This window comes from Stappia sp. ABD4_338, assembly GCF_056312175.1.
This window is the reverse complement of sequence record NZ_CM149982.1, coordinates 1-461,373: the sequence shown is the minus strand read 5'-3', so window position 1 is coordinate 461,373 and position 461,373 is coordinate 1. Positions and strand designations below refer to the sequence as shown.

392 protein-coding genes, 3 tRNA genes, 1 other RNA gene and 2 pseudogenes (1 of these 398 only partly in view) are annotated in these 461,373 nt (G+C 66.3%); 166 read left to right on the top strand and 232 right to left on the bottom strand.

The window, feature by feature from the left end; all coding sequences use genetic code 11:
* From ACYX4S_RS01990 to phnG, 24 genes are all read right to left on the bottom strand, one after another.
* Positions 1 to 291: the 5' portion of an ABC transporter permease gene (locus tag ACYX4S_RS01990; RefSeq protein WP_476362803.1), read on the bottom strand. Its footprint begins 567 nt before the window's first position; the window shows 291 of its 858 coding nt (coding positions 1-291); its start codon is at positions 289 to 291; the stop codon falls past the left edge of the window.
* Positions 292 to 320: 29 nt separating this feature from the next.
* Positions 321 to 1,268, bottom strand: a complete 948-nt coding sequence (locus ACYX4S_RS01985; RefSeq protein ID WP_422069723.1) for an ABC transporter permease — start codon at positions 1,266 to 1,268, stop codon at positions 321 to 323.
* Between the two features lie 43 nt (positions 1,269 to 1,311).
* A complete protein-coding gene (locus tag ACYX4S_RS01980; protein WP_476361692.1) occupies positions 1,312 to 2,112 on the bottom strand; it encodes a glycosyltransferase family 25 protein in 801 nt (266 codons plus the stop codon).
* 82 nt (positions 2,113 to 2,194) lie between these two features.
* The gene (locus ACYX4S_RS01975; RefSeq protein ID WP_476361691.1) at positions 2,195 to 3,709 is read right to left on the bottom strand and encodes an ABC transporter substrate-binding protein; all 1,515 of its coding nucleotides are present in this window, start codon (positions 3,707 to 3,709) and stop codon (positions 2,195 to 2,197) included.
* 2 nt (positions 3,710 to 3,711) lie between these two features.
* Complete coding sequence (locus tag ACYX4S_RS01970; RefSeq protein WP_476361690.1) at positions 3,712 to 4,875, bottom strand: ABC transporter ATP-binding protein; 1,164 nt, start codon at positions 4,873 to 4,875, stop codon at positions 3,712 to 3,714.
* Entirely contained in the window at positions 4,872 to 5,873 is a 1,002-nt protein-coding gene (locus ACYX4S_RS01965; protein ID WP_293718024.1) for an ABC transporter ATP-binding protein, read from the bottom strand. The genes ACYX4S_RS01970 and ACYX4S_RS01965 overlap by 4 nt, the downstream gene beginning before the upstream one ends.
* Positions 5,863 to 6,579, bottom strand: coding sequence for a FadR/GntR family transcriptional regulator (locus ACYX4S_RS01960; protein WP_476361689.1), 717 nt, complete (start codon positions 6,577 to 6,579; stop codon positions 5,863 to 5,865). Before ACYX4S_RS01960 ends, ACYX4S_RS01965 begins: the two co-directional genes overlap by 11 nt.
* 276 nt (positions 6,580 to 6,855) lie before the next feature.
* A complete protein-coding gene (locus ACYX4S_RS01955; RefSeq protein ID WP_476361688.1) occupies positions 6,856 to 8,856 on the bottom strand; it encodes a putative bifunctional diguanylate cyclase/phosphodiesterase in 2,001 nt (666 codons plus the stop codon).
* Positions 8,857 to 8,860: 4 nt separating this feature from the next.
* A complete protein-coding gene (locus tag ACYX4S_RS01950; RefSeq protein WP_476361687.1) occupies positions 8,861 to 9,358 on the bottom strand; it encodes a putative pterin-binding protein in 498 nt (165 codons plus the stop codon).
* A gap of 189 nt (positions 9,359 to 9,547) precedes the next feature.
* Positions 9,548 to 10,327, bottom strand: coding sequence for an FkbM family methyltransferase (locus tag ACYX4S_RS01945; RefSeq protein WP_476361686.1), 780 nt, complete (start codon positions 10,325 to 10,327; stop codon positions 9,548 to 9,550).
* A 267-nt stretch (positions 10,328 to 10,594) separates the two neighbouring features.
* Positions 10,595 to 11,176, bottom strand: coding sequence for a phosphonate metabolism protein/1,5-bisphosphokinase (PRPP-forming) PhnN (phnN, locus tag ACYX4S_RS01940; protein WP_476361685.1), 582 nt, complete (start codon positions 11,174 to 11,176; stop codon positions 10,595 to 10,597).
* On the bottom strand, positions 11,169 to 12,308 hold the full coding sequence (locus ACYX4S_RS01935; protein ID WP_476361684.1) for an alpha-D-ribose 1-methylphosphonate 5-triphosphate diphosphatase: 1,140 nt from the start codon (positions 12,306 to 12,308) through the stop codon (positions 11,169 to 11,171). Before ACYX4S_RS01935 ends, phnN begins: the two co-directional genes overlap by 8 nt.
* A gap of 11 nt (positions 12,309 to 12,319) precedes the next feature.
* Positions 12,320 to 13,021, bottom strand: a complete 702-nt coding sequence (locus ACYX4S_RS01930) for a DUF1045 domain-containing protein (protein WP_476361683.1) — start codon at positions 13,019 to 13,021, stop codon at positions 12,320 to 12,322.
* A 69-nt stretch (positions 13,022 to 13,090) separates the two neighbouring features.
* A complete protein-coding gene (phnE, locus tag ACYX4S_RS01925; RefSeq protein WP_476361682.1) occupies positions 13,091 to 14,716 on the bottom strand; it encodes a phosphonate ABC transporter, permease protein PhnE in 1,626 nt (541 codons plus the stop codon).
* A 10-nt stretch (positions 14,717 to 14,726) separates the two neighbouring features.
* Positions 14,727 to 15,716, bottom strand: a complete 990-nt coding sequence (gene phnE / locus ACYX4S_RS01920; protein ID WP_293718042.1) for a phosphonate ABC transporter, permease protein PhnE — start codon at positions 15,714 to 15,716, stop codon at positions 14,727 to 14,729.
* A 79-nt stretch (positions 15,717 to 15,795) separates the two neighbouring features.
* Positions 15,796 to 16,719, bottom strand: a complete 924-nt coding sequence (gene phnD, locus ACYX4S_RS01915; RefSeq protein ID WP_476361681.1) for a phosphonate ABC transporter substrate-binding protein — start codon at positions 16,717 to 16,719, stop codon at positions 15,796 to 15,798.
* A 98-nt stretch (positions 16,720 to 16,817) separates the two neighbouring features.
* Positions 16,818 to 17,651, bottom strand: coding sequence for a phosphonate ABC transporter ATP-binding protein (gene phnC / locus ACYX4S_RS01910; RefSeq protein ID WP_293718046.1), 834 nt, complete (start codon positions 17,649 to 17,651; stop codon positions 16,818 to 16,820).
* A 110-nt stretch (positions 17,652 to 17,761) separates the two neighbouring features.
* On the bottom strand, positions 17,762 to 18,382 hold the full coding sequence (locus ACYX4S_RS01905) for a DapH/DapD/GlmU-related protein (RefSeq protein ID WP_476361680.1): 621 nt from the start codon (positions 18,380 to 18,382) through the stop codon (positions 17,762 to 17,764).
* A gap of 12 nt (positions 18,383 to 18,394) precedes the next feature.
* A complete protein-coding gene (gene phnL / locus ACYX4S_RS01900; protein ID WP_476361679.1) occupies positions 18,395 to 19,126 on the bottom strand; it encodes a phosphonate C-P lyase system protein PhnL in 732 nt (243 codons plus the stop codon).
* A gap of 2 nt (positions 19,127 to 19,128) precedes the next feature.
* Positions 19,129 to 19,920, bottom strand: a complete 792-nt coding sequence (gene phnK, locus ACYX4S_RS01895) for a phosphonate C-P lyase system protein PhnK (protein WP_293718052.1) — start codon at positions 19,918 to 19,920, stop codon at positions 19,129 to 19,131.
* Entirely contained in the window at positions 19,917 to 20,846 is a 930-nt protein-coding gene (locus tag ACYX4S_RS01890) for an alpha-D-ribose 1-methylphosphonate 5-phosphate C-P-lyase PhnJ (protein ID WP_293718054.1), read from the bottom strand. Before ACYX4S_RS01890 ends, phnK begins: the two co-directional genes overlap by 4 nt.
* Complete coding sequence (locus ACYX4S_RS01885; protein WP_476361678.1) at positions 20,843 to 21,967, bottom strand: carbon-phosphorus lyase complex subunit; 1,125 nt, start codon at positions 21,965 to 21,967, stop codon at positions 20,843 to 20,845. The genes ACYX4S_RS01890 and ACYX4S_RS01885 overlap by 4 nt, the downstream gene beginning before the upstream one ends.
* Before the next feature lies 1 nt (position 21,968).
* A complete protein-coding gene (gene phnH / locus ACYX4S_RS01880) occupies positions 21,969 to 22,592 on the bottom strand; it encodes a phosphonate C-P lyase system protein PhnH (protein WP_476361677.1) in 624 nt (207 codons plus the stop codon).
* Positions 22,592 to 23,080, bottom strand: coding sequence for a phosphonate C-P lyase system protein PhnG (phnG, locus tag ACYX4S_RS01875; RefSeq protein WP_476361676.1), 489 nt, complete (start codon positions 23,078 to 23,080; stop codon positions 22,592 to 22,594). The genes phnH and phnG overlap by 1 nt, the downstream gene beginning before the upstream one ends.
* 247 nt (positions 23,081 to 23,327) lie before the next feature.
* On the opposite strand from phnG, the gene phnF reads away from it, so the two are divergent.
* Both phnF and ACYX4S_RS01865 read left to right on the top strand, forming a co-directional pair.
* Positions 23,328 to 24,200, top strand: coding sequence for a phosphonate metabolism transcriptional regulator PhnF (phnF, locus tag ACYX4S_RS01870; protein ID WP_476361675.1), 873 nt, complete (start codon positions 23,328 to 23,330; stop codon positions 24,198 to 24,200).
* Positions 24,197 to 24,763 carry an NADPH-dependent FMN reductase gene (locus ACYX4S_RS01865; protein ID WP_476361674.1) on the top strand — a complete coding sequence of 189 codons (567 nt, stop codon included), beginning with the start codon at positions 24,197 to 24,199 and terminating at the stop codon, positions 24,761 to 24,763. Before phnF ends, ACYX4S_RS01865 begins: the two co-directional genes overlap by 4 nt.
* Here the strand turns inward: ACYX4S_RS01865 and argE (ACYX4S_RS01860) are convergent.
* Together argE (ACYX4S_RS01860) and ACYX4S_RS01855 are read right to left on the bottom strand one after the other, a co-directional pair.
* Positions 24,750 to 25,916, bottom strand: coding sequence for an acetylornithine deacetylase (gene argE, locus ACYX4S_RS01860; protein WP_476361673.1), 1,167 nt, complete (start codon positions 25,914 to 25,916; stop codon positions 24,750 to 24,752). The two genes, ACYX4S_RS01865 and argE (ACYX4S_RS01860), sit on opposite strands and share 14 nt — an antisense overlap.
* 65 nt (positions 25,917 to 25,981) lie before the next feature.
* Positions 25,982 to 27,166, bottom strand: a complete 1,185-nt coding sequence (locus ACYX4S_RS01855) for a M24 family metallopeptidase (RefSeq protein ID WP_476361672.1) — start codon at positions 27,164 to 27,166, stop codon at positions 25,982 to 25,984.
* Positions 27,167 to 27,363: 197 nt separating this feature from the next.
* Between ACYX4S_RS01855 and ACYX4S_RS01850 the strand changes: the two genes are divergently transcribed.
* The 6 genes from ACYX4S_RS01850 (at position 27,364) to ACYX4S_RS01825 (ending at position 36,006) form a co-directional block, all read left to right on the top strand.
* Positions 27,364 to 27,942: an Lrp/AsnC family transcriptional regulator gene (locus tag ACYX4S_RS01850; protein WP_476361671.1), complete on the top strand. Its 579-nt coding sequence runs from the start codon at positions 27,364 to 27,366 to the stop codon at positions 27,940 to 27,942.
* A 123-nt stretch (positions 27,943 to 28,065) separates the two neighbouring features.
* Positions 28,066 to 29,574, top strand: coding sequence for an NAD-dependent succinate-semialdehyde dehydrogenase (locus ACYX4S_RS01845; protein ID WP_476361670.1), 1,509 nt, complete (start codon positions 28,066 to 28,068; stop codon positions 29,572 to 29,574).
* Between the two features lie 49 nt (positions 29,575 to 29,623).
* Positions 29,624 to 30,994 carry an aminotransferase gene (locus tag ACYX4S_RS01840; protein WP_476361669.1) on the top strand — a complete coding sequence of 457 codons (1,371 nt, stop codon included), beginning with the start codon at positions 29,624 to 29,626 and terminating at the stop codon, positions 30,992 to 30,994.
* 231 nt (positions 30,995 to 31,225) lie between these two features.
* Positions 31,226 to 33,001 carry an N-acetylglutaminylglutamine amidotransferase gene (locus tag ACYX4S_RS01835; RefSeq protein WP_476361668.1) on the top strand — a complete coding sequence of 592 codons (1,776 nt, stop codon included), beginning with the start codon at positions 31,226 to 31,228 and terminating at the stop codon, positions 32,999 to 33,001.
* Positions 33,002 to 33,103: 102 nt separating this feature from the next.
* On the top strand, positions 33,104 to 34,837 hold the full coding sequence (ngg, locus tag ACYX4S_RS01830) for an N-acetylglutaminylglutamine synthetase (RefSeq protein ID WP_476361667.1): 1,734 nt from the start codon (positions 33,104 to 33,106) through the stop codon (positions 34,835 to 34,837).
* Positions 34,834 to 36,006: an osmoprotectant NAGGN system M42 family peptidase gene (locus ACYX4S_RS01825; RefSeq protein WP_476361666.1), complete on the top strand. Its 1,173-nt coding sequence runs from the start codon at positions 34,834 to 34,836 to the stop codon at positions 36,004 to 36,006. Before ngg ends, ACYX4S_RS01825 begins: the two co-directional genes overlap by 4 nt.
* Before the next feature lie 50 nt (positions 36,007 to 36,056).
* Here ACYX4S_RS01825 and ACYX4S_RS01820 read toward each other — a convergent pair whose 3' ends face one another.
* The 6 genes from ACYX4S_RS01820 to ACYX4S_RS01795 all read right to left on the bottom strand — a co-directional run bounded on the left by ACYX4S_RS01820 (position 36,057) and on the right by ACYX4S_RS01795 (position 46,933).
* Entirely contained in the window at positions 36,057 to 36,284 is a 228-nt protein-coding gene (locus tag ACYX4S_RS01820) for an MbtH family protein (RefSeq protein ID WP_476361665.1), read from the bottom strand.
* 9 nt (positions 36,285 to 36,293) lie between these two features.
* Positions 36,294 to 36,989 carry a thioesterase II family protein gene (locus tag ACYX4S_RS01815; protein ID WP_476362802.1) on the bottom strand — a complete coding sequence of 232 codons (696 nt, stop codon included), beginning with the start codon at positions 36,987 to 36,989 and terminating at the stop codon, positions 36,294 to 36,296.
* A gap of 81 nt (positions 36,990 to 37,070) precedes the next feature.
* The gene (locus ACYX4S_RS01810) at positions 37,071 to 43,658 is read right to left on the bottom strand and encodes an amino acid adenylation domain-containing protein (RefSeq protein WP_476361664.1); all 6,588 of its coding nucleotides are present in this window, start codon (positions 43,656 to 43,658) and stop codon (positions 37,071 to 37,073) included.
* A 61-nt stretch (positions 43,659 to 43,719) separates the two neighbouring features.
* The gene (locus ACYX4S_RS01805; RefSeq protein ID WP_476361663.1) at positions 43,720 to 44,385 is read right to left on the bottom strand and encodes a hypothetical protein; all 666 of its coding nucleotides are present in this window, start codon (positions 44,383 to 44,385) and stop codon (positions 43,720 to 43,722) included.
* A 65-nt stretch (positions 44,386 to 44,450) separates the two neighbouring features.
* On the bottom strand, positions 44,451 to 45,818 hold the full coding sequence (locus tag ACYX4S_RS01800; protein ID WP_476361662.1) for a lysine N(6)-hydroxylase/L-ornithine N(5)-oxygenase family protein: 1,368 nt from the start codon (positions 45,816 to 45,818) through the stop codon (positions 44,451 to 44,453).
* A 362-nt stretch (positions 45,819 to 46,180) separates the two neighbouring features.
* Positions 46,181 to 46,933, bottom strand: coding sequence for a YqcI/YcgG family protein (locus tag ACYX4S_RS01795; protein WP_476361661.1), 753 nt, complete (start codon positions 46,931 to 46,933; stop codon positions 46,181 to 46,183).
* Between the two features lie 398 nt (positions 46,934 to 47,331).
* On the opposite strand from ACYX4S_RS01795, the gene ACYX4S_RS01790 reads away from it, so the two are divergent.
* Positions 47,332 to 48,402: an alanine racemase gene (locus ACYX4S_RS01790; RefSeq protein WP_476362801.1), complete on the top strand. Its 1,071-nt coding sequence runs from the start codon at positions 47,332 to 47,334 to the stop codon at positions 48,400 to 48,402.
* Between the two features lie 34 nt (positions 48,403 to 48,436).
* Here the strand turns inward: ACYX4S_RS01790 and ACYX4S_RS01785 are convergent, their stop codons facing one another.
* Positions 48,437 to 49,168, bottom strand: a complete 732-nt coding sequence (locus ACYX4S_RS01785) for a GntR family transcriptional regulator (protein ID WP_476361660.1) — start codon at positions 49,166 to 49,168, stop codon at positions 48,437 to 48,439.
* A gap of 445 nt (positions 49,169 to 49,613) precedes the next feature.
* Here ACYX4S_RS01785 and uxaC point away from each other — a divergent pair, with 445 nt between their 5' ends.
* The 11 genes from uxaC to ACYX4S_RS01730 all read left to right on the top strand — a co-directional run bounded on the left by uxaC (position 49,614) and on the right by ACYX4S_RS01730 (position 60,447).
* Positions 49,614 to 51,020, top strand: a complete 1,407-nt coding sequence (gene uxaC / locus ACYX4S_RS01780; protein ID WP_476361659.1) for a glucuronate isomerase — start codon at positions 49,614 to 49,616, stop codon at positions 51,018 to 51,020.
* A gap of 47 nt (positions 51,021 to 51,067) precedes the next feature.
* Positions 51,068 to 52,048 carry a TRAP transporter substrate-binding protein gene (locus tag ACYX4S_RS01775; RefSeq protein ID WP_293718092.1) on the top strand — a complete coding sequence of 327 codons (981 nt, stop codon included), beginning with the start codon at positions 51,068 to 51,070 and terminating at the stop codon, positions 52,046 to 52,048.
* An 84-nt stretch (positions 52,049 to 52,132) separates the two neighbouring features.
* Positions 52,133 to 52,642: a TRAP transporter small permease gene (locus tag ACYX4S_RS01770; protein ID WP_293718223.1), complete on the top strand. Its 510-nt coding sequence runs from the start codon at positions 52,133 to 52,135 to the stop codon at positions 52,640 to 52,642.
* A gap of 4 nt (positions 52,643 to 52,646) precedes the next feature.
* Positions 52,647 to 53,927, top strand: coding sequence for a TRAP transporter large permease (locus ACYX4S_RS01765; protein WP_476361658.1), 1,281 nt, complete (start codon positions 52,647 to 52,649; stop codon positions 53,925 to 53,927).
* 18 nt (positions 53,928 to 53,945) lie between these two features.
* Entirely contained in the window at positions 53,946 to 54,263 is a 318-nt protein-coding gene (locus ACYX4S_RS01760; protein WP_293718096.1) for a cupin domain-containing protein, read from the top strand.
* Between the two features lie 37 nt (positions 54,264 to 54,300).
* Positions 54,301 to 55,125, top strand: coding sequence for a 5-dehydro-4-deoxy-D-glucuronate isomerase (kduI, locus tag ACYX4S_RS01755; RefSeq protein ID WP_476361657.1), 825 nt, complete (start codon positions 54,301 to 54,303; stop codon positions 55,123 to 55,125).
* The gene (gene kduD, locus ACYX4S_RS01750; protein ID WP_476361656.1) at positions 55,122 to 55,865 is read left to right on the top strand and encodes a 2-dehydro-3-deoxy-D-gluconate 5-dehydrogenase KduD; all 744 of its coding nucleotides are present in this window, start codon (positions 55,122 to 55,124) and stop codon (positions 55,863 to 55,865) included. The genes kduI and kduD overlap by 4 nt, the downstream gene beginning before the upstream one ends.
* Positions 55,855 to 57,300, top strand: a complete 1,446-nt coding sequence (locus ACYX4S_RS01745; RefSeq protein ID WP_476361655.1) for a mannitol dehydrogenase family protein — start codon at positions 55,855 to 55,857, stop codon at positions 57,298 to 57,300. Before kduD ends, ACYX4S_RS01745 begins: the two co-directional genes overlap by 11 nt.
* Positions 57,293 to 58,489: a mannonate dehydratase gene (gene uxuA, locus ACYX4S_RS01740; RefSeq protein WP_476361654.1), complete on the top strand. Its 1,197-nt coding sequence runs from the start codon at positions 57,293 to 57,295 to the stop codon at positions 58,487 to 58,489. The genes ACYX4S_RS01745 and uxuA overlap by 8 nt, the downstream gene beginning before the upstream one ends.
* Positions 58,482 to 60,005: a UxaA family hydrolase gene (locus ACYX4S_RS01735; protein ID WP_476361653.1), complete on the top strand. Its 1,524-nt coding sequence runs from the start codon at positions 58,482 to 58,484 to the stop codon at positions 60,003 to 60,005. The genes uxuA and ACYX4S_RS01735 overlap by 8 nt, the downstream gene beginning before the upstream one ends.
* Before the next feature lie 76 nt (positions 60,006 to 60,081).
* Positions 60,082 to 60,447: an ArsR/SmtB family transcription factor gene (locus ACYX4S_RS01730; protein WP_476361652.1), complete on the top strand. Its 366-nt coding sequence runs from the start codon at positions 60,082 to 60,084 to the stop codon at positions 60,445 to 60,447.
* 59 nt (positions 60,448 to 60,506) lie between these two features.
* Here ACYX4S_RS01730 and ACYX4S_RS01725 read toward each other — a convergent pair whose 3' ends face one another.
* Positions 60,507 to 60,938: a MarR family winged helix-turn-helix transcriptional regulator gene (locus ACYX4S_RS01725; RefSeq protein WP_476361651.1), complete on the bottom strand. Its 432-nt coding sequence runs from the start codon at positions 60,936 to 60,938 to the stop codon at positions 60,507 to 60,509.
* Positions 60,939 to 61,161: 223 nt separating this feature from the next.
* Here ACYX4S_RS01725 and ectA point away from each other — a divergent pair, with 223 nt between their 5' ends.
* The 6 genes from ectA (at position 61,162) to ACYX4S_RS01695 (ending at position 66,343) form a co-directional block, all read left to right on the top strand.
* Positions 61,162 to 61,701 carry a diaminobutyrate acetyltransferase gene (gene ectA, locus ACYX4S_RS01720; protein WP_422069761.1) on the top strand — a complete coding sequence of 180 codons (540 nt, stop codon included), beginning with the start codon at positions 61,162 to 61,164 and terminating at the stop codon, positions 61,699 to 61,701.
* Between the two features lie 60 nt (positions 61,702 to 61,761).
* Positions 61,762 to 63,051 carry a diaminobutyrate--2-oxoglutarate transaminase gene (gene ectB / locus ACYX4S_RS01715; RefSeq protein ID WP_476361650.1) on the top strand — a complete coding sequence of 430 codons (1,290 nt, stop codon included), beginning with the start codon at positions 61,762 to 61,764 and terminating at the stop codon, positions 63,049 to 63,051.
* An 8-nt stretch (positions 63,052 to 63,059) separates the two neighbouring features.
* Positions 63,060 to 63,452: an ectoine synthase gene (locus ACYX4S_RS01710; protein ID WP_293718115.1), complete on the top strand. Its 393-nt coding sequence runs from the start codon at positions 63,060 to 63,062 to the stop codon at positions 63,450 to 63,452.
* Between the two features lie 106 nt (positions 63,453 to 63,558).
* Entirely contained in the window at positions 63,559 to 65,070 is a 1,512-nt protein-coding gene (locus ACYX4S_RS01705) for an aspartate kinase (protein WP_422069763.1), read from the top strand.
* 143 nt (positions 65,071 to 65,213) lie between these two features.
* Complete coding sequence (locus ACYX4S_RS01700) at positions 65,214 to 65,633, top strand: MbcA/ParS/Xre antitoxin family protein (protein WP_422069764.1); 420 nt, start codon at positions 65,214 to 65,216, stop codon at positions 65,631 to 65,633.
* Entirely contained in the window at positions 65,630 to 66,343 is a 714-nt protein-coding gene (locus tag ACYX4S_RS01695) for an RES family NAD+ phosphorylase (protein ID WP_476361649.1), read from the top strand. Before ACYX4S_RS01700 ends, ACYX4S_RS01695 begins: the two co-directional genes overlap by 4 nt.
* Here the strand turns inward: ACYX4S_RS01695 and ACYX4S_RS01690 are convergent.
* Positions 66,321 to 67,220, bottom strand: coding sequence for a LysR family transcriptional regulator (locus ACYX4S_RS01690; RefSeq protein ID WP_476361648.1), 900 nt, complete (start codon positions 67,218 to 67,220; stop codon positions 66,321 to 66,323). The two genes, ACYX4S_RS01695 and ACYX4S_RS01690, sit on opposite strands and share 23 nt — an antisense overlap.
* Before the next feature lie 108 nt (positions 67,221 to 67,328).
* Between ACYX4S_RS01690 and ACYX4S_RS01685 the strand changes: the two genes are divergently transcribed.
* The 7 genes from ACYX4S_RS01685 (at position 67,329) to ACYX4S_RS01655 (ending at position 75,982) form a co-directional block, all read left to right on the top strand.
* Positions 67,329 to 68,630 carry an NAD(P)/FAD-dependent oxidoreductase gene (locus ACYX4S_RS01685; protein ID WP_476361647.1) on the top strand — a complete coding sequence of 434 codons (1,302 nt, stop codon included), beginning with the start codon at positions 67,329 to 67,331 and terminating at the stop codon, positions 68,628 to 68,630.
* The gene (locus ACYX4S_RS01680; protein WP_476361646.1) at positions 68,627 to 69,817 is read left to right on the top strand and encodes an NAD(P)/FAD-dependent oxidoreductase; all 1,191 of its coding nucleotides are present in this window, start codon (positions 68,627 to 68,629) and stop codon (positions 69,815 to 69,817) included. The genes ACYX4S_RS01685 and ACYX4S_RS01680 overlap by 4 nt, the downstream gene beginning before the upstream one ends.
* Positions 69,818 to 69,843: 26 nt before the next feature.
* On the top strand, positions 69,844 to 70,557 hold the full coding sequence (locus ACYX4S_RS01675; protein ID WP_476361645.1) for an SDR family NAD(P)-dependent oxidoreductase: 714 nt from the start codon (positions 69,844 to 69,846) through the stop codon (positions 70,555 to 70,557).
* 75 nt (positions 70,558 to 70,632) lie between these two features.
* Positions 70,633 to 72,174: an ABC transporter substrate-binding protein gene (locus ACYX4S_RS01670; protein WP_476361644.1), complete on the top strand. Its 1,542-nt coding sequence runs from the start codon at positions 70,633 to 70,635 to the stop codon at positions 72,172 to 72,174.
* 162 nt (positions 72,175 to 72,336) lie between these two features.
* Entirely contained in the window at positions 72,337 to 73,278 is a 942-nt protein-coding gene (locus ACYX4S_RS01665) for an ABC transporter permease (protein ID WP_293718132.1), read from the top strand.
* Positions 73,275 to 74,189, top strand: coding sequence for an ABC transporter permease (locus tag ACYX4S_RS01660; protein ID WP_476361643.1), 915 nt, complete (start codon positions 73,275 to 73,277; stop codon positions 74,187 to 74,189). The genes ACYX4S_RS01665 and ACYX4S_RS01660 overlap by 4 nt, the downstream gene beginning before the upstream one ends.
* Positions 74,189 to 75,982 (top strand): ABC transporter ATP-binding protein, encoded by a 1,794-nt coding sequence (locus tag ACYX4S_RS01655; protein WP_476361642.1) that lies wholly within the window; start codon positions 74,189 to 74,191, stop codon positions 75,980 to 75,982. The genes ACYX4S_RS01660 and ACYX4S_RS01655 overlap by 1 nt, the downstream gene beginning before the upstream one ends.
* A gap of 142 nt (positions 75,983 to 76,124) precedes the next feature.
* On the opposite strand, the gene ACYX4S_RS01650 is transcribed toward ACYX4S_RS01655, so the two are convergent.
* The 3 genes from ACYX4S_RS01650 to ACYX4S_RS01640 all read right to left on the bottom strand — a co-directional run bounded on the left by ACYX4S_RS01650 (position 76,125) and on the right by ACYX4S_RS01640 (position 85,825).
* The gene (locus ACYX4S_RS01650) at positions 76,125 to 78,014 is read right to left on the bottom strand and encodes an amidohydrolase (RefSeq protein ID WP_476361641.1); all 1,890 of its coding nucleotides are present in this window, start codon (positions 78,012 to 78,014) and stop codon (positions 76,125 to 76,127) included.
* Positions 78,015 to 78,048: 34 nt separating this feature from the next.
* On the bottom strand, positions 78,049 to 84,615 hold the full coding sequence (locus ACYX4S_RS01645) for a hypothetical protein (protein WP_476361640.1): 6,567 nt from the start codon (positions 84,613 to 84,615) through the stop codon (positions 78,049 to 78,051).
* 517 nt (positions 84,616 to 85,132) lie between these two features.
* On the bottom strand, positions 85,133 to 85,825 hold the full coding sequence (locus tag ACYX4S_RS01640) for a response regulator transcription factor (RefSeq protein ID WP_476361639.1): 693 nt from the start codon (positions 85,823 to 85,825) through the stop codon (positions 85,133 to 85,135).
* A gap of 213 nt (positions 85,826 to 86,038) precedes the next feature.
* Here ACYX4S_RS01640 and ACYX4S_RS01635 point away from each other — a divergent pair, with 213 nt between their 5' ends.
* Both ACYX4S_RS01635 and ACYX4S_RS01630 read left to right on the top strand, forming a co-directional pair.
* Positions 86,039 to 87,991, top strand: coding sequence for a sensor histidine kinase (locus tag ACYX4S_RS01635; protein ID WP_476361638.1), 1,953 nt, complete (start codon positions 86,039 to 86,041; stop codon positions 87,989 to 87,991).
* A 114-nt stretch (positions 87,992 to 88,105) separates the two neighbouring features.
* The gene (locus ACYX4S_RS01630; RefSeq protein ID WP_293718146.1) at positions 88,106 to 88,843 is read left to right on the top strand and encodes an SDR family oxidoreductase; all 738 of its coding nucleotides are present in this window, start codon (positions 88,106 to 88,108) and stop codon (positions 88,841 to 88,843) included.
* Between the two features lie 98 nt (positions 88,844 to 88,941).
* On the opposite strand, the gene ACYX4S_RS01625 is transcribed toward ACYX4S_RS01630, so the two are convergent.
* On the bottom strand, positions 88,942 to 96,129 hold the full coding sequence (locus ACYX4S_RS01625; protein ID WP_476361637.1) for a hypothetical protein: 7,188 nt from the start codon (positions 96,127 to 96,129) through the stop codon (positions 88,942 to 88,944).
* Positions 96,130 to 96,547: 418 nt separating this feature from the next.
* Positions 96,548 to 97,678 carry a DegT/DnrJ/EryC1/StrS family aminotransferase gene (locus tag ACYX4S_RS01620; RefSeq protein WP_476361636.1) on the bottom strand — a complete coding sequence of 377 codons (1,131 nt, stop codon included), beginning with the start codon at positions 97,676 to 97,678 and terminating at the stop codon, positions 96,548 to 96,550.
* A gap of 159 nt (positions 97,679 to 97,837) precedes the next feature.
* On the opposite strand from ACYX4S_RS01620, the gene ACYX4S_RS01615 reads away from it, so the two are divergent.
* From ACYX4S_RS01615 to ACYX4S_RS01595, 5 genes are all read left to right on the top strand, one after another.
* Entirely contained in the window at positions 97,838 to 98,584 is a 747-nt protein-coding gene (locus ACYX4S_RS01615) for a cephalosporin hydroxylase family protein (protein WP_476361635.1), read from the top strand.
* Positions 98,585 to 98,686: 102 nt separating this feature from the next.
* The gene (locus tag ACYX4S_RS01610; protein ID WP_476361634.1) at positions 98,687 to 99,280 is read left to right on the top strand and encodes a formyltransferase family protein; all 594 of its coding nucleotides are present in this window, start codon (positions 98,687 to 98,689) and stop codon (positions 99,278 to 99,280) included.
* Positions 99,277 to 100,002 carry a WbqC family protein gene (locus ACYX4S_RS01605; RefSeq protein WP_476361633.1) on the top strand — a complete coding sequence of 242 codons (726 nt, stop codon included), beginning with the start codon at positions 99,277 to 99,279 and terminating at the stop codon, positions 100,000 to 100,002. Before ACYX4S_RS01610 ends, ACYX4S_RS01605 begins: the two co-directional genes overlap by 4 nt.
* Positions 99,999 to 100,832 (top strand): phytanoyl-CoA dioxygenase family protein, encoded by an 834-nt coding sequence (locus ACYX4S_RS01600; protein WP_476361632.1) that lies wholly within the window; start codon positions 99,999 to 100,001, stop codon positions 100,830 to 100,832. The genes ACYX4S_RS01605 and ACYX4S_RS01600 overlap by 4 nt, the downstream gene beginning before the upstream one ends.
* The gene (locus tag ACYX4S_RS01595) at positions 100,829 to 101,968 is read left to right on the top strand and encodes a methyltransferase domain-containing protein (RefSeq protein ID WP_476361631.1); all 1,140 of its coding nucleotides are present in this window, start codon (positions 100,829 to 100,831) and stop codon (positions 101,966 to 101,968) included. The genes ACYX4S_RS01600 and ACYX4S_RS01595 overlap by 4 nt, the downstream gene beginning before the upstream one ends.
* A 21-nt stretch (positions 101,969 to 101,989) precedes the next feature.
* On the opposite strand, the gene ACYX4S_RS01590 is transcribed toward ACYX4S_RS01595, so the two are convergent.
* The 6 genes from ACYX4S_RS01590 to ACYX4S_RS01565 all read right to left on the bottom strand — a co-directional run bounded on the left by ACYX4S_RS01590 (position 101,990) and on the right by ACYX4S_RS01565 (position 107,697).
* On the bottom strand, positions 101,990 to 102,523 hold the full coding sequence (locus tag ACYX4S_RS01590; RefSeq protein ID WP_476361630.1) for a dTDP-4-dehydrorhamnose 3,5-epimerase family protein: 534 nt from the start codon (positions 102,521 to 102,523) through the stop codon (positions 101,990 to 101,992).
* Positions 102,517 to 103,761: a methyltransferase domain-containing protein gene (locus tag ACYX4S_RS01585; protein WP_476361629.1), complete on the bottom strand. Its 1,245-nt coding sequence runs from the start codon at positions 103,759 to 103,761 to the stop codon at positions 102,517 to 102,519. Before ACYX4S_RS01585 ends, ACYX4S_RS01590 begins: the two co-directional genes overlap by 7 nt.
* Positions 103,758 to 104,831, bottom strand: a complete 1,074-nt coding sequence (gene rfbG / locus ACYX4S_RS01580) for a CDP-glucose 4,6-dehydratase (RefSeq protein ID WP_476361628.1) — start codon at positions 104,829 to 104,831, stop codon at positions 103,758 to 103,760. Before rfbG ends, ACYX4S_RS01585 begins: the two co-directional genes overlap by 4 nt.
* 3 nt (positions 104,832 to 104,834) lie before the next feature.
* Positions 104,835 to 105,605: a glucose-1-phosphate cytidylyltransferase gene (rfbF, locus tag ACYX4S_RS01575; protein WP_476361627.1), complete on the bottom strand. Its 771-nt coding sequence runs from the start codon at positions 105,603 to 105,605 to the stop codon at positions 104,835 to 104,837.
* A gap of 116 nt (positions 105,606 to 105,721) precedes the next feature.
* Positions 105,722 to 106,651 (bottom strand): glycosyltransferase family 2 protein, encoded by a 930-nt coding sequence (locus ACYX4S_RS01570; RefSeq protein WP_476361626.1) that lies wholly within the window; start codon positions 106,649 to 106,651, stop codon positions 105,722 to 105,724.
* 38 nt (positions 106,652 to 106,689) lie between these two features.
* Complete coding sequence (locus ACYX4S_RS01565; RefSeq protein WP_476361625.1) at positions 106,690 to 107,697, bottom strand: glycosyltransferase family 10 domain-containing protein; 1,008 nt, start codon at positions 107,695 to 107,697, stop codon at positions 106,690 to 106,692.
* 305 nt (positions 107,698 to 108,002) lie between these two features.
* On the opposite strand from ACYX4S_RS01565, the gene ACYX4S_RS01560 reads away from it, so the two are divergent.
* The 7 genes from ACYX4S_RS01560 (at position 108,003) to ACYX4S_RS01530 (ending at position 115,522) form a co-directional block, all read left to right on the top strand.
* Positions 108,003 to 109,031 (top strand): LacI family DNA-binding transcriptional regulator, encoded by a 1,029-nt coding sequence (locus ACYX4S_RS01560; RefSeq protein WP_476361624.1) that lies wholly within the window; start codon positions 108,003 to 108,005, stop codon positions 109,029 to 109,031.
* Between the two features lie 100 nt (positions 109,032 to 109,131).
* A complete protein-coding gene (locus ACYX4S_RS01555; RefSeq protein ID WP_293718152.1) occupies positions 109,132 to 110,442 on the top strand; it encodes an ABC transporter substrate-binding protein in 1,311 nt (436 codons plus the stop codon).
* A gap of 115 nt (positions 110,443 to 110,557) precedes the next feature.
* A complete protein-coding gene (locus ACYX4S_RS01550; protein ID WP_293718154.1) occupies positions 110,558 to 111,424 on the top strand; it encodes a carbohydrate ABC transporter permease in 867 nt (288 codons plus the stop codon).
* A gap of 10 nt (positions 111,425 to 111,434) precedes the next feature.
* Complete coding sequence (locus tag ACYX4S_RS01545) at positions 111,435 to 112,265, top strand: carbohydrate ABC transporter permease (RefSeq protein ID WP_293718156.1); 831 nt, start codon at positions 111,435 to 111,437, stop codon at positions 112,263 to 112,265.
* A 13-nt stretch (positions 112,266 to 112,278) separates the two neighbouring features.
* Positions 112,279 to 113,286: an ABC transporter ATP-binding protein gene (locus tag ACYX4S_RS01540; RefSeq protein WP_293718158.1), complete on the top strand. Its 1,008-nt coding sequence runs from the start codon at positions 112,279 to 112,281 to the stop codon at positions 113,284 to 113,286.
* Complete coding sequence (locus ACYX4S_RS01535; protein ID WP_476361623.1) at positions 113,283 to 114,056, top strand: L-iditol 2-dehydrogenase; 774 nt, start codon at positions 113,283 to 113,285, stop codon at positions 114,054 to 114,056. The genes ACYX4S_RS01540 and ACYX4S_RS01535 overlap by 4 nt, the downstream gene beginning before the upstream one ends.
* Positions 114,044 to 115,522, top strand: a complete 1,479-nt coding sequence (locus ACYX4S_RS01530) for a mannitol dehydrogenase family protein (RefSeq protein ID WP_476361622.1) — start codon at positions 114,044 to 114,046, stop codon at positions 115,520 to 115,522. Before ACYX4S_RS01535 ends, ACYX4S_RS01530 begins: the two co-directional genes overlap by 13 nt.
* 28 nt (positions 115,523 to 115,550) lie before the next feature.
* On the opposite strand, the gene ACYX4S_RS01525 is transcribed toward ACYX4S_RS01530, so the two are convergent.
* On the bottom strand, positions 115,551 to 116,006 hold the full coding sequence (locus ACYX4S_RS01525; RefSeq protein WP_476361621.1) for a YaiI/YqxD family protein: 456 nt from the start codon (positions 116,004 to 116,006) through the stop codon (positions 115,551 to 115,553).
* A gap of 150 nt (positions 116,007 to 116,156) precedes the next feature.
* Here ACYX4S_RS01525 and ACYX4S_RS01520 point away from each other — a divergent pair, with 150 nt between their 5' ends.
* From ACYX4S_RS01520 to ACYX4S_RS01510, 3 genes are read left to right on the top strand one after another with little or no spacing between them, the layout of a single operon-like run.
* Positions 116,157 to 116,789, top strand: a complete 633-nt coding sequence (locus ACYX4S_RS01520; RefSeq protein WP_476361620.1) for an ImuA family protein — start codon at positions 116,157 to 116,159, stop codon at positions 116,787 to 116,789.
* Entirely contained in the window at positions 116,704 to 118,182 is a 1,479-nt protein-coding gene (locus ACYX4S_RS01515; protein WP_476361619.1) for a Y-family DNA polymerase, read from the top strand. The genes ACYX4S_RS01520 and ACYX4S_RS01515 overlap by 86 nt, the downstream gene beginning before the upstream one ends.
* A gap of 14 nt (positions 118,183 to 118,196) precedes the next feature.
* Positions 118,197 to 121,526, top strand: coding sequence for an error-prone DNA polymerase (locus ACYX4S_RS01510; protein ID WP_476362800.1), 3,330 nt, complete (start codon positions 118,197 to 118,199; stop codon positions 121,524 to 121,526).
* Between the two features lie 51 nt (positions 121,527 to 121,577).
* Here the strand turns inward: ACYX4S_RS01510 and ACYX4S_RS01505 are convergent, their stop codons facing one another.
* Positions 121,578 to 122,741: an S-(hydroxymethyl)glutathione dehydrogenase/class III alcohol dehydrogenase gene (locus ACYX4S_RS01505; RefSeq protein ID WP_293718171.1), complete on the bottom strand. Its 1,164-nt coding sequence runs from the start codon at positions 122,739 to 122,741 to the stop codon at positions 121,578 to 121,580.
* Between the two features lie 134 nt (positions 122,742 to 122,875).
* Here ACYX4S_RS01505 and ACYX4S_RS01500 point away from each other — a divergent pair, with 134 nt between their 5' ends.
* Both ACYX4S_RS01500 and ACYX4S_RS01495 read left to right on the top strand, forming a co-directional pair.
* Positions 122,876 to 123,910 carry a GlxA family transcriptional regulator gene (locus ACYX4S_RS01500; RefSeq protein WP_476361618.1) on the top strand — a complete coding sequence of 345 codons (1,035 nt, stop codon included), beginning with the start codon at positions 122,876 to 122,878 and terminating at the stop codon, positions 123,908 to 123,910.
* A 187-nt stretch (positions 123,911 to 124,097) separates the two neighbouring features.
* Positions 124,098 to 125,255, top strand: a complete 1,158-nt coding sequence (locus ACYX4S_RS01495; protein ID WP_476361617.1) for a hypothetical protein — start codon at positions 124,098 to 124,100, stop codon at positions 125,253 to 125,255.
* An 88-nt stretch (positions 125,256 to 125,343) separates the two neighbouring features.
* On the opposite strand, the gene ACYX4S_RS01490 is transcribed toward ACYX4S_RS01495, so the two are convergent.
* The 10 genes from ACYX4S_RS01490 to ACYX4S_RS01445 form a co-directional block, all read right to left on the bottom strand.
* Complete coding sequence (locus ACYX4S_RS01490; protein WP_476361616.1) at positions 125,344 to 126,810, bottom strand: NAD-dependent succinate-semialdehyde dehydrogenase; 1,467 nt, start codon at positions 126,808 to 126,810, stop codon at positions 125,344 to 125,346.
* Between the two features lie 42 nt (positions 126,811 to 126,852).
* Positions 126,853 to 127,587: an ABC transporter ATP-binding protein gene (locus ACYX4S_RS01485; protein ID WP_293718177.1), complete on the bottom strand. Its 735-nt coding sequence runs from the start codon at positions 127,585 to 127,587 to the stop codon at positions 126,853 to 126,855.
* Positions 127,587 to 128,327 (bottom strand): ABC transporter ATP-binding protein, encoded by a 741-nt coding sequence (locus ACYX4S_RS01480; protein WP_476361615.1) that lies wholly within the window; start codon positions 128,325 to 128,327, stop codon positions 127,587 to 127,589. The genes ACYX4S_RS01485 and ACYX4S_RS01480 overlap by 1 nt, the downstream gene beginning before the upstream one ends.
* Positions 128,324 to 129,313, bottom strand: a complete 990-nt coding sequence (locus tag ACYX4S_RS01475; RefSeq protein WP_293718181.1) for a branched-chain amino acid ABC transporter permease — start codon at positions 129,311 to 129,313, stop codon at positions 128,324 to 128,326. The genes ACYX4S_RS01480 and ACYX4S_RS01475 overlap by 4 nt, the downstream gene beginning before the upstream one ends.
* Complete coding sequence (locus ACYX4S_RS01470) at positions 129,310 to 130,200, bottom strand: branched-chain amino acid ABC transporter permease (RefSeq protein WP_293718182.1); 891 nt, start codon at positions 130,198 to 130,200, stop codon at positions 129,310 to 129,312. The genes ACYX4S_RS01475 and ACYX4S_RS01470 overlap by 4 nt, the downstream gene beginning before the upstream one ends.
* 75 nt (positions 130,201 to 130,275) lie before the next feature.
* Positions 130,276 to 131,505, bottom strand: a complete 1,230-nt coding sequence (locus tag ACYX4S_RS01465; RefSeq protein WP_476361614.1) for an ABC transporter substrate-binding protein — start codon at positions 131,503 to 131,505, stop codon at positions 130,276 to 130,278.
* Positions 131,506 to 131,557: 52 nt separating this feature from the next.
* The gene (locus ACYX4S_RS01460) at positions 131,558 to 131,968 is read right to left on the bottom strand and encodes a carboxymuconolactone decarboxylase family protein (RefSeq protein ID WP_293718186.1); all 411 of its coding nucleotides are present in this window, start codon (positions 131,966 to 131,968) and stop codon (positions 131,558 to 131,560) included.
* An 11-nt stretch (positions 131,969 to 131,979) separates the two neighbouring features.
* Positions 131,980 to 133,245 (bottom strand): alpha/beta fold hydrolase, encoded by a 1,266-nt coding sequence (locus tag ACYX4S_RS01455; RefSeq protein WP_476361613.1) that lies wholly within the window; start codon positions 133,243 to 133,245, stop codon positions 131,980 to 131,982.
* The gene (locus tag ACYX4S_RS01450) at positions 133,238 to 134,134 is read right to left on the bottom strand and encodes an NAD(P)-dependent oxidoreductase (protein ID WP_476361612.1); all 897 of its coding nucleotides are present in this window, start codon (positions 134,132 to 134,134) and stop codon (positions 133,238 to 133,240) included. Before ACYX4S_RS01450 ends, ACYX4S_RS01455 begins: the two co-directional genes overlap by 8 nt.
* 297 nt (positions 134,135 to 134,431) lie before the next feature.
* Positions 134,432 to 135,115, bottom strand: a complete 684-nt coding sequence (locus ACYX4S_RS01445; protein ID WP_422069789.1) for a GntR family transcriptional regulator — start codon at positions 135,113 to 135,115, stop codon at positions 134,432 to 134,434.
* Between the two features lie 192 nt (positions 135,116 to 135,307).
* On the opposite strand from ACYX4S_RS01445, the gene ACYX4S_RS01440 reads away from it, so the two are divergent.
* The gene (locus ACYX4S_RS01440) at positions 135,308 to 136,132 is read left to right on the top strand and encodes an N-acyl homoserine lactonase family protein (protein WP_476361611.1); all 825 of its coding nucleotides are present in this window, start codon (positions 135,308 to 135,310) and stop codon (positions 136,130 to 136,132) included.
* Positions 136,133 to 136,560: 428 nt separating this feature from the next.
* On the top strand, positions 136,561 to 138,366 hold the full coding sequence (locus ACYX4S_RS01435; protein ID WP_476361610.1) for a hypothetical protein: 1,806 nt from the start codon (positions 136,561 to 136,563) through the stop codon (positions 138,364 to 138,366).
* Between the two features lie 194 nt (positions 138,367 to 138,560).
* On the opposite strand, the gene ACYX4S_RS01430 is transcribed toward ACYX4S_RS01435, so the two are convergent.
* Positions 138,561 to 138,637: transfer RNA gene (locus ACYX4S_RS01430), tRNA-Met, on the bottom strand.
* 242 nt (positions 138,638 to 138,879) lie between these two features.
* Here ACYX4S_RS01430 and ACYX4S_RS01425 point away from each other — a divergent pair.
* The 3 genes from ACYX4S_RS01425 to ACYX4S_RS01415 all read left to right on the top strand — a co-directional run bounded on the left by ACYX4S_RS01425 (position 138,880) and on the right by ACYX4S_RS01415 (position 143,381).
* Positions 138,880 to 140,601, top strand: a complete 1,722-nt coding sequence (locus ACYX4S_RS01425; protein WP_476361609.1) for a cyclic peptide export ABC transporter — start codon at positions 138,880 to 138,882, stop codon at positions 140,599 to 140,601.
* Between the two features lie 114 nt (positions 140,602 to 140,715).
* On the top strand, positions 140,716 to 142,005 hold the full coding sequence (locus ACYX4S_RS01420; protein ID WP_476361608.1) for a UDP-N-acetylglucosamine 1-carboxyvinyltransferase: 1,290 nt from the start codon (positions 140,716 to 140,718) through the stop codon (positions 142,003 to 142,005).
* A 158-nt stretch (positions 142,006 to 142,163) separates the two neighbouring features.
* A complete protein-coding gene (locus tag ACYX4S_RS01415; RefSeq protein ID WP_476361607.1) occupies positions 142,164 to 143,381 on the top strand; it encodes a mandelate racemase/muconate lactonizing enzyme family protein in 1,218 nt (405 codons plus the stop codon).
* Between the two features lie 10 nt (positions 143,382 to 143,391).
* Here the strand turns inward: ACYX4S_RS01415 and ACYX4S_RS01410 are convergent, their stop codons facing one another.
* The 7 genes from ACYX4S_RS01410 to ACYX4S_RS01380 all read right to left on the bottom strand — a co-directional run bounded on the left by ACYX4S_RS01410 (position 143,392) and on the right by ACYX4S_RS01380 (position 150,278).
* On the bottom strand, positions 143,392 to 144,675 hold the full coding sequence (locus tag ACYX4S_RS01410) for an amidase (RefSeq protein ID WP_476361606.1): 1,284 nt from the start codon (positions 144,673 to 144,675) through the stop codon (positions 143,392 to 143,394).
* Positions 144,676 to 144,730: 55 nt separating this feature from the next.
* Positions 144,731 to 145,408, bottom strand: coding sequence for a DUF2848 domain-containing protein (locus tag ACYX4S_RS01405; RefSeq protein ID WP_476361605.1), 678 nt, complete (start codon positions 145,406 to 145,408; stop codon positions 144,731 to 144,733).
* 41 nt (positions 145,409 to 145,449) lie between these two features.
* Positions 145,450 to 146,730: a TRAP transporter large permease gene (locus ACYX4S_RS01400; RefSeq protein WP_476361604.1), complete on the bottom strand. Its 1,281-nt coding sequence runs from the start codon at positions 146,728 to 146,730 to the stop codon at positions 145,450 to 145,452.
* Positions 146,727 to 147,275 carry a TRAP transporter small permease subunit gene (locus ACYX4S_RS01395; RefSeq protein WP_476361603.1) on the bottom strand — a complete coding sequence of 183 codons (549 nt, stop codon included), beginning with the start codon at positions 147,273 to 147,275 and terminating at the stop codon, positions 146,727 to 146,729. Before ACYX4S_RS01395 ends, ACYX4S_RS01400 begins: the two co-directional genes overlap by 4 nt.
* A gap of 27 nt (positions 147,276 to 147,302) precedes the next feature.
* Positions 147,303 to 148,355: a TRAP transporter substrate-binding protein gene (locus ACYX4S_RS01390; protein ID WP_476361602.1), complete on the bottom strand. Its 1,053-nt coding sequence runs from the start codon at positions 148,353 to 148,355 to the stop codon at positions 147,303 to 147,305.
* Positions 148,356 to 148,389: 34 nt separating this feature from the next.
* Positions 148,390 to 149,256: a putative hydro-lyase gene (locus tag ACYX4S_RS01385; protein ID WP_476361601.1), complete on the bottom strand. Its 867-nt coding sequence runs from the start codon at positions 149,254 to 149,256 to the stop codon at positions 148,390 to 148,392.
* A gap of 74 nt (positions 149,257 to 149,330) precedes the next feature.
* Complete coding sequence (locus ACYX4S_RS01380; protein WP_476361600.1) at positions 149,331 to 150,278, bottom strand: LysR family transcriptional regulator; 948 nt, start codon at positions 150,276 to 150,278, stop codon at positions 149,331 to 149,333.
* 269 nt (positions 150,279 to 150,547) lie between these two features.
* Between ACYX4S_RS01380 and ACYX4S_RS01375 the strand changes: the two genes are divergently transcribed.
* From ACYX4S_RS01375 to ACYX4S_RS01360, 4 genes are read left to right on the top strand one after another with little or no spacing between them, the layout of a single operon-like run.
* Positions 150,548 to 151,120, top strand: coding sequence for a prephenate dehydratase (locus ACYX4S_RS01375; RefSeq protein ID WP_422069802.1), 573 nt, complete (start codon positions 150,548 to 150,550; stop codon positions 151,118 to 151,120).
* A complete protein-coding gene (locus ACYX4S_RS01370) occupies positions 151,098 to 152,390 on the top strand; it encodes a DUF6421 family protein (protein WP_476361599.1) in 1,293 nt (430 codons plus the stop codon). Before ACYX4S_RS01375 ends, ACYX4S_RS01370 begins: the two co-directional genes overlap by 23 nt.
* 9 nt (positions 152,391 to 152,399) lie before the next feature.
* Entirely contained in the window at positions 152,400 to 152,861 is a 462-nt protein-coding gene (locus ACYX4S_RS01365) for a nuclear transport factor 2 family protein (RefSeq protein WP_476361598.1), read from the top strand.
* A gap of 36 nt (positions 152,862 to 152,897) precedes the next feature.
* Entirely contained in the window at positions 152,898 to 153,524 is a 627-nt protein-coding gene (locus ACYX4S_RS01360) for a LysE family translocator (protein ID WP_476361597.1), read from the top strand.
* A 71-nt stretch (positions 153,525 to 153,595) separates the two neighbouring features.
* Here the strand turns inward: ACYX4S_RS01360 and htpG are convergent, their stop codons facing one another.
* The 7 genes from htpG to ACYX4S_RS01325 all read right to left on the bottom strand — a co-directional run bounded on the left by htpG (position 153,596) and on the right by ACYX4S_RS01325 (position 163,104).
* Positions 153,596 to 155,557: a molecular chaperone HtpG gene (htpG, locus tag ACYX4S_RS01355; protein WP_476361596.1), complete on the bottom strand. Its 1,962-nt coding sequence runs from the start codon at positions 155,555 to 155,557 to the stop codon at positions 153,596 to 153,598.
* Between the two features lie 122 nt (positions 155,558 to 155,679).
* Positions 155,680 to 156,444, bottom strand: coding sequence for a glycerophosphodiester phosphodiesterase family protein (locus tag ACYX4S_RS01350; protein ID WP_476361595.1), 765 nt, complete (start codon positions 156,442 to 156,444; stop codon positions 155,680 to 155,682).
* Positions 156,445 to 156,449: 5 nt separating this feature from the next.
* Positions 156,450 to 157,496, bottom strand: coding sequence for a Gfo/Idh/MocA family oxidoreductase (locus tag ACYX4S_RS01345; protein WP_476361594.1), 1,047 nt, complete (start codon positions 157,494 to 157,496; stop codon positions 156,450 to 156,452).
* 39 nt (positions 157,497 to 157,535) lie between these two features.
* Positions 157,536 to 158,777 (bottom strand): MFS transporter, encoded by a 1,242-nt coding sequence (locus ACYX4S_RS01340; RefSeq protein ID WP_476361593.1) that lies wholly within the window; start codon positions 158,775 to 158,777, stop codon positions 157,536 to 157,538.
* Between the two features lie 43 nt (positions 158,778 to 158,820).
* Positions 158,821 to 159,951, bottom strand: a complete 1,131-nt coding sequence (locus ACYX4S_RS01335; RefSeq protein WP_476361592.1) for a metal-dependent hydrolase — start codon at positions 159,949 to 159,951, stop codon at positions 158,821 to 158,823.
* 45 nt (positions 159,952 to 159,996) lie between these two features.
* A complete protein-coding gene (locus tag ACYX4S_RS01330) occupies positions 159,997 to 162,114 on the bottom strand; it encodes a 3-hydroxyacyl-CoA dehydrogenase NAD-binding domain-containing protein (protein WP_476361591.1) in 2,118 nt (705 codons plus the stop codon).
* A 156-nt stretch (positions 162,115 to 162,270) separates the two neighbouring features.
* The gene (locus ACYX4S_RS01325) at positions 162,271 to 163,104 is read right to left on the bottom strand and encodes a 2-keto-4-pentenoate hydratase (protein ID WP_476361590.1); all 834 of its coding nucleotides are present in this window, start codon (positions 163,102 to 163,104) and stop codon (positions 162,271 to 162,273) included.
* A gap of 217 nt (positions 163,105 to 163,321) precedes the next feature.
* Here ACYX4S_RS01325 and ACYX4S_RS01320 point away from each other — a divergent pair, with 217 nt between their 5' ends.
* Positions 163,322 to 163,732 carry an FKBP-type peptidyl-prolyl cis-trans isomerase gene (locus tag ACYX4S_RS01320; protein WP_476361589.1) on the top strand — a complete coding sequence of 137 codons (411 nt, stop codon included), beginning with the start codon at positions 163,322 to 163,324 and terminating at the stop codon, positions 163,730 to 163,732.
* An 11-nt stretch (positions 163,733 to 163,743) separates the two neighbouring features.
* Here the strand turns inward: ACYX4S_RS01320 and ACYX4S_RS01315 are convergent, their stop codons facing one another.
* Both ACYX4S_RS01315 and ACYX4S_RS01310 read right to left on the bottom strand, forming a co-directional pair.
* Positions 163,744 to 164,394: a CDP-alcohol phosphatidyltransferase family protein gene (locus tag ACYX4S_RS01315; protein ID WP_476361588.1), complete on the bottom strand. Its 651-nt coding sequence runs from the start codon at positions 164,392 to 164,394 to the stop codon at positions 163,744 to 163,746.
* 35 nt (positions 164,395 to 164,429) lie between these two features.
* The gene (locus ACYX4S_RS01310) at positions 164,430 to 166,016 is read right to left on the bottom strand and encodes a xylulokinase (RefSeq protein ID WP_476361587.1); all 1,587 of its coding nucleotides are present in this window, start codon (positions 166,014 to 166,016) and stop codon (positions 164,430 to 164,432) included.
* 140 nt (positions 166,017 to 166,156) lie between these two features.
* On the opposite strand from ACYX4S_RS01310, the gene ACYX4S_RS01305 reads away from it, so the two are divergent.
* The gene (locus tag ACYX4S_RS01305; protein WP_476361586.1) at positions 166,157 to 167,113 is read left to right on the top strand and encodes a stealth conserved region 3 domain-containing protein; all 957 of its coding nucleotides are present in this window, start codon (positions 166,157 to 166,159) and stop codon (positions 167,111 to 167,113) included.
* A 2-nt stretch (positions 167,114 to 167,115) separates the two neighbouring features.
* Here ACYX4S_RS01305 and ACYX4S_RS01300 read toward each other — a convergent pair whose 3' ends face one another.
* Both ACYX4S_RS01300 and ACYX4S_RS01295 read right to left on the bottom strand, forming a co-directional pair.
* Positions 167,116 to 168,252, bottom strand: coding sequence for a glycosyltransferase family 4 protein (locus ACYX4S_RS01300; protein WP_476361585.1), 1,137 nt, complete (start codon positions 168,250 to 168,252; stop codon positions 167,116 to 167,118).
* Entirely contained in the window at positions 168,249 to 169,055 is an 807-nt protein-coding gene (locus ACYX4S_RS01295) for a CDP-alcohol phosphatidyltransferase family protein (RefSeq protein WP_476361584.1), read from the bottom strand. The genes ACYX4S_RS01300 and ACYX4S_RS01295 overlap by 4 nt, the downstream gene beginning before the upstream one ends.
* 93 nt (positions 169,056 to 169,148) lie before the next feature.
* Between ACYX4S_RS01295 and ACYX4S_RS01290 the strand changes: the two genes are divergently transcribed.
* Positions 169,149 to 169,913, top strand: a complete 765-nt coding sequence (locus ACYX4S_RS01290) for a phosphocholine cytidylyltransferase family protein (protein WP_476361583.1) — start codon at positions 169,149 to 169,151, stop codon at positions 169,911 to 169,913.
* 15 nt (positions 169,914 to 169,928) lie between these two features.
* Here the strand turns inward: ACYX4S_RS01290 and ACYX4S_RS01285 are convergent, their stop codons facing one another.
* Entirely contained in the window at positions 169,929 to 171,149 is a 1,221-nt protein-coding gene (locus ACYX4S_RS01285) for an LptF/LptG family permease (protein WP_476361582.1), read from the bottom strand.
* Positions 171,146 to 172,372, bottom strand: coding sequence for an LptF/LptG family permease (locus ACYX4S_RS01280; RefSeq protein WP_476361581.1), 1,227 nt, complete (start codon positions 172,370 to 172,372; stop codon positions 171,146 to 171,148). Before ACYX4S_RS01280 ends, ACYX4S_RS01285 begins: the two co-directional genes overlap by 4 nt.
* A 146-nt stretch (positions 172,373 to 172,518) precedes the next feature.
* Between ACYX4S_RS01280 and ACYX4S_RS01275 the strand changes: the two genes are divergently transcribed.
* Complete coding sequence (locus ACYX4S_RS01275) at positions 172,519 to 172,992, top strand: phosphatidylglycerophosphatase A family protein (RefSeq protein WP_476361580.1); 474 nt, start codon at positions 172,519 to 172,521, stop codon at positions 172,990 to 172,992.
* Positions 172,993 to 172,997: 5 nt separating this feature from the next.
* On the opposite strand, the gene ACYX4S_RS01270 is transcribed toward ACYX4S_RS01275, so the two are convergent.
* From ACYX4S_RS01270 to ACYX4S_RS01230, 9 genes are all read right to left on the bottom strand, one after another.
* On the bottom strand, positions 172,998 to 173,915 hold the full coding sequence (locus tag ACYX4S_RS01270) for a phosphatidate cytidylyltransferase (RefSeq protein ID WP_476361579.1): 918 nt from the start codon (positions 173,913 to 173,915) through the stop codon (positions 172,998 to 173,000).
* 20 nt (positions 173,916 to 173,935) lie between these two features.
* Complete coding sequence (locus tag ACYX4S_RS01265) at positions 173,936 to 174,778, bottom strand: SDR family oxidoreductase (RefSeq protein ID WP_476361578.1); 843 nt, start codon at positions 174,776 to 174,778, stop codon at positions 173,936 to 173,938.
* A 2-nt stretch (positions 174,779 to 174,780) separates the two neighbouring features.
* Positions 174,781 to 175,893: an inositol-3-phosphate synthase gene (locus ACYX4S_RS01260; protein ID WP_476361577.1), complete on the bottom strand. Its 1,113-nt coding sequence runs from the start codon at positions 175,891 to 175,893 to the stop codon at positions 174,781 to 174,783.
* Positions 175,894 to 176,014: 121 nt separating this feature from the next.
* Positions 176,015 to 176,671 carry a DUF4833 domain-containing protein gene (locus ACYX4S_RS01255; RefSeq protein ID WP_476361576.1) on the bottom strand — a complete coding sequence of 219 codons (657 nt, stop codon included), beginning with the start codon at positions 176,669 to 176,671 and terminating at the stop codon, positions 176,015 to 176,017.
* Between the two features lie 48 nt (positions 176,672 to 176,719).
* Complete coding sequence (locus tag ACYX4S_RS01250) at positions 176,720 to 177,961, bottom strand: aminotransferase class I/II-fold pyridoxal phosphate-dependent enzyme (protein ID WP_476361575.1); 1,242 nt, start codon at positions 177,959 to 177,961, stop codon at positions 176,720 to 176,722.
* Between the two features lie 396 nt (positions 177,962 to 178,357).
* Complete coding sequence (locus tag ACYX4S_RS01245; RefSeq protein WP_476361574.1) at positions 178,358 to 179,479, bottom strand: 2-aminoethylphosphonate--pyruvate transaminase; 1,122 nt, start codon at positions 179,477 to 179,479, stop codon at positions 178,358 to 178,360.
* Positions 179,476 to 180,621 (bottom strand): phosphonopyruvate decarboxylase, encoded by a 1,146-nt coding sequence (gene aepY / locus ACYX4S_RS01240; protein WP_476361573.1) that lies wholly within the window; start codon positions 180,619 to 180,621, stop codon positions 179,476 to 179,478. The genes ACYX4S_RS01245 and aepY overlap by 4 nt, the downstream gene beginning before the upstream one ends.
* Before the next feature lie 4 nt (positions 180,622 to 180,625).
* Entirely contained in the window at positions 180,626 to 182,263 is a 1,638-nt protein-coding gene (gene aepX, locus ACYX4S_RS01235; protein ID WP_476361572.1) for a phosphoenolpyruvate mutase, read from the bottom strand.
* 58 nt (positions 182,264 to 182,321) lie between these two features.
* Positions 182,322 to 183,131, bottom strand: a complete 810-nt coding sequence (locus ACYX4S_RS01230) for a phytanoyl-CoA dioxygenase family protein (protein ID WP_476361571.1) — start codon at positions 183,129 to 183,131, stop codon at positions 182,322 to 182,324.
* A 166-nt stretch (positions 183,132 to 183,297) separates the two neighbouring features.
* Here ACYX4S_RS01230 and ACYX4S_RS01225 point away from each other — a divergent pair, with 166 nt between their 5' ends.
* Positions 183,298 to 183,507, top strand: coding sequence for a hypothetical protein (locus ACYX4S_RS01225; protein ID WP_476361570.1), 210 nt, complete (start codon positions 183,298 to 183,300; stop codon positions 183,505 to 183,507).
* 48 nt (positions 183,508 to 183,555) lie between these two features.
* Here ACYX4S_RS01225 and ACYX4S_RS01220 read toward each other — a convergent pair whose 3' ends face one another.
* A complete protein-coding gene (locus ACYX4S_RS01220; RefSeq protein WP_476361569.1) occupies positions 183,556 to 184,548 on the bottom strand; it encodes an MDR family oxidoreductase in 993 nt (330 codons plus the stop codon).
* Positions 184,549 to 184,730: 182 nt separating this feature from the next.
* Between ACYX4S_RS01220 and ACYX4S_RS01215 the strand changes: the two genes are divergently transcribed.
* The 8 genes from ACYX4S_RS01215 (at position 184,731) to urtE (ending at position 196,096) form a co-directional block, all read left to right on the top strand.
* Positions 184,731 to 188,162, top strand: a complete 3,432-nt coding sequence (locus ACYX4S_RS01215; RefSeq protein WP_476361568.1) for a class I SAM-dependent DNA methyltransferase — start codon at positions 184,731 to 184,733, stop codon at positions 188,160 to 188,162.
* Positions 188,163 to 188,289: 127 nt separating this feature from the next.
* A complete protein-coding gene (locus ACYX4S_RS01210; RefSeq protein WP_476361567.1) occupies positions 188,290 to 189,519 on the top strand; it encodes a CaiB/BaiF CoA transferase family protein in 1,230 nt (409 codons plus the stop codon).
* Positions 189,520 to 189,742: 223 nt separating this feature from the next.
* On the top strand, positions 189,743 to 191,041 hold the full coding sequence (gene urtA / locus ACYX4S_RS01205) for an urea ABC transporter substrate-binding protein (RefSeq protein WP_422069836.1): 1,299 nt from the start codon (positions 189,743 to 189,745) through the stop codon (positions 191,039 to 191,041).
* A gap of 150 nt (positions 191,042 to 191,191) precedes the next feature.
* Positions 191,192 to 192,841, top strand: a complete 1,650-nt coding sequence (urtB, locus tag ACYX4S_RS01200) for an urea ABC transporter permease subunit UrtB (protein WP_476362799.1) — start codon at positions 191,192 to 191,194, stop codon at positions 192,839 to 192,841.
* Positions 192,838 to 194,007 (top strand): urea ABC transporter permease subunit UrtC, encoded by a 1,170-nt coding sequence (gene urtC, locus ACYX4S_RS01195; RefSeq protein ID WP_476361566.1) that lies wholly within the window; start codon positions 192,838 to 192,840, stop codon positions 194,005 to 194,007. Before urtB ends, urtC begins: the two co-directional genes overlap by 4 nt.
* A gap of 15 nt (positions 194,008 to 194,022) precedes the next feature.
* Positions 194,023 to 194,769, top strand: a complete 747-nt coding sequence (urtD, locus tag ACYX4S_RS01190) for an urea ABC transporter ATP-binding protein UrtD (protein WP_476361565.1) — start codon at positions 194,023 to 194,025, stop codon at positions 194,767 to 194,769.
* A gap of 87 nt (positions 194,770 to 194,856) precedes the next feature.
* Positions 194,857 to 195,375 (top strand): hypothetical protein, encoded by a 519-nt coding sequence (locus tag ACYX4S_RS01185; protein WP_422069839.1) that lies wholly within the window; start codon positions 194,857 to 194,859, stop codon positions 195,373 to 195,375.
* A gap of 25 nt (positions 195,376 to 195,400) precedes the next feature.
* Positions 195,401 to 196,096 (top strand): urea ABC transporter ATP-binding subunit UrtE, encoded by a 696-nt coding sequence (gene urtE, locus ACYX4S_RS01180; protein ID WP_476361564.1) that lies wholly within the window; start codon positions 195,401 to 195,403, stop codon positions 196,094 to 196,096.
* A gap of 97 nt (positions 196,097 to 196,193) precedes the next feature.
* Here urtE and ACYX4S_RS01175 read toward each other — a convergent pair whose 3' ends face one another.
* Both ACYX4S_RS01175 and ACYX4S_RS01170 read right to left on the bottom strand, forming a co-directional pair.
* A complete protein-coding gene (locus ACYX4S_RS01175) occupies positions 196,194 to 196,952 on the bottom strand; it encodes an SDR family oxidoreductase (RefSeq protein WP_422069841.1) in 759 nt (252 codons plus the stop codon).
* Positions 196,953 to 197,069: 117 nt separating this feature from the next.
* Entirely contained in the window at positions 197,070 to 197,468 is a 399-nt protein-coding gene (locus ACYX4S_RS01170; protein WP_476361563.1) for a DUF2177 family protein, read from the bottom strand.
* Positions 197,469 to 197,797: 329 nt separating this feature from the next.
* Between ACYX4S_RS01170 and bfr the strand changes: the two genes are divergently transcribed.
* The gene (gene bfr, locus ACYX4S_RS01165; protein WP_422069843.1) at positions 197,798 to 198,283 is read left to right on the top strand and encodes a bacterioferritin; all 486 of its coding nucleotides are present in this window, start codon (positions 197,798 to 197,800) and stop codon (positions 198,281 to 198,283) included.
* A gap of 162 nt (positions 198,284 to 198,445) precedes the next feature.
* Entirely contained in the window at positions 198,446 to 199,327 is an 882-nt protein-coding gene (locus tag ACYX4S_RS01160; protein ID WP_476361562.1) for a 2-keto-4-pentenoate hydratase, read from the top strand.
* A 49-nt stretch (positions 199,328 to 199,376) separates the two neighbouring features.
* Here ACYX4S_RS01160 and ACYX4S_RS01155 read toward each other — a convergent pair whose 3' ends face one another.
* The 5 genes from ACYX4S_RS01155 to ACYX4S_RS01135 form a co-directional block, all read right to left on the bottom strand.
* Positions 199,377 to 200,216, bottom strand: coding sequence for a carbohydrate ABC transporter permease (locus ACYX4S_RS01155; protein WP_422069845.1), 840 nt, complete (start codon positions 200,214 to 200,216; stop codon positions 199,377 to 199,379).
* On the bottom strand, positions 200,213 to 201,136 hold the full coding sequence (locus ACYX4S_RS01150) for a carbohydrate ABC transporter permease (RefSeq protein ID WP_476361561.1): 924 nt from the start codon (positions 201,134 to 201,136) through the stop codon (positions 200,213 to 200,215). The genes ACYX4S_RS01155 and ACYX4S_RS01150 overlap by 4 nt, the downstream gene beginning before the upstream one ends.
* A 142-nt stretch (positions 201,137 to 201,278) precedes the next feature.
* Positions 201,279 to 202,562 (bottom strand): ABC transporter substrate-binding protein, encoded by a 1,284-nt coding sequence (locus tag ACYX4S_RS01145; protein ID WP_476361560.1) that lies wholly within the window; start codon positions 202,560 to 202,562, stop codon positions 201,279 to 201,281.
* Between the two features lie 178 nt (positions 202,563 to 202,740).
* Positions 202,741 to 203,850 carry an ABC transporter ATP-binding protein gene (locus ACYX4S_RS01140; RefSeq protein WP_476361559.1) on the bottom strand — a complete coding sequence of 370 codons (1,110 nt, stop codon included), beginning with the start codon at positions 203,848 to 203,850 and terminating at the stop codon, positions 202,741 to 202,743.
* Positions 203,847 to 204,641, bottom strand: a complete 795-nt coding sequence (locus ACYX4S_RS01135; protein ID WP_476361558.1) for a DeoR/GlpR family DNA-binding transcription regulator — start codon at positions 204,639 to 204,641, stop codon at positions 203,847 to 203,849. Before ACYX4S_RS01135 ends, ACYX4S_RS01140 begins: the two co-directional genes overlap by 4 nt.
* Positions 204,642 to 204,849: 208 nt before the next feature.
* Here ACYX4S_RS01135 and ACYX4S_RS01130 point away from each other — a divergent pair, with 208 nt between their 5' ends.
* Entirely contained in the window at positions 204,850 to 205,056 is a 207-nt protein-coding gene (locus ACYX4S_RS01130) for a ParD-like family protein (RefSeq protein ID WP_422069850.1), read from the top strand.
* Position 205,057: 1 nt separating this feature from the next.
* Positions 205,058 to 205,849 (top strand): type I methionyl aminopeptidase, encoded by a 792-nt coding sequence (gene map, locus ACYX4S_RS01125; protein ID WP_476361557.1) that lies wholly within the window; start codon positions 205,058 to 205,060, stop codon positions 205,847 to 205,849.
* 33 nt (positions 205,850 to 205,882) lie between these two features.
* Here map and ACYX4S_RS01120 read toward each other — a convergent pair whose 3' ends face one another.
* The 5 genes from ACYX4S_RS01120 to ACYX4S_RS01100 form a co-directional block, all read right to left on the bottom strand.
* Positions 205,883 to 208,351 carry a Tex family protein gene (locus ACYX4S_RS01120; protein ID WP_476362798.1) on the bottom strand — a complete coding sequence of 823 codons (2,469 nt, stop codon included), beginning with the start codon at positions 208,349 to 208,351 and terminating at the stop codon, positions 205,883 to 205,885.
* Positions 208,352 to 208,509: 158 nt separating this feature from the next.
* Complete coding sequence (locus ACYX4S_RS01115; protein WP_422069852.1) at positions 208,510 to 209,622, bottom strand: ATP-dependent DNA helicase; 1,113 nt, start codon at positions 209,620 to 209,622, stop codon at positions 208,510 to 208,512.
* 65 nt (positions 209,623 to 209,687) lie between these two features.
* Entirely contained in the window at positions 209,688 to 210,728 is a 1,041-nt protein-coding gene (locus ACYX4S_RS01110) for a 4-hydroxyproline epimerase (RefSeq protein WP_476361556.1), read from the bottom strand.
* 24 nt (positions 210,729 to 210,752) lie between these two features.
* A complete protein-coding gene (locus ACYX4S_RS01105; protein ID WP_476361555.1) occupies positions 210,753 to 212,012 on the bottom strand; it encodes an NAD(P)/FAD-dependent oxidoreductase in 1,260 nt (419 codons plus the stop codon).
* Positions 212,013 to 212,038: 26 nt separating this feature from the next.
* Positions 212,039 to 212,932, bottom strand: coding sequence for a dihydrodipicolinate synthase family protein (locus ACYX4S_RS01100; RefSeq protein WP_476361554.1), 894 nt, complete (start codon positions 212,930 to 212,932; stop codon positions 212,039 to 212,041).
* A 129-nt stretch (positions 212,933 to 213,061) separates the two neighbouring features.
* On the opposite strand from ACYX4S_RS01100, the gene ACYX4S_RS01095 reads away from it, so the two are divergent.
* Entirely contained in the window at positions 213,062 to 213,805 is a 744-nt protein-coding gene (locus ACYX4S_RS01095; RefSeq protein ID WP_476361553.1) for a GntR family transcriptional regulator, read from the top strand.
* A gap of 19 nt (positions 213,806 to 213,824) precedes the next feature.
* Here ACYX4S_RS01095 and ACYX4S_RS01090 read toward each other — a convergent pair whose 3' ends face one another.
* Positions 213,825 to 216,332 carry a mechanosensitive ion channel domain-containing protein gene (locus ACYX4S_RS01090; protein ID WP_476361552.1) on the bottom strand — a complete coding sequence of 836 codons (2,508 nt, stop codon included), beginning with the start codon at positions 216,330 to 216,332 and terminating at the stop codon, positions 213,825 to 213,827.
* Positions 216,333 to 216,595: 263 nt separating this feature from the next.
* Here ACYX4S_RS01090 and ACYX4S_RS01085 point away from each other — a divergent pair, with 263 nt between their 5' ends.
* Entirely contained in the window at positions 216,596 to 217,663 is a 1,068-nt protein-coding gene (locus ACYX4S_RS01085) for a DUF2336 domain-containing protein (protein WP_476361551.1), read from the top strand.
* Positions 217,664 to 217,682: 19 nt separating this feature from the next.
* Here ACYX4S_RS01085 and ACYX4S_RS01080 read toward each other — a convergent pair whose 3' ends face one another.
* From ACYX4S_RS01080 to fliI, 4 genes are all read right to left on the bottom strand, one after another.
* Positions 217,683 to 218,117, bottom strand: a complete 435-nt coding sequence (locus ACYX4S_RS01080) for a paraquat-inducible protein A (RefSeq protein ID WP_476361550.1) — start codon at positions 218,115 to 218,117, stop codon at positions 217,683 to 217,685.
* Positions 218,118 to 218,120: 3 nt separating this feature from the next.
* Entirely contained in the window at positions 218,121 to 218,579 is a 459-nt protein-coding gene (locus tag ACYX4S_RS01075; protein WP_476361549.1) for an acetyltransferase, read from the bottom strand.
* 128 nt (positions 218,580 to 218,707) lie between these two features.
* A complete protein-coding gene (gene fliJ, locus ACYX4S_RS01070) occupies positions 218,708 to 219,112 on the bottom strand; it encodes a flagellar export protein FliJ (RefSeq protein ID WP_422069861.1) in 405 nt (134 codons plus the stop codon).
* Between the two features lie 30 nt (positions 219,113 to 219,142).
* Entirely contained in the window at positions 219,143 to 220,468 is a 1,326-nt protein-coding gene (gene fliI, locus ACYX4S_RS01065; RefSeq protein ID WP_476361548.1) for a flagellar protein export ATPase FliI, read from the bottom strand.
* A gap of 385 nt (positions 220,469 to 220,853) precedes the next feature.
* Here fliI and ctrA point away from each other — a divergent pair, with 385 nt between their 5' ends.
* Positions 220,854 to 221,543: a response regulator transcription factor CtrA gene (gene ctrA / locus ACYX4S_RS01060; RefSeq protein WP_422069863.1), complete on the top strand. Its 690-nt coding sequence runs from the start codon at positions 220,854 to 220,856 to the stop codon at positions 221,541 to 221,543.
* Between the two features lie 166 nt (positions 221,544 to 221,709).
* On the opposite strand, the gene ACYX4S_RS01055 is transcribed toward ctrA, so the two are convergent.
* Complete coding sequence (locus ACYX4S_RS01055) at positions 221,710 to 222,825, bottom strand: pyridoxal phosphate-dependent aminotransferase (RefSeq protein ID WP_476361547.1); 1,116 nt, start codon at positions 222,823 to 222,825, stop codon at positions 221,710 to 221,712.
* Between the two features lie 197 nt (positions 222,826 to 223,022).
* Between ACYX4S_RS01055 and ACYX4S_RS01050 the strand changes: the two genes are divergently transcribed.
* Entirely contained in the window at positions 223,023 to 223,691 is a 669-nt protein-coding gene (locus ACYX4S_RS01050; protein WP_422069865.1) for a GntR family transcriptional regulator, read from the top strand.
* Positions 223,692 to 223,799: 108 nt separating this feature from the next.
* Here the strand turns inward: ACYX4S_RS01050 and ACYX4S_RS01045 are convergent, their stop codons facing one another.
* The 7 genes from ACYX4S_RS01045 to ACYX4S_RS01015 all read right to left on the bottom strand — a co-directional run bounded on the left by ACYX4S_RS01045 (position 223,800) and on the right by ACYX4S_RS01015 (position 230,818).
* Entirely contained in the window at positions 223,800 to 224,657 is an 858-nt protein-coding gene (locus ACYX4S_RS01045) for a CheR family methyltransferase (RefSeq protein WP_422069866.1), read from the bottom strand.
* On the bottom strand, positions 224,654 to 225,865 hold the full coding sequence (locus ACYX4S_RS01040; protein ID WP_476361546.1) for a protein-glutamate methylesterase/protein-glutamine glutaminase: 1,212 nt from the start codon (positions 225,863 to 225,865) through the stop codon (positions 224,654 to 224,656). The genes ACYX4S_RS01045 and ACYX4S_RS01040 overlap by 4 nt, the downstream gene beginning before the upstream one ends.
* 17 nt (positions 225,866 to 225,882) lie before the next feature.
* Entirely contained in the window at positions 225,883 to 226,248 is a 366-nt protein-coding gene (locus ACYX4S_RS01035; protein WP_422069868.1) for a response regulator, read from the bottom strand.
* A 53-nt stretch (positions 226,249 to 226,301) separates the two neighbouring features.
* On the bottom strand, positions 226,302 to 226,778 hold the full coding sequence (locus tag ACYX4S_RS01030; RefSeq protein WP_476362797.1) for a chemotaxis protein CheW: 477 nt from the start codon (positions 226,776 to 226,778) through the stop codon (positions 226,302 to 226,304).
* Positions 226,778 to 229,576 (bottom strand): hybrid sensor histidine kinase/response regulator, encoded by a 2,799-nt coding sequence (locus ACYX4S_RS01025; RefSeq protein WP_476361545.1) that lies wholly within the window; start codon positions 229,574 to 229,576, stop codon positions 226,778 to 226,780. The genes ACYX4S_RS01030 and ACYX4S_RS01025 overlap by 1 nt, the downstream gene beginning before the upstream one ends.
* Positions 229,577 to 229,708: 132 nt before the next feature.
* On the bottom strand, positions 229,709 to 230,353 hold the full coding sequence (gene chpT / locus ACYX4S_RS01020) for a histidine phosphotransferase ChpT (RefSeq protein WP_422069871.1): 645 nt from the start codon (positions 230,351 to 230,353) through the stop codon (positions 229,709 to 229,711).
* A gap of 102 nt (positions 230,354 to 230,455) precedes the next feature.
* Positions 230,456 to 230,818, bottom strand: a complete 363-nt coding sequence (locus ACYX4S_RS01015; protein WP_476361544.1) for a YHS domain-containing (seleno)protein — start codon at positions 230,816 to 230,818, stop codon at positions 230,456 to 230,458.
* A gap of 314 nt (positions 230,819 to 231,132) precedes the next feature.
* Between ACYX4S_RS01015 and ACYX4S_RS01010 the strand changes: the two genes are divergently transcribed.
* From ACYX4S_RS01010 to ACYX4S_RS00995, 4 genes are all read left to right on the top strand, one after another.
* Positions 231,133 to 231,732 carry a DUF1134 domain-containing protein gene (locus tag ACYX4S_RS01010; protein ID WP_422069873.1) on the top strand — a complete coding sequence of 200 codons (600 nt, stop codon included), beginning with the start codon at positions 231,133 to 231,135 and terminating at the stop codon, positions 231,730 to 231,732.
* 488 nt (positions 231,733 to 232,220) lie between these two features.
* Positions 232,221 to 233,477, top strand: a complete 1,257-nt coding sequence (locus tag ACYX4S_RS01005; RefSeq protein WP_476361543.1) for a hypothetical protein — start codon at positions 232,221 to 232,223, stop codon at positions 233,475 to 233,477.
* Between the two features lie 56 nt (positions 233,478 to 233,533).
* Entirely contained in the window at positions 233,534 to 235,096 is a 1,563-nt protein-coding gene (locus tag ACYX4S_RS01000; RefSeq protein WP_476361542.1) for an MBOAT family O-acyltransferase, read from the top strand.
* Positions 235,097 to 235,098: 2 nt separating this feature from the next.
* The gene (locus tag ACYX4S_RS00995; RefSeq protein ID WP_476361541.1) at positions 235,099 to 236,037 is read left to right on the top strand and encodes a hypothetical protein; all 939 of its coding nucleotides are present in this window, start codon (positions 235,099 to 235,101) and stop codon (positions 236,035 to 236,037) included.
* Between the two features lie 190 nt (positions 236,038 to 236,227).
* Here ACYX4S_RS00995 and ACYX4S_RS00990 read toward each other — a convergent pair.
* Positions 236,228 to 236,303 (bottom strand) — tRNA-Glu (locus ACYX4S_RS00990).
* Between the two features lie 201 nt (positions 236,304 to 236,504).
* On the bottom strand, positions 236,505 to 236,861 hold the full coding sequence (locus tag ACYX4S_RS00985) for a hypothetical protein (protein ID WP_422069877.1): 357 nt from the start codon (positions 236,859 to 236,861) through the stop codon (positions 236,505 to 236,507).
* A gap of 13 nt (positions 236,862 to 236,874) precedes the next feature.
* Between ACYX4S_RS00985 and ACYX4S_RS00980 the strand changes: the two genes are divergently transcribed.
* The 3 genes from ACYX4S_RS00980 (at position 236,875) to ACYX4S_RS00970 (ending at position 241,453) form a co-directional block, all read left to right on the top strand.
* Entirely contained in the window at positions 236,875 to 237,900 is a 1,026-nt protein-coding gene (locus ACYX4S_RS00980) for an RluA family pseudouridine synthase (protein ID WP_422070261.1), read from the top strand.
* Between the two features lie 233 nt (positions 237,901 to 238,133).
* Entirely contained in the window at positions 238,134 to 239,036 is a 903-nt protein-coding gene (rpoH, locus tag ACYX4S_RS00975; protein WP_422069878.1) for an RNA polymerase sigma factor RpoH, read from the top strand.
* Positions 239,037 to 239,239: 203 nt separating this feature from the next.
* Complete coding sequence (locus ACYX4S_RS00970; protein WP_476361540.1) at positions 239,240 to 241,453, top strand: CHASE2 domain-containing protein; 2,214 nt, start codon at positions 239,240 to 239,242, stop codon at positions 241,451 to 241,453.
* On the opposite strand, the gene ACYX4S_RS00965 is transcribed toward ACYX4S_RS00970, so the two are convergent.
* Complete coding sequence (locus tag ACYX4S_RS00965) at positions 241,399 to 242,373, bottom strand: DMT family transporter (RefSeq protein ID WP_476361539.1); 975 nt, start codon at positions 242,371 to 242,373, stop codon at positions 241,399 to 241,401. The genes ACYX4S_RS00970 and ACYX4S_RS00965 overlap by 55 nt on opposite strands.
* A gap of 178 nt (positions 242,374 to 242,551) precedes the next feature.
* On the opposite strand from ACYX4S_RS00965, the gene ACYX4S_RS00960 reads away from it, so the two are divergent.
* The 3 genes from ACYX4S_RS00960 to ACYX4S_RS00950 all read left to right on the top strand — a co-directional run bounded on the left by ACYX4S_RS00960 (position 242,552) and on the right by ACYX4S_RS00950 (position 247,231).
* A complete protein-coding gene (locus ACYX4S_RS00960; RefSeq protein ID WP_476361538.1) occupies positions 242,552 to 243,895 on the top strand; it encodes an MFS transporter in 1,344 nt (447 codons plus the stop codon).
* A 168-nt stretch (positions 243,896 to 244,063) separates the two neighbouring features.
* On the top strand, positions 244,064 to 245,356 hold the full coding sequence (locus tag ACYX4S_RS00955) for an adenylosuccinate synthase (RefSeq protein ID WP_422069882.1): 1,293 nt from the start codon (positions 244,064 to 244,066) through the stop codon (positions 245,354 to 245,356).
* Positions 245,357 to 245,419: 63 nt separating this feature from the next.
* Positions 245,420 to 247,231: a hypothetical protein gene (locus ACYX4S_RS00950; RefSeq protein ID WP_476361537.1), complete on the top strand. Its 1,812-nt coding sequence runs from the start codon at positions 245,420 to 245,422 to the stop codon at positions 247,229 to 247,231.
* Positions 247,232 to 247,348: 117 nt separating this feature from the next.
* On the opposite strand, the gene serA is transcribed toward ACYX4S_RS00950, so the two are convergent.
* Both serA and ACYX4S_RS00940 read right to left on the bottom strand, forming a co-directional pair.
* Positions 247,349 to 248,935: a phosphoglycerate dehydrogenase gene (serA, locus tag ACYX4S_RS00945; RefSeq protein ID WP_476361536.1), complete on the bottom strand. Its 1,587-nt coding sequence runs from the start codon at positions 248,933 to 248,935 to the stop codon at positions 247,349 to 247,351.
* 98 nt (positions 248,936 to 249,033) lie between these two features.
* Positions 249,034 to 250,209 carry a phosphoserine transaminase gene (locus tag ACYX4S_RS00940; protein ID WP_476361535.1) on the bottom strand — a complete coding sequence of 392 codons (1,176 nt, stop codon included), beginning with the start codon at positions 250,207 to 250,209 and terminating at the stop codon, positions 249,034 to 249,036.
* Between the two features lie 440 nt (positions 250,210 to 250,649).
* Between ACYX4S_RS00940 and ACYX4S_RS00935 the strand changes: the two genes are divergently transcribed.
* Together ACYX4S_RS00935 and ACYX4S_RS00930 are read left to right on the top strand one after the other, a co-directional pair.
* Positions 250,650 to 251,399, top strand: coding sequence for a hypothetical protein (locus tag ACYX4S_RS00935; protein ID WP_476361534.1), 750 nt, complete (start codon positions 250,650 to 250,652; stop codon positions 251,397 to 251,399).
* Positions 251,400 to 251,570: 171 nt separating this feature from the next.
* Positions 251,571 to 252,219, top strand: a pseudogene (locus ACYX4S_RS00930) (IS1 family transposase); the annotation flags it as partial.
* Positions 252,220 to 252,333: 114 nt separating this feature from the next.
* On the opposite strand, the gene ACYX4S_RS00925 reads toward ACYX4S_RS00930, so the two are convergent.
* The 29 genes from ACYX4S_RS00925 to tkt all read right to left on the bottom strand — a co-directional run bounded on the left by ACYX4S_RS00925 (position 252,334) and on the right by tkt (position 285,781).
* Positions 252,334 to 252,645: a hypothetical protein gene (locus ACYX4S_RS00925; RefSeq protein ID WP_476361533.1), complete on the bottom strand. Its 312-nt coding sequence runs from the start codon at positions 252,643 to 252,645 to the stop codon at positions 252,334 to 252,336.
* A 29-nt stretch (positions 252,646 to 252,674) separates the two neighbouring features.
* Positions 252,675 to 252,950: a DUF2188 domain-containing protein gene (locus ACYX4S_RS00920; RefSeq protein ID WP_476362796.1), complete on the bottom strand. Its 276-nt coding sequence runs from the start codon at positions 252,948 to 252,950 to the stop codon at positions 252,675 to 252,677.
* A 232-nt stretch (positions 252,951 to 253,182) separates the two neighbouring features.
* The gene (gene adiC, locus ACYX4S_RS00915) at positions 253,183 to 254,691 is read right to left on the bottom strand and encodes an arginine/agmatine antiporter (RefSeq protein ID WP_476361532.1); all 1,509 of its coding nucleotides are present in this window, start codon (positions 254,689 to 254,691) and stop codon (positions 253,183 to 253,185) included.
* A 12-nt stretch (positions 254,692 to 254,703) separates the two neighbouring features.
* On the bottom strand, positions 254,704 to 257,004 hold the full coding sequence (locus ACYX4S_RS00910) for an Orn/Lys/Arg family decarboxylase (protein ID WP_476361531.1): 2,301 nt from the start codon (positions 257,002 to 257,004) through the stop codon (positions 254,704 to 254,706).
* Positions 257,005 to 257,592: 588 nt separating this feature from the next.
* Entirely contained in the window at positions 257,593 to 258,387 is a 795-nt protein-coding gene (locus ACYX4S_RS00905; protein ID WP_476361530.1) for an outer membrane protein, read from the bottom strand.
* 229 nt (positions 258,388 to 258,616) lie between these two features.
* Entirely contained in the window at positions 258,617 to 259,963 is a 1,347-nt protein-coding gene (gene glmM / locus ACYX4S_RS00900; RefSeq protein ID WP_476361529.1) for a phosphoglucosamine mutase, read from the bottom strand.
* 235 nt (positions 259,964 to 260,198) lie between these two features.
* Complete coding sequence (gene ftsH / locus ACYX4S_RS00895) at positions 260,199 to 262,130, bottom strand: ATP-dependent zinc metalloprotease FtsH (protein WP_476361528.1); 1,932 nt, start codon at positions 262,128 to 262,130, stop codon at positions 260,199 to 260,201.
* Between the two features lie 129 nt (positions 262,131 to 262,259).
* Entirely contained in the window at positions 262,260 to 263,699 is a 1,440-nt protein-coding gene (gene tilS / locus ACYX4S_RS00890) for a tRNA lysidine(34) synthetase TilS (protein ID WP_476361527.1), read from the bottom strand.
* Positions 263,683 to 264,768 carry a tol-pal system protein YbgF gene (ybgF, locus tag ACYX4S_RS00885; protein WP_476361526.1) on the bottom strand — a complete coding sequence of 362 codons (1,086 nt, stop codon included), beginning with the start codon at positions 264,766 to 264,768 and terminating at the stop codon, positions 263,683 to 263,685. Before ybgF ends, tilS begins: the two co-directional genes overlap by 17 nt.
* Positions 264,769 to 264,974: 206 nt before the next feature.
* Positions 264,975 to 265,460 carry a peptidoglycan-associated lipoprotein Pal gene (gene pal, locus ACYX4S_RS00880; RefSeq protein ID WP_476361525.1) on the bottom strand — a complete coding sequence of 162 codons (486 nt, stop codon included), beginning with the start codon at positions 265,458 to 265,460 and terminating at the stop codon, positions 264,975 to 264,977.
* Between the two features lie 195 nt (positions 265,461 to 265,655).
* The gene (gene tolB / locus ACYX4S_RS00875; protein ID WP_476361524.1) at positions 265,656 to 267,011 is read right to left on the bottom strand and encodes a Tol-Pal system beta propeller repeat protein TolB; all 1,356 of its coding nucleotides are present in this window, start codon (positions 267,009 to 267,011) and stop codon (positions 265,656 to 265,658) included.
* Positions 267,012 to 267,125: 114 nt separating this feature from the next.
* Complete coding sequence (locus ACYX4S_RS00870; protein ID WP_476361523.1) at positions 267,126 to 268,082, bottom strand: cell envelope biogenesis protein TolA; 957 nt, start codon at positions 268,080 to 268,082, stop codon at positions 267,126 to 267,128.
* A 4-nt stretch (positions 268,083 to 268,086) separates the two neighbouring features.
* Positions 268,087 to 268,533, bottom strand: coding sequence for a protein TolR (tolR, locus tag ACYX4S_RS00865; RefSeq protein ID WP_422069896.1), 447 nt, complete (start codon positions 268,531 to 268,533; stop codon positions 268,087 to 268,089).
* A 3-nt stretch (positions 268,534 to 268,536) separates the two neighbouring features.
* Complete coding sequence (tolQ, locus tag ACYX4S_RS00860; RefSeq protein WP_422069897.1) at positions 268,537 to 269,250, bottom strand: protein TolQ; 714 nt, start codon at positions 269,248 to 269,250, stop codon at positions 268,537 to 268,539.
* A gap of 248 nt (positions 269,251 to 269,498) precedes the next feature.
* On the bottom strand, positions 269,499 to 269,987 hold the full coding sequence (ybgC, locus tag ACYX4S_RS00855) for a tol-pal system-associated acyl-CoA thioesterase (protein ID WP_476361522.1): 489 nt from the start codon (positions 269,985 to 269,987) through the stop codon (positions 269,499 to 269,501).
* A 4-nt stretch (positions 269,988 to 269,991) separates the two neighbouring features.
* Positions 269,992 to 271,065 carry a Holliday junction branch migration DNA helicase RuvB gene (gene ruvB, locus ACYX4S_RS00850; RefSeq protein WP_476361521.1) on the bottom strand — a complete coding sequence of 358 codons (1,074 nt, stop codon included), beginning with the start codon at positions 271,063 to 271,065 and terminating at the stop codon, positions 269,992 to 269,994.
* A complete protein-coding gene (gene ruvA, locus ACYX4S_RS00845) occupies positions 271,062 to 271,676 on the bottom strand; it encodes a Holliday junction branch migration protein RuvA (protein WP_476361520.1) in 615 nt (204 codons plus the stop codon). Before ruvA ends, ruvB begins: the two co-directional genes overlap by 4 nt.
* Entirely contained in the window at positions 271,673 to 272,191 is a 519-nt protein-coding gene (ruvC, locus tag ACYX4S_RS00840) for a crossover junction endodeoxyribonuclease RuvC (protein ID WP_476361519.1), read from the bottom strand. The genes ruvA and ruvC overlap by 4 nt, the downstream gene beginning before the upstream one ends.
* Before the next feature lie 72 nt (positions 272,192 to 272,263).
* On the bottom strand, positions 272,264 to 273,295 hold the full coding sequence (locus ACYX4S_RS00835) for a peptidoglycan -binding protein (RefSeq protein WP_422069902.1): 1,032 nt from the start codon (positions 273,293 to 273,295) through the stop codon (positions 272,264 to 272,266).
* A gap of 52 nt (positions 273,296 to 273,347) precedes the next feature.
* Positions 273,348 to 274,364: a flagellar motor protein MotA gene (locus tag ACYX4S_RS00830; protein ID WP_422069903.1), complete on the bottom strand. Its 1,017-nt coding sequence runs from the start codon at positions 274,362 to 274,364 to the stop codon at positions 273,348 to 273,350.
* Between the two features lie 90 nt (positions 274,365 to 274,454).
* Complete coding sequence (locus ACYX4S_RS00825) at positions 274,455 to 275,249, bottom strand: inositol monophosphatase family protein (protein WP_422069904.1); 795 nt, start codon at positions 275,247 to 275,249, stop codon at positions 274,455 to 274,457.
* 131 nt (positions 275,250 to 275,380) lie between these two features.
* A complete protein-coding gene (gene efp / locus ACYX4S_RS00820; RefSeq protein WP_422069905.1) occupies positions 275,381 to 275,944 on the bottom strand; it encodes an elongation factor P in 564 nt (187 codons plus the stop codon).
* Between the two features lie 263 nt (positions 275,945 to 276,207).
* A complete protein-coding gene (locus tag ACYX4S_RS00815) occupies positions 276,208 to 277,419 on the bottom strand; it encodes a tetratricopeptide repeat protein (protein ID WP_476361518.1) in 1,212 nt (403 codons plus the stop codon).
* Positions 277,420 to 277,427: 8 nt separating this feature from the next.
* Positions 277,428 to 278,084, bottom strand: coding sequence for a thiamine phosphate synthase (locus ACYX4S_RS00810; protein ID WP_293722902.1), 657 nt, complete (start codon positions 278,082 to 278,084; stop codon positions 277,428 to 277,430).
* A 200-nt stretch (positions 278,085 to 278,284) separates the two neighbouring features.
* On the bottom strand, positions 278,285 to 279,316 hold the full coding sequence (locus ACYX4S_RS00805; protein WP_422069907.1) for a class I fructose-bisphosphate aldolase: 1,032 nt from the start codon (positions 279,314 to 279,316) through the stop codon (positions 278,285 to 278,287).
* A 137-nt stretch (positions 279,317 to 279,453) separates the two neighbouring features.
* On the bottom strand, positions 279,454 to 280,647 hold the full coding sequence (locus ACYX4S_RS00800) for a phosphoglycerate kinase (RefSeq protein ID WP_476361517.1): 1,194 nt from the start codon (positions 280,645 to 280,647) through the stop codon (positions 279,454 to 279,456).
* Positions 280,648 to 280,794: 147 nt separating this feature from the next.
* A complete protein-coding gene (gene gap / locus ACYX4S_RS00795) occupies positions 280,795 to 281,802 on the bottom strand; it encodes a type I glyceraldehyde-3-phosphate dehydrogenase (RefSeq protein WP_476361516.1) in 1,008 nt (335 codons plus the stop codon).
* Positions 281,803 to 282,017: 215 nt separating this feature from the next.
* The gene (locus tag ACYX4S_RS00790; protein ID WP_476362795.1) at positions 282,018 to 283,592 is read right to left on the bottom strand and encodes an adenylate/guanylate cyclase domain-containing protein; all 1,575 of its coding nucleotides are present in this window, start codon (positions 283,590 to 283,592) and stop codon (positions 282,018 to 282,020) included.
* Positions 283,593 to 283,792: 200 nt separating this feature from the next.
* Positions 283,793 to 285,781 (bottom strand): transketolase, encoded by a 1,989-nt coding sequence (gene tkt, locus ACYX4S_RS00785; RefSeq protein ID WP_293722890.1) that lies wholly within the window; start codon positions 285,779 to 285,781, stop codon positions 283,793 to 283,795.
* 369 nt (positions 285,782 to 286,150) lie between these two features.
* On the opposite strand from tkt, the gene ACYX4S_RS00780 reads away from it, so the two are divergent.
* From ACYX4S_RS00780 to ACYX4S_RS00755, 6 genes are all read left to right on the top strand, one after another.
* The gene (locus tag ACYX4S_RS00780; RefSeq protein WP_293722889.1) at positions 286,151 to 286,465 is read left to right on the top strand and encodes a DUF4164 domain-containing protein; all 315 of its coding nucleotides are present in this window, start codon (positions 286,151 to 286,153) and stop codon (positions 286,463 to 286,465) included.
* A 16-nt stretch (positions 286,466 to 286,481) separates the two neighbouring features.
* Complete coding sequence (locus tag ACYX4S_RS00775; protein ID WP_293722888.1) at positions 286,482 to 286,859, top strand: cell division protein ZapA; 378 nt, start codon at positions 286,482 to 286,484, stop codon at positions 286,857 to 286,859.
* A 142-nt stretch (positions 286,860 to 287,001) separates the two neighbouring features.
* A non-coding RNA gene (ssrS, locus tag ACYX4S_RS00770) (6S RNA) lies at positions 287,002 to 287,157 on the top strand.
* Positions 287,158 to 287,306: 149 nt separating this feature from the next.
* Entirely contained in the window at positions 287,307 to 287,957 is a 651-nt protein-coding gene (locus ACYX4S_RS00765) for a 5-formyltetrahydrofolate cyclo-ligase (protein ID WP_476361515.1), read from the top strand.
* A 1-nt stretch (position 287,958) separates the two neighbouring features.
* A complete protein-coding gene (locus ACYX4S_RS00760; protein ID WP_476361514.1) occupies positions 287,959 to 288,786 on the top strand; it encodes a TIGR00282 family metallophosphoesterase in 828 nt (275 codons plus the stop codon).
* Between the two features lie 229 nt (positions 288,787 to 289,015).
* Positions 289,016 to 289,765: a YebC/PmpR family DNA-binding transcriptional regulator gene (locus tag ACYX4S_RS00755; protein WP_293722880.1), complete on the top strand. Its 750-nt coding sequence runs from the start codon at positions 289,016 to 289,018 to the stop codon at positions 289,763 to 289,765.
* Between the two features lie 286 nt (positions 289,766 to 290,051).
* Here the strand turns inward: ACYX4S_RS00755 and ACYX4S_RS00750 are convergent.
* Together ACYX4S_RS00750 and ACYX4S_RS00745 are read right to left on the bottom strand one after the other, a co-directional pair.
* Positions 290,052 to 290,774 (bottom strand): annotated as a pseudogene (locus tag ACYX4S_RS00750) (DUF1013 domain-containing protein); the annotation flags it as partial.
* Between the two features lie 132 nt (positions 290,775 to 290,906).
* On the bottom strand, positions 290,907 to 291,941 hold the full coding sequence (locus tag ACYX4S_RS00745) for an NAD(P)H-quinone oxidoreductase (protein ID WP_476361513.1): 1,035 nt from the start codon (positions 291,939 to 291,941) through the stop codon (positions 290,907 to 290,909).
* A gap of 134 nt (positions 291,942 to 292,075) precedes the next feature.
* Here ACYX4S_RS00745 and ACYX4S_RS00740 point away from each other — a divergent pair, with 134 nt between their 5' ends.
* Both ACYX4S_RS00740 and rcdA read left to right on the top strand, forming a co-directional pair.
* Positions 292,076 to 292,270, top strand: a complete 195-nt coding sequence (locus ACYX4S_RS00740; RefSeq protein ID WP_476361512.1) for a DUF1192 domain-containing protein — start codon at positions 292,076 to 292,078, stop codon at positions 292,268 to 292,270.
* A 512-nt stretch (positions 292,271 to 292,782) separates the two neighbouring features.
* The gene (rcdA, locus tag ACYX4S_RS00735) at positions 292,783 to 293,289 is read left to right on the top strand and encodes a protease adaptor protein RcdA (RefSeq protein ID WP_293722872.1); all 507 of its coding nucleotides are present in this window, start codon (positions 292,783 to 292,785) and stop codon (positions 293,287 to 293,289) included.
* A gap of 217 nt (positions 293,290 to 293,506) precedes the next feature.
* On the opposite strand, the gene rpmE is transcribed toward rcdA, so the two are convergent.
* Positions 293,507 to 293,731 carry a 50S ribosomal protein L31 gene (rpmE, locus tag ACYX4S_RS00730; RefSeq protein ID WP_293722869.1) on the bottom strand — a complete coding sequence of 75 codons (225 nt, stop codon included), beginning with the start codon at positions 293,729 to 293,731 and terminating at the stop codon, positions 293,507 to 293,509.
* Between the two features lie 484 nt (positions 293,732 to 294,215).
* On the opposite strand from rpmE, the gene ACYX4S_RS00725 reads away from it, so the two are divergent.
* Positions 294,216 to 296,045: an ABC transporter transmembrane domain-containing protein gene (locus ACYX4S_RS00725; RefSeq protein ID WP_476361511.1), complete on the top strand. Its 1,830-nt coding sequence runs from the start codon at positions 294,216 to 294,218 to the stop codon at positions 296,043 to 296,045.
* Between the two features lie 94 nt (positions 296,046 to 296,139).
* On the opposite strand, the gene ACYX4S_RS00720 is transcribed toward ACYX4S_RS00725, so the two are convergent.
* Entirely contained in the window at positions 296,140 to 296,931 is a 792-nt protein-coding gene (locus tag ACYX4S_RS00720; RefSeq protein WP_422069915.1) for an SDR family NAD(P)-dependent oxidoreductase, read from the bottom strand.
* A gap of 155 nt (positions 296,932 to 297,086) precedes the next feature.
* Positions 297,087 to 299,000 carry a propionyl-CoA synthetase gene (locus tag ACYX4S_RS00715; protein WP_476361510.1) on the bottom strand — a complete coding sequence of 638 codons (1,914 nt, stop codon included), beginning with the start codon at positions 298,998 to 299,000 and terminating at the stop codon, positions 297,087 to 297,089.
* Between the two features lie 233 nt (positions 299,001 to 299,233).
* Between ACYX4S_RS00715 and ACYX4S_RS00710 the strand changes: the two genes are divergently transcribed.
* From ACYX4S_RS00710 to ACYX4S_RS00700, 3 genes are all read left to right on the top strand, one after another.
* Complete coding sequence (locus ACYX4S_RS00710) at positions 299,234 to 300,028, top strand: sulfite exporter TauE/SafE family protein (protein ID WP_476361509.1); 795 nt, start codon at positions 299,234 to 299,236, stop codon at positions 300,026 to 300,028.
* A gap of 101 nt (positions 300,029 to 300,129) precedes the next feature.
* A complete protein-coding gene (locus ACYX4S_RS00705) occupies positions 300,130 to 301,767 on the top strand; it encodes an acyl-CoA synthetase (protein WP_476361508.1) in 1,638 nt (545 codons plus the stop codon).
* Positions 301,768 to 301,916: 149 nt separating this feature from the next.
* The gene (locus ACYX4S_RS00700) at positions 301,917 to 302,378 is read left to right on the top strand and encodes an EF-hand domain-containing protein (RefSeq protein ID WP_476361507.1); all 462 of its coding nucleotides are present in this window, start codon (positions 301,917 to 301,919) and stop codon (positions 302,376 to 302,378) included.
* A gap of 104 nt (positions 302,379 to 302,482) precedes the next feature.
* Here the strand turns inward: ACYX4S_RS00700 and ACYX4S_RS00695 are convergent, their stop codons facing one another.
* Positions 302,483 to 302,659, bottom strand: coding sequence for a YdcH family protein (locus ACYX4S_RS00695; RefSeq protein ID WP_293722849.1), 177 nt, complete (start codon positions 302,657 to 302,659; stop codon positions 302,483 to 302,485).
* A gap of 351 nt (positions 302,660 to 303,010) precedes the next feature.
* On the opposite strand from ACYX4S_RS00695, the gene ACYX4S_RS00690 reads away from it, so the two are divergent.
* From ACYX4S_RS00690 to ACYX4S_RS00680, 3 genes are all read left to right on the top strand, one after another.
* Positions 303,011 to 303,232: a YdcH family protein gene (locus ACYX4S_RS00690; RefSeq protein WP_422069919.1), complete on the top strand. Its 222-nt coding sequence runs from the start codon at positions 303,011 to 303,013 to the stop codon at positions 303,230 to 303,232.
* Between the two features lie 171 nt (positions 303,233 to 303,403).
* Complete coding sequence (gene purE / locus ACYX4S_RS00685) at positions 303,404 to 303,916, top strand: 5-(carboxyamino)imidazole ribonucleotide mutase (RefSeq protein WP_293722843.1); 513 nt, start codon at positions 303,404 to 303,406, stop codon at positions 303,914 to 303,916.
* A gap of 4 nt (positions 303,917 to 303,920) precedes the next feature.
* Positions 303,921 to 305,024: a 5-(carboxyamino)imidazole ribonucleotide synthase gene (locus ACYX4S_RS00680; RefSeq protein WP_476361506.1), complete on the top strand. Its 1,104-nt coding sequence runs from the start codon at positions 303,921 to 303,923 to the stop codon at positions 305,022 to 305,024.
* A gap of 84 nt (positions 305,025 to 305,108) precedes the next feature.
* Here the strand turns inward: ACYX4S_RS00680 and ACYX4S_RS00675 are convergent, their stop codons facing one another.
* Positions 305,109 to 306,521 carry an MATE family efflux transporter gene (locus tag ACYX4S_RS00675; protein WP_422069921.1) on the bottom strand — a complete coding sequence of 471 codons (1,413 nt, stop codon included), beginning with the start codon at positions 306,519 to 306,521 and terminating at the stop codon, positions 305,109 to 305,111.
* 486 nt (positions 306,522 to 307,007) lie between these two features.
* Here ACYX4S_RS00675 and rpsU point away from each other — a divergent pair, with 486 nt between their 5' ends.
* Positions 307,008 to 307,238 carry a 30S ribosomal protein S21 gene (rpsU, locus tag ACYX4S_RS00670; protein WP_293722835.1) on the top strand — a complete coding sequence of 77 codons (231 nt, stop codon included), beginning with the start codon at positions 307,008 to 307,010 and terminating at the stop codon, positions 307,236 to 307,238.
* A gap of 375 nt (positions 307,239 to 307,613) precedes the next feature.
* Positions 307,614 to 308,516: a tetratricopeptide repeat protein gene (locus tag ACYX4S_RS00665; RefSeq protein ID WP_422069922.1), complete on the top strand. Its 903-nt coding sequence runs from the start codon at positions 307,614 to 307,616 to the stop codon at positions 308,514 to 308,516.
* 139 nt (positions 308,517 to 308,655) lie between these two features.
* Here ACYX4S_RS00665 and mepK read toward each other — a convergent pair whose 3' ends face one another.
* The 5 genes from mepK to ACYX4S_RS00640 all read right to left on the bottom strand — a co-directional run bounded on the left by mepK (position 308,656) and on the right by ACYX4S_RS00640 (position 316,772).
* Entirely contained in the window at positions 308,656 to 310,416 is a 1,761-nt protein-coding gene (gene mepK / locus ACYX4S_RS00660; RefSeq protein WP_476361505.1) for a peptidoglycan L,D-endopeptidase MepK, read from the bottom strand.
* Positions 310,417 to 310,616: 200 nt separating this feature from the next.
* Positions 310,617 to 311,627: a hypothetical protein gene (locus ACYX4S_RS00655; protein ID WP_476361504.1), complete on the bottom strand. Its 1,011-nt coding sequence runs from the start codon at positions 311,625 to 311,627 to the stop codon at positions 310,617 to 310,619.
* 54 nt (positions 311,628 to 311,681) lie between these two features.
* A complete protein-coding gene (locus ACYX4S_RS00650; protein ID WP_476361503.1) occupies positions 311,682 to 312,383 on the bottom strand; it encodes an FkbM family methyltransferase in 702 nt (233 codons plus the stop codon).
* Positions 312,384 to 312,601: 218 nt separating this feature from the next.
* Entirely contained in the window at positions 312,602 to 314,920 is a 2,319-nt protein-coding gene (locus tag ACYX4S_RS00645; RefSeq protein ID WP_476361502.1) for a L,D-transpeptidase family protein, read from the bottom strand.
* Between the two features lie 286 nt (positions 314,921 to 315,206).
* Positions 315,207 to 316,772 carry a sigma-54-dependent transcriptional regulator gene (locus tag ACYX4S_RS00640; protein WP_476361501.1) on the bottom strand — a complete coding sequence of 522 codons (1,566 nt, stop codon included), beginning with the start codon at positions 316,770 to 316,772 and terminating at the stop codon, positions 315,207 to 315,209.
* Positions 316,773 to 316,995: 223 nt separating this feature from the next.
* Between ACYX4S_RS00640 and ACYX4S_RS00635 the strand changes: the two genes are divergently transcribed.
* The 7 genes from ACYX4S_RS00635 to ACYX4S_RS00605 all read left to right on the top strand — a co-directional run bounded on the left by ACYX4S_RS00635 (position 316,996) and on the right by ACYX4S_RS00605 (position 324,793).
* Positions 316,996 to 318,840, top strand: coding sequence for a M3 family oligoendopeptidase (locus tag ACYX4S_RS00635; RefSeq protein WP_476361500.1), 1,845 nt, complete (start codon positions 316,996 to 316,998; stop codon positions 318,838 to 318,840).
* The gene (locus tag ACYX4S_RS00630; RefSeq protein ID WP_476361499.1) at positions 318,837 to 319,847 is read left to right on the top strand and encodes a heme-dependent oxidative N-demethylase family protein; all 1,011 of its coding nucleotides are present in this window, start codon (positions 318,837 to 318,839) and stop codon (positions 319,845 to 319,847) included. Before ACYX4S_RS00635 ends, ACYX4S_RS00630 begins: the two co-directional genes overlap by 4 nt.
* A gap of 78 nt (positions 319,848 to 319,925) precedes the next feature.
* Entirely contained in the window at positions 319,926 to 321,293 is a 1,368-nt protein-coding gene (locus tag ACYX4S_RS00625; protein WP_476361498.1) for an ABC1 kinase family protein, read from the top strand.
* Positions 321,294 to 321,416: 123 nt separating this feature from the next.
* A complete protein-coding gene (locus ACYX4S_RS00620; protein ID WP_476361497.1) occupies positions 321,417 to 321,701 on the top strand; it encodes an aa3-type cytochrome c oxidase subunit IV in 285 nt (94 codons plus the stop codon).
* A 50-nt stretch (positions 321,702 to 321,751) separates the two neighbouring features.
* Entirely contained in the window at positions 321,752 to 322,891 is a 1,140-nt protein-coding gene (locus ACYX4S_RS00615) for a Re/Si-specific NAD(P)(+) transhydrogenase subunit alpha (protein ID WP_476361496.1), read from the top strand.
* Positions 322,892 to 322,901: 10 nt separating this feature from the next.
* Positions 322,902 to 323,378 carry a proton-translocating transhydrogenase family protein gene (locus tag ACYX4S_RS00610; protein ID WP_293722807.1) on the top strand — a complete coding sequence of 159 codons (477 nt, stop codon included), beginning with the start codon at positions 322,902 to 322,904 and terminating at the stop codon, positions 323,376 to 323,378.
* A 14-nt stretch (positions 323,379 to 323,392) separates the two neighbouring features.
* On the top strand, positions 323,393 to 324,793 hold the full coding sequence (locus ACYX4S_RS00605; protein ID WP_293722805.1) for an NAD(P)(+) transhydrogenase (Re/Si-specific) subunit beta: 1,401 nt from the start codon (positions 323,393 to 323,395) through the stop codon (positions 324,791 to 324,793).
* A 165-nt stretch (positions 324,794 to 324,958) separates the two neighbouring features.
* On the opposite strand, the gene ACYX4S_RS00600 is transcribed toward ACYX4S_RS00605, so the two are convergent.
* From ACYX4S_RS00600 to ACYX4S_RS00590, 3 genes are all read right to left on the bottom strand, one after another.
* The gene (locus ACYX4S_RS00600; RefSeq protein ID WP_293722803.1) at positions 324,959 to 325,213 is read right to left on the bottom strand and encodes a DUF2312 domain-containing protein; all 255 of its coding nucleotides are present in this window, start codon (positions 325,211 to 325,213) and stop codon (positions 324,959 to 324,961) included.
* 223 nt (positions 325,214 to 325,436) lie between these two features.
* Positions 325,437 to 325,751 carry a DUF1244 domain-containing protein gene (locus ACYX4S_RS00595; RefSeq protein WP_293722802.1) on the bottom strand — a complete coding sequence of 105 codons (315 nt, stop codon included), beginning with the start codon at positions 325,749 to 325,751 and terminating at the stop codon, positions 325,437 to 325,439.
* 65 nt (positions 325,752 to 325,816) lie between these two features.
* Positions 325,817 to 326,647, bottom strand: coding sequence for an N-formylglutamate amidohydrolase (locus tag ACYX4S_RS00590; RefSeq protein WP_476361495.1), 831 nt, complete (start codon positions 326,645 to 326,647; stop codon positions 325,817 to 325,819).
* Positions 326,648 to 326,881: 234 nt separating this feature from the next.
* Between ACYX4S_RS00590 and ACYX4S_RS00585 the strand changes: the two genes are divergently transcribed.
* From ACYX4S_RS00585 to pyk, 3 genes are read left to right on the top strand one after another with little or no spacing between them, the layout of a single operon-like run.
* On the top strand, positions 326,882 to 328,201 hold the full coding sequence (locus ACYX4S_RS00585) for a glycerate kinase type-2 family protein (protein ID WP_476361494.1): 1,320 nt from the start codon (positions 326,882 to 326,884) through the stop codon (positions 328,199 to 328,201).
* A 34-nt stretch (positions 328,202 to 328,235) separates the two neighbouring features.
* Entirely contained in the window at positions 328,236 to 328,745 is a 510-nt protein-coding gene (locus ACYX4S_RS00580; RefSeq protein WP_293722796.1) for a DUF1036 domain-containing protein, read from the top strand.
* The gene (gene pyk, locus ACYX4S_RS00575) at positions 328,742 to 330,178 is read left to right on the top strand and encodes a pyruvate kinase (RefSeq protein ID WP_293722795.1); all 1,437 of its coding nucleotides are present in this window, start codon (positions 328,742 to 328,744) and stop codon (positions 330,176 to 330,178) included. Before ACYX4S_RS00580 ends, pyk begins: the two co-directional genes overlap by 4 nt.
* A 28-nt stretch (positions 330,179 to 330,206) precedes the next feature.
* Here the strand turns inward: pyk and ACYX4S_RS00570 are convergent, their stop codons facing one another.
* The 5 genes from ACYX4S_RS00570 to cpdR all read right to left on the bottom strand — a co-directional run bounded on the left by ACYX4S_RS00570 (position 330,207) and on the right by cpdR (position 333,103).
* Entirely contained in the window at positions 330,207 to 331,277 is a 1,071-nt protein-coding gene (locus ACYX4S_RS00570) for an alpha/beta fold hydrolase (protein WP_476361493.1), read from the bottom strand.
* 68 nt (positions 331,278 to 331,345) lie between these two features.
* The gene (locus tag ACYX4S_RS00565; RefSeq protein ID WP_476361492.1) at positions 331,346 to 331,999 is read right to left on the bottom strand and encodes a tetratricopeptide repeat protein; all 654 of its coding nucleotides are present in this window, start codon (positions 331,997 to 331,999) and stop codon (positions 331,346 to 331,348) included.
* Positions 332,000 to 332,101: 102 nt separating this feature from the next.
* Positions 332,102 to 332,227, bottom strand: a complete 126-nt coding sequence (gene ykgO, locus ACYX4S_RS00560; protein WP_029059454.1) for a type B 50S ribosomal protein L36 — start codon at positions 332,225 to 332,227, stop codon at positions 332,102 to 332,104.
* A 227-nt stretch (positions 332,228 to 332,454) separates the two neighbouring features.
* Positions 332,455 to 332,529: transfer RNA gene (locus tag ACYX4S_RS00555), tRNA-Val, on the bottom strand.
* 214 nt (positions 332,530 to 332,743) lie between these two features.
* A complete protein-coding gene (cpdR, locus tag ACYX4S_RS00550; RefSeq protein ID WP_293722786.1) occupies positions 332,744 to 333,103 on the bottom strand; it encodes a cell cycle two-component system response regulator CpdR in 360 nt (119 codons plus the stop codon).
* Positions 333,104 to 333,467: 364 nt separating this feature from the next.
* Between cpdR and ACYX4S_RS00545 the strand changes: the two genes are divergently transcribed.
* A complete protein-coding gene (locus tag ACYX4S_RS00545) occupies positions 333,468 to 334,358 on the top strand; it encodes an N-formylglutamate amidohydrolase (protein ID WP_476361491.1) in 891 nt (296 codons plus the stop codon).
* Positions 334,359 to 334,795: 437 nt separating this feature from the next.
* Positions 334,796 to 335,590 carry a histidinol-phosphatase gene (hisN, locus tag ACYX4S_RS00540; protein ID WP_293722784.1) on the top strand — a complete coding sequence of 265 codons (795 nt, stop codon included), beginning with the start codon at positions 334,796 to 334,798 and terminating at the stop codon, positions 335,588 to 335,590.
* Positions 335,591 to 335,609: 19 nt separating this feature from the next.
* On the opposite strand, the gene ACYX4S_RS00535 is transcribed toward hisN, so the two are convergent.
* Positions 335,610 to 336,599: an alpha/beta fold hydrolase gene (locus tag ACYX4S_RS00535; protein ID WP_476361490.1), complete on the bottom strand. Its 990-nt coding sequence runs from the start codon at positions 336,597 to 336,599 to the stop codon at positions 335,610 to 335,612.
* A gap of 154 nt (positions 336,600 to 336,753) precedes the next feature.
* Positions 336,754 to 337,182 carry a hypothetical protein gene (locus ACYX4S_RS00530; RefSeq protein WP_476361489.1) on the bottom strand — a complete coding sequence of 143 codons (429 nt, stop codon included), beginning with the start codon at positions 337,180 to 337,182 and terminating at the stop codon, positions 336,754 to 336,756.
* A gap of 327 nt (positions 337,183 to 337,509) precedes the next feature.
* On the opposite strand from ACYX4S_RS00530, the gene ACYX4S_RS00525 reads away from it, so the two are divergent.
* Positions 337,510 to 337,965, top strand: coding sequence for an Hsp20 family protein (locus tag ACYX4S_RS00525; RefSeq protein ID WP_422069940.1), 456 nt, complete (start codon positions 337,510 to 337,512; stop codon positions 337,963 to 337,965).
* Between the two features lie 144 nt (positions 337,966 to 338,109).
* Here ACYX4S_RS00525 and ACYX4S_RS00520 read toward each other — a convergent pair whose 3' ends face one another.
* The gene (locus ACYX4S_RS00520; protein WP_476361488.1) at positions 338,110 to 339,135 is read right to left on the bottom strand and encodes a threonine aldolase family protein; all 1,026 of its coding nucleotides are present in this window, start codon (positions 339,133 to 339,135) and stop codon (positions 338,110 to 338,112) included.
* 796 nt (positions 339,136 to 339,931) lie between these two features.
* Between ACYX4S_RS00520 and gltB the strand changes: the two genes are divergently transcribed.
* Positions 339,932 to 344,674, top strand: coding sequence for a glutamate synthase large subunit (gene gltB, locus ACYX4S_RS00515; RefSeq protein WP_476361487.1), 4,743 nt, complete (start codon positions 339,932 to 339,934; stop codon positions 344,672 to 344,674).
* A gap of 13 nt (positions 344,675 to 344,687) precedes the next feature.
* Positions 344,688 to 346,118 carry a glutamate synthase subunit beta gene (locus ACYX4S_RS00510; protein ID WP_476361486.1) on the top strand — a complete coding sequence of 477 codons (1,431 nt, stop codon included), beginning with the start codon at positions 344,688 to 344,690 and terminating at the stop codon, positions 346,116 to 346,118.
* 119 nt (positions 346,119 to 346,237) lie between these two features.
* Here the strand turns inward: ACYX4S_RS00510 and ACYX4S_RS00505 are convergent, their stop codons facing one another.
* The 4 genes from ACYX4S_RS00505 to ACYX4S_RS00490 all read right to left on the bottom strand — a co-directional run bounded on the left by ACYX4S_RS00505 (position 346,238) and on the right by ACYX4S_RS00490 (position 351,973).
* Positions 346,238 to 347,617, bottom strand: a complete 1,380-nt coding sequence (locus ACYX4S_RS00505; RefSeq protein WP_476361485.1) for a methyl-accepting chemotaxis protein — start codon at positions 347,615 to 347,617, stop codon at positions 346,238 to 346,240.
* 102 nt (positions 347,618 to 347,719) lie between these two features.
* The gene (locus ACYX4S_RS00500) at positions 347,720 to 348,862 is read right to left on the bottom strand and encodes an SGNH/GDSL hydrolase family protein (protein WP_476361484.1); all 1,143 of its coding nucleotides are present in this window, start codon (positions 348,860 to 348,862) and stop codon (positions 347,720 to 347,722) included.
* Between the two features lie 159 nt (positions 348,863 to 349,021).
* Positions 349,022 to 350,290: a lytic murein transglycosylase gene (locus tag ACYX4S_RS00495; RefSeq protein WP_476361483.1), complete on the bottom strand. Its 1,269-nt coding sequence runs from the start codon at positions 350,288 to 350,290 to the stop codon at positions 349,022 to 349,024.
* 111 nt (positions 350,291 to 350,401) lie between these two features.
* Positions 350,402 to 351,973: an outer membrane beta-barrel protein gene (locus tag ACYX4S_RS00490; protein ID WP_476361482.1), complete on the bottom strand. Its 1,572-nt coding sequence runs from the start codon at positions 351,971 to 351,973 to the stop codon at positions 350,402 to 350,404.
* A gap of 182 nt (positions 351,974 to 352,155) precedes the next feature.
* Here ACYX4S_RS00490 and ACYX4S_RS00485 point away from each other — a divergent pair, with 182 nt between their 5' ends.
* From ACYX4S_RS00485 to ACYX4S_RS00475, 3 genes are all read left to right on the top strand, one after another.
* Positions 352,156 to 353,217, top strand: coding sequence for a KpsF/GutQ family sugar-phosphate isomerase (locus ACYX4S_RS00485; RefSeq protein ID WP_476361481.1), 1,062 nt, complete (start codon positions 352,156 to 352,158; stop codon positions 353,215 to 353,217).
* Positions 353,218 to 353,344: 127 nt separating this feature from the next.
* Positions 353,345 to 354,112, top strand: coding sequence for a motility protein A (locus ACYX4S_RS00480; RefSeq protein WP_293722756.1), 768 nt, complete (start codon positions 353,345 to 353,347; stop codon positions 354,110 to 354,112).
* Positions 354,113 to 354,136: 24 nt separating this feature from the next.
* Positions 354,137 to 354,991, top strand: a complete 855-nt coding sequence (locus ACYX4S_RS00475; RefSeq protein WP_476361480.1) for an OmpA/MotB family protein — start codon at positions 354,137 to 354,139, stop codon at positions 354,989 to 354,991.
* Positions 354,992 to 355,024: 33 nt separating this feature from the next.
* On the opposite strand, the gene ACYX4S_RS00470 is transcribed toward ACYX4S_RS00475, so the two are convergent.
* The 3 genes from ACYX4S_RS00470 to hemH form a co-directional block, all read right to left on the bottom strand.
* The gene (locus tag ACYX4S_RS00470; protein ID WP_476361479.1) at positions 355,025 to 355,483 is read right to left on the bottom strand and encodes an NfeD family protein; all 459 of its coding nucleotides are present in this window, start codon (positions 355,481 to 355,483) and stop codon (positions 355,025 to 355,027) included.
* A gap of 3 nt (positions 355,484 to 355,486) precedes the next feature.
* Positions 355,487 to 356,482 (bottom strand): SPFH domain-containing protein, encoded by a 996-nt coding sequence (locus tag ACYX4S_RS00465; RefSeq protein WP_476361478.1) that lies wholly within the window; start codon positions 356,480 to 356,482, stop codon positions 355,487 to 355,489.
* Positions 356,483 to 356,646: 164 nt separating this feature from the next.
* Positions 356,647 to 357,678 (bottom strand): ferrochelatase, encoded by a 1,032-nt coding sequence (hemH, locus tag ACYX4S_RS00460; RefSeq protein ID WP_293722991.1) that lies wholly within the window; start codon positions 357,676 to 357,678, stop codon positions 356,647 to 356,649.
* A 391-nt stretch (positions 357,679 to 358,069) separates the two neighbouring features.
* On the opposite strand from hemH, the gene ACYX4S_RS00455 reads away from it, so the two are divergent.
* Positions 358,070 to 358,618, top strand: coding sequence for a response regulator transcription factor (locus tag ACYX4S_RS00455; RefSeq protein WP_476361477.1), 549 nt, complete (start codon positions 358,070 to 358,072; stop codon positions 358,616 to 358,618).
* Between the two features lie 24 nt (positions 358,619 to 358,642).
* Here ACYX4S_RS00455 and ACYX4S_RS00450 read toward each other — a convergent pair whose 3' ends face one another.
* From ACYX4S_RS00450 to ACYX4S_RS00415, 8 genes are all read right to left on the bottom strand, one after another.
* Positions 358,643 to 359,083: a response regulator gene (locus tag ACYX4S_RS00450; protein ID WP_422069951.1), complete on the bottom strand. Its 441-nt coding sequence runs from the start codon at positions 359,081 to 359,083 to the stop codon at positions 358,643 to 358,645.
* 119 nt (positions 359,084 to 359,202) lie between these two features.
* Positions 359,203 to 360,444: a phenylacetate--CoA ligase family protein gene (locus ACYX4S_RS00445; protein ID WP_476361476.1), complete on the bottom strand. Its 1,242-nt coding sequence runs from the start codon at positions 360,442 to 360,444 to the stop codon at positions 359,203 to 359,205.
* A gap of 66 nt (positions 360,445 to 360,510) precedes the next feature.
* Positions 360,511 to 361,332, bottom strand: coding sequence for an ABC transporter ATP-binding protein (locus tag ACYX4S_RS00440; protein WP_476361475.1), 822 nt, complete (start codon positions 361,330 to 361,332; stop codon positions 360,511 to 360,513).
* Between the two features lie 41 nt (positions 361,333 to 361,373).
* Complete coding sequence (locus ACYX4S_RS00435) at positions 361,374 to 362,693, bottom strand: ABC transporter substrate-binding protein (RefSeq protein WP_293722740.1); 1,320 nt, start codon at positions 362,691 to 362,693, stop codon at positions 361,374 to 361,376.
* A gap of 82 nt (positions 362,694 to 362,775) precedes the next feature.
* The gene (locus ACYX4S_RS00430) at positions 362,776 to 363,852 is read right to left on the bottom strand and encodes a branched-chain amino acid ABC transporter permease (protein ID WP_293722738.1); all 1,077 of its coding nucleotides are present in this window, start codon (positions 363,850 to 363,852) and stop codon (positions 362,776 to 362,778) included.
* Positions 363,853 to 363,886: 34 nt separating this feature from the next.
* Complete coding sequence (locus ACYX4S_RS00425) at positions 363,887 to 364,783, bottom strand: branched-chain amino acid ABC transporter permease (protein ID WP_422069953.1); 897 nt, start codon at positions 364,781 to 364,783, stop codon at positions 363,887 to 363,889.
* 12 nt (positions 364,784 to 364,795) lie between these two features.
* Positions 364,796 to 365,623 (bottom strand): ABC transporter ATP-binding protein, encoded by an 828-nt coding sequence (locus tag ACYX4S_RS00420; RefSeq protein WP_422069954.1) that lies wholly within the window; start codon positions 365,621 to 365,623, stop codon positions 364,796 to 364,798.
* Positions 365,620 to 367,608 (bottom strand): AMP-binding protein, encoded by a 1,989-nt coding sequence (locus ACYX4S_RS00415; RefSeq protein WP_476361474.1) that lies wholly within the window; start codon positions 367,606 to 367,608, stop codon positions 365,620 to 365,622. Before ACYX4S_RS00415 ends, ACYX4S_RS00420 begins: the two co-directional genes overlap by 4 nt.
* 290 nt (positions 367,609 to 367,898) lie before the next feature.
* Here ACYX4S_RS00415 and ACYX4S_RS00410 point away from each other — a divergent pair, with 290 nt between their 5' ends.
* The gene (locus tag ACYX4S_RS00410) at positions 367,899 to 369,836 is read left to right on the top strand and encodes a PAS-domain containing protein (RefSeq protein WP_476361473.1); all 1,938 of its coding nucleotides are present in this window, start codon (positions 367,899 to 367,901) and stop codon (positions 369,834 to 369,836) included.
* Positions 369,833 to 370,585, top strand: a complete 753-nt coding sequence (locus ACYX4S_RS00405) for a response regulator transcription factor (RefSeq protein WP_422069957.1) — start codon at positions 369,833 to 369,835, stop codon at positions 370,583 to 370,585. Before ACYX4S_RS00410 ends, ACYX4S_RS00405 begins: the two co-directional genes overlap by 4 nt.
* Before the next feature lie 9 nt (positions 370,586 to 370,594).
* On the opposite strand, the gene ACYX4S_RS00400 is transcribed toward ACYX4S_RS00405, so the two are convergent.
* The gene (locus tag ACYX4S_RS00400) at positions 370,595 to 370,741 is read right to left on the bottom strand and encodes a hypothetical protein (protein ID WP_293722728.1); all 147 of its coding nucleotides are present in this window, start codon (positions 370,739 to 370,741) and stop codon (positions 370,595 to 370,597) included.
* 150 nt (positions 370,742 to 370,891) lie between these two features.
* Between ACYX4S_RS00400 and ACYX4S_RS00395 the strand changes: the two genes are divergently transcribed.
* The gene (locus ACYX4S_RS00395) at positions 370,892 to 371,335 is read left to right on the top strand and encodes an RrF2 family transcriptional regulator (RefSeq protein WP_476361472.1); all 444 of its coding nucleotides are present in this window, start codon (positions 370,892 to 370,894) and stop codon (positions 371,333 to 371,335) included.
* 4 nt (positions 371,336 to 371,339) lie between these two features.
* Positions 371,340 to 372,221 (top strand): NAD(P)/FAD-dependent oxidoreductase, encoded by an 882-nt coding sequence (locus ACYX4S_RS00390; RefSeq protein WP_476361471.1) that lies wholly within the window; start codon positions 371,340 to 371,342, stop codon positions 372,219 to 372,221.
* A gap of 17 nt (positions 372,222 to 372,238) precedes the next feature.
* Here ACYX4S_RS00390 and ACYX4S_RS00385 read toward each other — a convergent pair whose 3' ends face one another.
* The gene (locus ACYX4S_RS00385; protein WP_476361470.1) at positions 372,239 to 375,712 is read right to left on the bottom strand and encodes an indolepyruvate ferredoxin oxidoreductase family protein; all 3,474 of its coding nucleotides are present in this window, start codon (positions 375,710 to 375,712) and stop codon (positions 372,239 to 372,241) included.
* 330 nt (positions 375,713 to 376,042) lie between these two features.
* Between ACYX4S_RS00385 and ACYX4S_RS00380 the strand changes: the two genes are divergently transcribed.
* Entirely contained in the window at positions 376,043 to 376,615 is a 573-nt protein-coding gene (locus ACYX4S_RS00380; protein WP_293722721.1) for a TRAP transporter small permease subunit, read from the top strand.
* A complete protein-coding gene (locus ACYX4S_RS00375; RefSeq protein ID WP_293722719.1) occupies positions 376,615 to 378,006 on the top strand; it encodes a TRAP transporter large permease in 1,392 nt (463 codons plus the stop codon). Before ACYX4S_RS00380 ends, ACYX4S_RS00375 begins: the two co-directional genes overlap by 1 nt.
* Before the next feature lie 146 nt (positions 378,007 to 378,152).
* Here ACYX4S_RS00375 and ACYX4S_RS00370 read toward each other — a convergent pair whose 3' ends face one another.
* The gene (locus ACYX4S_RS00370) at positions 378,153 to 379,247 is read right to left on the bottom strand and encodes a TRAP transporter substrate-binding protein (protein WP_422069961.1); all 1,095 of its coding nucleotides are present in this window, start codon (positions 379,245 to 379,247) and stop codon (positions 378,153 to 378,155) included.
* Positions 379,248 to 379,543: 296 nt separating this feature from the next.
* Between ACYX4S_RS00370 and ACYX4S_RS00365 the strand changes: the two genes are divergently transcribed.
* The 6 genes from ACYX4S_RS00365 to ACYX4S_RS00340 all read left to right on the top strand — a co-directional run bounded on the left by ACYX4S_RS00365 (position 379,544) and on the right by ACYX4S_RS00340 (position 383,729).
* Positions 379,544 to 380,314 (top strand): gamma-glutamyl-gamma-aminobutyrate hydrolase family protein, encoded by a 771-nt coding sequence (locus ACYX4S_RS00365; protein WP_476361469.1) that lies wholly within the window; start codon positions 379,544 to 379,546, stop codon positions 380,312 to 380,314.
* Positions 380,315 to 380,339: 25 nt separating this feature from the next.
* The gene (gene nthA / locus ACYX4S_RS00360) at positions 380,340 to 380,981 is read left to right on the top strand and encodes a nitrile hydratase subunit alpha (RefSeq protein ID WP_476361468.1); all 642 of its coding nucleotides are present in this window, start codon (positions 380,340 to 380,342) and stop codon (positions 380,979 to 380,981) included.
* Complete coding sequence (nthB, locus tag ACYX4S_RS00355) at positions 380,978 to 381,637, top strand: nitrile hydratase subunit beta (RefSeq protein ID WP_476361467.1); 660 nt, start codon at positions 380,978 to 380,980, stop codon at positions 381,635 to 381,637. Before nthA ends, nthB begins: the two co-directional genes overlap by 4 nt.
* A complete protein-coding gene (locus ACYX4S_RS00350) occupies positions 381,624 to 382,025 on the top strand; it encodes a nitrile hydratase accessory protein (protein WP_476361466.1) in 402 nt (133 codons plus the stop codon). The genes nthB and ACYX4S_RS00350 overlap by 14 nt, the downstream gene beginning before the upstream one ends.
* Before the next feature lie 137 nt (positions 382,026 to 382,162).
* Positions 382,163 to 382,687 (top strand): hypothetical protein, encoded by a 525-nt coding sequence (locus tag ACYX4S_RS00345; protein WP_476361465.1) that lies wholly within the window; start codon positions 382,163 to 382,165, stop codon positions 382,685 to 382,687.
* A gap of 112 nt (positions 382,688 to 382,799) precedes the next feature.
* Entirely contained in the window at positions 382,800 to 383,729 is a 930-nt protein-coding gene (locus ACYX4S_RS00340) for a DMT family transporter (protein ID WP_476361464.1), read from the top strand.
* A 16-nt stretch (positions 383,730 to 383,745) separates the two neighbouring features.
* Here the strand turns inward: ACYX4S_RS00340 and ACYX4S_RS00335 are convergent, their stop codons facing one another.
* Both ACYX4S_RS00335 and ACYX4S_RS00330 read right to left on the bottom strand, forming a co-directional pair.
* Entirely contained in the window at positions 383,746 to 384,885 is a 1,140-nt protein-coding gene (locus ACYX4S_RS00335; protein ID WP_476361463.1) for a nickel/cobalt transporter, read from the bottom strand.
* Positions 384,886 to 384,899: 14 nt separating this feature from the next.
* On the bottom strand, positions 384,900 to 385,562 hold the full coding sequence (locus tag ACYX4S_RS00330; protein WP_476361462.1) for a DUF1007 family protein: 663 nt from the start codon (positions 385,560 to 385,562) through the stop codon (positions 384,900 to 384,902).
* Between the two features lie 354 nt (positions 385,563 to 385,916).
* Between ACYX4S_RS00330 and ACYX4S_RS00325 the strand changes: the two genes are divergently transcribed.
* Positions 385,917 to 386,993: a Leu/Phe/Val dehydrogenase gene (locus ACYX4S_RS00325; protein WP_476361461.1), complete on the top strand. Its 1,077-nt coding sequence runs from the start codon at positions 385,917 to 385,919 to the stop codon at positions 386,991 to 386,993.
* Positions 386,994 to 387,012: 19 nt separating this feature from the next.
* Here the strand turns inward: ACYX4S_RS00325 and ACYX4S_RS00320 are convergent, their stop codons facing one another.
* The 5 genes from ACYX4S_RS00320 to ACYX4S_RS00300 all read right to left on the bottom strand — a co-directional run bounded on the left by ACYX4S_RS00320 (position 387,013) and on the right by ACYX4S_RS00300 (position 391,294).
* Complete coding sequence (locus tag ACYX4S_RS00320) at positions 387,013 to 387,921, bottom strand: LysR family transcriptional regulator (RefSeq protein WP_476361460.1); 909 nt, start codon at positions 387,919 to 387,921, stop codon at positions 387,013 to 387,015.
* A complete protein-coding gene (locus ACYX4S_RS00315; protein ID WP_476361459.1) occupies positions 387,909 to 388,424 on the bottom strand; it encodes a DUF2937 family protein in 516 nt (171 codons plus the stop codon). The genes ACYX4S_RS00320 and ACYX4S_RS00315 overlap by 13 nt, the downstream gene beginning before the upstream one ends.
* A gap of 83 nt (positions 388,425 to 388,507) precedes the next feature.
* Positions 388,508 to 389,482: a WD40 repeat domain-containing protein gene (locus ACYX4S_RS00310; RefSeq protein WP_422069972.1), complete on the bottom strand. Its 975-nt coding sequence runs from the start codon at positions 389,480 to 389,482 to the stop codon at positions 388,508 to 388,510.
* A 2-nt stretch (positions 389,483 to 389,484) separates the two neighbouring features.
* Positions 389,485 to 390,564 (bottom strand): CobW family GTP-binding protein, encoded by a 1,080-nt coding sequence (locus tag ACYX4S_RS00305; RefSeq protein WP_422069973.1) that lies wholly within the window; start codon positions 390,562 to 390,564, stop codon positions 389,485 to 389,487.
* A 262-nt stretch (positions 390,565 to 390,826) separates the two neighbouring features.
* Positions 390,827 to 391,294 carry a methylated-DNA--[protein]-cysteine S-methyltransferase gene (locus ACYX4S_RS00300; protein ID WP_293722691.1) on the bottom strand — a complete coding sequence of 156 codons (468 nt, stop codon included), beginning with the start codon at positions 391,292 to 391,294 and terminating at the stop codon, positions 390,827 to 390,829.
* Positions 391,295 to 391,438: 144 nt separating this feature from the next.
* Between ACYX4S_RS00300 and ACYX4S_RS00295 the strand changes: the two genes are divergently transcribed.
* On the top strand, positions 391,439 to 392,617 hold the full coding sequence (locus tag ACYX4S_RS00295; RefSeq protein WP_476361458.1) for a pyridoxal phosphate-dependent aminotransferase: 1,179 nt from the start codon (positions 391,439 to 391,441) through the stop codon (positions 392,615 to 392,617).
* A 71-nt stretch (positions 392,618 to 392,688) separates the two neighbouring features.
* Here ACYX4S_RS00295 and ACYX4S_RS00290 read toward each other — a convergent pair whose 3' ends face one another.
* The 4 genes from ACYX4S_RS00290 to ACYX4S_RS00275 all read right to left on the bottom strand — a co-directional run bounded on the left by ACYX4S_RS00290 (position 392,689) and on the right by ACYX4S_RS00275 (position 396,416).
* A complete protein-coding gene (locus ACYX4S_RS00290; RefSeq protein WP_422069976.1) occupies positions 392,689 to 393,126 on the bottom strand; it encodes an AprI/Inh family metalloprotease inhibitor in 438 nt (145 codons plus the stop codon).
* A gap of 107 nt (positions 393,127 to 393,233) precedes the next feature.
* A complete protein-coding gene (locus ACYX4S_RS00285; RefSeq protein WP_476361457.1) occupies positions 393,234 to 394,208 on the bottom strand; it encodes a 2-hydroxyacid dehydrogenase in 975 nt (324 codons plus the stop codon).
* 62 nt (positions 394,209 to 394,270) lie between these two features.
* Positions 394,271 to 395,350, bottom strand: coding sequence for a LacI family DNA-binding transcriptional regulator (locus ACYX4S_RS00280; RefSeq protein ID WP_476361456.1), 1,080 nt, complete (start codon positions 395,348 to 395,350; stop codon positions 394,271 to 394,273).
* Between the two features lie 115 nt (positions 395,351 to 395,465).
* A complete protein-coding gene (locus tag ACYX4S_RS00275; protein ID WP_476361455.1) occupies positions 395,466 to 396,416 on the bottom strand; it encodes a DMT family transporter in 951 nt (316 codons plus the stop codon).
* A 241-nt stretch (positions 396,417 to 396,657) separates the two neighbouring features.
* Here ACYX4S_RS00275 and chrA point away from each other — a divergent pair, with 241 nt between their 5' ends.
* Entirely contained in the window at positions 396,658 to 398,010 is a 1,353-nt protein-coding gene (gene chrA / locus ACYX4S_RS00270) for a chromate efflux transporter (protein WP_476361454.1), read from the top strand.
* A gap of 39 nt (positions 398,011 to 398,049) precedes the next feature.
* Here the strand turns inward: chrA and ACYX4S_RS00265 are convergent, their stop codons facing one another.
* The 8 genes from ACYX4S_RS00265 to ACYX4S_RS00230 all read right to left on the bottom strand — a co-directional run bounded on the left by ACYX4S_RS00265 (position 398,050) and on the right by ACYX4S_RS00230 (position 405,522).
* A complete protein-coding gene (locus ACYX4S_RS00265; RefSeq protein ID WP_422069980.1) occupies positions 398,050 to 398,520 on the bottom strand; it encodes a MarR family winged helix-turn-helix transcriptional regulator in 471 nt (156 codons plus the stop codon).
* 171 nt (positions 398,521 to 398,691) lie between these two features.
* Entirely contained in the window at positions 398,692 to 399,279 is a 588-nt protein-coding gene (locus ACYX4S_RS00260) for an NAD(P)H-dependent oxidoreductase (protein WP_293722667.1), read from the bottom strand.
* Positions 399,279 to 399,860: an NAD(P)H-dependent oxidoreductase gene (locus tag ACYX4S_RS00255; RefSeq protein ID WP_476361453.1), complete on the bottom strand. Its 582-nt coding sequence runs from the start codon at positions 399,858 to 399,860 to the stop codon at positions 399,279 to 399,281. The genes ACYX4S_RS00260 and ACYX4S_RS00255 overlap by 1 nt, the downstream gene beginning before the upstream one ends.
* Before the next feature lie 17 nt (positions 399,861 to 399,877).
* Positions 399,878 to 401,278: an FAD-binding oxidoreductase gene (locus ACYX4S_RS00250; RefSeq protein ID WP_293722661.1), complete on the bottom strand. Its 1,401-nt coding sequence runs from the start codon at positions 401,276 to 401,278 to the stop codon at positions 399,878 to 399,880.
* Entirely contained in the window at positions 401,271 to 402,614 is a 1,344-nt protein-coding gene (locus ACYX4S_RS00245; protein WP_476361452.1) for a cytosine deaminase, read from the bottom strand. The genes ACYX4S_RS00250 and ACYX4S_RS00245 overlap by 8 nt, the downstream gene beginning before the upstream one ends.
* A 50-nt stretch (positions 402,615 to 402,664) precedes the next feature.
* Entirely contained in the window at positions 402,665 to 403,525 is an 861-nt protein-coding gene (locus tag ACYX4S_RS00240) for an ABC transporter permease (RefSeq protein WP_293722655.1), read from the bottom strand.
* Positions 403,526 to 403,569: 44 nt separating this feature from the next.
* A complete protein-coding gene (locus ACYX4S_RS00235) occupies positions 403,570 to 404,370 on the bottom strand; it encodes an ABC transporter ATP-binding protein (RefSeq protein ID WP_476361451.1) in 801 nt (266 codons plus the stop codon).
* A 117-nt stretch (positions 404,371 to 404,487) separates the two neighbouring features.
* Positions 404,488 to 405,522, bottom strand: coding sequence for an ABC transporter substrate-binding protein (locus ACYX4S_RS00230; RefSeq protein ID WP_476361450.1), 1,035 nt, complete (start codon positions 405,520 to 405,522; stop codon positions 404,488 to 404,490).
* A 383-nt stretch (positions 405,523 to 405,905) separates the two neighbouring features.
* On the opposite strand from ACYX4S_RS00230, the gene ACYX4S_RS00225 reads away from it, so the two are divergent.
* On the top strand, positions 405,906 to 406,286 hold the full coding sequence (locus ACYX4S_RS00225) for a RidA family protein (RefSeq protein ID WP_476361449.1): 381 nt from the start codon (positions 405,906 to 405,908) through the stop codon (positions 406,284 to 406,286).
* A gap of 210 nt (positions 406,287 to 406,496) precedes the next feature.
* Complete coding sequence (locus ACYX4S_RS00220; RefSeq protein ID WP_476361448.1) at positions 406,497 to 407,840, top strand: 8-oxoguanine deaminase; 1,344 nt, start codon at positions 406,497 to 406,499, stop codon at positions 407,838 to 407,840.
* A 49-nt stretch (positions 407,841 to 407,889) separates the two neighbouring features.
* Here the strand turns inward: ACYX4S_RS00220 and ACYX4S_RS00215 are convergent, their stop codons facing one another.
* Positions 407,890 to 408,363, bottom strand: coding sequence for a hypothetical protein (locus tag ACYX4S_RS00215; protein WP_476361447.1), 474 nt, complete (start codon positions 408,361 to 408,363; stop codon positions 407,890 to 407,892).
* Positions 408,364 to 408,503: 140 nt separating this feature from the next.
* On the opposite strand from ACYX4S_RS00215, the gene ACYX4S_RS00210 reads away from it, so the two are divergent.
* On the top strand, positions 408,504 to 409,307 hold the full coding sequence (locus ACYX4S_RS00210) for a creatininase family protein (protein WP_476361446.1): 804 nt from the start codon (positions 408,504 to 408,506) through the stop codon (positions 409,305 to 409,307).
* Positions 409,308 to 409,312: 5 nt separating this feature from the next.
* Here ACYX4S_RS00210 and ACYX4S_RS00205 read toward each other — a convergent pair whose 3' ends face one another.
* A complete protein-coding gene (locus tag ACYX4S_RS00205; protein ID WP_476361445.1) occupies positions 409,313 to 409,660 on the bottom strand; it encodes an ArsC family reductase in 348 nt (115 codons plus the stop codon).
* Positions 409,661 to 409,793: 133 nt separating this feature from the next.
* Between ACYX4S_RS00205 and ACYX4S_RS00200 the strand changes: the two genes are divergently transcribed.
* The 8 genes from ACYX4S_RS00200 to ACYX4S_RS00165 all read left to right on the top strand — a co-directional run bounded on the left by ACYX4S_RS00200 (position 409,794) and on the right by ACYX4S_RS00165 (position 421,229).
* Entirely contained in the window at positions 409,794 to 411,506 is a 1,713-nt protein-coding gene (locus ACYX4S_RS00200) for an adenylate/guanylate cyclase domain-containing protein (protein ID WP_476361444.1), read from the top strand.
* Positions 411,507 to 411,561: 55 nt separating this feature from the next.
* On the top strand, positions 411,562 to 412,722 hold the full coding sequence (gene argE, locus ACYX4S_RS00195; RefSeq protein ID WP_476361443.1) for an acetylornithine deacetylase: 1,161 nt from the start codon (positions 411,562 to 411,564) through the stop codon (positions 412,720 to 412,722).
* Positions 412,723 to 413,084: 362 nt separating this feature from the next.
* The gene (locus tag ACYX4S_RS00190) at positions 413,085 to 414,662 is read left to right on the top strand and encodes an ABC transporter substrate-binding protein (RefSeq protein WP_293722633.1); all 1,578 of its coding nucleotides are present in this window, start codon (positions 413,085 to 413,087) and stop codon (positions 414,660 to 414,662) included.
* Between the two features lie 129 nt (positions 414,663 to 414,791).
* Entirely contained in the window at positions 414,792 to 415,769 is a 978-nt protein-coding gene (locus ACYX4S_RS00185) for an ABC transporter permease (protein WP_293722630.1), read from the top strand.
* 12 nt (positions 415,770 to 415,781) lie between these two features.
* A complete protein-coding gene (locus ACYX4S_RS00180) occupies positions 415,782 to 416,753 on the top strand; it encodes an ABC transporter permease (protein WP_476361442.1) in 972 nt (323 codons plus the stop codon).
* Positions 416,754 to 416,778: 25 nt separating this feature from the next.
* Positions 416,779 to 417,768 (top strand): ABC transporter ATP-binding protein, encoded by a 990-nt coding sequence (locus ACYX4S_RS00175; RefSeq protein WP_293722625.1) that lies wholly within the window; start codon positions 416,779 to 416,781, stop codon positions 417,766 to 417,768.
* On the top strand, positions 417,765 to 418,817 hold the full coding sequence (locus ACYX4S_RS00170) for an ABC transporter ATP-binding protein (protein WP_476361441.1): 1,053 nt from the start codon (positions 417,765 to 417,767) through the stop codon (positions 418,815 to 418,817). Before ACYX4S_RS00175 ends, ACYX4S_RS00170 begins: the two co-directional genes overlap by 4 nt.
* Before the next feature lie 147 nt (positions 418,818 to 418,964).
* Positions 418,965 to 421,229 (top strand): heavy metal translocating P-type ATPase, encoded by a 2,265-nt coding sequence (locus ACYX4S_RS00165; RefSeq protein ID WP_476361440.1) that lies wholly within the window; start codon positions 418,965 to 418,967, stop codon positions 421,227 to 421,229.
* Between the two features lie 3 nt (positions 421,230 to 421,232).
* Here ACYX4S_RS00165 and ACYX4S_RS00160 read toward each other — a convergent pair whose 3' ends face one another.
* Positions 421,233 to 422,840, bottom strand: a complete 1,608-nt coding sequence (locus ACYX4S_RS00160) for an asparaginase domain-containing protein (RefSeq protein WP_476361439.1) — start codon at positions 422,838 to 422,840, stop codon at positions 421,233 to 421,235.
* A 323-nt stretch (positions 422,841 to 423,163) separates the two neighbouring features.
* Between ACYX4S_RS00160 and ACYX4S_RS00155 the strand changes: the two genes are divergently transcribed.
* Both ACYX4S_RS00155 and ACYX4S_RS00150 read left to right on the top strand, forming a co-directional pair.
* Entirely contained in the window at positions 423,164 to 423,871 is a 708-nt protein-coding gene (locus tag ACYX4S_RS00155; protein WP_476361438.1) for a hypothetical protein, read from the top strand.
* Between the two features lie 209 nt (positions 423,872 to 424,080).
* On the top strand, positions 424,081 to 425,508 hold the full coding sequence (locus ACYX4S_RS00150) for an aldehyde dehydrogenase family protein (RefSeq protein ID WP_476361437.1): 1,428 nt from the start codon (positions 424,081 to 424,083) through the stop codon (positions 425,506 to 425,508).
* Between the two features lie 99 nt (positions 425,509 to 425,607).
* Here ACYX4S_RS00150 and ACYX4S_RS00145 read toward each other — a convergent pair whose 3' ends face one another.
* From ACYX4S_RS00145 to ACYX4S_RS00135, 3 genes are all read right to left on the bottom strand, one after another.
* A complete protein-coding gene (locus ACYX4S_RS00145) occupies positions 425,608 to 426,930 on the bottom strand; it encodes a TRAP transporter large permease (protein WP_476361436.1) in 1,323 nt (440 codons plus the stop codon).
* Entirely contained in the window at positions 426,923 to 427,408 is a 486-nt protein-coding gene (locus tag ACYX4S_RS00140) for a TRAP transporter small permease (RefSeq protein ID WP_476361435.1), read from the bottom strand. Before ACYX4S_RS00140 ends, ACYX4S_RS00145 begins: the two co-directional genes overlap by 8 nt.
* 105 nt (positions 427,409 to 427,513) lie before the next feature.
* A complete protein-coding gene (locus ACYX4S_RS00135; RefSeq protein WP_293722615.1) occupies positions 427,514 to 428,518 on the bottom strand; it encodes a DctP family TRAP transporter solute-binding subunit in 1,005 nt (334 codons plus the stop codon).
* A gap of 270 nt (positions 428,519 to 428,788) precedes the next feature.
* Here ACYX4S_RS00135 and ACYX4S_RS00130 point away from each other — a divergent pair, with 270 nt between their 5' ends.
* From ACYX4S_RS00130 to ACYX4S_RS00110, 5 genes are read left to right on the top strand one after another with little or no spacing between them, the layout of a single operon-like run.
* The gene (locus ACYX4S_RS00130; protein ID WP_476361434.1) at positions 428,789 to 429,613 is read left to right on the top strand and encodes an IclR family transcriptional regulator; all 825 of its coding nucleotides are present in this window, start codon (positions 428,789 to 428,791) and stop codon (positions 429,611 to 429,613) included.
* Complete coding sequence (locus tag ACYX4S_RS00125) at positions 429,610 to 430,782, top strand: acetyl-CoA acetyltransferase (RefSeq protein ID WP_476361433.1); 1,173 nt, start codon at positions 429,610 to 429,612, stop codon at positions 430,780 to 430,782. Before ACYX4S_RS00130 ends, ACYX4S_RS00125 begins: the two co-directional genes overlap by 4 nt.
* Complete coding sequence (locus ACYX4S_RS00120) at positions 430,782 to 432,401, top strand: acyl-CoA synthetase (protein WP_476361432.1); 1,620 nt, start codon at positions 430,782 to 430,784, stop codon at positions 432,399 to 432,401. Before ACYX4S_RS00125 ends, ACYX4S_RS00120 begins: the two co-directional genes overlap by 1 nt.
* Before the next feature lie 14 nt (positions 432,402 to 432,415).
* On the top strand, positions 432,416 to 433,174 hold the full coding sequence (locus ACYX4S_RS00115) for an SDR family NAD(P)-dependent oxidoreductase (RefSeq protein ID WP_422069998.1): 759 nt from the start codon (positions 432,416 to 432,418) through the stop codon (positions 433,172 to 433,174).
* The gene (locus ACYX4S_RS00110) at positions 433,171 to 434,028 is read left to right on the top strand and encodes a PCC domain-containing protein (protein ID WP_476361431.1); all 858 of its coding nucleotides are present in this window, start codon (positions 433,171 to 433,173) and stop codon (positions 434,026 to 434,028) included. Before ACYX4S_RS00115 ends, ACYX4S_RS00110 begins: the two co-directional genes overlap by 4 nt.
* A 95-nt stretch (positions 434,029 to 434,123) precedes the next feature.
* On the opposite strand, the gene ACYX4S_RS00105 is transcribed toward ACYX4S_RS00110, so the two are convergent.
* The 10 genes from ACYX4S_RS00105 to ACYX4S_RS00060 form a co-directional block, all read right to left on the bottom strand.
* Complete coding sequence (locus ACYX4S_RS00105; protein ID WP_476361430.1) at positions 434,124 to 434,537, bottom strand: PPC domain-containing DNA-binding protein; 414 nt, start codon at positions 434,535 to 434,537, stop codon at positions 434,124 to 434,126.
* Complete coding sequence (locus tag ACYX4S_RS00100) at positions 434,537 to 435,079, bottom strand: PPC domain-containing DNA-binding protein (protein ID WP_476361429.1); 543 nt, start codon at positions 435,077 to 435,079, stop codon at positions 434,537 to 434,539. Before ACYX4S_RS00100 ends, ACYX4S_RS00105 begins: the two co-directional genes overlap by 1 nt.
* A 235-nt stretch (positions 435,080 to 435,314) precedes the next feature.
* The gene (locus tag ACYX4S_RS00095) at positions 435,315 to 436,718 is read right to left on the bottom strand and encodes a TRAP transporter large permease (protein WP_422070001.1); all 1,404 of its coding nucleotides are present in this window, start codon (positions 436,716 to 436,718) and stop codon (positions 435,315 to 435,317) included.
* A gap of 10 nt (positions 436,719 to 436,728) precedes the next feature.
* Positions 436,729 to 437,349 carry a TRAP transporter small permease gene (locus ACYX4S_RS00090; protein ID WP_476362898.1) on the bottom strand — a complete coding sequence of 207 codons (621 nt, stop codon included), beginning with the start codon at positions 437,347 to 437,349 and terminating at the stop codon, positions 436,729 to 436,731.
* 180 nt (positions 437,350 to 437,529) lie between these two features.
* Positions 437,530 to 438,534, bottom strand: coding sequence for a DctP family TRAP transporter solute-binding subunit (locus tag ACYX4S_RS00085; RefSeq protein ID WP_293722600.1), 1,005 nt, complete (start codon positions 438,532 to 438,534; stop codon positions 437,530 to 437,532).
* 264 nt (positions 438,535 to 438,798) lie between these two features.
* Positions 438,799 to 440,118 carry a sigma-54-dependent transcriptional regulator gene (locus ACYX4S_RS00080; protein ID WP_476361428.1) on the bottom strand — a complete coding sequence of 440 codons (1,320 nt, stop codon included), beginning with the start codon at positions 440,116 to 440,118 and terminating at the stop codon, positions 438,799 to 438,801.
* A gap of 32 nt (positions 440,119 to 440,150) precedes the next feature.
* Positions 440,151 to 441,974 (bottom strand): sensor histidine kinase, encoded by a 1,824-nt coding sequence (locus tag ACYX4S_RS00075; protein ID WP_476361427.1) that lies wholly within the window; start codon positions 441,972 to 441,974, stop codon positions 440,151 to 440,153.
* Positions 441,975 to 442,026: 52 nt separating this feature from the next.
* Positions 442,027 to 443,685, bottom strand: a complete 1,659-nt coding sequence (locus tag ACYX4S_RS00070; RefSeq protein WP_476361426.1) for a GMC family oxidoreductase — start codon at positions 443,683 to 443,685, stop codon at positions 442,027 to 442,029.
* Between the two features lie 89 nt (positions 443,686 to 443,774).
* Positions 443,775 to 444,521 (bottom strand): tellurite resistance TerB family protein, encoded by a 747-nt coding sequence (locus tag ACYX4S_RS00065; RefSeq protein ID WP_476361425.1) that lies wholly within the window; start codon positions 444,519 to 444,521, stop codon positions 443,775 to 443,777.
* A 110-nt stretch (positions 444,522 to 444,631) separates the two neighbouring features.
* Positions 444,632 to 445,108 (bottom strand): Lrp/AsnC family transcriptional regulator, encoded by a 477-nt coding sequence (locus ACYX4S_RS00060; RefSeq protein WP_293722587.1) that lies wholly within the window; start codon positions 445,106 to 445,108, stop codon positions 444,632 to 444,634.
* A 151-nt stretch (positions 445,109 to 445,259) separates the two neighbouring features.
* Here ACYX4S_RS00060 and hppD point away from each other — a divergent pair, with 151 nt between their 5' ends.
* A complete protein-coding gene (gene hppD / locus ACYX4S_RS00055) occupies positions 445,260 to 446,372 on the top strand; it encodes a 4-hydroxyphenylpyruvate dioxygenase (RefSeq protein ID WP_476361424.1) in 1,113 nt (370 codons plus the stop codon).
* 36 nt (positions 446,373 to 446,408) lie between these two features.
* On the opposite strand, the gene ACYX4S_RS00050 is transcribed toward hppD, so the two are convergent.
* From ACYX4S_RS00050 to xylF, 6 genes are all read right to left on the bottom strand, one after another.
* Positions 446,409 to 447,782 carry an alpha,alpha-trehalose-phosphate synthase (UDP-forming) gene (locus ACYX4S_RS00050; RefSeq protein WP_422070005.1) on the bottom strand — a complete coding sequence of 458 codons (1,374 nt, stop codon included), beginning with the start codon at positions 447,780 to 447,782 and terminating at the stop codon, positions 446,409 to 446,411.
* A gap of 171 nt (positions 447,783 to 447,953) precedes the next feature.
* Complete coding sequence (locus tag ACYX4S_RS00045; RefSeq protein ID WP_476361423.1) at positions 447,954 to 449,756, bottom strand: glycoside hydrolase family 15 protein; 1,803 nt, start codon at positions 449,754 to 449,756, stop codon at positions 447,954 to 447,956.
* Positions 449,753 to 450,529, bottom strand: a complete 777-nt coding sequence (otsB, locus tag ACYX4S_RS00040; RefSeq protein ID WP_476361422.1) for a trehalose-phosphatase — start codon at positions 450,527 to 450,529, stop codon at positions 449,753 to 449,755. The genes ACYX4S_RS00045 and otsB overlap by 4 nt, the downstream gene beginning before the upstream one ends.
* 99 nt (positions 450,530 to 450,628) lie before the next feature.
* On the bottom strand, positions 450,629 to 451,414 hold the full coding sequence (locus ACYX4S_RS00035; RefSeq protein WP_293722576.1) for an ATP-binding cassette domain-containing protein: 786 nt from the start codon (positions 451,412 to 451,414) through the stop codon (positions 450,629 to 450,631).
* Positions 451,415 to 451,417: 3 nt separating this feature from the next.
* Positions 451,418 to 452,713 carry a sugar ABC transporter permease gene (locus ACYX4S_RS00030; protein WP_293722574.1) on the bottom strand — a complete coding sequence of 432 codons (1,296 nt, stop codon included), beginning with the start codon at positions 452,711 to 452,713 and terminating at the stop codon, positions 451,418 to 451,420.
* A gap of 113 nt (positions 452,714 to 452,826) precedes the next feature.
* Positions 452,827 to 453,855 (bottom strand): D-xylose ABC transporter substrate-binding protein, encoded by a 1,029-nt coding sequence (xylF, locus tag ACYX4S_RS00025; RefSeq protein ID WP_422070009.1) that lies wholly within the window; start codon positions 453,853 to 453,855, stop codon positions 452,827 to 452,829.
* A gap of 339 nt (positions 453,856 to 454,194) precedes the next feature.
* Here xylF and ACYX4S_RS00020 point away from each other — a divergent pair, with 339 nt between their 5' ends.
* Positions 454,195 to 455,433, top strand: a complete 1,239-nt coding sequence (locus ACYX4S_RS00020) for an ROK family protein (protein ID WP_476361421.1) — start codon at positions 454,195 to 454,197, stop codon at positions 455,431 to 455,433.
* 37 nt (positions 455,434 to 455,470) lie between these two features.
* Here ACYX4S_RS00020 and ACYX4S_RS00015 read toward each other — a convergent pair whose 3' ends face one another.
* Entirely contained in the window at positions 455,471 to 456,442 is a 972-nt protein-coding gene (locus ACYX4S_RS00015; RefSeq protein WP_476361420.1) for a helix-turn-helix transcriptional regulator, read from the bottom strand.
* Positions 456,443 to 456,603: 161 nt separating this feature from the next.
* Between ACYX4S_RS00015 and ACYX4S_RS00010 the strand changes: the two genes are divergently transcribed.
* A complete protein-coding gene (locus ACYX4S_RS00010; RefSeq protein WP_476361419.1) occupies positions 456,604 to 459,435 on the top strand; it encodes an autotransporter outer membrane beta-barrel domain-containing protein in 2,832 nt (943 codons plus the stop codon).
* Between the two features lie 24 nt (positions 459,436 to 459,459).
* On the opposite strand, the gene ACYX4S_RS00005 is transcribed toward ACYX4S_RS00010, so the two are convergent.
* Complete coding sequence (locus ACYX4S_RS00005) at positions 459,460 to 461,190, bottom strand: M14 family metallopeptidase (protein ID WP_476361418.1); 1,731 nt, start codon at positions 461,188 to 461,190, stop codon at positions 459,460 to 459,462.
* Between the last annotated feature and the right edge of the window lie 183 nt (positions 461,191 to 461,373).

Here is a 461,373-nt window from a genome sequence, read left to right as displayed (position 1 = left end):
GATCACGACCGAAACGACGCCGGCCAGCAGCGAGGCCTGCGCCCCCCAGATCATGCGCGAAAGGATGTCGCGTCCGATCTCGTCGGTGCCGAGCCAATGGGCCAGCGACGGCGCCTTGCGCACCGCGGACCAGCTTGTCGCGGCCGGATCGGCGATGGGCAGAACCGGCGCCAGAATGGCGACCGCCACGAAGAAGAGAACCAGCGCGAAACCGAACAGCGCGCTCTTGTTGCGCTTCAGCTTCTTCCAGGCACGGCTTTCGCCGCGCGCCGGCAGGACGTCCGGATCCATCTCCGGGACGGCCGAGGGGCTTGCCGCACTCATAGGGCACTCCTCATGCGCGGATTGAGCAGGAAATAAAGCAGGTCGGCAATGAGGTTCATCAGCAGGAACCCGGCCGCCGTGCACAGGACCACGCCCTGCACCACCGCATAGTCCCGGGTAAACACCGCATCCACGATCAGCTTGCCGAAGCCGGGAATTGTGAAGATCTGCTCCGTCAGGACGGCACCGGCCAGAAGCTCGCCGAACAGCAGCGCGCCTAGGGTCACGATGGGCAGAAGCGCATTGCGAAAGGCGTGCTTGACCACCACGACGCCTTCGTCGAGCCCCTTGGCGCGCGCGGTGCGCACATAGTCAGCCTTCAAAACACCGAGCATCGCCGAACGGGTGTGACGCATCAGTGTCGCGGCGAGCGCCGTGCCAAGAACGAAGGCCGGCATGATCATCGTCTCGAGCGATCTTACCGGATCGACGAATATGGACTCATACCCCGAGGCGGGCAGCCAGCCCAGCTCGACCGAAACCAGCAGGATCAGCATGATCCCGAGCCAGAAATTGGGAATGGACAGGCCCGACAGCGCCACGAAATTGGCGATGTAGTCGACCGGACCACCCTTCTTGACCGCTGACAGGATGCCCGCGGGAATGCCGATAAGCATGGCAACCAGCATCGCCATCACCGCCAGCTGGATGGTGACGGGCAACTTGTCGGCGATGAGTTGCGTCACCGGCTGGTTCGTGCGCAGAGACACGCCGAGGTCACCGGTCAGCACGCCCCCCATCCAGTAGCCGTACTGGACGATGATCGGATCGTTGAGCCGGTACTTCTCGCGGATGAACTCGATCACCTGCGGATCGCGCTCCTCGCCCGCCAGCACCAGCGCCGGATCTCCGGGCAGGAGCTTTTGCAGGGTGAACACGAACACCGACACGATCAGCAGCGTCGGAATGGCCACCAGCAGACGCCGGCCGATGAAGGTGAGCATCACGCGGCTCCCGTGACGGAGAAGAAGGGATTGGGCGTTCGGGTCATTGGAAGTTCACAACCACGGTTCGACGGCGACCGGTCAGTTCCGCCAGTTTGTGGAGAAGGTCGCGCCGCATCTGGGCGAGATCGGCAAGAGCCTCTACGTGACGCGCACGACGCGGCAGGTCCTTGCACTCGCGCCCCTCGATGAACCCGGAAGGGTCGAACCGCGACACGGGGTCAGCGTGCTTGTGTTCCTGGACGAAAGGCGCGGGAAGCATCTGGAAGATCCTGAGGCTGCGGCAAAGCGCCGACCGCTCGACGAACAACATCTCGTCGACCGCGTCGCGAAATCGCTCCGTCGCCTTGAGCAGTCGCTGTGCCGTATGCCGCGTGACGAGATAGGCCGCCGCGCAATAGTGCGAGGAATGAAGGCGCGCCACCTCGAAGGTTTCCCCGCATCCGGATGCCTTGACCGAGAGGCGAAGCGGCTTCAGGTCCGTCTCGAGCTTGACCAGATCCGCCTCGGCCGGGATCCAGTCGTCCCGCCGAAAGATCTCGCCCGCGAAGCGGCCCGGCACGACATCATCCTCGAGCACGACCGCGTGAGGCATCTCGCGTTCGACGATCAGCCTCCAGCACTTGCGATGACTGAGAAAGCAGGCGACCTCACCTTCTGTCATCCAGCCCCAGTGGCCGATGCCCTCCACATGGCGCTCGATCTCCGCCCGCGACAGCGCCCGCGCGTCCACACCCGCGACGCGCTCGAAGGCGAGCCCCCGGGCGTCGAGACGCTCCTTGATGCGCGCAAGCCGCTCCGGTGCACGGTCAAGGTTGATGAGCAGGATCGGCAAGCGTGTCATGGCAACCCGTTTCGAACGAGGCACATGCCTCGGCGGTCTGGCTTGCGGGTCCCGGCCGGACCGGACCCCGCAAGCCCTGGTGTCACTGGTCCGAGAAGCGGACGTTCTCGAGACGGATCATGCCGTCCGGATAGGGAACGAAGCCCTCGATCTTGTTGTCGAGCGCCCAGATCCACGTCACATGGTAGAGGTAGATGATCGGCAGGTCCTTGGCGAGGATCTCGGTCGCCGCGTCATAGCTTGCCTTGCGCGTCGCCAGATCGTTGCTCGTGCGGGCCTTGTCGAGCAGCTTGTCGACCTCCGGGTTGGAGTACTTGCCGTCGTTGAGGCCGCCCTTCGTCGTCAGGAAGCCGTGGATGTTGCCATCCGGATCGATACGGCCCGACCAGCCCACCTGGCTCATTTCGAAGTTGCCCGAAGACTGGTCGGCGAGCAGGCTCGCGAACTCGGTCGACTTCAGCTTGACGTTGATGCCGGCTTCGGCAGCCATGGCCTGGACCACCTGCATCATCTGCATCTGGACCGGGTTGTTGGCCACCTGAACCTCGACGTCGAAGCTCTCGACGCCCGCTTCCTTCATGAGTTCCTTGGCCTTCGCAACGTCGCGCGCCGGGATCGGCACGTTCTTGTCATACCACGGGCTCGTCGGCGGGAACGGCTGGTTGCCCGGCGCGAACACGCCCTCGAAGACGACCTGGTTGATCGCGTCGCGGTCGAGCGTCAGCTCGAAAGCCTGGCGCAGCTTGGCCTGCTGGCCGATCGGCGTGTCGGCGCGCTCACCGTTGCCCACGTTCACCGTGATGCCCTGGTAACCGAGCGAAACCGCATCCGCATAGGTCAGCTCGGAATCGGACTTCACCGAGGCCGCGTCCGTCGCCGCCAGGCGCTCCAGCATGTCGAGATCGCCCGCGCGCAGGTTTGCAAGACGCACGGTCGTATCCGGAATCGGCAGGAAGGTGACCTTGTCGAAGTGGATCTTGTCCGCGTTCCAGTAGTCGGCGAACCGCTCCAGCACGATGCGATCCTGCTGCACGCGCTCGACGAACTTGAACGGACCCGAGCAGACCGGATTGGAGGCGAAGTCGGCACCGGCTTCCGCCGCCGCCTTGGGCGAAACCATCATGCCCGCGCGGTCGGCAAGCTGGGCAAGCAGCGTCGCGTCGGGCTGGGAGAGCGTGATCTTCACCTGCAGGGGACCGGTGACCTCGACACTCTCGATCGATTTCACCTCGCTCTTGCGGCGGCTCTCGGGAAGGGTCTTCGAGCGCTCCAGGTTCGCCTTGACCGCCTCGGCGTCGAAGGCCGTGCCGTCATGGAAGGTGACACCTTCGCGAAGGTCCATCGTCAGTTCCGTGCCGTCCTCTGACCAGGTCCAGGACGTGGCGAGCTGCGGGATGATCTCCAGGCCCGGCGTGATGTCGACGAGCTTGTCGCACAGCGAGGTGTAGACGATACGGCCGACGAACGAACGGGACTGATCGGGATCGAGCATGTCCGGGTCGTCCTGCAGGCCGATGCGCAGATCGGCGGCGGCTGCCGGCAGCGCGACGAGTGCGCCGGCCCCCAGCAGAAGTGCGGCGTAGAGACTGTTTCGCATTTTCAAATCTCCTCTGGTGATGATGATTGTTTTCCGGACTTCGGGCTCTCCGCCCCCGACTTGGGAGCCGTGCTTCTGGCCCGGTAAAGCGCGAGACGGCGGCGGGCCGCGGGCGAGGGTTCCGGCTCGAGCGCCGCGGCATCGCTTTCCACGGACTGCCAGTGATGGCAGGCGACCTGCCGACCCGGCTCGACCTCGCTCAACACGGGCCGCTCGGTGGCGCAGATCTCGCTGGCAAGCGGACAGCGCGTATGGAAACGGCAGCCCGCCGGGGGATTGAGGGGCGAGGGCACATCGCCTGTCAGCCGCGCCTCGGCCTTGCGCGCGCGCGGGCTCGGGATCGGGATCGCGCGCATGAGGACGCGCGTGTAAGGGTGCAAGGGGCGTGCATAGAGCTCGTCAGTCCCGGCAAGCTCGACCACCTCGCCGAGATACATCACCGCCACCCGGTCGCTCATGTGGCGGATCACGGCAAGGTCGTGTGCGATCAGCACCAGCGTCAGGTCGAACTCGTCCTTCAGGTCTTCCAGAAGATTGATGACCTGCGCCTGCACCGAGACATCGAGCGCGGAAACGGGCTCGTCGCCGATCAGGACCCTGGGACCCGACGCGAGCGCGCGGGCAATACCGATGCGCTGGCGCTGGCCGCCGGAAAACTCGTGCGGATAGCGCGAGGCATAGGCGGGACGGATGCCGACGCGTGCTAGCAGCTTTTGCACCTCGGCCCGCCGCTCACGTGCCGGCACTGTGCCATGCACCCGCATGGGTTCCTCGACAATGGCGCCCACCGTCATGCGCGGATTGAGCGAGGAAAACGGATCCTGGAAGACGAACTGCAGGTCACGGCGCAAGCGGCGCATCTCGGCCGCCGGAAGTCGGGCGATGTCACGTCCGCCGTAGAACACCTCGCCGGCGGTGGGGTCGATCAGGCGCAGCAGAAGACGAGCGAGCGTCGACTTGCCGCAACCGCTTTCGCCGACGACAGCCAGCGTCTCTCCCCGTCTCACCGACAGCGACACGCCATCGACGGCACGCACCACCGGCTGCTCGCCGAGCAGGGAGCCACCCATTTTGGAGCCTGCCCGAAAATGCTTGGCAAGACCACGGGCCTCCAGGACGACATCCGGCGTGTCGCCGGTGGCGGAAACGGTGTCGGTCACGCTCATGCGGCATCTCCGAAACGGCTTTCGAGCGGCGCGTAGCGGCAGGCGACCGAATGCCCCTCGGCAACACGCGTCAGGGCGGGAACCCCGGCGGCACATCCCTCGTCGGCGAAGGGGCAACGTGGCGCGAAACGGCACCCCGGCGGCATCGCATCGATCGCGGGGACCATGCCGGGAATCGTCGCCAGCCGGTCGGCGCGCTCGCCGAGCGAGGGCACCGAGCTGATCAGGCCAAGTGTGTAGGGATGCTGAGGATCGTCGAAAAGAGCGGACACCGGCCCGGCCTCGACGACACGCCCGGCGTACATGACCGCCACCTTGTCGGCGGTTTCCGCCACGACGCCGAGATCATGCGTGATCATGATGAGCGCGGTGCCGGTCTCTTCCTGCAGGTCGCCGATCAAGTCGAGGATCTGGGCCTGAATGGTGACATCGAGTGCAGTCGTCGGCTCGTCGGCGATCAGCAGGCGCGGATCGTTGGCAAGCGCCATGGCGATCATGACACGCTGGCGCATGCCGCCCGAGAGCTGGTGCGGATAGTCGTCGAGCCGCCGCGCCGCTGCCGGCACCTTCACCTTTTCCAGCATTTCCAGCGCCCGTGCCCGGGCCTGGGCCCGGCTGACGTTGCGATGGCGGCGGACACTTTCCGCGATCTGCTCTCCGATCGTGAAAACCGGATTGAGCGAGGTCATCGGCTCCTGAAAGATCATCGCCATCCGGTCACCACGCAACCGCGCACGCTCGCGCGGGGCAAGCGAGAACAGATCACGCCCCTCGAACAGCGCCTCGCCCGAGACGATCTCGCCCGGCGGCATCGGCAGCAGCCCCATCAGCGCGAGCGCGGTAACGGACTTGCCGCAGCCGCTCTCGCCGACGATGGCCAGTGTCTCGCCCGGGGACACGTCGAACGACACGCCGTCGACCACATTGGCGTCCATCCCGCGAAACCGCAGGGAAAGATCGTTCACCGCCAGAAGCGGCGCTGTCGCGTCAGCCGGCATCGGCGTGCCCCTCCGTCGTCTGCAACATCAACCGCTCCTGCAGGCTGAGCAGGTGCTTGCGCATCACGCGCTCTGCCACGACCGGATCCCTGCGCCCGATTGCGTCCACCAGCTCAGAATGCTGGGACACATAGAGCGACATGGATCCACGCGTGCGAAGCGCCTCACGAACATGACGCCAGGTGTCGTCCTGCCGGACCCGGTCCACCACATCGAACATGGCGAGCAGCAGCGTGTTGCCCGCCGCCGTCGCGATCGCGCGATGCAGCGCCCCGTCCCACAGCTCACGACTGTCCAGATCGTCGGCCGAGGCGACCTTTCGCGCGATCTCGTCCATGCGCGCGATCTCGGCGGCCGAGGCCCGGAGCGCGGCAAGGCGGGCGAGCGCCGGCTCCACCAGCAGGCGGACCTCCATCACTTCGAACATGTTGGTCATTTCGGGCAGGCGGGTGACGTCACCGGCGGAAGCTGCCCTTGTACCGGAAATGAAGGTACCGGCACCCTGTCGGCGCCAGACCCGCCCCTCCGCCTCCAACACGTCGAGCGCGCGGCGGACGGCGCGCCTGCCGACACCGATTTCCTCAACCAGTTCCCGCTCCGTGGGCAATTGGTCCCGTTCAGCGCGCTCCAGGTGATCGACGATCACCCTCAGCCGCTCCAGAGCAAGGCTTGAGTTTCGACCGGTTTGTGCCTCGTCTTCCGCCACCCGAACCCATCCGAACCTATTCCCTATTGGTTCCACTACTGACTCAGAGTGAGGGACGAGGCAAGACCGCAAGCGGCACGGTCGCAAAGATTCTTGCGAATGATCCGGGTTTGATGAAATTTTCAACCCAAAAACTGGGCAAACTGCCTATCAGTCGGGCAAATCCAGCCCAACAGCGAACCAATACCCTATTGGTCGCCCATCAGGGGGCGTGGATGGCACGGATGCGGAAGCCGGCGAAAGCGGCAAGCTGGAGGCTCACGAAGACAGGTCGCCTCACCCGTTGGCCTGGCGCATGGCTTGCTCGAAGTTCTCCGCCCGGCTCACCAGTTCCTCGATCGGCGACGCCGCACCGTAGAGAAATCCTTGCGCCACATGACAGCCGATGCCCTTGAGCATATCGACCTGCGCCCGCGTCTCCACGCCCTCCACCGTGACGGAGATGGACAGGCGCTCAGCCAGATTGACGATCGAGGCGATGATCGAAAGGCTGTGTTCGTCCGTGGTGATGGAATTGACGAAACTGCGATCGATCTTGAGTTCGTCCCAGTCGAAATCCCGCAGGTACGACAGGGCCGAATAGCCCGTTCCAAAATCGTCCAGCGCGATGCCGATCCCCAGCCGCTTCAGCCGGGCCAGCATGTTGCGCGCCCGATGCGTGTCGCGCATGACGACCGTTTCCGTCACCTCCAGCGTGAGGCGTCTTGGCGGCAGTCCCGTGCGGAAGAGGATTTCGCGCACCGTGTCGGCAAGATCGTCACGCGCCAACTGGGCAACCGACAGGTTGACCGACACCTTGCAACTGTCCGGCATGCGCTGGATCTCGCGACATGCGGCTTCCAGAATGCGCTCTCCGATTTCCACGATCCGGCCCGAGCTCTCGGCGATGGGAATGAACTCCGCCGGCGAGATCCACCCGAGTGTCGGATGCTGCCAGCGTGCAAGCGCTTCCAAGCCGACGATGCGGCCCGTCTGCATGTCGACCTGGGGCTGGAAGTGCGGAACGATCCTCGACCGGGCGAGACCATCGTCGAAGTCGGCCTCGATGCGGCGACGGCGGGTCGCATCGATACGCATGCTGTCGTCGTAGATCTGGACCTGGCCCTTGCCCGACGCCTTGGCGTGGCTGAGTGCCAGATCGGCATTCTGCAGCAGGTCAGCCCCCCGGCGCCCGTTGGGCCCGGCAAGCGCCAGGCCGATGGTCGCGTTCACCACCACGCTGCCTCCGGACACCGAATGTGCCTCGTGCAGCGCACGGCTCACCTCGTAAGCCCGCTCAAGCGCTTCCGCTTCACCGCCGTGAATGCGCAAGAGAACGGTAAACTCATCGCCGCCAAGCCGCGAGGCAACGTTCCCCTCCCCCCACTGGGCCGCCACCCAGCTCAGACGGCTCGCCACCGCCACAAGCAGGTCGTCGCCAGCGGCGTGACCGAGAATATCATTCACGGCCTTGAAGCCGTCGAGATCGAGCGCGAGCACGGCGACATCCTCCCCCGCGTCACGTCCCCGCTGGTGAAGGCGCGCGATTTCCGCCTGAAGCACAGTATGAAATGCCGACCTGTTGGGCAGCCGTGTCAGAGGATCGTGCCGGGCGACGAACTCGAACCGGCGCGCGGCACGTTCCGCATCCGTGCGGGCCCGGCGCAGCGACCACGCCTGCACCGTCATCATCAGCAGAAGACCCGCACCAAAGCCGATCAACAGCTGAAGCAGCAGGTTCTGGACTCTCTGGCGTTCGGACAGCTCGGCCCTAAACTCCGCAGCCTCGCTCAGGTTGGCAGACATGGCCTCGCCGCCAAGCCGGTCGATCGCCGTTGCCGCCACTCCAAGCGCCTTGTTGACCTGCTCGAAAGCCGCCGGATCGGGCAGCAGGTCGAGCATCGGCTCGACAGCGGTCACCGCCCGAGTGGCCTCGTCGAGCACCTTCTGGCGTCGGGGAGACGCCTTCACGAAAGCGCCGAAAGCCCCGCTTTGCATCATCTCGAGCCGACCGACCAGAATGTCGTAGAACAGATAGGCCGCGTCCCGGTCCTCGCTGTCACCGGTCACGACATAGCGCGCCATTCTCTCGCGCGCATTGGTCGCGTCGAGCCGGCTGTTGAGGCCGGTCAGCGCCATGTCGTAGCGCATGGAGCGACCAACGGCCTCGCCGCTCGTGATGACCGAATCCGCCTGTACCAGGATGACGAGCACCAGCACGCCCAGCAGGGCGAAGGCGACATATCTGAAATGATCGGCCACCCTGGCGAGGCGGCTCAGGACTTCGATGGCTCGCAAGGGCTTACTTCACGGTCAACCGGCGCAATTGCCAGATGGAACGGGAATAGTAGAGTTCGTTGCGAATATCGGGAAAACGGTCAAACGGATAGATGACGAAGAGCGGTCCCTTGTCACGGACGCCCATGTACTCGCCATTTGCCTTGAAAGCGAGAAGCACGCCAAAGGTTTCGAAGTCGGTGATCGGAATGTCGATCAGATAGTTGTTGAGCGCGGCGCCAACCACTGTGTCGCCCCTTGCGCCCACCGCCTCCATCAGGCGGGCCATCGGCACGCCCTCGAACAGCATCTCGTTGTCATGCCAGGGCGTCGTGGTCCGCAGCTCCACCAGCCCCAGAGCCTCGAGATCGGCAATCGTGAAATCACGCGGCGCATCGCCGTCGATGGCGCCGTCGACGGTCAGGACCACCGTCTCCGCAGGCAGCTTGGATGCCAGTGCCGGATGCGGCAGAACCGCCAGCAGCACTGCGGCAAGACCCAGGATGAGCTCGCGAAATCGCATGTTCATCGCTCCGTTTGCCCCTCTGGTGCCAACACCACGGGAATGTCCGCCGAACCGTCTCGCGAAAGACCTGCCATGGCCCGCACGGACCGGTTGCACATTTGACGATGGCACCAAATGGCGAACCATAGCTTAATGCCCCTGCCGCCCGCGCCCTCGTGGGCTCGGCAGCCAGCCGCCGAGGGCGCTTCAGTCCGTTCCGATCTTGCGGAAGCAGACCACGGGTCCCCGGGACGGACCGGCGTCATAGGCAAAGCCCCGCGCGCCAAGCAGAGCAAAGACCTCCGCGACCCCCTGCAGGCCGAACCGCTGGGGATGCAACTCGAGCACGACCCGCTCCACGCCGGCAGTGTCCAGATGGCGCAGAAGGTCAAGCTCCGCCCCCTCGATATCCGCGATGAGAACATTGATCCGGTTCTCGGCGAGGAATGCGGACGCATCCACCGCCGGCACGGAGACCGTCTCGGTAATGCCCGGTTGATCCTGGCCGATGCCCGAGCGCCAGAACTCGCGGTGCAGCGTGAAGGAAACCGATCCCCTCGCAAGCATATCCGGGTCACTTGCAAAGGCGGCGTTGAGCACCTTCGCTCCGACAATGTCATTGAGCGCATGGGTCCGCCGGATGTGGGGGATGAGCCGTGCATCCGCCTCCACCGCGGCGTAGAAGGCCGGCCCGACGCGGCGCATCACGCCGGCGGAAATGAAGCCGACACCCGCGCCAAGTTCCAGAACCCTGTCTTCGGGGCGCACGTAGTCACAGGAAATCGAGAGCTCCTCGGCCTCGTAGCGGCCAGCCTCGATCTCCTCGACGATGCGGTCATTGGCGACAATGCGGTCGAGACTGAGCTTCAGGCCACTCGTTCCGTGGGTAACGACCTCTCCCGCGACATCCGTGGGATCGTTGCCGAACTCCTCCGATCGCGCGGCAACCGCTTCGGACACCTGGTGCCCGCTCGCCTTGCTCGTCATCGCCCTCTCCCTGTCTCGCCGCAGCGCCGGGCGCTGCCCGGAACTGCGATGGCCACATGTTGTTGTTCAGCCGCGCCGAAACGCCCGGCTCGTTATGGACCGCATTTGCATCGACAAACCTGCGCCTTGCATATTTCGGCTAACCACGTGCGGCGGGCCTTGCCAATCCTGACAGTTTTGACGGGTTCGAAAAAAATCACGCAAATATATGATTTATAACAATATTTTTCGTAAACCATTTCTTGCGGAAAAGCTCGAAACCCGGCCCTACCGCAAAAACCCGGTCACGGCGTCGACAAAGCTCGTCGCGGCATCCTCCAGCGTCCCGCTGTTGTCGACAACGGCTACCGGCGCAACGTCCGGGATCTCCGCCGCGCGGGCGAGGCGCGCCGCGATTTCCTCGCCACTCTCACGGCCGCGCGAGGCAAGACGGGCCGCGATCACCTGCGGATCCGCCGTCACGCGCACAATGGCGAGACCCGGGAACCGCCTGGCCATATCGGCCAGGACCTTGCGGGAGCCATTGACGATCGCCGGACGTCCCGCCCCAAGATGGGCCTCAAGGTCGGTCCGCAATCCGTAGCACAGGCCGTGCGCACGCCAGGTAAAGCAGAACGCGCCGTCCTGCTCGGCGGCGGCAAACGCCTCGTCGCTCATGGGTTCGTGGTCCTCGGCGTCACCGGACGCGGGCCGGGTGATCGCACGCCGCACGAACAGGAGGTCAGGCACGGTCGCAAGTGTCGAATGCGCCGCAGAGAGCAGGCTGTCCTTGCCCACGCCGCTCGGCCCGACAACGACGACCAGCCGTCCCGTGAGAGCTGCCTTTCCTGCGTCCTTTTGCTCAGGCAACGCGAGTGCCCTCACGCCACACGGTGCGCACGATGGGAATGTGCTCCTCGACGCGGACCCGCACGAGATCCGCGCGCTTGCCGGCGATGATCTCGCCCCGGTCCTCAAGACCGGAAGCCAGCGCCGGCGTGCGGGAAACCATGGCGACAGCCGCCGGAAGATCCACCTCGTCCACGACCTCGCCCAGGAAGAATGCGGACTGGATCAGACTGAAGGGGATGTAGTCTGACGACAGAATGTCGAGGTAACCGGCGGCAGCCAGGTCACGCGCCGAGACATTGCCCGAATGCGAGCCGCCACGCACGACGTTCGGCCCCCCCATCAGGACGGCAAGGCCCGCTTCGCTCGAGGCCTTGGCCGCTTCCATGGTCGTTGGAAATTCGGCGACCCGGATGCCGAAATCACGCCCCTCGTCCACATGTTCGCGGGTCGCGTCGTCATGGCTTGCAAGCACGATGCCCCGGTCCCGCGCCTTTTCGGCGATCGCCTTGCGGTGCTTGTCCGAATAGGTCCGCGACTGGGCGATGCGGGTCTCGCAGAACGCGTTGAACTCCGCGTCCGTCATCTTCATCTTGCCCTTGTAGTAGATCGCATAGGCCTCGAGGCTCGCGAACTGGCGCTGGCCGGGGGCGTGATCCATGAGAGAGGCCAGACGGACGCGCGGGTCCCCCTCGAAGCGGTCGAATGCCTCCAGACAGTTGGGAGCCGACACCTCGCAACGCAGGTGGATAAAATGGTCGGCACGCAAGCGACCAGCCGCGACACCGGCCTCGATGGCATCGGCCAGCCGACGCATGTCGTCGGTGGCCAGATCGCCATCCTCGTCGACGCCGACACGCAAGGCATCGAACACGGTGGTGATGCCGGATGTCGCGATCTGCGCATCGTGGGCGCAGACGGCGGCAACCGGGTTCCAGTGCACCTTGGGACGCGGGTTGTAGTGGCTTTCCAGATGGTCCGTGTGAAGTTCCACCAGCCCGGGGATGACGAAGTCGCCCTCCATGTCGATCGCGCCAGGAACGCCCGATCCTCCGGTCGAGACCGAGGCGATCCGCCCGTCGCGGACCTCAAGGCTTCCCTCGATCACCTCGTCGGCGAGCACGATGCGGGCATTGGTGAGGATCATGTCCATCTTGCAGTCTTTCACTGGTTATCGGGCGCGGCGCCGGTCAGCCGCTCCAGGCGTATGCAGGTAAAGGGCCGTCCACGCTCCGGTTCCTCGAAGAGAGCGACACGGTCCAGCTCGACGGGTTCCGCGAGCGCTTCGGCAAAATGCGCCTCGAGTATCGGAAGAAGGCGCGCGGCCTCGGCATCATCGAGCCGGCCCGTGAGCGTCATGTGGAAGCGGAACGCGGCAAAGACGTATGGATAGCCCCATTTCTCGAGGTTCTCGCGCTGCGCGTCCGTGAGGCTTTCCGGGTTGCGCCGGGCAATCTCCTCGTCGCTCAGAGCGGCGCGAAAGGGCTCGAAGCGGCGCACCACGTCGCCCGCCAGCGCATCGAGGCCGGGTGCGGGCGCAGCCGGCGTCAGCGCCAGAAAGCCTCCAAGGCTCGAGACCCTCAGCCGCACGGCGGGAGCCGCCGCCCGCTCGGCGCCAAAAGCCTCGAGCGCCGCATGCAGGTCCGCGGGCATCGCCTGCGGAACGAGCCTGAACGGGGCCTTGAGCGTGCCGTGGAAACCGTATCGGCGCGGATCGGCTGTCAGCGTTTCGCGCTTGTCCGGCGTCACCCCGCCAATCGTCTCCGCCGGAACATCCCGCGGAAAGACACTGCGGCCGAGCCAGCGCTCGGCCGCAAGGACGAGCGGGTGATCGGCTGGTGGCGTGAAATAGAGAGCGTGACGCATGGGTCTCCGAAATCCGGTCCGGGCGGGGAACGCCCTTGTCGCATGTTTCGCGTGCACGGTGAATCCGCGTCACGCCCTGGTCTTGCCCATCAGACGCGAACGCAGGGCATTGGAGATATTGTCGAACACAAAGACGACAAGAAGGATCAGGAGCACCATGTAGGCCACGTTCTCCCAGTCCTGGTTGGTGCGCATCGCCTCCCAGAGCTTGAGGCCGATGCCGCCCGCTCCCACAGCGCCGATGATCGTCGCGGAGCGGGTGTTGGACTCCCAGAAGTAGAGCGCCTGGCTGGCAAACAGTGGCAGCACCTGCGGCAGCACGCCGTAACGCTGCACCGCCATGGGCGAGGCGCCGACCGACTTGACGCCCTCGCGCTGCTTGTCGTCGATGTTCTCCAGGGATTCCGAATAGAGCTTTCCGAGCGTGCCCGTATCGGTGAAGAAGATCGCGGAAATGCCCGCCAGCGGCCCCGGCCCGAAGGCACGGGTGAAGAACAGCGCCCAGATGAACATGTCCACCGACCGCTGGAAGTCGAAGAACCGCTTGATGATCTGGTTCATCACCCGGGAGCGGGTGATGTTGCGCGCGGCGATGAAGGCCAGCGGAAAGGCGATGATCGCGGCGAAGAGCGTGCCGACGAAAGCCATGACGATGGTCTGCAGAAGCTTGGTCCACACATCCAGGTGCTGCCAGTCGGCATTGTAGAGGATATTGTTCCAAGCAAGCGAGAGGTTGGAGCGATCGGGATCGATGCGCTCGTCCGACATGATCATCGACGCGACCTCGCCGAAGCTCTTGCCCCAGAACGGCGAATTGGCATCGAAGACGAAGTTTTCCCAGCCGAGGAAACGGTGGCGCACCTTCACGTCGTCATGACGAACCTCGACGCGCCCGGAGAACCCGAAGCGTGCGATGACCTTGCCGCCTTCGAGCTTTTGCGATGCCCACTCCGGGAGTGCACCTTCGGCTTCCACCCGTTCGTTGGCATGGTCCAGCTTCAGAACCAGCGTTTCGTCGCCGCGCAGCACCCGCACCTCGCGCGGCGCGATCTCGATGCGCTCGCCCGAGCCCATGGTCACGACGGCCGAGGCAATCACCTCTTCCTCCACCGCCTGCGGCGCGACGGCGTCCGCCTCGCCGTTCTGGCCCTGCGAGCCACTTCCCGTCGAGGTTCCCTGAGCATCGGGAACCATGAACCCGAAGGAGGAACCGCTCGAGGTCGAATTTCCCCCTGTCGATGTGCCCTTGGCGTCCGGCACCATGAAACCGAACCCGGAGGAACCAGACGATGTGGAGGAGGATGCCTGGGCAGCGGCGGCCTTTTCGGGCTCACCACCACGCATCATCCGCGTCTTGGTCACCGCGATCCAGTCGGGGTCCGGATTGGAGCCGAGTGGCGAGAACCGCGGGAAGGAGAGGATGATCGCGCCATCGCCCGCGATTTCGAAGTCGGGCCGGACCTCGTAGGAAATCCAGTCGGCGAGATAGTTGCCGGCAATATCCCAGTTGGCTTCGCCCAGCACCTTGCCGATGGCGAAGAACCACCAGCAGTACAGCGCATAGAGGACAGCGGCCGAGACGATCAGGACCGGTCGCGCCCGCCTCCAGAACGACGGCGCGAAGACCTGGGGGTTGCGCCTTGCGATGTCGTCGATATCGGCGGCGGAGAGGGAGGAAACGGTGGTCGCGGACATGGCTCTTTCCTCAGGCTCCGAACTCGAAGGCCTGGTTGCCGACAAGGCGCTTGCGCAGGTAGGCGGACAACTGGTCGACCGCCACGATGGTCAGGAACAGCAGGAGAACGATGGCCAGCGTCTTGGCTTCGTGACCACGGCTGATCGACAGGCGCAGCGCCTCGCCGATACCGCCGCCGCCCACCGCGCCGATGATGGTGGAGGCGCGCACGTTGATCTCAAGTCTGAGCAGCGCATAGCTGGTGAAGTTCGGCATGACCTGGGGAACGATGCCGTACCAGACCCGCTCCACCCAGTTTCCGCCGGCCGCGCGCAGCCCCTCGTCGGGGCGCATGTCGGCATTTTCGACCACTTCGAAGAACATCTTGCCGAGCGCGCCGATGGTGTGGATCGAGACGGCGAAGATCGCCGGGATCGGACCGATGGTCAGGATCGCGACCATGAAACCGGCGATCACGATCTCGGGAAAGGCGCGCAGGAACTCCATCAGGCGGCGCACCGAACCGCGCAGCCACGGATTGCGGACCATGTTCTTCGCGGCAATGAAGCAGAACAGGAAGCCGAACACGAAACCGATTAACGTCGACAGGATCGCGATGTTGAGCGTCTCCAGCATCTTGTAGAAGTATTCCGGGATGTAGAAGCTCCCCCACAACGGGATGCTCCCTTCCGGGTAATTGTACTTGAGGCTGCCGTCGTAATAGGGCGAGGGAAGATCGAAGAGCGCGCGCCAGACCTCAAGCGGATCGCGCGGCGCCAGATCGATGAAGAAATCAAAAAAATAGGGCAGACGATCGAAGAACTTGCCCGCATTGGTCTCGTTCGCGAACCACAGCGAACCGCCGAGCGTGACGAGGAGCGCGACAAGGCCGGCCACCGTGTAGAGACGGCGGCGCATGGTCTGCTCGCGCCAGTGGCGCTCCACCATGGCTCCGGCGGCCGAAAGGCCGTTGTCCTGGGAAGGTCCGTCGGGACCGTTGGAAAGCGTGGCGAACGCCATGGTCGGAAATCACCGGTCAGGAAGAAACGAGAACGGGCGCCGGCCGGACACTCCGGCCGGCGCCCGCGTGAGGCAGCCCTTACGAGCCGATCTTCGCCTTGCGGGCGGCGACGATCGCCTTGTAGAAGTCGGCGTTCACTGCGGTGTAGCCCTTGAAGTCACCGCCCTGGATGGCGGAGAAGCACTCCGGATCGCTCTCCGGCAGCGCCACCATGAACTCCTTGAACTTGGTCTTGGTGTCGGCATCGAGCGAGGTGCGGATGACGATCGGACCGTTCGGGATGAGTGGCGACTTCCACAGCTCGACCAGGTCGTCCATGTCCAAGATGCCCTTGTCGACCATCTTGCGCAGGTTGCCGGAGGTGTAGCCGTCCTTGAAGTCGCCCACGCCGGAGGCCCAGGTGGTGCCGGCGTCGAAGGTGCCCTTCACGACTTCGAGAACCAGGTTCTCGTGACCGCCACCGAAACCGGTGGACGCGAAGTACTCGTCGATCGGCGCGCCGGTCGCGTCCGGCAGCGTCACGGACGGAACCAGGAAGCCGGAGGTGCTGTCGGGATCGGCGAAGCCGAGCTTCTTGCCCTTCATGTCCTCGAGCGACTTGATGCCGCTGTCGGCACGCGCGACCATCACCGAATGATAACCGGTGGAACCGTCGGTCTGGACGGTGGTCAGGATCGGCTCGACCGCGTCCTTGTTCTCCAGATAGATCTTCGCATAGCCGGACGCGCCGAGCTCGGCGTAGTCCAGCGTGCCGCCCAGAAGGCCCTGGATCACGCCGTCGTAGTCGGCGGCCGGGAACAGGGAAACCTTTTCCACGCCCAGCACGGCCGGGAGCTTCTCGGTCATGCACTGGAAGTTGCGCAGGCGGTCGGCCTCGTTCTCGCCGCCGAGGATACCGATACGGAATTCCTTTGCGCCCTGGGCCTGGGCCGGGGCGAGTCCGGCCGCAGCCGTCAGCATCGTGGCAGCAGCAACGGCGCCAAGAAGGATGTTCTTGAGCATTGACGTCTCCATGGGTGATCCGGATTGCCCGGTCTCTTCGTGTCTCACGCTTTGGTGCGCTGGCCGCGACGCGAAGGGCGGGCGGCCGATCCGCGTCCCTAGCCGGCGATGGCCGACTGCAGGACGGTTGCGGATTTCGGCGTCGCCGCCCGGGCGACGGAAAGGGATGTGGACGTGATGGCCTCGGAAAGTTCCTCCGATTCCGCGCCATAGATGCGCCGGGCCATTTCCGTTGTCAGTTCCTCCGGCGGACCGTCGAACACGACGGCCCCCTCCGACATGCCGATCACACGCTCGCAATAGGTGCGCGCGGTATCCAGCGTGTGCAGATTGGTGATGACGGTGATGCCCTCGCGCCGATTGATGTCGCGCAGCGCGTCCATCACCTTCTGGGCATTGAGGGGGTCGAGCGAGGCGATGGGCTCGTCGGCGAGCACCATGCGCGGCTCCTGCATCAGTGCACGTGCAATCGCCACGCGCTGCTGCTGGCCTCCAGAGAGGGTTCCGGCGGGCTGCAGCGCCGTCTGCGCGATACCCAGACGCTCCAGCGCGGAGATCGCCGCGGCGCGCTCGGCGCGCGTGAACAGACCGAGAAGATTGCGCGAGGTCGAGCGGTGATTGAGGCGCCCGAGCAGCACGTTGGTCAGGACATCGAGGCGCGGAACCAGGTTGAACTGCTGGAAGATCATGGCGCAGTCGCGCTGCCAGTTGCGCAACTCGCGTCCCCTGAGAGACGACACCTCGCGACCGTCGAACACGAGCCGGCCGCCGCTGGGATCGATCAGCCGGTTGATCATGCGCAGGAGCGTCGACTTGCCCGCGCCCGACCGTCCGATGACACCGACCATCTGGCCGTTGGGAATATCCAGCGTCACGGACTTCACCGCCGTGAAGGTCCCGAATGTGCGGGTGACGCCCTCGAGTTTGAACATGATCGCCCCTATCGTTCGAATAGGAGCCTGCGTAGCGTGCGAACATGACACTCAGTCTGCGGTTTGTTGAAGCTTGAATGACAATCCAAGCCTCTGAGAAATATTATAAATCACTCCGCATCGGCGTATTTCTCGAGGAACGCGGACGCATCCAGCGCCCGAAAATCCTCCAGCGTGTCCCGAAGGCGGGCGTGATCCCAGTCCCACCACGCCAGCCGCTGCATCCTGGCCGCGAGTTCCGGTGAGAGACGCTCGCGGATCAGCTTTGCCGGCACACCGCCGACGATCGTGAAGGGCGCGACATCGCGGGAGACCACGGCGCCCGCGCCGATCACCGCTCCGTCGCCGATGGTCACGCCGGGAAGCACGGTCGCGCCGTGGCCGATCCACACGTCGTGACCGATCCGCACGCGCCCCTCCCGCCGCCAGTCGAAGAAGGCGGCTTCCGGTTCCGCATCGTCCCAGTAGTCGTTGGCACGATAGGTGAAGTGATGCAGCGTCGCCCGCCATGTCGGGTGGTTCGTGGCATTGATGCGCACGGCCGCCGCAATGTTCGCGAACTTGCCGATTTCCGCGCACCACACGATGCCGTCCTGCATGATGTAGGAGTAGTCGCCGAGGTCCGTCTCGCTGACGCGGCAGCGCTCGGTCACTTCCGTGTACCGGCCGAGGCGGCTCGCCTCGACGATGGCCGTCTCATGCACGAGTGGCATTTCAGAGAGTTTCGTCATGGCCTTGCCCGCTCAGGCCGCGCGTGCCGGCGCGAAGGCCGTCACGTCGATGATGCGGTCGGCGACCGCCTCGCGCACTTCCTCGTCATGGAAGATGCCGACCTGAGCCACTCCGGCCGCCTTCTTCTCTCCGATCATCCCGATCACGATGCGCCGGTTGAGCGCATCCAGCGATGCGGTCGGCTCGTCGAGAAGCAGGACCGGATGGTCGGTGATGAAGCCACGCGCGATGTTCACGCGCTGCTGTTCGCCACCGGAAAAGGTCGCGGGCGGGAGCTGCCACAGCCGCTCGGGCAGGTTCAGCCGGTCAAGCAGAGCGGCCGCCCGCTCGCGCGCAACGTCCGTGGCGACACCACGCGCCACGAGCGGCTCCGCCACGACATCGAGCGCCCCCACGCGCGGCACCGTACGCAGGAACTGGCTCACGTAGCCGATCGTGTCACGGCGCACCGCGATCACCTTGCGCGGGCTCGCCGTCACGAGATCGACCGTTTCGCCGCCATGCGCGACGAGGATCTCGCCAGCGTTCGCGGCGTAGTTCCCGTAAAGCATCTTGAGAATGGAGCTTTTGCCCGCTCCCGAAGGTCCGCCAAGGACGACGCATTCGCCGGCCGCGACGTCAAATCCCGCGCCGCGCACCACCGGCAGCACGATGCCGCCCTGCAGATGCATGGTGAAATCCTTCGAGAGCCCCTCGACATGAAGGGCAAGATCGGGCGCCAGGCCCTTGCGGCTCGTGGTCATGGTCACACCTGGAGGATCGAGGAAACGAGAAGCTGGCTGTAGGGCGCCTGCGGGTCATCGAGAACGCGGTCCGTCAGGCCCGCCTCGACCACCTCGCCCCCCTTCATCACCATGATGCGGTGGGAGAGGAGCCGCGCGACCGCGAGGTCATGGGTCACCACGATGGCGGCAAGCCCCAGGTCCGAGACCAGCCCGCGCAGCAGGTCGAGAAGCCGCGCCTGCACGGACACGTCGAGACCGCCGGTCGGCTCGTCCATGAACACGAGACGCGGACCGGTGACCAGGTTGCGCGCGATCTGGAGACGCTGGCGCATGCCGCCGGAAAACGCGCGCGGCTGATCATCGATGCGATCTTCCTCGATCTCGACGCGCTCCAGCCAGTGCGTGGCGGTCTCGCGGATGCGTCCGTAGTGGCGTTGCCCCACCGCCATCAGCCGCTCGCCCACATTGGCGCCGGCAGACACCGTCATGCGCAGCCCGTCCGCCGGGTTCTGGTGCACGAAGCCCCAGTCTGTGCGCATCAGGAGCCGGCGTTCTGCCTCGGACAGCGCGTAGAGGTCACGGGTCTCTCCATCGCGCATCCGGTAGGAGACGCTGCCCCTGGTCGGCTCCAGCCGGGTCGAGATGCAGTTGAGCAGCGTCGTCTTGCCCGATCCGCTTTCTCCCACGATGGCAAGCACTTCGCCGGGATAGACCTCGAAGGACACGTCCCGGCAGCCAATGCGGCCGCCATAGCTCTTGGTCAGCCCCTCGACACTGAGGAGGGGAAGGTCGTCGTCACGATCAGGGGTCATGCCGTGGTCTCCCGGGCGCCATAGGCCTCGTCGGGCGCCAGATGGCCGCGGTGTCCCGCGTCCCTGCGCTCCTCGCAATTGTCGGTGTCGGAGCAGACGAACATGCGCCCGCCCCGGTCATCGAGGATCACCTCGTCGAGATAGACGCCATGGGCGCCACACAGCGCGCAGGGCTCCTCGAAGGACTGGATCTCGAAGGGGTGGTCCTCGAAATCGAGGCTCACGACCTTCGTGTGGGGCGGGATCGCGTAGATGCGCTTTTCGCGACCCGCGCCGAAGAGCTGAAGCGCCGGCGAATTGTCCATCTTCGGATTGTCGAACTTGGGCGTCGGCGAGGGGTCCATCACGTAACGATCCGCGACCAGAACCGGATAGGCATAGGTGGTCGCGATGTGGCCGTGACGGGCGATGTCCTCGTAGAGCTTGACGTGCATGAGCCCGTATTCCTCGAGCGCGTGCATCTTGCGCGTCTCCGTCTCGCGCGGCTCGAGAAACCGGAGCGGCTCCGGGATCGGCACCTGGTAGACAAGCACCTGTCCCTCGGCGAGCGGTGCCTCGGGAATGCGGTGACGGGTCTGGATGATCGACGCCTCACGCGTGCGGGTCGTCACCGCCACATTCGCCACCTTCTGGAAGAAGGCACGGATCGAGACCGCGTTGGTGGTGTCGTCCGCGCCCTGGTCGATGACCTTCAGCGTGTCGTCGGGCCCGATCACCGCCGCCGTCACCTGCACGCCACCCGTTCCCCAGCCATAGGGCATGGGCATCTCGCGGCTGGCGAAGGGAACCTGGTACCCGGGGATGGCGATGGCCTTGAGGATCGCGCGGCGGATCATCCGCTTCGTCTGCTCGTCGAGGTAGGCGAAGTTGTAGCTGGCGATCTCGCCGGCAAGACCACTGCCCTGCTGTGTCGCGTTCACGGTCATTCCGCAGCCTCCGATGACGGGGTTTGCGTGTCGTCCTCGCGGGCCTGCGCAGCCTCGAACTCGGCGCGCATGCGGCGCACCAGATCGAGTTCGGCCTGGAAGTCGACATAGTGGGGAAGCTTCAGGTGCTCGACGAAGCCGGTCGCCTGCACGTTGTCGCAATGGGAGATGACGAATTCCTCGTCCTGGGCGGGCGCGACCCGATCCTCGCCGAACTCGTCGGCGCGCAGTGAGCGATCGACCAGCGCCATGGACATGGCCTTGCGCTCGGACTGGCCGAAGATCAGGCCGTATCCGCGCGTGAACTGCGGCGGTGCCTTGGCCGATCCCTGGAACTGGTTGACCATCTGGCACTCGGTCACCCGGACCTGACCCAGCGAAACGGCAAAGCCCAGCTCCGGCACATCCATCTCGACCTCGACGAGACCCATGCGGATCTCGCCCGCGAAGGGATGCGTGCGCCCGTAGCCGCGCTGGGTGGAATAGCCGAGCGCGAGCAGAAACCCCTCGTCGCCGCGGGCCAGGGCCTGCAGGCGCATGTCGCGCGGCATGGGAAACTCGGTCGGCTCGCGGGTCAGGTCGCCGGACGGCTCGCTCTTGTCCGCGTCGCCCTCTGCAGCGCCCTCGATCAGGTCTTCGCCCGCCAGGATGTCGGCGACCCGCATCAGCGGCTCGCCCTCCCGCTCACGTGCCGGCGCGGCAGGAACCTCTCCATCCTCGACGAGATCGGGATCGAGCAGACGATGCGTGTAATCGAAGGTCGGCCCGAGAACCTGCCCGCCGGGCAGATCCTTGTAAGTCGCGGAGATACGCCGCTCCGCGACCATCTGCCCGGTTTCCAGCGGACGCGAGGCACCGAAGCGCGGCAGCGTCGTGCGATAGGCGCGCAGCAGGAAGATCGCCTCGATCATGTCGCCCCGCGCCTGCTTCACGGCAAGAGCCGCGAGTTCGGGAGCATAGAGCGAGGCTTCCGCCATCACCCTGTCCACCCCGAGCGCGAGCTGCTCCACGAGCTGGGACACGGTGATCGCCGGCAGGTCGCGGTTTCCGCGCCTGCGGTCGGCAAGCATCCTGTGCGCGTTGTCGATGGCGGCCTCGCCGCCCTTCACGGCCACATACATGTCAGCGGGCCTCCGGTGTCTTGGGACAGGGAACGGTCGTTCGCGGCAGGGCGAGAATGTCGGCACCGGCGGCGAGGATCACGTCAACGCCGCGCGGAAAGAGCAGACGGTTCGCCGCCCGCATCGCCAGGAAACCGTCCGGCAGCCCCTTGGGAGCGATCAGGCGGGTTCCCTCGATGCCCGGCCCGGAAAGCGCGATTTCGTCGCCTCCCTCGAGGGCCTCGACCTCGATGACCAGCGTGGTGGACCGGTCTGGATACTCCTGGCTGCCCTGCGAAAGGGTCTTCAGGTCGGGAGCCTCCCCGGCCGGCGCGAGCGCGAAATCGGCGCGCTCCGTGTCCCGTGTCAGCGGTGCGCCGCACTGGAAGGCAAGCCATGCAGCCGTCTCCGCAGTGCTCCAGGACGGGGCGAGCCAGAGCCGCGTGTCGGCGTCGCAAAGGGCAAGCGCGAGCGCGGCCGGCCCAGCCGCGAGAGGTGCCGGCGGAGCCACGTCCACCGGAAGCCGGTGAACCGTTCCAGGCCGCGCGGTCGCATCCATGACCGCACGGAACACACCCTGCGCGGCGAAGACCGGATTGTCGAAACCGCCGGCAACGGCGATGGCGGAAAGATCAGTGGCGCTCATCAGTCGTCCCCGCGAACCATGGTGAAGAAGTCGACCCGCGTGGCCGCGGCCTCGCGCGCCACCCTTGCGCTTTCCTCGGCACGAGCCCGGGCAAGCGGCGCGACGATGGCCTCCTCGACCTCCGCCCGCCTGCTCCCCTCGCTCCACAGCGCGGCAAGCAGAGCGGAAAGCCGTGCCTTGGCCTTGTCCTGGCCAAGTGCGTAGGCATGGCCGACGCTGCCGCAGGCAAGACGCACGGTCGCCCGCGTCACGACCGCCTCGCCAAGATTGAACGGGCCGCCATCGCCGCCGATCCGGCCGCGCAGCATGACAAGCCCGGTCTCGGGTCCACGCACCGGCTGCGCCTGCGGCAGCGGACCCAACACCTCGGCACAAGCCTCGATTTCCGACCGGGGCGAGGCCGCCAGCACATCCATCAGTGCCTTGAGCCCGGCATCACCGGCGCTCGTGTCCCCACGTTCCCGGGACGCCGCTTGCGAAACATCCATCTCATCGCTCCGTGCATGGCCTGGAGTGCGAACCCGCTCCGGGGCTCCAGACACGCCATTCATCGTGAAGCCGTATTACACCCGGCTCTCATATTTGTCTAGTCTTATAGACAACCAACTTGAAGTCACACTACCTCGCCTGCATGACGCTGCGATGAACCTCGTCCGGCTTGCGATGCCGTTTCCGATAGGGCACACGAACGGGATCGCGCGGTCCAAAGCCGCGAAAGACAGGCACGGAGCGGGCATGGCAGGAAAACGGGGCGACGAGGGCACCGGCGAGGCGAAAGACGGCATGGTCTCCGATCACGGGCCTGCCGGGGGAAATGCCGCCGCATCCGCTCTCGACCGGCAGACCGGCGTTGCCCTCTGGCGCCAGATTGCCGACGACATTCGCGCCGCGATCGGCAACGGCGTCTATGACGACAGCGCGAAGCTTCCAACCGAGGCGGCCCTTGCGGCCCAGTTCGAGGTCAACCGGCACACCGTGCGCCAGGCGCTTGGTGCCCTGGCCCGAGAAGGAATCGTCGAGACCGTGCAGGGACGCGGCACGACGGTCGTGCGCCGCACACGGTTTTCCTATCCCATCGGGTCACGCACCCGGTTTTCCGCCGGCCTCGGCGGCCAGGTCTCGAGCGCGACCGCCAGAATGCTCTCCGCCCAGAACGAACCGGCCGGCGAAGCGGTCGCCGCAGCACTCCATCTGAGCGAAGGGGATCCCGTGATCCGGGTCGAGCTTGTCGGAGAGGCGGACGGCACGCCGCTGTCACGTTCGACGCACTGGTTCGACGCCCGCCGCTTCGAGGCGCTGCCGGACGCCCTGGCGCGCCTCGGATCCATGACTGCGGCACTCAGGGAATGCGGCGTCGCCGACTATCGCCGCGCACAGACGGAAATCTCCGCCGCCCCCGCGAGCCGCGCCGACCGCGCCGATCTCGCCCTGCAGCCCGGCGCGGTGGTTCTGCGCACGCGGGCGCTCAATGTCACCGGCGACGGTTCGCCGATCCAGTTCAGCCTTTCGCGCTTTCCCGCAGACCGGGTCAGTCTCTCGGTCAGCCCGGACCCCGACGACACGGGCACAGGCGATGCCGATACGGGCGGCACGGAGCAGAACCAGTGACACATCGTGACGAGATCTTCCTCGCCGTGTCCGGAAGCGCACGGAAGGCTTCCACGAACACGGCACTCCTTAACGCCATCGCGGACGCGGCGCCTTCCGGGTGCCGGGTGGAGGTCTACGACCAACTCGCCGGGCTTCCGGTTTTCTCCCCGGACGCGGAATCAGGCCCGCTGCCCGCGCCGGTCGCCGACTTCGTCGCGCGCGTGGAACGCTGCGACGGGCTGATCATCTCAAGCCCTGAATACGTTCGGGCCCTGCCCGGCGGGCTGAAGAACGCGATCGACTGGCTCGTCTCGCGCGACGAGATCGTCTTCAAGCCCGTCGTTCTGGTTCACGCGTCGCACCGTGGCAACGATATGCTGGAGCAGCTACGCCTCGTGCTGTCGACGGTCACGCGCAACTTCGACCCGAAGCTTTTCCTTCGCTTCGACCTGATGAAGCGCACGCCCCGGGAAATCGGCGAAGTGCTGGCCGAGCCCGAGAAGCGTCGGGCGGTGGAGGACTTCCTCCAGGCCTTCGCCCGTTTCTGCAAGGCGTGCCGGACAGAGGTCAGCGAGCGGTAGAGAGCTTTCCGGCCAGGCCCTGCAGCATGTCGAGACACGCGGAGAGCTGGGAGATCTCGATGAACTCGTCCGGCTTGTGCGCCTGGGCAATCGAGCCCGGACCGCAGACCACGACGGACATGCCAAGCTTCTGGAACAATCCTGCCTCGGTCCCGAAGGCGACCACATCGGCGCCATTGGCACCTGTCAGTGCGGAAACGATCCGCCGCGCCTCGTTGTCATCGACCGGCTCCAGACCGCTCACCTCTCCGATGACATGAGTCACGATGTCCGCATCGGCCGAAATCTCGCGCATGGCCGGCAGCAGGTCGTCACGCGCATAGGCGGCAATCGCCTCGCAGACAAAACGGTGATCCGCATCGCTCACCGGGCGCAGTTCCCAGTCGACGCTCGCATGACCCGGAATGACGTTGTGGGCAACGCCGCCTGCAAGCCGCCCCACCTGAAGCGTCGACCAGGGCGGTTCGAACCGGCTTTGCACCGGGGCGCGGCCCTTCAGCGTCTCGCGCAATTCCATCAGCCGCGTGACGTAGCGCACCGCATATTCGACGGCGTTGACCCCCAGTTCGGGGCGGGAGCCGTGCCCCTCGAGGCCGGTAAAGACCGTGGTGTACTCACAGCATCCCTTGTGACCTTCGATAATGCGCATTTCCGTCGGCTCGCCGATGATGGCAAGAGACGGTTTCTCGTCCCATCCCGCGATCTCCTCCACCAGACGGCGCGCTCCGAGACACCCCACCTCCTCGTCGTGGGTGAGGCAGATATGAACCGGCCGGGACAGGTCCAGGTCGCCAAGGTGCGGCGCCATCGCCATGGTCGCCGCGATGAAGCCCTTCATGTCGCAGGTCCCGCGACCGAAGAGCAGGCCTTTCTCCTCGCGCAGCTCGAAGGGATCCGAGGACCAGTCCTGGTCCTCGACCGGAACCACATCCGAATGCCCCGACAGCACCACACCGCCGCCCGTCTCCGGACCAAGGCTTGCCACCAGGTTCGCCTTGTGGCCGGTCTCGTCCGTCTGGATGTGCACCCTGGCGCCGGCCGCGCCCAGCCTGTCGGCGGCATAGGCGATGAGTTCGAGGTTGCTGTCGCGCGAAACCGTTGGAAAGGCGATCAGGTCGCCCAGGATTGCGCGCGTGTCGTCGATAAGCGCCATGACGCCGCCTCCTCCTCGAAGGCCCGCGCGTTCCCGGGCCTCGCGTTCGAACCGTCCGTGCGGTTTCAGTCCTTGACGTAGAGCTCGCGCGGGCGCTTGCACAGGGTTTCCGCCGGACCGCTCTCGCGAATGACGATGCTCTCGGTGATCTCGAGCCCCCAGGTGTCCATCCATAGGCCCGGCATGAAGTGAAACGTCATGCCGGGTTCGAGCACCGTGTCGTCCTCGATACGCAGCGAGATCGTCCGCTCACCCCAGTCGGGCGGATAGGAAATGCCGATGGGATAGCCGCAGCGCGCCGCCCGGTCGATTCCCGCCCGCTCCAGCGGTTCGCCGAGCGCGCGCGCCACATCGGCCGCGACATTGCCAGCGCGTGCCGCTTCGAGCCCCGCCTCAAGCCCCTCGACCAGCGCCTTCTCCGCATCGAGCAGGTATTGCGGCGGCTTGCCGAGGAAGATCGTGCGGCAGAAGGGAACGTGATAGCGGCGGTAACAGCCGGCGATCTCGAAGAATGTCGCCGTTTCCTTCTCGATAAGGCGACCGTCCCAGGTCAGATGCGGCGCGGCCGCGTCCGATCCGCTGGGCAGAAGCGGCACGATGGCCGGATAGTCGCCCCACGCGTCGTCCGTGCCCCGGATCGCATCCGCGTAGATATCGGCAACGAGATCGGTCTTTCGCATTCCCGGGCGGATCCGGTTCCAGACGCCATCGATGATCTTTTCCGAGATCCGCGCCGCCCGACGCATGAACACCAGTTCCTCGTCCGACTTGACCGCGCGCTGCCAGTTCACCAGCGCCGTGGCATCTACGAAATGAGCCTCCGGCATTTCCGTCTGCAGCACGGCGAAAGCCTTGGCCGTGAAGTAGTAGTTTTCCATTTCGACGCCGACGCGCGCTTCGCCGTAGCCGTTCTGCACCAGCAGGGCCGCGAGCGTCTCCATCGGGTGGCAGGCACTCGACTGGACGAAATAGTCCGGGTAGGCGACCACCCGCTCGTCAGCCATCCACACCGTGCGCACCGCACCGTTGGCATCCTGCCGGCGCCCCCACCAGATCGGCTCGTCATCGTGAAACACCACCACGCCCTGATGGACGTAGAAGGACCAGCCGTCATAACCCGTCAGCCAGGCCATGTTGGACGGATCCTCGACGAACAGCACATCGATGTCGCGTGCCCGCATCTCCGCGCGCACCCGCTCGAGACGGCGGTCGAATTCGGCTTGCGTGAACGGAAGGTCGGACCCCGGCATCGCTATCCCTTTCTGGCGGTTCGAGGATTGTGACGGGGCGAAGCACCCCCCGACTCCCTTCTAGGTGGCGTCGCGGTCCTTTGAACACTGCCATTGCGCGCGGGAGGCGGCTGACGTCGCCTCTGCGACGGATGGTGTCGGCTTCACGACAGTCGCACAAGCCCCTGCGGCAACCGGCCGGTCCGGAGCGCCTCGGGTTGGACAAGGCAACGGGCAGCGGCTATCACCGGCTGATGATCCGGCTCGACGATCGCGACATCGCCATCCTCAAGGTGCTGGCCCGGGAGGGGCGTCTCTCCAAGGCAGAGCTCGCGCGCCGCATCGCGCTCAGCCCCACCCCGTGCTGGGAACGGCTCAAGCGGCTCGAAAGGGCCGGAATCATAGAGGGATACGGTGCCCGTATCGCGCTCAAGAAACTCGCTCCGCATGTGACCGTCTTCGTCACGCTTGAACTTGCAAGCCACGGAGGGCCGGCCTTTCAGGCCTTCGAGCAACGCATCGCGCGGCGTGAGGAAATCCGCAACTGCTGGGCGCTGGGGGGCGGCTTCGACTATCTGCTTCACATCGTCACCAGTGACATAGACAGCTACCAGCGGCTCATCGACGACCTTCTTGAGGGCGGACCGGCCGTCGCGCGCTACTACACGTATATCGTGACCAAGGCGGTCAAGACCGACGGCGTCCCCCCGCTCGACCTGCTGCTTGGCCTGCCGACGGACACCGCGTCCGGCGACCCGCGGGACGGTGAAGACCGATCGGACGCCTTCCCGGCCTGAAAAAAGACGTTTCGTCTTCGCCCGCGCGCCAATTCAGTCTCCTTTGCTGCCGATCCGGTCCCAGTCTGGGCTCAGCGGGCCGGGCGGCCCGCTCCTGTCCCGCCAGACCCAGGAGACGGACCGATGGCACATGCGCCGCGCGCGAAATCCCTGACCGACGAGACCCCGGCCGGCTTCCATGCCGGCAGGCTTTCGGACCAGCGCCTCTTCCGCAGCTTTGCCCATGTGGGCGGCCGCTGGGTCGCCGCCGCCGATGGCGCGACCTTCACGGTGAGCGACCCCGCCGATCACACGCCCGTTGCCGAGGTTGCCCGCCTCTGTGCAACGGACGCCCATGAAGCGGTGGATGCGGCCGAACGCGCCTTTCCCGCCTGGGCCGGTCTCCTTCCGCAGGACCGTTGCGCGATCCTGCGCCGCTGGCATTCGGAGATCATGGCGAACCGCGAGGATCTGGCCCTTCTCATGACGGCGGAACAGGGCAAGCCCCTTTCCGAGTCGCGTGGCGAGATCGACTATGCCGCAAGCTTCGTCGAGTTCTACGCCGAGGAAGCCAAACGGCCCGACATCGACAGCGTGACCTCCCACCTGCCCGACGCCGAGATGGAAGTCTGGCGCGAGCCGGCAGGCATCGCCGCCCTCGTCACGCCCTGGAATTTCCCTTGCGCGATGGTGACCCGCAAGGCGGCCGCCGCGCTCGCGGCCGGCTGCACGGTGGTGGTGCACCCGAGTGCGGAAACGCCGCTGTCGGCGCTCGCACTCGCCGAACTTGCCGAGCGCGCGGGCCTGCCGGCCGGCATCTTCAACGTCGTGACCGGCCCGGCTCCCGAGATCGTCGGGGCCTTCACCGCCGACAAGCGCGTGCGCGTGCTCTCCTTCACCGGCTCCACCGGCATCGGCCGGCTTCTCTACGGCCAGTCGGCGGAGACCGTGAAGCATCTCGTGCTTGAACTCGGCGGTCACGCCCCGCTTCTCGTCTTTGCCGACGCCGATCTCGACCGCGCCGTCACGGAGGCGATCAAGGCGAAGTTCGCAACCTCCGGGCAGGACTGCCTCGCCGCCAACCGCATCTTCGTCGAGCGGCCCGTCTATGACGCCTTCTGCCAGCGCTTCGCCCGGGCGACCGAGGCTCTCAGCGTCGGTCACGGCCAGAGCGATCCCGACGTCGGTCCGCTGATCAACGAGGCGGCCGTCGCCAAGCAGGAGGAACAGGTGGCCGACGCCCTTGCGCGCGGCGCGCGATGCCTGATGGGCGGGGCACGTCACCCGGCCGGGCGGAATTTCTACCAGCCCACGGTCCTGGCGGACGTTCCCGCCGACGCACTGATCCTGCGGGAGGAAACCTTCGGTCCGGTCGCCGCGATCATGCCTTTCGACCGGGAGGACGAGGTTCTCGCCCGCGCCAACGACAGCGACTACGGTCTCGTCGCCTATGTGCACACGCGCGATCCCAGCCGCATCTACCGCCTGACGCGGGCGCTCGAGTACGGAATGGTGGCGGTCAACCGCACCAAGGTCACCGGCGCGCCCATTCCCTTCGGCGGCTACAAGCAGTCCGGCCTCGGTCGCGAGGGGGCCGCTCTTGGAATGCGCGAATTCATGCAGGTCAAATACGTGTGCCGCGACTGGAGCTGAGCGGCGCGCCACGTCTTGAACACTCGAACGACAGGGAGATCCGAACGCCATGCTGACCAACGACCAGCTCGGAAAGTGGGACCGCGAGGCCTTTTTCCACCCCTCCACCCACCTCGCCCAGCACGCGCGCGGCGAAAGCCCGGCACGCGTGATCGCCGGCGCGTCGGGCTCGACCATCACCGACCGTGACGGCAACGACCTGCTCGACGGCTTCGCCGGCCTCTACTGCGTGAACGTGGGCTACGGACGCCCGGAAATCGCCGAGGCCATTGCCAGCCAGGCGAAGGAACTCGCCTACTATCATGCCTACGTCGGTCACGGCACGGAGGCCTCGATCACGCTTGCGCACATGGTCATGGAGCGTGCGCCCGAGAACATGTCGAAGGTCTACTTCGGCCTTGGCGGATCGGACGCGAACGAGACCAACGTCAAGCTGATCTGGTACTACAACAACGTGCTTGGCCGGCCGAACAAGAAGAAGATCATCTCGCGCTGGCGCGGCTACCACGGCTCCGGCCTCATGACCGGCTCGCTCACCGGCCTCGAGCTCTTCCACAAGGCCTTCGACCTGCCGCTGCCGCAGGTCCACCACACGCTGGCGCCCTACTACTACCGCCGCCCCGACCAGGACATGAGCGAGGCGGACTTCGTCGCTCATTGCGTCGCCGATCTCGAGGCGCTTATCGAGCGTGAGGGCGCCGACACGATCGCCGCCTTCATCGGAGAGCCGGTGCTTGGCACCGGAGGCATCGTTCCCCCGCCCGAGGGCTACTGGCCCGCGATCCAGGCGGTCCTGCGCCGGCACGATATCCTGCTGGTCGCCGACGAGGTGGTCACAGGCTTCGGACGTCTCGGCTCCATGTTCGGCTGCGACCACTACGGCATCGAGGCGGACCTGATCACCATCGCCAAGGGCCTGACCTCCGCCTACGCGCCCCTTTCCGGTTCCATCGTGTCGAAGCGCATGTGGGAGGTTCTCGAGCAGGGCACCGATGCGCTCGGCCCCATCGGACACGGCTGGACCTATTCCGCCCACCCCATCGGCGCGGCCGCGGGCATCGCCAATCTGGAGATCATCGACCGCGACGGGCTCGTGGAGCGGGCCGGCCACATGGGCAAGGTGCTGCGCGACGGGCTTCGCGACGCGCTCGGCGGTCACGCGAAGGTCGGCGACGTCCGTGGCGAGGGCCTGCTGGCGGCGGTCGAGTTCGTCGACGACAAGGCGACCCGCAAGCCCTTCGAGACCGCGGGCAAGGTCGGCCCCGCGATCGCGGGCGCCCTTCTGCGCCAGGGCGTGATCGGCCGCGCCATGCCCCAGGGCGACATCCTGGGCTTTGCCCCGCCCTTCTGCCTCACCGAGGCCGAGGCGAAACGCATCGTAGAGGCGACGCGTACGGCTGTCGCCGAGGTCCTCGGCTGAGGGACTGAAATTTCTTCCCCGCGCCATCGGCCGCGCCGGATATCCGGCGCGGCCTTTTTTCACCCCACCCGGTGGCCTCGCCTGCTGGCAACTGCTTCGCCGGACGAAGTAACCGGAACTTCGGAAACGTCTTTTCACGCTTCGAGGTTTGCAACTTTCGACCGTTTTGTGCGTACTTGAAAGGAACGCGGTTCGATCCTGACGGGTTCAAAAACGAAGAGGCATCGAAATATGTGCGGCATCGCCGGTGAATTTCGCTTCGATGGAAATCTTGCCGACGCCAAGGCCGTCGCGCGCATGACGGACAGGCTTGCCCCGCGCGGCCCGGATGGCGCGGGTGTTGCGGGACAGGGACCCTTCGTCTTCGGTCACCGGCGGCTGAAGATCATCGACCTCACCGATCAGGCCGCCCAGCCCATGAGCGATCCCGGGCTTGGCCTGACGCTTGTCTTCAATGGCTGCATCTACAACTACCCCGCGCTGCGCGCGGAGCTCGAGGGGCTTGGCTACAGCTTCTTCTCCACCAGCGACACCGAAGTGATCCTGAAGGCATTCCACGCCTGGGGAGCGGATGGCGTGAGCCGCTTCCACGGCATGTTCGCCTTCGCCGTCTTCGACCGGCGCGACGGCTCGCTGACACTTGCCCGCGACCGCTTCGGCATCAAGCCGATGTATCTCGCCGAGCAACCGGGCCGGCTCCGCTTCGCCTCCACCCTGCAGGCCATCCTGGCCGGCGGCGAGGTTTCGACCGACATCGACCGGGTCGCGCTCGCCCACTACATGAGCTTCCACGCTGTCGTTCCCGCGCCGCGCACCCTGCTTGCCGGCGTGCACAAGCTGCCGCCCGCGACGATCCGGCGCGTTCTGGCCGACGGCACCAGCAGCGAACGCCGCTACTGGAACGCCACCTACGCCCGCTCGGAAGCAGACGCGCGGCTCACGGCACAGGACTGGCGCGACAGGGTGCATGACGCGCTTCTCACCGCCGTGCGCCGGCGCATGGTCGCGGACGTCCCGGTCGGCGTCCTTCTGTCGGGCGGCGTGGACAGTTCCCTCATTACCGGGCTTCTCGCCGGGGAAGGTCAGAAGGGTCTGATGACCTTTTCCATCGGCTTCGAGGAAGCCAAGGGCGAGAAGGGCGACGAGTTCGTCTACTCCGACCTGATCGCGAACCGCTTCGGCACGGATCACCACAAGATCTTCGTGCCGTCGGCCGATCTCATGGCCGCGCTCCCCGATACGATCGGCGCCATGTCGGAGCCCATGGTTTCCTACGACAACATCGGTTTCTTCCTGCTGAGCAGGGAGGTGTCGAAGCACATCAAGGTGGTGCAGTCGGGCCAGGGCGCCGACGAGGTCTTCGCGGGCTATCACTGGTATCCGCCGCTCGCCACGTCGCAGGACGTGGTGTCCGACTACGCCCGCGTCTTCTTCGACCGCGACCACGCGACGCTGGGCCGGCAGCTCGGCAAGGGCTGGGCCTGCGCCGAGGACGAGGCCCGCGCCTTCGTGGAAACCCATCTGCTGCAACAGGGAGCGGAAACGCCCGTCGACCGGGCCCTGCGCCTCGATTCCGAGATCATGCTGGTCGACGACCCCGTGAAGCGGGTCGACAACATGACCATGGCATGGGGTCTGGAAGCGCGCGTCCCCTTCCTCGACCACGAACTGGTCGAGCTTGCCGCCCGCATTCCCCCGGAGCTGAAGCTCGCCCAGGGTGGCAAGGGCGTGCTCAAGGACGTGGCACGCAAGGTCGTGCCGGCCGACGTCATCGACCGGCCGAAGGGCTACTTCCCCGTTCCGCAGCTCAAGTATCTCGACGGCCCCTATCTCGACATGGCCCGCGAGGCGCTCACCTCGCAGGCGGCGCGGGAACGCGGACTGTTCGACAAGGACTGGCTGGAGGAACTCTTCGCCGCCCCGGCCGATCACATCACCCCGCTGCGCGGCTCGGAACTCTGGCAGGTCGCACTGCTCGAGCTGTGGTTGCAGGAAAACGGCATCTGAGGGCCGCGCGTCATGACCACCCGCAAGACACCGCCCTCCGGTCGTGACTCACGGCCGCGCGACGCCGGCGCTCACCGGCTGAAGCGCATGAGGAACCAGGGGATGAAGCCGCCCATCGAGACGCCCAGGACGGATACGGGCCCGACGCCCAACTCCGTGCTCGATCTCGGCTGGGGCCGGCTGATCTTCGGCCAGACCTTCACAGACCCGGACCGGATCGCGGAAGCCCTGGAGGGCGAACTGCCCGACCGCCGCGACATCGCCGTCTATGTGCGCGATCCGCATGTGGTCCTCGCCAACGCCCCGCAGGAGGTGTTCCTCGATCCCTCGCACACCTATCGGCTGGAGCTTTCGACCTACCGTGCGTCCCGCCGCGGCCAGTCGGGTTTCTTCCTGCGCCGCTTGACCGCGCGCACGGACGCGGAGGCCATCAACCGCATCTACGCGGCACGCGGCATGGTCCCGGTTCCCCCCAATTTCTTCTGGTCGACGCGGGACGCGCGTACCGTCTGTTATTTCCTGGCCGAGGACGAGACCACCGGCGAGATCCTGGGCACGATCACCGGCGTCGATCATTCCCGTGCCTTCAACGATCCCGAACGCGGCTCGTCACTTTGGTGCCTGGCGGTTGATCCGCAGGCGCGCCACTCGGGCGTCGGCGAGGCGCTTGTGCGCCATCTGGCGGAGTATTTCGCCGCGCGCGGCCTCGCCCATCTCGACCTGTCGGTAATGCACGACAACACCCAGGCCATCACCCTGTACGAGAAGCTCGGGTTCTACCGGGTTCCCTACTTCTCAGTGAAACGGAAGAACCCGATCAACGAGACGCTCTACACCGGCGCCGATCACGACGAGACGCTCAACCCCTACGCCCGCATCATCGTGCGCGAGGCAAGGCGTCGCGGCATCCGCGTGGACATCACGGACGGCGAGCGCGGTTTCTTTGCCCTTTCGCAGGGCGGCCGCACCATCCGCTGCCGCGAGAGCCTGAGCGAACTGACGAGCGCTGTCGCCATGTCGATCTGCGACGACAAGACAGCAACCAGGGCGCTGATGGAGAAGACCGGCATCGACGTGCCGGCGGAGATCACGGCCGATGCCGGACGCGAGGCTGTCGAGGCGTTTCTCGCCGCTCACGCTCGGGTCGTGGTCAAGCCCGCACGCGGAGAACAGGGGCGCGGCGTCTTCGTGGGACTGACCACCATGGAAGAAGTGGACCACGCGATCGAGGAGGCCGGGCGCCTCTGCGACACGGTGCTTCTGGAGGAATGCGTCGAGGGCGAGGATCTCCGCCTGATCGTGATCAACTACAGGCTTGTCGCCGCCGCGGTGCGCCGCCCTCCCTCCATCATCGGCGACGGACGCAAGACCGTGGGTGAGCTCATCGCCTCCCAGAGCCGCCGCAGGGCGGCCGCGACCGGCGGGGAATCGAGCATTCCCCTCGATGCAGAAACCCTGCGCACGCTGAAGGCCGCCGGCCACGATACGGAAACGGTTCTGCCGGCCGGCGAGGAGCTGCAGGTGCGTCGCACCGCCAATCTGCATACCGGCGGAACCATCCACGACGTTACGGACATCGTGCATCCCGTTCTGGTCGACGCGGCGGTCCGCGCGGCGCGCGCCATCGGGATTCCGGTGACCGGGATAGACCTCATGGTCCGCAACCCGACCGCGCCGAACTATCGCTTCATCGAGGCGAACGAGCGGCCCGGGCTCGCCAATCATGAGCCCCAGCCGACGGCCGAGCGGTTCGTCGACCTTCTGTTTCCCCAGTCCATGCCCGCCACCGTCCGGCAGGCGGCAGCGGAGACCGCCAACCCGGAGGCCCACGCATGAAACGCCTTGCCATCGACACCGATTATCTCGCCGCGACGCTCGATGCCCTCATGGCGATTCCGAGCCCGACGGGCTACACGGACACCATCGTGCGGCACGTTTCGGCGGAGCTGACGCGTCTCGGCCTTTCGGTGGAACTGACCCGGCGGGGCGCCATGCGTGCGGTGCGCAAGGGCGCCGAGCATCGTGGCGCGCGCGCACTCGTTTCCCATCTCGACACGCTTGGCGCACAGGTGAAGTTCCTCAAGGAAAACGGGCGACTTTCGCTCGTGCCCATCGGAACCTGGTCAGCCCGCTTCGCCGAAGGTGCGCGCGTCACCATCTTCACGCGCTCCGGGGCCTATCGTGGCACCATCCTGCCGCTCAAGTCGTCCGGCCACACCTTCAACGACGAGATCGACACCTCCCCCATCGGCTGGGACCATGTCGAACTGCGCGTCGACGCGCTTGCCTTCAATCACGAGGACCTGGAGAAACTCGGCATCGAGATCGGCGATATCGTCGCCGTCGACCCGAACCCGGAGTTTCTGGACAACGGCTTCATCGTTTCGCGTCACCTGGACAACAAGGCCGGGGTCGCGGTCATGCTGGCCGCCCTCAAGGCGCTGAACGAGCAAGGCGCCGAAACGCCGGTGGACATCCACTGGCTCTTCACCATCGCCGAGGAGGTGGGGGTCGGCGCGTCCTCGATCATCACCCCGGACGTCGCCTCCATGATCGCCGTGGACAATGGCACCACCGCGCCCGGGCAGAACTCGCGCGAGTTCGGCGTCACCTTCTCCATGGCGGACCAGACCGGCCCCTTCGACTACCACCTGACCAAGAAGCTGGTGGAGCTGTGCGAGGAAAACGACATCCGCTACCAGAAGGACGTGTTTCGCTACTACCGCTCCGATTCAGCCAGTGCGGTGGAAGCGGGCGCGGACGTGCGCACCGCGCTCATCACCTTCGGTGTCGACAGCTCGCATGGCCATGAGCGGATCCACATGCACGCGCTGCGCTCGCTCGCCGAACTCATCACCGCCTATGTGGTGAGCCCGGTCGAGATCCCGCGCGACTACGAGGAAACCGCCGGGATGAAAGGCTTTACCCGCCAGCCGACAGCGGAAGCCGAACAGAGCCTGACGCCGGAGGCAACGGAGGCCGATATCGCCGACAGTCTCGACTGAGCCATTCCCCATGCCTCAAAATGCACAGGGCAACCGACACCGGAACGGCGTCAGACCTCCTCGCCCAGCGCGCGGCGCAGGCTCAGGGGACGCATGTCCCGCCATGCCGACTTGATGTGCTCCAGACAGGTCTCGCGCGGACCGCGCGTCCCCTCCTCGCGCCAGCCGCCGGGACACACCCGGTCGGCCGGCCACAGCGAGAATTGCCCCTCGTCGTTCACCACGACCTTGAAGCTCTGCGTGGTCTCGAACATCACCGCCTCTCCCTTCCCTGCCATCAGGCTTCCTCACGCCACAGCGGCGTCCCGAACGATCTCCGCAACGAGCCCCTTGGCGGATCCCAGCGGGAAATGGTGATCTCCGGGGTGCTGCCGGACCCGGAATCCACCCCGCGTATGCCGACGCCAGCCGGTGAGGTGCATCGGCCCCACGGAGCTGTCACGTGTCCCGTGATGCGCCGTGATCGGCGTTGTCAGGACGACATCGCCGGGCGACTCGTAGCTGGCGCAGGCGGCAAGGTCGGCACGGATCGTCGGGAGCATCAGCTCCACAAGGTCGCGCGATGCCGGCCGGCCGTTCAGCTTGGCGAAATGCCGGATGACGGACGCATCGCTTGCAAGATCCGGCCCCGGCCGGCGCGGAACATGCGGCGCGGCATGAGCCGAGACATGCAGCATCGCGGGGCGTGCATCACCGCGTTCCTCGATGGCCCGCACGAGTTCGAAGGCAACAAGCGCACCCATGCTGTGTCCGAAGACGGAAAACGACCCGGGCCATCCATGGCCGCGCATCTCCTGCAGGACATGATCGGCCATGGCACGGATCGAGGTGAGTGGGGAATCGGAAAAGCGCGAGAGCCGGCCGGGAAGTTCCGGGGAGAACACCGACATATGCGGCCCGAAAAGCGCGGGCCACTCTTGAAAATAGGCACTGCTTGCTCCGGCCGGCGGTAGGCAGACGAGAGCATGGGCGTGCGGGACCACGCCGCCTTTGGCCCGTTTGTCCGCGAATTCCAGATCCCGGCTTCCGCTCACCTGTCCCGCTCCCCGGCACCCACTCCCGTTTCAGTCACCGGCCGCACCGCTTACCCGCCCGGCATCGGCATTTGCCGGAGCACTGCGTGTGCCTGTCGCGGCCGGCCCGTCGGCGTCCTGGAGAATGGCGGCGAGCCCGGCAACGGTCGGGGTTTCGAAAATTCCGCGCAACGGCAGGTCGAGCCCCAGCCCCTCGTTGAGGCGCGAGACCACCTGCGTCGCCGTCAGCGACTGGCCGCCAAGCTCGAAGAAACTGTCCTCCACCCCGACGTCCTCCAGACCGAGCACCTCCATCCAGACCGCCGCGATCCGCCGCTCCAGGTCGGTGCGCGGCGCCACCCGCTCCCCGTCCTGGCGAACCAGTCGCACCGGGGCGGGCAAGGCGTGCTTGTCGATCTTGCCGGACGCGGCCTTGGGGAAGGACTCAACCACGACGAAGGATGCGGGCACCATGAACTCCGGCAGGAGCGCACGCAGATGCGCATCCAGCATCCGGGGATCGGGATCGGCACCGGGGGCGGCACGCACATAGGCGACAAGACCGACCCCGCCGCTGTCCTGCTCGGCCGCATGGCGGCGCGGCAGCACCACCGCCTGGGCCACGTCCGGATGCCCGGCAAGCACCTGTTCGATCTCGGACGGCTCGACCCGGTATCCCCGGATCTTGACCTGTTCGTCGGCCCGTCCCAGGAAGACAAGGGCTCCACCATGTGAAATCCGCACGCGATCGCCGGTCGCATAGATCCGTGCGGCGGGCCTGCCCCGGGGGATGCTCCCGTCGGGCAGGAAACGCTCGGCGGTGCGCTCCGGCGCCCCGAGATAGCCAAGCGCCAGCGTCTCGCCGCCGACACAGAGCTCGCCCGGCACGCCTTCGGGAACCGGATATCCGTGAGCGTCGAGCACCTGGAGCCGCGCGCCCCAAACCGGTCGGCCGATGGGCGGCGCATCCTCCCACCGCTCCGGGTCGCCCGACAGGGTCCAGGAGGTAACCACATGGGTTTCCGACGGGCCGTACTGGTTGACGAGCACCGCCCCCTCGTCCAGCCCCTTGAACAGCGCGCGGATCGGCGGGCTGACCACGAGCCGCTCGCCGGCCGTGATGACCTCGCGCAGCGCCAGGCCAAGGGTTTCCGCCCCGCCTTCGCTCGCCGTGCCGACGGCAAGCTGCTGCAGGGCAACGAATGGCAGGAACATCCGTTCGATGCGATGGCGGGCGAGAAGCCGTGGCCAGTCGCCGGGATTGGAGAGTTCGGTTTCCTCGAGCGTGACAAGCGTCCCTCCCGAGGCCAGTGTCGCCAGCATCTCCTGAAGAGAGACATCGAAGCCGGGACGCGAGAACTGCAGCGTGCGCAGTCCCGGCGCAAAGTCCGGTTGCGCCACCTGCCAAGCCACCAGCCGGTCGAGCACCGAGCGCGGCACGAGAACGCCCTTCGGCGTTCCGGTGGTGCCCGAGGTGTAGACCAGATAGCCGTGCGCCCATCCGTCCGGCAGGTCGGGCAGCTCCGCGTCCAGGCCAGCCTCCGCCAGAGCTGCCACATCCGTCGTCACGACCGCGTCGTCCGTTTCCAGACCGTCAAGCGGCATGCCCACGACAAGCCGTGCACCGGCATCCGCAACGATCATCGCCTTGCGGGCCGGCGGCAGGTCCGGCGCCACGTTGAGAAAGGTTCCGCCCGCCCTGAGAACCGCGGCAAGCATCAGGGCCAGATCGCTTCCACGTCCCAGATGCAGGGCAACCACGTCGCCCGGCCCGACCCCTTTCGCATTCAGACCGCGCGCCAGGCGTTCCGTCCGCGCCAGAAATCCCGCCCGGTCGAAAACGACACCGTCGCTACCCTCGAGTGCCGGGGCGCCCGGCTCCCGCGCCGCCGCCCGCTCGATCAGCTCCAGAACGTCCGGAACCGTCTCCGGGCCGCCGCCGTCGCAGACCCGGCGCACCTCTTCGAGCGCATCCGCATCCGCGAGGGGCACCAGGTCGCATACCTCGTCCGGGTCCTCGACAAGACCGCACAGCAAGGTCTCGAACTGGCGGGCGAACGCCCGTACCGTCGCATCATCGAAAACGTCGGCGGCATATTCGAAGACCGCATTCGCGCCCTCGGGCGTCTCGTTGACGAACAGGGTCAGGTCGAACTTGGCCCCCGCCACGGCGACATTCGCCTCGCCCTCGGCGTCGAGCGTGATCGCCTGCAGCCCCTTCTGGTGCGAGAACATCACCTGGAAGATCGGCGCCACGCTGAGCTGGCGGGGCGGGCGCACGATCTCCACCAGCTTCTCGAAGGGCAAGTCCTTGTGCTGGAACACGTCGAGCACCATGGCCCGGGTGCTCTCCACGAGCTCGGCGAAGCTCCCCCCCTCCCCGCAGTTCAGCGGGATCGGCAATGTGTTGGTGAACAGGCCGATGAGCGGTTCCAGTTCCGGTCTGTCCCGATGCGACATGGGGGTTCCCACCACCACCGTCTCCTGACCGCTCAGCCGGTTGAGGAACACCGCGAAGGCGGCCAGGTAGACCATGAAGCTGGTCGCACCGGTCTGGGACGCCAGCGCCTCGACGTCCTCGTGCACCGCGTCGGGCACGCGAAAACCCGTCACGCGGCCTTCCGGCATCCGCCCCGGGCCGCGCGGCCGGTCGAGCGGCAGGTCGATGAGGCTCGGCGCGCCCTCGAGCGCGTCACGCCAGAATCCGGCGAGCCCCTCGATCTCCCCACCGGCGAGCCGCTGGCGCTGCCACAGGGCGAAATCCCCGTATTGCACTTCGAGCGGGGGCAGAGACGGCTTTTCGCGCAGACCCAGCGCACGATACGCCTCCAGCACCTCACGCTGCAGGAGCCCGGTCGACCAGGCATCGCAGATCGCGTGATGGATCGGCAGGATCACGCAAGCCGACCCGTCCCCGGCAAGCGCCAGGCACGCGCGCAGAAGCGGACCTTCTGCGAGATCGAAGGGGCGATGCGCCTCGGTGCGGATGAGATCCCTGATCGCGGGGCTGTCGGCCGCGCCCGGCGCATCGGGAAACTCGAAGATCTCCGGCTTTAGCCGCAGACGCGGCAGCACCTTCTGCACCGCCTGCCCCCCCTCGAAGGCGAAAACCGTGCGCAATACCTCGTGGCGGGCGACGACCGCATTGATGGCCCGCTCCACCATGCGCGGATCGACCGGAGCAGGCAGCACCAGCGACACGAGCCCGTTGTAGGCATTGCCGTGCGGCGCAAAGCGATCGAGGAACCACAATCGCTCCTGGGCGAAGGACAAGGGCGGCTCGACGCCTGCGGCACGCGGCCGGATGCGTCCGTAGCCGCCGTCCCGGCGCGCGCCCTCCCCGCGTTCGCCCGCGCCATCGCGGCCCGCCCGCGGCTCGCCATCCGCCATCTGGTCCGCCTGGCCGTCGCCGTCCCCCGCGACCGGCAGGTCGAGCCGGTCCAGACGGGCATCGAGATCCTCAATGCGCGCGGCAAGCGCGGCCGTGAACTCACGAACGCTCGGCGCCTCGAACAGAAGCCGGATGGAAACATCCGCGTCGAGTTGCTCGCCGAGCCTCGAGGTCACCTGGGTGACGAGAAGCGAATGCCCGCCGAGTGCGAAGAAATTGTCGGTAACACCAAAGCCGTCGTGCCCCAACACCATGGCCCACACACGGTGGACGAGCGCCTCCGCGCGATTGGCGGAAGCCTCGCGCGCGCCTTCCGCAATGCGCGCGGAAAGCTCGGCCTCGGCGTCCGGAAGGCGCGCACGGTCCACCTTTCCCGCAGGCGTCAGCGGCACCTCGTCAATGGGGATCACCTGGGCCGGCACCATGTAGTCGGGCAGAAGTCCGCGCGCGCGCGCCAGAATGTCACCGCCCGCCCCGGCGTCCCGGGTCGCCACATAGGCGACGATGCGCTTTTCCCCGTTCGCGCCCGTCACGCATTGCACCGTGGCATTGTTGACGCCGTCCTGCTCCTTGAGCACCTCCTCGATTTCCGCCGGCTCGATACGAAAGCCCCTCAACTCGATCTGGTCGTCGATACGTCCGAGATAGTCGACCTCGCCGGTTTGAAGGACACGCGCGAGATCACCGGTGCGATAAAGCCGGGCCCCCTCGTCACCGCTCAGGAAGTCCGGCAGGAACCGCTCCGCCGTCAGGTCCGGCCGGCCCATGTAGCCACGCCCCACCCCCGCTCCCCCGATGAGAAGCTCCCCCGCCACACCGATGGGACAGAGTTCGAGATTCTCGTCGACCACATAGTGCCGGTAGTTGGGCAGCGGCCCGCCGATGGTCGGCTTCCCCTCGCCCGGCCGGCACCGGTGCATGGTCGTTCCGACCGTCGTTTCAGTCGGCCCGTAGGCGTTGAAGAACCCCCGGTCCGCGCCCCATTTCCCGACCACGCTTTCGGGAAGCGCCGCGCCGCCTGACACCACGCTCCGGAGATCCGGCAAGGGGCGGGCGCGCAGGCTCGCCCACAGCGACGGAGGCAGCGTTATGGAGGTGATCCGCTCGCGCTCGAGCAGGTCGAAAAGCTCCTCGCCCGCCGGCATGTCGACGCGCGGGGCAAGCACGATCTCGCCACCCGACAGCAGCGCCTCGAAGATTTCGCGCACGGACACGTCGAACCCGAAGGAGGAAAACTGCAGGATCCGGTCGCCGGGCCCCAGGCCCAGCGCCTCCACGGTGCCCGCGATCAGGTTGATGACGCTGCGATGCTCGATCATCACCCCCTTGGGGCGCCCGGTGGAACCGGAGGTGTAGATGACGTAGGCAAGCTGGCGCGGATGCACCCGCGTCTCCAGGGCCGCATCGGACAGGCCGGCGGCGGGATCCTCGCCCCGGTCGAAGACGACGACCTTTTCGCGCGCGCTCACGGGCATCGCAGCGAAACGGGGCGCGAGGTCGCTCTGGGTCACGACCATGGCGGCACCCGCGTCCTCCAGCATGTAGGCGATGCGTCCGTCCGGATAGCGCGGGTCGAGCGCGAGATAGGCACGGCCCGACTTGAGGATCCCGAACATGGCAATCGCGAGTTCCGCGGATCCGTCCATGCACAACGCGACCACCGCCCCCTCTTCGAGGCCCGATGCGTCGAGCAACCGGGCGAAGGCATTGGTGCGCGCGTCAAACTCCGTGTAGCTCAGGTCCCGGCCGAGACAGCGCACCGCCGGCGCATCGCCATGGGCGGCAACACATTCCGCAAACCGCTCGGGAATCGAGATCTCGCGCAAGGGCCGGCCGGTGTCGTTGAATGCCGTGACGAGCCTGTCGCGATCCCCCGCGCTCATCACCGGCAGCGTGCCGATGGCGCGTTCACTGTCGCGCGCCGCCGCGGCCAGCATCTCGCGAAACCCCTCGTGCCAGCGCGTGACCGTCTCGTGCGAGAACAGCTCGGTCGAATACTCGAAGGTTCCTGCAAACCGGTTTCCCATCGCCTGCATCTGCAAGGTGAGGTCGAACTTCGACGTGCTGGTGTTCACCGAGGCCGGAGGGTCGGGATAATAGGGCGCGTCGGGTGCGATCGTCGTCCCCGTGAAGTCGAACATGGCCTGGAAGATCGGGTTGATGTTGGCGCTGCGCACGGGCTGCACCGCTTCCACGATCTTCTCGAAGGGAAGATCCTCGTTTCCGAGCGCGTCGAGGGTCGTCTCCCGCACGGCCATCAGCGCCTCGGCGAATGTCATCGTCGGCGCTAGATCGCTGACCATGACGAGACTGTTGACGAAAAAGCCGATCAGCGGTTCCACATCGGTCGTGGTGCGTGCCGCCGTCGGTGAGCCGACGATCACCCGCCTTTTGCCGGTGATACGGAACAGGAACACCTTGAAGGCAGCCAGGAACAGCATGAAGGGCGTGACGCCGAGCCCGCGCGCCAGTTCCGCCAGAGCCCTGCTCGTATCAGGGTCGAGCGCGAAGCTCTGGGTCGCGCCGGCAAACGTCAGATGGGCCGGACGCGGCCGGTCCGCGGGCAGCGGCAGCACAAGGTCGTCCCCGGCCAGCTTTTCCTTCCAGGCCGCGAGACGTACAGCCACCCGCTCGCCGTTGAAGGCCTCGTGCTGGCGCGCGGCATGGTCGGCGAAACTGATCGGCAGCGCGGGCAGAACCGGCCGCTCCCCGGCCCGATAGGCCTCCAGGATCGCGTTGAACTCCCGCTGGAAGATACCGATCGACCAGCCGTCGGACACGATGTGGTGCAGGCAGTAGACGAGCCAGGCATCGCGCGTGCCGCGCCGGAGCAGGCGCGCGCGCATCAACGGTCCGGCCGCAAGATCGAAGGTCCGGTCCCCGACCTCCTTCAAGGCCTTGGCGAGTTCCGCGTTGAACCGGTCGTCGGACAGGTCCGACCCGAAGTCCTCGACCTCGAAGGGGATTGCGGCATCCGGCACCGGCTCGGCATGAGGTTTTCCGCCCACCGCCACGAAGCGGGTCCGGATCGGCTGGTGGCGGTCGGCGATGAGATCGAGCGCGGCGGAGACCATGTCGGGCCGCGCATCCCCGGAGATCGGCAGGTAGGCGGGGAGATTGTAGAGCGGGGAGTCCGGGTTGTAGCGATCCAGGAACCACAGTCGTTCCTGCGAGAACGACAGGGGAAGAAGCCCCTGCGCACCGCGCCGGTTCCCGGCTCCCCCTTCAGTCGTCATGAGACCGGTCATCGGCGCCCCCGTTTCCTGATGCTCGCTTGCAAGCCCGCAGCCCGGACCTCACGCCATCGTGTCAGCCGCTCGCGTACCAGGAGCGCAGCGTCTCCACCTGCATCCTGGCCGCCGGATGCAGGTCATCCGTCTCGATCCCGGAAAGCAGCGAGGACACGTTTTCGGCGTGCTTCCTGCCGAGTGCTTCCATGTCGCGTTCGCACATGCCGCGAATGTCGGCGTCCCGGGTAAGTCCCTCGAACCAGATCTTGCTGGCCTCCGGATCGAGGACCGACAGGTTGCACAGGGTTGCCTGCAGGGCCTGGATGCGAAGCTGCGCCTTGGCGATATCGGCGGAAATTTCGCGCAGCTCTTCCGCCTCCATCGCGGCCTCGCCGTATTGCGCCTGCCAGAGGGCCGTGTGCTGGGACTGGACCCGCTGCCACAGTTCCATCATCTCCTGCTGCAGTTCGGCGCCACGTTCCGCCAGGCGCTCCTGCACCTCCGCGTGCAAAGCGCCCAGTTCGGCACCCGCCGCGCCACAGCGTTCGCGCATGTCCTGCTCGCGCGCGAAGCGGGCCTGTTCCAGTTCGACCTGAAGCCGTTGCAGGTCCAGATCGGACGGTCCCGCCCGCTCCGGCCCGTCACGTTCCGGAGCAGCCTTGCGCCCGGACGCCTTCGCCCGGCCCCCGGCCTTCGTGTTCGCCGGAGTGTCTCCGGAGGATGCCTTCTTGTCCTCGTCCGCCATGATGCCGTCCTCGCATTGCTGGCCGCTGGAGTATCGGCCCGAGCCTCTTCGCAAGGGCCCTCACCTCAGACGGCGGTGGAAACACGCCCGTGCGTGCGCGCCGCCGCCTCCACCTCGAGCGCGACGGACGCGTCGCCGCCGTCGAGATCGCGCAGAATTTCCTCCGCCCGTATGGGCATGAGCGACAGCAGGATCTCGCTGAGCCCGTGCGTATGCTCGCAATAGCCCTGCATGTAGACCTTGGGCAGGAAGTCCTCGCGCCGCTCGATATGGTAGTCGCGCGCGAACACATAGCGCCCCTCGGCGTCGGTGCGCAGATAGGGCGCGATGCCCTCCAGAAGCGGCTCCGGCATGGGGTAGCGATAGCCGGTGGCGAAGATGACCACGTCGCAAGCGTGTTCGCGCGTCTCCCCGCTGAGCATGTCGCGCAGGGTGACGATCGCCTGCCCGTCGCTTTCGCGTGCCGCGAGCGCTTCGGTAAATCGCTGGACGCTCAATCGGTTCCGCCCGGTCGCGCGATCCTGGTACAGCGCGTCATAGAGAACGGGCAGGAGGTCGAAATCGACCGCGGAATGGGTCACGTCCGCATGGTGCCTGAGCAGCGTCTCGCGCATCTCCGGCGAGGCGCGGTAGAACATGTCCACCGCCTCGGGAAAGAAGATCTCGTTGACGAAATGGGTGTCGTCCTGCGGCTTGAAGGCGAAGCCGCGATGGGCGACGGCCACCTCCGCCTCGGGATAGGCGTTGATCGCGTACTGGAACACGTCACCCGCCGTCTGTCCGGCCCCCACGACCAGGATCCTGTAGCGCCCCTCGGTCGAGGGACAGTTGCGTTCGACCGCGCCCCGGGTGCGGGCCGAATGCACGATCCGCCCGCTCTCGCTCTCCCTGATGCCGGCCGGCATCACGGGCTTGCCGCCAAGACCGACCGAGACATTGCGCGCCCGCCAGGCCAGCGGCTTGCCGGTTTCGACCTCATGGCCGACAAGCCGCAGGGCGCGCACGATGCCGTCCTTGCCTTCCACCGGCTCGATGGCATCCACCTCGACACCATAGGCAACCTGGCGACCGAAGAACTTCGCCACCCACAGGTAGTAGTCGCTGAACTCCTGACGCGAAGGGAAGAAGGTGCGCAGGTTGATGAACTCGTGCAGCCGCTTCTGTTCGAACAGGTAGCTGAGGAAGGTGAACCGGCTCTGCGGATTGCGCATCAGCGCCAGGTCCTTGAGAAAGTTGACCTGAAGCTTGGAATCAGGAAGCAGCATGTCAGGGTGCCAGACCACCTCCCGCCGCTTTTCCAGGAACACCGGCTGCGCTCCGGAGTAAGCCCCTTCGGCCTCCATTTCCTGGGCTGCCACGGCAATCGCCAGATGCGACGGCCCGAAGCCGATGCCCACAAGATCGTGGTCGTGGTCGTAGGATGCTGCAAACATTGGTCACCCCGATATGAAAAGGGTTGAATACTGAATGCATATGCAAGCTTACGTTGCGTACGTTACGTCAACACCATCCTCATAACAAGGGCTATATTCAATTTCCGCCATCAAAAGGATATTCAAAAAACAAAAAATCACTCTATATAAGTTATTATTGGATAAAATAATGTAATAAATAGAATATTTCTTAAATAATTTCAGATATGTTAAATAAATAACCCTGCGTTATAAAATGTGTATCATGTCTAAATATACATAATAATCGAATATTTATGCCTTCAATACGAGGTGTATTGAAGAACACATCTCCCGGCGGAACCTGGTCCGCCGGGAAACCATTTCGCCCTTGCCCTGCAGGCCTACTCGGCTGCCTCGTCCACGCGCATGTGCAGCGGGCAACCGCCGGCCGGCAGGTCGTTCGTCTCCTTCAGTCCGTACTGCCACCACTCGATCTCGCCCGCCTCATAACTTCCCAGGAGAGGACTGTGCGGCAGGTCGTCATAGGCCTCAACGCGCGAGCGGATGCGCGAGCGCATGAGGCGCCCCGGAACAGTATCGCCCGCGACCCGGTCGAACCGCTCGCGCGGATTGATGACCATGGTGAAGGCCGGCCCGAGATTGCGGCTCCGGCGCACCACATGGGCCGGATTGCTCATGTTCACGAAGATCTGGGTGCCACCGAAGCACATGGTCCAGAAGGGGCTTTCGGGATCCCTCGACACGCTGTCGGGCCAATGGCCGGGGTCGACGTCATGCCAGTACTGCAGCGCGCGCCAGCCATGGGCGTGATAGTCCTCGACATGCTCGCCGGTCACGGTCGCGGGATCGAAGAGCATCACCAGCGGCTCCGCGGTGGCAACGTCCCCGTCCCAGTCACGCGCCCGCGCCAGATAGGCAAGAAGGTCGTCCGCCGCCATGTCGAGCGAGACCGGATCCGTCCCTCGCGCGAAGGCGAACAGGATCCGGCCCCGCCGGCACGCGGCCTGGGAAAACACGCAAGGAAAGCCCGACGGCGGCCTCAGCCGGTCGAGCAGCGCGCGCCCGGCCTCGATCTGCCACGCCTTCATGCCGGGCGCTCCGGCTTCGATGTCACTTTGCAGGTAAAGGGTCACGTCAACGTCTCCTCTCCGTGGGCCCGCCGCACACAAGGGCGACGGGCTGATGGACCGGATCCGCGCGCGGACGGGCCGCGCCGGACCAGGCCGGCACACCCGGGAACCGGGTTCGGAGACGGGAGGGCGACGGCGCGCACCTCCCCGAAATCGGCACGTTGTCCGCGCCGGATCGTCACATGGCGGCGGTCTCCCGCTCTCGGGTTTCCGCCTGCCTCCTCCCCCCGCAAGCAACTTCCCCGGGAGGCGGCGCGAGGCCGCCCACTCTGTTATGAGTTGCAATAACAACCTTCCGCAACTTGGCAGAAATGCAGAATGTGCCCGTGGTTGCCGGCGATTGCGGGAACACGTCCGACAAGCTACGAGTGAGGCAAACGATCGCCTTCCAGGAGACCCCGATGCCGCTCGACGCGCAAAACGACCTTCCCGAGACCCCCGCACTCGTGCTTGACGAAAGCGTCGTCCAGGCCAACATCGAGCGCCTTCAGGCCCACTGCGACGCCCGGGGCGTGCGTCTGCGTCCCCATATCAAGACGCACAAGATCCCCCGCTTCGCCCTTGCCCAGGTGGCGGCGGGCGCGGCCGGCATCACCTGCCAGAAAATCGGCGAGGCGGAGGTCATGGCCGACGCGGGCCTGGACGACATCCTCATCACCTACAACATCGTCGGCGCGGAGAAATGCGCCCGCCTGCGCCGGCTCGCGGATCGCCTGCGCCATCTGGCGGTCACCACGGACAGCGCCGCAACGGTCGACGGCCTGTCAGCGGCCTTCGAGACGGCCGAACGGCCCCTCGTCGTGCTGGTGGAATGCGACACGGGCGCCGGCCGCTGCGGTGTCCAGAGCCCGGAAGAGGCCGCCGCGCTCGCCGCCCGCATCGAGGCTGCACCGGGACTTTCCTACGGGGGCCTGATGACCTTCCCCGCCGTCGGCGATCTGGACGGCGTCGCCCGCTTCATGCGCCGGGCGCTTGAACTGGTCGCGGAGCGCGGCCTGTCATGCCGCGAGGTTTCCAGCGGCGGCACGCCGGACATGTGGAAGTCCGGCGAGGACGACTTCGTGACCGAATACCGGGCCGGCACCTACATCTTCAATGACCGCTCGCTGGTGAACCGGGGCACGGTTCCGCTGGAGGCCTGCGCCGCGCGCGTTCACGCGACCGTGGTCAGCGCGCCGACCCCGACGCGGCTCGTGGTCGACGCCGGCTCCAAGGTTCTGACGACCGACCTCTTCGGACAGACCGGCCACGGCACGGTGATCGGCCATCCGGAGGCGGACGTCGTCGGTCTCAGCGAGGAGCACGGCGTGATCCATCTGCCAAAGGATCACGGCCTGGCCGTCGGCGACCGGGTCGAGATCGTGCCGAACCACATCTGCGTGGTGGTGAACATGTTCGACGAGATTTTTCTGCGCCGAACGGACGGAACACTCGAGACGGTGCCCGTTGCCGCGCGCGGCAAGGTGACCTGAGACCACCGCACCTGTGCAAGGCAGGCGGCGGGGATCAGCCGCCCGCGGCCGCCAGCACCGCGTCCCGCGGCTCGTCGGGATCGAAATACTCCCCATGCGCGGCACGGATCGAGGAAATGATCCCGGCAATGCGGCTCAGGTGAGCCCGCATCCGCCGGATGGCCTCGTCCTCGTCGCGCGCCGCCATGGCTTCCAGAATGGAGATGTGGTCGGCAAGGGCAAGGCCGGCGCCGTTTTCCAGCGACAGGTAGCGCACCCGGTCCATATGCGCCTTGTTGTCCCGGATGAGCGTCCAGACGTGGCTGTGGCCCGCGATCTCGCAAATGCGGTTGTGAAAGGCATCGTCGAGCGCATGGAACCCGTGGCGGTCGTCGTCGGCAACGGCCTCTCGCTGGCGCTCGATCATCCGCCCCAGTTCATCGATCACCTGGGGCGTCACGTTCGGAAGCGCGGCCCGCATGATCTCCAGTTCAAGCGCCGTGCGCACGAACCGCGCCTGAAGCACCGCCTCGACGGAAATCTGCGTGACCACCGTCGCCCGCTGCGGCCGGATGAGCAGGAAGCCCTGCTGTGAGAGGCGGTAGAAGGCGTCGCGCACCGGCTGGCGGCTGACACCCAGGCGTTTGGCGACCTCGGCCTCGGACAGCTTGGTGCCGGGCGGCAGGTCGAGGCCGATCACACGCTGGTAAAGCTCGCCGAACACAAGGTCGGTGACCGAGGGCGCACGCGTCATGTCGGGCACCGTCAACTTGATCTCGTCACTCATGTCTCGTGTCCGCTCCCGCCGCCGGCCGGTCTCCGGCGGTTCCCTTCGTGTCGTCTCCCGCGCCACCGGTCCCTCGGGTTTTCCGCAGGCCGTCGCGCATTCCGTTTCCGGTGGTGTCCTGCCCCGGATCGGAGCCGTTTTCCACCGTCAATCGTCTTCCTCCCGCCATTTGCGGGGAACACCGCAACGTCCGGCGAGAATTGGTCGACCAATTCTGGTAAGTTGTCGACCAGACGAGAGGCATCCTTCATGCGATGGCGCCAGGATCTACGTTCCCCCTTCTCACGCAAGCCCGCCACGCCAGGCGAACACTGCGGCAAGAAAACGGGAACCGACGAGCAGGCGCAGAAGCATGATTGACTCCGCTTGCCGACTAACATATTAGCTTACTAGACGATCCGCCACCCCAAAAGCGCAGGCCTTGGGGGGCATCTGGAGGTCACGAATGGCGCTTTTGAGCGAAGACCGGCTGTTTCCGGTCGAGGACAGGACACGCGGACTGGCACGGTCCATCTACGGCACGATCCGCGATCTGCCGATCGTCAGCCCGCATGGTCATACCGACCCGGCCTGGTTTGCCGAAGACGACCGGTTCCCCGATCCCGCGCGCCTGTTCGTCGTGCCCGATCACTACGTGTTCAGGATGCTCTGCTCCCAGGGCGTCGCGCTGACGGACCTCGGCGTTCCGCGCGTCGACGGCGGCGAGAGCGAGCAGGATCCGCGCAAGATCTGGCGCACCTTCGCGAAGCAATTCCACCTGTTTCGCGGCACCCCGTCCTCCATGTGGCTGAACCATGCCTTCCAGGAGGTCTTCGGTCTCGACGTGCCGCTGTCCGCCGACACCGCGGACCACTACTACGACCATATCGACGCCTGCCTCGCGAAGCCGGAGTTCCGCCCGCGTGCGTTGTTCGAGCGCTTCAACATCGAGGTCATCTCGACCACCGAAGCCGCGACCGACGAACTCGCCCATCACCGCAAGCTACGTGACAGCGGCTGGACGGGGCGCGTGGTCACTGCCTATCGGCCCGACAGCGTAATCGATCCCGAGTTCGAGGGCTTTGCGGACAATGTCGCGCGCCTTGGAGAACTGAGCGGGGAAGACACCACGACATTCGCCGGCTACCTCGCCGCCCACCGGACGCGCCGCGCCTTCTTCCGCGAGATGGGCGCGACGTCCTCGGACCATGGCGCCCCGAGCGCGCGTACCGAGGACCTTCCGCGCGCGGAGGCCGAGCGGATCTTCGGCAAGGCGCTTGCCGGCACCTGCACCGCCGAGGAGGCCGATGCCTTCCGTGGCCACATGCTCACCGAGATGGCGCGCATGAGCCTCGACGACGGACTGGTGATGCAGATCCATCCAGGCTCCTTCCGCAACCATTCCAGCACGGTCATGGCGCGCTTCGGACGCGACAAGGGCTTCGACATCCCCACCCGCACGGACTACGTGCGCGCGCTCAAGCCGCTGCTCGACGCCGTCGGCATGGAGCCGGGCCTGACCATCATTCTCTTCACGCTGGACGAGACGTCCTACTCGCGCGAGCTCGCGCCGCTGGCCGGCGTCTATCCGACCCTGCGCCTGGGCCCGCCCTGGTGGTTCCACGACAGCCCCGAGGGCATGCGCCGCTTCCGCGAGATGGCGACGGAGACCGCGGGCTTCTTCAACACGGTCGGGTTCAATGACGACACCCGCGCCTTTTGTTCCATCCCCGCGCGCCACGACGTGGCCCGGCGGGTCGATGCCGGCTTCCTCGCAACACTCGTCGAGACCGGAAGGCTCGCCGAAAGCGAGGCTTACGAGGTCGCCTATGACCTCACGTATCGCCTGGTGAAGGAGGCTTACAGGCTCTGAGGAGCATCACCGGGCCGGTTCGGTTTTTTTAGGGAGGAGACTGAGCAATGGCATTCTGGAAGAACATGACGGCCGCGGCGGCACTCATCGCGGCCTCGACCCTGACGGCCCAGGCGGCCGACATGGTCCTTCGCTCGTCGGACACGCACCCCGACGGCTATCCCACCGTGGAGGCGGTGAAGCACATGGGCAAGCTCCTGGAGGAGCGGACGGACGGGCGTCTCGGCATCGAGGTGTTCCACTCCGCCCAGCTCGGCCAGGAGAAAGACACCATCGAGCAGACGCAGTTCGGCGTCATCGACATGAACCGCGTCTCGCTCGGCCCGTTCAACAACATCATCGAGGAAACCCAGGTTCCCTCGCTGCCCTACATCTTCCGTTCCACCGAACACATGCACAAGGTCATGGACGGCCCCGTGGGTGAGGAAATCCTCGCCGCCTTCGCCGACCACGACCTGATCGGCCTGGCCTTCTACGACGGCGGCTCGCGTTCGTTCTACAATTCGGAGAAGCCCATCAAGTCGATGGACGATCTTTCCGGCATGAAGTTCCGCGTGATGCAGTCGGATCTCTTCGTCGACATGGTCGGCGCGCTCGGCGCAAACGCCACTCCGATGCCCTATGGCGAGGTCTACTCCTCGATCCAGACCGGCGTCATCGACGGCGCTGAGAACAACTGGCCTTCCTACGAGAGCTCGGGCCACTTCGAGGTCGCCAAGTACTACACGCTCGACCAGCACCTGATCGTGCCGGAAGTGCTCGTGATGTCGAAGAAGACCTGGGACAAGCTGTCCGAGGAAGACCAGAAGATCGTCCGTCAGGCGGCAAAGGACTCCGTCCCCCACATGCGCAAGCTGTGGGCCGAGCGCGAAGCCGCCTCGGAGGCCAAGGTGCGCGAGTCCGGCGTCGAGGTGATCACCGAAATCGACAAGACGCCCTTCATCGAGGCGATGAAGCCGGTCTACGAGAAGTACGTGACCTCCGACAAGCTGAAGGATCTCGTCGCCCGCATCCAGGCGACGAAGTAAGCGACCAGCAGCCCCGGCGGGCCGCGGCGCACCAGCGTGCCGCGGCCCGTCCCGTGCCGGGAGGGCAATGACGTGCAGATCCTGATGACCCGTGTCGCCAGGGCGACCGGGCTGACAGCGCGGGTGGCGCTTTGGGCCTCCGCCGCGGGCCTGGTGCTGATGACGGCTTTCATCACCATCCAGGTCTTTTTCCGCTACGTGCTCAACGACAGTCAGGCGTGGACCGAACCCGCCTCTGTGATGCTCATGGGCTGGTTCATCTTTCTCGGTGCCGCCGTCGGCATCCGGGAAGGCTATCACCTTTCCTTCGACGTGCTGCTCTACGTGCTGCCGCAGCGCGCGAAACTCGCGCTCTACTCCGTCTCGGACGCCGTCGTCATCGCCTTCGGCGTCGGCATGATCTGGTTCGGCGCCGAGCTCGCGGAAAAGACCGCCGGCAACAAGCTGCCCTCGCTCGGCATATCCGGCGCCTTCGATTTCCTGCCGCTGGTCGCCGGCGGCATCCTCATCGTCCTGTTCTCGCTCGAGCGTCTCGCCCGCCGCGCCGCCGGTCTGCCGACGGCCCGCTTCGGCGAAACCGATCCGGAGACGTAAGACCGTGGAACTTCTCGTCCTGTTCGGGACCTTCTCGGTCCTGCTTCTCATCGGCACGCCCGTGGCCTTCTGCCTCGGCGTCGCGTCCTTCGCCACCATCGTCCACATCGGCCTGCCGCCGGTCGTCGTCTTCCAGCGCCTGAACTCAGGCGTCTCGGTCTTCGCGCTGATGGCGATCCCCTTCTTCATCTACGCCGGCGAACTCATGGTACGCGGCGACATCGCCCGCCGCCTGGTGGCGCTGGCGGGCTCGCTCGTCGGCCATTTGCGCGGCGGGCTTGGGCAGGTGAACATCACCGCGTCGGTGCTGTTCGGCGGCATTTCAGGCTCGGCAGCGGCCGACGCGTCGGCCATCGGCGGCCTGATGATCCCGCAGATGAAGGAGCGCGGCTACGACGTCGACTACGGCGTCAACGTCACCGTGCTGTCCTCCATCATCGCGCTGATGCTGCCGCCCTCCCACAACATGATCATCTACTCGATCTCCGCGGGCGGGCGGATCTCCATCGCCGACCTGTTCACCGCCGGCATCCTGCCCGGCCTGATGCTGGCGCTCAGCCTCATGGTGGCGGCCTGGTACATGGCGAAAAAGCGCGGCTATCCGGTGGAGCCCTTCGGCGGCTGGGGCATGGTGGGCGCGCTGTTCGTGAACGCCATTCCCGGCATCATGCTCATCGCCATCATCTTCGGCGGCGTGCGCTCGGGCATCTTCACCGCCTCGGAAAGCTCCTGCGTGGCCGTGGTCTACGCGCTGCTCGTGACGGTCGTCGCCTATCGCACCATGAACTGGAACGCCTTCGTCGGCGCGACGACGGCGGCCGTGCGGACCACCGCCATGGTGCTGCTGGTGATCGGCTGCGCGGCGTCCTTCGGCTGGCTGCTGGCCTATCTGCGGGTGCCCGGCACGCTGGTTCAGCTCATGCAGCACGTCTCGGAGAACCCGATCATCGTGCTGCTGCTCATCAACGTGCTGCTGCTGTTTCTCGGCACCTTCATGGACATGAGCCCGCTGATCGTCATCACCACGCCGATCTTCCTGCCCGTCGCCCAGGCCTTCGGCGTCGACCCCGTGCACTTCGGCGTCATCCTGATCCTCAACCTGGGCATCGGCCTGTGCACGCCACCCGTCGGCGCGGTGCTTTTCGTGGGCTGCGCGGTGGGCCGCATATCCGTGTGGCAGGCCGTTCGCACGATCTGGCCGTTCTACTTCGCCGCCGTCGCGACGCTCATCCTCGTCACCTATGTGCCGGCGCTGTCCCTGTGGCTGCCGTCGCTGTTCCACTGATCCCGCAAAGGTCGGACCATGACACACGTGCGAAGCTTCAAGCCCGTTCCGGCGGACCCCGGCGTCACCCGACAGGTGCTCGCCGACGCTCCGGACCTGATGGTCGTCTCCTTCACCTTCGAGGAGGGGGCGAAGGGAACGCTGCATTCCCATCCGCATGTCCAGTCGACCTACGTCGAGGCGGGCCGCTTCGCCTTCACGATCTCCGGCGAGACCTTCGAGGTCGGACCGGGCGACAGTTTCGTGATTCCCTCCGGGGCCGAACATGGCTGCGCCTGCCTGAGCGCGGGCCGCCTCATCGACACTTTCACCCCGCGCCGCGACGACTTCCTCTGAAGCCGACGCCGCGTCCCGCCTTGCGAAAGGACACACCATGCTGACCGTCGAGACCCGCCACGCCGTGCATCAGGACCATGCGAAGACCATGGACACCGACACGCTGCGCCGGCACTTCCGTGTCGCGGACATCTTCGCCGACGGGGAGATCCGCCTCGTCTACACCCACTATGACCGCATGGTTGTCGGAGGAGCCGTACCCGGCACCGGCACGCTCACCCTCGACCAGGTGGACGAGACCCGCACGACGACCTTCCTGGAGCGTCGCGAGATGGCGGTGGTCAACATCGGCGATACCGGAACGGTCGAGGCGAACGATACGTCCTACGAACTCGGACGCGGCGACGTGCTCTATCTCGGCATGGGCACGGGCGCGGTCACCTTCTCCGGCGGCGGGCGCTTCTACATCACCTCCGCGCCGGCGCACCGCGCGCTGCCCTCGCGCCGCATCACGCTGGCGGAATCCAACGCCGTGAAGCTGGGCGCGGTCGAGACCTCCAACAAGCGCACCATCAACCAGTTCGTGCATCCGCTCGTCATGGAGAGCTGCCAGCTCGTGCTGGGCTACACCACGCTCGAGGACGGCTCGGTGTGGAACACCATGCCAGCCCACATCCACGACCGGCGCATGGAGGCGTATCTCTACTTCAACATGGATCCGGACCAGCGCATCCTTCACGTCATGGGCGAGCCCGACGAGACGCGGCACATGGTGCTGGCCAACGAGGAAGGTGCCCTCTCCCCGCCCTGGTCGGTGCACTGCGGCGCGGGCACAGGCGGCTACACCTTCATCTGGGCCATGGCCGGCGACAACGTCGATTACACCGACATGGACTTCGTCTCCATGGGAGACATGAAATGAGCGGCCTGTTCTCCCTGAGCGGCCGCAAGGCGCTTGTCACCGGCGCCAACACCGGCATCGGCCAGGCCATCGCCGTCGCGATGGCCTCCGCCGGCGCCGAGGTCACCTGCGCGGGCCGGCGCGGCTGCGACGAGACGCTGGCCGCCATCGTCGCGGCCGGTGGCCGGGGCCAGGAGCTTCATCTCGACTTCGCCGATCCCATGGCCGCGCGCGAGCTGTTCGACGACGCGGATTATTCGATCCTGGTCAACAACGCCGGCATCATCCGCCGCGCCGACAGCACGGACCTTTCCGAGGACGACTGGGACGCGGTCATGGACGTGAACCTGAAGGCGCTGTTCTTCACCACCCAGTCCTTCGCTAGGGCGCTGCTGGCGCGCGGGGAAGGCGGGTCCGTGGTCAACATCGCCTCGCTGCTGTCCTTCCAGGGCGGCATTCGCGTCGCGTCCTACACCGCCGCCAAGCACGGTGTCGCGGGCGTGACGAAGATCCTCGCCAACGAGTGGGCGGCGAAGGGCATCAACGTCAACGCCATCGCGCCCGGCTACATCGCCACCAACAACACCGAGGCGCTGCGCGCCGACCCCGAGCGCAGCCGCGCCATCCTGGAGCGCATCCCCGCAGGGCGCTGGGGAGAACCCGAAGACATTGGCGGCACGGCGGCCTTCCTGTGCTCGCCCGCCGCGCGCTATATCCACGGCACCGTGATTCCCGTTGATGGAGGCTGGCTTGCCCGCTGATTATCCCCGCCTGACCCGTTCGAACGATACCCGCCCGGGCGTTGGCATCGTGCACCTGGGCCTTGGCGCCTTTTTCCGCGCCCATGGCGCAATCTACATCGCCGAGGCCATGGCCGCCTCCGGCGGCGACTGGGGCATCACCGGCGTGTCCCTCAAACGCCCCGACCAGCGTGACCGGCTGGCGCCGCAGGGCTACGCCTACACCGCGCTCGAGCTTGGACCCGACGGCGAGCACCCGCGCGTCATCGAGGTGATCGAGAACGTGCTCGTCGCGCCGGAGGACCCGGCGGCCGTGGTCGCCGCCATGGCGGCTCCGGGCGTCAGGATCGTCTCGCTGACGGTCACCGAAAAGGGCTACTGCCATGAGCCGGCGACCGGACGCCTGATGCGGGACCATCCCGACATCAAGGCCGATCTCGCCAACCCCGAGCGCCCCTCCTCCGCGCCCGGCTTCATCGTGCGCGCGCTGGCCGCACGCCGCGCGGCCGGCCTGCCGCCGTTCACGGTGATGAGCTGCGACAACCTGCCCGACAACGGTCACCTGCTGCGTGGCGTCGTGCTCGATCTCGCGGCCCTCGTCGATCCCAACCTCGCCGCCTGGATCGAAAAGGAGGGCAGCTTCCCGGCAACCATGGTCGACCGCATCGTTCCCGCCACCAAGGACGAGGATCTCGACCGCGTGGCGGAGCTCACCGGCAGGCGCGACGAGAGCCCCGTGTTGCACGAGCCATTCCGCCAGTGGGTCATCGAGGATGATTTCGTGGACGGGATGCGTCCCGACCTGGGCGCCGTCGGCGTGGAACTGGTCGAGGACGTGGCCCCCTACGAGGCGATGAAGCTGCGGTGCCTGAACGGCACCCATTCCACGCTTGCCTATCTGGGCTATCTCGCCGGTCACGAGACCATCGCCGAGACGGTCGCCGACGAGGCCTTCGCCCGCTTCGTCACCCGCGTCTGGGACGAGGAGATCATCCCCGGTCTCACGCCGCCGCCGGGTGTCTCGCTGACGGACTACTCCCGCGCGCTGCTCGCACGCTATGCCAACCCCGGCATTCGTCACCGCACATGGCAGATCGCCATGGACGGCTCGCAAAAGCTTCCCCAGCGCATCCTGACCCAGCTCGCCGAGGGCCTTGCCGCCGGGCGCGCCATGTCCGGCCTCACCCTCGCGGTCACCGCATGGATGCGCTACGTCGGAGGCACCGACGAAAAGGGCGCCGCGATCGACGTGCGCGACCCGATGGCCGAAAAGCTCAAGGCGCTCAGCGATGCCGCCCCGGATCCGCGCGGCAAGGCCATGGCGCTTCTCGGCGTCGCGGAGGTGTTCCCGGCGGAGCTGCGTGACAACGCCGACTTCCGCGAGCGCCTCGCGACCGCCTACGCCGGCCTTGCCGAAAAGGGCGCGCGCGCCATGGTCGAGAGCTGCCATGCGTGAAAGCTGGCGCTGGTACGGCCCGCTTGACCGGATCGGCCTTCAGGAGATCGCACAGACCGGTGCCAGCGGCATCGTGACGGCTCTCCACGAGATCCCCTACGGCGAGGTCTGGACCCCCGAGGCGATCGAGGCGCGCAAGCGCCTCGTCGCCAACGCGGACCTGGGCCTTGAGTGGGCCGTGGTGGAAAGCCTGCCCGTGCATGAGCGCATCAAGCGCGGCGACGGGAAGCTTGACGCGCTCTTCGCCAACTACCGTCAGTCCATGGCGAACCTCGCCGCCGCGGGCGTGCGCACGATCTGCTACAATTTCATGCCGCTCATCGACTGGACGCGCACGCGGCTCCGCAGCCCGGTCGCGCGCGGCGGCACATGCCTGCGCTTCGACATGGTCGAGATGTGCGCCCTCGAACTCTTCATGCTCGAGCGCGGCGAGGCGGAAAACGACTACCCGGCGGAAACCCGCCTGAAGGCCCGGGACTGGTACGACGCCTCGAGCGGGGAGGACCGCGAACGGCTGCTCGCCGCCGTCATGGCCGGCCTCCCCGGCGCCTACGACCGTTACGACATTCCGGGCCTGCGGGCGGCACTTGCCGACTGGACGGGCATCGACGCCACCACCCTGCGCCGCAACTTCGCCCGCTTCCTGGACGAGGTGATCCCGGCGGCCGAGGATCTTGGAATGCGCTTCTGCGTGCATCCGGACGACCCGCCCCGCGACCTGCTGGGCCTGCCGCGCATCGTCTCCGATGCCGACGACATCGCCTTCGTCCTCGGCCACCGCGAGGAACACGCCAACGGGCTGACGCTGTGCTCCGGCTCGCTCGGCGCCAATCCGGCCAACGACGTTCCCGCCATCGCACGCCGCTTCGCGGACCGGATCCATTTCGCCCATCTGCGCAACGTGGCGAAGGAGCCGGACGGCAGCTTCGAGGAAGCCGCGCACCTTGCGGGCGACACCGACATGGTGGCACTGTGCGGCGTCCTTCTTTCCGAGGAGCGCCGGCGGCGATCCGAAGGCCGGGACGACCACGAAATCCCCTTCCGCCCCGATCACGGTCACGAGCTTCTGTCCGACGCCGGACGCGACACCCATCCGGGCTATCCCCTCATCGGACGCATGCGCGGGCTCGCGGAGCTGCGCGGCGTGATGAGCGCCCTTTCACATCAGGGAACGACATTTCATGGCTAGCCATATCGTGCTGTCCGACAGGGACAGCGTGGCCATCCTCACCGAACGCCAGCCCGCCGGTGCCGATCCGCTCGGCCTCGGCGCGCCGCTTTCGGGCGGCGTCTCCGCCGGTCACAAGATCGCGCGCGCCGCGATCTCCAGGGGCGAGCCCATCCTCAAGTACGGACAGATCATCGGCTACGCCGTCGAGGACATTCCCGCCGGCGCCCATGTGCACAGCCACAATTGCGAAATCGGCGCGCACGAACGCACCTATGACATCGGCGCCGACCTGGAAGCCGCCCGCGCGGCCGTTCCCGCCGGCGAACAGCCCCGGCATTTCATGGGCTACCACCGTGGCAACGGCGTTTTCGGTACGCGCAACTACATCGCGCTGGTCGCCACGGTGAACTGTTCGGCCACCGTGATCCGCCGCGCCGCCGACATCCTCAACGCCTCCGGCCTCTTCGAGGACCACCCCACGGTCGATGGCGTCGTCGCCTTTGCCCACGGCACGGGCTGCGGCATGTCGGACAAGGGCCCCGGCTGGGAAAACCTGCAGCGCGTTCTGTGGGGCCACGCGACCCACCCCAACGTCGGTGCGACCGTTTTCGTCGGGCTCGGCTGCGAGGTCATGCAGGTGGCGCGCATGGAAGCGCTCTACGGCGGCGACACATCGCGCTTCCACGGGCTGACCATCCAGGACAGCGGCGGCACCCGCGCCACCATCGAGCGCATCATCGCCATGGTGAAGGACCTTCTGCCCGAGGTCGGCAAGGCCCGGCGCGAGCAGGCACCGGCCTCCGCCCTGCGCCTGGCGTTGCAGTGCGGCGGCTCCGACGGCTATTCCGGCATCACCGCCAATCCGGCGCTGGGACGGGCCTGCGACCTGCTGGTCGCGCAGGGCGGCACGGCGGTCCTGTCCGAAACCCCGGAGATCTATGGCGCGGAGCAGCTTCTCCTGCGCCGTGCCGCCTCGCCCGAGGTTGCCGAGAAGCTTCTCGCACGCATCCGCTGGTGGGAGGAATACGCGGCCATGAACGGCGCCTCGCTCGACCAGAACCCGAGCCCGGGCAACAAGGCCGGCGGCCTGACAACCATTCTGGAGAAGTCGCTGGGCGCCGTCGCCAAGGGCGGCAGCACCCCTCTTGCCGACGTTCTTGCCTATGGCGAGCGCATTGCCGGCTCCGGCCTCGTCTTCATGGATACGCCCGGCTACGACCCCGTCTCCGCAACCGGACAGATCGCCGGCGGCTGCCAGGTGCTGGTCTTCACGACCGGACGCGGATCCGCGTTCGGCTCCAAGCCCGCGCCGACGATCAAGGTGGCAACCAACGAGGTGCTTTATCGCGCGATGCCGGACGACATGGACATCAACGCCGGCGAGATTCTCAGCGGCGCCAGCAATCAGGACGCCAAGGGCCGCGAGATCCTGGCACGCGTCCTTGCGGTCGCGTCCGGCGAGACCACATGCTCCGAGGCGCTGGGACTGGGCGACAACGAGTTCGTGCCCTGGCAGGTCGGCGCGGTGCTCTGACGCCGGATCTCCGGGAGCACCCTTGCGTCCGTATGATCGCAGCTTTATCGTGCTTCGACGATAAGCGGAGGGCGTCATGGCAAGCGAACAGTCCCGACCGGATCCCGACGCGGAAGGCGACGCGCGGATCGCCGCCGTGGGACGGGCGCTCGGCCACCCCGCGCGCCTTGGGATCCTGCGTCTGCTGCTGCGTGAGGGCCCCTTGTCGGCGGGCGAGATCGTCGCCGAGATCGGGCTTGCCCAGTCGACCGTCTCCGAGCACCTGCGGCTTTTGAAGGAGGCCGGCGTCGTTATCGCCCGGCACGAGCGTCCGCGCGTCATTCACGCGCTCTACCCCGCCGGGCTCGACCCGATCGCCGCGTTCCTTCTGGATATCCTGGAGGATCCCGATGCCGCGGACGCGGCCGCCCGCATGACAGCGGGGGCACCCGGGCACGGCTGACCCGCCGACGCCAGGGCGTGGACCCACAAACGCGGCGAAGGACGGCAATTGCCTGCCGGCTATTTCCGGTCGACCGGGCCGACGTCCAGCAACGGCGAAGCATCGATGCCGCCGGCGTTCAGCATGTCGCCGATACGCTCCAGCGACGCGACGATCATCGCCTGCTCCCAGTCGCGCAGCTTCGCGAACTGCTGCTCGAAGACCTGATGCAGGGGGTCGGGTGCCGAGGTCAGCATCTCGCGTCCGGCATCGGTTGCCCGCACCCAGACGATTCGCCTGTCGGTGCTTCCGCGCGAGCGCGTGATGAGACCGCGCGCCTCCAGCTTGTCGAGCAGTGCGGTGGCCGTTGCCTGGCCGACGCCGGCACGGGCCGCGATGGCCTTCGGCGTCGTCTCACCAGCCTCCGAAACGATAGACAGAACAATGAACTGCGGCGTCGTCAGGCCCGTAGCGCGCGCCAGTGTCCGCGCGTTGAGTTCCGTCGCACGCAAGATGCGCCTCAAGGCAATGAGGCTCGTTTGCACCCGGTCTTCCATGGCACCCCCTTATACCCCTTGTTACCAGAGCGAGCATATTTCGATAATCGAATTTTCGCCGGGCGAATGAATCGAAAAACGTAATATTTTTCATAGTGTTTTCAACGATCTTGGGGTGCGGGGGTTGAAAACTGCTTCGATGGCCATATTATCTCGCCCAAACAAGCGAGAGGAAGCCATGACGCTCGGGACATTGAAGACTGCCTTGAACAAAGACGACGACATCACTCTCCGACGCCCGCGCGCAGAGGACGGGGCCGCCATCTGGCGGCTGATCGCCAGCTGCGCGCCGCTCGACGAGAACTCGATGTATTGCAACCTCCTGCAATGCGATCACTTCGCCGATACCTGTGTCGTCGCCGAGCGCGCCGGCGAGGTCGTTGGCTGGGTGTCCGGCTATGTGCTCCCGGATGATTCCGAGACGCTGTTCATCTGGCAGGTCGCCGTCTCCGACGCCGCCAAGGGCAAGGGCCTTGCCAAGCGCCTCCTCGCCGAGGTGCTCGAGCGGGACGCGTGCGACGGTGTCACCGCGCTCAAGACCACCATCACCGCCGACAACGAGGCGAGCTGGGGTCTCTTCACCTCCTTCGCGCGCCGCCAGGGCGCATCGCTCGACCGCGAGCCGTACTTCCGCCGCGAGGCGCATTTCGACGGCGAGCATGCGACCGAGCACATGGTGACGATCAGCTTCGCCGAGGCCGCTCGCCGCGCCGCCTGAGGCGCGTCGACCAGCCGCGCAGGCCGCTCCCCTTTTCAGTTCCAGACAATGAGGACGATCATGACGACTGTCGTGAACGACGACCGTGCCATCTTCGCACGCCGCGAATCCGAGGCACGCAGCTACTGCCGCAGCTTCCCCACCGTGTTCGAAAGCGGGCGCGGCGCGCTCCTGAAGGGCGCGGACGGGCGCGAGTACATCGACTTTCTCGCCGGCTGCTCCTCGCTCAACTACGGGCACAACGATCCGGTCATGAAACAGGCGCTGGTGGACTACATCACCGCCGACGGCGTGACCCACGGCCTGGACATGCACACCGGCGCCAAGGCGCGGTTCCTCGAGAGCTTCGAGGAGCGCATCCTGCGTCCGCGCGGCATGGACCACCGCATGATGTTCATGGGTCCGACGGGCGCGAACGCCGTCGAGGCGGCCATGAAGATCGCCCGCAAGGCCACCGGCCGCACCAATGTGATCGCCTTCACCAACGGCTTTCACGGCGTGACGCTCGGCGCGCTTGCCGCCACCGGCAACGGCTATCATCGCGGCGGCGCGGGCATGGGCCTTGGTGGCGTGACGCGGATGCCCTACGACGGCAGCCTGGGTGACGAGGTCGACACGGCCGAGATGCTCGAGACGATGCTCTCCAATCCCTCCAGCGGTATCGAGGCTCCGGCCGCGATCATCCTCGAGGTGGTGCAGGGCGAAGGCGGCCTCAACGCCGCGCGTCCCGAGTGGGTCAAGCGCATCGCCGAGATCGCCCGCGCCCATGGGGCCCTGCTGATCATCGACGACATCCAGGCCGGCTGCGGCCGGACCGGTGGCTTCTTCTCCTTCGACGGAATGGACGTGAAGCCGGATCTGGTCACCATGGCCAAGTCGCTGTCGGGCTTCGGCCTGCCGCTGGCCGCCGTTCTGGTGCGCCCGGAGCATGACGTCCTCGGCCCGGCCGAGCACAATGGCACGTTCCGCGGCAACAACCATGCCTTCGTGACCGCCCGTGCGGCGCTCGAGACCTATTGGGCGGACGATGCGTTCCGTGAGGGCGCCGAGGCGCGCGCCAAGCTTCTCGAGGAGCGCCTGACGCGCATCTCCAAGCGCATCCCCGGCTCGCGCCTCAAGGGGCGCGGCATGATGCGCGGCGTCGACGTCGGTTCGGGCGACCTCGCCTCGGAAATCTGCAAGGCGTGTTTCGCGGAAGGTCTCATCATCGAGACCTCCGGCGCCCATGACGAGGTCGTCAAGGTGCTCGCACCGCTCAACATCGATCTCGACCTGTTCACGCGCGGGCTCGACATCCTCGAGGAGGCTGTCGACCAGCGCATGGAATCCACCCGTATCGCAGCGGAGTAACAAACGACATGATCATTCGCGACTTCAACAAGGTGCGTAACACCGAACGCGAAGTGAGCAACGAGCGCTGGACCAGCGTCCGCCTCCTGCTCAAGGACGACAACATGGGCTTCAGCTTCCACATCACCATTCTGGAGGCGGGAAGCGAGCACAGGTTCCATTACAAGAACCACTTCGAGAGCGTCTACTGCATGGCCGGCGAGGGCTCGATCACGGACATCGCCACCGGCGAGACCCACGAGATCCGTCCCGGTGTCATGTATGCGCTCGACAAGCATGACGAGCACATCCTGACGGCCAAGACCGAGCTGCACATGGCGTGCTGCTTCAATCCGCCGGTCACCGGCAAGGAAGTGCACCGCGCGGACGGCTCCTACGCCGCCGACACCGAGGCGGCCTGAGGAGGCCAGCTTCGACGCGCGCCCACCGGCGCGCCATGACCGACACGCAGAGGGGGACGTCAAGCGTCCCCCTCTCGCCCCTCACGACAGGACCTTGAGCTTCAGCATGACCGACACCGCTGCCCGAAAGACCCTTGAAACCGACACCGAGGACGCCTCGCGTGCGCCCGGCATGGGACACACGGTCGAGAAGATCGGCGGGACGTCCATGAGCCGCGCGCGCGAGCTCATCGACACGATTCTGATCGGTGACCGCGACGAAGACACCCTCTACGGCCGCGCCTTCGTCGTCTCCGCCTTCGGAGGCGTCACCAACCTGCTGCTCGAGGACAAGAAGTCCGGCGCGCCGGGCGTCTATGCCCTCTTCGCCGATGCCGACGAGCACCATGGCTGGATCGAGGCGCTGGACGGCGTCGCCAGGGCGATGCGCGAGATCAACGCCGAGATGTTCGACGAGGCGGCCGACCGCAAGGACGCCGACGACTTCGTGCGCGAGCGCATCGAAGGCGCGCGCGGTTGCCTGATCGACCTGCAGCGCCTCTGCTCCTACGGCCATTTTCACCTGTCCGAACACATGCAGACGATCCGCGAGCTGCTGGCCGGCCTGGGCGAGGCCCATTCGGCCACCTGCCTGGCGCTGATGCTGCGCCGGCGCGGCGTCAACGCCCGCGCGGTGGACCTTTCCGGCTGGCGCGACGAGAACCAGCCGACGCTCGAGCAGCGCATCGAGGAGGCGTTCGACGACATCGATCTCACGCGCGAGCTGCCGATCGTCACCGGCTACGCCCAGTGCCGCGAAGGCCTGATGCGCGAGTACGACCGCGGCTACTCCGAGGTGACCTTCGCCGTGCTTGCCGCCCAGACGCAGGCGCGCGAGGCCATCATTCACAAGGAGTTCCATCTTTCCAGCGCCGACCCGCGCCTGGTGGGCGAGGACCGCGTGCGCAAGATCGGCCGGACGAACTACGACGTCGCCGACCAGCTTTCCAACATGGGCATGGAGGCGATCCATCCCAATGCCGCCAAGACGCTGCGCCAGGCAGGCGTGCCGCTGCGCGTGACCAATGCCTTCGAACCGGAGGATCCGGGCACGCTCATCGACGCCGAGCCGTCGGAAAGCTCCAGCGTCGAGCTGGTGACCGGCCTGCCCGTGACCTCGCTCGAGCTTTTCGAGCAGGACATGGTCGGCGTGAAGGGCTACGACGCCGCGATCCTGGAGGTGCTGACGCGTCACCAGGTGCGCATCGTCTCCAAGACCTCGAACGCCAACACCATCGTCCATCACGTCGAGGCCCCGCTGAAGATCCTGCGCCGGGTGGAGAAGGACCTGAAGGCGCGTTATCCCTCGGCCCGCGTCACCAGCCGCCGCGCGTCCATCGTCTCGGTCATCGGCCGTGACCTCAGCGGCCTGCGCGTGCCCCTCAACGGCCTGCAGGCGCTCGACGCCGCCGGCATCGAGGTGATCTCGTCGCAGGACACCGGCCGGCGCGTGGACGTGCAGTTCGTCATCGCCGCCGACAAGATGGATGCGGCCATCCGCGCCCTCCATGCCCGGTTCTGCGAGGACGCGGCCGCGGACAGCGCTTCCGGGGATACGACGCTGTCGCGCGCGGCCTGAAACCACACCGTATGACATGAAGACCAGGAAAGGGCCGGCCCAGCGCCGGCCCTTTCTCTTGCGGCCCTGCATCAATCATATGATGACACAGGCTACATCATATGGTATGATTTCTCTAGTTCGCTTGCCATGGAGAATTTCCGATGTCCGCCGTGGTCCGCATTCAGCCAGACCGTTCCGCCGGCGTGATGCCGGTCACCGATCCCGGTGCCGTCGCCGCGATCGTCAAGGCGGTGGTGCGCGCCTGCGAGGCGTGGAGCCTCACCAATGCGGAGGCCGCCGCCCTTTTCGACGTCCCCTCCGCCACCTGGGGACGCATGAAGGCCGGGACCTACAAGGGCCGTCTCGACCAGGACAAGGTGACCCGCGCGAGCCTCATCGTCGGCCTCTACAAGGGCCTGCGCCTGCTCTTCAACGGCCCGCTCGCGACGGGCTGGCCCGCGACGGCGAATGCGGGCGCGCATTTCGGCGGCAAGCGCCCGGTCGATCTCATGCGCGAGGGAGGCATCCCCGCCATGATGCGCGTGCGCCAGCACATCGACGCCCTGCGGGGCGGCGCGTGAGCGCGCTTGGGTCTCTGCGGCAGCGTCCCTTCACCGAACCGGACACCATCCGCCTCATCTCCACCGCCTATATCGACGAGCCGGCCATGGCGCCGCTTGCCGACACGGCACAGGACCTTGAGGTTCTGGAGATGCTGGAGGGACTGACCTCGCCGCGCCGCACGCCCGCCGTCGCGCTTCCCGCCGGACTCGATCCGGACGAGCTTCTTTCAGAGGCGGACGGATATGGCCACACGCTGGTCAACGCCGCCTTCTGCTACACCCGCCCCGGAGGAAACCGCTTCAACGGCCCGGAGCGCGGCGCCTGGTATGCCGCCTGGGGGCCGCTCGCCGTCGCGACGGCACAGACCGAGGTCGCCTGGCACCTGACGCGTGAGCTCGAGGCAACCGGCGTTTTCGTCAATCGCACCCTCTATCGCGAACTCGTCGCCGGCTTCACCACCGATTTTCACGAGATCCCGCCGGGATCCGGGATTGCTGCCCTCGACCCGGATCCCGCGACCGCCTACCCGGCCGGACAGGCCCTTGCCGGCGCCCTGCTCGCCGCCGGCGGCAACGGCGTGCTCTACCCCTCCCTTCGCCACTCCGGCGGCACCTGTCTCGCCGCCTTCCGTCCACATCTGGTGCAAAACGTCAGGCAGGGCGACACATGGTGCTTCTCATGGGAGGGCACGTCGGTGCCCGCGATCACGCGTCCCGATAGGTCGTGACATGCTCCTCGAAGGTCTCCACGAGGAACAGCGCCTCGGCGGAGAGCTTTTCATCATGCGGCTTGATGATCGAGTATTCGAACCGCTCCGCGATCTCCAGCGGTCGCACGATGCCGCCCATGCGCGCATGATCCTCGGCCGTGAAGGCGTCGACAATGCCGACCCCGATGCCGCGCATAACAAGCGCCGAGACGATATGCGAGAGGTAGGACTTCATCTTCTGCACCGGGGGATCGCGCATGGTGGCGAACAGCCGGTCGAAGGCGCGTCCCGACATCGTGCTGTCGACAAAGCCGACGAAATCGACGCCTGACAGGTCCTCCACCCGCACGCTCTCCAGGGCCCCGAGAGGATGCCCCGCCGGCGCAATGAAGCGAAACGGCACCGCACCCGCCCGCACCACATCGATCTCGTATTTGTGCTGGGTCGGAATGCCGAAACCGATCTGGCACTGGCGCAGCGCCACCTGACGCACCACCGGCAGCGTCGTCATGGAGAGAAACTCCGCCCGGAACTCCGGCCTTTCCCGCAGAAGTTGAGCGATCACCGCCGGCAGCGCAGACTGGGCAATGGCCGGCGCGGCGGCAATCGTGAGCGTCGCCCGGTATCCTTGGCGGATCTGCGCCGCCGCCCGCTCGATCGCCCCCAGGCCGATGAAGCTGCGCTCCACCTCCGTCCAGAGCTCATGCGCCTCGCGGGTCGCGACCACCCGTCCGCCACGTCGTCCGAAGAGGGAGAGATCGAGGCGATCCTCCAGATCCCGGATAAGACGGCTCACGGCGGGTTGGGAAATCGCCAGTTCCTCGGCCGCCGCGGACACGGTTCCCGTGCGCATCACCGCCCGGAAAGCCTCAAGAGAACGCTGGGATAATGCCACCACTATAATATTTCCGCATATATAAGTAAGAAAACGGTATTTGCGTTATATGCGCCCCCTTCGCACTCTTGCAAGGTCATCCGTTCGGGGTGGAACTGAGGGGGCGAGATGGTCGAAGCCTTGCGCGTGCCGGAGCGCACGAACGTCGTGGTCATCGGTGGCGGCATCGTCGGTGTCGTGACCGCCCTTTTTCTCGCGGACAGGGGCATCCCCGTGGTGCTGTGCGAGAAGGGACGCATTGCCGGCGAGCAGTCGTCGCGCAACTGGGGCTGGATCCGCAAGGCCGGCCGCGACCCGCGCGAATTGCAACTGATGATCGAAAGCGCCGCGATGTGGAAGGACATCGCCGCCCGCCTTGGCGAGGACATCGGATACGGCATTCGCGGCATCACCTATCTTGCCGAAACCGATGAAGAGCTTGCCCGCCATGAGGAGTGGCTTGAATCCACCCGGGGTTTCGCGCACGGCTCGCGCCTTCTTTCCTCGCAGGAGACCGACGATCTGCTGAAGCGCAACGACCGCAAGTTCGCGGGCGCGCTCCACACCGCCTCGGACGCATCCGCCGAACCCGCCCTGGCCGTTCCGGCGATGGCCAGGCTCGCCGCCCGCCAGGGGGCGACCGTTCTGGAGAATTGCGCCGTCAGGAGCGTCGAGCGCAGCGGCGGCAAGGTGCGCTCCGTCGTCACCGAGCACGGCGAGATCGCCTGCGAGACGGTGGTTCTGGCCGGCGGCGTGTGGTCGCGCACCTTCCTTGAAAACCTTGGCATCGGCCTGCCCCAGCTCGCGGTGAAGTCCTCGGTCATGCGCACGACGCCCGGCCCCGAGGTCACCGCCGGCGCGCTTGGCGCGGGGCGTGCCTCCCTGAGGCGGCGCCAGGACGGCGGCTACACGATCGCGCGGTCCGGCGCGGCCGAGTTCCAGCTCGTGCCCGCCGCCTTCCGCCATTTCCGTGCCTTCCTTCCCGTGCTGGCCGAGCGCTGGCGCATCATGAAGCTGCGCGTCGGGCCGGACTTCTTCGGTCCCCTCGGACACCAGCGCTGGAAGGCGGACGAAACGACGCCCTTCGAGGCCGTGCGCGTCATGGACCCGACCCCGGACGCCAGGCTTCTGGAACGCGTGCTCGCCTCCGCCAAGAGCCTTCATCCGCGCCTTGAGGGTCTGGAAATAGCAGAGACCTGGGGCGGGCTGATCGACGTCATGCCCGACGAGGTTCCCGTCATAGACCAGCCACCCGGCTGGGACGGCCTCGTCATCGCCACCGGCCTTTCGGGCCACGGTTTCGGGATCGGCCCCGGCGTGGCACGGCTGGTTCTGGACAGGATCTGCGGCGAGGCGCCGATGGTGGACATGGCGCCCTTCGCGCTATCCCGCTTTTCCGGCAAGCGCGCAAAAGCAGAGGCGGTGGCATGAGCACCGACACCTGGACCGCAAACACCCGGACCACCGACACCCTTGTCATAGGCGCAGGGATAACCGGGGCCGCCGCAGCCCTCGTCCTGAGCGAGGCCGGACATCGTGTCACCGTTGTGGACGCCTATGGCCCCGCCGCCATGGCCTCGGGCTGGACGCTTGCGGGCGTGCGCCAGTCCGGCCGGCATCCGGCGGAACTGCCGCTGGCCCGGGCCGCCGTCGCGCAATGGGCACAGCTCGACGAGCGCCTCGGCCGCGAAACCGGATACAGGCGCTCCGGCAACCTGCGCCTGGCGCGCAGCGAGGACGAGATCGCGACCATCCGCGCACTGGTCGAAAGCCAGTCGGCGGCCGGCCTTCCCATCTCCTGGCTCGGCTCGCTCACCGAGGTGCGCGAGATCGCACCGCATCTGTCCGAACGCGTGCTCGCCGCCTCCTTCTGCGACAGCGACGGCCACGCCGACCCGGTCGCCACCGTCACCGCCTTTCTGGAGCGCGCCCGGGACCTGGGCGCCACGCTGCGTTTCGGTGAAAGGGTTGTCCGCCTTCGCGCGAACGCAGGGCGCGTGACCGGTGTCGAGACGGATACGGCAAGCTATGCGCCGGGCACGGTGATCCTGGCGACCGGCATCCTCGCCAACGACCTTCTTGCGCCGCTCGGTCACCGGGTTCCGCTGCGCCGGCCCATGGTCACCGTGTTGCGCAGCACCCCGGCGGAGCCGCTTCTCACCCCCGTTCTGGGCGTCGCCAATGCCGACATGGCCGCCCGCCAGGAGCTCTCGGGACGCCTGCGCGTGACAAGCGGCGCCGAGGACTGGCCCGGCGAGATCGTCGAGGAGGCGGGGCGGCCCGCCATCCGTCCGCGTCTGCGCGCGATCCGCGAGACGATCGAAAAGGTCTCGTCCGTTCTCCCGGCCTTTGCCGGACTGGAGCTTGAAGGGGTCTGGGCCGGCGCGCTCGATCTCACGCCCGACGCCCTGCCCGTTCTCGATCGGCCCGAGGGGCTGGAGAATCTCGTCGTCGCCGCCGGCTTCTCCGGCCACGGCTTCGGCATCGGCCCGGTCACCGGCGAGATCGCCGCGCGTCTCGCCTGCGGGGAAACGCCCGACCACGATATCGCGCCCTTCCGCCTCTCCCGCTTCCGGGATGACGCGCGCGAAAGCGCCCCGCTCACGCTGCACGGATAGGACACACGAAGAAGGAGGAGAGCAACATGCTGAAGCCTGATGGCCGCGTCGTGATGGTGTCGGGGGCAAGCCGGGGAATTGGCCTGGCGATTGTCCGCAAGCTCCTCGAGGCGGGCTACAGCGTCAGCGCCGGCGCGCGCGATCCGAACGCGCTCGCCTCCACACTTTCGGACGCGCCGGCGGACCGTCTCGTGTGCGCCCGCTACGACGCCGCCGACCGCGCGACCCACGCGACATGGCTGGACGCGACGCTCGCCCGCTTTTCCCGCCTCGACGCACTCGTCAACAACGCCGGCACCTCGAACACCTTTTCCATCGAGGAGGGCGAGGAGGAAGACCTCGACGCGCTGTGGGCGATCAACGTCAAGGGACCGCTCTTTCTCACCCGGATCTGCCTTCCGCACCTGAAGGCGTGCGGCTCGGGCCGGGTCATCAATGTCGCCTCGCTTTCGGGAAAACGCGTGCGCAACGAGAACATTGCCTACAACATGACCAAGCACGCGGTGATGGCACTGACCCATGGCACCCGCCGCATCGGCTGGGACCACGGCGTGCGCGCCACGGCCATCTGCCCGAGCTTCGTCGCCACCGACCTGACCGACGGGGTCACCAAGATCACCCGCGAAGAGATGATCGACCCCGCCGATTTCGCCGAGATCACCGCCCTGGCGCTGGCCCTGCCGAACACGGCAGCCATGGCGGAAATGCTGGTGAACTGCCGGCTTGAGGATACGCTGTGAGGAGCAGCCGTTCCTGAGGGCTCAAGACAAGGACCGCAAAGACGGTCCGAAAGACCACGACCAGAGGATGAAACCATGAAGACGAGACTGGGAATTGCTCTCGCGGCCCTGATGGCCGCAAGCCCGGCGCTTGCCGCCGGCACCACGCTGAACGTGGGCATGGGCAGCGCCGACGCCGGCAAGCTCGACCCGCATGTCGCCACCTCGACCCCGGACAAGGGCCTGCTGCACTGGATGTTCAACGGCCTGGTGCGCATCAAGCCGGGCGAGGCGAGCCCCGAGTTCATCGAGCCCGACATCGCCAAGAGCTGGACGTCCTCCGAGGACGGCCTGACCTGGGTGTTCCAGTTGCGCGACGATGTGGAGTGTCACGGCGACTACGGCAAGATCGACGCCGAGGACGTGGTCTATTCGCTCAACCGGTCCGCCAATCCGGACGTGTCGTCCTTCTCCAAGGACTACACCGCCTTCGACAGCGTGGAGGCCACCGGCCCGCTCGAGGTCACCATCAAGCTCAAGGAGAAGGTTCCGAGCCTGCTGGGTCTTCTGGTCCCCTACCATGGCGGCAACATCGTCTGCCAGGACGCGGTCGAGGCGCTCGGCGAGGAATACCAGCGCACGCCCATCGGCACCGGCCCCTTCATGTTCGCCGAGTACCAGCCGCAGCAGTACGTGAAGCTGGTCGCGAACCCGGAGTATTTCCGCGGCGAACCGAAGATCAAGGAGATCTTCTACCGCTACATCCCCTCCGACGCCTCGCGCGACCTCGCCTTTCAGTCGGGCGAGATCGACATGATCTACGGCAAGCAGGAGCAGACCTGGGTCGAGCGCATCAAGGACGTTCCGGGCACCAGGGTCGTGGTGATGAAGCCGGGCGAGATGTCCGTCATCCACCTCAACATGACCATGCCGCCGCTTGACGACATCCGCGTGCGCCGGGCCATCGCTCATGCGGTCAACCGTGACGCCATGGTCCAGTTCAAGGGTCCGGACGTGACGCTCGCCGCCATTTCGCCGGTGCCGGAAGGTCACCTCGGCTACACCGCCGACGTGCCGACCTACGAGTATTCCATCGAGAAGGCCAAGGAGCTTCTCGCCGAGGCCGGACATCCCGACGGCGTGACGATCAAGGCGATCCATACGACGCTGCCGGGAATGCTCTCCACCATGGAGGCCCTGCAGGCCCTGTTGTCCGAGGCGAACATCAACCTCGAGATCGAGACGGTGGAACACGCGACCTTCCATGAGCAGATCCGCAAGGACATGAGCCAGGTGACGCATTACGCGGCCGCCCGCTTCCCCGTCGCGGACGTGTATCTGTCCCAGTTCTTCCATTCGGACGCCATCGTCGGCACGCCGACCGCCATCACCAACTTCTCCCATTGCGCCGTGGCCGATGCGGAGATCGAGGCGGCCCGCACCGAGACGGACCCGAAGAAGCAGCTCGAGTACTGGGCCGAGGCCCAGCGCAAGATCATGGACGAGGTCTGCGCCGTGCCGATCGTGCAGAGCATGCAGCTCTGGGCCTGGAAGGACACGCTCGACCTCGGCGTCGAGGTGAACGGCTCGCTGAACCTCAGCCCGCCCGTCACCGAGATCGCCTCCTTCTCCGAGTAATCGGACAAGGCAGCTCCGCACCGGGAGGCAGGACCGCCTCCCGGCAAGTGACGACGCGCCAACCGCGGGCCGGGCAGCCGCCCGGCCGGCGGGCCGCGCTCTCATCCGCCGGCGTGCCCGCGTGGCGCGATCCTCCGGCCGGCGACGGAGGTCCCTGATCCAATGACCGCCTTCATTCTCAAGCGACTGGGCTTCGCGGCGATCACGCTGTTCGCCGTGCTGACCATCGTCTTCTTCATCGTCCGGGTGCTGCCCGGCGACCCCGCGCTCGCCATCCTCGGCGACCAGGCGAGCGAGGCCGCCCTCGAGGCCATGCGCGTGCGCCTGGGGCTCGACGTTCCCCTCTACCAGCAGTATGTCGCCTTTCTCGGCGGCGTGATCGTCGGCGACTGGGGCGTGTCCATGGTCTCCGGCCGCCCGGTGATCCAGGAAATCCTCAAGGTCCTGCCCGCCACCATCGAGCTGACGCTCGCCGCCCTCGTGCTCGGCATCGTCGTCGGCGTGCCCATCGGCGTCTGGTCGGCCGTGCGCCGCAACCGCGTGTTCGACTACATCGCCCGCATCGGCTCCCTGCTCGGGCTTTCCTTCCCCGCCTTCGTCTCGGCGGTGCTGCTGCTGCTCGCCTTCTCCATCCAGCTCCGCTGGTTCCCCGTCATCAGCTCCGGGCAGGGCTCCAGCCTCGCCGACCGGCTCCGGGACCTGGCGCTGCCGGCCATCAATCTCGGCCTGATCATGGCGGCCTACATCACCCGCGTGACCCGCTCGGCCATGCTGGAGGTCCTGAACCAGGACTATGTGCGCACGGCCAGGGCCAAGGGCCTCGCCTTCGCGATCATCGTCTGGCGCCACTGCCTGCGGAACGCGCTGATCCCGGTCGTGACCGTCGTCGGCCTCTATCTCGGCATCCTGATCGGCAATTCCGTGCTGACGGAGATCGTCTTCAACCGTCCCGGCCTCGGCAAGCTCATCGTCGGAGCGCTCAACCAGCGCGACTACACGATGCTGCAGGGCATGATGGTGATCTACACCCTCATCGTCGTGCTGGTGAACCTGGTCACCGACCTGACCTACGGCCTCATCGACCCGAGGATCAAATACTCATGACCACGCCCCCCATTTCCGCGGGTCGCCGGCGCGCCTCCCGCGCCACCTACTGGCGCCTGGCGCTGGCCACCGTCGGCAGCGGTCTCTACAAGGCCTTCAACGCCAACAAGACGTCCTGGATCGGCCTCGCCGTCTTCCTCGTGGTGGCGCTGCTGGCGATCCTGGCGCCGGTGATCGCGCCCTACGACCCGCTGCAGCAGAACATCCTCTACCGCCTCAAGCCGCCGTCGGAGGCGCACTGGTTCGGCACCGACTACTACGGCCGCGACACGCTTTCGCGCATCCTTTGGGGCGCACGCATCTCGCTCACCATCGGCCTGCTCGCCATCGGGTCGGCCATGGTGATCGGCACGCTGATCGGCATGATCGCCGGCTATTTCGGCGGTCGCACCGACCTCATCATCATGCAGGTGATGGATGTTCTGCTCGCCTTCCCCTCGCTGATCCTGGGCCTGATCGTCGTCGCCATGCTCGGCCCCTCGATCGGCAATCTCGTCATCGCCATCGCCCTGACCGCGATCCCGCCGTTCTCGCGCATCGCGCGCGCGCCGACGATCGCCGTCAAGAACCGCGAGTTCATCGAGGCGGGGCACGCGCTCGGCTATTCCCACACGCGGCTGATGTTCCGTCACATCCTGCCCAACATCGCGCCGGAAGTGCTGGTGATGGGCTCCCTGTGGCTGGCCACCGCCATCCGCGTCGAGGCATCGCTCGCCTTCATCGGCCTTGGCGTGAACCCGCCGACGGCGACCTGGGGCGGAATGATCCGCGAGGGCTTCGAGAACATTCTCGACAGCTTCTGGCTCGCGCTCTTCCCCTCGCTCGCCATCCTCATCGTCGTCTTCGCGCTCAACCTGCTCGGCGACGGGCTGCGTGACGCGGTCGACCCGCGCCTGAAGGGGGAACAGTGATGGACCAGATCCTCAGCGTCTCGGGGCTGACCACCTCCTTCCGCGTCGACGGCGCGTGGAAGCCGGTCGTGCGCGACCTCGACTTCACCATCGCCAGGGGCGAGACGGTCGCCATCGTCGGCGAGAGCGGTTCGGGCAAGTCCGTCACCGCGCTCTCGATCATGCGGTTGCTGCAGGAAGGCACCAGCCGCATCGAAGGTTCGGTGAAGCTTGGCGACACCGAGCTTCTGGCACTCGACGAGGCCGCCATGCGCGACGTGCGCGGCGGCGACATCGGCATGATCTTCCAGGAGCCGATGACCAGCCTCAATCCGGTGCTCAAGATCGGCTTCCAGATCGCCGAGGCCCTGCGTCGCCATCGCGGCATGAGCCAGGCGCAGGCGGAAACCGAGGTTCTGCGCCTGTTCGATCTCGTGCGCATTCCGGACGCGAAACGCCGCATCGGCGAGTATCCGCACTCGTTTTCCGGCGGTATGCGCCAGCGCGCGATGATCGCCATGGCGCTCGCCTGCCAGCCGAAGCTGCTCATCGCCGACGAGCCCACCACCGCCCTCGACGTGACCATCCAGGCGCAGATCCTGGAGCTTGTCCGCGAACTCCAGCAGGAGATCGGCATGGCGGTCATGTTCATCACCCACGACATGGGCGTGGTGGCGGAGATTTCCGATAAGGTCGTGGTCATGCTGCGCGGCGACAAGGTGGAGGAGGCCCCCGTCGCCGACCTCTTCAGGGCGCCACGGCATTCCTACACGAAGATGCTGCTCGGCGCGGTTCCCCGCCTTGGCGGTCTCGGCGACACGAAGACGCCGAGACGGTTTCCGAAGCTCGACGAGACGGGCGCCGGGCCGGAACCCGGCAACGAGCCGGACAGACGCGGCGAGCCCATCCTCCAGGTGAAGAACCTCACCACCCGCTTCACCATTCGCGGCGGTCTGCTCAACCGGCCGGTGGGCAACGTCCACGCGGTGGAAGACGTGTCGCTTGAGCTGGCGGCCGGCGAAACGCTGGCGCTGGTGGGGGAAAGCGGTTGCGGCAAGTCCACCACCGGCCGCTCCATCCTTCAGCTGGTGCAGCCGGCCGGCGGCGAGGTCCTCTTCGAGGGGCGGAACCTGATGAGCGAGGGCCATGCGGAACTGCGTCTCGCCCGCCAGCGTCTGCAGATGATTTTCCAGGACCCCTACGGCTCGCTCAATCCGCGACAGGCGGTGGGGTCCGCCATCGCCGAGCCCATCCGGGTGCACGGCTTGCTGCCGGACGAGGACATCCCCGACAGGGTCACCGAACTGCTGCGCCTCGTCGGCCTCGACGAGGAACACGCCCTGCGCTTCCCGCACGAGTTTTCCGGTGGCCAGCGACAGCGCATCTGCATCGCCCGCAGCCTGGCGCTCGAGCCGCGTGTCATCGTGGCGGACGAGTCGGTCTCCGCGCTCGATGCCTCGATCAAGGCGCAGGTGGTCAACCTGATGCTCGACCTTCAGCGCGAACTCGGCCTCGCCTATCTCTTCATCAGCCACGACATCGCGGTGGTGGAGCGGGTGAGCCACCGCATCGCCGTGATGCTGCTCGGCGAGATCGTGGAAATCGGTCCGCGCGACGCGGTGCTGCGCAATCCCCAGCACCCCTACACGAAAAAGCTGATCGACGCGGTGCCGATCCCCGATCCCGCCGAACGTCGCAAACGCGGCGGACTTCTGACCGATGAACTCAGAAGCCCCGTGCGGCCGCTCGGCTGGGAGCGCCCGCCCTCGCGCATGTACCCCGTCGGCGACGGGCACCTCGTGCGCGAGTTCTGAGGCAGCGGAAGGGGGCGATCCCCCCCTCTCGGCGTCACCCCGGGCAAGGGCCGCAAGGCCCGCGACCCGGGGCCCATTGGCAACCCCGGCCGAAGCGAAAAGCCCCCAGCGGGCGCGGCCGCGCTCCGGTTCTTGTCCGCCCTCACTCGCCGTGGCGGGCGAGGCCCCTTGCGAGCGCGGTGAAATAGACATCCGGTCCATGCGCATGACCGCCGGCCTCTTCCACATCATGCGAGGCATGGCGCAGGAAATTGCCGAAGGTGTCGCCGCCGACGTTCGGCATCGGCTGGAGCGCGCCCTGCTTGCCGGAGGCATCGCCGTCCGCCGCGCGGGTGAAGATGGTCTCGCCCTCCTTGACCGTCTCCAGGACCTTGAGCGTGTCCAGAGTCTCCGGATCGATTGCCGTCGGATCGCCCGACAGGATCACGAAGTCCGCGACCTTGCCGAGGGTGATCGAGCCCTTCCGGTTCTCCTCGAAGTGCTGATACGCCGGCCAGATGGTCATCGCCTTGAGCGCGGTCATCACGTCGACCCGCTGGTCGGGCCCCAGAATGTCGCCGGAGCGCGTGCGCCGCGTGACGGTGGCATCGAGAATGCGCATGGAATCGGGGAACGCCACCGGGGCGTCGTGGTGAGAGGAGAACATCATGCCGCGCTCGCGCACCCAGCCCGTGGGCGAGATGTTGTCGGCATTCTCCGGGCCCACCGTCCGGTCACGGTGCCAGTCGCCCCAATAGAAGGTGTGCATGGGAAACAGCGAGGGAAACACATCCAGTTCGTCGAAGGCGGCGACCTGGTCCTTGCGCAGGAACTGGCCGTGGATCAGCACCGGCCGACGGTCGGCCCTGCCGTATTTTTCCTCCGCCGTCTTGATCGCGGCGATCAGCATGTCCGAGGCGCCCTCGCCGTTGGAATGCGTGAGGATCTGCACGTCATTGGCGAAAGCCCAGTCGACCGCGTCGAAGACCTGGTCGGCGCTGGCCGCCGCGTAGCCCGCATAGTCGGCACGGTATCCGGCCGGCGGATTGTAGTAGGGCCGGTCGCGCAGCGCGGTGAACCCCTGCGGCGAGCCGTCGATGGTCAGCTTGGCACCGCCGATGCGGAAACGGTTCTTGTACTCCCGGGACTGGCCCTTGAGGATCATGTCCCGATCGACCAGGACGTCCGGATAGGTCACCACGTCGATCTTGGTGCGCCCCGCCTTCGAGGCCGCCTCCATGATCCTGACTACGTTGGGGGTCGAGCGCCCCTCCTGCCCGGTGGTGTAGCCGTAGCTCGCCAGAAGCTCGGTCCCGGCGACGAAGAGCTCCTGCGCGCCGTCCTTGTCGAGATCGGAAAGCTGCTTCAGCGCCGCGCCGAAGAAGGCCGCCTCCTCCAGAACGCCGTTGGGCTCGTTGGAGCCCTCCTCGCGGCGGATCTTGCCGCCTTCCGGGTCCTTGGTATCGGCGGTGATGCCGGCCAGTTCCAGCGCCTTGGAGTTCATCACGCCGATGTGGCCCGACTGGTGGATGATGAGGACGGGCATGTCCGTCGACACCTTGTCGAGGTCCTCGCGCGTGGGGTGGCGCTGTTCCTTGAGCTGGGCATCGTCATAGCCGAAGCCCAGGATCGTGCCGAGGCGCTTCAGCCGGTCGGGATGTGCCTTGGTCCAGTCGGTGAGCACGCTTTCCAGCGCGTCCAGGTCGTTGACCTTGCCGTCGGGCGCGGGCTGCAGGTTCGCCGCCGCTGCCTGGATGCCGATCATGAAGGCATGGCCATGCGCATCGACGAAGCCCGGCAGCATCGCGCGTCCGCCGAGATCGATGATCTTCGTGTCCTTGCCCTTGAGCTTCATCACGTCGGCCTCGGAGCCAACGGCAATGATCTCGCCATCCTTCTCCGCCACCGCTTCCGGGCGGGGATTGGTGTCGTCCATCGTCAGGATCGACCCGCCGGACCAGATCCGGTCCGCCATCTCCGCGGCAAGGACCTGTGTGGAGGACAGGAGTGTGGCCGCGAGAAGGGCCAGCGCCGCCGTGGATGCTCTTTTCATGGGACGTTTCCTCGGTTCCAGTCGTCTTGCGCGCTCAGAAGCGCAGCTTGGCGCGGGCATAGCCGCCGATGTCGGTGGTGTTCTCGCTGAGACCGGCCTGACCGAGCAGCGAGACGGAGAACCGCTCGCTCACATCCATGTCGAAGCCGGCGGAGAAGGTCGCCCGCGTGCGGTCGGAGCTGGACGTGCTGGAAAGACCGCCGAGCGAGGCGCTCGCCCCGGCAAGCACCTGGGTCGTCGTGACGCTCGGATCGGTCAGTTCCGTTGCAAGGGCCGCGCGCAGGAAGGCCACCGTCGGCCTGTCGGCGAGGTCGAAGGCATGGCCGACCTCCAGACCGGGCGTGACGATGACCGAGGTCTTCGACACGCTGCCCACGTTCCAGTTGATCGGCCCGGAGCCGCTCTCGCGGAAGGCATCCTGCCAGAGCTGGGTGAGCGACAGCGCGACCGAGGGCTTGGCATAGAAGCCGTGCCGCTCGAACACCGCCGAGACACGTCCCTCCGCGGTGAGGTAGCTCCCCTTCACGTCGGCGTTCGCGGCATGAGCGGTCGCCCCCACCACATACCGGCGCGTCTGGTCGAGGTCGTAGGTACCGCCGCCGAGCGTGGTGGAGAGCGTGAAGGCGCCGATCTCGTGCTTGAACGCGACACCGCCGGAGATGCGGGTGCCCGACTGGCCAAAGCCGGCCGAGGTCACGTCGAGAAACTCGATCTGCCCGCCAACCTCGATGAAGGTGTCGTCGAACACTTCCTTCTGGATGGCGCCGGCGACACCGGTCGTCACCTCGCGGAACGCATTGGTCGATCCCGTCGCACTCTGGTGATGCCGGTTGCCGATGGCCTGCATCCACACGCAATCGCGCTGACGGAAGAACTCCCTGCCCGTCTCCGGGTCGAGCGTCGGACAGCTCTGCAGCAGCCGGTGCAGCGCCTGCGAGGCGTTCACGGCGGCGCTCGCGCCGGCCAGGCTTTCCTCGCTGGTGACCGAGCGGAGGCGCTTTTCGAGGTCGGCACCTGTCCTGGCATTGAGGAACTGGTGAGAAATCGCCTTCAGGCCCTCTTCCAGCTTGCCCGAGGTGCCACCCGCCTCGATCGCGGCCAGCGCATCGGCATAGAAGCTCGCGAAGCGCCTTGCGTTCTCGCTGAGTTCCACACCGGACGACTTGCCCGAATAATCGACCGAATAATCGACCTGCACCCGTTTGTTGCTGTCCTTGTTCGCGACGGAATAGGTCACCGTCGCGGTGTTCGCGACCTCAAGCCCGGAGATGTCGATGTTGCCACCGCCGGTGGTGGAAAGCACCGACAGGTACCCCTTGTGGCCGTCAGCCATAACGGTGTCCTTCAGCCAGTTGGTCTCGATGGTTCCTCCGAGCGTCACCTTGCCGGATTGCCCGCCCACATCGACAAGGATCTTGTCGTGCTCGACGCTTCCGTCGCCGTGTCGAACCGCATCCACCTGGTAGACGCCGTCCGATTCTTGCGTGAAGGTTCCGGTGGTGACACGCGAAGTCGCGATTGCCCCCATCTTGCCGGCGGTCATGACGGCGTTGTTCTCAAACTGCGTCGCCGCGTGGCTGCCGAGGTTAAAGCTGGTGCCGAGTTCGGCAACGCCGTCCGAGATGTTGTAGAACCCCTGGGCGTTGCTGCCGTCGAGCGCGACCGAGCCGCTGAAAGCACCGAGATTGGTGATGGTGAGGGATGCGGCCTTGTCATTGCGCACCACGACGGAGTCCATGTCGGCACTGCGCAGGGTGCCGCTGTTCTCGATGCCGTTCGATCGCTGGATCGCCGATCCGTCGGGGTTCATGACGGTCCGGCCACCCATGATCGCGATCGTCTCGTGCACATCGGCACTCGTGGTCTCGACAAGGGCATCCTTGGCGATCTTGATAGCAACCACCCCTTCGCCCGGATTCTTGCCCTCGGGGTCATGATCCTTGTTGTAGCTGGACGCCTGGGCCAGGATCGCGCGGCCATCCTTGCCTTCGGCCCGCACCGTCGCCCCGCCCTTCACGGAGATCTTGACGCCCTTGGAGTAGCTGTCGCCGCTGCCCGCAGCGCTCTGGGCGAAAATGCCGACCGCCCCTTCGCCACTCACGTTGACAACGTCGCTGTTGACGGTCACCGACACCAGGCCGCCATTACCCTCGCGCCCCTCGCTGCCGATGTAGCCGGGGTTGTCGTCGATACCATCGACGATGAGCTCGCCCTCGGCGCCGCCGCCGCCGCCCACCGACTGGGCATAGATGCCGTGCGCCGCCTTGCCGAAGGTGACAATGCCGCCGGCGACCTCGATGGTCACGTCGCCGCCGTCGCCACCGTCCCCGCCGTCATCGACCGGGACGGCCTGCGCTCCGAGCGTCTCCCACATATCGTCCACCGCATGCACGATCGTGGTCTCGATGTCGCCGGCCGCGCCGCCGCCACCGCCCACGGATTGCGCGAAGATGCCGAGCGCTCCGTCACCCTCCGTGTAGATCATGTTTGTGCTGCTCACGTTGACCGTGCCGCCGTCGCCGCCGCCCTTGGCATTGCCCGCAACGGTCACCGACATGAGGAGGCCGCCGCTGCCGTCGCCACCGGAACCACCACCGCCGCCCACCGACTGGGCGTAGATGCCGGTCGCGGAGTCGCCATCGGTCTCGATCTGGGAACCATTGGTCACGGTCACGTCGCCGCCATGTCCGCCGACGCCGGCGCTGCCGCCGACATTGACGGAGAAGCCCTCGATCAGGCTCTTGGGAAACTCCTTGACCTGCTCATAGACTTCCTTGACCGCATTGAGCCTCTCGTAGACGTCGTAGACATCCGCGACCCAGCCCTCGAGATCCGGTTCGCCGTTGCCGCCGGTGCCGCCGCCGCCGCCCACCGACTGTGCGAAAACGCCGTAGGAGGCGACGCCCTGGGTCTTGATGCCCCCCTTGGAGTTCGACACGACGACGTCGTTTCCATCGCCCCCGCCCTCGCCGGAGCCGCCCATGGTGTAGGACAGGCTGATGCCCTTGGCTTCCGCCGCCTCGCCTTCCTCGTTCTCGGGCGCCAGCGTGTAGCCGATGGAATAGGCGCCAGCGTTGCCGCCGTCGCCGCCGCCACCGCCGACCGACTGCGCGTAGATGCCGTAGGACGTGTCCTGCACGGTCGTGATCTGGCCGGAATTGTCGATGGACACCTTGCCGGCATGCTGCCCCTCTCCGCCAGAGCCGCCGACCTGGGAATTGGCCGTGACCTTGACGTAGTTCTCCTTCTCGCGGGCGAAGTCGCCGAGGAACGCGTAGCCAGCGCCACCGTCGCCGCCATTGCCGCCGATCGACTGGGCGAAGATGCCGTGCGCGTTGCCGCCCGACGTGGCCAGCATCTCGGTGTTGGTCACCGTGACGTCGCCGCCGATGGCTCCACCGCCGCCCTCGCCGCCGACCTCGACGTTGGAGCTGATGTTGGCGCCCGTGCCGACCGACAGCGTGCCGCCATAGCTCAGGCCGCCGGATCCGCCGTTGCCGCCCACCGACTGGGCGAAGATCGCATCCGCGTAGTGACCGGAGGTCGTGATCGCACCCGAATTGTCGACAGTGACGAGGCCACCCTTGCCACCGTCGCCGCCGGCACCGCCGACGGTCACGTTGACATTGCCCGCGCCTTCCGAGGACACATCGATGGTGCCGGCGAAGACCGCCCCGCCGCTGCCGCCATTGCCGCCCACGGACTGGGCGTAGATGCCGGTCGCGGCGTAACCGAAGGTAAAGATTTCCCCTTGGTTCGACACGGAAGCAGCGCCCCCGGTACCGCCAGCGCCGCCATCGCCACCGACCGCGACAGAAATGCTGCCGGAAATCGGTCCGCCGGAGCCGGTACCCTGGGCCAGGATTCCGGCATTGCCTCCCGAACCTCCGGCCGCGTTGACGGCGATGCCCACCGCATAGTTGCCGTCCGTGATGATCATGCCCGTGTTCAAGACATTCACCGTGCCGGAGTTGCTGCCCCCGCCGCCATTTCCGCCGACACCGATCGCGATGTTGAGAATGCTGAGTGCACCGTTTGCCGTCACGCCGCCGGCGCCGCCGCCGCCGCCAAGCGACTGAGCAAGAATGCCGATGGCACCGTCACCACCGGTATTGATCTCGCCGTCGTTCTCGACGCTGACGTCACCGCCCTGACCTCCGATGCCTCCGTTCGAGCCATGCGTGTAGTTGATCTCGGCGCCGATGTTTCCGTTGACGGTCACGCCGCCATTGCCGCCGCCGCCGCCGAGTGACTGCGCCAGAATGCCGAAGGACTGCTGGCCGCCGGTCCTGATCTTGCCCTTGTTGACGACCTTGACCTGCCCGCCCGTGCCGCCGACACCGCCGGTCTGGCCGAGCGAGGAGGCAACATTGATGCCGATGGCACCGTCGACCGTGTAGCCGGACTTGCCGCCGCCGCCGGCCACCGATTGCGCCAGGATGCCGTGGGAGAGAATGCCCTTGGTGGTGATCGCGCCGGTCGAGGAGACATTCACCGTTCCGGCGTCACCCCCGACGCCGCCGAACGCGCCCTGAGTCGAGATGTACTGGCCCATGTCGACGCCAACGCTGGCATTGACGACGTTGCTCGACTGGCCACCACCGCCGGCCACCGACTGGGCAAGAATGCCGTCGGAATCGTTGCCGTCGGTCTGGATGGCCGCGTGATTGTCGAGCGTGACCGTTCCACCGTCTCCGCCAAAACCGCCATTGGTGCCGACATTGTGGTTGAACGTGAAGCCGACGGACGCCTCGACCGTATTGCCCGCCGAGCCGCCGCCGCCGCCAACCGACTGGGCCAGGACGCCGGCGGCCCCATCGCCCTTCGTCTCGATCTGGCCGTCGATGGTGGCATCCACCTTGCCGCCGTTGCCGCCCCCGGCCGCTGCGATGCCGCCGAGCGAGGAATTGAAGTCGAAGCCGATGGCGACGTTCAGTGTGTTGCCGCTCGAGCCGCCACCACCACCGACCGACTGCAGCAGAATGCCGCGCGACCGGAACCCTTCCGTGACGACAGACAGTCCCGTCGTACCGTGGGAGGTGACATCGCCACCATCGCCACCCGTGCCGCCGGCAGCGCCCACCACATGGACGAACTCCGCTGCGATGGACTCCGAGGAGCCACCGGTGCCACCGCCACCGCCAACGGACTGAAGCGACACCGCATCGGAATGCGCGCCGCCGGTTTTGACGGTCACGTTCTTCAGCGACACCTCGACGCTGCCGCCATCGCCGCCCTGGCCACCGGTCCCGCCGATGCCGACGATGCCGTCGCCAGACCCCGCACGCCCCCCGGCGCCGCCGACCGACTGGGCGAGGATGCCGATGGAGTGATCGCCGTGCGTGGTGATCGTGGTCCCGTCCAGGGTCAGACCGACATGACCGCCGTTGCCACCCTTGCCGGCGTCACCGCCATAGGCGGCAAAGATGCCGTCGTCCTGGCCGCCGTCACCACCGAACCCGCCAACACTTTGCGCGAGAATGCCGTCGGAATCCTTGCCGTTCGTGGTGATACTGCCGCCGTGGAAGGCAAGATTGACCGTTCCGCCATGCCCGTCGCCAATGCCGTTGCCGCCGTCACTGCCGCCCCATATGGCCGTCCCCTCGCCACCGCTGCCGCCGATACCGCCATGGGACTGGAGCACCACGCCCGAGGCCTTGTCCGCCGTCGTGGAAATATCGAGGGCCGAAGAAGCCACGTCGGCCTTTCCGATCGTGAGCGAGACAGCGCCCCCGACCCCCCCGGACCCGCCATTGCCGCCGGACCCGTTTCCAAGCGAGGCAAGTCCGTCACCGCCGTCGCCGCCATCGCCCGCCTTGCTGGCCACATGAATGGCGGCCACCTTCTTGCCCGTCCCGGTCGCGTGAACGCTGCCGCCGCCATAAAGCTCCACGGTCACGGTGCTGCCATTGGCGCCGCCCACGGCATTGCCGCCGTGCCCGCCACCGTTCAGGGCCGATCCGGCACCGCCATCGCCGCCATTGCCGCTGACGGCCAGGAACACCATGGCCGAATGTCCGTAGCTCGACACGTCGATCTTGTTGTTGATGCCGATGCTGAACGCGATCGTTCCGGCCCGCGCGCCGGCACCTCCCAGACCGCCATAGCCGTCGCGAAAGTCAGGATCGTAGCCCTCGCTGCCCGCGCCGCCATTGCCGCCACGGCTCCTGACGAGAACCAGCGGCCCGTCATAGGGGTGGTCGGCGTCGGAGCTTCCCTTCAACGCCGGCTGGGCTTTGCCGATGTCGATGAAGACGGAACTGATCGAATCCGGAGTTGAGGCCGCATGACCGGTATAGCCGCATGTCGAATGCTTCCCCGCCCCGTCGGGCCAGGGCTTGTCGAAATGCCGGCAGGCCGTGCCAATTCCGCCAGCGTCCGCGCCATCGCCCTTGCTGGTCTTGAACGAGTAGACCAGTTCGCCAGGATCATGAACGAGGCCGCCTTCCTTCGACACATCACGCGTCTTTGACTGGGTGCTGGTGACGACCTGCGCCGAAACCGGCGTGATCGCGGTTGCCGACAGAAGGGCCATGGCAAGCGGCACGCTCATGGGCACAATTCTGGAGCGGGAAGCGGAAACGAAATGCTTGCGAGCCATGAGCCGGAATCCTGTCACGCGGGCGAAATGCCCGAAGAAGCCTGACAGCGGACCGAACCGGGTGGCGGGAGCTTGTGACGCGTCGCCGCCGGATGCCGCCCCGCCGGGAGCGTCATCGCATGAAGCGATCCTTCACCTGTTTCACGAGCACTCCGGCCCATGACAAAGGAGCAGCCCCCTGCGCCCGTTCCTTGCCCGTTGCGGGTTGCTCCAAGGTTTCCCGAAAGTCTTTAAGCGTGGCTTAAAATTGGAATCACAACATGGACCCATGGAGAAAATCAGAAAAACAAATCCCGAAATGAAAGATTTGTTACATGAGAAATCCGTATCAATACGCGCAGGATGCGGAATTGCCCTGAGTCAGGAAAGCCGGAATCGCGCACGACCTCTCGCGAATTTCCATTAAATCATAGTCAAAATTCAATTGGAGACTGATATTTTCCGGACATGCACGCATTGCGTTGCGTCAGCAAATGAAAGATATCTTTCACATGCTCCTGCTGCCGTTGCGCCGGAATCAGCGAATGACAAAGACAGCTGACAGGGAAAAGCCGGTGTTGTGCGCCGTCAGAAGCGGAAGGCTGGTCTTCGTCGCGGCAAGCACCTTGGAGCGCAACCGGCTGAGACGGACATCCAGCCGCGACCGGGACGCCTCGTCATCGGCCTCGCCCAGCGCGGAAAAAAGCTCGGACCGGCTGACGACGTCATGCCCGCTGCGGATCATGTGATCGAGAAAGGCCGCCTCGCGCGGGCTGAGGCGCACGCTCAGTCCGTTGGGAGCGACAAGCATCGCGCTCTCCCGCTCGAAAATCCATGCGGCGGACGCATCCTCGCCTTGGCCCGTGCCAGACGGCTGCCGACCCGAAAGCCTTTCGATCGCGGCGGAGAGTTCCTCCGGCTCCACCGGCTTTGCCATGTAGATGTCCGCCCCGCTCTGATAGGCGCGGACCCGGTCTTCCACGGCCTGCCGCACGGTGGTAATGATGACCGCCGTCGGCGTCTGCTCCGAAAGGTACTGGGTGATGGAAAAGCCGCTGTGATGGGGCAGGTTGACGTCGACCACGGCCACGTCGAACGTGGTGTCCCCGAGCATCCGGTAGAGTTCCGCAGCGTCGCCCGCTTCGGCGACCGTGTGACCGAATACGGTCAGGCAATCCGCAAGACTCTTGCGCAGCGCGACGTTGTCCTCGACCAGTACGACCCGTGCCACGACCCTGCCTCTCTCACTCGCCCGGCCTCCTGGCGCCCAGCCCCCTGGGGCACCATCGACCGCGCCCTGCGCGATCCCGGCCATCCCCTCTATCATACGGCCGCACGAGTCCTGACGACAATATGCGTCGCCTTGATTTTTTTGGTGTTTCCGGGCCTGACCCAGCCGGAAACGGCCCGCGCCGGCGGTCACGCGCCCGCGTTGACGCTGGGCATGGCACCTGTCGAACGTGACCTGATCGGTCACATGGACATGTTGCGCGACCCCGGCGGCGATCTCGATATCGAGGATGTGGCCTTCGGCTCCGCACGGCAGCGTTTTACCGCCCTGCCGGACAATCTCGCTCTCGGCTATACGACCGACACCGTCTGGCTGCGGGTGCGTCTGGAGCGTGGCACAAGGCGCTGGCCGGAACCCTTGTACCTGCTCCTGCGCCCGACCTATCTCGACAGCGTCACCCTTCATGTGCCGGTGAGGGCCGCGCCGGAACGCGGCGGCGATTTCCGCAAGCTCACGTTCGGCGACCACGTGATCCCGCCAGCGGGCGAGGATCTAGCGATCCACGACCTCTTCGCGGAACTGGCCCTGCCGGACGCGCCTGCGGCGGAGATCTACCTGCGCATCGACACCACCAGCAGCATGTCGATGAGCGGTCAGGTGCTGACCGCGGCGCCGCTGCTCAGGGTGAGCCAGGAACGGGCGATGAAGCTCAGCGCCCTGATAGCGGTCATGTTCACCTTCGCCCTGATCCATTTCTTCTACTGGGCCACATTGCGCCGTCCGCTGTTCCTGAGCTTCTTCGCGTTCCTCGTCGCCAACATCCTCACGGTCCTCACCGACGGCGCGATCCTGCCTCCCAACATCGTGGTGGCCGGGGCCTATTCCGACGACGTGCTCACCGGCTGGGGCGTGCTGTTCCCCGCACTCGCCTTTCTTGTCTTCATCCGGTACCAGCTCGAGACCCGGCGTTACTTTCCCCTCGCGGATCGGGCGATAAAATTTCTGTTTCCGTTGCAGTGCCTCACGCTGATCGCGCCCTTCACGTCCTGGTACCAGGTCGTCGTGATGCCGCTTCTGCTGGTCGTCTCGGTCCTCATCGGCTTTCTGTTCGTTGGCAACCTGATCCTGCTGCTGCGCCATCGCCGGCCCGGGAGCATTCTGGCCACCATCGCCACCGGCATCCAGCTTGTCGGCGTCGTCCTGGTCGTGGGTCGCCTCTTCGGCGTTCTCTCCTTCGACGCGATAACGGAGCTTGGCTATCAGGTAAGCTCCATCGCCTTCGTCGCTCTGATGTCGCTCTCCCTGGTGCAGCGCGCCCGTGTCGCCGACCGGCGCCGGCGCCAGACCGCGTCCCTGCGCATCGCGCGCAAGGCGGAACATGCCGCCCGCCAGCTCGTACGCGTGCGCACCGCCGAACTGCAGAGCGCCAAGCTTGCCGCCGAAACCGCGCTGGAGGCGGAGCGCGCCGCGCAGGCCGAACAGGTCCGTTTCGTCGACGTCATCACCCACCAGTACCAGACGCCGCTGGCGGTGATCCGCTCCTCCGTCGCCGCGATCCGCCACACCCTGCCCGCGACCGACACCGACAACCATCGCCGGGTCGGCCAGATCAAGGCTGCCGTGCGCTCCCTCGTCGAGGTGCTCGACGTCTCGCTGAAGCGCAGCCGGGTGGAGGGCGTGAGCGCACGTGCCGATCTCGTCCCCCGCCCGGCCGCCGAAACCCTGCGCACCATCGTCCGCCATGCGGCCGATCTCGCGCCGGAACGCCAGGTGCTCCTCGATCTCTCGGGCGTCACGGAGAAGACGCTGATCGACATCGACACGGACATGGTCTCCATCGCGCTCACCAACCTGATCGACAATGCGCTCAAGTTTTCCGGCCCGGACGACGCGGTCACGCTCACCGCCGAATGTCGCGACGACACCCTCGTCATTCGCGTCCAGGACCACGGCATCGGCATTCCCGAAGCGGAGACCGGCAATCTCGCCAAGCGCTACTTCCGCGCCTCCAACACCGGTGAGATGCCAGGCAGCGGCCTGGGCCTCAACATCGTCGCGGCGGTGGCCCGGGCCCACGGCGGCCGCTTCTCGCTGGAAAACGCGGACGGCGGAGGCGCATGCGCCATCCTGGAACTGGGGGTCTCGGCCGCCGCGCCGGACGCCTGACATCGCCGCGATGCAGCAAAACCTGCCCCTGGGGAAATGGCTTTTGCCCTTCGCGACTTGTGCGGGGAGCCGCTAGGGTACGGAAAATCATCGCCAATCCGGGAGGGAACCACCATGGCGCGACTTGCAGACAAGACCTGCCTCATCACCGCCGCAGGCCAGGGCATCGGCCGGGCGAGCGCTCTCGCCTTCGCCGCCGAGGGCGCGCGGGTCATCGCCACCGACATCAATGCCGACGCGCTCGCCTCGCTTGCCGACACGCGGGGCATCGAGACCCGTGTCCTCGACGTGACCGACGCCGCCGCCATCGCCGCGCTGACAGCCGATGTCGGCCCCCTCGACGTGCTGTTCAACTGCGCGGGCGTGGTGCACGCGGGCGCGCTGCTTGAGTGCACGGAAGAGGACTGGGACGTCGCCTTCGCGCTCAACGCCAAGGCCATGTTCCGCATGATCCGCGCCGTTCTCCCCGCCATGCTGGAGCGCGGCGGCGGCTCCATCATCAACATGTCCTCGGTCGCCTCCTCGGTGAAGGGCGTTCCGAACCGCTTCGCCTATTGCGCCTCCAAGGCCGCCGTCGTCGGCCTGACCAAGTCGGTCGCCGCCGACTACGTGACGCGCGGCATCCGCTGCAATGCAATCTGCCCCGGCACCGTCGACAGTCCCTCCCTGCACGACCGGCTCAGGGCCACGGGCGACTATGAGACGGCCATGCGCGACTTCATCGCCCGCCAGCCCATGGGCCGCATCGGCAAGGCGGAGGAAATCGCCAGCCTCGCGATCTACCTCGCCTCGAACGAGAGCGGCTTCACCACCGGACAGACCCATGTGATCGACGGCGGCTGGGCCGTCTGAGGACGACCGTTCCCCATTTGCGCAAACGAAAAAGGCTCCCGCACGGTTCGGTGCGGGGGCCTTTGTCGTGTTGCCGCCTGCCGGCGTGGTCCGCCGGATCAGAACTTCAGGCTCGCCCGCGCATAGCCGCCGTAGCCGTAGGACGACCCCGAGAAGCTCGTCTGGCCGAGCACCGACAGGTTGAACCTTTCGCTGACATCCACCGAAAGCCCGGCCGCCAGGTCGCCCGTGAACCGGTCGTTGCCGACATTGAGGTCGAGATTTCCGAGCCCCGCGCCCGCTCCGGCAAGACGCGTCGTGACGCTCACGTCCGGGTTGGTGAGCTCCGCCGTGAGCCCCGCGCGCAGATAGGCAACCGCCGCCGAGGAGCCCCACTGGAAGGCGTGCCCGAACTCGAACGAGGGCCGCGCCGTCACCGCCGTGTGCGTAATCGCATTGGTGTGCCAGTTGAAGCCGCCGGTGCCCTGCTCGGTGAAGGCATTCTGCCACACATGGGAGATGCCCAGCGCCGCCTTGGGCTTGGCGTAGAAGCCATGCGCCTCGAACACCGCCTCGATGCGGGCCTCGGCGGAAACGAAGCCGCCCTTCACGTCGCCCGTCGCCGTCGCCAGACCGCCGGCGCCATTGTAGATGCGTGAGTGGTCGAGATCGTAGAAACCGCCGGCGACGCTCGAGGCGAAGGTCAGGTTGCCCACTTCCTGCTTCAGGGCCATGCCGCCGCTGACGCGGGTGCCATCCTGCTTGAAGTTGTCGCCGGTCAGCGTGACCATCTCGAGCTGGCCACCAATCTCGAGGAAGAGATCGTCGGCGATTTCTTTCTGGATCGCACCAGCGAAACCATAGGTGGACTCGTCGCTGGAAGCCTTGGAGGACGTCGCGTCCTGATGCGTCTTGCCGCCCAGCGCCTCGAACCAGGCGCAATCACGCTGGCGGTAGAAGCCCTGGGGGTCCGTCGGGTCGAGCACCGGGCAGCTCTGCAGCAGGGTATGCACCGCCTGGGTCGTGGACAGCGCCTTGCTGACGCCCATCGCCGCTTCCTCGAGGATCTGCTCCTCGTAGACACCGGCAAGCTCGCGGCTGTCACCCGCGTTCAGGATGCGCACACCCAGGAAGTCGAGCGCCTCGCGCTGTTCCGCCGTCATGCCGCCGCTCTGTCCCACGACGCCCGCGAAGTACTGGCCGAACCCGCGCGCGTTTTCGCTCAGCGTCGCGCCGGTGCTGTCGCCCGAATAGTCGACCGTGTAGCCGAGCGTCAGGTGATCGCCGTCCGACTGGCTCGCCTTCGACCAGGTGTAGGCGACCGCGCCGCCCGACCGCACGCCGAGCTTGGAGGTGTCGAAGCTGGACCCGTCACCGGCCGTCAGCGTCGCCACGTCGAAGGAGCCGTTCGCACCATTGGAAAGCGCACCCTCGAAGTTGAAGGCAAGCTGTCCGTCGAGCGAGCCGCCCTTGTCGAAGTCGAGCGTGAAGGAGCCCGCCTGGGTCTCGTCCTTGGAGACGTCGAACAAAAGCGTGCCGGTGGACGTCTGCGTGAAGCTGCCGCCCGAGGTAATGATTGAGCGACGCGTGTCGTTGGTCCAGCCAGCCTTCATGGTGCCGGAGTTCTCGAACGTCGAGTACTCGCTGGTGCCGAGGTTCGAGTGACCGAGGAACATCGTCCCACCGGCCAGGTTGGTAACCGCGTTGCGCACCGTGCTCGTGGAGCCGAAGTCCAGACGGCCATGAAGCTCGCCATCGTTCTCGAGCTGGAACGCATGCGCGCCGTCGGTCTGCACCACATAGGCGTTCGAGTAGAGCTTTCCGTGGTTCGTCAGCTTGTTCGAAAGGTTGATCGAATGATCGTCGTTATAGACGGAATGGCCGCCAAGGATGCCGATTGTCGAGTGGGCCTCCTCGTCCGTCGTCCTAACGTAACCATCCTTGCCGATGGTGATGTTGGCGACGCCCATCTCGCTTTCTTTACTTGCCGCGTCCGCGGTATGAACGAGGATCGCGCGCGACTGCTTGCCCCTGGCCGTAATCGTGCCGTTCACATTGATCTCGGCGCCGCCCGACCCGAAATCGGAAACGCCACCGGCGGCCGACTGCACGAAAATGCCGTGCGCGCCCTCACCGCTGACATCGATCGTGCCATCGACGGTGACCTTGGCGAGGCCGCCCTTGCCTTCCGCCCCGTTGCTGCCGATGACGTCATGCGCCTTGTCGTCGCCTAGGCCGTACCAGCCGGCCGCGCCGCCACCGCCGCCCACCGACTGCACCCAGATCGCATGGGCGTTGGCGCCGGTGGTGGTGATCGAGCCGCCCTGATGCAGGTTGACCGTCACGTCGCCGCCGTCACCGCCCTTGCCGGCTCCCGCGCCGGTGCCGCCGAAGATGTTGTAGCCAACCACTTCGGCGAGCGAGTCGATCTCCTCGATGATCGAGCCTTCCACGTCGCCGGCCGTGCCGCCGCCGCCGCCCACCGACTGGGCGTAGATGCCCATCGCGCCGTCGCCGCTGGTGACGATCTTGCCGTAGTTGTCGACGGTCACGGTGCCGCCATGGCTGCCGGCGTCCGCCGAACCCGACAGGGCGATCGAGGTGATACCGCCCATCGAGCCGTCACCGCCGGCGCCGCCGCCGCCACCCACCGACTGGGCATATATCGCGGTCGCGGATTCACCGTCGGTGATGATCGTTCCGTTGTTGGTGACGGTCACGTCACCGCCCTTGCCGGCGCCGCCGCCCTCGCCGCCCATGTTGAACTTCCAGGATTCGAGAAATATCTCCTTCCACTCCTTGTGGTAGATATTCTTGATCGTCTCCCAGCTCTCCAGGACCTGGTTGATCTTCTCGTAGTCCTCATAGATGTCGGCAAGCCAGCCCTCGAGGCCGGGCGAACCGTTGCCGCCGGAACCGCCGCCGCCGCCCACCGACTGGGCGAAGACGCCGTAGCTGGCAAGCCCCGCCGTGCGGATCGTCCCGGTGTTGCCGACATTGACCGTGTTGCCGTCGCCGCCGGCCCCGCCGGAGCCGCCAAGGGTGATCTCCAGCGAGAAGCTCTTGGCTTCCTCGATGTTCTTCGGCGTGTAGGTGTAGCCCACCGCATAGGCGCCCGCGTCGCCGCCGGCACCGCCGCCGCCACCGATCGACTGGGCGGAGATGCCGACCGAGGTGAAGAACTTGCTCGGGTCGAACTTCTTGTCGTCATCGTCGCCGGAACCGGACACCCCGGGCGCGCCCCCCGACGTCGTCGAGCAGGAGGACAGGTTGATCACCGAGCAGATGTCGGCGGTTATGGTGCCGCTGTTGTTGACCGTCACCGTGCCGGCATTCATGCCGCTACCGCCGTGGCCGCCGACCTCGCCCTTGACCGAAAGCGACTTGCTGTCGCCGCCGGAATTGTTGGCGACCGTGCCGAATGCGGCCACGCCGCCGCCGCCGACACCGCCATTGCCGCCGATCGAGAGGGCCCTGATGCCGGCGGCCGACGACGCGGCCGCGGCAACGATGCCGGTGTTGGTGACCGTGACGTTGCCGCCGGTCGCGCCCGAACCGCCCTCGCCACCCATCGTGTAGGAGGCGTCGAAGCTGCCGGAGGTCGAGTAGTCGGCCGAAATCGCGTAGCTGTCGCCACCCTTGCCACCGTTGCCGCCAATGGACAGGGCAAGGATGCCGTCGGCGAAGACCTTCTGGGTGCCGACGATACCATCATTGGTGATGGTGACCGTATTGGCCTTGCCGCTCCCCCCGCCTTTTCCGCCGAACGAGGCGTTGATGCTGGCCGAATATTCACCGCCCGCACCGGCCAGCGAATAGTTGGAACCGCCCACGCCGCCGCTGCCGCCGAGCGACAGCCCGAGGATACCGGTCGCGTATTTTTCAGCCGTCAGGACAACGGCGCCCTTCTTGTTGTTGATCTCGACCGCACCGGCCTGACCGCCGCTGCCGCCGTCGCCGCCGAGGGTCACCGTGCCGCTGACCGCCGCCTCGCCGGCTGTAAGGTTTCCGTTGACCGTGGTGCCGGCCGTGCCGCCATGACCGCCGATGGAGGCGGCCAGGATGCCGGCGGAATACTCGCCCTCCGTCATGATCTTGCCGGTGTTGGTCACCGTCACCTTGGACGCGGTGCCGCCGTCACCGCCACCGCCGCCGATGGCGGCTCCGAAGGAGGCCATGGCCAGGTTGCCGGCCACCGTCGTGCCGCCGGCACCGCCAGATCCGGAGACGCTGAGCGCCAGGACACCGGGCGCCCAGTCGCCCTTGCTGCTGAGCGTGCCGTTGTTGGTCACATCGACCGTGCCCGCCGTGCCGCTGTTGCCGCCGGCGCCGCCTTGAGTGAAGTTCACCTCGGCGACCGAGATGTTGCCGTTGACCACAAGGCCGCCATGGCCGCCTGAATTGCCGATGCTGAGCGCCGCGATCACGGCGGAGAGATTGCCTTCCGTCGACACATTGACCGCGGAGGTCACGCTGACGGCCCCGGCCTTTCCGGCTGCACCTCCGGTCTGGCCGTAGGTGACGGTGCCGATATCGGTATCGACGCCGGCGGTGACCGTGGTGCCCGTCTGGCCGCCGCCACCCGACACGCTCATGGCCAGCACGCCGAGCGCCATGTCCCCCTTGGTGGTGATGTCGCCACGCGTCGTTCCGGTGTCCATCGCCACGTTGGCAAGGGTGACGCTCACATCGCCGCCGTTGCCGCCGCCTCCGGATTGCGCGCCCGCCAGACTGCTCCAGTTCGGCATCTCCACGCCGACCGTGCCGTCAATGACGTTGCCCATCGCACCGCCGCCACCACCAACCGACGCGGCCAGAATGCCGCTCGAATGAGCGCCTTCGGTGTAGATGGTCGCGTTTGATATCAGCGTCACCGCGCCGCCGTCGCCGCCGGTGTTGTAGCCCGAGCCGAGCGACGATCCCAGGTTCGAGCTGCTGCCGAACTTGGTGCCGACCGTGAAGTCGTAGCTGGAGCCGACCGAGCCGCCGCCGCCGCCCACCGAGGCGGCCAGAACGCCGTAGGAGGAATAGCCCTTGGTCGAGATGTAGCCGGCGATCGTCGTGTCCTTGATGGCGCCGCCATGATTGATATTGCTGCTTGAGCCGCCGACATTGGCCGTCTGCACATTGTCGAGTTCGACGCCGAGGCTGATCGTGATTATGTTGCCGCCCGTGCCGCCGCCACCGCCGATGCTGAGCAGCGAGACACCATGCGAGTGGTGCCCGCTCGTCTCCAGGTCGTCATAGTCGGTGCCGGTGTAGGAGATGTCGCCGCCGGAGCCGCCCGCCCCGCCGCTGCTGCCCACATGCGACGAGAAATTGCCGAACAGCTCGAAAGTGCCGGCACCATCGCCACCGCCGCCACCCACGGACTTCAGCGACACCGCATCCGAATGACGGCCGGAGGTGGAAGACTTGATGCCGAACCCCTGTCCGGTCAGCGTCACGTCCGCGCCATTGCCCGCGCCACCGCCATCGGCGCCGATGGCCATCGGGCCGGAGGACGAGGAGGCCTGGCCACCACCGCCGCCGATGCTGGCGAGCGACAGGCCGACCGAGTGATCGCCCTTGGTCGTGACATTGGTGTTGTCGACCGTGATCGACACCGTGTCCGCATCGCCACCGAGGCCGCCGGACTTGCCGCCGACCGCCACGACACCGGCCGCCGAGCCGGACGCACCGCCGCCGCCACCCACGCTCTGCAACTGGATACCGTAGGAATGGTCGCCATGGGTAGTGACGCTCGTGTCCTTCATCGTGCCGCCGACCGCGCCACCCACGCCGCCGGCGCCACCCGAGGCCGACATGGCAACGACGCCGCCGGTCTTGCCCGCGACGCCGCCGCCGCCGCCCACGCTCTGCGCCAGGACGCCGGTGCCGTAGTCGCCATACATGGTGATGGTCGTGGAGGTGAGGTTCACCGTCGCCGTCGCGCCCGCACCACCGCTGCCCCCCTTGGCGCCATAGGTCGCGACCCCGTCGGTCGCCTTGCCGCTCGCCCCGCCCATGCCGCCAATCGACTGCACGAGGATACCGTAGGACTGTTCGTTCGAACTCGCGCTGTCTCCGGTATCGGCGTTCTGGATCTTCGAGTTGGTCATGGTGAGCGTGGCATTGCCCGCAGCCCCAGGCTCGCCGGGCTTGCTCGCGTGGTCGGTGATGCCGCCCGAGCCGTCGCCGCTGTCGCCAGCGAAACCGCCCGCGCTCTTCACATAGACGCCATAGGTCTCGCCGACCGTGGTGTTCTTGACATTGGCCGAGAGCGTCACGTTGACCGTGCCGCCGTTGCCACCGCCTCCGCCCTTGCCCGGATAGGTGTGACCGTATTCGGCCTCGCCGCCCGTGCCGCCATCGCCACCGACGCTGGCCATGAACACGCCATAGGTGCCACTGGTCGTGACGTAGTTGTCCTTTGCATCGGCGAGGAAGGTCACCGTGCCGCCATCGCCGCCATTGCCGGCCTGGCCGCCATAGGCGTCGTCCTGGTCGCCCCAGGTGTCGAGCTTGCCCTTGCCGCCGGTGCCGCCGTCGCCACCGCGCGACACGGCGACAAGTCCGATTCCGGCGCCCGAGTAGTTCAGCGAATGGCCGTCCGTGAGAGTACCCGTCACCGTGCCGCCCTGGCCGCCGTTGCCGCCCGCACCACCCTCGGCATCCTTCAGGCCGCCGGAGGAATGCGCCTCGCCGCCGGTTCCGCCCGTGCCGCCGATCGAACTCAGCGCGACGCCGAAGGAGGTGCTGTCGCCGTCCGCGTAGGTGGAGATCCCGCCCGCGGCCCCGCCGCTGCCGGTCTTCTTCATCGTCAGAGTGACCGCGCCGCCGTCACCGCCCGCCCCCGCATTGCCGCCGGTCGCGTGCTTGTCGAAGTGGGAGACGTCATTGCCGTTGTTGCCGGTCGAGCCGCTGCTCTCCAGACGGATGCCATTGTTGTTGATCATGTTGTGGCCGCCATCAAGGCTGACCGTCGCGCTGAGCGCCGCCCCGTCCGGACCGTCATCGCCGTGATGACCATCTGGCGCCGTGGCCGGCGCCGCGAGATGGATCTGAGGGTTGCTGTTGCCGACGCCGTTGTTCCATTCGGCGGACAGGTTGTTGATCGTCAGGTTGAGGACACTGCCGTCCGTATGCGTGACCGGGCCGGTCTCCATCAGGTTGCTGCAGGTCTCGGACGTCCCGTTGCTCGAGCAACTCGCCTCGGCCGATGTCGCCTCGGCCCCGGCCAGGAGCACGACGGCGAGAGGTAACGCCGCGCCTGTTCTCAGCCTGCGGGCCAGAGTGGCGAGCGGCGATGCGGTGCGAGCGGTCATTGGCATTATCCCCGGATTCGGACTTTGAACGGCCAGCCGTCCCGAATTCTCGAATCGCGAGTCGGATCAGCCCCTTGCCCGGGATAGGACATCCTGCGCTTCGCGCAACGTAATAGATCTTTCAGAAAGTATTCTTGCGCGATCAAGCATCCTTGACGTTCCAGAAGTGTAAACGAATGATTAACGAACGAATGGAAGCGGATTCAACTTGAAGAGTACTGATCCCGCCTTGCAACCATCGCCTCACGCACACCGGAAAAGACCGGCCACGCCGCCGGCGACGCATTCGGACTCAGGCGCGCATGCAGGCGTGCCGCGAACATGATCCGCGACATCGACCCGAAAAGAAAATGACTCAATTTTACGTCGATTTGCGCCGGAACTTGACGAAACTTGCATGACCCGCGCCCTGCCCGCCTCAGTTCGCGAAGAGCTCCCGTACAGCGTCGCAGACCCGCTCGATCCGCATATCGTCCATGTGGTAGCCGGAGGGAAGGTTGACGCCGCGGGTCGCCATGTCGTCGCCCACCCTCCGCTCGCCGAGAAAGCGCAGGCTGTCGGCCCGGTCGCGATAGGGCTCGAGCGTCGAAAGCCTGGAAAAGAAGGGCCGCGAGTCGATGCTCTTTTCGCGCAGCGCCTCCATGATGGCGAACTTGTCGAGGCCAAACCGCGCCTCCGGCACGATCGTGACCATCCAGTACGAGTTCGAGACACCCGCCGGCTCGGCATTTAGCGTGATACCATCCACTCCGGCGAGCCGGTCGCGATATCCGGCGAAGATGCGTCGCTTTTCAGCGATCAGCGTATCGAAACGCTCCATCTGGGCCAGTCCGACAGCCGCCTGAAGCGCGCTCATCTTGTATTTGAAGCCCACCTCGTCGTTGAGGAAAAAGCGGTCGCCGGGCGGTCGCCCGTGGTCGCGCAGCTTGAGCACCCGGGCGAAGAGGTCGTCGTCGCTGGTGACCAGCATGCCGCCTTCGCCCGTGACCACGGTCTTGGAACCATGGAAGGAGAACACGCCGACATCTCCATGACTGCCCGCCGGAAGGCCATTCAGCGTCGAGCCTAGCGCCTCGGCGGAGTCCTCGATCAGGAACAGGCCGTGCCGGTCGGCTATCTCGCGCAGCGCGACCCAGTCCGCCATGGACCCATAAAGATCGACGGCGATGATGGCACGCGTCCGCTCGGTGATTGCCGCCTCCACCTTCACCGGGTCGAGACACCAGGTGTCCGCAAGAATGTCGACGAAGACCGGCGTCGCGCCGACATAGTCGACCGGTGCCACCGAGGCGATCCACGTGACATCGGGCACGATCACCTCGTCGCCGGCACCAATGCCACCTGCCGCAAGCGCCAGATGAATCGCGGCCGTGCAATGCGGTAGCGATACCGCATGACGCGCGCCCACTGTCCTCGCGAAGAGGTCCTCGAATTTCGTGTTGTAGACGGAATGGTTGGCGAACCACGCGTTCCGGGCAGCGTCGGCCGCGTAATTGACCTCCAGATCCGTGATCGACGGACCGGCGACGGGAATGAAGTCGGAAGACACCGCAAAACCTCCTGAGAGCGTGTCTTCGTGTGCCACACAGGCAGCCTCGCAGGCAATCTCCAAGACGCCCGCAAAGACCGTTGCCCGGGCCGCTTGCGAGCTTGGCTGCGACCGGGTTGGGCGCTATGGTCGCGCGAGATTCGAGAAGGATGGTATCACGTGGCTGACGACCGGGCAGAATTCGAGGATTCCAAACGGCGCCAGAGCCTGGCGCTCGGCGAGGACCGGGACGTGTTCGAGCGTGGTCTCGACATGATGACAGAGCTCGACCGCTACGACTATTCGTACCTGTGGAGCTGGCTCGGCGTCCCGATCATCCAGTTCCCGGCCGACGTGATGGCGACCCAGGAAGTCATCTGGAAGACGAAGCCGGATGTCATCATCGAGACCGGCGTCGCCCGCGGCGGATCCGTCATCTTCATGGCTTCGCTGCTCGAGATCATCGGCAAGGGGAAGGTCATCGGCGTCGATATCGATATTCGCGCCCACAACCGCGAGACGATCGAATCCCACCCCATGTCGCGCCGCATCGAAATGGTGGAAGGCTCGTCCGTCGGCGAGGATACGCTTGAAAAGGTTCGCGCGCTGATCCCCGAGGGCGCCTCGGTGATGGTCGTGCTCGATTCCGACCACTCCCGCGACCACGTTCTGGCCGAGTTGCGCGCCTATGGCCCCCTGGTGACGAAGGGCTGCTACATGGTCGTCGCCGATACAGCTGTCGGACATCTTGACGCCGACAAGGCTCCCAAGAAGCGTTCCAAGATCTGGTACAAGGGCGACGAGCCGCTCGCGGCCCTCAATCTCTACCTCGAGGAAACCGACCTCTTCGAGGTCGACGCCGAGATTAACGGAAAACTCGTGCTGTCTTCCTCTCCGGGCGGATACATTCAGCGCATTCGGGACTGATCAAACGTGGCCTGGAAGATCGGCGTCATTCTGAGCGCGGGAGGTTCCGCGTTCTTCCGGGCCAAGGAATTGTTTGGCGCACCTTCCGACAGATTCCATGTGGTGACCGACCGCGACTGTCCGGCCGCCGATCTTTGCAACGCCCATGACGTGCCGCACAGCCGGATCCCGTTCGAGGGTCGTTCCGCATTCTCCGAACGCACCGCGAACGCTTTCAGGGCGGCAGGCTGCGACGTCGTACTTCTGCACTACGCGCGACTGGTCGGCCCGGAGCTCTTCGACCGCCTTCTCACCACCAATGTGCATCCGGCGCTGCTCCCCGCCTTTCCGGGTCTCGATGGCATAGGCGACGCACACAAGGCCAAAGCGCCTTTCCAGGGCGCCACGCTGCATGTGGTCGATGCAGGAGTGGACACCGGACCGGTGCTTGCCCAGACCGTGCGCCATGTTCCCCCGGACGCGACGCTCGCATGGCGCCAGCGTCTTGGATACATTCAAAAAACCATCGTGACGCTCTACCTCTTCGATGCCCTGGCCTCCGCTCGCCTCGAAACCGGCGCGCGGGATTCAACCGCGATCGCCCCCACAGCCCCCGGCTCCCCTCTTTGCAATCCGGGCTTTTCAACCCGCACGGGGCAGGATGCGGCGAAGGCCGCAATGGCGGACCTGCCGGCAAGGGGGGACTGGACACCATGACCCGTGTCGTCATTTCCCAGCCGATGTATTTTCCCTGGGCCGGGTTCATGGCGCAGATGGCACTCGCCGATATCTACATCTGGCTCGACGATACCCAGTTTTCAAAAGGCAGCTTCACCAATCGCGTCCAGGTCAAGACGCCGAGCGGCATCAAGTGGATGTCGATACCACTCGAAGGCAAGGGCAGTTTCCGGCTGATCCGGGAACTTGCCCCTGGCAGGCCGGATTGGCATCAAACGCACAAGGCGCTTCTGGAGCAGGCGTTTCGCGGAAGACCTCATGCGGCCGATGCGATCTCCCTGTTCGAGGAAGTCGATTTCAAGGCTCCCCTCTCTGACGTTCTCGTCACCTCGGCCGAGGTTCAGGCGGAAGCGATCGGAGTACTGCCGGAAACCCGCACCACCTCGACGGCGCTGGCGGTCGAGGGGCGCTCATGGGAACGCGTTCTCGGTCTGGTCAAGGCAGTCGGCGGTACGGAATATATTTCGGGGATGGGCGGTCTCGCCTATCTTGATCATGAGGCCTTCGAGGCAGCAGGCGTCTCGGTCAGCTACATGAACTATGCTCCCCACCCCTGGCCCCAGGATGCGGCTCCATTCACGCCCTACGTGACCGGCCTCGACCTGGTTGCCAGCGTCTCGCGCGCCCCGGCGCGCGACCACCTGAACCCTGCGACACTGGACTGGCGCGCCATGAAGGCCTTGAAGGAGGAAACGTCATGACATCCGAATTGCAGATTGACCGTCCCTCCTTCGAACGCGACGGTTTCACCATCATTCGCGGCTTCTACGACTATCAACGTCAGGTCGCGCCGATCCGCGACGGCATCCGCTGGATCATCCAGACGCTTTGCGAAAAATATGGTGTCGATGCACCGACGGGCACCGTCGAGGAAGCACTTGGTCCCGGCTATCTCGCGCTCGCCGCAGCCAATCGTGCCTGGGGTGGTGAGGTCTACGACGCGGTCAAGCAGATCCCGGCGTTCATGAGCCTCGTCAGTGACCCGCGCAACGCGGATGTCTTCCGGGCCTTGCGTCCGGACGCCGTGCCCGGTCTCGCGGCCGGCGGTTACGGCATCCGCATCGACGCTCCGGGCGAGGAGAAGTTCCGCGCGCCCTGGCATCAGGAGTTCCCGGCGCAACTGCGCAGCAAGGACGGCGTGGTCTTCTGGTCGCCACTGATTCCGATCTCCGCCGAGCATGGCCCCGTCGAGTTGGCCATCGGCTCGCACAAGGAAGGTCTGGTGCCGGTTCGCAGCGACGACGGCGGCATTGGCAAGTCGGGAGCCTACGCATTGCGCCTCGACCGCGAGGAGGAACGCCTTGCGCGCTACGAGCACGCGGCACCGCTGACCGCGCCCGGCGACCTGATCATCATGGACTTCCTGACACTGCATCAGTCGGGCCTGAACATCTCGAACATGCCGCGATGGTCGATGCAGTTCCGCTACTTCAACTTCAACGATCCGACCGGTGTGAAGCTGAGCTGGAAAGGCTCCTATGCCGCCGGGCAGAGCTTCGAGACCCTTCTTCCGGAACTGGTGGCCGAATGATGAACAGTTGCAGGATCTGCGCCTGCGCGCTGGCCGCGCCCGACTTCCATGCGCCGGCGCCGGCCATGACCTCTCTGTCCACCCTGCTCGCGGCGGAGACCGAGGTGCTCGTCTGCACGGCCTGCGGGCATGTGCAATCGCCGGATCTTCCCGACGTGCAGGCCTTCTACGACCACGAGTACCGTATCTCCCTGCAGTCGGATGAGCATGACCAGCTCTACGAGCAGCGTGGAGACGACACGGTGTTCCGAACGGACCGCCAGGCGGAACTCGTGCTGGAAATGGACCTGCCGCAGGGTGCGCGCATTCTCGACTTCGGAGCGGCGAAGGCCGCGACGCTCCGCAAGGTTTGCACGGCCCGCAAGGATCTGGTTCCTCACGTCTTCGACGTGTCGCGCGACTACCTGGCCTATTGGCGGGAGTGGATCGCCGGCGACCACCAGGCCACCTATGATCTGCCCGAAGCGTGGCATGGTCGCTTCGATATCATCACCGCGCATTTCGTCCTTGAGCATGTCGCCGATCCGGTGACGATCCTGAAGAGCCTGCGGAAGTGCCTTGCACCCGGAGGACGGCTGTTCTTTACGGTACCGGATCCGCTCGCGAACCCGGGCGATCTGCTCGTTATCGACCACCTCAACCATTTTACCGCGCCAAGCATCGCGGCCGTTCTCGCGGCCGCGGGCCTCGTGGAGACGCCGGTGGTGTCCGACGGCTTTCGCGGGGCACATGTGGTGGTCGCCACGGCGGCCGACACGCCTGCCGGCGCCGGAAATCCCGAAGACGTCAACACCTGTGCGCTCAGCATTCGCGAAGCTCTTGGAGGCTGGGAGCGCATTCTCGACGGAATCGCGCGAGCCGATGTGGACGGGCGCCGCGTGGCGATCTATGGGGCGGGCTTCTACGGCACGCTCATCGCGAGTCGCCTCGGCGAGCAGCCCGTCTGTTTCCTGGATCGCAACCCGCACCTGCAGGGACAGGAGCATCTCGGGCGTCCCGTCCTGCCCCCGGAAGAGTGCCCCCGCGACATCGAGGTCGTTTTCGCGGGCCTCAACCCGCTTCACGCCCGCAGGATCCTTTCCGAAGGCGAGGACTGGATACCGGGCAACGCGCGACTGGTCTATCTGGAAGGCTGAGCGGCCGGTCGACCCCGGCTTTCAGGTCCGGAGCGCCGGCCAGGCGAGATCCGCATCCGAGATCACCTCGGGCGCGGCCGGCCAGTCGATGGCAAAAGCGGGGTCGTCGTAGCGGAACCCCCGCGCCTGCCCCGGAACGTGCTCGCGTCCCATCTGGTAGAGGACCGACGTCTCGTCGCGCAGGGTCAGGAAACCGTGGGCGCAGCCCTCGGGAACGAACAGCGCGCATCCGTTCTCCGCAGACAGGTCGAAGGCCTGCCATTGCATGAAGGTCGGGCTGTCCCGTCTCAGATCGGCAACGACATCGTAGATCGCACCCGTCACCACACGGACCAGCTTGGCCTCGGCATGGGGAGCATCCTGCCAGTGCATTCCGCGCAGGGTATGGCGGCGCCGGTTGGTCGACAGGTTGACCTGCGTCGAGATAAAGTCGATGCCCGCGGCGCGAAAGGCCGTCGGACAATACAGCCGCATGAAGCTGCCACGCTCATCCTCGCGCGCCTGGCCGGAAACGCTCCATACCCCCTCGAGGCGGGCTCGCTCGAAGCTCAACACGGCAGGATCCGGGTCCCGGGGATGGCTGTCACGAAACGCGTACCCCCGGCCTCGAGCTTTGAAAGCTGCTCGCGGATCTCGTCGGCAAGATTCCACGGCACGATCACCACATAGTCGGGCGCGAGTTCCATCAACCGATCCGGAGCCACCACGGGAATGTGGCTTCCAGGCAGGAATTTTCCCTGTTTGGCATGGCTGCGGTCGGCGATCAGGACGATATCGTCGGCGCTCACACCGCACACATTGAAGAACGTGTTGCCCTTGGCCGCCGCACCATAGGCAGCCACCGTCTTGCCCTCCGCACGCGCGGTATCCAGGAACGCGCGAAACTCCGCACAGCAGGTCCGGATGCGCTCCTGATACCCCTCGTAGGCCGCCATCGTGTCGAGACCGGCCGCACTCTCCTCCTCCAGAAGGGCCGCGACCGCCGGTGTCTCGTCGTGACCGGCCCCGTCGCGGCAGGCGAAGACCCTGAGAGAACCGCCGTGGGTGGAGAGCTTCTCCACGTCGAACACCCGAAGTCCGGCAGCCTTGAAGACCTTCTGGACGGTCAGGAGGCTCAGGTAGGAGTAATGCTCGTGGTAGATCGTGTCGAACTCGATCAGGCGGATCAGGTTGAGAAGATGCGGAAACTCGAAGGTGGCGACACCTTCCGGCTTCAACACCTCGGCGAAACCACGCACGAAATCGGCAATGTCGGGCACATGGGCAAGCACGTTATTGGCTGCCGTTAGGTCAGCCGCGAATCCTTCCTGCGCGAGCTGTCGTCCGTAGGCCTCGCCGAAATAGGCGATCCGGGTGTCGACCCCCTTTTCGATCGCCGCGCGTGCCGTGCTGGCCGTGGGCTCCACGCCAAGCACGGGAATCCCGGCAGCCACGAAATGCTGCAACAGGTATCCGTCGTTGCTTGCCACCTCGACCACGCGCGACCCTGCGTCCAGACCGAAGCGCGCGGTCATCAGTTCCGCATAGGCCCGCGCATGAGCGACCCAGCTGTCCGAGTAGGAGGAGAAGTAGGTGTAGTCCTCGTCGAAGATCTCGCTATGGGCAACCACCTCGTCCGCCTGGACCAGGTGGCAGCAGGAGCACACGCGCACGATGAGCGGATAGGAACAGTCCCGTCCGGCCTCGATGTCCTCGGCGGTCACATAGCTGTTCGACAACGGCGTCTCGCCAAGATCGGCGAAAACGGTGGCAAGCGGCGTGCCGCAGAAGCGGCAGGCGGAAAGGCGGGTCATGGCGTACGTCCGGCAAGCGTAAGGAAGGTATCGATCTGGAAGAGCGTGCGGGCACGCATGTCCTCTCCCTCCGCCAGCGCGCGGTACCAGTCGGCGGTCCATTCGACAAGCGTGTCGCCGTCGAGATGATCACGCCAGGAGAGCTTTCGGCGGGCGAGGCTCGTGTCGAGGGAAAGGCGCTCCATTTCGCGCGGTCCGGCCTCTCCCGGACGGTCCCAGCCGCTCTCGAGCCCGAAGGCGGAAAGCATGGCTCCGGCAATCCCGGCAACGGTCTTCACATTGTCCGGCTCGGGCCCGAAATTGAGCGCCAGTGGCAGCTTCTCGCCACGGCCGAGTGCCTCGAGATACAGCAGGTAGCCGTTCAGGCAGTCCAGCACGTGCTGCCAGGGGCGTGTGGAGCCCGGATTGCGCAGGACCGGACGGGTACCGCCGCGAAGCGCACGCCAAAGGTCCGGCACGATCCGGTCCTCGGCGAAATCCCCGCCGCCGATCACATTGCCTGCACGTGCCGTCACCACGACCGCTTCGCGGTCTGCGGCGAAGCTCTCGCGCCAGGATTCGACCAGAAGCTCGCATGCCGCCTTCGAGGCGGAATAGGGATCGTGACCGCCAAGGGGGGCACTTTCGGCAAAGGCCCGCCCGCTCTCGTCATTTCGGTAGACCTTGTCGGTCGTGACGATCAAAGTCGGCGGATAGCTGTCCAGATCGCCAAGTGCCTGCAACAGCTCGAGCGTTCCAATGACGTTTGTGCGCCAGGTCAATTCCGGTTCGAGATAGGAGCGGCGCACCAGAGCCTGCGCCGCCAGGTGAATGACGACGTCCGGCCGGGCCTCGCCAATCGCCTGCCGCAGCCTGCCTCCCTCGCAGATATCGCCAATGACGCCCGGAGACTCCCGGTCCTGACCCGACAGGGCGAACAGGCTCTCATCCCCCTCCGGCGCCAGGGCATAACCGAAGACGCACGCTCCAAGGCGTTCCAGCATCAGCGACAGCCAGGCCCCCTTGAAGCCGGTGTGTCCGGTCAGGAAGACGCGCTTGCCGCGCCAGAACTCGGGCGTGCCGCAAGCCATGTCCTACCAGACCTTCCAGGGCGCCTTGCCCGAGGCCCACAACGCCTCCAGGTGGTTCTTGTCGCGCAGGGTATCCATCGCGTACCAGAAGCCGTCATGTCGGAAGGCACGCAATTCGTCACGTGCGGCTAGCGTTTCAAGCGGCGCGGCCTCGAAAGGTGTCCCGGACCCCTCGATCAGGTCGACCACCGACGGCTCAAGCACAAAGAACCCGCCATTGATGCGTGCGTTGTCGCCAGCCGGCTTCTCCACGAAGCGGCGGACGCTTTCCCCCTCGACCTCAAGCGCCCCGTAGCGCCCCGGCGGCACCACGCTGGCGATGGTCGCCATCTTTCCGTGGGAGCGGTGAAACGCGATCTCGGAAGCGATGTCGATGCTTGAGACGCCATCGCCATATGTCATGCAGAAAGGTTCGTCAGGATCAAGATAATCTCGAATCGCACGGATGCGCCCACCCGTCATCGCGTCCTGACCGGTATCCACCAGCGTCACCTTCCAGGGTTCGGCATTGGTCTGGTGGTAGCGGATCGAGCCTTTCGCGAGGTCGACGGTGATATCGGACGCATGCAGATGATAGTTGGCGAACCACTCCTTGATCATGTAGCCGCGATAACCAAGGCACACGATGAAATCGTTTACGCCATTGGCGGCGAATATCTTCATGACGTGCCAGAGGATCGGCCGGCCGCCGATCTCGATCATCGGCTTGGGGCGCAGGTGACTTTCCTCGGAGATCCGCGTGCCGAGACCACCGGCGAGAATGACCGCTTTCATCGTGACGAGGCTTTCCGCAAGTTGGCTCCGGGACAGTATTTTCCGATGTCTTAAAGAGTGGACCGGACCATGTCGAGTAAGCTTGCGCTGGGCAACCCACATGCGCCCGGAGGCAGTTAACGCCGCAGGATTCGCGAGCGCATGAATGAGGCCGGCAGAATTCCGCGCTCCACGATACGCATCAGGGGACGGCGCCAGCGCCCGACCAGCGCCTCGTGCCTCCGGCGCGTCTGCATCGCCTCTTTCACGAGCGAGCGCACCTCGTCATCCGGCGAGACCGCACACAGATCCGAAACAAAGGGTTCGAACGAGATTGCAGGCGGGCCGAAATCCTGCGGAAAGGCGTGCCAGTAGCCACGCTTGGAGATCTTCGGCATGGTCTTGATCAGGTGCGAAGCCGAGGTAAAAGCCCAAGGCCTGCTGGCAAGCAGCGCAAAAACGAACACGAGATCCAGCCCCCAGGCGGAAAGGCCATTGGCCTCGTAGTCCTGCAGATGGCGGTTCCATGCCTCCCGGCAATAGTCCGTGCGATGCAGCCCGTAGATCAGGCTGGCCTTTCCAAGAAGCTCCGGCTCACCGAGGTAGCGCAAGAGACGTTCGCGTCGGTCCCTTCCGGCAAAGGTGGAAAAATCCGCAAGCTCCGCCACGATCCGCCCGGACGCATCCTCCAGAACAACACCGCCGAATGCCGACCCCGCTTCCGGGTCCGCCTCAAGCAGGCGAACCATGTCCTCGACGAAGGTTTCAGACAGCCGGTCATCGTCGGCCAGCCACATGAAATAGGGGCTCTCGGCAACCTGAAGCAGCCCGCCGAAGTTGGCATGGGCACCGATGTTCGTCTCATGCCGGAGATAGCTGACACGCGGATCGTCTCCGGCCATCTCGGCGACAACCTCCGCAACCTCACGCGTATCGCTCGGATTCTCGTGCACGAGGATCCGGAGGTTCCGGTAGGTCTGGCCAAGCACCGAAGCAAGCGCCAGACGAAGCTGCCCCGCGCGGCGATAGCATGGCATCCCGATCGTCACGAGCGCCTGTTCTGTCATGATTGCACCCCACCCACCCAATCGTCCCGCCACCGCTGTCACACAGTCGACGGCCCACCCAGAAAACGAGTGAAAAAACCCTTGAAGTGCTTGTTGCTCCGCAGTCGCTCCGCCTTCGCCAGCGGTTCGGAGGAGGCTGGCCCCAGATGCGGGCGCAACAGCGCAAAAATGTTCAGTTCGCCGAGAACCTTCGCGCGTGCCCTGGCAATCGCGGGAAGGTGCGTCTCCCACGGGTCACGTGCAAGCAGGTCACGGATCGTGGCAATTGCCTGCTCCGGCCTGTCTATGTCGATACGCACGAAGGAATCCGCGGGAAGATAGTCCTCCACGTTCGGACATCCCGCATAGACCGGCAATGCCCAGCCGATCAGGGGATCGAACAGCTTCTCCGTAAAGCAGTCCGCCACCATGCAGTTTTCGAGTGCCAGATGATAGCGAAAGCCGTCGATCACCTCCGCCTTGTCGGCAATGGGCTGGAATCCCTTGCCATAGATGATGAAGTCATCACCCAGCTCCCCCTTCAACCGCTCCGCGAAGGCGAGGCGTTCGCGGTGCATCCGCGTCTTCGTTTTCCTCGACAGAACGGTGGTGAGACGCGGCACCTTGCCGGGCGCGGGGCGGAGCGCAAGAAGTTCATCGGCTGTGTTGCGCACGCGCGCGCCGGTTTCGGAAAACTCGACACCATAGAACCAGCCGACACCAGGCGGCGTGCGCACGACCTTGCCGTCATGCTTGTGACGCAGTGTCTGCGGGCCCAGGACGGTGCCGAACTGATCGAGGAAGCCCGGCCGGTAGGACAGGACTTCCGCGGGCTCGGACATGAGAATAATGCGTCGCTCGCGAGGCACTCGCGTCTTGAATCCGTCATCCACGTCGCCATAGACCACGAGCCAGTCCACATCGCCCATGTCTTCGGCATATCCGAAAACCGCATCACCAAGGCGCGAAGACGGACCAAGAACGTCGGAACTCGACCGGAACTGGGGATTGGCGAAACCGACCCGAACAACTCCTTCTCCGCAATCCTCAACGGCAGGCTCGGGCATGGCGGGGAAGATCCGTTCTTGGCGCTTTCAACCCACTGTTGATACACAATATCCCTGCCGAAGGGAATCCGTGTTCGCCTGTGCGAAACGTCATTGTCGGACCGGTGTTCGGTGGACCCTGGAGGCTGCCCGGCTAAGATCGTTCCACACCGGTCGCAGCGGTGCCCGCGACCGCGACTTGACCGGGATGGGATGCAAATCCTACCCTGAGAATAGTTTACGCGCGCAAAATTAAACAACAAACGCGAGCCGCGTCGGGATATCCGGATCCCGCTTTCGGTCGCACGCAGGGACGGCCCCCGGACATGGACGACGGCAAGGTCAGAAACATGGAGGAGTTCGCGACGCTGAGCGGCATTTCCCGCCCGACGGTCTCGAAGTACTTCAACGATCCCGGCAGCGTCCGCAAGTCGACCCGCGAGCGCATCGAGCAGGCGCTGGAGCGTTACGACTACCGGCCAAACATCTACGCCATCAACCAGAACCGCCGCCTGACCAAGACGGTCGGCATCGTCGTCCCCTATCTCGCAGACCCCTTTTTCGCCGAGATCGCCCGCAACATCGAGCGTCGCTGCCTCGACGCAGGCTTCTGGCCCGTCCTGTTCAGCGCCCACGGCTCGCAGGCACTGGAGAACGACATCCTCGACAGCCTGCGCTCGCTGAAGCCCGCCGGCGTGCTCTTCGCCCCGCTTGGGCGCGGCTCGGACCGCGCCGCGGTGGAGAAATTCTGTCGCGACGTGCCCACGATCCTGTTCGACAGCAACATGGACGACATCGGGGAAGCCTTCGTCGGACTGGACAATTTCCAGTCCGTTGGACTGATCGTCGAGTATCTGTGTCGCACCGGGGAACCGCCCTGCTTCTTCGAGATGCACCACCCGTCCAACCCGAACGCCAACAAGCGCCGCGAGTCCTACATCTTCACCATGGAACGCCTCGGCTTCGAGCCGCGCATCATCCGCGCCGAGGGCGAGGGCTGGAACTTCGAGGAGATCGGCCGCGCGGAAGGAACCCGCGTGCTTGCCGAGCGCCTGCTGACCACGGACACCGTCCTTTGCAGCAACGACCGGCTGGCGATCGGCTTCCTCACCGCCTGCTACGAGAACGGCCTCAGGGTCGGACGCGGACAGGGCTGCGCGTTGCGCGTCGCGGGCCACGACGACCACCCCTTCTCACGCTACACATGCCCGCCGCTCACCACCGTCGCGCAGGACTACCAGTCGATTTCAAACCGTAGCGTCGAGGCCCTCTTCGCCCTCGTCGAGGGCGACCGCCCGAAGGTCCGCACCCAGACCCTCTTCAGGGGCGAGCTTGTCATGCGCGACTCCGCCTGATCCTGTTATTTTTACGCGCGTAAACTTTTTATTGACTCCGCGTTTCCTTTCTCGATACGCTCGCCCGGGAGCAAAAAAGTGCACCTAGGGAGGAAACGGGATGCATCTCAAGACGTCACTTCTTGTGGCGAGCGCGCTCACGCTTGCCGCCTTCACCAGCGCACAGGCCGAGACCACGGTCACCATCGCGACCGTCAACAACGGCGACATGATCCGCATGCAGGGTCTCGCGGACGACTTCACGGCCAAGCATCCGGATATCAAGCTCGAGTGGGTGACGCTGGAGGAAAACGTTCTGCGCCAGCGCGTTACTCAGGACATCGCCACCAAGGGCGGTCAGTTCGACGTGATGACGATCGGCACCTACGAGGTTCCGATCTGGGGCAAGCAGGGCTGGCTCGTGTCGCTCGACGACTTGCCCGAGAGCTGGGACGCCGGCGACCTGCTTCCCGCCATGCGCAACGGCCTGACCGTTGACGGCACGCTCTACGCCGCACCGTTCTACGGCGAGAGCTCCATGGTCATGTACCGCAAGGACCTGATGGAGAAGGCCGGCCTGGAGATGCCGGAAGCCCCGACCTGGGACTTCATCAAGAAGGCCGCCGCCGGAATGACCGACAAGGAAAACGAGGTCTACGGCATCTGCCTGCGCGGCAAGGCCGGCTGGGGCGAGAACATGGCCTTCCTGACCGCCATGGCCAACTCCTTCGGCGCGCGCTGGTTCGACGAGAACTGGCAGGCCCAGTTCGACACCCCCGCGTGGAAGAACACCCTCGACACCTACATGGAGCTGATGACCAGCTACGGTCCTCCGGGCGCCTCCACCAACGGCTTCAACGAGAACCTGTCGCTGTTCCAGCAGGGCAAGTGCGGCATGTGGATCGATGCCACGGTCGCGGCGTCCTTCGTGACCAACCCCGAGGATTCCACGGTCGCCGACAAGGTCGGCTTCGCGCTCGCCCCCGACAACGGACTTGGCAAGCGCGGCAACTGGCTGTGGGCGTGGTCGCTCGCCGTCCCCGCCGGTTCCGATGCGACCGAGGCGGCGAAGACCTTCATCGCATGGGCGACCAGCAAGGACTACACAAGGCTCGTGGCGGAGAAGGAAGGCTGGGCGAACGTGCCCCCGGGAACGCGCACCTCGCTCTATGAGAACGAGGCGTACCTGAAGGCCGCTCCCTTCGCCGAAATGACCCTGAACTCGATCAACGCGGCCGACCCGACCAATCCCGCGGTCGATCCGGTGCCCTACACCGGCGTCCAGTTCGTCGCGATCCCCGAGTTCGCCGGCATCGGCACGCAGGTCGGCCAAGAGTTCTCGGCCGCGCTTGCCGGCCAGCAGAGCGTCGACGAGGCCCTTGCCAAGGCGCAGGCGCTGACCACCGACGAGATGGAAGCCGCCGGCTACTGACGACCTTCCTCCCGGCCCGGGAGACGCCAGCCGTCTTCCGGGCCTCCTTTTTTCCTCACGTTCCGCACCTGTCCGCATCATGGCGGCGGTCGCGCGACCCGGGAGGGCATCGGTCATGGCTACTCAGCATTCGCGGTCGGCAGCCAGGGTCATGATGGCACCCGCCGTGGTTCTTCTCCTCGGCTGGATGCTCGTCCCGCTGTTGATGACGCTCTATTTCTCTTTCCGGAAATACCTTCCGATGCGCGGCGGCGACCTGGGGTCCGCCGGGTTCGACAACTACATCCGCTTCGTCACCTCGAGTTCCTTCTGGCCAAGCGTGCAGGCAACGTTGGTCATCGTTGGCGGCGTGCTGCTCATCACCGTGGTCCTCGGCGTGCTGCTGGCCCTGTTGCTGGACCAGCCCATGTGGGGCCAGGGCATCGTGCGCATCCTCGTGATCGCGCCCTTCTTCGTCATGCCGACGGTCTCGTCGCTGGTGTGGAAGAACATGTTCATGGACCCGGTGAACGGCCTCTTCGCCCATCTCTGGGAAGCCTTCGGCCTGACGCCGATCTCGTGGCTGAGCCAGGCATCGCTGTTTTCCATCGTGCTCATCGTCGCCTGGCAATGGCTGCCCTTCGCGACGCTGATCCTGCTGACCGCGATCCAGTCGCTCGACAGCGAGCAGCTCGAGGCGGCCGAGATGGACGGCGCCCCGCCGCTGTCGCGTTTCGCCCACATCATTCTCCCGCACCTGTCGCGGGCCATCACCGTCGTGGTGCTGATCCAGACGATCTTCCTGCTGTCGATCTTCGCGGAGATCTTCGTCACGACGCAGGGCTCGTTCGGCACCCGCACGCTGACCTACCTGATCTACCAGCGCGTCCTGGAAAGCCAGAACGTGGGCCTGGGCTCCGCCGGCGGCATCTATGCCGTCATCCTCGCCAACATCGTCGCCATCTTCCTGATGCGCATCGTCGGCAAGAACCTGGACGCCTGAGGAAACCGACATGGCTCGCAGCACGACAACACGCCGCAAGACGATCAACACGCTGGCCGCATGGGCCGTCGGCCTGCTGATCTTCTTTCCCATCCTCTGGACGATCCTGACCAGCTTCAAGACCGAGGCAACGGCGATCGCCGATCCGCCCGTGTTCCTGTTCTTCGACTGGACGCTGGAAAACTACGCCGTGGTGCAGGAGCGCTCCGACTACATGCGCTTCCTGTGGAACTCGGTCATCATCGCCGGCGGCTCCACGCTGCTCGGCATCCTGGTGGCCGTTCCCGCCGCCTGGTCCATGGCCTTCGTGCCCTCGAAGCGCACCAAGGACATCCTCTTGTGGATGCTCTCCACCAAGATGCTGCCGGCGGTCGGCGTGCTCTATCCGATCTACATCATCTTCATCGAGGCCGGTCTTCTCGACACGCGCATCGGCCTGACGCTCGTGCTGATGCTCATCAACCTGCCGATCATCGTCTGGATGCTCTACACGTATTTCCGCGAGATCCCGGGCGAAATCCTCGAGGCGGCGCGCATGGACGGGGCCAGCCTGAAGGAGGAGATCCTCTACATCCTGACGCCGATGGCGATCCCCGGCATCGCATCGACCGTACTTCTCAACATCATCCTTGCCTGGAACGAAGCGTTCTGGACGCTCAACCTGACGGCCGCCAAGGCCGCGCCGCTCACCGCGTTCATCGCCAGCTACTCGAGCCCCGAGGGGCTGTTCTACGCAAAGCTTTCGGCAGCCTCGACGATGGCCATCGCACCCGTGCTCATTCTCGGCTGGTTCAGCCAGAAGCAGCTCGTGCGCGGCCTGACGTTCGGCGCGGTGAAGTAAAGGGGGGAAAGAAATGGGACAGATCACCCTCGAGAAGGTGACGAAACGGTTCGGCGACGTGGAGGTGATCCCCCCGCTCGACCTGACCATCGGGGACGGAGAATTCACGGTCTTCGTCGGCCCTTCGGGCTGCGGCAAGTCAACGCTTTTGCGCCTCATCGCCGGGCTGGAGGACGTTTCCTCCGGAGCCATCCGCATCGACGGAACCGACGCCACCGACATTCCGCCCGCGAAGCGCGGTCTCGCGATGGTGTTCCAGTCCTACGCGCTTTATCCGCACATGAGCGTGCGCAGGAACATCGCCTTTCCGCTGCGCATGGCCGGCATGGACAAGGCCGAGCAGGACCGACGCGTTACCCAGGCGGCCGAGGTGCTGAACCTCACCGACTATCTCGACCGCCGCCCTGGACAGCTCTCCGGCGGCCAGCGCCAGCGTGTCGCCATCGGCCGCGCCATCGTGCGTGAACCGGAGGCCTTTCTCTTCGACGAACCGCTGTCCAACCTGGACGCCGCGCTGCGCGTGGGAATGCGACTGGAAATAAGCGAGCTGCACGAGCGCCTCAAGACCACGATGATCTACGTCACCCACGACCAGGTGGAGGCCATGACCATGGCCGACAAGATCGTGGTCCTGAGAGCCGGGCACATCGAGCAGGTGGGGTCGCCGCTCGAACTTTACCGCACCCCCCGCAACATCTTCGTCGCGGGCTTCATCGGCTCGCCGAAGATGAACTTCATCTCCGGAGCCGAGGCCTCGAAGCACGGTGCCGAAACCATCGGCATCCGCCCTGAACACATCGACGTCGCCGAGGCCGGGGAAGGTCCCTGGCAGGGGCGCATCGGCGTGGCCGAGCACCTTGGCTCGGACACGTTTTTCCACGTTCACGACACGGGCCTGGCGGACATCGTCACCGTGCGCGCGCCGGGCGAGGTGAGCCTGCGGCACGGCGACCGCATCGGCCTGGTTCCAAGACAGGACCAGATCCACCGGTTCGACAAGGAAGGCTTGAGACTGGAATGAACCGACTTTCGGGAAAAACCGCATTGATCACCGGCGCGGCGCGCGGCATCGGGCTGGCCTTCGCACAGGCCTATGTCCGCGAGGGCGCGCGCGTGGCCATCGCGGACATCGACCTCGACCGCGCCAGCAAGGCGGCCGCCGACCTCGGCGAGGCGGCAATCGCGGTCGGGATGGACGTGACGTCGCAGGAAAGCATCGACGCGGCGGTCGCGGAAACCGTGCGCACGCTCGGGCACATCGACATCCTGATCAACAACGCGGCGCTATTCACCGCCGCGCCCATCGTGGAGATCGACCGCGCCGACTACGCGCGCGTGTTCGACGTCAACGTGTCCGGCACGCTCTTCACCCTGCAGGCGGTGGCGCGTCACATGATCGAGCGCGGCAAGGGCGGACGCATCATCAACATGGCAAGTCAGGCGGGACGACGCGGCGAACCGCTGGTCGCCGTCTACTGTGCGACCAAGGCCGCGGTCATCAGCCTGACCCAGTCCGCGGCCCTCGACCTCGTCAAGCACGGCATCAACGTCAACGCGATCGCCCCCGGCGTCGTCGACGGCGAGCACTGGGATGGCGTGGACGCCTTCTTCGCGCGCTACGAAAACAAGGAGCCGGGGCAAAAGAAGCGCGAGGTGGGCGCATCCGTCCCCTTCGGGCGCATGGGCACGGCCGACGACCTGACAGGCATGGCGATCTTCCTCGCCTCCGACGAGGCGCAATACATCCTGGCGCAGACCTACAATGTCGACGGTGGCCAATGGATGAGCTGATTCCGCTGTCGAACGCGACGCTCGGCAGGTTGCCGGCGACGGTCCGCGTTCCGCGCTACGACCGTTCGGCCCTGACCCCCGGCATCGTCCATGTGGGGCTCGGCAACTTCCATCGCGCGCATCAGGCATGGTACCTGCACCGGCTCTTCGAGAAAGGTCTCGATCACGACTGGGCGATCGTCGGGGCGGGTGTGCGCGCCGCGGACGCCCTTCAGCGCGACAGGTTGCTGGCGCAGGACTGCCTGACGACCCTGATCGAGCTCGATCCGGCCGGGACCTCCGCCGAGGTAACCGGCGCGATGATCGGCTTCGTCGAGGTGGAAGAGGACAACGCCGCGCTGATCCGGCAGATGGCGGATCCCGCCATCCGCATCGTCGCGATGACGGTGACGGAGGGAGGATATTACATCGATCCGCAGACCGGAGACCTCGCGACCGGACACCCCGACATCCTGCATGATGCGCAAACGCCGGAGCGTCCGCGCACCGTCTTCGGCGCCATGGTCGCCGCCCTGCGCGCGCGACGCGACGCGGGGACAGGCCCCTTCACCGGACTGAGCTGCGACAATCTCCAGGGCAATGGCGCGGTCCTGCGCCGGACCGTCGTCGGCCTCGCCCGTCTCTCAGATCCCGACCTGGCAGACTGGATCGACACCGCCTGCAGCTTTCCCAACTCGATGGTCGACTGCATCGTGCCGGCCACGGGCGCCAAGGAGATGGCGCTCGCCCGCGCCTTCGGCATCGATGACCGCGCGCCCGTCACCCACGAGAACTTCCGCCAATGGGTGATCGAGGACGACTTCTGCGCCGGCCGGCCGGCCTGGGAGAAGGTCGGCGTCACCCTCTCGGACGACGTCCACGCCTTCGAGGCGATGAAGATCCGCATTCTCAATGGCGGCCACCAGGTGCTTGCCAACCCCGGCGAGATCCTTGGCCTCGAGACCATCGCGGACTGCATGGCCCATCCGCTGGTCTCCGCCTTCTTCTCCAGGGTACAGGCCGGGGAAATCGTTCCCCAGGTCCATCCGGTTCCCGGCATGACGCCGGAGGCCTACGTGGAACTCATCGAGCGCCGTTTCGCCAACCCGGCGATCGTCGACACGACCCGGCGCGTCGCCTTCGACGGCTCGTCCCGTCACACAGGCTTCCTGCTGCCCGGACTGCGGGAACGGCGCGCGGCGGGTCTGCCGGTCGAGGGACTGGCACTGGCCGAGGCCCTTTGGGCGCGCATGTGCGAGGGCACCCGCGAGGACGGCAGTTCCATCGCGCCCAACGACCCCGACTGGAGCGACTTGCAGGAAGCCGCGAAACGCGCTCGCGAACGGCCCGCCGCCTGGCTTGCCCAGTCACGGATCTACGGCGACCTGGCGCAGGATGCCGGCTTCGCCGATGCCTTCGCGCGCTGGCTCACCCTGATCTGGGAAAAGGGAACGGAAGCCGCCCTCGCCGCCTACCTGGAAGGATGATCGAGGGGCCCGGCTGCAGTGGCACGCCTTACCCTGCCTTGAGCGCCCGCTTCACCGTACTGTCGAGGGACTGCAGGAACCGCGATCGGTCGGCCTTCGAGAAGGACTTGCCGCCGCCCTGGAAGAACGGATCCGATGCCCGGATGTCCTGCATCAGGTCCCGCGTCGCGAGCCGCCCGCCGATGTTGGCCGATGTCAGGGCCTGGCCGTCGTTCTGCACGACCAGCGCCCCGGCCTTCAGGCACCGGTCGGCAAGGGGAATGTCGGCGGTGATCACGACATCTCCCGGGCCGCAGTGCTCGGCGATCCACTTGTCGGCCACATCCGGTCCCTCGGCAACGATCCTGAGCGAGATCAGCGGGTTGCGTGAAGGGCGAATGCCACCGTTGCACACCATGACCACCGGAATGTCGAGGCGGGTCGCCACCCGTTCGACCTCGTCCTTGACCGGACAAGCATCCGCATCGACATAAATGGTCGTCACGTCTTGTATTCTCCTCTGGCTGCGGCTCCATCCGGCAGCCTGCCGCCGGATGGAGCCGTTATAGAAGAATTCAGACAGCAACGACACCTGGTGGCCACGTTCCAGGGCGCAGGGGGTATCGCAAACGGATCGCAAGCTGCGCGAGGCCGGATGAAGATATTTGAAACGCCCACCCTTCACTGCCATCTTGTGCCCATGTCACAAGAACGCCTGACAGCCTTTCCCTTGCGCCACGCGCGGGTCCACGAGGTCTGTGGTCCCTCGGCCCTGACGTTTGCGGCGATTGCGGCGGCCCTCGCCGGGGAGCCGGCGCTTTGGGTGCGCGCGGGCACGTACCACGACACGGTATATCCTCTCGGCCTCATGCCCTTCCTCAATCCCTCGCAGCTTCTTCTCGCCCGGGCGGAAACGCACAGGGACAGCCTGGGCGTGGCCGAGGAGGCACTCAGGAGCGGCGCACTCTCCTTCGTGGTGATCGAGATCCGCCAGCCGCTGGACCTGCGGGAGGGCCGCCGTCTGCAGCTTGCTGCCCGGGCGGGCGGAACGACCGGGCTTTGCATCATCCCCCAGGGAATGGGGTCGAACGCCGCCGAGACCCGCTGGCACGTGGCCCCGCTCTTCGATCCTTCCGGCGAGGACTCGACTCTCATGCGATGGGAAATTATCAAGAACAAAACAGGAACAATTGAGGCCTGGAATGTTCGATGGGATCCGGAAGCGCGTCGTCTCCATGTGGTTCCCCCGTCTCGCAAGCGATCGGGTTCTGAGGGCGCGTCCGGTTGACGGCCCCTTCGCGCTCACGCTGGAAACCGACAACGCGAACCGGCTGTACAGCCTGAACGCCCTGGCCGAGCGTCAGGGCCTCTACCAGGGCATGTCCTTTTCCGATGCCCGTGTCTTCTGCCCCGAACTGCGAAGCGCGCCAGCAGATCCGGCCGCCGACGAGCGTTTTCTCCACGCCCTGCGCCGCTGGGCCCTGCGCTATTGCCCATGGGCCGGGATCGAGGGGCGCGACGGGCTCGTGCTCGACATCACCGGCTCGGCGCATCTTTTCGCCGGCGAGGAGCCGATGCTTGCCGACATGCGCCAGAGGCTCATGCGCGCGGGCCTGTCCGTCCGTCTCGGACTGGGCGACACCCGGGGCGCGGCCTGGGCTCTTGCCCGTCACGGGGAAGGGATCGCCGCGCCAGGCGACCCGCTCGCCGCCCTCGCCCCCCTGCCGGCCGCCGCCCTGCGGCTGGAGGCCGGGACGGTCACCGCGCTGCAGCGTCTCGGCCTGCGCACGGTGCGCGATCTCGAGGGCGCCAGCCGTGCGCCCCTCGCGCGAAGGTTCGGCCCGACGCTCATGCGCCGCCTGGACCAGGCCATGGGCCGTCAGCCGGAGCAGGTCTCTCCCTTGGGCGACCCGCCCCACTACGGTGCGCGCACGACACTTCCCGAACCGATCGGCCTCGTCACCGACGTCATGGGCATCACGGCCCGCTTGCTTGATCGGATATGCGCCGGACTGGCCGAAAACGAGGCCGGGGCACGCATCCTGCATCTCACGCTGCACCGGGTCGACCAGGGCGCCCACACGATTGAACTGCGCCTGGCCCGTCCCGGGCGGGACGCCTCGCGCATCCTGCCCCTGTTCGAACGCGGTATCCGGGATTTCGACGCGGGCTTCGGCATCGATCTCGTGCGGCTCGAGGCGATCGAGGTCGCGCGCCTTCCCCCCGAACAGACCAGCCACACGACAAACGCGCGGACGGACCGGCTCGACGATCTCATCAGCAGGATCGGAACCCGGATCGGCATCGACAATGTCCAGAAGTTCCATCCGGTCGACAGCCATATCCCCGAGCGCGCCTTCGCCCTTCGTCCCGCCTCCGCCCCCCGGGAAGCGGATGGCTGGACGACACCCCGCCCGCGCCCGGTACGCATGTTTTCGCCCGAGCCCATCGCCGGTTCGGGACCGCAACCACCCGGGAGTTTCCGCTGGCGACGCATGTCCTTCACCACGGCCAGGGCAAGCGGACCGGAACGCATCGCTCCGGAATGGTGGCTGGAAAACGAAAGCTGGCACACGGGCCTGCGCGATTACTGGAGGGTCAGCACACACGAGGGACGGCGCCTCTGGCTCTTCTACACCCCCCAGCATCCGGGATGGTTCGTGCAAGGGGAATTCCCGTGAGCCTGCCGGATTCCATGGAGCCCGACGCCCCGGTGCAGGGCTACGCCGAGTTGTGCGTGACATCGAACTTCACCTTCCTCACCGGCGCGTCCCACCCGGAGGAACTGGTGTTGCGCGCGGTGGAACTCGGGCTGGAAGCCATGGCCGTCACCGACCGCAACACGCTGGCCGGCGTGGTGAGGGCCTACTCCGCGCTGAAAACCTTGCGCGAGGAAGCACGGGACGAGTTGCGCGTGCGCTCCAGGCATCGGGTCGACCACAGCTCCCGTCAGGGCAACGCTTCGGCCCCCGACCTGCCAAGGCCGGAAACGGTCCGGCTCCCGAGGCTCATCGTGGGAAACCGTCTCGTGCTGCGTGACGACCCGGTCGAATGGCTCGCCCTGCCGACGGACCGGCCGGCCTACCGGCGGCTTTCGCGCCTCCTGACCCTTGGCAAGCAGCGTGCGGGAAAAGGCGACTGCCTGCTCGACCTCGCGGATCTTGAGGCCGGAGCGGAAGGGCTGCTCCTCATTGCACTGCCGCCGCGCGATCCGACCTGCGCAATCGCGCCCGTGCAAACGCTCTCGCGGCGTTTTCCCGGAAGTGTGTTTCTGGGAGCCTCCCCGCGGTACGACGGCTCGGATCAGCCCTGGTTCGATGCCTGCGCCTCCCTTGCACGCCAGGCAGGCGTGCCCATGGTGGCGGTCGGCGACGTGCTCATGCATCACGCGGGGCGCCGGCAGCTCGCCGACGTGCTGACCTGCATGCGGGAGGGCATCACCATCGACCGCATCGGCACCCGCGCGCTGCCGAATGCGGAACGCCGTCTCAAGGGCGCGGCGGAAATGGCCCGGCTTTATCGCCACCACCCCGACGCCTTGCGACGCACGCTCGACATCGCCGCGCGGTGCCGTTTCGACCTGTCGGAACTCGCCCATGAATATCCCGACGAGGCTTCGCGCGACGAGCCCCCGCAGGCCCGTCTCGAACGGCTCGCACACGCAGGCGTCCAGCGCCGGTACCCGGAAGGTCCGCCGCGGAAGGTTCTCGATCTCCTGGAAAAGGAACTCTCCCTCGTCGCCGAGCTTGAGTACGCCGCCTATTTCCTGACGGTGCACGACATCGTGCAGGAGGCCCGCTCGAGAGGCATCCTGTGCCAGGGGCGCGGGTCCGCGGCCAATTCCATCCTGTGTTACCTGCTCGGGATCACCGACGTCTCGCCGGACATGATCGGCATGGTCGTCGAGCGTTTCATCTCCCGGCATCGCAGGGAGCCCCCCGACATCGACGTCGATTTCGAGCATGAACGCCGCGAGGAGGTGATCCAGTGGATCTACGAGAAATACGGTCGTGACCGGGCGGGCCTTTGCGCCACCGTGATCCACTTCCGCACCCGTGCCGCAATCCGCGAGGTGGGAAAGGTGATGGGGCTCAGTCAGGACATAACCTCAAGCCTTGCCGGCCAGATCTGGGGCATTTCGGACAAGGGGGCGGACCCGGACCATGCGCGCCGGCTGGGTCTCGATCCGCAAAACCGCCGCCTTGCCCAGACCATGCGCCTTATCGGCGAGATCATCGGGTTTCCCCGCCACCTCAGCCAGCATGTGGGCGGCTTCGTCATCACACGCGACCGGCTTGACGAACTCTGCCCCATCGAGAACGCCGCGATGGAAGGGCGCACGGTCATCGAGTGGGACAAGGACGACATCGACGCGCTCGGCATTCTCAAGGTCGACGTCCTGTCCCTGGGAATGCTCACCTGCCTCAGGAAGAGCTTTCAGCTTCTGGCCGACCACGAGGAAAGACATCTCACCCTCGCCACGGTGCCGCAGGAGGACCCGGCAACCTATGACATGCTCTGCCGTGCGGATGCCGTGGGCGTGTTTCAGGTCGAAAGCCGGGCGCAGATGAACTTCCTTCCCCGGATGGAACCCAGGACCTTCTACGATCTCGTCATCGAGGTTGCCATCGTCCGCCCCGGCCCGATCCAGGGCGGCATGGTCAAGCCTTACATCCGGCGGAGGCAGAAGCTGGAGAAACCTGAGCCCTTCGGCCCCGAGCTCGAGGAAGTCACCCGCAAGACACTCGGCGTGCCGCTGTTCCAGGAACAGGCGATGCGGATCGCCGTGGTCGGGGCGGGCTATTCTCCCGAGGAGGCGGACCAACTCCGACGCTCGCTCGCCTCCTTCCGCCGCATGGGAACGATCGACCGGCACCGGGCGCGTTTCGTGAACGGAATGCTGAAGAACGGGTATGCCCGCGAAACGGCGGAGGCGTGTTTCTCGCAGATCGAGGGCTTCGCCGACTACGGCTTTCCCGAAAGCCACGCCGCAGCCTTCGCCATGCTCACCTATGTCTCCTCATGGCTCAAATGCCACCATCCGGCAATCTTCGCCTGCGCGCTCCTGAACTCCCAGCCGATGGGCTTCTACGCGCCGGCGCAGATCGTTCGCGACGTGCGCGATCATGGCGTGGAGGTGAGACCCGTCTGCGTGAACGGCAGCGCATGGGACAACACCTTGGAACGCCGGGCGGACGGAACATGGGCGTTACGGCTCGGCTTCCGGCAGATCAAGGGCTTCCGCGAGGAAGACGCTGGCTGGATCGTGGCAGCGCGCGGAAACGGCTATCCCGATCCGGAAAGCGTCTGGCTGAGGGCCGGCGTCCTTCCGGCCGTGCTCGAACGGCTCGCGGAAGCGGACGCCTTTTCGGGGATGGGTCTCACCCGGCGCGACGCGCTCTGGCAGGTTCGCGCCATCCGGGCTCCCAAGCCCCTGCCCCTCTTCTCAGATCCGCTTGACGGAGAAGGCATCCTGGAGCCGGAGGTGCGCTTGCCGGCCATGCATGTCGGCGAGGAGGTGGTGGAGGACTATGTCGCCATGCGGCTTACGCTGCGCGCCCACCCGATGGGGCTTCTGCGCCCTTCGATCCCGGGCCTCACCCCCCACGACCGGCTGGTCGAAACCCCTTGCAGACGTCTCAGTGTCTGCGGCCTGGTCATCACCCGCCAGCGCCCGGGCACGGCGTCCGGCGTCATCTTCCTGACTCTCGAGGACGAGACCGGCGTTTCCAACATCGTCGTGTGGCCGAAGGTCTATGAGCGCTTCCGCCGCATCGTCATGGGCGGACGGCTGCTGCGCGTTTCCGGGCGGATCGAACGCGAGGGCATCGTCGTTCACGTCATCGCCGACCACATAGAGGACCTGTCCTGCCGCCTTTCCGATCTGGGCCATCCCATGGACGATGCGGTCGGCATCACCCTGCCACAGGCGGACGAGGCGCCACGCCCCCCACGTCCCTCGCCGACGGCCCGCCATCCTCGCGAGCAGGCCCGCAGGCTCTTTCCCAGCCGGGATTTCCATTGACCGGGAAGCATCAAGGGGCGGAGCCCGGCGGCTCCGCCCCTTCCCGTCACCTCAGCCCGAAACGATGGTGCCGGGCAGCGTGCCCGCAAGCATGGTCTCATCGGGCCGGAAATGGATGACGGAGCGGATCGACTTGCCCGCATGCAACAGATCGAAGGCGGTGTTGATCTGCTCGTGGGTCATGTTGTGCGTGATGTAGGGATCGACGTCGAAATCACCGCGAAGCCACTCGTCGACCATGCCCGGAAGCTGGCTGCGCCCCAGCACGCCGCCGAAGGCCGACCCGCGCCAGACCCGGCCCGTCACGAGCTGGAACGGCCGCGTGGAGATTTCCTCGCCCGCGCCGGCCACGCCAATCACCGTGCACTCGCCCCAGCCCTTGTGACAGCACTCGAGGGCGGCACGCATCACATTGACGTTGCCGATGCATTCGAAGGAATAGTCCACGCCGCCGTCGGTCATCTCCACGATGACCTCCTGGATCGGCTGGGAGAAGTCAGCGGGATTGATGCACTCGCTTGCCCCCAGGGCCCGGGCCAGCGCGAACTTGTTCGGGTTCGTGTCGATACCGATGATCCGGCTGGCACCGACCATCCTTGCCCCCTGGATCACGGCCATGCCGACCGCGCCAAGACCGAAGACAGCGACGGTCGCGCCCGGCTCGACCTTCGCGGTGTTGCGCACCGCACCCATCCCGGTCGGAACGGCGCAGCCCATCACGCTGGCCTTGGCAAGCGGCGCCTCCTTCGAGATCCTGGCCACCGCGATTTCCGGCAGCACCGTGTACTCGCTGAAAGTGCTCGTTCCCATGTAGTGATGGATCATCTTGCCCTTGTAGGAGAACCGCGAGGTGCCGTCGGGCATGACGCCCTGTCCCTGCGTCTTGCGGATCGTCTGGCAGAGATTGGTCTTTCCCGACCTGATGTAGGGGCAGTCGGGATCCTCGGGCGTATAAAGGGGGATCACGTGATCGCCGACGGAAACCGAGGTCACGCCGCGCCCGACCTCCTCGACGATACCGACGCCCTCATGCCCGAGAACGGCCGGGAACAACCCTTCAGGATCGCGTCCCGACAGGGTGAACATGTCCGTATGGCAAAGGCTCGTGGTGACGATGCGGACAAGCACCTCTCCGTCCCTGGGCCCCTCGAGGTCGATCTCCTCGATCTCCAGCGGACGGTTCGGCTCCCAAGCGATTGCAGCACGCGTTTTCAAGATCTTGCTCCTTCTCTACACATTGAAGGGCAAGTTATCTTATAACACCCAGGCGCCGAAGGAGGACGACCGGTCAGATCCGGCCAAATGACACACCAACCCGGCCTGCGAAGGACCAAGCGATGACGCGGAGCATGACGGCCACACGGCAATCGACGGACCGGACCCACCGCGTCCACCTCGTGCTCTATCCGGGCTTCAAGGCGCTCGAGGCCGTGGGCCCCTTGAGCGTGATGAGCTACGCCAATCAGCACCTGCGCGCGGCCGGCCATGCCGGCGGCTATGACGTGACCATCATGGCGAGCGAACCCGGACCCGTGCGGTCCGACACGCTCATGTCGCTCGAAGCCTCCGCCTCGCTTTCAGACGAGACCGCGCTCGGCACCGTGTTCATCGTGGGCGCGGCGGATATCGAGGCGGCACTCGGCCGAGAACCGCGTCTCGTGGACTGGTGCCGACGCCGTGCGTTCGACGCGGAAAGGTTCGCGGCACTTTGCACCGGCAGCTTCTTTCTTGCCGCGGCCGGCGTTCTGGATGGCAAGAGGGCGGCCACCCACTGGAACTACGCCCAGCGCCTGCAGGCACTGTTTCCCGGACTTCAGGTGGATGCGGACGCGATCTTCGTTCAGGACGGCAACCTCTGGACATCCGCGGGCGTGACGGCGGCGATCGACCTCGCGCTCGCCTTTGTCGAGCATGACTTCGGGCGCGACATCGCGCTGCGGGTGGCGCGCGACATGGTGATGTATCTCAAGCGCCCCGGCGGCCAGTCACAGTTCAGCACCGTCCTGACCACCCAGATGACGGGCTCGGTCGGCATGCGCGACATCCAGACATGGATGGGCGCGAACCTCGACCGGCGCATCACCCTGGAAGACATGGCCGCCAGGGCCGGAATGAGCGTCAGAAGCTTCACCCGCGCCTTCGCGGCGGAACTGGGCGTGTCTCCCATGGTCCATCTCGAGCAGCTGCGATGCGAGCGGGCGAAAACCCTGCTTCTCGACACCGACCTGCCCATGAAAAACGTGGCCTTCCGCGCGGGCTTCAGCTCCGACGAACAGATGAGGAAGGTGTTTCGCCGGCGCTTCGCCTTGACGCCAAGGGACTACCGCGAGCGCTTCAAGACAACACAGGTGGCGCCGGCGCCAGCGGCCACCCCGGCCGCCTGAAGCACGCCCGGCACGGATGCGGCCGTTGGCCGCTTCCCGAAACGGCGATAGTTTGCCCGATATCGCAAGATCCGAAGCTGAGAGGCCCAAACGGGACCGATTCCGGCCTCGAAGAACGAGAAAGCAATACGTGAAGCGACTTGTAATATACTGCCCAGGATATGACCTGCGCCCGACAAGTCAGAGCGTGCGGCTTGTTTTTTCAGAATTCGAGACGTTTCTGAAAATCCGGAAGCTGGACGGACAGCTTTCCGATTTCCACGATGGCCTCGCTCCCGGAAAATCCGCCGCAACCTGGGCGGGCCATGTGGACTGGCCCGAAGGACCGGTCGATACCCGGTTCGTGCAACTCGGCTGGCGGGACGTGATGAAGCCCGACTTCGCCCGGCCGTGGCTGCGCACGCTGAAGGACGCACTCCGCTCCTCGTTCCTCTACGCGCGCGCCGGAGGCTACACCGCCACATTGAAGAGCAACTGGGGGCACGGTCTCTTCTGCCTGTACCCCGTTATCGGGATCGTTCTGTATCTCCTGGCGTCGGTCCTGCCGCCGATCCTTCTGGCGCCTGCCATTCTTGCACATGCGGGCGCGACCGTTTCCAACGACATCTCGAGCGCCTTCGCCTGGGGAGTGTTTCTGTGTGCCGGCAGCCTCTGGCTGGCAGCCGTTTACGCCTTCGTCCGCTGGCTGGAGCCGAAAAGCTACTTTCGCTATCTCGTCAACAGCTGGCACTTCATGGCCCGGCTCGCAAAAGGCGAGCATGCCGTGATGCAGGCGCGGATCGAGGAATTCGCCGATTGCATCGTGGACCTGGAGGCGGGGGCGGAGGACAACGAGGAACTCGTTTTCGTGTCGCACAGCTGCGGCACATTCGTCGCGATCTACGTTCTCGCCGCCGTCTTGCGTCGCAATCCGGACATCGTCCGGCGTCCCGGCGGATTTGCCTTCGTCACGCTCGGCCCCGCCTTTGACTGCCTGGGCGGTTTCGGAGCGGACGGCGGCTTCGGCCGGGCGATGAAGACCGTCGCGCGGTCCGGCGTCGACTGGACGGATCTCTACGCACCGCATGATTTCCTGTGCGGCGGCCGAACGTCTCCCGTCGAACGATATTCATGGCCGGCCTGCGCGGGCGAAAGCCTGCCCGAGCCGCGTCGGTTCAGCGTGCGCGTGCCCGACAGGCTGTCACCCAAGGACTTTCGCTATCTGCGCTTCCGCTATTTCCAGCTGCACTTCTGCTATTTCCTGACAACGGTCCGCCCGGGGCTCTTCGACCTCTATCGCCTTGCGCTCGGCCCCAGACCGGCACGCCTCCAGCTTGAGTCGTGGCAAAGGCGCGCGGAAGACTAGGCGCTAATCCGTACAGGATTTCCGGGATGCGGATTAGCGACCGGCGGCTGACCGACACTCTCGCGTGCCGCCCAGCCGCCGGCAGGGATCAGGAAACCCCGCCGATGCACAGGTACTTCAGCTCAAGGTAATCCTCCACGCCATGACGGGAGCCTTCGCGGCCAAGCCCGGACTGCTTGATCCCGCCAAACGGCGCGACCTCGGTCGAAATCAGGCCGGTGTTGATGCCGACCATTCCCGACTCCAGCGCCTCCGCGACCCGCCAGATGCGGGCCATGTCACGGCTGTAGAAATACGAGGCGAGACCGAACTCGGTATCATTGGCGAGCCCGATGACCTCGCCCTCGTCCTCGAAGCGAAAGAGCGGCGCCACGGGGCCGAAGGTTTCCTCGCGGGCAACCTTCATCTCGGTGGTGACACCGGTGAGAACCGTCGGGCGATAGAAGGTCCCGCCGAGATCCGAACGGCTTCCGCCCTCAAGCACTTCGGCACCCTTTTCCAGCGCGTCGGCCACATGGTCCTCGACCTTCGCGAGCGCCGCGTCGCTGATGAGCGGACCGACGGTCACGCCCTCGGCGAAGCCGTCACCGACCTTCATGGCGCGGACCTTCTCCGCCAGCTTCTCCGCGAAGCGATCGTAAATGCCCGACTGGACGTAGATCCGGTTGGCGCACACGCAGGTCTGGCCGCCATTGCGGTATTTGGCGATCAGCGCGCCCTCGACCGCCGCGTCCACATCCGCATCGTCGAAGACGATGAAGGGAGCGTTGCCGCCGAGTTCCAGCGACATCTTCTTGATGGTGTCGGAGCACTGGCGCATCAGGATGCGACCGACGCGGGTCGAACCGGTGAAGGTGATCTTGGAGACCTTCGGATTGGCGCAGAGCTCCGCGCCGACGCCTGCGGAATCCGACGAGGGAACCACGTTGAAGATCCCGGCCGGGACACCGGCACGCTCTGCCAGGACAGCCATCGCCAGTGCCGACAAGGGCGTCAGCTCCGCCGGACGGGCAACGAAGGAACAGCCAACGGCGAGCGCCGGGGCGACCTTGCGCGCGATCATCGCATTAGGAAAATTCCAGGGCGTGATCGACCCGACGACGCCAACCGGCTGCCGGATCACGACGATGCGCTTGTCCTGCTGATGACCGGGGATCGTCTCGCCGTAGATGCGTTTCGCCTCCTCCGAGAACCACTCGATGAAGGAAGCGCCATAGAGGATTTCGCCGCGTGCCTCCGGCCAGGGCTTGCCCATCTCGGCGGTCAGGATGGTGGCGAGATCGTCCGCGTTCTCGATCATGAGATCGAACCAGCGACGCAAGACCGCCGCACGCTCCTTGCCGGTGAGCGCCGCCCAGCCGGGCTGCGCCGCGTGGGCGGCATCCACCGCTCGGGCGGTGTCCTGCGGTGTGAGATCCGCAACCTCGGCGACCAGTTCTCCGGTTGCGGGATTGCGGACGGGAAAGGTCTTCCCGGTCTCGATCCAGGCTCCGTCGACATAAGCCCGTGTCTCGAGCAGGGACGGATCCTTCAGGGTCAGCTGGGCGTTTGCCATGCCATCTCCCGTTTGCGTTTTCGATGCGACCGCCGATCGCGGTCAGATTCCCAGATAGGCCTTGCGGATGCGGTCGTCATGGAGGAGGTCCTTCGCGGCCCCCTCGATCTCGATGACACCCGAGGCCATGACGTAGGCGCGTTCAGCGCTATGGAGAGCAAGTGAAACATTCTGTTCCACCAGCAGGACTGTAACGCCCGACTGGTGAATGTCGAGGAAGCGCTGGTGCATTTCCTCCACCACCAGCGGAGCAAGGCCGAGGCTGGGTTCATCGAGGATCAGCAACTTGGGATCCAGCATCATGCCCCGCCCGACGGCCACCATCTGCTGCTCGCCGCCCGACATCGAGCCGGCAAGCTGGGTTCTGCGCTCCCTCAGCCGCGGGAAAAGCTCGTAGACCCGTTCGAGCGCATGATGGGCATGGGCCGGATTCGCATGCGAATAGGCCCCCATCTTCAGGTTTTCCTCGACTGTCATTTCGGGGAACACGTGTCGCCCCTCGGGCACATGGGCGATGCCGAGGCCGGCAATCTCATGCGCCTTCAGCCGCGTCAGGTCCTCTCCCTCGAAGGCGATCCGGCCCTCGCATCTGGGCAGGAGCCCGGAGATGGCGCGCAGGAGCGTGCTCTTGCCGGCCGTGTTCGCGCCGATCACTGCCACGAACTCGTTGCGATCAACCTTCAGCGACACGTCGTGAAGGACCGGCTGGGCGCCATAGCCCGCCGTCAGCCCGGCGATTTCAAGAAGCGCGTCGCGTCCGTTTGCGGATGCCGACATCAGTGCCCCTCCCCTTCGGTCGAGAAATTCGCACCCAGATAGGCGTCGAGCACCTTCCTGTCGCTGGCGATCTGTTCGGGAGTCCCATCGGCGATCATCTCGCCGAAGTTCAGCACGACAAGCCGCTCGCAGAGCTTCATGACGGCCTTCATGTGATGCTCCACCACGATAAAGGTCATGCCCTCGTCGCGCAGGCCCCGCACCAGATCGATGATCTCCTCCATCTCCGCGGGCGTAAGCGCGGCCATGACCTCATCAAGCAGGAGGAGCTTTGGCGAGGTGCAAAGGGCACGGGCCACCTCCACGCGCGCCCGTTCGGGGAAGGAAAGGTCCCCCGCCTTCTTGTCCGCGATGGCGCCTATGCCGACCCGTTCGAGGGTTTCCGCCGCAAACGCGCGCGCATCCGACAGGCTCCGGTTGACGAGACCACCGGTCACGACGTTGTCCAGCACGGTCGATTCCGCGAAAAGCGCCACGTTCTGGAAGGTCTTGGTGAGACCCGCCGCGGCGATGCGATGGGGCTTCAGCCCTCCGATGGGCTTTCCGTCGAAGATCACCTCCCCCGAACTTGGCGGATAGATGCCCACAAGAACGTTGAAGAGCGTGGTCTTGCCGGCACCATTCGGGCCGATGAGGCCGATGATCTCGCCGGGCGCGACAGAAAACGTGATTTCAGAGTTCGCCACCAGGCCACCGAAGCGGCGGGTGACGTTTCGAACATCAAGGAGCGGTCCGGTCATGTGCGCTGCCTCCCGATGAACCTGTCACGCAGGGACTCGAACAGCGAGATCAGGCCGCGCGGATTGAGAAGGATGACGACGATCAGGAGGACGCCATAGGCGAACTGCGAGAGGCCCGCGATCGAGTTGCCGAGATAGGAGTTGGCCATCTCCTCCAGCGGGATAATGACGAATGCGCCGACCCAGGGACCGAACAGCCTGCCCGCTCCGCCAAGGATCACGATCAGCGCCATCTTCACCGAGATCGTGGCCACACCGAAGATCGTGTCGGGATCGAAGAAGAACTGGAACTGGGCGTAGAGCGTGCCCAGTGCCGCCGTCAGAACGGCGGAGAGAAGCGACGCGTATAGCTTCACCCGGTAGGTGTCGACGCCGATGACCTCCGCCGCCGTCTCGTTCTCCTTGATCGCCCGGAGCCTGAAGCCGAAAGCCGACGTCTGGACCAGCCAGAAGACGAGCGACACGAGAAGAACCGCTCCCAGGAACAGGTAGTAGTTGGGCAGAACGGTCTGGAACTGCAGTGCCCAGATGCCCGCGTCGGGACGATAGGGAACGGAAATGCCGACCGGCCCGCCGGTGACGCTGCTCCAGGAGTTGGCGACGACGCGCGCCACCTCTCCGGCCGCAAGTGTCGCAAGCGCGAAGTAGTGTCCCTTGAGACGCAGCGTCGGCACGGACAGCACCAGGGCGAAAAGGGCGGCGAGCACCATGCCGACAACCGCCCCCAGGATCGGCGAGATGCCGAAGGAGCCGAACAGGATGGTCGAACTGTAGGCGCCGATTCCGAAGTAGGCCGCGTGGCCGAGCGAGATCTGGTTCGCGAGCCCGCCAACGATGTTCCAGGCCTGGCCCATGGCACAGAACAGCAACATCAGGCACAGGATGCGCAGCGTGTAGCCGAAGGGATCGAGCCCGAGCGGCGCGACGATCAGCAGCACGATGACGGCCGCAAGGGCCGCGAGTGAGAAAGTGTTTGTCCGGGTCATGAGCGCCTCCGGGCAACGATGCCTTCAGGGCGCAGGGCGAGCACGAGGATGAAGACCACGAACAGCGCCAGGTTCTGAAGCTGGATCGGCATGAACAGGGCGGAAACGGACTGGATCACGCCCACCGCGATACCGCCGATGATCGCGCCCGTGACCGAACCGAGCCCTCCGAGCACGACGACGGTGAACAGGAGCACGGCGTAGCTGGAGCCCACGGCCGGAGACGCGGTGATGTAGGGAAGCACCACGGATCCGCCGAAGGCGGTGGTGCCGACACCCAGTCCGAAGGCGACCGCATACATCAGGTCCGTGTTCACACCCATCAGCTTGGCGGCCATGGGATCCTGCGATGTCGCACGCATGGCCGTGCCGAAACGGGTCCTGTTGAGGAACAGCCAGACAGCCCCTCCCGACAGCAGCGCCATGATGAACGCATACAGCTTGTCCATCCCGATCAGCACCCGCTCCGCGCCATAGGTGAAGAGCGTCAGGGACTGGGTCTGGTAAGGCGTCGTGACCGAACGATACTCGGCACCCATGATCATCAGCGCCGCGTTTTCGAGCGCGAACAGCATGCCGACCGTTAGGAAGATCTGCGCCACCTGCGGCGCACCGAGAACCGGGCGGATCAGCACGCGCTGCACCACCATTCCGAAACCGAAGGTGACCGCGAGAGCGATGAACGCGCCGAACAGCGGATCAATGCCCAGGAAATGCCAGCAGAGCCAGCCAATGAACATGCCGATCATCATGAATTCCGCATGCGCGAAGTTCACGATGTGCATGACGCCGAAGACGAGACTGAGACCGATGGCGAGCACCGCGTAGACGCCGCCGATCATGATCCCGTCCACCAAAGTCTGAAGCAGGATGATCAGGTATTCCATTATCCCCTCACAAGGTTTGCCGGGAGGGTGCTCCCCTCCCGGCTGCCTGCGCGCCCCAAGGGCCGGAGGTCGGGATCAGAGGCTGTGCCAGACCACGTCGGCCTTGGCATATTCCGACGGCGCGACGGTCACGAGCTCGTCACCGCGCCACTGCACCATCATCGGCACGGCATGAGTGTTGAGGCCCGTCTCGTCGAACTTGATCTTTCCGCCGGACATGACCGTGGCCCAGCCCTGGTCGAAGGTCTCGGACGCGATCACATCCCGGATCTGGCGCGGATCGGCGGCCCCGGTGCTTTCAAGGGCGGCCGCCAGAACACCCATGCAGGCGGCGTTTTCCTGGGCCTCGTGGACCATGAAGTAGCCGAAGCGCTCGCGGAACCGGTCGGTATACTCGGGCGCCTGGTCATAGGCCGCCGGCGAGATCGACAGCACGTCGTCGGCGAGTTCACCCAGTCCCTTGCGGAAGTCGGGGATGATGTAGCCGGCGGCGCCGCCGATCGTCGGCAGGTTGATGCCCTGCTGGCGCATGTTGCGGATGATCAGCAGGCTGTCGTTCAGGTAGGACACCGGGAAGACGGCCTGGGCATCGGTGCGGCGCAGCTGGTTGATGAGCGGCGAAACGTCGGTGATGCCGAGCGGATAGGCCTCGTCCATGACGACTTCCACGCCATGCTTCTTGGCCGACTCGCGAAGTCCCTTGGCCTGCGAGGTGCCGTAGGCGGTGTCCTCGTACATGATCGCGATCTTGGTGATCTCGTCGCCCGCCTTGCGCGCAAGATCCAGCGTATGAGTGATCGTGGCATCGCCGAGCTGGGAAGCCTTCGACACCACCTGGAAGATGTTGCGGAAGCCGCGGCCCGTCACCTGGTCGGAGAAGGACATGGTGAGAAGCGGAACGCCGCGCCGCTCGGTCACCTCGGAAATCGCAAGCGTCAGCGACGAGGCGAAGGCGCCGAGCACCGCGCAGACACCGTCCTGCGACATCATGCGCTGCGCCACCGTCGCCGCCTGGGTCGGGTTCGAGGTCGCGTCGGAGACGATGAGGTTGATCTTCGCCCCGCCCATGGACTTGATGCCACCGGCCGCATTGATCTCGTCGGCGACGAGCTGGATGCCATTGCGCGAATTGATGCCGAACTGGGCGTTGGCGCCCGAAAGCGGCTGGATGACGCCGACATTGACGGTATCGGCCGCAAACCCGCGACGCGCATAGAAGGGCATGGTGAGGGCGGTCGCCGCCCCTGCCGCAAGCACCTGCCGACGCGACAGGCTCAGTTTCGGAGTGGTCTTTTCACCGGACATATCGTTTCCTCCCGGGGTTGTGCCCGGCCGAGCGGCCGGGCGGTCGCTCAAGTCAGATTCCCATTTCGTCGAAAACTTCCTGGGCCGTGCGGAAGCTGTCGATGCCGGCCGGAACACCGCAGTAGATCGCGACCTGCAGCATGATTTCGCGGATCTCTTCCTTGGTGAGACCGTTGTTGATCGCGCCACGCACGTGCAGGCGAAGCTCGTGGCTGCGGCCGAGCGCCGAGATCATGCCGAGGTTGAGGATGGAGCGCTCGCGACGCTCGAGGCCCGGACGGTTCCAGACATCGCCCCAGCAATACTCGGTGACGAGCTGCTGCATCGGCCAGTTGTAGTCGGTCGCCTTGTTGACGGAGGCGTTGACATAGTCATCTCCCAGCACCTCGCGACGGGTCTTGAGGCCGGCCTCGAAACGCTCTCCGGCCGGAGTGCCGTCGGGACGCTTGGTCGTCGTGCTCATGTCTTTTTCCTTCAGTTGCTTGCAGTTGAAGTTTGTTCGCCGCCCCCTTGCGCGACATGCGCCAGGGCCTCATCCAGATAGACGGCGAAAAGATCCGGGTGCTCGGTCATGGGAAAATGGCCGAGGTCGGGCATCACGATCTGCCGGGCCCCGGGCATGAGGGCGAGCAGTCGCGCACCTTCTTCCGGAGTGGCGGAATAGTCGTAGGCGCCGGACAGCAGCACGACGGGGAGCCGCCGCGCATCGATACGCGGCGCGATCTCCGCGCCGTCGAATTCCAGGGAGTAGAAGGCGAGATCCGCCTGATAGATGCCCGGCCCGCCTTGCGAATAGATCCAGGAGGCACGGCGCCGGTACCCTTCCGGAGAGGTCGGCGCCATGAGCCCGCGCACGAAGGCTCCGTTGTGAAGCCCGGCGTGGACGGAAACGTCGTTCTGCCCGCGGTTGATACGTCCACTGGCGCGAAACGGCGGCTCCAACGGAAGCACCCCGCACAGAAGCTCCGGCGAACGGGCGGCACAGAGAAGCGTCACAGCCGCCCCCATGGAACAGCCGGCCAGGATCGCCGGCCGCCCCACGACCTGCGAAAGATACGCCTTCACCCAGTCGAGGTAGCGCTCGCCCGTCAGGTTGTAGGCGCTGCCATCCCATCCAAGCGGCGGCAGGGAAAGCCCGTGAAAGGGCATGTCGGGAGCGTGCATCTCATGATTTTTGCCAAGGTCGAGATCCGCAAGCTGGGCCTCGAACTGACGCGCGTCGGCGCCGGCGGTGTGCAGGAAAACGATAGGCGTTGCGCCCGGGCGACCGGAAACCTGGGTGTGGACCTCGACCGCGCCTTCCGCGCAGTCGAGCCGGACCCTCCGCCCCGCGATACGGCCGGGGTCCCGGCGACGGGGTGCGGCGGGCGCTTCGGGAGCGGCGAGCGCGATTTCAAAGACCCGCTCGAGCGCGGGCCTCGCCCGGGCAACGACCAGATCCTCTCCCTCGAGCCTCACATCCGCATTGGCGATCTGAAGTGCGGTGAACCCCTGGTGACGCGGCGGTGGTGGCACCTCGAGCATCCGCTGCAGGACACTCTGCCCCAGCTCCAGTTCCAGGTCGGCCGCAACAGTTGCTCCCGCGTGCCGGAGTGCTCCGTCCTCCATGTGCACGACAGCGCGCTCGCCACCACTGCTCAGTGCCAGCCTGCACGACAGGCCCGGGGACAGACGAGCAAGTTCGCCGTCGCCGGACGCGGCGAGCAGACGCGCGACCAGCTCGTCGAGCGGATCAGCCACGATGCGCACCCGCATCGACGTGGCGATAGATCTCGGTGTGGTCGGCCCCCTGCTGCAGGTCGTTTTCCGCCGCTTGCCACGCCTCGGCCGTCTGGGCGAGAAGCTGCATCTTCAGCCCGAGATCCTCGGCAAGACCGGCGGCGATGCCGATGTCCTTTGCCATCAGCGAGAGGTCGAAGCCCGAGTTGAAGGCGCCGGAAAGCATGAAGCGCTTCACCTTGTTCTCGGTGGTGTTGTTGCGCCCCGTCGAGGCATTGAGGATGTCCGTGATCACGGCCTCGTCGAGACCGAAGTCCCGCCCGACGATCAGCGCCTCTGCTGCGGCAAGGGCTCCCGCGGCCGAAACGTAGTTGTTCAACACCTTGACGACGTGTCCCGCTCCAAGCTTTCCGGCCGGGAAGATGCGGTCGCCCATGGCTTCCAGAACCGGACGCGCCCGCTCGATATCCTCGCCGCCGACCATGATCGCCAGCGTTCCGTCGATCGCTTTCGAGACACCACCGGAGACGGGCGCGTCGACAAGCGACATGCCGCGTGCCGAGAGCTTTTCGGCGAGCTTCAGCGTGTCGGCGGGCACGGAGGAACTCATGTCGATGACGAGGGCGCCGGGCGCCGCCTCGGCGAGTGCGTCCTCCTCACCAACCAGACACGAGGCGACGATGGCCGAGGTCGGCAGCATGGTGATGACGACGTCCGCCCCGGCAGCGGCTTCCCTGGCACTGCCCGCCGTCTTTCCGCCGGCGTCTGCAAAGCTCGCACACGCAGCCTCGGACCGGTCATAGCCGGTCACCTCGAACCCGGCCGCGACCAGGTTCTTCGCCATGGGAAGCCCCATCCGTCCAAGCCCGATGAATGCAACTGACGGAGTGTTTCCCGACTGCGTGGCCATGCCTGCGTCTCCCTGACTGCGTGTCTCTGCACAACTGACAGGGGTGGCATTAGCAGATTATCAGACAATCTGTCAATTGACGCCGAGAGGCCTTGTGCCGGCCGCGAAATCGCGACCGCACCGGGCCGGGAACACAACGAAATCTCCGGTCGGAGGGCAGTGAGAGGGGGCGAAACGGGGCGGGATGGTGCCGGGACCGGCAACGGGTCGGCACGCGCCGGACATGACCGCCCGTTACCGGAAGGGCGGCCGGTCTTCATGTCCCGAGGGGGAGTGCTTCCGACTAGACGCGCCGGCTCAGGCCAGTTCCTGCGCGCTGAGGATCTGCAGCGCGATCTTGCTGCTCTCCTCGACGTGCAGAATGCTCGCCCGGCGCGCCCGCTCTGCATCGCGCGCACAGATCGCGTCGGTAATGTCGCGAATTTCCTCGACGCTCCTGGGCAGGCGATCCGGCTGGGTCATCGTGGTCGCACGCAACATCGAGACCCTGTTGTGGAGCGACGTCAGCATGTCCTCGACATAGATGTTCCTCGCCCCCTTTATGAGGCACCGGTAGAACTCGGCCTTGCGCGCGACGAGTTGCTCGGTCGGAGCCTGACCGGACGCCGCGGCCGCAAAGGCCTCGCACGCATCCTTCAAGCGATCGAGTTCATCGTCACGCCCCTTGAGGGCGAATTCGGCACCGCAGAACCCTTCCAGAAGCGCACGCAGCTGATAAAGCTGTCGCGCCTCCTCAAGCGACACCTTGGTCACGACCGGTCCGCGATGCGGCTCGGTTCTGATCAGCCCTTCGGCTTCCAGTTGACGCAGTGCCTCTCTCACGGATGTACGCCCGACCTCAAGCGCCTCGCAAAGCTCGCGCTCGACCAGCCGGTCTCCGGGTTTGAAATGGCCCGTCGCAATCAGCTCCCGGAGCTTTTCTTCCACGAGATGGCGAATGGTCGCACGCTGCTTCGAGATTTTCAGTCCCGGCTGATTCATGAATTCCACGTCCCCAGATCAATCACATCTCGCGGGAGTTGCGCTTTCCCTGCGTAGCACATCCGGCTGCGGCGCGCCCGGGTTGGACTCTCTACGCCGTGATGAGTATAGGTCTTACCTGACAGATTGTCAGACAACCACCCAATTCCCTCTCCCCCGCAGGGTCTTGCGGGGAAAACCCGGAGCTCTCCCATGACAGGTTCTACCCGTCGCGAAGTCCCCGCAACGGCACAATGGGAGGTGCTTGCCCTGCGCTATGCCACGAAGGGACTTCCGGCGGCGCAGGCGCTTCTGGACCCGGATCCGCACGAGGCCGAATCCCGTCTCGACTACTTCGTATGGCTTTGCCGGGACGGGAAACGGAACGTGCTCGTCGATACCGGCTTCGACCGCGAGGAAGGCGCCTCTCGCCAGCGTGTCATGCGCATTCATCCCGTCGATGCGCTGCGCCGGGTTGGCGTGGAGCCGGAAGAAATCACCGACGTCTTCATCACACACCTCCACTACGACCACGCGGGCAACCTGCGCCATTTCCCCAATGCCACGCTTCACCTCCAGGACGCGGAAATGGCCTATGCGACGGGCCGCTGCATGTGCCACGCGCGGATGCGCAAGCCCTTCGCGGTGGAGGACGTCAAGACGGCGGTCGAGATGGTCTACCGGGACCGGGTGCTGTTCCACGAGGGGGACTACACCCTGTTTCCTGGCCTGCAGGCAAAGCTCGTGGGCGGCCACTCCAAGGGCCTGCAGATGCTGGTCGTTGATGGCGAAAGCCCGCTCGTCATCGCGTCCGACGCCCTGCACCTCAGGCGGTACCTGACGGACGGAAAGATCTTTCCGGTCTTCGGCGACTACCTCGAGACGGTCGAGGGCTACCGCATGCTGCACGAACTGATCGACGCGGGCGCGGAGATCCTGCCCGGCCACGATCCGGATGTTGTGACCCTCTATCCCCGCATCGAGGACGACTGGGAAGACGCGGTCATCGTGCGCAGACAGGCGCCCCCCCAGACCTGAGGCACAGCGAGGGCATGGCGTTCCGGGAGAAGCTTCAACGCAAGGGGAGAACTGGTAGCGGAGGAGGGACTCGAACCCCCGACACGCGAATTATGATTCCACCGGAAAGCTGCGAATTCTCCATCGCTTGGGCGTTGGCTCGACATCATCACTCTACGGCAGTACTGTGCCGAACTGAAACTCGCCCCGCGCGAAGCCCCTGAGGAGTTAAGGGCAGCCACTCGCGATCCAAAAAAAACACCCCGAATTGTCAAAGCTGCAAAAGCCCCGAGCGCCGTGGAGCTGGGTCAAGGGATCGGCTGGGGAAAAGGAGGCAAGGGGCTATTCCCCGCTTGCAGGTGACCTATAGGGCACTGAGCATTCCCTTATTAGCAGGCTGTTAAGCATAAACTGGGAGCGTACGGTTCAACTAAAGCGAGCAACTGGCCATGCGTTCACCCCGATTTGATATTCGTGCAAAACCTTTGCGAAGCATCTTCTCACCGAGCAATCTCGAGCGGGTGTGGAAGAAGAAAGTGCGGATATCGATGCGACAGCAGTTTCTCAATGATGGTGTTGAAAATTTTGACTTTCACGTCACCCATAAGCAGGAGTGTCTCAAGCTTTCTAGGTTGATCCTTGAAGGTAGCTATGTCCCTCAGCGCGCTCAACGCATTCTTGTTGAGAAAGGAAAGGGCCTTTGTCGCCAAATCGTTATACCTTCGGTTCGCGATGCCTTGGTGCTGCAATGCCTATCCGATGCACTGTACAACCAGATCAAGGGCAAGGCGCCGACTGAAAGGTCTTTTTTCGAGCCAAAGGAGCATCGCTTCTCTGAGTCGCGTTCCGAATATGGGACATTTGCATCTTGGCTGAACTTTCAGCGAGAACTATTCAGCTTCTCGAAAAACCGGCGCTATGTTGTAATTACGGATATAGCAAACTACTACGATACCATTTCGTATGGCCACTTACGTAATATAATCGCGTCTATCACAGATGTGGAAGAAAGTGTCCTGGATATGCTGATCTACGTGCTCAGTGATCTGCTTTGGCAACCGGACTATTCACCGAGAGTGGAAGTTGGTCTACCCCAAATTAATTTAGATGCCCCCCGCCTTTTAGCTCACTGTTTTCTCTATGAGCTTGATGAATTTCTTTCTATCGACCCGAACAAAGATTTTGTCAGGTATATGGATGATATTGATATTGGCGTTGATACTATAATCGAGGCTAAGGACGCATTGAAATCTGTTGATCTAGTATTGCAAACAAAGCAAGTGCGACTCAATAGCGGCAAGACAAAGATACTTACCCGCCGCGAAGCGCTCGCGCATTTTCGGGTCGTTGAAAATGCGCGCCTGGATAATCTTCAGAAGAGAGTTGATCGGCGCCTTGCAGCGGGCCTGTCTATAGACCGAGAGCGCAAAGTGGTGAGGTTGCGACTAACTCGGGGCCTCAAATCGGGTGCATTTGACGCTGGCAATGGCGAAAAGGTGCTGAAGCGCTACATCACTCTTGCTTCCAAAATAAAAGTCCAACTGCCGCCGAGTGCACTCGAGAAGTTGATTAGGTTGCGACCAAGCGTAAGAGAAAACGCTTTGGCGTATATCCGCAGTCAGCCGCTCACACCGGCAAGGGCCAAAGCTATTGCGGACGTTGCCTCGTCTGGATGGCTTGTGGATGATGCGGCTTTAGTAGACATATCGAACTACCTCGTCGAAACTCGCGTTGAAACACGAAGCCAGCGAAAGGAGCATATTGAAAGCCTGATTTCTGCAACTGATGGACGAACCTACTACGGTCTTTATTGCGGCCTTTGGTTACGATCCAAGTATGCTTCTGTAGACGATCTGATGAATACTATAATTTCCAATAGGCCCGCATGGCTCCAGCATGAACGGCTCGGTCGGCTAGTTGGTGCGTTCACGCCACTATTTCGAGGAACAAGCCATGAGAAGAAATTTCGAGCATTGGCAATATCGACGGCGAACGATGGAATACGACAAACCTTCAGATTTCACTGGCAGTTAGTAAAAGAGAAGTCAGTTTTCGACGATATGTATCCCTCGTTGAGCAATCTCAATCCGTCTCGAGGGACTTGTATGACACACGCCAAGTTTTTATGCCTGTTATCTGCTCTCCAGAACGACAAAGTCTCGATTGTGAAACGAAATAAACTTCGTTCTACAACAGCATCCGTTTTTGACGATGTGTACTATCGCGCTATCGCAAAGCGTCTAGGTGTCTATTAGCTCTTTCTCGAAAGATTGCGTCTGACCAGTGCTAAGCTCAGATCTTCCCGTTTTTTGGTTTTGTAATGCCAGACTATTTCGTCTCATCGCATTCAAGCGCACGTATCTGAAACCAAGCATGCAACCCCGGGCGTTTCGCGCGCAGACGCACTCATAGTGCGCGCGAGCTAACTAACAGAAAAAACTAGGAAATTTGGTAGCGGAGGAGGGACTCGAACCCCCGACACGCGGATTATGATTCCGCTGCTCTAACCAACTGAGCTACTCCGCCGCCCGGCCGCAGGGATGATCTCCCGCGCGGGATGTGCCGCATATAGTCGGCGCCGCGTGGCGCTGTCAAGAGAGCGAAAGCCCGTGGCCGGGCTTTTCCCACATACCGCCCGAAGGCCGGCACCGCATCGACGACACCGACAGAAAATGCAAGAGCCGACCGCCCCGGGCGATCCGCAGTATTTCCTCTTTGCGGCAAAATGCTCTAGGAGAGGCGCGACAGCGCGAGCAAGCGAGGCAAGGGTGAGCGAGACGGCCGCGAACACCGGAAACACGGCGACAGGATCACGCGAAAGCGCGGGCAGGCTGTTGGCGCTCTTTTCCTTCCTCATCCGGGACGGAAACCTGATGCGCTCGCCGGTCCTCGTCTACGCGGTGCTTGCGAGCCTGACACGCTCTGGCATGATCTTCGCCATCAACGCCCTGGCGGCAAGCGCGGCGATCGCGACAGGCGACGTCGTCCTGCTGCTCGCCTCGATCGCCACAACGCTGACCTTCTCGCACCTCGCGCGCGTGGCGAGCTTCCGCCTCGTGCTCTCGACCAAACTGCGCCTTCGCACAAGGCTCAGCCGTCAGCTTCTCGACACGGACGTCGGCTTCTTCGCCCGCAACGACCAGGGCAAGATCTATTCGATCGTCACCCACGAGGTGAACCAGATCTCCTCCGCCTCGGTGAACTTCATCGAGTCACTGGAAGCGATGCTCCTGATCACCTTCTGCATTCCCTATCTCTTTTACCTCTCCTGGCCGAGCGGCCTTGCGACGCTCGTCGCGGTGCTTATCGGTTGCATCGGATACGTGCTTGCCCAGGCCCCGGCGCAGGAAAGCGCCGAAGCGGCCTCCCGGATCGAGTGGCTTTTCTTCGACCGCGTCAATGACGTGCTGCGCGGCTATCGCGAACTGCGCCTGCGCGCCTCGCGCAAGGCCGGTCTCCAGGAGGACATCGTCGACCTGGCAACCCGCGAGCGCGACCTGAAGCTGCGCGCCGAACGGTTTTTCAGTCTCGGACAGGTGACCGCCCAGGGCGTCATGATGGGCCTCCTGTGCATGATCGTCGTCGGCCTCCCGCTTCTGGCCGGGACGGATACGGCAACCGTCCTGCAGATCCTGACGGTGGTCCTGCTCACCTATGGTCCCATCGAGACGGTGATGGGAAATCTGGCCTCCTTCTCCCGTGCAGCCGTCTCGCGGCGTCTCATCCTCGGACTTGAAGAGGACCTGGAGCGCCACGCGGAACACCGGGCCCGCGAGACGGGGGCTCCCCCGCCCGCCTCCTTCGGCGAAATCCGGCTCGAGGGCGTGACGACCACGCTCACGAGCGGCGGTGGCGATGACCGCTTCACCGTCGGCCCGATGGATCTCGTCCTGCGTCCGGGCGAGGTCGTCTTCATCTGCGGCGGAAACGGCGCTGGCAAATCCACGCTGATTTCCCTCCTCACCGGCTTGCGACAGCCCGACGGCGGTCGCATCCTTCTGGACGGCGAGCCGGTGACCCCGCGCACACTGGAGGCCTATCGCGGGCTGTTCTCCGCGGTTTTCAGCGAGTTCCACCTCTTCCCGCGCCTTTATGGCCTCGACGCGAACGAACGCTCGCGCGTCCCCGCGCACCTTGAGCGCCTCGACCTCGACCACCGCGTCTCGCTGCGTGAGGACGCGTTTTCGACGCTGGCGCTTTCCAGCGGCCAGAAACGCCGCCTCGCCTTCAGCGTCGCCCTGGCCGAACGCCGCCCGATAGTGGTCCTCGACGAGTTCGCCGCCGACCAGGACCCGGCCCATCGCGCGCTGTACTACGACGTGCTCGTGCCGGAAATGGCGCGCAGGGGGCATCTTGTCATCGCCGTGACCCACGACGAGCACTGCTTTGACAAGTGCGACCGGCTGATCCGCATGGAGCAGGGCATGATCGTTTCCGACACGAATGTCGGCGGCGGGGCAAGGCGCGTGAACGCTCCCTCTCTCACCTGAGCCCCTGCCCGCCTCCCGCCGCCTCAAGGCCATGGAACTGCCGTTTGCCGTTGCCGCGAAAGTCCTTTAGGAAACGCAGCACGATCCGGCGCCCGATACTGGAGACTTTCCCCGATGGCCGATCTTTTCGTCGACGGCGGCAATCCCATTGAGGGAACCGTCTTCCCCTCCGGCAACAAGAACGCCGTCCTGCCGATGCTGTGCGCGACGCTGCTCACGGATGAGCCCGTCACGCTGGAAAACGTGCCGGACATCAGCGACGTCACCAAGATCCTCGACTATTTCGAGCGCATGGGCTCGACCGTCAGCCGGGAGGACGGCGGCTCGACGCTGACCATCCGTCACGATTTCGATGCCTTCGCTGACGGCAAGGCGGAGCTGCCGCTGGGCATCCGCTCCGCCGTGCTCCTGCTCGCACCCGTGGTGGTGCGCACGGGCAAGCTTACATTCGACACGGATGCAAAGGGCTGCGCACTCGGCCTGCGCGAGATCGATCCGCACCTGGAGATCCTGCAGCAGTTCGGCTGCAGCTTCGTCTCGACCCAGCCCTACGACATCCGCCGCGACGGCGCCCTCACGGGCCAGCAGATCTGGGCGGACTACGCATCGGTGACCGCGACCGAAACATTCGCGATGATCGCGGCGACGGCGAACGGCACATCGGTCCTCATGAACGCGGCGTCGGAACCGCATGTTCAGGCACTTTGCGAGATGCTTCGCTCCATGGGCGCGAACATCGAGGGCGGCGGAACCTCGCGCCTCACGATTTCCGGTGTCGACAGGCTGGGCGGCGCCCGCGTGCGGGTTCCCGACGACCATCACGAGGTCGCGACCTTCCTCGCAATCGGTGGCGTGACCGGCGGACGCGTTACCGTCAAGACGGACATCACGCCGCACATGACGCTGATTCTGCGCCAGTTTTCCAAGCTGGGGCTGCAGTTCGAAGTCGCCGACGATGCAATCACCGTGACCGGATGGACGCGTGAGGTTGCAAGGCCCTTCACCCGCGAGATGCTGCCCAAGATCGAAGCCGCCCCCTGGCCCTATTTTCCCGCCGACCTTCTTCCCCAAGCGATCGGTGTCGCCGTCGGCTGCAACAGCGAGATCATGTTCTGGAACAAGATCTACGAGGGCGCGCTCGGCTGGAGTTCCGAGCTTGCCAAGTTCGGCGCCCGCGTGAATCTCTCCGACCCCCACCGACTGATCGTTTTCGGGGGCAACTCGCTTCGTCCGGCGATTGTCGAGGCGCCCTACATCATCCGAGTCGTGCTCGGGCTGTTCCTGACTGCGATCCAGATCAAGGGCCAGTCGATCATTCGCAACGCGGACCCCATCCGTCGCGCGCATCCCCATTTCGTGGAAAAGCTTACGGAACTGGGCGCGACGGTGCGCTGGTCTTCCTGAGAGCCAGATCGAATAGAAGAACACGGCCACCACCAATGGCGCTTGCGGAGCGACGGACGTCGCCTGCAGGATGCTGACAGGCTGCGGAAACGGCGCCAGGCTGCTCCGGCAAGGGTTCCGCAGTTGTCCCGCCCTGTCCGTTTCCCGGAGGCCGCCCCATGAAGCTTCAGTCGATCGAGACCTTCATCGTCGCGAACCCGCCTCCCGGTTTCGGCGGACGCTATTTCGTCTTCGTGAAGCTCTCGACGGCCTGCGGCGTGGTCGGCTACGGCGAGGTCTATGGAGCGGCCGTGGTGCCCCACATCGTCGCGGAGATGGCATGCGACCTGTTTGCGCGGTACCTTGAGGAAGGTGATCCCTTCGCCATCGAGGCGTTTTTCCGGCGCGCCTATGGATCCGGTTTTTCGCAGCGTCCCGACCCGACGATCTGCGGAGCGGCAAGCGCTCTGGAAATGGCCATGTGGGACATCATCGGCAAGGCGACCGACAAGCCCGTGCATGCCCTGCTGGGCGGAAAGCTGCATGAGCGGCTGAGGAGCTACACCTATCTCTATCCTCGCGACGACGAGGACCCTGCCGGATTCTACGCGGATTCCGACCGCGCCGCCGAGGCGGCGGCGGCGTGTGTTGCCGAGGGCTTCACGGCAGTGAAGTTCGATCCGGCCGGCCCCTACTCGGTCTTCGGCGGACACATGCCGGATCTGGAAACGCTGGAGCGCTGCGAAAGTTTCTCCCGCAAGGTGCGCGAGGCCGTGGGAGGCCAAGCCGACATTCTGTTCGGCACGCACGGGCAGTTTACCGCTGCCGGCGCCTTGCGCCTGGCACGCAGGCTTGAGACTTACGACCCGCTCTGGTTCGAGGAACCCGTGCCGCCGGACGCGCCCGAGGAAATGGCGAAGGTCGCGCGCGGAACGTCGATCCCGGTTGCTACCGGTGAGCGGCTTTGCACCAAATGGGAATTCGCCCGCCTGCTCCAGTGTGGCGCCGCCGGTATCCTGCAGATGAACCTTGGCCGGGTCGGTGGCCTTCTGGAAGCCAAGAAGATCGCCGGCATGGCGGAGGCATTTCACGCCATGATCGCGCCGCACCTGTACTGCGGCCCCATCGTCGCGGCGGCCAATATCCAACTGTCCGCGACGGCGCCGAACTTCCTGATCCTGGAATCGATCCGCCGTTTTGACGGCTTCCACGCGCGCTTGCTCAAAACGCCCATCACTTGGGAGAATGGCTACGTCACGGTCCCGGATGCACCCGGCCTGGGCGTGGAACTCGACGAGGATGTTGCCCGCGCTCATCCATGGACCGGCACGGGTCTGCATCTCGAGATGACGCAGACCCCGGTCGATCCGGTACGCGATGCGCGTTTTCCCGCTTAAGGGAGAAGCCTCAGACGCCGTTCAGGTCGCGGTCGAGCCGTGCACCGACGGACAACACACGCGCATCGGTTCCCTTGGCACCGCCAATCATGAGTGCGCCGGGGCGCACGTCGCTTGGCTGACGAAGCGGCATCGACATCGCGCAGGCATCGGCAAGGTTCAAAAGGGATGTGTTGCGCAGCATCGCCGCGTTGATGCGGTCGAAGTCGGCCTCAGCCTCGGCGATCTTCGGCGGCAGCATCTGCAAGGTCGGCGCCAGCATCGCGTCAAAGCCCGCAAGGAGCTCGTTGGTTCGCGAAATGACCTCGCGCCGCGCGGCATAAGCGTTGGCAACGTCCTCGTCGCTCTGCGTCTCACGGAAGCGGATGCGGGCAAGCACTCGCGGATCGCCAATCGTCGACAAACGATCGAGGTCGTTCTTGTAGACCTCGTAAGCCTCCGCCGACACGAGGATGCGGTTGAGCCCGACGGCTTCCTGCAGGAAGGTCATGTCGACCTCGACCAATTCGTGTCCGCCCGCCTCGATGCGTGCCAGTGCATCCTCGAACGTGCGTCGCGCCCATGCGTCGAGATCGTTCGTGAATGCACCCGCGGGCACCGCGAAACGCAGCTTGCCCGGCGCGCTTTCGACATCGGGCGCATCACCGCCGCTCATCACCTGGTAGGCGGCAAGCATTGTCGCGAAGTCCACGGCGAGAGGGCCGCAGGAATCGAACGACGCCGCCAAGGGATGAACGCCTTCGAGAGGCACCTTGTCCTGGCTGGGCTTGTGGCCGTAGAGCCCGTTGATGGCGGAAGGAATGCGAATCGATCCGCCCGTGTCGGTACCAAGGGCGACGTCGCACAGACCGACGGCAACCGTAACGGCTCCTGCGGACGTCGAACCACCAGGTATCCCTTGCGGATCGAAGACATTGCCCGGCGTGCCGTAATGCGGATTGAGGCCGACTCCGGAATAGGCGAACTCGCTCATGCTGGTCCGGCCGAAGGGCACAGCTCCAGCCGCCTTGATCCGCTCGATCACGGGGCAGTCGGCGGGTGCCGGCTCGCGCTCGAGCAGAAGCGTCGACGCCGCGGTCGTGCGCTCTCCCTTCTCGTCATAGAGATCCTTGACGCTCACGAGCATTCCGGCAAGCGGCAACGGACGGTCGGCCGCCTCGATGCGCGCTTCCGCCTCGGACGCCTCGGCAAGAATGCGCTCGGGCGAAAACGAGACGAAGAGGCTTCGCGCGCCCTCGCCCAGTGCCTCGACCCGTGCAATTGCCGCTTTCGCCCGCTCGACGACAGACCCCATTCCCGTACTCCCTGCCGCGCGGACCGGCCCGCGGTGCGTTGGAGGCCCGCTCCCGTCAGGCGACGGCCGGCAGGACCTCGATGGTGTATTCGTGGGAAATGACGCGTCCCGTTCCCGGATCGCGCATTTCCATGCGGAACGCCGCCGCCGGGCGGACGCCGCCTTTCGCACCGAAGGTGCCGCAAAGAAGCCCCTGGCAGGAGCCCTCGGCAAGCGCCGCCGCGAAGCCCGATCCGCTCATCAGGTCAGCAAGCGGACGGATCGATGCGATGGTGCCCTCCTGATAGGGCATCCAGTCAGCAGATGCATCCTCCCTGATCCACGAGCGCAGCTCAAGACTTTCCAGGCGCTCTGAAATCTCGTCGAAGACCCACAGTTCGCCGGCGATCGGCTTCGCGCAGATCTGCTTCGAGAGCGCCACCGAGTGCGTCTCCAGATCACGATCGGTGTGATCGGAGGAAAGGCCGATGTAGAGCTTTCCACCGCAGGAGAGCAGGAAGGGCTCCACCTCGCCCGAGGTTCCTCCGCCCACCACCTGAATGTGGGCGGCCTGCGTCATCTGATCGGCGGAAACGCGGTAGTAGAGCGGCACGCTGGAGGGCGGGGCGACGCCAAGGGCGGCCAGCTCATCAATGTGGTGCTGAATCGCGGCCGCATCGCGGCCCGTCCAGCCGGCGACGGTAAGCTGCTCGATATCGGCGCGAAGCGGCGCACCGTTCACGGTGAAATCCATGGGATCCTCCGGTTGTGGACATGAGGGGAGCTGCCCGGACCTCAAAGGGTATCGGGCAGGTAGAGAGCAAGGTCGGGAACCAGGATGAGCAGCGCGACCATGGCCAGCATGACAAGCACGAAGGGAATCGTGCCCAGCATGACCTGGCCGAGCGTGCCGGATTTCCTGGCCCCCTGGACCACATAGAGATTGAGGCCGACCGGAGGCGTGATAAGCGCCATCTCCACGAGCACGATCATCAGCACGCCGAACCACACCTTGTCGTAGCCAAGGCCCGCCATGATCGGCACCACGATCGGGATCGTCGCAACCATCAGCGACAGTGTTTCGATGAAGAAGCCGAGGACGATGTAGAGAGCGATCACGACCAGCAAGGTGCCGAAAGGCGACAGGTGGAGGTTTTCCAGCAACTCGCGCAGTTCACGGCCGAGCCCCGCCGAGGCCAGCGTGAAATTCAGGAAATAGGCACCCGCGATCACCAGCATGATCATGGCCGTAATGCGCACGGTCCCGAGCAGGCTCTCGCGCATCATCGGCAACGACAGCCCGCGGTTTCCAACAGCGATCAGCAGGGCGATCCCCACACCGACTGCGGCGGATTCCGTCGGCGTCGCCCATCCGGCATAGATCGACCCGATCACCGTGACGAAAAGAATCACGATCGGAACGAGTTGCACCAGGCTCGCGAACCGCTCGGCCCAGGTGAAGCTTCGGCTCGGACCGCCCAGTTCCGGGCGAATGCGGCACAGGATCGCCGTCACCAGCACGAAGGCGAGCGCCATCAGCACACCGGGAATGAGACCGGCAAGGAAAAGGCGCGGGATCGAGGTTTCGGTCAGGAAGCCGTAGACGATCAGGTTGATCGAGGGAGGAATGAGAATGCCGAGCGTACCGCCGGCGGCAATGGCCCCCGAAAAGAGTTTCGGATCATATCCGAGCTTTTCCGCCTGCGGCATGGCGACGGTCGCCACCGTCGCGGCGGTGGCGACCGACGAGCCGGAGGTGGCGGAAAACATGGTCGCCGTGCCGATGTTGGCGTGGATCAGCCCCCCGGGAAGCCAGGACACCCATTTGTCCAGCGATGCGTATGTTTTCTCAGCGATGCCTCCTCGAACGAGGATTTCACCGAGCAGCACGAAGAAGGGAATGGCGATCAGCGTTGAGCTGTCGGAGGCGGACCAGACCACCTGACCGAGACCGCGGATAAGCGGAAAGGCCGAAAAGAACTGGTCGATACCGAAGCCGAGCAGAAAGAGAACGATGCCGACCGGAATCGACAGGGACAGAAGCCCCAGGAGGGCGAAGGCGACGCTCCAGATCATTGCGCGTCCTCCGCTTCCCCACGCGCGCCGATCAGCGCGTCGACCTTGGCAAAGTCACGGCTTGCCAGCGCGGCAATCGCCAGCAGGACCAGAAGGCAGAAGGTGATCGCGAACCAGACCCACCCGGAAAACCAGATGATCTGCGGTATCCACAGTGGCGTCTCGAGCGAGGTGTTGGCGCGCGACCCGCGCGCGAGCGACTTTTCCAGTACAGGCCACGCCTGGTAGGCGATCACACAAACGGCGCCGGCCGAAATCGTCATGGCGAACAGGTCCATGAACGCCCTGCCCCGGCTTTGCAACTTCTGGCGGATCAGGTCGATACGCACATGCGCGAGCTCGGTCAGCGCGAAGGGCAGCCCCCAACTGGCGATACCGGCCATGACGTAGCCGGAGATTTCATCGGATCCGCCAAGCGTGTGCCCGACCTGGCGCAGGGCGATGTCCACCAGGACAAAGCCCGCGGTGGCGAGGAGCACGCTCCCCACCACCAGGGCCACGGCCGCGTTAACGCGGCGGAGACCCACGGCAAGAATGTCGATCATGTCGTGCGGCCTCCGCCGGTTGCAGGATCAGTTCAGCGGCACGGCGACGCCGACGGTCTTGCCGACGCTGTCGTTCCAGCGCTTCGCCCAATCGGAACCGGCGCGCTCCGCCCACTCGGGAAGAACCACCTCCGTGAGGATCTTGCGCGCCTCGGCGACGTCCGCCTCGCTCGGCTCGACGAGCTTCATCGAGGCGGGATCGCCCGCCGCGCACTCGCCCTTGCCGGTCAGGCAGGCGATATCGCCCTCAAGCGCACCAGCCGCCGCATCCCAGGCCGGAGCCTCGAACTTCTGCGCGACGTCATCGGCAATGAGCTTCTGGAGGTTCTCCGGCAGCGCATTCCAGCGATCGAGGTTGATCGCCGTCACAACCGGATCCCAGCCGCCGAGCGGGATGGTCATCAGCGTGTCGGAGACTTCCCACCAGCCGGCGCTGTAGCCTGAACCCGAACCGGTCACGGCGCAGTCGATCACGCCGCGCTCAAGCGCGCCGGGCACCTCCGAGAAGGCTACGTTCACGCCGGAGGCGCCGAGTGCCTCGAGGAACTTCGTGGTCATGCGACCGGAGCCGCGCACCTTCTTGCCGGCCAGATCGGACAGCGAGGACAGGTCGCCCTTGCAGAAAACCACCTGCGGCGGATACGGCGCAATCGCGAGAACCTTGGAGTTGAAGCGGTTTTCGTAGATCTCCTCGACCATCGGGCGTGCCGCCTCGACCATGGCCTTCGCGGCGGCCGGCGTCGTTGCGAGAAGCGGAACATCCAGCCCCTCGAGTTCCGGCGCATCACCCACTGCGTAGTCGGCCACCGTCATGCCGACATCGAACACGCCGTCGCCAAGCATGCGGAAGACGTCGCCGCCGCCGATGCCCATCTGGTTGTGCGTGGTGAGCTGGGTCTCGATTTCACCGTTCGAATCCGCCGGCAACGTCTCACCCCAGAACGGGGCCTCGAACTGCTTGTGCAGCGGCAGGTTGCTCCAGCTTCCGACGACGGACAGCGTCTCGGCGGCGGAGGCGGGTGCGAGCATGGCGAGCGAGAGGGCGGTCGCCGCGGCAAGTTTCGTTGCAAGTCTGGTCATGAAACGGTCCTCTGTGTCTTGTTTGACTGGAAGGTCAGCTTGAGGCTCCGGCCGCGCCGGGTCCGACGCGACCGATCGTGAATTCGGCCGCGTCGGCAGAGAGATCGGTCACAAGCATGTGACCGGGCTCATGTGTGATGGCGAGGTCGGGCCGAGCCCGCCGGATCGCCATTTGCGGTGTCACGCCACACGCCCAGAAGACGGGAACATCTCCCGGCCTCAGGGTCGGCGCGTCACCGAAATCAGGGTTCGAGAGGTCGGCGATGCCAATCTCCGACGGATCGCCGAGATGAACCGGCGCGCCATGCGCGAGACGATACCGGTCCGACAGCAGGACCGCCTGGATCGCATCCTCTGCCGGAAACGCCCGCATCGACACGACCACCGGTCCGCCAAAGGGGCCACAGGTCGTCGTCTCGCGGTTCGTCACATACATCGGCACGTTCCGGTCCTGCGCGATATGGGCGATCGGAATGCCGGCACGCAGGATGGCGTCCTCAAACGAAAACGAACAGCCCAGCACAAAGGTCACGAGATCGTCGCGCCAGACCGCACTCAGGTCGCGGACGCTTTCATGCCGCTCGGCATCGCCACGAAACACGCGGTAGCCGCCGAGATCGGTGCGGATGTCCAGATCGCGGCCGAGGCTCGGGATGCACGGGTTTCCCGGTTCGGACACGCCGATCAGCGGACAGGGCTTGGGATTTTGCTGACAGAAGCGCAGGAAGTCGCTGGCAAGGGCTTCCGGCAGGATGGCCAGATTGCCCTGAAGCCGCCCCGGCGCACATCCGGCAGTCGGGCCGTTGAACCGGTTCTGGCGGATCACGCGCCTCAGCGCGTCGGGCGCAAGCGCCCTGATCTCGGCCAGGCGAAGCTCTGAAATTTCGGGAACCTCAGACACAAATCCCTCCACCAATGTCCTGGAGAAAGTGTCACGAGCCCGAATGATCCTGTCAAGTTATCACGATAAGAAAATTACGATCTATTTTTGATATCATATCGATCGCACGTACTGGCAATTGTCGCAACCTCCCCTCCTGCTTCGCGATTTCGCTCCGGCATGTAGGCCACGACGAAGCGCAGCGCGGACATGCGCGCGGCATCAACGACCGGCAATTCGCGCAGTTTGCTGGAGAAGGGAGCAGCCTCGGCAAGTCGGACGGGCAGCACACCGATGCCGAAACCGTCCGCCACAAGATGGGTCACGGTCGACAGGGAGGCGGAGGCATGCAGGTCCGGCGTGGGCAGGTCCGGCGCGGCGAGAATTCCCTCAAGCTCCCGGAAGGGAGGCGTGCCTCGCGGAAAGGAGACGATCGGGCTGGAAGCGAGTTCGGTAAGTGTCAGCGGGGCGGCTGGCGGCTCCGCGGAAGCGGAACGGTACCATCCAAGCGGCTGGGGCGAGAGCGGCACGGCGACCGCTCCACTCGGAACGCTTTCACGCAACAGGATCGCCACGTCGAGTTCGTCCTCGGCAAGGGCGGCCCCCAATTGGCGCGAAGTGTCCACGGCGAGTTCGAATCGCACGCGCGGGTGCAGGTGCTTCAACTGGTTCAGCATCTCCGAGAGAATCGTGTGAACGATGGTCTCCGCGACCCCGATGCGGATCGTGCCTGACAATCCGTCGGCGCTGTTGACCTCCTGCACCAGACGATCCCGCGCCACCACCAGCCTGAGGGCTTCCTCCAGGAACCGTCGTCCCACCGGCGTGAGGCGGACCTGACGTCGCGCGCGGTCGAAAAGCTGAATGCCGAGACGTTTCTCCAGCGCCATGACGCGGTTGGAAATCGCCGACTGCGAGAGCCCGTACTTCTGGGCCGCCGCACGGAACCCGCCGGCCCGCACGATGTCCTGAAGGATCTCGATATCTTTCAACTCGAACACGCCGGCACCTTCCCGCCCGAGGGCATTTCCGCTCACGCTCATGCGAACGCCCTGCAGAAATAAACCATGTCCGGCCTGTCGGAAAACCGCCTGAACCAGGAACACAACGGGTGACCGACAGAGACGGCACCAATAAATATAAAAATAATATCAGAAATAGATATTTGAATAACGCGCCAAAATACGAAATATAATAAGGTGAAATAGAAACAATAAAACAAAATAGACATGGTTATTTTTGGCATGGTCGAAATTTTGATGCTCGCAATATTGCGAATGCATCATGCTTTCAAATAAAGGGAGCCGTCCGTATGACATTCGATACCGCCCCCGCAGATCTCGCCGGCATCCGGCGCATCCGCACGCTCGGCCCCAAGGGCACCAACTGCGAGGCAGCAGCCCGACACTACGCCCGGTCCCACGGACTGGACGCCGAGATCGTGCTGCATGCGACGCTGGAAGAAGCCATCGAGCTTGTCATTCGCGAGCCCGGTTCGGCGCTTCTCGGCTGCGTGGTCTACCCGGACCTGCACCAGCTCGTGTTCCCCTATCTCGGCCGCATGACGCTTGCCGACCTTTTTCTCTTCGACACGTTCAACATGGTACTCGCGGCACGCAGTGCCGAGACGCCGCTCAAACGGATCGCCAGCCACCCGGCACCGCAATCTCTTGTCCCGCCCTCGGCGGAGACGCTTCTCGTCAACAGCAACTCCGAGGCCGCCCGCCTGTGCCGCGCCGGAGAGGTCGACGGCTGCATCACCACCCTTGCCGCCGCCCGGCAGGAAGGTCTCGAGGTGCTCTCCGACCATGGCCCCGTGCCGATGGGCTTCACCATCCATGTTCCCAGGATTGCGACCGCCGATGCCTACGCCGAAGCCGTCTGAGAGCCGACCCGACCTGAAAGGGCTTGCGGACCAGGTCGCTTTCGCGCTGGTGCGGCCGGTCGAGGAACTTGCGGCGCTGGAGCGGGAGGACGGGTCGATCGCCCGGCCGGATCACGACCGCACGAACGCCCTGCTGGAAGAGATTGCGCCGCTTGGCGCACTCCTGGCATCGGCCTGCGCGCAGGATGCCTATGCCACCGCCCTGCGCCAGGATATTTCATCCTGGCGGAGCAGCGGCCTGGACACGCCACCGGACTTCGCCCGCTCACGCGACGCCATCCATGCTCCCGAGGACGGAATGCCCTTCTTCTTCCTCGGCCCCTTGCGCCTGGCCAACGGCGCAAGGGCGGGATGGCGGTTCGAGACCTTCCTCTCACTCAGGGAGGAGCCGTCCGACCCGGCCTATCTGGCGCTCTACCGCCGCTATCCGCATCCGTCAAACATCTGTCAGTCCTCGCATCTGCTTGCCGGAAGCAACGGACTGACAAATGGCAACAACATCGTTTTCTTCCCTGAAAACATAAAGGCGTCGACTCCCGTCGCTCGGCAGAAGTACGCCATCTTCTTCTTCAACAAATTCCGGCGGATCTTCAACGAGATCACCATTCCGGCCGTGCGGGAAGCCACGCAGGACCTCGACATTGCAAACCCGACCGGGGACGACGCGCGAGCCTGCTACAAGGCCCGCTGCGTCTGGGGCTATCTGCACGACTACTTTCATCATCAGGGTCCGCGCCCCTTCGATACGCAGGTGGCGATCAAGACACGCTGGACGACCGGCCTCCTGGAGGAAATCAAGGTCGACCTGCAATCGCTCCTGGCCTGCCTGCACGACGATGTGGTCGACGGTCGGGCGGTCGCGGAGTTCATCCTGCTCGACCGCGCCTTTCGCTATCCGCTCGAGCCGGACTGGAACCGCAATTTCGACAGCGGCACGGGCCTGATCCTGCTCGCGCGATTGCTGGAGGCCGGAGCCATCGCCTTGACCGACACCGGGCGGATCCGCATCGACGGTGATCGCCTCCCGGAGGCCGCGGACCGGTTCATTGCGGAAATCGAGGCACTGGAGCGTCTCGACGACGAGGCCTATCCAGCCGGCGCAAAAGCACTGGTACGTCGCTACCTTCCCGAAGCAGGCACCCCCGGCGCCCGCTTCGACCGACCCGCACCACTCGCTGAAAGTGCAATGACGACACTTCCCCCGCCTGCGGCACTCAGCTTCACGCTCGCGGAGCTTCAGGCGAGTTGCACGGATCTCCTCCAATCCTGAGGACTTGTCATGCAAGAGAGAGCCGAACAGGCCGTGAAGGCCTATTTTGACGCTTGCAACTCAGGCGACAGGGATGCTTTCTATCGCCTGTTCGAACCTGATGCCTGCCACTTCCTGCCGAAAGGGATGTTCGGTCCGTTCCGGGACATCGAAAGCCTCTTCGACCAGTGGCGGCGGGATGTGATTGACAACGGTTCCTACTGGCTTCTGGACGCTGTCTTCGCCAACCCGAATGGACAGATGGCCTGTGCCGAATGGACCGCGGTCAAACCGGCACAGGATATCCATTTCCGGGGTGTCGACATCTTCGCCTTCACTCCGGAGGGACGGATACGCGAGGTTCGCGTTTACTACGCCGCGCCGCGCGATCCGACGATCGGGCCGAACGAGCTTGGAGGGTTCGACTATACGGCAGCCGGCTGGTCGGTCTCCCCGGACCGTCGTGGCCAGTTATCGGAAGACAGAATCTGAGGCCGCGGTTTTCGTCGCCTTCGGAGTGTCGATCGAATGACGCTGGAACAACTGCTTGCCTTTGCCCAGTTCGCCTACGTTTCGTCGGCAACTCCCGGCCCTAACAACGTGCTTCTGACCGCCGTCGGCGGTGCCGTCGGCGTGCGCCGGGGCCTTCCGGTGCTGTGGGGCATCGCCATCGGCTTCGCCGCAATGCTCTTCATTCTCGGACTGGGTATCGGGGAGACGCTGTTCTCGATTCCCTACGTGAAAGAGGGCATGAGGATTGCCGGCTTCGCTGTCCTGGCCTGGCTTGCCTGGCAGATCGCGACGGCACCCGTGGGGAGCGAAACGCCGGCTAGCGAAAAGGACGAAGCACCCGACACCGGGCGGCGCGGAAGCTTCCTCGGTGCAGCACTCTTCCAGTGGATGAACCCGAAGGCATGGATGATCGCCGGCGTTGCGATCTCCACCTACATGAGCCCGGATCTCGATGTCATCCGCCAGGCCACGACGTTCGCGGTCGTCTTTGTCGCCGCTGCCGCCGCCGGATGCCTTCCATGGCTCGCCTTTGGTGCCGTCATGCGCGTGAAGCTGCGCGACCCCAGGATTGCCCGCCCGTTCAACATTCTCATGGCGATGCTGCTGATCGTATCGATGCTGCTGGTGGCCTTCGACACCTGACCGGGTTCGCACACGCCGCTACACAAGGTGGAGCGGAGAGCGCCGGCCAAACGAACCGGCGCCCATGTTTCTCACATGCCCTTGCGCATCATCTCGGCCATGCGCCGTGCGAAACCGGCCGTGTCGGAGGGAAGCTCGCCGTCGAGAATCAGGGCTTGATCGAAAAGAAGCCAGGCCATGTCCTCGAGCCCGGTCTTGTCGCCGCCCGCCTCGAGGTGCTGCGACAGCCCCTTGAGAAGGCCATGCGCCGGATTGAACTCCAGAACCGGCGCGAAGAGGGCCGCACCATCTCCCTTCTGCCGCGCCATCAGCTTCTCGAACTGCCGGTCGGGTCCGTTTTCCGGAGCGACCAGACAGACCGGGCTTTCCGACAGGCGCGCGGACGCCTTCACATCCGACACCTTGTCGCCAAGCGTCTCCTTCAGGAAGGCCGTGACCAGTCCGACATCGGCACGCGCGCCGTCCTTGTCGTCCTCCGGCTTGTCGTCCGCCTCGCCGGCGTCCTTCTCGACGGGGATCGTTTCCAGCTCCGCCGAGCCCTGTGTTACCGAGCGGAACGGCTTGCCCTCGAAGCCATCCGCCATCTGCACCCAGAATGCATCGACGGGATCGTCCAGATAGAGCACCTCGACCCCACGCGCGCGAAAGCCCTCGAGTTGCGGGCTTGCGGCAATGGCCTCCCGGCTCGAACCGGTGGCGTAGAAGATCTGGGTCTGGTTCTCCTTCATGGAGGCCACATAGTCGGCGAGCGAACGCCACTCATCGCCACTGGTGGACGAGCGGAAGCGAGCCAGGGCCAGCACCTTGTCGCGCCGTTCGAAGTCCTCGTAGATGCCTTCCTTGAGAACCGGACCGAAATTCTCCCAGATTTTAAGGAAGGCGTCCTTGTCGTTCTCGGCAAGCTTCTGCAACTCGGACAGGACACGATTGGTGACGCCCTTGCGGATCGATTCCAGCACCGGATTGTGCTGCAGCATCTCGCGCGAGAGGTTGAGCGGCAGATCCGCGCTGTCGATGACACCGCGAACGAAACGAAGCCATGCCGGCAACAGATCGACATCGTCGGCGATGAACACACGCCGCACATACAGCTTCACCCGCCCCTTTCGGTCGGGATTGAACAGGTCGAACGGCTTCATGGAGGGCAGGAAGAGGAGCACGGAGTATTCGTGCCGTCCCTCCGCGCGGTAGTGAAGGGTCAGCGCCGGATCGTCGAACTGTCCCGAGACGTGACCGTAGAACTCCTTGTATTCCTCGGCGCTCACCTCGGATTTAGACCGCGTCCACAGTGCGGTTCCGTCCGTGAGCCGGCGCGGCTCCGCCGCACCGGTGTCCGCGTCATCCTCGGTCTCCTTGCCGATCTCGACAAGGGTAATGGGAACCGGAACATGAGCGGAATAGGACCGCACGATACGCTCGAGCGTCGCCGGATCGGCGTAGTCGAGCGCATCATCCTTGAGCGTCAGGATGACACGTGTCCCGCGCGAAGGTGCATCCGGATCGGACGGGTCGACCGGCTCCACGGTGAAGCTGCCCATTCCGTCGGACCGCCAGCGCCACACCTCGTCACTTCCCGCCGCCCGGCTCGTCACATCGACGCTCTCCGCCACCATGAAGGCGGAATAGAAGCCGACGCCGAACTGGCCGATCAGGGCCGCGCCGTCACGGGCCTCGCCCAGCTTGTCCATGAAGGCGCGCGTTCCCGAACGGGCGATCGTGCCGAGATTGGCGATCAGTTCGTCACGGCTCATGCCGCTTCCGTTGTCGGCGACCGTCAGACGCTTCGCGGTCCGGTCCGCCTCCAGACGGATCTCGAAGTCGGGATCGCCGGCAACAAGGCGCGGCTCCGTCACGGCCGCGTGGCGCAGCCGCTCGCAGGCATCCGCCGCGTTCGAGATCAACTCGCGCAGGAAAATGTCCTTGTTGGAATAGACCGAATGCACCATCAGGTGCAGAAGCCTTGCAACCTCCGCCTGGAAGGTGTGGCTCTCGGCGGCCGCCGTCTCCGGCATCTCAGTCGTCTCGCGGGTCATGGTCCTGTCTGCCTCTTTCGGGGTCTTCGTGATTGGGCGCGCCGGTCTCGACGGCAGTCCTGCCGACGACGGTCGCGCCTCGACATATCGTCGGTGCGGGGAGACGATTCAAGCCGTACCGTCTACTCCGGCCACACGCCTTCCTCTTGCGCCACGCGTTTCAGAAGTGACGGCCGGTCGGTCACGATGCCATTGATCCCGAGCCGGATGAGGCGTCGCATCTCGGCCTCCTCGTCTATGGTCCAGGCATGAACGGCGATGCCGCGACGGTTCGCGTGCCGGACAAAGCCGGCCGTGGCAAGGGGAACGCCATATTGGGTGAGCGGGACCTGGGCACAGGCCACATCCGGCACCGGCATCGGCATTCCCAGCGCCGCGAACCGGAGCGCTGCGACAGCACGGGGGCCCGAACTCAGACAAAGGTCCTTCCCCATGACGGCACGCGCCGCCCTCAATCGCCGGTCGGAAAACGAGGCCACGCAGATCCGGTCCAGACAGTTCATGCGGCGGATCAGTTCGAGTGTCGGCTCAAGCGCGTGATCCGTCTTGATGTCGATGTTGAAGCGCGCTCCAGGCCAGGTCTCAAGCGCCTCCGCCAGCGTCAGAAGCGGTTCCCCGCCCTCCATGCGAACGCCCGCGAGATCGGCCATCGCCTGCTCGGAGACAACGCCGCGACCGTCGGTGGTGCGCTCGAGACGGTCGTCATGAAAGACCACGACGGTCCCGTCCCTGCTCGCCTGAACGTCGATCTCGATAAAGCGGTAGCCGAGCCCGAGCGCGGCGGAAAAAGCCTGCCGGCTGTTTTCCGGGTTTTCCAGCCCGCCACCACGATGGGCAAGCGCGGCGAAGGGAGAATCGGCCAGGTAGGGATGCTCGAAGCGGGCCATCCGGGTCAGGTCCAGTGTCCCTCGGGAGAGAGGGCAATCCGGCGTCCCTCCCGTGCCGAGGCGTGCGCGGCCTCGATCACACCGATGGTCCTGGCGGCCTCGCGCATGGTGACGGGCACATCGCCCCCCGTCTCGATGGCCGCACGCATCCGCTTGTAGAATGTCAGCCAGTTCCCCTTCTCGGAGGGGATTTCACGCCGGGTGCCGTCCGCGAAGACGATCTCGCCGAAATCCGAGGGCTGCTCGACCCCGAACCCGGGCGCAAGCGGGTCCATCCCGGCACGCAGGTGCTCCTCCTGCGGATCGATCCCCGGCTTGCGGAAAAGCCCCTTGTCGCCCTCGAACCGGAAACGGTCACGCGGTGACGTGCTGAACAGGGTGACGCCGAGTGTCAGGCGTTGCCGTCCCTTGCCCATGAGCACTTCGAACCCATCGGCGGTCTCACTCCCCGGGCGCTGCGCGAAAACATCCGCCTGAAGCCAGTCCGGCATGCCGCAAAGAAGCAGCGCCTGGTCGATGAGGTGGGAACCCAGATCATAGAGATTGCCGGAGGCCGGCGCCGGCCTGTCCCGCCACCGGTCGAGAACAACGGGACGGAAGCGGTCCATGGTGAAGCGGGCGTTGGCGATTTCGCCGAGATGTCCTTCCCTGACGACCTTCTCCAGCGTCAGGAAATCGCTGTCGAAACGGCGGTTGTGATAGACGGCGAGCTTGAGCCCTTTCGCCTCGGCGAGATCGGCAAGCGCCTCGGCCTCTTCCCGTGTCGGCGTGGCCGGCTTGTCGACGACCACATTGAGTCCCGCCTCGAGCGCGGCCCTCACCTGTGACGCGTGGAAGACATTGGGCGTCACCACCACCACCAGATCGAGGCCCTGCACATCCAGCAAAGCATCGAAATCGGGAACGACGCGCGCCTCCGGGAACGTTTCCGCCGCCTCCTCCCTGCGGGAGGTGGCAAGCGCCGCGACCTCCATGCCCGCCGCCCTGACCAGAGGAGCGTGCAGATAACGCCCCGCCACACCGAAACCGGAAAAGCCAACCTTCAGGGCCATGATCTCTCCTTGTCGCGTTCCGCTGTCGCCCGCAAGGGGTCAGGCGGGCGCGAAGCGCGGCCGGCGGCTCTTGAAGAGAACGAGCGCGATGGCCGCGATGTTGAGCAGGTTCCATGCGATCCCGTTGAGGAACGCCGCCTGATAGGACCCTGTAAGATCATAGATCCAGCCCGACATCCAGCCGCCAAGCGCCATGCCGACGATCGTCGCGGTAATGACGACACCGACCCGGCTTCCGGCCTCGCGCGCGGGCAGGTACTCACGCACGACGATCGCGTAGCTGGAAACGATCCCTCCCTGGGCAAGACCGAAAATCAGCGACACGGAATAAAGGGAAGCCAGTCCGTCATAGGGAATGAACAGGAGAAGCGCGAGACACTGCAGAACCGCCCCGAGCAGCAAGGTATAGATCCCGCCGATGCGATCGGCGAGCAGACCGGAAATCACGCGGCTGGCAATGCCACCAAACAACATCAGCGACAGCATTTCCGCACCGCGCGCCACGCCAAAGCCCAGGTCGACGCAATAGGCCACGATGTGAACCTGGGGCATGGCCATGGCGACGCAACAACCAATTCCGGCGACGACGAGAACGCACTGGAGGGCACCGGGAGACAGGGTCGTCGCGCGCGCGGGCGGCGGATCGACCGGTCGGGTTCCATCGAGACGGGTAACCTGATGCGGCGCGGGGCGTCGCAGCAGAAAGGCAGCCGGAACGAGAACGACCAGACATATGATTCCGATGACGATGTAGGTGCCTCGCCAACCGTGGTCCTGCATCAGTTCCTCGATCACGAGCGGCCAGACGGCTCCCGCGACGTAGTTGCCCGCCGCCGTCACCGACACGGCAAACCCGCGCCGGCGGGCGAACCAGTGCGACACGTCCGCAAGCAGAGGGCCGAAGGTCGCTGCCGCGCCGAAACCGATCAAAACGCCCTGAAGCAACGTGAAGATCGCAAGCGAGGGCGCCTGCGACGCGAGCAGGAAGCCACCTCCCAGTGCCCCGGACGCGAGAGCCAGCGGCCCGGTGATCCCGAAACGGTCCACCATTCGTCCGAAGATCATGTTGCCAACGGCGAAACCCACCATCGTCGCGGTGTAGGGCAACGAGGCGTCCGCGCGATCGACGGCGAAGTCGTATTGCACCGCCGGAAGAACGACGATCACCGACCACATGCCCGCCCCGCCGATGGTCGCCAGAAACATGGACAGCACAAGCCGCATCCAGGCGTAGGGGCTGTCGACCCCGCCGGGCTCTATCGGAGCCGTTGCTTGCGTCATTCGTGTGGCCTCTCCTCCTCAGGCGCCGCGGCACCCTCCCGAACTACACCTTCCCGGGCAACGTGGCAATCTTGCCACTTTTACGCGCAACGGCGCGGCATACGGAAAGACTTTCGCCGACATCGCCGTCCAGGGGAGCTTCGGCCCGCTCTTCCGCAGGACGGCCGACCGGCTCTCCCGCAAACCGCTTGCCCAGCCAGTCGAGATCGTCCTCCACGATCCTCTGCCTGCTGAGAACCCGGCGCGGCGGGGTCATCTCGTCGAGGCCGTGCTCCGCCACACGGGCAACGGCAAAGCGGAACACGAAGGCGGGGCTCAGGCCCATCCTCAGGTCGGAGACGACCACGTCGTCCCCCTCGCGCTCGGCGGCGAGAAAACCATGGCTGAACCACGCAAGTTTGGCGAGCGCCGCATTGGGTCCCAGACAGGACAGCAGGTTCGCCCCACGCGGGTGGGAATGAATCACGGGAGGCGCGTCCCCGTCGAAAATCGACGGATAAAGCGTGTGGTAGCGATCACCGTCGATCGCCACCACTGTCCAGACCGCCGTATTGAAGGGGGTCGGAGTGGCAAGCAGACGGTCGGGCTGAATCCCGCGGGCCTCCAGAGCTGCAAGCGCGCGCGCCTCGCTGTGGCGCTGCAGGACAACGGACAGTCCCAGATAGGCCGTACTCGCGACCAGCACCGCGACACTCGCACGTTCCACGCCCCGGCTCCATTTCCCCCGCACAAGCACCCACACAAAAAGCGCAAGCAGGGGAAGCGTATAGAGCGGATCGATGATGAAGACCGATCCGACGCCGACCGGATCGGGAAACAGGGGCCAGAAAAGTCGTGTGCCATAGACGGTCATCGCATCGAGCAGCGCATGGGTCGTGAGGCACAACAACATGGTTGCGATCACCCGCCACCGGTGTTCGCGTCCGATGCGCAGCACGCGCCTCAGCACTTCGCCCAGCGGCGCGGCAAGTGCCGCATGCACGAGGAGCGAATGCGTCCAGCCGCGATGATAGACGAAACTGTCGACCGGATCGGCGAAGGGCAGGAAGACGTCGAGATCGGGCAGTGTGGCGACAAGCCCGCCGGCAATGGCCGCCTTGCGCACCCCGGCGACCTTGCCGAGACCCGCGGTCGCCACCGCCGCGCCGAGAACGAACTGGGTAAGGGAATCCATGGTCTGTGTCCGTATCCCGGCGCGACAGAGAAACCGCGTCGCGTCTCAGGCGTCCTTGTTGAGCGAGGCGAAGTCACGTCCTTCGGCAACGAGCTTCTCCAGAAGCGGCGCCGGTTTCCAGAAGAACGCATCTTCCTTCTCGAACTCGCGAATGTCGGCAAGGATGCAGGCAAGCCCCTTCTGGTCGGCGTACTGCATCGGCCCGCCGCGCCAGCGCGGGAAACCGTACCCGAAGAGCAATGTTGCATCGACGTCGAGCGGACGCAGGGCGATGCCCTCCTCCACGATCTTCGCCGCCTCGTTGATCATCGCGGCCATGTAGCGGCGCACGATTTCGTCCGGGCCGAAGTCGCGCGGCGTGATGTTCTTTTCCGTGCGCTCCGCGGCGATGATCTCCAGCACGTCCGGATCGGGGGCCCCCCGCCGCGCGCCGTCCTCATAGAGATAGAACCCGCGTCCGGTCTTCTGGCCGAACCAGCCGCGCTCGCAGATGCGGTCCGCGAATGTCGATACCCGCTCGCGCGGATCACGTGTCGCCGCACGCCGCTTGCGTCCGGCCCAGGCGATATCGAGGCCGGACAGGTCTCCCACCGCGAAGGGCCCCATGGCGAAACCGAAGTCCACCAGCGCCTTGTCGATGTCATAGGGGCTCGCGCCATCCTCGACCATGTAGTCCGCCGCACGCCGATAGGCATTGAGCAGCCGGTTGCCGATGAAGCCGTCGCAGACGCCCGCACGCACCGCCACCTTTCTCAGCTTCTTCGCCAGCGCGAAACCCGTGACGACGACATCCGCCGACGTCTTGTCCGCCACGACCACCTCGAGCAGGCGCATGACATGGGCCGGTGAGAAGAAATGGAAGCCGATCACGTCACCGGGCCGCGACACGCTCTCCGCGATCTCGTTGACGTCCAGATAGGAGGTGTTGGTCGCAAGGATCGCACCGGGGCGGCACACGGCGTCGAGTTTCGTGAAGACCTCCTTCTTCACGTCCATGTCCTCGAACACCGCCTCCACCACGAGATCGACGCTTGCAAGGGCGTCGTAGTCGGTTGCGGTTGCAAAGGCATCGGAGAGAAGGGCCTCGCGCTTTTCCGCGCTCATCTTGCCGCGTCGCACGCCATCGTCCAGCAGCTTGCCGACCGTGGCCCGCGCCCTTTCCGCCGCCGTGTCATCGCGCTCGACCAGCACCACCTTGTAACCGCTGGTGAGGAAAGCCACCGCGATGCCCGAGCCCATGGTGCCGCCGCCGATCACTCCGACATTCGCGACCTCGCGCGCCGTGGCGCTCCCCTGTTCCGGGATTTTCCCGACGGCACGTTCGGCGAAGAACGCATGGATCAGCCCTGCGCGCTGGTCGGACTGCATGAGTTCGGAAAAGAGTTCACGCTCGCGCGTCATGCCTTCGGGGAATGGCAGGTCGTAGGCGGCCTCGACCGCGTCGATCGCAACCATCGGCGAGATCTGCCCACGCGCCTTCTTCTTCGTTTCCTTGCGGACCCGCTCGAAGAGTTCGGCATCCTTCGCTCCGGCATCGAGCTTGCCGCTGGCACGCGCGGACACCGCTCCGGACAGGATGCGTCCGGCGAACTCGAGGCCCACCGCCTTCACGTCCTCACCCTCGACAACCTCGTCGACAATGCCGAGCGTCAGGGCCTCGGCGGCACCCACATGGCGGCCGGACGTAATGAGATCGAGCGCGGCCTGCGCCCCGGCAAGGCGCGGCAGCCGCTGTGTGCCGCCAGCACCTGGCAGGATGCCGAGCGTCACCTCGGGAAGTCCCACCTTGCCGCTGGCAAGCATCACCCGCGCGTGACAGCCGAGCGCCACCTCCAGCCCTCCGCCAAGAGCCGTCCCGTGCAGGGCCGCGACGACCGGCTTGGAGGCATCCTCGATGCGCTGGATCACCGCCGGCAGAAACGGCTCGGCCATGGGCTTGCCGAACTCGCGAATGTCCGCGCCAGCAATGAAGGTGCGGCCCGCGCCGTAGATCACCGCCACCTTCGCGGCCTCATCCGCCTCGAACCGTTCGACGGCTTCCTGCAGACCGGCGCGAACCGCCTGCGACAGGGCATTGACCGGAGGATTGTCCACCGAGATCAGGGCGATCCCGCCCTCCAGCATGTAGGAAACAGGGGCGCTATCGGACCGGCCGTCTGACACTTGGCATTCTCCTCCTCGTGCCGGCGGTTCGCGGGAAACATGCGAGACGCCGGTGACTTGTTTCAGTGCGGCGCATTCTAGGCGCGCGGGCACGTCTTGCAATCCCGGTATTTCAAGCTTGAAACATCATCTCGCACCGGCATTCCTTCGGGCCGGTCAAACGACCTGAAGCACCATGTCCCGAAGCGGCAATCCTTCGATACGCGTTTCCCAGCGTTCACCGGCGGCAACCGGGAAGGCGCGGGTCAATGTTCCCGTGGTCACGACATCGCCCGGCCCGACGGCAGTGGCGAGCGCCGTTGCCGGCAACCCCTCCACGAAGGCCTTGAGTGCGCTCAACGGCCCACCCAGCACGTTCTGGGACCGTCCGGTATCGACCTTTTCATCGTCGCGGAAGAGATCGAGCGTGAATCCCTCCAGCCGCTCGAACCAGATGCTCCGGTCCGCCTCGCCAAGCGTGACGAACGGCCTGTGAAGCAGTTGTCCGTGAAGGGCGAACGCGGCGACCGTGTCCGCAGCCCTGAAGACCCAGTCGGGAAAAGGGGACTGCACCATCTCGAAGCCGAGGGCAACGCCGTCAATGGCCTCAAGCAGGTCCGCCTCCGTCATGCCCGCCTCGAGCGGACGGGCAATGCGGAAAACGATCTCCGGCTCGATGCGCGGTTCCATCAGCACGGCGGCCCGGCAGGCACCCGCATCTTCCGCCACTTCCTGCACCGTGGTGTCGAAGACCGGCCCCCAGATCGGGGCATGAACGTTGTACTCGCGCCAGATGGTGCGGTTGGTGAAACCGATCTTCCAGCCGCAGGGTGTCTCGCCGCGCGCCACCCGCTCGGCACGGATCGCCGCCTGCACCCGGTAGGCACGCCCGAGATCGAAGTCCGCGTCCTCGTCGGTGATGGGCGTCCGGCTTCCCGCCACCTCGGCGATGGCCAGTATCGCGCGCGCCTGCTCGAGATCCTCCCGTCCTCCCGTCAAATCACTCATCATCAAGCCCTTTCGCTGACCTTTTGCCACTCCACGCCCGTCTTTCATCACGATGACGGCAGGGACCGGCGCGTGCAAGCTCGGGCCGAGCCGCCGCGACACAGTGAACGGCTTGACCTTTGCTGCGATGCAGCGTTCTTATGTCGCCACCTGAGCCCCGGCGTTGGTCGGGGTCGGCACCCCATTCGGGCCGTGTGCCCAAAGACTGTTCGGAGTTCCCATGCCGAAACTGCTGAGCGCCTTCGTGGCGATCCTTGTCGCGGCCGCCGCGGCCGCCGTGTTTTCCGGCTTCGCTTCCGCCGACAGCCTCAAGATCAGGGATCTCGTCGTCGGAACCGGCGACGAGGCCGTGAACGGCGCCGTGGTGACCGTCCACTACGACGGCTACCTGATGGACGGCACCAAGTTCGATTCCAGCCGCGACCGCGGTGAACCCTTCTCCTTCCCCCTGGGCGGCGGCCGCGTCATCCAGGGTTGGGACAGGGGCGTTGCCGGCATGAAGGTCGGCGGAATGCGTGAACTCGTCATTCCGCCCGAGCTTGCCTACGGCTCACGCGGCGCCGGCGGCGTTATCCCGCCCAACGCAACGCTGCGCTTCGAGGTCGAACTGCTCGGCGTCGACAAGAAATAACGACGGTCCGTTCAGGACCCGCCGCCCGGGTTGTCTTCGGCGGACCGCATGTCGGCGGCCTGAAGCAGCCTCACCGCCCGTGCGATCCGCTGCACGGCGGTGAGGTGCGACAACGCGGCGTAGAGCCCGAGCCCCACTGCGAGCACCGGTCGCGCGCCGATCCCGACAACCGGCAGAATACCGGCCGCGATCAGAACGGCGCAGAGGAAGATGATCCGCTCGAGCCTTTCGAAGAGATCGGGCCAGGCCTCGTTGCTGATCGGGATCTCGATGGCCGTGCGCGCCTTGGCGTAGCTGGTCAGCACGCCGCCGGAAAACGCCAGCAGCGCCAGCCACCAGAGGTCGGCAACCGCCGCGATCGCGGCGAGCACCACGAGTTCCTGATAGCGGTCGACCATGGCATCGAAGTAACCGCCCGACTTCGTGCACATGTCCCGCCGCCGCGCCACGGCGCCATCAAGCGCGTCGAAGGCAAAGGCGAAGGCAAGCGTCACGCCGAAAACGAGCGGATTGCCGTGCCACAGGTAGAGACCCGACGTCAGCGCGACGAGCACAAGCCCCGTCGCCGTGACCTGGTTCGGCGTCATGCCGATCCGGATCAGCGGCGTGGCCATGGATTCCCACAAGGGGTCGATGTGGCGCTTGAACAGTCCGTCGATCATGAAAAGGGTTCCGTTTCTGCCGCGCGGGATAAATCTCAGGTGCGATAGAGCGCGAGAAGATGCTTGCGTGCCCGTTCAAGCCGCGCCGAACGGCGGTCGCATCTGGCCATGCCTTCGGCCTCGGGCGTGTAGATGGCGCTCGGGCCGGACGCCAGGACGGGCGCCGCCTCCTCCACCTTCGAAAACCAGCCGAGCGCGACGCCGGCGATGGCCGCCGCGCCGCGAACACCTGCATGACGCGGCGCACGAACTTCCACGTTGCGCTTCAACGCGTCGGCAAGAAGCTGGGCAAACAGCGGATTGACTGCCGCGCCACCGACGAGAGGGATCGGAAGGTCGTGGCGCACGCCCTTTTGCTTTGCCACCTTCGAGAGCGCCCAGCGCATGTTGAGCGCGACACCTTCCAGCGTCGCCCGCAGCAGTGCGTCGCGATCGTGGCGCACGCCAAGTCCGTGAAAGACGCCACGCAGCCGGTCATCATCCACCGGCACGCGCTCGCCCGCGAGCCAGGGAACGAACACGGGATCGTCCTCGCGCAAGGGACCTATGCCGTCGTAGAGCGTGTCGAGGGCCGCATCGCTGTCCCCTGCACTTTCACCCACCAGCCGTGCCGCCCAGGCAAAGGCGGTACCGGCGCTTTCCTGCGTCGCGATCAGAAGCGGACGGAAGGACACGGGGCTGGATATGGTGGCGAAGGAATGGAAGATGTCGATCCGGCGCGAGGGAAAGAAGCCCGAAAGCCAGGCGCTGGTGCCCGCGTAAGCGTGCAACTCGCCATCCGCCATGGCGCCTGAACCGATTGCCGTGGCCCCCACGTCGCCCGCGCCCGCGATCACCGGCAGACCGGTCGCCAGCCCGAGACCGGCGGCTGCGTCCGGCAGAAGGCCGCCAGCGACCGCCGTCCCGTCGACGATCTCGGGAAGCTTGTCGAGCGGGATGCCGAGACGTCCGGCGAGATAGGCCGACCATCCCTCGCGGCCCGGGCGCGTGTCCATCATCCAGGTGAGGTTGGCGCTGTCGGCTGTCGTCACGCAGGCCCCGGTGGCACGCATCACGAGCCAATCCTTCACATCCAGGAACTTGTCGGCCGCGTCCCAGACCTCCGGTTCGTTCCGCTTCAGCCACAGCATCTTGGCCGGAGGATCCATCCCGTTGTGCGACGGCGCGCCATTGGCGATCCGCGTCCATGCGAGAAGCTTGTCGAGACGGTAGCCGGCGAGACTGGGAAAGCCGCCGTTCATGGTCCGGGACAGGGTCCCGGCGCGCTTGTCGAGCCAGATCATTGCCGGGCGCAACAGGTCACCCGTCCGCGAGACACTGACGACACCACACATCTGCGCGCAGAACACCAGGGCGACGGCGCGATGGGAAAGGTCCGGCACCTCGCGGCGCAAATCCGCGACACCGTTTGCAAGCGCCGTCCACCAGTCTTCCGGATCCTGCTCCGCGCCGTCGTTTCCCGGCAGCGACAGCGGATAGGGACGCGTCGCGGTGGCGACAAGGGCGAGATCCCGGTTGATCGCGGCCAGCTTAACGCCCGAGGTTCCGAAGTCCGCCGCAATCACCAGCTCTTGCCCACCGGCACCGGCTTGCGGTGTCTCGCGCTCCGAAATCCCTGACACGTCCTGCTCCCCGGCCCTTGTCCGGCCGTCGCGATTGCCGCCCGGCCCGCATCGGGTTTATAGAGATCGGCGGCAAATGAGAACCGGTCTTCTTGTCCGGATTTTCGATGTCCCCCTGCCACACCAACGTGAAGACGGACATGAGCGATCCGATCGACGTCGTCTACACCTGGGTCGACGACAGCTTCGCCGGCTACAGCGACACCCTTCAGGCCCATGCCGACGACCCGCGCGACGCCAGCCCGAACCGCACCCGCGACAACCTGGAGACCCTGCGCTACTCGCTGCGCTCCCTGGAACGGTTTGCGCCCTTCGTGCGACGCGTTCATCTCCTGACGTGCCGTCCGCAGGTTCCAGCCTGGCTCGACACCGCCCGGGACGATATCCGCGTCGTGCATCACGACGAGATCATGGACCCGGCGATCCTTCCGACCTTCAGTTCCTTCGCCATCGTCAGCCATCTGTCGAAGTTGCCGAACCTGAGCGAGCGGTTCCTCTATTTCGAGGACGACATGCTTGCCTTCGCGCCCCTGAAGGCAGCGGATTTCATGACACCGGATGGCCGGGCGAGGATGTTCATGCGGCGCAAGCATGCGCCGGTACGCGAGAAGGTCGATCCCGGCCGGTCCAGCCCGTGGGACCTGGCGCTCGCAACCGCAAACGAGGCCCTCGACAAGGTGCACGGCAAGGAGCGGCGGAACTATCTCGCCCACGGCCCCATCCTGATCGACCGGGCCGTCTTCGACGACATGCTGGAGACATTCCCACGGGAAATTGACGCCACGCGCCGCGCACGCTTCCGCGCGGACGGCACCATCCCGCCGGAATATGTCTACCCCCAGCATGCGCTGAAGACAGGACGGGCCGAACGCGCGAGCCTAGCGGAAGTTCACCGGATGGCCGGCTACGCCTCGCTCGAGAATATCCTGCCCTGGACGGTCTTCCAGCTTCGCCGTCTCGAATGGCGCAAGCCCCGCACGGTCACGCTCAACGACAGCTTCGGCACCGCCCCCAACCCGCGCGTCGTGGCGCATGTGCGCAAAACCCTGGAAAAGTGGTTTCCGACACCGTCCCGCTTCGAACGCCGGGACTTCTGACGTCAGGACCAGGCAAGGGCGTCTTCGTAGAGCGCCAGATAGGACGGCCCGGTCGCGGCGATGTCCAGCGCGGACGATCGTGTCGCCCCCCAGTCCCTCAAGCGTGAAAGGGCCGTTGCATCGCCGGCCAGCGCGACGAGACGCGCCGCGAGTGCGGAAGCATCGCCAGGCGGAACGAGAAGTTCCTCGCCGCCGCCTGCAAGCACCGACGCGTAGCCGTCATTGGCGGCGGCAACGGGAACTGCGCCCCCTGCCATCGCCTCGATCAGCACGATACCGAAGCTCTCCCCGAAGGGGGCTGGCGCGGCGAAGATATCGGCCTTGGCCATGAGGACCCGCGCGGCGTTGTCGTCAGGCGAAGGCACCAGAACGATCCGCTCGCCGTGGGGCGCGGACATTGCCGCGTGAACGAGCGGTTCGAGCGATCCGCCGCCGGCGATCGTCAACCGGGCTCCAGGAACCCGCGCGGCGACCTCGGGCCATGCCGCCAGAAGCACGTCGAGCCCCTTGCGCGGCTCGAACCGTCCGAGAAACAGGATGTCCGGCCCGTCGGCCGATGTCTTCCCCATCGCATGTCGCGCCCTTCCCTGCTCGCGCCAGGCGGTCAGGTCGACCGAGGGCGGAATGACCTCGACCCGGAGACCGGACGGCGGCGACAGATGAGCGAGCGGCGAGCGCGAGGGAACGACCAGCGCCCGCGCATGAGCTAGGAAATGATGCCCCGCACGCCGCAGCAGGCGCGCCGAAAGTCCCGTCGCATCCCGACCGGGAAGCGTTGCGTGAAAGGTCGCCACCATCGGCAGGCCGAGCCGGCGCCAGACCTGCCAGGCAACCAGGGGCGTCCAGGGCGTGTGCAAGTGCACGATGTCGGCGCGAAACTCGTCCTTGAGCCTGGAAACAAGCGCACGAAGCTCGCCGGGTCCGGCAAGGCTCACCTCGAAACGGGTGGAGAACATGGAAACGAGCCGCGCGGCCCCGCAATGTTCGACACCCGGTACCGCACCGCCCGCGACCGGGCGTGGCGCGACAATGCGCGTTTCATGCCCACCCGCATTCAGGAACCCCGAAAGGTCACGGACATGTGCCTGCACCCCTCCGGGACGCGCCATGTCATAGGGGCAGACCTGAATGATCCTCACCGTGATGCGTCCCCGGCTCCGTCCCGCCCACTCTCTTGCCTCCTGGCGGTCGAGAGTGTCGCGACAAGCGCGTCCGCGACATCCGCCAATGCATAGACGAACAGGAAGACAAGGACGCCCGGAAGGAACCCCCATATGGCACCGGCCAGAACCATTGGCGCGATCGCACCGCTAAGGCCGGCGAACAGCGCGACGACGGCCCCCCCGGCCGTGAGGCGGGGAAGCGGCGCTGCTTTCGCGTCCTGCTCGGCAGGCACCGCGTCGCGCACAACGCGGGCAAGGAGCCGCGTCCAGGCGGCGCCGAGACCCACGAAGGTCCATGCAAGTCCGGGCTCTCCGCCTTCGATCGCCGCGATGACCCGATCCGCGACAATGCCCGTCGAGACGTAGAGTGCGCCCCATTGCGCCATGTCGACCAGATAGTCGACGACGGCCCCGAGCCGTGAACTCCGTCCGGTTGCCCGTGCAAGCCCTCCGTCCACGCAATCGATGACCTGGAACACAATGCCGAGCAGGCCCACCGCCAGCGCCGCCCACCAGACCGAAAACGCCAATGCGGCGAACGGCATCGCCACCACGAGCAGAAGTCCGGCAAGCGTTACAGTGGTCGGAGACACGCCGGTCGGCAGGAGAAGACGCACCAGCACCAGGCTTGGCACCCTGTAGAGCAGCGCGACGGCCCAGTCGGTTCGCAGTTCGCGCGCGAGGCTGTCGCGACGAAACCGTCGCAGCATGTCGGCAAGCGTCGGGGCGCCCTGTCCCTGTTTCCCCGTGCCGGGGTCGGATTTCGATGTCGTCGTCATTGCCCCGCAGCCTGTTCCTCGGAACGGCCCCAGCTTGCCCCTTGACCGGGGCTCTCGTATACGTTGACCGCCTTATAACAAAGTGGCGGTTCCATGCGCGATATCACCTCGATTTTTCTGGCCGCCGGGCGCGGCATCCGCATGGGCGAGCGTGGCCGCATGACGCCCAAGGGGCTTCTGTCCATGGGCGGGCGCACCTTCTGCGAGGAAGCCGTTGCGACCCTGCGCCAGCATGGCCTTCAGCGGGTGCGCATCGTCACCGGGCACCTCGCCGACCAGTATGAGGATCTCGTCGCGACCCGCCTCGACGGTGTGGAGACGCGACACAATGCCGCCTTCACCGAGAAAGGCTCTCTTCACAGCCTCATGGTCGGCCTGGAGGGCATCGACGGCCCGTGCCTGGTGCTCGAATCGGATCTGGTCTTCGAGCCGCGCGCGGTGGAACGGGTTCTTGCCGAGACGGATCGTTCGGCGCTCCTGGTGTCCGGTTCGACCGGCGCTGGCGACGAGGTCTATGTCTGGGCGGACGAGCGCGACGGCACTCCTTGCCTGCGGGACATGTCGAAGCTCTCCGACCGCTGGCCGGACACTCCACGCGGCGAACTGGTGGGACTGACCTATCTCACCGCGGAGGCCGTTCGCGGTCTGCGCGAGATCGCGCCCTCACTCCTCGCGGAAACGGTGATGGCCGACTATGAGAGCGGCCTCGTGGCGCTGGCCAGCGAGCACCCGGTCACCTGCCCGAAGGTCGAAGATCTGGCCTGGGCCGAGGTGGACAACGAGGACATGCTCGCCCGGGCGACCGCGAAGGTCTATCCGCGTATCCTCGCCGCCCGCCAGATGCCCGAGGGCAACTGACGCACTCACATTCGGCTAATGTGGCCTTGCCAGAACACGCTGGGCGATCAGCGTGCCGGCGAGCGCGAGCGCGATCGACAGCCAGCTGCTGGTGAAGCCCGACAACGCGCCGATCTCTCCCATGGCCCAGGAGACCTTGGTCGCCACCAGCGCGAAATAGCCGCAAAGCGCCAGCACCACGATGCGAGCCGGCGCGACGATGCGCCCGGAGCCGGCGATGGGGGCAAGGCTCGCCCCCAGAAGCGCATAGGCCCCCGGAAGCAGGAGCGCGGCCCAGCGTCGCCAGAGCGCCGCATCCACATCGGGTCCCTTGAGCGGATTGTCCGGCGCCGAGAGCCGCTCCAGCGGTTCCTGGGGCAGATAGAACGCCGGCACGTCATAATAGCTCAGCGTTTCGGGCAGAAGCGGCAGGTGCAGTTCAAGGGTCGGATAGCGACTGATGAGATAGAGCGAGGTCTGCGAGTAGCTGCTCTCGCCACCGGTCTCCCCGTCCCCGGGCAGACGCGACCAGAGAGCGACATCCTCGAGCCGCCAGAAGCCGGGCCTCTCGGCGGGCTCCGCATGGCCGGCAACGAGAACATCCTTAAGATCGCCCGCCACGACACCGCGATACAATTCCAGATCGGCAAGTGCCGGGGTGGCATCGCGCACGACCCTCGCGCGGAGCACGTTGCCATCGACCACGAACCAGCGATGGCCCTCGATCTCGCCGGACGCGAACCGCCGCCCGTAGCCGCCGAGACCAAGATCCGCCTGCGCGAAGACGGCTGCCGGTCGCCACCAGCGCTCCAGCATGAATTGCACCGATCCGGTCATCGCAGCGAACATGCAAACGACAGCAAGCGTCTGGCGCGGCGACCAGCCGGCAGCGGACAGGATCACCGTCTCGCGACCGAACAATCGCATCAATTCCGCAGCGAAGACGCCAATGAAACAGGCTACCGGGAACAGCCGCGTCGCAATGTCGACGCCCCGGTATCCGAGATAGAGTGCAAGCAGACCCGCACGATTTTTTCCCAGCTCATCGGCCCGCGCCAGAACATCGTCGAGCGTCTGCGCGAGATCGATGGCCCAGGCGATGATCAGGAACATCGTCATGACGAGCAGGGCCGCCTTGAGATGGGCGCCAAGCGCCCGCCGCCCTGCAATACCGAGAACGGCACCGGCGTGCGGTACCGGCCGTCTCGGGCGCGGCACGGCAACATGTCCCGGGCTGGCGGACGCTGTTTCCATCATGCCCGCTCGTTCACCGGCCGAAGCAGCGCGGGCGCGCGACGTCCAAGCCCCAGGCCGAGAAGCACGACCAGACCGAGACCGATACAACCCCCCGTCAGCAGCATCGCCAGTCCGCCCTGCTCCACCGCCACCCCGGCAAGAAACGCGCGCAGCCCCACATCGAGAACGAGAAGCGCCCCGCAGGACAGCGGCAGTGCGAGGAAACCGGCAAGACCACCGGCGGCCAGCGCACAGGCGACAAGCGCGAGCATCGGCGCGACAAAGGCGGCGATGGCGCGTGCGCTGCGCTCACCCGCGATCTCCAGCGCCTCGGCACCTGTCGTTCCCCCATCGCGCCCGCGCTCGAGCGCTTCCGACAGGGTCCACTCTCGGGCAATGTCGGTACGCTGCGCGAACCGCAGGATATTGTCGAGGCTGACGGGCATGGAAACGTTCTCGACCTTGACCCGCGGCAGCATCGGCACGGAAGCCATGTCTCCGGCCCCAAGCGCGCGCAGGTTTGGCCCGCGTCCGGCGTTCAGCACGCTGGGGGCTCCCTCCTCCGCCACGGGCACGAAATCATAGGCGATCACCCGACCAAGCCCCAGATCGTAGCTGCCCTCGTCGTCGGGACCGATCAGCGACCAGTTGCCGGCCTGGGTCACGCGCCAGCTTCCCCGTTCTCCCGGCTGGTGCACGAAAAGGCTCTCGTGCGGCGGTGAGACGGACGTGTCGCTGAGCGCGGCAAAGGTCCGTCCGCGAATCGTCTCGATGAGCATGCCGTCGCTCGGCTCGGTCAAACGGCGAAACAGAAGGTCGCTCTTGAGTTCGAACACGACGCTGCGCGTCGCATGTTTGGACAGCGGATCGAGAAATCCGGACACGGCAAGGCTCAGCACACCGGCAACGACCCCGAGTGACAGGGCCACCCTCAGGGGAAGTTGCCAGGATACGCCGGCAGCCGACAGCGCCACGAGTTCACGTTCCTCGCGCGCGGCGGAAAAGGCGAAATACCCGCCGATCACACAGGCAAGCGCCAGCGCGAAATCGAAGATCTCCGGGGAGGTCATGAGCAGGATCAGCAATGCCGAGGGCACCCGCCCGCCATTGCCGAGCACTTCCTCCAGTACGCCCGTGGCCTTTTCGGCCAGAAACACGATCTCGATGGTCCCGACGACAATCGCAACCTTGGCGAAAACGCGCAGGAACAATCCGCGCGCCGCAATGGAAACCAACGGTCTCACCAGGGAAACCCTTTGCTCGGCTCACCAATCACCTTGGGCAGGATCGCCTCCCGAAACCCGTCATGCTAGTTAGATCTCCCGCCCGGCCGGGGGCAAACCGGTGACCGCGCAACTTCTATTGCCAAGCCTATCACAGGGATACACGGATGGGACGCTTCATCGGGGCATTCGCCCACAGCCTGGCCCTTTCCCTCGGTGCGGGCCTGTCCCCGGTGTGGCCGGGTACGGTCGGTGCCGTGGTCGGGCTGGCGGTTGCCCTGCCGTTCGCGCTTTCGGGCATCTTGGCAAAGCTCGCGATGCTCGCGGTCCTGTTCGCGGTCGGGGTCTGGGCATCGGCATATGTGGCGCGCCTGCGCGGTATCGACGACCCTCAAGAGGTCGTCATCGACGAAACCTTCGGCGCCGCGGCTGTCGTGCTCTTCCTGCCGGCCGGACTCCTGTGGTGGATTGCCGGTTTTCTTGCGTTCCGCTTCTTCGACATCAACAAGATCTGGCCGGTCAACCGCCTGCAGGATGAAGTCAAGGGCGGGCTCGGCATCATGCTGGACGATGCGGGCGCCGCTCTCTGGTCGCTGGCCGTGCTCGTTCCGCTCGCATGGTTTCTCGGCGCCTATCCCTGAACGCGTCAGCCAAGGCTCCCCAGAAACACCAGCAGCGGCCCCGCAATGAGCCAGGCATCGGCGATGTCGAGCAATCCGCCCTGGCGCGGCAACACCTGCGGATAGTCCTTCACGCCCGATGCGCGCTTGAGCCGGGAGCCGGCGAGATCGCCGACAACGGCCGCCGCCGCGATCAGCGCCGCGACCAGGAGTGACATCACGGGAGACCAGCCAAGGACGAAGGGACCGAGCAGCAGCGAGGTCAGGGCGAGCATGGCCCCGCCGACGGCCAGTCCCTCGACGGTTTTCCTGGGGCTGAGCGTGGGAAAGGCGGGACGTCTTCCGAACAGCTTGCCGCCGAGAAGCGCGTAACTGTCGTAGGTTTCCACGAGAAGGAACGCCAGAAGCAAAAGCCCCGCGCCCTCCTCCTGTCGTGCAGCGGAGACGAACAGCACGAGCGGCACGACGGGAAACACCAGAAGTTCCGCCACGATACCGAGGGCGACCACTCGTTCACCGATGATCCGCCAGGCAAGGGCCGCGATCAGGACCAGCCCCGCTCCGGCGACAAAAAGACCGGCAAAGGGCACATACGCCAGACCGAGGGACACGGCGGCAACAGCGAGACTTACGGGCAGGACCGCGTGGCGAAGCGCACCCGCGCGACCGCCCGGCAAGCGGTGGAGCGCGACACTCGTCGCCTCGCGAACGATGCGGAATGCGAGCAGGAACAAGGCGACATCGAGAACCCGCCCGCCGGCGAGCACCGGCAGCAGCCCGCCGGCCACGATGACGATCTCGGTGAGAAAGACAGGCCACAGCGGACGCGCCCTGGCGGCCGTTGCCGGAACCAGACTTCCCGCCCCAAGCAGCAGAAGTCCGATCCCGAGTCCGGCCAGGATCGCCAGAGCGACCATGTCCAGCGGCACCGGCGGGAGTGCCAATGCGGATAGATCCGGGCCGCTCATCCCTTGCGGAAGAGCTTTTCGTGCCGCCGCGCCACCCGGACCTGCCAGGCCCTGAGCGCGGGCGCCAGCAGGCTGTGCGCATGGGCAAGCAGGCGCATCTGGACGCCCGGCGTAACGAGGAAACGTCCGCGCTCGGCACCGCGCAGGATATCTTCCGCGATCCGGTCCGCCGCCCACAGGCCGCCACCGCCGGTGATCTCCTTCGTCGCCGCCGGCTTGGTCAGCGCCTCTGCGGCAAGCTGGGGCGTGTCGGTGTCGGGCGGATAGGCGAGCGTCACCTCGATGCCGCTTGCGGCCAGTTCGACGCGCAGAACTTCCGCCAGCCCGCGCATGGCGAACTTCGAGGGAGCATAGGCGCCATAGCCGTAGATCCCGAAAAAGGCCGCGCCCGAGGACACGAAGACCATCCGTCCACGGCCCACGGCTGCCATCTTCGGCGCCAGTTCATGGGCAAGGGTCAGTGCACCGAAGTAGTTGGTGCGCATCTGGTCGACATGGTCGGAAAGCGGCTGTTCGACGAAAAGTCCGGGGCGCGCGATCCCCGCGTTGAAAACCACCCAGGAGGGAATGCCCAGACGCCCGACGAGCGCGTGGGAAGCGGCGCGGGCGGCAGTCTCGTCGCCAACGTCCGCCGCGATCCACTCCACCCGAGCACCCGGCACCTCGGCGGCAAGCGCCGCCTCGGTTTCCGCCAACCGGCCCTCGCCACGCGCGATCAGTCCAAGGTCGAACCCGCGCAGCGCAAGCTTTCGGGCAAGCGCCCGACCGATGCCGCTGCTGCCCCCGGTAACGAAGGCAACAGGCCGCCCGGCCGTGGAAGCACCGCGCGCCCCGCCCATGGTCAGGACGCAGCGCCGTCGGCGAAGGCGAGCAGTCGGGTGTAGCCTTCGGCATCCTCGATCTGGACCGGCGGATGCTTGAACAGGAACGCGCTCGCATCCTCGATCGGGCCGACCATGCCCCGGTCGCGCGCGATGGCGGCCGAACGGATCGCGATCAGCGCCATGGCCGCGGCATTGGGGGAATCCTCGACCTCGAGGCGCATCTCCACATGGGTGCGCACGCCACCGAACAGCCTGCCTTCCAGGCGAACGTATGCAACCTTGCGGTCGTCGAGCCACGGCACGTAGTCGGACGGGCCGATGCGGATCTCATTGTCCGTGAGACGCGCGTTCATGGCCGTCTGCACCGCTTCGGTCTTCGACTCGCGCTTCATCGCCAGCCGGTCGCCGTCCATCATGTTCAGGAAGTCGGTGTTGCCGCCCACATTGAGCTGGTAGGTGCGATCGACCTTGACGCCGCGCATGTCGGCCAGCCGGGCAAGCGCACGGTGGGTGATCGTCGCGCCGAACTGCGCCTTGAAATCGTCGCCGAGGATCGGAACGCCGGCCTTGCGGAACTTCTCCGCCCAGACCGGATCGGAAGCGATGAACACCGGAATGCCGTTCACGAAGGAGCAGCCGGCTTCCAGCGCGCACTGGGCGTAGAACTGGCTCGCCTCGATGGACCCGACCGGCAGGAAGTTGATAACGACTTCGGCTTTCGCCTCCTTCAGGGCGGCGACGATGCCGTCCTTGTCGAGGGCAGGAGCATCGGAGACCACGAAGCTCCGGTCGGGAGCCTGATTGCGCATGAACGCGGACACGCCGTCGAGATCGGGTCCACGCAGCACCGGCGCGGTCATGCCCTGGAGGTCCTTGTGGAACACTTCCGTGCAGTTGGGCAGCGCCACCGCCGCCTCGCCCACGGTCTTGCCGACCTTGCGGGCATCCACCTCGAAGGCGAGCACGATCTCGACATCCTCGGGCCGGTATCCGCCGAGCACCGGGAAGGGAACCCCAACCGCCTCGTCGCCGAATGCGCGGCAGTAGGCCACGCCCTGAACAAGCGAGCTGGCACAATTGCCGGCTCCGACGATCGCGGTACGGATCGTCCTGGCGGAAGTCGCTGTCATTGTCTTTGTCTCGCCCTGCCCGTGTACGGAGCCAAGGGCTCCGGAACGCGTGTTCTTGCGCGCCAGACTTGCTGACTGCGGGAGCGGCCTGGCGCGTCGTCGCCGCTCTCGCGCCAAACCGTTACTCGATCCGGATGGTTTCCACCAGCGGATTGCCGGAGGCCATGTCGCGGCCGATCACACTGACCGAGCGCACGCTCGGTACCATCCCGCTCTCGTCCACGTCCACATAGGCGTAGACCGGCTCGTACTCATACGCGCCGGCGCGAAGGCTAAGCCGTGCCTCTCCCGGCCCCGTACGGCGAAGGGTCGCAGTCCGCTCGGGATAGGACACGATGTAGATGCGAAAGACGTCCGGATCCGGGGTCGCCTGCGCGCGCACGCCAAAAGCGAAACTGTCCTCGATCATCTTGAGCGGCAGCTTCTCGCCGGTCGTGTTGTAGCGTCGCCAGTAGGCGACAATCGGCTCATCCGGATCGAGACGACCGTCCTCCAAGAACCTTGCCGCATAGATCACCGTGTTCGAGTTGGTCGAACGCTGGAGATAAAACAGCATGCCCGGTTCATCGGGAACGGGAAACTCGGGCCGGATCACCGGCGCCTTGTCGACTGTCTCCACGCTGGACCCGGCCGCACGTTGCGTCGAGCGCGTGTCGATGCGCGTGCCTTCCTGCGCAACCGCCGCGCCCGCCAGCGCGAGCGACACAGTCGCCGCGCACAGGAGTGCCGGCAAGCGGGGCACGCGTCGGGAGCCGTGACTATCTGGCAAGGCGGTCATGGAGAGCAATCGTCGTGAGGAGGCGGGACGTGCTTGATCGGCGTGCGGTCACACGCCCGCAGCAGCAGCCGTCTGCGGTTCGCTCGCCTGCGGCGCCGATCCCGCCACGACGGCAGAAACAATCTCGATGGCGCGATCCATCTCCGCCTCGGTGTGCTTGGCCGAGATGAAGAAGCGAATGCGCGGCTGATCCTTGGGAACGCCGATCTGCACGATCGGCGGCGCATAGATACCCGCGTCGAGCAACGCCTGCGAGGCCATCATGGTCTGCATGGGATCGGCGAAGAGGATCGGGACCACGCCGCGCCCGATGGCCGGACCGGTTTCAAGACCGAGCGCATTGGCACGATCACGGAAATAAACCGAATTGTGGTGCAAACGCTCGACCCGGGACGGTTCGTCCTTGAGCTTGTCGAGCGCCGCATGGGCACCGCCAAGCGTCGCGGGCGACAGACCCACGCTGTAGACGAACCCCGGCAGCGTATAGCGCATCCAGTCGATGACACTCTTCTCGGCGCAGATGAAGCCACCCGAGGACACGAAGGACTTCGACAGCGTTCCCACGGTCAGCTCGATGCGTCGCGGATCGATACCGAAATGCTCGCACAGGCCGCGACCGGTCGCACCCAGCACACCATAGGAATGCGCCTCATCGACGAGCAGCCAGGCGTCGTGCGCCTCCTTGAGTTCCACGAGGCGCGGCAGGTCGGGAATGTCCCCGTCCATGGAATAGAGACCCTCGACCACGACGAGCACATTTCGGTACTGGCCGCGCGACTCGTTGAGCTGGCGCTCCAGGTCGTCGAGATTGTTGTGCTCGAAAACCTTGTGATCGTAACGCCCGTGCTTTGCGCCGACGAAGATGGAATTGTGCGCCAGTTCGTCAATGAGGACGAGATCACGCGGCCCCATGAGGAAATTGATGAGGGACACGTTGACGAGATAGCCGCTGACGAGCGTCATCGCATCGCCGACGCCGAGAAACTCGGCGAGCTCGCTCTCGAACGCGCGATGACCCATGCGCTCGCCGCCGACGAGCCGCGATGCACCGACGCCCGTCCCAAGGCGGGTCAACGCCTCTCCCGCCCGCTTGACGACGGCCTCGTCCTGGGTCAGCCCGAGATAGTCGTAATGTGCGAAACTGACAAAGGGGACGCCGTTCTGCTCGCACAGTTCCCGGTGCTGGTCGACGGGGAGAAAGTAGGGATTGTGGCGTTCGATGATGGACTTGCCCGCCAGTCGAAAGCGGCGCTCCGCGACAACGGAGAAACTCGGCCGATCAGGCTTCATCCTAGACTTTCCCCCAAGTTCCACCGCGACCCGAAGTCAAAAGCGGTGGCATCGAACAATTCCCATCGCGAACGCGTCTTGTACAAATCCGTGGGCACCATGGCCGGCCACAACTGGGCACGAGCCGTTACCGGTATTCCCGGCAAGACCAGCCGCCGCGCGACAGTCCGATATCCACGGCGCCGGATGACAAAAACGTGAGGCACCTATAATTGGCAGATTTCGCTAAATAGCCGAAACCCCTTTCCGTGTCGAGTAAGCCATCGTACGACCTCGTCCACGGTCGCCCCCGCGGACCGGACGGACCAGGGCGACCCGAAGCCGGAAAAACGCCATACTCCCGCAAAATCGCGGCTTTTCCTCCCAAACAGGGCGAAAAAAGCACGCGTCGACGGATCAGGATCCGCCTTTCAATTTCTGTTTCAATTCTGTCACAACCGCCGCCGCCTCACCGACGAATGCGCGCATGATAGCCGCGTCGACAGCCCCGATCGTTCCGACCCGGAACGTCCCGACATCCCGCATTTTGCCGGCATAAATGGCGAAGCCGCGTTGTTCGAGCGCGGCATAGAACGGCTCGAACGCGTACCAGGGTTCGCCCGGCTCACGGAACGACACGATGACCGGAGCCTGCAGTGCGGGATCGAGCGCCGGCGTCATGCCAAGCTCTCCAAACCCCTCCACGAGGATACGGCAGTTTTCGCGATAACGGGCGAGCCGGGCGGGCGGACCGCCTTCCTCGTCAAGCTCGTCGAGAGCTTCCGCAAGCGCGGCAACCACATGTGTCGGCGGGGTGAAGCGCCACTGGCCGTCGACCTCGAACCCGCGCGCCTGCCCCGCCAGATCGAGGACCAGCGAGGGGGCCGCGCCCGCGCGCGCTTCAAGCGCATCGCGGTTGCAGATGACGAAAGACACACCCGGAACGCCCTGCAGGCACTTGTTCGAGGACGCGGCAACCGCCTCGATGCCCATGGCCGCCATGTCGAGCGGCAGCGCGCCGAACCCGCTCATGCTGTCCACCAGCAGCCGCTTTCCTGCATTCCTCACGCAGGTCGCGATGCTCTCCAGCGGGTTGAGCAGGCCCGACGTGGTCTCGCAGTGGACCATGGCGACCACATCCGGCGCTTCCGCGCCGCGAAGGCGCCTTGCCAGGTCGTCGACGTCGTGGGTTCCGGTCTCGGGCACCTCGAAGGTGTCGACCTTCCGGGCGAGCCTGCGTGCGATCTCGACAATCCGCCGGCCATAGGAGCCGTTCACCAGAACGAGAAGCCTCTCGTGCGGCGCGACGAGACTGCCGATCATCGCCTCAATGGCAAAGGTGCCGCTGCCCTGGAGCGGCACGCAGACATGATCCGGCCCGGCGCCGGCGAGTTGCGCCACGCGTTCGAAGGTCCTGAGCCCAAGCCGCACGAACGCGGGATCGCGCGATCCCCAGTCGCGCTGCATCGCGGCCTTGACCCGCGCGCTGGTGGTAAGCGGGCCGGGTGTGAGCAGAACGGGGCCGTTCGTCATGTTCATGCCCCGTCCGTCAGATGCGCTCGAAACCGGCGCGCGACGTCACGCGGCTTCACCGTCGGGCGGCCGAGACCTTCGACAGGCTCGGCGGAGACCCGCACATGCACGAGACGCGGCCCCGGCACATCGAGCGCCTCGGCAATGGCCTCGCGCGCGCCGTCAAGTCCGTTGGCACGGGCCGCGAACCGGTAGCCACATGCCGAGGCCACCGCCGCGAAATCAACGTTGGCGGAAACCGTCGCCTGCCCGCCGGTCGACAGGTGCAACCCGTTGTCGAGCAGGAGATGGGTCAGGTTGCCCGGCGCTTCCGCTCCGATGGTCGCCATGTTGCCGAGCTTCATCAGCGCCGCACCGTCCCCGTCCAGGACCACGATCTCACGCGGACTGTTGAGGGCCGCCCCGAGTCCGATGGCACTCGCCCCGCCCATGGAACCGACGCAGTAGAGATTGCGTGGCAGGTCGGCGAGGGTAAAGAGTTCACGCCCCGTGTGACCGGTGGTAGCGATGACACCGGCGCTTTCGGGAACCAGCGGCTGCAATGCCTCCAGCAGGTCGAAACGGCGCGGCGCGGGCGCCCCAGGAGAACCGAAATCCCGGACCGCGACACGTGGCGCGACCTCGCGAGCCGCCTCCTCCAGCGGACCGGACGCGATCGCCCCCTTCGGCTGAACAAAGGCTGAGAGACCACCCGCCCCGCGCATGTGCGCCACGGCGGCGGCAAGCGCGGGGGCCACCTGCTCGCGCTCGGTTGGAAAGTCGAACCGCCTTGCCCCCACGAGATCGAGAAGATCCTGCGTGATCCGCCCCATCAGCTCGTGCTGCGGTTCATCCTTGATGCCGGGTTCACCGCGCCAGGTCGTGATCACCAGCGTTGGGATCTCGAACGGGTAGTTGAGCGAGGTGAGCGGATTGACCGCGTTGCCAAGTCCCGAGTTCTGGAACATCACCGCCGTCTCCCGGCCCGCGAGCCAGCCGCCGGCGGCGATCGCGACGGCCTCGCCCTCGCTCGTGGCGCCCACGTAGCGCGTCGCCGGGTCCGTGATCACCGCGTTCATCAGCGGCGTGAGAAAGCTGCAGGGCACTCCGGTAAAGAAGTCGATCCCTTGCGCCCGGGCCGCGTCCAGAAAGTCCCGTGCCTCGATCATCGCCTCACACCTCGTCGCGCGCCTGGGCGAGGTCCATCAGGTCGTTGATGTTGTGCCAGTCGCCATGCACATAGACCACGGCGATCTTCTCGCCTGCTTCCGCGAGCCGCGCGAGCGCCGTGCCGAGTTCGGCCCGCGCAAGACTGCCCTCCTTGCCCATCGCCTCGAGCACCGCCCGCAGTTTTCGTGTTCCCGCCGCGCTGGTCCGCATCAGCCCGATGAAGGCGCCGTCGGCCTTGCCGCCGTCTTCGCGCGCGCCGAAGCCGACCAGAAGCGGTTCATCGCCAGTGCTGTCGAGAACATCCCCGTCGGGGCGCGTGGCGCGCACCAGATCGCGGCCGCCCGCGATCCCCGCCGAATCCACCAGCAGAACGATGTCCTCGTCGCGATCCTCCAGCATGGCCAGAAGCGACGGACGGTAGACGATGTCACCGAAGGAAACGATGGCGTCCCCCGTGACCTCGGCAAGACCGAGGGCGAGCGAATACGCCTCGCCGGTCGCCTCGTGGTCCGGGTTCTCGATCTTGGCGATGCCCTCGAGATCGACCGCGTCGGCGCGGTAGCCGACGACGACGCGCGCGTCGCCGACACCCCGGCTCCCGAGCGCCTCGATCTGGCGGCCGAGCAGTGACATTCCACGCACCGGGACCATGCACTTGGGCCTGTCGAGGGTCAGTTCCCCGAGTTCCTCTCCACGTGTCGCGGCAAGGATCACCGCGGTCGAGGGGGAGCGTGCCGCGAGATAGCGCTTTTCCGCCTGCTCCAGTTCATCCGCACCGGCGAGCGCGAAGACGTCGCCCAGAACCGCCACCTCGTCCTCGACGCCGACCAGCGTTTCGTCGCGCCTGAGGCGCGCGCAGGTCTCGCGCATAGCCTTGATGGAGGCGCGCAGGTTGTGGTTCGCCCAGATCACCATGGATGCGCCCGCCTCGCGGAACCGGTCGGTCGGGGTGCGGTAATACTTGGTCGGGATCAGGATCACCGGCACGCGGTTGTCCCACTGGCGGCAGAAATCCAGGATCTCGTCCGGCGCGCTCTTCTTGGAGTGCATGACGATGGCGTCGGCGCCGGCCTCAGCATAGGCGTGGGCGCGCGCCAGCGCCTCCTCGATCCCCCGCCCGGCGATCAGCGCCTCGACACGTGCCACCACCTGGAAATCGGGATGCGTCTGGGTGTCCTTGCCCGCCTTGATCTTCCCGCAGAACTCGTCGATGTCCGCGAGCGGCTGGTTCTCGCCGAGGAACGAATTGGTCTTGGGAAAGATCTTGTCCTCGATGCACACGCCGGCCACGTCGATCTGGCACAGTTTGCGCACGAAGCGGCGGAAATTGTTGAAGTTTCCGTAGCCCGTGTCGCCGTCGACCAGGATCGGCAGGGAGCTTGCGTCGGACATGTATTCCAGCATGTCCAGAACCTGGGAGAAGGACAGCTCGTTGTTGTCGCGCACGCCAAGGCTCGCGGACATGGACAGGCCCGAGGCCCAGATCCCCTCGAAGCCCGCTTCCTCGACGATCTTGGCGGAAAGCCCGCTGTGCGCCTCCATCAGGAAGGCAAGCTCGGGGCGGGAAAGCAGGGTGCGCAGGCGGGTGAACTTCGACGGCTGCCCCGGGGCGGCCGCGGTGTTGGCGCGATCGGACTGCAAGCTCTGACCTTTCTCGGTCTTCTGGAAGGTGGCGGTCGCCGGACGGGCGCGCCGGAACTCAGACGCGGAACGTGTAGGACCTTTCGGCGTCACGCTCCACGTCGGGTGGATAATTGGCATGCTTGTCGGCGTAGTAGCGCGAAAGATGGTCGCCTTCGGCGGCGGGATTGAACGTTGCGAAATAGAGCCGCCGCTGCTGGTCGGTGCGATTGGGCTCGGAGCGGTGCGGCGCGAAGCTGTCGATCAGAACCACGTCCCCCGGCTCGGTCTCCACCGGCACGAAGTTCATGGTCTTCATGTCCGCATCCGTCAGCGGTTCCCATTCACGGAACATGCCCCGGGTGTGATGTCCGGCCGCGAACTCGACGCAACCGTTGGCAATGCTCGACGCGTCGATCGACACCATGATCGAGACGAAACGGTTCGCATAGTTCCACCAGCCGGCCTGCTGGTCCTGGTGCGGCGTGAACCCTGCGCCGCCCGGGCGCTTGAAATTGAGCTTGTCCTTGAAAAGCACCGCCGGGGCGCCGAACGCCACCGCCGCATAGGCGCCAAGCGCTGAATTCAGCGCGGCAAAGACCGGAGAATGGGCGTCGAGGTTTTCCATCCGCGCGATGATGCGGCGCGGGTCCGGATCCTCGACCGTCTCGCCATAGACCCAGTGCTGCCCGGGCGCTTCCGGTACGGCCTCGAGCCGGGCGAGCTCCGCCTCGATCGCGGCAATGGTCGCCGCGCCGAAGGCTCCCTTCACCAGCACGAAGCCATCCTCGGCGTAGCGTCGCGCCTCCTCGGCGCTCATGGCCCGCGCGGAACCGGGCAGCCGATCAGGCGTCACACGCCCCGCATCCGACCTGGAATCCTGTTTCATCCTCGCCCCCCGGGACACGGCCCAACCCTTGAAGAAGGCCATTGGTAGCGAACCTGCCGGCAAAAGAAAAGACGACGCGAATGCGGCCCGGAGGGGCTTCTCGTTGCTTCGGGGCAGGAAATTACGTAGGGTAAGTAATTCCGAGACAGCGCAGCGGGAGGGATCCATGGGCTTCGCGGACTGGGGCAAATCAAGGGACGAGATCGCGCGAGAACGGCGCGAGCTGGAGGAATTCGAACGCAATCTCCAGCGTGAGGCGCGCGAGCATCAGCGCAAGCTGCATGAAAAGCGCATGGAGGAGATGCGCAAGTCGGGCGAGTTGCGGCTGAAGCAGTGGCGTCTTGCCCAGCGTGGCATCTACTACGAGGAACTGTGAGGCACGGGCTCCGGTGCGGGTCGTTGCCGCCCCGGAGCCCGGCCGTCATCACGCGTTGACGTCGACCACGACGCGCCCGCGCACCTCGCCCTTGAGGATCGCGGCACCGAGTTCGGGAAGCTCGCCAAGCGTCGCGGGCCGGATCATCTCGGCAAGCCGGTCGAGCGGCAGGTCGGTGGCGATCCGCGACCATGCCCGCACGCGGTCCTCGTAGGGACGCATGACGGAGTCGATGCCGAGCAGATTGACCCCGCGCAGCAGGAACGGGATGACGGTCGCGGGCAGACCGGCGCCGCCGGCCAGGCCCACGGCCGCGACCGAGCCGCCGTACTTCATCTGCCCCAGCACGCGGGCAAGCATCGCACCGCCGACGGCATCCACGCAGCCGGCCCAGTTTTCGCTCTCCAGCGGCCGCTTCACCGTCTCGGCAAGCTCGGCGCGCGGAACGATGCGGGTCGCCCCCAGTCCCTTCAGGTAGCCTTCCTGCTCGGGGCGCCCGGTGACGGCGGCCACCTCATATCCCAGATGCGACAGGATCGCGGTGGCGACCGAGCCGACACCGCCGGCCGCGCCCGTCACCAGAACCGGTCCCTTGTCCGGCGCAAGACCATGATCCTCCAGCGCCGTGACCGCGAGCATCGCGGTGAAGCCCGCCGTGCCGACGGCCATTGCGTCGCGGGTCGAAAGGCCCTTGGGCAACGGCACCAGCCAGTCGGCCTTGACCCGCGCCTTCTGCGCATAGCCGCCCCACCACACTTCGCCGACGCGCCAGCCGGTGAGCACCACCTTGTCGCCGGGCGCGTAGCGGGGATCGTCCGACTGCTCGACCGTCCCGGCGAAATCGATGCCCGGCACATGCGGGTAGCTCTTCACCAGCCCGCCGCCGGAACCGAGGCACAGCCCGTCCTTGTAGTTCAGCGTCGAATACTCGACCGCCACCGTGACGTCGCCGTCCGGCAGGCGGTCCCCGGTGATCGTCCGCACCGATGCGGAGGTCGTCCCCGCCTCGTCCTTTTCCACGATCAGCGCCTTGAAACTCATGAGCGATCTCTCCCCTGTTTCCGCGGCACGGCCTCGTCTCCCGATCCGTTCCCGCGCGTTGCCACATTGGTACCGGCCCGTGTGACCGATTGAAAGCCGCCACGGACGGTGGACACGCGACCTCCCCGCTTGCGTATGCGTGTCCTCCCTTTAAAACGGAAGGGCAGGAGGAAGAGGCGCATATGCAATCAGGGGTCGAAGCGTTTATCGCCAAGTGGCAGGGACAGGAGGGAGGCCAGGAGCGCGCCAACTACGCCCTGTTCCTGACGGAACTCTGCGATGTGCTCGACGAGACGCATCCTGACGTCGCCGGCGCGACCCATGCCAACAACGACTATGTGTTCGAGCGCGCGGTGCAGGAGAAAAGCCGCGACGGCGCGACCTCGCACAAGCGCATCGATCTCTACAAGCGCGACTGCTTCGTGCTGGAGGCCAAGCAGAGCCGCCAGTTCGGCGACAAGAAGCTCGGCGACACGCCGGCCCTCCCCGGTCTCGATACGCCCGCGCGCGGACGGCGCTCCGGAGCCAACCGCTCCTGGGACGTGTTGATGATGAATGCCCGCACCCAGGCGGAGAACTATGTGCGTCTGCTGCCGGCGTCTCACGAGCCACCGCCCTTCGTGCTTGTCTGCGACGTCGGCCACTGTATCGAGGTCTATGCCAACTTCCGCCGCGACGGAAAGGCCTACGACCAGTTCCCCGACCAGCGTTCGTTCCGCATCTACCTGGAGGACCTGCGCGACGAGAAGATACGCGCCCGGCTGAAGGCGGTCTGGTCAGACCCGATGTCGCTCGACCCATCGCGCCACGCCGCCCGCGTCACCCGCGAGATCGCCGAACGCATCGCCAGGGTCTCGCGGGCGCTGGAGCAGGACGGCCATCCGACGGAAGAGGTCGCCATGTTCCTCATGCGCGTGCTGTTTTGCATGTTCGCAGAGGACGTGCAGTTGCTTCCGCCCGACAGTTTCAAGAAGCTTCTGACCGACTGTACCGAGAAGCCGGAGATCTTCCCAAGCCTGATGGAAGACCTGTGGCGCGCGATGAATGACGGCTCCGTGGCGAGCTCAATTCGCGAGAAGATCAAGCACTTCAACGGGTTTTTCAGCGAGCGCCGCGCGCTGAAGCTCGCGCGCGAGGAGATCGGCGAGCTGGCGGCAGCGGCCGCCCATGACTGGAAGGACGTGGAGCCGGCGATCTTCGGCACCTTCCTGGAACAGGCGCTCGACCCGCGCGAGCGGCGCAAGCTCGGCGCCCACTACACCCCGCGCGCCTATGTGGAACGCCTCGTGGTGGCGACCGTCATCGACCCGCTTCAGGCGGAGTGGGAAAACACGCTCGCCACCATCGAGCGGCAGAAATCGGAAGGGCGCAGCGACGCGGCGGTGAAGACCGCACAGGCCTTCCATGACCGGCTGTGCGAGACGCTGGTGCTCGACCCCGCCTGCGGCACGGGCAACTTCCTCTATGTGTCGCTGGAGCTGATGAAGAAGCTCGAGGGCAAGGTGCTGGAAGTGATCGCCGATCTCGGCGGCCAGGTGTCGCTGGCGCTCGACCGGCACACGGTCGACCCGCACCAGTTCCTGGGGCTCGAGGTCAACAAGCGCGCGGCGGCGATTGCCGAACTGGTGCTTTGGATCGGCCACCTGCAATGGCATTTCAAGAACCAGGGCGTCGCGCCGACCGAGCCGATCCTGAGACGGTTCCACAACATCCGCCATATGGACGCGGTGCTGACCTGGGACGGCTATCCGCTGCCGCAAGTGGTGGACGGCAAGGAGGTCCATCCCAACCCGCGCCGGCCCGAGTGGCCCAAGGTCGACTATATCGTCGGCAACCCGCCCTTCGTCGGCGGCAAGGACATTCGCGCCCGCATGGGCTCCCCTTACGCCGAGGCGCTGTGGAAGGCGCATTCCCACATGAACGAAAGTGCCGATTTCGTCATGTACTGGTGGGACCGGGCGGCCGAGATCCTGCTCAAGCCGAAAAGCGGGCTGAAACGCTTCGGCTTCGTCACCACCAATTCGATCAGCCAGGTGTTCCAGCGCCGGGTGATGGAGCGCCACCTGAACGCGAAGAAGCCGCTCTCCATCGTCATGGCGATCCCGGACCACCCCTGGACCAAGGTGACGCGCGACAGCGCCGCCGTGCGCATCGCCATGACGGTGGCGGAAGCGGGCACCCGCGACGGGTTGCTGCTGGAAACGGTCAGCGAACGCGGCCTCGACACGGACAACCCGGTGATCCTGTTCGAGACGAAAAGCGGCAAGATCCATTCGGACCTGACCGTTGGCGTGGATGTAACGGCGGCGACGGAACTGCGCGCCAACGAAGGCATCTGCTCGCCGGGCGTGAAACTGCACGGCTCGGGCTTCATCGTCACACCGCAGGAGGCACGACATCTGGGCCTCGGCCGGCGCGAGGGGCTCGAAAACCACATCCGCGCCTATCGCAACGGGCGGGATCTGACGAGCCGGCCGCGCGGCGCCCTGGTGATCGACCTCTTCGGCCTGACGGCGGAGGATGTGCGGACGCGCTTTCCCGAGGTCTATCAGCATGTGAAGATTGAGATAAAAGAGAAGATAATAATTAAAGACGGAGAACCGCATTATGTAGGAAGAGACTGGAACAAACGAGATTATCGAAAAGAAAATTGGTGGCTGTTCGGTGAAAACGTTCCCGATCTTCGGAAGGCTTTATTAAACCTCCCCCGCTACATCGCCACCGTGGAGACCACCAAGCACCGGGTGTTCCAGTTTCTCGGACAAGAGATCCTGCCCGACAACATGCTTATCGCCATCGGCTTGAGCGACGGCTATCCGCTTGGCGTTCTGTCCTCCCGTTTTCATGGATGTTGGGCACTGAGAGCTGGCGGCTGGCTCGGCGTCGGCAACGATCCTCGCTACTCCAAGTCACGCTGCTTCGATCCCTTCCCGTTCCCGGACGCCTCCGAGATCCAGAAGGCGGAGATCGGCGCGATCGCCGAGGAGCTGGACGCCCATCGCAAGCGGGTGCTGGCCGACCACGCGCATCTGACGCTGACGGGCCTTTACAACGTGCTGGAGCGGCTGAAGGCCGGCGCGCGTCCCGAGGATCTCACCGACAAGGAGCGCGTCATTTACGACGACGGGCTGGTGCTGATCCTGAAGGAGCTGCACGACAGGCTCGATGTGGCCGTCGCCGATGCCTACGGCTGGCCGGCGGACCTTCCCGAGGAGGAGGTTCTGGCCCGCCTCGTCGCGCTCAACAAGGAGCGGGCGCGGGAAGAGGCGCGCGGCCTCGTGCGCTGGCTGAGACCCGATTACCAGATCCCGCGCTTCGGCTCCGAGGCGGAAAAGGCGGAGCTGGAACTCGACCTGGGCGACGCGCCGCTCGCCGCGCCCGTCAAGGCGGGGCCGAAGCCCGCGTTCCCCAGGAAGGACGCGGACCAGACCCTTGCCGTCGTCTGGGCGCTCATGGATGCCGAGGGACCGCTCGGCGTCGACGACATCGCCGCCCGCTTCCGCAAGAGCAAGACCCTGCGCGCCTCCATCGAAGCGGTGCTTTCCTCGCTGGTGCGCATGGGCCGCGCCTCGATCTCCGACGGCGGCCGCTTCCTCCTGCGCCAGGCGGCCTGACGCGTCACCCGCCGCGACCGGGCGGAATGGGGTTCCTACCGCTCGTCATTGGACGGCAAGCGCCGCGCGGGTCTATGACCGGGGCAGGCTTGCCCTCCCGTGATCAGTAAAGAAGGCGTCTTCCCCCATGTCCGGTCCGCTGTCGCATCTGCGCGTGCTCGATCTCTCCCGCGTTCTCGCCGGCCCCTGGTCCACCCAGGCGCTTGCCGACATGGGCGCCGACGTCATCAAGATCGAGCGCCCCGGCACCGGCGACGACACGCGCGGCTGGGGCCCTCCCTTCGTGGAGGACGGACCCGCCGCCGGCGAGAGCGCCTATTTCATGGCCGCCAACCGGGGCAAGAAGTCGGTCGCCGTGGACATCGCCAGCGAGGGCGGGCGCGCGCTCGTGGTCGAACTGGCGAAAAAGTCCGACATTCTCGTCGAGAACTACAAGGTCGGCGGCCTGAGGAAATACGGTCTCGACTACGCAAGCCTCGCCGAAATCAATCCCTCGCTGATCTACTGCTCGATCACCGGCTTCGGCCAGACCGGCCCCTACGCCCAGCGCGCCGGGTACGACTTCATGATCCAGGGCATGGGCGGGCTCATGTCCGTCACCGGCGAGCGCGACGCGCTGCCCGGCGGAGGGCCGCAGAAGGCGGGCGTGGCGCTTGCCGACGTCCTCACCGGCCTCAACGCCACCATCGCCATTCTCGGCGCGGTCGCCCACCGCGAGCGCACCGGCGAGGGCCAGCACCTCGACATCGCGCTGTTCGACGTGCAGGTCGCCTCGCTCGCCAACCAGGCGCTCAGCTATCTGGTCTCCGGCACCTCGCCCATGCGCATGGGCAACGCCCATACCGCCATCGTGCCCTACGAGGCCTTCGCCAGCGCCGACGGGCACCTGATCCTCGCGGTTGGCAACGACGGCCAGTTTGTCCGCTTCTGCGAGGTGGCCGGCCGCCCGGACCTTCCCGCCGACCCGCGCTTCACGCTCAACCGCGACCGGGTGAAGCACCGCGAGATCCTGGTGCCGGTCATCGCCGACATCATCAGGACCCGCACCACCCGCGCATGGATCGAGGTTCTGGAGGCCGCCGCCGTGCCCTGCGGTCCCATCAACACCATCGCCGAAGTGTTCGAGGAACCGCAGGCCAAGGCCCGTGGGCTCATGAACCCCGCCTTGCCCCACGGTAGCGGCGGCACCGTGCCGGGCGTCGCGAGCCCGCTGCGGTTCTCGAAGACGCCGGTCGACGACAAGGTCGCCCCGCCCTGCCTCGGCGAACACACCCGCGAGGTTCTCGCGCGCGTGCTGGACCTCGACGAGGAGGAGGTCGAGGCACTTGTGAAGAGCGGCAGCGTCGAGGCACGCTGACACGGCGTGCATGATCAAAATTTAGCCACATGATTGCCGCGCCGCACATTTGTGCATTTTTCTTGAGCGCGACCGCCCGTGCGTGTCCGCACGCCCGCGTCGTGCCAAGGTGCCGCAAAGTCAGGCGCTTGGCCGGTTGCGCCGGTCTCGCGCGGAACTGGCACGCATCTTGAAGTTCCCTTGTCGTCTCGCCTCCGGGGGGAGACTGACAGAGGGGACAACAATGACATTCATCCGCAAGACATCCGCCGCCGGGATCGCTCTGGCCACGCTGCTCGCCACCACCGCATTCACGAGCGCGCAGGCACAGGAAGACACGATCAAGGTCGGCATCCTGCACTCGCTGTCCGGCACCATGGCCATTTCGGAGACCACTCTGAAGGACGCCATGCTGATGCTCATCGAGGAGCAGAACAAGAAGGGCGGCGTCCTGGGCAAGAAGCTCGAGGCGGTCGTCGTGGATCCGGCCTCCGACTGGCCGCTGTTCGCCGAGAAGGCGCGCGAGCTGATCGAGGTCAACGACGTGGCGGCCGTGTTCGGCTGCTGGACCTCCGTGTCGCGCAAGTCGGTCCTGCCGGTCTTCGAGGAGCTGAACTCGCTCCTGTTCTATCCCGTCCAGTACGAGGGCGAGGAAAGTCAGCGCAACGTGTTCTACACCGGCGCCGCTCCCAACCAGCAGGCGATCCCCGCCGTCGACTACCTGATGAACGAGGAAGGCGTGGAGCGCTGGGTTCTGGCCGGCACCGACTACGTCTACCCCCGCACGACCAACAAGATCCTCGAGGCCTACCTCAAGTCCAAGGGCGTCGCGGACGAGGACATCATGATCAACTACACGCCGTTCGGTCATTCCGACTGGCAGACGATCGTGTCCGACATCAAGACCTTCGGCTCGGCCGGCAAGAAGACCGCCGTGGTCTCCACCATCAACGGCGATGCCAATGTGCCCTTCTACAAGGAACTGGCGAACGCCGGCATCAAGGCCGAGGACATTCCGGTCGTGGCCTTCTCCGTCGGCGAGGAGGAGCTTGCCGGTCTCGACACCGCACCGCTCGTCGGCCACCTGGCCGCATGGAACTACTTCCAGTCCGTCGACACCGATGCAAACGCCGAGTTCATCGAGACCTGGAAGGCCTACATCGGTGACGACAAGCGCGTGACCAACGATCCCATGGAGGCCCATTACATCGGCTTCAACATGTGGGTGAAGGCGGTCGAGAAGGCCGGCAGCACCGATCCCGACGCGGTGATCGACTCCATCGTCGGCGTCTCCGTGCCCAACCTGACCGGCGGCTACTCGGCCATGATGCCGAACCACCACATCACCAAGCCGGTCCTCATCGGCGAGATCCAGGACGACGGCCAGTTCGAGACCGTCTGGGAGACGCCGGGCCTCGTCGTCGGCGACGCCTGGTCCGACTACCTCGAAGGGTCGAAGGACCTGATCGCGGACTGGCGCAAGCCGCTGTCCTGCGGAAACTTCAACACGTCCACGGGCAAGTGCGGCGGGTCGGGGAGCTAAGTCCCGCCGCAACCAGAGGGGGAGGGAGGCGGGCGCAAGATCCGCCTCCTCCTTTTCCCGTCCCCCTCCCCCGCCGCCGGCGTCATCCGTGCGAGGTGTCTTCCCGTGACCGTTTCCAGCCTTCCCTCCAGTTCCATCCCTCCGGCAGCGTTGATCCGAACAGCCCGCCTTGCGACGGCAGGCCTTGTCGCCCTTGTGCTGGCGCTCGCCTGCATCATCGCACCGGCCGCCGCGCAATCGGGGGCGAACGAGGCGGAGGTGACCGCCCTTCGCCCGCTCGTCGATGCCCTGACCAAGGGCTCCTTCGACGCGACCCAGGCCCAGATCAACCGGCTCGCGGAGACCGGAAACCCGGCCGTCGTGCCCGTTCTGGAAGCACTCGGCGAAGGCGATCTCTACGAGCGCAAGTCCGACGGCATGGCCGTCATCGCGAAACGCTCCGGCTCCTCCTATGCGCTCACCGATCCGCTGACCGGCGCCGACCTCGGCCAGATGTCGCGCGGGGGCGTCGACAAGATCCGCGTCAACAACCGCCTGCGCCGGGTGATCCGCGCGGCCCTTGGCGCGCTGACCCTGCGCGCGCCCGATCCGGCGGACCGGCTGGCCGCCGCACAGGCGGTCTTCAAGGCCGCGGACCCGGACATGATCGCCTCCCTTGACGCGGCGATCGCGGCCGAGGCCGACGACACCATCCGCGCGACCATGGAACAGGCCCGAGCCGCCGCCGTCCTCGCCTCGGACATGCCGCTGGCGGACAAGCAGGAGGCCATCGACATTCTCGCCAGTCGCGGCGATCGCGACGCGCTGTCGCTCCTGATCGGCGCCTCGAACGACAGCGACGGCGAACTCGCGGCCTCGGCGCGCGAGGGCATCGCCAGGGTGGAGCGCCTCCAGGCGGTGTGGGACACGGCCCGCAACATCTGGTTCGGCCTCTCGCTCGGCTCCGTGCTGCTGCTCGCCGCCATCGGGCTCGCCATCACCTTCGGCGTCATGGGCGTAATCAACATGGCGCACGGCGAAATGGTCATGCTCGGCGCCTACACCACCTTCGTCGTGCAGAATCTCTTTCGCGAACTCGCCCCCGACTTCTTCGGCTATTCGCTCGCCGTCGCGCTGCCGGCCGCCTTTCTCGTCGCCGGCCTCGTCGGCGTCGCCATCGAGCGCGGCATCATCCGCTTCCTGCACAATCGTCCGCTGGAGACCCTGCTCGCCACCTGGGGTGTGTCGCTGATCCTGCAGCAGGCCGTGCGCACGATCTTCGGTCCCACCAACCAGGAGGTCGGCAACCCGGACTTCATGTCGGGCGCCTTCGAGATCGGCCAGCTCACCATCACCTACAATCGGCTGTGGATCGTCGTCTTCGCGCTGGTGGTGTTCTTCACGCTGCTGATCGCGATGAAGTTCACCCGCTTCGGGCTCAACGTGCGTGCCGTCACCCAGAACCGGCGCATGGCCGCGTCCATGGGCATTCGCACGCCATGGGTCGACGCGCTCACCTTCGGGCTTGGATCGGGGATCGCCGGCATCGCCGGAGTGGCCCTTTCGCAGATCGACAACGTCTCGCCCAACCTTGGCCAGTCCTACATCATCGACAGCTTCATGGTTGTCGTGTTCGGCGGTGTCGGAAACCTGTGGGGCACGCTTTTCGGCGCCATGACGCTCGGCGTCGCGAACAAGTTCCTCGAGCCGTATGCGGGCGCGGTGCTCGCCAAGATCCTCGTGCTCGTCTTCATCATCCTGTTCATCCAGAAGCGCCCGCGCGGCCTGTTCGCGCTCAAGGGCCGGGCGGTGGAATCATGATCTCGCGCGCGCTTGCCGGCCCTCTCGGCGGGGTCCGTCTCGTCCTCATCCTCGCCCTGCTCGGCGCCGCCATCCTGGTGCCGGTGCTGAACCTGGCCCTGCCGGCCGGCCATCCTCTGCATGTGCCGACCTATGCGGTCACGCTCATGGGCAAGTACCTGACCTATGCCCTGCTGGCACTGGCCCTCGATCTCGTGTGGGGCTATTGCGGCATCCTCTCGCTGGGCCATGCCGCCTTCTTCGCGCTGGGCGGCTATGCCATGGGCATGTACCTGATGCGCCAGATCGGCAGCCGGGGCGTCTACGGCGACCCCGTCCTGCCCGACTTCATGGTGTTCCTGAACTGGCAGGAGCTGCCCTGGTACTGGTACGGCTTCGACATGTTCCCCTTCGCCATGATCATGGCGCTGGCGGTGCCCGGCCTCCTCGCCTTCGTCTTCGGCTGGTTCGCCTTCCGCTCGCGGGTGACGGGCGTCTACCTGTCGATCATCACCCAGGCGATGACCTATGCCCTGCTGCTCGCCTTCTTCCGCAACGACATGGGCTTTGGCGGCAACAACGGTCTCACCGACTTCAAGGACATCCTGGGCTTCGACATCCAGGCGGGAACCACGCGCGCGGGGCTCTTCGCGGCCTCCGCGCTGGCACTGGCCGCCTGCCTCGTCATCACCATGGCGATCACCGGCTCGAAACTCGGCAAGGTGCTGATCGCGGTGCGCGACGCGGAAAGCCGGACGCGATTCATCGGGTACCGGGTGGAGCACTTCAAGCTCTTCGTATGGACGGTTTCGGCCATGATGGCCGGGCTCGCCGGCGCCCTCTACGTGCCCCAGGTCGGCATCATCAACCCGGGCGAATTCGCTCCCGCGAATTCCATCGAGGCGGTGATCTGGGTCGCCGTCGGCGGACGCGGAACGCTCGCCGGTCCGATCATCGGCGCGGTGCTCGTCAACTTCGCCAAGAGCTGGTTCACCGCCGCCATGCCCGAGTTCTGGCTCTTCGCGCTCGGCGCGCTCTTCGTTGCCGTGACCCTGTTCCTGCCGCAAGGGCTGCTTGGCCTGGGCCAAAAGGTCTTCGCCCGGATGAAACGACACACCCGTGAGGACGCACGTTCGCCCGACAAGGACGGACTTTCCGCCGAACCCGGTCGCCAACCGGCCGAATGAGAAGGGAGTGACACGATGAGCAAGGCGGAAACGCTCCTTTATCTCGACGACGTCAGCGTCTCCTTCGACGGGTTCAAGGCGCTGAACAGCCTGTCCTTCGTTGTCGGGCGCAACGAAATGCGCGCGATCATCGGCCCCAATGGCGCCGGCAAGACGACGATGATGGACGTCATCACCGGCAAGACGCGCCCCGACACCGGCGAGGTGCGGTTCGGCGACACCATCGACCTGACCCGCCACGACGAGGCGGAAATCGCGGGCTTCGGCATCGGCCGCAAGTTCCAGAAGCCGACCGTCTTCGAGAGCCACACGGTGGAGGACAATATCGCGCTGGCCCTCAAGACACCGCGCGGCCCCTTCGCCACCCTGTTCCACGTGACGAGCGCGGAAGAGCAGGAGCGCATCGACGAACTGCTCGCGCTCGTGCGCCTGGAAGGGCGGCGCGACGACCTCGCCGGCGACCTCAGCCACGGACAGAAGCAGTGGCTGGAGATCGGAATGCTGCTCGCGCAGGATCCCGAGCTCCTGCTTGTCGACGAACCGGCCGCCGGCATGACCGACGCGGAGACCGCCGCCACCGCCGACCTGCTGCGCGACATCTCGAAAAGCCACTCGGTCGTCGTCGTCGAGCACGACATGACCTTCGTGCGCGCGCTGGGCGTGAAGGTGACCGTGCTGCACGAGGGGGCGGTTCTGGCGGAGGGCTCGCTCGACCACGTCTCGTCCGACCAGAGGGTCATCGACGTCTATCTGGGACGCTAGATGCGGAGCGAAGGATAATGCCTGGCACAACACGAGACGTCCCGTTTATGTATCCCCTGGTTGAGGAACATGAACAGGAGACGGGTGATGCCTTTTCTGGGCCTTCTCGCGACAATCGTCGTCGGTGCGGCGATCTGGTACTGGCGACTCAAAATGATCCGGGAAGCCGGAAGCGAAGTGATCGACTCCGTGGAGCGGATGCGAGGTGCCTACAAACGCAAGCAGTTTCGCAAGAAGGTAGAGGAAGCTCCGCTGGCCTCGATCGAGGATCCGGTGATCGCCGCCGTGACCTTCTATTTCTGCCTGGCAAACGAAAAGCCCGCCCACAAGGACGAGGCAACGGCCGTCATCCGGGACGGGATGCGGGAGATCGTCCCGGCACACGACATGGAAGAGGTCCTGGTCATGTGCGACTGGATCGCCAGGAACGTGATCAACGCCGACGATCCGGTTCAGCGTTTCCAGAAGCTCTGGAGAAGTCACCTGAACCAGTCCGAGCTGCATCAACTCGTCAGCATTGCCGGAGCCGTCTGCGAGGTTGGCGGCGGACCGGACGAGGAGCAGGAACGGGTGCTGCGTGTACTGCACCGCAAGCTGCTGAACTGACGCCGAGGACCGAAACGGAGGTCACATGCTGAGCGTTGAATCCATCGACCTGCACTATGGCGCCGCACAGGCGCTGAAGAGCGTCGGCTTTACCGCCGAGCCCGGCCAGGTGACCTGCGTTCTGGGCCGCAACGGCGTCGGCAAGACCTCCGCGCTGCGGGCGATCGCCGGCCAGCAACCCGTCTCCGCCGGCGTCATTCGCTGGGAGGGCGAGGACATCTCGGGCCTCACGCCCTACCAGCGCGCCAGAAAGGGCGTTGCACTCGTTCCCCAGGGGCGCGACATCTTCCCGCTGCTCAGCGTGCGGGAAAATCTCGAGACCGGGTTCTCCGTGCTGCCTCGGTCCCAGCGCAAGGTGCCGGATGCGGTGTTCGAGCTTTTCCCGGTGCTGAAATCGATGCTGTCACGGCGCGGCGGTGACCTCTCCGGCGGGCAGCAACAGCAACTCGCCATCGGACGCGCCATCGTCATGAAGCCGCGCCTGCTGCTCCTGGACGAGCCGACGGAAGGCATCCAGCCCTCGATCATCAAGGACATCGGCCGCGCGATCACCTATCTGCGCAACACCGGCGAGATGGCCATCGTCCTCGTGGAACAGTATTTCGAGTTTGCCCGCGACCTCGCCGACCGTTTCGCGGTGATGGACAGGGGCGAGGTGGTGCTCTCGGGGGCCCGCGAGGACCTGGAGGAAAAAGCGGTGCGCGCCCACCTCACGGTTTAGGGCGTAGCCCCACGCTCGAGGACAGGCCCGCCGGCACGAACAAGGGGCGGACACCGGCCCGCCCCTTTCCCGATTTCCGGCCGGTTTCGAAACGCGATCAGCCGCGGCCGATGTAGGGCATGTTGGTCGCCATCACCGTCATGAACTGCACGTTCGCCTCCGGCGGCAAGCTCGCCATGTGCAGCACCGCGTTGGCGACGTTGGAGACATGCATGACGGGCTCCGGCTTGATCGAGCCGTCGGCCTGCGGCACGCCCTTCTGGATGGTTTCGGTCATTTCCGAAGCCGCATTGCCGATATCGATCTGGCCGCAGGCGATGTTGAACGGGCGTCCGTCGAGCGAGATCGAGCGCGTCAGGCCCGTTACCGCGTGCTTGGAGGCGGTATAGGCAACCGACCCCGGGCGCGGCACATAGGCCGAGATGGAGCCGTTGTTGATGATGCGCCCGCCCTGCGGGTCCTGGGCGCGCATCATGTTGAAGGCACCGCGTGCGATCAGGAAGGACCCGTCGAGATTGACGCCGACGACCCGGCGCCAGTCCTCGAACGACAGGTCGCCGACGGGGGTGGAGAGCACCGCGGCGCCGGCGTTGTTGAACACCACGTCGAGACGGCCGAACGTATCGGCGATGGCGCCGAAGAGGTCATCGACGGCGACCGGGTCGGTCACGTCGCACGCGACAGCCAGGCCGTTGCCGGCATCGACGCCCGATTCCGCGATCGCCGCCTCGAGCAGCTCGCCGCGCCTGCCCACGAGCACCGTCCTGTAGCCCGCCTTGAGAAAGGCGATCGCCGTCGCCTTGCCGATCCCCGCCGATGCGCCCGTGATAAGCGCGACGTCTCCCGCTCCCGCCATATGAAATCCCTCCCGTTTCCGCGCCCTCCGCGCGGGTCTTTCGATGGCGCAAGAGTGGGCGATTGCAGGACCAAAAGGCAAGTCGGAATCGGAGCTTGCACCTTCCGCAGGGGGAGTTCAGATCAAAGATCTCGCGGCAAGATAGCCCGCGACGGCGGCCGTTCCGGTCAGCACGGTTCCCCAGATCACGTCCACCACGGCGACCACCACCGGCCAGTCGCGCAAGGTGGCGAGATTGGTGATGTCATAGGTCGCGTAGGCGAAGAAGCCGAACAACGCGCCATACAGCAACGCGTCGGTCCATGCGCCGGAGCGGAACGCCGGCTGGATCGCGAAAATGACGATGCCGACCACATAGAAGGCATAAAACCCGCCCGCGACGGCGAAATTCACGTTGTCCGCCATCAGGTGTCCCAGACGGGTGCGGTAGAATGCACCCGCGATCCGGCCGAGCCACAGGTAGTCCAGGCCGAGAAACACGATCGCGCTGGCGATATAGGCAAGGACATGTGCCATGGGCTGTCTCCTGTTCGAGGGCTCCCGCATGCCGGGGACAAGGACGCGACAGGGGTCTCTTCGGATAGACGCACTTTGCGCGCAAGCGGTTCACCCGCCTGGGCGCTTTTTTCATCTTCCCCGATGTCCCTTGCTGCGTCACACATCGCCTGTGCAGGATTCGCGACGGGTACGAAAAGCCCCCTTCACACGAATTTGGAATTATTCTAATCTAAATCCGGATCAGGCCACCGCCCGGCTTGAATCAAGGCTGCGCGCCCCCTTGACCGACGTGCCAGCCGGTCAGCGACGACAACGGTTCTCGCGTCAATCAACAAGGAGTGTGTCCCATGAAGGGCAGTGAAAAAGTCATCGAACGCCTGAACGAAGCGCTGTTCCTGGAACTCGGCGCCGTCAACCAGTACTGGCTGCACTACCGCATGCTCGACGACTGGGGCCTTGCCAAGCTCGCATCCAAGGAGCGCGCGGAGTCCATCGAGGAGATGCAGCACGCGGACAAGCTGATCGCCCGCATCCTGTTCCTCGAGGGTCACCCGAACCTGCAGAAGGTCGCGCCGCTGCGCATCGGGCAGGACGTGGAAGAGGTCCTGAAGTCGGACCTCGCCGGAGAGTACGACGCCCGTGCCTCCTACTCCAAGTCGCGCGACATCTGTCATGACGAAGGCGACTACGTCTCCATGAAGCTGTTCGAGGAACTGCTTGCGGACGAGGAAGGCCATATCGACTTCCTCGAGACCCAGCTCGACCTTCTCGGCAAGCTCGGCGTGGAGCGCTACTCGCTGCTCAACTCCAGCTCGGCCGACGAGGCGGAGTAAGGATCGGGGCCGCTGCGTCCGCGCGGCGGCCCTGTCTTTTCCGGACCGGACTTCCGGTTTCTGTTTTCCCTCCGGCGCGAGGCGGTTACACCCGTCTTGCCATTGAAGGGCCATGGTTGCACTCTCCCCTCGTCGCCATCACAGCGAAGGGAAGGAGTTTCCATGACGGTCCGTTGTTCGAGCCTGCCAAGGGCCATCCTGGCAGTGACAGCCCTCGTTCTGGCCTCAGGCACGGCATATGCCGAATGCCCTGATGATACGGCCATCGACGCCTTCCTGGCGGCACGCGCGGAGGCGCGACCCGTCTCGGCGCCCGTGACGGCGGGCGGGACCATGGAAGACGCGCTCTGCGCCCAGGGCAAGATCCTCACAAAGCTCGAAAAGGTCGAGGGACCGGTGGTCGGCTACAAGGCCGGCCTGACCTCGCCCAAGGCCCAGGAAGCCTTTGGCGTTACCGAGCCGGTGTTCGGAACGCTTCTTGAAGGCATGATCCTGCCGCCCGGTGCCACCGTGAAGGCGGGCGACGCCAACCGCGCCCTCTTCGAGGCGGATCTCGTCGTCGAGATCGCGGATCCCGCCGTCAACGACGCCACGACTCCGGAGGAGGTTCTGGCGACCATCGCAGGCATCCGCCCCTTCATCGAACTGCCCGCCCTCGTGGTCGCGAGCGAGGAAAAGCTCGACGGACCGGCCATCACCTCGATCAACGTCGGCGCCTGGAAAGGGGTCATGGGAGAGGTGATCCCCGTGCCCCAGGGCGACGTCGGTGCGGAAATGCTTTCGGAGTTCACCGCGAAACTCACCGACGACGCCACCGGCGAGACCCTGTCCGTGGCGCCTGGAAAGGCCGTGCTCGGCAATCCGCTCAACGCGGTGATCTGGATCGCGCAGACCCTCAAGGCGCAGGGCAAGTCGCTTCAGCCCGGCGACCTCGTCTCCGTCGGGTCCATCGGACCGCTTCATCCCATGAAGCCGGGCATGAGCGTGACGCTCACCTACGAAGGTCTGCCCGACAATCCCTCGATCAGCGCCACCTTCGAGTGAGGCGAGCGAGGCCAGGCAGGCGCCGGCGGCCGGGCCGCCGGCACTAGCCCTACTTGATGCCCGCGCGCATGAAGCTCTGCACGAACTGACGCTGGAACAGCAGGAAGGCGATCAGCAGCGGTCCGGACGTCATCAGCGTCGCGGCGTTGATGACGGACCATTCCACCCCCGAATCGATGGCGGAGAAAACGCTCAGGCCGACGGTCACGGGCCGGGTCTCCTCCGAGTTGGTGACGATCAGCGGCCACAGGAAGTTGTTCCAGTGGTGGCTGACCGACACGAGGCCGTAGGCGAGATAGGTCGGCTTGGCGAGCGGGATGTAGACCCGCCACAACACGCCGAGCGGCCCCGCTCCCTCGATGCGGGCCGCCTCGTCCAGTTCCTTGGGCACGGTCAGAAACGTCTGCCGCAGCAGGAAGATGCCGAAGCCGGACGCGATATAGGGCAGCGCGATGGCCGGGATCGTGTCGACGAGATCGAGCAGGCGCATCGCCTTGTAGTTCTCGACGATGAGAATGTCCGGCATCACCAGAAGCTGCAGAAGCACCAGCGTGAAGAGCACCGAGCTGCCGGGAAAGCGGTAGCGGGCGAAGGCGAAGGCCGCCAGCGTGCAGAGGAAGAACTGGCCCGCGAGAATGAGCGTCACCAGCATGAAGGTGTTGAGGAAGTAGCGCGCGAAGGGCGCGGCGGCCCAGGCCTTCTCGAAATTCTCGAAGGTGAGCGGGGCGAAGAGCTCGAAATTCGCCTCGTAGGCCGCCGGATGGATCGCGGTCCACACCGCATAGGCCAGCGGCAGGATCCACAGGAGCGCCAGCACCCAGGCGGCCAGCGTGTTGAGGGCCCGGTCCAGGTCGAACCCGCGGGCGATGGGCTGCGTCGTCGCGCTCATTTGTAGTGCACCTTGCGGTCGAAGAGGAAGAACTGGCCGATGGCGAGTGCCGACAGGAGCACGAGCAACGCCACCGTCAGTGTCGCGCCATAGGCCGTCTCCCAGAACTTGAACGCCGTTTCGTAGATGTAGAACAGCAGCAGCGCGGAGGCATTGTCCGGGCCGCCGTCGGTGAGAATGAAGATGTGGTCGACCAGCCGGAAGGAGTTGATGACCGCATTCACGCAGACGAAGAGCGTCGTCGGCATCATCAGCGGGAACGTGATGCGGCGGAAGATGGTGAACCGGCCAGCCCCCTCGATCTTCGCCGCCTCGACCAGCGAGGGCGGGATCGCCTGCAGCGCGGCGAGATAGAAGATCATGAAGAAGCCGGCCTCCTTCCACACCGTCACGACGATGACCGCGTTGAGCGCCGTGGAGGGATTGCCCAGCCAGTTGGTCTGCGGCCATCCGAAGAGCGATCCCGTCACCTGGTCGATGAGGCCGAAACCGGGCGTGTAGAAGAACAGCCAGATGTTCGCCACCGCGATCAGCGGCAGGACCGTGGGCGTGAAATAGGCCATGCGCACGAAGGCCCGCCCCGTCAGCTTGTCGTTCACCCACAAGGCCATGACGATGGCCAGCGCCACCGACACCGGAATCGTGCCGAACGCGAACCACAGATTGTTGCCCAGCACCTTCCAGAACACCGGATCGGACATCATCCGCTCATAGTTCTCCACCCCGATGAACCGGGCCGGACGGCGACCGCGCGGCGTGGAGAAAAAGCTGTTCCAGAACGTCGTGATCGCCGGGATGTGGGTAAAGGCGAACAGGAACACGAGAGCCGGCAGAAGCAGCAACCAGGCATGAAGCCACTCACGGCTTCGGGTCAGGGACCGCCAGGTGCGCGCGGCGGCCGGTGTCGTGGGGCTCGTCATCTGCGTCTTGCGCCTCGTTGGTGCGTAAACGTGCCGCTTCCGGCGGGTCCGGAAACGGCATTCGGCCGGCGCGGGCGCCGGCGGACAGGAAAGGCAAAGAGGGAAGACGGCGCGAGCGCCGCCTTCCCGGATGTGTCGCGCCTCAGCGGTATTCGGAGAGGATCGCGTCGGCCTTTTCCTGGGCCTCCTTGAGCGCCGTGGCCGGGTCCTTCTGGCCGGTGATGGCGGCGGCCAGCGCATCATTGAAGATGCCGGTGACACGCTGGTTCTGGTAGGTCGAGAGTTCCGCGACGGCGAACTCAAGCTGGTCGCGGGCCACGAGCACCGGCGGGAAGTCGGCCGCATAGGCCTTCATCGCGTCGGTCTCCCAGGCGTCCGGACGCGGAGCCACATAGCCGGTCGCGATCGTCCACTTGGCGGCCTGCTCGGGGGCCGTGATCCACTGCACGAACTTCACTGCGGCCGCGAGCTGCTCGTCGGATGCGCCCTTGAAGAGGTAGAAGTTGCCGCCGCCGGTCGGCGCGCCGCGGCGCTTGTTCTCCGGCAGCATGGCGACGCCGAAGTCGAACGGCGCGTTGGAGCGGACGTTGGTCAGGTTGCCCGTCGTCGTCCACATGATCGCGGTCTGGCGCTCGAAGAAGGCCTTCGGCGTCGCGCCCCACTCCACGATGCCCGGCTCCATGACGCCGTACTTGGCGGACAGGTCGACCAGGTACTGCAGTGCCTCGACGACCTTCGGATCGTCGAAGTTGGTCTTGTTGCCGTCGGAGTTGGCCAGGATCACGTCATTCTCGGTGGTCAGACCCTGGAACAGCCAGTACGGAAAGCCCGAGGACGGGATGCGCACGCCCCACTGGGTCACGTTGCCGTTGGCGTCCTTCTTGGTGAGCTTCTTGCCGAACTCGACCATCTCTTCCCAGGTCGCCGGTGCCTTTTCCGGATCGAGACCGGCCTCCTTGAAAGCCTCCTTGTTCCAGTACATCACCGGGGTCGAGCGCTGGAACGGAATGCCGTAGGTCTTGCCGCCGGTCTGGCTGTTTTCCATGAACGCCGGATAGAAGCCCTCGAGCCACGCCTTGTCCTCATCGGTCTTGATGAAGTCGTCGAAGGGGACGATCAGGTCCTCGTCGATGAGCGTGAACATGTCGGCCGACAGGGCCACCGAAAGCTGCGGCGGCGTTCCGCCGCGCGAGGCGGTGATGACCTTCGCGATCGTGTCCTGGTAGGAGCCGGAGTAGACGGCGTCGATGGTCACGTCCGGGTTCGCCGCGACATACTCGTCGGTCAGCGACTGGATCGTGTCGGCGGCGGTGCCGCCGACGGCCACCGGGAAATAGAACTGCAGCTCGACCGCCTGGGCGGACGCCCAGCTGCCGAGGGTGAGGGCCGCCGCGGTGGCGGCCTTCAGAAGCGTGGTCTTCAGCATGATGCTTCCCTTCCTGTCAAAGCCGCCCGCACTCCGCGCGGCCGGAAAATCCCGCGGCCCGTGCGCATCGCGCCCCCCGGCCGCCTTCGTCCTGCCCGCCGGACCCGCCGGCGGGGTGTCACGCCACGTGCGGGCGTGTTCGTTTCGGCCGCAAGCTGCGGCCGGGTGTCTCGTGTCCTCAGGTGCGCAACAGCGGCGCCACGTCCTTGACCAGATCGTCGCGCCGGGCTCCGTCCGCGCCGTCGAAGACATGCAGGTCCTCGACCGCGAAGCCGAGGCGAACGGTGTCGCCCTCGCCGAGCGACACGCCGCCGCCGACCCGCATGACCAGCGCCGCGTCATTGACCACGCAGTCGACCAGGGCATCCGCGCCCAGGTACTCCACGTGGGTGATGCGCGCGGCAAGCGGCCCGTCCTGTACCGGAGCGAGCGCCTCCGGGCGCAGTCCGACCCGCGCGCCCGAAAGCGGCGCGCCCATTCGCGCGGCATCGGGAACGATGGCGGAAAGCTCGGCGACATTCATGGGCGGAACGCCGATGAAGCGTGCCGCGAAGGGGGTCTCGGGCCGGGTGTAGAGGCTGCGCGGATCGCTTGCCTGCTCCACCTTGCCGCCGTTGAGGAGCACGACCTGGTCGGCCATGGTGATGGCCTCCACCTGGTCGTGGGTGACATAGACCATGGTGAAGCCGAGCTTCCGCTGCAGCGCGCGGATCTCCACCCGCATCTCGTGGCGCAGCTTGGCATCGAGGTTGGAGAGCGGCTCGTCCATCAGGCACACGGGGCGTTCCGCGATGATCGCGCGCCCCAGCGCCACGCGCTGCTGCTGGCCACCGGAAAGCTGCCCCGGCTTGCGCTCCAGCAGCGCGGACAGGCCCAGGAGATCGGCCACGCGCTTCAGGCGCGCATCGCGCTCCGCCCGCGCCACCCGTCGCACCTTGAGCCCGAAGACGATGTTCTCCGCGACCGAAAGATGGGGGAAGAGCGCGTAGGACTGGAACACCATCGCCAGGTCGCGCTCGGCCGCCGGCAGCGTCGTGACATCCCGTCCACCGATGAGAATGCTGCCCTCGTCCGCGCTTTCCAGGCCCGCGATCATGCGCAACGTCGTCGACTTGCCGCAGCCCGACGGCCCCAGAAGCACCGTGAACGTGCCGGCCGGAACGGTGATCGACAGATCGTCCACCGCGCGGGTATCGCCCCAGATCTTGGACACGTTGGCAAGCCGGATTTCCTGACCGCCGACCGCATCCGCATTGCCGGCGGCCGCCGGCATCGCACTGGCATTCATGCCCTGTCTTCCTCCATGCCGGCGCAGACCTCGACCTGCCGTCCGGCGGCGCGAAGCCGGTCGGCGATCGGGTGCGGCAGCGGCTTGTCGCAGAACACCGCCGCGACGTCCGTGACATGGCCGCCGCGCACATGCGCGGTGCGGCCGAACTTGGTTGCATCGAGAACGAGGAATGCCCGCCGGCAGTTGGCGAGGATCGCCTGGCGCGCCGCGACCTCCTCCTCGTGAAAGTCGAGCAGCGTGCCGTCCTGGTCGACGCCGGCCACGCCGAAGACCCCGATATCGACCTTGTAGGCGGAGAAGAAACGCTCCGTCTCGGGCCCGAGCGTGTCCCTGTCGCCGTGGCGCAGACGGCCTCCGGCGATGGTCACCTCGAATTCGGCGATCTGCGATGCGGTGAAGGCGACATGCAGGTTGTTGGTGAAGATCCTGAGCCCCTTGCGCTCGGTCAGGGCCTGCATGACGATTTCCGGTGTCGTGCCGATGGAAAAGGCGAGCGACGCCCCGTCCGGCACATGCGCGGCGACCGTCTCGGCGATCGCCCGCTTCTGCGGCATGTTGAGGATACGTCGGCGCGCATAGTCGATGTTGCCGGACGACACGGGCGGCTCGACACCGCCATGGGTCCGACGCAGGATGCCATGCTCGCACAGGCGCGCAAGGTCGCGACGGATCGTCTGTGTCGTCACCGCGAACCGGTCGGCAAGCGCCTCGACGGAGGCAAAGCCGTGGGCGCGCACGAGATCGGCGATCTCGCGCTGTCGCGGCGTGATGTCAATCTGGCCGGCCATGGGCGCTGGGTTTCCTCCCGCGGAGTGTTCCTCCGTCTTGTGATTTGTTCATATGAACACAAAATAACGCTCACATGAACATTATATGACGCTCCTCCACATGCGCCGGCTACACGAGCCGCACCCGGCTCCAATCCTGGGCTTGTGTGGGCAGGCCTCAGTATATATGAAACGTATACGATTCATATATACCGACCTTGGAGACCCCATGGGCATCGTGAAAATTGGCGAGGAGCTGCACGAAGAGATTCGCCGCGCCAGCACCGTCATGTGCCGGTCGATCAACGCGCAGGCGGAGTTCTGGATGAAGATCGGCATGATCGCCGAGGCCAATCCGGGTCTGACCTACACCGAGATCGTCCGGATGCAGCTCGAGGCCGCGCAGGCGGGACCGGCCGACACGGCGGTCGCCTGACATGGTCAAGACCCCCGATGAACTCGCGCTGATGCGTGTGTCCGGCAGGCTTCTCGCGTCCGTGTTCGAGAAGCTCGACACGCTTGACCTCGCGGGCCTGTCCACCCTTGAGGTCAACGACCTGGTGGACCGCTTCATCACCGACGATCTCGGCGCGCGGCCGGCCAGCAAGGGCCAGTACGGATATGGCTATGTGCTGAACTGTTCGATCAACGAGGTCGTGTGCCATGGCGTTCCCGACGCCCGCGAGATCATCCGCGACGGCGACATCATCAACCTCGACATCACGCTGGAGAAGGACGGCTTCATCGCGGATTCGAGCAAGACCTACATGGTCGGCAACGTCTCTCCCGCGGCAAGAAAGCTGGTGCGCGTCGCCCGCGAGGCCATGTGGAAGGGCATCGCTGCGGTGCGCCCGGGGGCACATCTCGGCGACATCGGCTTTGCAATCGAGCGGCACGCGAAGAAGAACGGCTATTCGGTGGTGCGCGAATATTGCGGCCACGGCATAGGCCGCGAGATGCACGAGGAGCCGCAGGTTCTGAACTTCGGCAAGCCCGGCCGGGGCCCCAGGCTTCGCGAGGGCATGGTCTTCACGGTCGAGCCCATGGTGAACCAGGGCACGCGCCATGTCTCGACCCTCGAGGACGGCTGGAAGGTCGTCACCGATGACGGCAAGCTCTCCGCCCAGTTCGAGCACACGGTCGCCGTCACCGGCACCGGCGTCGAGGTGCTGACCCTGCGCCGTGACGAAACGTCCGCACGCGGGCAACACCCGGGCCGCGCGGCCTGAGCTGATACCACCGCGCGCGCCGACGGGACCTGGTCACTTCTTCTTGTTGAGCGCGGCGGCAAGCGCCGCCGCCATGGCGTTGTTGCCGCCGTCACCCGACGATCCGCCCTTCCGCGTCGCGCCCCCTTTCGGGCCGCTTCCCTTCGGCGCTGGCCCGTTGCGCGGGGCCGGGGCGCCCTTCGGGCCGCCGTTGCCTGGTCCGCCCGGCCGCTGACCGCCTGCACCGCGTGACTGGTGGCTTTCACCCGCCGCACCGCCATCCTTGCGCATGGTGAGCGCGATACGCTTGCGCGGCATGTCCACCTCGAGCACGCGCACGCGCACGATGTCGCCCGCCTTCACCACCTCGGCCGGATCGCGCACGAAACGGTCGGCGATCTGCGACACGTGGACCAGACCGTCCTGATGCACGCCGATATCCACGAACGCGCCGAAATTGGTGACGTTGGTGACGGTTCCCTCCAGCGCCATGCCGGGCTTCAGGTCCGCCATGGTTTCCACGCCGTCGGTGAGCTTCGCGGTCTTGAACTCCGGGCGCGGATCGCGGCCGGGCTTTTCCAGCTCCAGGAGAATGTCGCGCACGGTCGGCAGGCCGAAGATGTCGTCAACGAACCGCGACGCATCCACCGATTTCAGTAGCGACCCGTTGCCCATCACCTCGGCGAGCGGACGCCCGCAGGCTTCCACGATGCGGCGGGCGACCGGATAGGCTTCCGGGTGCACGGACGAGGCGTCGAGCGGATTGTCCCCACCCGGGATGCGCAGGAAGCCGGCGCACTGCTCGAACGCCTTGGGCCCCAGCCGGGCGACCTGAAGCAGGTCCTTGCGCGAGCGGTAGGCGCCCTGCGCATCGCGGTGCGCGACAATCGCGTCGGCAAGCCCGGACGTCAGGCCCGAAACCCGCGCGAGCAACGGCGCGGAAGCCGTGTTGAGATCGACGCCGACCGCGTTCACCGCATCCTCGACCACCGCATCGAGCGCGCGGGCGAGCTTGGTCTGGTTCACGTCGTGCTGGTACTGGCCGACACCGATGGACTTGGGCTCGATCTTCACGAGCTCCGCAAGCGGGTCCTGCAGCCGGCGCGCGATGGAGATCGCGCCGCGCAGCGAGACGTCCACGTCGGGGAATTCGCGCGCGGCAAGCGCGCTTGCCGAGTAAATCGAGGCGCCCGCCTCGTTGACGACGACCTTCACCGGTCGCGCCGCCGGCGGGATGTCGCCCAGCATGTCGAGAACGAGACGGTCGGTCTCGCGGCTCGCGGTTCCGTTGCCGATGGCGATCAGCGCCACCTTGTGCCGGGCGATCAGCGCCATGAGGGCGGCCCGCGTGCCGGCGACATCGTTGCGCGGCGGATAGGGATAGACCGTGGCTGTTTCCAGCAGCTTGCCGGTCTCGTCCACCACCGCGACCTTGACGCCGGTGCGGATGCCGGGATCGAGGCCCAGAACGGCCTTGTGACCGGCGGGCGCGGCAAGAAGCAGGTCCTTGAGATTGCGGGCGAACACATGGATCGCCTCGTCCTCGGCCCGCTCGCGCAGGCCGTTCATGAGGTCGAGCTCCAGATGCAGCGACAGCTTCACCCGCCAGGCCCAGCGCGCGCATTCGGCAAGCCAGCGGTCGGCGGGCCGCCCCTGGTCCTCGATGCCCGCAGCGTGCATCACCATCCGCTCCACCGGCTTGACCGGCGCGGGATCGTCCTCGTCAACGGCAAGCTCCAGCGCCAGAACGCCCTCGTTGCGTCCGCGCAGCAGGGCGAGCGCCCGGTGGCTCGGCACGTCCTTCAGCGCCTCGCGGTAGTCGAAATAGTCCGAGAACTTGGCACCCGCCGTCTCCTGTCCCTCGACCACGCGCGAACGCACGACGCCGTTTCGCGACAGGTGATCGCGCAGCCGCCCCACGAGGGCCGCATCCTCGGCGAAACGCTCCATGAGGATCTGGCGCGCGCCGTCGAGCGCCGCCTTGGCATCGGCCACGCCTTTCACCGCGTCGACGAAACCGGCGGCTTCCGTGTTCGGGTCGCGGGAGGGATCCGCGAGAAGCAAGTCGGCCAGCGGCTCCAGCCCCGCCTCGCGTGCGATCTGGGCCTTGGTGCGCCGCTTCTTCTTGAACGGCAGATAGAGATCCTCTAGCTGCGCCTTGGTGTCCGCGGCCAGGATCTTGCCGGCAAGCTCCGGGTCGAGCTTGCCCTGCTCGTCGATCGACTTCGCGATGGCGACACGGCGCTCCTCTAGCTCGCGAAGGTAGGTGAGACGTTCCTCGAGCGTGCGAAGCTGGGTGTCGTCGAGCCCGCCCGTCACCTCCTTGCGGTAGCGCGCCACGAAGGGAACCGTCGCGCCGCCGTCCAGAAGCTCCACCGTGGCGCTGACCTGTTCGGGCCGGCACGAAAGCTCCTCCGCGATGCGCCTTGCAATGCGGGCGCTCACGTCGGCAGGCAGTTTCGATGCCCTGGCCGGAGGGGCGCCGGCGCCCGTGTCGCTGTGGATCTCGCTCGTCTCGCTCATGGCCCGGAAAACCCGCTTGTCACTCTGGTCATTGTCGTTGCTCAAGGCTCATACGCCGCGTCCCGGGCGCACGCCACCACCTGCCGCCGCTTGCCCACAGGCTCTCCCGACAGCCTTGCTGACAAACGGGGCGAAACCTCGTCGGCCGGCCGCCTGTCTCAGCGCACCACGGTGATGGTCTTGGCCGCGCGCGTCACCGCCGTATAGAGCCAGCGGTCGCGGAACTCGCGGAAGGCGAAGCTCTCGTCGAAGAGCACCAGGTCGTCCCACTGGGAGCCCTGTGCCTTGTGCACGGTCAGCGCGTAGCCGTAGTCGAACTCGTCGGAGCGCCGGCGCATGGCATATGGGATCTGCTCGGCGCCTTCCTCGAACAGCGCCGGCAGCACCTTGACGGCCACCGTCTTCGCTCGCGCCTCCTCCTCGGGAAGGATGTCGAAGCGCAGCGTGTTGCCGCGCGACGGACGCAGCCGCTTGACCGTCCACAGCCCGCCGTTGAGCAGTCCCTTGGACTTGTCGTTCCTGAGGCAGACGAGCTTGTCGCCCACCGCCGGCATCGGCGTGGTGAAGCCCTTCAGCTCGCGGATGCGGCCGTTGTAGAGCCGGCGCGTGCGGTTGGTGCCGACAAGCACCTGGTCGGCGGCCAGGATGGAGTCCGCGTCGATCTCGCGGCGCGAGATGATGCGGCTGTCGCCATAGGTGCCGCGCTCCAGGTCACCGCCCTCGCGGATCACCATGGACATGTGCACGATCGGATTGTCACGCGCCTGCCGGTGCACCTCGGACAGCATGATGTCGGGCTCGGCCTCGGTGAAGAAACCTCCGCCCTTCACCGGGGGAAGCTGCGCCGGATCGCCGAGAACCAGGACCGGCGTGCCGAAGGACAGGAGATCGCGGCCAAGGTCCTCGTCCACCATGGAGCATTCGTCGATGACGATGAGCGAGGCCTTGGCGGCAACGCTCTCCCGGTTGAGCGAGAAGGACAGTTCGCCCTCCTCCTCGTCTTCCGCCTCGTCCTTGCGCCCGCGCGGTCGGTAGATCATGGCATGGATTGTGGTCGCCCCGTCGCACCCCTTCTGGCGCAGGACATGCGCGGCCTTGCCGGTGAAGGCGCCGAAGGCGACCTCCCCGTCGATCCCTTCCGCGAGATGCCGTGCCAGCGTCGTCTTGCCCGTTCCGGCATAGCCGAACAGGCGGAACACCTGCTTGTCGCGGGTCTTGAGCCAGCGCGCCACCTCTGCGAGCGCCTGCTCCTGTTGCGGAGACCAGTCCATGAAGCGATTCCCGTTTCGTTCGCTTCCTGTCTATCCGCTAACGCCGCTCATTGGCACCCGCCTTTTCACCCCTTTTGCGGGCGCGGATGCAGCCTGACGCCGGTTCCCGTCACCGAGAAGCCGGCCATGTAGGGATCACGCTCGTCGAGCGTGATGGTCGAGGTTCCGGTCTTCACCGCCCAGCCCTCGATGGTGGGGATGATCGCGGGTTTTCCCGCGACCTCGGTCTCGCCCCGGATGCCGCCGGTGAAGAGTGAGCCGATCACGCTTTCATGCACGAAACTGTCGCCCGGGCGAAGCTTGCCGCGTCCGTGCAACTGGGCCAGCCGGGCCGATGTTCCGGTCCCGCAGGGGCTGCGGTCGATGGCCCTGTCGCCGTAAAAGACCGCGTTACGCGCGTGCGCGCCCGGCTGCGTCGCCGGTCCCGTCCACTGGATGTGGGTGATGCCGCGAATGCGCGCGTCCTCCGGGTGCACCATCTCGAAGGTCTCGTTGAGACGCGCGCGCAGGCCCGGACTAATCGCCACCAGCCGGTCGATGTCGATGGCGCCCACGCCGGGGAAATTCTCCTGGGGCTCGATGATCGCGTAGAAATTTCCGCCATAGGCGACATCGAGCGTGAGCCGTCCAAGCTCGGGGCAATCGATCTCGAGATCCCTGGCCGCAAGGAAGGCCGGCACGTTGGTGAGCTTCACGGAGGTGACGAAACCGTCCTCCATCGCGTATTCGGCCGTCACCAGCCCCGCCGGCGTTTCCAGCCGCGCGAGCCCCGGGGTGGCGGGCACCAGAAGCCCTTCCTCGATGGCCATGGTCACCGTGCCGATGGTGCCGTGGCCGCACATGGGCAGGCAGCCCGTCGTCTCGATGTAGAGCACGCCGATATCGCAGTCGGGCCGCGTCGGCGGATAGAGGATCGCCCCCGACATCATGTCGTGGCCCCGCGGCTCGAACATGAGCCCGGTGCGGATCCAGTCGAAGCGGGCGAGAAAATCCGCCCGGCGCGCGAGCATGCTGTCTCCGGACAGGAGCGGCCCGCCGCCGGCCACGAGGCGGACCGGATTGCCGCAGGTGTGACCGTCGATGCAGAAGAACGTGTGCCGCGCCATCGGCGTGCCTCCGGGATGCGCGGCTCAGAACCGCCCGATGGAATAGGGGGAGAGGTCGATCGGGGCCGGACGCCCGGCGATCAGGCCGGCAACGATCTCGCCCGTCGCCGCCGCCTGTGTCAGCCCGTGATGGGCATGGCCGAAGGCGTGGATCACATGGGGTGTCCGTCCGCTCACGGAGATCACCGGCAGGCTGTCGGGCAACGACGGGCGGAAGCCCATCCAGCGCGTCCCCTCCCCGGCCCGCAGGCCGGGCACCACCCGTCCGGCCCGCGCGACCAGCGCATCGACCCGCTTCCAGTTGGGCGCCGCCTCCAGTCCGGCGAACTCGACCGCCCCGCCAATGCGCAGGCCCGGCGCGATGGGCGAAAGCACGAAACCGTATCCCGCGAGCATGATGAACCGGCGGAACGAGACCCCCGGCTCCGGCACCGTGATGTTGTAGCCGCGCTCGGTGTCGAGCGGCACGTCCTCCCCGAGCGCGCGCGTCAGCTTGCGCGACCAGGCCCCGCAGGCGACGACGACCTTCTCCGCCGCAAGCGTTTCGCCATCGGCAAGGCGAACCGTCACGCCGCCTTCGTTCGGCACGAGGTCCTCCGCCTGGGCCTGAACGAACCGCGCGCCCCGCGCCCGCGCGTGTCCGGCCAGATCGCGGGCAAGCTCGAAGGGATCATCCACATGCGACCACCCGGGAATGAAGGCGCCGCCGGCAATGCCCGGCCCCAGGTCCGGCTCCATGTCGCGCATCGCCGCGCCGGTCATCTCCACGACCTCGATGCCGTATTCGCGCTGCAGGTCCCAGCCGGGCCGGGCGGCCGCCACCTCGCCGGGCTTGTCGAACACGTCGAGACACCCTTCCCGGCGCACCCTGTGCCCGGTGCCCGTCTCGCTCCACATACGCTCCCAGGCGGGCAGCGCAAGCGCGTTGAGCGCCGCGATGGCACTGATCGAGGACCGCCAAACGGACGGACGCGAAGCCGCGAGAAAACGGGTCATCCAGGGCAGGAAGGCGGGCAGGTGCGACAGGCGCAGGGACAGCGGCCCGAGCGGGTCGAGCAGCCAGCCGGGCGCCTTGCGCCAGATGCCTGGCGAGGCGAGCGGGGCGACATCCGTCCAGGCGATGCCGGCGGCATTGCCGCGCGAGGTCGCGGCCCCCGGCTCGTCGCGCTCGACCAGCGTGACCTCATGGCCCTCGCCAAGCAGGCGCACCGCGCTCGCGAGCCCCACGATGCCCGCCCCCAGTATGACGACCCGCATCCTGGCGTCGTCGGCTCTGCCGCTCATGTCGTTCCCCGAAGTGTTCGTTCGTCTCAGATTGCGGGAAGGGCCGGCCGCACGCCCAGCGCGGCCTTGATGATCGCGTCCACCCGCTCCGCCTCGGGCCCCGCAAGCGGCAGTCGCGGCGCGCGGCAGCGGTCGTTCGACCCGATCGCATGCACCTCGGCCCGCTTGATGTTCTGGACGAGGTTGGTCGACACGTCGAGATCGAGCAAGGGGCGGAACCAGCGATAGATCTCGCGCGCCTCCTCGATGCGGCCCGCGCGGAACAGGCGCCAGATCGCCACCGTTTCGCGCGGAAAGGCCACGACCAGCCCGGCGACCCAGCCGGTCGCCCCCATCATCAGGCTTTCCAGCGCGAGGTTGTCGACCCCGGTGAACACGTCGAACCGGTCCCCGAAGCGCGAGATCACATCCGTGACCCTGCGGATGTCGTCGGTCGATTCCTTCATCGCCACGACCAGCGGCTCGGCGGCCAGCATCTCGAACATGTCGAGCGTCACGTCGACGCCATAGGCGACCGGGTTGTTGTAGATCATCACCGGCAGCCCCGCCGCGCGCGTGACGGTGAGCAGATGCGGCACGGTCTCGTGCGGGGCGGAGCGGTAGGGCACGCCCGGCAGCACCATGAGACCGTCGGCACCGGCCGCCGCAGCCGCCTCCGCCGCCCGCGCGGCGCGTCGCGTGGCGCTCTCGCAAACGGTCATCAGCACCGGACGCCGGCCCGCCACGCGCTTTGCCGTCTTGAGGATCTCGATCTTCTCGTCCGGCTCGAGCGCCATCGCCTCGCCAAGCGAGCCGCATACGATCAACCCGTCGACCCCGGCCTCCACCTGCAGGGCGAAGCAGCGCTCCATCTCGGCGATGTCGAGCGTGTCCCCGGCGGTGAACTTCGTCGTCACCGCGGGAAAGATCCCCTGCCACATGATCCACCTCTCGCTCGTCGTGATATATCAGATGAGGGAAACTATTCCATCGCGCTTCCCACGTGTCAACGTGTGATATATCAGAGAGCACTCACAGAGACCCGGGGCCCGGGAAACGGAACGCGGCACATGACGCAGGACAGGAACACCGCTCAGGACGGATCGCGGGCACGCCGGCTTGGCGCCGCCATGCCTCCGCCGCCAACGCAGGGCGAGGAGGAAAGCCTTGCCGCGGTCGCCTATCGCCAGTTGGAAGAGCGGATCGTGACCCTCCGTCTCGCCCCCGGCGAGGCGATCACCGAAAGCCGGCTGGCCTCCGCGCTCGGCATGGGCCGCACGCCGGTGCGCGAGGCCATCCAGCGTCTCGCGTGGGAGGGGCTCGTCACCATCCGCCCGCGTCTCGGCATCCTGGTGACGGATCTCCAGCCCGGTGACTTCACCCGCGTGCTCGATGCCCGCCACGCGCTCGAGGTACTTCTGGCCGGTGCCGCCGCACGGCTGGCAGGGCCGGATGCCCGCGCCCGTCTGGCCGCCTGCGCGCGCGACATGGCCGCCACCGCCAATGCCGGCGACACGGAAGGCTTCCTGCGGCAGGACAAGCTGTTCGACGAGATCGTGGCCCGCGCGGCGGACAACCCTTTCGCCGCCCGCGTCGTCGCACCGCTGCAGACCCACTCGCGGCGCTTCTGGTTCCGTCACTTCGGGCGACAGGACCTGGAGGCGGCCGCGAACGATCACACCGTGCTGATGCAGGCCGTGGCGGGTGGAGATCCGGTGCTCGCCCGTGCACGCGCCGACGACCTCATGGCCGCGCTTCAGCTTCGGGCGGCCAGCCTTGCCCAGGTATCGAAAACAGAAAACGGGCCCGGCTGAACCGGGCCCGAGAACTGTCTCAGACCTCATCCCCGCTCGGCATGTCCGGTCTCTTCTTGCGCCGCGCGGCACGCGCGCGCTTGATGTCGCCGGAAATGTCCGGGTCGGAAGTGGCCTCCTCGACCTCGTCCTCGCGACCTGCGTCCTCCGGCGCGGCAAGCTTGCCCGCGGCCTTCCCGTCATCCTCTCCCGTGTCGGGCTCGGAAACGGAGACGGCCACGTTGCCGGGCACCGCCTGGGGCGGCGTCGCCGAGTGGTATGTGACCTGCGGGAACGGGATCTCGATATCGCGCTCGTCGAAGACCGCCTTGACGAACTCATTGTAGGCGCGCCCGATCGCCCACTGCGAGCCCGGCTTGGTCTTGATGCGCGCGCGCACCGTGATGGCGCTGTCGCCGAACACCGTGACACCATGCATTTCCAGAGGCTCGAGAATGTCGAGGCCCGCCTCGCTCTCCTTGAGACGGTCGAACGCCACGTGCATCGCCATCTTCACCTCGGTGATGTCGCTGTCGTAGGCAACGCCGATGGCCGCCACGTGATAGGCGTAGCCGCGCATGAAGTTGGTCACCCGGTCCACGGTCGAGAACGGGATCATGTGCGCCGCGCCATCGAGATCGCGCAGGCGCACGGAGCGGATCGTCAGCTTCTCCACCGTGCCGGTCACGCCACCGAGCGTGACCACGTCACCCTCGTTCATGGCGTTCTCGACCTGGATGAAGGCACCGGTGATGATGTCCTGCACCAGCTTCTGCGAGCCGAAGGAAATCGCCAGACCGAAGACACCGGCACCGGCGATGAGCGGGCCGATGTTCACGCCGAGCTCGGACAGCGCCAGCAGCGCGATCATCACCACCAACAGGATGGTGAAGGCGTTGCGGAACAGGCCGAACAGGGTCTTCTCGCGCGACGTCGGCGCACGCCCGCGCGGATTCATCCGCAGGTCCACCCAGGACATGATGGCGAGCCAGATCAGGAACCCGACGAAGACCACGATCAGCGCCGAGGCAAGCCGGCCGATCCAGTCCTGTCCGTCCCCGGTCCCGAACCAGGACACCACGTCCACCGCGCCCCAGGCCTGAAGGATGCCGATCAGGACACCGATGAACACCACGAAGCGCAGGAGCGTGAGCGCGCGCGGCACGAAGGTGTTCACCCGGCGCTCCAGCAGCGGCAGGCGCTGGTGAATGCTGTCGGGAAGATGCACGCCGTCCTTGATCGCCCGTGTCAGCGCCAGCGACACCATCGTGCCGATCATGATCGCGAGCACCGAGAACACGGTGGCGCGAACCATGAAGGCCGTCGCATCGACGGGGCGCGACAGCCAGACGCCGAGAAGCAGCAACACGTAGAAGATGGCGACCAGGTGCCAGGTCCGCGCGGCGATCTCAACGAGCCCGCTGGACACGACGTTCGTCTGGCGCTCCGCATAGGCCAGGATCCGGTCGCGGGTCGCGATGCGGTTGCGCATCACCGCGAAGATCGCGACCGCGACCGCAAGCAGCACGACCATCATGCGCACGGAATCGGCGAGCAGGAACGAGATGTAGCGGGAGATCACCGGCACCGCGACCATCACGCCGTACCCCAGAAGGTCATAGATGGCGAAGAGCCAGCGGCGCCAGTAGCGTGCCTGCACGTCGTCGAGCGGCACCAGCCGCAACGCCCCGAAGCGCGGGCTGAGCGCGAAGCGGGTCGCGACCTTGGCCACCTGCACGATGAAGAACGCGTTGAGAATGAGGGACTCGAACAATTCGACCTGTCCGCTCATCGGGCCGCCCGCCATGGCGATGCCGTAGCCGACGCCGATGGCGATCGCCACGACGAGAACCTCGATCGCGGCGCGCAGAAGCAGAAGGAATGCGCGACGCACGACCGTGATGCTCTGTCCGTCTCCGATGATCCGGGCGAAAAGCCGGTCCGCCAGCCGGCGCAGGACATAGACGCTGACCAGAAGCGCGGCGCCGATGAACGCGATCTGCATCAGCACCCCGGAGATCAGGTCCCAGTTGGCGCGGCTGGAGTAGGACAGCGCGGCAGGCAGCGATGTGAAGGCACGCAGGATCCGCTCCGCGTAGCCCTGGCCCTCGAGGATCAGATGCTGCGTGGCCTCCGCGATCCTCAACGCGATGGGGCTCGCCTCGCGCGATTCGGCCACTGCCTCGCCGGAGGCGGTGGCCTCCGCCGCGGCATCCGGGGCCGGAGCATCCGAGGGCGCCTGCGCGGGTGCTTGGGCAGGGGCGGGCGCCGGAGCACTCGCGCCCTGGTTCTCCCCGGCAGCGGGGGTCGTATTCCCGCCGGCACCCTCACCGCGCTGGAGGTAGTCGATCAGCGCCTGACGCGCTCCCGGATCCTGCAAGAGCTGGATCAGCGCCCGGGCATCATCGCCTTGCGCGCCCCCTTGCGTTCCTGTCTCCGCGACACCCTGGGGCGAAGAACTTTCCTGGGCGTGCCCGGAAAGCGGAACCGCAAGCATGAGCAGCATGAGGAGGGAAGTGACGAAAACGCTGAGGCCGATTCGACGCATGGGAACTCCGGTTGGGAAAGTCGCCCGGGTGGCCGGAACACCGTACCTGTCGGGCAACCGGTCCGGCCAACGGGGGGTGCCGGACGCGAGGGGTCCATCCTCTACCTATCGAACTGAGCCGCTCCGTCAACCGGGCTCGCGATATTGCGAAACGCAACGTTCAGACAATCCGAGACCGCACTTCAACACCTTGGTAACACGCCGGTGCAAAAATCAAGGCACCTCCAGCAGAAGGCTGCGGCACCCCCAGCAGAAGGCTTTCGATGCTCAATGCATTGCTGACCCTCGCGAAGAATCCGGCCCCCGAGGCACGCTGCCGCCTGCTGCAGCGCGTCGCGGACCTGTTTCTCGACCGTGTCGGGCAGCATACCCCGGCCGAGCTCGAGCTCTATTGCGACATCATCATGCGCCTTCTCGACGGCAGCAACGCGGAGGAGCGTGCCCGGTTGTCCCGTCGCATGGCGCCCTGGCAGGACACGCCGAACGCCATCGCCTACCGGCTGGCGAGCGATCATATCGAGATCGCGACCCCCATGCTCGAGATGAGCCCGAGCCTGAGCGAGCGGGATCTCCTCAAGCTCGCCCGGCGAATGCCCCAGTCCCACCTCGTGGCCATGGCACGGCGCACGGAGATGCCCGGCCGCGTCGCCGACACGCTGGTGGAAAAGGGCGGCACGATGGTCTGGCGCACCATTGCCGGCAACACCCGCTGTCCCCTGTCCGACTGGGCACTGCGCACGCTTGCCAAGCGCGCGCTTTCCGACGCGCCGCTCCGAGACACCATCTCGGAACGTCACGACCTCACGCCGCTGATCTGCGAGTGGCTCATTCCCCACGTCAACGCGCACACCCGCGTGCGGCTCGAGGCGGTGCGGGCGGGCACGGACCCGAGCGACATCGTCACCCCCGACCGCGTTCGCCAGGAGCTGCGCCAGCGCCACAACGTCTTCCTGGAAACCTCCGGGGTGGACGACCTGTGGAAGCTTGTGGAAGCGGGCACCTACCGGCTCGGCGCCATGATCCTCGTGGTTTTGCTGGAAGGGCGCGTCAACGACGCGCTCCAGCTCATCGCACGCGCGGCAAACACACCGGTGAAGACGGTGCAGACGGCGATCTTCCAGGCCGGCGTGGACGAGCTTATCGCGCTTTGCCTGCGCGCGGACCTGGGCGACCAGGTGTTCCTCGCCCTCGCCCACCTGCGATGCCGCAACCTGCGCCTTCCCGAAAGTCAGGCGACCCGCTGGCTGGAAGCCTTCCGCAAGCAGCGCACAGCCGCCTCCGCTGCCATCGCACGCTCCGCGACCGACCCCGAGGCACCGGTGGCCAACTGATGCCCCGTTTCGCGCGGCGTCAGCGCCGGGCAAGCACCGCCGCCAGCGCGCTCAGGACGACCGCGCCCGCGTAGAAGAGCAGCCCCGGCTGGGTGATCGCGGTGGCCAACCCGCTGGTCTTGGCGGCGAAGATCACCAGCGCCACCAGCATCACGTCCATCATCGACCATTTGCCGAGCGCGCCGAGCATCTGCAGGCTTCGTCCCGGCGTGCCCGCCACGACGGCCACGTGCAACGCGGCCAGCTTGGCCATGGGAAACACAACGGAAAAGAGCGCAACGGCCCCCGCGAGCAGCTGCTCGCCGTCGGTCCACAGTCCCGTGACCAGTTGCAGGAGGCTCGGCCGGTCCGTGAGCACCAGCAGGCGCTCCAGTTCCAGGAGCGGCAACGTCAGCCCCAGCACGAAACAGGCGGTGGCGGCCGGCAGCAGCAGGGCAAGCACGACACGGCGCATGGCTCAGGCCTCCCCTGCCGGGACCGGATTCCCGAAAGCGAGATGCAGCAGCGGATAGGGCCGCCCCTGGTCATCACGTTCAGACCGTCCGGTGACGGCAAAGCCGAGCCGCCGGTAAAAGGCGACCGCGCCCGCGTTCTGTTCGTTGACGTCGGCGACGAGACCGGGAAAACGCGCCAGCGCGTGGGCGATCAGTGCCCGGCCGGCGCCCTGCCCGTGAGCGCGAGGGTCGATGAACAGCGCGTCGAGGTGCCCCTCGCTCAGAACCATGAATCCGGCAATGCGCCCCTCGCCGTCGACGGCAAGCGTCAGCGGCACCTCCGGCAGGAAGTCGCGCACCATTTCCTCGATCTCGGCAAAATCCCCGGGTGCCAGAAAATCATGCGTCGCCCGTACGGCACGGCGCCAGATGTCGATTGCAATGTCGGCCTCGCCGGCCACGGCGTCTCGGATCGTCCACATGGGCGCTGCTATCCCATGCGGGCGCCCGTTTCGCAAAACAAACCTGCACAAAAGAAAAGGCCCGCATGGCGGGCCCTGGAATGTGGATTACGGCATTTGGATCACGGCGTGTGTCGGGCGGCGCGGCCTCAGGCCTGGCGCCGTCCGGCAATCTCGTCCATCTCGTCCTGCTCCGCCGCGTCGCGCTCGTTGCGCTCGCGGATCTGGTCGCGCTCTTCCAGAAGCTCGAACTTCTTGAGTTCCTCGAGCGCGGCGCGCAGGTCCTCGCGTGCCGCCTCGAGCTGGCCATTGAGCTCCTCGGCGGAATTCATGAGGTTGTCGCGCCGCTGGGCGGCGGCCTTGGCGAAAGTCGGATAGGCGAAATGGCCGACGTCCGTGATTCCGACGCGCTGCTGCTCGGCAACGATCTGGTCGTCCAGTTCCTTCGCCATGCGCTTGAACTCGTCGACCATCGATTCGATCTGCGCCAGTTGCCGGCGACGTTCGTCGACCTGGAACTGCTTCAGGCGAATGAGACTCTCACGCGACTTCATTACTCAACACTCCCTCTGCCGGATTGCATCCTAGGCGAGAGTCATTTCCAAAAGGTTGGCAAGCGAACGATACCCCTCATCGAGCGATGTCCGTTCGCCCTTGCCCTGTCCGAGGAAGGTTTCCAGCGCGTCGTGGCGCAGGATCGCCTCGTCGACCGTGGGGTCCGATCCGCGCCGGTAGGCCCCCAGGCGGATGAGTTCCTCCATGTCCGAATAGGTCGCCATCAGCGCCTTGGCGCGCCTCAACGCCGGCAGCGCCTCCTCGGGAACGCAGCGCGGCATGGTGCGCGAGACCGATTTGAGCACGTTGATGGCCGGATAGCGACCCCGTTCCGCGATCGCCCGCTCCATGACGATGTGCCCGTCGAGAATGCCGCGTACCGCGTCGGCCACCGGTTCGTTGTGGTTGTCGCCCTCAACCAGAACGGTAAAGAGCCCCGTGATGGTGCCGACGCCGCCCCTGCCCGGTCCCGCGCGCTCCAGAAGGCGCGGCAGTTCTGTGAAGACCGTGGGCGTGTATCCCTTGGAGGTCGGCGGCTCGCCGATCGACAGCCCGATCTCCCGCTGGGCCATGGCGAAGCGGGTCACCGAGTCCATCATGCACATGACGTTCTTGCCCGAGTCGCGGAAATGCTCGGCCACCGTCATGGAGAGATAGGCCGCCTGCCGGCGCATCAGCACGCTCTCGTCCGAGGTCGCGACCACCACGACGGAGCGCGCCAGCCCCTCCTCGCCCAGGTCGTCCTCGATGAATTCCTGCACCTCGCGCCCGCGCTCGCCGATGAGGCCGATGACGGCGACGTCGGCGGCCATGTTGCGCGCGATCATCGACATGAGCACCGACTTGCCGACGCCGGATCCGGCGAAGATACCCATGCGCTGCCCCTCGCAGCAGGTCACGAAGGTGTTGAGCGCGCGGATGCCGAGGTCGAGCGGCGGGCCGACGCGTCCGCGCTCGCTCGCCGGCGGCGGTGTCGAGCGCAGGCGCCTGGCGGCCCCGCCGATGGGAAGCGGCCCGCGCCCGTCGATCGGCTCGCCCATGGCATTGACCACGCGCCCGAGCCAGCCGTCGCACGGATGCGCGAGACTCTCGCGCGCGGCAAGCACGGCACGGCACCCCATGCGTACGCCCTCCAGTCCGGCGAAGGGCATGCACAGCGCGCGGCCGTCACGGAAGCCGACCACCTCGGCCGGCACCGGCGGACCGCTTTCCCCGCTCTCCACGGCCAGCACCGCGCCCACGCTCATCTCGTGCACCGGCCCCGCCACTTCGACGAGCAGGCCCTGCACGGAGACCACACGACCGTAGATCTCCGAGGACATCAGCGCTTCGAGTTCGGCGAACAGCGGCTCCATCGTCTCCTCAACACTCCCTTAAGACGGGCTTGCGAAATCGGCCCTACGGTAACCTATCCTTTACGAGTTTGGTTAAAGTTAATGACAGGACTTCCGGATGGTGAGCCATCGTGGGATCCGCTTCGGCGTAGAGGTTGAGTCACGTGAGTCGTTTACGGCGGCTTGTTAATGTGAAATCTGAAGCTTGAATGGACAGGATTTCCTCAGGTTTTTCAGATTGTTGGAAAAGAGTTCCAATCTGGCCTTATCGGAGCTTGCAGGTGTGAATCAGAATTTGTTAACCATTGTCTCACACCATGAGTCGAGGTTAACCCGCAGTCCTTCGCACCGGATGGCGTTTTGGCCGGCGCGGCTTGCCCAGGATAGGCAAACATAGGGGATTGGTATGCGTGTCCTGTTGATCGAGGATGACAGCGCTACGGCGCAGAGCATCGAGCTGATGTTGAAGTCCGAGAACTTCAACGTCTACACGACGGATCTTGGCGAGGAAGGTATCGACCTCGGCAAACTCTACGACTACGACATCATCATGCTGGACCTGAACCTTCCCGACATGTCGGGGTACGAGGTTCTCAGGACCCTGCGCGTGTCGAAGGTGAAGACCCCGATCCTGATCCTGTCCGGCCTCGCCGGCATCGAGGACAAGGTTCGCGGCCTCGGTTTCGGTGCGGATGATTACATGACCAAGCCGTTCCACAAGGACGAGCTTGTGGCGCGGATCCATGCGATCGTGCGCCGGTCCAAGGGCCATGCCCAGTCGGTCATCACGACCGGCGATCTGGTCGTCAATCTCGACACCAAGACCGTCGAGGTTTCCGGCCAGCGTGTGCACCTGACCGGCAAGGAGTACCAGATGCTGGAACTCCTCTCCCTGCGCAAGGGCACGACGCTCACCAAGGAGATGTTCCTGAATCATCTCTACGGCGGCATGGACGAGCCCGAACTGAAGATCATCGACGTCTTCATCTGCAAGCTGCGCAAGAAGCTTGCAGCGGCGACCGCCGGGAAGAATTACATCGAGACGGTCTGGGGCCGTGGCTACGTGCTGCGCGAGCCCGAGGAAAAGGCCGCCTGATCAACCGCGCCGAACGAGCACGGGACGTCCGCGCGCCAGCGTGCGGACGCTGAGGGATCTCGCACGGCACGGCTGATCCCCGCCGGTTGCCACGCTTGAGAAACGGCCGACGGCCCCGCCTTGCGGGGCCGTTTGTCATTTCAGGAGCCGAAGCCGGTTTCGCTCGTCAGGTTCCCCAGGCCCTGCGCAGGCGCTCGCGCAGGCCGACGAGCCGTTCCACCGGTTCGTTGGCGAAGACGAAGCGCAGGAACCGCCCGGCCTGGTCCTTCTCGCCCCATCCGGTCATGGCCGTCGCCGCGATGCCGCCCCGCTCGAGCAGAAGCGCGGATGCCTTTTCCGGCGCGATCCCCATCGCCTGCGTGTCCAGCAGAAGGGACCAGCCGCCATCGGGACGCACCACCGGCAGGTCGGCAAGCTCGTCCAGGATGAGATCGCGCCGCCCGCGCCAGGTCGCCACCGCCTCCTCGACCCCGTCGTCGGGGTCGGTCAATGCGGCCGCGGCCCCCGGCATGGCAATGCCCACCTGGCAGACGACATTGGTCAGGCTGACGAGGCCGATGTCGTTCATGATCCGCTCGGGCCCCACGATCCAGCCGACCCGCCAGCCGATCATGCGGTATTCCTTCGAGACACTGCCGACCGTCACCGTGCATTCGGCCATGCCCTCGAACTGCAGCGGATGCAGCACGCCCTGCCGCGTGTAGAGGATCCGCTCCATGGCCGCGTCATGCACGAGCCAGGCGTCGCTCTCACGCACCAGCGTGCAGATCGCCTCCCATTCCTCCCGCGTGTGAACGATACCCGATGGCATCGACGGGCTCATGGTCAGCACCGCCCGCGTCCTCGGGCCGCGTGCCCTTGCCAGCGCCTCGAGATCGAGCCGCCACCCACCGTCGACGATCGTCAGCGGCACCAGTTTCGGCACTCCGCCAGCAAGCCGTATCCGGTTCAGGAGCCCCGCATAGGCCGGGTCGGTGATGATGACCTCGTCGCCGGGCTCCAGGATGGCGAGCAGCGTGTTGAGAACCCCGCTTAGCCCGCCGGCGGACACGATGCAGTTCCGCTCCGGGTCGAGGGAGACGCCCGTGTCGGCCGAAATCCGGGCGACCGCCGCCCTGCGAAGGGCGTGCTGACCGAGAAAGGGCAGGTAGCTGTTGGCATTGTCCGCGCCGACAGCCTCCCGCGTTGCCCTCAGTGCGGCCGCAGGCGGTGGAATGTCCGTGTCGAGGTTCTCCAGGCGGAGGATCGAGGGGTCGCCGAGCGCATCAGCCGCATTTCCCATCCGGTCGACATTGATCCCCGGTATGTGTTGCAATCGCGAGACCGTCATCCAATTCTCCATATTGGATCCAATTTGCAATTCTGCATACGAAATGGCACCAGACTTGTCAAACCAGCCGGCCGGCACGGATCCCGCCGCACGATGCAGGGAGGCGGATGCAGGGAGCCGGCTCTCGACGCGGGAGCGGAAACGTCCTCATGAGCAGCATGTCCTCCCGACAGGATGGGGCCGGCGGATCGGACCAGGCCCGGCGCATTGCCTCGCACCTGCGCGAGCGCATCGTGCGCGGCGCCCTCGCGCCCGGCGTGCCGCTGCGCCAGGAGCAGCTCGCGACCGAGTTCGGCACCAGCCGGATGCCCGTGCGCGAGGCGCTGCGCCTGCTGCAGGCCGAGGGTTTCGTCGAACTGGTGCGCAATCGCGGCGCGATGGTCGCGCCCATCGATCTGCGCGATCTCGCCGAGATCCACGAGATGCGCGTGATGGCCGAGGCGATGGCCCTGCGCCATGCGATCCCCAACCTGTCGAACCGGCGGATCGATGCCGCCGCCGCGATCCAGGACGAGCTGGAAACAGCGCCGCTCGCCGCTTTCGGCGATCTCAACAAGGCGTTTCACCTGACGCTTTACGAGGCCAGCGAGCGGCCCCGCCTGCTTGCGCATGTCGGCCTGCTGAACGATGCCGCCGACCGCTACCTGCGCATGGCGATCGGACGGCTGGACTACGCCCCGCGTTCCCACGCCGAACATCGCGCACTTCTTGCCGCCTGTCGCGACCGCGACGTTCCCCGGGCGGTTGCCCTGCTGGAGGATCATGTGCGCGAGGCCGGCCGCGCCCTTCACGCGGCCCTCGCCGCCCCTCGCGACTGAGGATCGTGCCAGGGCATGTGCCCCGTGTTCCCTCCGGCACGAAAAAGGGCCCCACCTTGCGGAGGGGCCCTCATGCGGATCATGCGGGGAAGCAGGCTGTCTCCGGCCTCAGCCGACCGCGGCCTGGAAGCGCGGTCGCGGCGCCGCAGCGGCAGCCGCCGCCGGCTGGTAGAGGCCGCGCAGGTCGGGAACCGGACGGAAGGAGTCGGTCAGCCCGACGACCGTTTCCGCCGCGCCCAGCACCAGATAGGAGTCCGGCGTCATCTGCCGCGACATGCGCTGCAGCACGTCGATCTTCGTCGGCTGGTCGAAATAGATCAGCACGTTGCGGCAGAACACGATGTCGAACGTGCCCAGCGACGAGAAGTTCTCCAGCAGGTTCAGCTTGCGCCACTGCACCATCGAGCGGATTTCCGGATTGATCTGCCAGAGATCCCCCTTCTGGGTGAAATACTTCACGAGCATCTGGATCGGCAGGCCGCGCTGAACCTCGAACTGGCTGTAGATGCCGTTCTTCGCCTTGTCGAGAACCTCGTTGGAAAGGTCCGTGCCAAGGATCTCGAAGCGGAAACCCGCGACCTTGGACGCCATTTCCTTCAGGCAGATGGCGAGCGAATAGGGTTCCTGGCCGGTGGAGGCGGCGGCACACCAGATGCGCACCGCGCGCCGGTCGGCGCGGGCCTTGAGCATGGCCGGCACCATCACTTCGCGGAAATGGGCGAACGGCGTGGTGTCGCGGAAGAAGAACGACTCGTTCGTCGTCATCGCCTCGATCACGTCGCTGGCGAGCTTGCTGGCGCCGGGGCGCTGCATCGTCGTGACCAGATCCGCAAGGCTGGCCAGCCCGTGCCTGCGCGCGACCGGAAGCAGGCGGCTCTCCACCAGGTACTGCTTCTCGGCCGTGATCACGAGGCCCGACTGGGTCTTCAGGAACTGCCGCAGATACTCGAATTGGGACGCAATCACCTGGAGCCTCCACTCAGCAAGCCGGCAATCTTGGAACCGATCCGCGAGATCGGCAGGATGTCGCTGCACTGGCCGGTGTGTGCAGCGGCACCGGGCATGCCCCAGACAACGCTGGTGGCCTCGTCCTGGGCGAGGACGCTTCCCCCCGCCGCGGCGACGGTGCGCACGCCCGCGGCCCCGTCATGGCCCATGCCGGTGAGAACGACCGCAAGCGTTGCCGAGCCGAAGACCTTCGCAACGCTGTCGAACAGCGGATCGACGGCGGGCTTGCAGAAGTTGACCGGCGCTGTGTCCTGAAGGCGCGCAACGGCCTGTCCGCCTTCCTTCTCGACAATCATGTGCAGCCCGCCCGGGGCCACGTAGATATGGCCGGGCTTCAGCACCTCGCCGTTGTCCGCCTCTTTCGCCGGGCGGCCGGAGGACTTGGCGATATGCTCCGCCAGGATGGCCGTGAAGGTGGGCGGCATGTGCTGCGTGACCACCACCGGAACGTCCTTGATGGCATCACGCAGATCCGTGAAGACCTGCTGCAGCGCCTGGGGACCGCCGGTGGACGAGCCGATCGCCACGACGCGCGGACGCACCGAGGAGAACGGACGCGTCGCGATGCCCGCCGCGGCGGCGGCCGAGGGCTGGGCGGCAAGCCGGGTATAGCCCTGACGCGCGGCGGCCGTGCTCGAGACCGGCGTCATGGAAGCCGTCTGGCCGGCGGCCGTCGCGGCGCGCATCGTCCGGTTCGGCGAGCGAGCGCGCACCTTGCGCGCGCCGAGCGCCTTGACCTTCTCGATCAGTTCACGGCGAAAATCGACGGACGTGGAAACCTGGCTCGTGCTCTCGGGCTTGGGAACATAGTCCTGCGCGCCCAGCGACAGGGCCTTGAGGCTCACTTCCGCGTTGCGGCGGGTCAGCGTCGAGGCCATGACCACGATCAGGTCGCGCTTCTGCTTCAGCATGAGCGGAAGCGCGGTGAGGCCGTCCATTTCCGGCATCTCGATGTCGAGCACGACCACATCCGGGTCGCTGCGCCCGATATCCTCGACGGCAAGACGGCCGTTGCGATGCGAGGCGACGAGCTGCAGCGCCGGGTCTTCCTCGACCCAGCGGCTCAGCAGGCCGCGAATGACGACGGAGTCGTCGACAACCATCACGCGGACACGATCCGTCATTGCCGCACCACCCGGGGCGCGCGCCGTTGACTGCACGATCATTTCAAGGGCCCCACGGGTTAGAGCAGACCAGCTTCCTGGAACTTCGCTTCCACGATGTCCTTGTCGAAGGGCTTCATGATGTACTCGTTGGCACCGGCCCGGATCGCCTTGGTGATATGGGCGACGTCGTTCTCGGTGGTGCAGAACACCACGATGGGCTGTTCTCCGCCCTCTTCCTTGCGGAGCGAGAGCAGGAATTCCAGACCGTCCATCTCCGGCATGTTCCAGTCGAGAAGGATGGCGTCGGGCATCCGCTTGCGGCAGGACTCGAGAGCCTGCAGGCCGTTCTCCGCCTCGGAAATCTCGAAGGAAAGATCCTCCAGGATCCGACGGGCGACCTTGCGGATCACGCTGGAATCGTCAACGACGAGGCAATGCTTCATCTTGGTTGCTCCCGAATGCCGCCTTGCGGCAAGTCAGAAAGATATCCGGCCGGTCAGGCCGCGGCGAGCGGGTCGACCATGGCTCCGAACAGCCGGCTCACGTCGAGGATGATCATGAGCTTGCCGTCGAGGCGATGAACGCCGCCCGAAATCTCGGCCCAGCGCTTGTCCAGGTTCGAGGGGTTGGGCTCCTTGGAGCTGTTGGCCAGGCGCAGCACCTCACCCACGGTGTCGATCACGAGACCGTAGCTTTCGCCCTTGTGCTCGATGCCGACGGCCATCACCTGGCTGTTCTCGTCGCGCTCGGGCAGATGCAGGCGCTTGCGCATGTCGATCGCCGTGACGATGCGGCCGCGCAGGTTGAGGACACCGGCCACCTCGGGCGCCGCGAGCGGCACCCGGGTCACGCTCTCGGGCACGAACACGTCGTGGACCTGGGAGATCGGAAGGCCGAAGAGCTGGCCCCCGATCACGACCGTCACATACTGGATCGAGTCCTCGGCGGTGGCCGCAAGGTTGTCATTGTGCATCATGCCGCAATCCCCATCTCACCGGAGAACATGTCCTTGAGCGAAGCGATCAGACCCGGACGGTCGAACTTCGCCACGTAGTCGTCGAAGCCGGCCTGGCGGCCGCGCTCGATGGAAGCCGGCGACACCACCGCCGAAAGCGCCAGGACCGGCAGCTTGCGGAAGCGCGGGTCGCGCCGGAGAGCCTCGCAGAACTCGAAGCCGTTGATCTCCGGCATCTCGATGTCGCTGACGACGGCGTTGAACGTGTCGCCGTTCTCCAGAAGTTCCAGCGCCTGGCGGGCACCGGTGACCGCCGTCACGTCGTATCCGGCCGCCTTGAGAACCGGCGTCAGCATGTTGCGGAAGAAGGACGAGTCGTCGACCAGAAGCACCTTCTTGGTCAGCGCGGCGATGTCCATCTCCTTGCGCATGAACCAGTCCTCGAAGGCCTGCGGCAGGTAGTAGCCCAGGTCGATGATCTCGGTTGCGCGCTCCTTGATGACGGCGGAGCCCAGGATGCCCGGACGGTCCGACCCGACCTCGATGTTCATGCGGTCCTCGACGATATCGACGATCTCGTCGACCACGAGGCCCATCGAGCGTCCCGCGTCCGAGAACACCAGCATCGGCTGGGTGCCCTCGCCGCGACGCGTCTGCATCGGGTCGATGTAGACCAGCGGCATGAGCGCCCCGCGATACTGGACCAGATCGCGGCCGTTGGACTGCTCGATCTTGGAGACCTCGAACTCCTCCAGGCGCGTGACCAGCGACAGCGGCACGGCCTTGGGCTCCGGAGATCCGGCGCGGAAGAGCAGCATGGACACGCTGGTCTGGCCGTCGAGCTGGGCGGTGATCGCCTCCTCGGCTTCCTTGCGCTCGGTCTCGGCGACCACGCTCGAGGCATGGCTTGCCATCGCCGAGGCGACGCCGTTGGGATCGATGATCATGATCACCGCACCATCGCCGAGGATGGTGTTGCCGGAGAACATGGTCAGGTTCCGCAGCATCGTGGACATCGGCTTGACGACGATTTCCTCGGTGTGGAACACGCCGTCGACGACCACGCCGAAGGTCTGGCTGCCCACCTGCATCACCACGATGAAGCCGGTGTCCGCATCGATCTCGGAGCCGGCATGCTTGCCGTCCACGCCCAGCAGATAGGACATGTGCACCAGCGGCAGCAGCTTGTTGCGCAGGCGCAGCACCGGGGTGTCCTTGATCCGCTCGATGCGGTGCTCGGAGTTGGTCTGGACGCGCACCAGTTCCACCACCGAAAGCTGCGGAATGGCGAAACGGTCGCCGCCGGCCTCGACGATCAGCGCCGAGACGATGGCGAGCGTCAGCGGGATCTTGATGATGAAGCTCGAACCGCGGTTCGGCGCCGAACGCAGGTCGATCGTGCCGCCGATCAGCTCCACGTTGTTGCGCACCACGTCCATGCCGACGCCACGTCCGGAGACGCTGGTGACCTGGGCGGCCGTGGAGAAGCCCGCGGCGAAGATGAACTTGTGGATCTGCTGATCCGTCATCTTCTCCAGTTCGGCCTCGGTCGACAGGCCGCGCTCCAGAACCTTGGCCTTGACCCGGTCCACGTCGATGCCGCGACCGTCGTCCTTGACCTCGATGATGATGTGGCCGCCCTCATGATAGGCGGACAGCGTGATGGTGCCCTTCTCCGGCTTGCCGGCGGCGCGGCGGTCGGCCGGCATCTCCAGGCCATGGTCCGCCGAGTTGCGGATCATGTGGGTGAGCGGATCCTTGATCAGCTCCAGCACCTGCCGGTCGAGCTCGGTCTCGGCACCGACCATCTCCAGTTCGATCGGCTTGTCGAGCTCCTGGCTGAGGTCGCGCACGATACGCGGCAGCTTCTGCCAGGCGTTGCCGATCGGCTGCATGCGCGTCTTCATGACGCCTTCCTGCAGCTCGGCCGTCACGTTGGACAGGCGCTGCAGCGGAACCTTGAACTCGGAGTCCTCGTGGCGACGCGAGATCTCGAGAAGCTGGTTACGGGTGAGAACCAGCTCGGAGACCATGGTCATCAGGTGCTCGAGCGTCTCGACCGCGACGCGGATCGACTGGCTCGAGACCGACGCCTTCTTCTCGCCGTGCTCGGGATGTTCGGCCTTGTCGGCGGCGGGCTTGGCCGCGGACTTCACTTCTTCCTTCACGGCAGCCATCTTGGCGGCCGCTGCTGCCGCGGCGACGGGCGCGGACATCATCTCCGCGTCGGCGGTTGCCTCGGCATTCGTCTCGGCGGCGGCTTCAACGGGAAGTTCGACCTCGACCTCGGCCTCGCGGAACGCGCGCTCCAATTCGTCGAGGGAAACCTCGCCCGGACGCAGCGGACGCTCCAGCGTCTGCTCGGCCTGCTCCTCGGAGGCGGCCTCCTCGGCCACGGGCTCTTCCTGGACCTCGGCGCCACCGGCGCGCGCGGCCTCGGCGGCCAGCGACATGCGCTCGAGCTCGGAGATGAGGTCGTCGTCGCTGCCTTCGGGCTCGGCACCGCCGGACGCCTCGAGATCCGCGAGGATGTCCTTGATCCGGTCAATGGAGTTGAGGATCAGCGAGACCGCCTCGGAATTGACCGGCGCACCGTCGCGGAACTTGCCCATGAGCGTCTCACCGGCATGGGCGAGCGCCTCGAGGCGCGGAAGTCCCAGGAACCCGCAGGTTCCCTTGATGGTGTGGACGAGACGGAAGACGTTGTCGAGGATCTTCGCGTTGTTCGGCTCTTGCTCGAACTTCACGAGCTCGACGTCAACGACGTCGAGGCTCTCATTCGTCTCTGTAAGGAACTCGCTAAGCAGGTCGTCCATGGCAACGCTCACCCGACTGGTTACTGGTACTCGACCCGGGCCCTGAAACCCGGATCCCCATCCCGTTCAGGTGAGAATGCGCGTCAAACTGTTAAGATAGGCTGAAACCTTGCAGCACTTGACGAGGCAATGTCATTCTTTGCTGCTGGCAGTAATACTCACTCCATCTTCTTGCTTAACAACTTCTAAATCCATACCGGAATCACGCGCAAGAAGGACCGTATAGACCGGTTGCACGGTATGAGCGTCGATCCTCTCGGGATCGTGCCCGGCAGTCAGGTCAAGTACAACGGCGGGAACCTTGGTTGTGGATCCCGTTACTTTCAACTCGAAACGCGGATTGGCCGCCTCCCCGCTCATGGTCACGGTGATGAGACCGCCGCGCGGGACGCACTGGTTGGCGAGCAGGATCAGGTTCAGGAGAAGCTTGACCCGGTTCTTGGGCATCAGCAGCCGGGGAACCTGCCAGTCGAGGTCCGCCTTTTCGTTGGCAAGGAACCCGGCGGCCACCGAATGGGCATCGCCCAGGTCGATCTCCGCGCCCGCGGACCCTGCCGCGCCGAAGGCGAGACGGGCGAACTGGAGCTTCGCCGAGGCCTGCCGCGCACTCTTGCGGATCAGGTCCATGGCGAATTCCTTCATGTCCTCGGCGTTCTCCTCGTCGAGAACCTCGAGACCATTGGTGATCGCGCCAACCGGCGAGATGATGTCGTGGCACACCCGGCTTGCGACAAGGGCGGCGAGATCCAGGGCGCTGAGATCGTCGATGGAGGTCATGGCGTCGTCCTCGAGAGGGCTTGCGTCGGCCGCGTGATTCGCGGATTCGGGAAAAGCGTTACACCTGCGTCAGGATGCTGCCAAGGCGCAGGCCGGTCGGTGTCACGGCTCGCATCCCAGCCGGCCGGCGTTTCCAAGCGCCATGTCCCACAGGTTCTGGGGGTCGGCAAGAAACAGAAACCGGTTGATGTCGGAGTGGAACAGGAGCAGCCGGTTCCGGTAGAGCGCGAACAGCGCCGGGTTCCCGGACACGACGAAACCGTCCGCGAGCGCGAAGGGGTCGCAGCCGGTGAAGGCGGGGGCATAGACGAGCGGGGCCTTCTCGAAGGCGGCACGGTTGCCCTCGTTGCGGAAGATCCAGCGCGTGCCACCCCAGGAAAGCTCATGGCGCTCCGACCCCTCCACCGCCTTGTGCTGCGTGAAATAGGCGACCGGATCGCGTCCGCCGAGCGCGTAGCCGCGCATGGGATCGGTGGCGAAATCGCTCGCCCGGACCGCTTGCGCGCCACCCGCCGCAGCGGCCGCGAAAACCGCGAGGGCGAGGAGCAGGACGCAGGCGCGACGGCTATGCGCCCACCACCATAATGTCTTCCGATTTCGCTTACACTCTGACACCGAATCAGCCCCGACGACGCTTGCTCGCGAGTGTGTCCCCGATTCCCCTTGCCCGGCAACCGTCTGCCGGCATGACCGCCGCCCGGACCGGGCGGAACGGCAAGCGGGAAACGGCCTGCGTCGCCGGGCTGGCCTTGAAGGACCAGCGGGAAGGAACAAACGACATGAGAGCAGCACGCGCGGTTTCCCTCGCCTTTTCCGGGCGGCTCGCGGCGACCCTTGCCCTTGCATTCGCCCTGGCGCTTGCCGGTGCCCCGGACCGCGCACGCGCGCAGGCTCCCGAACAATACAGCCAGGATGAGCTGGTGGGTGCCGGACACCGCTTCTTCGGCCAGATTTCGGGTGGCCTGGCTTCGGTGATCGAACGTGCCGTGCAGCAGTACGGACAGCCCAACGGCTACATTCTGGGCGAGGAAGGCTCGGGCGCCATCCTCGCCGGCGCACGCTATGGCGAGGGCGCGCTCTACACACGCAACGCCGGCACCCACAAGGTGTTCTGGCAGGGCCCCTCCTTCGGCTGGGACTTCGGCGGCGACGGCGCCCGCGTCATGATGCTGGTCTACAATCTTCCCGACACCTCGGCGATCTTCCGCCGCTATGTCGGCGTCAACGGCTCCGCCTATCTCGTCGGCGGCTTCGGCATGACCGTCCTGTCCAACCACGACATCTACGTCGTGCCGGTGCGCGCCGGCCTCGGTGCCCGGCTCGGGGTCAACGTCGGCTACCTCAAGTTCACCGACAAACCGACCTGGAATCCGTTCTGACCCGTCGCTTTCCCGGAACGCGCATCCGCATCGCGGCGTGACACCCGCGCCGCGATGCTTGCGAAAAAGCGCCTCCGGGCCGGCTCCCGACTTGGCGCAAGCCCTCATGTCGGGTAATCAGAAGACGGTCTTGGCAGGATGACGGAGGGTCATTCCTCGCGAAGCGGCTTTTGTCATGCCGCACGCGGCGAACCCGAACCGCCATCCCGGGGCACCGTTTCGCGCAGGCAACGCCGGCGGACGGATTGGTCAGATATGCAGTTCGAATGGTCCGACCGGACGACCCGGTCGAGCCGGAGGCCGGAGCCCGGGCATTGATCCGGGCCATACACCGGCCCCGAGGCGACGAGGACGGAAGACGTGGCCGGCATCAGGGTGAGCAGGACGGGCGGCTGCGGCCATATCGACCCGCGTCGCGTCCCGGCGCCATGCGACCTTCCGGCCCCGGAACATGCCGCGCGGCCGGGTGTTGAAGTGGGTGATCCGTCTTGATTGAAGCGGCGATGTATGTGGCTCTCGGGTTTTGCATCGCCGGCCTGCTGGCGATCGCGATCCTGCCGGCCGTCTGGCGGCGCGCGGTTCGCCTGACCCGCCGCGCGGTCGAGGCCACGACCCCCATGACCCATTCCGAGGTGCGCGCCGAGATCGGCGGCCTGCGCGCGAGCCACGCAGTCGCGTACCGCAGGCTCGAGGCCGGCGTCGAGCGCCTGCAGAGATCGGCGGCGGAAAACCGTCTCGCCCGCGACCGGGCCGAGGCGATCGCCAACGATCTGCGCAAGGAATTCGCGTCCCGCGAACAGGCACTTTCCGAGGCGAATGCGCGCGAGGACGGACTGCGCCAGGAGCTCGTCGAACACGAAGAAGCCCTGGCACGGGCCCGCGCCAGGGTTCGCGAGCTGGAGCGCACGGTGCAGCGCCTCGCCTCGCGCCCCGAGACGGAGACCGGTCAGCCCGCCGCGTCCGTCGACACCATGGAGCCCGCCGCCGCTGGCGAACCGGCTGTCGACCGGAGCGCGGATCTTGCCGAGATCGCCCGGCTTGAGGGCGAGGTCGGCACCCTGAAGAGCGAGATCGAGGCACTGCGGCGCGAGCGCGACGCGGCCACCTCCGCCGCGTCCCCGAACGCATCCGGCGACAAGCCCCGGAAGACCTCAACGGACGAGGAAACGGCCTTGCTGCGCAAGGAGTTGCGCACGCGCGACGATCGCCTCTTCGCCGCCGAGTCAAATCTCGTCGCGGCGCGCGCCGAGATCGCGCGCCTGTCGATCCTGGCGGACGGGGAGCCCGGTTCCACGACCTCCGGCGATCCCAACGGCGACCGCGCGGGCCAGATGGCGGCGCGCGTCTCGCGGCTCGAGGCGGACAATGCGCGCCTTCGGGCCGACCTTCATTCCAATGATGATCTCATGGCGCTGCGGGACGAACTGTCCGAACTGGCCGCCGGGATCGTCGCCAACCTCGGCTCGGACGAGGATCTCGCGGCCCTGGAAGCGGCGGTAGCCCCTGATGCTTCCGCCCCGGGCACCTCTACCCCTGACACCGCAGCCTCCGGCCCGGACCGGAGTGACGGCGCAACGGACGCAGCCGACGACGCGGATGCCGCGATACCCGCGCGCAAGGGCGCCGGAAGCCGTGGCACGGAGCGCACCCAGTCGCTGGCAGCGCGCATCCGCGCCGCGCGCGGAAGAATGAAGGAAGATGCCAAGGCCCGCGCCACCGGCACGGACGGCCCGGCGTCGTCATGAGGTCCCGTGCGCGGACGTCCCGCGCCGGGCCGCTCCAGCCAAGAGCCGCTGCCTGAATGCTGTTCCCTTCGCCCGTCTTCCTGTTCGGCTTTCTGCCAGTCGTTCTTGCAGGCTTCCTGCTTCTGCGGCGCTTCGCGCCCGAGCGCGCCGGTCGCGCCTTTCTCGTGCTCGCCTCGCTCGTCTTCTACGGCTGGGCGAGCCCCCCGCACCTTCTGATCCTCGTCGCGTCGATCCTGATCAACTACGCGATCGGCCACCGCCTCCTGTCGATGGACCGGGCCCGGCGTCGCGGACGGGCGGCGCTTCTCACACTCGGCGTGACACTCAATCTGGCCGCGCTGGTCTACTTCAAGTACGTCAACTTCCTCGTGGGCGAGATCAGTTCCGCCTTTGGCCTGGACATTCATCTGGCGCAGATCGTCCTGCCCATCGGCATTTCCTTCTACACCTTTCAGCAGATCGCGTTTCTCGCCGACGCCTGGAAGCATGACACAAGGGCGCCGAGCCTTCTCGACCACGCGCTTTTCATCTCCTTCTTTCCGCAGCTCATCGCGGGTCCGATCGTCCACCACAAGGAGATGATGCCGCAGTTCCGCCACCCGCCGGACCGGGATGCCCGCCGGGCCATGGCCGCCACCGGCGTCGTCTACTTCACCGCCGGCCTGTTCAAGAAGATCGCGCTTGCCGACGCCATGGCAGCCTTTGCCGGCCCCGTCTTCGACGCGGCCGAAAAGGCCGTGCCGCTGACCCCGCTGGAAGGCTGGATCGGCGCGCTGTCCTACACACTGCAGATCTACTTCGATTTCTCGGCCTATTCGGACATGGCACTCGGGCTGGGGTTGTTCTTCGGCATATTGCTGCCGATCAACTTCAACTCCCCCTACAAGGCGGCCAGCATCATCGAGTTCTGGCAACGCTGGCACATCACCTTGTCCCGTTTCCTGCGCGACTATCTCTACATACCCCTTGGCGGAAACCGGCGCGGGATCGCCATCCGGTACAGGAACATCTTCCTCGTCATGCTTGTCGGCGGCATCTGGCACGGCGCCGGCTGGACGTTCGTGATCTGGGGGCTGGCCCACGCCGGCTTCATCATCGTCAACCACGCCTGGCGCGATCTCGGGAAAGCGGGGCTCATCACCCACGACCCCTTCGCCCATCCCGCGCTCGCCCACATCCTGACGCTGCTTGCGGTGGTTTCGGCCTGGGTCTTCTTCCGCGCCGAAACCGTGGGCGGCGCACTGCATGTACTTTCGGCCATGTTCGGCGTCAACGGTGTCTCGCTTCCCGCCGCATGGCTTGGCGACGGTACGGTGGCGAATGCCTTCGCCGCCATCGGCGTGTCGGCGGTCGACGGCGAAGTCCTTCGCGCCTCGCGGATCCACCAGCCGCTGATCCTGATCGTGCTGCTGTTTTCGCTGTGCTTCCTGGCGCCCAACACCCACATGCTTGCCCGTTTCGGGCCCGTGCGCCTGCCCGCGTTCGGCCCGCTGGCCCGGTTCGCCGGTACCAATCTCGTCGCCCCCACGACGGCCTTCGCCGTGGTGCTGGCGCTGGCCGCCTGGTTCACCATCTCGCTGCTGGCGCGGCCGAGCCCCTTCATCTATTTCCAGTTCTGACCATGACCGCAACGCCCCCGGACCTCTCCCGCTTCAAGGACCCGGCAACGGGCGGCACGCCCTTCCTGCGCGCCTTTGTGATCGCGCTTCTTGTCCTGCTGCCGGTGAAGCTCGCCTTCAGCGCCGCCTTTCCGGGCCGTGAGATCGCATCCATCCGAAGCTGGTACGAGGCCAAGCGCGAGCGCCTTGCGGCCCTGCCACGCCCGCGCGTGGTGCTGGCGGGTGGCTCGGCAACCTATTTCGGACTGGATGCGGGGTGGCTGTCACGCACGCTCGACCGACCGGTAATGAATTTCGGCCTTCACGCGGGCATGGGCGCAATCACCAATCTGCGCCTGGCCGTGGACGCATCGGCGCCCGGAGACACGGTGGTCTGGTCCCCCGAGTACGACACGCTTCTGGAGCGCTCCCTCGACACCGATCTGTCGAGCGGCCTGCGTCTGGCCATCGGCGACCTCTCGGTCATCGCCCCGTCCACGATGCTTCAGGTGCTGACGATGCCCACGGGCCTCACCGCAGGCTTCGGAATGCGTCGCCACGGTCCCTACTCAGTGTCCGTCATGACGGCCCACGGCGATGTGGGCATCGCCCGCCCGCACCAGATGACGGCGGAAAAACTGTGCTTCACCACAACGACGGAGTCCATCAACGAGGAAATCCTGCGGCAGGCCAGGACCATGGCCGAGACCGCCCGGGTACGGCTCATCCTGCGCCCGGTGCAATTTCCCGACCTGCCCTGCAACGACGGCGTCGAAAAACTTGCCGCCGACATGCTGGCGGAGGCCGCGCGCCTCGGCATCGAGACCATTGGCAACGCCGCCAGCGCGCGTGTGCCCGTCGACTGGTACTACGACACCACCTATCATCTCACGGAAAAAGGCGCGGAAGCCCAGTCGGAGCGCCTCGCACCGCTGCTTGAACAGGCTCTTGGACGCTCTTGAACGGGCTCACGCGCGGACGTCCCGCAGGACGCGCGCGTCATCACGCGGGCGACTACACACGAGACCGGAACATGTGCCGATTGCGCGGAAACAATCTGAAATTTCAAGGAAAGCGTCGATCGCCTGCCGCGCCTTTGCGCCTTCTTGCCGGCCAGATCCCGGACGCTCTGTCGAGCGTCGTTCAAGGAATTGGCACCCCCAAGGGGACTCGAACCCCTGTTTCCGCCGTGAGAGGGCGGCGTCCTAGACCGCTAGACGATGGGGGCGTCGGCAGGTCGTTGGTGACGAGGCGGGTATCTACCGCCTCCCCTTGCCGATTGCAAGCCTGCGCGTCTGGTTCCACGCGATTTTTTTGCCGGCTGCGAGGACGCCCGCGCCCCGGGCACGGGCGAAATGGCTGAAACCGGCCCTTTGCCATGTGGACGGCGGTGGATAACCCGCCGTCCGCTCCTGGACCGCTAGCGCCTCTAGCGCGCGACGAAAGCGGTTTCGCCGAGCACCTTGCCCGTTGCCGGGTCGACATGCAGCAGCCGACTCGCGTCGCCGTCCGACAGAAGCAGCACCAGCCGGCCATCGATGTAGCTCATGCTGGTGACCTGCTCGTTCTTGTCGATCAGGATGGTTGCGGCTATAGAGGCGGCGTCCGGAGCGGAACCGCCTTCACTCAGCTTGTAGAGGATGGCGGCGAACACCGCGACAAAGCCGAGACCCATCACGAGTGTCGAGAAGCCCAGAAGCCGCTTGAGGCGCGCCTGCAGGCGCTCCATTGCCGGATCGAGCGGCGCTTCCTTGTCGTGATCGTCGTCCAAATCCGGATGTGTCATGTCGAAGTCCAGTGTGAATGACCCTCTAGGGGAAAGCCCGAGCGCGGGGCGCATCGAGGTCGTGGTCGGCGTCGAGGACGCCGGCATGAGGCTCGATGCCTGCCTGGCCCGCCATGTCGGGGAGCTCAGCCGCAGCCGCCTGCAGACCCTCGTTCGCGAGGGGCGGGTGGACGTCGGCGGGCGGACCATAGTCGAGCCCAAATACCGGGTCAACGCGGGCGAGACGCTGGGTCTCGTGCTGCCCGAGCCGGAGGCGGCGGAGCCCGAACCGGAAGACATCCCCCTTGCCGTCGTCCACGAAGACGAACACCTCATCGTCATCGACAAGCCCGCCGGCCTCGTCGTGCATCCGGGCCCTGGAAACTGGTCCGGCACCATGGTCAACGCACTGCTGCATCACTGCGGTGACAGCCTGTCGGGCATCGGCGGCGTGAAGCGGCCGGGCATCGTCCATCGTCTCGACAAGGACACCAGCGGCCTTCTCGTCGTCGCCAAGACCGACGCCGCCCATCAGGCTCTGTCCGCCCAGTTCGCCGACCATGGCCGCACCGGCCCGCTGGAGCGCGAGTACACCGCGCTCGTGTGGGGCGCGCCGGGCCGCCTGCGCGGCACGGTGGACGCCGACCTCGCCCGGTCCTCCGCCAATCGCCAGAAGATCGCCGTGGTGCGCTCCGGCGGTTCGGGTCGCCACGCCGTGACCCACTGGCAGGTGATCGAGCGCTTCGGTCCGCAGGACGCGCCGCCGGTCGCCTCCCGGCTTGCCTGCCGCCTGGAGACAGGCCGCACCCACCAGATCCGCGTGCACATGGCCCATATCGGCAGCCCGCTGATCGGCGACCAGGACTACGGCGCCCACTTCCGCACCAAGTCGGCACGCCTGCCCGAGGATATCCGCGCCGTGGTCGATGCCTTTCCCCGCCAGGCGCTTCATGCCGGCCTGCTCGCCTTCGCCCATCCCGCCAGCGGCGAAACGATGCGCTTCGAAAGCCCGCTGCCGGAGGACCTGACGCGCCTGCTTGAATCAATTCGGCGCATCTGAGACTCAATTTTTGCAATTTAGAGCCCTGATTTTGTCGATTTCGTCCCTATATTCGGAAATCCGGCGTGCCGACAGGGCGCCGGTTTCGGGATGTCCCGAAAGCACCCGCGACATGGCCCGGGACCCGACCGGGGCCGGCGAGGTGCGGGCGGGACGACACGGTCGCCGCAAAGCCTGACCGGGACGGATGTCCCGGACTGCCAGGCGGGACCGGCAAGAGGAGGGTGCAGTTCATGGCCCAGAACATTCCGGCCATCACGTCCGGAGAGGGCGGCCTCAGCCGTTACCTCGACGAGATCCGGCGGTTTCCCATGCTGGAACCGCAGGAAGAATACATGCTCGCCAAGCGTTACAAGGAGCACGGCGATCCGGCCGCGGCCGAGCGGCTGGTGACCTCGCATCTGCGTCTGGTCGCCAAGATCGCCATGGGCTACCGCGGCTACGGCCTGCCCATTTCCGAGGTCGTCTCGGAAGGCAACGTCGGCCTGATGCAGGCGGTCAAGCGCTTCGAGCCCGACAAGGGCTTCCGTCTCGCCACCTATGCCATGTGGTGGATCAAGGCCGCGATCCAGGAATACATCCTGCGGTCCTGGTCGCTGGTGAAGATGGGCACGACCGCCAACCAGAAGCGGCTGTTCTTCAATCTCCGCCGCCTCAAGGGCAAGATCCAGGCGCTCGACGAGGGTGACCTCAAGCCGCACCAGGTTTCGGAGATCGCCACCAAGCTCGGCGTCAGCGAGAACGAGGTCGTCTCGATGAACCGGCGGCTTGCCGGCGATGCCTCGCTCAATGCACCGATCCGCGCCGAGGCGGACAGCGGCGAGTGGCAGGACTGGCTCGTCGACGAGAGCGACAGCCAGGAATCCATGATCGCCGAGCAGGAAGAGCTCGACATGCGCCGCAAGATGCTCGGCGACGCCATGGGCGTGCTCAACGACCGTGAACGCCGCATCTTCGAGGCCCGCCGCCTGTCGGAGGACCCGATGACGCTCGAGGACCTCTCGGGCGAGTTCGGCGTCAGCCGCGAGCGCGTCCGCCAGATCGAGGTCCGCGCCTTCGAGAAGGTGCAGAAGGCGGTTCAAAAAAGCGCCCGCGAACTGGACCGTCGCCCGGCCGAGCTGGCCTCCCCCGACTGATCCCCGGGGACGCGGCGGCGTCCATACCGTTTCGCATGTCCTTCCGGCGGCGGTCCGCCTGCCGGCAAGGTGCTTTCTTGCGCTGCGAAATGCTTTACCCTGTCGCCCGCGCGGACCGTTCCGCGCCGCGCCGGGGGTAGCCCGTTGCGTCGCAGGATAATAGCCCGGGCTGGCAGGACCGGGGACAAGGCGGGAAAGCGGACATGCGGATCACCCGGCGCAAGCGGCTGACGATCGTCTCCGTCGCGGGGCTTTTTCTTCTCGCCGTGACGGTCCTGCGCGCGGTCGATCCCGGATTTGTCACCTCCATCCGGCTGATCGGGTTCGACGGATATCAGCGCCTCTGGCCCCGCCCCCAGGGAGAGTATCCGGTCCGCATCGTCGATATCGACGAAGCGTCCCTGGAGCGGTTCGGCCAGTGGCCCTGGCGCCGCGACCGTCTGGCGGACCTGACCATGGCACTGGCCAACATGGGCGCGGCCGCGATCGCCTACGACGTGATCTTTGCCGAGCCCGACCGCCTGTCGCCCCACTCCTATGTGCCCGAACTGTCGCGCGAGGGCAGTGCGAACGTCCCTCCGGAAGCGCTGGATGCCCTGAAGCTGAGCCTGCGAGACACGGACCGCGTCTTCGCCAAGGCAATCGGAAACGCGCCGGTCGTGCTCGGGTTTGCCGTCCTGCCGGACGACAGCGGCGGACGACCGGAGCTCAAGGCCGGCATCGCCTATGCCGGCTCGAACCCGGCGGCAAGCGTCCCCGCCTTCGCCTCGACGCTGAACAGCCTGCCCGAACTTGTCGAAAGCGCCGCCGGTGACGGGGGCGTCAGCCTGTCGAGCCGGGACACGGAAGGCATCGTGCGCCGTATCCCCATGGTCTTTACCGATGGCAGGACGCTTTATCCCAGCCTCGCCATGGAGGCGCTGCGGGTGGCGCAGGGCGCGAGCGGCTTCATCGTGCGCTCGTCGGACGCCTCCGGGGAAATCTCGGGCCGGGCTCCGGAAGTGACCGACATCAAGGTCGGCGCAATCCCCTTCCCGACCACCGGCCAGGGCGAGTTCTGGGTCTATTTCAACGAGGACCGGGCGGATCGCTACGTCTCCGCCGCCGACGTCCTCGACCCGTCGAAACGCGCGCACCTCGTCCAGCTCTTCCAGGGGCATGTGGTCTTCATCGGCACCTCGTCGGTCGGCCTCTACGACATCCGCACCACCCCGCTCGGCGACCTGGTGCCGGGCGTCTCCGTTCATGCCCAGGCCGCCGAACAGATCCTTTCGGGCATCTTCCTGTCACGCCCCGACTGGGCCGACGGAGCCGAGATCATCGCCACGGTCCTGATCGGCATCGCGGTGATCGCCCTCGTCGTCTGGCTCGGCGCCATCTGGGCCGCTCTCGTCGGTGGCGTTCTGGCGGCGCTCGTCTACGGCGGTGCGCTTCATCTCTTCCGCACGCAGGGTCTTCTGCTCGATCCGGTCTACCCGACCCTTGCCAATCTGTTCGTGGTCTATGCCGCGACCACCGCCCTGCTCTATTTCCTGACCGAGCGCGAGAAACGTTTCGTGCGCGCCGCCTTCGGCCAATACCTGGCACCCGAGATGGTCAGACGGCTGGAAACCGCACCCGACGCGCTCAAGCTGGGCGGCGAAATGCGCGACATGACCATCCTGTTCATGGACGTGCGCGGCTTCACGCCGATCTCCGAACAGCTCACGCCAACCGATCTCGTGGCCTTCCTGAACGCGCTCCTGTCGCCGCTTTCGGACGAGATCCAGAACAACGAAGGCACCATCGACAAATACATCGGCGACAGCATCATGGCGTTCTGGAACGCTCCGATGACGGTGGAGGATCACGCCCGCCTCGCCTGCCGCACCGCGCTCGACATGGTCGCGATCGTCGACAGGCTCAACGCCGAGGACGCCTTCCGCTTCCAGGCCCGCGACCTTCCCACGAAGAACGTGCGCATCGGCGTCGGCCTCAACACGGGCGAGGCCTGCGTCGGCAACATGGGCTCAAACAGGCGCTTCAACTACTCGGTGATCGGCGATGCCGTGAACGTGGCGGCTCGGATCGAGTCGAGCTGCAAGGCGGTGGGCGCCGACTGCGTGGTCTCGCAGGACACCGCCCTCGCCGCACCGGACTTCGCCTTTCTGGAAGCCGGCGCCATCCCGCTGAAGGGCAAGAGCGTGCCGATCAAGCTCTTCGCCCTCGTCGGCGATCCTGCCCTTGCCAAAAGCCCCGCCTTCAAGATCCTGGCCGAGCGGCACGAGCGCCTTGTCGCGGCCATCGAGGCACGCGATCGCGGCCTTGCCGAAAGCTGTCTCGCCGCCTGTCGCGAGGCCGCCGACGGCAAGCTTTCCGACTTCTACGACCGCTTCGCCGAACGGGTCTCCGTGCTGCCCGCGGACACGCCGGCCTGACCTGCGCGCGCGCCGCGAAGCACCCGTCCGTCAAGCACGACAAGCCCCAGCAGCAGCAGCCCCATGCCGATGAGCTGCGGCAGGCCCAGCGTTTCACCCAGTGCAACGGCGCCGATCAGGCAGGCCGATACGGGAACGAGCAGCGTGACCAGAGAGGCATTGGTCGCCCCCGCCTCCACGAGCAGGCGGAAGTAGATCAGATAGGCGAGCGCGGTGCACACGACCCCGAGCGCGACAACCGCCATCCAGACGCCCGGTCCGGCGACCTCGAACCGAAATGATCCGCCCCCGATGAGGCCGAAGGCCTGCGCGAATGCCAGCGGCGCCATGATGATGCTCGAGCCGGTGAGCTGGCCGGCGGCCGAGACAAGAACCGGCATCCCCCTGAACCGCTTGGCGAAAGACGCGGCAAACGCATAGGAAAGCGCGCCACCCAGGCACAAGAGCTGTGCCCAGGGCGGGGCCCCCGCCACCCCTTGCAGGATCCCCACGTCGAGCCCCGCCGCCAGCAGTATCGCGACGCCGAGAAAGCCGATGAGAATGCCCGCGACCCGATGCGCGGCGAGCCGTTCCTGCCCGAAGACCAGCGACGCCACGAGCACGGTGAAGATCGGCGTCGTCGCGTTCAGGATCGAGGCGAGGCTCGCCGGCAGCACCGTCTGCCCCCAGAAGATCAGCGAGAAGGGGATCGCGTTGTTGAGAAGCCCCATGAGCAGGAAAGCGCCGAACAGCCGGCGTTCCAGCGGGAAGGCGATACCACGCAGGCGCAGCACCATGTGAAGCGTCAGCGCCGCCAGAAGCACGCGGAAGAAGGTCAGCACCAGCGGCGGTATGGTGCCGACGGAGTATTTCGCGATCGGAAAGGTCGCCCCCCAGATCAGCGACAGGGCAAGCAGCAAAAGCCAGTGGCGCGGGCTCATGGGGAACTCCTTTGAAACCGGGCGATCCGACCGGTCTACCGAAGCACGCGGGGCGGCCCCACCCGAAAGGCGAGCGGCCCTGAAGTTGCCGCTTGCCGATGCCTTCGCAAGGGGCCACTCTTTCCCTGCCCCGCATCGCGGCGCATCCAGATCACAGCCCGCCGCGACCTCTTCCGCCATGCCCGACGCTCCCGACCACCAGCCACAGCCGCAGTCCGGCGCGGGACCTTCAGGCCCGGCGGCACCGGGGCTCGCGCCGCTTCTGTCCCGCCTCGTGCCGCTCCTGGTGGCGGCCGCCCTGCTTCTGGGCGCCAACGGTCTCGCCATGACGGTGATCGCGGTGCGCGGCCGGCTGAACGGACTGAGCGACACGGCGATCGGCCTGTTCGGCTCGGCCTATTACGCCGGCTTCATTCTGGGCGTCCTGCTGACGCCGCTTCTCATCCGGCGCGTCGGCCACATCCGGGTGTTTTCGGCGCTCGCCGCGCTCAACGCCATCGCGATCCTGTCGCTCGTGGTGACCCCGGCCGGCCTCTCCTGGGCCGCCTCGCGGCTGGTGAGCGGCATCGCCTTCTGCGGCACGGCGATGGTGCTGGAGAGCTGGCTCAACGCGCTGTCCTCCAACGCGGAACGCGGCCGGATCCTCAGCATCTATCGCATCGTCGACCTGGGCGCGATCACCGGCGGCCAGTTCCTGCTGCCGGCCTTCGGCGGCGGCGGGCCGGAAATCCTGGTCATGACCGGGCTCCTGTTCTGCGCCGCCCTCATTCCCGTCTCGCTTGCACGGGAAGGCAATCCGCCGGTCTCCGACGTCACGCGCATCAACTATTTCTCGATCTGGCGCATCTCGCCGGTCGCGGCCGTCGGCTGCCTGACCATCGGCCTCACCAACGGCGCCTTTCGGACGGTCGGCCCGGTCTATGCGCAGGGCATCGGCATGGACGCCGACGGACTGGCGCTGCTGATCAGCCTGTGGGTGCTGGCCGGCGCGATATTCCAGTTCCCCCTCGGCTGGGCCTCCGACAGAACCGACCGCCGCCACGTCCTGATGCTGGCGACCGCCGGCGCCGGCCTCTCCTGCCTGTTCCTGTCCGGCGTCACCACGCCCGGCGCCATCTTCGCCGGCGCGTTTCTCTTCGGCGGCTTCGCCCTGCCGCTGTATTCGCTCTCCGCGGCCCATGCCAACGACCATGCGCGACCCGGCCAGTACGTGGAGCTCGCGGCCGGACTGACCATGTTCTTCGCGCTCGGCGCCATGTGCGGCCCCTTGCTGGCCTCCGCCGTCATGGACCGCTTCGGCCCCTCGGCCTTCTTCATATACACCGCCGTGCTGCATCTCGCCTTCGTCGCCTTCGTCGGCGTGCGGCTGGTGTCGCGCGAGGGCGTTCCGGCGAACCGGCGCGGCCGCTTCGTCTGGCTCCTGCGCACCTCGCCGGTGATCTTCCGTCTGGCGGGCGCCTCGCGCGCCGATCGCGGGCGAAATGCCGCACGAAACGACCGGCCGGCGGGTGAAAAGGACTGAAAAAGCTCTCAAGGAGCGCCCGAATGACGCTGCAAGGGGTCGTCATTCACGAAAACCGTCGCTATAGTCCGGTCGCAACGCCCCGGTCAGCAAACCGGGGTTTTTCGTGTGCGCGGGCGCTCATGACGCCGCCACACAGGACTCTTCAGTTCATGGGGAAATGGTGCCATGGCCAATGTCGTCGTCGTCGGGTCTCAGTGGGGTGACGAGGGAAAAGGCAAGATCGTCGACTGGCTGTCCGAACAGGCCGACGTCGTCGTGCGGTTCCAGGGCGGCCACAACGCGGGCCACACGCTCGTCATCGACGGTGTGAGCTACAAGCTCTCGCTGCTGCCCTCCGGCGTGGTGCGCGGCAAGCTGTCCGTCATCGGCAACGGCGTGGTGATCGACCCGCACGCGCTGGTGGCCGAGATCACCCGTCTCGCCGAGCAGGGCGTGTCGGTGAGCCCCGACACGCTGGCCATCGCCGAAAACGCGACGCTCATCCTGTCGCTGCACCGTGAGCTCGACGCCCTGCGCGAAGGCGCGGCATCGCCCGGCGCACGCATCGGCACCACCAAGCGCGGCATCGGCCCGGCCTATGAAGACAAGGTCGGCCGCCGTTCGATCCGCGTGCTGGATCTCGCCAACCTCAAGACGCTGCCGGCCAAGATCGACCGTCTTCTGACCCATCACAACGCCCTGCGCCGTGGCCTGGGCGAGCCGGAGATCGCCGGCGAGACGATCTATGCGGAGCTGGAAAGCGTCGCCGACAAGCTGCTGCCCTTCGTGCGCACCGGCTGGGCGCTGCTCGACACCGCGCGCCGCGACGGCAAGCGCATCCTCTTCGAGGGGGCCCAGGGCACGCTTCTCGACATCGACCACGGCACCTACCCGTTCGTCACGTCCTCCAACACGGTGTCGGGCCAGGCGGCCGCCGGCAGCGGCCTCGGCCCCGGTGCCATCGGCTATGTGCTCGGCATCACCAAGGCCTACACGACCCGCGTCGGCGAAGGCCCCTTCCCGACCGAGCAGGACAACGAGGTCGGCAACTTCCTCGGCACGCGCGGCCACGAGTTCGGCACGGTAACGGGCCGCAAGCGGCGCTGCGGCTGGTTCGACGCGGTGCTGGTGCGCCAGTCGTGCTGCATCAACGGCATTCACGGCATCGCGCTGACCAAGCTCGACGTGCTGGACGGGCTGGACGAAATCAAGATCTGCGTCGCCTACGAGCTCGACGGCAAGCGCATCGACCACCTGCCCGCCTCCCAGGGCGCGCAGGCCCGCGTGAAGCCGATCTACGAAACGCTGCCGGGCTGGAAGGAATCCACCGAGGGCGCGCGCAGCTGGGCCGACCTTCCGGCCCAGGCGGTCAAATATGTGCGGCATGTCGAGGAGCTTATCGGGGCACCGGTCGCGTTGCTCTCGACCTCGCCCGAGCGGGATGACACAATCCTTGTTCAGAATCCTTTTCAGGATTAAGCGTTGATTCTCCTCCCGCCGGCCGGCGGGAGGAGCTGTATGCGGCGATGACGAGTTGAAAACATGGCAGATTACTATCCGGTTTTGAAAAAAACCGTGGCCGCCCTTCCGGAGAACACCGGAGCGGCGCGGCGCGAGATCTACCAGCGCGCCCGCAAGGCCATCGTCGCGCAGCTGAAAGGCTATGATCCGCCGCTTTCGCCGTCGGAAATAACGGCCGAACAGCTCCGGCTGGAGGAAAGCATCCGCCGGGTCGAGGCGGAAGCCGCCCGCGATTCGCTGGGCCTGTCCTCCCGCCCCGCCCAGGCTCCGGCAGCACCCGCGCCAAAGGCACCGCCGCCCGCTCCCGCCGAACCGGAAGTGGACCAGCAGCCCGAGGAGGCTCCCGCACCGCGTGCGGCGGAGCCCGCCGCCCCCGCGCCACGTGCTCCCGAGCCCCGGACAACCGAGCCTCGCCCCGCGGAACCCCGGGCAACCGAGCCCAGGGCCCCGGCGCCACGACCGGCCGCCTCCACGGAAGCTCCGGCACCGGAGATCAAGGCCCCGGCTACACCCGTCGACGACACCGTGTCGGCGCGCAAGCGCCAGGACGGGCCCTCCGATGCCGGCGGCAACGGCCAGCGCCGCGAGCCCAGCCTCGGGACCGGTGGCAGCGAAACACCTGCGACCGAATCCCCCCGCGCGGAGCCCTCTCTCACGGCCTCCACCGATGCGGCGCCGGGCGGCTCTTCCCGTCGCGATCGCAACCGCAAGCGCTCCGATGCACGCGCCGAGCGCGCCATGGCCGGCCTCGACGGCTCGATGCGCACCTCGCGCCTTCCCTCCATTCTCGGTGGTGTCGCCGTGCTCCTGCTGCTCGTCGGCGTGGCGGCAATCGGCTATTCGCAGCGCAACACCATCATGGATCTCTTTGCCGGCGACGACACGCCGGCGGCGAACGAGCCCACCCGCACGGCCGAGCAGCCCGCCGACCAGCCGGCTGAAGAGGACTCCGGCCCGCGCAAGAACAGCGCACGCCTGCTCGAGAACGGCGAGACGGCCGTCGCGCCCGATGCGCGCTCGGTGAGCACGACGCGCATCACGCCCTCGACACCGGGTGGTCAGAGCAGTGCGGCGGAGTCCACCGCCCCTGCCCAGCAGCCGCGCCGCGACGTGACCTCGCAGGCAACCGAGACCCCGGCGGAGCAGACCGCGCAGGCCCCGGAAACGCCCGCCGCGTCCGACCAGCAGCCGGAAACCCCGGCCGCGTCCGAGGAGGCTCCCGCCGAAACGCCGCAGGCAACACCGGCCACGCCTCAGGCCCCTGCGGCAACCGCCGACAACGGCAGCGGTATCGTCGCGCAGCGCGCCATCCTGTATGAGGAAGGCGCACAGCCCGGCAGCGCTGGCCAGGCATCGGCCGGCCAGACCGTGTGGAGCGTGAGCGAAGAAACCACGGACGGCGTCACGGAGACGGTGCTTCGCATCCGCGTCGAGGTGCCGGAGCGCGGCATCACGGCCAACCTGTCGCTCAAGCCGAACCGCGACAGCTCCCTGCCGGCGAGCCATCTGCTCGAGATCAGCTTCGACCTGCCGTCCGGCTTTGCCGGGCGCGGTGTGGACGAGGTCCCCGGTCTCGTCATGAAGACCACCGAGGAGGCACGCGGCGAAGCGCTGATCGGCGCTTCGGTGAAGGTCAACGACGGCTTCTTCTGGGTTGCCCTGTCCAATGTTCCGGACGAGCAGGAGCGCAACCTGTCGCTTCTCAAGGACAGGGGCTGGATCGACATCCCCATGCTCTACGAGAACGGCAAGCGCGCCATCCTGACCCTGGAAAAGGGCACACCGGGCACCCGCGCCGTCGATCAGGCGGTCGCCGCCTGGACGCGGAGCTGATCGCCCGACGATCGATCAGACAACACGACAGACAATGCAAAAAGGCCGGATCGAGGTTCCGATCCGGCCTTTTCCTTGTGTCCGGTCCGGGTTGAGGCCCGGCTCGCGTTCAGGAACTCAGAACCGCAACTGCTTGGCCTGCTTGACCTGCGGCACCGCGACCAGGGCCTCCAGCACGCTGTCGGGCACCTCACCATCCACCTCGACGAGACAGATGGCATCCCCGCCCTGGATCAGCCGGCCGAGGTTGAAGGTCGCGATGTTGACGCCCGCCTCGCCAAGCAGCGTGCCGAGCTGCCCGATGAAGCCGGGCTTGTCCTCGTTGGTGACATAGAGCATGTGGGGCCCGAGTTCGGCCTCCATGTTGATGCCCTTCACCTGAATCACGCGCGGCTTGCCGTCGGCAAAGACGGTGCCCGCGACGGACCGTTCCTGCCGCTCGGTCTTGACCGTCAGGCGAATGTAACTCTCGTAGGCACCGGCCTGGGCGCGGCGCACCTCCTCGACCTGAATGCCGCGCTCACGTGCCAGGATCGGGGCGGAGACCATGTTCACCGTCTGCAGCAGCGGCTGCAGCACCCCGGTCAGCGCGGCCGCCGTCAGCGCCTTGACGTTCATCTCGGCGACCTCGCCCTCGTACTCGAGGCGGATCCCGGTGATGCTTGTCTCGGTCAGCTGGCCGGCGAACAGGCCGAGACGCTCGGCAAGCTTGACGAAGGGCGTCAGGCGCGGTGCTTCCTCGGCGGTGATCGAGGGCATGTTGAGCGCGTTGGAAACCGCGCCCTTGGTGAGATAGTCCGACATCTGCTCGGCCACCTGCAGCGCGACATTCTCCTGTGCCTCGGAGGTCGAGGCGCCGAGATGCGGCGTGCAGACGAGATTGGGCACGCCGAAAAGCGTGTTCTGCGTTGCCGGCTCCTCGACGAAGACGTCGACGCCGGCGCCGCCCACGTGGCCGCTCTCCAGACCGTCCCGCAGTGCCGCCTCGTCGACGAGCCCGCCACGGGCGCAGTTGATGAGGATGACGCCCTTGCGCATCTTCGAGATCGCGGCCGCGTCGATGACGTTGCGCGTCTTGTCGGTCAGCGGCGTGTGCAGGGAAATGATCTCGGCCCGCGCCAGAAGCGTCTCCAGGTCGACCTTCTCCACCCCAAGCGCGAGCGCCCGCTCCTCCGAGAGGAACGGATCGAAGGCGATGACGCGCATCTTCAACCCGATGGCACGTTCCGCGACGATGGAGCCGATGTTGCCGCAGCCGATGATGCCGAGCGTCTTCGACGTCAGCTCCACACCCATGAACTTGGACTTTTCCCACTTGCCGGCTTGGGTGGAGGCGTCGGCCTTGGGGATCTGGCGCGCCACCGCGAACATCATCGCGATGGCGTGCTCGGCGGTGGTGATCGAATTGCCGAACGGCGTGTTCATGACGATCACGCCGCGCGCGCTCGCCGCCGGAATGTCGACATTGTCGACGCCGATGCCGGCCCGCCCGACGACCTTGAGGTTGTCGGCCGCCGCCAGCAGCTTTTCCGTCACCTTGGTGGCGGAGCGGATCGCCAGCCCGTCATACTGGCCGATGACCGACAGAAGCCGGTCCTTGTCCTTGCCGAGATCCGGTTCGTAGTCCACCTCGACGCCGCGCGACTTGAAGATGGCGACGGCAGCTTCCGAAAGCTTGTCCGAAATAAGAACCTTGGGTGCCATTGATGAAATCCTCCGTGCCGGAACCGGCGGGGCATCGACGCCTGTGCTGGCGCGCCCCTGCCGGAAACCGGAAAACACCTGTCTTGTGAAGTGACCTGTCAGGCCGGCTTGCCGATACGCTCGAGCTCGACGGCGAACGCCCAGTCGAGCCACGGCAGCAGCGCCGCCACGTCGGTGGCCTCGACCGTGGCGCCGCACCAGATGCGGAAGCCGCTCGGCGCGTCGCGATAGGCGCCGATGTCGAGGGCAACGCCCTCCTTCTCGAGCGCCTGGGCCATGGCCTTGGCGAAAGCCGCCTGGGCGTCCGCATCGAGCGCGGTGACGCGCGGATCGACGATCTTCAGACAGACGGAGGTGTTGGAGCGGATGGCGGGATCGGCGGCAAGGAAGTCCACCCAGTCCGTGCGAGCCACCCAGTCGGCGATGGTGCCGGCATTGGCGTCGGCGCGGGCGATGAGCCCCCGAAGGCCGCCGAGTTCCTGCGCCCACTTGAGCGCGTCGAGATAGTCCTCGACGCAAAGCATGGACGGCGTGTTGATGGTCTCGCCCCGGAACACGCCCTCGATCAGCTTGCCGCCCTTGGTGAGGCGGAAGATCTTCGGCATCGGCCAGGCCGGCGTGTGGTTTTCCAGCCGCTCGACGGCGCGCGGGCTGAGGATGAGCATGCCGTGCGCGGCCTCGCCACCCAGCACCTTCTGCCAGGAGAAGGTCACCACATCCAGCTTCGCGAAATCCAGATCCTGGGCGAAGGCCGCGGAGGTGGCATCGCAGATCGTCAGCCCCTCGCGATCGGCGGGAATGAAGTCGGCGTCGGGAACCCGAACCCCGGAGGTGGTGCCGTTCCAGGTGAAGATCACGTCGCGGGAGAAGTCCGGCGTCGAAAGGTCGACGATCTCGCCGTAGCCGGCCTCCAGCACGCGAACGTCGTCGAGCCGCAACTGCTTGACCACGTCTGTGACCCAGCCCGAGCCGAAGCTCTCCCAGGCCAGAACGTCGACGCCGCGCGCACCGAGCAGCGACCACATGGCCATTTCCATGGCCCCGGTGTCGGAGGCGGGAACGATGCCGATCCGGCAATCGGCGGGAACCTGAAGCACCTCGCGCGTCAGGTCGATGGCCTCGGCAAGCTTGGACTTGCCGGCCTTGGCGCGGTGCGAGCGTCCAAGCGGCGCATCGCCGAGCGCCTCAAGCGCCCAACCGGGTCGCTTGGCACAGGGGCCGGAAGAGAAACGGGGATTGGCCGGCCGCTCGGCCGGATGGTCAGTCATGCTCATGTGGCTATCCTCTCAGATAGATGCCCCTCGTTGGGGAGGGGTGTCCCACCTATCGGGATAGCCGAGCGCCCGGAAAACCGCAAGTCCCGCCTGATTTTACCATGCAGGATCTTGCATGAAGTGGCGGAACGTGTCGTGAACAGGCAGGCTGGAGTGGCACAAAACTGGCACAGGGCGTTTCACTCTTGTTCCGCCTCTATCAGGCTCACAACCATGTCTTCACGTTACCCATATGGCAGGAACGATCAGTTCATAGAAACCCGGCGCCCGCTCCACGCTCACGGCCTCAATCCACCCACCCTGCCAGCATTCCGTGTATCTAAATCTCAAGCGGATCGCCACTGCACAAGTTTGGGAAACCCTGCGCCAAGGCGGCGTTATATTGACGTTTCGGTAAAAGCCTCCAAACTGATCTTGGTAAGATCAGGGATGGGGATAAAATGAGAAAATGGATTGTATCAGGAGCCCTGCTCGGGGTGACTTTCCTTATTACAAGTCCGGCCAATGCCAGCCTTTGCAATAATCGCAGCTTGAAGGCATTTGAGGGGTGCTTTCGGCAAATGCATTATGGACCAAATGTTTGGCAGATGACTGCTAAAGGGTGTGCAATTGCCGTTGAGAAAGCCCGCGACCAATTAAAAGCTCGCAAAAGCCTCCAGTCAAACGCGTTTCTTATCCGCTGGTTCAACAACAACATGCGGAAAAAGACTAAGAAGTACAATCCAGACGACAGGATTGATTGTGACCGCTTCATGAAGTTTGCCGAACAAAAATATCCCAATGACCCGAAGATGTCGGTGTTCTTGAACCGTTACCACGCCGCAATCGAAGCGCGAAAGCACGTACCGGGTAAGCTTGAGCCAAATGAAGGCGATGTGATTCGGGCTCTCGCACCATATCTAGCCGGGGGCCTAAAGCTGTCAGGTCAAAAATGCGACCTAACACGATCGAACGGTTGCCAGATCGAAATGGGCGCGGCACGATTTAGCCTATCCATAGCCTACGCACGAAACATAATCTGCAAACATGGTGAGGAACTTCGATGCAGTTTCTCTTTAAAAATGAACTGCAGCTCGAATGATCCTAGCGGTTCTTTCTGCGCTACATACGGTGCGCCATATCCATATGTAAATGTCCGGTTTGTGAGGTCAGCCAAAGGATGGACGGCGTGGCCTGCATCTACGGATTGATCTAGGATAAATCGTAGTGCAGCGTCGGCTTTTTGAGCCATGGCTGGTTGATGTGGCTCTTCTGGAACGTAATTATCAGTATAATGCTCGTCCATCGGCCAGCGCGATAAGAATTGGCATACTCTCCACGTAACCGCATGATCTAGTGATGGCATGGACGAACCATGCCGCCACGACGAGAACGTTGTGGGCCTGAACAGCAAGCGCATTTAGTGCGACGAAATTTGGTCATTCTGCTATTCGAAGGAAAATAACGTGGACGCGGCGACCATGCCGGGCTTTGCCAACCACTTCATGAGCGATCTGGCGGCGCGTCTGAACAACCAGGTTCAACTGACCACGGATGGCCACAGGGCATACCTGAACGCCATTGAAAACGCATTCGAGAATGCTATCGACTATAGTTGGAAAGCTGTACGGCAACCAGCCAACCGGCAAGACCGCGCGTTACAGCCCGGCAGAATGCACCGGTATCAAGAAGACAGTTCGCAAGGGCAAACCGAACGAAAAGCACGTATCGATTTCATATGTCGAGCGGCACAATCTGACCATGCGGATAAGCATGCGCCGGTTCACTCGGTTGACCAATGCATTCTCGAAGAAGTTCGACAACCATTGCCACGCGCTGGCGCTGTACTTCGTGCATTACAATTTCTGCCGGATACACAAGAGCCTGAAAGTGTCACCGGCGATGGCTGCGGGCCTGACTGATACGCTGCGCGACATGGAATGGATAGTCAGTCTGATTGACGTGCGTACGCCTAAGCCAAACAGGCCTAAGTCGTACAAGAAAAGATCGAAAGACCAGCCCGGCCAGTGACCCGAGCTTTTTGGTGGAGAGCGGAATGGCATTGTCTACAGGCAAGCGTATTAGGCTGAACCTAGTTTTGTGATTCGCAAAAACACTTCGTGTGCCAATCGATGTCAACGGTCGTTACTGGTGGAAATGCTGGAAAAATGAAGCCAAAACGTTCGACTGTTCGACCGAGCCAAAGACTACCGCAGACATATCGGCTGGATCAAAAACCAGCACTTGATCATGTTCCCTACTAAGTCCATGAGTGACTTGGGCAGCAAATTGGTTAGTGTCCAAATTCGATTCAGTGACGATGAACGATGTTGTTCCGTCCCAAAAGCCTAACCCTTCGGTTCTCGCATTCTCCATAAGCAATTCTCGGCGGTCACTGTAGGTCATTCCGCCAACAGTCGTTTCGGAAATACGGAACGAGATGAAATAGGTCGACATATCAATTCCTCCCGGTGGCGACGGCAGCATCAACCAGGCGGCGGGTATGGATCGTTGCCGTAAGTCCATTCGGTTCTGAACTTGTTGTCCCGACCTTGCACTAGAACTTGAGCGTCAGTGCCCTTGTCGCCCGTGGCATGGGCCGCGTCTACCGCTTTGCGGATCGCATCCTTTTGGGTGTTGTACGGCCCGTAATGCTTGCCGTTGTGTTTGATCTTCCACTCACCCTCGTGGAGGACAACGAAATATTGAGCGCGCGCCAATTCCACCTCCCTGAAAAAGAAACTGTACCATGGAAGTGACATACCCGCCAGAGTTGCCGCCGGCTGCAAGTTCTGAAGATGATGCGGAGGTGGTCGTTTGCACTGGTGAGTGCGAGCGCCCGGAAAACCGCAAGTCCCGCCTGATTTTACCATGCAGGATCTTGCAGGGCGCAATGGAATGCGATGCAGGCGGGCGGGCAGGCGTGACACGGATCCGGCACCCGGTGCCGTCGTGTCCTCCCTTTCCGCCCGCCCGGATTGCTCCCTTTCGCGCCTAGGGCGCGGCCGGCGCGCTCTCCGAGAGGCTCGCCGTGGGCTGCGGTGAACGCGTATGCAGCTTGCCGGCCGAGCGTTCGTCAAAGGAAACCCAGAACATCAGAACGAGCGCCACCAGCGTGATCGCGAACGTCAGATACCGCACGAACCGTGGCACCTGCCCTCCGACCTCCACCTCATGCGCCTCGACATGCTGTTTGTGGTTGAGGGCCATCGCGTAGAACACAATCGTCGACACCACGAAAATCAGGGACCAGCGCGTCTGCTGCCCGTCGGAGCCGACAATCGCCCAGAGGCAATAGATGGCCCCGATCAGGCTGATGATCGTGTAGATCGCATACTCGTGATGCTCGACCTTCCTGAAGCTGAGAACCTTGAGGGCGATGGCCGAATAGATGTAGGGCAGCAGGGTCATGATCACGGCGACCGATGCGATCTTGCCGAACTGCTCGGAGGCGGTCGGGGACATGGTCGCCAGAACCTGGATGCTCATGAGCACGGCCACGATGGCGAGCCCGGCGGAGGGCACGCCCTTGGCGTTGGTGCGCGAAAAGACGTTCGGGAACAGACCGTCGTCCGCCGCCGCCTTCGCACTCTGGCCGACGAGAAGCGTCCAGCCCGCGAGCGATCCCAGACAGCCGACCGCCGCGCAGACCGCAACGATATTGGCCGCCTCGGACCCCAGGGCCATCCGCACCGCATCGGCGAAAGGCGCGGCGGAGGTGACCAGTTCCGCATTCGGGATCATGCCCATGATCGCCGTCGAGGACAGCACGTAGCAGATCCCGGCGAGGATCACCCCGCCCAGGGTGGCGATGGGCACGTTCCGGCGCGGATTCTCCACGACACCGGCCGATACCGACGCCGTCTCGACACCGATGAATGCCCAAAGGGTGAAGTTCAGCGTCGCCCCGACAGCGCTGAAGGAGTTCTCGCCGGACACGTTCCACCCGGCGGCATACGTGTCCGCGGAAAACCAGAACCAGCCGAAGATCGCCATCCCGATGATCGGAAACAACGCCGCGACGGTGGTGAATGACTGCATCCGCCCGACGAAGCGCGGCCCCAGGATATTGGCGTAGGTGAAGAACCAGATGATGGCGATCTGGCCAAGCGCCAGGACAAGGGGAACCTTCAACTCGGGAAAGAAATACGTGAGATAGCCGAGGCCCGCGACGGCCAGCCCCACGTTGCCGACCACATTGGCCAGCCAGTAGATCAGGTTGGTCTGAAAGCCCATGTAATCGCCGAAGGCCTTGCGCGTGTAGGCGTAGGGTCCCCCGGCGGCCGGGTCGAGCGCCGCCAGCTTGGCGAAGACCAGCGCCAGCGCCAGCGCGCCGACAAGCGTGATCAGCCAGCCGACGACCGCGATTCCGCCGATGGCCGCCAGATTGGCCGGCAACATGAAGACCCCCGACCCCATCATGTTGCCGGCAACCATCAGGGTTGCGGGAACAAGACCGATCTTGGAGACGGCGGCAGTCTGTGACGAAGCACTGTCGGACATCCGGAGGCCTCCTTATTCGTCAGGCGTGGCAATGCAGAGGACGCGGTATTTCCCGTCCTCGACCTCGACCCCGTGGGTATCGTGCGCAAACCCGGGGAAGCGCAGGTCGAACGCTTCCAGCGCCTTCAGATACGCCAGGAACGGCCCGTCCGAGGGGCCCGCGTTCTCGCCGGGCATGAGCAGGGGAATTCCCGGAGGATAGGGCACCACGCCCGTCGCCACGACACGAGAAGCCATCTCGTCGAGCGAGAGGGACTCCACGCGATCCAGAACGAGTTCCTCGTACGCCTCCACCGGCGTGAGCTCCGGGACGGGCAGCGCGGAGAACCCGCGCGCCATCGTTTCGGTGGTCTTCAGCTCCGCCATCGCGGCGAACATCTCATCCGCAAGCCCCTTCAGCCCCAGTGCGCCGTAGCGGGAAGGATCGGCTGCCACCAGATCCGGCAGCACCTCACGCAAGGGGCGGTCGGCGTCATAGTCCTTCTTGAAGTTCAACAACGCGTTGACCAGGGTGCCCCACTTGCCGTTCGTGATCCCGAAGGAGAACAGGAACAGGATGGTGAAGTCCGTCGTCTTCTCGACCACGATGCCCTGCTCGTCGAGATAGGCGGACACGATCGCGGCCGGAATGCCGTGCTCGCCCATTTCGCCTTGCGCCGACATGCCCGGCGTCACGATGGACACCTTGATCGGGTCCAGCATGCAGTAGTCGTCCTCCAGCCCGTCGAAACCGTGCCAGTCGTCCTCGGGACGCAGCACCCAGGCAGAGGCCTCCCTGGCCAGATGGCCGGGATCGGCATCGTGGAAGGCGACCCGGCTGTCGCCGACCTTCACGGATTCGGGCTGGAAAACCCCAAAGAACCAGTCGCCCGAAGCGACGAATTCCGCCCGCATGCGGGCGATCATCTGCCGGAACGCGATGGCCTCGCCAATCGACTCGGAGGTCAGCGTCAGGCCGCCGGTGCCATCCATCATCGCCGCGCTGACATCGTTCGAGGCGATGATCGCATACTGCGGCGAGGTGGACGCATGCATCATGAAGGCTTCGTTGAAGCGGTTGTGCGGGATCGGACGCCGTCCGTCGCGCACATGAATGAAGGAAGCCTGCGACAGGGCCGCCAGCAGCTTGTGGGTGGACTGGGTGGCGAAGACGGTCGGGCCGGCACGGTCCGGGACGTTGGACTCGCCGTGCATGGCAAAGCGGCCTTCGTAGATCGGATTGAACCGGGCGTAGCCATACCAGGCTTCGTCGAAGTGAAGCCGGTCGACGCTTTGCCCCAGCAGGTCCTCGACCCGCACCACGTTGTAGCACAGCCCGTCATAGGTCGAGTTGGTGATGATCGCATGGACCGGCGTGCTGTCCTTGGCCTTTTCGCCCAGCGGGTTGTCGGCAATCGCGCCCCGGATCGCGTCAACCGTCAGCTTCTGCGGATGGATCGGGCCTATCAGTCCGAGACCGTTGCGCGAGGGCACGAGGTAGGTGGGAATCGCCCCCGAAAGGGTGATCGCATGCTCAACGGACTTGTGACAGTTCCTGTCGCACAAGGCGATCTGGCCACGCGTCACGCTGGCCATCATGATCACCCGGTTGGATGTCGAGCTGCCATTGGTCACCGTATAGGACCGGTCCGCGCCAAAGACCTTCGCGGCGTATTTCTCCCCCTCGCCGATCGGACCCGAGTGATCCAGGAGGGAACCGAGTTCGCCGACCGAAATCGACAGGTCCGAGCGAAACAGCTCCTCTCCGAAGAATTCGAAGAAAGCACGTCCCGCGATGTGCTTGAGAAAGGCCGTGCCGCCTGTATGGCCGGGCGTGTGCCAGGAATACTCATAGACGCTGGCAAACCTGGCCAGTGCCTTGAACATGGGCGGCAGGACCGTTTCGCGATAGCGGTTCATCGCGGCCACCACACGTCCGCCGATGAACTCGGAGGTGTCCTCAAGCAGCCAGATGAAATCGTTGACCTGTTCGAGAACCTTCATCGGAAGGTCCGTCGCCGTACGGCGCGACGTCATCAGAAAGACGGGGATGGACGCATTGCGCGCACGGAGAACCGACAGCAGGTGCTCCGCCTTGAGCTCACCGTCCGCATCCGCGAGGGACCAGTCGAGCAAGACGCACTGAAAAGAGGAATCGGACTGGAGCAGCGCGATCGCGTCATCGCTCGAGCCTGCTTCCGCGACAACGATGTTTCGCTCGCCAAGGTCCGCGACAAGCTTGCGCGCCGCGTTGCCCGCGGCACTGTCGGTCCGGATCTCGCCGTGGGCGAACAAGGCCTTCAGGCCGAGACGCCTTTCAACTGTAAGTCCCATCACCGTTTCCTCTTCAAGAAGCCTGACTCAGTCACCCCGCCCTGACATTTCCGTCTCCCCTTTCGGAGCCGAAAACCAGAAGCCACGACGGTGGCTGGAAAGGTGGTTTCGTGGCATGCGCGTTTGAGAACCTGGCTTGTCGGGGGACTCCTTCTGGAGTGTGTCGTCCGGGGAGCGCGACGATGCCGCATGACACCCCAGGCACGACCGACCTCGGGTCGAGGCCAACGAGCCGACCATAGGGTCAACGCCTTTTCCCCGCAGAATCAACCCGGTATAATACAGACACCCTGTCATCGCCCGGGCGCGAGCGCCCCTCCCATCCCACAACCTGCGGGAAACCTTGCGTCAATTTCGGAAACCGCAACGGGAACAGGACGACGAGAAACGGCTCCCAGACCCGATGAAGGGCATGGACCACCGGCCTCGCGCGTGACCCGGACATGGGAACCTTGGAGCAGACATGAGACGTTCGGCACAGCGAAGATGGGCTGCCTGATGCGTGCTCGCCGCCGTCGCCTGAACGCAAAAAGGCCGGGCCCGGTCTTGCGACCGGCCCGGCCCTCGAAAGGCGCGTAAGCCCGACGATCAGTACTTGGTGACGATCGGCTCGGGGATATACGCCGGCGCGGCGTTGAACGTGTAGCGCATGCCGACGCGGAACTCGTGGGCCTGCAGGTCCTCGTACTTGATCTTGCGCGAGGGGTTGCCGACGCCGGTCGAGAAGCTCTTGGAGTAGGCATCGCCGATGTTCAGGTAGCGATAGCCCGCGTCCAGCGACCAGTTCTGGTTCACGGCGTAGGAACCGCCAGCCATCAGGGCCCAGGAGAAGTTGTAGGTGCTGTCGCCCGGGTAGCGGCCCGACGTGCCGTCCGGATTGGCGAACTTGATGTCGCTCGTGGAAACGCGCGACACACCGATACCGGCACCGACATAAGGCGTGAAGCCGGCCCAGGTGCCAATGTCGATGTAGCCGTTCACCAGCATGGTGAGCACGTCGATCTTGGCGCTCTCGTTCGAGAAGCCCGCGGTTCCGCCGACGCCGCACGTCGTACACGGCGCATGACCGCGATACTTGGCCGGGAACTCGTAGTCGAGCGTCAGGTCGCCGCGCAGGTAATCGGAGAACCTGTAACCGACACCGACGCCGATCATGCCGGTGTTGTTCAGCGACTCGTTCTGGAACTGCAGGGCACCGTACTTGGTGCTGGGGTCCTGATACACCTTGTAGCCGATGTCACCGCGAAGGTACCAGCCGCCCTCGACGACGGGAACTTCCGGGATATGCTCAATCACCGGGATAGGCATGTCTGCGGCATGGACGGCTGACGAGACGATCATCGCGACGCCAGCCAGAGACAACTTTAGAAAATGGCTGCTCATGTCTCGGTCCTCGTTAAATGCGTCCGAACACTTTGGCTGCCGGTCGCGCACGTGAAACACGAGAGAAGATTGCTCCGGAAAGCTTAAGGGCGACTTAACCGTAACGCTTAACCCTGTTTTTTTACGTTAATGAAAACTGAATATTCGAAAGAACCCTGCCGAATTGCGACTTCCGGCAGGGTTCGTCTTCAGATCTCGTTAAGGAATTTGCGGCGTCGCGAAACGAGCCTCAGGCAGCCGCCCGGGTGACCGCCTCGACAATGCTGTCGACCACGCCGACGAGCATCCGCTCGTCGTCCGCCTCGCCCATGACGCGGATCAGCGGCTCGGTTCCCGAGGCGCGGATCACCAGCCGCCCGCCGGTGCCCAGTGTCTTGCGACCGTCCTCGATTGCCTGCTGCACGCTCGGGTCGTCGAGCGGGCGCGACCCTGCGTAACGCACGTTGCGAAGGATCTGGGGAACGGGGTCGAAACGCCGGCAGACTTCGGAAACAGGCCGGCCGAGCTTGCCGACGCAGGCCAGAACCTGCAGCGCGGCGACGAGCCCGTCACCGGTGGTGGCGAAGTCTGACAGGACGATGTGGCCCGACTGCTCGCCGCCCACGTTGAACCCGTGCTGGCGCATGTGCTCGACCACATAGCGGTCGCCGACCTTGGTCCGTGCCAGGGAAAGGCCCAGGCTGCCGAGATAGCGCTCCAGGCCGAGGTTCGACATGACGGTGGCCACGATGCCCGAGGCCGCAAGGCGGCCGTCCTCGTGCCACGACTGGGCGACCACGGCCATGAGCTGATCGCCGTCGACCACCTGGCCGTTCTCGTCCACGATGATGACCCGGTCCGCGTCGCCGTCGAGCGCGATGCCGATGTCCGCCCTCACCTCGTGCACCTTGGCGCAAAGGGCGGCGGTGTCGGTGGAACCGCACTTGAGGTTGATGTTGTAGCCGTCGGGGTCGACGCCCATGGCGATCACTTCCGCGCCAAGTTCCCACAGGACCTCGGGCGCGACCTTGTAGGCCGCGCCATTGGCGCAATCGACGACGATCCTGAGACCGGCGAGGCTGAGTTCACGCGGCAGGGTTCGCTTCGCGAACTCGATGTAGCGGTCGCGCATCCCGTCGATGCGCTTCGCGCGTCCCAGCCGGTCGGGGCTTGCAAGCTGCGGCGCGAGATCCTGATCGATCAGCGTCTCGATCTCGGCCTCGACGTCGTCGGAGAGCTTGTAGCCGTCCGGCCCGAAGAACTTGATGCCGTTGTCCTGATAGGGGTTGTGCGAGGCGGAGATCATCACCCCCAGATCGGCGCGCACGGAGCGGGTGAGCATCGCCACCGCCGGCGTCGGCATCGGGCCGAGCAGCAGCACGTCAAGACCGACCGCCGTGAAGCCCGCCACCAGCGCGTTTTCGATCATGTAGCCGGAAAGCCGCGTGTCCTTGCCGATCACGACCCGGTGCCGGTGACCGCCATTGCGAAAGGAAATGCCGGCGGCCATCCCCACCTTCAAGGCAATGTCCGGCGTCATGGGGGCACGATTGGCCGTGCCGCGAATGCCGTCGGTTCCGAAATACCTGCGTGTCATGACAATCCCGTTTGCTCCGGCGGCCAGGTCGGATCACCGGCCGCACGCCGCGCCTCTCGCCATCTCAGGCAGTGTCGCGGCCCCCTTCCTCTAGCATCATGATCCGCGAAAGAGGTTCAAATTTTGTTTTCATGCGTAACAGTCCGCGGCCGGGCGGCGCACCACGAAAAAGGGCCCGGCATCGCCTGCCGGACCCTTGATCACGATACGGACGGCCCCGGGGCCGCCACGGATATCAGCCCTGGGGCTGCGGCTCCATGCCACCCGTGGGGGCATCGCCCTCGCCCTTGCGCTTGGCACCGGTCTTCGGCACCGCCGAGGCGCGGGTGGTGGGCTGGTCGTCGTCGGTCTCGCGCACCGGCGGCTTGCCGTCGAGCAGATCCCGGATCTCGTCGCCAGAGAGCGTCTCGTATTCGAGGAGACCCTGGGCGATGGAATGAAGCTGGTCCTCGTACTCGCCGAGAACGCGCTTCGCGGTTTCATAGCCCTCGTTGACGAAGGTCTTGATCTCCGCGTCCACGACCCGCTGGGTGTCTTCCGACACATGCTGGTTCTTGGCGACCGAATGGCCCAGGAACACCTCTTCCTGATTCTCGCCGTAGAGCAGCGGACCGAGCTTGTCGGACATGCCGAACTGGGTCGCCATGGCACGCGCCAGCTTGGTCGCCATCTGGATGTCGCCGGACGCGCCCGAGGTCACCTTCTCGTAACCGAAGATCATCTCCTCGGCGACGCGACCGCCCATGGCGACCGCAAGGTCGGCCTTACACTTGGCGCGGGTGAGCGACACCTGGTCCTTCTCCGGCAGGCGCATGACCATGCCGAGCGCGCGGCCGCGCGGGATGATGGTCGCCTTGTGGATCGGATCGGACGCGGGCATGTGCAGCGCCACCAGCGCGTGACCGGCCTCGTGATAGGCGGTGAGCTTCTTCTCTTCCTCGGTCATGACCAGGGTACGGCGCTCCGCGCCCATCATGACCTTGTCCTTGGCGTCCTCGAACTCGGCCATGGTGACCAGCCGCTTGCCGCGGCGGGCGGCCAGAAGGGCGGCCTCGTTCACCAGGTTCATCAGGTCCGCACCGGAGAAACCGGGCGTGCCACGGGCAAGCGTGCGCACGTTGACGTCGGGCGCCAGCGGCACCTTGCGCATGTGCACCTTGAGGATCTTCTCGCGACCGGTGACATCCGGGTTCGGCACGACGATCTGCCGGTCGAAGCGGCCCGGACGCAGCAGCGCCGGGTCGAGCACGTCCGGACGGTTCGTCGCCGCGATGATGATCACGCCCTCGTTGGGCTCGAAACCGTCCATCTCCACGAGGAGCTGGTTCAGCGTCTGCTCGCGCTCGTCGTTGCCGCCGCCGAGACCCGCGCCACGGTGACGGCCCACCGCGTCGATCTCGTCGATGAAGATGATGCAGGGCGCGTTCTTCTTGGCCTGCTCGAACATGTCACGCACGCGGCTGGCGCCGACGCCGACGAACATCTCCACGAAGTCCGAACCGGAAATGGTGAAGAAGGGAACATTGGCCTCACCCGCCACGGCACGGGCCGTGAGCGTCTTGCCGGTACCCGGAGGGCCGACGAGCAGCACGCCGCGCGGGATCTGGCCGCCGAGGCGCTGGAACTTCTGCGGATCGCGCAGGAATTCCACGATCTCCTGCAGGTCTTCCTTGGCCTCGTCGATGCCGGCCACGTCGTCGAAGGTGACACGGCCGTGGGCCTCGGTGAGCAGCTTCGCCTTGGACTTGCCGAAGCCCATGGCCTTGCCGCCGGCGCCTCCCTGCATCTGGCGCATCACGAAGATCCAGATGCCCAGGATGATGAGCATGGGGAACCACGAGATGAGCGCGCCCAGCAGAGAGAAGTCCTCGGAAGGCGGCCGCGCGTTGATGCGCACGCCCTTGGAGCGCAGCAGCTCGACGTACTCGCCCGCCGATTCCGGCGCGTAGGACTGGAAGCGCCCGCCGTTGCGGAACTCGCCGGTAATCAGCTGCCCCTGGATGGTGACATCGGTGACGTCCCCCTGCTCAGCCTGGTTCAGGAACTGGGAGAAGGGAATCTCGCTGCCGACCTGACGCGTATCCTGTCGCTGAAACAGCTGAAACAGGGCGATCAGCAGGAGGCCGATGATGACCCAGAGGGCGAAATTGCGAAAGTGGGCGTTCATTGCGGTTCCTTCGCCGCGGCCGTGCGGCGGTATGCGCTGCGGATGAGGTGCTCACACACCAAGATAGGTCGCGCCACACGACCTGCCAAGGTGAGTGGCGATGATGAGCGTCAACCCGTCTCGTTTTTCTTAAGTCTCCACCGATTCCGGCGTTTTTCCGAGCAAAATCCCCGAAAGTTCCGCCGCTTGTCCGCCGGACCAGGGCAGCAGCGGCCGGATCGAGACCTTTGCCGGCGCCGGGCCGGTCGACAATCCGGGACAATAGGACGCATCGCCGGCCTCCTTCCACAGTGGAACGAGACAGGGACAGGCGGCAAGGGCCGCGCGCGGAAACCCCTTCGGCCGCCGACGATCCTCCTCGGCAAGCCGGTCGCGGGCCGCCTGTCCGGAAGCCCCCTGCCCGCCGATCCGTGCGGCGAGTTCGCCGCGCGCGAGGACTTCCACCGAAACGGTGTCCTCCACGCGAACCACGAAACGTCCGTCCCACAAGATTTCGCAGGGGCCGTTCAGCGTCCGCGATCCGATGCCCCCGCGACCGGCTTCGCGCCAGACCAGAAGCCGCGCCCCGTCGCGGCGCGCCACCACGCCGGAAAGCGTCGCCTGGGCCCGTTCAGCGTCACCGCCAAGCCCGGCGCCTGCAAGGCCCAGCCTTTCGACAAAACCGGCGAGCCTGTCGCGCCGGGGGGCGTATCCACCCGTCCCGAAGGCCGCAAGGACCCGCACCACCAGACGTTCGCGCAGCAGCGCGGAAGCCTCCTCGAACGCCTCCAGATCGAGCGTGAAGAGCCCGGCCGGATGGCACTCCCCATGCGCGGCGAGCCGCCGCTCCACCTCGGCATCGATCGTATCGGCCGCATCGGCGCAGTCCCGGGCCAGGTCGCAGAGCCGCTGCGCGGTCAGCCCAAGCCCGGCAAGTTCCGGCAGTTCGGCACGAAGCCTGACGCGGGCATAGGCCGGATCGGAATTCGAGGGATCGCGCGCGAAGGCAAGGTCCGCCGCCTGGCAGGTCGCCTCCAGGCGCGCCTTTCCGAAGTCCAGAAGCGGACGCAGGACCGTCAGCGGTCGCGCGTCCTGGCGCGGCCATGCGCTCTCGCGCCGCATCCCCGCCAGACCGAAGATCCCGCTGCCCCGCCGCAGGCGCATGAGCACAGTTTCCGCCTGATCGTCGAAGTGATGGGCAAGGACGAGCGCCTCGGCCCGCGCTTCCAGACAGGCCGCTCCGAGAAGGCGCTGGCGCGCGCCGCGCGCCGCCGCCTGCAGGCCCGAGCGCGGTTTTTCGCCCTCCCAGCGCAGCACCCGGCAGGTCAGGCCGTGGCGCGCGGCCGCCCGTTCCACCATGCGCGTCTCGGCGCGCGCCTCGGGCCGCAATCCGTGATCGAGCGTCAGGACAAGACAGTCGGGTGCGTCAGGGGTACGATCTCGCCAACGCGCGACCAGATGCAGCATCGCCATGGAATCGGGCCCGCCCGAGACGGCCAGCGCGATGCGCGAAAATCCTGAAAGACACGCGAAGGCGATATCCGCTTCCCTGTCGGAAACAGGGCCACCGGCCTCAGGCAGAGCAGCCACTGGACTGCTTCTGGGACTGGGCTTCGGCCCGCACGGCCGTCGGAGCGCCGGGGTATTTGGTCAGCAGCTCCGAGAAGGTGGCGCAGGCGGCTTCCGTCTGCCCAAGTCCCTTGAGGGACAGGCCGAGCTTCAACAGGCTGTCCGTGACCTTCGAGCTGTCGGGATAGTCGGTATACCCCTTGAGGAAGGCATCGGCCGCGTCGCGGTATTTCTTGCGTGCATAGAGGCTTTCGCCGATCCAGAACTGCGCGTTGGCCGAAAGCGGGTCGTTGGGGTGGGTCTCCAGGAACCGGCGAAATCCGGTCTCCGCTCCCGCGTAGTCGCCCGCGACCATCATCGAATAGGCGCTGTCGTAGTCGTCACGCGGAATGCCTCCGGCAAGGGCGGACGGCTGCCCGCCCGGGGAAGCACCGGCGTTGCCTCCGCCCGTGACGGGAGCAAGGCCCGAGCTTCCCGAGCCCGGCACCGCCGGATCGTAGCCGGAATTGGCGGGCGGCTGGCCCGTATCCGCACCACCGCCCTGGCCACCACGGGCAAGGGCGGAAAGGTCGAGCGGACCCGAGGCCGGAGCGTTGTCCTGGCTGTAGCCGTCCTGGCCGTAACCGCCCTCGCGGGCGAACTCGGCATCGCCGGAGCCCTGGTCGGCGGCCGGCTGGCCGTCCGAGCCCAGGCGAAGCTGGCCAAGGTTCGTGGGACCGGCGGCTCCATAGCTCTCCCCGGCTCCCGTGCCGGCCGGCGGCGTTGCCGCCCCACCCGCGTCGGACCGGTTACCCGAGCCGCCACCGCCCTGCTCGAGCTGCTGCAGGCGATACTCGTTGTCCTCCTGCATCCGGCGGATCTGCTCCTGCAACTGGCGCACCTGATGGCTGAGCTGCTCGACCTGACCGGTCAGCGTGCGCATCTGGTCCTCGACCTGGTTGAGCCGCACGGCGGCCTCGCCGTCGTCCCGGGACCCGCCGCCGAAAAGCTGCGCGGATGCGGGAGCCGGCACGAGGGCGAGCACCAGAAGCGCCGCCAGCAGCCGCGTCACAAGGGTCCGTGATCCGGGCGTGGATCGGATATGCGTCATGCCAGTCCTCCGTGGGGCCGCCGGGGTGCCGGAGTTCCGGTCAAGGCTCTGGCGGCCAGCGTGAAAGAGATAGCACAGGGCCTTGCGACTTCGGCCAAATTTTGGCGTTTCCCGCAAGAGGCCCGTTCCGCGCGCAAAACGCGAAACGGCCGGAGGCTGATACCTCCGGCCGTCGCGAAAACCCGGGACATGCGCCCTCTGAAAACTCAGCTTCCGGCGTTGTTCAGCACCGTGACGGCGCGCCGGTTCTGCGACCAGCAGCTCTCGTCGTTGCAGACCGCGACCGGGCGTTCCTTGCCGTAGGAAACGGTCTTGATCCGGCTTGCGGAGACACCGCGCGCCACCAGATAGTTGCGCACCGCATCGGCACGCCGCGCGCCGAGCGCGATGTTGTACTGGCGCGTGCCGCGCTCGTCCGCGTGTCCCTCGATGGTGACCGTATAGCGGCTGTAGGAGCCGAGCCACTGGGCCTGCTTGTCCAGCGTCGCGGTCGCCTGGGCCGAGAGGCTGGTCTGGTCATTGGAGAAATAGACACGGTCGCCGACATTCACCACGAAGTCCTGGCCGGTGCCCGGCTGGACGTTGCCGGTGAGTCCCTCCGGCTTGGTCTGCGCGCAAGCCGCAAGCGCCAAGGCACCCGCAACGACGAACGCCACGCGCGTGCTGCGTCCTCGCATCCCGAAACTGATCATCTGCCCTTACTCCTGATCCCCACCGCCCCGACAGGGTAAACGCTTCTACAGCGAAAGCGGTTAAATGCGCGTTGACCAACGTGGTTAACAAATCGTCACCGCTTCATTTCGCGACGACGCGCCACGCGGGCCCTGATGATGGCGCGTTCCCAAGGATCTCCGTTCAGGGAACGCGCCGAGTCTAGCTTTTGCACCTCACTCCAGCAAGGGCGACCAGGCCGGATCCGAGGCGAAGGCCGGTGTCGGCACGCGGCGTTCGTTGTAGCCCGTCAGGTCGACGGTCCAAAGCTGCGGCCCGCCGTTGGCGCCCGGCGTGTCGCGGAAGAACACCAGCACACGGCCGTTCGGCGCCCAGGACGGCCCCTCGTTGTGATAGCCCTCGGTGAGGATGCGCTCGCCCGAGCCGTCCGGCTTCATGACACCGATCATGAAGCGGCCCTGGTTCATCTTGGTGAAGGCGATGAGATCGCCGCGCGGCGACCACACCGGCGTCGAGTAGCGCCCCGGGCCGAAGCTGATGCGCTGCGGATTGCTGCCGTCGGCGTTCATCACGTAAAGCTGCTGGGAGCCGCCACGGTCGGACTCGAACACGATCCGGCGCCCGTCCGGAGAGAACGACGGGCTGGTGTCGATGGCCGGCGTGTTGGTCAGCCGCGTGGTCCGCCGCGAGCGCAGGTCCATCTCGAAGATGTTGGCGTTTCCGCCCTGCTGCAGGCTCATGGCCACCTTCTGCCCGTCGGGCGAGAACCGCGGCGCGAAGGTCATGCCGGGGAAGTTGCCGACCACCTCCTGCTGTCCGGTCTCGATGTTGAGCAGGTAGACGCGCGGATCGCTGCCGGTCCAGGACATGTAGGTCACTTCCTGGCGCGACGGCGAGAAGCGCGGCGTCAGCACCAGATTGGCGCCATTGGTCAGGTAGCGCACGTTGGCGCCGTCCTGGTCCATGATCGCCAGCCGCTTGACGCGCTTGTCCTTCGGTCCGGTCTCGTCGATGAAGGCGATGCGGGTGTCGAAATAGCCCTTCTCGCCGGTCAGGCGCTCATAGATCGCATCGGCGATGATATGGGCCATGCGGCGCCAGTTGTCCGTGGAGGTGTAGAACTGCTGGCCGAGCATCTGCTGGCCGGAGAATACATCCCAGAGCCGGAACTCCGCGCGGATGCGCCCGTCCGCCTGCCTCTGGATGGCGCCCACCACGAGCGCCTGCGCGCCGATGGGACGCCAGGAGGCGAACTGCGGCGGCGTGTTTATGTTCACGTCCTTCTCGATGAAGCTCGCCGGATCGAGCGCGCGGAAGAGGCCCGACCGCACCAGATCGGCGGAGATGACGCCGCTGATCTCGCCCGCGAGCTGGGCATCCTGACCCTGCCCGGTGAACGCGGGAATGGCGATGGGCAGCGGCTCGATGTTGCCCTGGGTGATGTCGAGTTCCACGACCGCCCGTGCCGGGCCGGCCGGAAGGAGCATCACACCCCAGATCACCGCCGCGCAGACGATCGCCGCCACGCGCACGAGGCTGCGGCTTGCGTCAATGGCTGCCTGTCTCGTCATCAATCGAGCTCCCTCACTCGCGCTGTCGCCCGCCTCGCCTGTCGCGAGATCGCGGGCCCTCGCAGTCCGATTTCGGCGGCGTGTCCTGCCGCCCCGATCCTGACCCGCCCGGCCTCAGCCGCCAAGCAGGTCACGCGGATCGAAGTTGATGATGACCTCGCGCCAAAGGTCGTGCTTTGCCGCCGGCATCGAATAGGGCTGACAGCGCAGGACGGCACGTCTTGCGCTCTCGGCCGCGATGCCGAACGACGGATTGGCGCTGGAATTCAGGACCTCGGGTCGCTGGTCGACCTCGCCCGAGCGGGTCAGGGAGATCTTCAGCCGCACCGCGAGATCGGAGGCGCCGGCCGCGCCCACGGGCGGGCTCCAGCACCGCTGGATCTGCGCGCGCAGGGCGTCGAGTTCCGACTGGCTCATGGTCACGCCGCTCTCGCCGCGCTGGCTGCCGAGCGAAGCGGGCGTGTCGGTCTGGTTGGTCGATCCGCCGCCGGTCGGCTCCACCTTGTTGAGAAGCGCGGCGATATCGTTCGGATTGAACTCGCGCGGCTTCTCCGCCGTCTGCGTCGGGCGCGGCGGCGGCGGGGTCGGCTTGGTGCGCGGGCGCACGTTCACCGGCTGCGGCGCGGGAGGCTCCGGCTCCTTCGGCGGCTCGGGCTTCGGCTCCGTCTTCGGCTCTGGAGCCTTGGGCGCGGGCGCAGGCTCCTTCGGGGCCGGGGCCGGCTCGGGCTCCTTCGGCGCGGGGGCCGGCTCCTTGGGCGCCGGCGGCGTCGGCGCGGGCGGTGTGGGAGCCGGTGGCGTCGGGGTCGGAGGCGTCGGTGTCTTCTGGGCCTGCTTCGTCTCCGGCGCCGGCTTCTCGGCCGGCTTTTCCGAAGGCTTCGTCGCCTCGACCTCGCGAAGCTCCGCCGTCTTCTCGCCGACACGCAGCTTGGTCACTTCGGAGACGGGAACGAGATCGACGGGCAGCGTGTCCACCGGCGGGACCTCGAACGGTCTCGCATCGGGAAGGGCGACAACCCCCCAAAGCAGCACGGCCAGATGGCCGGCAGTCGATGCGATGAGCCCGACGCGCATGGGTCTACTGCTGCTCCTCGAGCGTGACCAGCGCCAGCCGCTTGTAGCCGGCCGCGCTGATGCGGGCCATGACCTTCATGATCGTTCCGTAGTCGGCGTTCTCGTCGCCGCGCACGAAGATGCGCTCCTCGTAGCCGCTCTCGGCGATCGCCTGCAGCTTCGCGATAAGCTCCTCCGGGTCTATCTCCGTCTCCTGGATGTAGACCCGGCCGTCCGCCGCCACCGACACGGTGATCGGCTCGTTGACGCTGTCGACGGGCTTCGCCTGCGTTTCCGGCAGGTCGAGCGGCACGCCCACGGTCAGCAGCGGTGCCGCGACCATGAAAATGATCAGGAGCACCAGCATCACGTCCACGAAGGGCGTGACGTTGATCTCGCTCATCGGCTGCTGGCGACGACGACGGCGGCCGCGACCGCCGCTTTCGCGCGCTCCGCCCATCTGCATCCCCATGGCTCAGCCCCTCTCGTCGATCTGCCGCGACAGGATGGCGGAAAACTCGTCGGCGAAGCCTTCCATGCGCCCGGACAGCTTGGCCGCGTCGGCGGACAGCTTGTTGTAGGCGATCACCGCCGGAATGGCGGCCAGAAGCCCGAGCGCGGTGGCCAGAAGCGCCTCGGCGATGCCCGGCGCCACCACGGCGAGATTGGTGTTCTTCGAGGCCGCGATGGCCTGGAAGGAGGTCATGATGCCCCAGACGGTGCCGAACAGGCCGATGAAGGGCGCCGCCGCACCGACGGTGGCAAGCACCAGCAGCCGTCCCTCCAGCCGCTCCGCCTCCCGCGCGATGGTCACGTCCATGACCCTGTCGATGCGCTGGCGCAGGCTGGCGATCGCCGGCTTGGCGCTTTCATGGGACCGCTTCCACTCGCGCATCGCCGCGATGAACAGCGCGGCCATGCCATGGTTCGCCCGCCCCGACAGCGTGCGGTACAGGTCCTCCAGCGACTGGCCGGACCAGAACACGGTCTCGAAACGGTTCATCTGTCGCCGCGTGCGCACGTAGAGCAGCCACTTGTCGACGATGATGGCCCAGCACCACACGGAGGCGCCGATCAGCCCCAGCATGACCAGCTTGACCACAAGGTGCGCCTGCATGAACAGCGCGAAGAAGGACAGATCCCCCTGCGGCGCGGCGAGGGTCGATTGTGCAAGTTCAACCGGATTCATCTATGTCTGGACCTCTTGCCCGATACCAATGGCGTCTTCATGAACCGCTGCAAACCGCCTCGGGACGCCGCTCGCGAAAAATTCGGGCGCAGGCGAGTTCGGGGCGTTCGACCGGTCACTCCGGACGCATCCGGGCCGTCAGTCGTCCGCCTGTATCAACCGCCTGCTTGGCGAGGGAATAGGGCAAAACTGCGACTGAATCGGCCGAAAGCTCGCGGCATTGAGCACCTGTTAAGGTTACTTCGGCGTTAAGGTCGCCCGCCGGGCTGCGCAAGACGCTCGGCAAGACCTGCCGGAAGCCTGCGTGGCCGGCCCTGCGCGGAAATGACAACGACGGTCACGCTTGCGTGAAAGAGAAGCGTCCCGCCCCGCCGGATCGACTGGTCGAGCACCAAGCGGGCGCCGCGCGCCTCGCGCAGCCGCGTCTCCACCTCCAGAAGGTCGTCGATGCGCGCGGGGGCATGAAAGTCGAGTTCCATGTGCCGCACGGCGAACGCGAGGCTCTCGCCGTGCTCGCCCGCCTCCAGCGCCGCATGATGGATCCCGCAAAGACGCAGGAAGTCCGAGCGGCCACGCTCGGCGAACTTCAGATAGGCGGCGTGATAGACGACGCCGGAAAAGTCCGTGTCCTCATAGTAGATGCGCACCGGCAGAACGTGTCCGTCACCCGTCAGGCACCCCGCAAGATCGGGCCAGTCCGCCTCGCCCCGCGATCCCGTATCGTGTCCGCCAGCCATTGCCTCAGGCTCCGTTGCCGTCCGGGTCCTCGGCGAAGAGGCCGAGTTGCGGCGCCCCCGGCCCTTGCGGCACGGCGAGCCCCAGATGGCGGAATGCCTGGGCCGTCAGCACGCGCCCGCGCGGGGTGCGCTGGAGGTAGCCCTCCTGGATCAGATAGGGTTCGACGATCTCCTCGATCGCGTCACGCGGTTCCGAAAGCGCCGCCGCGATGGTCTCGATGCCCACCGGCCCGCCACCGAACTTGAGCGCGATCTGGTTGAGATAGCGCCTGTCGAGCTGGTCGAGGCCGGCGCTGTCCACCTCGAGCTGGGTCAGTGCCCGGTCGGCAATGGCGGCATCGACGCTTTCCTGCCCGGCGAAGACGGCGAAATCGCGCACCCGGCGCAGCAGGCGGCCGGCGATGCGCGGCGTGCCACGCGCGCGGCGCGCGATTTCGCGCGCGCCATCATCACTCATGCCGATGCCGAGAATTCGCGCGCCGCGCGTCACGATCAGCTCCAGCTCTTCCGGCGTGTAGAACTGCAGCCTGACAGGGATGCCGAAACGGTCACGCAGCGGTGTCGTCAGCAGGCCGAGCCGCGTGGTCGCCGCGACGAGCGTGAAACGCGAAAGATCGATCTTGACCGACCGCGCCGCCGGCCCCTCGCCGATGATGAGGTCGAGCTGGAAGTCCTCCATCGCCGGATAGAGCACTTCCTCGACCGCCGGGCTGAGGCGGTGGATTTCGTCGATGAAGAGCACGTCGCGCTCTTCGAGATTTGTGAGAAGCGCCGCGAGATCGCCCGCCTTGGCGATCACCGGACCCGACGTGGCGCGAAAGTTCACGCCGAGCTCACGCGCCATGATCTGCGCGAGTGTCGTCTTGCCGAGACCGGGAGGGCCGACGAAGAGCACATGGTCCAGCGCCTCGCCGCGCGCCTTGGCGGCGCCGATGAAGACCTTGAGGTTGGCACGCGCCTGCGCCTGGCCGACGAAGTCGTCGAGCACCTGAGGACGCATCGTCGTGTCGATCTCGTCGCCACGCGTTTCCGGCGTCACGATGCGCGTGCTGCCGTCGCCGATCTCCTCGCCGCTCATCGGGCAAGCTCCTTGAGGCCGAGACGGATCAGAGCCGAGGTCTCCGCGTCCTCACCGGCCGTCTTCATCGCGGCCGCCACCGCCGCGCTCGCCTGTGCCTGGGCATAGCCAAGGTTCACGAGCGCCGACACGGCGTCGCCCGCGTTGGTGGCGACATCGGACTTGGCCTGCGTCGAGACCGCGATGGTGCCGGCATCCACGCTGGCGAAGGCCGGCGCCTTGCTTTTGAGCTCCGAGACGATGCGCTCCGCCACCCGCTTGCCGATACCGGGCGCCCGCGTGATCGCCGTGATGTCCCCGAGCGCGATCGCATTGGCGATCTCGGACGCATTGAGCACTCCCAGCGCGCCGAGCGCCACCTTGGCCCCCACGCCCTGCACGGTGAGCAGAAGCTGGAACCACGCCTTCTCGGCCGCGCTGCCGAACCCGTAGAGGCGGATCATGTCCTCGCGCACGATGGTCTCGATGTGCAGCACCGCCGCCTCGCCCTGCGACGGCAGCCCCTGAAGAACGCGCGCGGGCGCGAAAACCAGATAGCCGACGCCGTGAACGTCGAGGATGACGTGATCCTCGCCGACCTCGTCGACGACGCCCTTGAGCTTGCCGATCATGCGGCCCCCTGCTGAGAAAGCCGCACGGCGGCCGGCTGGTTGCGATGCTGGGCATGGCACACGGCGATCGCCAGCGCGTCCGCCGCGTCGTCCGAGTTGAACACCGCCTTGGGCATCAGAACCTTCACCATCATGCGGATCTGGTCCTTTTCCGCGTGCCCCGTGCCGACCACGGTCTTCTTGACCAGGTTCGGTGCGTATTCCGCCACCGGCAGCCCGTTCAACGCCGGCACCAGCAGCGCCACGCCGCGCGCCTGCCCGAGCTTCAACGTCGCGCCCGCGTCCTTGTTCACGAAGGTAAGCTCGACGGCCGCCTCGTGCGGGTCGGCATCCGCGACGACCTTTTGCAGTCCGTCGTGGAGCTGACGCAGCCGTTCGGCCAGCGGAAGCTTGTTGTCGGACGTGATCGTGCCGCTGGCGCAGAAGCGGAGGCGGTTGCCCTCGGCCACGATGAGCCCCCAGCCGGTACGCCTGAGACCGGGATCAATCCCGAGGATTCGAATCGCCGCTGTCATGGAACAAACCGGTAACGTTTTTCGCGCCCCAAGGCCAGAACAACCGGGCAACATGCACCGCGCGGACTCGCGTCAGCGTTCGGTCAGCTTCAGCTCGATGCGCCTGTTGCGGGCAAGCGCCTCCTCGCTCTCGCCCTCCTCGAGAGGCTGGAACTCGCCGAAGCCGGCGGCCACGAGCCGCGCCGGGTCCACGCCCTGGTCGATGAGGAACCGCACGACCGAAATGGCGCGCGCCGCCGAAAGCTCCCAGTTGTTGCGGAAGCGTCCGGTGCCCGACAGCGGCCTGGCATCCGTGTGGCCGTCGACCCTGAGCACCCAGTTGATCTCCGGCGGGATCTCGACGGCCAGTTCCTTGATGGCCTCGGCGAGCTTGACGAGTTCCTGCTCGCCCTCGGGGTTGATCGTGTCGGAGCCGGAGGAGAACAGCACCTCCGACTGGAACACGAAGCGGTCGCCCACCACGCGGATGTCGGAGCGCTGCGACAGGATCTCGCGCAGCCTGCCGAAGAAATCCGACCGATAGCGCGACAGTTCCTGCACCCGCTGGGCCAGCGCCACGTTCAGCCGCCGGCCGAGGTCGGCGATCTTCGTCTGGCTCTCGCGGTCGCGCCTTTCGGAGGCCTCGAGCGCGTCCTCCAGCGCGCCGATCTGGCGACGCAGGGCGGATATCTGCTGGTTGAGGAGTTCAACCTGTGACAGCGCGCGCTGGGAAACCCGCTTTTCCTCGTCGAGCTGCCCCTCCAGCTCGGCCACCGTCCCGCCCGCCCGGCTCGCCTCGCTGGAGGAGGCCGAAAGCAGACCCTGAAGCCGGTCGCGCTCGGATTCCGCGTCGTTGAGATTGGCCGTGAGCGTGGCGATCGTGTCCTGCAGGTCGCGGCCCGAGGCACGCTCCAGCGCCAGGAGTTCGGTCAGTTCGCTGATCTGCGCGTTGAGGCGGTTGAGCACCGTGTCGCGGCCGGACAGCTCCTGGCCGAGGAAGAACTGGGCCAGCACGAAGACCGACAGCAGAAAGATGATGACGAGCAGGAGCGACGCCATGGCATCGACGAAGCCCGGCCAGTAGTCCGTGCGCGTTTCCCGCCGTCTCATGCGCGTGCCGGCCATGTCTCCCTACCTCACGGTTCAGGCCCCGGGACCGCTTTCGCGGCCCGCCGCCTCAGCGGTCGCCGTCGCCCAGCCGGTCGAAGGCGCTCGACATGGAACGCAGGAGCTGCTCGATGCGCTTCTGCTGCTCCGATTGCTCCTCCGCCCAGTTGCGCATCATCTGCTGCTCGCCGCGCACATGCTGCACCAGCCCCTGGATGCCCTCGGCAAGGTTGGCCATGGCGAGCGCCGCGTTGCGGTTGGTTCCCCCGCCGCCGCCTCCGCCCTCGGCCATGCTCTGTCGCAGGTTGTCGATGGCGACGCGCAGCTCGACGAGCCCCGCGGTTCCCCCGGTACCGACACCGTCTTCCGGCTCGATATCGGTCAGCGTCGAGAGCCAGTCCTCAAGCTCGTTGTAGAAGCGGTTCTGCGCCTGCCCCGCCTGAAGGTCGAGGAACCCGAGGATCAACGAACCGGTCAGGCCGAACAGCGAGGACGAAAACGCCGTGCCCATTCCCGAAAGCGGGGCTTCCAGTCCAGCCTTGAGATCCTCGAAGATGACATTGGCGTCGCCCGAGCCCACGTCGAGGCTCTGGATCGTCGCATTGACCGAGCCGACGGTCTGAAGCAGGCCCCAGAAGGTACCGAGCAGACCCAGGAACACGAGCAGGCCCGTCAGGTAGCGGGCCATCTCGCGCGCCTCGTCGAGGCGCATCCCGATGGAATCGAGAATGGAGCGGGTGGTCGCCGGCGAAAGGATCGTGTCACCGGCGCGATTGCCCAGCAGGGTCGCCATGGGTGCCAGCAGCACCGGCGGCCGGCGCACCTCGATGCCCGGATCGCCGAGGCGGAACCCGTTCACCCAGTTGACCTCCGGAACCAGCCGGATGACCTGGCGGATGGCGAGCAGGATGCCGATCGCGCCGGTTGCCAGGATCAGGCCGTTCAGCCCGGGATTGCTCATGAAGGCGGTTGCGATCTGGCGGTAGAGGATGAGCGCGAGAAACGCGAACACCGCCAGAAAGATCACCATTCGGATCAGATAGATCCAGGGGCTGGACAGGCTGTAAGGATCATAGGCGCGCGCCATGTCGGCTTGCTTCTCCCTGTTTCGGCCGTACCCCTTGATAGCGTGATTTTTCCCGGGCTGGAAAGCCGTAATGTCGAACCGGGACCTGCCTCAGGCGTTGGCGTTGGCCAGCAGCTTGCGAAGCTGGCCCTGGATGTGCTCGTTGCCGGCCACGATCGAGGCGGTGCCGAACATGTCGTCCTTGCCCGTGATGTCGCTGACGAAGCCGCCCGCCTCGCGCACCATCAGGATGCCGGCCGCCATATCCCACGGCTTCAGGCCGTGCTCCCAATAGCCGTCGAAACGGCCGGAGGCGACCCAGGCGAGATCGAGCGCGGCCGCGCCGCAGCGCCGGATGCCGGCAACCTCACCCATCACGTGGCGGATTTCCTTGAGCGAACGCGCGTGATCGCCAACACCCAGGAACGGGATGCCCGTGCCGATGACGCTGTCCGGCAGCGCCTTGCGCGAGGCGACGCGCAGCCGGCGGTCGTTCATGAAGGCGCCACGGCCGCGCTCGGCGGTGTAGAGTTCGTCCATGACCGGGTTGAAGATCACGCCGGCGACGATCGTGCCCTCGCGCTCCAGCGCGATCGACACGTTGAAGATCGGAATGCCGTGCAGGAAATTGGTGGTGCCGTCGAGCGGGTCGACGATCCAGCGGTGCTGGGGATCCTCGCCCGGGATCTCGCCCGACTCCTCCATCAGCAGGCCATAGTCCGGACGGGCCTTCTGGAGTTCGGCGCGCACGATCTTTTCCGCCGCGATGTCGGCGGCCGACACGAAGTCGCTCGGCCCCTTGCGCGACACCTGCAGGTTCTCGACCTCACCGAAGTCGCGAGCGAGGCTGCGGCCGGCCTTGAGGGCCGCCTGGACCATGACGTTGAGAATGGCGGAGCGGGACATGGACGAATACCTAGGTCTGGCCGGGCCGTCTCGCGCCGCGCGGACTCATCGCGGCGTGGGGCGCACTGGCGGGGAAAAGGCGCGAGGCATGCCGCTGCACGCCTCGCGAAACCGGAAAGATGCGGGGCGGCTCAGTCCGCGCGGCGCACGTACTCGACAAGCTCGGTGTCGACGACGATGCGCTCGCCGGCCGTGATGAAGGGCGGCACCATGACACGCACGCCGTTCTCCAGGATCGCCGGCTTGTAGGACGAGGACTGCGTCTGGCCCTTCACGACCGCATCCGCCTCGGTGATCTCGAGCGTCACATACTGCGGCAGCGTGATGCCGATCGGACGCTCCTCGTGCAGCTCGAGCGTCACCATCATGCCGTCCTGCAGGAAGGCGGCGCGCTCGCCGACGAAGTCGGACTGGAGCTCGATCTGCTCGTAGGTCTCGGTGTCCATGAAGACCAGCATGTCTTCCTGCGGATACAGGTACTGGAAGTCCTTCTGCTCGAGCCGGACGCGCTCGACCTTGTCGGCGGAGCGGAAGCGCTCGTTGAGCTTGCGGCCGTCGATCAGGTTCTTCATCTCGACCTGGGCGAAGGCGCCGCCCTTGCCGGGCTTCACATGCTCGGCCTTGACCACCGCCCACAGCGTATCCTGATGCTGCAGCACGTTGCCGGGCTTGATTTCATTGCCGTTGATCTTCATGCGTTCGGACTCGTCTGTCTTGTCGTTCTTGAAGCGTGATACTTGCAATTCCTGTCGCGGGACCGACTGCTCGGGCTGGCGGTCCGTCAGGGACCTGCCGGCGCCGCGCGCCGACGCTTCTGCCCGGTTGCACGGCTCCAGGAGGAGCCGGACCGGCAAGGTCGGAACGGGCGCGCCTCGCGAAAGGACGGCTCGATGTTCGGTGCGCGGCCTGTGCACCACACTTCCGGTTCGCAATCAAGCAAAAAGCCGCTTTTGCGCCGTTACGGCGTGGTGGCCGCCTCGTCGGTGGCGAGCTGTTCCACTGCCGTCGCGAACCCGCGCGCGAAGGCCTGCGCCTCGTCCAGTTGCTCCGGCGTGAGGTTCGCCAGGATCGCGTCGAGCTGCAGGTCGGAAACGCCAAGCGAGCGGGCTGCCAGATGCCAGCCGGCGGCCGCCTGCGTGTCGACCTCGCGTCCGCGCCCCAGCGCCAGGATGCGCGCGAGCCGGTTCATGGCCACCGGGTTTCCCGCCCGCGCCGCGCGTTCGAACCAGTCCGCCGCCTCCGCCTCGTCCGGCGCAACGCCACGCCCGTTGAAGCGCAGGATTCCGTATCGCACCTGGGCCCCCACATGTCCCTGGCGCGCGGCACGGCCCATCCAGAAGGCGGCGCGCGCCTCGTCGCGGATGTCGGCCGGACCGTCGAGATAGAACTGGGCGAGCTGGAAGCGCGCGTCCATGTCGTCGAGTTCGGCGGCCTGCTTGAGAAGCTCGAACGCCTTGTCCGGATCGTAGGGGCGTCCCTCGCCGGTGCGATAGAGGCCCGCGAGATTGTAGATCGCCTCGGCGCTGCCCGCCTTCGCGGCGATCTCGAACATGTCGCCGGCCTTTTCCTCGTCCTGCTCCACCCCCAGCCCGTTCAGCAGCATGAGGCCGTAGCGCATCGCGGCCTGCGGGTTGCCCGCCTCGGCGGCAAGCGAATACCAGCTCGCGGCCCGCTTCGCGTCACGCGGCAGGCCCCGCCCGGTCTCGTAGAGGACGCCGAGAAGCGTCTGTGCGGCGGTGTCGCCCTCCTCCGCGCGCGGGGTGGCGAGCGACAGCGCGGTCATGTACCAGCCGCGCTGAAACGCGCCGTAGGCATAGTCGGCCGAGCGGTCGACGCCGGTGATCCCCGGTCCGGGCGGCAGAGGTGGCCGGACCACGACCGGAGTGGGAAGGGACGGGGGCGCGTCGGAGGAGCCCGACGTCCGCCCCGGAGCCTGCGCGGCATCGCTTTCGCCCTCGCCGGCCTGCGGAAGGTCGAGCGGCGCGACGTCCCCGAAATCGGTCGCCGGTGGCGCGACGGGCGCGGCGGAAGCGTCCGCGGGGGAAGATGTTGCGGGCGTGGCCGGGGCATCCGTCGTCGCCGGCGCATCGGCCGGCTGCTCCTGCCCGCTTGCCGCCAGGGGCGCGAAAAGCCCCGCCGACAGCACAAGCGCGAGGAGATCCCTGGTCACGCGCCGGCTCATCCCTCGTGCGCCTCCTCGAGCGAGTAGGTCTGCAGAACCGCATTCGCCTGGCGCACGGCTTCGGCCGGCCCCTGCTCGTGATCCCATGCGGCCTCGCGCAGGGCGACGAAATCGGCCCCCGTCGCGGCACAGGCGGCAACCCCCGCCGGATCGGTGCCGCACAGAGCCACGCAGGGCGTTTCGAAAAGCTGGGACCACCACGAGGCGAACTGGATCGTCTTGTCGTGCGGGGCGGCCTCCGGTGTCAGCGACAGCAGGCCGAAGAGGAGGTAGTCGACGCCGATCTCGGCAAGCGTCATCGCATCGTGGCGCGAACGGATCTCGCCGGCTCCGACAATGCCGTCGGGCCTAAAGGTCTCCAGCGCGCGCTCCATGTCCTGCGCGCCCTCCTCGCCGTCGGTGTCAAGATGCACGCCGTCGGCCCGCGCGCGTCCCGCCGTGCGCGTGTCGTTGCGCAGGACCACGGCCGCTCCGGCCTTCTGCGCAAGCGGCACCACCCGTTCGGCGAGCTTCTGGAAGTCCTGCTCGGACAGGCCCGGATTGTCGAGCATCAGGCAGGCGACGTCTCCGCCCGAAAGCGCCTCCGCGAGGCGGTCGGGAAAGGTCGCCGGGTCGAGCGTCCGGGGCGAGATCAGATAGAGGCGCGGATGCACGGTCTTGGCTCTTTCATCTGGGGCGGGACCTGTGGATCCCGTCACACTGGAATGGTCGCCGATCGCGGCGAAAGCTTGACGGAACAAGGCGCCCCGTCAATGCGAAATCGCCACGCGGCAGGGACCTGCCGCGTGGCGAGACGTCATTCCTGCGCCGCGCCGGCCCCGAAAGGGCGGCACGGCGGACCGGGCGGAGCGGCTCAGGCCTGCTCCAGGTCCTTGCTCCATGCACCGCGCGCGGCAAGGCCGTTCATCTTCGCACGGTGAAGGAAGGCCGCCTGGGCCGCCGGGACGTTGTCGCCCTTGCCGCCCCATGCCTTGAGCGCAGACTGCTGCAGCGCGCGACCATAGGAGAAGGTCAGCGTCCAGGGCAGGTTTCCGGCCGCGTTCATCAGGTGCAGATGCTCGCTCGCCTGCACGTCCGACTGGCCGCCGGACAGGAAGGCGATGCCCGGAACTGCGGCCGGAACGGTCGCCTTCAGACAGCGTACGGTCAACTCCGCCACTTCCTCGGCCGACGCCTGGAAGGACGCGTTCTTGCCCGGAACGATCATGTTCGGCTTGAGGATCATGCCCTCGAGCAGCACGTCCATCTGGAACAGCTCGGCGAAGACCGTGTTCAGGGTCCACTCCGTGACCTCGTAGCAGGTCTCGATGTCATGCGAGGCCGACGGGCCGTCCATCAGGACTTCCGGCTCGACGATCGGCACGATGCCCGCTTCCTGGCACAGCGCCGCATAGCGCGCCAGCGCATGAGCATTCGCCTGGATGCAGGTGCTGGAAGGCAGGCCGTCTTCCTCGTTGATGTCGATGACGCCGCGCCACTTGGCGAAGCGCGCGCCAAGCTCGTGATACTCGGCCAGACGCTCGCGCAGGCCGTCCAGGCCCTCGGTCACCGTCTCGCCGGGGAAGCCCGCGAGCGGCTTGGCGCCCTTGTCGACCTTGATGCCCGGAACGGCGCCGGCCTTGCGGATCATCTCCACGAAGGGCGTGCCATCGGCGGCCTTCTGGCGCAGCGTCTCGTCGAACAGGATGACGCCGGAGATGTAGTCGTTCATGGCCTCGTCGGCCGAGAACAGCATCTCGCGATAGGCGCGGCGGTTGTCCTCGGTGTTCTCGACGCCGATCTGGTCGAACCGCTTCTTGATGGTGCCGGTGCTTTCGTCAGCCGCAAGAATGCCCTGGCCCGAGGCCACCATGGCCTCTGCAATGTCCTCGAGACGCTCGCTCATCGGTTCGTCCTTCTTCCCTGTCGTTGTCCGCGCCTGTCGCGCGGCTCCTTATTATCCAGCCTGCCGCAGCGCACAAGAGACCGGCGCCGCAACTTTCAGACAAACTTAACCAGTCGCACGGGTGCGACGCCGGCGCATCACGCCTGAAGCGCGCTCACGCCGGGCAGATCCTTGCCCTCGAGCCACTCGAGGAAAGCGCCCCCGGCGGTCGAGACATAGGAGAACGCCTCCGCCGCGCCCGCGTGATTGAGCGCGGCGACCGTGTCCCCGCCGCCGGCGACGCTCGTGAGCGCCCCCGCCTTGCTGCGTTCCGCCGCGTGGCGCGCGGCCGCAACCGTCGCCTTGTCGAAGGGCTCGATCTCGAACGCCCCGAGCGGGCCGTTCCAGACGAGCGTCTTCGCCTTGTCGATGGCCGCCACCACCGTCGCGATGGACGCCGGCCCCACGTCGAGGATCATGGCGTCGGCGGGAACCTCGTCGACGGCGACCGTCTCGTTCGCCGCATGTGCCTTGAACTCGCGTGCGACGACCGCGTCCACCGGCAGGATGATCTCGCACCCGGAGGCCTCCGCCGTCTTGAGGATGCGCGTCGCGGTGTCGGCGAGATCGTGCTCGCACAGCGACTTGCCCACATCCTTGCCCTTCGCGGCGAGGAAGGTGTTGGCCATGCCGCCACCGATGACGAGCATGTCCACCTTCTTCACCAGGTTTTCCAGAAGGTCGATCTTGCTGGACACCTTGGCGCCGCCGACGACGGCGAGCACCGGACGCACCGGCGTGGTGAGCGCCGCGCCGAGCGCCTCGAGTTCCGCCTGCATGGTCCGCCCCGCATGGGCGGGAAGCCGGCGCGCCAGCCCCTCGGTCGAGGCATGTGCGCGATGTGCCGCGGAAAAGGCGTCGTTGACGTAGATATCGCCGAGGCTCGCCAGGGCATCCGCGAAGGCGGCCTCGTTCTTCTCCTCGCCCGCGTGGAACCGGGTGTTCTCCAGCAGCGCCACGTCCCCGTCGCCCAGCGCGTCGACCACGGATCGCGCAGCGTCACCGATGCAGTCGGAGGCGAAGGCCACCGGCCGGCCGAGGTGCTCCGAAAGGGCCTTGGCGACGGGCGCCAGGCTCATGTCGGCGACCGCCTGCCCCTTGGGGCGGCCGAAGTGTGCCAGAAGCACGACCCGCGCGCCCTTGCCCGCAAGCTCGCGGATCGTCGGCAGCACCCGCTCGATACGCGTCGCGTCGGTGATGCGTCCGCCGTCCATGGGCACATTGAGATCGACGCGGGTGAGGACCCGCCGGCCGGAAAGATCATCGAGATCGTCGAGGGACTTGAAGCTCATCTGTCGGCTCCTGACAGGTCTGGGGTGTGGCCCCGGGGGCGGTCCGGACGTTCGCCGGACCGGAAACGGCCTGCGCGCGAGGCGCGCCGCCATCCGGATATGCGTCGGGCGGGAACCGTCGCCGGAGCCCGCCCGAACGTCAACGGATCAGATGGTCTTGGCGAGCGCCACGGCCGTGTCCGACATGCGGTTGGAGAAGCCCCACTCGTTGTCGTACCAGGTCAGGATGCGCACCAGCGTTCCGTCCATCACCTTGGTCTGGTCCATGTGGAAGATGGAGGAATGCGGATCGTGGTTGAAGTCGGTCGAGACCAGCTTGTCGTCGGTGAAGCCGAGGATGCCCTTCAGCTTGCCGTTGGCCGCCGTGCGGATGGCCTCGTTGACTTCCTCGACCGTGGTGGCGCGGCGGGCGACGAACTTCAGGTCGACGACCGAGACGTTCGGCGTCGGGACGCGGATCGACACGCCGTCGAGCTTGCCGTTCAGCTCCGGCAGAACCAGGCCGACGGCCTTGGCGGCGCCGGTCGACGTCGGGATCATCGACAGCGCGGCCGCACGGGCGCGGTAGAGATCCTTGTGCATCGTGTCCAGCGTCGGCTGGTCGCCCGTGTAGGAATGGATCGTGGTCATGAAGCCGGTCTCGATGCCGATGGCCTCGTTGAGGACATGGGCGACCGGTGCCAGGCAGTTGGTGGTGCAGGACGCGTTGGACACGACCATGTCCGCGCTCGTGAGGCTGTCATGGTTGACGCCGTAGACGATCGTCTTGTCCGCATTGGTGGCCGGCGCGGACACGAGAACACGCTTCGAGCCGTTCTCGAGATGCACGGAGGCCTTGTCGCGGTCGGCGAAGATGCCGGTGCACTCCAGCGCCACGTCGACGCCAAGCTCGCCCCACGGCAGCTCCCTGGGGTCGCGGATCGCGGTGACCTTGATCGGGCCGCTGCCCACGTCGATCGTGTCTCCGTCCACCGTCACGGTCGCCGGGAAGCGGCCATGGACGGAATCGTAGCGCAGCAGGTGGGCGTTGGTCTCCACCGGGCCGAGATCGTTGATGGCAACGACCTGGATGTCGGTGCGGCCAGATTCCACGATGGCGCGCAGCACGTTGCGTCCGATGCGACCAAAACCGTTGATGGCAACCTTCACGGTCATGCTTGTCTCTCCTGTGGCGGCGAACCGCATCCATGGGCAATGTTCTGGCGACACCGTCGACCCGACTGCGATCGGCATGGGCCTGTCGCCCGGCACGCCCCGTCCGGGGCCTCCGCACGCTGGTTACCGAAGCCTCGCGGAGGATGCAACGGGGTGAGCCACATATCTTGGTGCCGCAGACGCGGAATCTTGCGCGTCATGCGTCAGGATGACGCTCATTCGCCCCCTCCCCGGCGCAGCGCGCCCAGCGCCTTCTCGAGCGCGGCCTCCGCCCGACGACGCGCGTCCTCGTCGAGCCTGTCGAGGTCGAGCCTCAGGTGCAGCCCCTCGCTTTCCTCGCTGATCGTCGAGAACCCCGACGTTTCGCCCGGAGCATTCTCCGCCAGCCCGTCGACCGCATAGGGCACGATCTCGCCCGAGATCCCCTTGAGCGTGATGGGATCGAGACGATGCACGCGCACCCTGTCCTGCACATGCGCCCAGGTCTCGTAGGAGATGACGATGCCGCCGGGCTCGGCGATGCCCTGCAGCCTGGCCGCCAGGTTCGCCTCCGCGCCGATGATCGTGTAGTCCATCCGGTCGGCGGAGCCGAAGTTGCCCACGTTGCAATAGCCGGTGTTGATGCCCATGCGCACCTCGAACGGCTTCTCGATGCCGCGCCGGCGCCATTCGCCCTTCAGCTCGCCCATGCGCCGCTGCATGGCGATTGCCATGTCGAGACAGGCGTTGGCGTCCTCGCGCGCGCCGCGCGTCTCCGGATCGCCGAAGAAGGCCAGGATCGCATCGCCGATGAACTTGTCCACCGTCGCGCCATGGGCGTGGGCGATCACGGACATTTCGGTGAAATACTCGTTGAGCAGGTTCGTCAGCTCCTCCGGCTGAAGGTGCTCCGCCGTCTCGGTGAAATCCTTGATGTCGGAGAAGAAGATCGTCAGCTTCTTGCGCTCGGTCGAGATCACCACGTCCTTCTCGCCGGAGAAGATCGACTTGTAGATCTGCGGCGAGAGATATTTCGAGATCTTCATCGAGATCGTGGCGAGGAACCCGTTGGCCTCCTCAAGCTCCGCGTTCATGGAGCGGAACATGTTCGCCTGACGCCATTGCAGTCCGGCGAAGGCGATGCCGAAGGTTCCCGCGCCGGCGAAATACAGGAAGAGATACTTGAACGAAAACAGGTTCGTGGCGATCGGCTGGTGAACGGAGATCGCCTGGATGCCGCGCACGTCCCCCACCTGCCAGTCCCGCTTCGGGCTCTCGGGATGGGTGTTGTGGCAGGACACGCAGGCCTGGCCCATCATCACCGGCACCGCCATGCGCACCTCGCGCTGGAACAGCGAACCGGAAAACTGCGTGGCGATGTCGTCGGCCTCGCGGCTTTCGCGAAATTGCGACAACGCCTTGCGCTCGAACGCGTCGAGCCGGTGCGGCGCGCGATTGGCGAAGGCCGCGTCGGACACGAAACGGTATTCGACATTGCCCCCGCCGCGCGCGGCGATCACGTCGCCCAGTTCCAGCGACAGGGTTGCCGGGATAGGGATCGCGCCCTCGACGTCCTCGTAGTTGTGGAGAGCAAGGGACTCGCCCTTGAAGCCCTGGACGCGCGCGACGACCCGCGAGCCGTAGTAGCCCCGGATCTCGGACACCATGGCGTTGAGGGTCCGCGCCTGCGCCGCCAGCCCGGCATCGGAGAGATTGCGAAGGTCGAGCCAGACCGCGACGGGAAGCAGAATGAGCGCCGCCGCGATCGCGAGGCCGAGGATCCACGGACGCTCTGCGACGGCGAGCCACACATGATCGGTGGCACGATGCTTCCCGGACTGCGACGGCACGGCTGTTGTCTCCCCCTCGGATGCCGGGTTTTACTGCCGTGCGGCATGTCCATGCAACCGGGATGAGGCGAGACGTCCGGGGCGCGCGACCGAAATGGACGCGCACGCAAGAAAAGCGGATTCCGGAGGGCGGACGCGCCGCCCTCCGGAAAAGATGTCCGTCAGTCGGCGAGCCGGGCCTTGACCGCCTCGACGGCCGCCTCGGCGGTGATGCCGAAGTGGCGGTACAGCTCCTCGAAGGGCGCGCTGGCGCCGAAGCCCGTCATGCCGATGAAGATGCCGTCCGGCCCGATGATGCCGTCCCAGCCCATGCGGATGCCGGCCTCGATGGCGACGCGCACCTGGTCCTTGCCGATGATGTCCGCACGATAGTCGGCGGACTGGCGCTCGAAGCGCTCCATGCAGGGCACGGAGACGACCCGGGCGTGAACGCCCTCGCCGGCCAGCGTCTCGGCGGCCTCGACGGCGATGGCGACCTCGGATCCCGAGGCATAGAAGGTGACCGTGGAGGCCTCCTTCGGCTCATGGATCACATAGGCGCCGCGCGCGGACAGGTTCTCGGCCTCGTAGGAGGTGCGAAGCGCCGGCAGGTTCTGACGCGTCAGGGCCAGCACGCTCGGCGTGGAGGTCGCCTCGAGCGAAAGCTGCCAGCATTCCAGCGTCTCGGTCACATCCGCCGGGCGGAAGAAGTCGAGGTTCGGAATGGCGCGCAGTGCGGCATAGTGCTCGACCGGCTGGTGCGTCGGGCCGTCCTCGCCAAGACCGATGGAATCATGGGTCATGACATGCACGACGCGCAGGCCCATCAGCGCGGCCAGGCGCATGGCCGGGCGCGCATAGTCGGAGAACGCCAGGAAGGTGCCCGAGTAGGGAATCACGCCGCCGTGCAGCGCCATGCCGTTCATGGCGGCCGCCATTCCGTGCTCGCGAATGCCCCAGTGGACATAGCGTCCGCTGAAGTCGGTCGGGGTGATCGCCTTGGTGTCGGCCGTGCGGGTGTTGTTGGATCCGGTCAGGTCGGCGGAACCGCCGATGGTCTCGGTGACGACCGAATTGATGGTGCCGAGAACCAGCTCGGACGCCTTGCGGCTGGCAAGCGTCGGCTTGTCGGCGGCAAGCTGCTTCTTGAGCGCGTCCATCGCGTCGGCGAAACCGGCCGGCAGGTCGCCACGCAGGCGCCGCTCGAACTCGCCGCGGATCTCCGGATCGGCGGCGGCGAGACGCTTCTCCCACTCCTTGCGCGCCTGGCCCGAACGCAGGCCCGCAATGCGCCAGGAATCCAGCACGTCGCTGGGAACGTCGAAGGCCTCATGAGCCCAGCCGAGCGCCTTCCGCGTGGCGGCGAGCTCTTCCGCGCCAAGCGGTGCGCCATGCACCTTCTCGGTGCCGGCCTTGTTCGGAGCGCCGAAGCCGATGGTCGTCTTGGCCGCGATGAGGGTCGGGCGCGAGCTCGAGCGAGCGGTCTTGAGCGCGGCGAGGATCGCCGCCGGGTCATGCCCGTCGACAGAGACCGTCTCCCAGCCGCTGGCCTCGAAACGCTCGATCTGGTCGGTGCTGTCGGTGATCGACACCTTGCCGTCGATCGAAATGCCGTTGTCGTCCCAGATGACGGTCAGACGGTTGAGCTGCAGGTGACCGGCCAGGGAGATCGCCTCCTGGCTGATGCCTTCCATGAGGCAGCCGTCGCCGACGAGCGCATAGGTGTAGTGGTCGGCAAGGTCCGCGCCGAAGGTCTCGCGCATGTGGCGCTCGGCCATGGCCATGCCGACGGCATTGGCGAGCCCCTGTCCGAGCGGCCCGGTCGTCGTCTCGATGCCCGCGCCGTGGCCATACTCGGGATGGCCGGCGGTCAGCGCGCCGAGCTGACGGAAATTCTTGATCTGGTCGAGGGTGAAGTCCTCGGAGCCCAGCAGGTAGTGCACCGCGTAAAGCAGCATCGAGCCGTGTCCGGCGGACAGCACGAAGCGGTCGCGGTCCGGCCAGTCCGGCGTGGTCGGGTCGTATTGCATCACCTGGGTGAAGAGAACCGTGGCGATGTCGGCCGCGCCCATGGGCAGGCCCGGGTGGCCGGACTTTGCGGCCTCAACGGCATCGGCGGCGAGGAAGCGGATCGCATTCGCCATGCGATGGTGCTTGTCGAGGTCGGTCATGTGATTCCCGTCTGTCCCTGTCGGAGGCCCGTTGGCCGTGACATGCAGTTAATGTGCAACAGCGCCGTTCGTGCGGACCGGCGGGTCCGGTCCGACTGGCGCCGGCCTGGCTGGTGCGGTGCCAGGGCGCCGGAACTGCCGGCGGGCAACCCCCCGGCAAGGCGGCCCGACAAATATCAGGAACCTTGGGCGAGTCAACAAAGCGCGTGCCGGCCTGCGGCCCGGTTTCGTGCGAACTCGCATCGCCGGCGAAGGAATGCTATAGGCACCTTTCGGCGTCGTGCCGGGTCGCCGCGACTTGAGTGGCGGGCGCGCTCGGCATGCGTCGTTTCGGGGGGCGACACGGGCATTCGGCATCGGGCTTTCTTAATGGCGACGGACGAGATCTCTGCTGGAAACTCGGCGGACGCGGCCGGCACGGTTGACGCCGCGCTGGAGCGGCTTTCGCGCGCCGTCAGCCGTCTGGAAGCAGCCGTCGAGCACCGCCTCGAGGCGGACATGTCGGTGGACGGGCTCGCGGCGGAAGTCCAGCGACTGGGCGAGGACCGCTCCCAGCTCGCGGCCACGCTCGACACCTCGGAGGCGCGCGTCGCCCGGCTCGAGGACGCCAACCGCGAGGTGTCGCGCAGGCTGGTCTCGGCCATGGAATCGATCCGCTCCGTCCTGGAAACCCACGGCGGCTAGACACCCGGAGACCGGCATGGCGCAGATCACCGTCACCATCAACGGACGCAGCTTCCGCATGGCCTGCGACGACGGCGAGGAGGAGCGGCTGTCCGCCCTGGCCCGCCGTTTCGACGGCGCCATCGACACACTGCGCGGCAGCTTCGGCGAGATCGGCGACCTGCGCCTGACCGTCATGGCCGGCATCATGGTGACCGACGAGCTGGCCGAACGCGAGCGCCGGCTCAAGGCGCTCGAGGACGAAGTCGCCGCCCTGCGCGACGCGCGCAGCGCCAGTCTGGAACGCATCGAAAAGACCGAGGCGACCATCGCGCGCAGCATCGGCGAGGCGGCCGGACGCATCGAGGCGATCGCCGACGGGCTGAGCCGCTCCGTCAAGCCCGCCGAGAGCTGAACGCCGGACCGCCATCGCCCCGGCCGTTTCCCCTCCTGGTCCGCGAAAGCATCGGGATTTTCCCCGCGTATGCGTATGGCGCGCCAGCCCTGCGAAAATCGGGTGTTGTCATTCCCCGCGAGGCGACCCTATATCGGGGTCGGCGTGGCTGCGCGGTTCGTCAGGAGACATATCCCCGGGGCCTTACGCATCCCAAGGGAGCTGTCCCTACTCCGGCCCGTGGGCTGGAGCAAACGGCGCCCACCTACTTTGTAGGTCTCCCGGGATTGCAACCTCCAACGGCCGAGGTGGCCACGTCAGAAATTCACCTCCGGCACGCCCGTGTCGGTCTGGCGCATCGCAATGGCGCCGCGGCACGGTTTCCTTCCCGCTCCCTTTTCGGTTATTGACGACGAAGCGGGGCCGCACGAGTCCCGAGCGACCCGTTCCGCAGTCCCGAGAGAGCGCATGGCGAAGAACGCGCCCCGATCAGACCTGACGCCGATCCAGGCCGACAAAGAAAGGCACCGCCGCGCCGCGCTGGCGGCACGCGCCGCCCTGCCGGAGACCGTCCGCATCGAGGCGGGGCTTGCCCTTGTCGACCACATCGATGCGCTCGGGTTCGCGCCGGGCACCATTGTCTCGGGCTTCTGGCCCATCCGCGACGAGATCGACCCGCGCCCGCTCATGGACGCGCTGCGCGCGCGCGGCCACCGCCTAGCTCTTCCCGCCATCGTCGAGGGCGACCTCGTCTTCCGTGAACTCACCCGCGAAACGCAACTGGTGAAGGCCGGCTTCGGCACGCTGGAGCCCCCGGCGGAGGCGGAGGAACTTGTCCCGTCCTGCATGCTCGTGCCTCTCGCGGCCTTCGACCGGCGCGGCGGGCGCATCGGCTACGGGCGCGGCTACTACGACCGCGCGATCGCGCGGATCGCGGTGGAAAGCGGTCGCGAGCCGGTCACGGTCGGCATCGCCTTCGCCGCCCAGGAGGTGGAGGAGGTTCCCGAGGAGCCCCACGACCGGCGGCTCGCCCGGATCCTGACCGAGACGGGGTTCGTCGTGGCGGACACCCGCGAACAATCACACACGAGCGGCAATCCCGCCGCGGGCAGGGAGTGACATGCGTCTATTGTTTCTGGGGGATCTGGTCGGGCGCAGCGGCCGCCAGGCCGTGGTCGAAACGCTGCCCGGCCTTGTCGAGGCCAATGCCATCGACTTCGTCATCGTCAACGGCGAGAACTCCGCCGCCGGGTTCGGCATCACCGAGGCGATCCTCCAGGACGTGCTCGATGCCGGCGCGGATGTGGTCACCACCGGCAACCACATCTGGGACCAGCGCGACACGCTTGTCTACATCGAGCGCCAGGACCGCCTGATCCGTCCGATCAACTTCCCCTCAGGGACGCCGGGGCGCGGGGCCAACATCTTCACCGCCCGCAACGGCGCGCGCATCCTCGTGGTCAACGCCATGGGGCGGGTGTTCATGGACAGTCTCGACGACCCCTTCACCGCAGTCGATCAGGTCCTCGAGTCCACGCCTCTGGGGCAGGTGGTCGACGCCACCGTCATCGACATGCACGCCGAGGCGACCAGCGAGAAGCAGGCGATGGGCCACTTCGTCGACGGTCGTGCCTCGCTCGTCGTCGGCACCCACACCCATGTGCCCACGGCCGACCACCAGATCCTGCCCGGCGGCACCGCCTACATGAGCGACGCGGGCATGTGCGGCGACTATGATTCCGTGCTGGGCATGGAAAAGGACGAGCCGGTCTCGCGCTTCCTGCGCAAGATCCCCTCGGGCCGCTTCACCCCGGCGCTCGGCGAGGCGACCGTCTCCGGCGTTGCCGTGGAGATCGACGAGACGAGCGGGCTTGCCAACGCCATCGCTCCGCTGCGGCTGGGCGGCCGGCTCTCACAGGTGCTGCCGCCGGACTGGCGCGAGGGCTGAGACGCCCGCCGCGAGCAGGCTGGCTTGCGTGGCTGGATTTTTGGCCGCGCGAGACGTATAACGCGCCGATCCGCGCCCCTCGCCACCCGGATGTCCGGGCAGGCGGCACGCGTTCCGCCGGTCCCCCGTCCCGTTTTCCGGGCCGGGCGAGGATCCGCGGACACGGGCTGCGCCGACACGCAGCTCAGGGCCACGGCAAGGCAATTGCAGGAACGAACCAGGAAGCGACATGGCCGGACATTCCCAATTCAAGAACATCATGCACCGCAAGGGCCGCCAGGACGCGGTGCGCTCCAAGATCTTCTCCAAGCTGTCGAAGGAGATCACGGTCGCTGCGAAGATGGGCGGACCGGACATCAACGCCAATCCGCGTCTGCGCCTGGCCGTGCAGAACGCCAAGGCGCAGTCCATGCCCAAGGACAACATCCAGCGCGCGATCAACAAGTCGCAGGCGGGTGACGGCGACAACTACGAGGAAGTCCGCTACGAGGGCTACGGTCCGGCCGGCGTCGCCGTCATCGTCGAGGCGCTGACCGACAACCGCAACCGTTCCGCCTCCAACGTGCGCTCCTACTTCTCCAAGTGCGGCGGCTCCATGGGCGAAAGCGGCTCGGTCGCCTTCATGTTCGACCGGGTCGGCGAGATCGTCTATCCGGCGGACGCCGGCAGCGCCGACGCCATGCTCGAGGCCGCCATCGAGGCCGGCGCCGAGGACGTGCAGTCGGACGAGACGTCCCATGTCATCACCTGCACCTTCGAGGATCTCGGCGACGTCTCCAAGGCGCTCGAGGCGTCCGTCGGCGAGGCGGAAACGGTGAAGACCATCTGGCGGCCGCAGACGCCGGCACCCGTCGATGCCGAAAAGGCGCAGACGGTCCTCAAGCTCATCGCGATGCTGGAAGACGACGACGACGTGCAGAACGTCTACTCGAACTTCGAGGTGGACGAGGAAACGCTGGCCAAGCTCACCGCGGCCTGAGCCTTTCCTCTTCCGACCCGACACTTCGCGACGGCCGGGCCATGTGCCCGGCCGTCTTGCGTTTCGCCCGCTCGAGAACGCACCAGAACCGAAAAGGGCCGCCCGGTTTCCCGGACGACCCTTTTCGTTCAGGTCATGATGCTGCTGCGGGAGAACCGCACAGCGCGTCTCAGCGCTGCTCGTCGTCCTCACCCGGCTGCTCGGCATCGCCATCCGCGGAAGCCGTCTCGTCGGAGCCGGAAGCCTCGTCCGTCGCATCCTCGCCAGTCGCATCCTCGCCAACCGCGTCCTCGTCCGTCTCCTCGTCGGAGCGACCCTTGAGCGCGTTGAGCTTGGCGAACACCGCGTCGGCGTCGAACTCCTCCTCCTGCGGCTGGGGCGTGGAGGTGGTGCGGGCAAAGGCGGCCGCCATCGCGTCCTCGGAGGTGGTCTCCTCCGCCGGCAGGAGCGTCTCCTCGTGATGCTCGCCCTCGGGCCGCGGCGGCAGGTTCTTGGACGCGCGCTCCACCTCGAGATCCAGCTCGATCTGGCTGCAAAGGCCAAGCGTCACCGGATCGCTCGGCGTCAGGTTGGCCGAGTTCCAGTGGGTGCGCTCGCGAATGGCGAGGATCGTCGGCTTGGTCGTGCCGACAAGGCGCATCACCTGGGCGTCCTTGAGCTCGGGGTGGTTGCGCACCAGCCACAGGATCGCGTTGGGACGGTCCTGGCGGCGCGACACCGGCGTATAGCGCGGTCCCTTGCGCTTGGCCTCGGGAACCCGGGTCTTGCTCTCCTGGAGCTTCAGCCGGTAGCCCGTGTCCACCTGCCCCTTCTCGATCTCGTCGCGGCTCAACTGGCCGGTCATGACAGGGTCGAGACCCTTGATGCCCTGGGCCGCCTCGCCGTCGGCGATCGCCTTGACCTCGAGCGGATGCAATTTGCAGAAATCGGCGATCTGGTCGAAGCTGAGGGACGTGTTGTCCACGAGCCACACGGCCGTCGCCTTTGGCATCAAGGGTGTGGTCGCCATGAATAAAAGCCTCCTGTTCGCTCCGCCGGTGACCCGCAAGGCTGCAGGTCGCGACAAAGACTGAAACACACTCGCATTAAGAGGGGAACTTCCGGGCTTATACGCCGCTTCGCGCGCGAAATCAAACCCGGATCACGCTCCGGCAGGCGTCACCAGGACGATCTTTCCCACATGCGACGACCCTTCCATGCGCGTGTGCGCGGCAACCGCCTCATCGAGCGGATAGGTCGAATCCATCACCGGTCCCACCTTCTTCCGTGCGATCAGCGGCCACACCCGCTCACGCAGCTTCGCGGCGATCGCCGCCTTGAAGCCCTCGTCGCGCGGGCGCAGGGTCGACCCCGTATGGGTCAGCCGCTTGACCATAAGGCGGCTGAAATTCACCTCCTGCGACGTGCCGTTCAGCGTCGCGATCTGGCAGATGCGCCCTTCCACGGCCGCCACCTTCCAGTTGCGCTCCACATAGTCCCCACCGACCATGTCCAGGATGACGTGAATGCCGGCCCCGCCGGTGACGCGTCCGATCTCCTCGACGAAATCCGTCTCGTTGTAGTTGATGACGTGATCCGCCCCGAGCTTGCGCGCGGCTTCGGCCTTCTCCGCCGATCCCACGGTGGTGAAGACCTCCGCCCCGAAGGCCTTCGCGAGCTGGATCGCCGTCGTGCCGATGCCCGAGGTGCCGCCGTGCACGAGAAACCGTTCGCCCGCCGTCAGACCGACCCGGTCGAAGACGTTGCTCCACACGGTGAAGAAGGTCTCCGGCACGGCCGCCGCCTCGACCATGGAAAGGCCATCGGGGACGGGCAGCACGCAGCCCGCGTGGGCGGTCACATATTCGGCATAGCCGCCGCCCGGCACGAGCGCGCAGACCCTGGCTCCGACCTCCAGATGCGCCTCGCCGGAAAGACCGGGCCCGCGCGCGATCACCTCGCCGGAGACCTCGAGGCCCGGGATGTCGGTGACGCCCGGGGGCGGCGGATACAGGCCCTTGCGCTGGATCACGTCGGGCCGATTGACGCCGGCCGCATGCACCTTGATGAGAACCTCGCCGCCGCGCGCGGCCGGCACGGGCCGCTCCTCGGGCGCCAGCACGTCGGGTCCGCCGGGCGACTTGATCGCGATCGCGGTCATCATGCGCGGGTGGCTCGGGGCATCGTCATGCGCCATGGCACGTCCTCCGGTTCGATTGGCGTGTTTCCTCCCGACCGTTTTAGCAGCCATGCCCGGCCTGACAATTGACCTTGTCGGGGCGGAACAGCATTCTTCCCGGTCGGCAGCGGCAGAACGCAAGGGAGGAAGACATGTTCGAAGACCTCGATGGCCCGCAGCGCCCCGCACAGGCGACGGTGGTCGTTGGCGAGGACCTGTCCCGCCAGTCCGTGGAGGAACTGGAAGCACGGATTCTCGCGCTCAAGGCCGAGATCACGCGCACCGAGACGGAGATCTCCACACGAGGCGGTGTACGGGCGGCAGCGGACGCGGTGTTCCGAAAATAGACACCTCATCCGTGACTACTTGTTTTCACTTAAGGATCGGAAGCGGGGACGTTGCGGAACAGCCCTTGAAATCATGACACTTTTAATAATTTACTTTTTATTAAGCTTTCCAAATCATAACTGTGGGTATCCAGTGATCTGGATTTCGAGTGGCTCCTGTCCACTCTGTTTGACGCCTCCCTGTTAATGACTTCGAGCCGCGGTCTCCGCGGCTCTTTTTTTGGCGCGCTCTCCGGTGTATCCAGAGGGAGTGGTCGGGATCTGCCGTCGGATCCTGGCATGATGCTTGCGACGCAAGGGTCGACAGACGCACCACGGTTTCAAAGCGGCACAACAAGGGCCGCCGCCCTCCCGATGCGGGACATGGTCCCGCAACGCACTCCGGCAGAAGCGCCCCTCGCACGGGCCCGCCGGCGGAGAGGCGAGAGAAGGACAGCCGGGCGCGACAGGCAGGTGTGAACAGGAGACGCAGGCATATGACGGACCGGCACGCAACAACGTCAGGCGGGGGAATGATCGACTTCGCCGAGCGGCTCGCCAATTCCGAGACCTTCAGCACCCTCTTCCGGGACGGAATGGGCCTGGTCGAGGAGACCGCCGCCTATCTCGACGGCGATGGCCGGGTGGAATCCAAGTCGCTTCCGCGCGCCGCGTCACTTGCCTATGCCACCGAATCCATGCGCCTGACGACACGGCTGATGCAGATGGCCTCCTGGCTGCTGCTCCAGCGCGCCGTGAACGAAGGCGAGATGACCCCCGAGCAGGCCGGCAGCGAGAAGACCAAGGTCCGCCTCGACAGCGCCTCACCCAACAGCGGCGCCGCCGGCTTCGAGGAACTGCCCGAGATGCTGCGCTCCCTGATCGAGCGCTCCGTGCGTCTGCAGGAACGCATCCTGCACATCGACCGCATGATCCAGGACAGCCGTCGCCAGGCCGAGGCCGTTTCGGCCCGCAATCCGGTCGCCGCCCATCTCAACGCCCTCAATGCCGCCTTTGGCGCCGGTCGCCTCGACGGATAAGCCTCGCGGCACAAGGACTGTCCCACCCAGAAGCCCCGGCCGGACCCGATGTCCCGCGCCGGGGTTACTGTATGCGCCCGACATGCGCCCACCGGGCGTGAACGCGGTGGCGAAAGGGCACAGGAACGCAAAGACCCCCGGCCCATCGGACCGGGGGTCTTTTGCATGCACTGCCTGTCCGGGCTGTCCCGGGCGTCCCGAAGCGGGACGCTTCCGATCAGTTGCCCAGGAAGCCGGCGTACTTGTTCTTGAAGCGCGAGACGCGGCCGCCGCGGTCCATCAGCTGACGGTCGCCACCGGTCCACGCCGGATGGGTGCGCGGGTCGATGTCGAGCTGGAGCGACTCGCCCTCCGCCCCGTAGGTCGAACGGGTGGTGAACTCGGAGCCGTCCGTCATGACCACCTTGATGGTGTGGTAGTCGGGGTGAATGTCTTTCTTCATCTTCTTCGTTCCCGTGGTTCTCGATCCCGCCTGCACGGGTCCGTGTCGACGGAGAAGGCCGGCGCGGGGCGCGGCGCTTCGCGATGCCGTTGTGTCCTGTTCCCGTCCCTGCATCCTCAGAGTTCCGCCTCCCCCGGCCAATGAAGAAGGCGCGATACCGGTCTGCGGATGCATGAACGAAAGCGGATCGCGCACCTGACCGGCACACGATCCGAAACCTTGCGCGCGAGCCTATAGCCCATCCGCGCCCGGAACACAAGGCCGCAGCCGGTCTCGCGACGGTCCCGGCGCTGCGGGTTCCGCTCTCCTCTTGCGCCCATTTGTCGCTTCGCGCAAGGGCGCCGTCGCGCAGCGGTTGGCCTGACGCGGGCAAGCGGCTAAGGTCCGCGCCTGGTTCCGGTTCCGCACGGATCCCCCGCGCGCTCCCCCACTTGGTCGGAGCCGCACGAAACAGCACCGCGCACACAGAAGAAGAGACATCCGCGTGTCCCGATACGGCTCCTCCTCCGCCCCCGACCGCCCCGGACGCCGGGACATTCGCCCCCTCGGTGCGTTCCTGCCCTATCTGAAGCGCTACCGGATGCGGGTGGCCCTTGCCCTGCTCGCCCTGGTCGGCGCGTCCGCCATGACGCTCGTGCTGCCGATCGCGATCCGCCGCATGATCGATTTCGGTTTCGGCGCGGACGACCCGTCGCTGGTCAACAACTACTTCACCGTCCTTGTCGCCGTGGCCGGCGGCCTCGCGGTGTTTTCGGCCCTGCGCTACTACTTGGTCACGACGCTTGGCGAGCGCATCGTCGCGGACGTGCGCTCCGACGTCTTCTCCCATGTGGTCACCCTGTCGCCGGGCTATTTCGACAGCGCCAAGTCCGGCGAGATCCTGTCGCGCCTGACCGCCGACGCCACGCAGATCAAGGCCGCCGTCGGCGCCAGCGCCTCCATCGCCATGCGCAACCTGGTGATGTTCCTCGGCGCCACCGCCATGATGGTCGTGTCGAGCCCGCGCCTGTCCATGTTCGTGCTGGCGGCGATCCCGGTGATCGTGCTGCCGCTGATCGGCTTCGGCCGCTCCGTGCGCCGCCGCTCGCGCCATGCCCAGGACACGCTCGCCGAGGCATCCGCCTATGCGACCGAGACCGTCGGCGCCGTGCGCACGCTCCAGGCCTTCACCAACGAGGAGCATTCGGGCCGCCGCTTCGCCGGCTCCGTGGAGGAAGCCTTCCTGGCCGCGCGCAAGGCGATTCTCGCGCGCGCCTTTCTTACCGCTTTCGCGATCTTCGTGATCGCCACCAGCGTTGTGGCGGTGCTTTGGGTGGGCGCGAGCGACGTCTTCAACGGCCGCATGAGCGCCGGCGCGCTTGGTCAGTTCCTGCTCTATTCGATCTTCGCGGCCGGCGCGCTCGGCGAGCTCAGCCAGGTGTGGGGCGAGATTTCGCTCGCCGCCGGCGCGGCCGAGCGCCTGTCCGAGCTGCTGCGCGTCAAGCCTGCGATCTCCGCCCCCGAGCATCCGGTTGCCCTGCCGGACCGCGCAACCGGCGCCGTCGCCTTCGAGCAGGTCGCCTTCGCCTATGGCGAGGGGGCCGGCCTTCCGGTTCTCAACGGCATCGATCTCGACATCGCGCCCGGCGAGACGGTGGCCGTCGTCGGTCCCTCGGGCGCGGGCAAATCGACGCTCTTCCACCTGCTGATGCGCTTCTACGACCCGACGTCGGGAACGATCCGCCTCGACGGAACGGACCTGCGCGCCTGCGATCCGCGTGCCCTGCGCCGCCAGATCGCCCTCGTGCCGCAGGACACGGTGATCTTCGGCACGACGATCGCCGAGAACATCGCCTTCGGCCGGCCGGACGCCGCGCGCGCCGAGATCGAGGATGCGGCCCGCCTGGCCTCCGCCGACGGTTTCATCACCAGGTTGGAGAACGGCTACGACACGCTCGTCGGCGAACGCGGCGTGACGCTATCCGGCGGCCAGCGCCAGCGCATCGCCATCGCCCGCGCCATCCTCAAGGACGCGCCGGTGCTGCTTCTCGACGAGGCGACGAGCGCCCTCGACGCGGAGAGCGAGACGCTGGTCCAGGAGGCGCTGGAACGCCTCATGCAGGGCCGCACCACGCTTGTGATCGCGCATCGCCTGGCCACCGTCCTCAAGTCCGACCGCATCGTGGTCATGGACGAGGGGCGCATCGTCGAGACCGGACGGCACGAGGACCTTGTCGCAGCCGGCGGCCTCTACGCCAAGCTTGCAAGGCTGCAGTTCCAGAGCGGCGCACAGGCCTTCGACGCCGCGCGAGGGGAAAGCTCCGCCGCCGGCTGAGCCGGACGACACTGAACCATCATGATGCAAAGGGCCGGGCGATCTGATCGCCCGGCCCTTTCTGTCTGTCTCGAAACGGGTTCGCGAGGCGCGATCAGTCCTCGTCCGGAACCGGCACCGTGTAGTTGAGCGGCAGGCGCCCGCCATCGGCATAGATCGTCTGGCCGGTGACATAGCTTGCGTCGTCCGAGGCCAGGAAGGCAGCGACGCCGGCGATCTCGGACGGGTCTCCGACACGCCCGAGCGGCGTGCGCGACAGGACGCGGTCCCGCGCCGCCTTGTCCGAGTTCACCGAGGCCAGCATGTCGGTCATGATCGAGCCCGGCCCGATGGCATTGACCCGGATGCCGTGCGGCGCCAGCGACAGCGCAGACACCTTGGTGAGCTGGTTCAGCCCGCCCTTGGACACCGAATAGGGTACCTGGTTGGGGATCGCGAAGACCGCGTTCACCGAAGACATGTTGATGATGACGCCGGGCTTGCCGCCTTCCTTCACCTTGTCGACCATATGCCGGCCGACCGCCTGGGTGCACAGGAAGGCGCCCTTCAGGTTGACGCCGAGCACACGGTCGAAGTCCGCCTCGTCGAGATCGAGCAGTTCACCGCCGACCACGACGCCCGCGTTGTTCACGAGGATGTCGATGTCACCGAAGGTGTCGAGCGTCGCGGCGACGAGATTGCGCACGTCGAGCTTCTCGGCGACGTTGCAATGAACGTAATGGGCCTCGCCCTGCGCCTTCAGCTCGGCTTCCGCGGCCTCGCCCCGCTGATCGTCCACGTCGGCGATGACGACCTTCGCGCCATCGGCGACGAACCGGCGTGCAATGGCAAGACCGATGCCGCCGGCCGCGCCGGTGACGATGGCTACCTTGTTTTCCAGGGACACTGGGATCCTCGTGCGTGTAGAGCGTTTGACATGACGGGCAGCCCGCGACGGGGCGTGCCTGAAACGGGTCCGGCCGGTGCCCGAGGACAACCGGCCGATGCCCGCGACCATAGGGCGAGACGCCGCCCCTGTCGATGGCTGCCGGGCCGCCCCGCTCAGCCGCCCGTGACGATGCCGCGCTCGCGCAGCGCCTCCTCGATTTCATCGAGGATGGCCGGGTCGTCGATGGTCGCGGGCATGCGCACCTCGGTCCCGTCCGCGATCTGGCGCATGGTGGCGCGCAGGATCTTGCCCGAGCGCGTCTTGGGCAGCCGCTCCACGGTGAGCGCCAGCTTGAACGCCGCGACCGGGCCGATGCGCTCGCGCACCAGGCGCACGAGTTCCGCCTCGATCTCCTCGTGCGGACGGTTCACGCCGGCCTTGAGCACCACGAAGCCGCAGGGCGCCTGCCCCTTCAGCGTGTCGGTGATGCCGACGACCGCGCATTCCGCCACGTCCGGATGACTGGCCAGCACCTCCTCCATGGCGCCCGTGGACAGCCTGTGGCCGGCGACGTTGATGATGTCGTCGGTGCGCGCCATGATGAACAGGTAGCCGTCCTCGTCCATGATGCCCGCGTCCGCCGTCTTGTAGTAGCCCGGGAACTCGGCCAGATAGCTGGCGTGAAAGCGCTCCGGCGCATGCCAGAGCGTCGGCAGGCAGCCCGGCGGCAGCGGCAGCTTCACCACCACGTTGCCCAGGGTTCCCGCCGGCAGCGGATGTCCGGCATCGTCGAGGATCCTGACGTCGTATCCCGGCATCGGCACCGTCGGCGAGCCGTGCTTGATCGGCAGCAGGCCGAGCCCCACCGGATTGCCGACGATCGCCCAACCCGTCTCGGTCTGCCACCAGTGATCGACCACGGGCACGCCGAGCTGGTCCTCCGCCCATTGCAGGGTGTCGGGATCGGCACGCTCTCCTGCGAGGAACAGCGTGCGGAAGGACGACAGGTCGTATTCCGCCAGCAGCTTGCCCTGCGGGTCTTCCTTCTTGATCGCGCGAAAGGCCGTCGGCGCGGTGAAGAGCGCGGCCACGTTGTGTTCCGCGATCACCCGCCAGAACACGCCGGCGTCGGGCGTGCCCACCGGCTTGCCCTCGAAGACGACGGTGGTCGCCCCGTGCAGAAGCGGCGCATAGACGATGTAGGAATGGCCCACCACCCAGCCGACGTCGGAGGCGGCCCAGAACACCTCCCCCGGCTCGATGCCGTAGTGGTTGGACATGCTCCACTTGAGCGCGACCATGTGCCCGCCGTTGTCGCGCACCACGCCCTTGGGCTGTCCGGTCGTTCCGGAGGTGTAGAGGATGTAGAGCGGGTCGGTGGCCTTGACCGGCACGCAGGCCACCTCGCGCCCGGCCGTCATCGCCGCCTCCATCAGCGCGCCCAGGTCATGGTCGCGTCCCGCCTCGAGGCTGGCCGGCGCCTGCTCGCGCTGGAGCACGAAGCATGCCTCCGGCTTGTGGTCGGACAGGCGGATCGCCTCGTCGAGCAACGGCTTGTAGGCGATGACCCGGCCCGGCTCGATGCCGCAGGAAGCGGCGATCACCGCCTTGGGCGTCGCGTCGTCGATGCGGGTCGAGAGTTCGTTGGCGGCGAAGCCTCCGAACACGACCGAGTGCACCGCGCCCAGGCGGGCGCAGGCGAGCATCGCCATCACCGCCTCTGGAATCATCGGCATGTAGATGATGACGCGGTCGCCCTTCACGATGCCGTTGTCGGCCAGGACCGCGGCCATCGCGTTCACGCGCTCGAGCGTCTCCTCATAGGTGTAGACGGCCTTCGCGCCGGTGATCGGGCTGTCGTAGATGATCGCCGGCTGCCCCGGACGTCCACGCTCCACATGCCGGTCGAGACAGTTGTAGCAGGTGTTGCACTCCGCGCCCGCGAACCACTGGCCGAACCCGCCAAGCTCGGGGTCGAACACTTTGTCGAAGGGCTTGATCCAGTCGATCTCGGCCGCCGCCGCGGCCCAGAACCCCTCCGGATCGCGCTGCCATGCCTCGTAGACCTCGTGATAGCGGCTCGCCATCGCTTGCTTCCTCCCGTCGTTCGCTTGCCGGACGGCCGGGCCTCCCCTCCCGGCCACGGACCGCTTGCCGGCCCGTCGCTCCTGTCGAGCGTATCTGCCGCCTCAAGGCGGTGAAAGGCAAGAGACGCGGCTTAAGACATTCGGCGAATGGGGTGTTTGCGTAGACATGTGCCGCCGCGCCTGTCACAACTCGCCTGCGGGCGCTGGCCCGCCATCGGGCGACAAGCGCCCAGATGATGCCTTCCCCTCACCCCGGCTTTCCCTTGCACCCCATCTCGGATCCCCATTTCTACATGTTCGCCATTCCGGCGGTGCTTCTCGTCGGCCTTGCCAAGGGCGGCTTCGGCGGACCGCTGTCGATGCTCGGCGTTCCCCTCATGAGCCTGACGATCCCGCCGGTGCAGGCGGCCGGGATCATGCTGCCGATTCTCGTCGTGATGGACTGGTCGGGCGTCTTCGCCTATCGGGGCAACTTCGACCGGCGCAGCCTCGCGATCCTGCTCCCCGGCGCGATCGTCGGCATCACCCTCGGCTATTTCACGGCCGCCATCGTCAGCGACGCCCATGTGCGGATTCTCGTCGGGCTCGTGGCCATGCTGTTCGCGCTGAACTCCTTCGTCGGCCGTGCCCGCGACGGCGAGCCGCGCCCGCACCGGCCCTGGATCGGGCGCTTCTGGGGCTTCCTGTCCGGCTTCACCAGCTTCGTCAGCCACGCCGGCGGGCCGCCCTACCAGATCTACATGCTGCCGCTCAGGCTGCACCCGGTGCATCTGGCCGGCACGACGGTCATCTTCTTCACGACGATGAACGCGATCAAGCTCGTTCCCTATGCGGCGCTCGGCCAGTTCGACGCGGAGAATCTGGCGACCTCCGCCGTCCTGCTGCCGCTTGCCCCGCTGGCGACCCTTGGCGGCGTCTGGCTGGTCAGGCGGATCGACCCGAGCCTGTTCTACAGGCTGACATATGCCGCCGTCGGCATCATCGGCGCCAAGCTCCTCTACGACGGGATCGTCGGGGTCCTGGGCTGATGCCGGACGGATCGCGGGATCCGCTTGAAGGGGAACGGCGTTTTCGGTTTCATGTGCACAGGATCGGCGGTACGAGATCCGCCGGCAGCGAGGAAACAGGAATGCCCGTGACATCCAGCCCCTACGAGCGTGATCTCGGCAAATGCGCCGCGAACCACACGCAACTCTCGCCCCTGAGCTTTCTCGCCCGCGCCGCGGCCGTCTTCCCGGACCGCACCGCGATCGTGCACGGCGCGAGCCGCACCAGCTACCGTGATTTCTACGCCAGGGCGCGCAAGCTCGCCTCTGCCCTGTCACGCGCGGGTGTCGGCAAGAACGATACCGTCACGGTGATGCTGTCCAACACGCCGCCCATGCTCGAGGCCCACTACGGCGTGCCCATGACCGGCGCCGTGCTGCATTCGCTCAACACGCGCCTCGATGCCGCCGTGCTCGCCTTCCAGCTCGATCACGCCGAGGCCAAGGTCGTCATCACGGATCGCGAGTTCGCCCCGGTGATGAAGGAGGCGCTGGAACTTGCAAGCGTGCAGCCGCTGGTCATCGACTACGACGACCCCGAGTTCCCCCAGACCGGCGAGCGGCTGGGACGGGAGGACTACGAGGCGTTCCTCCAGTCCGGCGACGAGAATTTCGACTGGGCCCTGCCCGCCGACGAGTGGGACGCGATCGCGCTCAACTACACCTCCGGCACCACCGGCAATCCCAAGGGCGTCGTCTATCATCATCGCGGCGCCTACCTGCTGGCCGAGGCCAACATCCTGACCGCCGCCATGGGCCGCCATCCGGTCTACCTGTGGACGCTGCCCATGTTCCACTGCAACGGCTGGTGCTTCCCCTGGTCGATCTCGGTGGTCGCGGGCACGCATGTCTGCCTGCGATGGGTGCGCGCCAAGCCGATCTGGGACCTGATCGCCGACGAGGGCGTCACCCACCTGTGCGGCGCCCCCATCGTCATGTCGACACTGCTCAACGCTCCCGACGCCGACAAGCGCGACCTTAAGGGCCGGGGCGTGGAGTTCATGACCGCCGCCGCGCCGCCGCCCGAATCGGTTCTGGCGGCCATGCGCGAGGCCGGCTTCAACGTGACCCACCTCTACGGCCTGACCGAGGTTTACGGACCCGCCGTCGTCAACGAGTGGAAGGACGACTGGAACGACCTGCCCGCGGAGCGCCAGGCCGCCCTCAAGGCACGCCAGGGCGTGCGTTACGTGGCGCTGGAGGGCCTGTCGGTCATGGACCCGGTGACCATGGAGCCAGTGCCCGCCGATGGCACGACGCTCGGCGAGGTCATGTTCCGCGGCAACGTCGTCATGAAGGGCTATCTGAAGAACCCGGAGGCAACGGACGAGGCCTTCGCCGGCGGCTGGTTTCATTCCGGCGATCTCGGCGTTCTCCATCCGGACGGCTACATCCAGCTCAAGGACCGTTCCAAGGACATCATCATCTCCGGCGGCGAGAACATCTCCTCCATCGAGGTCGAGGACGCCCTGTTCCGCCACCCCGACGTGATGGCGGCGGCCGTCGTCGCGCGCCCGGACGAGAAATGGGGCGAGACCCCTTGCGCCTTCGTCGAGCTGCGGGCGGGATCGAGCCTCACGGCGGAAGCGCTCATCGCCTTCTGCAAGGAGCATCTGGCCGGCTACAAGGTGCCGCGTCACGTGGTCTTCACCGAACTGCCCAAGACCTCGACCGGCAAGATCCAGAAGTTCGTGCTGCGCGAGATGGCCAGGTCGGCCTGACCCCGGCCATCGCGAAACCGCAACGCCTGCGACGGGGTGCCGCGCCATCGGCACCCCGTCGTCGTAGTAATATTCCAATGTTCGAAACTTGCATCCTCAACGGGCCGACATGGCCCGACACGGCCCCGACGGGGCAGAAGGAGCGACTCATGACACGTCTTCACGCAACGCTCGCCCTCCTCACATTTGCCGGCGCACTCGCCAGCGGACCGGTTACGGCACAGCAGGGAATGGGTCAGGGAATGGGTGGCGGCAGCATGGCCGCGCGCATGGAGATGATGGACGAGGACGGCAACGGCTCGGTCTCGCTCGAGGAGGTGCTGCGCCACGCGGAGGACGTCTTCCATGCGATGGATGCGGACGGCGACGGCAAGCTGACCATGGACGAGTACATGAGCGTGCGCATGGGCCCGCAACAGGGCAACAATCCTGCGATGCAGGCGCGTCGTCAGGAGGAGAAGGCCGCCCGCTTCGCGCCCATGGACACCGACGGCGACGGCATGCTGAGCCTCGATGAATTCCTGGAGGGCGCCAGGGTTCGTTTCGGCGCCGCCGACGGCAACGGCGACGGCAGTCTCGCCGGCGTCGAGTGGCGCGCGTTCCGCTTCTGAAGCGTGGCACCTGGCCCCTGAAACACAAAAGCCGCGGCAAGGCCGCGGCTTCTGTTGGGGGGAGCCCGTTCCATCCGGACGGGCCTCGCGTCAAAACGCAATCTTCAGTGAAGAGTGTCCGTGCGGATCTTCTCGATCTCGTCCTTGAGCAGAAGTTTGCGACGCTTGAGCGATGCGATTTCCAGCGAGTCCATGCTCGGATGGCGCATGGCCTCCTCAAGCTCACGCTCGAGGTCTGAATGGCGCTTCTCAAGCTCGACGAGATGCGACTGAAGGGACATGAAATCCTCCTTGTCTTTCGCGTTGACGACAAGAGTGTGACACAGCGAATTGGCGCTGTCGAACAGTTCCGGACCCATGGATGCCGCTACGTTAGCAATTCCTTTCCATGGCGATATTGTGGCCTGAAGCAGCCTGAACGAACACGCTTTTCCCTACCGTTTTCCCCCATGTCGGGCTATCCTGAGGCGCGGGCGTCGCGCGTGCCGAATGCGGCACGAGGACCCTTGCGCGCGCGTGTCCGGTCCCGCAACCGAATGGCGCATCCCGCCTGTCGCACGACGGCGCGGGCACGCGCCATCCCGGGTTGCAAGGGTCAGGCGCAAACAACGCACGGCGTATGGAGTGGCGGTATGGATGCAGGCATTGACGGCGGCCAGGACGACAAGTCGGTTCGCATGGAGCTCGCACGGCTCCGGCAGGAACATCGCGACCTCGATACGGCCATCGACGCCATGAGCCTGACCGGTCGCTCCGACGCCCTTCAGCTCCAGCGCCTCAAGAAGAAGAAACTCGCGTTGAAGGACCGCATCTCGACGCTCGAGGACAAGCTGCTTCCCGACATCATCGCCTGAAATCGCCCGGGCACGAACGCATGTCCCGCCCCTGACGGGCCGCGCGAGGCCGTCGCCTGCCATGCCCTCTTGCGCGCAAGGGCACTCTGCCTATAGTGCGGAGCCTTCCGGGACCCGGCGGAACGCTCCGCCCGATGCGGAGCCGGCCGCACGCAAGACCAGGGGGTATGGATGCGCGAAGACACGCCGAAGGTTGCCATCATCATGGGCAGCCAGTCCGACTGGCCGACCATGAAACACGCGGCCGACACCCTGGACGCGCTCGGCATTTCCCATGAGGCACGCATCGTCTCGGCCCATCGCACGCCCGAACGGCTTTACGACTTCGCGCGCGGCGCGCGCGGCGAGGGTTTCCAGGTCGTGATCGCGGGGGCCGGCGGCGCGGCGCACCTGCCCGGCATGGCCGCCGCGATGACGCCGCTTCCCGTCTTCGGCGTTCCGATCGAAAGCCGCACGCTGAAGGGACAGGACAGCCTGCTCTCCATCGTGCAGATGCCGGCCGGCATTCCCGTCGGCACCCTGGCCATCGGTCGCGCCGGCGCGGTCAACGCGGCGCTGCTTGCCGCCGCCGTCCTGGCCCTGACCGACGAGGCGCTTGCCGGGCGTCTCGACGACTGGCGCGCACGGCAGCGCGACGCCGTCGCCCTTCACCCCGTCGACGAGCCCGCACAAGGCGGACACTGAGCCCATGAGCGCACCCGATCCCCTCCGCAGCCTGTCTCCCGGAGACACCATCGGCATCCTCGGTGGCGGCCAGCTCGGCCGGATGCTTGCCCTTGCAGCGGCTCCGCTCGGCCTGAAGACCCACGTCTTCTGCCCCGACCCCGGCAGCCCCGCCTTCGATGTCGCCGCGACCCACACCATCGCCGCCTATGACGACACGGCGGCACTGGAGCTTTTCGCCGCCTCGGTCGACGTGGTGACCTATGAGTTCGAGAACGTTCCGGGCCCCACGGCCGAGCATCTCGCCGCCCGCGTTCCGGTCCGCCCGGGGCCACGCGCGCTTGCGGTTTCCCAGGACAGGCTGACGGAGAAGACCTTCCTGCGCGAAACCGGCATTCCCGTTGCCGGGTTCGAGGCCATCGACGAGGCGGGAGCGGTCGCCCCGGCCCTTGCCCGGCTTGGCGGCAAGGGCATCCTCAAGACGCGGCGCATGGGATACGACGGCAAGGGGCAGACGCTGGTCGCCTCCGCGTCCGAGGCGGCGGGCGCCTTCGGGCGCATCGGACGCGCCCCGGCGATCCTGGAGGCCTTCATTCCCTTCGAACGCGAAGTCTCGGTGATCGCCGCGCGCGGTCTCGACGGCACCCTGCGCGCCTATGACGTGGCGGAAAACGTCCACCGCGACCACATCCTCAAGACCTCGACCGTGCCGGCCGCCATCGATGCGGACCTTGCCGCCGAGGCGCGCGACATCGCCGAACGCATCTGCGCGGGCCTCGAGTATGTCGGCGTCATCGGCGTCGAGTTCTTCGTGCTTCCCCAAGGCGCTGAGAACAGGCTGCTGGTCAACGAGATCGCGCCGCGCGTGCACAACTCCGGCCACTGGACGGAAGCCGCCTGCCACGTGTCCCAGTTCGAGCAGCACATGCGCGCCGTCGCCGGCCTGCCGCTCGGCGCCGTGGATCGTCACTCGGACGTGGTGATGGAAAACCTGATCGGCGACGAGGCCCGGACCTGGGCCGCCATTCTGGCCGAACCCGACGCGCGGCTCCATCTCTACGGCAAGGCGGAGATCCGCGCAGGGCGCAAGATGGGGCACGTCAACCGGCTGCGCCCCTTGCGCGCCTGACGCCGCCTCACTGTCCCGATAGACGATACGAAAAGGGCCGCGGGACATGGTGTCCGCGGCTCTTTTCGTGTCCGACAGCCGCGTTCAGACGAGGCCGAGCCGCTCGCGCCAGGCGAAGCGCCAGAGCGTCAGCACCGAGACGAAGGCAAGTCCCGCCGCCAGCCCCGACCATAGGCCTATGCCGCTGAAGCCGAGCGGGAAGGCCAGCACATAGGCGAGCCCGAAGCCGACGCCCCAGTAGCCGATGACCGCGAAGACCATCGGCATCCACGTGTCGGAGAGCCCGCGCAGCATGTTGCCGCCCATGACCTGCGCCCCGTCGAACACCTGGAACAGGGCCGCCACCGCCAGATACGATACGCCGAAGGCGAGCACGGCGGCCGCGTCCGGGTTGTCGAGATCGAGAAAGAGCGCGACGAACGGCTCCGGCCTGACCCAGAAGGCCACCGCGCACAGACACATGAACAGCGTCGCGACGACGAGCGCCGTCCAGCCGGCGCGGCCCACGCCCTCCCTGTCGCCCCGCCCGGCGGCGAGCCCGATGCGGATCATCGCCGCCTGCGCCATGCCCAACGGCACCATGAAGGAGATCGAGGCAAGCTGCAGGCCGATGCCGTGCGCGGCCAGTTCCACCGTTCCGATCCACCCCATCATGACGGAGGACGCGGAGAAGAGGCCGACCTCGGTCAGAAGCGTCACAGCGATCGGCCAGCCAAGGCGGACGATCTCCGCGAGCTTGGGCCAGTCGCTGCGCCAGATGCGTCCGAAGACGGCATAGCGGCGCAGCACGCGGTCGCGCGTCGTCCACCACATCAGCAGCAGCAGCGTGACGGTCGAGGTTGCGACGGAGGCGATGCCCGCTCCCACCAGCTCGAGCCGGGGAAAGCCGAAGTTGCCGAAGATCAGCGCGTAGTCGAATCCGGCGTTGAGCACCGCGCCGGCGACCGTCGCCCACAGCACGATGTTCGCCTTCTCCAGCACGGTGATGAAGCTCCTGAGCGCCATGATCATCAGCGAGGGGATCAGCGAGAACAGCATGACCCGCATGTAGACGCCCGCAAGTGCTGCAACCCGCGGATCCTGGCCCAGCCCGAGCATCAGGTCTTCGGTGAACCACAGCACGCCCATCACGGGAACGCTGTAGAGAATGACGAACCAGAAGCCCATGCGCACCGCGCGGCGCAGGTCGCGCGCGCGCCGCTCGCCCCTGGCACGCGCGGCAAGCGGAATGACCGCCTGGAGCACGCCGATGCCGAACAGCCAGAAGACGATGTAGAGATTGAAGGCCAGAACGGCGGCCGCGAGCTCGACGGCGCCGAGCCAGCCGATCATCAGCACATCGGTCGTGTTGACCGCGATCTGGGCCACCTGCGCACCGGCGATCGGGACTCCCAGAACCAGCGTGGGACGGATGTCGTCCTCCCAGAGACGGGCAAGGGGATGGCGGGCGGTGGGCGCCTTGGGAGCCGGAACGCCGGCTTCGGGGGGAACGCTCATCACGAACTCTTGGCGTGAGGCACGGAACGCCGCGATGTGCGAACCGTGACGGGGCGGATGTTCCGGAGCGACGGGTATGCGGAACAGGGATCCCGCAGTGCTCCGACCCGGCCGGTCTCGACAACCTCGACACGCCCGGGCATTTCTCCTATCGGGCGCCCGCGACCGTGTCCAGAGACGCGGTTATCACGTCCTTGCCCTCCGTCGCATGACAGACATGCCGAAAGGTCAAGATTCCGCCACGCGGGCGGTGGACAAGCGGCACGCGCTCTGCTAACTAAGCCACCTGATTAGCGACGTGAAAGCGGCGCGGCCGGCTACTTGTGCGATTTCGTGATCTTGAAACGGTCTCGTACATGCGGCAGCCCCCCTTGCGGATGGCGATCGTACGCGATTGCAATCCGGTTTCGCTTCCGAGTCACACTGAACGAGATCCAGCACCGGATGCGCTTGGCATCTCGTGCAAACTTGATGGGATAGAAACGCGTGCAGGTTCTGGTCCGCGACAACAATGTCGATCAGGCGCTCAAGGCGCTGAAGAAGAAGATGCAGCGCGAAGGCATCTTTCGCGAGATGAAGCTTCGCGGCCACTACGAGAAGCCGTCCGAGAAGAAGGCCCGTGAAAAGGCCGAGGCGGTCCGCCGTGCCCGCAAGCTCGCCCGCAAGCGCGCCCAGCGCGAAGGCCTGCTGCCGAGCAAGTCGTCCGCTCGCCGCTGATTTGTCGCAGGGACCGGGTCCTGTTTCGCACGGCCCCGTGCCGCCCGGACACTCCGGTCAGCGCAAAAGCGGGAGATGTGGTGGCGAGCGGCTGTATGGCCGGTTTGCCGCGACATCGGCGCAAAGCGAATTTCGACGGACCAAGCCGCGACGCGGTTTGGTCCGTTTGCCGTTTCGGGCCCCTGTTTCAGCGCCGCTGGGCAGGATTCATCCGGGCTTTTGCGCCCGTTACCGGTTTCCGCCCGAATCGGACACTATGCCTGTGACGAACGACGTCTGACCCGTGGGAGCGGGGATACGGTCGCACACGGTATCGACTGCAAACGAGGGGCTGCCCGACGGGCGGCGCGAACGAAAGCAGGAAACGGGGTTTTGATGCGGAAGGCCACCTTGCGAGCACACCAGCCGGCGGGACGGACCCCGCGCGCACCTCATGTCCGGGGCGTTCGTCCGGCTGCCGTCACGGCCGCCCTCCTGTCGTGCACGATGCTGCTCGCGGCCTGCCAGACATCGAATTATGCAAGCGCGCCCGTGGACCGCTCGGCCGGTTCGGCTGCCAATATCGACAGCCTGAATGCCGTCATCGATGCCAACCCCCGCGACGCCAGCGCCTACAACACCCGCGGCATCGCCTATGGCCGGGCCGGGCGGTTCGAGAAGTCCCTCGCCGACTTCGATACGGCACTGAAGCTTTCGCCCGATTCCTACCAGGCCTACGCCAACCGGGCCCTCGTCCATCGCCGCATGGGCAACCTCAATGCCGCCGTCAGCGACTACAGCGCCGCGCTCAGGATCAAGCCGGACTATGATTCGGCGCTTGTGGGACGTGGCAACGCCTATCGCGCGCTTGGCCGCAACGATCTGGCGCTTGCCGACTTCAACGCCGCGATCGCGCTCGATTCGGGCAATGCCCGCGCCTTCTACAATCGCGGCCTGATCTTCCAGGCACAGAACAACCACACACGCGCGGTCGAGGACTTCGCCACCGCGATCGGTCTCGAGCCGAATGCCGCCGAGCCCTATATCGCGCGCGGCATTTCCTATCTGGCGCTCAACGACCCCAAGTCGGCGCTTTCGGATCTGTCGGACGCGGTCAACCGGGACCAGCGCAACCCCGTCGCCTGGGCCTATCGCGGCGTCGCGCTGGAGACGCTCGGCCAGACCAATGACGCGCGCCGGTCCTATTCGCGCGCCCTCGGCATCGACCCGTCCAACGAGGTCGCCAAGGAAGGTCTCGGGCGCGTCGACCGTGGTGGCGGCGCCCTTCCGACACGCTGAGGCTTTCGCCTCCCGGCCGTGGAGCCGGTCGCCTTCAGTGATTTCCGAAACAAAAAGCGCGGCCCGGGACACCGGAGCCGCGCTTTTCACGTTCAACGGCCGGAAAAGGAGGCATCGCTCCCTTTCCGCCATTCATCTCTTACTGGAACGACACCACCGGCAGGAGCACCACGGCAGGCCCTTCGAAGCGGTCCGGTCGGGGCCCGTCGGAGCCACGCGAAACGAAGCGGTTCGCGTAGACGCGGCCACCGGGCGCCAGCAGGAACTCAAGCTGCCGCTGGTTCGGGTGGCTCAGCCGTGCGAAGGCGATGGTGCGCGTGGTCGTCCTTCCCGACATCAGGCCCGGAAGCGAACGGTCGGGCAGCGCGGCGAACTTCGCCAGCGGGTCCTGGATGACCGGCGCGGGAAGACGCCCGGAGACGGACGCCGCGCGCGTGGCCCCCGCCTGCGCCGACGGCTGGCGGCGCTGGGGAACGGCGACCGAACCGGAAGCAGCCGAGGCCGAGGTGGTCGAGGGTGCGAAGGCGAGCGCCGCCTGCGCGCCGAGGTCGTTCTGCGGCTTGCGCGAGGGCGCGGCGCCGGTCACGGCGGCAATCGCGGACGCAGCGTCAGCCGGTGCCGGGCGCGGAAGCGCGCCATCGGCCTGGCCACGGGTCCCGGGAAGCGGTCCCTGGCGCAACTCGGCCGGCTTTGCCAGCGGTGCCGCCGACGCGACGACGATCGGTGCGGCCTCCTGGTTGCCCGGCGCGGAGCGGGGCGTGACCTCGACCGGCGGCAATCCGGCCGCGATCCGCTGGGCCTGCGCCTCGAGCGTTCCCGGAGCGACGGAGCCGGTCGTCGCGGCCGCGACGACAGCGGAGAAGTCACCCGGCTTTCCGCGCGGAACCACGTTCGCGACAACAACCGGAGCCTGGCTTTCCGCCTCGGGCGCGGCGGCGACGCTCACGCCGGGAGGCGCCTGATCGGGCGCGGGAGCGGGAACCGGAGCCTCGGCAATGCGGCTGCGAACCGGTGCCGGCGGACGCGGCGCGTTCGCCGTGGCCTCTTCCTCATCCTCGTCGCCACCGAACAGGCGCGAGATCAGGCTCGGTCCACCGCTCGAGCCGGAGGACAGCGACGCTCGCCGGGTCACGCCGCGCTCGGCGAGATCGCCGGACTGGCGGGCAACCGGGGCAGCGGACGAGGACGCGCTGGCGACGACGGTCGGCCGGGCGCGCTTGGAACCGGACTTGTGACGGGCGAGCGCCTCCGCGTAGCGGGGCATCTTCTTGCCGTCGGTGGGAATATGGATGGTGTCGCCACGCGGGAAGACCCGGGCGAGCTGCTTGCGGGTCATGCGCGGCCAGTGGCGCACGGAGCCCGTGTCCATATGGACGAACGGCGAACCGGAGGTCGGATAGAAGCCGACGCCGCCGATCTCCTTGCGCAGGCCGATGGCGCGCAACTTCGCCAGGTTCACGCCCGGGATGTAGAAGTCCATGGCCTTGCCGCGCGTGTGCTGGCTCTTCTTGGCCACACCACGTGAACGGCTCCGCAGCATGTTGTTGGTGGCGGGCGAGCGGTATCCTGAAACGACCGTGATCGGCTTGCTGCCACCGGCTTCCTGATAGACTTCCCAGATCAGATCGAACAGCTTCGGATCCATCTTGGTGACTTCATTGCGACGCCAGTCACGCAGGAAACGGTTCAGCTCCCGCAGCCCGTCCGACAGGTAGCGACCATTCTTCTTGAAGGTGATCGAAACCCGTTCGTGCGTATGCGCGTTATAGAGCTTGAGCGTGCGCGTCTCGGCGGACGCGCCGGAGACCGTGAGAGGCAACAACGCCAGACACGCGACCATCATCATGGCCGCGGTCAGAAAGGCGCGAAGCCGCTGCTGGGAGATCCATGCCTCGAGCAATTTCAGTCTCGCAGTTTTGATCGGCGGTGCCGCCGACATCCGCCCCCCGAATGGACTGATGTAAGGGACCGAAGTTAAGAAGCCTTTACCGTATTCCCAAATGAGCGGAAATCGTGGCAATTGCGCATCACGCGCCAATTTTTTTGCCCTTTGGCCCCGTTTTTCCGCTTCCGCCCCGAAATTGCCGCGACAACAGGCCGTCAGCCGGTCCAGCCGACCCTTGCAAGCGCCGCCTCGAACTGCCCGGAATCGATCGCGCCGGCCTCGTTGCGCGCCACCCAGCGGGGCGCACGCGCGTAGCCCTGTGGTTCGTAGACGACCACGCCGTCCGCGGACAATCCTGCCACATAGCTGAAGGCGCTCTTGGCCATGACCAGCACATCCGCCGTCACGAGACCGCGAAACGACTCGATCGCCCCCGGCGCATCGGCGATCCGATAGCCGCGCTCGGTGAAGTCGGCCAGTTCCTCGGGCGTGCCGTTGCTGTAGATCTCGATCTCGTGGGAGACACCGCGCGCATCCAGCAGCCCGCGCACCTCGTCGATGGTTGCGAGAATGCGGGAGTTCGGCGTGAAGCGATGGGCCGTGTCGGAGCGGCTCACGTCGCCGCGCCGCACGTGCACGGCCACGCGGCGCGGTCGTTGCGAGGGACCTTTCGACGTCATGCGCTCACTGCCGGTCAACAGGGCGGCACGCTCCCTGTAGTGGTCGCCCCAGGCCAGATCGTCGATGAGATGCGGGCGCGCGTTGCAGTAGCGGAACATCTCGCGGAACCCGATGAGATGCGGCGTGTTCCATAGCCTCTGGTTCACGGCAAAATCGTAGAACTCGATATAGGGAAGGTCGCAGTCCTCGATGCCCGGAATGCCGTGGCCGAGTTCGAACTCCGCCTCGCAGTGGCGGGCCCATGCGTCGCGTTCCATCTCCCAGTGGCCGACGAAATCGAACGGCTTGTGGAAATAGCGGAACCCCATGTCGCCGGCAGCGGCCTGGACGCTGAGGCGCTGGATCATCACGGCGCCAAGCCCGTCCGGCCGGAAACCGGCGGTAAAGGCGCTGTCCTTGTGGATGCGGCCACGGGCGATCGCGCGGACGATGCGTTCGCACAGATGAGCCTTGTCGGACTTCAACGGGATTCCGAGCCGCTTCTTGAGGCTCACCCAGGCATGGCGGGCCCCGTAGCGGGCTTCGTCGGCAAGTCTCGTCGTCATTCCGGCGTCTCGTCCATCCAATGTCGATGCCGATATCGCGGCAAGGGCTGCCTCTCAGCGTTCGAAATAAAGATTGTAATAGGTGCCGACGTCCTTCCGTCCGGCCATGGATGCCTTGTGGCGCAGCCGGAAGCCCGCCCCCGCGAGGAAGGCGGTCAGTTCCTCCACGTTCGTCGCGCCGCGATAGGCCTCGAAGTCCGCCGCCTCGGCGACGATCCGCTTGAAACCGGCCAGCCGGGCACCGGCCCCCCTGAGCACCAGAAGCTCCGCGCCCTGCGTGTCGACGACGAGACTGTCGTAATCGGATGCCTCGAGACCGAGCCGGTCCATCAGCGTGTCGAGCCGGCTGGTGGTCAGCCGGAGGACGCCCTTCGCATCGATGTCCGGCCAGAGCTTCTTGTGATCGGCGAAGGCAAACATCGAGGAGGATTCACCGGCCAGGTGAAAATCGACCTCCGCTCCGTCGGTGTCGGAGACAAGCGCCTGCACCGCTCTCTGGCGGGGATAGGACGCGATACGTGCCTCCAGCGCCGCGAAGACATCGGGAAGAGGCTCGATCCAGACCACCGGCACGCCGAGCCGGGCATAACCCGCCGCCTCCTGGCCGGAGTTGGCGCCGACGTGAACGATCCCGCGCGCTGCATCGAGAAACCGCCGCTCGTTGCCGCCCTCACGCAGGCGACGCACCCTCTTGCCGAGGCTGCGCACAAGCCTCCCCAGCGGGTGACGCGGTTTCGCGCGCGACCTGTCCGCCATCACTCCAGCCCCTTTTTCCGCCACATCACGTGGCAACCGCCCAGCCCATGGCGGTCTGTCCGTCACACCCGGCATTGCCGGATGTTGTCCCCGGTCCGGCCGTCACACCGACCCGGGGTCTTACCTCTCGTCACATGACATCAATTTCGCGCTCGTTTCGCGCAAAACTTCGAAAAAATCTGCACGAAATTGCGCCGGGACGCAACGGAATGCAAACATCAGCGATAAAGATCGCTGCCCGCCCGCATCCGGCGCTTCATCATCAGGTCGCGCTGCTCGCGCAGGGAGCGCGCCTCCCGCTTCTGCTTCTTCGGCTGCGCGGCCACCGGCGCCGGCGCACGCGTCGCCCGCGGCACGTGCACCGCAAACTTCTGCCAGTCCTGCCAGCCATCGACCTCAAGCGCCTTGGTCAGGGTCGCGTTGTGGCCGTAGATGTCCGGGCGGCGCTGCAGCGCGCCGTTCTCGTCCACGAAGGCGGTGAAATAGGCGAGGTGAACCGGAACGTGGCGCGACAGGTTGACCCGCTTTTCCGAGCCGCCGACCATCGCCTTGAGCCGCCGGGCGTCCCAGTCCGGGTCAAGCTGCAGCAGCGCGTCGGCGAAGTCGAAGGGATCCTGAACCCGCACGCAGCCATGCGAGAAGGCGCGGCTCGAGCGGCCGAAAAGGCGCTTCGACGGCGTGTCGTGCAGATAGACCGAATGGCGGTTGGGGAACATGAACTTGATGTTGCCAAGCGCATTGCCGCGCCCCGGACGCTGACGGATGCGCACCGTCCGCAGGTTCACGCCGCTCCAGTCGACGGCCGAGGGGTCGACAACGCGTCCGCCCGAAACGACCTCGTAGTTGCGCTTGGAAAGATAGGAGGAATTGGCCCGCACGGCCGGCAGAAGCTCCTGTGACGCAATCGAATAGGGCACGTTCCAATAGGGATTGACGATGAGGTGATCCATCTCGTCGGAGAAGACCGGCGTCTGGTTCGACGGTTTGCCGACGACGACGCGGGTCTCGTAGACCTGCTTCCCGTCACGGAACAGGCGTGCCTTGAACTCGGGAATGTTGACGAGGATGTGGAACTGGCCCAGGTCACGCGGCAGCCAGCGCCAGCGCTCCATGTTGGCGATCACGTCGGAGATCGCCATGCCGTCATCCGCGACCGCGTTGAGCGCAAGCAACGTGCGCGGGCCGACGATGCCGTCCGCGTGCAGGCCGTTCTCCTCCTGAAAGGCGGACACCGCCTCCTTCACGCTGTCATCGAAAAGCTCCGGATCGACCTGTGCCGCCACTTCGACAGTCTGGTCGCCGTCGGTCGAGGTCACCTTGGCGTCGGTCGCGGTTCCGGCGGTCTCAGGCGCTTCCTCACCCGCAACAGGCTGACCGACAGGAGCTTCCGCCGCCTCGACCTTCATGCCCAGACGCTCGCGCAGCACGGCGACACGCGGATCCCGCATCCCCTTCTTCAGCGTCTTTCCGGCCGGCACCATCGGCGGCAGCTTGGCGGCTGCATCGGGGCTCGTCAGTTCCGCAAGCTTGCGCCGCAGGGCCTGGAAGCCCGGCTGTGGCGGGTTGAACGCATCGAGCGCCGCGACCGGATCCTGCGCCTCGACAATGGCCGAGAGCGCCTCGGCCGGGTCCGGATGGACTGGCGCAGCCGTGATGTTCCGCGACAGGCTCGAGGGTTCGACGCGACCGGCCTGGGCATGGTCCGCGTACTCGACCAGCGCCAGCGAAAGCAGCAGGTCGAAGCGCGCCGCCTGCGCGGGCGAAAGCGCGCCGGACGCCTCGGAAACCTCTGGGGGAAGCGCGTAGTCATCGGGCGAGAGCCCGTCGCCGGCAGCATTGCCAAGACGCGCCAGCAGCGCCTTGGCCGCATCGCTCACGACGCCGTCCGCGCTCCACAAGGGATTGAATTCACGATCGGAATAGAGCGAGACGACCGCCTCGCGGCGGGCCTTGGTCACGAAGGGAAGCGCATTGTCCTGCTCCGAGAGCCCCTCGTTCGCGAGAGCTTCGATGGCGGCGGCATAGGCCGGATCGACCTGCGGCGCGGCGGGCAGGACCTCGTCCGGCACCGACGTGACGGACTGCTCGGCGGCCTTCTCGCCTGCAGCCGGCTGCGCATCGGCGGCAACCGCCGGCGCGGGATCGGAGGACACCTCAGGCGCCTGCGTTTCCGCTGCCTCGACGGAGGCCGAGGAATCGGCCGCTGGAGCCTTCTCCGCTTCCGTTTCAACTGTTTTCTCGGGAGCATCGGCCGCAGTCCCAGCCGTCGCGGGCGCTGCCTGCTCCTCGATGGTCTTCCCGGCATCGGGAGCCTGCGCGGCCTCTGGAGCCTTCGCTTCGCCGGAAGCATCAGCGCCGGCCTCGCTCGCCACAGGCGCGTCCTGCTCCGCGACGGCAGCTTCGGAGCCGGTGTCTCCGGTCGTCGCGGCAGCCTGGCCATCGCTCAGCACTGCCGGCCTGGAGAGGACCGTGTCGGCCAGCACCGGCGTCGCTCCAAGGCTCGCGCCCAGAACCGCCGCGATCACCGCGAGGCTCACCTGCCCCTTCGCCCGCGCAAGCCCCCTTGGCGGAAGCGCGGACTGGTTAAACGTGAAAGGACGAGGAAAACGGACGCGATCGGCGGGCATGGTCGAAACTGTCTCTCGTTTGATCTGTCATTCGGCCGCCCGCGTCCGGCTCCTGACAGGATGCCGGCTCAAGGCGTGACGACCACGCGGCACGGCACCATGCCCGCGCGGTTACGCAGGGTCGGCATCGCTCCGATTCGCACTAGGAAGCCCGGACAGAGACCGCTTTGCAAGCAGGGCTGGGTGGTTGGCGAACCTATTCGGCCGCCTCCGCCTCGCCTGTTGCCTCAAGGCCATAGTCCTTCAACTTGCGATAGAGAGTTGAGCGCCCTATCGACAACCTGCGCGCGACTTCCGTCATGCGGCCGCCGTAGTGGTCGATCGCCGCGCGGATCATGTCCGCTTCCACATCCGCGAGCGGACGGATGTGGCCCTCCTCGTCCAGGCTGCGCACGAAGCCGAACAAGGACGAGGCATCGTCCCGCTCTCCGGGAATCGCATTGCCGATGAGCCCGTCCGCCTCGTGAGGACCGGCGTCGTGAGGACCGGCATCGTCCCGGGGCGCGTCCCGGATTTCTTCCTGAGGAACGGACGGCGCGCCGCCGGGCTGCGTGGTCCGCGGTTGCGAGGCGGCCGCGAGAACCTGTGGAAAGTCCTCCCGCGTCAGGTGGTTGCCTTCACAAAGCACCACGGCACGGAACACGGCATTCTCGAGCTGGCGGATGTTGCCCGGCCAGTCATAGGCCTGCAGCATCGCGATCGCGTCGGGCGCGACCGACGTGATGTGCTGGCGCCCTTCCTCGGCGGCGAAACGGGCCAGGAAATGGCGCACGAGATCCGGCACGTCCTCACGCCGGTCGCGCAGCGGCGGCAGCCACAGCGGGAAGACGTTGAGCCTGTAGTAGAGGTCCTCGCGGAATAGGCCGTCCTTCACCAGATCGATGAGCCGGCGGTTGGTCGCGGAGATCAGACGGAAATCGACCTTCACGGGCCGGCGGGCACCGATCGGATCGATCTCGCCCTCCTGCAGCGCGCGCAGGAGCTTGACCTGGATCTCCGGCGGCAGCTCGCCCACCTCGTCGAGAAAGAGCGTGCCGCCGTGGGCCTCCTGGAACTTGCCGATATGCTTCTCGTTCGCGCCGGTAAAGGCGCCCTTCTCGTGGCCGAAGAGGATCGATTCCACGAGGTTTTCCGGTATCGCCCCGCAATTGACGGTCACGAACGGACGCGCCTTGCGCTCGCTCGTGCCCTGGATGGCACGCGCGATCAGTTCCTTGCCGACGCCTGACTCGCCCTCGATCAGCACCGGGATCTGGGAGGAAGCCGCCCGCGTTCCGACACGGATCACCCGGTCCATCGCCTCGGACCGGGTGATGATGTCGCTGAAGGTGAACGTGCCGCTGGTCTGCTTGTGGATGCGGGTGATCTCGCCTTCGAGCGCCGACATGCGCAGGAAGGTCCGGATCGCCACCTCCAGCCGTTCGGGCGACAGCGGCTTCACCACGAAATCCTGCGCGCCGGCGCGGATCGCGTTGACCGCCGTGTCGATACCCGCATGGGCGGTCTGCACGATGATGGGCAGGGAGATCCTCTGCTCGCGCAGCCTGGTGATGACGCCCATGCCGTCGAGCTCCGGCATGACGAGGTCGAGGATCAGCAGGTCGATGCCGGCGCCCTCGGGACCGGTAAGCACGGCAACCGCCTCGGCACCGTTCTCGACGCAGCGCGCCTTGTAGCCGAACCGGGTGACCGCCGCCTCGAGAAGGCGGCGCTGCACCGGGTCGTCGTCGGCAATGAGAATACGTCCGCCGGTCGGGATCATGAGAGCCCCTCGCCTGGGTCGGACACGCCTGGCGCGTGGCCCGAAGGTGTTTCAATTCGGGTCACCCTAGGGTGCGTCGAGTAAACAAATCGTCCATTCCTGCGTCTTCCGCCTCGTCCTGCGGCGATTCACCGGTTGCCGCCGCCGGGCCATCCCCATTATCCAAGGAGACATGACCGGGCCGCGTGCCGAGCGCGGCCGGCCCATACAAAGCGGAGAGAACATGTCCCTGATCGCACTGTCCGGAAATCGCCATCACGCTCTTCATGGTCCCGATTCGGCGGGAGCCTCCGCGCTCGGCGACCTGCCGGAGTGGAACCTGGCCGATCTCTACAGCGCCCACGACGCCCCGGAGGTCGCGGCGGACCTCGAGCGCTCCGCGCGGGACGCGGCCGCTTTCGAGGAGCGTTACAAGGGACGGCTCGCGGACATGGCGGCACGGTCCGGCGAGGAGCTTGCCAGCGCGATCCGCGAGATGGAGGCCATCGACGACCTGATGGGCCGCCTTGCCTCCTTCGCCGGCCTCTTCTACGCCGGCAACACCACCGATCCGGTGCGCCAGAAATTCTATGGCGACGTGCAGGACAAGCTGACCACCGCCAGCAGCCACCTGATCTTCTTCACCCTCGAACTCAACCGTATCGACGATGCGGTGCTCGAGGCCGCCTGCGCCGATCCGGCGCTCGCCCACTACCGGCCCTGGCTCGACGACATCCGCAAGGCGCGCCCGCACCAGCTCGAGGACCGCATCGAACAGCTCTTCCACGAGAAGTCGCTGTCCGGAGCCGCCGCGTGGAACCGGCTCTTCGACGAGACCATGGCCTCGCTGCGTTTCGACATCGACGGCGAGAAGATGCCGCTCGAGCCGACCCTGAACCTGATGCTCGATCCCGACGGCAAGACCCGCGAGACGGCCGCGAAGGCGCTGGGATCCACCTTCCGCGCCAACCTGCCGGTGTTCACGCTCATCACCAACACGCTGGCCAAGGACAAGGAGATCTCCGACCGCTGGCGCGGGTTCGAGGACATCGCCGACAGCCGTCATCTCGCCAACCGCGTCGAGCGCGAGGTGGTCGATGCCCTGGTGGAGGCCGTGCGCGGCGCCTATCCCAAGCTCTCGCACCGCTACTACGCCATGAAGGCGCGCTGGTTCGGCACCGATGCCCTGGACTTCTGGGACCGCAACGCGCCGCTTCCCTCCGCCGACACCCGCCAGATTCCCTGGGACGAGGCGCGCGAGACCGTGCTTGGCGCCTATGGCCGCTTCTCGCCGAAGATGGCCGATATCGCCCGCGACTTCTTCGACAAGAGCTGGATCGACGCGCCGGCGCGCGACGGCAAGGCGCCGGGGGCCTTCGCCCATCCGACCGTGCCAAGCGCCCATCCCTATGTGCTGCTGAACTATCAGGGCCGCACGCGCGACGTGATGACGCTCGCCCACGAACTCGGCCACGGCGTTCACCAGGTGCTGGCCGCGCCCAACGGCGCGCTCATGGCCCCGACCCCGCTGACGCTTGCCGAAACGGCCAGCGTCTTCGGCGAGATGCTGACCTTCAAGACGCTTCTCGACAGTGCCGAAACCCGGGAGAAGCGCCGGATCCTGCTCGCCGGCAAGGTGGAGGACATGATCAACACGGTCGTGCGCCAGATCGCCTTCTACACCTTCGAGCGCAAGGTGCATGCCGGCCGGCGCGAGGGCGAGCTGACCTCCGACCAGCTCTGCGACATGTGGATGTCCGTCCAGGCGGAAAGCCTCGGTCCGGCGGTGCGCCTGTCGGAAGGATACGAGACCTTCTGGACCTATATCCCGCACTTCATCCATTCGCCCTTCTACGTCTACGCCTACGCCTTCGGCGATTGCCTCGTGAACTCGCTCTATGCGGTCTACGAGGAAGCCGAGACGGGCTTCCAGGACAAGTATTTCGCGATGCTCGCCGCCGGCGGCACCAAGCATCATTCCGAACTGCTCGCGCCCTTCGGCCTCGACGCGACGGATCCCGCCTTCTGGCAGAAGGGGCTTTCCGTCATCGCGGGCTTCATCGACGAGCTGGAGGCGATGGAGGAATGAGCGCCGGGCGAAAGGACGACGCCGGAAACGCGCAAGACGCGACCGTGCGCGCGCCCTTCGCCCACACGCCCTACGACGGATCCGCCCGGCCCTTCGCGGTCGGGCTGGTCCCGCTCGATCTTGCCGAGTGGATCGAGCATGACGCGCGCTTCGCCGACGATCTCGCGCGCAAGGAAGAGCTTCTGGCCGGAGGCGGAGCCCCCGTTCTCATGAGCGAGGACGACACGCACGCGGCCCAACAGGAGGTGCTGGGCCTTCTGGCCGACCATCTGCCGCAGCGCTTTCCGGATATCTACGCCCGTGAGGGAGAGCGCATCACCGTGCGCCCGACCGGCACGGTCGTCGACCGTCTGGCCCCTGGCCCCGTCCCCTTCGCCGCCGCCACGCGCCTGGTGCAGGAGGACCTCGTTCTCATGCGCAAGGGCGGGGACGGATACCGCATCGCGGCGGCCGCGCTCTGCTTCCCCTCCTCCTGGTCGCTTGCGGAAAAGTTCGGCAAGGCAATGCCGGAAATCCATGAGGGCGTGCCCGGCTTCAACGACACGCGCATGGGCGCCATGGTCGCGCGCATCTTCGACAATCTGCCCGTCGACCGGCCGAGCTGGCGGCTGAACTGGTCGCTGTACCCGGGCCCCGAGCTTCACAACCCGCGCCCCCGGATCATCGACCCGGAGCGCCTAGACTCAGATCGCCTAGACTCTGGCCGCCTCACCGGCGAGAGGGAGGCCAGGACGGAAGCGGGTGCGCTGCATGTGCGCGTCGAGCGCCAGACGTTGCGCCGCCTGCCGGCATCCGGCGACATTCTCTTCACCATTCGCGTCCACCACGATCCGGTGGCCGCCTTCGCGGACCATCCGCGCGGGCGCGAGCTTGCACGCGGCCTGCGCGAGCAGCTTCTGGCCCTGGACGAGGCTCAGGCCGCCTACAAGGGCCTGACAACAGTCCGCCCGCACATCGCGGACCTGCTCCAGCGTCTCGCCGATACGGCCGGAGGCGACAGCCCTTGAAGCGGCCCGGCGATCCGCCATGTCAGGTTCAGCGTATCGGCCTGAGACACCTTTCCTCCTGCATCCGGAACGAGCCCCATGTCGTCAAACGGACCGCGCGACCGTGAACAGAACCGCCTGAGCGCCCGTGTCGGGCGCTATGCAAGGGTCGGCGCCAACATGAGCGGCCTTGCCGCCAAACTCGCCGGCGCGCGCGTCTTCGGCATGGAGATCGACGACGCGAAACAGGCCCGCGAGCTTGCCGAGGCGCTTGGCGGGCTCAAGGGCCCCCTGATGAAGGTCGCCCAGCTTCTTTCCACGATTCCCGATGCGATCCCGCCCGAATACGCGGAGGAACTCGCCAAACTCCAGGCCGCCGCCCCGCCCATGGGCTGGGCCTTCGTCAAGCGGCGCATGCAGGCGGAGCTGGGCCCACGCTGGCAGAGCCGTTTCGAAAGCTTCGACAAGGAGCCGGCGGCCGCCGCCTCGCTCGGGCAGGTGCATCGCGCGACGGCCCTCGACGGGACGCCGCTTGCTTGCAAGCTCCAGTATCCCGACATGGCCTCGGCGGTGGAGGCGGACCTGAAACAGCTCGCGCTTCTGTTTTCCCTGCACCGGCGGATGCGCCCGGCCATCGACACGCGCGAGATCGCGGCCGAGATCTCCGAGCGCGTGCGCGAGGAACTCGACTATCACCGCGAGGCGCGCAACATGGCCGTCTACCGGGAGATCTTCGCCGAGGAGCCCCGCATCCGCGTTCCCGAGGTGGACGACCGGCTTTCGACCAAACGCCTGCTGACCATGGGCTGGCTCGAGGGCGGTCCGCTGCTGGCGCACAAGGACGACGATCTGGACACCCGCAACCATCTCGCGGAGGTCATGTTCCGCGCCTGGTGGCACCCCTTCAGCCACTACGGCGTCATCCACGGCGACCCGCATCTCGGCAACTACGCCGTGTTCGCCGAGGACGGCCGGCCGGCGGGCATCAACCTGCTCGACTACGGCTGCATCCGCGTCTTCCCGCCCTCCTTCGTCGCCGGTGTCGTCGATCTCTACCGGGGCCTTCTGGAGGACGACGAGGCCCGCATCGTCTCCGCCTACGAGCGCTGGGGCTTCCAGGGCCTGACGAAGGACCTGATCGAGATCCTCAACATCTGGGCCCGCTTCATCTACGGCCCGCTGCTGAGCGACCGGGTGCGCTCCATCGCCGACGGCGTGAGCCCCGCGCAATACGGCCGCAAGGAAGCGTTCCGCGTGCACCAGGCGCTGAAGGAGAAGGGCCCCGTGACGGTGCCGCGCGAGTTCGTGTTCATGGATCGCGCCGCGATCGGGCTCGGCGGAGTGTTCCTGCATCTGCGGGCGGAGCTGAACTTCTACCGATTGTTCAACGAGCAGATTGAGGACTTCGCGATCGACGACGTGGCGGCCCGCCAGCAGGGCGTTCTGGCGCGCGCGGGCCTCGCCTGAACGGCAAAAGCGAACCTCTACGGGATGATCCGGTCTTGCGCTTTCAAAACTGCGCGTTGCCCGAAAGAATGTGTCTGATATAAGGTCTCGCACATATTTCCTGATCTCACCGAGAGGGTCCCAATGGCCGAAAGCATGCCGTCCGCAATGGACTACCCCGAGCACGAGCGCACCTACGCCGGATTCATCAATTTCTCCAAGGTCGGCACGATTGCCGTTCTGAACGTCGTCCTGTGCCTGCTCCTGTTCACCTTCGGCGGCGGCGCGGGCACGTTCTTCGGCTGGATCGCCATGGTCGCCACGCTGGTCACCGCCGCCATCGGCATGGCCATCGGCGAGAAGGGCTGGATCCCGCCCGCGATCGTCTTCGTCGTGACAGGGCTGCTGGCGATCGTCACGGCCGCCTGACCTGACTACCGAACCCGCCGGAAGACCAAAAGCCTGGGAGGGCAATCCCGATGAAGCTCGCAGTGCCGCGCGAGAGCGAGGCCGGTGAACCGCGCGTCGCCGCAACGCCGGATACGGTCAAGAAGTTCGTCAGCCTCGGTTTCGAGGTAAGCGTTGAAAAGGACGCGGGCCTCCAGTCCCGCATTCTCGACGCCGACTACGAGGCCGCCGGGGCGAAGATCGCCACCGACGCGAAGACGACGCTTGCCGACGCCGACATGGTGCTCAAGGTCCGCCGTCCGAACGCGGACGAAATGGGCCTGATGAAGAAGGGCGCCATCGTCATCGCCACCATGGACCCCTACGGCAACGACGCCGAGGTCGAGGCCATGGCCAAGGCCGGCCTGACCTCCTTTGCCATGGAGTTCATGCCCCGCATCACCCGTGCGCAGGTCATGGACGTGCTGTCCTCGCAGGCGAACCTTGCCGGCTACCAGGCCGTCATCGACGCCGCGGCCGAATACGACCGCGCCATGCCGATGATGATGACCGCCGCCGGCACCGTGCCGGCCGCGCGCGTCTTCGTCATGGGTGCCGGTGTCGCCGGCCTGCAGGCCATCGCGACCGCCCGCCGTCTCGGCGCCGTGGTCAGCGCGACCGACGTGCGCCCGGCCGCCAAGGAGCAGGTCGAATCGCTCGGCGCCAAGTTCATCGCCGTCGAGGACGACGAGTTCAAGCAGGCCGAGACCGCCGGCGGCTACGCCAAGGAGATGTCGGACGAGTACAAGAAGAAGCAGGCCGAACTCGTCGCCAGCCACATCGCCAAGCAGGACATCGTCATCACCACGGCGCTGATCCCGGGCCGTCCGGCCCCGCGGCTCATCACCAGGGAGATGGTCGCCTCGATGAAGCCGGGATCGGTCATCGTCGACCTCGCCGTCGAGCGTGGCGGCAACGTCGAGGGCGCCAAGCCCGGCAAGATCGCCAAGGCGGGCGAGGTCAAGATCGTCGGGCATCTCAATGTCCCGGGCCGGATCGCGGCTTCCGCCTCGGCGCTCTACGCCAAGAATCTGGTGGCCTTCGCCGAGACCATGATCGACAAGGAAGCCAAGACGATCGCCCTCAACTGGGAGGACGAACTCGTCAAGGCGACCGCGCTGTCCCACGACGGCGCCGTGATCCATCCGGCCTTTGCGCCGAAGTCCGAATAGGGGGAGCGACATGTCGGACCTCAAAGTCAGTGACGCGCTCGAGCGCGCCCGCGCGGCGGCGGAAACCGCCCGCGAAGCCGCAGACGCCGCCCAGGCGGCGGCGGACGCGGCCCAGGGCTACGCGGACCAGGTCGCGGGGGGCGTTGGAAACTCGCTCGCCCACGCCGCGTCCGCCGCAACCGGCGGGGCGATCGATCCGTTCGTCTTCCAGCTCACGATCTTCGTGCTGGCGATCTTCGTCGGCTACTACGTCGTGTGGTCGGTGACCCCGGCGCTGCACACGCCGCTCATGTCGGTCACCAACGCCATCTCGAGCGTGATCGTCGTCGGCGCGCTGCTCGCGGTCGGCGTCGACCTCGCCGCCGAGGGCGCGGGCCTTGCGCGCGGCTTCGGTTTCCTCGCCCTTGTCATGGCAAGCGTCAACATCTTCGGTGGCTTCCTGGTCACCCAGCGGATGCTCGCCATGTACAAGAAGAAGCAGAAATAAGGAGGCCGGACCTGATGCTTTCCGCCAATGTCACGGCCGTCCTTTATGTGATCTCGGCCGTTCTCTTCATCCTGGCGCTGCGCGGGCTTTCCAGCCCGGAGACGTCGCGGCAGGGCAATTTCTTCGGCATGACCGGCATGGCGATCGCCATCGTCACCACGCTGCTGACCGCCGCCCCCGGGTTCGGCGGGTTGGCCCTGATCGTGCTCGGTCTGGTGCTCGGCGGCGGTGCCGGCGCGGTGATCGCCAAGCGCGTTCCCATGACCGCGATGCCGCAGCTCGTGGCCGCCTTCCACTCGCTGGTCGGCATGGCCGCCGTGATGGTCGCGGCGGGCGCCCTCTACGCACCGCAGGCCTTCGGCATCGGCGAGGCCGGCTCCATTCACGGTGCCAGCCTGGTCGAAATGTCGCTTGGCGTCGCCATCGGCGCGATCACCTTCACCGGTTCGGTCATCGCCTTCGCCAAGCTTGACGGACGCATGTCCGGCGCGCCGATCCTTCTGCCCGCCCGCCATGTGATCAACCTCGCGATCGCGGCTGCGATCGTGCTGCTGATCGCGGTCTTCGTGCAGACCGAGAGCCACCTTGTGTTCTGGCTGATCGTGATCCTGTCGCTCGTCTTCGGCGGTCTCATCATCGTCCCGATCGGCGGCGCGGACATGCCCGTCGTCGTGTCGATGCTGAACTCCTACTCGGGCTGGGCGGCGGCCGGCATCGGCTTCACGCTGGGCAACCTGGCACTGATCGTCGTCGGCGCGCTCGTCGGCTCCTCAGGCGCGATCCTGTCCTACATCATGTGCAAGGGCATGAACCGCTCCTTCATCTCGGTCATTCTCGGCGGTTTCGGCGGCGACAGCGCCGCGGCCGGCGGTGCCGGCCAGACCGAGGAGCGCCCGGTGAAGCAGGGTTCCGCCGAGGACGCGGCCTTCATCATGAAGAACGCGGGCAAGGTCATCATCGTGCCGGGTTACGGCATGGCGGTCGCCCAGGCCCAGCACGCGCTGCGCGAGCTTGCGGACCTGCTGAAGGAGGAAGGCGTCGAGGTCAAATACGCCATTCATCCGGTCGCGGGCCGCATGCCCGGCCACATGAACGTGCTGCTGGCCGAGGCGCAGGTGCCCTATGACGAGGTCTTCGAGCTGGAGGACATCAACTCCGAGTTCTCGCAGGCCGACGTGGTCTATGTCATCGGCGCCAACGACGTGACCAACCCGGCGGCGCGCGACGACCCGGCCTCGCCGATCTACGGCATGCCGATCCTGGACGTCGACAAGGCCGGCACGGTCCTCTTCGTGAAGCGCGGCATGGGTTCCGGCTACGCCGGCATCCAGAACGAGCTGTTCTTCCTGGACAAGACCATGATGCTCTTCGGCGACGCCAAGAAGATGACCGAAGGTATCGTCAAGTCGCTCTGAGGCCACTAGGCATTTGTCAAAACGTAAACGGCGCGCCCCCGTGGCGCGCCGTTTTGCGTTGCGGCAGGCCCCACGCGCGACACCACGAAAAGCATGAAAAAACGGCGCGCGGAGGACCCGCACGCCGTTTTCATTCGATCCCAGGGTGTGGCCCCGTAGACCCGGTCAGGCCGGGCCGTTCATCCCGAGCGCCTGCATGTAGAGGTCGAGAACGGCTTCCTCCTCCTCGCGCTCATGCGGCTGCTTCTTGCGCAGGGAAATGACCTTGCGCAGGATCTTGACGTCGAAACCGGTGCCCTTGGCCTCGGCGTAGACATCCTTGATATCGTCGGAAATGACCTTCTTCTCCTCCTCGAGACGCTCGATGCGCTCGACAAAGGCCCGGAGCTGGTCGCCGGCAACGGCGCCTGGATCAGACATGGATACTCGTCTCCTTCATGGGTGCAGTTCGGATCACTGCGACTGGGTGGGATGACCGCCGGATGATGCGTTTTCGGGTCCCGGACGGCGACCGGCGCCGACACGCAAGTTCATCCCTCTTCCTGCGCGCAAATCGGGGCCGATGCAAGGCGGCGGAACGAAGACGGAACGTTATTCACACCGTCACCGCCCGCCTTGGAAAACCTTGCGTGAGGAACACGCCCTACTCCTTGGGCCGCGCCTTCTCGAAGGCGGCCTGCTGCTCGGCACTCGCCTCGCGCTGGTACTCGGCCTTCCACTGCGAATAGGGCATCCCGTAGACGATCTCCCGCGCCGCTTCCTTGTCCAGGTCGAGGCCACGCTCGTCGGCCGCGTCCTTGTACCAGTTGGACAGGCAGTTGCGGCAGAAGCCGGCGAGATTCATCATGTCGATGTTCTGCACGTCGGTGCGGTTGCGCAGATGTGAAACCAGCCGGCGGAAGGCCGCCGCCTCGAGTTCGGTGCGCGTTGCCGGGTCCATCTCGCTCTTTTCGGACATGTCCGTCTCCTGTCGCCAGTTTCGTTCGGGTCGTTCGGGTCGTCAGTTCGCGCCGCCTGTCGGTGTCAGTCGCAGCGCGATCCATGCGGGCGAATGTCGTGCAGCCCCGGCGCGCTGGCAAGGACCTGACGTAGCGCCACCTCCAGCCGCGCGGCCCAGCCCCCTATGCCGGCATCGTCCCCGATCAGGTCCTGCCGCACCTCGATGAGCGCATGCGCGAGACCGCGCGCCGTTCCGTGCCGGTACATGCAATCGTTCTTGAGCGCCCCGTCATAGGGCTCGTTGTCGCCAATGGTCAGGGCCGGGTCCCGTGCCAGCGCCGCGATCAGCGGCACGGCGAAACGCGGATCGCTGTCCCACAGGATCCCCGCCTCCCAGGGACGCGGGACACCGCGCCAGACATCGGTGAAACTGTGGATCGAGACGATCGCCGGAGGATGCCCCGCCTCGATAGCCGTATCGATCCGCTCGTCGATCGCGCGGTGATAGGGCCGGTGAAACGCCTCCAGCCGGGCCGCGCGCTCGACCGCGTCATGACGCGCGTTTCCAGGCACGACCGCACCGTCGGAAAGCCGCATGACGAGGGTCGGGTCATCCTCTCCCCGGTTCGGGTCGATCAGAAGGCGGGAAAAGGTGGTCAGCACCGCGGGCGCCCCGAAGGTGCGCGCCAGCAGCAGGGCCAGGCCACGCGCCCCGATGTCGTATCCGATGTGCCGGCGCAGTTGCGCCTCCGGCAGTCCCAGCGAGCCATAGCGCGCCGGCAGCGCGTTGGACGCATGGTCGCACAGGAAGAGCAGGCCGGACGCGACATCGCCCTCGATGATCTCGAAGGGCGTCTCGTCCGGAGAGGGAGACGACGGCAGCGGGCCGTCGGCGGAAAGCATCGTCGTGACCATGGGCATGAATTGTCCGTGACAGGCGGCCGGCGGACCACCGCGACCGTCATCCGGGGATGCAGCATATCCGCGCGCCCCGCGCAAGCCGCTTCCGCAAAGCCCTTGAAGGCTTGTGGCGCATGGCGCCTTGCGGCCCGACGCCGGGACGGTCATCCTGACCGGAATCGGAGGCGTCCACGACACCTGACCGTCAGCGAAAAACACAGAGCGACAAAGACACTGGAGGAGACCCGGGTGCAGGACAGGGACACGCAGCAAAAAGACCTTCTGGAGCGCCTTTTCACCGCCGCCGTCGATGCCGCTCGCCCCGAAACCTGCCTCCCGGCCCGGCTGCCTGAGCCCGGCGAAACGGGACGCATCATCCTGCTTGCCGCCGGCAAGGCTGCCGGCGCCATGACCGCCGTCGCCGAGCAGGTCTACCTCGACCGCTTCGGCCTCGACCCCGCCCGCCTCGACGGTCTTTGCGTGACGCGTCACGGCTATGCACGCCCCCTGCGCCACCTCGCCTGCGTGGAGGCAGGCCATCCGGTTCCCGACGAGGCCAGCATGACGGCAAGCGCGCGAACGCTCGAACTCGCAGCCGGCGCGGGAGCCGGCGACCACATCGTGGTGCTTCTGTCCGGCGGCGGCTCCGCCAACTGGAGCCTTCCGGTGGAGGGCGTGACGCCTTCCGACAAGCAGGCCCTGACGCGCACCCTGCTGCGGTCGGGCGCGACCATCGACCAGATCAACACGCTGCGCCGCCACCTGTCGCGCATCAAGGGAGGACGCCTGTCCGCCGCGCGCGGACAAGGCGCCCGGCTCACGACCCTCGCCATTTCCGACGTGCCGCGCGACGAACCCACCGCCATCGCCTCCGGCCCGACGCTCTCCGACGCCAGCACGCTGGCCGACGCGCGCGCACTGCTGGAGCGTTTCGCGCCGGACGCCCCGGCGAGCATCGTCAAGGCGCTCGACGATCCCGCCAACGAAACGCCGAAGCCCGGCGATCCGGTGTTTGAAGGCACCTCCTTCGAGATCGTCGCCCGCCCGGCGATCTCGCTCGAAGCCGCAGCCACGGTCGCACGGGAGGCGGGCTACGAACCGATCATGCTCGGAGACAGTCTCGAGGGCGAGGCACGCGATGTCGCGGCCGATCACGCCGCGCGGGCAAGGGAACTGGCAAAGACCGGACGCCGGGCCGTGCTCCTGTCCGGCGGCGAACTCACCGTGACGATCCGGGGCGACGGACGCGGCGGCCCGAACCAGGAGTACGCCCTGGCACTGGCGCTGGCGCTCGACGGACATCCGGGCATCCGTGCGGTTGCCGGCGACACGGACGGAACCGACGGCGGCGCGGGCTCCGCCGATGATCCGGCCGGGGCCTTCGTTCTCCCGGCGACCCTTGCCCGTGCCCGCGCGCTGGGTCATGATGCGGCCTCATTTCTGGCGAGAAACGACAGCACGGGTTTCTTCGCCGCCCTCGATGATTTGTTGAGACCCGGTCCGACCCATACCAATGTCAACGACTTCCGGGCTGTCATCATTGACAAGCCGGAAGCCGGTCAGCCATAAGATGCCGCGCGGGGACTGCGGCACGAGTATTCGAATGATGAAAAAAGCCGCCTGGCTACGGCGCTCCAGCAAAGACCGTTCGAACGCTCGGCCATCTCCCCGATGGACGGCATGGACACTCGTGGCCGCGCTTCTGGCGACCCTGCCCCTCAGCATCGTGACAGCGACACCCGCCGCCGCCGAACTGCGGCTGTGCAACAAGACCGAAAGCCAGGTCGGTGTCGCGATCGGCTACCGCGAGGACAACGACTGGGTCACGGAAGGCTGGTGGAACCTGCCGGCAAACACCTGTGAAACGCTGGTCGCCGGCGGGCTCGTGTCACGTTTCTATTACATCTATGCCGTTGACTACGACCAGTTCGGCGAGTGGGGCGGCCGCGCTTTCATGTGCACGCGCGAGAAGGAGTTCACGATCAAGGGGATCGAGGACTGCGTCGCGCGCGGCTACGAGCGCACGGGCTTTTTCGAAATCGATACCGGCGAACAGAGCAGCTGGACAGTGCAGCTGACGGAACCGGTGCAAGCAGGGACAGGCGGGCAATGAAACGCAATAGACGAGTGAAGATTCTGGCAACTCTTGGCCCCTCCTCGTCCGACCCCGCCATCATAGAGAAGCTTCACCGCGCAGGCGCCGACGTTTTCCGCATCAACATGAGCCATACCGATCACGCGCGCCTGAACGCGCTGGTCGAGATGATTCGCGGCGTCGAGGAGAAGGTCGGCCGCCCGATCGGCATTCTGGCCGACCTGCAGGGGCCGAAGCTGCGCGTCGGCACCTTCGCCGAGGATTCGGCGATGCTCGAGAACGGCGCCACCTTCACGCTCGACAGCGACACGGCCGCCGGCGACGTCACCCGTGTCCATCTGCCCCATCGCGAGATCCTCGAGGCGCTCGAGCCCGGCCACCGGCTTCTCGTCGATGACGGCAAGATCCGCCTGCGCGTGACCTCCTGCGACAAGACCCATGCGGTCACCGTGGTCGAGGTCGGCGGCAAGATCTCCAACCGCAAGGGCGTGAGCGTTCCCGACACCGAGATCCCGGTCGGCGCACTGACCGACAAGGACCGCAAGGACCTGGACGCGGCGCTGGCCGCCGGGGCGGACTGGATCGCGCTGTCGTTCATCCAGCGCGCCGACGATCTCGCCGAGGTCCGCAAGGTGACCCGTGGCAAGGCCGGCATCATGGCCAAGATCGAGAAGCCCCAGGCCATCGAGCGCCTGCCCGAGATCATCGACCTGTCCGACGCGCTGATGGTCGCGCGTGGCGACCTGGGCGTCGAGATGCCGCTCGAGCAGGTTCCCGGTCTCCAGAAGCAGATCGTGCGCGCCTGCCGACGGGCCGGAAAGCCCGTAGTCGTCGCGACCCAGATGCTGGAATCCATGATCACGTCGCCGGTGCCCACCCGCGCCGAGGTCTCCGACGTCGCCACGGCGGTGTTCGAGGGCGCCGACGCGGTCATGCTCAGCGCGGAATCGGCGGCGGGCAAGTTCCCGGTCGAGGCAGTCGAGACCATGGACCGCATCGCCTGCCAGGTGGAACAGGATCCGACCTATCGCGGCATCATCCAGGCCCAGCGTCCCGAGCCGGAGCCGACCGGCTCCGACGCGATCGCCGCCGCCGCGCGCCAGATCGCCGAGACGCTCAACCTGGCGGCCGTGGTCTGCTACACGACCTCGGGCACGACCGGCTTCCGCGCCGCGCGCGAGCGCCCCGCCGTTCCGATCATCGTGATTTCCCCGGTGCTCTCGACCGCCCGGCGGCTCGCCATCGCCTGGGGCCTGCACTGCGTCGTCTCCGACGATGCCCGCGACGAGAGCGACATGGTCAACCGCGCCTGCCAGATCTCCTATCAGGAAGAGCTCGCCAAGCCCGGCCAGCGCATCATCACGACCGCCGGCGTGCCCTTCGGCACCCCCGGATCGACCAACATGCTGCGCATCGCCTTTGTCGGCAGCGAGGGGCGCGGCGGCATCTGAGCCCCGCACCCTGTTGTGGGGCGGTGGGCTATTCGCCCGGCCCGACCCGATCATTCAGGCCTGAAACGGCGGCGGGATCACCCGCCGCCTTTTTCATGTCCGCCCTTGCCTCGGACATGGCACGCCCGGCGGACGGGAACACCAGATCGACGACCTTCCCGATTTCCGTGAGGACCTCGTCCGTGCGCGTGTGATGGGGCATGTGCCCGGCTCCGGCCAGGTCGACACGCCACGCGTTGGGCAGATCGCGCGCCAGGCCAGCCGAATGGATCTCGGGGAGCACAACCGTATCCGCATCGCCGGTGACGATCGCGGCCGGCTGCAGGATGCGGCCGTAGGACGGGCGCGCGGCGCGGACCTCCTCCTTCAGCATGGCGACATCCATGGCATTGGCACGAAAGGTGTCTGGCCGGAAAAGCAGCGGGAGCCCGATCTTCTCGCCATAGCCTCGCGGGGCGGCTTCCGGTTCGAAAACGCCCTTGACGGCCTGCGGAGCGACGAGGCTCGCGAAGGTCGGAGCAATCGCCTGCGCGAACACCTGGCCCGCCACGGGCGCTGCGGTCGCGTCGTAGTACCAGTTCACACCGCCCGGCCACGGATGGGTGGCAGGCGCGAGAAACACGAGACCGCCGACACGTTCGGGCGCCACGAGCGCCATCTGCGCGACAACCGCTCCACCCCAGGAATGTCCCACGGCAACGGCCCGTTCGATACCCAGTTGTTCGAGCAGCCCCGCGATGACCTCGGCCTGGCGCTTGGGGCGATACATGTCGTCGCCGCCCCGCTCGCTGTAGCCATGGCCCGGCCGGTCAACATAGATCCGGCGCCAGCCGCCGTCCGCGAGACTGTCCTCCAGCGCAAGGCGGGGATCACGCAGGTTCCCGCTCGCTCCGTGGACGAAGACGACGACCGGATCGCCGGCACGCCATCCATCCGGCATTGCGTCGACGAAATGCACGCGCTGCCCATCGACCTCGCGAAACGAGCCGACCGGCGGGTACTCGGCCTCGGCGGCGCGTCCGAGCCTCTGTGCGTTGAGAACCAGCCCGCCGAAAACACCGGCGAGCACGAGTATGCCCGCTCCGACACCAATGATCATGCGCATGTCCGATTGAATCCGTGAAAACCGGGAAGGGCGTCATCCGGGTATACGACCGGCGGGCCCGGCTAGATGCCCTGCCCCTCGGCCTTCTTGTCGAGCGCCTCGACGGCCTTGAGCGCGTTCTGCGCGTGAGGGTTGAGCCTGAGCACCTCCTGGAAGGTCACGAGCGCCTCGTCCTCCCTGTCCAGCCTGCGCAGGATGATGCCCAGCCCCGACATGGCGCCCCAGTGACGCGGCTCGAGCGCCAGCACGCGCTCGATGTCCTTGATCGCCGCGCCGAAGTCGCCGTTGAGATAGTGGATCGTGGCGCGGCGGTTGTAGCCCTCCGCATAGTCGGGCGCGAAACGCACCACCATGTCGGCCAGATCGAGCGCGAGGCCGAGCTGCTGGCCCTTGATGGCGAGCGCGGAACGACGCATCAGGAGATCGACCGTCGCGCTGCCGGAGGTCATCCAGATACGCTGGATGCGCGCGACGACCGGAAGCGCGCTCCTGGCGTCCGGAGCGTCGGCAAGTTCCTGAAAGAGGCGATCGAGATCGGAGGCACTGTCCCCGTCCTGCGGGGTGATCGCCGGGGCCGGCCCGCCGGGCGGCTCGACCTCGGTGGTCGGCGCGTCGAGGTCATCCATCGACGGCGGAGTTGCCTCCGGCGGCAGGACGCCGCTTCCGCCCTCCTGCGCGAGCGCGGAGGCGGACAGGGAACAAGTGAGAGCAAACACGAAAAACGACCGCATAACGGCAATATGGATTGCCCTACGCGGTCGTCAATGACTTTTCGGAGAATGCGCCTGCGCAAAGGCCGTCGCGAGGACGGCCAGCCTTCAGCCCTGGCGGGCCTTGAAGCGCGGGGCCTTCTTGTTGATGATGTAGACGCGACCCTTGCGGCGGACCATGCGGTTGTCGCGATGACGGCCCATCAGCGCCTTGAGCGAGTTCTTGATCTTCATCGTTCCAGTCTCCGTTGACGGTACCGGGCGGCGGCCCGTCAGTCCATGTCGCGCCGAGGCGCAGCTTGTTTACCGGACATGGCCCGAAGGCCGTGAGACCGGTATCGGCCGGATTGCCGTTGGGACCGGCGCGCGCTGTGACTGACCAAGCGCGGCGCAACACGATCCCGACCAGCGGTCCGGCCGGACCGCCATCTGGCCACGAGGACCGGGGGATGGCGGAAAAATGGTGGGCGTGACAGGGATTGAACCTGTGACCCCTACGATGTCAACGTAGTGCTCTCCCGCTGAGCTACACGCCCGAACCCGATAAATCGGCATCGCGTCCGTCTGGAAGTCCCATGAGGAAGCGAAGGAATTCGGAAAGTCGCCGGCTGCCCGGCGGCGGTGGCAAGCGATATAGCGGGATTGATTTGGCGGTGCAAGCCCCTGCCGCAAACAATTTTGCCATCCACCGCCCCGGGGTGCGGACAGTGGAAAACCCGCCTGCGTCGCGGCAGGCGGCGCGGGCCGGCGTCAGGCGACGAGCATCCGCTCGACTTCGGAGACCAGATCCTTGAGGTGAAACGGCTTCGACAGGACCTTGGCGTCCTTCGGGGCCTGGCTGTCCGGGTTCAGGGCCACCGCCGCAAACCCGGTGATGAACATGACCTTGAGGTCCGGGTCGAGCTGAGTCGCCCGCCGGGCAAGCTCGATGCCGTCCATCTCCGGCATGACGATGTCCGTCAGCAAGAGGGAGAAGGGCTCCTCGCGCAGTCGCTCATAGGCACTCTTGCCATTGTCGAAGGAAACGACGTCGTAGCCGGCCTTCTGCAAGGCCTTCGCCAGGAAGCGACGCATGTCGTTGTCGTCTTCCGCAAGTAGGATTCGTGCCATGTGTTCCGTCCGTGCTCAGCAGCGCCGCATATGCATCAACACGGGGGGCGGCGCCTGCCCGTCACCCGTGTCCGATCCGATCGCGTTCCATGTGCCTCGGCGTGCGACCGGAGGATTTTGCCCGCGCCCGGGGCGCTCGGGCGGGCCGTTCCGCCATTCCCGTTTTGGCACAATCCCGAGCCCCGCTTATAAGGCGGTGAGCCGGTAAACATCCAGTGAAACCCGACGCGGAGGCCCCGTCCGTCCCCTTTGCAGGCCCGGCTTGTGGACATCGGCCCCGATTCCGGGGCAAATAGTCAGGTCGTTCCGCATTGACAGCATCTTGAACACGGACGGCGCCGGACGTCGATGAGGAATTTCGGACATGCAGGTGGTCAGCGGATTTGCGGACGTCGAGCCCTTCGAGATCCTGCAGCCCGCCGAGCAGCGCGTCCCCTTCGTCTTCAACTCCCCCCACTCGGGCAGGCACTACCCGCTGCCCTTCCTCGATGCCTCCCGGCTCGACAGCAACGCGATCCGCCGCTCGGAGGACGCTTTCGTCGATGAACTCTTCGAGCCGGTGATGCGCCTGGGCGCGCCACTGCTGCGCGCCCGCTTTCCGCGCGCCTATCTCGACGTGAACCGGGAACCCTACGAACTCGACCCCAAGATGTACGAGGACCGGCTGCCCTCCTACGCCAACATCCGCTCGCTTCGCGTCGCGGGCGGGCTCGGCACGATCGCCCGCATCGTCGGCGAGCATCAGGAGATCTACCGCAGCCGGATCCCGGTGAGCGAGGCGCTCGAACGCATCGAAACGCTCTACAAGCCCTACCACCAGACCCTGCGCCGGCTTCTGGCGCAAACTCACGTGGCCTTCGGATACGCGGTGCTGATCGACTGCCACTCGATGCCCTCGGCGGTGCGCGGCGCGGACACCGGCCAGCGGCCGGACTTCATCCTGGGCGACCGTTACGGCACGAGTTGCGCCGTCGGCCTGATCGATGCGGCGGCCGAGATCCTCACCGGGCTTGGCTATCGCGTCAGCCGCAACAAGCCCTACGCGGGCGGCTTCATCACGGAACACTACGGCCGTCCGCTGAAAGGGCTGCATGCGCTCCAGATCGAGATCAATCGCGGTCTCTACATGGACGAGGGCCTGACGCTGCGCGGTCCCGGGTTCGAGAACCTGGTACAGGACCTCACACGTTTCGCAGATGCACTGGTGGCCATTCCCGACCAGGAATTCTATCCGGACGCGCTCGCGGCCGAGTAGTCCCATCACTCGAAAATCGCGCAAGTGGCTGTCGGGAAACGGATTTCCGGAGCCGTCGGGACCGTTTTCGGGTGTCGGAAGCGCGGCAGAAAAAAGGGCCGCTCTCTGACGAGGCGGCCCGAGTCTAGGGAGGAAACGCCCAAGGAGGGCGGCGCGACATGGACAAGCCATATCGCACTGCAACAAGATCACATCGCAACGCACAAAAGTCAAGGCGAAAACACGGGTTTTCGGCAGCCGGCTCAACGCTTTCTGGAAAACTGTTTTGATCTCAACGGATTGACTAATCAAATCGGTTTAAACAAACCGCCGGCTCTTAGCGGTCGACAGCGCCGTCATCCCGTCCTACACCCACGCGCTGAACCTCGATACGAAGAACGGGACGCCTGCCGCGTCGCGCCACCGGGCGCGAACCGAGAACTGGAGGATGGAAAGCCATGCCGTCGACAGCCGAACTTGTCGCCTTTGCCGATCGTCTGGCCGAAGCCTCGGGAGCGGCGATCGCCCCCCACTTCCGCCGCATCGCGGCAATCGACAACAAGCTGAGCGAGGGCTTCGATCCGGTCACGGTCGCCGATCGCGCCGCCGAAACGGCCATTCGCGCGCTGATCGAAACGACCTATCCCGACCATGGAATTCTCGGCGAGGAGCACGGCAATGTCCGCCTCGACGCCGACGACGTCTGGGTTCTCGATCCCATCGACGGGACGCGCGCCTTCATCTGCGGCCTGCCGACCTGGGGCACGCTCATCGGCCTCAAGCACCAGGGCGTTCCCGTCTTCGGCGTGATGGACCAGCCCCACGTTGGCGAGCGCTTCTATGGCGACCGCGAGAAGGCCTGGTGGCGCCACCGCGACGGCGCGGCAATCCCGCTCAGGACGCGCCCCTGCGAACGCCTCGAGGATGCGATCTTCTGCACCACCCACCCCGGTCTCTTCACCGGAGCGCAGCGCGAGGCGTATGAGGAGATCGAGGGCCGCGTGCGCACGGCGCGCTTCGGCACCGACTGCTACGGCTATGCCATGGTCGCGGCCGGCCAGGCGGATCTCGTCATCGAGACCGGCCTTCAGCCCTACGACATCGTTGCCCTCGCCCCGATCGTCGAGGGTGCCGGCGGCATCATCACCACCTGGACGGGCGGCTCGCCGGCCGACGGCGGCCACATCATCGCCTCCGGCGACCCGCGCCTGCATGAGGAGATGCTGACGCGCCTCGCCGGCGTCTCCGGCTGAGGCGCGCGCACGGGAAGCGTCAGGAAATCTCTTCCCCCGCCGCCATGCGCACGGGCGTCGCCACCGGCTCGCTGTCGTCGACGAAGGCGTCGAAGGCGGCAAGCGTCTGGTCCCGATAGAGATCGTCCTCCATCAGCAACTCGTGCCGCGCTCCCGCGATTTCCAGGAAGCTCGTGACGCGGGTCTGACGCACGAATCTCTCCGCCGCCCGGGGCGAGACGATCCGGTCCTGCCCCGCCGCGATCACCAGCGTGGGCAGGCGGTAGGCCGGTCCGAAATCACGTCCCAGAACCTTGTTCATGGCACGACAGGCCGCGGCCAGCCAGCCGATGGTGGGCGCCCCGATCTCGAGATCGGGCGCCTCGGTCACGATCGCGTCGCTGCGGCGGAAACGCCGTTCGTCCGAGGTAAGGGGATTGCCCTCGAAGGAGAAGCGCAGCCTGCCGCGGCCGCCGGGCACGAAGGCGCGTGAAAACCCGATGCGGGCCAACAGGTTCGACAGCCGGCAGACCACCGGCTGGCTGAGCCCCACGGGGCCGAGACCGATCAGCGGCGACGTCACCACGGCCCGCTCGAACCGGGTGCGCAGTCTTGCACCGCCCAGCAGAAGCACCAGGCCCCCCGTCGAATGGGCAAGTGCATAGTGGGGCCCGGGCATGGAAGCGAGGGTGACCTTGTCCAGAACCGTTTCGAGGTCGGTGACGAAGCGCGACATGTCGCTCACGTGTCCGCGCCGGGAATTGCGCGTCAGGCGCTGGGAACCGCCCTGCCCCCTCCAGTCGAAGGTCACGACGGCAAAACCGCGCGCCCGCAGGTCGGAAATCGTCTCGAAGTATTTCTCGATGAACTCCGCCCGCCCCTGCAACAGGGTGACCGTGCCCCGCAGTCGTCCCGGCTCGGGCATCCAGCGCGCCGTCCGGAGGCGGACCCGGTCCCGGGTCTCGATGACCTCGCACACGGCGCCTTCGGGGACGGGGTTTCCGGGAACGTCGAGGAGTTCGCTGCGCACCACCGGGATCCCTTGAAAAACGGCAAACCCGCTGCGCCGCTCCAGGGAGCCTGACTGCGCGCGGGACCATCTGTTTCTCATAGCGGAAGGGCGCCGCCGGCTCAACTCCGGCGCACGCCCTCCAACTCGGTCCCGCCTGTCCGGTTCCGAACGGTCAGTGCCAGCGGCGCGGACCATGGCCCCAGCGCCCACCCCAGCGCCCGCCAATGACGGTGCGCCCGACGACGCGGCCCGAATAGGCGTCGACCACAAGGCGCTGCTTGACGCCGCGCGGACCCCGCGCCTGCAGGACATAGACGTCGCCGCGCATCCTCATGCCGCGCATGTGGCGGAAGCCGTGACGGGCGAGCCGGCGCTTGATCTGACGCGGACGCAGCCGCTCGTAGCGATGGCCACCCCAGTGGCGGCCGCCCCGCCAGTGCCGCCCGCCGATCAGCTGCACGTCGGCGGTCGCCGTGGTGGTGGCTGCAGGGGCGGCGGCCCGGCCGGCCTGGCCGACGCGCGAATCAAGCGCCTGGGCGGCAGGAGCGGACAGGGTGGCGCCGATCAGGACGGCGGCGAAGAAGGTCTTGGTCTTCATCATGGTCTTGTCTCCCGTTTCCGGCGTCGGTGCGCCGCTCGATGGAAGGACAATGACAAGCAGCGGCTGAACTTCTCCGGAAAGGACCGTTCAGCCTGCGTTCATCCGCCGGCCCCTCTCCCCGCGAGCCGCCCGGCGGACACCGTTTCGAGCGGTTCGCGAGGGTCTTGAAAGCCCCCCCGGGGCTCACCACCTCTTGGACAGCGGACGCCAATGACGGGTCCGCGACAAGGCGGACGATCCGGCCGGCCCATGGTGGCGGCCAGCCTGCAGGACAGGTCCAGGACGGCCCGCCAGACATCACCTGTTGCTCAAAGAGAGGACAAAACGATGCGTCATCTTGATTTCAGCCCCCTCTATCGTTCCACCGTCGGCTTCGACCGTCTCTTCTCCATGCTCGACAACTCGGCCCAGGACACGCCGAGCTACCCGCCGTACAACATCGAGCGAACGGGCGAGAACACCTACCGCATCACCATGGCGGTGGCCGGGTTCGGCGAGAAGGACCTGTCGATCGAGGCCAAGGAGCACGCGCTTACCGTCAAGGGCGAGCGCGGCAACGAGACCGAGACGGGCGAGGTACTGTATCGCGGTATCGCCGCGCGCGCCTTCGAGCGCCGTTTCCAGCTCGCCGACTTTGTCGAGGTGAAGGGCGCTAGCCTTGAGAACGGCCTGCTCCACATCGACCTGTCCCGCGAGATCCCGGAGGCCATGAAGCCTCGCAAGATCGAGATCTCCAACGGGTCCGTCGATTCGACGCCGCAGATCGAAAGCACCGTGAACTGACCCGCGCGGGCCTCGCGCCCGCGCTCCGGTGGCCGTTCCTCCCTCCGGCCGCCGGACAATCCCTCAAGTGCCTTCAACAAGCGAAAGGCGCCGACCGGATCCCGGTTGGCGCCTTTTTCACAAGTTGTGACCGCACACGGCGGATTACAGATGCGCCAGAAACCGGTCGACGCTGTCCTGCGGCGTGGCGAAACTCGTCACCAGCCGCATGATCGCCTCGTCCGGCGCGCAACCTTCCCGCGACCATTCATAGAACCGGGCACCGGCGGCGCGCAGCCGCTCGGCGCTCGCCGTGTCGAGCACGGGAAACACCTCGTTCGCCTCGACGGGATACGCCAGCCGGTGACCGGCCGCCGCAAGCCCCTCGCCAAGACGTGCCGCCATGGCATTGGCATGGGTGGCAAGCTCGCGCCAGTGACCGTTCGCCAGATAGCCGTCGAACTGGGCGGCGACGAACCGGGACTTTGAAAACAGATGCCCGGAGCGCGAGCGGTGCGTGACGAGATCCGGCAGGCGGTCCGGGTTGAAGACGACCACCGCCTCGGCGCACCAGCATCCGTTCTTGGTGCCGCCGAAGGACAGGACGTCGATCCCCGCCTTCCACGTCACCTCGGCCGGCGTCGCGCCGAGTGAGACCAGCGCGTTGGCGAAGCGTGCACCATCCATGTGGCAGACCAGATCGCGCGACGCGGCAATTCCGGTAAGCGCCCGCACCTCCTCGGGAGTGTAGACCGTGCCGCACTCGCTCGCCTGGGTCAGGCTGAGGGCGACCGGACGGCCGAAGCGGCTGCCCTCCGGGTTGGCGTCGAGCACACCCGCCACGCCGTCCGGCGTGATCTTGCCGGCCACGGTGGGCAGCGGCACCATCTTCATTCCGTGGGTGAAAAACTCCGCCGCGCCCCACTCGTCGCAGTAGACATGCGCGGTCTCGCTGGTCAGCACCAGCCCGCCGGGCCGCGCGCAGGCAGCCATCGACAGCGCGTTGGCGGCGGTTCCCGTCGCGGTGAAATAGACCTCGACCGGCCTCTCGAACATCTCTGCGAGACGTTCGGTCACACGATCGGTGAGCGGATCGCGGCCATAGGCGGCGGCGAAATCCGTGTTGTTGGCGGCGAGCGCATCCATTACCGGCTGCGAGGCACCTGCCCAGTTGTCGCTGGCAAAGATCATGGCAGGATCTAGGCAAAGCCAAGGCACGCTTGCAAGGTCCCATTTTGCCGTCCGAACGCCCGCGGACAGAATATTGCCCGCGAAGCTCGCCCTCTTGCCGATTGTGACAAATCTCCAACCTTTCACGCAAGAAACAATGCCGCACCCCTCGCAAAGCGTCTTGCCCCTGGTGCCGAAATCTGGCATTGTTCGCCTCCGCTCGATAGGACAGCCTTACTGTCCTATTAAGCGAAAGCCCGGCATCGTGCCTGCCCGATCGCGGAAATCCGCGCCCGCAGGCGACCCGATGCAGCTCCGGAAAAAGGCACCCGGAGCGCCAGGCACGCCCGTCGTTCTCGGTTCGCCGGCTTCCCCCCGGCTCCGGTCCGTCGGCCCGCCCGTCCAGCCGGACGCGGTCAGGGGCCAGGCAGGACGGAACGCGAAGGCGGGAAAGGGTGAGGTTCCTGCCGGGACCTCACACACGTGTCATGGTCCCGGCTATGATAGACTGGCCCTGCAGCTCGTGGCAGGACGGCATCGGGCCCGCCGGAAGGCGGGAACCGGGGCGGGCCGGACGAAACGCGGACCATATGGTCCGGACTGCCCGGCGGGCACCGCCGGTTGGGGTACATCGAGGCGAGACGCTCGCGGGACCGCATCCCGCGCCGGAAAGGAACCGGAGGGCGGGTCGCTTCAAGTGGTCAGCGTCGGGGCAGTAGCCTGTTCGCCGCACGAGCCGCGCGTCTCGGGACGAGACAAGGCGCGACCCGAACGGAGAAGGACGCTCCGCTGACCGGTGAATAAGGAGAGGGAAGTGATGAGCAAGACCGACGCGATGATCGAGGGGCTGGACCATATGGCCGCTCCGACGGCGGCCCCCCTTTCCAAAACGCCCGCGACGACGGATCTGGCGACCCGCCGCGAGACCGCTGGCCGCGAGGGCCTTTATCGTGCCGACCGCGAGCACGATGCCTGCGGCGTCGGCTTCGTCGCCCACCTGAAGGGGCAGGCCTCCCACCGCATCGTTTCCGACGGTCTCCAGGTCCTGGAGAACCTCACCCACCGTGGCGCCGTCGGCGCCGACCCGCTGATGGGCGACGGTGCCGGAATGCTGGTGCAGATTCCGCACGACTTCCTCGTCGAGGAAGCGAAGGGCCTCGGCATCACCCTGCCGGAGCGCGGCCGCTACGGCGTCGGCTTCCTCTTCCTGCCGCAGGACGCAAGCCTGCGCCGGCGCTGCGAGGAGATCATCGAGCGCGTCATCGAGCAGGAAGGCCAGGAGTTCCTGGGCTGGCGCGATGTGCCGGTCGACAATTCCTCGCTGTCCAAGGCCCCGGACATCGCCGCGACCGAGCCGGTCTCGCGCCAGGTGTTCATCGCCTGCCGCAACTGCGAGACGCCGGATGATTTCGAGCGCCGCCTGTTCGTGCTGCGCAAGGTGATCTCCAACGCCGTGCGCGCCGAGACCGATGCGGTCAAGTCGGGCTTCTACATCGTGTCGCTGTCCAGCCGCACGCTGGTCTACAAGGGCATGTTCCTGGCCTACCAGCTGGGCGCCTACTACAATGACCTGAAGGATCCGCGCTTCACCTCCGCGCTCGCGCTCGTGCACCAGCGGTTTTCCACCAACACCTTCCCGTCGTGGGATCTCGCCCATCCCTACCGGATGGTCGCCCACAATGGCGAGATCAACACGCTGCGCGGCAACGTCAACTGGATGGCCGCCCGTCAGGCGTCGGTGTCCTCTCCGCACTTCGGCGAGGACATCTCCAAGCTGTGGCCGATCTCCTACGAGGGCCAGTCGGACACCGCCTGTTTCGACAATGCGCTGGAGTTCCTGGTTCAGGGCGGCTACTCGCTCGCCCACGCGGCCATGATGCTCATTCCCGAGGCCTGGGCGGGCAACCCGCTCATGGACGACAACCTGCGCGCCTTCTACGAGTATCACGCGGCCCTGATGGAGCCGTGGGACGGCCCCGCCGCCGTGGCCTTCACGGACGGCCGCCAGATCGGCGCGACGCTGGACCGCAACGGCCTGCGTCCGGCCCGCTACATCATCACCGACGAGGACATGGTCATCATGTCGTCGGAGGTCGGCGTGCTGCCGGTGCCCGAGGAGCGGATCATCCGCAAGTGGCGCCTCCAGCCGGGCAAGATGCTGCTCATCGACCTCGAGGAAGGCCGCATCATCTCCGACGACGAGATCAAGCGCGAGCTGTCGATCGCCAACCCCTACAAGGACTGGCTGCACCGCACCCAGATCGTTCTGGAGGACATGCCTCCGGTGCGCGGTCGCGCGCCGGTCGCCGCGGAAACGCTGCTCGACCGCCAGCAGGCCTTCGGCTACAGCCAGGAAGACATCAAGCTGCTGATGCAGCCCATGGCCACCGTCGGCCAGGAGGCGATCGGCTCCATGGGCACGGACACGCCGATTTCCGCGCTCTCCGACAAGCCGAAGCTGCTCTACACCTATTTCAAGCAGAACTTCGCCCAGGTCACCAATCCGCCGATCGATCCGATCCGCGAGGAGCTGGTGATGAGCCTCGTGTCCTTCATCGGACCGCGGCCGAACCTGTTCGACCTCAAGGGCCTCGCCACGTCGAAGCGCCTCGAGGTGCGCCAGCCGATCCTGGCCAACGACGACCTGGAGAAGATCCGCACCATCGGCGACACCGCCGACAACCAGTTCTCGGCCAAGACCCTCGACATCACCTATGACGTCGAGCGCGGTGCCGGCGGCATGCGCGAGGCGCTGGAAAGCCTGTGCGCCAACGCCGAACGCGCCGTGCACAACGGCTACAACATCATCATCCTGTCCGACCGGCTGGTCAGCCGCGCGCGCATCCCGATCCCGGCGCTGCTCGCGACGGCGGCCGTGCACCACCACCTGATCCGCAAGGGGCTGCGTACCTCGGTCGGCCTCGTGGTGGAGACCGGCGAGGCGCGCGAGGTGCATCACTTCTGCGTCCTGGCCGGCTACGGCGCCGAGGCGATCAATCCGTATCTCGCCTTCGAGACACTGCTCCAGCTGCACGCCGAGCTCGACTTCCCCGAGGAGGTCGACGCTGACGAGGTCGTCTATCGCTACATCAAGTCGATCGACAAGGGCATCCTGAAGGTCATGTCCAAGATGGGCATCTCGACCTACCAGTCCTATTGCGGCGCGCAGATCTTCGATGCGGTCGGCCTGTCGAGCGACTTCGTCGACGCCTATTTCTTCGGCACCGCCACCTCCATCGAGGGCATCGGCCTGTCCGAGGTCGCCGAGGAGACGACAAACCGTCACCGCATCGCCTTCGCGGACGTCCCGGTGCTGCGCCGCTCCCTCGAGGTCGGCGGCGAATACGCCTATCGCGTGCGCGGCGAGAACCACATGTGGACGCCGGACGGCATCGCCTCGCTCCAGCACGCGGTGCGCGGCAACCTGCCGGACACGTATCGCGAGTTCGCCCGCGAGACGAACGAGGAGAACGGCCGCTTCACCATTCGCGGACTGTTCCGCATCAAGGACGCCGGGGAAGCGGGTCGCAAGCCGATCCCGCTCGAGGAGGTCGAGCCCGCGGCGGAGATCGTCAAGCGCTTCTCCACCGGCGCCATGTCCTTCGGCTCGATCTCGCGCGAGGCGCATTCGACGCTCGCCATCGCCATGAACGAGATCGGCGGCAAGTCGAACACCGGCGAGGGCGGCGAGGAGCCCGAGCGCTACAACCCGCTGCCCGACGGCGGCATGAATCCGATGCGTTCGGCGATCAAGCAGGTGGCCTCGGGCCGCTTCGGCGTGACCACCGACTATCTGGTCAACGCCGACATGATCCAGATCAAGGTGGCCCAGGGCGCCAAGCCCGGCGAGGGCGGCCAGCTTCCCGGCCACAAGGTCGACGCGGTCATCGCCAAGGTGCGTCACTCCACCCAGGGCGTGGGCCTGATCTCGCCGCCGCCGCACCATGACATCTACTCGATCGAGGATCTGGCCCAGCTGATCTACGATCTGAAGAACGTCAACCCGGCGGCCGACATCTCGGTCAAGCTCGTTTCAGAGGTCGGCGTGGGTACGGTCGCGGCCGGCGTTGCGAAGGCACGCGCCGACCACATCACCGTCTCCGGCTACGACGGCGGCACGGGCGCCTCGCCCCTGACCTCCATCAAGCATGCCGGCAGCCCCTGGGAGATCGGTCTGGCCGAGACCCAGCAGACGCTGGTGCTCAACGGACTGCGCTCGCGCGTTGCGCTGCAGGTCGATGGCGGCCTGAAGACCGGCCGTGACGTGATCATCGGCGCGCTTCTGGGCGCCGACGAGTTCGGCTTCTCCACCGCCCCGCTGATCGCGGCCGGCTGCATCATGATGCGCAAGTGCCACCTGAACACCTGCCCGGTCGGCATCGCCACACAGGACCCGGTGCTGCGCAAGCGCTTCAAGGGCGCGCCGGAGCATGTGGTGAACTACTTCTTCTTCGTCGCCGAGGAAGTGCGCGAGATGATGGCCGCCATGGGCATCGCCCGCTTCGAGGACCTGGTCGGTCGCGCCGACCTGCTCGACCGGTCGGCCACCGTCGGTCACTGGAAGGCACGCGGCCTCGACTTCTCGCGCATGTTCCATGTGCCGGACGTCGCGGATGACGCCCGCCGCTGGACCGAGCGCCAGGTGCATCCGATCGACGACATCCTCGACCGGCGGCTCATCAAGGCGGCCGCGCCCGCGCTCGAGAACCGCGAGCCGGTCGTCATCGAGGAGACGATCCACAACGTCGACCGTTCCGCTGGCGCCATGCTGTCGGGCGAGGTCGCGCGGCGCTATGGCCACAAGGGTCTTAAGGACGGCACCATCGACATCCGCCTCACCGGCACCGCCGGCCAGGCGTTCGGCGCCTTCCTCACCCGCGGCATTTCGGTGACGCTCGAGGGCGACGCCAACGACTATGTCGGCAAGGGCCTGGCGGGCGGCAAGCTCGTCATCCGCCCGAACCCGAAGAGCGCGGCGGATCCCGATTACTCGATCATCGCCGGCAACACCGTTCTCTACGGTGCGACCGAGGGCGAGTGCTACATCCGGGGCGTCGCGGGCGAGCGTTTCGCCGTGCGAAACTCCGGCGCGATCGCCGTGGTCGAGGGCGTGGGCGACCACGGCTGCGAGTACATGACCGGCGGCGTCGTCGTGGTGCTCGGCTGGACGGGCCGCAACTTCGCGGCTGGCATGTCCGGCGGCGTGGCCTATGTGCTGGACGAGGACAATTCGTTCCGCTCGCGCTGTAATCTGGCCATGGTCGACATCGAGCCGGTCCCGGAGGAGGACGACCTCCTGGAGAAGCTGCATCACCATGGCGGCGACATCGAACACAAGGGACGCGTCGACCTGTCGGCCGACATGACCCGCCACGACGACGAACGCCTGCGGCAGATCATCGCCAACCACATCGAGCACACCGGATCCGCCTGGGCGCAGGAGATCCTCGACAAGTGGGACGAATTCCGACCGAAGTTCGTCAAGGTGATGCCGGTGGAGTACCGCCGCGCGCTGAAGGAAATGGAAGAAAAGCGGCTCGGCCTGGTGGCGGCCGAGTAAGGGAGAGGACGATATGGGAAAGGTCACCGGTTTCCTGGAGATCGACCGGCAGGAACAGAAGTACCAGCCGGCCTCCGACCGCATCCGCCATTTCAAGGAATTCACGCTGCCGCTCGAGGACAAGGAAGTCGAGCGGCAGGCGGCCCGTTGCATGGACTGTGGCATCCCCTATTGCCACGGCCCCGTCGGCTGTCCGGTCAACAACCAGATCCCCGACTGGAACGATCTGGTCTACAACCACGACTGGGAAGAGGCCGCGCGCAACCTGCATTCGACGAACAATTTCCCGGAGTTCACCGGCCGCATCTGCCCCGCGCCCTGCGAGGAAGCCTGCACGCTGAACCTCGAGGACGTTCCCGTCGCCATCAAGACGGTGGAGCAGGCGATCGCCGACAAGGCGTGGGAGTCCGGCTGGATCAAGCCCGAGCCGGCGCCGTTCCGCACCGGCAAGACCGTTGCCATCGTCGGGTCCGGCCCCGCCGGCCTTGCCGCGGCACAGCAGCTGGCGCGCGCGGGCCACACGGTTCACGTCTACGAGCGTGACGTGAAGGCCGGCGGGCTGATGCGCTACGGCATCCCCGACTTCAAGATGGAAAAGCACTACATCGACCGGCGCGTCGAGCAGATGGAGGGCGAGGGCGTCGTCTTCCACTATGGCGCCGACGTCGGCGTCAACGTCACCGTGGACGAGCTGCGGCACCGTCATGACGCGGTGCTGCTCACCTGCGGCGCCGAGCGTCCGCGCGATCCCGAGCTTCCCGGCCAGGATCTCGCCGGCTGCATGTACGCCATGCCCTTCCTCGTCCAGCAGAACCGCCGCGTCGGCGGCGAGGACGTGTCCGCCGAGCAGCCCTTCTGGGCCGGCGGCAAGCATGTGGTCGTGATCGGCGGTGGCGACACCGCGTCCGACTGCGTCGGCACCTCGTTCCGTCAGGGCGCCCTGTCGGTGACCCAGCTCGACATCCGCCAGCGCCCGCCGGAAATGGAAGACAAGCTCAACGTCTGGCCATACTGGCCGACGAAGATGCGCACCTCCTCCTCCCAGGCCGAGGGCGCGGACCGCGAGTTCGCGGCCGCGACGCTGGAGATCGTGGGCGAGGACGGACACGTGACCGGCGTCAAATGCGCCCGCGTGGACGAGAAGCGCGTGCCGATCCCCGGCAGCGAGTTCATCCTGCGTGCCGAACTGGTGCTGATCGCCATCGGCTTTGCCGGACCGCTCGAGGGCACCTACCTCAAGGAGCTGGCCTCCGAGATCGCCCGCGACAAGCGCGGCAACGTCCTGGCCGACACCAACGAGTACAAGACCAGCGTGGATGGCGTGTTCGCCGCCGGCGACGTTCGTCGCGGCCAGTCGCTCGTGGTCTGGGCGATCCGCGAGGGGCGTCAGGCTGCCCGCGCGATCGACATGCATCTGACGGGCAGTTCCAACCTGCCGCGCTGATTGCTCCACATACCCTGGTCAAGAACGCGAAACGGCGCCGAAAGGCGCCGTTTTTCGTTGCAAGCACAAGATCCGCCGTCCCGGCTGGACACCAGCCGTGTCACGGTGCGCACGCCTCATCAGGCGGCCGAACGGGCCGCCTTCTCCGCTTCGTCGTCCTCGCCCTCGCGAATGCTGCCAAGGAACCCGCCCACCTGCTGATGCAACTGGGAGGACAGTTCGGCGAGCTCCGAGGTCGCATGGCGGATCTCGTCGGTGGCATTGCGGGTCGATTCACTCGACCGGTTCAATGCGTCCATGCTCTCCGCGACCGACTGGGTGTTCTGGGTGGCGAAGTCGACGCTCTGGCTGATTTCACCCGTCGCCGCCATCTGTGCCTGCACGGCGTCGAGGATCGTGGACGAAATGGCATGGATGCGCTCGACCGTGCCGGCGATGGAGCGGATTGCGGTCACCGCCTGCTCCGAGACCTGCTGAACCGCCTCCACCTGCTGGGAGATATCCTCGGTCGCGCGCGACGTCTGCCCGGCGAGCGTCTTTACCTCGTTGGCGACCACGGCAAAGCCGCGCCCCATCTCGCCGGCCCGTGCCGCCTCGATGGTCGCGTTGAGCGCGAGAAGATTGGTCTGGTCGGCGATCTGCTTGATGAGGTCGATGATCTCGCCGATCGCGCGGCCACTGTCGGCAAGCCGGCCGACGATGGTGTCCGTCGAGCGGGCCTCGTCCACGGCCGCGCGGGCCATGTCGGCGGCTTCCGCCATTTCCTTGCCGATGGAGCGGATCGCCTGGGTCATCGCCTCGGCAGCCTCGGCAGCCGTCGCGACGGAACTCGAGGCTTGCTGGGAGGAATCCGAGGCCGCCTCGACAGCACTCGCGGCTCCGTCGACCGCACCGTCGAGGCGCTGGGATATCGTGCCGACCGAACGCGCGGCAAGGCCGAGCCGGTCGACCACGCCCACGACGGTTTCCTCGAACTCGCTTGCGACCTTTCGCAGCGTCTCGCCCCGTTCGATCGCCAGGCGCTCCTGCTCCTGAAGCGCGCGACGCGCGTCCTGCTCGGCCTTTTCGGCCAGCTTGCCGCGAAACTCGGAGACGGAGCGCGCGATGGCGCCGATCTCGTCGCCCCGCTCGCCGCCGGCGACCGCGATGTCGAAATCTCCTTTGGACAGGGCCTCAAGCCCGCCCTGCAGCGCCTTGAGCGGGCGCTGGATGCCGACGGCAAGCCAGATCGCCAGCGCCAGAAAGGCAACGCCGACCGGCATGCAGACCAGCACGATCTCGAGCATGGAGCCCAAAATCAGCCCGTCGAGCTTCTCGCTGACACCGCCGTTCAGGAACGCTTGCGCCTGAACCGGATCGCCCAAGGTCTGCACCAGCGAGTGCCGGAAGACGTAGAACGCATATCCGGTGCCGGCCAGCATGATGAGAGCCGCGGACGCGACAAGCACCAGGAAGCGACCGAAAACCGTAAGGGTAAGAAAGGACCGGCGGGACGTCATGAGCTCGACCTTGGAAAACACTCGTTCCCGCAAACTGGCCGACAAACATGAAAAAAGAGAAAACCCGCGACGCGGCCGGATCGACCACCCGCCCTGGTTGCCTCAGGGCGCCGCCTCGGCATCCCGGAAATCATCGACGCGCCCCTGCGCGAACGGGAGAGGCTCTCCCTGAACGATAAGCTGGTACTGGGGCGTCTCTGCCACCGGCTCGCTGCGCGCGTCTTCTCCACCCGCAAGTTCGGTCTCGGGCGAGCCCAGACGCCCTGTGAGGACGATGAAATTGGGATCGTCCTCCACGCCCTCGAACGCATTCGCGCCGGACGAGCCCAGGATGCGCGCCACGGCGCGCTCGGCAAAGAAGGCGAGCTTGCGCTTGCCGTGCCAGGTGAACCCGACACCATCGCCGTCGCGCAGGCGGCGGCGCTTGCCCTCGACGTCGGGTCCGTAGGACGTGTATCCGCCGTTCTCGTCGAGGAACACGTCCCACACATCCACATAGATGGCATTGTTGGCCTCGACCCGGGCCTTGGCGAGCGTGTTCACATGGCCGAAGTCGGCGCGCTTGGACTGCCCGGAAGGGGGCGGCAGCCCGACCCAGACGAGCGGCGTGCGCAGGATCCGCGCGGACGCCAGGAGCTGGTCGATACGGCGCGCATAAAGCGCATCCCATGTCTCGCTGCGAAACGCCGCCTCGTTGGTGCCCTGCGCGATCGCCCGCACGTCGCGCGATCCGATCAGCGTCACCACGACGGCCACCTTGCGGCCCTGCAGCACCGCGCGCAGCCGGTCGTCAAGCGGCGTCAGGCCGGGCTCCGTGAGGCTCGCATCGTCAATGACGAGCTTGTCGACGCGCACGGAGGGAACCTCCGCGTAGGTGGCCTCGAGCCCTTCCGCCAGTTCCCCCGCCAGCGCATCGCCGACGACAAGAACGACCCGGGCGTCCGCTTCCTTGGGCACCTCCACGATCACCGGTTTCACCGGCTCGCGCGGCTGCCGGGACTGACGCTCGCTCTTGCGCTCCTTCAACCGCGTTCGACCGCGCTTCTCCACGCCGAAGAGGCGCAGAAGCGGCGAGAGCGGATGAAAGCTGCTGGTGCCCGAGTCGCCCGGCTGCACGATCGGGCGCCCGTTCTGCGCCTGCGCCGGTGTCGAAAGGACCGGCGCTGCGAACGTCAGCCCGCAGATGGCGAGCGCCACCAGCAGGATGGCGGCAAGCGTCCGGCGCAGGACATGCGCCCCCGCCATCCGTGCAGCCCCTGCGCCTTGCGTCGTCGCTGTGGTGATCCCGGATACGCCGTTCATCGCCGTTCCATCATGGCCCTTTTCCGTCAGCCGCGACCATACCCGAAACGCGCGGCCCGGTCCAAGCCGGCCGCGCGGTCCGGTCACGTGTCCGTGGGGCGCTCAGCGCCCGGCGCGCACGCGCGCCAGAAGCCGCTGCGAGGCGAAGCCGTCGGGAATGACGCCGATGGCCCGCTGGAAGGCACGAATGCCGCGCCGTGTCGCCGGACCGGCCATGCCGTCCGCGGACCCGACCGAGTAGCCGCGCCGGTTGAGCAGGTTCTGGAGTTCCTTCACCTCGCTGCGGTTGAGCGGCAACGCGCTGCGGTCCCACTCGTGCACGAACGGCCCGCCGCCACGCACCCGGTCGGCGAGGTGACCGACAGCGAGCGCATAGGCGGTGGCGTTGTTGTAGCGTTTGATGACGAAGAAATTGCGCAGCATCAGAAAGGCCGGACCCGATGCGCCTGCGGGAAGGATCAGTTCCGCATCGTCCGACGGACGCGGGAAGCCGCGACCGTTGGGCCGGCTGACGCCGATCCGCGCCCATTCGCCCAGGGTCTTTTCCGTTTCCGCGAGCGAATAGTCGAAGCCGCGCGGCAGAACCACCTCGTAGCCCCAGGTCTTGCCGGTCTGCCAGCCGTGCTCCTTGAGGTAGTTGGCGGAGGAGGACAGTGCGTCGGGAATGTTGGTCCAGATGTCGCGACGGCCGTCGCCGTCATAGTCGGCCGAGTACCGCCGCCAGCTCGAGGGCATGAACTGGGTGTGGCCCATGGCGCCCGCCCAGGAACCTTCCATGTTCTCCGGGCTGACATGACCGGCATCGATGATCTTCAACGCCGTGATCAGTTCGGAGCGCCAGAACTCCTTCCGCCGGGGCGCGGCATAGGCCAGCGTCGCCAGGGCACGCACCACATAGTGCTTGCCCATGAACTTGCCGTAGTTGGTTTCCATGCCCCAGATGGCGACGACCACCTCCTTCTGCACGCCGAAGTGGCGCTCGATCGCGGCCAGTTCGCGGGCATAGGTCTGCAGCATCTCCCGGCCGGTCTCCACGCGATTGTCGGAAACGGCGGTGTCGAGATACTCGAAGATCGGCTTCACGAACTCCGACTGCTTGTCCATGAGGCGCAGGGTGTCGGGGTCCGGCGTGACGTTGGCGAATGCGCGACGATAGGTGTCGCGGCTGACGCCGGCGGCCCGCGCCTGCGGCCAGAAATTCTCCACCCAGCGGTCGAAGGCGGCATCGGCGTGCGCGGGCTGGGCCGCGCCAAGCGTGAAGGCCACGACAAGCGCAAGCCCGGCCCGGGCCAGCATACGCAGGGTTCGCGGCGCCCGCGCCGCGCGTGTCGTGATGTCGCGTGTCATGGACGGACGCGGCAGATTGCGCATGGATACTCCTGGTTATCCCCTCCTGGACGAACCGCTCCCGTTTGGGGTCCGTCCCGGCAAGCGCCCCCCGGCGCCCCGTGATCTCGCGGCCCTCGAGCGGGCCGCCTCGTGTTAGCGGCGGAACCTCAGGCCCGCCTCGATCTCGCTCGCGCTGTAGCCGGCTCCCGGCGTCGTCGAGGAGAACCGTCGGAACGTGTAGCGTCCCTGCAGCGCGATGCTGGAGGTCAGCGCGTAGGTCAGGGCCGAGGTGGCGCGCGCCTCCTGCTCGGTGAGCGAGATACCCGCGTAGTCGGTGCGCGAATAGCCGGCGCCCACCTCGCCCGTCAGCGCGTCCGAGAAGCCCTGGGCGATGCGCAGGTCTCCCGAATATGTGACCGACCCCGGCGTCCCGGCAATATCCGAGGGCGAAAGGGTCGTGTTGACCAGCCCGGTCACCGTCGTCAGCCGTGCCGGCGACCACACCAGCGACCCGTCGACCGTAAGACCCTCGAGTCGCGCGAGGCTCTTGTCCTTCAGCGTCTCGCTGCGCCAGCCAAGCGCCAGGTCGCCGGAAAGCTTGGCCCCCGTATCGAACCCGACGCCGGCCCGCAACGCATAGCCGGTCGAGTCGCGATCGACGCAGGTCACCGCATTGTCGCAGCGGTCGAAGTAACGCCGCTTGAGAAGGCTCGCCTCCGCATACGGCTGAAGCGTGGCGCCGGTGTTGGTTTCCACCCGCAAGGTTCCGGTGAACAGCGCATTGTCGCGGTTGGTCTGGGAAGAGGCCCCGTCTATGCCGCTGTAATGGGTGCTGTCGACGCGCCCGCGCAGCTCGGCCCCGAACAGGCCGATCTGCCGGCGCAGGGCGAGCCCGGCGCCCACCTGGTGGATGTTCTGGTCGCCACCGCTCGATTCCGCCGTGCCACGGTCCTCCATGGACAGCCCGTAGCTGCCTTCCACGTCGAGTTCGGTGCGCTCGCTCATCTCCAGCCGCAGCAGGGCGTCCGCGGTGACATTGGGATCGCCCGTCAGGGAACTCGCGGGATAGCCGGTATAGCTGCCGCGCAGGTTGACACCGAGGCTGTGGCGCGACCAGTCGGACTGGAGCCGCAGGCTCGGGGCGATGCGATACTCGCTTCCCGACGACCCGGAGGCATCGCCCGCCCGGTTGCTGGACCAGCCAAGGCCCGTATAGAGCTCGGGATAGAGCAGAAACGAGCCGAGCCGAATGCCGCGCGGGGCATCGCGCGTCGTGTCGCCGTCGAAGACAAGGGCATCCGGGTTGCCGCCCCCGCCGAGCGGCGCGCGGCGCGAGACCGCCCTCAGGCGCTCGGAAAAGGGCTGGATCGGCTGGGCGCGCCGCGTGTCGGCAAGCGGAATGGCCTCCTCGCCCGCGCCCGCCGCGAGCCCGTCGATGGTACCGCGCGGCGCCGTACCCGCAAGCGGGTCGGCGGCCCCGGCATCGCTTGCATCACTGTCGCCGAAGGAACCGGCATCGGCGTCCGTCCCCCCCTCGTCCTGCGTCCCCTCGACAAGGCCCGGGTCGGACTGGCCGAAAGGATCACCGCGCATGAAGGTGTCGGAACGCGGGCCCGCCGGGCCGTCGCCAAATCCACCTCCGGCGGTCGCCTGCTGCGCACGCGCGGGCGCGGCCACGGCAAGGCCGGCCAGGATAAGCAGCATCAGGGAGCCGGAACGCGACATCTGGGAACCGTTGCACGAGCGTCGTCTGGGTACGGGGGGCGGCCCGCACATTTCTTCCTGCGACAATAATCCGTTAAGGTTAACGGAGCGTTGAGCCCGACATCGCACACCGGGCCATCGTGTGGCCGCAAACCGGGGAGCACGATGCTTGCCGTCCCCCCGCAAGGCGCGTATGAGGGGGCATGATCCGGTCAGAAGCGACGAGCGTCACCGTGGACACTTCCCCCCAGACTTCCTCCCAGCAGACTTCCGCCCGCCCCGCCTCCCCGGCCGGCGGCGTGGCACTTGCCCAGGCCTCGGCCCTGCGCACGATCGAGACGGAAATCGCGGGCATGCAGGCGCTTCGCGACGCCCTTGCCAACGGCCTCTCCGAACCGTTCGGACGCACCATCGAGACGATCTCGCAGGCACGCGGGCGCGTGATCATCACCGGCATCGGCAAGAGCGGCCACGTCGGCGCCAAGATCGCCGCGACGCTGGCCTCGACCGGCACGCCGTCCTTCTTCGTCCATGCGACGGAAGCGAGCCATGGCGATCTCGGCATGATCACGGACGAGGACGTGGTGATCGCGCTGTCGTGGTCCGGCGAGACCCAGGAGCTTGCCGCCACCCTCGCCTATACCCGCCGCTTCAAGGTGCCGCTTGTCGCCATCACGTCACGCAGCGAAAGCGCGCTCGGCAAGGCGGCCGACATCGTTCTCGCGCTGCCGCGCGTGGAGGAGGCCTGCCCGCACGGGCTCGCGCCGACCACCTCCACGGTGCTGCAGATGGCCATGGGCGATGCCATCGCCATCGCCCTGCTCGAGAGTCGCGGTTTCACCGCCCAGGATTTCAAGGTCTATCACCCTGGCGGCCGGCTCGGCGCCAGCCTGCTGCACGCCCGCGACATCATGCACCGCGACGAGCGGCTTCCGCTTGCCCACACCGGCATGGCCATGAGCGACGCGATCGTCCTCATCTCGCAGAAGGGCTTCGGCGTCCTGGGCATCGTCGACGAGGCCGGCGAGCTCGTCGGCGTCATCACCGACGGTGACCTGCGCCGGCATCTGTCGCCGGACTTCCTCGACAAGACCGCGGCCGACGTGATGACGCGCGCGCCCAAGACCATCCCGCCCGACATGCTGGTCGCCTCGGCGATGGAGTTCATCAACTCCGCCTCCATCACCTCGGTCTTCGTGGTCGACGGCCGCAAGCCGCTTGGCATCATCCACCTGCACGACCTGCTGCGCCACGGCGTCGCCTGATCCGCGACGAGGCTCCTCTCCCGTTCACCGCCTTCCGTGGGGTGATTAGGGTTTGGTTAGCCACAGCCGCCTATGATCGCTGCCACCAGACAAGTTCGGCGCGTAGCGGCCATAGAGTGGTAGTCCCATGGATCTTGGATCGATCATCGGCATCATTGCCGCCTTCGTGATTGTGGTCATCGCGATCATGCTCGGCGGCAATCTCACGCAGTTCATCGACGTTCCCTCCGTCCTGATCGTGATCGGCGGCGGTCTTGCCGCAACCTTGGTGCGTTTTCCGCTGGCCGGCATAGGCAGCGCCTTCGTGGTGGGCAGCAAGGTCGCCTTCACCCACAAGAAGACCAGCCCGCGCGACCTGATCGAGGAGATCACCCGCCTCGCCGACACCGTTCGCAAGTCCGGGCCGCTGGGGCTCGAGAACGTGGAGGTGAGCGACGCGACGCTCGCCAAGGGCGTGCAGTACATCGCCGACGGCTACGAGATGGACTTCATCAAGGAGACCATGGAGCGCGAGCGCGACCTCTTCCTCGACCGGCTCGGCGAAGGCAAGAAGGTGTTCAAGGCGCTCGGCGACTCGGCCCCCGCCTTCGGCATGATCGGAACGCTGGTCGGCCTCGTGCAGATGCTCGCGACAATGGACGACCCCTCCACCATCGGCCCGTCAATGGCCATCGCCCTGCTGACGACCCTCTACGGCGCGCTGATCTCGAACGTGATCTGCCTGCCCATCGTCGACAAGCTCGACTCCAAGTTCGATACCGAGGAGGTCAACCAGACCCTGGTCATCGACGGCGTCCTGCAGATCCGCCAGAACAAGAGCCCCGCGCTCATCCGCGACATGCTCATCGCCTATCTGCCGGAGAAGGTTCGCGCCGACTTCGCCGAAGCCGCCTGACGGCGGGAAAGGGAGCCTCAGGCCATGGCCAAGAAAAAGCAGGCAGGCGGCGGCGGCGCCCCGGAATGGCTGGTCACATTCGCTGACCTGATGTCGCTGCTCGTCTGCTTCTTCGTGCTCATCATCTCCTTCTCGATCCAGGACAAGCAGAAGCTGCAGGTCGTCGCCGGCTCCATGCGCGAGGCCTTCGGCGTGAAGGAGACCTCACGGCGCAACGGCATCATGGAGATCGAGGGCATCCCCGTCCGCGAGTACATGAAGGAAGTCTCGCAGGTCCAGAACGAGAAGGAATCGGACTTCGCCACCGACGATCACGACCAGCGCCAGAAGCAGGGGGCGGAAGCCAACACCCACGAGGTGCGCGAGACCGACGTGGAGACACCGCGCCAGTTCGCGACCGCGGCCGCGTCCCTGCGTCAGGCCTGGCAGGAGATGCCGGACATCACCGAGGTGTCCTCCAACATCATCCTGGAGGAGACCGACGAGGGCCTGAACATCACGCTGGTCGATCAGGACGGACGCTCGATGTTCCCCGAAGGGTCCAAGTATCCCTACGAGATCACCCGTCGCCTGCTGGCCAAGATGGCGCCCGTCCTCGCCAGGATGCCGAACCGCATCCAGATCACCGGCCACACCACGTCCGGCGGCATGGCCTCGAACCCGGGGTACACCAACTGGGAGCTGTCGGCGGACCGTGCCAACGCCGCCCGGCAGATCCTGTCGGATTACGGCATTTCCTCGGAACGCTTCTTCGGCGTCGTGGGCAAGGCCGACACCGAGCCGCTGTTCCCCAACGATCCCTATCTGGCCGCCAACCGCCGCATCGGCATCCTGCTCATGCGGGAGGATCCGCCGCTGCCGCTCGGCCACACCCCCTGAGCGGAACGCTCCGGGCGCGCCCGGGCAATCTCGTCAGGGCGCCTCGACCGGCTCGACCACAAGCGTCACGCCGTCGACCTCGGTGATTCGCACCAGGGTTCCGGCCGGGTAGTCCCCGCCACGCACCCGCCAGACGCTGTCGTCGATCACGAGACGCCCCGCCCCGTCGGTCATCGGCTCGCGCAAACGGTGCGTCTGTCCGACCAGACGCGCGCCGCGCCGGTTCAGCCCCGGATCGCCCTCGCCCTTGCCCGTGTCGCGCATGAGCCGGCGCCCGACGAGCAGGCTTGCCAGCGACAGCACGCCGAAGAGAACGATCTCCACCTGCCAGGCCATCTCGACGAAGATCGCCAGCGTGCCGACCACCAGCGCCGACAGCCCGAACCACAGGAAGAAGGTGCCGGGCGCCAGCACCTCCAGCCCGAGGAGCAGCAGGCCGACGATCCACCAGAGCCAGGGACCCAGTTCGCCGATCAGCTTCTGCAAGATCATGGCTCAGTCCTCGTCGCGCGGGACGGGACGACCACCGGCCGGCGGCACCGCGCCGCGCCGCGTGCGCTCGCCTCCGGTTCCGAAGGCTTCCTTGGCGATCTCCGCGATACCGGTCAGGGACCCGAGCACGGAGGTCGTTTCCGTCGGCAGAATGAGAAGCTTCTGGTTGGGCGACTTGGCGAAGGATCCGAGCGCCTCCACGTACTTGTTGGCGACGAAATAGTTGATCGCCTGCATGTCGCCCTCGGCGATCGCCTTGCTGACCATCTCCGTCGCCCTGGCCTCGGCCTCGGCGGAACGCTCGCGCGCCTCCGCGTCGCGGAAGGCCGCCTCACGGCGCCCTTCGGCCTCCAGGATAAGCGACTGTTTCTCGCCTTCCGCCTGCAGGATCTCCGACTGGCGCTTGCCTTCCGCTTCCAGGATCGCCGCGCGTTTCTCGCGCTCGGCCTTCATCTGCCGGCCCATGGCCTCGACCAGATCCCGAGGCGGGTTGATATCCTTGATCTCGATGCGGGTCATCTTCACGCCCCAGGGGCTTGCCGCCGCATCCACGACCCTGAGCAGCCGGGCGTTGATTTCGTCGCGATTGGACAGGAGTTCGTCCAGATCCATGGAGCCCATGACCGAGCGGATGTTGGTCATGGTGAGATTGAGGATGGCGTTTTCCAGCCCCAGAACCTCATAGGCGGCGCGCGGCGCGTCCAGGACCTGGTAGAAGGTCACGCCGTCCGCCGTGATGGTGGCGTTGTCCCGCGTGATCACCTCCTGCGAGGGCACGTCGAGGACCTGCTCCATCATGTTGATCTTGTGGCCGACCCGGTCGACGAAGGGCACGATGAAGTTGAGCCCCGGGCGCAGCGTGCGCCGATAGCGGCCGAAGCGTTCGATCGTGTAGTCGAAGCCCTGGGGCACCGTCTTGACGCCGGCGATGACGACCAGAACCGCCAGCACGAACAAGACGATGACGGCAATATCCAACCCGACCAGGTTCTCGAGCATCCTGCGCCCTCCGTTGTGGCGCGAGCCCGCGCCCTGACGCGGCCCGGAACTCTCGGGCGCGCCGCGTCGACAGGCCGGCAAGGTCCGGCCGCCGCGCCCGGATGACGCGGCGGGGAAAGATGTACGCCCTGTGGCGGGATCCGCAAGCCCCTATCGGAGCCCGTTCAGACCCAGCCGGCAAGCTCGCGGCGAACGATCGCGGACAGCACGTCCATGCCGGGCGCGCTGTCGTTGAGGCAGGGGATATGGGTGAACTTGTCGCCGCCGTTCTCGTGGAAGATCTCACCGGCTTCGCCGGCGATCTCCTCCAGCGTCTCCAGACAGTCGGCAACGAAGCCCGGGTTGAGCACCGCCACCCGCTTGACCCCCTCCTTCGCCAGCGCTTCCACCGTCTTGTCGGTGTAGGGCTGCAGCCATTCCTCGGGCCCGAAGCGGCTCTGGAAGGTCACTCGCAGGCGGTCTTCCGACCAGCCGAGCCGGTCGCGAAGCAGCCGCGTCGTCTTCTGGCAATGACAGTGATAGGGATCGCCCTTGCGGAAGTAGGACTGCGGAATGCCGTGATACGAGGTGAGGACCACCTCGGGGTCGAAATCGAGCCCGGCCAGATGGGTCTCGATCGAGGTGGCCAGCGCGTCGATATAGACCGGGTCGTCGTGGTAGGGCGGCACGGTGCGAATGGCCGGCTGCCAGCGCAGCTTGGTCATTTCCCTGAACACCACGTCGTTCACGGTCGCCGTGGTCGAGGCCGCGTACTGCGGGTAGAGCGGAAAGACGAGAATGCGCTCGCAACCCTGCTCCCGCAGCGCCTCGAGGCGCGACGCGATGGAGGGGTTGCCGTAGCGCATGGCCCAGTCGACGACAATGCGCTCGTCGAGCCCGGCCAGGTCCTCGGCCAACAGCGTTGCCTGCGACCGGGTGATCGTGCGCAGGGGCGATTCGTCGAGCTCCTTGTTCCAGATCTCGTCATAAGCCGCACCCGACTTCTTCGGTCGCGTGTTGAGCACGATGCCGAACAGGATCGGATACCAAAGCGCCTTCGGCCACTCGATCACGCGCTTGTCGGTCAGGAACTCGCGCAGGTACTTGCGCATGTTCCTGAAGTCCGTGCCGTCGGGCGTGCCGAGGTTGACGAGAAGAACGCCGATGCGCCCGGTCTTCACCTTCGGATGATCCGCCGGAAGCTTCGCCTTCGCCATTTCCCGCGCGCGTTCCGAACGGGCCGGGCACCCGGACGCCTCCCGCGTTTCCGTTTCGCTTCCGGCAAGGGTCACGCTGTCCCCGGTCATGTGTCGTCCGCCTCTTCGCTGGCAAGGATTGTCTGGTTCGCATAGGACACTCTTGTGCCTTGCGTCCACCTAGTGTTCTTCCTACGCAGGAAAAGCGCGGCGGATCGCAACGAAGGCGCGACCGGCTGCCGCATGTTGTGCATAGCGGGCCATCAGCATAGGTAAAAAAGACAGGTATTTTACGGCTATTAACGCGCTTTTATCCGCAAACATGCATTTTGGGCAGGGTGCAGCAAAGTCGCCCCAAGCGAAAAACGCCAGCATCTGCAAGGGACTGGCACGAGAAGACCGGACGGCGAAAGTGAGACACGAAAAGATCCTGCTGGTGGAGGAAAGCGGACCGACGCGGCGCCTGGTTCGCGGGATGCTCCGCGACCTCGACTATGTGCATGTGGAGGAGGCCCACGATACGGACACGGCCGAGAAGCTCCTCAAGGGGCACGCTTTCGATCTCGTGCTTCTGGACTGGCGCCCTCCCCGTATGGACGGCATCGGTCTGCTCGGCCGGATGCGCGCCAGCGAAAGCCCGATCGTCGCCATGACGCCGGTGATCGTCGTCAGTGCGGGCATCGATCTCCCCACCCTGCAGAAGGCGGCCGAACTCGGCGCCCATTCGGTGCTGACCAAGCCCTTTTCCCTGCGTGTTCTCAAATCCCATCTGGAAGCCATCGGGGCCGACAAACGCCTGCCCTCGACCCGCCAGTCGCCGGAACCGGCCGAAACGGCGGCGGCGGTCGCCTTCGCTCCGCGCAAGAAGCCGGCCCCGGTACCCGCGCCGGAAACGCCGCCGGTCCCGGACATGCCCGCGACGACAAACGCCCCCGACGAGAGCGACATCTTCTATGTGTGAGGAAATGGCCGGTGGCCGCGCCGATCAGTCCAGCCGGTAGCGCTCCGCGACCTTGAACCAGAACTCCACGATCGTGTTGAGCACCTGGCTCATGCCGGCAAGGCTGTCGGCCTTGGTGACGACGGCATTGGCGCCCGCCGCATAGGCGCGACGGATCGTGACCGGGTCGTCGGCTGTCGTGAACACGCAAACGGGCAAGGCACTGAGCGCCGAATGCTCGCGCAGTCTGGAGAGAAACTCCGTTCCGCTCATCACCGGAAGGTTCAGGTCGAGAAGCACGAGGTCGGGCAGGTCGTCTCCCGCCTCTTCGAGGTGCGCAAGCGCCTCGGCACCATCGGCGACGGTGGTCATGCGGATCGGCACGGAACACGAACGCAGGGCCATCTCGATAAGGCGAACGTCGTCGGGATCGTCCTCCACAAGGAGGATCATGGCCTCGTTCACGGCGCTTTCGTCGATGGTCATGCGGCTCGCCCGTCAGGTTCCGGCGCCGAAGGGCGCCTGACCTTCCTAGGACGAAAACGCCCCCGCCTGCAACACCCGCGCGAACCCGCATCAACAGGCACGTGACGCGTTCGCACTTCTCAGCCGTCGTAGGAGCGTTCGTCGGCGATCACCTTGCCGTCGTTCGGCAGGGCGCCGGATGCCACGCGCTCCACCACGCCGTTGAGCTTGGTGACCTCCTTCAGCGTGCGACCGAGCGCCGTGTCGAGACCGTCGGCCACGGCGTCGCTTTCATAGGCCAGACGCATCGTGTCCTGCTCGTTGTCGCGTTCCACGACAAGGCGCGCGCGCCGAACCTCCGGATGCCGTGCGAGAACCTCGGCGATCTGGCGCGGGTCGACGAACATGCCCTTCACCTTGGTGCGCTGGTCGGCGCGGCCCATCCAGCCCCTCAGGCGCATGTTGGTGCGCCCGCAAGGCGACGGCTCACTCATCACGGCGGAGAGGTCCCCGGTGCCGAAGCGGATCAGCGGGTAGGTTCGGTTGAAGCTCGTGACGACGAGTTCGCCCACCTCGCCCGCCGGAAGCGGCTGATCGGTGCCCGGTCGCACGATCTCCACGATGATGTTCTCGTTCACGACCATGCCCTCGTCGGGGGCGCTCTCATAGGCGATGACACCGAGGTCGGCCGTTGCATAGGCCTGCAGGACACTGACGCCACGGCTGGAATACTCGGCCCTGAGGCTCGGGAACAGCGCCCCTCCGGAAACGAGCGCGCGACGGATCGAGGATGCGTCGCGGCCAAGCTCCTCCGCCTTGTCCAGCAGTACCTTGAGGTAGTCGGGCGTGCCGGCGTAGCCGGTCGGGCGCAGGGTTTCGATGGCCTCCACCTGGACTTCCGTGTTGCCGACGCCGGCGGGAAACACGGCGCAGCCCAGCGCCCTGGCGCCATGATCTAGGATGAAGCCGCCCGGCGTAAGATGGTAGGACAGCGCGTTGTGCAGGATATCGCCGGCCCGGAACCCGGCGGCGAAAAAGGCACGCGCGGCGTTCCACGGGTCGTCGCCCTCGCCCTGCGGCTCCCAGATCGGCCCCGGCGACATGAAGATGCGGTTCATCGCCTGCACGTCATGGGCGGCAAAACCGCCGAAGGGCGGTCGGGCAGCCTGGGCCTCCATCAGCACGGCCTTGCGCATGACCGGCAGGCCGGCGAGCGCCTCGCGCGAGGTTATCGACGCCGGGTCGATGCCGGCGAGATGACGCGCCCAGCCGGGAGCCGCCGCGACCGCATGGGCGATCTGCCCGGGCAGCCTTGCGAAGAGATCGGCCTCCCGCTCGGCCGGATCGCGGGTCTCCAGCTCGTCAAAATACCGCTCGCTCATCGCTTCAACCCTTGCTGTGCCCGTATCCTGCGGACGTCCCGGCGCCCGCGCGCTTGACCGGCGGCCTCACGCCAGCCAGCGCTTGCGCCGCTTGTAGTGCTTCACGTTGCGGAATGACTTGCGTCCCTCGCCGCCCACGCCGAGGTAGAATTCCCTCACGTCCTCGTTGTTGCGCAGCGCGCTCGCCTCGCCGTCGAGGACGATGCGCCCGGCCTCCAGGATGTAGCCGTAGGTGGCATAGCGCAGGGCGACATTGGTGTTCTGCTCGGCCAGCAGGAAGGACACGCCCTCCTTCTGGTTCAGCTCACGCACGATCTCGAAGATCTCCTCGACAAGCTGGGGCGCGAGGCCCATGGACGGCTCGTCGAGCAGGATCATGCTCGGCCGGCTCATCAGCGCCCGGCCGATGGCGCACATCTGCTGCTCGCCGCCGGAGGTGTAGCCCGCCTGGCTGGTGCGGCGCTCCTTCAGGCGCGGGAAATAGGCATAGACCTTCTCGAGGTCGGCCCGCACGGCGGCCGATCCGTCGCGCCGGGTGTAGGCGCCGGTCAGAAGGTTCTCCTCGATGGTGAGATGGCCGAAGCAGTGGCGGCCCTCCATCACCTGGATGCAGCCGCGCTTCACCAGATCGTTGGGCGACAGCGCCTGCACCTGTTCGCCCTTGAAGACGATGGAGCCCTTGGTGACGTCGCCCCGCTCGGCCCCGAGCAGGTTCGAGATCGCCTTGAGCGTCGTCGTCTTTCCGGCTCCGTTGGCACCGAGGAGGGCGACGACGCCCCCCTCGGGCACGGTGAGCGAGACCCCCTTCAACACCAGGATGACGTGATTGTAGATCACCTCGATATTGTTGACCGACAGGATCGGGGCTGCGGCGGCTGTCTCGCTCATTCCAGGTCTCCTCCCTTCAGACGCGGTGGTCGCTCAGGCGATCACTCGCACGTCCGCGGGGTGATGTTGTTTTCCTTGGCGTAGGCCATCGAATCCTCCTCGATGAGGGGATCGATGATCTCGCGGTCGGGCTCGATGCCGGTGGCCACCACCTTCCAGGTCTGGTCCTTGGCGTTCCACTGCTGGATCAGCACGGTGCCCGGGTTGGAATGGGTGGCGCAGTCGATCTTCACCGGGAAGGTGAAGTCCGCCAGGCCGAGCTGGGCGAGCCGGGCCTCGTCGACGCTGAGCGCCTCGAACCCTTCGCGCAGGTCCTTGCCCACGATCTCGTTGGAGCCCTTGATCTCGATCGCCTTGCGGATCGCCTCGGCCGTCCACACCGCCGCGATCATGCCGCGGTTGTAGAGAACCTCGCCGACGCGCTCGCGCTCGCCCGCACCCTTGCCCGCGTCATAGACGTACTTGCGGATGTCGTCGTGCATGGCGAAGTTGCCGCCCGGCGCGTGGAACGTGGCCGACAGGTAGCCGTCGGCCCCCTCGCCCGCCGGAAGCACGTCATGCTCGGAGCCGGCCCACCAGTTGCCGATGAAACGGTCCATCGGATAGCGGATCGAGGCGGCCTCCTTGATGGCGACCTGGTTCATCACGCCCCAGCCCCACATCAGCACCCAGTCGGGCTGCATGCGGCGGATCTGCAGCCAGGTGGCCTTCTGCTCCTGGCCCGGATGATCGACCGGCAGCAGCTCGAGCTTGAAGCCGTGCTTGGCGGCGAGCCCCTCGAGCGTGCGGATCGGCTCCTTGCCGTAGGCGGAGTTGTGGTAGACGAGCGCGATGGTCTTGCCAGAGAGCTTGTCCATGCCGCCCTCGACCGAGCCGGCGTAGCTCACCATGCCCGACGCCGCGTCCCAGTAGGTGGACGGGAAGTTGAACACCCAGGGGAACACCTTGCCGTTGGCGGCCGAGGTGCGCCCGTAGCCCATGGTGAAGAGCGGGATCTCGTCCGCGGTCACCTTCGGGATGAGCTGATAGGTGATGCCGGTCGACAGCGGCTGGTAGACGAGCGCGCCGCTTTCGCCCTGGCCCTTGGTGTTCTCGTAGCACTCCACGCCCTGCTGCGTGTTGTAGGCCGTCTCGCACTCGATGAAATTGATCCGCGCGCCCTCGATGCCCCCGTCACGCTCGTTGAGCAGCGTGAAATAGTCGGCATAGCCGTTGGCGAAGGGAATGCCGCCCGGCGCGTAGGGGCCAGTGCGGTAGGCGAGCGAGGGAATCGTCAGTTCGTAGGACGCCGCCGGGCCGGCCGTCGCCGTCGCGGCGGCGGCAAGCGCGGCGAGACCCGCGGCTATATGCTTCAGTCTCATGTCGTTTCCTCCCTTGGAACAAAGACCTCTGGCAGTTTCTGGGCGGACGGGCTGCGCCTGTCGCGTCTGTTTGTTCGCCGCCTCAGTAGGGGAAGGGCCACATCCTCAGCTTCTCCTTGGCGATCTGCCACAGCCGCGCGAGGCCATGCGGCTCGACGATCAGGAAGAAGATGATGAGAAGGCCCATGAGCGTGATTTCCACGTGCTTGGCCATGGTCGGCAGCACGCCGAGACCGTCGACCATGAAGTTCTTCAGGAAGATCGGCAGCAGCACCAGGAACGCGGCGCCCATGAAGGAGCCGGCGATCGAGCCGAGCCCGCCGATGATGACCATGAAGAGCACGAGGAAGGAGACGTTGATGCCGAACACCTCGCCGACCTCCACCGCGCCGAGATAGACGGCGAAGAGGAGCGAACCCGCCATTCCGATATAGAAGGACGACACCGCGAAGGCCGACAGCTTGGTCAGCAGCGGGCGCACGCCGATCAGTTCGGCGGCGATGTCCATGTCGCGGATGGCCATCCAGTTGCGGCCGATGCGCCCGCGCACCAGGTTCTTCGCCACCAGCGCGAACACCGTCAGGAACGTCAGGCAGAAGAGATACTTCACCGCCGGCAGGGCGTTGGGTCCCGTCAGTGCAAGACCGAAGATCGTACGCTCCGGCGCGGTGATCTGCCCCGTCGCCGAGTAGTTGTAGAACCAGCCGAACTTGTTGAAGAGCCACACGAGGAAGAACTGCGCGGCAAGGGTCGCCACCGCGAGATAGAAGCCCTTGATGCGCAGGGACGGCAGGCCGAACACCACGCCGACGCCGGCGGTGATGGCGCCCGAAAGCACCACCACGATCGACATGTCGAGACCGGGAAAGGCGGTCATCAGCTTGTAGGTCGCATAGGCCCCCACCGCCATGAAACCGCCGGTTCCCAGCGAGATCTGGCCGCAGTAGCCGACCAGGATGTTGAGCCCAAGCGCGGCCATTCCGTAGATCAGCAGCGGCAGCAGCACCGCGTTGGCCCAGTAGTCGTCGATGAAAAAGGGAACGACGAGGAAGGCAACGGCGGCGAACGCCGCCACCGCCCAGCGGTCCTGGGCGATGGGAAAGATTGCCTGGTCGGCCTCGTAGGTCGTCTTGAACTGGCCGGCTTCACGATAGAACATTGTGCTTCAATCCCTTCGAAAGGACGACCGTGCGTCAGACGCGCTCGATGATGCGTTCGCCGAACAGCCCCTGCGGGCGCACCAGCAGGAAGGCGAGGGCGAGCATGTAGGCGAACCAGTTCTCGATGGCTCCGCCCACCATGGGGCCGACGTAGATTTCGGCGAGCTTCTCGCCCACGCCGATGATGAGCCCGCCGACGATGGCGCCGGGGATCGAGGTGAAGCCACCCAGGATGAGAACCGGCAGCGCCTTGAGCGCAATCAGCGACAGCGAGAACTGCACACCGGACTTCACGCCCCACAGCGTGCCGGCGACCAGCGCCACGAAGCCCGCGACGGACCACACGATCACCCAGATCGTCTGCAGCGAGATGCCGACCGAAAGCGCCGCCTGGTGGTCGTCCGCCACCGCCCTCAGCGCCCGGCCGATGCGTGTCTTCTGGAAGAAGATGGCGAGCACGCCCACCAGCAGGGCGGCGATGAGGGCCGCGAAGACCTCCAGCTTGTCGAGGTAGATGTTGTAGGTGTCGAGCAGCCAGTCGGACGCACCCGAGGGCAGGCCGATGTCGAGCACCTTCACGTCGGAGCCCCACACGATGTCGCCGATACCCTCCAGCACATAGGCGAGCCCGATGGTCGCCATGAACAGGATGATCGGCTCCTGGTTGACCAGATGGCGCAGAACCAGCCGCTCCACCGCCCAGGCAACGACCACCATGACGCCGATGGTGAGCACGAAGGCGATGGGCCAGGGCACGCCGGTCTTTTCCATGATGCCGGCGAAGGTCAGCGCCGCGAACAGGCACATCACGCCCTGCGCGAAGTTGAAGATGCCCGACGCCTTGAAGATCAGCACGAAGCCGAGCGCCACGAGCGAATACATGACGCCCGCCATCAGGCCGGAAAGAATTGTCTCGATCAGGAACGACATCGTCTCTTCCCCTCAATCGCCGTGCGGAACGCCAAGATAGGCGTCGATGACGTCCTGGCTCGCCTGCACCTCCTCGGGAGGTCCGTCGGCGATCTTTCGCCCGTAGTCGAGCACCACAACGCGGTCGGACAGGTCCATGACCACGCCCATGTCGTGTTCGATCAGCGCGATCGTCGTGCCGAATTGCTGGTTCACGTCGAGGATGAAGCGGCTCATGTCCTCCTTCTCCTCGAGGTTCATGCCCGCCATCGGCTCGTCGAGCAGCAGAAGCTCCGGCTCCATCGCCAGCGCGCGGGCCAGTTCCACCCGTTTCTGCAGGCCGTAGGGCAGGCGCCCCACCGGCGTCTTGCGGATCGCCTGGATCTCGAGGAAATCGATGATCTCCTCGACCCGGCGGCGATGCGCCTTCTCCTCCGCCAGCGCCGGCCCCCAGTGCAGGCACTGCCAGAAGAAGCCCCTGTTCATGCGCAGCCCGCGGCCGGTCATGATGTTGTCCAGCGTGGTCATGCCCTTGAAGAGCGCCACGTTCTGGAACGTGCGGGCGATGCCGTTGCTCGCCGCCTCATAGGGCTTCATCTTGCGCCGCACCTGCCCGCGCCAGGAGATCGTACCCTCCTGCGGGTGGTAGAAGCCGTTGATGACGTTGAGCATGGAGGTCTTGCCGGCCCCGTTCGGGCCGATGATGGCGCGCACTTCCCCCTTGCGGATGTCGAAGGAAATGTTGGTGATCGCCTTCACGCCGCCGAAGGAAAGCGAGACGCCGTCCACCGCGAGCAGCACCTCGCCGGGCGCGACGCCGGAGTGACCGGTCGTGACGGCCGGATCGACAAGGGCATTCATTCGGCAGCCTCCTTCATCCCGCCGGACGCGGCCGGATGAACCGGCATGTCGACGATCTCGACCGTCGCCTCGATGCCGCCCTTGCGGCCGTCCTCGAAGGTGACCTCGGTGCGCACGTGCTTGGACGTGGACCCGTCGTAGAGCGCCTCGATCAGCGGCGCATACCGCTCGGCGATGAACGAGCGCCGCACCTTCTGCGTGCGCGTGAGCTCGCCGTCGTCCGCGTCGAGCTCCTTGTGCAGCACCAGGAAACGCCTGATCTGCGCGCCGGCCATCATCGGCTCAAGGGCAAGGTCCCGGTTCACCTGGTCCACGTGCTCGCGCATCATCTCGTAGACATGCGGGTGCGCGGCCAGCTCCTGGTAGGACGCATAATTGACGTTGTTGCGCTCCGCCCAGGATCCGACCGCCGTCAGGTCGATGTTGACGAACACGCCGCAGAACTCGCGACCGTCGCCAAACGCCACCACTTCCTTGATGTTGGGGAAAAACTTGAGCTTGTTCTCGATGTATTTCGGCGCGAAGAGCGATCCGTCGGAGAGCTTGCCCACGTCCTTGGCGCGGTCGATGATCTTGAGGTGGCCCGTGTCGGTGATGAAGCCGGCGTCACCGGTCAGCACCCACCCGTCCTCTGTCTTGGTGGAGCGGGTGGCCTCGTCGTTCTTGTAGTAGCCGACGAAGACGCCGGGCGAGCGGTAGAGCACCTCACCGTTCTCGGCGATCCTCAGCTCGACCTCGGGCGCGGGCTTGCCGACCGTGTCGCCGTAGATCTCGCCGTCGGGCTGCATGGTGATGTAGACGCTGGCTTCCGTCTGGCCGTAGAGCTGCTTCAGGTTGAGCCCCAGCGAGCGGTAGAAGCGGAAGATCTCCGGCCCGATCGCCTCGCCGGCGGTATAGCCGACCTTCAGGCGGGTAAAGCCCATCTGGTTCTTCAGCGGGCCGTAGACCAGGATCTCGCCGAGCGCATAGAGCAGCCGGTCCTTCGCGGGCACGCTTTCGCCGTTCAGGATCTTCTCGCCCGCGCGCCGGGCCACGCCCATGAAGTAGTCGAACATGCGCTTCTTGAGCCGTCCGGCGTCTTCCATGCGCACCATGATGAGGGTCAGCAGCCCCTCGAAGACGCGCGGAGGGGCGAAGAAATAGGTCGGCGCAATCTCGCGGCGGTCGGAAAGCACCGTCTCCAGGCTTTCCGGGCAGTTGACGCAATATCCGGCGGTATAGGCCTGCGCGAGCGAAAAGACGTGGTCGCCGATCCAGGCCATCGGCAGATAGGCGAGCGTTTCCTCGGTCTCGTCGAGACCGTCGAAGGCGTTGCCGTTGCGCGCCGATTTCACCAGATTGTCGAAGGACAGCATGACGCCCTTGGGGCGCCCCGTGGTGCCGGACGTGTAGAGCATGACGGCGATGTCGGCGCCGCTCGTGCCCTCGATCGACGAGAGCCACGCGGTCTCGCGGGCAGGGTCGGCGGCCAATGCCGCGCGCCCCTTGCCCTGCATGGCCTCGAAGGAATGCAGCTTCGTGTGGTCGTAGTCGCGCAGGCCACGCGGGTCGTCGTAGATCACCTGCTCGAGCCGGGGCAGGTTCTCCGACATGGAGACGACCTTGTCGACCTGCTCCTGATCCTCGACGCAGGCGAAGCGCACCTCCGCGTGTTCGAGCACGAAGGCCATCTCTTCCGCGACGGAGTCCGCGTAGAGCGGAACCGGCACGCCTCCCAGCGACTGCGCGGCGACCATCGACCAGTACAGCCTCGGACGGTTTGCCCCGATGATGGCGATCCTGTCGCCGGGCGCGAAGCCGATGTCCTGGAGACCGATGGCGAAGGAGCGGATTTCCTCCAGCACCTCCACCCATGTCCACACCTGCCAGATTCCGAGATCCTTCTCGCGCATGGCCGGACGGTCCGAAAGGACACGGGCATTGCGCAAAAGAATCTTCGGAAAGGTGTCCTCGCCGGCGCTGCCGGCGACGGGCGACCCTGCCATTGCGTTTCTTCCCCTCTGGAGCCCCGGTTGTTCGGGGTCTCGTCATTTCGGCATTTGCCGACCGGCTCTTTGGCCGACGCTTATCTGACCACCGTCGCCACCCGCCGGCAAGTGCATGACGCAGCGTAGGCTCCGCCGGGTGATTGACGTTGTTCTTGCGTTAAGGGAACGCTAGGAGAGCGACGTTGCGCCAATATGTGCGAAACGTGTCGCAATTGTTTCAGGCGGCCGGATTCGCCCCGGCGACGGTTTTCGTTCGACACGGCGCGCGCCTGCAATAAGATCGCCGCATGGAAAGTGGCGATCTCGAGCGCGAGCGCCTGGACCTTCTTCAGGCGGCGCTGGACCACATCAACCAGGGCTTTTCCGTTTTCGACGCGCAGTTGCAGCTTGTCGCGTGGAACCGGCAATTGTTCGAGATGCTGGAGTTTCCCCTCCACCTCGCCCGGCGCGGCGCGCCGCTTTCGGCCTTTCTCGAGGTCAATGCCGCGCGCGGCGAGTACGGCCCCGGCGATGTCGCCGAACTTGTCGCGCGGCGGGTGGAGCGCGCGGCCCTCTTCGAACCCCATTCCTTCGAGCGCGTGCGTCCCGACGGACAGGTCGTGCTGGTCACCGGCGCCCCGCTTCCAAGCGGCGGATTCGTCACCACCTATACCGACATCACCCGCGAGCGCGAACAGCAGGCGAACCTGGAACGCACCGTCGCCGAACGCACGCGCCAGCTTCGCCAGAGCGAGGACTGGCTGCGACTCGTCACCGACAATGTTCCCGCGCTCGTGGCTTATGTCGGTCCCGGCCCGGTCTATCGATTCGCCAATCGCCGATATGCGAAATGGTTCGACCAGACCGTGGAATCCATGGTCGGACGCCCCGTGGCCGACATCATCGGCCCCGCGCTCTATCCCGAGCTGGAGCCGCATATCATGCGCGCCTTCGAGGGCAAGGCGGTGTCCTACGAGTACACGCGAACGCGCGCCGGCGGGCGCGTCGCGCACATGCGCTCCACCCTCATTCCCGACCGCACGCTGGACGGGCGCACGCTCGGCTGCTTCGTGCTTTCCCTCGACGTGACCGAGCACAAGCGCTCGGAGGCCGCCCTTGCCCAGGCCCGGCGCATGGAGGCGGTCGGTCAGCTCTCCGGCGGTCTCGCCCATGACTTCAACAACCTGCTGACCATCATCATCGGCAATGTGCTGGCGCTGCGAAGAAAGACGGACGCCCCCGCGATGCCGGACCTTTCGGGCCACATCGACCCGATCCTCCAGGCCGCGCAGCGCGGCGCCGAACTCACCCGCCGTCTGCTCGCCTTCGCCCGCGGCGAGGCGAGCGACGCCCGCCCCGTGCGGCTGTCCTCGCTGCTGTCGGGGATGGAGGGGCTTCTCTCCGGCTCCCTGCCGCGCGGGCTGACGCTCTCCGTCACTGTTGGCGAACGCGATCCGGTCGCCCGTGTCGACCCGGCGGAGCTGGAAAACGCCCTCGTCAACCTCGTGCTCAACGCCCGCGACGCAAGCCCGGACGGCGGAAACATCTCGCTCGTCCTGGACGAGACGGAAATCGCCGCCGCCGATGCGGAACCGCTCGGCCTCGTGCCGGGCCCCTATGCCCGCATCCGCGTGAAGGACACCGGCCACGGCATGAGCGAGGACGTGCGCCGGCAGGCCTTCGATCCCTTCTTCTCGACGAAGCCCTTCGGCACGGGCAGCGGCCTCGGCCTTCCCACCGTCTACGGTTTCGCCCGGCGCGCGGGCGGTTGCGCGACCGTGGAAAGCCGCCCCGGGCACGGCACGACGGTAGCCCTGTTCCTCCCCCTCTCCCGGGACGAGGACGCCACCGGCGATCCGCATGAATGCGCGGACGCCCCGCGTGGCGCCGGCGAACTGATCCTTCTGGTCGAGGACGAGCCCGACGTCGCCGACGTGGTGCGCGAACAGCTCTGCGCCCTTGGCTACGCGGTTCTCGTCACCGGAGAGGCCGACGACGCCCTCGATCTCGTCACCCAGATCGCCGACATTCGCGCCGTGCTGAGCGACATCGTGATGCCCGGGCAGTCCAGCGGACTGGCGCTCGCCGAGGCGATCGGCAACCGGCGACCGGATCTGCCCATCGCCCTGATGAGCGGTTACCGGGAAGGCACGGCGTCGGAGGCGCCCCCGGCCTGGCCCGTTCTGGCAAAACCCTTCACCACCGGCTTGCTTGCCCGGACCATGAGCGAGATCCTGTCCTCATGAACCATCCAGCACCGCCCCGGCACGCCCCGCCGCCCGAGCCGATCACGCGCGATCCCCTCGTCTTCATCGTCGAGGACGAAGCAGAGATCCGCGCGCTGCTTGCCGACACGCTCGGCGCCTACCGGTTCCGCAGCGCCAGCTTCGCCACCGCCGACGCGGCGCTCGCGGCCATCGGTCTCGAAACGCCCGCCGCGGTGATTCTCGACCTCGGCCTTCCCGACATGGACGGGCTCGAGGTCATCAACCGCATCCGTGCCACCGGGCCGGTGCCGATTCTCGTGCTGTCCGCGCGCGCCCACGCCTCGGACCGGATCATGGGGCTCGAGTTCGGCGCCGACGACTATGTGGTGAAACCCTTCGACCCGCGCGAGATCGTGGCGCGGGTGCGCTCGCTTCTGCGCCGGGCCGCACCGGCGGCCGAGAGCGAGCCGCGCCGCGAGGTGGCCCGCTTTTCCGGCTGGACGTTCGAGCCCGATTCCCACCGTCTCGTCGCGCCGCACGGAGAGGAGAGCTTCCTCTCCACCGGCGAGGCCACGCTCCTTGCCGCTCTCCTGCGCGCGCCCAAGCGCGTGCTCTCGCGCGACCACCTGCTCGAACACGGCGGGCGTGACGACACGCTCGACCGGGCCATCGACGTGCGCATCTCGCGTCTGCGCAAGAAGCTCACGAGCGAAGGCGGGCCGTCGCTGATCCGCACGGTCTATGGCTCGGGCTACATGCTCACCAGCGCGGTCGAGTGGACCGGCTGAGCCGGCCTCTCAGTGACAGTGATAGGGTTTCGATCCCGCGTGACAGCACTTGCCGGGAGGACTGTCCTTGCGGCACCCGCCGCCATGCGCACCGGCCTGGGAAAGCGGAAGGGCGACCAGCGCAAGGCAAACCATCAGCATCTTGAAACAGGTCATTCCGCCGTCTCCGCACAGGCTTGAGCCGACATCCGTCTCATATCATCCGCACATGGGCGGCGTAGTCAAACCGCGAGCCTGTACGGGAGAGCGGCCGCGAAGCGAACGGGCGGATTGCGTTGCGCGGCGAATCGTAATAATTGAAGTTACATGAAACGCGACAGCCGCCTCTCCTCCGTCCTGCACGCCCTCCTTCACATGGCGGAACAGGATGCCCCCATGACCTCCGACGAGCTCGCCTGCTGCATGCGGACCAACCCGGTCGTAGTGCGCCGCACGATGGGGCTCTTGCGCGAACGCGGTCTCGTGACCTCCTCGCGCGGCCCCTCGGGCGGATGGAGGATCGCCGTGGACCTGGCCGGCGTCTCCCTGCGGGACCTGCACGAGGCGCTCGGGGAACCGGCGATCTTTGCCATCGGTAACCGGCACGAAACGCCGGAATGCCTTGTCGAGCAGGCGGTGAATGCCGCGCTCGATGATGCCTTCGCCGAGGCGGAAGAGCTGCTGCTGGCGCGTTTTGCCGACGTGACCCTCGCCGACCTTGCCGCCGACTTCGCGCGCCGGCACGCCCTCTGGCGAAACCGGGAGACCTGACCCCATGCCCCATGACGTGATTGTTGTCGGGGGTGGCTATGCCGGAATGGCCGCCGCCCTCCAGCTCCTGCGCGCCCGCCGCGACGTGCTCGTGATCGATGCGGGAGAACGCCGCAACCGCTTCGCCGACCACTCGCACGGCTTCCTCGGATTCGACGGGGAAAATCCGGCCGCGATCGCTGCGACCGCCCGCCGGCAGCTTGAAGCCTACCCGACGCTTTCATGGGTCGAGGATCGCGTGACCGGCGCCTCCGGCACGCAGGACGACTTCACGGTGACGACCGCCGCCGGCGGCCGGCACAGCGCGCGCCGCCTGATCCTGGCCACCGGCGTCGCCGACACCTTGCCGGACCTGCCGGGCCTTGCCGAGCGCTGGGGCCGGTCGGCTTTCCACTGCCCCTACTGCCACGGCTACGAACTGGACAAGGGACCCGTCGCCGTCATCGCAACCGGCCAGACCTCCCTGCATCAGGGCCTGTTCCTGCCCGAGTGGGGGCCGACAACCTTCTTCACCAACGCCAGCATCGACCTCACCGGCGAGAACCGGGCTGAACTCGCCGCACGCGGCGCGACGGTCGAGGACGTGCCGGTCGAACGTCTGGAGGGAACGGCCGACGTGATCCTCGTCGACGGCCGCCGCATGACCTTCGCCGGGATCTTCGTCGCTCCCGTGACGGCCCCGGCAACACCGGTCGGCGAGATACTCGACCTTGTGCACGACGAGACGCCGATGGGCCGGATGATCCGCGCAGACGACACGCGCCAGACGAGCCTCGCCGGCTGTTTCGCCTGCGGGGATCTCGCCCGCTTTCCCCATTCGGTCAGCCTCGCCGTCGGAGACGGCGCCTGGACGGGCGCGCAGGTTCACCGCTCGCTGGTGTTCTGAGCGCCCTCCCGCCGGCGCTACTCAGCCGCCTCCATCTCGCGGGCCGGCGCCCCCGACTGCCAGGCCTTGCGCAGGCCGGGCAGCCGGGCGCGCGCCACGCGCACCGAGGCCTCGCGCACCGGACCGAAACCGCGCACCGTCTCCGAAAAGGCGAGAAGATCCCGCGCCGCCGCGAGGTTCGCCTTCGTGAGGCCGGCCGCGACCTCGTCGACAAGCGCCTCGTAGTCGTCGCGGAGCTGCCGCTCCATCCGTCGCTCGGCGGTACGGCCGAAGAGATCGAACGCGGTTCCACGCAGCCCCTTCATCCGGGCAAGCAGCCTGAACAACGGCAGCACCCAGGGTCCGAAGCGCCGCTTCGCCGGCCGGCCCGTGCGTGCGTCCGTGCGTGACAGGATCGGCGGTGCAAGGTGGAACTCGAGCCGCTCGTGATGCTCGAAGGTCTCCTTCACCTGCGCCTCGAACGCCTCGCCGGTGAAAAGGCGGGCGACCTCGTACTCGTCCTTGATCGCCATCATGCGGAAGAGTTCGCGCGCCACCGTCGCGACGAGGTCCCTGCCGTCCTCGCCAAGCCCCTCGGCCCGGGCCTGAAGACGGGCAAGACGCTCACGGTACCGCCGCGCGTAGGCCGCATCCTGATACGCGGCCAGGAACGCCTCGCGCCGCTCGATCGTCTCGGCAAGCGTGGCGGAAGGTCGGCGATGGGGAAGTTCCTCCCCCGCTCCGGCGGCGGCAAGCACCCGCTCAAGCGCGGCCGAGTCCGCCGCGGCGACCCGCCCCCAGGAGAAGGCGGCCATGTTCATGTCCACCGACACCTTGTTGAGCCGGATCGCTTCGGTGATCGCCTCGAGCGTCAGCGGCAGGCCCCCCGACTGCCACGCGTGGCCGAGCAGGAACATGTTGGCGGCGATGGCATCGCCGAACAGCGCCTCGGCGATCTCCGTCGCGTCGAGGAAATGCGCCCGCCCCTCACCGGCCGCCTTGCCGATTTCGGACACCAGACGCCGTCCGGGCAGGGTGAAGTCCGGATTGCGCGCGAAGTCGCCGGGAAGCGTCTCGTGGGTGTTGATGACCGCCAGCGTCTCGCCGGGGCGCATGGCCGCGAGAACCTTGGCCGATCCGGCAACGACGATGTCACAGCCGAGCACGAGATCGGCGCCACCGGGCCCGACGCGGATCGCGGAAATGTCTTCCGGGCGCGGCGCGAGCTTGAGGTGGCTCGTCACCGCCCCGCCCTTCTGGGCAAGACCGGCCATGTCGATGATGCCGCAGCCCAGCCCGTCGAGATGGGCCGCCATGCCGATCACCGCGCCGACGGTGACGACACCGGTGCCGCCCACGCCGGTGATCATCACGCCATGGATGCGCGAGAGCTGCGCGATCTCCGGCTCGGGCACGGACGGCGCCGGCGGCGGGGTCGTCGCACGCCCCCGGAGCACGCCGCCCTTCACGCTGACGAAGGACGGACAGAAGCCCTTGAGGCAGGAAAAATCCTTGTTGCACGCGGACTGGTCGATACGCCGCTTGCGTCCCCATTCGGTCTCGACCGGCTGCACGGCGACACAGTTCGACTGCTTGCCGCAGTCGCCGCAGCCCTCGCACACGAGTTCGTTGACGAGGATCCGCTCGTCCGGATCCGGGAAGCGGCCCCGCTTGCGCCGGCGGCGCTTCTCCGCCGCACAGGTCTGGTCGTAGAGGAGAACGGTGAGCCCCTCCTCGCGCGCGAGATCCTTTTCCACCTCGATGAGGTCGTCACGATGGTGGATCGAGGTGCCTTCCGGCCAGTTGGTGGCGACCGGATACTTGCCCGGCTCGTCGGTGACCACGACGACACGGCGCGCGCCCTCCGCCGCGACCTGCCGGGCGATCTCGTCGACGGTCAGGCCGCCGTCATGGGCCTGGCCGCCGGTCATGGCGACCGCGTCGTTGTAGAGGATCTTGTAGGTGATGTTGACGCCGGCGGCATGGGCCGCGCGGATCGCCAGCGCTCCGGAGTGGTTGTAGGTTCCATCGCCCAGGTTCTGGAACACGTGGCCGGTCTTCGAGAAGGACGCCTCGCCGATCCAGTTGGCGCCCTCGCCGCCCATCTGCGTGTAGCCCTCGGTGGACCGGTCCATCCACTGGGCCATGTAGTGACAGCCGATGCCGGCATAGGCGCGGCTGCCCTCGGGTACGCGCGTGGAGGAATTATGCGGGCAGCCGGCGCAGAAATAGGGACTGCGCACGGCAACGTCGGTGATCTCCATGAGCCGGTGGCGGCGACGCTCCAGCTCCTGGACCCTTGCGGCGAGCCGTTCGTTCGGGCGTCGCGCCAGAAGCCTGCGACCGAGTTCCAGCGCCACCTGCACCGGCTCCAGGGCACCGGGCGCGCGAAACAGCGTCGCGCCTTCCTCATCCGCCTTGCCGATGATCGCGGGCGCATTGGCGCTGCCGTAGAGAAGCTCCTTCACCTGCGGCTCGATCAGCCCGCGCTTTTCCTCCACCACCATCACCAGCTCGAGCCCGCTGGTGAAGGCGCGGATGCGCTGTGCCGAGACGGGCCAGGTGCAACCGACCTTGAGCAGCGCCAGGCCGAGATCGGCCGCCGCCACCTCGTCGATGCCCAGCATGTCCAGCGCCTCGATCACGTCGAGATAGCTCTTGCCGGTGGAAATGACGCCGACGCGCGGCTCCCGCCCGCCGGACAGGATCACGTGGTCGAGCGGATTGGCGTCGATAAAGGCGCGCGCGGCCGGCAGCTTCACTTCGTGGAGGCGCGCCTCCTGGTCGAGCGGATGGTCGGCGGGACGGATGTGCACGCCGCCGGGCGGAAAGGCGAAGGCGGGCAGGACGGGCCGCACCCGGTCGATCCGCCCGTCGATGGAGGCGGTCGATTCCACGTTGTCCTTGACCAGCTTGAGCCCGGTCCAGACACCCGCATAGCGAGACAGAGCCCAGCCGAAGAGACCGAAGTCGAGAATCTCCTGCACGCCGGCGGGGTTGAGGATCGGCATCATGGCGTCCACCAGCGCGAACTCGGACTGGTGCGCGGTGGTCGAGCTTTCGCAGGTGTGGTCGTCGCCCATCAGCGCCAGCACGCCCCCATGCGGCGAGGTGCCCGCCAGATTGGCGTGGCGGAACGCATCGCCCGAGCGGTCGACGCCGGGGCCCTTGCCGTACCAGATGCCGAAGACGCCGTCATGGCGGCCCTCGCCGCGCATCTGCGCCTGCTGCGTCCCCCAAAGGGCGGTCGCCGCGAGATCCTCGTTGATCGCCGGACGGAAAATGACGTTCTCGGGCGTCAGCACCCGGGCCGCCTTCTGGAACTGCTGGTCGAGCGCACCCAGCGGACTGCCGCGATATCCGGAGACGTAACCGGCCGTGTCCAGCCCCTCCGCCCGATCGCGCGCCTTCTGCATGAGCGTCAGCCGGATCAGCGCCTGGGTTCCGGACAGGAACACCCGCTCCTTCGTCAGATCGTATTTGTCGTCAAGCGTGACCGCATTGCGTGTCATGTGTCGTTTCCCTCCCGCGGACGCGCCTCCCGTGACGTCCGCCTTTCCCGCAGGTTCGGCCCCCAAGCCCCTATGCGTCAAATGAAAACGCCTCACAGGAAAGCCCGCCACCGTGCTCCCGCAACGTCATGCGGCCGAAACCTGCGTGCCCATCGGCGCGATTGCTTTTGCATCGCGGCCAAAACTGCTAAGCAACGGGCCGTCAACAATAAGGGCGGAACGCGGTCTGGAGCGGCACGAATGTCGCCGGGGGGAACCGGGTTCAATCGAGAGGGTATCCAATGCAGTTCGTAAAAGCGCGGCGCGCCGCGTGCCGGGGAGGATAGGCCCGTGCGCGCGCTCGCCCTTGTCGTCCGCTTCATAAGTGGATTAAACTCGCTGATCGGAAACGTGTTTTCCTGGCTGTCTCTGGCCATCGTTCTGGTCTGTTTCACGGTCGTCGTTCAGCGGTACGTCTTCGCCATCAGCTTCGTGTGGATGCAGGACCTCTACATCTGGCTGAACGGTGCCATGTTCACCGCCGTGGCCGGCTTCGCGCTGATGCGCAACGACCATGTGCGCGTCGACATCTTCTACCGCCCCGCCAGCACGCGGAAGAAGGCGGTCATCGACCTGTTCGGTGTGCTGCTGCTCCTGCTGCCCTTCACCTATGTGGTCGTCTACTACGCCTGGTCCTTCGTGGCCCGCTCCTGGCGGCTGCACGAGGCGTCGGCCAACGTCGGCGGCATGCCCGGGCTGTTCGTGCTGAAGTCCTTCATCATCGGGTTCGCCGTGCTGCTTGCGCTGCAGGGCATCGCCATGGTGGCACGCTCCATTCTCGTGCTGGGAGGCCGGGAGGACCTGCTTCCGCCGCACCTTCGCTATGACGGCGAGCTCAAGTCCAAGGGGGAGGCGGACGCCTGATGGATCCCGTTTTCATTGGCGAGCTTCTCTCGGGGCTCATGTTCTTCGGCATCATCGGCTTCCTGCTGTTCGGCTTTCCGGTTGCCTTCACGCTTTCCGGCGTGTCGCTGCTGTTCGGGCTGGCCGGCATGTGGTTCGGTGTCTTCGATCCCTCCAACTTCGGCAGCCTGGCCAACCGCTACATCGGCTACATGACCAACGAGGTCCTGGTCGCCGTGCCGCTGTTCATCTTCATGGGCGTGATGCTCGAGCGCTCGAAGATCGCCGAGCAGCTTCTCCTGACTATGGGCAAGCTGTTCGGCAACATGCGCGGCGGCCTCGGCATGTCGGTGATCGTGGTGGGCGCCCTGCTGGCGGCCTCCACCGGTGTCGTCGGCGCGACGGTGGTCACCATGGGCCTGATCTCGCTGCCGGCGATGCTCAGGGCCAACTACGACCCGAAGCTCGCGACGGGCGTCATCTGCGCCTCCGGCACGCTCGGCCAGATCATTCCGCCTTCCACGGTGCTGATCTTCATGGGCGACATGCTCTCGGGCATCAACGCCCAGGTGCAGATGTCGAAGGGCAACTTCGCGCCCGTTCCCGTGTCCGTGGGCGACCTCTTCGCCGGCGCCATCCTGCCGGGCCTGCTGCTCGTCGGCCTCTACATGGCCTGGACGATCTTCAAGGCGATCGCCGACCCCAAGAGCTGCCCGGCAACGCCGGTTCCGCCGGAGGAACGCGCCCATCTCGGCCGCGAGGTCATGACGGCGCTCGTGCCCCCGCTGCTGCTGATCCTCGCCGTGCTCGGCTCGATCCTCGGCGGCATCGCGACCCCGACGGAGGCGGCCTCGGTCGGCGCGGTCGGCGCGCTGGTGCTCGCCGGCCTGCGCTGGAGGCTGTCCTTCGCCATCCTGCGCGAGACGGCGATCGCCACGGCGTCGATCACCTGCATGGTGTTCATCATCCTGTTCGGCGCGGCGGTGTTCTCCATCGTCTTCCGCCTGATGGGCGGCGACAACCTGGTGCACGAGTTCCTGTCGAACCTGCCCGGCGGCACGCTCGCCGCCGTCGCGGTCGTCATGTTCATCATGTTCCTGCTGGGCTTCATCCTGGACACGTTCGAGATCATCTTCATCGTGATCCCGATCACCGCGCCGATCCTGCTGGCTCTCGACGTGGATCCGGTCTGGCTCGGCATCCTGGTGGGCGTGAACCTGCAGACCTCGTTCCTGACGCCGCCCTTCGGCTTCGCCCTGTTCTACCTGCGCGGCGTGGCGCCGCCCAACGTGTCCACGGCGATGATCTACAAGGGCGTTCTGCCCTTCGTCGTGCTGCAGATGGTGGCGATCGCGATCATGTTCGCCTTTCCCGAGATCGCGACCTGGCTGCCGCGGGCGATCTACAGTTAGGGCGTGGCCCATCGGGCGAAACGTTCCTGACCAGACAAAAAACCCCGGCCGCGAGGCCGGGGTTTTCTTTTGTCACGACAGGGTCCCGAAGGCCCCGGCGGCAGGGGCCCGGCCCGCATGTCGCGGACCGGGCCGTCTCTCGCGCCTCAGATCTTGAAATAGGCCTTGCGGGCCTCGACGAAGGCGCCGTCGGTGCCTTCCGTGCGCGTGCGCAGGATGTTGAGCGACTCGATGAAGCTCTCGGTGGTCTTCTTGACCAGCGGATCGTCGGAGTCGCGCAGCGAGCCCAGGATCTCCTCGGCGGCCTTCGCACCGGCTTCCATGATGTCGGCCGGGAACTCGCGAACGATCACGCCGTGATCGTCGACCAGCGTCTTCAGGGCGCGCGGATCGTTGGCGTAGAAGTCCGAGGCCACCTGATCGTACTCGGCCTGGCACACGTCCTTGACGATCGCCTGCAGGTCGGACGGCAGTTCCTGGTACTTGGACTTGTTGACCACCAGCTCGGTCGCCAGGCCCGGCTCCACGAAGCTCGGGAAGTAGTAGTTCTTGGCAACCTGGTAGAAGCCCAGCGCCAGGTCGTTGTACGGGCCGACGAACTCGGCCGCGTCCAGCGTGCCCGACTGCAGCGCCTGGAAGATCTCGCCGGCGGCCATGTTGGTCACCGTGGCGCCAAGCTTCTCCCACACGCGGCCGCCGAGGCCCGGCGTGCGGAAGCGCAGGCCCTTGACCGAATCGAGGCCGGTCAGCTCCTCGCGGAACCAGCCACCCGCCTGGGTGCCCGTGTCGCCGGAGAGGAAGCCCTGCACGCCGAACTGGTCGTAGATCTCGTCCCAGATCTCCTGTCCGCCCATGTAGCGCACCCACGCGGTCAGCTCGCGCGAGGTCATGCCGTAGGGAACGCCGGTGAAGAAGGCGAGCGCCGGGCTCTTGTTCTGCCAGTAGTAGGCGGCGCCGTGGCTCATCTCGGCCGAGCCGTCGATGACCGCGTCGAGCGACTGCAGCGGCGGAACCAGCTCACCGGCGGAATAGACCTGGATGGTCAGGCGGCCGCCCGAGGCGGCGGTGATGCGGTCGGCCAGACGCTGCGCGCCGACGCCCAGACCGGGGAAGTTCTTCGGCCAGGTCGTGACCATGCGCCAGGTCTGGTTGCCCTGCGCGATGGCCGGAGCCGCGAGCGTGGCCGCGCCGGCGCCGACACCGGCCAGACCTGCCTTCTTGATGAATGAACGACGATCCATGTGTCCCCTCCCTTGGGATTGACGGCCCCGCCTGCACGGGGCTCGAAACTGTACTCTCCATCCCGGCCGGCGTGACGCCGGCTCCGACAAGTGCCTTTTCCTCAAACGCACTTTGAGCTTGGAGTTAAACCGCATATGGCGGGTCGAAACAAGCGCGTCCGGAGGGCGCGCGAGATTTTTAGGCTCCACAACCTGACCGCGCCCGCAGGTGGACAATCCCGGGACGATCGCCCATCTTCGCAACCGGCGCGCCCTCGTGTAAAAAGGCGACCGCCCCCCGCAGGAGACACTCTTCCATGCCGAAACCGGTTGTTCTCGTCAGTTGCGACGTCAAGGAGGTCGACGGCTATTCCTGGCACGCGGCGACATCCATCTATGTCGAGGCGCTCGTGCAGGGATCCGGCGTCATTCCCCTGCTCCTGCCCTCTCTCGGCCCGGCCATCGACATCGACGCCGTTCTCGAACGCGTCGACGGCGTGCTCATGACCGGGTCGCGCTCCAATGTGCACCCCTCGCTCTACGGCGGCGAGGCGAGCGAAAGAAACGGTCCCTACGACACCCGCCGCGATGCCACCACGCTGCCGCTGATCCGCCGCACGCTGGAGCGCGGGCTTCCCTTCTTCGCCATCTGCCGTGGCCTTCAGGAAACCAATGTCGCCCTCGGCGGCACGCTCGTCGGCGAGGTCCAGGAAATCGAGGGGCGCCGCGACCATCGCGCTCCGGAGGCGGAAACGCAGGATCAGCGCTTCGCCCTTGCCCACCATGTCGAGGTTCGTCCCGGCGGGCGGCTTGCCGACATTCTCGGCGAGGCCCGCATCGAGGTGAACTCGCTGCATCGCCAGGCCATCGGCCGGCTCGCGAAGGGTCTCGCCGTCGAGGCGACGGCGGAGGACGGCACCATCGAGGCGGTTTCGGTCGAGGCGGCGCCCGGGTTCGCACTCGCCACCCAGTGGCACCCCGAATACTGGGTCGGCAGCGATGCCGCGTCCGCGCGCCTGTTCGCCGCCTTCGGCGATGCGGTGCGAGGGCGGATGGAAGCCGGTCCGTCGCCCCGGACGGCGGGCTGAACCAGGACCACAAGGAGGCCGCACCATGGGCCATGACCATTCCCACGATCACGACCACGGCTCGGAGCTTTCCGAGGTCGACGCCCGCGTGCGCGCCCTGGAATCGATCCTCGTCGAGAAAGGGTACGTCGATCCGGCGGCCCTCGACGTCCTCATCGAGACCTATGAAACGAAGGTCGGCCCGCACAACGGCGCCCATGTCGTCGCGCGCACCTGGAGCGATCCGGAGTTTCGCGACTGGCTGCGCGCCGACACCACCGCCGCGATCCGCTCTCTCGGGTATTTCGGCCGCCAGGGCGAGCACATGGTCGCCGTCGAGAACACGCCGGAGCGGCACAACATGGTCGTCTGCACCCTGTGTTCCTGCTACCCGTGGTCGGTGCTCGGCCTGCCGCCGGTCTGGTACAAGTCGGCACCCTATCGGGCCAAGGCGGTACGAGACCCGCGCGGCGTGCTCGCGGACTTCGGCGTCTCCCTGCCCTCGGGCACCGACATCCGCGTGTGGGACTCCACCGCCGAGGTCCGCTATCTCGTGATCCCCATGCGCCCTGAAGGGACGGAGGGATGGAGCGAAGAGGAGCTTGCCCGTCTCGTCACCCGCGACAGCATGATCGGCACCGGCCTCGCCCTCACGCCCGGGCAGCTGGCCGAGGGAGAGGCGGCATGAACGGCGCCCAGGATCTCGGCGGCATGATGGGTTTCGGTCCCGTCGTGCCGGAAGCGAACGAACCGCCGTTCCACGGCGAGTGGGAAAAGCGCACGCTCGCCATCACCCTTGCCATGGGCGCGACCGGCGAGTGGAGCCTCGATGCCTCGCGCTTCGCCCGCGAAAGCCTGCCGCCGCCGCGCTACCTGACCTCCACCTACTACGAGATCTGGCTCGCGGGCCTGGAGAAGCTCCTGGATGAGCGTGACCTCGTCACCGCCGAGGAAATCGAGGCCGGACACAGCCTGCGCACAAGCCGCCCGGTGAAGCGTGTTCTCGCCGCCGGCGACGTCGCCGCCGCGCTCGCCCGGGGCGGTCCGGCGGATCGCGAGCCACGGGCGCCCGCGCGTTTCGCCGTCGGCGACCGGGTGCGCGCCCGCAACATGCATCCGCAGGGCCACACCCGCATTCCGCGCTACCTGCGCGGCCAAGTCGGCACCGTTGAGGCCGTGCACGGCACCCATGTGCTTCCCGACAGCAACGCGGCCGGCAAGGGCGAGAACCCGACCTGGCTCTATGGCATCGCCTTCGACGGGCGCGACGTCTGGGGGGACGATGCCGAACCCGGTCTCACGCTGCGCGCCGATCTCTGGGAGAGCTATCTTGATCCGGCCTGACACCCCCGCCGCAGCCCATCCGCCCGAGGACCTCTTCTCCGACCTGCCGCGCGACGCGGACGGCCCCGTATTTCGCGAACCCTGGGAGGCACGGGCCTTCGCGCTTGCCGTCGCGCTCAACGAAAAAGGCGTCTTCTCCTGGTCGGACTGGGCCGCGACCCTGTCGGAAACCATCCGCGAGGCGCAGGCCGCCGGCGATCCCGACTGCGGCGACAGCTACTACAGCCACTGGCTTGCCGCGCTGGAACGCATGGTCACGACCCGCGACGTGACGAGCGAGGAACGCCTTGCGGCACGTCGCGAGGCCTGGCACCGGGCGGCGGCCGCGACCCCGCACGGCGAGCCCATCGAGCTTGGTCGCGACGGTGAGCCGGTTCCCGCCGCCTGACGTCGAGCCGCCCGATCCCGTATCGCAAGGCCACGCCCTGGACCTGCTCCACGCGGCTTCATCTTTGGTTGACCGGTATCGCCTAAAACGACCCCGGACACGAGGAGATCGCCGCGCGACACAACAGGGAGAGCGCCATGGTGCGGGACGCGAAGCTTGATCAGGTCTTCGAGATCACGGAGACGCCCGGTGCGACACGCCTGAGCGTGCGCCATCGCAGCCGGGGGCGCTACTTTCTTGCCTTCCTGATCGGCCTTCCGGCCACGCTCATCCTGCTGGTAATAACGGCCATCGCGCTCTTCACCGGCCATCTGGACGCCTTCGTGCCCCTCGCGCTCGCAACCATCGGGGCCGGCTTCCTGATCTACCTTCTGGCGGTACGGCGCCGGACGACAAACCTCGACTTCGACGCCGACGGCGTGATCCGTGGCAAAACACGCTATCGCTATCAGGACATCGCCGAATACGGCACCCATCACCTCGACGCCGGCAAGGTCGTCGAGGGTAAGTCGGCCCAGGCCGCGGTGATGGAGATTGGCAATGCGCTCTACATCGACTTCGGCGCGAAGCGCATCAATCTGGTCGAAGGTCTGAAGGACGGCGAGGCCAGCCAGGTGTTCTCGGCCTTTGACCGTCTTTACCAGAGCCATTCGCGCGACTGACTTCCGGCACCGGCGGCACGGCGGGATCACGCATGTGCGTGTGCAACCGGACCACAACCTGATTGCAACCTTGACGCTTTCCTTTCGCGCGTTTCTTCCTTAAGACGAGAAGATGATCGCTGACCGCCCCCTTCTCGGCATGATCTTCATGCTCGGTTTCTGCCTTCTGGCGCCGCTCGGCGATTCCATCGCCAAGATCCTGGGCGAAAGCCTGCCGCTGGCGCTGATGGTTCTTGCGCGCTTCATGGCCCAGGTCGCCATCCTGATCCCGCTGGCCTGGGCAACCCGGCTGAAGCTCGCCATGACGCCGCGCATTCTGCGCCTGACGGTGCTGCGCACGCTGCTGCACATCATCGGCATCGGCGCCATGTTCCTGTCGCTGCGGTTCCTGCCGCTGGCCGATGCGATCTCCATCGCCTTCGTCATGCCTTTCATGATGCTGCTGCTCGGCCGCTTCGTGCTGGGAGAGCAGGTCGGCCCCTATCGGCTCGGCGCCTGCATCGTCGGTTTCGTCGGCGTGCTGCTGGTCATCCGCCCCAACTATGCCGAGGTCGGCACCCCGGCCCTGCTGCCGCTCGCGGTGGCCGCCGCCTTCTCGCTGTTCATGATGGTAACCCGCAACGTCGCCAAGGACGTGGACCCGATCGCACTTCAGGCCGTAAGCGGCGTTGTCGCCGTCGTTCTCATGGCGCCCGCGATCTGGGGCGCAAGCCTGCTCGGCTTCGAAAGCGGCCTGCAGGGCGCGCTCGAGACGCTTGCCACGCAGCCGCGCACGCTCGCGCTGCTGCTCGGCATCGGAACGCTGGGCACCCTCGCCCACCTGATGATGACGTGGTCGCTGCGCCTCGCGCCGGCCTCGACCCTGGCGCCGATGCAGTATCTTGAGATCCCCTTCGCCACGCTGATCGGCTGGGTGATCTTCGCCGACCTGCCGGACGGGCTTGCCGCCGTGGGCATCTCGCTCACCGTCGGGGCCGGCCTCTACGTGATCCATCGCGAGCAGGTGACGGCGCGGCGCGCGGCGGCAGCCGAAACGGCGTAGTGCCGGCCTCCTGACGTCAGCCCCAGCCAAGCGAGGCGATCAGGAGCGTCGCCCCGAGGAACAGAACCAGAAGCGCGCCGAGCCCCTCCACCACGCGGTGAACCGTCATCGCGCGGCCGTCGCCGGCAAGCCGCAATGCCACGCTTTTCGCGGTCACCGCCAGCGTCGCCAGCAACGACACGGTCAGTCCCGTGCCGAGCGCCATTGCGAAGGTCGCACCGACGCCCGCGAGCCACAGTCCCTGCGACATGGCGAAGACCAGCACCACCAGCGCGCCCGTGCAGGGCCGCAGACCGACCGCCAGGATCACCGACCATGCGCGCGTCAGCGACATGGGCCCGGTGATCTCCTGCGCCATGGGCGCATGAGAGCGGCCGCAGTCCGGACAGATCTCGACCGCAGGCGTCTCGATGGAGCGGTGGCGCAGCCCGACGCCGGCCGGTCTTGCCGAACCGCCAAAGCTTGAAACGCCGGGCGACGTCGTCGCGGCGGAGGCGGAGGCCGAAAAGACGCTGTCGAGCGGACTGCAGGCGACCTGCGCGCCAAGCGCCCGGGGCCGGCGCTCGGGAATGAGCGGGCGAATGATCTTGCGCCAGACCAGGGCCACGCCCAGCAGGGTGACGGCGAGATAGGACCCCAACTCGAACCAGCGTGTCGTCTCGGTGATGGCGATGGAGGTCATGCGCAGGATCACGGCCGCGACGCCGATGAGCAGGATCGCCGTCAGCGCCTGGGCCATCGCCGAGACGAAGGACAGCACCACGCCGCGCCGGAGCGTCTCGCCATTGGCAACGATATAGGACGAGATGACCGCCTTGCCGTGTCCGGGGCCGGCGGCATGGAAGACGCCATAGGCAAAGGAGAGGCCCATCAGCCAGATACCGGCCGTGCCGTCCGCCTTCATCGCCTTGATGGCCGAGGTCAGCGCGCCGTAGAACGCCGTTTGCTGCGCCGCGACCCAGGCAAAGAAGCCGGCAAACGGGCCGCCCGGCGTCATGGTCGTCTCCGGCAGGCCGACACCGAAGGGCGAGGGCGCGGCGACCGCCGCCCCTCCGGCCAGAACGAGAATGACGGCACCGAGCAACGCGACCGCCAGGCGCGGACGGGCGGGGTGTCGGGTCGAGATGACAGGTCCGGGACGGGAGAGGCCCGACATCGGCGGAAGTCCTTCTACTTGCAGGCGATGGTCGCCGTGTTCGACAGGGTTTCGGTGATCGTCATCAGGTCCGCCGACGGCTCGCGCTGGTCCTGCGGGATGGCGGCCAGCGTCGTGGCGGTCTGCGGATCCAGTTCCGGCGGCGGAGTAAAGGTGAGCGTACAATTTGCGGGCGCCGAAACCATCTCGAAGGGCGTGTCGCGGGACATCTCGAAGGCGACGAAATAGGTCGGATCGAAGACCTCGAGCGTGATCTTGCTGGCGTCCATCACGAGCGGCTGGGCAAGCGGCAACGTGTAGAAGAGCGTCAGCTTTCCGCCATAGAAATCAAGCCAGTATTCCTCCGGCTCGCCAAAATCTATGTCCTGGTCGCCACGCTGGAGATAGGTGAAGAAGTCATATTCGGCCAGCGATTCCACGTTGATCTGCGCAAGCGGCTGAAGCTCCTCGCGGGTCAGCTTGCCGTCGCCGTCCGCGTCCAGCCCCTGGACCGCGAAAGCGGTGAAGGCCTCGTCGAACTGCCAGACATGGCGAATGCCGGTGACCCGGCGGTCCGCATCGAAGACGACTTCCGACCGCGCCTCGACGAAAACATGGGGATGCGCCTGCGCGGCCCCGCCCGGTACGAAAAGCCCGAGAGCGGTCGCAAGACCGGTCGCTGTCGTCCGTGAGATCATGTGTTCTCCAGCCTCGCGAGCCTGAACAGGCTCTCCGATTGTCCCCGCTTGGGCCCGTCCGGTCTATCCCCGCCTTGCGCCTGCGCGCGATAATGCGCCTCTTCACGGCAACAGCAAGGCACGCCCCGGGGACAGGTGGTCACGCGCCTCGCTTCTTGCGGCGACGATTTTCCGAAAAATCGCGCAATATCGAAACAAAAATAACAAAATTTACGCAGAACTGAGGCCGACAAGATCCAAATTCCGCAAAAAACCGGGCAGGATTTCCGAAAAAGAGGAACGCCTCGCCGCCATCGCCCGTTCCGGGGCGGACGGCGAACGGGCGCTCCGAAAACCGGATCTCAGGAGGAAGCCATGACCGCCCCGGTGTCGCGCCGTCAGATCGTGACGGCGCCCCCTTGCGTCTTCGACCATCCAGAGTTCGACGCCCACGAGCAGGTCGTCTTCGGCCATGACGAGGCCACGGGCCTGTCGACGATCATCGCCGTGCACTCGACCGCGCTCGGCCCCGCGCTTGGCGGGTGCCGCATGTGGGCCTACCCGAACCCGGGCGAGGCGCTCACCGACGCGCTGCGCCTGTCGCGCGGCATGACCTACAAGAACGCGCTCGCCGGGCTCGACCTGGGCGGCGGCAAGGCCGTCATTCTCGCCGATCCGCGCCGCGACAAGACGCAGGCTCTCCTTGCCGCCTTCGGCGGTCAGGTCGACCGACTCGCCGGCAGCTACATCACGGCGGAGGATGTCGGCATCTCGGATGCCGACATGGAGGTGGTCGCGACACGCACGGCCCATGTGCGCGGCATTCGCGCCACCGGCCTCGGCGACCCGTCGCCCTATACCGCGCTTGGCGTCTTCCGGGGCATCCAGGCCGCGCTCGCGCATCGCTTCGGCTCGGATGATCCGGCGGGGCGAACCGTGACCGTCCAGGGGCTCGGCCATGTCGGCATGGATGTCGCCCGCCGCCTGCACGAGGCCGGCGCCAGGCTGACCGTCGCCGACATTCACCAGCCTGCCGTGGAGCGGGCCGTCGCGGACTTCGGCGCGAAAAGCGTTGCCGCCGACCGCGCCCATGCCGTGGAAGCCGACGTCTTCGTGCCCTGCGCACTCGGAGCCGGCCTCAACGACGAGACGATCCCGGAACTCGGCGCCCCCATCGTCGCGGGCGCGGCCAACAACCAGCTTGCCGAGGAAAGGCATGACGCGGCCCTGCGCAAGCGCGGCGTGCTCTACGCGCCCGACTACGCCATCAATGCCGGCGGCGTGATCTCGGTCGCGCTCGGCAAACCCGGCGTGGGCGATGCCGCGATCCGCGCCAAGGTCGAGGCGATCGGCGACACGCTTGCCCGGATTTTCAGGATCGCGGACGAGAGCGACCAGCCGACCCAGGCGGTCGCCGACCGGCTGGCCATGGAGCGACTCGCGGCCCTGTGACGCCTCGCGGGGCGCCGCGTCAGCAGATTTCGCCGCGCCGGCGCATGTCGGAAAACCATTCGCCGAGAAAGTCGACGAAGGCACGCACCTTGCCGGAGAGATGGCGCCGGTGCGGGTAGACGACATGGATCGCCTGCCCCGGCGGCTGGGTTCCGGCCAGCACCTCCACGAGCCGGCCTTCCCTGATATCGCGATGGACGAAAGGGTAGGGCGTGCGCAGGAACCCGAGCCCGGCGATGGCCGCAAGGCGTGCCGCCTGGGCGCTGTTGACCTCGACGCGCCCCTTGACCGACACCGACGACCGCACACCCTCCGTCTCGAACTGCCAGTTGTTGCGGAAGCGGTAGTTGTTGTCGATGACGCAGGGACGATCGCTCAGGTCCTGCGGCACACGCGGTTCGCCGAAGCGCTCCACCGCCTCCGGCGATGCGCAGACCACCGTGCGCAGATCCGAAAGCTTGCGCGCGATGAGGCTGGAATCGGTCAGTTCCGTCACGCGGATTGCCGCGTCGAAACCTTCCTCCACGAGATCCACGAACCGGTCCTCGAGCCTGAGATCGACCGAAATCTCGGGCTCGCGCTGGAGGAAGGCGACAATCGCGGGATTGAGAAAATCGTCGCCCATCGACCGTGGCGCGGAGATCCGCAGCGTGCCCCGCGCCGCCTGATGGGTGTTCTGTACCGACGCCTTGAGATCGTCGATCCGGGTAAGGATGTCGCTCGCCTCCTTGTAGAAGGCCTGCCCGACTTCGGTCAGCGAGATCTGGCGCGTAGTCCGATTCAAAAGACGCGCGCCCAGCTCGTCCTCCAGTTCGCCCACATACTTCGAGACGAGCGCCTTGGAGCGCCCCAGGTCCCGCGCGGCCGCCGAAAAGCCGCCGGAATCGACGACTTTCAGGAAGCAGCGCATCCGGCTCAATGTGTCCATTCATTGTCTCCTGCACGGGCCCGCCGCCGACGCCTTGCAAGACGCCCGATCAGTCCACCCCCGAATAGCACGCTCAGGAAGCCGCCTCCGGCCATGATCGCCCCTTCCGAGGTCACCGGCACGCCGGGCTCGAAGTCGCCCAGCGTCGCCTCCGCCAGCGCCGGATCGAGGGAACCCGCCATGACAGCGACCCGGGCGAAGGGACCGGCCTCAAGCATCTCGCGGCGCTGCCGCTCGAGCCGGTCGAGCCTCGCGATGGTTCGCCCCATGCGCTCGCCCTGCGCGCGGACCAGCCCGTCGGAGGCGCTGGAGAGCATCGTCACCGCCTCGGAAACGCTCAGCCCGTTGGCCCTTGCATCCTGACGAAACTCCTCGACCACCAGCGTAAGCGCATCGATGGCACCGCCAAGACGCTGGCGATACTGCTGCGCGAATTCGGGAAGCTGGGACGTGGTCGCACCACCCGCCAGGGCAACAAGAAGCATGACGGCCCGTGCGATCATCCCCTCTCCTTCCCGCCGGCCCCGGGGCCGGCCTTCGCGCCACGTCGGCGAACCGGGAGCCGGACGAACCGGCTCCCGGCCTGTCAGAGCGACACGACGCCGGCCTCGCCGGCCTCCGTGCCGTAGACGAGCCGCATGCCGCCCGCATCCCAGCACAGCGAGCTTACGGCGCCTTCGCCAGGACGGCGCAACAGCACCTCCTGGCCGTCCTCGAAACGCGCCAGAAGCACCATGCCGTCCTGATAACCGATGGCGACCACCTCCTCGCCCGGATGGCACGCCACCTGGGTGATGATCTGGTCCGACCGGGTGCCGAGCTGCAAGGGCTGCTGGCCCATGGGTCCGTTCTTGCCGAAGAAGGGCCAGCATATCGCGGCATTGGCGCCCGAGGTCGCCAGATAGCGCCCGCGCGCCGACCAGCTCATCGACTTCACCTTGGACGGATAGCCGGTCATGCGCATGTCCTGCGCATCGGAAAGCCGCCAGCCGTGCAAGGCGTTTTCCTGCATGGTGGTGACGAGGTACTTGCCGTCGGGCGAGAAGCTCGCGCCCGTGTGTGCGCCCTTCCACTCCAGCTCCTGCGCCGCGCCGCTTGCATTGACGAAGGCGAGAGTCGCCCCGTCATAGCGCGCGATGGCAATGCGCAAGCCCTTGGGAGCGAACGCAATTCCTCCCACTGCGCGCGTTTGCGGAAACTCGCGCAAGGGGCCCTCGCCCGTGGTCACATAGGCGGTACGGCCGACCGCGAAGCCGACGGCACCTTGCGGCCCGCAGGCAACGAGGTCGATCCACTTGCGCGGCAGTTCGGCGAGTGTCTCGGTGGTGCCGTCCGGCGAGACCCGGCACACGCGCCCGTCATCGCCGCCGGTGACGAAGGCATCGCCGGACAACGTGCGCGCGGCGGCGAGAAGACCGCCGGCATGGGCCTCGATGCGTTTCTCGCCGGTGCCGGTGAGCACGACGACAGTGCCGTCTCCGAGCGCGAAGGCCGGATCGCCGGCAAGAAAGCTGGCGGCGACGACGAAGGAGCCCGGATCGAGCGGAGCAACGGACACCATGCTCAGTCGGCCTCGCAGGCCTTGAAGCCGGTCTCAAGGGCCTCGAAATCGAGGTCGCGGCCGATGAAGACGATACGGCTCACCCGCTCCTCGCCTTCCTTCCAGTCGCGCTGGTGATCGCCTTCCATGATCATGTGGACGCCCTGCAGGACATAGCGCTGGTGATCGCCCTTGAACGACAGGATGCCCTTGAGGCGAAGGATGTTCGGCCCCTGGATCTGGCTCACGGTCCCGATCCACTGGAAGAAGGTGTTGGGCTCGAGATCGCCGGCGGTGAGCGAGATGCTCTTCACCGCATGGGCGTCCTCGTGGTGGTGGTGATGGTGCCCGTGGTCATGAGCGTGATCGTGGCCGTGGTCATGATCATGATGGTGATGATCGTGGTCGTGATCGCAGTCGGGGCCGCACACATGCTCGTGTTCCGCCTCTTCCAGGAAGTGCGGATCGAGCGAGAGGATGCGGTCGAGATCGAAGGAGCCGCGGTTCAGCACCGTGTCCAGCGGCACGTCGCAGCGCTCGGCGCGCTGAAGGACCGCATAGGGGTTGATCGCGTGGATGCGCTCCTCGACGGCCTTGAGCTCGTCGGCGGTGACGAGATCCGTCTTGTTGAGCAGGATCACGTCGGCAAAGGCGATCTGGTCCTCCGCCTCCTCGGTGTCGGCAAGGCGGGCGAGCACGTGACGGCAGTCGACCACGGCCACGACCGCGTCGAGCTTCGCCTTGGCACGCACGTCATCGTCCATGAAGAACGTCTGGGCCACGGGCGCCGGATCGGCGACGCCCGTCGTCTCGACGAGGATCGCGTCGAAGGCGCCCTTGCGCTTCATCAGGTTCTCCACCGTGCGGATGAGGTCACCACGCACGGTGCAGCAGATGCAGCCGTTGTTCATCTCGAAGATCTCTTCGTCGGACTCGACGAGGAGGTCGTTGTCGATGCCGATCTCGCCGAACTCGTTGACGATGACCGCGTAGCGCTGGCCATGGTTCTCCGTGAGAATGCGGTTCAGCAGCGTCGTCTTGCCGGCGCCGAGGTAACCGGTCAGCACGGTGACGGGGATCTTGTCGTCCTGGGATAGGGTCATGGGTCTGCCTGACTTTGAACTCGTCTGACGTGGAGGCCGTTGCCGGAACGGCGCGCGACCGCCCGAACCTCCGGAAGAAATCGTCTTGAATTGCGTCGGCCCGAAGGCGTTCCTTGCGGGCGGGGATCAGCTCCGCGCGGCATCGAAGACGCGCGGTCCGTTCCCCCCGATATGGGGTTTTCGTGCAACCCGACTATAGAAATCTTTTCGACTTGGCAAAACGGATCGCGGCGGCCCCTCCCCGGAACGCCGTTTCCACGCCTCATACGAGGAACGGATAGCCGCCCTCGAGACGCAGGAGCGCGATCTTCGTGTCGAGCCCGCCGCGTCCGGAATAGCCTCCCAGGCCGTTCGCCGACAGGATCCGGTGACAGGGGATGATGACCGGAACGGGGTTCGCGCCACAAGCCTGTCCAACCGGCTGGCCGTGGGTTCCAAGTGCCTTCGCGATCTCGCCATAGGTGCGCGTCTCGCCGAAGGGAATCGCCAGCATCCGGGCAAAAACCGCCTGATGGAAATCGCTGCCGCGTGGCGCGAGCGGCAGATCGAAGACCGTCCGCTCCCCGGCGAAATAGGCGCGAAGCTGCGCGGCCGCCTCTTCCAGAAGCGGCGAGGGACTGGCATCGCGCGTCGCGTCCCAGCCAAGGCGGACGATCGCGCCGTCGCGTTCCTCGACCTCGAGCAGGCCGACCGGGCTTTCAACATGGATGACGCGGCCTGTGTCGGCCATGCGGGACCCCTCCGCTCGCAATGAAGCACATGTGGACGAAGGAGTTTCGCACGCGCGCCCACCCGGCTAAAACCCGAAAGACGAGTTTCATCACAAGACGAACCGGACGCGGACGCGAGCGCCACGACCCCGGCGGGAGGACCCATGCTCAAGACCATCGAGGCATTCAACCGCATCGGCGAGGAGAACGCATTCGCCGTTCTCGCCCGCGCGACCGAGCTGGCCGACGAGGGCCGCGACATCATCAACCTGGGCATCGGCCAGCCGGACTTCCGCACGCCCGAGCACATCGTCGAGGCGGCGGTGAAGGCCCTGCGCGACGGCGAGCACGGCTACACTCCGGCGACCGGCATCCTGCCGCTGCGCGAAGCCGTGGCCGCCGACGTGGAGAAGCGCACCGGTGCGGCGGTCGACCCGGGCAACGTGGTCGTCGTTCCGGGCGGCAAGGTCACCATGTTCATGGCGATCCTCATGTTCGGCGAGCCGGGCGTCGACATTCTCTATCCCGATCCGGGCTTTCCCATCTATCGCTCGATGATCGAGTTCACCGGCGCCAATCCGGTGCCGATCCCGATTCGCGAGGAGAACGAGTTCGCCTTTTCGGCCGAGGAAACCCTGTCGCTGCTCACGCCGAACACGCGTCTGGTGATCCTCAACTCGCCCGCCAACCCGACCGGCGGCGTCACGCCGCGCGCCGAGATCGAGAAACTCGTCGCCGGGCTCGCGAAACGCCCCGACATCGCGATCCTCTCCGACGAGATCTACGGCCAGATGACCTACGAGGGCGCGGAGCACTGCTCGCTCTACGGGTTCGAGGAGATCCGCGACCGCCTGATCCTGCTCGACGGCTGGTCCAAGACCTACGCCATGACCGGGTGGCGCATGGGCTACGCGGTGTGGCCGGAGGCGCTTCTCGACAAGGCGCGCAAGCTCGCCGTCAATTGCTGGTCCTGCGTCAACGCCCCGGCCCAGTTCGCCGGCATCGCCGCCCTCACGGGGCCGCAGGATGCGGTGGCACGGATGATGGCGGAGTTCGACATCCGCAGGAAACTGGTGGTCGAGGGGCTCAACGCGCTCCCCGGTGTCTCCGCCCGTGTGCCCATGGGAGCGTTCTACGCCTTCCCCAACATTCGCGAGACGGGCTTCAAGGCCAAGCCGCTTGCCCGGGCCCTGCTTGAGGAGGCGGGCGTCGCGGTGATCGGCGGCCCCGATTTCGGTGTGCTCGGCGAGGGCTACATCCGCCTTTCCTACGCCAATTCGGCGGAAAACATCTCCCGCGCGCTCAAGCGCATGGAGGAGTTCCTCGCCTCGGCCCGCCCCTGAGGCCACCCTGAAACACGGAACGGGCGCCCCGCGGGGCGCCCGTTCCTCGTGATCCGTAAACGTTCTTGGCTTCAGCGCGCGCCGGGGATAAGCGCCGACAGGGACAGCGCATGTTCCGGCGTCATGACCAGGAACAGGCCCGCCGGCTCAACCGAGGCAAGGCCGTCGACCTCGCCCACGTCGAAGACGGCAACCGGAGCGCCCGCCGCATCGCAAAGCTCGATGCCGCCCTCGGGCAGCATCCGCCAGCCCGTGACACGCCCAGCACCCGGAAGCACGCGCTCGCATCCCGGTGCATCGGCGGCAAGATCCGCCGCGACGGCGCCCGTGCGCAGGGAGAGCCGGCAGGACGCGCCGGACAGTTCGTCCGCGAGACGCCACGTGCCGGCCACATCGTGCTCCAGCGGCCCCGCACCGACGAAGCCTGTTCCGAAGAACACGAGCGAGAACATCGCAATCGAGAGGATCTTTCCGATCCTCGCCATCCGGTCCCTGGCTCTTTGTCGCATGTCCAGACCTCCTGAGCGGCCGGACGCGCGATTCGCGCATCCGGCGGTTGCAGTCTGCGAGTCTGGACCCTGTTCCTTAACGGCTGGTTAAGGATGTTTAAGCGCGCTTAACCCTGTTTGCGGCGGGTGAAGGGCGTTTCCGCCACCGGGGTCACCGGACGCCCGTCGTTGAACCACCCGAGCAGGTTGTCGACGACAAGCTGGCCCATCCGGTTGCGGGTGAGATGGGAAGCCGAGCCGACATGGGGAAGCAGCACCACGTTGTCCATGGCGATGAGTTCCGCCGGCACCTGCGGCTCCTTCTCGAACACATCGAGACCGGCGGAGAGGATCGTTCCGTCCTGCAGCGCCTTCACCAGCGCCGGCTCGTCGATCACGGTCCCGCGCCCGACATTGATCACGATGCCTTCCGGACCAAGCGCGGACAGGACCTCGGCATTGACGATCCCCTTGGTGGAGGCACCTCCGGGAGCCACGACCATCAGCGTATCGACGGCCTCCGCCAGTCCGGTCAGCGTGTCGTGATAGGTGTAGGCCACATCGCCCTGCCGGGTGCGGCCATGGTAGTGGATGTCCATGCCGAACGCCTCGGCGCGCCGGGCGATGGCCTTGCCGATGCGCCCGAGACCGAGAATGCCGAGCGTCCGGTTCTGGAGGCTTGCGCGGGTCAGCGGATACGGCCCTTCCGAAACCCACTTGCCTGCGCGCAGGTGGCGCTCCGCCGCGCCGAGTTCACGCACTGTCATGAGCATGAGACCGAGCGCGGTGTCGGCCACCTCCTCGCTCAGGACCTCGGGCGTGTTGGTGACGCAGATCCCCTTCTCGCCGCACAACCTGGCGTCGACCGAATCGTAGCCGACCCCGAAGTTGGCGACGATCTCCAGATTCGGCAGCTTGCCGAGGAGTTCGGCATCGACCGGAACATGGGCCCCGCCCGCGATTGCCGTGATGCGCTCCCCGAGCGCCGGATCGAGCGAGGCAACATCCTCGCGGCCGATGCGATGGATGGTGAAGTGCTTCGGCAGTTCCTCCTCCACGAGGGCATTCATTCTTCCCAGCACAAGAATATCGGCCAGAGCCATGGTTGTGTTCTCCCTTTGGTGCGGTCTTGTCGTTGAAGGTGTGCGGCGGACGTTGAGCCCGCTCAGCTTTCCGGCGGAGGTGGCGGCGTGCTTTCGCGGATCCGCAGCTCCGGTGGAATGAGGATGTGTTCGTCGGTGACCCGTTCGCCGCCGATCTGACGCAGGATCAGGCTCGCCGCCCGCGCCCCGATTACCTCCGGCGCGTTCCATACCGAGGTGAGCGACGGCAGTCGGCTGTCCGCGCCGTCCGTGTCGTCATAGCCGCCGAGCGCCATGCCCGGCCCCGGCTCGACCCCGTGCCGCCGCAGCGCGGACAGAATGCCGTAGGCGACAAGGTCGTTGAAGGCGAAGACCGCGGACGGACGCGGATCGGCCGCCAGAAGGGTCGGCACCACGTCGCGCCCGTCCGCCTGGGTCATCAGTTCGGGAATGTCGACCTGGCCGGTCGCGTCGATGCCGGCCTCGCCCAAGGCCTGCTTCCAGCCGAGATTGCGCTCGCGTCCGGCGGAGGTCGCCCGCCGTCCGCCGACCATGGCGATGCGTCGATGCCCCTGCCCGATCAGATGGCGGGTGAGCATCAGCCCGCCGAGAAAGTCGTCGCCGCGCACAACGGGAGCGCGAACGCCCGCCACGTCCCGGCAGATCAGCGTTACCGGAATGCCGGCATCCACGAGCGCGTTGACCTCCTCGGCTTCGGTCCCGACGGAGGCACACAGCACCAGCCCGTCGATCCGGTGCTGCAACAGCGTGTCGACGAAGGACCGCTGGCGGCTCACGTCGTCCCGGTGGTTGCAGATGAGCACCACCTGCTGCTCGCGGCCGAGTTGGTCTTCCAGCGCCCTGAACACTTCGGCGAAATAGGGATTGAGAATGTCGTGGACGGCGATGCCGACCATGTTGGAACGCGCCGTCCTGAGAGCCGCCGCCGAGCGGTTGTAGATGTAGCCGGCCTTGCGGGCGTGTTCCTTGATGCGCTCACGGGTTTCCGCCGCCACCAGGGGCGAGTTGCGCAGGGCGAGCGAAACCGTGGCGGTGGACACGCCAAGCTGCATGGCGAGGTCGCCGAGCCTCAACCGCCGTCCGGAGCGCCCGTCGTCACCATCGTCGCCCGCGCTCCGGTCTGAACCCGACCCGTCCCTCACTCCGCTTCCGCCTCCTGCCTCGCGCCGCCCCCGGACGCGTTCCGGGAAATCAAATCGATTGAATCACATGACCGGCCACCGCGCGAGAGGCAACAGCACCCGCGCCGGCGGTTCGCTAGTCGCGCTTCACGCCGGCGTCCGGCAGCACGGGCGCGGTACGCGCGACCTTCTGCTCGCGATAGAGGATGTAGAGACCCGATCCGACCACGATCGTCGCGCCGGCGAGCGTGTAGACGGTGGGAACATCGGCGAACACCGCGTAGCCAAGCCCGATCATCCACAGGATCTGGGTGTACATGAAGGGGGCAAGGACCGCTGCCGGGGCCAGGACATGGGCCCGAATGAGCGCGAGATGGCCGATACCGCCCCACAGGCCGGTGGACAGAAGCAACCCCCAGGTCAGGACATCCCCCGGAGCCGTCCAGGAGGAAATGCCGGCCGGCGTCATGGCCAGGGTGGCCACGCCGCCCGAGATCACCAGCATCGACATGGGGGAATCCGTATGCGCCAGCATGCGTGTCATCAGCGCATAGAGCGCGTAGCTCAACATGGCGCAGACCGAGAGGAGAGCCGCCCAGTTGAGGCCGCCAAGGCCCGGCCGGGTCACAACCAGCACGCCGCAGAAGCCGACGATGACCGCCATCCAGCGGCGCATTCCCGCCCATTCGTTCAAGAGCGGGCCGGCGAGCGCGGTCACCACGAAGGGCGCGGCGAACATGATCGACACGGTTTCGGCGAGCTGCAGATAACGCACGGCGAAAAAGTTGAAGAGCGTCGAGCCCATCAGGCACAGCGCCCGCAGGATCTGCAGCCCCCAGCGGCGAGAACGGAACACCGTGAGATCGCGCCAGAGCCGGAAGATGACCACCGCATAGATCACGTGCGTGAGAAAGCGCATCCAGACGATCTGCTGCGAAGGCAGGCTCTGCCCCAGATACTTCGCCGTCGCATCAAGCGCGGCGAAACACAGAAACGCAAAGGAGATCAAGGCAATTCCGAGGAACCGCTCGGGAATGAACCCCCCGTCCGACTTCCCGTCGCGAACATGCTGCTGGTCGGACGCCAATCGCCTTCTCCCTCCTCGGCCGGACACCGGCGCGCAAGCCGTGCCATGGAGCCCGCACGGTCTTCGCGACCGCGTGGCGGACGCCTCGCGAGCCGGCCCGTCCGCCCGCACCCGCATTTGTCTTACTTAATAGACACCGAGTCTTGCCGCAATCGCCGCCCGTGTCATGGTGGAGATACGCATTGCCGCTATGCGTTTCGCACAATGCAGCCCCCAGCCGAAAGCACGGACACATTCTGGAATGACGCATCCCGTTTCCGAGACGCCCGCTTCCGAGATACCTGCCTCCGCGCAGCTCACGCTGTCCGCGCTTGCTTTGCGTGCCCTGCGTATCGGCCTTATGTCCTTCGGCGGGCCGGCGGCCCAGATCGCCCTGCTTCACCGGGAGTTCGTCACCGAGGCACGCGCGATCAGCGAGGAGCGCTTTCTCGGCGCGCTCAATTTCTGCATGATTCTTCCAGGCCCCGAGGCGCAGCAGCTTGCCACCTACTGCGGCTGGCTGACGGGCGGACTGCGAGGCGGCCTCGTCAGCGGACTTCTGTTCATCCTGCCGGGCGCCGCGCTCATGCTTGCCCTGTCCATCGTCTACGTCACGTTCGGCGACACGGGCCTGGTCGCCGGCCTCTTCTACGGGGTCAAGGCGGGCGTACTTGCCATTGTCGTGCAGGCCCTGATGCGTCTGGCCGCCCGCGCGCTCAAGACCACCCTGTCACGCACGATCGCCCTTCTTGCCTTTGCCGCTCTCGCGTTTGCCCAGGTCCCCTTTCCGCTCGTGATCCTGGCGGCGGGCCTTGCCGGCGCGGTGTTCAGCCGGACCAAGCCGACAGTCCCGGCTTGCGACGACGCCGCGACCTCCGGTCGGTTGGCCCGCACCGGTCTGGGTCTTCGCGGGATTGCCGTCGGTCTGGCGCTCTGGGCCGCGCCGGTCGTGCTCGCCGCCGTCCTGCTCACGCCCGAAAACGTGCTGGTCGACATCGCGGCCTTCTTCTCCACCATGGCGTTGGTAAGCTTCGGCGGCGCCTATGCGCTGCTCAACTACATGGCCCAGGTGGCGGTCGAGGCGAAGGGATGGCTCGACGCGGGCGAAATGCTCGACGGCCTCGGCCTCGCGGAAACGACACCGGGGCCGCTCATCCTGGTGACCCAGTTCGTCGGCTTCATCGCCGGCTACAGGGAGGTTTTCGCCCACGCCTCGATCACCGGCGGCGTGCTTGCCGCGATGCTGACGACCTGGACGACCTTCGCCCCGAGCTTCCTCTTTGTGCTGGCGGGCGCTCCCCACGTGGAACGCCTGCAGCGCATCGGCTGGATGGCGGGCGCTCTGGCCGCCATCGCGGCCGCGGTGGTCGGAACCATTCTCGACCTCGCGGTCTGGTTTTCGGCGAACGTGCTGTTTCGCGACCTGGGCGAGGCAACACTCGGCCCCTTCACGGTCATGGTGCCGCGACCGGAAAGCCTGGACACGGCAGCGCTGGCGCTGGCGGTCCTCGCGGCGCTTCTTCTCTTCGGCGCGAAACGGGGGGTCGCGACCGTCGTCGCGGTCAGCGCACTTGCGGGACTGGGCCTGGAGTTGGCGGGACTGGCAACGCCCTGAGGCATCAGGCCAGACCGAGGCATCACGCCAGGCCAGCCGTCACTCGGCCTCGTCCGGCTCCAGGTCGATGTCGTCGGCGAGACGGGAGCCCAGGTTCTTCTCGACCTGGCGCAGCAGCTTGCGCAGCTTCTTGCGGTCCTTGTCCTCCATCCCGGCCAGTGCCTCACGCTCGAGACGCTTCCAGGACTTGTCGATCGTCTCGACGAGCGCACGCCCCTCGTCGGTCAGGAAGACACGGGAAAGCCGGCCGTCCGTCTCCGAGGCCGCGCGGCGCAGAAAACCCTGCGCCGAAAGCCGGGTCACCATCTTGGTCACCGTCGGCGGCTGAACGCTGAGCGCGGAGGCAAGCTGGCTCATCGTCTGTCCGTCCGTGTCGAACAGAATCTTGAGAACGGCCTCCTGACCCGGATGCAGACCGATCCGGGAGAGGTGGGTGCCAGCGCGCGAACGATGGGCCTTGGCCGCCTGACCGAGCCGGAACGTCACGCTTTTCTTGTAGTTGAATGCCATGATCGGATGTCTAACGCCGGCAAATGACCTCTTCATGACAGGATGGACGCGAATGCATGAAACGCGGTCATCCTCCCGGTTCCGCACAGTGTGGCGGCATCGCGCCCCGCAGGCAATCCGTCAGGATCGCTTCTCCCGCGACGCGCCCGGCTTTTCACCGGCATAGCCGCCTTACCAGCGCCCGAGCACCTTGCGCACCTTCGCGATGTGCTTCTCGCGCGCGGAGGGTGTCGCCGTGTCCATGTTGTAAAGCGCCATGTAGCGGGTCGTGCAGGTCGGCGCGCACAATGCGCGGATGCCGCGCAGGATCGTCTTGCGGCCCGGCTCGCCGATCAGCTTGGAGATCCACCAGCTCGCCCCGCAGCTCGTCACGACGGCAAGCTTCCTCACATGCTGCATCCGGGGCGTCATGGGACGCGTTTCGGTCGGGATGTCGAAGGTGACATGCGGCACCCACACCCTGTCGAGGTAGCCCTTCAGCATGGCTGGCAGACCGTACCACCAGGTGGGGTAGACAAAGACCATCGCCTCGGCCCATTCCAGGTTGCCCACGTGATCCTCGATGCCGGCGCGGTTCTTTTGCGGATCCTCGTAGTCGAGCCAGCGCTGGCGGGTCAGAACCGGGTCGAAGCCTTCCGAATAGAGATCGGTGAAGCGCACGTCGTGTCCGCCGGCGACCAGCGTCTCGCGCGCGGCGGCCGCGAGCGAGGCACCGAAACTGTCGCCGCTCGGATGGCAGAAGATCAGAAGGACACGCATCAAAGCTCCTGGAGGGTTCGCTTCACCTTGTCGCGGAACGCGTCGCGTCGTGGTGCGTCCGCCCGGTTGAGGTCGTAGAGCGCGAGATAGGACAGGCGTCCGGTCGGTGCGATGAGCGCCCTGAGAACGCGGCACACGAGCTTGCGCGGCGGATCGCCGACGAGGAAGGCGCGAAGTCGCGATCCCCCGTAGGTCGTCACCGTTACCAGCCGGCGGATATGGCCGAGATTGGGCTTCACCACACCGTTCTCCAGCCGGAACGAGACACCCGGCAGGAAAACGCGGTCGAAATACCCCTTCAGGATCGCGGGAAAACCGTAGTTCCACACGGGGTAGACCAGAACCAGAGCCTCGGCGCGCAGCAACTGCTCGACCTCGAAGGCAACGCCTTCACGGTTGCGCTCGAGGTCGTGGTAGGCCAGTCGCTCCTCGCGGCTCAGAACCGGATCGAAGCCGCGCGCATAGAGATCGAGTTCCTCAACCTCGTGGCCGGCTGCCACCAGCGTTGTCACGCAGTCCTCGCGCAGGGCCGCGCTGAAACTCGTCTCGACCGGATGGGCCGATATCACCAGGACCCGCATGCGCGCCGCTCCACTCCCTAGCGGGCCAGCCCGGGAAACAGGAACGTCTGCTCGGACTCGAAGTCGAAGTCCGGGTTTTCCCAGGCGACCATCTTGCCCGGATTGAGCAGCCCCTTGGGGTCCGCTTCCTTCTTGAAGGCGAGCTGGACCGCATCGGTCTGCTTCATTCCGCCTTCCTCGAGCGTGTAGCGGTGCGGATTGAAGATCGGGCAGCCGTGCTCCTCGTGGATGCGGATGATTTCGTTCAACCGCTCCTCGGTGGTGTAGCGCACCACCGGCAGGCCGAAGCAGGTGATCCGCCCGTCGAAGCGCACGAACTCCAGGTGGCCAACCACCTCATCGCCGAACAGGTCGGCAAGCTGCACCGCCTTCTCGACGTGGTTGGGGAAGGGATAGAGCACCTGGAGATAGGTGATCGACGGATCGACGCGCAGGCCGCGCAGCGTGGTGTGGTTCCACGTCAGTTCGCAGACCGGCGGCAGCCCCTTGCTCTCCTCCTCGCTTGCCGTGTCGGCCCGGTAAAGGATGGTCGCGCTGGCGTCACGCTCGCAGAACGTGGCGAAGGCATCCATCGCAAACGGCGCGACCATCACTGCGCAGACCGACTGGTCCTTGCGCAGGAACTTGCGGTGACGCAGGAAATAGTCGTGGGGAACCGGCGCGCTGATTGGCGCGATCTCCTTGGTCAGGATGCCGTCCTGGTTGCCCAGCGCGTCGGCGAAGCGGGCCGAGGACGCGAAGTCGTCGAACCCCACAAGAACGTCCACCCAGTCGTAGCGCGCCGTAAGCGGCATGGTCACGTCGACGATGATGCCGTTGGTGCCGTAGGCGTGACTGACCTTGTGCAGTTCCTCCCCGGCGAGCGTGAGAACACGCGGTTCTGCCTCCATGGTCACCACGGTCAGCGACAGGATATTGCCGAGGTCGCGAAGGCCGCCCCAGTTGATCGAGCCGACACCTCCCGACCCGCCGGCGATGAACCCGCCCACGGTCGCCGTGCGGTAGGTGGAGGGATGCATGCGCATCTCCTGCCCGCTCTCCGCAACCGCCGCGTCGATATCGGCAATGATCGCTCCCGCTTCCGCCTTCACGACGCCAGCGGAAATTTCCAGCACGCGGTTGAGTTCGGCGAGATTGAGCACGATGCCGCCGGCAAGCGGCATGGCCTGGCCGTAGTTGCCCGTTCCCGCCCCGCGCACGGTGACGGGAATGTCACGCGCGTAGCAGGCGGCAAGCACCCTGATCACGTCCTCGCGCGAACGCGGCGTCACGACGAGGTCGGCGCTCACGTCGTCGAGCTGGCGCTTGAGAACGGGCGAATACCAGAAGAAGTCCCGGCTCTTCTGCCGCACGATCTGCGGGTTGTCCTCTATGGCGAGACCGTCGAGGTCGGCCTTCAGCGCGTCAATGTCATGCATGGGTCCTGGGCTCCATCAGATCGTCGAGTTCCCGGTGGTCGGGCAGGTCGCTCGAAATTTCGCGACCAGAGCGCAGCACGCGGCGCGGCCCCTTGGGTCTGGCTCCGAGTTCGTTCCAGTCACGCGCCGAGAAGACGACGAGATCGGCCGGCAGTCCCGGTTCGATGCGACCGCGCGTCCCCTCGCCGAGAAGCTCGGCCGGCGTGCTCGTCACCGCCCGGATCCAGTCGCCGACCGGATGGTCGAGATGGGCGATGCGCATGGCCTGCGTGAACACCTCGACCATATCCATATCGCCATAGGCATAGAAGGGGTCGCGGGTGTTGTCGGAAGCAACGGCGACCGGAATGCCCCGCGCCTTCATTTCGTGCAGCAGCGTCACGCCCCGCCAGCGCGGCGTGCGTCCGGTCTGGCGGTCCTGCAGATACATGTTGCACATGGGCAGGGACACCACGCCGATGCCGGCCCGCGCCACCAGGTCGAGCGTACGATCCGCTTCATCCGGCTCCTGGCAGGCGAGCGAGCAGCAATGCCCGACGACGATGCGTCCGCGGAATTTCCGCCGGATCGCCGTCTCGGCGATCATCGCCAGCGAGCGCGCCGACGGGTCTCCCGTCTCGTCCACATGGAAGTCGAGATCGAGCCCGCGCGCCTCGGCCGCTTCGAACATGGCGTCGAGATGCCCCGCGAGACCCTCGACCATGTAGGTCACGGCGCCGAGGGTTCCGCGCGCGCGGGCCACCACATCGGCCATATGCGGCAGGAATTCCGGGACGAGCAGGCTCTCGATGCCGAAGAGCGCGGAGGCCTGGAGTTCGATCCGGTCCGCCCATTCGACACGCAGCTCCTCGAAGAGAGGCCAGCTGATCCCCTCCTGGGGCGGGATCGAATCGAGATGGGTGCGGATCATCACCGTGCCCTGCGCATAGGCCGTTCGCAGGGAGAACTCCATGCGCCGGCGCAGGTCGGTCGTATTCCAGTTGGCCGGGCGGTCGGCACTGACCGCCTCCAGCGCACCGGCGAAGCTCCCGTCGGGATTCGGCCGGCGCGGCCAGATGTGTCCCTTGTCGAGATGGGTGTGCATGTCGACGAACCCCGGCAGCACGAGGCCGCCGTCCAGGTCGATCTCCGGTCCCGCCCCGCTGCCGAGCATATCCTCTCGCGAGACGACCGCGATCACGTCGCCATGCTCGACGAGGAGATGGGCAAGCCCCAGCCCGTCACCGCGCGGCTCGATCGCGCCCGAGGTGAGACACGCGGGAACGGTCGCGTTCTTCAGAACATAGCGGCTCGGCGAGAAGTCGGCGCGCTCGAGGGCGGACAGAGGTCGGCTCATTCTGGATGGCTCATGAAAATGCGCATGTCCCTGTTCGCGTTTGGGCCCGCTCAGGCGTCCCGTTTGATGGCGCTTTCGTGCCAGTCCTTGAGCAGCAGGTGCGACAGCACGCTGAGGCAGGCGAAGATGATGATGCCGGTGACCGAGATCAGCAGGATGGCCGCGAACATGCGCGGAATGTTCAGCCGGTAGCTCGCCTCCAGGATCTTGAAGGCGAGACCCGAGCCGAGCCCGCCGGTACCGGCCACGAACTCGGCAACGATCGCGCCGATGAGCGACAGTCCGCCCGCGATCCTGAGACCGCCCAGGAAGTAGGGCAGCGCGGCGGGAAGCCGCAGGAACCGCAAGGTCTGCCAGCGCGTCGCCCCGTAGAGCTGGAACAGGTTGCGCAGGTTGTGGTCGGCGGAGTTCAGGCCCAGCGTCGTGTTCGACAGGATCGGGAAGAAGGCCACGATCCAGGCGCAGATCAGCAGACCCGCGATCTTCGAGGGCACATAGATGAAGATCAGCGGCGCGATGACGATGACCGGGGTCACCTGCAGGATGATCGCATAGGGGAAGAACGACATCTCCACCCATTTCGACTGCGCGAAAAGCACGGCCAGTCCGACGCCGCCGAGCGTGGCGATGGTGAGCGCGCCCAGCGTGATGGCAATGGTGGTCATCAGCGCGGGCCAGAGGGTTGCCCAGTCGTCGACAAGCGCCTGCACCACCCGGTCGGGGCCAGGCAGGATGTAGTGCGGCACCTTGTAGGCATCCACGTACCATTGCCACAGGCCAATGGTGGCGATCATGACGATGATGGGCAGCACCCAGCGCGCGATCCGCTCGAAGCGGGCGGCACGGGCCTTTCGGATCTCTGCCGGGTCGAGCGGAACGCCCGAGGGGCTGGAGGCGGGGTTGGTGTCCAAGGGAACGCTCCTGCTGTCGGTCCGTGTCCGGTGCCCCCGCGGCCTCAGGCCCCGGGCGCCTCGGCGGCCATTGCTGCCTGCAGCGCGTCGGAAGCACGCCGGCAATGATCGGAATAGACATGCGACGTGCGGAACGCCTCGTCGCGCGGATAGGGCGCATCGATCGCCAGGTCGGCCACCACCCGTCCCGGGCGGGCCGCCATGACGACGATGCGGTTGGACAGATAGACGCTCTCGAACACCGAGTGGGTCACGAACACCACCGTCCAGCCGAATTGCTCCCACAGACGGAGCAGGTCGTTGTTGAGACGAAAGCGGGTGATCTCGTCGAGCGCGGCGAAAGGCTCGTCCATCAGCAGCAGCCGGGGCTTGGTGACCAGCGCACGGGCGATCGACACCCGCATCTTCATGCCGCCGGACAATTCGCGCGGATAGCTGTCGGCGAAGTCGGCCAGCCCGACCATGTCGAGCGCCTCCATGACCTCCTTGCGCGCCTTCGCGGCCGAGCGCCCCTTGAGCTTCAGCGGCAGATGGACGTTGGCAAAGACCGTCGCCCAGGGCATCAGCGTCGGCTCCTGGAAGACGAAGCTGATGTCGTGCGCCTCCGCGCCGCCAGCGTTGCGCCTGCTCGGGGCGTGCCCCTCGTCGGACCAGCGCAGGCGGCCCGACGTCGGACTGGACAGGCCCGCGACGATCCTGAGCGCCGTGGACTTGCCGCAACCCGAGGGGCCCAGCAGGCTGATGAACTGTCCCGCGCCGATGTCGAGGGACATGTCCTTCAGCGCGACGGTCGCATTGGAAAAGGTCTTGGAAACCTGGTCGAGTGAAACGATTGGCGCTGTCATGCGCGCTCCGTGGCAGGCGGGGGCGGACCGGAATGAACGCGGGGCAGCCTGGGTGGCCCGCGAGCCGGGCCTGCCGGGACGTGCCCCGGCAGGCCGATCAGGCCTTTGGAAGGGCGCTTACTGTCCGGTCAGCTTCTTCTTGATGTCAAGACCGACGCCCTTGTTGACGAAGTCGAGCGTGTAGGACTGCTTGATGTCGAGTCCGTCCTCCACAACACCGGCCTTCACCATCTTGGCGTAGAAGTCATCCATGCGGGCGTCGGTCATGGCACCGATGCCCATGGTCTCGGTATCGCCCGAATCGACGATGCCGTATTCCTTCATCTTGTCGATGGAGAAGGCAATCTGCTCGGCCGTCATCTCCGGATTGGCGGACATGATCGCCTTGGTGGCGGCCGAATTGTCACCGTACAGGAAATTGTACCAGCCGATGGCCGAGCCCTCGACGAAGCACTTCACGGCCTCGGGGCGGTTGGCGACCGTGTCGGCCATCGTCTCGATCGTGGTGGCGTAGGTGCTGAAGCCCTCGTCGGCGAGCAGGTAGATGTCGGGCTCGAACCCGCCCTCGCGCTCCACCGCATACGGCTCGGAGGTGACATAGCCCTGCTGGCCGGCCGCCGGATCGGCAAGGAACGGCGCCGGGTTGAACGTGTAGGGCTTGCGCTGCTCGACGGTGAAGCCGAACTCGGAGATCATCCACTGATAGAACGAGGCGAAGCCGTTGTCGCCGATGAGGAGCGGCGCATCGCCGGCCATCGCCTGGAAGCTGTCGTACTTGCCCGGATGGGTGATGATGACCTGCGGCTCCTTCTGGAAGTCCGCCGCCACCACCGTGACCGGAATGCCCTCGCGCAGGGCGTAGAACGCCTGCAGCATGTTGCCACCCATGTGGAAGTCGATCTTGCCGGCCAGCATGAGCGCGCGGTTGTTCACCTGCGGGCCGCCGGGAACGATGGTCACGTCGAGGCCACAGGCCTTGTAGGTTCCGTCCGCGACGGCCTGATAGTAGCCGCCGTGCTCGGCCTGGGCGAGCCAGTTGGTGCCGAACGCCACGGCCTCCTGCGCCTGGGCCGCGCCCGCTCCCAGCGTCAGTCCGAGCGCCGTCGCCAGCCCCAGTCGGGCACCAAGGTCCTTAAATCGATCCGTCCGCATATCGCTTTCCGCCTCCGCAAGCTGTTTGCCGGCTCCCCGTCCTGTTTCGGACGCGCGCGAGCCGGAGCGATTCCGTGTGGCCAATCCCGGTCCCCGGAATCGGCCGCGGATACGAAGAGCAAAGCGCATGCCATCCGCATCCCTCCCCGCCACGGGCCGGATATCCCGTCCGTGACCGCTGGTAAAAGAGACTAGCCCAGGACGGACGCACAAAAAAGCGGCAAGAGCGAACCGCCAACGCCTTCTTCCGCGCCATCGGCCGCCGGTGGAACCGTCGCGCTTTCTCCTGCTGGGATGGGAACTTGTCCTTTCGCCGCCGCCGCGCTTGGATGGGAGGACACCCGCTCCGCGGCCTCACGCTGCGGCAGGAGAAAGGACCCCGGATGAAGCCCATCACCCCCTCGACGATCGCCCGCCCCTTCGCCCGCTACAGCCATGCCATGGAGGTGCCGGAAGGTTCCAGGCTGGTTCTGTGCTCCGGGCAACTCGGGATGGACGTGGACAAGGGCATTCCGGCCGATGTCGAGGGTCAGGCACGGCTCTGCTTCCAGAACATCGGCAAGATCCTTGCCGAGGCCGGCATGGATTTTTCCAACCTCGTGCGCATCAACGCCTATGTGACCGGGCGCGAGCACATGGCAGGCTACATGAAGGTTCGCGACGAGTTCACGCAGGATCCCCCGCCCGCCTCGACGCTCATGATCGTTTCCGGCTTCACGCGGGAGGAATTCGTGGTCGAGGTCGAGGTCATCGCCGCCGGATAGGGTGGGACACGCGTTGCCTCGTTGCCGCTTCGGCGCGGCCTCTGCTATTCTCGTATTGCCGTTCGGAGCGCCTTGAGAGCGTCCCGAACGGCGGTGCGTTTCCGCGCCTTTCGGCCGGAACGCATCTTCGCGCAACACCCTGTGCGGAACTCGGGCGGCCGGCGGTCGCTATCCAAGCCTGCAGGTACCCAGCCAACAGGACGCAACCCCATGCGCACTTGGATCAAGACGCCGCTTGCCGTTCTCGCCGAAAACGCGGCCGGCGGCATCGTCATCGAGGACGGGCGGATCACAGAGATCCTACCCTCGGGCGCAACACCGTCGTCGCCGGTGGACGAAACCTTCGACGCCTCGTCCCACGTGGTCATTCCCGGCCTCGTGAACACACACCATCATTTCTTTCAGACACTGACGCGTGCCCACCCCAGCGCCATCAACAAGGAACTTTTCCCCTGGCTCGAGGCGCTCTACCCGATCTGGGCCAGGAACGTGACCCCGGAGACCTTCCGCCTCGGCACGCGCCTGGCGCTCACCGAACTGCTCATGTCCGGCTGCACCACGGCCGCCGACCATCACTATCTCTTTCCGCAAGGCCTCGAGAACGCCATCGACATCCAGGTGGAGGAAGCCACCCGTCTCGGCATCCGCATGACCGTCACCCGCGGTTCCATGAACCTGAGCCAGAAGGACGGCGGCCTGCCGCCGGACAGCGTCGTCCAGGACGAGGACACGATCCTCGCCGACTGCGAAAGGGTGCTTTCGCGCTACCATGACGTTTCGGAAGGCGCTCAGATCCAGGTCGCGCTGGCGCCCTGCGCGCCCTTCACCGTCACCAAGCGGCTCATGCGCGAGAGCGTCTCGCTGGCCGAGCGGTTCGACTGCCGCCTGCACACCCATCTCGGCGAAACCGTCGACGAGGACGACTACTGCCTGCATCACTTCCAGTGCCGCCCGGTCGACTACCTGGAGGAATGCGGCTGGCTCAACGAGCGCGTCTGGCTCGCCCATGGCATCCATTTCACCGACGACGAGATAAAGCGCCTAGGCCACGCCTGCGTCGGCGTCTGCCACTGCCCCACGTCCAACATGACGCTGGCCTCGGGTCAGTGCCGCACAAAGGAACTCGAGGCGGCCGGCTCCCCGGTCGGCCTCGGCGTCGACGGCTCCGCGTCCAACGACAATTCGAATCTCATGGAAAGCCTGCGTCACGCGCTGATGATCAACCGGCTGACCTATGACGCGGCGAGCGTCACGCATTTCGATACCTACCGCTGGGCGACGGAAGGCTCCGCACGCTGCCTGGGACGCAAGGACATCGGCGCGATCGAGATCGGACGGCAGGCGGACCTGGCCTTCTACACGCTCGACGAACTGCGGTTCTCGGGGTCGGGGGATCCGCTCGCTGCCCTCATCCTGTGCGGCGCGCACACCGCCGACCGGGTGATGGTCGGCGGAGACTGGAAAGTCGTCGACGCGACCCCCGTCCACATGGACATCGCGCGGCTGCGTCACGAGCACGGCGAGGCGGCAAGACGCTTCCTGGAAGCACTCTGACGGCAGCCCCATGGGCGCTGACGCCCGCCGCAAAGGGAAATCGGGAAGCTCAATCCTCGCCGGCGGGCCGCTCCCCGGGCAGCGCAGGCGCCGACGGTCGTGCGTCCGCGCCTGAATGCTTCCCGTAAGCAACGAGCGCCACCCTCAACGCCGCCGGGGACGGCGCGGTGGAGGTCGGACCTGTTTCCGCCGGGCTCGCCCCATTCTCCCGCGAGGCAGCGGTATCGTCACTACCGTCCGGGTGCTCCCCGTCCGGAGAACCCTCGCGCCGGTCACGCCCGCCTTCGCCCGGATCGTCTTCCGGTTCGAAACGGGCTCCGACGCGCGCGGCAATCGCCGCCTCGACACGCGCGACCGCGGTGACCACCCGGGCACTGGAGACGAGCTCGCGTTCTTCGACACTCAGATCGTCGCCGACACCCAGACTTTCGGTCGCCGAGGCGATTCTTGCGGGCGGACGCAGGGCATCGGGGCCGGACCGTGCGGTTTCCACACCGGTCGAGGGAGGCGGCGAGACGATCATGAACACGCACTCCTGCCGGTTGGGTTCAAATGCGGTACGACGATACCAGCCCGGTGACGGGCGCGCAAAGCAGCGCTATGGTCTCGCGACCGCGCGGCCTTCTCCGCGCCCTTCCCTTCACCAGACAGCCGGATCCCGACATGACCGATCTTCCCCGCCGTTTCTGGCACGAGATGAGCGCCTACGACTTCGCCAATGCGGACACGTCCGACTGGATCGCCGTGTTGCCGGTGGCTGCCATCGAACAGCACGGGCCTCACCTGCCGGTCTTCACGGACACCTGCATCGCGGAAGGCCAGATCGCCCGTGTCACCGAGTTGCTGCCGCATGATCTTCCCGTCACGTTCCTGCCCGTGCAGGCCGTGGGCAAGTCGAACGAGCACATCTCCTCGCGCGGCACCCTGACGCTGACCTGGGAGACCGCGACGCGGGCCTGGGAGGAAATCGGCGAAAGCGTTCATCGTGCCGGTGTGCGCAAGATCGTGATCGTCACCTCCCACGGCGGAAACGTGCCGCTCATGGACATCGTCGCCCGCGAATTGCGCGTGAAGTTCGACATGCTGGCAACCGCCACCGGCTGGTCCCGCTTCGGCCAGCCGCACGGCCTGTTCCCGGCCGAGGAGTTCACCTACGGCATCCACGGCGGCGACATCGAGACCTCGATCATGCTGCACCTGCGCCCGGACCTGGTGAAGATGGAGCGCGCCGCCGACTTCCACTCCACCCAGCTCGACTTCATCAAAGAGTTCAAGCATCTGCGCGGACATGGGCCGGCCCAGTTCGGCTGGAAGGCGCAGGACCTCAATCCCGCCGGCACCGTCGGCAACGCCGCCGCCGCGACCGCTGCCAAGGGTGAGGCCTCCCTCGACCATGCGGCGAAGGGGTTCGTCGAGCTTCTCCAGGACATCCACGCCTTCGATCCGGCGCGTCTCTGGAAGCCGTAATACGATCAGCGAAGCGTCGACCAGGAGGCGGGTTCGAAACCGATCAGCCACTGGTCGCCGGCGTTGAGGATCGGGCGCTTGATCGCCGAGGGATTGTCGAGAAGAAGCGCCAGGGCGCTGTCCTTGTCGGTCACCGCGTCGCGGTCGGCCTCCGGAAGCCGGCGCCACGTGGTGCCCTTCCGGTTGATCAATGCCTCCCAGCCGAAGGCGTCGGCAAAGCGCTCGAGCAGGGCACGGTCCAGGCCCGCCTTGCGGTAATCGTGGAAGACATGCCCGACGCCCTGCGCGTCGAGGAAGGCGCGAGCCTTTCGCACCTTGTCGCAATTCGCGATGCCGTAAAGCGTGACGGACATGAATGGTCTCCGGGAACCTGATTGGCACTTGCGCGCAGCGTCTCAAACGGCTGCAAGATAGCAGGATGGCGAGACGTGCCGGCATCGGTCAAGCTGCCCGGCCCGAGAGACACGGAAGAGCAGGACGGACGCGATGACGAAGACGCCGAAACAGGCCACCGCCGATCGCTCGCCCCTGCGCCAGAGGCTGCGGCTGGCCAGCGGCCTGGTGCTGTTCGCCTTCGCGCTGACCCATTTCCTCAACCACGCGCTCGGGCTGGTTTCGCTCGAGGCGCTGGAGGCGGGCCGCCGGATCTTTCTCGCCGTCTGGCGCAATCCGCTCGGCGAGGCCGTCCTCTTCCTCTCCCTGCTCACCCATGTCGCTCTCGCGCTGTGGAAAACGGCGCGCCGGCGGACCTTCCGCCTGCCGGCGTGGCAGTGGGCCCAGCTTCTTCTGGGCCTTTCGATACCCTGGTTGCTGATTCCCCATGTGATCGGCACCGGCGTCCTGTCCGACCTGTTCGACTATGACGACACATATCGAAACGTGCTCACCATCCTGTGGCCGGGCGTCGCGCTGAACCAGACGGTCCTGATGCTGCTCGTGTGGGCGCACGCCATGATCGGGCTGCATTTCTGGCTGCGTACCAGGCCAGGGTACGCTCGCTTCAGGGCCTCGCTTGCAGCCTTCGCGCTTCTGGTTCCCGCCCTCGCCTCCGCCGGCTGGATCGGCGCGGCGCGGCGCTTGCGCCTGACGGACAACGTTCCCTTCCCCCTCACCGGCGAGATGACCTCCTTCTCCGATCCGCTGATCCTCGAGCTGCGCATCGGCTTTCTCGCGCTCATCGGGCTTGTCCTTGCCGTGCTCGTCCTGCGCCTGGCGTTCGGAAAGATGCGGCGCACGATCGAGATCACCTATCCCGGCGGACGTACCGTGAAGGTCGTACCCGGTCCGACGCTGCTCGAGATCTCGCGCATGAACGCCATTCCCCATGCGGATGTCTGCGGCGGGCGGGCACGTTGCTCCACCTGTCGTTGCCGGATCATGACGGGGCTTGAAAGCCTGCCCGCGCCAAGCCCGACGGAAGCCAGGGTGCTCGCCCGCATCGGGGCCGCCGATGACGTGCGCCTTGCCTGCCAGATCCGGCCAACCGCATCGCTTGCCGTGGTTCCGCTGATCCCCGCGCAGACGCCGCGCAACCGCATGACGACGAAGGGCGATGCCTATTACTGGGGCGTCGAGCAGCCCGTCGCGGTTCTGTTCGTCGACTTGCGAAACTTCACCGGCCTCGCCGAGGCGCGCCTGTCCTACGACGTGGTCTATCTGCTCAATCGCTACCTGGGCGCCACCGCCCGTGCGGTGGAGGCGCACGGCGGCTATGTGGACAAGTTCATCGGCGACGGCGTGATGGCCATCTTCGGGATGCGGGACGGACTGGCCGCCGGCGCGCGCGGTGCGCTTGCGGCGACCTTCGCCATTCGCCAGGCCATCGACGCGCTCAACGCGGAACTGTCGGGACAGCTCGAGTCCCCGTTGCGAATCGGGATGGGACTGCATTGCGGGCAGGTGATCCTGGGACGCATCGGCGCCGCCGACGGCAGCGGCACCAGTGGCGCCAGCGCACGCATCACGGCGCTTGGCGACGTGGTGAACATCGCCAGCCGCCTGGAAACCGCCACCAAGGAACTCGCGGTTTCCCTCGCCGTCTCCCAGGACGTCATGGACGCCGCCGGCCTTCACTGCGCATCGGGCAAGGAAACCGAGATCGCGATCCGGGGACGCAAGGAACCCTTGCGAATCTTTGCCCTCGACCCGCCGACGGCATTCGCCGATGCTGACAGGGAAGAGCGCGAACGCGTCGCATGACCATCGGCCCCGTATTCCGACGGGGCTCCGCACCACAGACATGGAACCAGACCAGATGCCCACAAGGTATTCGGCGCGCGACATGCTCGCCCGCCTCGTCGCCTTTCCCACCGTTTCCTCCCGCAGCAATCTCGACCTGATCGCCTTCGTCGAGGACTATCTCGCCGATCACGGGGTTACCTCGACCCGCGTCACGGACGAGACCGGCGACAAGGCCGCCCTTCATGCCGTGATCGGCCCGCAGGTTGACGGCGGCATCGCCCTGTCCGCTCATACCGATGTCGTGCCGGTCGAAGGACAGGCATGGTCTCGCGATCCGTTCACCCTGGAAGAGGAGAACGGCCGGATCTACGGACGCGGCACCTGCGACATGAAGGGCTTCGCGGCCCTGGCGCTGGCCGGCGTGCCGGATATGCTGGCTGCCGACCTCAACCGGCCGATCCACATCGCCCTGTCCTACGACGAGGAGGTCGGCTGCCTGGGCGCGCCGCCCATGATCGAGTCCATGCTCGCGTCGGGCCCGCGTCCCGCGACCGTGATCGTCGGCGAGCCGAGCTCCATGCAGGTCATCACGGCCCACAAGGGCACGGCGGTGATTCGCGTCACCGTGCACGGCCACTCGGTCCACTCCAGCCAGTGGGACCGTGGCGTCTCGGCCGTGGCCGCGGCGGCGCGCATCGTCGCCTGGCTGGACGACCAGACGCGCGCCAACCAGGCGGCCGCCGACCCTGAACTCGCGATGGATCCCCCCTTCACGACGCTCCATTGCGGCACCATCGAGGGCGGAACGGCCGCGAACATCGTCTCGCGCTCCTGCAGCTTCCACTGCGACATCCGCACGATTCCCGGCGAGACGCTGGAGATGTGGATGGAACGCCTGCAGGACTTCGTCGACACCCGGATCGTGCCCGGCATGAAGGCCGTACATCCGGAAACCGGCGTCGACATCGAGCTTCTCGCCTCCGTTCCCGGCCTCGCGCCCGAGGACCACGGGAAGGCGGAAGAGATCGCCCGGCGCCTGACCGGCGACAACGGCCGGCACATGGTCGTCTACGGCACCGAGGCGGGACAGTTCCAGGCGCGCGGCATTTCGGCGGTGGTATGCGGCCCCGGCTCGATCGACCAGGCCCACCAGCCGGACGAGTATATCGAAACCACACAGCTTGCCGCAGGGGAACAATTCATCAGGCGACTAGTCGCGGATATGTCGAGGTAAATCTTTCCCTCCAACCGCTTATTCGGGATCACTTTTTGCGCTTTTCCCCGGCGCGTGCGGAATTCGCAAGCCGATGCTGGACGACGGCTGCACGTATTGCTTAGATGGTCCGCAGGACTTGCCGGAAAGGCGGTTCCTTCCTTTCGGTCGATCGACGTTCCGCAACGCGGACCCGAAACGGCCCGACGGACGCGAGCGGACGGAAGGGAGACGACAGGGCGGGCTTCGCGGACAACGTGCCGCGGGCTTCCTTCGGGGCCGCATCGGCAAGATGTGGGGGCGCGAGTTCCCCACTCGACTGCGATCCACGAAATGTCATTCCACAGAATGTCATCAAGACATCACGAGGGGACAACATGCACATGATGAAACTGACAGCCGCAGCGGCCCTCGCGGTCTCGCTGATCGGCTCCTCGGCCCAGGCCGAGACGCTGAAGTTCGCGTTCCAGGGCACGTTGAACCAGCTTGACCCCTATTCCCTGAACGAGACCTTCACGCTCAGCTCGCTCGGCAACACCTACGAGGGACTGACCCGCCGCGGCCCCGATCTCGAGATCGAGCCCGCGCTGGCTGAAAGCTGGGAGATCGTCGACGACAACCGCTGGCGCTTCCACCTGCGCAAGGGCGTGAAGTTCCACAACGGCAACGATTTCACCGCCGATGATGTGATCTTCTCCGCTGATCGCGTGCGCTCCGAGGGCTCCGATCTCACGACCCGCATCAATGCGCAGGTCAAGGTCGAGAAGGTCGACGACTACACCGTCGACTTCGTTCTGCCCGGGCCGAACCCCATTCTGACCTACGAGTGGGACACCTGGTACATCATGGACAAGGAGTGGACCGAGGCGAACGACGCCGTGAAGGTCACCTCGGCGTCCGACACGACCCCGAACTACGCGTCGCTGCATGCCAATGGCACCGGTCCCTACAAGATCATGAGCCATGAGCCGGGCGTCCGCACGATCTACGAGAAGAACGACGATTACTGGGGCAAGATCGACGGCAACATCGACCGCGTCGAGTTCACTCCGATCGGCTCCGACGCCACCCGCGTCGCGGCGCTGCTCAGCGGCGAGCTGGACATGGTCTACCCGATCCCGGTGCAGGACATTCAGCGCGTCGACAACAACGCCGGCACCAAGGCGCTGACCGGACCGGAGCTGCGGACGATCTTCCTCGGCATGGACCAGAAGCGCGACGAGCTCCTGCATTCGAGCGTGAAGGGCAAGAACCCGTTCAAGGACGTGCGCGTGCGCAAGGCCTTCTACCAGGCTATCGACATGAACGCGATCCGCGACAAGGTCATGCGCGGCATGTCGAACCCGACGTCGCTGCTGATCTCGCCGCTTCTGTTCTCGCGTTCCGACGAGTTCGAGCGCTGGCCCTATGATCCGGAGGCCTCCAAGGCGCTCCTGGCCGAGGCCGGTTACGGCGACGGCTTCTCGGTTGCCATGGACTGCCCGAACGACCGCTACGTGAACGACGAGGCGATCTGCCAGACGGTGGCCGCCTTCCTCGCCCGCGTCGGCATCAAGGTCGAGCTGAACGCCCAGCCGAAGGCCCAGTACTTCGCCAAGGTTCTGGCCTCCAACGGCTATGACACCTCGTTCTACCTGCTCGGCTGGACCCCGAGCTCCTTCGACAGCTGGAACGTTCTCACGAACATCACCGGCTGCCGTGACGACAAGGGCGTCGGCGGACCGTTCAACCTGGGCGGCTACTGCAATCCGAAGATCACCGAGCTTTCGGAGCAGATCCTGGTCGAGAACGACGCGACCAAGCGCGACGCGCTCATCGCCGAGGCCTTCACGATCCTGCACGAGGACGTCTCCCACATCCCGCTTCACCAGCAGAGCCTGGCCTGGGGCGTGTCGGAGGATGTCTCCCTCGTCCAGCGCGCGGACAACCAGTTCATGTTCCGCTGGGTCGTGAAGAAGTAAGACCGGACCTGTCCCAAGGACATGGTCCCGGCCCGGCGGAGCAGCGCCGCCGGGCCCACGCGTCAACGGGCCCGGCGAGTTTCCGCCGGCCCGTAACCGTTGGTGCGCTGCCGCAGGATTGCGTCTCTCATGCTAGCCTTTACGATCCGCCGTCTCCTCCAGGCCGTCCTGGTGATGATCACGGTGGCCCTCATTTCGTTCACACTGTTCCGCTTCGTCGGCGATCCCGTGAACCAGATGGTGGGCATCGAGACAACGCCGGAACAACGCGAGGCGCTGCGCGAGCGGCTGGGTCTCAACGACCCGGTCATCGTCCAGTTCGGCCGCTTCATGGTCAAAGCCGCCCAGTTCGACTTCGGCACGTCCTACCAGTTCCGCCAGCCGGTCGCGGAGTTGATCGGCCGGCGCCTTCCGGCCACGCTCGAGCTCTCGGTGGTGTCCGCCCTGTTCGCCCTTCTCGTCGGCATACCCATGGGCGTCTACACCGGCCTCAACCGGAACAGCGTGCTGTCGAAACTCTTCCTGTCGGTCTCGCTGATCGGCATATCCCTGCCGACGTTCTTCATCGGCATCCTGCTGATCTTCCTGTTCTCCGTGACCTTGCAATGGCTGCCGAGTTTCGGCCGTGGCGAGGTCGTGGACTTCGGCTGGTGGAACACGGGCCTGCTGACCTGGAGTGGACTGAAGGCGCTGATCCTGCCCTCCATCACGCTCGGCCTGTTCCAGATGACGCTCATCATGCGTCTGGTGCGCTCCGAGATGCTCGAGGTGATCCGTACGGACTACATCAAGTTCGCGCGCGCTCGGGGCCTGCGTCAGCGCAGCATTCACTTCCGCCACGCCCTGAAGAACACGCTCGTGCCGGTCATCACGATCACCGGCCTGCAGCTCGGTTCGATCATCGCCTTCGCGATCATCACGGAAACCGTGTTCCAGTGGCCGGGCATGGGGTTGTTGTTCCTGCAGTCGGTGCAGAACGTCGATATCCCCATCATGGCGGCGTATCTGATGCTGATCGCCTTCATGTTCGTGACGATCAACCTGATCGTCGATCTTCTCTACTTCGTCGTCGACCCGCGCCTGCGCGGCGAGCGGTCGACCCACTGACGGAACCCGGACATGCCTCTAGCCACCGGAACGGAAGCAGAGACGGAAAAGCCGGAGCAGGCCACGCCGGCGAAAGGGGCCCTGGCCCGCTTTCTCGACAGCGACATCCTGTACTCCTTCCTGCATTCCAAGGTGACCATCGTTTCCGCGATCGTGACCTTCGCCTTCTTCTTCGGCGCGCTGTTCGCGCCGCTGATCGCGCCGCATGATCCCTTCGACCTCGCGAGCCTGTCGATCCTGGATTCGCAGCTTCCCCCCGTCGGGATGGAAGGGTCCAACCCCAGCTACCTGCTGGGCACGGACGACCAGGGACGCGACATCCTCTCGGGCATTCTCTACGGCGCGCGCATCTCGCTCGCCGTCGGGTTCTTCTCCGTGGCGCTCGCGGCGGTCGTCGGCGTGCTGCTCGGCCTCATCGCCGGCTATGTCGGCGGCAAGGTCGACGCGATCATCATGCGTATCGCCGAGGTGCAGCTCACCTTCCCCGCGATCCTGATCGCGCTTCTGGTGGATGGTGTCGCCCGCGCGCTGTTCGGCAACCTCGACCGGGAGCGGTTCGCCTTCTGGATCCTGGTGTTTTCCATCGCGCTGTCCTTCTGGGTGCAGTTCGCGCGCACGGTGCGCGGGTCGACGCTGGTGGAACGCAACAAGGAATACGTCCAGGCCGCGCGCCTGATCGGCATTCCGCCGTTCCTCATCATGATCCGCCACGTGCTGCCCAACGTGGTCGGCCCGGTGCTGGTCATCGCGACGATCAACCTCGGCCTCGCGATCATCACGGAGGCCACGCTGTCCTTCCTCGGCGTCGGCATTCCGCCCACCCAGCCCTCTCTCGGCACGCTGGTCAGGATCGGCAACGACTTCCTGTTCTCCGGCGAGTGGTGGATCGCCATGTTCCCGGGCCTCGCGCTTGCCATCCTCGTTCTCGCCGTGAACCTTCTCGGCGACTGGCTGCGCGACGCGCTCAACCCGAAGCTCCGGTAACGGCCGGCAAGAAAGACGACGGACGATGACCGAAACCCCGCTCCTGTCCGTGCGCGACCTGCGCGTCGAGTTTCCGACGCGCAGGGGCGTGCTCACCGCCATCAACGGCGTTTCCTTCGACCTGAAGGCCGGCGAAGTGCTCGGCATGGTGGGTGAATCGGGCGCCGGAAAGTCCATCACCGGCACCGCCGTGATCGGCCTTCTCGAGCCTCCCGGACGCATCGCCGGAGGCGAGATCCGCCTCAAGGGCGAGCGCATCGACAACATCTCTCAGCCCGCCATGCGCAAGATCCGCGGCAAGCGGATCGGAATGATCTTCCAGGATCCGCTCACGAGCCTCAATCCGCTGCTCACGGTCGGAAACCAGATCATCGAGACGATCATGACCCATCTGCCGGTCTCCGAGCGCGAGGCACGGGACCGGGCGGTCGCCCTGCTGGAGGAGGTGGGCATTCCCGCCGCCGCCGCCAGGCTCGATTCCTATCCGCACCAGTTCTCGGGCGGCATGCGCCAGCGCGTCGTGATCGCGCTCGCGCTTTGCGCCGAACCCGAGTTGGTCATCGCCGACGAACCGACCACCGCGCTTGACGTGTCGGTGCAGGCGCAGATCATCCGCCTGCTGCAGCGCGTCTGCCGCGATCATGGCACCGCCGTCATGCTCATCACCCACGACATGGGCGTGATCGCCGAGACGGCCGACCGCGTCGCCGTGATGTACTCCGGCCGCATTGCCGAAATCGGACCGGTGCGGGACGTCATCAAGTCGCCCAGCCACCCCTACACGGTGGGCCTGATGGGCGCGATCCCCTCCCTGACCGGCGAGACCGAGCAGCGCCTGACGCAAATCCCCGGATCGATGCCGCGTCTCGACTCGATCCCCAGGGGCTGCGCCTTCAACCCGCGCTGCGCCTACACCTTCGACCGGTGCCTTGCCGAGAGGCCCGATCTCATGCCTGCCGGCGACAGTTTCGCCGCGTGCTGGAAACTCGTTGAACCCGAGGGAGCTGCCGGATGAGCGCGCTCGCCACCAATAATCCCGCCACGCCCGAGACCGGCGACACCGCCACGCCCGTGGTCGATGTCAGCGGTCTCGGCAGGACCTTCGACGTGTCCAAGCCCTGGCTGAACCGGGTTCTGGAGCGCCAGCCGCGCGCCCTCCTGAAGGCCGCGCAGGACATTTCCTTCACCATCGGCCGGGGCGAGACCTTCGCGCTTGTCGGGGAATCCGGATCGGGCAAGTCCACGGTCGCCAAGATGGTGGTCGGCCTGCTGGCCGCCAGCACCGGCACCATCCGCATCGATGGCGTCGACATGCGCCAGCGCGCGCAGACCGGTGCCGAAATGCGGGACCTGCGCCGCCGTATCCAGATGATTTTCCAGGATCCCTACGCCAGCCTCAATCCGCGCTGGCGAGTGGACCGGATCATCGCGGAACCCATCCGCGCCTTCAAGCTGGAGACGTCCGAGGCCGCGATTTCCAAGCGCGTCGGCGAGTTGCTCGAACTGGTGCGCCTCCACCCGCGCGACGGCGCCAAGTATCCGCACGAGTTCTCCGGCGGTCAGCGGCAGCGCATCTGCATTGCCCGCGCGCTCGCCTCCAAGCCGGAATTTCTGGTCTGCGACGAACCCACCTCGGCGCTCGACGTATCGGTGCAGGCACAGATCCTGAACCTCATGCGCGACCTGCAGGACGAGTTCAGTCTCACCTACCTGTTCATCAGCCACGATCTTGCCGTCGTGCGCCACATGGCCAAGCGCATCGGCGTCATGTATCTCGGCCGGCTTGTCGAGGTCGCGGACGCGGCCGACCTCTTCGCCAATCCGCGCCATCCCTATACGCGGATGCTGCTGGCAGCGATTCCCGACCTCGAGATGACCGGTATTCCGCGCCGGGCCGTGGAAGGCGAGATCCCCAATCCCATCAACCCGCCCCCGGGCTGCGCCTTCCATCCGCGCTGCCCCCTGGCGAACGAACGCTGCTCGCGCGAGCTTCCCGCGTTCCTGGGATCGGGGCTGACGGGCGTTGCCTGCCACGCGGTCGAGGAAGGGCGTACGGAGGCCTGACGGGATCCCGCCGGCGAAAGAAAAACAGGCCCACCGGCGGGACTTGACCTTCCTGTCACTGGAACGCCTATATCCGGCTCAATGGTAAAGCGGCCGCCGCGGATACACCGCTCCGGTCCGCCGCTCTCCCTACCGCCGGAGGTTTTCATGTCCGAGGCCCTTGCAAAGGCCGATCATCCCGACGCCGCGAGCGCCGAGGCCGTTTCGTCCCCCGCCATTCTCCAGTTCGACATCGGCGGCATGACCTGCGCCGCCTGCTCGGCACGCATCGAGAAGGTTCTCACACGGATGCCGGGCGTTGTGCGCGCCAACGTCAACCTGCCGCTGGAAACCGCGACGGTCGAGACAGACGGCACGCTCGACGCCGGGGCGATCGAGGAAAAGGTCGCGGCAACCGGGTACAGCGCCGCCATTCGCGAAAGCGGCTTCGCCGCCGAGGCACGACGCCAGGAAGAGGCCGACGCCCGGGCCGCCCGCGTCATGCGCCGCGATGGTGGCCTGCTGGTCCTTTCCGCCCTTCTCAGCGCGCCCATGGTCGCCTCCATGGCGTCGATGGTCGCCGGCTACCCCTTCATGATCCCCGGCTGGGCGCAGGCCGTTCTCGCCACAATCGTGCAGATCCTCGTCGGCAACCGCTTCTACATCGGCGCCTTCAAGGCCGTGCGTTCGGGCTCGGCCAACATGGACGTTCTGGTGGCCCTGGGCACGTCGGCGGCCTGGGGCTATTCCATGATTCTCACCGTCCTTGCCTGGCCGGGAGAACCCGGACACCTCTATTTCGAGGCCTCCGCCGTCATCCTGACCCTGATCCTTTTCGGCAAGCTGCTCGAGGCACGCGCCAAGCGCAGTACGACCGCGGCCGTCCGTGCCCTCTCCGCCCTGCGCCCCGAGGAGGCGAACCGCATCGGCGCCGACGGCGAGACCATCGAGACCGTCTCCGTCGAGGCGCTGTTTCCCGGCGACCGCGTTCTCGTGCGCCCCGGCGAGCGCGTTCCCGCCGACGGTCGTATCATCGAAGGATCAAGCGAACTGGACGAGGCTCTCGTCACCGGCGAGAGCGTTCCGGTCGCCAAGCACGCGGGCAACGACGTCACCGGCGGAACCATCAACGGCTCCGGCGGCCTGACCGTGGAAGTGACCGCGCTCGGGTCGGACAGCAAGCTCGCCGCCATCATCCGCCTCGTGGAAAGTGCCCAGGCCGCCAAGGCTCCGGTGCAGAAGCTCGTCGATCGCGTGTCGGCCGTGTTCGTGCCGGTGATCCTCGCCATCGCGGCCATCACCTTCGCCGCGTGGTGGTTCTCCGGCGCCGATCTCGACGCGACCATCGGTGCCACCGTCGCCGTGCTCGTCATCGCGTGTCCCTGCGCGCTCGGCCTGGCCACACCGACGGCCCTCGTGGCGGGAACGGGAGCGGCGGCGCGCGCCGGCATCCTGATCCGCGACATCGAGGCCCTGGAAGTGGCTCACACGGTCGACACGGTGATCTTCGACAAGACCGGCACGCTGACGGTCGGCGAGCCGCGCCTGACCGACATCCGTTCCTTCGACAAGAACGAGGAGCGCATGTTGCGCATCGCGGCGAGCGCGCAGCTTCCAAGCGAACACCCGCTCGGCAAGGCCGTGGTCGAGGCCGCGCGGGAACGCGGATTGTCCCTGTCGCGTCCGACCTCCTTCAGGGGCGTTCCCGGCCAGGGCATCGTCGCGGAGATCGCCGGCGAGACAGTCCTCATCGGCAACTCGCGCATGATGGAGGAGAACGGCATAGACACGTTCCTCTCGCGCCAGATCTCGCGCGAGCTGGAAGGGCAGGCCAAGACCTGTTCCACCATCGCGATCGCCGGGCGCGCGGTCGGCGTCCTGGCCATGGCCGACACGCTGCGCGCCGAGACCCCGGCCGCGCTGGACCGCCTCAAGGCGCTCGGCATCGACACGGTCATGCTGACCGGAGATACCGAAGCGGTCGCGCGGGCCATCGCGTCCGGCCTGCCCATCGGCGACGTGATCGCCGGTGTGCCGCCGGAGGGAAAGGCCGAGACGGTGGCGCGGCTGACGAAGGAAGGCCGGCATGTCGCCATGGTCGGCGACGGCGTCAACGACGCGCCCGCCCTGGCCGCGGCCCATATCGGCGTCGCCATGGGCTCCGGCTCGGCGGTTGCCATGGAGACCGCCGGCATCACCCTGATGCGCCCGCGCCCGGATCTGGTCGCGGACGCGCTGGTGGTCTCGCGCGCAACCGTGCGCAAGATCCGCCAGAACCTGTTCTGGGCGTTCATCTACAACGTGATCGGCGTGCCGCTGGCGGCCTTCGGCCTGCTGACGCCGGCGATTGCCGGCGCCGCCATGGCGCTCTCCTCCGTCTCGGTCGTCAGCAACGCCGCGCTGCTCAGGCGCTGGAAACCGAAGGCGAAGTAACCGCTATCCCAGTTGCGGCGGCGTTCCGAGGAGCGTCGCCGTGACCCGGGCGTTGTGATAGTCGTAGACGTAAAGTGCCAGTGAGCCATCGCTTGCCGATCCTGACAGGATCAGCGCCGAATAGGCCTGGCCCACCGAATGGTCCTGGGTTGCCCAGACCGGAGCGTTCGTGCGGTCGTAAACGACCAGATTGCCGTCATCCTGCATGACGAGACGTACCGGCGCCTTGATGCTGCCCGCAAGCGGCTTCCACAGGGTGTTTCCCTTGTCGTCGGTCAGCACCGGCCCATCGTCGGGATCGTTGACGAGCGTCGCGCTTCCGTCCAGCGCGGCGATCGACTGTCCCGCCAGCAGGAAGCCCTTTGCGCGCGCGTCGAGCCGGTTGACCCCCATCATTTCGCCGGCGAGCGGCGTTCGCATCAGCGTCTCGATGTCGCCCTGCGTCCAGCCGTTGCCGTTGTAGTCGGCAAGCGCCAGAAGGATCAGCAGCTTGGCCTGGGTGGCGGGGCCCGCCATGTCATAGTTGCCGATGGCGCCGGCATCCGACAGCCAGGATCCGGCCGCATAGGCGGTCGAGTTGACGATGCCGCCGATCACCTGCGTGCCCGCGACGATCACGGTGCCCGCGTCATGCGCCTGTTTGAGCACCTTGTAGACGGCACCGCTTTCCGCATCCGAGGGATCGCCCGAGGGGAAATTCCCCTCGCCGTACCCTTCGAGGAACACGCCCTTCACCCGGCCATTGTCGGCGGAAAGCGCTGCCTGCAGCATGTCGGCCAGCGCGCTTGTCGCCGGGCTGGCGGAAGCGTTGTATTGCGCCGGAAAAGCCGGGAAGACCAGGACATCCGCCTTGTCGATCGACGCGGCGACATGAGCGAGCTGGTTCTGCAGCGCGGCCAGCGGTCCCGCATTGTCGAGTGCGAGCGAGGACAGATAGGGGGCGGGCGGCGCATAGGCATTGGCCAGATAGGGCTCCAGGCCGATCTCGCCGAGGATCGGATAATCCGGCGTGGTGAAGGCGGGAAACAGCGACGCATTGGTCTTCAGCGTCCTGTTGCCGAGCATCAGCTTGTCATCGAAAAAGAGGCCCACCGCCGGAAGCCCGGACCGCATGGTCTCGATCCCGCCGAGGACGTTGCGCAGCGCGTCGGTGTCGTAGTTGATCGCCAGTTGAGACGTCGGCGTCGGGCGGAAAAACAGCGGAAGCTGCGAACCGGTCACGACAACCGGCTTGGAGAGGATCGCGGTGGCATAGCCGGCCCTGTCGAGGCCCGTGAGCAGGAACGACAGGGCGGAGGCGGTCCATGCCATCGTGTCCGTTCCGTGCAGCACCATGAAGGCGTCGTGGTTGCCGTAAAGCGCGGTGTCGCCGGGCGCCCCCACCAGCCGTTGCGCGATCCCGCACCAGTCGGACGGTTGCAGGTTGGTGCTGTCCAGCGTCGGGTCCAGCCAGTCGTAGGACACGCTCGCCCCGGGATAGCGCGCCAGGATCGTCGGCTCGACGAGGCTCCGGAACGCATCGCAGAAATCCTGCCCGGAAAGAGGCGCGAGCGGATCGTCCACGGAGCCGATGGTTCCGCCCGTGTAGAGAATACGAATGTTGAACGACATGAGTGTTCCCTCCTGATGGCCTCCCGCCCCTGGCGGAACCGGTCGTCCGGTGAATGCCCCGCGCCGGCCGATCCGGCAAGCATCACATATTCAGACGGTGCACTGTGCGATGGCCTCACAAAACTGACGTAGCGTCTCCTTGATAATACACTCTTATGGTGCAATATTCACGGCAATGTTTACTTAAGATGGAAATTGACCGTCACCCGCGGGACAACGGCGGCGGCCTCAGGATTGCTCCCCCCGCTCCGCCGCCGGGGCGGATGGCACGGCCATCACAACCGGCCGGGAAGGGAGACGCGGCGCACAGCGGAGGATCGACCATGGCACTTCACCCCAGGTTTTCCGGCATGCCCCACCCTGAGGACGAACGGCTGCGCGCCGTTCTCGACCAGGCACACGTCATTGCCCCCCAATCGGTCCTGGTTGTCGACAGGGCCACCGGCAAAACCGTCTATATCCAGAAATACGGGCCGACCCAGGCCAACACCGGCCCGACGGTCTATGCGCCGGCAACCGACAACAGCGGCTACTTCATGTCGTACCGCTTCCAGCCCAACAACAACTGCTACAACTACAGCTGCGACATCGCCAGCAACTCCTTCGCGCAGCCCGGTCGGGCCAATGGCATCTTCCTGAATTTCCCGCCGACGGGCACCGCCGTCGTCACCGGCGCCCAGGCGGACGGCCTGCAGTGGATCGGAACGACCTACCCCTCGTCGAGCTATCTCAACTCGTCGTCCGGGCACCCGGTCTGCCTGCTGATTTCCGACGCGGACACAAGCCTTGGCTGGCCGGGCGACTATCACTGGGTGCGCTTCGACCAGAAAAGCCAGTCCTGGTCCCAGAAGGATGGCGGCGATCAGGTGACCGACTTCGACTTCGCCGGCAACCCGATTTCCGATCCGGCCACCGCCAACTGGACGGTGAACCAGGGTCCGACCGCGCAGTCTTCCGGCAAGGACGTGGTCGCCAACTACGCCTTCTACGGCTATCTGTTCGTCCCCCATTCGGGTGTCGGCATCCTCTGACACGAAGACCCGTGCCGATGAGCCGGAGGGATGCGGACGAAAACACCGCCCGTACCCGCCCGGTCGCGCCGTCGCAGCCACTTTTTTTGCCGCAACGCCTTGACCTTCCCCGTTTGGTTGTCCGAGATCGGTGGCCTCACCACAAGGGAGCATCCCGTCGTCACGGGACCGGCATCCCGGCCCTTCCGCCTTTCCAAGAGGACATGACCATGACCGTGCACGCGAACCTGATCGCCGGCGAGTGGCGCGAAAGCGCCCGAACCACGGAGAACGTCAATCCGTCCGACACGTCCGACGTGATCGGCACCTATTGCCAGGGCGGCCCGGAAGACGTCGACGATGCGGTCGCGGCAGCCCGCGCGGCCCAGCCGGCCTGGGGTGCGGCAAGCCCGCAGGTTCGCCATGACGTTCTGGAAGCCGCCGGCGCCGCGATCATGGCGCGCAAGGAGGAGATCGGCCGCCTGCTCTCCCGCGAGGAGGGCAAGACGCTTGCCGAGGGCATCGGCGAGACGGCACGTGCCGCGCAGATCTTCAAGTTCTTTGCCGGAGAGGCTCTTCGCAACGCGGGCGACGCGCTCGCCTCGGTACGTCCGGGCATCGACGTGACGATCGAACGCGAGGCCGTCGGCGTCATCGGCATGATCACGCCCTGGAATTTCCCCATCGCCATTCCCGCGTGGAAGATCGCTCCCGCGCTTGCCTACGGCAACGCGGTGGTCCTGAAGCCCGCCGATCTCGTCCCGGGATGCGCTTGGGAGATCGCGAACATCCTCAAGGATGCAGGCTGCCCGGACGGTGTGTTCAACCTCGTCATGGGGCGCGGTTCGGTCGTCGGCGCCCGCATTGTCGAGCATCCCGGCGTCGACGCGATCAGTTTCACCGGCTCCGTTCCCACCGGGCGGGGCATCGCGGTCGCCTGCGCGGAAAGCGGCAAGCGCGTCCAGCTCGAGATGGGCGGCAAGAACCCGATGGTGGTTCTCGATGACGCCGATCTGGATATCGCCGTTTCCGCCGCCGTGAACAGCGGCTTCTTTTCCACGGGCCAGCGCTGCACCGCAAGTTCCCGCGTCATCGTGACGGCAGGGATCCACGACCGCTTCCTGGAGAAGTTCGCCGAGGCGACAAAGGCGCTGAAGGTGGGCAACGCGCTCGACTCCGCCACGCAGGTCGGACCGGTCGTGGACGCCCGCCAGCTCGAGGGCAACCTCGGCTACGTGGACATTGCCCGCGAGGAGGGCTGCGAGGTCATCGGCGGCGAGCGCATCGAGGGGCCCGGCTTCTTCCAGCGTCCGGCGATCTTTGCCGGCGCACGCAATGACATGCGCGTGTGCCGGGAGGAAATCTTCGGGCCCTGCGTCTCCGTCATCAAGGTCGCCGACTACGACGAGGCCCTTGCCGTCGCGAATGACACCGACTTCGGACTGTCGGCCGGCATCTGCACCACGTCGCTCAAGGCGGCGACCCACTTCCGCAAGAACTCCAAGGCCGGCATGGTGATGGTCAACCTGCCGACGGCCGGTGTCGACTACCATGTCCCCTTCGGCGGCCGGAAGGGCTCCAGCTACGGCCCGCGCGAACAGGGCACCTACGCCCGCGAGTTCTACACCATCGTCAAGACGGCCTATATCCAGGCCTGAGGGCTGCGGCACGCCGCATGGCGGAACGAACCAAGGCAGAACGAAAAAGGGCGCGGCCAGCCGGCCGCGCCCTTCTTGCATTCCGGGATGACTGAACGCCTAACGCAGGACCTCAACCAGGAACTGCGACATCTGCGGGAAGGCCGCGACGATGACCAGCCCCAGCAGCGCCGTGAGCAGGAACGGGACCGCCCCTTGCGCGACACGTTCAAGCGGAAGGCGGGTGACATTCGCCGCCACATAGAGATTGATGCCCACCGGCGGCGTGAACAGCCCGATCGCCAGGTTGATCATGACGACGATGCCGAACCAGACCGGATCCCAGCCGAGTTCGCGTGCCACGGGCAGGAAGATCGGCAGGCAGATGAACATGATCGTGACCGCATCCATGAACATGCCGGCGACGAGGATCACCAGCATGATGACGGCGAGGATCACCCACTCGTTGTGGCTTAGGCCCAGAAGCGCCTGCGAGTACTGGCCAATCACGTCGTCCACGGTAACGACCCAGCCGAACAGGCTGGCGTAGGCGACGACGAGCATCACCACGGCCGACGAGGCCGCGGCATCGGAAAGGGAGCGGTAAAGGCCGTCGAACGTCAGCGTGCGATAGACGAGGCCGCCGACGGCGAGCGCATAGACGGTGGCAACCAGCGCCGCCTCGGTCGGCGTGAAGGCGCCCGAGTAGATTCCACCGAGGATGACGACCGGCGTCATCAGGCCCCAGAACGACGAGATGAACGCCTTCATCACACGCTGGCCGTAGCCCAGTTCGGCGTCGGGCATCGGCATCAGCCGGTCGAGGCTGGGCGCGCCAGCCGGAGCGCCCGACTTCTTCGCGAAGGGCAGCGTCGCCAGCATCAGCAGCCCCATGAAGAAGCCCGGGATGATCGCGGCGATGAAGAGCTCGGAGATCGAGGTTTCGGCGATGACGCCATAGATCACCAGCCCGATGGAGGGCGGGATCACGATCGACAGCGCGGCGCCCGTGCACACCAGACCGGCGGCGAAGGCGCGCGAGTAGCCGTCCTCCTCCATGCCCTTGATGATGAGCGGTCCGATGGCGGCGACCGAGGCCGGGCCGGACCCGCTGACCGCGCCCCAGAAGAGGCAGACCACGGTGCCCACGACACCCATGCCGCCGGGCAGGCTGCCGATCAGCACGCGGAAGAAGCGGATCATGCGCTCGGCGATGCCGAGAGAGCCCATCAGCGTGCCGGCAAGGATGAAGAAGGGGATCGCGAGAAGCGAGAACTTGGTGATGCCGGCCGTGATGAGGTCGCCGACGAGGTCGAGGCCGAAACCCAGGGTCCACATGGCGTAAAGCGCGGAGAGGCCGAGCGAGAAGGCCACCGGCAGGCGCAGCATCAGGAAGACGAAGAAGAGGATGAGCATCTGCGTGCCCGCGCCCAGATCAAACATGACCACGCTCCGACTTCGTGAGTGCACGCCATTCGTCAACGAGATGCTGGGCCAGCCTCACCGCAATCAGAAAGAAGCCGAAGGGAACGGCAATGCTGTAGTACCAGGCCGGGACCTGCAGCGCGTAGGAGCGGATGCCGCTCGAAAGCTGGTTCTGAACCAGCTCGAGGCAGAACCAGGCAGACAGCAGCAGCAGGAGCAGCGACAGTCCGCCGGAGAGCAGGAGCGCCAGCTTGCGCAGGCCGCGCGGCAGAAGTTCGTAGAAGAGGGTCACCGCGAGATGCTCGCCGCGCCTTGCGGCCACGGCGGCGCCGAAGATCGTCAGCAGCAGGAACCCGTTGGTGAGAAGTTCCTCTGAGGCGGCAAGCGAGTAGCTGGTCGTGTAACGCACGACCACATTCACGAATCCGAGCGTCGTCATTGCGAGAAAGATGATCGCACAGGCGATCATCTCCGCATTGCGCAGGATGAAAGTCATCACGGAGCTCCCGGGCGCGGGGCGGAAATCCGGACGATCGGCGCGGGCGACCGGACGGAATGAAAAGGGACCGGCGCGTGCGCCGGTCCCTGTCGTTATCAGCCGTTACTTGTTCGCGGCAACAGTGTCCTGGAAGCTTTTCACCAGATCGTCGCCAACCTTCGCGGCCCAGGTGTCGAAGGCGGGCTTGGTGGCTTCGCGGAACGCCTGCAGTTCCTCGGCGGTCGGCTCGTAGACCTCCATGCCCTTCTCCTGCAGGAAGGTGATGCCCTCGGCCGTCGCCTGACGCGTGATCTCGCGCTGGTATTCCATGGCTTCCTCGGCCGCCTTGCGAACCTTCGCCTTGGTCTCGTCGTCGAACTTGTCCCAGCGCGACTTGCTGACGCCGATGAAGATCGGGTCATAGGAGTAGTGCCAGGTCGTGAGGTACTTCTGCACCTCGTAGACGCGCTGCGGAATGATCACCGCGCCGATCGGGTTTTCCTGGCCATCGACCACGCCCTGCTGCAGCGCCGGGAAGGTCTCGGTCCACTGCATCTGCTGCGGGTTGGCGCCCAGCGCGTTCATGACGTCGATGTACATCGGCCCCGCGACGCGCATCTTGAGGCCCTTCATGTCCTCGGGCGTCTTGATCGGGCGGACGTTGTTGGTCACCTCGCGGAAACCGTTCTCGCCCCACGCCAGCACGACGATGTCGTGACCGGCCATGATCTCGGTCATCTTCTCGCCCGGCGCGCCCTGCGTCGTGGCATCGACCTGCTCGTAGTTGGAGTAGAGATACGGCAGCGAGAACACGGCCATCTCGGGAACGAGCGGCGTCACGTTGATCGCGGACGTCACGACGAAGTCGAGAACGCCGCGGCTCACCATCTCCGCCTGCTTCATCTGGTCGCCGCCGGAGAGCTGCGCGTTGGGGAACACGCGAACGGTGTAGTCACCGTCGGTGGCCTCGGACAGAAGCTCGCCGAACTTCTCCGAACCCTTGTGCCAGCTCGTGGTGTCGCCGGTGTTGTGCGACAGGCGCAGCGTCTCGGCCGAGGCCGGAGCGAAGGCCGCGGCACAGGCGATCGCAGTCGAAAGGGCGAGCACGCCCAGCTTGGACAATTTCATGAGGTCTCCTCCGTCAATGCTAGGCCCCGGACACAGGTTCCGACCGGGACGTGCGACATGACCTCCATCATGTCGACTGACAGCGCGCCGCACGGATTTTCGCGTGGCTTCGCCATGTGTGGTTCATTATGTGGACCGACTTTCTTCCGTCAACCCCCGAACAATTTACAATTCCACACACGCTCCGCAAGGAAAAACGGAGATCTTTACAGATCCCCGCCGTTCCCCCTATGATATAGATCCATATTATGGACCTTTGGGAGGAATCTGGTGGCACCACTGAGCGGGGCTCAGAGCGTGGATCGTGCGCTTGCGCTCTTGTCGCTGGTCGGCCGCCATGCCGGGCGCGGAGCATCGCTGTCCCAGCTCGTGGCCGACAGCGGGCTCAACAAGCCCACGGTGCGCAGGCTGCTTCTGGCGCTCATGCGTGGCGGGCTCGTCGAGCAGGAGGACGATACACGGCTCTATTTTCTCGGCGAGGAAGCCTATGTCCTGGGCACCTTCGCCGCGCCGCGCTTCGGGCTGCTCGAGATCTGCCGGTCGAGCCTGATGCGCCTTTCGGAGACGAGCCAGGACACGAGTTTCCTGTCCGTGCCCCGCGAGGCGCTCTCGCTCTGCCTCTACCGCGAGGAAGGCACCTATCCCATTCGCACCCATGCGCTGCAGGCCGGGTTCGAGCACCCGCTCGGCATCGGCGCGGGGTCGCTTGCCATGCTGGCGGCCCTTCCCGACGACGAGGTCGAGGCGACGCTGGCGGCCAATGCGGAGGCCATCGCCACACGCTATCCCGGCCTGCCGCCCGAGCGCATCCGCGCCGATGTGGCACTTGCCCGGCGGCGCGGATTTTCCCTGAACCCGGGGCTCATCGTGACCAACTCGTGGGGCGTCGGAATGGCGTTCCGCTTCCCCGACGGGCGCGTTGCCGGCGCCCTCAGCATCGCCGCCATCGATTCCCGGATGCAGGAACCGAGGCAGGAAGAACTGGCAAGCCTGCTCCGCCGCGAGGTGGACAGGATCGAAGGAAAGCTCACGGCCCTCTTTTCCAGGCGCAAAGGTGCGCCTGACAGGCCGCAAACGCGGAGGACTTTCAAATGACCAAGGCACAGATCGTCGGTTGGGCGCACTCGCCCTTTGGAAAGTCGGAGCTCGAGGACACGGAAGCCCTGATGGCCTCCGTCACGGTTCCGGCGATGGAACATGCCGGGATCGGCGCCGCCGATGTCGACGGCATCTTCGTCGGCGTGATGAACAACGGCTTCTCCAAGCAGGATTTCCAGGGCGCCCTCGTCGCCATGGGCCATGAGGAGCTGGGCTACGTCCCGGCGGTGCGCATGGAGAACGCCTGCTCCACTGGATCCGCCGCCCTCTACAGCGCGATGGACTTCATCGAGTCCGGGCGCGGACGCATCGCGCTCGTCGTCGGTGCCGAGAAGATGACCGCCACCCCGACGGCCGAGGTCGGCGACATCCTCCTCAACGCCTGCTACCGCAAGGAAGAAGCCAACGTCGACGGTGGCTTCGCGGGGCTCTTCGGACGCATCGCGCAGACCTATTTCCAGCGCTACGGCGACCGCTCCGACGCCCTTGCCATGATCGCCGCCAAGAACCACTCGAACGGCCTTCACAACCCCTACGCCCACATGCGCCGCGACTTCGGCTTCGACTTCTGCAACACGGTTTCGGACAAGAACCCCTACGTCGCGGGTCCCCTGCGCCGGACCGACTGCTCGCTGATCTCCGACGGCGCGGCGGCGCTCGTCATTGCCGACGAGGAGACCGCGGCCGGCATGAAGCGCGCCATCGCCTTTCGTGCGCGCAAGCAGGTCAATGACATCCTGGCACTTGCCCACCGCGCCGACATGCTCGCCTTCGAGGGCGCGCGCCGTGCCTGGGCCGGCGCCCTTGAGCAGGCCGACCTGGCCGTCACGGACCTCTCCTTCGTGGAGACCCACGACTGCTTCACCATCGCCGAGATGATCGAATACGAGGCCATGGGCCTCGCGAAGCCGGGCGAGGGCCACAAGGTGATTCGCGATGGCATTTCCGCCCGCGACGGCGCCCTGCCGATCAACCCCTCGGGCGGCCTCAAGTCGAAGGGCCATCCCATCGGCGCGACGGGCGTGTCCATGCACGTCATGGCCGCGATGCAGCTTGCCGGCGAGGCGGGAGACATCCAGCTCCCCAAGGCCGAAGTGGCCGGCGTCTTCAACATGGGCGGCGCGGCCGTCGCCAACTACGTCTCGATCCTGGAGCGCGTCAAGTAATGTCCGCTGTCGATCCCAAGGGGGGCGTTGCCCCCTGCACCACGCGTGTGATGAACCTCGCCAATTTCCTGTCCCAGTCGGCCCGTCGCAATCCGGGAGAGCCGGGTTTCGTCTGGGGCGACACGGTGTGGACCTGGGCCGAGATGGAAGCCCGGGTCAACGCCATGGCCCACGCGCTGCGCCACGAGTACGGCGTCACAAAGGGTGACCGGATCCTGGTGCAGTCGGCGAACTGCAACCAGATGTTCGAGGCCATGTTCGCCTGCTTCCGGCTCGGCGCGGTCTTCGTGCCGACCAACTACCGTCAGTCGCCCGGCGAGGTCGCCTACCTCGCCTCGGCCAGCGGCTCGCGCGGCATGATCTGCGGCGCGGCCTTCCCCGACCATGCCGCCGCATGCCGCGAGGAGATGGACTTCGTTATCGCCATCGGCGAGGCGGAGTTCGGCGAGGACTACGACGCGATCGTCTCCCGTCACGCCGGCAAGACGCTTCCCCATGAAGCGGTCGACCGCGACGACCCGTGCTGGTTCTTCTTCACCTCCGGCACCACCGGCCGGCCGAAGGCTGCGGTTCTGACGCATGGCCAGATGGCCTTCGTCATCACGAACCACCTGTGCGACCTGATGCCGGGAACCGGTTCCGACGACGCCTCCGTCGTCGTCGCGCCGCTGTCCCACGGCGCCGGTGTGCACCAGCTCGTCCAGGTCGCCCACGGCGCGAAGACGATCCTGCCCCCGGCGGAAAAGCTCGACGTGGCGAAGATCTGGGAGATCGTCGAGACGTGGAAGGTGACCAACATCTTCACCGTCCCGACCATCCTGAAGATGCTGGTCGAAGACCCCTCTGTCGAGAAGTTCGACCATTCGAGCCTGCGGTACGTGATCTACGCCGGCGCGCCCATGTACCGCGCCGACCAGAAGCGGGCGCTGGAGACCATCGGCTCCGTGCTGGTGCAGTACTTCGGCCTGGGCGAGGTGACCGGCAACATCACCGTGCTGCCGCCCGCCTTCCATTCCGCGGAGGATCACGAGGCCGCGCGCATCGGCACCTGCGGCTTCGAGCGCACGGGCATGCAGGTCCAGATCCAGAACGATGACGGCGAGGAAGTCGCTCCCGGCGAGACGGGCGAGATCTGCGTCATCGGCCCGGCGGTGTTCGCCGGCTACTACAACAACCCGGAAGCCAACGCCAAGTCGTTCCGCAACGGCTGGTTCCGCACCGGCGACCTGGGCCACATGGACAAGGAAGGCTTCTTCTACATCACCGGCCGGTCCTCGGACATGTACATCTCCGGCGGGTCGAACATCTACCCGCGCGAGATCGAGGAAAAGATCCTGCTGCACCCCGACATCAGCGAGACAGCCGTGCTCGGCGTGCCGGATCCGGTCTGGGGCGAGGTCGGCGTCGCCGTGTGCATCGCGCGCCCGGGCACGGACACGAATGCTATCGACCTGCGCGAGTGGCTCGACGGCAAGGTGGCCCGCTACAAGCTGCCCAAGCAGGTGATCTTCTGGGAGGAAATGCCGAAGTCCGCCTACGGCAAGATCACCAAGAAGATGGTGCGTGAGGAACTGGCGAAGCGCGGCCAGATCCCCGGCGCAGAGACGGCCAAGGCCTGAAGAGGAGGCAGCATATGACTGGAACATCCGACAAGGGCGCGGTCGCCATCACCGGCGGCGCCTCGGGCATCGGCCTCGCCTCCGCCGCCGTCCTGAAGGAAAAGGGCTACACGCCCTTCCTTCTCGACCTGAAGCGCGAGGCGCTCGACGCCGCTTGCGCCGAACTCGGGCTCGACGCCTCGCACGGCATCGTGTGCAATGTCGCCGACGAGGAGTCGGTCGGTGCGGCGATTGACGCCGTCACCGGGACCGGCCGGCTTGCCGGTGTGGTCAATTCCGCCGGCATCGGCGCCGACAAGCCCACGGTCGACATGGGCGTCGACGAGTTCCGTCGCATCGTCGACATCAATCTCACCGGCACCTTCCTGATCGCGCGGGCTGCGGCCCGGCACTGGAAGGCCAACGGCGAGAGCGGGTCCATCGTCAACATCAGCTCCGTGTCCGGCATCGCCGGAAACAAGGGGCGCAGCGCCTACGGCGGGTCCAAGGGCGGTGTCAACACGATGACGCTGGTCATGGCCAACGAGCTCGGACAGGACGGCATTCGCGTCAACGCGGTTGCGCCCGGTCCGATCGACACGCCGCTGGCCCGCGCCGTCCACACCGACGACGTTCGCGCCCAGTGGCATGCCCGCGTGCCCCTGCGTCGCTACGGAACGCCGGAAGAAGTGGCCAATGCCGTCGCCTTCCTGGTGTCCGATGAGGCTAGCTATGTCACCGGCCACATCCTCACCGTCGATGGCGGTTTCGTGACGGCAGGCCTGGCGACATGAGCCTCCGCACGATCAGCCATCCCGGACCTCTAGCTGAGACGCGGCACGCCTCGGCGGCCTGCCGCGCCGTTCCGCTGAAGCTGACCCTCGAGCCCGGCCGGTCGATCAATGCGGCTATTGCCGAGGCGTTCGCAAGCCAGGGCTTCGAAGGCGGATTCGTGGAACTCGTCGACGTGCCCATGGCCCGCATGGACTACGTCATCCCGGCGGCAAGCCCCGATGGCAGCCATGCGGCATGGTACAGCGACACCCGCAGCCCGGATGGCGGCGGCACGATCCGCTCCGCCAGCGTCCACATGGGCCGGCGCGACGGCGAGCCCTTCTTCCATTGCCATGGCCAGTGGGACGAGGCGGGCGAAGGCCTGAAGATGGGACATCTGCTGCCCTTCGACGCGGAGGTCGCAAAACCCGTGGAGGTCGCGGCCATCGGCCTGTCGGGCGCGATCCTCGAGGTCGCGGACGATGCGGAAACCAACTTCCGCCTCTTCGCTCCCGTGCCGCGCGCTCCGGTTTCAGCCGGCGAGGCGGGCGGCAAGGCGGTGTTGGCGACCGTTCGCCCGAACGGCGACATCTGCGAGCAGATCGAGGAAATCTGCAAGGAGCACGGCATCGGCGACGCACGGGTCGTCGGACTGGGCAGTCTCATCGGCGCGGACTACGAGGACGGCACGCATGTGACCTCCTATGCGACCGAGGTGATGATCCTCGACGGACGTGTCAGCACCGGCGACGCGGGTTCGCGCGCGCGCCTCGACATTGCACTCGTCGGCATGGACGGCGGGATCTCGCAGGGCGTTCTGGTGCACGGGGCGAACCCGGTCTGCGTCACCTTCGAGCTGCTGATTCTCGCCTGAGGGCCACCTTCGGCCGAATGACCAAAAAGGGGCGGCCTCGCGAGAGACCGCCCCTTTTTCATGATTTCACGCATGGAAAACCCGGACGAGGCGCCCTACCCGGCCGCGTCGGGAATCCACTCCTCGAGCGTGATCTCGAAAGTCATGCAGATCATGTTGCCGCCGGGCACGAACGGTCCGCCGAAAATGCGTCCCTCCGTGTCGGCCACGACACCCGACAACCGCGCGCAAAGTGACCCGTCGCCCTGTTCGCGCACCTCGCCGGCGAGGCTGACGATCTCGACCGCCGGCCCCCTGATCTGCAGAACGTCGCCCGACTGGGTTGCAAGCGTCGCATCCACCAGGCTGCCCAGCGCACCGCGCACGAAGGCATTGCGGAACCCTTCGGCAAGGCAGAGTTTCTCCACCGCGTGGACGAGATCCTCGTTGGGAGCGATACGCGCATAGGCGACGCGACCCATCCGGCCACTCTCGACGACGGCCCCCGGATCCTGGCTCATCTCTCCCATCAGGCACTCTCCTTCATCGGCTGAAGCAGCGGAATGTTCGTCTCCGGATCATGCGCCTGGCGCACGTCGAAGCCCTCGAGCCCCGTGACCAGGGCCGGAATCGGATCGACACCGACGATGCAGTCCTCGGTCAGGATATGGCCGCCGCGCATCTCGCCGTCCCCGGTGCGGATCGTGGCGTGGCAATGAACGAGCGGCTTGTTGTCGAGGCTGACCCCGAGAGTGGCGTTGCCGAAAACCATCTCGGCCATGCCGGCGTCGATCGGCGCGGTGTAGGCGATCACCGCCCGCCCGCTCGGATCGGGCGGAGCAACACAATAGGAGAGGCGCTGGAAGGTGCCTCCCAGAATGGTCAGAGAGGCATTGCGGATGCCGATGCCGGCCAGCGGCTCGACAATGGCCTCGTAGAGCGTTCGCCCCGGCTCCAGCGCCAGACGCACGTGACGCGCCGAAGGCGCGCCGAGAGCGTTGATCCGGACCGGATTGCTGCGCCCTGGATGAAAGAGCAGGCGCGGGCGCGCGCCTCCTGTCGTACCTTGCACGGCTAGTCCCTCCCCACAGGCATGACGACTGACGGAAACCGTACCAGACAGTACGCCAAATGTGCTTTCGAACGGGCGGGGCGCAAGGCATCTCGAAAGACGAAATTTTCTCCTCAGGCCGCGTTCAAGAAAGATCCTTTTGCCGCCATGGGGTGAGCACAAACAAAGGCCGCCCGGAAGGTCACCGACAAGCGGTATCTTCCGGGCGGCCTCGTGCAACGGGTTTCCTGGGGGCCTAGCGGTTCGTGATGATCTCCGGCCCCATCAGCGAGTAGGGCAGCCAGGTGGAGAGCGCCGGCACATAGGTCACCAGCACCAGGAACAGCATCAGGATCAGCACGAAGGGAGCCGCGGCGCGGACCACCTGCACAAGACTCATCCCCGTTATTCCTGATGTCACGAACAGGTTGAGACCGATCGGCGGCGTGATCATGCCGATTTCCATGTTCACCACCATGATGATGCCGAGATGGATCGGGTCCACCCCGAGCTCGATACCGATGGGGAACACCACCGGTGCCACGATCAGCAGCAGACCGGAGGGCTCCATGAACTGCCCGCCGATCAGCAGCAGGATGTTCACGGCAATCAGGAAGGTGAACCAGGTGAAGCCGGCCCCGATCATCCAGTCGGTGATCGCCTGCGGGATGCGCTCCGCCGTCAGCGTGTGGGCGAACAGCAGCGCGTTGACGATGATGAACATCAGCATGATCGTCGTCTTGCCCGCGTCCACCAGCACCTTCTTCGTGTCCTTGTGGAAGCAGGCCGGCACGAAGCGGATCACGGTCAGCCAGAGGTTGCGCGCGACAGCCTCTCCAAGGCTCTCTCCCGGATGGCGCATGGGCACACCCTTGAGCGGGCCCATGTCGCGATAGATGAAGACCGCGATCAGGAAGGCATAGACGGCCGCCACGGACGCGGCTTCGGTCGGCGTGAACACGCCGCCGTAGATGCCGCCCAGGATGATGACGATGAGCAGCAGGCCGAAGCCCGCCTCACCGGCCGAGGACAGCACCTCGCCGAAGCCCGCGAAGGGCTGCTTCGGCATGTTCTTGATGCGCGCGTTGACGTAGATCGCGACCATCAGCATGAGGCCCGCGACAAGGCCCGGAATGACGCCGGCCAGGAACATGCGCCCGACCGACACATCCGTCGCGGCGGCGTAGACGACCATCACGATGGAAGGCGGAATGAGAATGCCGAGCGTGCCGGCATTGGCGATCACGCCCGCCGCGAACTCCTTGGTGTAGCCCACCTGCCGCATGCCCGCGATGGCGATGGTGCCGATGGCGACCACCGTTGCCGGCGAGGATCCCGACAGCGCCGCGAAGAGCATGCAGGAGAAGACGGCTGCGATCGCAAGTCCGCCGCGAAAGTGCCCGACACAGGCGATGGCGAAGCGAATGATGCGCCGCGCCACGCCGCCCGTCGACATGAATGCCGAGGCCAGGATGAAGAAGGGGATCGCGAGCAGCGTGTAGTTCTGCGACGCCGTGAAAAGCTGCAGGGCGACGGAGGAGACGGAATCGTTGGAGAAGAAGGCAATCGTCAGCACGCTCGACAGACCGAGCGAAATGGCGATCGGCACGCCGAGAAACAGCAGGCCGAGGACGAGGATAAAGAGAACGGCGGCTTCCATGTCGTGACCCTCAGTCCTTCAGAACGTCTTTGTTTTCGGCGACGAGTTCTTCCGCCTCGTGGGCGGCGATCATCATCTCGCGTTCACCGGTGAGGATCTGCCAGACGGCCTGCGCGCAACGGAACGCGAACAGGGCCAGTCCGACAGGAAGGATCAGATAGGCGATCCAGCGCTGCACCCGCTCCTGGACGCCGAAGCTGTCCTGCACGAACTCGGGGTACCTGAGATCGTCGAGGCCGATGCCGATCTTGTACATCTTCGACCAGTAGTCCCAGGCGCCGCCACGGGCGTTGGCGCCGAAGATCTGAAGCCAGTCCGAGTGCAGCAGGATCACCGCATAGGCGACGCCGCAAAGCGCGCCGAAAACGGCAAGCGCGCGAAAGACGGGACGGGGAAACAGCCGGATCACCGCGTCGACACCCAGATGCGACCCGATCTTCACCCCGTAGCTCATGCCGAACAGGATGAGCCAGGCGAAGAGGATCCGGGTGAACTCGAGCGCGCCGGTCCAGCCGGAGTTGAAGCCGTAGCGCGCCACGACCTGCGTGAAGGAAACGATGGTCATCGCGGCCAGAAGAAAGGCGATGACGCCCTCCTCGAAGCGCGTGACCCAATTGTCGACGCGTTGCATCTGTCCCCCCATGGGCATCCCCGTCCATGCGGGGCCGTTATGTTTTCGGAACGCGTTGCCTGCCCGCCCGTGATTGCGAGGATCGGGCGGCTGCTTGCACATCGCGCTCGCGCTCGAGCGCGGGCGTGGCCGGCGGGACCGGGCATAAACCCAGGCCCCGCCGGCTTGTCACGTCGGTGCTTAGCCGGCGTTGTTGGACGACTGCGCGGCGTCGATCAGGTCCTGACCGATGTCGTCGCGGAACTCGCCCCACACCGGCTTCATCGCGTCGACCCAGGCCTTGCGCTGCTCCGGCGTCAGAACGCGGATCGTGCTGCCCGCGTCGAGGATCTTCTGGCGGTTGGCCGCTTCCTTGGCCGCCACCTGCGCGTTGGCCTCGATCGTGACCTCGTCGACGATCTTCAGGAACTGCTCGCGCACATCATCGTCGAGACCGCCCAGCCACTCGTCGGAGGTGACCAGAAGGTAGGCCAGCACCTGGTGATTGGTCTCGGTGATGCCGTCCTGCACCTCGAAGAACTTCTGGGTGTAGATGTTCGACCAGGTGTTCTCCTGACCGTCCACCACGCCCGTCTGAAGCGCGCCGTAGACTTCCTTGAAGGCGAGCTTCTGGGCGTTGGCACCCATGGCCGCAATCATCGCCTCGGCGACGTCCGAGGTCTGGATGCGGAACTTCAGCCCTTCCGCATCGCTGGGCACCAGCAGCGGCTTGTTGGCCGAGAACTGCTTCATGCCCGAGCTCCAGTAGCCGAGGCCGATGAAGCCCACGTCGGTCATGGCGTTGAGCAGGTTCTTGCCCGGCTCGCTGGCCGCGAAGCGGTCGACCGAGCTCAGGTCGTTGAACAGGAAGGGAAGGTCGAACAGGCGGTACTTGAGCGTATAGGCCTCGAACTTCGACAGGGACGGTGCGGCGAGCTGGACGTCGCCCAGAAGCAGGGCCTCCATCACCTTGTCATCGTCGAAGAGCTGCGAGTTCGGGAACACCTGCATGCAGGCCTTGCCGTCCATCTCCTTGTTGACGCGCTCGGCGAGCATCGTCGCGGCATCGCCCTTGGGATGACCCGAGGCGGCGACGACGTGGCTGAACTTGATGACCATCTCGCCATCCTGGCAGTCCTCGGCAAGAGCCGGAGACGCAAGGGCGAAGGTTGCGGCCGCGACGGCCGCAAGAGCGAAAGTCTTCATGATGTCCTCCCAGACACTGGTCGGGCCGCGTTGCCGGATGGCACGCGGCCGGTTGCGCCGACCGGGTGTGTCATGCCCCCCGGCCAGTCATTCGCGCCATCATGATAGCAAGCCATGTGCCAATATGCGCGAGCAAAGGGAAAGCACCGGGTTCAGCGCCCTTCGCGGACACCCGATGCCCCGCGGCCCGCCCCGGCGGGTCATCGGTGACACATCGCCTGGACACGAATGGGTAGCGGGCGACACACCACCGGGCGGACGGGCTCAGTCGCGCTCGAGCCCGTAGCGGCGGATCTTGTCGTAGAGTGCCTTGCGCGACAGCCCGAGGCGCTCGTAGGTCTCCTTCATGCGCCCGCCCGACCGCGCGAGCTCGTCGGAGATCACGGCGCGCTCGAAGGCGGCGACACGTTCCGACAGCGTCTCCCCGGCGCCGTCCTCGGCCAGGGCGACATTCTCGAGACCGAGCACGAAGCGGTCGGCCGCGTTGCGCAGTTCGCGCACGTTGCCCGGCCAGTCCCGCGCCATGAGCGCGCTCATCTGCGCCTGGCCGATGTCCGGGATCTCGCGCCGGTAGCGGGCCCTCGCCTCGCGCGCCAGGTGATGGAAGAGAAGCGGAATGTCCTCCTTGCGTGCCCGCAGCGGCGGAACGTCGAGCGTCACCACATTCAGGCGATAGAAGAGATCCTTCCTGAACTGACCCCGGTTGCCCGCCGCCTCGAGGTCTTCCTTCGTCGCGGCGAGGAACCGTATGTCGAGGGGAATGGAGACGTTGGAGCCGAGCCGCTCGATGCTGCGCGTCTCGATCACGCGCAGGAGCTTCACCTGGAGATCGAGCGGCATCGACTCGATCTCGTCGAGAAACACCGTCCCCCCTTGCGCATGTTCCAGCTTGCCGATGCGCTGCCGGGCCGCACCGGTAAAGGCCCCCTGTTCGTGGCCGAAGAGCTCCGACTCGATGATCTCCGCCGGCAGGCCGCCGCAGTTGAGCGCCACGAAGGGACCGCCGCGCCGGCGCCCCTCCTCGTGCAGGGCCCGCGCGACCACCTCCTTGCCCGCCCCCGTCTCTCCCATGATGAGCACGTCGGCGTCCGTGTCCGCCAGCACCGCGACGAGGCCCTTGAGCCGTTCCATCGCCGCCGACCGGCCGACAAGGCGTCCGTCCAGCCCGGTGCGGCGCTCGAGTTCCACCCTGAGGGCGCGGTTTTCCAGCACGAGGCGGCGCTTTTCCAGCGCCCGTTCGATTACGTTGGACAGCCGACTCACGGGAAACGGCTTCTCGATGAAGTCATAGGCGCCGCCGCGCATGGCCTCGACCGCCAGCGGCACGTCGCCATGACCGGTTATGAGGATCACCGGCAGGGCGGGGTCGATCTCGAGCGCCTCGCGCATCAGGGCGAGACCATCGGTCTGCGGCATCCGGATATCGGTGACGAGCACACCGTAGAACTCGCGGCCGAGATGCCCGCTCACCCCCACCGGTCCGGCAAAGGCCGTGACGTCGTGGCCGGCGAGTTCCAGCCCCTCCGCCAGTGCCTCGCGCAGCTCCGGCTCGTCGTCGACCAGCAAGACACTTGCCCTGTCCATGTACCCCCCGCCGTATTCGCTTGCCTGCCGGGTTACTGCGCCGCGTCGAGGGCCGCATCGGCCGCGCGAAGCCGCACGGTGAACTCCGCCCCGCCCTCCGGCGCGGCGCCCGCGACGAGCGTTCCCGAAAAGTCGTGAACGATCTTGTAGGCGATCGACAATCCCAGTCCCAAGCCCTTTCCCACATCCTTGGTGGTGAAGAAGGGGTCGAAGACCCGGGCCATCACATCCGCATCGATCCCCGGCCCGTTGTCCGCGACCCGGATGACCACATTGCCGTCTTCCAGTGTCCGGACCTCGACACGCACGAGCCCGTCCGTGCGCCCCTCCACGGCATCGAGGGCATTGGCCACCAGATTGAGCAGCACCTGCTCCAGCCGCACATGGCCGCCCAGGACCCGGATCGACGGATCGACCGGATCGATGACAAGACTTGCACCGGACTGCTTGAGCCTTGGCGAGAGCAGCATGACCGCTTCGTCGAGCGCCGGCTTGACGGCCGTCGGTTTCAGGTCGGTTCCGGCCCGGCGGCTGAATCCCTTGAGGATTCTCGAGATCTCGGCCATCCGCTCGACCATGCCGACGATACGGTCGAGGCCGGAAAGCGCCCGCTCCGGCTTCTCGCGCTCGATGAAAAGGCGCGCGTTGTCGGCGGTGGAGCGGATCGCGGCAAGCGGCTGGTTGAACTCGTGTGAAAGCGCCGCCGACATCTGCCCTAGCGTCGCCATCTTGGCCGCCTGCACGAGATCCGCCTGCATGGAGCGCAATTCGGCCTCGGCCGCCTCGCGTTCCCTCACCTCCTCGGCAAGGCGGCGGTTGGCTTCCGACAGATCCCGGGTTCGCGACCTCACCTTGCGCTCCAGACGCAGGGCCGAAAGCCGGTTCTCGCGCATCCGGCGCAGCGCCGCCTGTCGCCGGTCGGCCGCGACCCACGCGCCGCCGGACAGAAGCAGCATCAGGAGAACCGCAATGGCCGTGGCCTTGCGCGCCTGCGACACGGCGTCCGAAAGGTCGGCGAAGGCGGCGATGCGCCAGTCGAGAACCGGCAGCGTCCGGTCGACCATCAGATAGGGTGCGCCCCGGTCATCTCCGTTGATGCGCACCGTCATGGCGCCGGCCTCGCCTCCGGGCCCCGAGCGGCCACTCTCTCCCGCCACGCGCTGTCGAACGGTCCGCGCGCCGGTCGCCTGTACATGGGTGCCAAGCTTCTGGCCGCGCCATTCGGCACGGTTGGAAGCGACAATCGACCCGTCGGCATCCACGGCGACGATGGGCGCCGGGGTGAGGGCCCATGCCTGTTCCACTTCCGCGAGACTGACCCGTACCGCCACGACGCCGATCACGCCCGTCTCGTCGCGCACGGCCGAGGCGAAAACATAGGATCCGGGAGCCTGGGGCGTTCCCTGACGATAGGCACGCCCCAGTCGCCCCTCCAGCGCCTCGGCGAAAGGCAACGGCCCGATATCCTGCGGATAGACGATGGCCAGACGCGGTACGAGGTGGCTCGTTGCGATAAGAACGCCCTGCCGGTCGAGGAAGGCAACCTCGTCCGCGCCCGCCATGCCGGCGGCAATCGCCGCCGTACGCTCGCCCTTGTCCCTGTCGCGGGCGGCAATCAGTGCGCGCACGTCCGGGCGCTGCGCGAGGAGCGGCGGCAGAAGGCGGAACTTGTCGAGCTGGCGCTCAAGCGTCGCCGATTGCACCGACAGGATGGCATCGGCCCGGGTGACGACCTCGGCGCCGAAGAGCCGGTCGGCGGTGACGAAGGTGATCCAGCCGACGAGCACGACCGCCGGCAACGCGATGCCCGCGACAAGAAGATGCGCGCCATGACGCCTTGCCTTGCGCATCAGCATGTATTCCGCCCTGCCTGTTCTGCGGTACCCGTGTCGCAGCGCCTGCGCCGGCTTACCCGCCGACGCTCGCGGCCCGTCCGGCAGGCATCGCGGCGCGCCGGTCCGCGCGGATCATCTCCGCCGCCTTCTCCGCGATCATCATCGTCGGCGCGGCGGTGTTGCCCGAGGTGATCGTCGGCATCACCGACGCATCGGCCACCCGGAGACCCGGCACGCCGCGCACGTTGAGACGCGCGTCGACCACCGAGGCCTCGTCGCTTCCCATACGGCAAGTTCCCACCGGATGGAAGATCGTCGTGCCGATGTCGCCGGCTGCCCGGGCCAGATCCTCGTCGGAGCGCACGAGCGCTCCCGGCAGGTGCTCGCGCGGCGAGAACGGCTGCATGGCGTCGCTGGCCATCACCTTCCGGGCGAGGCGGATGCTGTCGGCCGCGACCTGGCAGTCCCCGGCGGTCGCCAGATAGTTGGGCCGGATCTCGGGATGGGCCGCCGCATCGGGCGAAACCACATGCACGCTGCCCCGGCTCTCCGGCCTCAGGTTGCAGACGCTGAGGGTAATCGCCGGGAAGGGATGCAGGGGCTCACCGAACTTGTCGAGGGACAGCGGCTGGACGTGGAATTCCACGTTCGCGGTCTCGAAGGCCGGGGCGGACCTGGCGAAGACGCCGAGTTGCGACGGTGCCATCGACATCGGCCCCGACCGCGACAGCGCGTACTCGAGCGCGATACGCGCCTTGCCGAAGAGCGAACCTGCCCGTTCGTTGAGCGTGACGGCGTTTGACACCTTGAAGATCGTGCGGATCTGGAGATGGTCCTGCAGGTTCCCGCCGACGGATGGCGCCTCGACCAGCGTATCGATGCCGGTCTTGCCCAGAACCTTCGGATCGCCGATGCCCGACAGCTCCAGCAGTTGCGGCGAACCGATGGCTCCGGCCGACAGGATGATCTCCCCATCGGCACGGGCGATCGCGGGAACGCCGTCCACGGTCAGTTCGACCGCCTCGGCCCGCCCGGTCTCGCCCAGGACGATGCGCCGCGCCTGCGCGCCGGTGACGACCTTGAGATTGGGCCGGCCCGCGACAGGCTTCAGGAAGCCCTTGGCCGCCGTCCAGCGAATGCCGCCGCGCTGCGTGACATGAAAATAGGAGGACCCGAAATTGTCGCCACGGTTGAAGTCGTCGACCTTCGGAATGCCGATTTCCTCACAGGCATCGCGCACGGCATCGAGAATGTCCCAGGACAGGCGCTGCTGCTCGACGCGAGTCTCCCCGCCCTGCCCATGTACATCGTCGGACAGTTCGTAATGATCCTCGGCGCGGCGGAACAGCGGCAGCACGTCGTCCCAGCCCCAGCCCTCAAGGCCCGCCTGGCGCCAGCCGTCGAAATCACGCGCCTGTCCGCGCATGTAGATCATGCCGTTGATCGCCGAGCATCCGCCCAGGACACGTCCTCGCGGATAGGCCAGCGAGCGGCCGTTCAATCCCGCTTCCGGGGCGGTCTTGAAGCCCCAGTCCGTGCGCGGATTGCCCATGCAGTAGAGGTATCCGACGGGAATGTGGATCCAGATATAGTCGTCTCGTCCGCCCGCCTCGAGCAGGAGAACCTTCATGTCCGGATCCGCGGAAAGCCTGTTGGCGAGCACGCAGCCCGCCGATCCGGCCCCGACGATCACATAGTCCCAGGCGCCCAGATCGCGCACGTCCCCCGGCATCGCTCCTCCCTTCGGCCCGAAAAGCACGGGCCTTGCATGTTTGGGGGAACGATGCCCTGCCCGAGGGGGGAAGGCAAGTCGTCGAAGGTTCAGGACGCGGCCTGCGCCTCGCGCACCGCCAGATCGACCTCCGCGACCAGATCGGGCTCGATGCCGAGCCGTGCGGCCAGCATGTCCAGATAGGCCTTTTCCGCCGGAAGATCCGGCTCGATGGCCAGGCGCGAGGCGGCATAGACCTCCAGCGCCTGCTCGGGCGTGCGCGCGCCCGACACGATGCGATCAAGGTCGAGCGGCGCGCGAAGCTCGTCCATCAGGAATGCTTTCGCCTCCGAATCGAGTCCGGCTTCCGCGATCTTGTCGAAGATGCGCCCCTGCTCCTCGGCATCGATATGCCCGTCGGCCTTGGCGGCCGCGATCATCGCGCTCAGCAGCGTCACGGCGAAGGCGTCCGCGCCGCCGGGCGCCTGCGCGGGATCGAATCCGGTGCCCTTCGGCGCCTCCAGGGCCGCCGGGTTCCCGGCGGGAGACTGCGGACGCGCGGTGCCGTCCTGGTTCGCCCGGTATCCCTGATACGCCTTGTAGGCAAGGCCGGCCACCAGCGCCATGCCACCATAGGTCAGCGCCGTCTTGCCGACCTTGCGTCCGGTCTTGGACCCCAGAAGCAGGCCGGCAATGCCGCCAAGCGCGAGACCGCCACCCTGGTTCGACAGGAAGTCCCGCCCCCGCGCCATCAGGTCATCGGACCCGGACGACCGGCGCGCGGCATCACCGGTCCCGCCACCCGACTGGCCGCCGGCGCCGAGAAACTGGTCGAGAAGGGATTTCGCGTCGAACATCGCCAGGGCTCCTTTGGGGTCTGTCGGCTGCGGCGACATCAGGCCGGCCGCCCTGTCAGATGGGGTCACCCGAGCGGGCTTGCAAGCAAGCCGGGGCCGCGAGCGGAACGTCAGCGCAACGCGGCCGGGAACGGCAGGCGGTTGTCGTCCTTCAGCGTCTCCATGGCGATGGAGGACCGCACGTTGCGCACCGAGTCATGCGGCAGCAGTTCGTCGTTGATGAAGCGCGACAGAGCAGGCAGGTCGGTCACCACCACCTTGAGCATGTAATCCACGTCCCCGGTCAGTGCATGGGCCTCCTGCACCTCCGGCAACATGCGCACCAGATCGCGAAACCGGCTCGCGTTCTGACGGCTGTGCGCCTGCAGCGCCACCCCGACATAGGCGACCACGGAAAATCCCGTCGCGAGCGGATCGATATCGGCCCGGTAGCGCCGGATCACTCCCGCCTGTTCCAGGCGTTGGCGCCGCCTGGAGACCTGGGAGGCCGAAAGGCCGATCCGGTCGCCCAGCTGCTGGTTGGTCAGTCCGGCGTCGTCCTGCAGGAGGACGAGAAGCCTCGTATCGAATCCGTCGAGCTCGCTCATTTCGTGCATGATCCATACAAAATTCGCACAAGTTTTCGAAATTCTCCGCCGAAACTAAGCCGATTGCACACTCATTGCACGTCCTCCGCCCCATACTTGAAGGCACGGGACCGGACCGTCTCCGGTCACTCACAGTCTTGAGGAGGACACCATGGGACCCTTTCCGCACGACGCACCGCCCGCGAAGATCACCGAGGACAACCCGGCCGGGACCGACGGTTTCGAGTTCGTCGAGTTCTCTCATCCCGAGCCCGAAAAGCTCGACGCGCTGTTCCGCCGCATGGGGTACGAGCCCGTCGCGCGCCACCGCAGCAAGGCGATCACCCTCTATCGCCAGGGCGACATCACCTATGTGCTGAATGCCGAGCCCGGCTCCCACGCCATGCGCTTCGTCGAGGAGCACGGCCCCTGCGCGCCGTCGATGGCCTGGCGTGTGGTCGACGCGAAACACGCGTTCGATCATGCGGTTGCCAGGGGCGCAACGCCCTATGAGGGCGACGACAAGACCCTCGACGTTCCGGCGATCGTCGGCATCGGCGGCTCGCTGCTCTATTTCGTCGAGACCTACGGCGCGTCGGGGAGCGCCTATGACGCCGACTTCGAGTGGCTGGACGAGCGGAATCCGAAGCCCGAGGGCGTCGGCTTCTACTACCTCGATCACCTGACCCACAACGTCTATCGCGGCAACATGGACAAGTGGTGGGACTTCTATCGCGACCTGTTCAACTTCAGCCAGATCCACTTCTTCGACATCGACGGGCGCATCACCGGCCTCGTCAGCCGCGCGATTACATCGCCTTGCGGCAAGATTCGCATCCCGCTGAACGAGTCCAAGGACGATACCAGCCAGATCGAGGAATACCTGAAGAAATACAAGGGCGAAGGCATCCAGCACATCGCGGTCGGGACCGACAACATCTACGATTCAACCGACCGCCTCGCCGACAACGGGCTGAAGTTCATGCCCGGACCGCCGGACACCTATTACGAACGGTCCCACGACCGCGTGAACGGTCATGACGAGCCCATCGAACGGATGAAGACGCACGGGATCCTCATCGACGGCGAGGGCGTCGTGAACGGCGGCATGACCAAGATCCTGCTGCAGATCTTCTCCAAGACCGTGATCGGTCCGATCTTCTTCGAGTTCATCCAGCGCAAGGGCGACGAGGGCTTTGGGGAAGGCAACTTCCGCGCCCTGTTCGAGTCCATCGAGGAAGACCAGATCCGCCGCGGCGTGATCAAGACCGACGCGGCCGAATAAGCCGTTGATGTCCTGAAACGACAAGTCTGCGGCGGGTCAGTGCACCTGCCGCAGGGTGTCCATGAAGGACCGCGCCCAGCTCGCCGCATCCTCCTCGCAAAGCCTGTCGAACAGCGCCTGCCAGCGCTGGCGCCTTTCTTCAAGCGACATGGTCAGCGCATGCTGGAGGCTTGCGGCAACCCCTTCGGCGGAATGCGGGTTCACGATCAGCGCCTCCGGCATCTGCTCCGCCGCGCCCGCGAACCGCGACAACACCACCACGCCCGGATCCTCCGCCCGTTGCGCGGCGACATATTCCTTCGCGACCAGGTTCATGCCGTCACGCAGCGGCGTGACCAGCGCCACGCGGCTTGAACGATAGATGCCCGCCAGCGCCCGTCGCTGGAAGGACCGCGTCATGTAGCGGATCGGCACCCAGTCGAGATCGCCGAACCGTCCGTTCACGTGTCCCGTCAGTTCCTCGAGCTCCCGGCGGATCTCGACATAGGCATCGAGTTCGGAACGCGAGGGCGGGGCAACCTGCATCAGGCTCACCCGCCCCCGGTTTTCCGGATAGTCCTCCAGAAGGCGCTCGAAGGCGCGGAACCGTTCGGGCAGGCCCTTTGAATAGTCGATCCGGTCGACACCGATGATCTGCTGGCGTCCGTTGAGCAGCTTTTCCATGCGCGCCATCGCCCGGCGCGCCTCCGGCGACATGGCCTGCTTGGAATAGCCGGCGGCATCGATCCCGATGGGAAAGGCACGCGCGGTGACCCGCCGGCCTTCGACCTTCAGGACATCCTCCCCCTCGAGCACGAGGTCTAGTTCCTCGATGGCAAAACGGCGGAAATTGTCCGCGCAACGCTTCGACTGGAAGCCGATCACGTCATAGGCAAGCATCCGCCGCACCAGCGTGGCCGCGTTCGGAAGCCCGGCAAGGATTTCCGGAGCCGGGAAGGGAATGTGGAGGAAGAAGCCGATCGGATTTCCGACGTCCATGGCGCGAAGTTCGGCCGCGAGCGACAGGAAATGATAGTCGTGGACCCAGATGATGTCGTCGGACTGGACCAGCGGACGAAGGCGGACGGCGAAACGCTCATTGACACGCCGGTAGCCCTCCTCCGCGCGGCGGTCGAAAACGGCAAGGTCGAGCCGATAGTGCAGCACCGGCCACAAGGTCTTGTTCGCGAAACCGACGTAGAACTCGTCATAATCGGCCTGGGTCATGTCGATGGTCGCCATCGACACCTTGCGCGAGCCGCCCTCCTGAAGCGGGCCGAAGGTTCCCTCTTCCGATATGCCCCCGGACCAACCGAACCAGAGGCCGCCCGTCTCGTTGAGCGCGTCCACGAGCGCCACCGCCAGCCCGCCAGCCCGTCCGGTGTCCTTGAGAGGACCGACACGGTTGGAGACGATGACGAGACGGGACATGGACAGAACCTCCTGCTGGTATCGTTGGTGGCAAGGCCAAGGGCCTTGGAGGAAAACTCGCGGTACGGATTTGCGGCCACAAACGGCCACGCATCGCCCCGCCTGTGGCGAACGCCGAACACCGGTCCCAGGTTCCCGGGCGCGGTCCGCGTCCGGGACCGCCGGAGGAGATCAGACCACGTCTTCCCAGCGCGCCGAGAGACGCACCGCACCATTGATGATCCCGACCATGGAGTAGGTCTGCGGAAAGTTGCCCCACATCTCCCCCGTTCCAGGCGAGGTATCCTCGGACAGCAGTCCGACATGGTTGCGACAGGAGAGCATCGTCTCGTAGATGTCGCGCGCCTCCTCGGTCCGTCCGATCCGGGCGAGCGCGTCGATGTACCAGAAGGTACAGATATTGAAGGCGTTTTCCGGCGCACCGAAATCATCCGCCGCATGGTAGCGGAAGAGATGATTGCCCCGGCGAAGCTTCTCGCCGATCCGCTCCACGGTGGCGATGAACCGCGGGTCGCGCGGCGGCAGGAAACCCACCTCGGCGATGAGCAGAAGGCTGGCGTCGAGATCGTGGCCGCCGAAACTCTCCACGAAGGCCCCGACCTTCTCGTTCCAGCCCTGCTCCAGGATCGTCGCCCGGATCCGCTCCGCCCGTTCGCGCCAGATCTCCGCGCGCGCCTCGAGCCCGAAGGTCGGGGCGATGCGCGCGAGCCGGTCGCAGGCGGCCCAGCACATCAACGACGATGACGTGTGGACGCGCGCGCGGGTCCTGAGTTCCCAAAGCCCGGCGTCGGGCTGGTCGTGCATGGCAAAGGCCCGCTCGCCGATCACCTCGAGGCGGGCGAAATCGTCAACGCCCGGCTGACGCAGAAGCCGCTTGTCGAAAAACGCCTGCGACGCCGCCAGAACGATGTTGCCATAGACGTCGTGCTGGAAGTGCTCATAGGCCTGATTGCCGATGCGCACCGGTCCCATGCCGCGATAGCCCGGCAGGTCGACCTGATCCTCCACGAGCGTCTTTTCCAGCGCGATACCGTAGAGCGGCTGCACGTGGTCACCGTTGGTCATGGAGGCGATATTGTTGATGTAACGGAGGTAGTTCTCCATCGTCTCCATTTCGGAGAGCGAATTGAGGGCACGGACGACGAAGAACGCATCCCGCAGCCAGCAATAGCGATAGTCCCAGTTCCGTTCGCTGTCGGCGGCTTCGGGAATGGATGTCGTCACCGCCGCCACGATCGCTCCGGTTTCCTCGAAGGTGCACAGCTTGAGGGTGATCGCAGCCCGGATCACCGCATCCTGATACTCGAGCGGCAGACCGAGCCGCCGCGTCCACAAACGCCAGTAGCGCGCGGTCTCTTCCTCGAACTCGCCGCAAAGTGCCTCCGGATGCCGGGTCAGGCTCTCGTCCGGCCCGAGATAGAAGGAAACCGGGGCATCGAGCAGGAAGGGGATCTCGTCGCGCACATAGGTGACCGGCGCATTGGTGGTAAGCCGAAGCGTCTGGCCATTTCCCACCCAGCGCACATGGTTGGAGCCGAAGGTGGTCTCGGGATCGCGCGCGCCATAGGCGAAGCGCGGCCGGCAACGCACGCGAATGCGCGGATGCCCGGCGATGGGCCGAACGCGACGCACGATTGCCGTGGGACGGAACATGCGCCCCTTGGTCTGGAAACGTGGCGCGAAATCCGTGATCTCGATGGCATTGCCCGATGCGTCATGCAGCCGGGTCACCACGACGGCCGTATTTTCATGATAGTGCTGCTCGCTGCGCACCGCGCCTTCCAGCTCGATCGCGAAAGCTCCGTCCCCGGCCTCGCCGCGCGTGCCGAGCAGCGAGTGGAACACCGGATCACCATCGAAACGCGGCAGACAGCACCACACGATGCGCGCCATCTTGTCGACGAGCGCCGCAAACGAGCAGTTTCCGATCATGGCGAGGTCGAGCGAAGGCTTTTCGGTCGCGGGAGGGATCATTCGCTATCGCTCCTGGGCGTCGTGGTTCGGGAGGGAGGGCGGGCGCGCGCCGAGACGGTCTCCTCCAGCCAGGCGTGGACCTCCTCGACGCCGGCAAGGCGAAAGCGGGCCTCGGAGTGCCCATCGCCGATCTTGATGCCGAAGCCGCCCAGCGCCTGCGCCATGCGGATACCGTCCTCGTCCGTGACGTCGTCTCCGACGAAGACCGGCGTACGCCCCCTGAAAGGGTCCATTTCCATGAAGCGCGAGACGGCCCACCCCTTGTCGCGGTAGGCGGGCTTTGCCTCCACCACCATCTTGCCGCGCACCAGGTGAAGGTCGGGCAGCCCCTCGAGCACCTGCCGCATCACCTCCATCACCGCCTCCTCGCAGTCAGGCGCGATGCGGTAATGGACGGCGAGCGCCGCCCCCTTGTCCTCGAGTGTCACGCCGCGCGACAGCAGGCCGCTGCCCGAGAGCGCTTCCTTGAGCATGGCGATTTCGGGTCCGACCGGCGCGGGCTCCGCCGGCTCTCCGGCACGAAACCGCGTCTCCAGCCCGTGCAGGCCGGCGGCCGGAAGATCGAGCGGATCCAGAAAGTCGTCCAGTTCCCTGATGGATCTGCCGCTGACGAGCGCCAGCGCGCCGGCCAGTCGTCGCTCCAGCCGCTTCAGGTGACCGGCAAGCGCCGGTGCAATGTCGATGGACGTGGGCGTTGGCGCGATTTCCACCAGGGTTCCGTCGAAATCGAGGAACAGCGCAAAGTCGTCTGCGACGGGCGGGGGCGCATTCATGAATTGGATGTTACGGGATGCTCGCGTGGATGAGAACCCCTCTTGCGATTGCGGTCCGGCGGAATTTTTCCCGCCGGACAAGTCACTTGCCGCGGCGCATCATGCCGCCGGCTGCTCCGCGAAGGCCCCGGGGCCGGGCGTGGCGCCGGCCGGACACTTGCCAAGGATGATCATGCCGAGCACCTCGTCCTTGGTCACGTCCTGCGTGCGTGCCGATCCGACCAGTTGGCCGTTCTTCATCACCGCCACCCGGTCGGCGAGATCGAACACGTCATGAATGTCGTGCGAGATGAGGAAAATCCCGAGGCCCTGCTTCTTCAGCTCCTGGATCAGCTCGGAGACCATCTGCGTCTCCTGAACGCCAAGCGCCGCCGTCGGCTCGTCCATGATGAGAATGCGGGCATTGAAGTAGACCGCGCGCGCGATCGCCACGGACTGTCGCTGACCACCGGACAGCGCCTTCACCGGTGCCTTGAACTTGCGGAAGTTCGGATTGAGCCGCGACATGATCTTGCGCGTCTCGGCCTCCATCGCATCGTCGTCGACAAAGCCGAAGGGCGTGACGATCTCGCGGCCGAGAAAGAGGTTCGAGGCGGCATCCAGATTGTCGGCGAGCGCGAGCGTCTGGTAGATCGTCTCGATGTTGTAGTTGCGGGCGTCGCGCGGGCTGTTGATCGTCGCCGGCTTGCCGTCGATGAGGATCTGCCCGCTGTCCGACCGGTAGGCCCCGGACAGGATCTTGATGAGGGTGGACTTGCCCGCGCCATTGTGCCCGAGCAGGCCAACGACCTCGCCCGGATTGAGATCGACGCTTACGTGATCGACCGCGTGGACGCCGCCGAAGGAGATGCAGATGTCCTTCATCTCCACGAGGGGAGTTGCCATGGCTCAGTCTCCCGTGCGCTTGCGGTAGAGGATGTCGACGAGAACGGCGACGACGAGAACGACGCCGACAACGATGTTCTGAAGCGGCGCATCCACCCCGACCATCGCCATGCCCGATTGCAGCGACTGCATGATGAGGGCGCCGAGAATGGCGCCGTAGATGGTGCCGATGCCGCCGGAAAGCGCGGTCCCGCCGATCACGGCCGCCGCAATGACCCGCAGTTCGTCGAGCGTACCGATGTCATTGGTGGAAAAGCCGAGGCGTGCCGAGGCAACCGCCGCCGACAAGGCGCAAAGCCCGCCCATGATGGCGAAGATCTTGACCGTCAGCAGGCGGGTGTTGATGCCCGAAAGCTCGGCGGCGTCCGGATTGCCGCCCGTGGCGAAGATGTAGCGACCGAGCCGGGTGCGCTGCGCCACCAGGGTCATGACGATGGCGACCAGGATCAGAAGCAGCACCGAGTAGGGCAAGCCGTAGGATGCGGCATAGCCTTCCGGCATTTCCAGTCCGCGCGCGGCGAAGTCGCGCCGCAGCACCCTTGTCGGGATCTCGTAGGCATTGAGGATGGCGATGAAGCCGACGATTGCCGCCGTGATGATCGCGGACAGGGTCGCTTCCGCCCATACGGGCTTGACCGGGAAGCCATGCGTTGCCTTGCGCCGGCGCGAGGCGAACTGCAGGCCGAGGGCTGCGGCGACCGCGACGGCCGCGAAGACCCAGGACCATGTTTCGCCCAGAGTTCCGCCAATACCGCCGATCCGGGTGAAGCGCGCGTCGAGCGGGCCGATCGTCTGGCCGTCGGTGATGAACCACGCCGTATTGCGCCAGACCAGCAGCCCGCCCAGCGTGACGATGAAGGCCGGAATGCCGAGATAGCCGATCAGGACACCCTGGAACGCTCCGATGATCGCGCCGACCACGACGCCGGACAGAATGGCAAGGATCCAGATCGCGGGATGCTCGAGCCCGAGGCCGAGGGTCACCGGAAGCACATGGGTCTGAACCATGGCCATCACGGCGGCGACAGTGGCCAGCAGGGAACCGACCGACAGGTCGATGTGCCGGGTGACGATGACGAACACCATGCCGGTCGCCATGATCGCGACGGACACGGTCTGGATCGTCAGGTTGAAGATGTTGCGGGGCGTCAGGAAGTTGCCGCCGGTGAACGCGTTGAACACCAGGCACAGCACGGCGAAGGCGCCGATCATGCCGAGCAGGCGGGTATCGACCTGCAGCGCGGAAAAGAAGCCGCGAGAGGTTGCGGACTTGCCTGCCGGAAGCGCGGAATCGGACATGGGAAAGCTCCAGCTTGCTGGACGCCACCCCTCGCGCGCCGTCACCACACGGGCAACACGGCACGCAAGGCCCCGCCCCTCCTTGCGGGGCGGGAGGTGACGTCAACAGGCCATCAGTTGCAGGGCGAGGGACCGTCGCTCACGCCCTGGCAGAGCGCATCCTTGGTGATCCAGCCCGCATCGACGACCACGTCGAGGTTGTCCTTCGTGATCGGAATCGGCGCCAGGAAGCGCGCGGTCAGCTCCGTGCCGGACGGAGAGGTCCACTTTCCGGCCCCCTCGACAGCATCCATCGAGCCGCCCTTGGCCATTGCCACGGCAATCTCGCCGGCGACCTTGCCAAGCTCACGGGCATCCTTCCAGACGGAAACGGTCTGCGTGCCGCGGGCCACACGGTTGAGCGCCGCATGATCACCGTCCTGCCCGGACACCGGGATGCCTTCCATGCCCTGCGCGGTCAGCGCCGCGACAGCGCCGCCAGCCGTACCGTCGTTGGAGGCGACGACCGCGTCGACCTCGTTGTTCTGCGCGGTGAGGATCTGCTCCATGTTGCGCTGTGCGTTGGCCGGCAGCCAGCCATCGGTGTAGGCCTCGCCGACGATCTTGATCTTGCCGGCGTCGATCGCGGACTGCAGCACCTCCTGCTGGCCCCCACGCAGGAAGTCCGCGTTCGGATCCGTCGGCGATCCCTTGATCATCACGTAGTTGCCTTCCGGCGCCAGCTTCAGGACCTCGCGGGCCTGCATCCGGCCGACCTCGACATTGTCGAAGGTCAGATAGAAGGCGCGCGGATCCTCGATCAGGCGGTCGTAGCCGACCACCGGAATGCCTTCGTTCGCGGCCGCCTGGATGGCCGGTCCGATCGCCTGGGAATCCTGCGCCAGAATGATGAGCGCGTCGACGCCCTGCGCGATCAGCGCCTCGACATCGGAAAGCTGCTTGGCCGAGGAACTCTGCGCATCGGCGGAGACATACTCGGCACCGGCGGCCTCGAGCGCCTTCTTGATGGCACCCTCGTCCGTCTTCCAGCGCTCTTCCTGGAAGTTGGACCAGCTCACGCCGACCGTGATGTCCTGGGCAGCGGCCGGAACCGTCATGGCGGCCAGAAGCGCGCCCGCGACAAGCTTGTGAATCCTGCTCATAGGTTTTCCTCCCGTTCGTCCCCGCCGGATCCTCCATCCACACGGCAAGACGTCACTTCCTCGAGGTGCCGGTGCTTTCGGGCCTCCCGCCCGCACCCTTTTCGTTATTTTTTTTGGCACCCGAAAAAAAGTTGCTCCAATCGGACTGCCCTGTCAACATGGTTTCGCCATGCAACTGGGCTCCGGCCGGCGGCGCACGTTTCGTGCGGTTCCGGCAAGCACACGGCAGAAGAACCGGGCAGGGGCCGGACGGCACGGCGCATCGAAAGTGTGCGCCTCACGCCATTATCGTGGCAAGGGATGAAACGCTCGTGTGACAGGCATGAGGGTGGGACTCGCATGACCGAAAAGGCCGATCGCGACAAGATCCGGCGACAGAACCGTTCTGTCCTCCTGCAGGCGTTGCGCCGTATCGGCGCACAGGCGCGGATCGACCTTGGCCGCGAGACCAGGCTGAGCCCGGCGACCGTCACCTCAATCACCTCCGACCTGATCTCCGAGGGCATTGTCACGGGCATCGAGGACCCTGAGCAGAAAACCCGCGCCACCCGCGGCCGTCCCCGGGCCCTGCTATCCCTCGACGGCGGAGCCGCGCGGGTGCTCGCGGTCAAGCTGTCGGTCAACAAGATCGAGTTTGCGCTTGCCGACTATGCCGGAGCGGTGCTCGCCCGCGGCGGAGCGGGGTTCGCCTCCGAAACGACGATGGCATCGAGCTTCGGCGAGACACTGGTCAAGGCAGCAAGGGGCTTTCTGGATGGCATTGCCGGCGGCGTGCGTCCGTCCATCATTTCCATTGCCGCACAGGGTGTCGTCGACGACAGCGAAGGCACCGTCGCCTGGTCGCCCGCCTTCAGCGAACGCAACGTTCCCGTCGTCGCTCCCATGGAGGCGGCATTCGGCGTGCCCTGCCGCCTGTCCAACGACACCAACATGATCGCCGAGGCCCTGCATCAGGTCGATCCCGAGCGCTACGGGGGAACCTTCGCCGTGATCTTCATCGACTACGGCGTCGGCATGGGGCTCTTCGTCGACAACCGGCTCTTTGTCGGCGAGACGGGCGCGGCGGCGGAAATCGGCCACGCCAATCATATCCCCGGTGGCGCCCTGTGCCGCTGCGGGCGGCGCGGCTGCCTCGAGGCCTATCTCGGCGACTATGCCATCAAGCGCGTTGCGCTCGGGCTCGACCCGCAGACCCAGCCCGCACGGGTTGACGAGGAAACCGCAACCATTCCGGATCTGGTCCGCGCCGCCGAGGCCGGCAACAAGGGCGCCCGGGAGGCCTTTGCCTCCGCCGGAACCGCTCTTGGCTACGCCCTCGCCAGACTGTCGGCGACACTCGATCCGCGCCGCATCGCGGTCACCGGCGGCGCGATGCCGGCCTGGCCGCTTCTCGCCCCGGCCGTCGAGGCGGCCCTGCGCGAAGCCCTGGTCGACGACTTGCAGCCGCGCGCGGCCATCGATCCCATCGACTGGGAAGAGGATCTCGTTTTGCGCGGAACGCTGGCGCGCGGCCTCCACGAACTCGACACACGGGTCTTCGCGGAACAGGCCGGCAGCGGCCTTGCGCTTCACGAATAAGGCGGAAGGCGTCGTCCCCTGGTCCGTGTCAGGCGCGTCAGGGCCGGACCCTCCGGATCGCGCGCGAGGGCGTCTCGCCGAAACGCTCGCGATAGGCGCGCGTGAAATTGCTGACATGGTTGAACCCCACGGAAGCGGCGACCTCCTTCACCGTGAACCGGCCCGAGAGCAGGAAGGACTGCGCCCGCGTCATCCGTTCCCCGCGAATGTAGTCGGCGCAGTTGCGCCCCGTTTCCTGCAGGAACAGGCGGTTCAGCCGGTGAGCCGACATGCCCGCCTCGGCAGCCAGTTGCTCCACCGAAAGGGGCGTGCCCAGCCCTTCGCGGATCCGCCTGATGGTGCCCTCGAGCCCAAGATATTGCCAGTCGGCCGCGTCCAGAGCTCTCGCGCTCGATGCTTGGCTGTACCCGTCGATCACCTCCGCCAGGACGAGCGACGCTATGCCCTGAAGCCGCAATCTTCGTCCCGGCCCCGGCGATCGCTCCGAAAACAGGCTGGTCGCCAGTGACCTGATCCGGCCGGTCGTCGGAACGGTCTCCACCGCACAGACGTCCCCTTGCGGATCGAGAAAAGGAGCAAGCCCGCCGGCCGTCTCCTCATCCAGCATGTCTTTCAGCGCCTTGACGGGGATCACCGCCGACATGTGACGAACGGTCTGTCCTCCATCGAGCAGGAACGCCGTTCCCGGCATGTCGATCCTGTTGAGCACGGTGTGCTGTTCATACCGGGGAACGCACCGCCCGTCGGGCAGCCGCATCACCGAATTGCCCAGGATATGGATACTGCCCCCGACCCAGGGTTCGCCGGATCGCGGCGGAACGTCCAGGATGCAATCGTTCTCCACCTCGAACTCCCCAAGGTGAAGGGTAAGCCCGTTGTCGAAGGTCATCGTCGAGAACTGGCCACGCACGCCGGGCACGGGGTTGAGCTCGCCCTCCCGCAGCCGGAACGTGTGCGCATTGTCCGCATGTGCGGATGGCCGGTCCCGTCCGGCCTCATCCCGGGGCATGTCTTCCGCCAGCAGAACTTCCTCCGGTTTCCCTCTCCCCGGCATCGGGAAATGATAAATCCGCGAAAATTGATAAACAATAGTCGTGGCTTAGCTCTCACCGCCTCCATATCGTTCACCGCCGTCGACCTGCAAGACCCCGGTGAAGAGTTCTCCCTGCCATGCCGAAATCCCCCGAGATGCCCTGTCCCCTGCAGCCCCTCCACAACCGGCGGCCACACAGGAGCATCGCCGCGCGGCACGCGCTGTCCCTTGCGCTTGGAACGGCACTCGTCGTAGCGACGCCAGGCAAGGAGGACGCACTTGCGGCTCCCGGCAGAGGAAATGACAGCTCCTTCGGATATGACGGTCAGGACGGACGGTCGGGAGATTTCATCAACGGCCAGCTTGATGCTCTCGTCGCCGGTGGCGATGGCGGGTCAGGCGGAACCGACGGTGTTGACGGCGGCAACGCCGGACCTGGCGCCCCGGGAACCAACGGCGGCGGCGACGGAGGCGACGGCGGCGATGCATGGGCCCCCGACGGAGGCGGCGGAGGCGGCGGAGGCGAAGGCGCACGCCTGAACGGCGATCTCGTCATCGGCACCGGCGGGATGATCCGGGGAGGCAATGGCGGGGCCGGCGGCGACGGCCAGGGAAGCTTTTCCGCTGCGGGAAGCGGCGGCGACGCCGGAGACGCCCTGTCCGGTTCGGGAGCCTACGATCTCCTGAACCGGGGACGCCTGCAAGGTGGCCATGGCGGTGATGGCGGCAGCTCTCCCGACAGTTTCAGCGGCGACGGTTTCGATGGCGGCCGGGGATTTGCCGGCAGTGACATCGCCATCGTCAACGAAGGCGAGATCCGTGGTGGAAATGGCGGGGACGCGGGCGATGCCAGCGACACGTCGAAGAGTTTTGGCGGCATCGGGGGAAATGCGGGACACGGCATCGAGGGGACCGGCCTTGCCATCGAGAACAAGGGCGTCATCGCCGGTGGCGACGGTGGCCTTGGGTCAGCCACGGCAAGCCGCCGCTACGGTCGTGGCGGCGACGGAATATCCGGGGCGGACCTGACGATCTACAATGCCGGAACGATTTCCGCCGGCTCGGGCGGCGTCGATCCGATCAACGGGCTGAACGGAACAGCCGGCAATGCGATCACCTTTACCGGGGGAACGAACCGCCTGATCCTCGCCGCGGGAACCGGTACGATCAACGGCACCGTTTCGGCCGGAGGAACCCGGGACACCCTTGTGTTCGGCGACGCGCCGGGGGCCGGTGGAAGCTCCGGGACATTCGACCTGTCACGACTTGGGGCCGGTCTGCAGTTCGACGGTTTCGAGGCGCTGGAACAGGACAGTACCGCCGACTGGACGTTCACCGGAAACGCCGCAGGCTACACCGGAACCACGACCGTCACCCGTGGCCGGATGGACCTTCAGGGCACGCTTGGCGGACAGGTCCTGATCGCGGCGGACGGGATACTCGGCGGGGCGGGCACGCTTGCCGGTCCGGTCACGATTTCCGGGCATCACGACCCCGGCAACGGCGGTTTCGCCAGCCAGTCGGTCACCGGCGACTATACGCTTTCCGGCACGCTGGTCGTCGACCTTTCCGACAGCGCCCATGACACCGTCGACGTCTCGGGAGCGGTGGACATCACCGGAGCGGATCTGGAAATCCGCCTGCAGGTCCCGTCGGGAACGGCATGGAACGGCACCGGGGGGCCGCTTGTCATCATCCGGAACGATGGTGCCGATGCCGTTGCCGGCACATTCGGCACCGTTTCGGGCGCAAACTTCGTGTTCTTCGACACGATCCTCGACTATGCCGGCGGCACGGGAAACGACGTCACGCTGGAAATCCGGCGCAACGCGCGAACGCTCGCCGACATCGGCCGCACGCGCAACCAGCGCGCCACGGCGGGAGGGATCGGGTCGCTCCCGACCTCAAGCGCCATCCGCGAGGCTCTTCTTCTCTCCACCGACGAGGAAGAAGCCCGTGCCGCGCTCGACACGCTCTCGGGCGAAAGCCACGCCAGCGCGCAAGGGCGCTTCATCGCCGACAGCGCGTTTCTCCGTCGCGCGGCCGGGGCACGCATTCGCGACGCCTTCGACCGGACACGCCGGGCAAGTGCCAGACCGCAGGCCTTTGCGCGCGGAACTGCTCCCTTTGCGGCGCCAACGGATCGCCTGCCCGTCATCGGCCTCTGGAGCGAGGGATATGGAACCTGGGGCACCACGCGCAGTGACGGCAACGCGGCCCGCACTACGAACTCCGCCGGAGGCATCTTCGTCGGAGCGGATGTCCCGCTCGCCACATGGCGCCTCGGCGTGCTGGCCGGGTTCGGGGAAAGCCGGCTTGAGTCCGGTGCCGGCGACGCCTCCCTCACCAGTCGCGACTACCATCTTGCCGCCTATGCCGGCACCCGGAGGGGCGCGCTCGGTCTGAGCGGAGGTGTCGGATACACATGGCACGATGTGTCATCGGCCCGGACGGCCGGTATCGGCACCATCGCCGACCGGCTCACCGCGTCCTATACCGCAGGCACGTTTCAGGCATTCGGTGAGGCCGGTTATTCCATACAGCTTGCAACGGCCACGTTCGAGCCCTTCGCCGCACTCGCCCATGTAGCCGGCACCCGTGAGGCGTTCTCGGAAAGCGGCGGCGCGACGGCGCTCTTTTCGAGCGGGCAGAGAATGGACACGACATTTTCCACTCTCGGCATGAGAGCGAGGCACTCGATGAGCCTGGGAGACATGCAAGCCACGCTGGAGGCCTCCGCCGGCTGGCAGCACGCCTTCGGCCAGGTCGTTCCGCTGGCTCGAAACGCGTTCTCCGGCGGCTCCGCATTCACCGTGGCCGGCGCGCCCCTTGCGCGTGACACCGCACTTCTCGACGCCGGCCTGACCGTGTCGCGCGGCGATGCCACCCTGTCGCTGTCCTATTCCGGGCGCATTGCCGCCGAAAGCAATGACCACGGCCTTCGTGGGAGGGTGAGTGTCAGGTTCTGACAGTTTGCCCCATCGCGGCAGGTCTCACACGCTGCGGGGAAGAATTTCCTGCCAGGCGTCATATGCCGCGAGGGCTGTGCGCCTTTGCGCGTCCTGGCCAAGCCGGAAATCCTCGCCATGGACGGTCTCGTCAGGATACTCGGAGATCAGCACCACCGGGGCCTGCGACCTCGGATCCTCAGCCACCATGCAGGGGAACCCGTTCACCATCCGCAGATCCGGCTCGCCGGCATGGATCCGGTAGATCTCGAGCTGGCGCGCCGTGAGCGCGAGAACGTCCGAAAGATCTAAGAGACGGCTTGTCACCTTCTCCAGGAGGGCTTCGGCCTGCTCGCGCCAGCCGGCATGGTGGCGAAGGATGAGAAAGAACCCTTTCGGGAGCGTCCACGCCTCGAAGCCATGCGGCACGTATCCGCTGAAGGGACGCACCCACTCATGAGCCGGGTAACCATGCAGGGTAACATGCAGTTTCGCACCGCTTGCGGCGATCGAGCGTGACCTGATTTCCGTCTCGAAAAGGCTTTCTCCCAGAGCCCCCTCCACACGGTATTCCATGTCATCGCCGAACGCCGTGTAACGTGCCGCGTGATGCATGTGCCGGGGATTCCCGGCAACGAGACGGCGGAAGAGCGCGTAGCCGTCCGGGTTTTCAAGCGGCGACAGAACAAAATGGCTGTCGTCGCGCATGCCCAGCTCAAGCCCCGCCCGAAGCGCGCCGACGATGCCGGTCCCCTCGTTGGCGTGCTGTCCGCCGGAGATCATGACGGCGGCGTCCGTCCCGCGAACATGGCAGGCCAAGACCTGCCTGCCCGACCGCGTCGGTGCGCTCAAGCGAACGCCACCGAGACTGTCGAGCACACGACGGATCTGCTTCACGTCCGAGGGATCTTCCGCTCCCTCAAGCTCCATCCGTTCGCCGGCAATGTCTATCGCATCCAGTTCGCGCAGCGACACGCTCACGCTGACGGCCTCGGCACCGCCCGAGATCTCGGGAACGATCTGGCCGGGCTTGAGCGTCCGGTCGCCCGCCTGTCGGCCCGTCCGTTTCGCGAACACCTCCAGCAGTGTGAAATAAAGATCCTCGTGAAGGGCTTCGGAGATGCTGACCACTTCATCGCCGAACGGAAGTTCGCGGTCTCTTGCCGGAACCTCCACCCGAATGTTGAGCTCCTCGAAGAATGGCTCATCTGCGCCCCAGTCGTGACACGCGATTTCCCGAACAGTCTCGTGGAACGCCAGCTCGACGTCGTTCTCCAGTCGCGCGCCGGGACCCTGTCCGCCAATCCGGACCCACCCCGTCGGCGAGAGCAGCTTCTCCCCGTGGACGCCGGTGTGCGCATGATTGGGTGCAAGGACCTCAACAACCTCATGGCGCCCGTCGGAATGCGTCAGCTCCACCTCATATAAGAGGCCATCGTCGCTCCGCCGGTCGAAAGTCAACTCACGATCACCCACGAGGGCAGCCAGCGGATAGGCCTCGAGGCGAAACCGGTCCGCCAGGCCAATCGGGGCCAGCGGATAGCGAACGACGACGCGCTCGACACCCTCGAGAGATATGTCCTCCAGAAACGCGTGAAGCAAGGGCTTGTAGGCCGACCGGACACGGGCCTGGATGCCGCCATCCTTAAACCTTTTCTCGACGGAACGCCGGGCTTCCACATCGTCGAAAGTCCACGCCTCAAGCAGCTCGCCCTCTCTCGCCAGACCGGCCAGCGCCTCCAGGGTTCGCGGAAAGCTTTTCTGAAACAGTGACATGAGGAGATCCTGCGGCGGAGACATGTGAGCCCTTAACGTGCCGGCGCCGGCCCGTCATGACAAGTCATCGCCTTGCGGAGGCGCAAGATCCATCGCCCGAACGCAAAAAGCCGCCCCGAAGGGCGGCTTGTCTGGATGGCAAAAGCCATATGGTTTTCATCGTAGAGAGAGGTTTGTTTTTGG

Coding starts and splice junctions, on each gene's coding strand:
- ACYX4S_RS01985 (WP_422069723.1), bottom strand. CDS start 1,268: ATGCTCACCTTCATCGGCCGGCGTCTGCTGGTGGCCATTCCGACGCTG.
- ACYX4S_RS01980 (WP_476361692.1), bottom strand. CDS start 2,112: ATGACACGCTTGCCGATCCTGCTCATCAACCTTGACCGTGCACCGGAG.
- ACYX4S_RS01975 (WP_476361691.1), bottom strand. CDS start 3,709: ATGCGAAACAGTCTCTACGCCGCACTTCTGCTGGGGGCCGGCGCACTC.
- ACYX4S_RS01970 (WP_476361690.1), bottom strand. CDS start 4,875: ATGAGCGTGACCGACACCGTTTCCGCCACCGGCGACACGCCGGATGTC.
- ACYX4S_RS01965 (WP_293718024.1), bottom strand. CDS start 5,873: ATGCCGGCTGACGCGACAGCGCCGCTTCTGGCGGTGAACGATCTTTCC.
- ACYX4S_RS01950 (WP_476361687.1), bottom strand. CDS start 9,358: ATGCGATTTCGCGAGCTCATCCTGGGTCTTGCCGCAGTGCTGCTGGCG.
- ACYX4S_RS01945 (WP_476361686.1), bottom strand. CDS start 10,327: ATGACGAGCAAGGCGAGCGGGCACCAGGTGTCCGAAGCGGTTGCCGCG.
- ACYX4S_RS01935 (WP_476361684.1), bottom strand. CDS start 12,308: ATGGACATGATCCTCACCAATGCCCGCATCGTGCTCGCCGACGAGGTG.
- ACYX4S_RS01930 (WP_476361683.1), bottom strand. CDS start 13,021: ATGCGTCACGCTCTCTATTTCACGCCACCAGCCGATCACCCGCTCGTC.
- phnE (WP_476361682.1), bottom strand. CDS start 14,716: ATGTCCGCGACCACCGTTTCCTCCCTCTCCGCCGCCGATATCGACGAC.
- phnE (WP_293718042.1), bottom strand. CDS start 15,716: ATGGCGTTCGCCACGCTTTCCAACGGTCCCGACGGACCTTCCCAGGAC.
- phnD (WP_476361681.1), bottom strand. CDS start 16,719: ATGCTCAAGAACATCCTTCTTGGCGCCGTTGCTGCTGCCACGATGCTG.
- phnC (WP_293718046.1), bottom strand. CDS start 17,651: ATGTTCAAACTCGAGGGCGTCACCCGCACATTCGGGACCTTCACGGCG.
- ACYX4S_RS01905 (WP_476361680.1), bottom strand. CDS start 18,382: ATGACGAAACTCTCTGAAATGCCACTCGTGCATGAGACGGCCATCGTC.
- phnL (WP_476361679.1), bottom strand. CDS start 19,126: ATGACCACGAGCCGCAAGGGCCTGGCGCCCGATCTTGCCCTTCATGTC.
- phnK (WP_293718052.1), bottom strand. CDS start 19,920: ATGACCCCTGATCGTGACGACGACCTTCCCCTCCTCAGTGTCGAGGGG.
- ACYX4S_RS01890 (WP_293718054.1), bottom strand. CDS start 20,846: ATGACCGTGAACGCGACACAGCAGGGCAGTGGTCTTGCCGGCGAGATC.
- ACYX4S_RS01885 (WP_476361678.1), bottom strand. CDS start 21,967: ATGTATGTGGCCGTGAAGGGCGGCGAGGCCGCCATCGACAACGCGCAC.
- phnH (WP_476361677.1), bottom strand. CDS start 22,592: ATGAGCGCCACTGATCTTTCCGCCATCGCCGTTGCCGGCGGTTTCGAC.
- phnG (WP_476361676.1), bottom strand. CDS start 23,080: ATGGATGTTTCGCAAGCGGCGTCCCGGGAACGTGGGGACACGAGCGCC.
- phnF (WP_476361675.1), top strand. CDS start 23,328: ATGGCAGGAAAACGGGGCGACGAGGGCACCGGCGAGGCGAAAGACGGC.
- argE (WP_476361673.1), bottom strand. CDS start 25,916: ATGGCGCTTATCGACGACACGCGCGCAATCCTGGGCGACCTGATCGCC.
- ACYX4S_RS01855 (WP_476361672.1), bottom strand. CDS start 27,166: ATGCCGGGGTCCGACCTTCCGTTCACGCAAGCCGAATTCGACCGCCGT.
- ACYX4S_RS01845 (WP_476361670.1), top strand. CDS start 28,066: ATGGCACATGCGCCGCGCGCGAAATCCCTGACCGACGAGACCCCGGCC.
- ACYX4S_RS01840 (WP_476361669.1), top strand. CDS start 29,624: ATGCTGACCAACGACCAGCTCGGAAAGTGGGACCGCGAGGCCTTTTTC.
- ACYX4S_RS01835 (WP_476361668.1), top strand. CDS start 31,226: ATGTGCGGCATCGCCGGTGAATTTCGCTTCGATGGAAATCTTGCCGAC.
- ngg (WP_476361667.1), top strand. CDS start 33,104: ATGAAGCCGCCCATCGAGACGCCCAGGACGGATACGGGCCCGACGCCC.
- ACYX4S_RS01825 (WP_476361666.1), top strand. CDS start 34,834: ATGAAACGCCTTGCCATCGACACCGATTATCTCGCCGCGACGCTCGAT.
- ACYX4S_RS01820 (WP_476361665.1), bottom strand. CDS start 36,284: ATGGCAGGGAAGGGAGAGGCGGTGATGTTCGAGACCACGCAGAGCTTC.
- ACYX4S_RS01810 (WP_476361664.1), bottom strand. CDS start 43,658: ATGACCGGTCTCATGACGACTGAAGGGGGAGCCGGGAACCGGCGCGGT.
- ACYX4S_RS01805 (WP_476361663.1), bottom strand. CDS start 44,385: ATGGCGGACGAGGACAAGAAGGCATCCTCCGGAGACACTCCGGCGAAC.
- ACYX4S_RS01800 (WP_476361662.1), bottom strand. CDS start 45,818: ATGTTTGCAGCATCCTACGACCACGACCACGATCTTGTGGGCATCGGC.
- ACYX4S_RS01790 (WP_476362801.1), top strand. CDS start 47,332: ATGCCGCTCGACGCGCAAAACGACCTTCCCGAGACCCCCGCACTCGTG.
- ACYX4S_RS01785 (WP_476361660.1), bottom strand. CDS start 49,168: ATGAGTGACGAGATCAAGTTGACGGTGCCCGACATGACGCGTGCGCCC.
- uxaC (WP_476361659.1), top strand. CDS start 49,614: ATGGCGCTTTTGAGCGAAGACCGGCTGTTTCCGGTCGAGGACAGGACA.
- ACYX4S_RS01775 (WP_293718092.1), top strand. CDS start 51,068: ATGGCATTCTGGAAGAACATGACGGCCGCGGCGGCACTCATCGCGGCC.
- ACYX4S_RS01770 (WP_293718223.1), top strand. CDS start 52,133: ATGACCCGTGTCGCCAGGGCGACCGGGCTGACAGCGCGGGTGGCGCTT.
- ACYX4S_RS01760 (WP_293718096.1), top strand. CDS start 53,946: ATGACACACGTGCGAAGCTTCAAGCCCGTTCCGGCGGACCCCGGCGTC.
- kduI (WP_476361657.1), top strand. CDS start 54,301: ATGCTGACCGTCGAGACCCGCCACGCCGTGCATCAGGACCATGCGAAG.
- kduD (WP_476361656.1), top strand. CDS start 55,122: ATGAGCGGCCTGTTCTCCCTGAGCGGCCGCAAGGCGCTTGTCACCGGC.
- uxuA (WP_476361654.1), top strand. CDS start 57,293: ATGCGTGAAAGCTGGCGCTGGTACGGCCCGCTTGACCGGATCGGCCTT.
- ACYX4S_RS01735 (WP_476361653.1), top strand. CDS start 58,482: ATGGCTAGCCATATCGTGCTGTCCGACAGGGACAGCGTGGCCATCCTC.
- ACYX4S_RS01730 (WP_476361652.1), top strand. CDS start 60,082: ATGGCAAGCGAACAGTCCCGACCGGATCCCGACGCGGAAGGCGACGCG.
- ectA (WP_422069761.1), top strand. CDS start 61,162: ATGACGCTCGGGACATTGAAGACTGCCTTGAACAAAGACGACGACATC.
- ectB (WP_476361650.1), top strand. CDS start 61,762: ATGACGACTGTCGTGAACGACGACCGTGCCATCTTCGCACGCCGCGAA.
- ACYX4S_RS01710 (WP_293718115.1), top strand. CDS start 63,060: ATGATCATTCGCGACTTCAACAAGGTGCGTAACACCGAACGCGAAGTG.
- ACYX4S_RS01705 (WP_422069763.1), top strand. CDS start 63,559: ATGACCGACACCGCTGCCCGAAAGACCCTTGAAACCGACACCGAGGAC.
- ACYX4S_RS01700 (WP_422069764.1), top strand. CDS start 65,214: ATGTCCGCCGTGGTCCGCATTCAGCCAGACCGTTCCGCCGGCGTGATG.
- ACYX4S_RS01685 (WP_476361647.1), top strand. CDS start 67,329: ATGGTCGAAGCCTTGCGCGTGCCGGAGCGCACGAACGTCGTGGTCATC.
- ACYX4S_RS01680 (WP_476361646.1), top strand. CDS start 68,627: ATGAGCACCGACACCTGGACCGCAAACACCCGGACCACCGACACCCTT.
- ACYX4S_RS01675 (WP_476361645.1), top strand. CDS start 69,844: ATGCTGAAGCCTGATGGCCGCGTCGTGATGGTGTCGGGGGCAAGCCGG.
- ACYX4S_RS01670 (WP_476361644.1), top strand. CDS start 70,633: ATGAAGACGAGACTGGGAATTGCTCTCGCGGCCCTGATGGCCGCAAGC.
- ACYX4S_RS01665 (WP_293718132.1), top strand. CDS start 72,337: ATGACCGCCTTCATTCTCAAGCGACTGGGCTTCGCGGCGATCACGCTG.
- ACYX4S_RS01660 (WP_476361643.1), top strand. CDS start 73,275: ATGACCACGCCCCCCATTTCCGCGGGTCGCCGGCGCGCCTCCCGCGCC.
- ACYX4S_RS01655 (WP_476361642.1), top strand. CDS start 74,189: ATGGACCAGATCCTCAGCGTCTCGGGGCTGACCACCTCCTTCCGCGTC.
- ACYX4S_RS01650 (WP_476361641.1), bottom strand. CDS start 78,014: ATGAAAAGAGCATCCACGGCGGCGCTGGCCCTTCTCGCGGCCACACTC.
- ACYX4S_RS01645 (WP_476361640.1), bottom strand. CDS start 84,615: ATGGCTCGCAAGCATTTCGTTTCCGCTTCCCGCTCCAGAATTGTGCCC.
- ACYX4S_RS01635 (WP_476361638.1), top strand. CDS start 86,039: ATGGCACCTGTCGAACGTGACCTGATCGGTCACATGGACATGTTGCGC.
- ACYX4S_RS01630 (WP_293718146.1), top strand. CDS start 88,106: ATGGCGCGACTTGCAGACAAGACCTGCCTCATCACCGCCGCAGGCCAG.
- ACYX4S_RS01625 (WP_476361637.1), bottom strand. CDS start 96,129: ATGACCGCTCGCACCGCATCGCCGCTCGCCACTCTGGCCCGCAGGCTG.
- ACYX4S_RS01605 (WP_476361633.1), top strand. CDS start 99,277: ATGACCCGTGTCGTCATTTCCCAGCCGATGTATTTTCCCTGGGCCGGG.
- ACYX4S_RS01600 (WP_476361632.1), top strand. CDS start 99,999: ATGACATCCGAATTGCAGATTGACCGTCCCTCCTTCGAACGCGACGGT.
- ACYX4S_RS01595 (WP_476361631.1), top strand. CDS start 100,829: ATGATGAACAGTTGCAGGATCTGCGCCTGCGCGCTGGCCGCGCCCGAC.
- ACYX4S_RS01585 (WP_476361629.1), bottom strand. CDS start 103,761: ATGACCCGCCTTTCCGCCTGCCGCTTCTGCGGCACGCCGCTTGCCACC.
- rfbG (WP_476361628.1), bottom strand. CDS start 104,831: ATGGCTTGCGGCACGCCCGAGTTCTGGCGCGGCAAGCGCGTCTTCCTG.
- rfbF (WP_476361627.1), bottom strand. CDS start 105,605: ATGAAAGCGGTCATTCTCGCCGGTGGTCTCGGCACGCGGATCTCCGAG.
- ACYX4S_RS01570 (WP_476361626.1), bottom strand. CDS start 106,651: ATGACAGAACAGGCGCTCGTGACGATCGGGATGCCATGCTATCGCCGC.
- ACYX4S_RS01565 (WP_476361625.1), bottom strand. CDS start 107,697: ATGCCCGAGCCTGCCGTTGAGGATTGCGGAGAAGGAGTTGTTCGGGTC.
- ACYX4S_RS01560 (WP_476361624.1), top strand. CDS start 108,003: ATGGACGACGGCAAGGTCAGAAACATGGAGGAGTTCGCGACGCTGAGC.
- ACYX4S_RS01555 (WP_293718152.1), top strand. CDS start 109,132: ATGCATCTCAAGACGTCACTTCTTGTGGCGAGCGCGCTCACGCTTGCC.
- ACYX4S_RS01550 (WP_293718154.1), top strand. CDS start 110,558: ATGGCTACTCAGCATTCGCGGTCGGCAGCCAGGGTCATGATGGCACCC.
- ACYX4S_RS01545 (WP_293718156.1), top strand. CDS start 111,435: ATGGCTCGCAGCACGACAACACGCCGCAAGACGATCAACACGCTGGCC.
- ACYX4S_RS01540 (WP_293718158.1), top strand. CDS start 112,279: ATGGGACAGATCACCCTCGAGAAGGTGACGAAACGGTTCGGCGACGTG.
- ACYX4S_RS01535 (WP_476361623.1), top strand. CDS start 113,283: ATGAACCGACTTTCGGGAAAAACCGCATTGATCACCGGCGCGGCGCGC.
- ACYX4S_RS01530 (WP_476361622.1), top strand. CDS start 114,044: ATGGATGAGCTGATTCCGCTGTCGAACGCGACGCTCGGCAGGTTGCCG.
- ACYX4S_RS01520 (WP_476361620.1), top strand. CDS start 116,157: ATGAAGATATTTGAAACGCCCACCCTTCACTGCCATCTTGTGCCCATG.
- ACYX4S_RS01515 (WP_476361619.1), top strand. CDS start 116,704: ATGTTCGATGGGATCCGGAAGCGCGTCGTCTCCATGTGGTTCCCCCGT.
- ACYX4S_RS01510 (WP_476362800.1), top strand. CDS start 118,197: ATGGAGCCCGACGCCCCGGTGCAGGGCTACGCCGAGTTGTGCGTGACA.
- ACYX4S_RS01500 (WP_476361618.1), top strand. CDS start 122,876: ATGACGGCCACACGGCAATCGACGGACCGGACCCACCGCGTCCACCTC.
- ACYX4S_RS01490 (WP_476361616.1), bottom strand. CDS start 126,810: ATGGCAAACGCCCAGCTGACCCTGAAGGATCCGTCCCTGCTCGAGACA.
- ACYX4S_RS01485 (WP_293718177.1), bottom strand. CDS start 127,587: ATGTCGGCATCCGCAAACGGACGCGACGCGCTTCTTGAAATCGCCGGG.
- ACYX4S_RS01480 (WP_476361615.1), bottom strand. CDS start 128,327: ATGACCGGACCGCTCCTTGATGTTCGAAACGTCACCCGCCGCTTCGGT.
- ACYX4S_RS01475 (WP_293718181.1), bottom strand. CDS start 129,313: ATGACCCGGACAAACACTTTCTCACTCGCGGCCCTTGCGGCCGTCATC.
- ACYX4S_RS01470 (WP_293718182.1), bottom strand. CDS start 130,200: ATGGAATACCTGATCATCCTGCTTCAGACTTTGGTGGACGGGATCATG.
- ACYX4S_RS01465 (WP_476361614.1), bottom strand. CDS start 131,505: ATGTCCGGTGAAAAGACCACTCCGAAACTGAGCCTGTCGCGTCGGCAG.
- ACYX4S_RS01460 (WP_293718186.1), bottom strand. CDS start 131,968: ATGAGCACGACGACCAAGCGTCCCGACGGCACTCCGGCCGGAGAGCGT.
- ACYX4S_RS01450 (WP_476361612.1), bottom strand. CDS start 134,134: ATGGCCACGCAGTCGGGAAACACTCCGTCAGTTGCATTCATCGGGCTT.
- ACYX4S_RS01445 (WP_422069789.1), bottom strand. CDS start 135,115: ATGAATCAGCCGGGACTGAAAATCTCGAAGCAGCGTGCGACCATTCGC.
- ACYX4S_RS01440 (WP_476361611.1), top strand. CDS start 135,308: ATGACAGGTTCTACCCGTCGCGAAGTCCCCGCAACGGCACAATGGGAG.
- ACYX4S_RS01435 (WP_476361610.1), top strand. CDS start 136,561: ATGCGTTCACCCCGATTTGATATTCGTGCAAAACCTTTGCGAAGCATC.
- ACYX4S_RS01420 (WP_476361608.1), top strand. CDS start 140,716: ATGGCCGATCTTTTCGTCGACGGCGGCAATCCCATTGAGGGAACCGTC.
- ACYX4S_RS01415 (WP_476361607.1), top strand. CDS start 142,164: ATGAAGCTTCAGTCGATCGAGACCTTCATCGTCGCGAACCCGCCTCCC.
- ACYX4S_RS01410 (WP_476361606.1), bottom strand. CDS start 144,675: ATGGGGTCTGTCGTCGAGCGGGCGAAAGCGGCAATTGCACGGGTCGAG.
- ACYX4S_RS01405 (WP_476361605.1), bottom strand. CDS start 145,408: ATGGATTTCACCGTGAACGGTGCGCCGCTTCGCGCCGATATCGAGCAG.
- ACYX4S_RS01400 (WP_476361604.1), bottom strand. CDS start 146,730: ATGATCTGGAGCGTCGCCTTCGCCCTCCTGGGGCTTCTGTCCCTGTCG.
- ACYX4S_RS01395 (WP_476361603.1), bottom strand. CDS start 147,275: ATGATCGACATTCTTGCCGTGGGTCTCCGCCGCGTTAACGCGGCCGTG.
- ACYX4S_RS01390 (WP_476361602.1), bottom strand. CDS start 148,355: ATGACCAGACTTGCAACGAAACTTGCCGCGGCGACCGCCCTCTCGCTC.
- ACYX4S_RS01380 (WP_476361600.1), bottom strand. CDS start 150,278: ATGAGCGTGAGCGGAAATGCCCTCGGGCGGGAAGGTGCCGGCGTGTTC.
- ACYX4S_RS01375 (WP_422069802.1), top strand. CDS start 150,548: ATGACATTCGATACCGCCCCCGCAGATCTCGCCGGCATCCGGCGCATC.
- ACYX4S_RS01370 (WP_476361599.1), top strand. CDS start 151,098: ATGCCTACGCCGAAGCCGTCTGAGAGCCGACCCGACCTGAAAGGGCTT.
- ACYX4S_RS01365 (WP_476361598.1), top strand. CDS start 152,400: ATGCAAGAGAGAGCCGAACAGGCCGTGAAGGCCTATTTTGACGCTTGC.
- ACYX4S_RS01360 (WP_476361597.1), top strand. CDS start 152,898: ATGACGCTGGAACAACTGCTTGCCTTTGCCCAGTTCGCCTACGTTTCG.
- htpG (WP_476361596.1), bottom strand. CDS start 155,557: ATGACCCGCGAGACGACTGAGATGCCGGAGACGGCGGCCGCCGAGAGC.
- ACYX4S_RS01350 (WP_476361595.1), bottom strand. CDS start 156,444: ATGGCCCGCTTCGAGCATCCCTACCTGGCCGATTCTCCCTTCGCCGCG.
- ACYX4S_RS01345 (WP_476361594.1), bottom strand. CDS start 157,496: ATGGCCCTGAAGGTTGGCTTTTCCGGTTTCGGTGTGGCGGGGCGTTAT.
- ACYX4S_RS01340 (WP_476361593.1), bottom strand. CDS start 158,777: ATGACGCAAGCAACGGCTCCGATAGAGCCCGGCGGGGTCGACAGCCCC.
- ACYX4S_RS01335 (WP_476361592.1), bottom strand. CDS start 159,951: ATGGATTCCCTTACCCAGTTCGTTCTCGGCGCGGCGGTGGCGACCGCG.
- ACYX4S_RS01325 (WP_476361590.1), bottom strand. CDS start 163,104: ATGATGAGTGATTTGACGGGAGGACGGGAGGATCTCGAGCAGGCGCGC.
- ACYX4S_RS01320 (WP_476361589.1), top strand. CDS start 163,322: ATGCCGAAACTGCTGAGCGCCTTCGTGGCGATCCTTGTCGCGGCCGCC.
- ACYX4S_RS01315 (WP_476361588.1), bottom strand. CDS start 164,394: ATGATCGACGGACTGTTCAAGCGCCACATCGACCCCTTGTGGGAATCC.
- ACYX4S_RS01305 (WP_476361586.1), top strand. CDS start 166,157: ATGAGCGATCCGATCGACGTCGTCTACACCTGGGTCGACGACAGCTTC.
- ACYX4S_RS01295 (WP_476361584.1), bottom strand. CDS start 169,055: ATGACGACGACATCGAAATCCGACCCCGGCACGGGGAAACAGGGACAG.
- ACYX4S_RS01290 (WP_476361583.1), top strand. CDS start 169,149: ATGCGCGATATCACCTCGATTTTTCTGGCCGCCGGGCGCGGCATCCGC.
- ACYX4S_RS01285 (WP_476361582.1), bottom strand. CDS start 171,149: ATGATGGAAACAGCGTCCGCCAGCCCGGGACATGTTGCCGTGCCGCGC.
- ACYX4S_RS01275 (WP_476361580.1), top strand. CDS start 172,519: ATGGGACGCTTCATCGGGGCATTCGCCCACAGCCTGGCCCTTTCCCTC.
- ACYX4S_RS01265 (WP_476361578.1), bottom strand. CDS start 174,778: ATGGGCGGGGCGCGCGGTGCTTCCACGGCCGGGCGGCCTGTTGCCTTC.
- ACYX4S_RS01260 (WP_476361577.1), bottom strand. CDS start 175,893: ATGACAGCGACTTCCGCCAGGACGATCCGTACCGCGATCGTCGGAGCC.
- ACYX4S_RS01255 (WP_476361576.1), bottom strand. CDS start 176,671: ATGACCGCCTTGCCAGATAGTCACGGCTCCCGACGCGTGCCCCGCTTG.
- ACYX4S_RS01250 (WP_476361575.1), bottom strand. CDS start 177,961: ATGAAGCCTGATCGGCCGAGTTTCTCCGTTGTCGCGGAGCGCCGCTTT.
- ACYX4S_RS01245 (WP_476361574.1), bottom strand. CDS start 179,479: ATGAACATGACGAACGGCCCCGTTCTGCTCACACCCGGCCCGCTTACC.
- aepY (WP_476361573.1), bottom strand. CDS start 180,621: ATGATCGAGGCACGGGACTTTCTGGACGCGGCCCGGGCGCAAGGGATC.
- ACYX4S_RS01230 (WP_476361571.1), bottom strand. CDS start 183,131: ATGAAACAGGATTCCAGGTCGGATGCGGGGCGTGTGACGCCTGATCGG.
- ACYX4S_RS01225 (WP_476361570.1), top strand. CDS start 183,298: ATGGGCTTCGCGGACTGGGGCAAATCAAGGGACGAGATCGCGCGAGAA.
- ACYX4S_RS01220 (WP_476361569.1), bottom strand. CDS start 184,548: ATGAGTTTCAAGGCGCTGATCGTGGAAAAGGACGAGGCGGGGACGACC.
- ACYX4S_RS01215 (WP_476361568.1), top strand. CDS start 184,731: ATGCAATCAGGGGTCGAAGCGTTTATCGCCAAGTGGCAGGGACAGGAG.
- ACYX4S_RS01210 (WP_476361567.1), top strand. CDS start 188,290: ATGTCCGGTCCGCTGTCGCATCTGCGCGTGCTCGATCTCTCCCGCGTT.
- urtA (WP_422069836.1), top strand. CDS start 189,743: ATGACATTCATCCGCAAGACATCCGCCGCCGGGATCGCTCTGGCCACG.
- urtC (WP_476361566.1), top strand. CDS start 192,838: ATGATCTCGCGCGCGCTTGCCGGCCCTCTCGGCGGGGTCCGTCTCGTC.
- urtD (WP_476361565.1), top strand. CDS start 194,023: ATGAGCAAGGCGGAAACGCTCCTTTATCTCGACGACGTCAGCGTCTCC.
- ACYX4S_RS01185 (WP_422069839.1), top strand. CDS start 194,857: ATGCCTTTTCTGGGCCTTCTCGCGACAATCGTCGTCGGTGCGGCGATC.
- urtE (WP_476361564.1), top strand. CDS start 195,401: ATGCTGAGCGTTGAATCCATCGACCTGCACTATGGCGCCGCACAGGCG.
- ACYX4S_RS01175 (WP_422069841.1), bottom strand. CDS start 196,952: ATGGCGGGAGCGGGAGACGTCGCGCTTATCACGGGCGCATCGGCGGGG.
- ACYX4S_RS01170 (WP_476361563.1), bottom strand. CDS start 197,468: ATGGCACATGTCCTTGCCTATATCGCCAGCGCGATCGTGTTTCTCGGC.
- bfr (WP_422069843.1), top strand. CDS start 197,798: ATGAAGGGCAGTGAAAAAGTCATCGAACGCCTGAACGAAGCGCTGTTC.
- ACYX4S_RS01160 (WP_476361562.1), top strand. CDS start 198,446: ATGACGGTCCGTTGTTCGAGCCTGCCAAGGGCCATCCTGGCAGTGACA.
- ACYX4S_RS01155 (WP_422069845.1), bottom strand. CDS start 200,216: ATGAGCGCGACGACGCAGCCCATCGCCCGCGGGTTCGACCTGGACCGG.
- ACYX4S_RS01150 (WP_476361561.1), bottom strand. CDS start 201,136: ATGACGAGCCCCACGACACCGGCCGCCGCGCGCACCTGGCGGTCCCTG.
- ACYX4S_RS01145 (WP_476361560.1), bottom strand. CDS start 202,562: ATGCTGAAGACCACGCTTCTGAAGGCCGCCACCGCGGCGGCCCTCACC.
- ACYX4S_RS01140 (WP_476361559.1), bottom strand. CDS start 203,850: ATGAATGCCAGTGCGATGCCGGCGGCCGCCGGCAATGCGGATGCGGTC.
- ACYX4S_RS01135 (WP_476361558.1), bottom strand. CDS start 204,641: ATGGCCGGCCAGATTGACATCACGCCGCGACAGCGCGAGATCGCCGAT.
- ACYX4S_RS01130 (WP_422069850.1), top strand. CDS start 204,850: ATGGGCATCGTGAAAATTGGCGAGGAGCTGCACGAAGAGATTCGCCGC.
- map (WP_476361557.1), top strand. CDS start 205,058: ATGGTCAAGACCCCCGATGAACTCGCGCTGATGCGTGTGTCCGGCAGG.
- ACYX4S_RS01120 (WP_476362798.1), bottom strand. CDS start 208,351: ATGAGCGAGACGAGCGAGATCCACAGCGACACGGGCGCCGGCGCCCCT.
- ACYX4S_RS01115 (WP_422069852.1), bottom strand. CDS start 209,622: ATGGACTGGTCTCCGCAACAGGAGCAGGCGCTCGCAGAGGTGGCGCGC.
- ACYX4S_RS01110 (WP_476361556.1), bottom strand. CDS start 210,728: ATGGCGCGGCACACGTTCTTCTGCATCGACGGTCACACCTGCGGCAAT.
- ACYX4S_RS01105 (WP_476361555.1), bottom strand. CDS start 212,012: ATGAGCGGCAGAGCCGACGACGCCAGGATGCGGGTCGTCATACTGGGG.
- ACYX4S_RS01100 (WP_476361554.1), bottom strand. CDS start 212,932: ATGTGGCAGGGGATCTTTCCCGCGGTGACGACGAAGTTCACCGCCGGG.
- ACYX4S_RS01095 (WP_476361553.1), top strand. CDS start 213,062: ATGACGCAGGACAGGAACACCGCTCAGGACGGATCGCGGGCACGCCGG.
- ACYX4S_RS01090 (WP_476361552.1), bottom strand. CDS start 216,332: ATGCGTCGAATCGGCCTCAGCGTTTTCGTCACTTCCCTCCTCATGCTG.
- ACYX4S_RS01085 (WP_476361551.1), top strand. CDS start 216,596: ATGCTCAATGCATTGCTGACCCTCGCGAAGAATCCGGCCCCCGAGGCA.
- ACYX4S_RS01080 (WP_476361550.1), bottom strand. CDS start 218,117: ATGCGCCGTGTCGTGCTTGCCCTGCTGCTGCCGGCCGCCACCGCCTGT.
- ACYX4S_RS01075 (WP_476361549.1), bottom strand. CDS start 218,579: ATGTGGACGATCCGAGACGCCGTGGCCGGCGAGGCCGACATTGCAATC.
- fliJ (WP_422069861.1), bottom strand. CDS start 219,112: ATGAAGTCGCGTGAGAGTCTCATTCGCCTGAAGCAGTTCCAGGTCGAC.
- fliI (WP_476361548.1), bottom strand. CDS start 220,468: ATGGAGCCGCTGTTCGCCGAACTCGAAGCGCTGATGTCCTCGGAGATC.
- ctrA (WP_422069863.1), top strand. CDS start 220,854: ATGCGTGTCCTGTTGATCGAGGATGACAGCGCTACGGCGCAGAGCATC.
- ACYX4S_RS01055 (WP_476361547.1), bottom strand. CDS start 222,825: ATGGGAAATGCGGCTGATGCGCTCGGCGACCCCTCGATCCTCCGCCTG.
- ACYX4S_RS01050 (WP_422069865.1), top strand. CDS start 223,023: ATGAGCAGCATGTCCTCCCGACAGGATGGGGCCGGCGGATCGGACCAG.
- ACYX4S_RS01040 (WP_476361546.1), bottom strand. CDS start 225,865: ATGATCGTGCAGTCAACGGCGCGCGCCCCGGGTGGTGCGGCAATGACG.
- ACYX4S_RS01035 (WP_422069868.1), bottom strand. CDS start 226,248: ATGAAGCATTGCCTCGTCGTTGACGATTCCAGCGTGATCCGCAAGGTC.
- ACYX4S_RS01030 (WP_476362797.1), bottom strand. CDS start 226,778: ATGCACAATGACAACCTTGCGGCCACCGCCGAGGACTCGATCCAGTAT.
- ACYX4S_RS01025 (WP_476361545.1), bottom strand. CDS start 229,576: ATGGACGACCTGCTTAGCGAGTTCCTTACAGAGACGAATGAGAGCCTC.
- chpT (WP_422069871.1), bottom strand. CDS start 230,353: ATGACCTCCATCGACGATCTCAGCGCCCTGGATCTCGCCGCCCTTGTC.
- ACYX4S_RS01015 (WP_476361544.1), bottom strand. CDS start 230,818: ATGCGCGGCTACGCGCTCGGCGGACGCGATCCGGTCGCCTATTTCACG.
- ACYX4S_RS01010 (WP_422069873.1), top strand. CDS start 231,133: ATGAGAGCAGCACGCGCGGTTTCCCTCGCCTTTTCCGGGCGGCTCGCG.
- ACYX4S_RS01000 (WP_476361542.1), top strand. CDS start 233,534: ATGCTGTTCCCTTCGCCCGTCTTCCTGTTCGGCTTTCTGCCAGTCGTT.
- ACYX4S_RS00995 (WP_476361541.1), top strand. CDS start 235,099: ATGACCGCAACGCCCCCGGACCTCTCCCGCTTCAAGGACCCGGCAACG.
- ACYX4S_RS00985 (WP_422069877.1), bottom strand. CDS start 236,861: ATGACACATCCGGATTTGGACGACGATCACGACAAGGAAGCGCCGCTC.
- rpoH (WP_422069878.1), top strand. CDS start 238,134: ATGGCCCAGAACATTCCGGCCATCACGTCCGGAGAGGGCGGCCTCAGC.
- ACYX4S_RS00970 (WP_476361540.1), top strand. CDS start 239,240: ATGCGGATCACCCGGCGCAAGCGGCTGACGATCGTCTCCGTCGCGGGG.
- ACYX4S_RS00965 (WP_476361539.1), bottom strand. CDS start 242,373: ATGAGCCCGCGCCACTGGCTTTTGCTGCTTGCCCTGTCGCTGATCTGG.
- ACYX4S_RS00960 (WP_476361538.1), top strand. CDS start 242,552: ATGCCCGACGCTCCCGACCACCAGCCACAGCCGCAGTCCGGCGCGGGA.
- ACYX4S_RS00955 (WP_422069882.1), top strand. CDS start 244,064: ATGGCCAATGTCGTCGTCGTCGGGTCTCAGTGGGGTGACGAGGGAAAA.
- ACYX4S_RS00950 (WP_476361537.1), top strand. CDS start 245,420: ATGGCAGATTACTATCCGGTTTTGAAAAAAACCGTGGCCGCCCTTCCG.
- serA (WP_476361536.1), bottom strand. CDS start 248,935: ATGGCACCCAAGGTTCTTATTTCGGACAAGCTTTCGGAAGCTGCCGTC.
- ACYX4S_RS00940 (WP_476361535.1), bottom strand. CDS start 250,209: ATGAGCATGACTGACCATCCGGCCGAGCGGCCGGCCAATCCCCGTTTC.
- ACYX4S_RS00935 (WP_476361534.1), top strand. CDS start 250,650: ATGAGAAAATGGATTGTATCAGGAGCCCTGCTCGGGGTGACTTTCCTT.
- ACYX4S_RS00925 (WP_476361533.1), bottom strand. CDS start 252,645: ATGTCGACCTATTTCATCTCGTTCCGTATTTCCGAAACGACTGTTGGC.
- ACYX4S_RS00920 (WP_476362796.1), bottom strand. CDS start 252,950: ATGTCACTTCCATGGTACAGTTTCTTTTTCAGGGAGGTGGAATTGGCG.
- adiC (WP_476361532.1), bottom strand. CDS start 254,691: ATGTCCGACAGTGCTTCGTCACAGACTGCCGCCGTCTCCAAGATCGGT.
- ACYX4S_RS00910 (WP_476361531.1), bottom strand. CDS start 257,004: ATGGGACTTACAGTTGAAAGGCGTCTCGGCCTGAAGGCCTTGTTCGCC.
- ACYX4S_RS00905 (WP_476361530.1), bottom strand. CDS start 258,387: ATGAGCAGCCATTTTCTAAAGTTGTCTCTGGCTGGCGTCGCGATGATC.
- glmM (WP_476361529.1), bottom strand. CDS start 259,963: ATGACACGCAGGTATTTCGGAACCGACGGCATTCGCGGCACGGCCAAT.
- ftsH (WP_476361528.1), bottom strand. CDS start 262,130: ATGAACGCCCACTTTCGCAATTTCGCCCTCTGGGTCATCATCGGCCTC.
- ybgF (WP_476361526.1), bottom strand. CDS start 264,768: ATGACGCATATCCGATCCACGCCCGGATCACGGACCCTTGTGACGCGG.
- pal (WP_476361525.1), bottom strand. CDS start 265,460: ATGATCAGTTTCGGGATGCGAGGACGCAGCACGCGCGTGGCGTTCGTC.
- tolB (WP_476361524.1), bottom strand. CDS start 267,011: ATGACGAGACAGGCAGCCATTGACGCAAGCCGCAGCCTCGTGCGCGTG.
- ACYX4S_RS00870 (WP_476361523.1), bottom strand. CDS start 268,082: ATGCGCGTCGGGCTCATCGCATCGACTGCCGGCCATCTGGCCGTGCTG.
- tolR (WP_422069896.1), bottom strand. CDS start 268,533: ATGGGGATGCAGATGGGCGGAGCGCGCGAAAGCGGCGGTCGCGGCCGC.
- tolQ (WP_422069897.1), bottom strand. CDS start 269,250: ATGAATCCGGTTGAACTTGCACAATCGACCCTCGCCGCGCCGCAGGGG.
- ybgC (WP_476361522.1), bottom strand. CDS start 269,987: ATGGCTGGCGGACACGATACGGGATCGCGGGGCGAGGCGGACTGGCCC.
- ruvB (WP_476361521.1), bottom strand. CDS start 271,065: ATGAGCGGCGAGGAGATCGGCGACGGCAGCACGCGCATCGTGACGCCG.
- ruvA (WP_476361520.1), bottom strand. CDS start 271,676: ATGATCGGCAAGCTCAAGGGCGTCGTCGACGAGGTCGGCGAGGATCAC.
- ruvC (WP_476361519.1), bottom strand. CDS start 272,191: ATGACAGCGGCGATTCGAATCCTCGGGATTGATCCCGGTCTCAGGCGT.
- ACYX4S_RS00835 (WP_422069902.1), bottom strand. CDS start 273,295: ATGGCCGGCACGCGCATGAGACGGCGGGAAACGCGCACGGACTACTGG.
- ACYX4S_RS00830 (WP_422069903.1), bottom strand. CDS start 274,364: ATGGCGCGCGCCTATGATCCTTACAGCCTGTCCAGCCCCTGGATCTAT.
- ACYX4S_RS00825 (WP_422069904.1), bottom strand. CDS start 275,249: ATGTCCCGCTCCGCCATTCTCAACGTCATGGTCCAGGCGGCCCTCAAG.
- efp (WP_422069905.1), bottom strand. CDS start 275,944: ATGAAGATCAACGGCAATGAAATCAAGCCCGGCAACGTGCTGCAGCAT.
- ACYX4S_RS00805 (WP_422069907.1), bottom strand. CDS start 279,316: ATGAGCGAGCGTCTCGAGGACATTGCAGAGGCCATGGTGGCCTCGGGC.
- ACYX4S_RS00800 (WP_476361517.1), bottom strand. CDS start 280,647: ATGAGCTTCAAGTCCCTCGACGATCTCGATGATCTTTCCGGCCGGCGG.
- gap (WP_476361516.1), bottom strand. CDS start 281,802: ATGACCGTGAAGGTTGCCATCAACGGTTTTGGTCGCATCGGACGCAAC.
- tkt (WP_293722890.1), bottom strand. CDS start 285,781: ATGACCGACCTCGACAAGCACCATCGCATGGCGAATGCGATCCGCTTC.
- ACYX4S_RS00780 (WP_293722889.1), top strand. CDS start 286,151: ATGGCGACGGACGAGATCTCTGCTGGAAACTCGGCGGACGCGGCCGGC.
- ACYX4S_RS00775 (WP_293722888.1), top strand. CDS start 286,482: ATGGCGCAGATCACCGTCACCATCAACGGACGCAGCTTCCGCATGGCC.
- ACYX4S_RS00765 (WP_476361515.1), top strand. CDS start 287,307: ATGGCGAAGAACGCGCCCCGATCAGACCTGACGCCGATCCAGGCCGAC.
- ACYX4S_RS00760 (WP_476361514.1), top strand. CDS start 287,959: ATGCGTCTATTGTTTCTGGGGGATCTGGTCGGGCGCAGCGGCCGCCAG.
- ACYX4S_RS00755 (WP_293722880.1), top strand. CDS start 289,016: ATGGCCGGACATTCCCAATTCAAGAACATCATGCACCGCAAGGGCCGC.
- ACYX4S_RS00745 (WP_476361513.1), bottom strand. CDS start 291,941: ATGGCGCATGACGATGCCCCGAGCCACCCGCGCATGATGACCGCGATC.
- ACYX4S_RS00740 (WP_476361512.1), top strand. CDS start 292,076: ATGTTCGAAGACCTCGATGGCCCGCAGCGCCCCGCACAGGCGACGGTG.
- rcdA (WP_293722872.1), top strand. CDS start 292,783: ATGATCGACTTCGCCGAGCGGCTCGCCAATTCCGAGACCTTCAGCACC.
- rpmE (WP_293722869.1), bottom strand. CDS start 293,731: ATGAAGAAAGACATTCACCCCGACTACCACACCATCAAGGTGGTCATG.
- ACYX4S_RS00715 (WP_476361510.1), bottom strand. CDS start 299,000: ATGGCGAGCCGCTATCACGAGGTCTACGAGGCATGGCAGCGCGATCCG.
- ACYX4S_RS00710 (WP_476361509.1), top strand. CDS start 299,234: ATGATGCCTTCCCCTCACCCCGGCTTTCCCTTGCACCCCATCTCGGAT.
- ACYX4S_RS00705 (WP_476361508.1), top strand. CDS start 300,130: ATGCCCGTGACATCCAGCCCCTACGAGCGTGATCTCGGCAAATGCGCC.
- ACYX4S_RS00700 (WP_476361507.1), top strand. CDS start 301,917: ATGACACGTCTTCACGCAACGCTCGCCCTCCTCACATTTGCCGGCGCA.
- ACYX4S_RS00695 (WP_293722849.1), bottom strand. CDS start 302,659: ATGTCCCTTCAGTCGCATCTCGTCGAGCTTGAGAAGCGCCATTCAGAC.
- ACYX4S_RS00690 (WP_422069919.1), top strand. CDS start 303,011: ATGGATGCAGGCATTGACGGCGGCCAGGACGACAAGTCGGTTCGCATG.
- purE (WP_293722843.1), top strand. CDS start 303,404: ATGCGCGAAGACACGCCGAAGGTTGCCATCATCATGGGCAGCCAGTCC.
- ACYX4S_RS00680 (WP_476361506.1), top strand. CDS start 303,921: ATGAGCGCACCCGATCCCCTCCGCAGCCTGTCTCCCGGAGACACCATC.
- ACYX4S_RS00675 (WP_422069921.1), bottom strand. CDS start 306,521: ATGAGCGTTCCCCCCGAAGCCGGCGTTCCGGCTCCCAAGGCGCCCACC.
- ACYX4S_RS00665 (WP_422069922.1), top strand. CDS start 307,614: ATGCGGAAGGCCACCTTGCGAGCACACCAGCCGGCGGGACGGACCCCG.
- ACYX4S_RS00655 (WP_476361504.1), bottom strand. CDS start 311,627: ATGACGACGAGACTTGCCGACGAAGCCCGCTACGGGGCCCGCCATGCC.
- ACYX4S_RS00650 (WP_476361503.1), bottom strand. CDS start 312,383: ATGGCGGACAGGTCGCGCGCGAAACCGCGTCACCCGCTGGGGAGGCTT.
- ACYX4S_RS00640 (WP_476361501.1), bottom strand. CDS start 316,772: ATGATCCCGACCGGCGGACGTATTCTCATTGCCGACGACGACCCGGTG.
- ACYX4S_RS00635 (WP_476361500.1), top strand. CDS start 316,996: ATGTCCCTGATCGCACTGTCCGGAAATCGCCATCACGCTCTTCATGGT.
- ACYX4S_RS00630 (WP_476361499.1), top strand. CDS start 318,837: ATGAGCGCCGGGCGAAAGGACGACGCCGGAAACGCGCAAGACGCGACC.
- ACYX4S_RS00625 (WP_476361498.1), top strand. CDS start 319,926: ATGTCGTCAAACGGACCGCGCGACCGTGAACAGAACCGCCTGAGCGCC.
- ACYX4S_RS00620 (WP_476361497.1), top strand. CDS start 321,417: ATGGCCGAAAGCATGCCGTCCGCAATGGACTACCCCGAGCACGAGCGC.
- ACYX4S_RS00615 (WP_476361496.1), top strand. CDS start 321,752: ATGAAGCTCGCAGTGCCGCGCGAGAGCGAGGCCGGTGAACCGCGCGTC.
- ACYX4S_RS00610 (WP_293722807.1), top strand. CDS start 322,902: ATGTCGGACCTCAAAGTCAGTGACGCGCTCGAGCGCGCCCGCGCGGCG.
- ACYX4S_RS00605 (WP_293722805.1), top strand. CDS start 323,393: ATGCTTTCCGCCAATGTCACGGCCGTCCTTTATGTGATCTCGGCCGTT.
- ACYX4S_RS00600 (WP_293722803.1), bottom strand. CDS start 325,213: ATGTCTGATCCAGGCGCCGTTGCCGGCGACCAGCTCCGGGCCTTTGTC.
- ACYX4S_RS00595 (WP_293722802.1), bottom strand. CDS start 325,751: ATGTCCGAAAAGAGCGAGATGGACCCGGCAACGCGCACCGAACTCGAG.
- ACYX4S_RS00590 (WP_476361495.1), bottom strand. CDS start 326,647: ATGGTCACGACGATGCTTTCCGCCGACGGCCCGCTGCCGTCGTCTCCC.
- ACYX4S_RS00580 (WP_293722796.1), top strand. CDS start 328,236: ATGATGAAAAAAGCCGCCTGGCTACGGCGCTCCAGCAAAGACCGTTCG.
- pyk (WP_293722795.1), top strand. CDS start 328,742: ATGAAACGCAATAGACGAGTGAAGATTCTGGCAACTCTTGGCCCCTCC.
- ACYX4S_RS00570 (WP_476361493.1), bottom strand. CDS start 331,277: ATGATCATTGGTGTCGGAGCGGGCATACTCGTGCTCGCCGGTGTTTTC.
- ykgO (WP_029059454.1), bottom strand. CDS start 332,227: ATGAAGATCAAGAACTCGCTCAAGGCGCTGATGGGCCGTCATCGCGAC.
- cpdR (WP_293722786.1), bottom strand. CDS start 333,103: ATGGCACGAATCCTACTTGCGGAAGACGACAACGACATGCGTCGCTTC.
- ACYX4S_RS00545 (WP_476361491.1), top strand. CDS start 333,468: ATGCAGGTGGTCAGCGGATTTGCGGACGTCGAGCCCTTCGAGATCCTG.
- hisN (WP_293722784.1), top strand. CDS start 334,796: ATGCCGTCGACAGCCGAACTTGTCGCCTTTGCCGATCGTCTGGCCGAA.
- ACYX4S_RS00530 (WP_476361489.1), bottom strand. CDS start 337,182: ATGATGAAGACCAAGACCTTCTTCGCCGCCGTCCTGATCGGCGCCACC.
- ACYX4S_RS00525 (WP_422069940.1), top strand. CDS start 337,510: ATGCGTCATCTTGATTTCAGCCCCCTCTATCGTTCCACCGTCGGCTTC.
- ACYX4S_RS00520 (WP_476361488.1), bottom strand. CDS start 339,135: ATGATCTTTGCCAGCGACAACTGGGCAGGTGCCTCGCAGCCGGTAATG.
- gltB (WP_476361487.1), top strand. CDS start 339,932: ATGAGCAAGACCGACGCGATGATCGAGGGGCTGGACCATATGGCCGCT.
- ACYX4S_RS00510 (WP_476361486.1), top strand. CDS start 344,688: ATGGGAAAGGTCACCGGTTTCCTGGAGATCGACCGGCAGGAACAGAAG.
- ACYX4S_RS00505 (WP_476361485.1), bottom strand. CDS start 347,617: ATGACGTCCCGCCGGTCCTTTCTTACCCTTACGGTTTTCGGTCGCTTC.
- ACYX4S_RS00500 (WP_476361484.1), bottom strand. CDS start 348,862: ATGGCGGGGGCGCATGTCCTGCGCCGGACGCTTGCCGCCATCCTGCTG.
- ACYX4S_RS00495 (WP_476361483.1), bottom strand. CDS start 350,290: ATGCGCAATCTGCCGCGTCCGTCCATGACACGCGACATCACGACACGC.
- ACYX4S_RS00490 (WP_476361482.1), bottom strand. CDS start 351,973: ATGTCGCGTTCCGGCTCCCTGATGCTGCTTATCCTGGCCGGCCTTGCC.
- ACYX4S_RS00485 (WP_476361481.1), top strand. CDS start 352,156: ATGATCCGGTCAGAAGCGACGAGCGTCACCGTGGACACTTCCCCCCAG.
- ACYX4S_RS00480 (WP_293722756.1), top strand. CDS start 353,345: ATGGATCTTGGATCGATCATCGGCATCATTGCCGCCTTCGTGATTGTG.
- ACYX4S_RS00475 (WP_476361480.1), top strand. CDS start 354,137: ATGGCCAAGAAAAAGCAGGCAGGCGGCGGCGGCGCCCCGGAATGGCTG.
- ACYX4S_RS00470 (WP_476361479.1), bottom strand. CDS start 355,483: ATGATCTTGCAGAAGCTGATCGGCGAACTGGGTCCCTGGCTCTGGTGG.
- ACYX4S_RS00465 (WP_476361478.1), bottom strand. CDS start 356,482: ATGCTCGAGAACCTGGTCGGGTTGGATATTGCCGTCATCGTCTTGTTC.
- hemH (WP_293722991.1), bottom strand. CDS start 357,678: ATGGCGAAGGCGAAGCTTCCGGCGGATCATCCGAAGGTGAAGACCGGG.
- ACYX4S_RS00450 (WP_422069951.1), bottom strand. CDS start 359,083: ATGACCATCGACGAAAGCGCCGTGAACGAGGCCATGATCCTCCTTGTG.
- ACYX4S_RS00445 (WP_476361476.1), bottom strand. CDS start 360,444: ATGAGCGAGCGGTATTTTGACGAGCTGGAGACCCGCGATCCGGCCGAG.
- ACYX4S_RS00440 (WP_476361475.1), bottom strand. CDS start 361,332: ATGAGCGAGACAGCCGCCGCAGCCCCGATCCTGTCGGTCAACAATATC.
- ACYX4S_RS00435 (WP_293722740.1), bottom strand. CDS start 362,693: ATGAGACTGAAGCATATAGCCGCGGGTCTCGCCGCGCTTGCCGCCGCC.
- ACYX4S_RS00430 (WP_293722738.1), bottom strand. CDS start 363,852: ATGTTCTATCGTGAAGCCGGCCAGTTCAAGACGACCTACGAGGCCGAC.
- ACYX4S_RS00425 (WP_422069953.1), bottom strand. CDS start 364,783: ATGTCGTTCCTGATCGAGACAATTCTTTCCGGCCTGATGGCGGGCGTC.
- ACYX4S_RS00420 (WP_422069954.1), bottom strand. CDS start 365,623: ATGAATGCCCTTGTCGATCCGGCCGTCACGACCGGTCACTCCGGCGTC.
- ACYX4S_RS00415 (WP_476361474.1), bottom strand. CDS start 367,608: ATGGCAGGGTCGCCCGTCGCCGGCAGCGCCGGCGAGGACACCTTTCCG.
- ACYX4S_RS00410 (WP_476361473.1), top strand. CDS start 367,899: ATGGAAAGTGGCGATCTCGAGCGCGAGCGCCTGGACCTTCTTCAGGCG.
- ACYX4S_RS00405 (WP_422069957.1), top strand. CDS start 369,833: ATGAACCATCCAGCACCGCCCCGGCACGCCCCGCCGCCCGAGCCGATC.
- ACYX4S_RS00400 (WP_293722728.1), bottom strand. CDS start 370,741: ATGACCTGTTTCAAGATGCTGATGGTTTGCCTTGCGCTGGTCGCCCTT.
- ACYX4S_RS00395 (WP_476361472.1), top strand. CDS start 370,892: ATGAAACGCGACAGCCGCCTCTCCTCCGTCCTGCACGCCCTCCTTCAC.
- ACYX4S_RS00390 (WP_476361471.1), top strand. CDS start 371,340: ATGCCCCATGACGTGATTGTTGTCGGGGGTGGCTATGCCGGAATGGCC.
- ACYX4S_RS00385 (WP_476361470.1), bottom strand. CDS start 375,712: ATGACACGCAATGCGGTCACGCTTGACGACAAATACGATCTGACGAAG.
- ACYX4S_RS00375 (WP_293722719.1), top strand. CDS start 376,615: ATGGATCCCGTTTTCATTGGCGAGCTTCTCTCGGGGCTCATGTTCTTC.
- ACYX4S_RS00370 (WP_422069961.1), bottom strand. CDS start 379,247: ATGGATCGTCGTTCATTCATCAAGAAGGCAGGTCTGGCCGGTGTCGGC.
- ACYX4S_RS00365 (WP_476361469.1), top strand. CDS start 379,544: ATGCCGAAACCGGTTGTTCTCGTCAGTTGCGACGTCAAGGAGGTCGAC.
- nthA (WP_476361468.1), top strand. CDS start 380,340: ATGGGCCATGACCATTCCCACGATCACGACCACGGCTCGGAGCTTTCC.
- nthB (WP_476361467.1), top strand. CDS start 380,978: ATGAACGGCGCCCAGGATCTCGGCGGCATGATGGGTTTCGGTCCCGTC.
- ACYX4S_RS00345 (WP_476361465.1), top strand. CDS start 382,163: ATGGTGCGGGACGCGAAGCTTGATCAGGTCTTCGAGATCACGGAGACG.
- ACYX4S_RS00340 (WP_476361464.1), top strand. CDS start 382,800: ATGATCGCTGACCGCCCCCTTCTCGGCATGATCTTCATGCTCGGTTTC.
- ACYX4S_RS00335 (WP_476361463.1), bottom strand. CDS start 384,885: ATGTCGGGCCTCTCCCGTCCCGGACCTGTCATCTCGACCCGACACCCC.
- ACYX4S_RS00330 (WP_476361462.1), bottom strand. CDS start 385,562: ATGATCTCACGGACGACAGCGACCGGTCTTGCGACCGCTCTCGGGCTT.
- ACYX4S_RS00325 (WP_476361461.1), top strand. CDS start 385,917: ATGACCGCCCCGGTGTCGCGCCGTCAGATCGTGACGGCGCCCCCTTGC.
- ACYX4S_RS00320 (WP_476361460.1), bottom strand. CDS start 387,921: ATGGACACATTGAGCCGGATGCGCTGCTTCCTGAAAGTCGTCGATTCC.
- ACYX4S_RS00315 (WP_476361459.1), bottom strand. CDS start 388,424: ATGATCGCACGGGCCGTCATGCTTCTTGTTGCCCTGGCGGGTGGTGCG.
- ACYX4S_RS00310 (WP_422069972.1), bottom strand. CDS start 389,482: ATGGTGTCCGTTGCTCCGCTCGATCCGGGCTCCTTCGTCGTCGCCGCC.
- ACYX4S_RS00305 (WP_422069973.1), bottom strand. CDS start 390,564: ATGACCCTATCCCAGGACGACAAGATCCCCGTCACCGTGCTGACCGGT.
- ACYX4S_RS00300 (WP_293722691.1), bottom strand. CDS start 391,294: ATGGCCGACACAGGCCGCGTCATCCATGTTGAAAGCCCGGTCGGCCTG.
- ACYX4S_RS00295 (WP_476361458.1), top strand. CDS start 391,439: ATGCTCAAGACCATCGAGGCATTCAACCGCATCGGCGAGGAGAACGCA.
- ACYX4S_RS00290 (WP_422069976.1), bottom strand. CDS start 393,126: ATGCGACAAAGAGCCAGGGACCGGATGGCGAGGATCGGAAAGATCCTC.
- ACYX4S_RS00285 (WP_476361457.1), bottom strand. CDS start 394,208: ATGGCTCTGGCCGATATTCTTGTGCTGGGAAGAATGAATGCCCTCGTG.
- chrA (WP_476361454.1), top strand. CDS start 396,658: ATGACGCATCCCGTTTCCGAGACGCCCGCTTCCGAGATACCTGCCTCC.
- ACYX4S_RS00265 (WP_422069980.1), bottom strand. CDS start 398,520: ATGGCATTCAACTACAAGAAAAGCGTGACGTTCCGGCTCGGTCAGGCG.
- ACYX4S_RS00260 (WP_293722667.1), bottom strand. CDS start 399,279: ATGCGTGTCCTTCTGATCTTCTGCCATCCGAGCGGCGACAGTTTCGGT.
- ACYX4S_RS00255 (WP_476361453.1), bottom strand. CDS start 399,860: ATGCGGGTCCTGGTGATATCGGCCCATCCGGTCGAGACGAGTTTCAGC.
- ACYX4S_RS00250 (WP_293722661.1), bottom strand. CDS start 401,278: ATGCATGACATTGACGCGCTGAAGGCCGACCTCGACGGTCTCGCCATA.
- ACYX4S_RS00245 (WP_476361452.1), bottom strand. CDS start 402,614: ATGAGCCGACCTCTGTCCGCCCTCGAGCGCGCCGACTTCTCGCCGAGC.
- ACYX4S_RS00235 (WP_476361451.1), bottom strand. CDS start 404,370: ATGACAGCGCCAATCGTTTCACTCGACCAGGTTTCCAAGACCTTTTCC.
- ACYX4S_RS00230 (WP_476361450.1), bottom strand. CDS start 405,522: ATGCGGACGGATCGATTTAAGGACCTTGGTGCCCGACTGGGGCTGGCG.
- ACYX4S_RS00225 (WP_476361449.1), top strand. CDS start 405,906: ATGAAGCCCATCACCCCCTCGACGATCGCCCGCCCCTTCGCCCGCTAC.
- ACYX4S_RS00220 (WP_476361448.1), top strand. CDS start 406,497: ATGCGCACTTGGATCAAGACGCCGCTTGCCGTTCTCGCCGAAAACGCG.
- ACYX4S_RS00215 (WP_476361447.1), bottom strand. CDS start 408,363: ATGATCGTCTCGCCGCCTCCCTCGACCGGTGTGGAAACCGCACGGTCC.
- ACYX4S_RS00210 (WP_476361446.1), top strand. CDS start 408,504: ATGACCGATCTTCCCCGCCGTTTCTGGCACGAGATGAGCGCCTACGAC.
- ACYX4S_RS00205 (WP_476361445.1), bottom strand. CDS start 409,660: ATGTCCGTCACGCTTTACGGCATCGCGAATTGCGACAAGGTGCGAAAG.
- ACYX4S_RS00200 (WP_476361444.1), top strand. CDS start 409,794: ATGACGAAGACGCCGAAACAGGCCACCGCCGATCGCTCGCCCCTGCGC.
- argE (WP_476361443.1), top strand. CDS start 411,562: ATGCCCACAAGGTATTCGGCGCGCGACATGCTCGCCCGCCTCGTCGCC.
- ACYX4S_RS00190 (WP_293722633.1), top strand. CDS start 413,085: ATGATGAAACTGACAGCCGCAGCGGCCCTCGCGGTCTCGCTGATCGGC.
- ACYX4S_RS00185 (WP_293722630.1), top strand. CDS start 414,792: ATGCTAGCCTTTACGATCCGCCGTCTCCTCCAGGCCGTCCTGGTGATG.
- ACYX4S_RS00180 (WP_476361442.1), top strand. CDS start 415,782: ATGCCTCTAGCCACCGGAACGGAAGCAGAGACGGAAAAGCCGGAGCAG.
- ACYX4S_RS00175 (WP_293722625.1), top strand. CDS start 416,779: ATGACCGAAACCCCGCTCCTGTCCGTGCGCGACCTGCGCGTCGAGTTT.
- ACYX4S_RS00170 (WP_476361441.1), top strand. CDS start 417,765: ATGAGCGCGCTCGCCACCAATAATCCCGCCACGCCCGAGACCGGCGAC.
- ACYX4S_RS00165 (WP_476361440.1), top strand. CDS start 418,965: ATGTCCGAGGCCCTTGCAAAGGCCGATCATCCCGACGCCGCGAGCGCC.
- ACYX4S_RS00160 (WP_476361439.1), bottom strand. CDS start 422,840: ATGTCGTTCAACATTCGTATTCTCTACACGGGCGGAACCATCGGCTCC.
- ACYX4S_RS00155 (WP_476361438.1), top strand. CDS start 423,164: ATGGCACTTCACCCCAGGTTTTCCGGCATGCCCCACCCTGAGGACGAA.
- ACYX4S_RS00150 (WP_476361437.1), top strand. CDS start 424,081: ATGACCGTGCACGCGAACCTGATCGCCGGCGAGTGGCGCGAAAGCGCC.
- ACYX4S_RS00145 (WP_476361436.1), bottom strand. CDS start 426,930: ATGTTTGATCTGGGCGCGGGCACGCAGATGCTCATCCTCTTCTTCGTC.
- ACYX4S_RS00140 (WP_476361435.1), bottom strand. CDS start 427,408: ATGACTTTCATCCTGCGCAATGCGGAGATGATCGCCTGTGCGATCATC.
- ACYX4S_RS00135 (WP_293722615.1), bottom strand. CDS start 428,518: ATGAAATTGTCCAAGCTGGGCGTGCTCGCCCTTTCGACTGCGATCGCC.
- ACYX4S_RS00125 (WP_476361433.1), top strand. CDS start 429,610: ATGACCAAGGCACAGATCGTCGGTTGGGCGCACTCGCCCTTTGGAAAG.
- ACYX4S_RS00120 (WP_476361432.1), top strand. CDS start 430,782: ATGTCCGCTGTCGATCCCAAGGGGGGCGTTGCCCCCTGCACCACGCGT.
- ACYX4S_RS00115 (WP_422069998.1), top strand. CDS start 432,416: ATGACTGGAACATCCGACAAGGGCGCGGTCGCCATCACCGGCGGCGCC.
- ACYX4S_RS00110 (WP_476361431.1), top strand. CDS start 433,171: ATGAGCCTCCGCACGATCAGCCATCCCGGACCTCTAGCTGAGACGCGG.
- ACYX4S_RS00105 (WP_476361430.1), bottom strand. CDS start 434,537: ATGGGAGAGATGAGCCAGGATCCGGGGGCCGTCGTCGAGAGTGGCCGG.
- ACYX4S_RS00095 (WP_422070001.1), bottom strand. CDS start 436,718: ATGGAAGCCGCCGTTCTCTTTATCCTCGTCCTCGGCCTGCTGTTTCTC.
- ACYX4S_RS00090 (WP_476362898.1), bottom strand. CDS start 437,349: ATGCAACGCGTCGACAATTGGGTCACGCGCTTCGAGGAGGGCGTCATC.
- ACYX4S_RS00085 (WP_293722600.1), bottom strand. CDS start 438,534: ATGAAGACTTTCGCTCTTGCGGCCGTCGCGGCCGCAACCTTCGCCCTT.
- ACYX4S_RS00080 (WP_476361428.1), bottom strand. CDS start 440,118: ATGGACAGGGCAAGTGTCTTGCTGGTCGACGACGAGCCGGAGCTGCGC.
- ACYX4S_RS00075 (WP_476361427.1), bottom strand. CDS start 441,974: ATGCTGATGCGCAAGGCAAGGCGTCATGGCGCGCATCTTCTTGTCGCG.
- ACYX4S_RS00070 (WP_476361426.1), bottom strand. CDS start 443,685: ATGCCGGGGGACGTGCGCGATCTGGGCGCCTGGGACTATGTGATCGTC.
- ACYX4S_RS00065 (WP_476361425.1), bottom strand. CDS start 444,521: ATGTTCGACGCGAAATCCCTTCTCGACCAGTTTCTCGGCGCCGGCGGC.
- ACYX4S_RS00060 (WP_293722587.1), bottom strand. CDS start 445,108: ATGAGCGAGCTCGACGGATTCGATACGAGGCTTCTCGTCCTCCTGCAG.
- hppD (WP_476361424.1), top strand. CDS start 445,260: ATGGGACCCTTTCCGCACGACGCACCGCCCGCGAAGATCACCGAGGAC.
- ACYX4S_RS00050 (WP_422070005.1), bottom strand. CDS start 447,782: ATGTCCCGTCTCGTCATCGTCTCCAACCGTGTCGGTCCTCTCAAGGAC.
- ACYX4S_RS00045 (WP_476361423.1), bottom strand. CDS start 449,756: ATGATCCCTCCCGCGACCGAAAAGCCTTCGCTCGACCTCGCCATGATC.
- otsB (WP_476361422.1), bottom strand. CDS start 450,529: ATGAATGCGCCCCCGCCCGTCGCAGACGACTTTGCGCTGTTCCTCGAT.
- ACYX4S_RS00035 (WP_293722576.1), bottom strand. CDS start 451,414: ATGGCAACTCCCCTCGTGGAGATGAAGGACATCTGCATCTCCTTCGGC.
- ACYX4S_RS00030 (WP_293722574.1), bottom strand. CDS start 452,713: ATGTCCGATTCCGCGCTTCCGGCAGGCAAGTCCGCAACCTCTCGCGGC.
- xylF (WP_422070009.1), bottom strand. CDS start 453,855: ATGAGCAGGATTCACAAGCTTGTCGCGGGCGCGCTTCTGGCCGCCATG.
- ACYX4S_RS00020 (WP_476361421.1), top strand. CDS start 454,195: ATGACCGAAAAGGCCGATCGCGACAAGATCCGGCGACAGAACCGTTCT.
- ACYX4S_RS00015 (WP_476361420.1), bottom strand. CDS start 456,442: ATGCCCCGGGATGAGGCCGGACGGGACCGGCCATCCGCACATGCGGAC.
- ACYX4S_RS00010 (WP_476361419.1), top strand. CDS start 456,604: ATGCCGAAATCCCCCGAGATGCCCTGTCCCCTGCAGCCCCTCCACAAC.
- ACYX4S_RS00005 (WP_476361418.1), bottom strand. CDS start 461,190: ATGTCACTGTTTCAGAAAAGCTTTCCGCGAACCCTGGAGGCGCTGGCC.